We start from the raw sequence: 451836 nt of genomic DNA, 5'->3' as shown, positions 1-451836 counted from the left end.
TCTACATGGCCCACGGCGGCACCAACTTCGGCCTCTGGTCGGGCGCGAACCGGGTCGACGGGCGGTTGATGGCGACGACGACGAGCTACGACTCCGACGCGCCCATCGCCGAGGACGGCACGCTGACGCCGAAGTTCTTCGCGATGCGCGAGGTGCTCGGGGCCACTGAGCCGGTGCGCAGCGCCCAGCCCGAGTTCCTCGCGCCCCAGCGGATCGACGTCGCGCGCGGTGCCGACCTGCTGTCGGTCCTGGATGCCGCCGCCACGGGGCCCCGCCGAGTCGCGGCCGCGAGCAGCTTCGAGGAGCTCGGCACCGACGACGGCTTCGTCCGTTACACGGCCGACACGCTCCTGCCCGATCGCGAGCTGCGCCTGGTCTTCGAGCGCATCGCCGACCGCGCCTTCGTCTTCGTCGACGGAGAGCCCGTCGGCGAGATCGAGGAGCGCGGCGAGATCGTCGTACGCGGTCGCGGCGCCCGCGCCCGCATCGTCGTGCTGGTCGAGAACCGCGGACGCGTGAACTACGGATCGTCGATCGGCGAGCGCAAGGGGATGCTCGGCCCCGTCCTGGTCGATCGCCGGATCGTGCAGCACTGGGAGGCATCCGCCGTCGACCCCACGACCTTCGACCTCGAAGCCCTGCGTGCACCCGCGCAGCCCGACACTCAACGACCCGGTCTCGCCACGGCATCCTTCGAGATCATCGGCGCCGTGCGCGACACCCACCTCGCCCTCCCGGGCTGGGGCACGGGACTCGTCTGGGTCAACGGGTTCCTGCTGGGCCGCTACTCCGAGGTCGGACCGCAGCAGACGCAGTACGTGCCCGCACCCCTGCTGCGCGCCGGCACGAACGAGATCGTGCTCCTCGAGCTGCGCCGCCGCGGCGGGGCGCTCGAGTTGCGGGCGACGGCCGAGCTCGGCCCCGAAGAGGAGTACGTCGAGGAGTTCTGAGCGTCAGCGCGCGGGCGGCGCCGTGCTGCCGCGCACGATCAACTCGGGCGCGATGTGGGCGTTGCGCTGCTCGTCGGCGTCGCCGTCGAGTTCGGCGATCACCCGCTCGACGGCGAGTTCGCCCATGCGCTCGAACGGCTGGCGCACCGTCGTGAGCGGCGGCGACAGATACTGGGCGACCGGGATGTCGTCCATGGCGACTACCGAGATGTCGCCGGGCACGTCGCGCCCCAGCTCGCGCAGCGCGTGGATCACGCCGATCGCCATCTCGTCGGACGACACGAACACGGCCGTCGCGTCGGCCACCCGGCCGAGCACGAGCCCGAGCTGATAACCGGACGCCGGGGTCCAGTCCCCGTTGAGCACGGGGGGCGCGGTCTTGCCGGCCTCCGCGAGCGCCGCGGCCCACCCCTGGGTGCGACCCGAGGCGTCCTTCCAGTTCGCCGGACCGGCGATGTGCCACACGGTCTCGTGCCCCAGATCGATGAGGTGCTGCGTGGCCAGTCGCCCGGCGGCCTCCTGATCGAGGTCGACCACGACGTCGGCCGCGGAGGTGTCGGCGTCGATGACCGCCGTCGGGATGCCGTGGACGGCCTTCGCGAGTGCGGGCTCGTCCCAGATCGGGACGGCGATCACGAGGGCGTCGACGCCCTGGTCGCGCAACCGCCCGATGCCGCCGGCGATCGCCGCGGCCGAGACCGAGGTCGTGCCGGCAGAGGAGACGAAGTAGCCCCGGGCGCGCGCGGCGCGATGGATGCCGAGCATGATCGAGCTCGCCGCGTACTGATCGGATTCGTGGGTGAGCACGCCGATGGTCATGCTGCGACCCGTGACGAGGGCGCGCGCAAGACCCGTGCGGCGGTACCCCGTGCTTTCCACGGCGTTCTCGACCTGCAGTCGGGTCACCTCCGAGACGTTGGGGTGATCGCGGAGCACGCGCGAGACGGTCTGCGGAGACACTCCCGCCAGGGCGGCGACATCCGCCATGGTCGGAGGGCGGACGCGGCCCGCGCTGGTGGTCTTCGGCATATCCGTTCCGGTGGGATCGACAGCGCCCCTGGTGGCGTGTTGCCTCATGTTAGCGGATGTGATCGGTGCCGCCGCGGAGGTCACCAGGCACCCGTCCGACGGAACACCCGCACCTGCGAAAGGGCCACGGGACCGCGGCATCCGACGATCTCGACCTCGACCGCGCGCACTCCGTCGACCGCGGCATCGACGATGCGCTGAGCACCCACCGACGCGCCGCTTCGCTCCGCGAGCACGGCGCCGTCGGCGCCGCGGAAGCGCACGACGAAGCCGTCGATGCGCTGACCCTGCACGATGTCCTCCCGCAGCGCGACGCCGGCGATGTCGGCATCCGTCTCGAAGCGCAGCACCACGGATGCCGGCACGTCGTCGGCCTCGACCCGCCATACCCCGCCGGGCCCGGGCGCCGCCGACAGCGGCGACGCCGAGAACTCGGCCACGGCCGTCGCGGCGATGTCGCTCTCGTCGAGCGAGCGGATGAGCTCGCCGAGTCGCGCGAGCATCACGCGGTCGGACTCGGCGATGTGGCCGGTGGCCGCGGGCGGCACATTGAGCAGGAACGTCGCGTTGCCGCCGACGCTGCGACGGTAGATCTCGAAGAGCTCCTCGGGCGAACGCACCGCGTCGTCCTCGGCGGGGTGGTGGAACCATCCCGGTCGCGTCGAGGTGTTCACCTCCGCCGGGTACCAGACCAGCGGATCCGTCGACGCGAGGAGCGCGTCGCGGCCACCGAGGTCCTCCTCATCGCTGCGCACCAGGCGCGAGAAGAGACCGTCGTCGACCTGCTGCGAACGCGACGCGGTCGACTCCGCCTCGCGGAGCGATGCCGGGACGACGCTCCATTCCTCGGGGCGGGTATCGCCGGCCTCGTTCCCGCACCACCGCACGTCCGGACCGCACACGCTGATGACGGCGTCGGGCTGCAGGCGGCGGACGAGTGCGTAGTAGCGGTCCCAGTCGTAGTACTGGCGTCGCCCGTCCGCACCCTCGCCGTTCGCACCGTCGAGCCACACCGAGAAGATCGGCCCGTAGCCGGTGAGCAGCTCGGTGAGCTGGGCGACGAAGAAGTCGTCGTACGGCGTGCCGGTGCCGTAGGTCGCCTCGGTGCGGTCCCACGGAGAGAGGTACACCCCGAACGCGAGCCCCTCGGCGGCGCAGGCATCGGCGACCTCGCGCACGAGATCGCCCGAGCCGCCGCGCCAGGGGCTCGCCGCGACAGTGTGCGCGGAGTGCGCGCTCGGCCACAGGGCGAAGCCGTCGTGGTGCTTGCAGGTGAGGATCACCGCGGTCATCCCGGCGGCGGCGAGGTCGCGCACCCAGGCGCGCGCATCCACATCGGCCGGGTCGAACAGCGCGGGGTCCTCGTGCCCGAGTCCCCACTCGCGATCGGTCATCGTGTTCATCCCGAAGTGCAGGAATCCGTAGAACTCCCGACGCTGCCAGGCGAGCTGGCGTTCGGTGGGCACGACGGCGGCGGCCTCGGCCAGACGGGCGGCCTCGGTCGGACGGGATGCCGCAGTCAACGGTGCCTCCTGTTGAAGATCGCGAGCTGCGCGATGAGCACGGCGAGGGCGCCGAGCATCGTCAGCAGCTGGGGCCAGCCGGTGGTCTGCTGGGCCACGATGATGGTCGTGATCGCGGCGACGAAGACGACGGCGTGGAGGATGCCGACGACGAGCGCCTGCACGTCGATCACACGACGGGGAGTGGGACGACCGGTCATTTGATGCCTCCCCCGCCGACGGACTGCAGCAGTCGGCGCTGGACGATGAGATAGAAGACGATGACGGGCACCATGACGATGACCATGCCCGCGTAGAGCTGGCCGTAGTCCGCCGCCGCGCGCTGCGCCTGGAACAGGTTGAGGAGCCCGACCTGGACCGTCTTGTTCTCGCCCGGCATGAGGGTGAGCGAGATGATGAAGTCGTTCCAGTACGCCAGGAAGTTGAACAGCAGCGCGGTGTTGATCACGGGCGAGGCGAGCGGGAGCATCACCGACACCATCGTGCGCAGCCGGGAGCTGCCGTCGAGCGTCGCCGCCTCTTCGTACTCGACCGGGATGGTGCGGAAGAACGACGTCAGCAGGTAGATCGTGAACGGCAGCGAGGTGGCCGCGTAAACGAGTGCGAGCACCGCGAGGTTGTCGATGAAGAAGCCGCCGCGGAGGACGTCCTTCAGGGCGCGATCCCAACCGAGCAGCATGAGGAAGATCGGGATGACGATGTAGTTGACGTTGATGAACAGACCGGCGAGCATCAGCACCTCGACGACCGACTTGCCGCGGAAGTCGAAGCGGGCCATCACATAGGCGGCGGGCACCGCCACGACCAGGCAGATCGCGAGGGCGAGCGCCGTCACGAGCACCGAGTTGACGAAGTACTCGCCGATGCGGGCGTTGACGAACGCCTGCACGAAGTTCTCCCAGTGCACGCCGAGCGGGATCGCCCAGGGGCTCTCGTAGAACTCGGGCTTGGTCTTGATCGAGGCCATGAAGACCCAGGCGACCGGGATGAGGATGGCGAGGGAGATCGCGCCGAGCAGGATGTTGACCAGCACGCGGTAGGTGCGATCGCTCGCCGCGCGGCCTCGGGTCGGGGTGAGGAAGGCCATCAGAACTGCTGCACCTCTCGCTTGGTTGACCGGTTGATGATGAGCGCCAGGGCGAACGAGAAGAGGAAGATCACGACGCCGATCGCCATGCCGTACCCGTAGCTGGAGTTCGTGTACGCCTGCTTGTACATGTAGTTGAGCAGCACGTCGGAGGAGCCGTTGGGGCCGCCGTCGGTCATCGCCCGCACGAGCACGAACGCGAGGTTCACCGACGAGATGATGAAGAACGTGAGCGTGGTGCGCAGGGTGCCCCACACCAGCGGCAGCGTCACATCGAAGAAGCGACGGAAGGCACCGGCGCCGTCGAGCGCGGCCGCCTCGTAGACGTCGGCGGGGATCGAGCTCATCCCGCCCATGTAGAGCAGCACGTAGTAGCCGAGCGACTGCCACAGCATCGCGAGCGCGATGCTGTACATGATGATCTTCTCGTCACCCAGCCACACCTGGGCGAGGTTCTCGAGGCCCACGGTGCTGAGCGAGCCGTTGATCAGACCGTTCTTCTGGTCGTAGACGGCGGAGAAGATCGCCGCGACGACGACGATCGAGAGCACGCTGGGCAGGTACAGCACGAAGCGGTAGAAGTTGCGGGCACGGATGCGCGGGTTCACCATGATCGCCGCGATGCCCAGCGCCCCGGCCATCGTCACGATCGTCACGATCACGAGCAGCAGGATCGTGTTCTGGAACGAACGCACGAACTGCATGTCGCCGAGGAGGGCTGTGAAGTTGTCGAAGCCGATGAACGTCTGCGAGCCTCCGAAGCCGGTCCACTGGAACAGCGACATGCGGAAGACGTCGATGGTCGGCACGACCATGAAGACGACGTAGAGGACGAACGCCGGGAGCAGCGAGAACAGGATGAAACGACCGCGACCTCGGTGCATCGCGGAGCGGGTGTGGGCCACGGGGGTGTCCTTCGGGCGTGGGGATGGAAGCGGGGCCGCCGACGGATCGGCGGCCCCGCGGGGTGTCACTGTGCGGCGGCGCCGAGCTTGTTGCTGGCGTCGTTCACCGCGGCCTGCCACTCGTCCAGGCTCATGGTGCCCGAGATCACGCTGTTGGCCGAATCGAAGAGCGTCGCCTTGAGGTCGACGCCCGGCACCGGGGTGGTCGCGGCGAAGCTGCCGACGAGCGCCTTGACACCATCGCCGGAGTACCCGGCGTAGAACTCCGCCGAGTCGCCCGTGAGTCCGTCGGCGAGTCCGACGATCGGCTGGATGGCACCGGTCGCGGCGAAGATCTCAGCCGCCTCATCGGAGTAGAGGAACGCGAGGAAGGTCTTCGCCTCCTCCTTGTGCGTCGCCTCGGCCGGCACCCACGCCGACTCGACGAAGGTCGTGAGGTAGCGCTCGCCGCCGGCTTCGGGGGCCGGCACCGCGGTGAGACCCCAGGTGAACCCGTCGCTGCGCGGAGCGTCCGCCATCTCGTTCGCGATCCAGGTGCCGTTGGGCATGAAGATCGCGGTGCCGTCGAGGATCGTCTGCTGGTTCTTGGTGAAGTCCTGGCCGTTGGCGTAGCCGACGGTCGTGGGCGCGGTGTACTCGGTGAGCAGCTCGGTCGTGAGCTCGAGCACCTCGCGAGCCTCCGGCTGCATCCAGACGTCTTCCTCGTAGGTCATGACGTCGGAGTAGAAGTCCTCGCCGCCCGCTGCAGCGAGGAGCGAGAAGAAGTAGGAGTCGAGGTAGCCGGCGGTCGGGTAGGTGAAGAGCGAGATGCCCTCGGCCTTCGCGGCCTCGCCGAGTGCGAAGAACTCGTCGAAGTCGGTGGGCACCTCCCAGCCGTGCGCGTCGAGGAGGCCCTGGTCGTAGACGAGCCCCGTCGGGGAGGCGAACATCGGCAGGAGGTAGACGCTGTCGTCGCCGTAGGGGTTGGTGTTGAGGTTGCCGACGATGCCCTCGGTGAGCTTCTCGCCGACCGTGACGTCTTCACCCGGGACGGTGAGGTCGAGCACGTCGGAGAGGTCCTCGAGACCGCGGTCGCGGATGAAGCCCTCGGTGAAGCCCTCCTTGGCGCCCTGTCCGAGCACGACGACGTCGGGATAGTCGCCCGCGGCCACCTGAGGGGTGAGCTCCTGAGCGAGGGTCTTGCTGGTGACGAGCTCGACGTCGATGTCGGGGTTCGCCTTCTCGAACGCGGCGACGACGTCGGCGTACATCTCGGCACCGTAGCCGCCTTCGAACGCGGCGACCTTGAGCGTGTCGCCGGAATCGGCGTCCTGCCCTCCGGCACCGCTGCAACCGGCGATGAGCGAGACGCTGGCGATCATGGCGACCGCACCTGCGATGGTCTTCTTCTTCACGGGGGTCCTCTCGGGTTTCTGCATGATCATCGACCGGGCGAGCGTGCAGCCCGGTGCTGTCGTGATCGGGTGTGAGACTTCGTCGTTCCGCGGCTCAGAGAGGAGCCGTGGAGATAGTGTGTCACACTTTGGCATCGATGCCAACATAAACATCCGATGTATATATTCGATGCGCGAATGGAGCGCCCGCACGCGCTGAGGAGTCGAGACACGCCGCGCGCGCGAGCGCGGTTGCGGCGTGTCTCGACCCCTCGGGTGTCGGAGCGTCAGTCCTCGGACGACACAGCGAGCCCGCGGCGTCGTGCGACGAGCAGTCCGCCGGCGGCCAGCAGCAGCAGCGCAGCCGCGAGCGACCACCCCAGCACCAGACCGGTCGCGGCGAGATCGCCGTCGGATCCCGAGCCGCCTCCACCGGCGCCCCCGTCCGAGCCACCGCCGGGAGTGCCGGGCTCCCCGGGCTCCCCAGGTTCTCCGGGCTCACCCGGATCCACCGGCACCGCGGTGACCTCCCCGGCGAAGGCACGGGTCGATGCCTCGCCGATCCCGTTGTCGGCGGCGACCGTGAAGGCGTACGCACCGACCGTCGTCGGCGCGCCCGCGAGCGCACCGGTGGCGGGATCGAGGGTCACGCCGTCGGGCAGGGCCCCGGCCACGACCGCATACGTCGGGGCCGGAACACCGGATGCCTGCAGGGCGCCGCTCACGGTCGCACCGACCACGAGCGCGGGGACCTCGCCCCGGATCGCGCCCGGGGCGGCGTCGTCGACGGCCCCCGGAGCGAGCACGCGGAGTGCCGTGAGGCCCGGGTCCCCGGTCTTCCACGCGGTGCTCAACGCCACGTAGCGCGCGGTCTCATCGACGGGCACGGCACCGTGGGCCGTTCCCGCCTCGATCGTGCCGACATCGCGGAACGTGACGCCGTCGTCGCTCACCGACACGGCGGCGGCGGGGGCATCCGATCCGTCCCACAGCGTCGTGACGGTGCCGATCGGCTGCGCGGACCCGAGATCGGTCACCATGCGGCCGTCGACGCCCGGCGTCCACGACGTCGTCTCGTCGCCGTCGACCGCACCCTGCGGCGAGGTCATGCCCTCGGGCAGGACGGATGCCGGGAACGTCAGCGTGCTCAGCGCCCGGTCGGGCACCGGGAACGGCGTCGCACCGGGGAAGCTCGCGGCGGCGGCCACGACGGGCTCGCCCACCGGCAGCGCCCGTGTCTCGCCCGTCTCGGCGTTCGTCACCTCGAGGGTCGGTGCCGCGGCGGATGCTTCCGCTCGCGCATCGGCGGCGGCATCCGCGATTCGGATCGTGCGTCCGTCGACCACCGAGACTCCGACGCCCGCGGATCGCGCGACGTCGGTGGGGACCGTGGCGCGCGGAGCGAGCACGACCGCCTGCCCGGCCGGAACCGTGACCCGGAGGGTCGAGGCATCCGCGCCGAGCGTCTGCTCCCCCGCGAACAGCGACACCGTGTCGCCGACGTACGGGATCGTGACGTCGGTCGTCACCTCGGTGCCGGACAGGTTGAACGCGCTGAGGTAGCCGCCCAGCGAGCTGACCAGCAACCCCTCGGCCGACGGCTGCGGCGCGGCGTCCTGAGCCGCCGTCGCCGCAGCGTCGCCCGGCACCATCTCGACGAGCAGCGGGCGATCGCCGCCGCCGAGCCGGAGCGCGTTGATGCCGGGCTTCTCGGCCGACACCGTGATCGGAGCCTGGCCGCCGCGCACGACGAACCCGGCCCGATCCTCGACGTTGATCCACGACCCCTCCGTCGAGGTCACCTCGTCGCCGGTGTACCGGAAGCTCGCGGCGTCCGTCCACGTCACGCCATCGGCGGAGGTCTGGATGCGGTACTCGCGACCGGCCGAGGCCTCCCACCCCAGCTGCACCTGGGCGATCGCCGTCGGGGCGCCGAGGTCGACCTGGATCCAGGAATCGGTGCGCGTGCGGTCGGCGCGCGACACCGCCCAACGCGAGGCCGCGTCGTTGTCGGTGACGCTCGAGGGCGCACGGCCCGTGTCGGCGCTGGATGCCGTGGCCGGCTTGCCCGCCGCCGCATCGACGCCGGCCGCGGTCAGCGCGCGCATCGTGTACAGCGAGTAGCCGTAGGCGGGGTCGCCCTGCACGCCCTGCATGCGCACGAAGCGGGTCTCGACGGGTGCGGGCGCGGTCGCGCCGGCGGGCGTCAGGTCGACCGTGTCGAGGCGGGCGACGTTCGCGTCGACGCCGCCCGTGCGAGCGGTCTGAGTGGTCCAGGTCTGGCCGTCGACCGAGGTCTGCACGAGGTAGCGCTCACCCGCGCTCGCCTCCCACGCCAGACGGACCGCGGAGACGGTGCGCTCGCTGCCGAGATCGACCTGGATCCACGAGTCGGCACGCGTGCGATCCGCGCGCGCCACCGCCCACCGGGTCGTCGGGTTCGCGTCGGTCACGGTCGCGGCGAGGCGCGCCGGGTCTTCGCTCGATGCGGTCGCGGGGCGACCGGCGGCGAGGTCGGTCGTGGCCTCGGCATCCGCACCGTAGGCGTGGAACGAGTACAGCGAATAGCCGAACTGCGCGTTGCCCTGCTGGCCCTGCATGCGCACGTAGCGCGCCGGCACCGGATCGAACGACAGGTCGTCGACGCGGGCGGCGTTCGCGTCAGCGGGGTCCGGCGGCGTCACGACGGGGAGGGTGTCGGTCGCCGAGCCCTCGGCCGTGACGTACGTGCGCGAGCCGTCGAGGCCGTTGTACCCACCCATGTCGAGGTTGCGCACCGACACCGAGCCGTCCTGCCAGCCCGCCCCCGTCGACGCGTAGAGCGCTGCGCCGTTCGGCAGGGTGACCTGCCCGGCGTAGCCGTCGCCGATGCGGAACACCGAGGAGGTGCCCTCGAAGCCGTCGCGCGGGGTCGTGAAGGTGCTCGTGCGCCGGTCGTCGACCGTGGCGGCCGAGTTCGGGTAGAGGTACGGAGTCGCGCCGGAGAGGGCGAACAGCCACGAGTCGTGGCTCGGCACCCACGGGAACTTCAGGAACCCCTTCTTGCTGGATGCCGCGGCCCAGGCATCCGCCGTCTGCTGCACCGAGAGCCCGGGACCGGCGCCGAAGTCGCGCACGCCCGCGAGCCGGGCGAAGAACTCGTCCTGCGGGGTCGGGGCGACCGGCCCCTCCTCGGACTCGGCGGCCGCGACGTGCAGGAGGTACGAGATCGCGATCTCGGCCCGCGCCTCGGGCTCGTACTTCGGCTCACCCGAGAACTTCGCGAGGCGATCGACCGGGGCGTAGGCCTGATACGCCTCGAGCGAGGCGGCCATGTTCGCCTCGGCCCGCACGGCGTCGGGGTCGCGCAGCACCTGACCGAGGAACGCCATCGGGATCACGTCGCGCCCGTACAGGTACTCGCGGTCGTTGACCATGGGCATGAACGGCTCGCCCTGGTTCGACATCACCATCTTGATCGACTCCCAGAGCTCCGCCGAGTTGGGCTGGTGCTTCAGGTATTCGGGGATCGGCTGGCCGTTGAGCACGAACTGGATCGCGTTGCGTCCGCCCGAGCGCCAGATGTCGGACTGGTAGTGCGGCCCGAACGACCCGTGGTTCTCGACCAGGTACGTGTCGTAGATCGTCTGCATCGTGTTCGTCGACACGGGCTTGCCGGCGACGATCGCCGGGTTGTTGAGGTCGGCGGTCGGCTGGCCGGCGGCGTTGCGCGCCCAGTCGCCGAGCTGCTCGTCCCAGCGCGCAGCATCCGCGTGATCGGGCGCCCAGGCCAGCCCCGGGGCGAGGGCCTGCGTGTAGACACCGGCCTCCTCCTGCGCGGTGTCCCCCTCGTGCTTGCCGGTCGGCCAATCGGCGGTCCACGAGCCCGAGAGCGGGTCGTTGCCGTAGTTCAGATCGGAGGTGTACGCGGACTGCCCGACCGCGATGGTCTCGAGGTTCTTCTGCGTCGTGGCGTCGAGCTGGTCCCAGAGCACGCGCCCGGCGTCGAGGAAGTACGACTGGAACGTCGAGTCCCAGAAGAGCTTCTTGCCCCAGGTGCCGTTCGGATCGACGAAGCGGTTCTTCGCGGCGTAGTAACGGATCGTGTCGACCGTGCGCTGCTGCAGCTGCTCCTTCGGGATGCCCGTGACGGAGGCGTCGTACTCGCCGTGCGTGAGGATCACGGCGTTGCCGAGCACGACGGCGAAGTTGAAGTCCTTGAACTGATAGGCGCCGATGGCCGGATCCCAGACCGTGTTCACCCAGCGCGTGTGGCGCAGCAGGGCCGCGTAGTAGTCGGCGGCGATGTCGTCGGGGGCGCCGAAGGCCGCGGTCTTCACGACCGGAGCGGCGGATGCTTGCGCCGCGGGCGCGAGGGCGGCGATCGGGGCGGCGAGGGTCGCGGCGAGGGCGAGGGTGACGGTGCGCTTCAGGATGCCGAGGCGACGGGGGCGGGCGGTCGCGCGGGCGGCGCGGGCGGTCGCGCGGGAGGTCGCGCGGTGGGGGCGGTCGGTCGCGCGGGTGGGGCCGGAGCGGGCCATGGGGTGTCTCCTGGATTCAGCGGGCTTCGGCGGCGCCGCGTGCGGATCGACAGGAGTCACATCGGGAGATTCGGAATGACAACGCTGTCAGAACGGGGTGGAGCAACAGTAACCCGCACGTCGCGGGCGCGTCAAGAACCGGTTTACCCCGGTGGATGCCGCGACGACGCTCGGTCGCGCGAGGCGCGCTTCGGGAGGAGATCTCCGTCTCAGGAGGAGAAACAGGAGGGATTTCTCCTCCCCACGCCGAGATCTCCTCCCGAAGCGGTGGGTCAGACGGCGGGGAGCGAGGGAACCGCGTCGATCAGCAGGCGCGTGTACGCGTCGGCCGGGGCACGGAGCACCTGCGAGGTGCGACCCTGCTCGCGCACCACACCGCCCTGCAGCACCACGACCTCGTCGCAGACCTCCTGGATCACACCGAGATCGTGCGAGATGAAGAGGTATCCGACACCGGTCTCGGCCTGCAGACGCGCGATGAGCTCGAGGATCTGCTTCTGCACCGCCACGTCGAGCGCCGACACCGGTTCGTCGAGCACGACCACCGCGGGCTCCACGGCGAGCGCCCGGGCGATGCCGAGCCGCTGGCGCTGACCGCCCGACAGCGACGAGGGCCGCCGGTCGGCGAAGTCCGCCGGGAGTCCGACACGCTCGAGCCAGTCCCGCACGCGCGCACCGCGCTCCGTGCGCGACAGGGACGGATGCCGCAGCCCGATCGCCTCGTCGAGAAGGCGTCCCGCGGTCCAGCGCGGGTCGAAGGACGACCCCGGATCCTGGTAGACGAACTGCACGTCGCGCGGGTCGTCGCTCGCACGGCGCACGGTGCCGGCATCCGCGGTCTCGAACCCGGCGAGGATGCGCGCGACCGTCGTCTTGCCCGACCCGGACTCGCCCACGACGCCGAGCGACCGCCCGCGGCGCACGGCGATCGAGAGGTCCTTCACCGCGGGGCGCGTCGCGCCACCCGGCAGGCGGAAGGTCTTGCTCACGTGCTCGACGGCGAGGACGACGTCGGATGCCCCGGACGCCTCCACTGCCTGCACAACTTCGGAGATCTGAGGCGACACCCCGGAGATCGGATGCTGCGCCCCGGCGTGTCCGGTCGAATCTCCGAAGTCGTGCGGGGCCGGGCCGCTGTCGAACCGCGGGGCCGCGTCGATGAGGGAGCGGGTGTACGGATGCTCGGGGTTCGACAGGACGTCGGCGGTCTCGCCCTTCTCGACCACGGCGCCGCCCTGCAGCACCAGCACGCGGTCGGCGAGCTGCGACACCACGGCGAGGTCGTGACTGATGAGCAGCAGCGCGATGCCCTGCTGCTTGAGCTCGCTGAACAGGGCGAGGATCTGCTTCTGCACCGACACGTCGAGCGCGGTCGTCGGCTCGTCGGCGATGAGCACGGCGGGGTCTCCGGCGAGCGCGGTGGCGATGAGCGCGCGCTGGCGCTGACCGCCGGAGAGCTGCGCCGGACGCTCGTCGATGCGCGTCTCGGGATCGGGCACGTGAGTGCGGCGCAGCAGTTCGAGCGCACGTTCGCGGCCGGCCCGTCCACGCGGTCCGCCGGTCGCGGCGATCGCCTCGCGCACCTCCTTGCCCACCGTGCGCAGCGGGTCGAGCGACGACAGGGCGTCCTGCAGGATGTACCCGATGCGGCGGCCACGGATGCGGCGCCAGCGGCGTTCGGAGAACCGTCGCGCGTCGACGCCGTCGATCTCGAGCACCGCGGCATCCACCCGGGATCCCGCGCCGACGAGTCCGAGCAGGCTGCGCGCGCTGACGGACTTGCCCGATCCCGACTCGCCGACCAGCGCGACGCACTCGCCCGGGCCGATCTCGAAACCCACGCCCTCGACGGCCGTGCGACCTCCGAACGACACGGTCAGGCCCTCGACCCGGATCAGCGCGTTCATCCGCGACCCTCCAGACGTGCCTGCAGGCGACGACCGAGCACGGTCGTGCTGATGACGAAGAGGGTGATCGCGAGACCCGGGAACACCGCGGCCCACCACCCCAGCGTGAGGAAGTTGCGCGCGTTCGAGAGCATCGAACCCCATTCGGGAGTGGGCGGCGGGCTGCCGAGACCGAGGAACGACAGGGCGGCGCCGGCGAGCGTCGCACCGCCGAGGCCGATCGTGGCGATCACGACGACCGGGCGCACGGCGTTCGGCAGCAGGTGTCGCCCGAGCACGCGGGCGCGCGACAGCCCCATGCCTCGCGACGCCTCGATGAAGGTCGAGGTGCGCACGCGCAGCGTCTCCCCGCGCACGACGCGCACGTAGTACGGGATGCCGGCGATGCCGATCGCGATGGTGGCGGTGGCGAGTCCTCCACCGAAGAGCGCCAGGATGAGGATCGCGAGCACGAGCTCGGGGAACGCCGCTCCGATGTCGGTGAGCCGCAGCGTCACGGTCGAGATCACCCGGTTCGACAGCCCGGCGACGAGGCCGAGGATCGTCCCGAAGAAGAGCGAGATGACGACGGCGCCGAACCCGAGCACGAGCGAGCTGCGCGCACCGAAGACGATGCGGGCGTAGACGTCGCGTCCGATCTCGTCGGTGCCGAGCGGATGCCCCGGCCCCGGAGGCGCGAGGATCAACGCCCGATCGGCGGCGAGCGGGTCCTGTCCGGTGAGCAGCTGCGGCCACAGCGCGGCGAGCACGAACAGCACCAGCACCAGCGCGCACAGCAGCGTGCCGATGTCTGCGGCCAGGCGCACCCAGCCGCGCCAGCGCACGTGCTGCCGGGCGGTGACGGCCTCGGCGACGACTCCCCCGCTCATGCGGTGGCCTCCGTTCGGTCGGCGCCCGTAGGGTCGGATGCCGCAGCGGCGGCGTCGTCCTTCGACGGGGCGATCACGCGGTCGGCGTCGCGCACCCGCGGATCGACGAGCGCGTACGACAGGTCGACGAGCGTGTTCACGAGGATGAACACGGCGGTGCCGACGAGCACGACGCCGATCACGACCGGGATGTCCTGCGAGGCCACCGAGTCGACGAGCAGCCGCCCGAGTCCCGGACGGCTGAACAGGGTCTCGGTGATCGCGGCGCCACCGAGCAGGGCCCCGAACGAGAACCCGAGCATGGTCAGGTACGGCACCGCGGCGTGACGGAGCGCGTGCCGCACGGTCACGGCGAGCGACCCGAGACCGCGCGCACGGGCCGAGAGGATGAAGGGCTGCTCGAGCGCATCGTCGAGCGACTGCCGCAGCACCTGCAGCAGCAGGGCGGCCGTCGGCAGCGCGAGGGTGAGGGCGGGGAGGACGAGCGAGCGCAGATCACCGCTGTCGAGGATGGGGAGCGCGCGCAGCCACACGGCGAACACGAGCATCAGCACGAAGCCGAGCCAGAACACCGGGGTCGACGCGAGCACGAGTTCGACGCCCGAGGAGATCCAGCTGGGCAGGCGGCGACCGGCGGTCAGCACACCGCCGGCGAGCGAGATCACGACGGCGAGCACGATCGCGGCGAGCGCCAGGGCGATCGTCGGACCCGCCTGCGCGGCGAGCAGCGGGGCGACCGGTTGCTCCTGCACGTACGACATGCCGAGGTCTCCGCGCAGCAGACGACCGAGGTAGAGGAAGTACTGCACGATCAGCGGCTCGTCGAGGTGGTACTCCTGCCGCACGACGGCGAGAACCTCGGGGCTGATGTCGACCTGCTGCTGACCGGCGCCGAGGATCGCGAACGCCGGGTCGACCGGCACGAGCCGCAGCGCGAAGAACGTGAGGGTCGCCGCACCCCAGAGCGTGATCAGGCTCACGCCGAGACGGCGCAGTACTCGCCAGACCGTGCTCATGTCGTTCCTCCTCCGTGTGCGTCTCGGGGCGGGACCCTTCGACAAGCTCAGGGACCCAGTACCGGGGCGGGACCCTTCGACAGGCTCAGGAAGAGCGACCGCCCTGGGTTGCTGAGCCTGTCGAAGCATCCCAGGGCGGTCACCCCGCGAGACTCAGTTCTTCCAGGCGTCGAACAGGTACGGCTGCGGCCACGCGTAGTCCCACGCGACGCCGTGCACGTTCGGCTGCCACGCCACCACGCGGGCCCGCGAGTACAGCGGGATCGACGGGGCGAGCGAGGGCAGCAGCTCCTGCGCCTGGCCGTAGAAGTCGGCGCGGGCGGCCGGGTCGGCGCTGGCGCGCGCCTGGGCCAGGATGCCGTCGAGCTCGGCATCCGCCAGGAACGACGCGTTCGAGCCGATCGACGAACCGTCCGACACGTTGTCGCCGCCGTACAGGCGCCACAGCTGCATGCCGGTCGCCTCCGACTGGAACGACGGCATGATGCCGTACTCGCCGGTGTACAGGCGCTGCGAGAAGTCCGCCGCCGGAACCGGCTGCAGCACGAGCTCGAAGCCGAGCTCCTTCGCGTCGATCTGCACCTGCTCCAGCGTGCGCTGGGCGAGCTGGTCGTTGTCGGCGTAGGGCACGGTGGTGCTCAGGCGCTCGCCGTCCTTGGTGCGGTAGCCGTCGGCATCCGTTCCCGTCCAGCCGGCCTCGTCGAGCAGCGCGCCCGCGGCATCCGCGTCGAACTCGATGACGTTCTCGAGGTCGGTCTTGTAGTCGGGCGTCGTGGTCGCCAGGTACTCCTGCACGGGGTACGCGCCGAAGGTCGCGCTCTTGACGATCGCCTCGCGGTCGATGCCCGTGAGCAGCGCGCGACGCACGTTCACGTCGTCGAACGGCGCGGTGCGCGTGTTCAGGTGCAGCGTGAAGCCGACACCCGGCAGCAGGAATTCGTCGGACTCGTAGCGGTCGTCGGCCTTGACCTCTTCGGCGTACTCGGGAGCGATGTAGTCGACGATGTCGGCCTCGCCCGTGAGCAGCGCGTTGTAGCGCGTCTGGTCCTCGGGCAGGAAGCGGTAGGTGATCTTGTCGAGGTACGCGGCGCCCTCGTGGGTGCCCTCGGGGCCCCAGTCGTAGTCGTCGTTGCGCACGTAACTGATGCTCTGACCCTTGACCCACTCGTCGAAGACGAACGGACCGGTGCCGACCACGGTCGACGCGAGCGAGTCGGGGTCGTCGAGCAGCTGTGTCGGCGACACGATGCCGAAGTACGGGGCGGCGATCAGCGTGAGGAAGCTCGACTCCGGCTGCTCGAGCGTGATGCGCACGGTGTACTCGTCGAGCACCTCGGCCGTCGGGCCCAGCTTCGCGACCGAACCCGTGGACTTGTTGGCCGGGTCGGCGACGTAATCGAAGTTGACCTTCACGGCCTCAGCGTCGAACGGGGTGCCGTCGTGGAAGGTCACGTCGTCGCGCAGCGTGAACGTGTACACGCGGGCGTCGTCGGACACCTCCCAGTCGGTCGCGAGCCACGTGCCGTAGGTGCCGTCGCCGTTGTCCCACACGAGGGAGTCGACGACCGGGGTCAGCACGTGCGCGCCGCCCATCTGGTCGACGAGCGGGTTGAGCTGCGGCGGTTCGGAGCGAGCCGCGACGACGAGGTCGCCGCCGGTGACGGGCTCGCCGTTGTCACCCGAGGACTCGGGGGCGGCCGAGGCGCAGGCGGTCAGGGTCAGAGCGGTGACGACGGCTGCTGCGACGGCAGCGCCGAGGCGACGGGGGATTCCGGATGCCACGATGGGTCCTCTCGGGTCGGCACGGGCTTCCGACGCTATCCAGGCCCGCGGATGCCGGTCGCCCCGGGCTACACAGGGCGACACCGTGCGTCAGATTGCGTCACACGGGTGAGTTGCGAGGGCGAGTGGGCTAGGGTCGGCGCCCTTCGTCTCGTCGCTTCGCTCCTCGCTCAGGAACCGGGAAGCCCGAGCAACTCCCGCCGGAGGCGCTCGAGTCGCACGGCGGCCTGCAGGCGGAACCGGTACTCGGCATCCGCGGGGTCGCCGTCGAGCAGCGTCCAGATCCGGTCGAGCCGCTGCTGCACCGTGTTCGTGTGCACGCGCAGCGCGGTCGCGGCACCCTGGCGGCTCTCCCCCGCGTCGAAGTACGCGACGAGGGTGTCGACGAGCGCCGTGCCCCGCCGTTCGTCCCACGCGCGCACCGGCCCGAGCACCCCGTCGACGAACCGGGCCGCCGCCTCCGGCTCCCCCGACGAGAGCACGTGATACGGCGCGAAGTCGTCCGACCGCACGGTCGCCCCCGACACCCCGAGCGGTCCCAGGAACCGCAGATCGCGCACCGCACGCTCGGCCGACGCGCGCAGCGCCTGCGCCCCGTCGACCGTCGCGCCGACGACCGCGGTGACCGACGGATCGTCGAGCCGCTCGGCGAGGATCCGTCGAACCCGCTCGGTCGCGGCCACGAGACCGGCCCCGGCCCCGGGCCCGTCGACGGATGCCGTCCACGCGACCACGAGCCCGTGTTCGCGCACCGCGACGAGGCCGTGGTCGCCGACGGCATCCGCGGCCACCGTCAGCGCCCCCTCGCGCCCGCGCCCATCGATCGCCGCCACGCCCACGAGCGGGTGCACGACCTCGCTCGAGAGAACGGATGCCTCGGCCGAACCGTCGAGCACCGCACCGAGCACGCGTGCACGGCGCTCGGCGCGGATCGCCGAGACGGCATCGCGTTTGAAGGAGACGAGTGCGGCGACCTGCGCGGCGCGCTCGAGCGTGGGGCGGGCGACGTCGTCGGGCACGGCGTCCTCGTCATCGGCGACCATCGCACCGAGCGCCCGGTCGGCACCGAGGATCGCGACCACCAGCCACCGGCGCTCCCCGTCGACCACCGCGACCGCATGCCCGCTCGCCCGGCTCTCCCGGATCGCATCGGTGAGGGGCCTGCGGCGCGGCAGGCCCGCACGGGCGTCCGCTCCCGCATCGAGGGGAAGCCCCGTCTCGTCGACCGCGCGCACGCGCCGCCCGAGGCGATCCGACACCGTCGCGACGAGATCGATCAGGGTCGCGCCCGAGACCACGGCGGCGGTGAGCTCTTCATGGATGCCGCCGACGATCTGCGTCGCGGCGAGGTGGCGCTCCAGCTCGGCGTACGCCTCTTCGGCGCGGGCGCGGGCAGCCGCGTTCTCGGCCAGCACGCGGGCGCTGTGCAGCACGGCCGCGGCATGATCGGCGAACGCCGAGAGCAGCAGCACCTGGTCGGGCGTGAAGTCGTGGGCGAACCGGTTGCAGGCGAACAGGGCCCCGAGCACCTCGTCGCCGACGGCCAGCGGCACGCCGAGGAACGAGACGAGTCCCTCGCGCGCGACCGCATCGTCGATGGAGGGGTCGTGCGGAGCATCCGCCATGCGCGTGTACTCGCGCACCCAGACCGGTTCGCGGGAGTCGGCGACCAGGCTCGCGAGGCCGTACCCGGCGGGCACGAGCAGGTCGCGGAACTCCGGGGTCACCGTGCCCGCCGAATACCGCACGCGCAGATCGCCCTGCGCGTTGTCGACCTCCGAGAGGTACGTGACGTCGGTGCCCATGAGTTCGTGCGCGCGCTGAACGAGGCGGCGCAGCACATCGGTCACGTCCTGCAGTCGCACAAGTTCTCGCGCGGTCGAGAACAGGGCCTCGAGTTCGACGGTGCGCCTCCGCAGCCGCGCGGTCTGCTGCTGCGACTCCTGCACCGCGGCGAGGATCTCCTCGACATCGGATGCCGCGGCATCCGCCTCGGTGAGCAACTGCGTGAGCGCGAGCATCCGCTCCCCCGGCTCGGCGCGCGCGGCCGCGACGACCTCGCGCACGAGCGCGGACGCGGTGTTCTCGGCCATGAGGCTCCTCTCACCCCCACCTTCCCACGGGCCCGGTTTCCGCCGGGTATCTGCGCGATGCCGCCGGAGGATCGCGGATCCCGTCGAGACCCACCGATCGCGTCGAGACCCACCCTCCGCGACGTCGGGCGTGAGGGGTTTCGACGCCGCGGGGCCCTTCGACAGGCTCAGGGACCCAGTCACGCGGAAGGGCCCTTCGACGGCTCAGGGACCAGCTAGCCCCGCGACGGGAACCGCGGGGGGCGGCGCTCGGCGAAGGCGGCGAGGCCCTCGCGGGCGTCGTCGCTCGCGAACGCCTGCTGGCCCAGCACCGCTTCGAGGCGGAACGCCTCGGACTCGGGCAGGTCGGCGAGCGCACGCACGGCCCGCTTCACGCTCGCGAGCGCTGTGGCGCTCTTCGTGAGCAGCTGCTCGGCGACGGCGATCGCTTCGTCGTGCAGAGCGGATGTCTCGACCACCCGGTTCACGAGCCCGTACCGCAGCGCGGTCTCGGCGTCGATGCGGTCGCCGCGCAGCATGAGGTCCATCGCGAACGCGTAGGGGATCTGCCGGATGAGCCGCACGAGGGTGCCCCCGGCCGGCACGACGCCGACACCGGTCTCGGGCAGCGCGAACTGCGCATCGGCGGAGGCGAGACGGATGTCGGTCGACAGCATGATCTCGAACCCGCCGCCGAGGCAGAGACCGTTGATCGCGGCGACCACCGGCTTCTCGAGCGTCGAGTGCTTCTGGTGCGCGGCATCCCACTCGCTGATGTCGAAGCGCTCCTCGGTGAGCGCCGGGATCGATTCGCCCAGATCGGCGCCGACGCAGAACGCGCGCTCCCCCGCCCCCGTCAGCACCGCGACGCCGATGCGCAGGTCATCCTGGACCTCCGCGAACGCGGCGCCGAGTTCGTCGTACATCGCGAGCGTCAACGCGTTGAGCTTCTCGGGGCGGTCGATCGTGATGACGCCGATGCCATCCGTGCGGTCGAGACGGATGCTCATCAGATCGTGCCTCCCGTGCGCAGCGCGGCGACCTCGTCGGTCGAGTAGCCGAGGAACTCCCCCAGCACCCGATCGGTGTGCTCACCCATGTCGGGCGCGAGCCCCGCGGTCTGCGCGGGAGTGCGATCGAGCTTCACCGGCGACCCGAAGGTGCGCAGCGACCCGTGGCCGGGGTAGTCGTTGTCGACGATCATGCCGCGCGCGGCGATCTGCGGATCCTCGACCACCTCGCCGATGTCCTTCACCGCGCTCAACGGCACGAGATCTCCGGCGAGCGCTTCGAGCTCGGCCTTGGTGCGGTCGGCGAACCAGCGCACGACCATCGGCTTGACCCTCTCCTGGTAGACCTCGGCATCGAAGCGGGTGGCCATGCTGTGCAGGTCGGGATTGTCGTTCCAGTCGGCCGGGCTGCCGAACGTCTCGCACGAGATGCGCCAGAACTTGTCGGTGTACCCGCCGAAGAACACGAAGCCGTCGGCGCACGGGAACAGCTCGTAGGGGCGCACGAACGGATGCTGGTTGCCGAGGGGCTTCGGCACGACACCGTCGACCGTGTACGACACGACGGCGTTCTCGGTGAGGGTGAGGACGGAGTCCTGCTGCGAGATGTCGACGAGCTGCCCCTCGCCCGTCTGCTCGGCGTGCCGGAGCGCCGCGAGCACCCCGATCACGCCGTAGAGGCTGGCCGCGAGGTCGCCGATGATCGTGCCCACACGGGTGGGCGGGCCACCGGCCTCACCGTTCATCGACCACAGTCCGCCGGTGGCCTGCGCGCTGTTGTCGTAGGCGGGGCGCAGCCGGTACGGACCCGACTGACCGTAGCCGCTGAGCGCCGCGTACACGAGCTTCGGGTTCACCCGACGCAGACGCTCGTAGCCGTGCCCGAGACGGTCCATCGTGCCGGGGCGGAAGTTCTCGACCAGCACATCGGCGCGCTCGACGAGCCGGTCGAGCACCTCGGCGGCACCCGGGCTCTTCAGGTTCAGCGTGACGCCCAGCTTGTTGCGGTTGTACTGCGCGAAGAATCCGCTCAGCGGCTCCGCATCCTCGCGCGGCAGCATCGGCGGGAAGGTGCGCGTGTAGTCGGGGTCGCCGGGGTTCTCGACCTTGATGACCGTCGCGCCCAGGTCGGCCAGGATCATCGAGCAGTAGGGCCCGGCGACGACGCGTGTGACGTCGACCACCACCACCCCCGCGAGTGAGCCGGGAGCGGCATCCACTCCTCCGAGTCCGGCGAGCAGGGCGCGGGTGGCGTCATCGATCATCGAGAGGATCCTTCCGGGGCGGGAGCGGCGGCACGCGCGGCGGCGCGACGCGAGAGGCGGTGGAGCAGGGCGACCGAGACGAGGGTGACGATGCCCGCGACGACCATGTAGAGGGCGATCGCCCATGAGCCGCCGAACACGTCGAGCAGCTCGAGGTAGATGATCGGCACGAACGCCGAGCCCACGATCGTGCCGATGCCGAGCGCGAGCGACATGCCCGTGTAACGGATGCGCACGTCGAACGCCTGTGCGTAGAGCACGCCGAGGGTGCCGTAGGTCGCGCAGAAGCCGATCGTCGTCGCGATGTAAGCGACGTATGCGGCGGCGAGGCTGCCGGTGTCGATCAGCCAGAACGCCGGGAACGCGAGGAGCACCGACAGGATCGTGCCGGAGGCGAAGACCTTCGCGACGCCGAAGCGGTCGGCGAGCCACCCCGCGAGCGGGAGTCCGAGCAGCGCCAGCAACGAGCAGATCGTCGCGATCGTGAGCATCTCGGGCTGCGTGTGCCCGACGAACTGGGTGCCGTAGGTGAGGCTGAACGTGAACAGCATGTAGAAGACCGCACCGATGACGGCGAAGCTGAGGGCCGCGAAGACGACCTGGCCCGGGTGGGTCTTGAGGGTCTCCCAGAGCGGCACGCGGGCGGCCTTACCGGCATCGCGCATCTTCTCGAACTCGGGGGTCTCGCTGATCTTCAGACGGATGAACAGGCCCACCAGCACCAGCACCGCGCTGATGAGGAACGGCACCCGCCAGCCCCACGCCTGGAAGGCGTCGCCGGGGAGCGCGACCAGCGGCAGGAACACCAGGGTCGACAGCGTCAGCCCCAGCGCGAGTCCCACCTGCGGGAAGCTGCCGAGGAACGCGCGACGACGCGGCTCGGCGTGCTCGACGACGAGCAGGACCGCACCGCCCCACTCGCCGCCGAGAGCGAAGCCCTGCACGAAACGCAGCACCATCAGCAGGATCGGGGCGGCGACCCCGATCGCGGTGTAGGTCGGCAGGAGACCGATGAGGAAGGTGGCGACACCCATGAGGACGAGCGAGATGACGAGCATCCGCTTGCGTCCGATGCGATCGCCGAAGTGCCCGAACACGATCGACCCGAGCGGGCGGCCGAAGTACCCGACAGCGATACCGCCGAACGCCAGGATCGTGCCGACGAGCGGGTCGTAGTCGGGGAAGAACAGGCTGTTGAGGATCAGCGCCGCCGCCGTCGAGTAGGCGAAGAAGTCGAACCACTCGACGGTCGTGCCGACGACGCTCGATGCGACGATCGTGCGGATCTGCGAGCGCTCCGCGGGAGGCGCGTCGCGCCGGGCGGTGGATGCCGAGGTCATGGGGTTCCCTTTCCGCGGCGTCTCCGCTGACGCCGGCCAGGGATCAGCCTGTCAGGGCGGGAGGCGCGGGCCTATGTCTCGGACGCATACACCTGTGGTCTCCGTATGGCGCTTCCAGCCACGGCATCCGCGGGCCCTTCGTCTCGTCGCTGCGCTCCTCACTCAGGAGCCGGTTCCTGAGCGAGCGGAGCGAGACGAAGGGCCGCACACGACGGAGGAGATCTCGCGTTCCGCAGGAGCATCCGCTGGATTCGATCCTGCGTTGCGCGAGATCTCCTGCGTTACGCGCGCGACCGCGAGACGGGCGGCCTCAGCCGCGCAGCAACCGGCGCCAGGCGAGCTCGGCGAGGACGGATGCCTGCAGCGGAAGCACCTCGTCGTCGAAGATCGCCTGCTCGGAGTGCAGCGGCATCGGACCCGAGTCGGGGGCGGCACCGACGAACACCAACGCACCGGGCACTTCCTGCAGCACGTACGAGAAGTCCTCGGATGCCATCGACGGCGCCGCGAGCCGGATCACGCGCTCCTCCCCGACGAGCTCGTCGAGCACCTCCAGCACCTCGCGGGTCTCGGCGGGGTCGTTGTAGGTCACGGGGTACGAGGCGATGAACTCCGACTCCAACCGGCATCCGTTGGCCTCGGCGATCCCCGCCAGCATCACCGGCAGCTGCTCGCGCACCGTGTCGAGGGTCTGCATCGACAGGGTGCGGATGTTGGCCTCGAGCGACACGGTCGCGGCCAGCACGTTGCTCGCCTCGGAGTCGCTGCTCAGGCGCGTGATCGAGATCACGGCCTGGTCGGTGGCGGGCAGGCGGCGCGCGGCGAAGGTCTGCACCGCGAGGATGAGCTGCGCCGCCACCGGCACCGGGTCGATGCCGAGCTGCGGGAAGGCGGCGTGGCCGCCGGTGCCGTGCAGGGTCAGGCGCAGCGCGCTGGCGCTCGCCATCATCGCGCCCTCGCGGGTGACGAGCTGTCCGCGCGGGGTGGCGCTGTCGACGTGGATCGCGTACGCCGCGACCGGCCGCGTCCCGGCGGCGTCGAGCACGCCCTCCTCGATCATGATGCGACCGCCGGCCTGCCCCTCCTCACCGGGCTGGAACATGAAGACGACCGTGCCGGGGAGTTCGTCGCGGCGGGCGGCCAGCAGCCGCACGGCACCGAGCACTCCGGCCATGTGCAGGTCGTGGCCGCAGGCGTGCATCGCGCCCGAGGTCGCGGCGAACGGCAGACCGGATGCCTCGGTGATGGGCAGTCCGTCCATGTCGCCGCGCAGCAGCACCACCGGGCCCGGACGCCCGCCGCGCAGCACGGCGGTGATCGACGACAGCGACTGCCCGACGGTGATCTCGAGTCCGAGACCCTCGAGCTCGCGCAGCAGGATCGCCTGCGTGTTCGGCAGGTCGAGTCCGATCTCGACCGCCCCGTGCAGCTCGCGCCGCACGGCCGTGAGGTGCGCGCGCAGTTCTTCCGCCGCACCCCCGAACCCGCCGTCGAAACCAGAACCCGCGTCCGAACCGGAACCCATCAGAACTGCATCCTCTCGCCGAGAACGGGGACCGCGTCGAGCAGGTCCACCGTGTAGGGGTCGGCGGGGTTCGCGAGCAGTGCTTCGGTCGGCCCGGCCTCGACCAGCTTGCCATGTCGCATCACGCACACCTCGTCGCTGATGTACCGCACGACCGCGAGGTTGTGCGAGATGAACAGCATCGACAGCCCCAGTTCCTGCTGCACCTCGCGCAGCAGGTTGAGGATCGCGCCTTGCACCGAGACGTCGAGGGCGCTGGTGACCTCGTCGGCGATGAGCACCGAGGGCTCGCCCGCGAGGGCGCGCGCGATCGTGATGCGCTGGCGCTGGCCGCCCGAGAAGGCGCCGGGCCGCTCGCCCGCGCGGTCGGGGTCGAGGTGCACCTGGGCGAGCAGTTCGCGCACGCGGGCGATGCGCTCGGCGCGGGTCCAGCGGCGGCCGGTGGCGCGCAGGGCCTCGGCGATCGAGTCGCCGATGGGCATGAGCGGGTCGAGGGCCGAGAACGGGTCCTGGAAGACGAGCTGCATGCGGCGGCGTGCGCGGCGTGCGGCCGCCCCACCGGTCGCCGTCTCGACGCCGTCGACGCGGATCGATCCGGATTCGGGGCGCACGAGCCCGACGGCGGCGGCCGCGATCGTGCTCTTGCCCGACCCGGATTCGCCGACGAGTCCGACCGTGCGGCCCTTCGGCACCGACAGGCTCACCCGTTCGACCACGCGGGTACGGCCGTAGCGGACACTCAGGTCCGTGATCTCGAGCGCGTTCACACCGGCACCTCCTTCTCGTGAGCCCCGTCGTGGGAGCCCTCACGGGCATCCGACGGCTCCTCCGTCGGCGCGGAATCGTCCAACGCCTCGGGCATCAGCTCCGGCGGGATCACCGGCAGCGGCTGCGTGCGGTCGCTCGTCATGTCGGGGAGGCACGCGATGAGCGCCTGCGTGTACGGATGCTGCGCGTCCTGCCGGATGCGGCCGGCCGAGAGCGCCTCGACGACCCGCCCGTCCTTCATCACGATGACCCGATCGCAGAACGCCGAGACGAGGGCGATGTCGTGCGAGATGAACACGATCGCCGCCCCCGTCTCCTCCTGCGCCCGGTGCAGCACGCCCATCACCTGGCGCTGCACGGTCACATCGAGCGCGGTGGTGGGCTCGTCGGCGATGATCAGCCGCGGATTGCCGGTGAGCGCCATGCCGATCATGGCCCGCTGACGCATGCCGCCCGAGAACTCGTGCGGGTACTGCTTCAGCCGGTTCGCGGCATCCGGGATCCCGACGGCGGTCAGCGCGTCGGCGGCGCGCACGCGCGCCTCCTTCGGGCGCATGCCCATGTGCACCTCGGGCACCTCGGTGAGCTGGCGCCCGATGGTGAGCGCGGGGTTCAGCGAGGTGAGCGGGTCCTGGAAGATCATGCCGAGCTCGACGCCCAAGCGGGCACGATCGGATGCCGTCAGCTGCCCGGTCATGTCGAGGTCGTCGAAGCGGTGCGCCGGGGTCGTGATGATCGCGTCGTCGCCGAGGAGTCCGGCGAGCGCCATCGCGGTGAGTGACTTGCCCGACCCGGATTCGCCGACGATGCCGACGATCTCGCCCCGGGCGACCCGCAGGTCGACGCCGCGCACGCGCTCGACCACGCCGCCGTCGGCGGTGGGGAAGGCGATGTGCAGGTCGGTGATCTCGGCGACCACGTCGCTCTCGGGCGCCGCGGCGGCCGGGGCCGGGTTGCGTCGGCGCGAGGTGATCGTCACCCCGCCGGCGGCCCGGGCGGCGACGGCGCGGAAGCCCGAGCCGCGGGTGCCGGCGACGGCTTCGCTGAGCAGCGTGAAGACGAGACCGGCGAGCACGATGGCGATGCCGGGGCCGATCGCCGCGAGCGGGTTCACGTAGATGCGCAGGATGCCCTCCTGCAGCATCCGCCCCCAGTCGTACGCGGGCGCCTGCACCCCGAGGCCGAGGAACGAGAGACCGGCGAACGACAGCAGCGTGACGCTCGCGGTCGCGGCGGCGTTCACGAAGAACGGGTTGGCGATGTTCGGCAGCACGTGCCGCAGCAGGATGCCGACCGGCCCGACGCCCACCACGCGGGCGGCCCGCACGTAGTCGCGGCCCGACACGGAGGAGGCGAGGTTGTACACGAGACGGGCGAACGACGGGATGCCCGCGAAGCCGATCGCGAGCATCGCCCCGGTCGCCGTCGCGCCCCAGATGACGGTGAAGAACAGCACCATCAGCAGCCAGGGGAACGCGAGCAGGATGTCGAGGAGGCCCGTGAACCAGCGCCGCGGGTACTTGGGGAGGATGCTCGCGACGAGACCGAACACGATGCCGCCGGCGAGCGCGATCGCCGTGGCACCGAGCGTGAGAAGAAGCGTGAGGCGCGTCGCGGTGAGCACGCGGGCGAGGATGTCGCGGCCCAGCTCGTCGGTGCCGAACGGGTGCGCCGCGCTCGCGCCGAGCAGCCGCGAGGAGACGTCGGTGGTGTCGGCGGCCGGGCCCCAGATCGTGGGACCGGCGACGGCGAGGAACACCAGGAGCGCACTGCCGGCGAGGGCGGAGATCGCGGTGGCGTTGAGGAGTTTCTTGCGCACGGACATGTCTCAGCCCTCCGTGATCGACGAGCGCGGATCGATGGTGGCGAGGATGACGTCGACGACGAGGTTCACGCCCAGCACGATGAGCGCGTAGACGATGACGACGCCCTGCACCATCGGGTAGTCCTTGGCCCCGACCGACGAGACCATGATGGTGCCGAGTCCGGGGATCGCGAACACGGTCTCGATGAGCACGGTCGCGGCGGTGAGGCCGGCGAGGATGAGCCCGCCGACGGTGAGCGACGCGGTGACGATGTTCGGCAGCGCGTGCCGCAGGTGGATCAGGTGCCGTGGCAGGCGCTTGGCCCGGGCGGTGGTCATGTAGGTGGTGTCGAGCACCGCCAGCATCTCGACCTGCACGATGCGCACGAGGTACGCCATCGGGCCGATCGCGAGGGCGATGACCGGCAGCACGGCATCCGCCGGTTTTCCCCATCCCGCCGCCGGCAGCCAGCCGAGCTGCACCGCGAACAGCGAGATGAGACCGACCGCCACGAGGAAGCTCGGGACGGCGATCAGGATGCCGAGCACGGCCGAGAGCGTCATCGACAGGCCGCGGCGACGGCCGGAGCGCGCGAGCACCGCCGCGCCGATGCCGGCGGGCAGCGCCCCGATCACGGCGATGATGAAGGCGAGCACCGCGAGCAGCAGCGTGGTCGGGAAGCGCTGCGCGAGCACGTCCGCCACCGGTCGCTGCAACCGCACCGAGGTGCCGAGGTCGCCCGTGAAGAGACCGCCGATGAAGCGGAAGAACTGCTCCCACATCGGCCGGTCGAGGCCGAGCTGGGTGCGGGTCGCCTCGACGAGCTGCGGCGTCGCGCTCTGACCCAGCGCCGCGCGCACGGGGTCGCCGGGCACGAGGTACATGAGCAGGAACGACGCGACGATCACCACGGCCAGGGAGATCACGAGCCGGCCGAGGCGGCGGAGCAGGAACGCGGTGCGCGGGGAGAGTCCCCGACGCAGGCGGCGCTCCTCCACCCGCGCCGCCAGGGCGGCCGTGGTGGTGTCGACCACCTCGGCGGTCGCGGGAGGAGGAGTCGTCGTCATGTCAGCCCAGCATCCGGATCGAGGTCGGCTGGATGAAGTTCGGCTGCTCGAACACCGCGCCCGACTGGTAGGTCGGCAGGATGTTGTCGGTCACCGGGAACACGTCGAAGCGGTTGATGAGCTCGGCCTCGGCGTCCTGCCAGATGCCGCAGGTCTCCTCGGGGCTCGCGCTCGAGGCCTCGGCGGCGAGGGCGGAGTACTCGGGGTTGTCGACCCACATGAAGTTCAGACCGCCCTGGTCGGGGGTGGCGCCGTCGAAGAACGTCGACAGCACGACCGGGCCGCCCGGTGCCACCTGCACCCAGCCGGTGTCCCAGTCGAAGGTCGACCAGAGCTGCTCCGACCAGGCCGCCGCGTCGTTCGCGAACAGCTCGGTCGTCACGCCCAGCTCGTCCCACGTCTCCTTGACGAGCTCGGCCGCGGCCGCGTGCGTCGAGGTGGGGGCGTTGTAGACGAACTTGATGGTCAGCGGCTGGCCGTCCTTGGTGCGCGTGCCGTCGGCGCCGACCGTCCAGCCGGCCTCGTCGAGCAGCTCGGCCGCCCGGTCGAGGTCGGTGTCGGGCAGCTCCCACTTCGGGCCGTCGGCGACGCAGAGCAGCGGGTTCTTGGTCACCAGCGAGACGGACTCCAGTGCCTCGCCGTCGGCGATCACCGTGCCGACCTCGTCGCGGTCGATCGCGATCGACAGCGCCTCGCGCACGAGCGGGTCGGAGAACGGACGACCCTCCTTCTCGTTGAAGAGGATCATGCCGACGGGGTTGCGCACACCCGAGTGGGTGAGTCCGGCGCCGTCGAGACGGGCACGGTCCGCGCCCGAGATCGTCGCCGCGTTGATCTCGCCGGAGACGAGCAGGTTGGCGGCCGTGCTCTCATCGGTGACGACGCGCGCCTGGATCGTGTCGGGCAGACCGACGGTCTCGCTCGTGACGTCGTCGGGGCCCCACGTGTAGTCGTCGCGCTTGGTGAACGTGTAGGTGTCGCCCGGCTTGACGTCGCTCAGGCCGAAGAGTCCGGTGCCGTCGGTCGCGTCCGACAGCGTGGTCGGGTCGGCGAGGCCGGCGTCGCAGACGAGCATGATCGTGCCGACGTTGACGGCCAGGAACGGGTTGTTCTCGGTGCTCGTCACCGTCACGACGTTACCGTCGGCCGTGGCTGAGATCGTCTCGTCGATGACCGAGCCGTACGAGAAGGTCGCGTTGGCGGGGTCGGCGTTGTAGTTGAGGTTGTCGGCGACGGTCTGCGCCGTGAACTCCGACCCGTCGGTGCAGGTGATGCCGTCCTTGAGGGTGAAGACGACCTCGGTGCCCGTCTCCTCCCAGCTCTCGGCGAGCCAGGGCACGAGGTCTCCCTCGTCGGTGACGGCGATCAGCGATTCGTAGGCGAGGCTGACGACCGCGAACGTGTCGGGCGAGACGGCCTTGAGCGGGTTCAGGTCGCCCGGGTCGTCGCCGACGGCGGTCACGAAGGTGCCACCGGAGACGTAGTCGCCCTCGGCGGGCGCGGACTGGTCGTTCGAGCCCGCGCAGGACGTCAGTGTCAGCGCAAGCGCAGAGAGAACGGCGGCCACGGGTACTGCGGTACTGCGTTTCATAGCGATCTCCTGATTTCGGGTGAGGGGGTGGAGCTGCGGATGCTGTGGTCTTCTTCTTCCGGTCAGCGGACCGGAACCTCGGCCGAGAGCCGCGCGAGCGGGCCCGCGGCCTTGACCGTCACGTTGACGGTGGGCTGGGCGGTGTAGGGCACGTGCGTCTCGAGGACCTCGACGATCGACACCTGCAGCGGGTCGGCGCCGGCCTGGATCGCCTTCGCGATGGCGGCTTCGGATGCCTGCTCGATCGCCTGGTCGCGATCGCCCATCGGGGCCATCTGATCGGCTCGGCCGCCGGCGAGCGAGATCGCCGCGCCGACCGCGTTGGCGACGCCGCCGTGGTCGGGACGCAGGATGCTGCCGGCGCTCGCGAGGCTGTCGGGAACGAGGAATCCGCCGCCGCCGACGACGACGAGGGGGATGTCCATGCGGCCGAGGGAGAGGCGTTCGACGGCCTCCTCCAGACGATCGGCGACCTTCGCGAGCGCCTGCTCGAGCGCCTCGGTCACCTGCGACGACAGCCCGGGCAGCGTACGACCGGCGACGGGGCTGCCGGCGAGGGCCGCGGCATCCGTCAGCGTCGGGGTGGAGCCGCCGAACAGCAGGCCCTCCCGGTCGATGCGGTAGCCGACCGAGTCCGGGCCGACGCGGCCCGAGGCGACGTCGACGATCGTGCCGCCGCCGATGCCGACGCTGAGGATGTCGGGCATCCGGAAGTTCGTGCGCACCCCGCCGATCTCGCGCGGCAGCGTCGACTCGCGGGGGAAACCGCCCACGACCACCCCGAGGTCGGAGGTCGTGCCGCCCACGTCGATCACGATCGCGTCGTCGTGGCCCGAGAGGTACGCGGCGCCGCGGATGGAGTTCGCGGGGCCCGATCCGATCGTGAGCACGGGGTACTGCGCGGCGTAGTCGAGCGACATCAGGGTGCCGTCGTTCTGGGCGAAGAAGGTGGTCGCGTCGAGACCCTCCTCGGCGACGACCGTCACCAGCGCTTCGGTCACCGACCGGGCGACGCTGTAGAGCGCGGCGTTGAGGAGCGTGGCGTTCTCACGCTCGAGCAGACCCGTCGGGCCGATGTCCTGGCTGAGGAACACCCGGGTGTCCTGCCCCAGGTGGCCGCGCAGCAGGTCGGCGACCTCGAGCTCCTGCTCGGGCGACGAGGGGCTGAAGATGCCCGCCACGGCGATCGCATCGAAGTCGTCGAGGCCGTCGACGAAGCGCAGGATGCCGTCGCGGTCGAGCGGGGCGATCGGGGTGCCGTCGACCATGTGGCCGCCGCCGAGCATCGTGGCGCCGGCGAGCACCATGCGCACGAGGTCGTCGGGCCAGCCGGTCAGCGGCGGGTACTCGGTCGCGGCCGGGGCGCCGAGGCGGATCATCGCGACCCGGTCGAGCTGGCGGCGCTGCACGATCGCGTTGGTCGCGTGGGTCGTGCCGAGCATGACGCGCGAGACGCGGGAGCGGTCGTCGCCGATCGCGGCGAGCACGTCGCGGATGCCGGCGCGGATGCCGCCGGTGATGTCATCGGTCGTGGCGCGCTTGGTCCACGCGAGCACCCGGCCGTCGCCGTCGAGCACGACCGCGTCGGTGTTCGTGCCGCCGACGTCGACGCCGATGGAGAGGTCGCGGGCGGTCATCGGGTCGCTCCTTCGAACGGGACGTACGGCAAGTCGTAGCCGAAGGCCAGGGGCCCGGCGAGCTCGAGGCCGCGGGGCGTGCGCCAGATCGGGTCGCAGGCCCACGCGAGAACCGAGACGCGCTGGCCGAAGCGCAGCATCTCGGTGGTGATCGCGTGGCCGGTCTCGGCGTCGATGATCGTGATGAGGTCGGGCACGCTCACCAGCACCTCGCCGTCTTCGAGCACGAGCAGGTTCTCGTTCTGCAGCTCGAGGCGCTGCAGGCGGCCCCGGTCGGCGCCCGTGCCGGTGATGGTCACCGAGCCGCGCACGAAACCGCCGACGGTGCGGCGGTCGAGGTCGGTGATCTTGCCGGTCATGAGCACGCGGGCGTCGAGCTCGGCCGCGACGGCGGCGACCGGGTCGGACGACGACATCAGGGCGTGGCCGACGCGGATGGCGGCGCTCACCGTGCCCTCGATGACCGAGCCCTTCACCTGGTCGGCGGTCATCGGGTAGTGCGCGCCGATGCAGATCGAGCCGCTCGCGACGGTGAGGGCGCGGGCGTGACGCTCGAGCCAGTGCAGGTCGACCGTCTTCATGACCGAGATGTTGCCGACGACGTCGCTCTGCACGGCCCATGCGCAGGGGACGCCGGCGACGTTCATCGCCACCATCGCGGCATCCGGGAACGCGCGGCCCATGCCGTCGGCGTCGAGGATCTGCAGCCCGAGGCGGGCGGCCCAGCCGATCGGCTGCACGCCGTTGCTTCCCCCGATCTCGGCCGCCATCAGCGTCGTGACCTTGCGGCCGAGCAGCCGCTCGGCCTCGGCGAGCAGCGCGTGGATCTGGTCCTTCGCGGCCAGCATCTCGATGCCGACCGTCGGGGCGCCGATGCCCGACATCAGGATGACGACGTCGTCGGCGCCGAGGTCGTCGACCTGCACCAGCCGCACGGGGCCGTGCTCGCGCAGCGCGGTCTCGACCATGATCTGCGAGGTGTAGACGGCGCCACCGCCGCCGGTGCCGAAGATCGCGGTGCCGACGCCGAGCGCGGCGATGTCGTCTGCCGTGATCTCGGTGATCGGAGCCGCGGTGCGTGCGACGGAGGAAGTCTGGGCCATGTGTTCACGGTACGGAGCCGTTCACCTCCCGGCAATGTTTCCTGCATCCAGTGATTCCGGGCATACTGTGCGCATGGCACAGTACACACTGCGGGATCTGCGTGATGACGCCGACCGACTCGGGCTGCGCTCGCACGCCGGCCCCGTCGACGACCGGCAGATCGTGCGCGTCGACCTCGCCGCCGTCGACCGCCTCGACGCCCTCGCCACCGGCACCCTCGCGATCATCGACGGCGAGGAGCAGCCACCGCCCTTCCGCATCGACGTCGCCCTGCGGCAGGCCAGCGCCCGCGGCCTCGCCGGCCTCGTCTTCACCGCCCCGCTCACACTCGCCGAGACCGCGCGCGTGCTCGCCGAGCGTGCCGGCGTACCCGTGTTCTCGGCCGTGGGAGTGGGCGCCGCCGACCTCGCGAAGACCATCGACCGGGCCATCTCGGGCGGGGCGTCGGAGGCGATGATGCGCGGCGCGCACGCGATCGCCCTCGCGACCGAGGCCGCGGCATCCGCAGACAGCACGACCGAGAGCATCCTGTCGGTCGCCGGCGGCGCTCTCGGGGTCGCCCTGTCGATCGCCCCCGACCAGGCCGTGGCGTGGACCGATGCGGATGCGGTGTTCATCGGCGAGGTGCTCATCGGGCGCCTCGTGGCCGATCACACCGACGGCGCGACCGAGGTGTCGCTGCCCGTGATCGCCTCGCTGCTCTCGCGCGTCGCGCAACGGCAGAGCCGCGACCGGTTCGCCCCCACGCAGTCGCGCGCCGACCTGCTCGTCGAACTCGTACTCGCCGAGCCCTCGCGCGCCGAGGGCTTCGTCGCCCAGGCCGCGCGTCTCGGGCTGCCCCTCCCCCAGTCGCACGCGGTCGCCTGGCTCGCCCCGACGGGCACGACCGACCCCGACGCCCGGGCGCCGCGCAGCGTGCAACCCGCGCTCGAACTGTTCGCGCTGCAACTCGTCGAGGCGCGCGAGGAGATGTGGCACGTCGCCTTCCTGCAGGACGACCTGCTGCTCGTCTGCACCGAGGAGCACGGGGCCGGCGACCATCAGCGCCGCGTGCGCGAGGTCGCGATGCTCATCCAGGAGCGGGCGCAGGAGATCGCCGGCTCCGACTGGGCCTACACGCTCGGACTCGGCACCCCGCAGGTCGGCGCGCTGGGACTGCGGCAGTCGGCGGCCGAGGCGCGCATCGCGGCCGAGTCGGCGATCGCCGCCGGGCGCCTCGGCGGGGTCGAGCTCACCGATGTCACGGGTCTGCGGCGGGTGCTGCTCGACGTCTACGCCTCACCCATCAGTCGCGAGCTGCTGCACGACATCCTGCGTCCGCTCGACGACCTCGGCCCCGAGCGCGCGCTGCAGTCGGTGCGCACCCTGCTCGTGTACCTCGCGCACGAGGGGTCGCTCGTGCACGCCGGCCGCGAACTCATGCTGCACCCGAACGGCGTGGGGTACCGGATGCGGCGCATCCGCGAGCTGCTCGGCATCGATCTCGCCGACCCCGACGCCCGCTTCGCCGTCGAGCTCGCCTGCCGCGTGAGGTTGCTCGGGGCCGGGTAGCCCCGTCACCGGGTCAGCGACCGAGCTCCGCGCGGAGCGCCGCGCCGTCGGCGTCGAGACCGGGGGCGCGTGCCAGCCGCACCGTGCCGTTGGTGCCGAGCGCCGACCGGGCGATCGACACCCCGTCGTCGTGCTCGATCAGGCCGAGAGCATCCGCCTGCGGGCCGCGGGCCGCCTCTTCCGGGGTGCGCACGCGCGCCACGAGCACACGCTCCACCTGCAGGCATCCGACCACCGTCTCGAGCGGCAACGATCCGACCCGCGCGGCCAGGATGCGTTCGAGCTCGTCGCGCCCCTCCACCCGGGCCCGGTTGCCCGCCCACTCCGGCCCGCCGAGCACGGCGCCGAGGTCGAGCGCCGCAACGAGACGCGCGAACATCGCGTCGTTGGTCGCGCCGAGCACGACATGACCATCGGATGCCGCGAACGCGCGGTACGGCACGATCGACGGGTGCGAACTGCCCCACGGCTTCGAGGGGGGTCCGCCGGCCGATGTCGCGGCGATCACCGTGCCCAGCGAACTCAGCGCGGTCGCGAACAGCGAGAACTCCAGCCGACGGCCGACACCGGTGCGCCCGCGTTCGAGAAGAGCGGCGAGCACGCCGTTGATCACCGACATCCCGGTCGCGATGTCGACCATCGCCACCCCGGAACGCACGGGGTCGGCGCCCTCGTACCCGGTCACGTGCATGAGCCCGGACTCGGCCTCGACCGTCACCGCGGTGCCCGGTTCGGCCGCGAGCGGGCCCTCCTGCGAGAAGCCGCTGATAGAGGCGTAGACCAGTCGCGGGAACCGTTCGAGCATCGCGTCGGCACCGATCCCCAGTCGGTCGGCGACGCCCGGGCGGAAGCTCTCGACCACGACATCCGCCGTGCCGATCAGCGCGTGCGCGGTCTCGCGATCGGCGGGGTCGGCGAGGTCCAGCGCGATGCTGCGCTTGCCGCGGTTGATCGCGTGGAAGTACGCGCTCGCCCCGTGCACGAACGGAGGCCCCCAGTGCCGGGTCTCGTCGCCGATGCCCGGCTGCTCGACCTTGATCACGTCGGCGCCGAGTTCGGCGAGGGTCATGGTCGCGTACGGCCCGGCGAGCAGCCGGGTGAAGTCGATCACGCGCACGCCCTCGAGCGGCCGGAAATCTCCGTCAGTCATCGTCGCCCCTTCGCTCCCGAGCGAGGTTATCGACGAGCGGATGCCGTCGGCGATGGGTGCTGCGCACACCGAACGGGGCGCGGGGTGGGCCCTTCGACAGGCTCAGGGACCCGGTTCCCGGGCAGGAACCGATTCCTGGGTCGCTGAGCCTGTCGAAGCGTCGCAGGAATCCCCACCAGCCTCAGCGCACGAACACCCGCTCGCCGCGGATCCAGGTCTCGGCCACGCGCACGGCGGCGATCTCGTCGTCGGGCACCGTGAAGACGTCGCGGTCGAGCACGGCGAAGCTGCCGTCGAGCCCCGGTGCGAGGCGCCCGACACCCTCCAGCGGCGACAGCGAGGCCGCCCGCGAGGTGTACAGCAGCAGCGCCTGCGGCACGGTGATCGCCGCCTCGGCGCCGAACTCGATGCCGTTGTAGGTGCGGCGTCGCACGGCGGCCTCGACCGAGAGCATCACGTCGTCGGCGCCGCTCCACGCGGTGGCCGGCCGGTCCGACGACAGTGCCAACGGCTCGAGCCCCGCGTACAGGCGCGCGATCGGGTAGGCATCCGGCACCTGCTCGACGCGCAGCGCCTTCTCGTACCCGTCGTACTCGGCGAAGAAGAACACCGTGTGCGTGGCGATGCCGAACGACATCCGCCCCGATCCCAGTCGCGCGAGATACGCGTCGCTCACGATCGTCGCGTGCTCGATGCGCACCGAGGGGATGCCGTCGAGCCACGGCTCCTGATCCTCGAACAGCTCCACGACGCGGTCGAGCGCCCGGTCGCCCATCGCATGCACGGCGAGCTGCACGCCGTTGCGGCGGGCCCAGTCGCCGGCCGCGAGCACGTCGGCGTCGTCGACGAGACGCAGGCCGTGGTCGCAGGAGTCGGGGTACGCCTCGTGCACCCAGGCGGTGCGGTTGGAGTACGCGCCGTCGAGCACGACCTTCACGCCCGCGATGCGGATCGGCCCGGTGCGGTCGTCGTCGGTCAGCTCCCCGAGGGGCGCCTCCGGGTCCCACCCCGGGTACAGCGCGACGCGGGTGCGCAGGCCGCGCTCGGCGGCGGCGCGGAAGGTCTCGAGCGGGCGGTCGATGCGCGACGACAGCAGGTCGCAGACCGCCACGATGCCGCGTGAGGCGAGCTCGTCGCCGATCGCCACGATCGCATCGATCTGCTCGTCGCGGCTCGGCGACGGGATGAAGGCTGCCACCACGTTGACCGCCGCGATCTCGGTGAGCACCCCGTTCGGGTTGCCGTCGGCGTCGCGTTCGAACCGCGCCCCCTCGGGGTCGACCGTCGTGGCGGTGATGCCGGCGATCTCGAGCGCGCGGGTGTTGCAGACGGCCGAGTGCGCGTCGCAGCGCCAGACCAGCACCGGGCGATCGGTGGCGATGCGGTCGAGGTCGGCGGCCGTCGGCATCCGCCCCTCCGGGAACTTGGTGTCGTCGAATCCGCGCCCCAGCACCCAGGCATCCGCCCCGCTGATCGTCGCGGCGTGCGCGTCGAGCACGCGCACGAGGTCGTCGGCGCTGAGCACGGCGGGCGGGAAGCACTCCGCGGCCGCCGCGGTTCCGGCGAGCAGCGCGGGGTGCGTGTGACTGTCGAGCAGTCCGGGCAGCACGGTGCGGCCGCCGAGGTCGACGGCATCCGCATCGGTCACGTCCGCCGCGTCGCCGACCCAGTCGACGATCCCGTCGACGACGCGGAACGCCGAGGCGAACGCGGTCTCGCTCTCGCCCGTGAACACACGGCCGTTGGTGAAAGTGGTCATCACAGCTCCCGGTGGGTGAAGCGGCCTCCGAGCAGGGTGGCGGCGACGGGCATGGACCGCAGTTCGTCGCGGTCGCTCGCGTAGGGGTCGCGGTCGCCGATCACGAGGTCGGCGGGCTGCCCGACGGCGAACGAGGTACGAACGGATGCCGCGAGCGCCACGTCGAGCGGAAGACGCTGCTCGGGGTGCCAGGCGTCGCGGTCGCCGCGGCTGCGCGCGGTGGCCGCACTGAGCGAGATCCACGGGTCGAGCGGGGCGACCGGGGCATCCGATCCCAGGCGCAGGGTCGCGCCCGAGCGGTGCAGCGAACCGAACGCGAAAGCGCGACCGGTGCGGCCCGCCCAGTGGTGGTCGGCGACGTCGCGGTCGTCCATGGCGTGCTCGGGCTGCACGCTGGCGATCAGGCCGAGCGCGGCGAAGCGGGCGAAGTCGTCGTCGCGCACGAGCTGGGCGTGCTCGATCACGCCCTTCATGTCGAGGGCCTGGAACGTGTCGAGCACCTCGGTGTTCGCGCGGTCGCCGATCGCGTGCACGGCGGCCTCGATGCCGGCGCCGCGGGCACGTTCGAGCAGGCGGCGCAGTTCGGGGATCGGCACGCTCTCCATGCCGCAGGCGTGCGGGTGACCGGGGTCCATGCCGGGGTACGGGTCCCAGCACCAGGCGGTGCGGGTGTTCAGCGAGCCGTCGACGACGACCTTGAGCCGGCCGAAGGTGACCAGACCCGCCTCGTCGACGATGTCGCCGGTGCGGACGCCTGCGGCGATCACCTGCTCGAGCAGGTCGGGCCACACCGCGATGTCGGTGCGCAGGCTCGTGAGCCCACCCGCCGTGCGCGCCGACCATTCGGCGATGTTGTCGGTCTTCTCGTACTCGACGATTCCCACGACGCCGCGGGCGGCGGCGGCCGACGCGGCATCCGCATAGGCATCCGCCGGCAGCTGCGCGGCCTCGTCGAAATCGTGCAGGATGCCGATCCACGGCCCCTCACGCAGCAGCCCCGTCTCGTCGAGCTCGACACCCAGGCGCGCGGCCGCGGCACGGTTCATCCAGCCGCAGTGCAGATCGCCGCTCACGAGCACGACCGGGATGTCGCTGACGGTGGCCTCGAGGGCCGCGAGCGAGGCGGGCACGGGCCACAGCCCGTCGCGGAACCCGTAGCCCATCAGCATCCCGTCGCTCAGCGGGGCGCCCTCGGCGCGCGCCCGCCGCACGATGTCGAGCACGTCGTCGGCGGTGCGGGTCTCGGTGAGGTCGAGGCGCCGGCGACGGGTCACGTGCTGCGTGAAGTGCACGTGCGCGTCCCAGAACCCCGGGCCGATCCAGCGACCGCCCGCCTCGACGACCTCGCCCGCGGGTGCGACCGTTCCGGCGGGGCCGATCTCGGCGATCACTCCGTCGCGCACGAGCACGTCGACCGGCTCACCGCCGTCGTACGGGCGCACGTCCCGCAGGGTGAGGGACTCGGTCATGCTGCTCCTCTCGGCGCGCGGCGCGCGCGGGGATGGTCGGGGTCGGCGGGCGGGGCCGCCGGTCAGGCGACGGGGACGGGCGAGGTCGCGAAGCCGAAGAGGTCCTTCGGGTCCTCGGGGGCGGCGACGAGGTCGATCTCGGTGTCGAGCCCCGTGCCCGCGAGGTCGGCGCGCAGGTGACGCAGGGCCGAGAAGTCCTCGATCGCGAAACCCACCGAGTCGAAGATCGTCACCTGCTCGGGCGAGGTGCGTCCCGCAGCCGTCCCGTTCAACACCTGCCAGAACTCCGTGACCGGGAAGTCCGCGGCGACGTTCTGGATCTCGCCCTCGACACGCGTCTGCGGCGTGTACTCCACGAACACCGGACCCCGATCGAGGATCCGCGGGTCGAGCTCGGTCTTGCCCGGGCAGTCCCCACCGATCGTGTTGATGTGCATACCCGGGGCGACGTCGGCATCCGTCAGCACCTGCGCGACCGCCTTGTCGGCCGTGCACGTCGTGACGATGTCGGCGCCGGCGGCGGCCTCCGACGCCGAGGCGCACACCGTGATGTCGAAGCCGCGCGGTGCGAGGTTGCGCACGAACTTGGCGGATGCCGCGGGGTCGACGTCGTAGATCCGCAGGCGTGACACCCCCAGGACCCCGCGGAACGCGAGAGCCTGGAACTCGGCCTGGCTGCCCGCCCCGATCATCGCCATCGTCGACGAATCCGCACGCGCGAGGCGCCGGGCGACCATCGCCGACGTCGCCGCCGTGCGCAGCGCCGTGAGCATGGTCATCTCCGCCAGGAACACCGGGTAACCGTTGTGCACATCGGCGAGCACACCGAACGCCGTCACCGTCTGATACCCGCGACCCGGATTGAACGGGTGGCCGTTGACGTACTTGAACGCGTACACGTCGGGGTCGCTGATCGGCATGAGCTCGATCACGCCGAAGGGCGTGTGATTGGCGACGCGCTCACTCTTGTCGAACGACTCCCACCGGCGGAAGTCCGCCTCGATCGTGTCGGCCATCTCGGTCATGATCGTCTCGGCTCCGCGGCGCGAGATCCACTCGACCATGTCACCCACTCCGACGAACGCGGTCATGCGGTCACTTCCTTTCCATCGAGCACGTCGCGGTTCACATCCGCGATGCGATCGGCGAGCTTCGGGTTCTCATAGGGGCCGGGGTTGCGCAGCGCCTCGACGACGCGCGCGATCAGCTCGGGGGACTTGTCCTGGTGCATCTTCTCCTTGGCCTCGATGCGGGTGGCCCGCAGGCGGAACCCCACGGTGCCGTGCACGATGCGCTCGGCGTAGGCGGTGTTCTCGAGAGTGCGATGCATCAGGTACGGGTCGGGCAGCGGGCTCTCGAACCAGCTCACGAGGCGGTCGAGCACCGCGAGGTTCTCGTCGTCGGAGAGGATCTCGGGGGTGCCGAACAGATGCGCGACGGCGAAGTCCCACGTGGGCACGGCCGGCGACGTGCCGTACCAGCTCGGCGAGACGTAGCCCTGGGGTCCGTAGACGATCACCATCGTCTCGTGCCGGCCGAGCTGGTGCAGGCGCTCGTCGGGGCGACCGACGTGACTCACGATCGAGATGCCCTCGGCATCCTCTTCGAGCAGCACCGGGTAGTGCGAGGCGACGAGTCCCTCGCCGGGCACGTGGCTGACGATCGTCGCCCACGGGTTCTCGCGCACGAGCGCGCGCACGGTCTCGACGTCGTCGAGGGCGTAATCGGGGTTGTGCCTCACGGTGTCTCCAGGTGGGGGGTGGGGTGGCCGTCAGGCCCAGGTGATGTCGGCGGTGGCCAGCACGACGTCGTCGGCGTCGACGGCCGTGACGCGGATGCCGTCGGGCGCGGTGTGTCCGACCAGGCGCAGCGGCCGGTCGACGAGCACCGGAGCGATCGCCCGCACGTCGAGACGGGCCGGCACGCGCTCGGGCGTGTGCCGGCGGGCGGCGTCCATCAGCAGGATGCGCGTCAGCGGCCCGTGCACGAGCAGGTCGGGCAGGCCCTCCACGTCGCGCGCCCAGGCACGGTCGTAGTGGATGAGGTGCGTGTTGAACGTGAGCGCCGAGAACCGGAACAGTTGGCGGGCGTCGGGCGTGAGCTCCTCGACCCACTCCCCCTCCGCCGCGATCGACGGGTCGGGGCGCGGGGCGCGGGCAGGGGCATCCGGATCCGCCGCCTCGAGGAAGACGTCGTGCCACACGCTGCGCACCGCCACCTCGCCCGCGACCGCGTACTCGCGCACGAGGTCGACGAAGGTCAGACGCCCGCGCGAACCGGTCTTGTCGACCACCGAGCCCAGTGACGTGGTCTGCACGACCTCGTCGCCGAGGCGGATCGGTCGCAGGAACTCGGTCGTCTCGCCCGCGTACATGCGGCGGGGCAGATCGATCTCGGGCACGACGCCGTCACGCGCCGGGGTGCCGTCGGGGCGCAGGTCGGCCAGTGACACCGCGAACGGGAAGAACACGCCCTCCCAGGCGGCGGGCAGCGGGTCGCCCGCGGCGAGCGCCGGATCGGATGCCGCGAACGTGCCGCGGTACGCCTCGACGGTGTCGGTGGTGATCGGCGCGGTGCGCACGACGGGCGCGGGAGTGCTCACGGCAGTGCCCCGGCGGCGCGCAGCTCGGCGATGCGGGCGGCGTCGTACCCGGCGAACCGCGCCAGCACATCGTCGGCGTGCTCGGCGAAGCGGTTGGCGGTGCGGGCGGGGGTCGCGGGCGTCTCCGACAGTTTGATCGGCTGACCGAACATGCGCAGCACGCCCAGGTCACCGTAGTCGGCCTCGACGATCATGTCGCGCTCGGCAGTGCCGGGGTCATCGACCACCTCGCCGATCGTCTTCACCGCGGTGAGGGGCACGACGTCGCCCGCGAGGTCCTCGAGCTCCTGCTTGGTGCGGGTCGCGAGCCACCCCGCCACGATCGGCTTGACGCGGCGCTCGTACACATCGGTCTCGAACCGCTTGCGCATGGTGTCGATCTCGGGGTCGTCCTTGAGCTCGGGGGTGCCGAACAGGTCGCAGCTCGCGTTCCACAGCTTGTCGGTGTACGCGCCGAAGAAGACCTGACCGTCGGCGCAGTCGAACAGCTCGTAGGGCCGCACCCAGGCGTGCGCGTTGCCCTGCGGCGACGCGACGTTGCCCGTGACCGTGTAGTCGACGACCGCGGTCTCGGTGAGGGCGACGATGCTGTCGACCTGCGCGACGTCGACGACCTGGCCGACGCCGGTGGCCTCGGCGTGACGCAGCGCGGCGAGCGTGCCGATCACGGCGAACAGGGTCGCCGAGAGGTCGCCGATCGTGACGCCGACGCGCACCGGCGGATGCTCGGCGTAGCCGTTCATCGACCAGATGCCGCCCGCGGCCTGGGCCGTGTTGTCGAAGGCGGGGCGCTTGCTGCGCGACCCCGTGCGGCCGTAGCCGGAGATGGCGGTGTAGACCAGGCGCGGGTTGATCTCGCGCAGCACCTCGTAGCCCACACCGAGCTTCTCCATGGTGCCGGGGCGGAAGTTCTCGACGAGCACGTCGGCGCCGCGCACGAGGTCCTTCAACACCTCCTTGCCCTCGGGGGTCGCGAGGTCGAGACCGACGCCGAGCTTTCCGCGGTTGTACTGGGCGTAGTACGCGCTGAACTCCTCCTCGCCGTCGGTGAGGTACGGCGGGAAGCCGCGCGACACGTCGGGGTCGCGCGGGTTCTCGACCTTGATGACCGTCGCGCCGAGGTCGGCGAGGGTCTGCGAGGCGTAGGGGCCGGCGAGCACGCGCGACAGGTCGATCACGGTGACTCCGGCGAGCGCGCCGGGGGCGGGGAGGGTGGTGTCGATCATGCGGGAGTGACCTCCTGTGCGGGTTCGGGGGTGTCGAGTCCGGCGGCCGCGAACGCGCGGGCCACGTTCGACGCGGGCCGCACGGTGCGGATGCGGGAGAGCCAGAGCGTGGTGGCGGCCAGGGCTTCGAGATCGAGTCCGGTCTCGATGCCGAGGCCGTGCAGCATCCACACGAGGTCCTCCGTCGCGAGATTACCGGTCGCGCCCTTGGCGTAGGGGCAACGGCCGAGCCCGCCGACCGACGCGTCGAACTCGGCGACGCCCAGTCGCAGGGCGGCGTGCACGTTCGCGAGCGACTGCCCGTAGGTGTCGTGCAGGTGCAGGGCGATCGCCTCGACGGGGATGCCGGCGTCGAGGGCCTCCTCGATGACCGCGATCGTGTGACCGGGCGTGGCGACGCCGATCGTGTCGCTGATCGCGATCTTCCGGGCACCGGCCTCGTGCAGGGCGCGGGCGGCTTCGGTGACGGCATCCGTGTCGACGCTCCCCTCCCAGGGGTCGCCGAAGGCCATCGAGACGTAGCCGCGCACGGGGATGCCCTGCGCGGTCGCCGCGGCGATCACCTCGACCGCGCGGTCGATGGCGCCTGCGCGAGTGGTGTTGAGGTTGGCCTTCGCGAACGACTCGGTGGCGCTGACGACCACCGACACCTCGCGGATGCCGGCGTCGATCGCGCGCTGCAGACCGCGGAGGTTCGGCACGAGGCCGACGGCGCGGGCGCCCGCGGGCACCTCGAGGCCGGAGACGACCTGCTCGGCGTCGGCGAGCTGGGGGATCCAGGTCGGCGGCACGAAGCTCGTGACCTCGAGGTCACGGCTACCGGCGGCGTACAGCCGACGGCAGAGCTGGATCTTGACGGCGGCGGGGATGATGTCGGTCTCGGCCTGCAAGCCGTCGCGCGGACCCACCTCGAACACGGTGACGCGCGCGGGGAGCCCGTCCTCGCGGATCACCCGGGGCGCCGGGACCGTGGCGGTCATGCGCCGGCCCCGCCCCCGCGCAGTTCGGCGAGCACCTCGCGGGCGTACTCCACGCGGATGCGGCGGTCGGCGACGATCCGGGCGGCGACCGCGCCGATCTCGTCGACGTCGGCACCCGCGGATGCCGCGATCGTGCGCGCGTGCAGGGTCATGTGTCCGCGCTGGATGCCCTCGGCGGCGAGCGCCCGGCAGGCGGCGAGGTTCTGGGCGAGGCCGACGGCGGCGATGACGCTCGCCAGCTCGCGGGCGGTCTCGACGCCGAGCAGCTTCACGGACGCCTGCGCGGTGGGGTGCGCGCGGGTGGCACCGCCGACGAGCCCGACGGCGAGGGGCACCTCGAGCGTGCCGACGAGGTTGCCGTCGGCATCCTTCTCGAACTGCGACAGCGCCGTGTATCCGCCGGCTCGGGCGGCGTGCGAGTGGCAGCCCGACTCGACCGCGCGGGTGTCGTTGCCGGTGGCGAGCACGACCGCGGTGATGCCGTTCATGATGCCCTTGTTGTGCGTGGCGGCACGGTAGGGGTCGGCCTCGGCGAACGCGCTCGCGGCGACGATGTCGTCGACGACCTGGGGACCGCCCAGCAGTTCGGCGTCGAACACGGCGCGGGCGCGGGTGAGGCGCAGCTCGGCCTTGTTGGTGAGGATGCGCAGCAGCGTGCGGGTACCGGCGAGCTCGGCGATGCGCGGGGCGATCGCCTCGGCCATCGTGTTGACCGCGTTCGCGCCCATCGCATCGCGCACGTCGACGTGCAGGTGCACGATGACCTGCACTCCGGCGCGGGTGGGGAGCACGCGCACCGAGATGTCGAACGCCCCGCCGCCGAGCGAGACCAGCATCGGGTCCTGCTGGTTGGCGAGCTCGAGCAGCTCGTCCTTCGCCTCGAGCAGGGCGAAGCGCGCGCCGTGCGGGTCGATCGCGTCGAGCACCTGGATCTGGGCGATCATCACATCGCCCGTGTACGAGGTCGTGAAGCCGCCGTGACCGCGGGCCATGCGGGCGGCGTTCGAGGCGGCGGCGACGACGCTCGGCTCTTCGGTGGCCATCGGGATCAGGCGGTCACGTCCGTCGATCGTGAAGTTCGTGGCGACGCCGACCGGCACCGCGATGAGACCCACGACGTTCTCGACCATGTGGTCGGCCTGAGCGAGCGAGAGACCGCTGTCGGGGCGCAGCGCCCCCAGAGCATCCGCATCCAGCTCCGCACCCTGCGCGACGAGCGCGAGGCGCTCATCCGGGGTGTGATCGCGGAGTCCGGAGATTCGGCTGTTGATCGACATCGGCCACCTTCCTTCGGGACAGCGACCGGGTCATCGGCGCTGTGGTCAAGGAAGACACTAGGAGCGGGCGGCAGGGGCGACGATGGGTGGAACACTCATCCTCGGGGCCCCGCTGTATGCGGTCGACACATCACCCCGCCTGATCGCGGAACCTAGACTCGCACCATCACCCGGAGCGCGGACCGCGGGTCCCCCGAGCGCGAGGAGTACGCATGCCCTACACCGATTCCGCCGATGTGCGCCTGTACTACGAGGTGTTCGCCGGGGCCGATGCCCCCGCCGACGCCCCCGTGCTCGTGCTCGTCTCGGGCGGCGGCGCCCAGCTGCTCAGCTGGGACGAGGATTTCATCGGCATCCTCACCGCCGGCGGCCTGCGGGTGGTGCGCTTCGACAACCGCGACACCGGTCTCTCGCAGCTCTTCGGCGGACCCGACGACGTCGACGGCGGCTACGACCTCATCGATCTGGCCGAGGACGTGCTGCGTGTGCTCGACGATCTGGAAGTCGCGAAGGCGCACGTCGCCGGGCACTCGATGGGCGGCATGATGGCGCAGATGCTCGCGATCCACCACCCCGAGCGCATCCTCAGCCTCGGGCTGCTGTCGACCATTCCCGGCCAGTCGCGCCGCTGGGTCGCGCACGGCGAGCGCCCCGAGCTCGCCGAGGCGCCCGTGCGCGTCACGCGCGAGCAGGCGGTGGCGTTCACGCGCACAGCCCTCGAGGCCGCACCGGTCGGACGCTTCGACCACCAGGTCGAGTGGCACGTGCGCGCGACCGGCGAGGCCTACGACCGCGGCTACTACCCGGAGGGCTTCTCCCGGCAGTGGGCGGCCCTCACGCGCGCGCCCGAGCGCCTCGACGCCCTGCGGTCGGTGACCGCGCCCACGTTCGTCTTCCACGGCCGCGACGACGACGTGCTGCACTGGGCATCCGCCGTCGACATCGCCGAGGCGATCCCCGGCGCCGAACTGCAGGTGCACCCCGACATGGGGCACCTCATCCCCCACGAGCTGTGGCCCGAACTCGCGGCCGGACTCCTGCGCACCGCCGCGCGCGCCGAGGGTCGCGGCTGAAAGACCTGATTTGAGGGCGACCGCGCTCATGCTCGACACTGAAGTCACGCGCCTGTCGGCGCCGCCCTCCCCCGAAGGGACGAAGATGCCCGAGCACGACGACGCCATCGCCTCGCTCCTCGATGCGGCCCACGACCCCGAACTCGTCGGCCCCACCGGTGTCAGCGACGCCCTCCGCGCGCTCGGGGCCAGCGAAGCGGATGCCGCGCTCCTCGCCGAGCGCGTCGCCCGCATCCAGCGCGAGCTGTCGCGGCTGCGCCGCCGCGAGCACGAGCTCACCGCCCTCTTCTCCAGCGCTCGCGAGCTCGCCGAGCTGCGCGACAGCGACGCCGTGCTCGCCCGCCTCGTGCAGCGCGCCCGCGAGATGATGGGCGTCGACCTGGCCTACCTCTCGGAGTTCGACCCCGACACCTCCGAGCTGCGGGTGCGCGAGACCAGCGGTTCGGTGAGCGCCTCGTTCCAGCAGTTGCGCGTGCCCCCGGGGCGCGGCCTCGCGAGCGTCGTGGTCGAGTCGCGCACCGCGCAGTGGGTCGCCGACTACACCGCCTACACCGAGGACCGCCACGACACCGGCATCGACGACGCCGTCTCGGCCGAGGGCCTGGTGTCAATGCTCGGCGTGCCGATGCTCAGCAGCGACGACGTGCTCGGTGTGCTGTTCGTCGGCAACCGCGAGACGAAGGAGTTCTCCCCCGACGAGGTCGCGCTGCTGTCGGCGCTCGCCGACCACGCCTCGGTCATCCTGCAGACGACGCAGACGCTGCGCGAGCTGCAGCTGTCGGAGGATGCCAGCCGCCGCACCCTCGAGAGCCTCACCGCGCACCTCGTCGAGCGCGACCGCGCCAACACCGTGCACCAGGAGCTCGTGCAGGCGGTGCTCGCCGGCGGCGGATTCGGCCCGGTGGCCGAGACCCTCGCCTCGGCCCTCGGCCGGGCGGTCGCGATCATCGATGCGCAGGAGAACGTGATCGCCGCCGCGGGGCTGCCGCTGGCCCCCGGGATGCTGTCGCTCGACGAGCCCGTGCGCGACGCCCTCGCCGAGAGCCGCCGCAACGGACACTGCGTACCGGTCGCGGGCGCGGGCGTGCGCGCCGTCTCGGCCCTCACCGCCGGCAACCGCCACTTCGGGGCGCTCCTGCTCGGCGACGGGGCCTTCGAACTCGGCGCCGTCGACTTCCGCACCGTCGAGCGTGCGGCCCAGGTCGGGGCGCTGCTCGAGCTGCAGCAGGAGGCGGCATCCGGAGCCGACCACCGCGTGCGCAGCGAACTGATCGCCGACCTGCTCGACGACGTGCCCGAGCGGCGCTCCGACGTCGAGCGGCGTGCGCGGCGCCTCGGCGTCGACCTCGCGACCCTCGACTCCCTGCTGCTGCTGGCGGTGCCGGGCGATCAGCAGACCGCCGCGGCGCGCGCCGTCGTGCGCTCGCTCGACGACCGTGCGCTGGTCGGCGAGTACCGCGGATTCGTGGTCGCCGCCCTCGCGAGCGACCGCGGCCCCGTCGACCCCGAGCGCCTGCGGAGGGAGGTCGCCTCCGCGATCCAGGAGGCGGTGACCGTCGTCGTACCGCCGCCCGCGAAGGGTCCGCTGCCCTCGGCGTTCCTCGCCGCGCGGCGCACCGCGCGCCTGCTCGCCGCGCTCGAGCTCGCCGATCTCACCGCGCGCGTCGAAGACTTCCTGCCCTACTCGGCCGTGCTCGACACCGACGCGCAGGGGCTCTCGGCGTTCCTGCGCGACACGATCGGGGCGGTGCGCCAGTACGACGCCGAGCGCAACGCCGATCTGCTCGGCACCCTGCGGGCGTTCGTGCGCAACAACGCCAGCCCCACCCGCACGGCGCGCGCCCTCAACTTCCACACGAACACGATCCTGCAGCGCCTCGACCGCCTCGACCACGTGCTCGGCGCCGGATGGCGCGACGACGAGCGGATGTTCCGCATCGGCATCGCCGTGCGCCTCGACGAACTGCGCGAGCGCCTGCGGGGCCCCGCCGCGTAGCGTTGCGCCCCTGTGTGCACCGATCGGTCATGAATGCCGGTTCTGAGGCATGAAAACCGGCATTTATGACCGATCGGTGCATCCATAGCGCGGATGCCGCGGGGCGGGGCCCTTCACGCACGACTCGGGAGGAGAACACAGCCTCCGCAGGAAGCATCCGCCGTTCCGATCCTGCTCAGGCCGCGAACTCCTCCCGAACGGATGCCGCGAAGCGCCCCCACGCGCGACTCCGGCGGAGAACTCCCCGTCGGGCGGAAGCATCGGCCCGAGAACTCCGCCCAACGACGAGAACTCCGCCCATCACGGATCCCGCGAGCGACCCGTCGTCGACCGGTTCCTGAGCGAGCGCAGCGAGACGAAGGGCCCCCGCCCTCACCAACGGAGGAGAACACGGCCTCCGCAGGAAGCATCCGCCGTTCCGATCCTGCCCAGGCCGCGAACTCCTCCCGAACGGATCCCGCACGGATGCCGCGACGAACCCCCGCCCTACCGCTCACCCTCCGCGTCGAACGCCTCGACCCCGGTCTGCGGGAAAGGATGCGGGCCACGAGGCCCGAACACGAGCACCAGCTCGGCGACGGCATCCGACTCGTTGCGCACCCCGTGCCGCATGCCCTCGGGGGCGTAGAAGGCGTCACCCACCCGCAGAACCCGGCGATCGGAACCCGCCGTGATCACGACCTCTCCGCGCGTGACGATGTACATCTCGTCGGAGCTGTTCGGCGAGCAGCTCGTGGGGTCGTCGTCGAGGTGATGGTGCTGCCCCTCCTCGGCGCCCGGCTCGAGCCGGTACATCATGACCGACGTGGGCAGCGACGTCGATTGCTGGAAGTACCACTCGATGCCGATCCGGCCCTCGCCGTGGTACAGCTCCCAGTCGTGCTCGTTGTCGCCGCGTCTCTGCACGCGCATGTGCGACCCCTTTCGAAGAGACCCTCAGCTCCGGTACAGCACCGGCATCGATTCGAGGAGCTTCTGGGTGTACGGATGCTGCGGAGCGTTCATGACCTGCTCGCCGGTGCCCTCCTCGACGACCCGCCCCTGGTGCATCACGGCCACCCGATGGGCGATGTGGTGCACGACCGAGAGGTTGTGGGTGATGAAGAGGTAGGTGACGCCGGTGTCCTTCTGCAGCTGCACGAGCAGGTTGAGCACCTGCGCCTGCACCGACACGTCGAGCGCCGAGGTGGGCTCGTCGAGCACCACGAACTCGGGTTCGGCGGCCATGGCCCGTGCGATCGCGATGCGCTGGCGCTGCCCACCCGAGAACTCGTGCGGGTAGCGTCCGGCGGAATCCATCGGCAGTCCCACGCGGTCGAGCGAGTCGGCGATCCGGCGGCGGCGCTCCTTCTGGCCGATGCCCGCCGCCACGAGCGGCTCGGCGATCGACCGGGCGACCGTGAAACGCGGGTCGAGGGAGTCGTTGGGGTCCTGGAAGACCATCTGGATGCGGCGGCGGTGCGTGCGCAGGGCGCGACCGCGGATGCCGGTGACGTCGGCGCCGTCGAACTCGATCGTGCCGAGCGTGGGCTTGCGCATGAGCAGGATGGCGCGGGCGAGCGTGCTCTTGCCCGACCCGGATTCGCCGACGAGACCGAGCGTCTCGCCGCGGGGCACGTTGAGGCTCACGTCGTCGAGGGCGGTCATGACGTTGTCGCCGTGCCCGAATCGCTGGGTGATGTTCTTCACCTGCAGCACGTCGTCGGGAAGGGCTGCGGGGGTCTGCAGGGCGTCGGTCACGATGCCTCCTCGAGCACGGCGGGAACGCTGTCGAAGTCGTTCACGGCGGGGATGACGGCGAGCGGCGAGCGCACGGGCACCGAGGGCCGCGGGATGCTCTCGAGCAGCGCCCGGGTGTACGGATGCCGCGGGTCCTCGAGCACGCGTCGGGCCGAACCGGTCTCGACCACGCGTCCGCGGTACATCACGGCGACCCGCTCGCAGAGCTGACCGATGACGCCGAGATCATGGCTGATGAACAGCACGCCCATGCCGGTCTCGTCGCGGAGGCTCTTGATGAGGTCGAGGATCTGCGCCTGCACGGTCACGTCGAGGGCGGTGGTGGGTTCGTCGGCGACCAGCAGGTCGGGGCCGGCGGCGACGGCGATCGCGATGACGACGCGCTGGCGCTGACCGCCGGAGAGCTGGTGGGGGTAGTAGTTCAGGCGCTTCTCGGCATCCGGCATCTGCACGAGCCGGAGGATCTCGAGGGCCCGGGCGCGCGCCTGCTTCTTGTCGGCCTTGCCGTGGATCTGCAGTACCTCGGCGATCTGGGCGCCGATGCGCATGCAGGGGTTGAGCGCCGACATCGGCTCCTGGAAGACCATGGATGCCTTCACCCCGCGCACCTGGGCCCAGTCGCGCTCGGTGGCGTCGTTCATGTCGGAGCCGGCGACGTCGATGCTCGCGGCGGTGACGCGGGCCGAATCGGGCAGCAGCCCCATCATGGCGAGCGCGATGCTCGACTTGCCGCTGCCGGACTCGCCGATCACGCCGACGATCTCGCCCTTGCGCACGCGCAGCGAGACGCCGGAGACCGACGGCGGGGCGCTGCCGTAGGCGATGCTGAGGTCTTCGACGCGGAGGGCGTCGGTGGCGTCGGTCATGCGCGACTCGCTTCTGTGATCGATACGGGAGAGAAAGCGGGGAGGGGTGCCCCGGCGCCTCCGGGGGGGGAAGAGGCGCCGGGGCGGGGTGTCACTGCGTCAACCAGGCGTGGTCGAGAGCCGAGCGCGCGTAGAACGCGTCGTTCTCGTAGTCGTGCAGCCTGTTGCTGTCCCAGACCTCGAAGTACACCGGCACCGCGGCGGGCACGAACTCGAGCGCCTTGTCGGCCGCCTCGGTCGCGAGCTCCGCCACGAGCTCGTTGTACTCCTCGGGGGTGGCCGCCGACTTCGCCTGCACGAGCAGTTCGCGGGCCTTCTCGGCGTCGGGGTTGCCGTCCCAGTGGTTGTAGTAGCCGCCCTCGAGCAGCACCGGCTCGAGGTAGTACGCCGCCGAGGCGCGCGGGCTGCCCGGGATCGCGACGAGGTCGGTCCAGGACTCGCCGGTGGTGAAGATCGGCGAGATCTCGGCGAGCGGCGTGGCCTTGAGGTTGAGGGTGATCCCCGCCTCGGCCAGCTGCTGCTGCATCATCTCGTAGACCGGGTGGTGCGCCGCGGCGACGTCACCCATGTAGCTGAGGGTGATCTCGGGGTTGGGCTGACCGGCCTCTTCGAGCAGACGCTTCGCCTCATCGACGTCGCGCTCGTGGTACGGGAGCTTCGTGGCGTCGGTGGCGCCGGGGTCTCCGGCGGGCGGCACGAATGAGATGCCGGCGTTGCCGAGCATGGCGGTGTCGACGATCGCCTGTCGGTCGAGCGCGAGCGAGAAGGCGCGGCGCACGTCGACGTCGGCCAGCGGACCCGACTCCGGGTTCACGTAGACGGCGAGGTTCTGACGGAACGCAGCCTCACCGAGCGTGAAGCCCGACGATGCGGCCTGCTGCGCGAGGCTGCCGTCGATGAACGACGCGGCCTGCACGCTGCCCTGCTGCACGGCGGCGAGCAGGGTGTTCTCGTCGGGGTACAGCTCGAACACGATCGTGTCGATGTAGGGCTCCTCGCCCCAGTAGTTCTCGTTCTTCTCCATCGTCACCGAGACGCCCTGGTTCCACTCGGTCACCTGGTAGGCGCCCGTGCCGACGCTCGTGGTCTGACGCTCTTCCTCGGTGGCGTTGCCGTAGGCCTCTTCGCTGACGATGAGGAAGGTCTGCCGCGCGGAGACCGCGTCGAGGAACGTGCCGTCCGGGGCGCTGAAGTGGAACGTCACCTCGTAGTCGCCGGTGGCCTCGACGCTGTCCATCAGGCTGAGGTAGGTGGCGTTCGTGCCGCCGTCCTTGCGGGTCTCGAACGAGTAGACGACGTCACCCGCGTCGAACGGGGTGCCGTCGGCGAACGTGACGTCGTCGCGCAGCTGGAACACCCAGGTGGTCTCGTCGGTCTGCTCCCACTCGGTGGCGAGGGCCGGCTCGATGGTGCCGTCGTCGTCTCGGGTGAGAAGGGTGTCGTAGGCCATCGAGTAGATGACCTCGGCGGCGATGGCCGAGGCCACCATCGGGTCGATGCCGCCGGCCGAGGGCTCGGCGGGCACGCCCCACGTGAGGGTTCCGCCGGCGACCGGGTCACCGGCATCCTCTCCGCCGGTGCCGGTACCGCCGCCGGACGTGCATCCGGCGATCGCCAGGGTCGCGACGGCGAGTGCCGCCACCCCTGCCCAGTGTCGTCTGTTCATACCTCTACTCCGTTCGGGTGTGCTGCGTGGATGTGGTGGTGCGGTCGGGGTTCGCCGGGCCGCGGCGCTTCGTGCGCCGCCCGAGCGAGAAGGCGGGCTCGCGCCGCGGGGCGAGGTAGTCCTGCATTCCGTCGGCGAGGAGGTTCCACGCGGCGGACAGCAGGATGATCACCAGCGAGGGCAGGATGATCAGCAACGGCTGCAGCTGCATGAAGCGGGTGAACTCGCTGATCATGCGGCCGGCCGAGGGCTCGGGCGCCTGCACGCCCTGGCCGAGGTAGCTCAGCGCCGCCTCGATCAGCACGACCTGCGAGGCCACCGAGGCGAACTGCACGAACAGCGGGGTGAGCACGTTGGGCAGCAGGTGCTCGACGATCACGCGCGCCGGGCGCACGCCGCTGAGGGTCGCCGCGAGCACGAAGTCCCGCTCGCGGAGGGCGATCACCGGAGCCCGCATCACCCGAGCGAAACCGGGGGCGAACACGAGCCCGAGAGCGAGGATCAGCGGCCACGGCCCGTTGCCGATCACGACGCCGACGACGAGGGCGACGAGGATCGCCGGCAGGGCGAGCACCGCGTCGACGACGCGCATGATGACGGCGTCCACCCATCCGCCGACGTACCCGGCCACCAGACCGAAGAAGGTGCCGATCACCGCGCCGAGCAGCGCGGCCGCCCCCGAGATGATGAGGCTGGTGCGGGCGGCGAGCGCGAGGCGGGTGAACGTGTCACGGCCGAGGTTGTCGGTGCCGAGGATGTGGTCGAGGCTCGGCGCGGCGAGCGCGGGGCCCGAGGCGACGAACGGATCGTAGAGCGGCGCGACCGTCATCCAGCCGGCGAGGATCAGGATGACGCCGAGGATGCCGGCGCCGCTCCAGAACGCGGGGCCGAACTTGCGGCGGGCCGGGCGCTTGCCGGCGACCTTAGCGAGGGCGAGTTCTCTTGTGACGGTCATCGCGTGTGCACCCTCACTCGGGGATCGATCAACGGATACAGCAGGTCGACCACGAAGTTGATCACCACGTAGACGACACCGATCAGCAGCACGGTGGCCTGGATGATCGGATAGTCGGAGGAGCGGATGCCGGTCAGCAGCAGTGAGCCCATCCCCGGCAGCGAGAACACCGCCTCGATGACGACGGTGCCGCCGACGAGCGCCGCGAGCTCGATGCCGATGACGGTCGTCACCGGGATGAGCGCGTTGCGCAGCGCGTGCCGGCCGACCAGTCGTCCGGGCGAGGCGCCCTTGGCGCGGGCGGTGCGCACGAAGTCCTGACCGAGGGTGTCGAGCAGGGTGCCGCGCGTGTATCGGGCGACGATCGCGGCGAGCACGATGCCGATCAGCAGGGCGGGCAGGATCAGCACCCCGATCGCCCGCAGCGGATCGTTCGCCGCCCCCGCGTATCCCACGAGCGGGAGTCGGAGGGTGAGCGAGTTCACCAGGATGAGCACGGTGCCGAGCACGAACGGCGGCGTGGCCAGCAGCACGAACGACAGACCGCGCACGACGTGGTCGGGCAGGCGGCGCCAGCGGGTCGCGGCCAGCACACCGGCCGGGATGCCGAGCACGGTGCCGAACACGGTCGCCATCACCGCGAGGGTGAGGCTGAGCGGCAGGCGCGTCGCGATGAGGGTCGACACCTCGCCCGGCACGGTGATCGCGCGGCCGAAGTCTCCCTGCACGACGCCCAGCAGCCACGAGAAGTACTGCGTGATCCACGGCTGGTCGAGACCGAGCTCGGCGCGCAGGGCCTCGAGCTTCGCGGGGTCGGGGTTCGCCGGGTCGACGAACGCGGCGAGCGGGTCTCCCGGGATGATCCTCACCATCGAGAACACGATGATCGAGAGGATGAAGAGCACGAACAGCGACGAGAGGATGCGCTGGATGATGTAGCGGGTCACCGTCGTGTCACTCCCCCGTGCTCATCACGCGGTCGCGTGCGCCCGCTGTCGCGTGCGTGCGGGGTCCGAGAACGGAGGGTGTCGTCGATGACATGGCGGTCACGCTACCCAGCGCGCGAGGGCGTCTGTACGGTGCGGCGGCCCAGGGGAACGGTCGCATGATGGGCGAAACCTCCATAGCAGGGGCGGAAGAAGGGCGCGGCGATCGGGATGCCGCGGGCAGGCGGGTCAGACGACCATCGAGTCCGCCGCGGCGAACTCGCTCAGGTCGTCGGTCGACTCGCCGTCCAGGGCGAGCTCGGCGAGCACCCGACCGAGGGCCGGCGTGAACTTGAAGCCGTGACCCGCAGCGAGGCCGACGATGATGTCGGGGTGCTGCGGCAGCGCGCTGAGCACGAACCGGCGGTCCTTGGTGAGGGCGTACTGGCAGGTGACCGTGCGCAGTTCGGGGCCGGATCCGGGGATCACGTCGTGCATGAATCCGGTGAGCTGCTCGATGAGCTCGGGCGAGGGGACGAACGACCGGTTCTCGGGCGTCATCCGGTTCTCCGACACATCGCGGGCGGCCTTGATGGTCGGCTCGCCGTAGGTCGGGAACCCGTAGTAGCACTCGTCGTCCTCCCAGATCCACACGGGGAAGACCGAGCGATCGTAGTTCTCGGGCTCGGCGGGGCGGAAGTAGCTGACCTGCTCCTGCATGATGTCGAGGGGGATCGTCGCACCGAGCGGGTCGAGGAGCGTGTTCGTCCAGGCATCCGTCGCGAGGATCACCTTGCCGGCGCGGATGTCGCCGTTCGACGTGTGCACGATCACGCCCTCGCCGTCGGGCGTGAGGCTCTCGACGGCGGTGCGGTCGCGGATGTCGGCGCCGTGCACGCGGGCGCGCATCTGCAGCGTCGCGACCGTGCGGGAGGCATGGGCGATGCCGGTGTCGGCGGTGTAGACCGTCTCGACGTTCTCGGGCACGCGGAACTGCGGCCAGCGCGCCTGCACCTCGGCGGGCGAGAGCAGTTCGTGCGCGACGTCGCACTCGGTGAGAGCGGTGGTGAAATCGGATGCCGAGTAGGGGCCGTCGGAGGGGATGAGGATCACGCCGCCGGTGATGGTGAGCAGGCGCTCGCCCGATTCGGCCTCGAGGTCGGCCCAGTCGCGGTACGCGGACTGGGCGAGGCGCACGTAGGCGGTGGATCCGTACGAGGTCCGCACGATGCGCGAGGTGTCGTGCGAGGCTCCCCGCACATGACCGAGCTCGTACTGCTCGAGCGCGACCACCTTCGCTCCGCGACGGGCCAGGTGGTAGGTGGCGGCGCTGCCGAGCGCTCCCATCCCGACGACTGCGACCTCGAACGACTCCATGATGCTCCGTCTCTTCCGCGGACGGTGCACACCACCGGCCTGTTGTCGTTCAGTGTGGATGCCGCCGCGGGGCCGTTGCTATGGGGCGATGTCCCATGTTGTTCGCACAGGAATGTGCCTTCGATACGCGTCCGACCCCGCAGATGACAGTCGTCGGCAGAAGGTGTTTCCGGCGCGTTTCGGCCCTTCGTCTCGTCGCTTCGCTCCTCGCTCAGGAACCGGGTGTCCGAGTAGCCCCGGTTCCTGAGCGAGCGCAGCGAGACGAAGGGCCGCCCACGACGAAGCCCCCGCAGACGCGCTGTCTGCGGGGGCTCGGCCGGTCTCGGTAGCGGGGGGGGGTCTACTTCGAGACGAGCTCCGATGGGAGGTCCTTCGCCGTGGCGACGGCGCGATGCTGCCGCACGGTCATCGTGAGGATCGCGCCGACGATCATGATGCCGCCCGTGATGTACAGGGCGACGGTCGCGACGCCGGTCGTGTCCTTCACGAAGCCGATCAGGTACGGGGCGGCGAAGCCCGCGAGGTTACCGGTCGAGTTGATGAGCGCGATACCGCCGGCGAGGGCGGTGCCGGCGAGCATCGAGGTCTGGAAGCTCCAGAAGATCGCCGGGATCGACAGGGCACCCGCGTTGGCGAGGCACAGGCCGATGATTCCCCAGACCGGGTCGGTGCCCGCGATGATGCAGATCGCGAAGCCGGTGGCGCTGAGCAGGAAGGCTGCGGCGATGAACTTGCGGCGCTCGCCGGCGCGGTCCGACAGGTAGCCGAACGTGACCATCGAGATGATCGCCGCGAGGCTGGGCAGCGCGCTGAGGAAGCCGATCTGCACGGTGTCGGTGATGCCCAGGTCGCCGATGAGGGTCGGCAGCCAGAAGCTGATGCCGTACAGGGCGAAGTTGTACGAGAAGTACACGGCGGTGAGCAGCCAGATCAGCTTGCTGGTGAAGACCTTGCGCAGAGGGGTCTCGGCCTCATCGACGCGTTCGGCGGCGAGGAGGGAGCCGAGGCGATCGCGCTCGGGTTCGGTGAGCCAGGTGACCTTGCGATAGTCCTCCTGCAGGCAGAAGAGGATGACGACACCGAGGAGCACGGTGGGGATCGCCTCGATCACGAACAGCCACTGCCAGCCGGTGTGGCCCCAGACGCCGTCCATGCCGCTGAGGATGAAGCCCGAGACGGGGCCGCCGATGAGGCCCGACGAGGCGAGCGCGATGTAGAAGATGCCCCAGGCGCGTCCGCGGCGGCTGGCGGGGAACCAGTGCGCCATGTAGAAGAGGATGCCGGGGATGAAGCCGGCCTCGGCGACACCGAGCAGGAAGCGCAGCAGGTAGAACATCCACTCGCTGTCGACGATGAACATGAGGCCCGAGATCAGGCCCCAGGTGATCATGATGCGGGCGATCCACTTGCGCGCGCCGACCTTGGCGAGGATGAGGTTCGAGGGGATCTCGAAGATGAAGTAACCGATGAAGAACAGTCCGGCACCGAGACCGTAGACCACGTTCGAGAATCCGAGGTCGGCGCTCATGGTGGCCTGCGCGTAGCCGATGTTCACACGGTCGAGGTACGAGAGGAAGAAGCCGAGCATCGCGAGCGGGAGCACGCGCAGCATCACCTTCCGGAAGAGCTTGTCGTCGTTGACGGTCGTCATGAGGGTCCTTCGTCGGTTCAGGGGGGGGTGTCAGAGGGTTTCGGGTGAGCGGTAACGGGTCAGACGGCGGGCACGTCGAGTCGGTAGACCCGTGCGGCGGTGCCGTGGAAGAGGGCGTCGAGTCCCGCGGCGTCGAGGCCGGCGGCGCCGGTGAGGATCGTGTCCATCACCTCGTCGAAGTCGGGGGCGGTCAGGGTCGCGACCGGCATGTTGGAGGCGAACAGCGCGCGGTCGGCGCCGAAGATCGCGAGGGTGTCGCGCACGACCTCCTCGTTGGAGGAGCGGTCCCAGCGGTTGCGGTACAGGCCGAGCTCCGACACCTTGACGGCGGTGCCGGGCAGCGCGGCGAGGCGTTCCATGCCGTCGCGCCAGACGCGCAGGGCGTCGGCGTCGCGGTCGAGCGGCAGGCCGCAGTGGTTGATCACGACGGTCAACTCGGGGAAGTCCGCGAGTACGTCGGCTGCTTCGGCGAGGTGGTAGTACGGCACGCGCAGGTCCCACGAGAACCCGTGCGCCGCCAGCGCCGCGATGCCCTCGACCCACGCGGGGTCGTGGAGGGTGCCGGGGCCGGTCGCGGTCTCGTCGGCTCGTGCGGCGATGACGGGCTTCGAGCGGATGCCGCGCACGATGGAGCGCTGCGCGTGCCCGGCGAGCACCTCATCGCGGTCGGGCTGCAGGAATCCGACGTGAGCAACGGCGGCGATCGGGAAGCGTCCGCCGGTGGCGTCGCTGAGCCCCTGCAGGAAGTCGTCCTCCGCGACCTGTTCGCTCCGGCTGCGCTCGGCCTCGCAGTGCACGGTGCCGAGGATGGTCCAGCCCGCGGTCTCGGCGAGGTACTCGCGCGGCAGGAAGGTGCGGCGCATGGCGTTGTAGTCGCCGAGGAAGAACTGCTCGTTGTACTCGTCCTGGATCCAGGGCCAGTGGCCGTCGCCGTCGAGGTCCCAGAAGTGGTGGTGGGCGTCGATGATGCGCAGATCGTGCCCCTCGGGGAGGCGCGTGTCCTGGATCCGGCGAGCATTCTCGATGCTCACAGCCGCACACCCTCCACGAAGGCGGTGCGCACGTCATCGGCCACGCCCGTGAGGTCGGCGAGGCGGATGAGCTCGCCCTCGGCGATGTCGCGCACGAGGCGTGCGCCGGAGAGCAGGTAGTACGCGGCCGCGAGGGTGTCATCGGCGTCGGTGACGGCATCCGCCCGATCGATGATGACGGGTGCGACGCCGTCGATCTCGTGGTGGTGACCGCGCACCTCGAACGCCTCTCCCGCGGCGAGCGCGCGGGCGGCGCGGGCGGCGAGCACCGTGTGGTGCCGGGGCTCGGCGAAGGTCGAGGTGCCCTCGACCAGAGCGTCGATCGTGAGCGGGGTCTCGACGCCCATGAAGTGGTACGGCCAGTAGATGCAGGCGTAACGACCCGAGCGCGAGACGATGTGACCCTTGCCGGCGAGCAGGTCCCAGGTCTCGGGGTCACCGGTGGTAACGATCGCGAACACGCCGCCGGCGAAGCTCGTCTCGCCGGGCAGGCGCAATGCCGAGAACACGTCGACCGTGCGGTCGGTGCCGATGATGCCGCCGTCCGCCCGGCGGGCGTAGATGTCGGCTAGCTCGCTGGGGCGGGCGACGGGGTAGTGCATGCGCTCGGTGTCGGCGGTGGCGCCGGCGTAGAGCGAGACGACGGCCATCTCGCAGGAGTCGGCGGCGGCGGCGCGCTTGAGCGGTGCGACGACGGATGCCCGGGCGGCGAGCGTCTTGTCGATGTCGTCGCCGAGGAACAGGTGGTCGGTGAGGGCGGATGCCTCGATCCGCTCGCCCTGCTGCTCGAGCACTCCGGTGGCGGGGTCGAAGACGAGATCGTACTCGCCGGACTTGCCGAGGGCGACGACCTCGAGGCCGACGCGCTCGACCCAGTCGAGCAGGCGCAGCAGGTTGGCGGGCTGGTCGCCGTCGCCGGGCAGGTAGCCGACGCCCTGGGCGCGGGCGGCGCGCGAGAGCGAGACACCGGCGACGCTCTCGATCTCCTTGCTGACCATGACGACGTGGATGCCGCGCTCGATGGCCTCGGCGGCGTAGCGGTAGCCCGCCTCGACGCGACCGGAAGCCTCGACGAGCACGTCGATCTCGTCCCAACGGACGTCATCGTGGCCGGGGATCGGCTCGGCGTCGGGGAGTCCGCCGAGGTCGGCGATGAGGGTGCGCACGCCGTCGACATCGGGGTCGATGAGCTGCGTGGCCGTCATACGGTCGATCGAGCGCAGCTGGGAGAGGAACGTGCGGCCGAAACCTCCGCGTGCGCCGGTGAGAGCGACGCGGATAGGAGCGCGGGTCATCGGTGGTCCCCTCTGCACGGGACGTTCCGTGCGGTCGTACGAGAGCGGCGGGAGCGGGTTCTCCCTGCGGCCTCGAACACTGTTTCACAGTCGTAAACATTTCTCAAATTTGTTCACAACAGTTCACACGTGATGGAATGGGGGCACCCACTCCCAAGGAGGAACCGTGATCGACATCGGCGCCGTCGCAGACGACTTCACCGGCGCGACCGACCTCGCCATCGCGCTGCGCCAGCGCGGGTTCCGCGCGGTCGTCTCGATCGAGGACGCCCCGCTCGACCCGGCCGAGCTCGGCGATGCGGATGCCGTCGTCGTCGCCCTCAAGACCCGCACCGCCCCGGTCGGAGACGCGGTCGCCCAGTCCCTCCGCGCCGTGCGCGCCCTCGAGGCCCTCGGCTCCCGCCGCTACTACGTGAAGTACTGCTCGACCTTCGACTCCACACCCGAGGGCAACATCGGCCCGATCCTCGACGCCGTGCTCGACGAACTCGGCGAGACCCGCACGATCGTCGTGCCCTCGTTCCCCGACAACGGCCGCACCGTCTACCGCGGACACCTGTTCGTGCACGACGAGCTCCTCGAGCACTCCCCCATGCGGCAGCATCCGCTCACACCGATGACGCAGTCGCGCCTGCGCGACATCCTCGCCCCTCAGACCGCGCGCCCGATCCACGAGGTGGGGGCGGATGCCGTGTGGGCGGGCCCCGCGGCCCTGCGCAGCACCCTCGGCTCCGAGCCGGCCGGCTACACCGTCGTCGACGCGATGACCGACGCCGATCTCGAGACCATCGCGACCGCCGTCTCGGACTGGCGCGTCGTCACCGGCGGGGCGGGTCTCGCCCTCGGGATGACCGGACCGCGCCCCGGCACCCTCTCCCAGATCGAGGTCACCCCTGGCCGCCGCCTGATCGTGTGCGGCAGCGCCTCGGCGAAGACCCGCGCGCAGATCGCGCACGCCGCTCACACGCTCCCCAGCCGCAAGCTCGACATCGAGGCGATCGCAGACGATCCCGAGCAGGTCGTGGCCGACACGGTCTCGTGGCTCGAGACGCTCGACGCCGACAGCATCCCGCTGGTCTACACCGTCGGGTCGCTCGACGACATCCGTCGCGGCCCCGAGGGCAACACCGTCTCCGGCCGGATCGAAGAAGTGCTTTCGGCGATCGTCGACCGCGCCACCGCCGAACTCGGCGTCACCCAGGTGATCGTCGCCGGCGGCGAGACCTCGGGCGCGGTCGTGCAGCGCCTCGGCATCCAGCGTCTGCTGATCGGACCGCGCATCGCCCCCGGCGTGTGCTGGAGCGCCGCCGAAACCGCGCACGGCCCCGTCACCATCGCTCTCAAGTCGGGCAACTTCGGCGCCGACGACATGTTCACCACCGCCTGGAGGGCGCTCGATGACCACTCCCACTGACGCACTCATCGCGGCCGGCGCACGCGTCGCCGCCGCCGGCATCAGCCCCGGCAGCAGCGGCAACGTCAGCATCCGCGTCGACGACGTCGTGTACATGACCGGCACCGGCACCGACCTCGGCCGCCTCACCGACGCCGACATCGCGGTCGTCACCCGTGGCGGCGAGCACCTGCGCGGCGCGAAGCCGTCGAAAGAGCTGAGCCTGCACCTCGCGTTCTACGCCAAGAACGTCGAGCACACCGCCGTCGTGCACCTGCACTCGCCGTTCGCGGTCGCCGCGAGCTGCCTCGAGCCATGGTCCGAGTACAGCGCCATCCCGCCCCTCACCCCCTACTTCGTGATGCGCGTCGGCCAGACGCCGCTGGTGCCGTTCCGCGTGCCGGGCGACCCCGACCTCGCCGCGCAGATGCGCGCGCTGCCCGGCCCGTTCCGCGCCGCACTGCTCGCGAACCACGGTCAGATCGTCTCGGCACCCGGCCTCGATGCCGCCGTCGAAGCGGCGATCGAGCTGGAGGAGGCGTGCCGCATCGCGCTGCTCACCGACGGCAAGCCCCGCCGCCTGTTGCCGCCGGAAGACGTGCGCGCCCTCGCCGATCGCTGGGGCACTCCCTGGACCGAGGAATCCACCCTCGTTCGCTAGGCTGACGACGACATGACCCCCTCCGACGACGCCACCGCCACGCCGCTCATCCCCGAGCAGCGGCGCGAGCTGATCGTCAAGCACCTGCGCCGCGAGGGCGTGCTCAGCTACCGCCAGCTCACCGGCATCCTCGGCGTCAGCCACATGACGATCCGGCGCGACATCGCCGTGCTCGAAGAGGCAGGCCGCGTGCTCGCGACCCCCGGCGGGGCGAAGATCGCCTCGCGCCTGGTCACCGAGCCGTCGCGGTTCGAGAAGGCTCGTCAGGACGTCGCCGAGAAGGACGCGATGGCCCGCCACGCGGCATCCCTCGTCACCGAGTCGATGACCATCTACCTCGACGCCGGCACGACCATCCAGGCGATGCGCCCGCACCTCGAGACGGTGCAGGACCTCACGGTCGTGACCAACGACCTCGCCATCATCGCCGCGTTCCTCGACCACCCCACCGCCGACATCATCGCCATCGGCGGACGCGTCGAGAAGGCCAACCAGTCGACCACCGGGCGCCTCGCCGCTCTCACACTGCACGAACTGTCGATCGACATCGCGTTCCTCTCGTCGTCGTCGTGGGATCTGCGCCGCGGCGTCACGACCCCGACCGAGTCGAAGATCGCACCGAAGACCGCGGCGATCGAGAGCGCGAGCGAGACGGTGCTCGTCGCCGGCAGCTCGAAGTACGGCTCGTTCGGCCGCTACCGGGTGTTCGACCTCGAAGACCTCGACGTGATCGTCACCGATGCGGGCCTGAGCGACGCCACCGCCGCCGGCATCGAAGAGCGCGGCGTCACGGTCGTCCGCACCGGCGTCTAGACCCGTCCCGAACCGGGTCGCTGAGCCAGTCGAAGCACCCCACGACACACCCGGCTCCTGGGCGAGCGCAGCGAGACGAAGGGCCCCGCTCCGCAGGAGATCACACGCAACGCAGGATCGGATGCCGCAAACTCTCCTCCGTTACGCGAGAACTCCTCCGCAACACGGGGCGGGACTCCTACGCCACCAACTCCCCCGCATGCACCGCTCGCAGCAGCGCGCCGAACTGCGTCGCGGCGGTGAGCGGATGCTCGGGATGCCATTGCACCCCCAGCAGGGGCAGGGTCTCGTGGGCGATGGCCTCGATCACACCGTCGTCGGATCGCGTGAGCGCCACCAACCCCTCGCCGAGTTCGTCGATGGCCTGATGGTGTGTGCACAGCGCGGGCGGCGCGAGCCCCGGCGCGACGGCCGCGAAGTCGAGCGTCGTGGCGATGAACGGCTCCGCCCCCGGCCCCCGGTGCCCGGGAACGTGCTGCAACAGACTCCCGCCGAGGGCGACGTTGAGCAGCTGATGTCCCCGGCACAGTCCGAGCAGCGGGCGCCCGGCGCCCACGGCATCCATGATCACGGCGATCTGCAGCCGGTCTGCCCGGCGTTCGTACGGCGACCTTCGCGGCCGACGGTCCCGCTGACCGTAGAGTCCGGGTTCGATGTCGTCGCCGCCGAGGATCACGACCACATCGGCCTCGCGCGAGGCCTGCCGCAGCTCGGGCTCGGGGTCTTCGGCCGCGGCGTGCAGCGAGGCGGTCCATCCGAGCCCCTCGACGGCGGCGACGGCCGCCTCGTTGAGCGAGTCGAGGAGGGCCTGGTACCCGGCGGCGGCGCGGGGCCGGTGGGTGCGCACATGGAAGAGAGCGACGTGCGGGGCGGTCATGCGGATGCCTCGGTCATGGGTACTCCTCCAGCACCAGGAAACCGTGCGAATAACCCCAGGTCAAATGCGTTATTGATACCTTTTCGCTCGCAATCTCCCCGTAACGGAGCGGTAATACGAGACACGTATCGTGCCCTCATGGAGCTCCGTCAACTGCGCTATTTCATGGCCGTCGCCGACGAGCTCCACTTCGGCCGCGCGGCCCAGCGGCTGCACATGTCGCAGCCCCCGCTGAGCGTGCAGGTGGGCCGGCTCGAGCAGGAGGTCGGCACCGCGCTGTTCGAGCGCAGCACCCGTCGCGTCTCGCTCACCCCGGCCGGCCGGCATCTGCAGGAGCGCGCCCGTCGCATCCTCGACGAGGTCGAATCGGTGCGCTCCGACATGCGCGACTACGTCGACGGCCTCGCCGGTCACCTCACCGCGGGCTTCGTCAGCTCGGCGAACTACACCCTGCTCCCCGGCGTCGTGCAGCTCTTCCGCGCCCGCCGCGAGAAGGTCACGCTCAGTCTCGTTCCGCTCACCTCGGGCGAGCAGTTCGCCCGGCTGCGCGAGGGCACGCTCGACGTCGGCATCGTGCGCGACGAGGTGCCGCCGCAGGGGCCGGCATCCGTTCCCCTGACCTGCGAGGTCGTCTTCGAGGAGCGCCTCGTCGCCTGCCTGCCCGTCGACCATCCGTTGGCCGGCCTCTCCGAGGTCACGGCCGAGCAGATCGCCGGTGTACCGATGATCACCTACCCCCGCGCGCTCATGCCGGGCTTCGTCGATCGCGTGGCCGAGGTGCTCGGGGCGAGCGGCCGCACGCCCCGTGTGATCGAAGAGGTCGCCCACCAGGAGACCGCGCTCGGCTTCGTCGCCGCAGGCATGGGTGCGAGCATCCTGCCCGAGTCGGTGCGCCAGCTCGTTCCGCCGTCGATCGCCGTCGTGCCGCTCGCCGGCTCACCGACGACCCAGCTGCTCGCCGTTCGCCAGGCCCGGGCCGAGAGCCCCGTTCTCACCGCGTTCATCGACTGCCTGCACGACGCCGCCCGGTCGCTGCCCGTCTCGGCGTAGTCCCCGGCATCGGCTTCTCACCCCGGACCCGCCGAAAACTCACCCCGGTGGTCGCGTCACGAAAACCGATATACGGCGTCTTAACCAGTGAAGGGCTTCTTACCTTCGCCGGCCTCCCCGCCGGCAGCCGGCCTCCCCGCCGGCATCCGATCCAGGTCCCCACGACCGGATCCCGAGGGAGGGCGCCCCAACGCCCTCCCTCTTCTCTGTGCCGCCGGCGCTCGCACACGTCTCGATGAGCGGATGCCGCCACTCAGGCGCCGTCCAGAATCAGTCCGTATCGTCGCCGACTCGCTGTCCATCCTGGGGAGGGTCGACGAGCGAAAGGGGATCCCCATGTGGGAGACCGTTGTTCCTGCCCTCTACGCGATCGTGCTGGCTTTCTGGATGTTCATCGCCGGAACGCTCATCGCGTCACGACGCCGCGGCAGGCTCGACCGCAACAGGCGAACCATCGCGATGCTGGTTCCGATGTGGGTGATGATCGGCGCTCTCTGGTTGTGGAAGCACCCGGCGATCGAGCCCCTCTGGCTGCAATACCTGCTCCTGATCGCGCTGCCCGCGGTCGTGGGGGCCGGCGTCGAGTGGATCGTCGGCCATGTGCGGGCCAGCCGCTCGACCGCTCGTCACGAGGATCGCTCGATCTCGGAGGGAGCGCGATGACCGAACAGCTCGCCACGACCATCAGCATCGCCGTCGCGATCGCACTGGCACTCGTTTCACTGGCGTACGGCCTCACCCTCGGCCACCTCCGCCGCCGCAAGCGGGAAGCGCGCGGCCCGGCGCGACCCCGCAGCCTCGGGGCGATGATCTTCTTCTCCGCCGCGATGCCCGGAGGCATCGTGTTCCTCTGGAATCACCCCCTCTTCGATCCGGTGCTGCAGATCGCGCTGCTCTGCATCCTCCCGGCGCTGATCGGCTACGGCATCCACGCGGTGGTCCGTCGACACCGGGAGCCCTGAGCCGTCGCCGCCCTGATCTCCCTGTTCCGCGAGAGGATGGTCTCGGCCCACCTTCGAGGAGACCCATGTCCGCAGCATCCGCTCCCCTGTCCCAGCCGCTGTACCGCGCGACGTTCGCGCAGGCGGTGAGCCGGTTCTTCCGTCAGTTCGCGACGTTCACCGGGCGGGCCTCGAAGAGCGAGTTCTGGTGGGTGGCGCTGTTCGTGTTCCTCGTGACGCTCGTGCCGAACGCCCTCCTGACCGTGGGCCTCACCTCCGGCATCACGCACTCGATCACCAGCCAGCTCACGGTCTCGGCCGGCACCGACCTCGACTCCGCGATGCCGGTCGGCACGACGGGCGCGGCGATCCTCGACGACCCGACGGCCGCACTGCTCATCCCGCTCGGGGCCGCGATCGGCGGCGTCATCGCCCTCGCGCTCGTGGTGCCGTGGCTCGCCCTGACCTGGCGCCGCCTGCACGACGCGGGCCTCGCCGGGGCGTGGTTCTTCCTGTCGTTCCTCCCGGCCGTCGGCGGTCTCTTCCTGCTCGTGCTCATGCTGCAGCCCGCCAAGCGAGAGGGCCGCCGGTTCGACCCGGCTACCTGACGCGGCCGCCCGGCCCCTCACGGCCGGCGTCGTCGCCGTGACCGCGCCTCCTCGTCGAGCATCCGCCGCCGCTCCCGCCACCCCAGGAACAGGGCGACCGAGGCGATCACGAGACTGACGAGCGCGGCAACCCCCACCCACACCCCCGCGGATCCGACCACGAGCGCGAGCGCGAAGAGCACCCCCGCGGCGAGGAACAGCACGCCCTGCACCAAGAACCAGCGCCAACGCGGCATCCGCCCGCCCCTCAGCCCTCGCCCCGCACGGAACCGGATGCCGCGGCCACCGCCCAATACCGGCGACTGCTCGGTCGGCGCGGCGTCGCGCGTTCGCGCGCCCGCTCGCGCAGCGCGAGCGAGAACCCCAGCGCCGAGATCGAGAACACCAGGATCAGCGTGAGGATCGCCTCGATGACGTGCCGATCGTCGCAGGCGAGCAGGAGCATGCCGCCGACGACCAGGAACACGAGCCCCTGCAGCAGATACGCCAACGTCGTCATCACGGGCGCCGTTCCGTGTGGGTGACCCGACGCTCACGACGGCGCTCGCGCAGCGCCCGGGTGAGCATGATCCCCGATGACAGGAACGCCGCGGGCACGACGAGTGCCACCCACCAACTGGCGCCGACCGCCGCGATGACGAGCGAGAACACCATCGCGCCGAGGAACAGGATCCCCGCCTGCCCGAGATTCCACTTCCACTGATCCATGACCGTTCCCCCTCGCATCGCGCCGGCGTCGCCTCACACGCACGCCCCCTCATCCACATGACGAGATCGGCCTCGCGATCGGTCGCACTCCGTCCCATCCGGCTCGATTTCGAGCACCCGCGTAAGAAATCGCCCCCTCGCTCGTCTCCTAAGGGGGCATCGCGCCCGCATCGTTCGAACTGGGGAAAGGAACGACGACATGAGCGAGGGAATCCCTCTCTGGTCACCGGGTTTGCTGACCGCGCCCGACTCCGCCGCGCACGCGCGCTTCCACGTGCACGCCGACGCGGATGCCGTGGCCGCCGCCGTCGAACAGATCGTGATCGGCGGCGAGCACACCGATCTGCAGGTCGACGATTCGCGACAGCATCTGCGATTCCGCACGAAGCGCACGATCTGGAACTGGGAGATGGAGGTCGGCGTGACCTCGACCCCGATGCGCCGCGGGTGCGAGGTGCAGATCTCGCTCGACGTCGCGCCCGACCGCCCGTTCAGCCCGCACGACGCCGAGAAGAACGCCGCCGCGCTCGAGCAGATCCGCTGGCAGCTCGAATCCGCCGTCGGTTGATTTCCGGAATCTGCGACAGATTCCTGCACTCCATCCGTCAATAGATGTGGAAGCGGAGTCTCGGTCTTCGCTTCCGCCCTCGATCCGGGAATATCGAGGCCACAGGTGGGCGGCATGGGGGTGTCGTCCACCGCAGGTGGCCGGCATCTCTCGCATGCGGATGCCGGCCACCCCGGTGGGGATTACTCCCCATGTCCACCGCCATAGCGGCCGCACAGGTTTCGCTATGCTCAGGCGCATGACCCTGGCTACCGTCCAACACCAACTGTCCACGCCCGAAGGTTTCGCGAAGGCGGTCGACGGCAAACGCACCGTCTCGAGCCTCGGCTGGACGAGCCTCGGGCTCGGCGCCGCGGCGTTCGCGTTCAACCTCTTCTCGACCGGTCAGGCCGTGGACTGGGCGTGGGAGTACATCCCGCAGCTGCTCTTCCGCCCCGACCTCTTCGAGTACTCGAGCGGACGCAGCGAGGTGTGGTCGTACGTCTACTCCTTCGCCCCGCTCATCCTCGTGCCGCTCGGCATCATCCTGCTGATCGTGCACTTCGCGACGCGCAAGAACGCGGGCGCGAACCTCTTCACCGACTTCCAGTCGCGCGGCTGGGTCGGCAAGCAGCGCTACACCGGGCTGCAGGTCAAGAACGGCAACCAGACGGTCGACACCGTGCTGATCTCGCACCCGAGCATCCCCGACGGGAGCTTCGACGCGATCGCCCTGCAGTTCCAGACCTACGTCACGAGCCTCGATAAGAAGGCGCTCAAGGCGTTCACCACCAGCGCGACGAAGGCGGGCGTGCTCACCGGCATCCCCGCCGCGGTGATCGCACCGGGCATCCCCGCCGAGGTCGTCATCGCCCCGACGCAGGGCAAGAGCGAGTTCGCCGTCGTCGTTCCGCCCGCTCCGGGCACGACCGGCAAGTTCAAGGTGCTGCCGATCAAGAGCTGATTTCCTGCACTCAGTCGCCGATTCGACGAGCGAGCGTCAGATTCCTGACGCTCGCTCGTCAATCTTTTGAGGGGTAGTCGGTTCCCTCATCTACGCGGCGGCTCCAGGGGAGTGTCGCGTGAAGGGGGCGGAGTGTGGTGCGCCGCTCCCTTCACCCTCCACAGTGAGTCGATTGGTGAGAGATGAGCGTCATCCTGGACGAAGTCCGCGTACGGCCCCGCAAGGCATCGAAGAGGGCGCGGATGCCGAAGGACTTGGCTCTCACCGACCCCCTCCCGGGAACGCTGGGGGTACCCCGCGCAGAGGCGTACCTGGGTGGCGAGCCGCGGCGTGAGCGTCGCTATCTCGGCGACGAGGCGTTCCTCGAGATCGGAACGGCCATCGCGTCAGGCGTGCTCGAAGACGGCGAGCTGCTGCGCGACCGCGAACTGGCCGAGCAGATGGGCATCTCCCGAACGCCGGTGCGCGAAGCGATCTTGCGCCTGCAGCAGATCGGCATGATCGATGTGCTCCCGTCTCGAGCTACGCGCGTGACACCGCTGACCCGCCAGATCGCCGAGGACTGCCGGCGCTGGGCGGGCTACTGCGGGGGCATCGCCGCCCGCCAGGCGGTCGCGTCGCTGTCGACGACGGATGCCGAGACCGCCGTCTCCCGCATCGATGGGCTGCTCGAGGCCATCGGCTCGCCCGCCGAGGCGGCGACGGCCGCGCTCGACCTCCTGCTCTTCCTGTCGGCTCGCGCCGGCAGCCCGATCCTCCACGCCGAGCTCACCGAGCGCCAGTTCTCGCTGTTGCGGGCACTGCGCCGGCTCTCGTACTCGTCGCGCGAGGTCGACTCCGCGCGCAGGGCCAGCCGCGAACTCGCCACCGCGATCGCACGCCGCGACGGCGACGGCGCCGAGACGGCGATGCGGCGCATCTTCGGCATCCGCTAGAAGCTCTGCGAAGGGCCCGGGTGCACGCGTTCCGCGTTGCCCCGGGCCCTTCGTCGTATGCCGGTGCGTGGGGGTGCTTCGACAGGCTCAGCAACCCAGTGAAGAAACTGGGTCCCTGAGCTTGTCGAAGGGCCCCACCACGAGATTCACGTGAAGAAACTGGGTCCCCGAGCCTGTCGAAGGGCCCCACCACGAGATTCAGCCGCTTTCGGGCGTCTCGACCTCGGCATCCGTCGGCTGCGACTCGCGGCGCGCGTACCCGACCCATGCGTCGCGCTTGGCCGCTTCCTCTGCGGCGCGACGACGGCGCTGCAGCACGACGAACACGACCGCGAGCGCGATCAGCACCACGACCAAGCCGATTCCCACCGCGAGCAGGATGCCGGGCAGCGGACTGGCCTCGGTCTGCACGTCGTCGACGCCGTCGATCGGGTCCGCCGAGGCGGTCCGCACGAGCGGACTCGTCCCATCGCCGACGTAGAGGCTGAGCAGCGCGGTCGCCCGCAGCTCGGCCTCGGGGATGTCGCCGATCCGCGCGGGGATCTCGATCGTCTTCGTCTCGGCCGCTCCGAGGGTGAGCGACCAGGTCGCCTCGTTTCCGTCGACCTCGGCCCCGTCGAGCGAGCCGAGTGCGACGTAGGTGGGCGGTGTGAGCACCACGCGGGCCTGAACGGCCTCGCCCCTGTTCACGATCTCGGCGGTGTAGGTGATCCGCTCCCCCGCGGCGAGAGCCTCGGCGTCGCTCGTGAGCGTGACCGCGATGTTCGGCGCCGACTGCTCGGCGGCGGCCGCCGGAGCCCCACTGAAGCCGAGCAGGCCCAGCACCGGCAGTGCGATCGCGAGCACGGCTGCAAAACGGGTGACAGTTAAGAGATGTATGCGTGACATGTCGTGGATGCGGTGAACGGGCGAGGCCTGATGGCCCCGCCCGTTCACCTCTGCCTTACTTCTCGATTACTCCGTGATGTTCTGACGACGGCGCACCAGGAGCAGTGCGAGTCCGGCGAGGATCGCCAGCGTCGCGACTCCGAGGCCCCCACCCACGATCCACGGGTTCAGACCCGTGGTCGCCAGCGGCGGGGCCGGCGGCGTGACCGTCGTGGTGACCGAGCACGCGTCGCCGCACGCTCCGCCGTCACCGGGGAGCACCGCGTTCACGAGCTCACGGTCGCCCGTGAGGGGATCGTTGACCGTGACGCTGTAGGTGACCGAGACGACCTGGCCGACCTCGAGCGCACCCGCCCAGCTCAGCACCGGAGCGGTGTAGGTCGCCCCGTTCGTCGCGTCGCCGTTGTAGGTCGCGTCGTCGAGCACCTCCGACAGGTCGTCGGTGAACGATGCCGGCGTCTCATCGGTGTACGCGACCGCACCGGTGTTGCCGATGGCGATCGTGTAGGTCACCTTCTGACCCGCGGCCGTGGTCTCCGTGTCGACCGACTTGGAGACGTCGTACGCGGAGATCGGCGTGTTCGTGACGCACGAGCCCTCCTCGAGGCACTCGCCGCCATCACCCGGGGTGACGGCATTGGCGAGGTCGAGGTCACCGGTCGCGGGGGCGTTCACGGTCACCGAGTAGGTCAGCGTGACGCTGTCCTCGACGGGGATCGCGAGCGACCACGACAGGATCGGGGCGGCGTAGGTCGCACCGTTCGAGGCGTCGCCGTTGTAGGTCGCATCGTCGAGCACAGCCGTGAGGTCATCGGAGACGTTGGCCGGGGCATCCGCCGTGAAGGCAGCGGCACCGGTGTTGGTCACGACGATCGTGTAGGTGAGCGTCTGACCGCGGGTGACCGTGGTCGCCGATGCGGACTTGTCGACCGTGAAGGAGCGCAGTGCGTCGGTGGTCGAGCACTCGGCCTCCGGGTCGCACCCGCCGCCGGGACCGGTGGGGACGACCGCGTTCGTGAGAACACCGTCGCCGGTTCCGGCGGCGAGCACCGTCACCGAGTACGTGATCTCGAGGGAAGCGCCACTGGGGAGGGCTCCCGACCACGACAGGGTGTTTCCTGTGACGGTGGCACCTTCGGACGCGTCGTCGTTGTACGTCGCGTCGTCGAGCACCGCCGACAGGTCGTCGGTGAAGGAGGCGGGCTCCTCGTCGGTGTAGTCCACCGCACCGGTGTTCGTGATGGTCACGGTGTAGGTGACCACGTCGCCCACGGTCACCGAGCCGCCGGCCGACGACGTCTTCGAGGCCGTGTAGGCCTGGAGGGCGTCTTCGGTCGAGCACTCGCCGATGCAGGTTCCGCCGTCACCGGGAACGACCGCGTTGGTCAGGATGCCGTCGCCGTCGCCGGCCGCGTTCACGGTCACCGAGTAGGTGATGGTGATCGTGGCGCCGGCGGCGATCGGACCCTCCCAGCTCAGCGTCGTGCCATCGACGGTCGCGCCCTCGGTCGCGTCGTCGTTGTACGTCGCGTCGTCGAGCACGGCCGACAGGTCGTCGGTGAAGGATGCCGGGGCGTCCTCCGTGAAGTCGACGGCGCTGTTGTTCGTGACGGTGATCGTGTAGGTCAGCACGTCGCCCTCGTTGACCTCGCCCGTGCCGGACGATGCCTTCGAGACCTGGAACTGGCCGATCGGGGTGTCGGTGGCGCACTCGCCCTCGGGGTCGCAGTCGCCGCCCGGAGCGGTCGGGACCACGATGTTGCCGAGGTTGAGATCGCCCGCACCCGAGCCTGCCGGGTTGACCGTGACCGAGTACGTGATCTCGATCGAGGCGCCCACGGCGAGCGGACCCGACCACGAGAGCGTCGTACCGGTGACGGTCGCGCCGTTCGAGGCGTCGTCGTTGTACGTCGCGTCGTCGAGCACGTTCGCGAGGTTGTCGTCGAACGAGGCGGGCTCGTCGGCGGTGTAGTCGATCGCACCGGTGTTGGTGACGGTCACCGTGTAGGTGATGACGTCGCCGGGCAGCGCGCTGGTCGCCGAGGCATCCTTCGACACGGTGAACGAACCCGACGGGATGTTCACGAGGCAGGCGGGGTCGGTCGAGCCGGGCTCGCAGTTTCCGCCGTTCGCGGTGACCACCGCGTTGTCGATCTGGCTGTCACCGGTGACCGGGTCGTTCACGGTCACGGAGTACGTGAGCGTGACCGTCTCGCCGACAGCGAGCGGGCCGGACCAGCTGAGCACGGGAGCGGCGTAGGTCGCTCCGCCGGTGACGTCACCGTTGTACGTCGCGTCGTCGAGGACCTCGGAGAGGTCGTCGGTCAGCGCCGCCGGGGACTCGGCCGTGTAGGCCGCCTCACCGGTGTTGGTGATCGTCAGCGTGTAGGTGATCGTGTCGCCGGGGATCACGTCCACGGCATCCGCCGTCTTGGTGACCGTGTACGACTGCACCGGAGTGACGGTCTCGCAGACCTCTGCGGGGTCGCATGATCCGCCGTCGCCGGTCGGGACGACCGCGTTGGTGAGCACGTTGTCGCCGGTGTTGGGGCTGTTGACCGTCACCGAGTAGACGATGTCGATCGACTCACCCGCCGCCAGCGCACCCGACCAGGCGAGCGTGTTGCCGGTCACCGTGGCGCCGTTCGTCGCGTCGTCGTTGTACGACGCGTCGTCGAGCACGGCCGACAGGTCGTCGGTGAACGATGCCGGAGCAGCCGTCGTGTAGTCCACGCCGCCCGTGTTGGTCACCGTCACCGTGTAGGTGATGGTGCCGCCGAGCTGCACCGAGGTCGCCGATGCCGTCTTCGAGACGGTGTAGGACTGCACGTCGGTCGTGGTCTCGCACTCACCGATGCAGTCTCCGCCGGGGCTCGTCGGAACGACCGCGTTGGAGAGCACGTTGTCACCGGTGTTCGGGTCGCTGACGGTCACCGAGTAGGTGATGGTGATCGACTCGCCGGCGGCCAGCGCACCCGACCAGCTCAGCGTCGGGTCGGTGAACGTCGCGCCGTTGTCGGCGTCGAGGTTGTAGACCGCGTCGTCGAGCACGGCCGACAGGTCGTCGGAGAAGGATGCCGGAGCACCGTCGGTGTAGTCCACCGAACCGGTGTTCTCGACCGTCACCGTGTAGGTGATGGTGTCACCGGGGACGACGGTCGACGCGGAGGCTTCCTTCGTCACCGTGTACGCCTGCACCGGGGTGACCGTGCCGCACTCGTCGGGCACGCACTCGCCGCCGGGGCCGTCGGGGACGACCGCGTTGGTGAGCACACCGTCACCCGAGACCGGGTTGTTGACGGTCACCGAGTAGGTGATGGTGATCGATGCGCCGGCGGCCAGCGGGCCTTCCCAGGCGAGCGTGCTGCCCGTGACGGTCGCACCCTCGGTGGCGTCGTCGTTGTAAGCGGCGTCGTCGAGCACGGCCGACAGGTCGTCGGAGAAGGATGCCGGGGCATCCTCCGTGTAGGCGACGTCGCTGTTGTTGGTCACGACCACCGTGTAGGTGATGGTGTCGCCGGGGACGGCGCTCGTCGCGGATGCCGACTTCGACACCGTGTACGACTGCACCGGGGTGACGGTCGCGCACTCGTCGGGGGCGCACTCGCCGCCGGGGCCGGTGGGCAGCACCACGTTGGCGAGCTCTCCGTCACCCGAGCGCGGGTCGTTGACCTCGACCGAGTAGGTGATCGTGACGGTCTGGCCGACACCGATCGCACCCGACCAGTTGAGGTTCGGCGACGCGAACGTCGGAACCGGCAGCGTGATGCCGGGCTGTCCGACGACCACCGCGGTGGGCGTGCCGGTCAACGTGGCGTCGTCGAGCACGGCCGACAGGTCGTCGCTGATCGTCGCCGGGATGGCCGACGTGTAGGCGGCGGTGCCGTCGTTGACGATCGTGAGCGTGTAGGTGACGACGTCACCCGGGTTCACGGTCTCGGGCGTGCTCGCCGCGACCTCCTTCGACACGGTGTAGTGGCGAACCGGGTTCTCGGTCTCCTCGCAGCCGATCGGCGGGCAGGTGCCGTCGCCGTTGCTGAGTACGTTGCCGAGCACGTGGTCGCCCTGGTCGGCGTAGTCCGCGACCGTCACCGTGTAGGTCACGGTCAGGGTCTCGCCGACGGGCACCTCACCGGTGATGGCGAGGTCGGTGCCGGTGAGCGTCGCGGTGAGGCCGGCGTCGGCCGTGGGGCCGGCGGTCAGCGTCGCGTCGTCGAGCACGTTCGCGAGCGAGTCGAGGGCGTCGACCGTGGCCGGCGCTGCTCCCTCGTTCGTGAACGACAGGGTGTACGTGACCTCCTGGCCGGCGATCACGGCGGTGCCGGATGCCGGGTTCACGGTCTTGTCCATCGACAGTGCGGCTGCGGGCACCTGTGCGAAGTCGCACGCGGCATCCGGGTCGAGGGCATCCTCTTCCGGCATGCAGACGGTGTTGATGAGCACGTTGTCACCAGTTGAGGCGTCGTACGTGACCGTGTAGGTGATCGTCGCGGACGCTCCGGCGGCGAGCGGACCCGACCAGCTGAGCTCGGGAGCGGCGTACGTGACGGTTCCGGCGGATGCCGTGGCGTCACCGTTGTACGTCGCGTCGTCGAGCACCTCGGTCATGTCGTCGACGAAGGTCGCGGGCGACTCGGTTGTGAACTCGCCCGGGCCTTCGTTGGTGACGACGACCGTGTAGGTGACGGAGTCTCCGTCGGCCGGCAGCTCGTCGGTGCTCGCGGTCTTGTCGATCGTGAGACGCGGGAGCAGGTTCTCCGTCGAGGCGCAGACCTCACCGGTCACCGGGTCGGTGCCCTCGCCGGTGGCGGGGTCACAGGTCGGCACGTCGGTGGGCGGGTTGCCCGGAGTCGGCGGGGTGGTCGGCTGCCAGGCGACGTTGCGCACGACACCGTCGCCACCGGCCTGCAGCGTCACCGAGTAGGTGAGCGTGACCGAGTCGCCGGCCGGCAGGGCCCCGGACCACGAGATGAAGCCCGGGTCGATGTACGTCGGGTTCGAGCCGACGGATGCCGTGGCGTCGAGGTTGTACTCGGCGTCGTCGAGCACTCCGCGCAGGTCGTCGAACACGACGGCCGGGAACTGCGCGTTGTACGGAGCCGTGCCCGTGTTCGTCGCGGTGATCGTGTAGGTGACGACATCGCCGGGACGGCTGTCGACGGTCTGGGTCGTCTCCTTCTCGATCTCGAGGGCACGATCGGCGAAGGTCACGGGGTAGTCCTCGACCTCGCCGCCGATGACTGCGCCCGTCGGAAGTGGGCTCGTGACAGCTCCGGAGAACAGGCGGAAGCGGGCGAACGTTTCTGTCGTGACCGTGCCGACCGGGAAGGTCAGGATGTAGTCCGCCATGCCGCTGTTCGCGGGAACCGGGATGGTGACGAGTTCGGCGGCGTCGAACGTGCCATTGCCGTCGAGATCGATCCAGCCTGCAAGGGTCGCGGCCGCTCCGGTGTCGTTCGTGGCAGAGACGGTCACCGCGGTCTGGGTGCCGTTGGTGAGTACGATCGGGGCCGCGACACCGTCTTCGTCAGCACGGTCAGCGAGGTCGTCGCCGTCGGCTAGGGGGGTGGGCTGTCCGTCGAGTTCATCATCGACGGACGCTCCCAACATCAGCGTCGAGACTCCCGTGTCCGCGTCGTAGCCGACGAGCCCATGACGGGGACCGTTCTGGGCGAGCGTGGTGCCGTAGCTCCCGGGCGCGTCACCGAAGTCCGAGGCCACGAACTCGACAGTGCTCTCGCCGGGCTCGTTCAGGCCGTTCGGCGTGACGTTATCGGGCCCGTTGGTGAAGGAGCCGGTGGCACCCGAGGTGACATCGACGGTGATCGTGCAAGAAGCCTGGTTCGTGGCGAGGGATCCGTTGGACACCGTGAAGGTGGTGCTCCCCGGCGCCGCGGCACGCGTGGCCACGCAGGTACCGCCGAGGTTGGGAGCGGGCGCCACCGTGAGTCCGGCGGGGAGTTCATCGGTGAAGCCCCAGCCGACCTTCGACGCAAGCTCGCTGGTGTTGGTCACCGTGAAGGTGAGGGTCGAGACGCCGTCGACGAACTGCGTGGTCGGCGAGAACGACTTGTCGAGCTGCGGGGTGACGTCGAGGATGCGGATGTCGTCGAAGGCCGCGTCGTTGCCGCCGCCGCTGCCGTTGGCATTGGTCATGCGGATGCCGACCGAGGAGCCGCTGAAGAGGATCGAGCCATTCGACGTGTACGTGCCGACGCTGACCGGGGCGGCGGGGACCGAGCCGACGGCCGGTGCGGTGACGACCGTGCCGGACGAGCAGGCGTTGATCTGTCCGCCGACCGGTGTCACGGTGCCGCCCGAGGACACGAGCGAGAAGTTGTACAGCGGCGCCGATGCGATGGGCGGGCAGTTCTTGGCGGCGGCATTGACGCTGAACGTCAGGAACCGGCCGTTGGCGTTTGCCAGCGCGACCGGGTTCACTGTTGCGAACTCGATCAGGCCGGCCCCCGGGTTGCCCTCGGTGTACGCGGCGACGGCGCGGTTATTGGTGGGGCCGGCCGTGCCGTTGAACGATCCGAGAGCCCAGACGATCTGCCGCAGGTGCTCGGAACTGTTCAGGCTGGCGCAGTTCCCCTGACTGGACGCCGGCATGCTGTGACTCACGATGATGCCGTTGCAATTGGAGAGCCAAGGCGTCGCAGCCGTGTAGGTCTGGCCACCGACGCCCGTGTAGTTCGTGAGGAGTACCGGGGTATTGACCCGGTTGTTCTCGAAGTTCTCGGTGAACAGCGTCGTCGGGGCGGAGGGAACACCGGGGTTGCCCGGCGCCAGCTTGGCGATGAGGCCGGCCGCCGCAGGCCCGCCGAGCGTCTGCCCGACGGCGGCGTTGTTGCTGACCGGGGCCGCGAGCGCGGCGGTCGGCACGAACGTCGCCATGAGGCTGACGACCAACGAGGTCACGGCGACGACGGCGAGCGCCGGTCGCTTCTTGCTGAGTCCGGTGTTCTGAGAATCCGACGTCCGTCGGCCCCTCGTGAGCTTCCCCTGCGCACGCATGCTTGTGTTTCCTCCCCGACTGCCGGGCACGACTAAGCCACGACAGTTCAGCGCCAGTATTCCGATGAACACGCACTCAGGAGAAGCTCAGGAAACCAATATCACCCTCTCAGGGTGCAAAATTCACCCCGGTACTCACCCCGGGGTGGGTGCACGGCGCCACTGCGGCTTCGCCGGATATGACCTCAGCGGCGGAGATGGCCGGTTGCTTCCAGCGCAGCTTCCCTGCTCGAGACGCCGAGCTTGCGGTAGAGCACGCGCAGGTGCGTCTTGGCCGTATTGCGTGAAACGTACATCGCGTCGGCGATCTCCTGCACCGAGGCGTGCGCGGCGAGGAGGCCGAGCACCTGCTCTTCACGCGGGGTGAGTGACACCATCGGCGGCGGCACGAAGCGTGCCGTCCCGTCTCCGGGGAGCGGAGCGTCGGCGGTGATCACCTGCCGAACGCCGGGGATGGCCTCGTACGCGGCATCCCAGGCCTGCGTGGCATCGAGGACTGATCGTGTCCCCGCGATCACGTCTTCGGCGCTCGGTGTGGGCCGCGCCAGGTGCGTGAGGTTCGCGCGCATCACCCGCCAGCGCGCGGTCTCGATGCCCTCCGGGTGCCGATGGGTCTGAGCGCGGTCCATGAGTTCGGTCGCCTCGCGGGCGCGCCCCTGGATCATGAGCGCGCGAGCGGCGCTGACGGCGAGGTACGGATCGTTCTCTGCCCGCTCGATGGGCTCGAGCACACGAGACGCCCGCTCGGGTTCTCCGAGCGACTGCAGGAGATCGGACGCATCGGCGCGGAGCCGCGCCCCCGCCAGTGAGGTCGGCGCCGTCAGCGAGGGGAAGGAGTTGAGGCTGCGCTCGATCTCGCGGAGCGCCGCAGCGCGGTCGCCCCAGAACAGGGCCGACCGCGCACGGGCATGCGTGCCGATCCACCAGAGATCGCCGGACTCGATTCCTACGTCGACTTGGTCGAGAGCGGTCTCTGCCGCGGTGCGGTCGAGGCATCCGAGGGCGACGAGGGCTTCGGCGAGACGACCGCCGAACTGGAACCGGTAGGTCATCGCACGTGGGTCGTCCGTGCGGGGTACTCCGCTGCGTGCCGTCCATTCCGCCGCGCGCCCGTTGTCTCCTGCGAGGGCGTATGCGACCGCGGCAAAGCCGGCGAGGTACGGCGCCATCGGGTGCGGGAGCCCGGCGCGGCACTGTCGCCAGCCCGCAGAGAACGCATTAGTGGCTCGACCGAGGTCTCCGGTCACCAAGCGCGCCAGTCCGATCTGCACCTGCGCGATGCCGATCAGATCTTCGAAGCCGGCGCGATCCTCGGCGTCGCGGATGATCCGTTGCGCATCATCGGCGGCATCGTTCGCGCGGGCGAACCTGCCTGCGACGAGGTGCTGGCGCACGTCCATGGCGTGCACGAGCAGCACGTCGCGCGGGGCCGGGTTCGCCTGCGCGAGCACCCACTGGGTGAACGTGCGGGTGACGCGCTCCTCCACCCGCTCGGCGCCGCGCCAGATCGCGGCCGAGAACTCGGCGGCGAGCCATTGCCTCGGGTGCTCCGTCAACCAGCCCCGTGGAACGAGCGGCCAGGCTTCGATCAACGCATCGGGCGCATCGATCGACAGCGCGAAGAAGTAGTCGTCGATGATGGTGCCGAAGTCGTCCCAACGCTCGGCGTCGACGGCACCGTGGATCTCGGCGACGATGCGCTCTCGCTCCTCCCGCGGCCAGGTGTCGGACACGTCGCCGGAGGCGGGTTCGCGGGGATCGTCGGTCATGCGGCTCGGGATTCTGCTGCTGCGGCGGAGTGGAGCGTCGGGTGCGTTGAGGTTAGCGGACTCGTGTAACGGATCAGCATCGCCGCGATCGCGAGCAGGAACGTCGCGAGCATGCCGCCCCACTGCAGGGGCGAGTGATCGGCGAAGGCGGCGGTGTCGTTGAAGAACGCCCAGGTCATCCAGACGGTGTGCGTGGCGGTGGCCACGGTGACGACGGCTCCGAGGGCGCCGAGGGCCTGTGCGCGGTGGCCGAGGAGCGCGAGGTTGCCGAAGAGCGCGGCCGCGAAGCATCCGATGCTGAGGGCGCCGACGGTCGCCGCGGCGAGGCCTGCGGCACCTGCTCCGCGGATGTCGGTGACGAGAAGAATGGCGATGATCGTCGCGAGGCCGAGCGACACGATCGACACGGTCGAGACGACGCGGCGGGCCTGCTCGTGGCGGAGGCGCGTGGCTTGTGTGCGTGCCGCGTTCGCAGTGGTGACGTGCATGGGGTTCCTCGGTGGGGAATGTCGGTCGAACAGGTCGGTGGTAGGTACACCGGGGGCCGCGCACCTTGCGGTACGCGGCCCCCGGCTGTCAGCGGCTTACGCCTGGCCGCGGCGGCGGCGTGCCACCAGGGCGATCGCTCCGGACGCCAGCAGGAGTCCGGCGATCACGATCAGCGGCGTGGAGTCCGCACCCGTGATGGCGAGCGACGTGGTCGACCCGCCCTGAGGGGTGGTCGGCTTCGTCGGCGGCGTGGTGGGCGGCACGACGGTGACCGCGTTCTCGAGACCGATCTCGACAAGTCCCGCACCCTGCGTGAAGGTGGCGGTGCCGTCACCGTTGTCGGTGACGCCGGGACCCGTGAACTTCGGGGTGGCGAAGGTGACGCCCGGAGCCGTCGCCTTGACCTCGCTCAGCGTGACGACCGTTCCCTCGGGAACGTCGACGATCTCGTAGATCGTGCCGTTGCGCACCTCGAAGGTGTCTTCGCGGGGCTCGGTCTCGCCCGGAACCATCGCGCTGTACTCGACCGTGTAGGACATGTCGACGACCTTGGCCGCACCGTCACCGGTGACGGTCTTGGTCACGGCGAACGAGTACAGGGTGAAGTTCACCGGGTTCTCGAGACCGATCGCGACCGTGCCCTCACCGATGGTGAACGATGCCGTGCCGTCACCGTTGTCGGTGACACCGGTGCCCGTGTAGACGGGGGTGCCGTAGGTGACGTTCGCGGCGGTCGGTGCGACCTCCGAGAGCGTGACGACGGTGCCGACCGGCAGCCCGGCCAGACCATCAGTCTCACCGTCGGCGATCACGAGCGAACCGGTGACGGTCTCGCCCGCGGCGACGTAGGAGTAGTTCACCGTGTACTCCGCGTCGGTGACGACGCCGACGCCAGAGCCCGTGACGACCTTGGTCACGTCGAAACCGCCCAGCAGCTGCTCGACCGGGTTCTCGAGACCGATCTCGATCACACCGTCGATCATCGTGACCGTGGCGGTGCCGTCACCGTTGTCGGTGACACCGGTTCCGGAGAAGACCGGGGTGCCGTAGACGACGCCCTCGCCTGTGGCCTGGACCTCGGAGAGCGTGATGACCGCACCCTCGGGCACGTCGTTCAGCTCCGCGGTCTGACCGTCGGTGACGGTGAGCGTGCCGTTCGTCGTGCCGTAGGAGTAGTTCACCGTGTACGAGGTGCCCGCGACCTGCGGGGCGCCCGAACCGGTGACCGTCTTGGTGAGCGCGATGTCGCCGAGGCTGTCGCCCTCACCGCCACCACCGGCGTCCACGTACGGAACCGGCGTCGCGTTGTAGGTCGTACCGTTGACCACGGCACGGTTGTTGAAGACATCACCGTCGGCGACATCGACGGGCAGATCCATCACCACGATGACCTCGTAGACGCGCGTACCGTCGGTGTTCGCGCCGTTGAGCTGCACATCGAACGCGGTGTCGGCCGGACGATCGGTCAACGTGTACGAAGTGCCCGCCGTGGCACCCTGGCCCAGGTACTGCCACACGCTCTCATCGTCCTTCTGCGCCCAGTCCGCCTTGGCGATCGAACGGACGGTGAGGCCGGCCGGGTCGAACACCAGCGGCGCGTCGTAGTCATCGGTGATGATCGGGTTCGGGCCCGAGCCGAGATCTTCGCTCGGCACACGGATCACCCACGTCATCGACGTGCCGTCGTTGTTCATGTAGCCGAACTTGGTCGGCGACGTCGGAACATCATCCGGCCCCGCCGTACCCACACCACCCTCGACATCCGTCACGATCGTCACGTTGTTGCCCGTCGTGAACTCGATCTGCTCCTCAGTGAACTCCTCGACGAACTTCGCGTTGAAGTTCAAAGTGCCGTGCACATTGTTGTGCGTGGCGACGAAATCCGTGAGCGTGCAGACGAACTGCGACTCGGTGACCGCGCAGGTGCCGACGATGTTGCCATCCGCATCCGGCAGGTCGATCGTGGCTCCGAACCCGACAAGCGCATCCGGGAAGTTCAGGGTGAAGGTGTCGCCCGGCTGCGCCGAATCAGGCACCGCCCACGTCGCATTCACCTGATACTGCGCGTCCTTGACGTAGGGCGGAGCGTTGACGATGTCCACGCTGGTCACGCCGTCGATCTCTGCGGCGTGCGCCGGTGCGGCGCCGAGGATACCCGAGAGCATCGCCAGAATCATGCCCACGAGCACGACGAGCGCGCCCGTTGCGCGCGAGCGTCTCCGCATCACTGTGGAGCTGCCATTCATGTTCAGTACCTTCCCCTTGCTTCGCCGTCTCGTCGGCCGTTGCCCATTTATGAGACGGCTTCGCACCGCATCTGTTACGCGGTGTCGTCGATCAATTTCCGGATCGGCTCCCCTCGATGCGCGAGCATCCCCAGTCGAAATCCGATCCCACCTTCAAGACGAGTCAGCCACCTGAATCGGTCGGCCCCCTCGGAAGTAGTCCACATGCACGGCACTCATCGCAGGAGTTCGATCGACGGCGGGCTAGCCTTTCCACCGAACCTGGGGAGGGCCGACTATTCGGAAAGGGTTCACTGATGGATCACACCATCGACCGCACACACATCAATAGATTCGCCCGAGGGAGGCTCGCCTTCATCATCGCGCTCGTGGGCGTGATCGTCGTCGCCGGCTTCTTCGCCGCCGTCAACGTCCGTTCGGTCGTGACCAAGGTGACGGCTACGTACACCACGGTCACCGGCGAAGTGATCGATGAAGGCACCGAGAAACAACTCGAGGGATCGCGCCGCACCCGGCACTGGGTCGAGTATCGAACCGTCGACATCCGGTACACACTCGACGGACAGGACAGCACCGGCGAGGTACGCAGCGATGACCTGGAGGTCGGGGCCGAGACGACCATCTGGGTACGCGCCTCGACGGGAGACGTACGTCTGACTCCGCCCGAATCCGCGGGCTTCTGGGATTGGGCCTGGGCGGTGGTCACGATCGCGATCACGGCGCTGATCGCGTGGCTGCTCGTGATCTCGATGCGAGACCTGGTGCGGCTTCGTCGGTTCCACCCGGGAGATCGTGACCCGGACTTCGTGTTCGTCATTCAGCACGTCGACGGGGCACCACCGATTGGAGGTACCAAAGGCACGGTGCATCTGGACGGCGTCGCCGAGCACGTACGTGACGGAAAGAGCGTCAAGGTCGCCTCACGGCTGTCGACTCGTGGCGTTGCCTTCCCGACGATCGAGCGCTTGCCGTCGATCGTGCGGGGGTATCAGATCGTCCGGGGCGCCGCCCGGGGCACCGTCGTGCTTCACAGCCAGGAGCTGCAGGAGTGGTGGGCGGCTGAGCTCACTCTGCCGGAGGACCGACTCACGACCGCTTCCTCGGCGCCCCCCGCTCAGGGCTGAAGCAGTTTCGGCGTGCATCGGTTCGCCCGCTGCCACCCCTTCTGAGCAGAACGATGCCCGGGCCGCCGCCTGCGTGGTCCGGGCATCGTCCGTCGTGACGTCGTACTCAGCGCTCGGTTGAGACAACCGAGACTCGCACCTCGTGCCCGATCTCCTCGATGTAGGAGTCCAGCGCCGTAGCGGTGGGGCACTCGAACGTAACGAGCAATAGGTCGTCGGTTGCGACGATGGCGCGAGCGGAGGTGAAGCGGGCGATGTTCGAACCGCTCTCCCGGAAGCCGAGGAACTCGATCGACTGCAACGCGCCGAGCCCGGCCGGGTCGTAGACGTACCGAACCGTCTCCAACTCCGCGCCCGCCCCCATACCGCGCGCCTCCAGGATGCTCTGCGTCGCCGAACGATCGTCTCCTTCCGAGAACTCGCGGTCCATCTGCTCGAGCACGACCCGGCACCCCTGTCCATCGCTGTCGGTGTATGTGAAGTCCGCCCCTTCGCTCGGTGCGAGAGATGCACTGTGCACGCGGAAGATGAGGTCGGGAGCGAGGCCTTGCCCGTGGTCGAAGGTAAGCGTTTCGTCCGAGACCGACGCGTCGCTCGTCGCTGTCACTGAGGGCACAGGTCGCTCCGATGCGTCGACGCATGCGCTCAACGTCAGCGTGGCGAGGGCGAGGGATGCGAGAAGAGCGCCGAACCTGACGCCGTCGGGATGATCCATTCTTTCTCCAATCCGATCGACTGCGGGTGGCGGCCGCCTCGGAGGGAGGAGAGACGGCCGCCGTGACGCTCCGCCACCGGGGGCAACGACTCGAACGAGCGTCATCATCTAAGACGAGATGGGATACCGAATCCGTCGGTCGATGGGAGAATCTCCGCGACTTTCGCTTGCACCCGGGGAGAACCGACGGCCGACCCCGCAGCAGGAGGGCCGGCCGTCGTCGAGTGATGCGCACCCAGATAGATGCGGATCCCCCCGATTGCTCCGACGAGGATGGGAGGCCGTCGGAGCCACGCCAGAGGCGCTATATGCAAGACGATCTCGGTGCCGGAATCTGTCGGTCGCAGGGCGGATCTCGTGGCCAGTCGGTATCACACAGGATCGCCGGCGACTCGGGGTCGCGTCGCGGCAAGAGAGAGCGACCAGGCGACTTCGCACCTCAGTTGCCCGGTCTGTTGGAACAGTCGAACCTGATGGGTGCCCGCCAGCGCCTGGGCGAGCTCGTCACGGTCAGCGGGAACGAATCCCAGGCTTTGCCAGAACGGGCCCGACCGGCGACTGAACAGCCACGCTCTGCGTGCGCCCTCCTCGGCCGCATGCTCGAGCGCGAAGCTCGCCAGCGCTCTGCCTCGACCACGTGCCCGTTGGGTGGGGGCGACGGCGACGCTCCGGATCAACGCATCGCGACCGTCAGCGCTGATCTCGAATCCCGTGCTGCCAACGATCGCACCCGAAGTACCCCACACGACGGTGGTCAGCCCTGACACAGGCGCCTCCTCTCGGGGTACGCGAAGCCACGGGCCCGCCGGGGCCGGACGCGAGTCCGACCCCGGCGGGCTCGTGAGCGGATCAGGCGGTCTCTTCCTCGCGGCGACGACGGAGCGTCAGCACGAGACCGAGAGCCAGGGCGGCGAGAGCGGCGATCGAGACGCCGATGCCGGCCATCGTGCCACCGGTGATCGCGAGGCCACCGGCGGGAGGAGTGGTTCCTCCGCCCGCTGCCGGCGGCACCGGGATGTCACCGCACGCCTTGTCGGTGACGGTGGTGCCGTCGACCGTGAGCTCGGCTTCGTTCACGAACCCGCCGCCGTTCTCGGTGGTCGTGGTCGTGCACTCCGCCTCGACGACCGTGATGGTCGTGGCGATCGTGGTCTCGATGACCACACGGTAGGTGTGGGTCGCCCCACCTGCCAGCGTCACGTCCGACGCGATGGTCGTGTCTTCCACCCCGTCGTAGTCGGGGTTGGTGTCGACCTCACCGGGAGTGATGTTCTCGACCTCCACACCGCCGATCTCGACGTCGCCTCCGAAGTCGAGCGCGTCGACCAGGTCGTACACGCCCTCGGCGGTGCCGTTGTTGATCACGTCGAGCTCGTAGGTCACGACCGAGGTGTTGTCGTCGGTGAGCTCGGTGGCTCCGATGTAGCGCTTGTCGAGCACCATGTCGAAGTCCCGGTCGATGATCACGCCCGCATCGAGCGAGAGGTCTTCGGTGTCCTGCCCGAGGGTGAACACCTGCGTGGCGCCGGTGGTCGTGTCGGCATCCGAATCGAGGTTCACGTCGCCCGCGTGCTGCGTCGTGAACGTCGTGTTGGAGTTGAGCCCGTTCGGATCGAAGATCACCTGATACTCACCCGAGGCGAGGTTGCCGAACGAGTAGAACCCGTCGGCGTCGGTGACGGTCTCGAGCGAGACGGGGTTGCCGTCGACGTCGGTTCCGACCAGGCGCACGGGGAAGCCCGCGATGCCCGGCTCGCCCTCGGACTGGAGTCCGTCGGCGTTCACGTCTTCCCACACCAGGTCGCCGACCGTCGACGAGATGATCCGCACGGTGCGGATGGCGGGGCCCACGCCCTGGGTGACGCCGTCGGCGCGACCCGCGGTGACGTTGTTGTAGACGTCGCCGCCGGCGTTGCCGACCGGGGTCATGGCGATGTCGACCTGGAACGGCGTCGCCGGGGTGAAGGCGCCCGCGCGCTGGAAGCGCAGACCCGTCACCTCGTCGTTCGCCGTCGGGCAGTCGGCCGCCGTGCCCGAGCCGGACACCACGTTGCCGGAGATCGCGTCGCACCACACGGTGGCGCCGCCCGCAGCGTTGGATGCGTGCCCGGGGGCGACGTTCAACGAGGCGGATGCCGTGGCCGTGTAGAGGATACGGATGTTGTCACCGGCGACCGCGGTCGCGGAGTCGAGCACCAACTGACCCTCGAAGTCGCTGTTGTTCACACCGTTGGCGGGCAGCACGTCGATCACATCGACGTTGCTGACGTTCTCGGGCGAGTCGACGTTCGCGAAGAACACGCTCCACTGGATGGTGCGCGGAGTGGCGACGCCCTCGGGGTTGACCTCGATGACGGGCTTGTTGACCGTCTTCGCGACCTTGATACCCGTGGGCACGACCAGCTGGATCTGCACGTCGTCGTCGCGCAGGTTCGCCGGGCTGCCGTCGATCGGCGACGCGGCGAGAACCTGGTTGGTGTAGACGCCGTTGCGGGCAGTCGAGATGATCTCTGCCGTCACGATCAGCGGCTCGATCGGCGCACCGATCGGCAACTCACCGAGGTTGAACCGCACGTACTGCCGGTTCGCCGCACAGGCGATCTCCGCATCGGCCGGAGCGCCCATCTGCACGACCTCGGGAGTGATCGCATTCGCACCCTGAACCGTCGAGCCGTACACCTGGTATTCGGGCAGGCAATCCTCGATCTTGACGAGAGCCGGGTTTCCCTCGACCGCGACGGCAGTGGTGAGCGACGGGTTCAGGCGGTATCGGATGTTCGAACCGGAGGTGTACTGCGGAACCGTGTTGTCGACGAACTCACCCGTGGTCAGGTTCTCGACGAACTTCGACACTCGAACGATGCCTTCGCCCTGGATGAGCCGGTCACCGAAGTTGCCTGTGTGGGTGCTCGGGTTGTAGCTCGGAAGTGCGTTCTGACGAGCCGGGTCGGCGATGATCGCCTCCGTGTCCTTCACACCGAGCGCGAGCATCCGCGATGCCCAGTTGCCGATCGGCGCGCTGTCGTCGGAGTCGAGAACTACCTGGCCGATCGCGAACTGGAGCGTAACGTCTCCGAAGGTCGTTCCCACGGGCCACTCGGTGTTGAACGTCACCCGCACGCGGTTGACGCCGGGCCAGACGGTGCGACCTTGATCGTCAACGGAAGGTGCGACCAGCTCTGAGGGGTCGGTCACCCATGTACCCGTCGCACAGTTCGCCTCAGCGCCGGCACCGGCCGCGCCGATGCTGTACTCGACTCGGAGGTTACGGGCGGCAGACACCGCAGTGCCGACGCTGCTCGCAGGCATGGCCACGTTCGACTGCCGAGCGTCGGCGATGTACACCGGGCTACCGTTGCTCGGGTAGTTCGCCGGCTGGTGGCCCGTCCAGTTCGGGTGACCCGCGAGTGCGAGCCTGTCGGAGTCCCAGACGTCGCATGCGATGACCGATCGTGAAAAGTCGGTGCCGCTTCCCGCCGGGGCGCTCTCCGCGATCGAGAGCACACTCTGGACCGACTGCCCCGGCATGACGACGGTGTTGCCGTCCTTGCGCAGCCCCGATCCGGGGGGACCTTGGAACACGCCTCCGCCAGAGAACGCAACTGCGTCCGTGTTGTTGGGCTGACCCCAGATGCCGGTGAAGGCCTTGTCGAAGTTGCCGGTCGCCGACATGGTGATCGCGGCGTCACGCACGTTGTTCGCAGGGTTGTCGACGTTCGGTGTTCCGTCGATGCCCGTCATCTGAACGTTCGAGTACTCGTTGTGAGTGTTGAGCACGTAGTTGCCCGGCGTCGTCGCGCCGAACTCCAGAACGGCCGCTTGCGGCACCTGCACCCGCAGCTCGAACGAGACGACGTAACCGAGTCCGCCACCGAGCGCCGTGCCATTGCCCGTGGTTGAGGGGACCGTCACGGCCGTCGTATCAGCGTTGGTGATCGTGATCACACCGTTCTGCCCCGGCGCACCCGCCGGGCAACTGATGGAACCACTGTCGCGCACAGAGTTCGTCGTATTCGAGTAGGTACCGAGACTGGAACGGGTGTAGGGAATCGACGTACGGAAGCCGCTGCCCGACGTAGTGATCTGGCAGTTTCGGAAGATCGGCGCGTACGCCGCCGTCGCTGCCGCCTCAGAGCCCGCCGATGCGACCATCTGGCCCCAGACCGTCGCACCGTAGAAAGATGCCGGGTTCAGGTTGTCCTCGAACCGCATCGTCGACGACAGCGGCGTCACACCCTTCCCACCGGCGGGCACCGAGATCGTCACCGGGTAGGTGAGATCCCGGCACACGCGAGACGTGTCGTCGACGCACGCCGATGTCGCCTGTCCGAGCGGGCCCTGATTGGCGGCAGCAGCATCCAGCCGCTTCGACAGGTCGAACCGCGGCGCGGCCGACACCGTCTGCGACACGGGCTCGGTCGACACGGCGTCCGGAATCTGGTCACTGGTCACATCGAAGACGACGTCGTCCATCACAGTGCCGTTGGCCACCTCGGGCTTGACCCGCGTGACGAACGGATAGTTGAGCGAGGTGCCACCGGTCTGGTCGTCGAGCACGCAGACGACTTCCTGCGTGGGGTAGGACTGCCACGACGTTCCGGTGATCGGCGGGGTCAGCGCGGGCAGCGTCTGCGGCGTCGCCCCTGAACCCGGCAGGCAGAACGGCGGCAGGCTCACGAGTTCCTGGCCACGCGGAACCGTGAAGCGCACGGTCGGCGTGGTCTGGTCGTCGCCCTCGAAGCGGATGCCGAGGTTGTACGAGATGGTGTCGTTCGTGCGGATGATGTCGTTGTCGGCGCTCGAGTCGTTGCCGGCGGCGTCATCGGCCGAGAACGGCGCGGTTCCCGTCGTCTGACTGATCGTCAGCGCGAGCGTCGCCGCCGCGGACGCCGGAGTGGCGACGAAGAGACCGGCGCACAGCGCGCTCAGCGCCGCTGCCACCCCCATCGTCCTGGTCAAAGTGCGCGTACGCGCGGTCCTACGAGTCATGATGGCCCTTCCCCTAGCCAAGGTGATGCGTAACGTGTGCTCCCCGTGAGCAGAGAACGTCAGATGTCCTCCACACAGTGAGACTTCGGGTAGCGCTCATTATTACGCGAAACTAAGAACTTCGTGTGAATTAATTTGTATCTAAGTGAGTACGGTTTTGGTGCGAACGTGTGCGAGCGTCATCAACGCCTCCGTTGCGGCACCCGACGTCGTGATGATGTCGTCGTAGTGGTGCACGAAGCCGTGACCGTCTTCGATGACGATCGACACTCTGACCTCGTGGTCAGAGAGAGCCTTCGACGAAATCGGCGGCACCTGCCGCTCGAATCGCCCGCGGATCACCGCGGCTCCGCGGGATCCACTGTTGCGGGGCCGTGGTCGAGGGCGAAAAGCAACCGCTCTCGAGTCGGCGAAGAGTCGCGCACACGATGCGGATCCCGCCCCCGTGCGCGAGTCAGCTCATCCCGTACGGGCATGCGGCCGTGCGCCTCTGCATGTGGTGATATGCGTGCTGCCATTCGAGTCCTCCCCCGAGCGATCGACCCGCCTCCCGTCGCCCCCGTGCAGAAGAGCTGGGTGGAGTCGACTTGGGGAGGCGTCTCCACCCAGCTGCCCGGTTCGGGCTCGACACTGGGGAGGGTCGAATGGGGAGAAGGCTCCCCACACTCAGTTGACGGGTCCAGCGACGGAATCTGTCGGTGGCACACGAAATCAGTCGTCGATCATGCCCGTGGAGGCGCCGGTGAGCATCGCCCCACCCTCTGTGCGGCCATCGAAACGGAACTCGTACTCGATCTGCGCGCCCGGGACATGCCCGATGTCGAAGCGCCCACCACCCGGAGAGTCGAGACCGGTCGTGCACGTCACGTCACCGCCCTCGACGAGACAGTCCCATCCGGAGGGAGCCGACACCGACTCGACGTCGACGGACAGGTCGATCCGGAGGAACCCGACCGTCCACGATTCGTCCTCGATGGCGAGCGACATGTCGAACTCGCTGGTCGCATCGTCTACCTGCACGGCCGTCACCGTCAACGAACCCGGCGGGGTCTCGGCGAAGAACCACGTCTTCGTGACGAAGGTCACGACGACCACCGTCATGAGCACGAGCGCCGTCGCGGCGGCCGCGAGCATCGCCGTCGTGCGCGCCCACTCCTGCCAGAACGACCCGGAACCAGCATCGGAAGGAACGTCGGCCGGGACATCGGCGGGAGCATCCGCCGGCATCTCCGGCGCCGAGGCATCCGTCCCGTCGACCGGTTGCTCGCTGGCCTCGGCCGAGCCCGACGGGCCGGCCAGTGCCACTGCTCCCGCGAGCGGCAGTGCGCCGAGCGTCGCGAGCCCGGCGAATCGTTTCCACGACCGACGGCAATACGGGCAGCTGCGGTAGTGGTCGGTCGCCCGGCCGCCCTTCGTGCCCTCGGGGGTGTCGCCCACCGCATCGGGCAGCAGCTGCGCCGCCGCCACGCACTCAGGCCGGGCGTTCTCCTCGAGCAGCAGCCGCAGGGTCGTGCGACGCAGATTCCCCTTCGCCCGGCGCGACAGCGAATAGATCGCGGATGCCGGACGCGCCATGTGCTCTTCGAGGTCGCGCGGCTTGCGCCCCTCGAGCACGGTTGCGACGAGCACACGCTGCTGGTCAGACGGCAACTCGGCGAGCGCCTTGCGCACGATCGCCAGCTCCGACTCGATCTCGAGTTCGCGGATGCGCGGATCGGCGCTCGACGCCGGCTCCTCGACGTTGTCGAGCGGGGCGACCTTCGACCGCGGCGAGCGGAAGTCGTCACGGATGCGATTGCGCATGGTCTGCGCGATGTACGCCGGCACGTTCTCGGTCGGGCCCGTGCCCTGCGACCACTTCGCCAGCACCATCAGCAGCGCATCGCCGAGCAGATCGTCGGCGTCGTGCGTAATGCCGGCGATCCGTTTGGACGTGTGAGTCAACGACGGGAGCACCTGCGCGAAGTACTCGCCCGCGGCATCACGATCTCCCTCCGCCGCCCGAAGCACGAGAGCGTTCAAGTCAGCGGGATCGAGCGAAGGCGCGTCATCGGAATCATTACCGGCGCCGGAACGGGCAGTCGCCGCGTCGGGGGGAAACGCGTCGGTCATCACAATCCTCATCGAGTCGCGGGCGATCGCGGAGCACGTTCGGGTGTGCTGCCGCCGAGCCGCTACGATACACCGGCCGACCGACGAAGAGTGTGAGATTGGGTTTTCACGGGGACGAAATGATCCCGGGTGAGGTCAAGATCGACCGACCGGTCGTCCCTGTCCGCCGCCTTTTCAGCGCGGAGCAGATGCCTCCGTCAAGCCTCGCTTGAGCGCGGCTTCAAGCGCGTCGTAGTCCGCGCCCTCGAAGACGACGGGTTCCGAGAACGTGCGTTCCTTGTTGTTCTTCCCTTCGTAGAGCACGAGCGTCGCCAGGCCGAGCCGATCTTCCTTCGACGTCCAGAACTCGATCTCCACGTTCGTGTGGGATGGCTGCGGGGGGAGAGGAGTGAAGAAGGCGGGATCATGTGTCTGGAATGCGCGCAACAGCGAGTCGTAGACAGCACGCCCTCCCGCGGCCGAACTGTAGTGACGCCTACGAAGAGGATTGCCGGACCGGACGAGCTTCCACACCCGCCCCCAGCGGGCCGCTGCGATGAGAAGCGCGATGACGACCAAAGCGAGGAAGAGCGGTGCCACCAGCGTTCCCAACCGGCGACCGACGGTGCGTCTGGTAGAGCCCGTCTGCTGCGCGGCATCCTCGCGCAGGTCGGCGAAGTTCACGAGCACGTACACGAGAATCACTGCCGCCAGGATCGCGAGGACGAGGAAGATCACCGTCCGCGGCCAGGATCGCTGCCGCACATAGGTTTCGGGCCGACGATTGAACTCCGGATCGAACGCTGCCACGACTTTGCTCCCTCGTCTCCCACCGGGCGCCAGCCCGAGGCTCCCAGATCGGTCGCCATCATCAAGACGAGATCGGCGTCGGAATCAATCGCCGACATCGGACACGAGATCAGATGGCGGAGATGCGCCAGGCCGCGGCGTGCGACTCCCCGGGCTCGATCACCACCAGGTCGACGCCCGAGTTGAAGGCATCGGGAGGGCACGTCATCGGCTCGACGGCGAGGCCGATCCGGTTCGTCTCGGGCAGCGGGGTGTCGGCCGTGTGCACCTGCACCCACGGGCAGCGCTCGTCGAACGTGATCGCGACGCCGTGGCCGTCGGCCGCGAGCACCGTCACCGCGGCGACGCCCGACGGATGCCGCTCGAGAGACGTGAACGCGTGGTCGATGAACGTCTCACCGATCAGCCGCTCCTCACGGAAGTCGAACTCGGGCACCAGCTCGACGGCTTCGACGCGCACCGGGCTCAGGCGATCCTCGGTCACGAGCAGCACCTCGGATGCCGGCAGGCTCAGCGTCCAGGCATCCACCCCACCGTCGCCCGCCCACAGGTACGGGTGCGGTCCCGTGCCCCACGGCGCGGGCACGTCGTCGACGTTCGTCGCGGTCACCGTCTGGGTGAGTCCGTCGATGCCGACCGCGTACTCGGTCTGTACGGTCACGCGGAACGGGTAGCCGTCCTGCGCGGGGATCGTCGCCTCGAGCGTCACCCGATCGGATGCCGTCGCCACCGCGTCCCACTCGGCCCAGGCGAGCAGCCCGTGCAGGGCATGCCCGCGCGCGGGCTCGGTGAGCGCGAGCTGGTGGTCGACACCGCCGAACGAGTATGTGCCGTCGACGACGCGGTTCGGCCACGGGGCGAGGGTCGCTCCGCGGTAGGCGGGGCGCACGGCATCCGCGTCGAAGGGAACGACCAGATCGCGACCCTGGAACGTCAACGCGCGCAGAGAGGCGCCGACGCTCGCGATCGTCGCCTCGTAGCCGTCGGAGAAGATCGTGAACTGGCGGCCGGAACGGGGGGTGGTGGTCATTGGATCCACGTTACTTGTGCGGGCGGGTCACAGGCCCTGGGCGAGGCGGTGGTAGGCCTGGTTCCAGCGCACCTGCTGCTGGAACTCGGGCAGGCGGGTCGTGTCGTCGATCACGAGCAGTTCGACCTCCGCCATCTCGGCGAAGTCGCGGAACGCCTCGATGCCCACGGCCGTCGACATCACGGTGTGGTGCGCGGCTCCGGCGGTGAGCCAGGCGGCGGCGCTGGTCGGGAAGTCGGGCTGCGGCTTCCACACGGCGCGGCCCACGGGGAGTTTCGGCAGCGCCGCGGTCGGCTCGACGTTCTCGACGACGTTGGCCGTGAGGCGGAACCGGTCGCGCATGTCGGACAGCGCCACCACGACCGCCGGGCCCGGGTCGGCCGTGAACACGAGGCGCACCGGGTCGTCCTTGCCGCCGATCCCCAGCGGATGCACCTCGAGCGTCGGCTGTTTCGACGACAGCGACGGTGAGACCTCGAGCATGTGCGCCCCGAGGATCACCTCGTCGCCCGGGGTCATGTCGTAGGTGTAGTCCTCCATCAGGCTCGCGCCGCCGGGCAGACCCGCACCCATCACGTTCGCGACGCGCACGAGCAGCGCGGTCTTCCAGTCGCCCTCGGCGCCGAAGCCGTAGCCCTCGGCCATCAGGCGCTGCACCGCGAGACCCGGCAGCTGCGTCAGCGCACCGAGGTCTTCGAACGAGGTCGTGAACGCACCGAAACCGCCCTCCTCGAGGAACGAGCGCAGTCCGATCTCGATCGCCGCCCCGTCGCGCAAGGACTGGTGGCGCTCGCCCCCGCGACGCAGTTCGGGGGCCACCGCGTAGAGCTCTTCGTACTCGGCGACGAGGGCGTCGATGTCGGCATCCGAGGCGGCGGCGACGGCATCCGCCAGGTCGTTCACGCCCCAGGTGTTGACCTGCACGCCGAAGCGCAGCTCGGCCTCGGTCTTGTCGCCCTCGGTGACCGCGACGAAGCGCATGTTGTCGCCGAACCGGGCCAGCTTCAGCGACCGCGCCGCCGCGAGGCCGGCCGCAGCGCGCTGCCAGGTCGCGAGCTCGGCGCGTACGCGCGGGTCGCTCGCGTGACCGACGATCGTCTTGCGCGGGATGCCGAGGCGCGTCTGGATGTACCCGAACTCGCGGTCGCCGTGCGCGGCCTGGTTGAGGTTCATGAAGTCGAAGTCGATCTCGCTCCACGGCAGCGCCACGTTGTGCTGGGTGTGCAGGTGCGCGAGCGGCTTGCGCAGGCTGTCGAGCCCCGTGATCCACATCTTCGCGGGGCTGAACGTGTGCATCCAGGCGACGACGCCGATCACGCGGTCGTCGGCATTCGCGTCGAGGGCGATGCGGCGGATCGCGTCGGAGTCGGTGAGCACGGGCTTCCAGACGATGCGCACCGGCACGTCGTCGGCCGCGTCGAGGATGCCGGCGATCTCCTGCGACTGCGCGGCGACCTGGGCGAGGGTCTCCGGGCCGTAGAGGTGCTGGCTGCCGGTGAGGAACCAGACCTCGTAGCCGTCGAGCGACGTGGTCAGCGGGGTGCGGGTCATGAGGCGTCCTTCGGGTTCTTGCTGTTTTCCTGCGTGGGCAGGGCGGTGATGGCGGCGGCCTCGATGGCGAGGCCCGCGCGGTAGCGGTCGAGGTAGGCGGCGAACCCGGCGACGTCGGTCGGGTCGGGTTCGGCGGTGGTGACGGATGCCCCGGCGAAGACGGTTTCGTCGAGATAGGCGGCGAGCGTTCGGTCGGCCTGATCGAGGTACGCGGCGAGCACCGCGATTCCCCACGCCCCGCCCTCGGCGGCGAGATCGCCGACGTCGACCGGGGTGTCGAGGGCCGCGGCGATGAAGCGCTGCGCCACACCCGCCGTGCGGAACAGGCCGCCGTGGGCGAACATCCGCTCGATCCGCACGCCGTCGTCGGCGAGGATCCGCATGCCCAGGGCGAGTGTGCCGAAGACGCCGTAGATCTGCGCGCGCATCACGTTCGCGAGGGTGAAGGAGGCATCCGGGGTGCGCACGAAGAGTGGGCGGCCCTGGTCGAGTCCGACCACCGGCTCGCCCGCGAGATGGTTGTAGGCGAGCAGGCCACCGGCATCCGGATCGCCCTGCAGCGCCTCGGCGAACAGGGTGGCGAAGACCTGATCCTCGTCGACGAACTGCCCGTTCGCGACCGTGAACCGGTGGAACAGCGCCGCCCAGGCGCCGAGCTCACTCGCGCCGTTGTTGCAGTGCACCATCGCGACCGTCGCGCCGGCGGGCGTCGTGACGAGGTCGAGCTCTTCGTGCACGGTGGGCAGCGGCTTCTCGAGCACCACCATCGCGAAGATGCTCGTGCCCGCGCTGACGTTGCCGGTGAGCGGGGCGACCGAGTTCGTCGCCACCATGCCGGTGCCCGCGTCGCCCTCCGGCGGGCAGAGCGGAATACCGGGCTGGAGCGCGCCGGTCGGGTCGAGGAGCGCGGCCCCCTCTGGGGTGAGGGCGCCGGCATCCGCCCCCGCCGGGAGCACGGCCGGGAGCAGCGGGCGCAGGTCGCGACCGGTGTGATCGCGGTAGGCCTGGAGCAGGCGCTCGTCGTAGTCGATCGTGGCGGAATCGATCGGGAACATGCCCGAGGCATCCCCCACTCCGAGCACGGTACGACCGGTCAGGCGCTCGTGCACGTAGCCCGCGAGGGTGGTGATCGACGCGACGTCGGCGACGTGGGATTCGCCGTCGAGTGAGGCCTGGTGCAGGTGCGCGACCGACCATCGCTGGGGGATGTTCACGCCCAGAACCTCGGTGAGCTCGGCCGAGGCCTCGCCCGTGCTCGTGTTGCGCCAGGTGCGGAAGGGCACGAGCAGAGTGCCGTCGGCGTCGAAGGCGAGGTAGCCGTGCATCATCGCCGATATCCCGATCGCCCCGAACGAGGAGGGGCGGATGCCGTGGCGCTCCTGCGCGTCGTCGACCAGTGCGGCGTACGCCTCCTGCAGCCCCGACCACACCTCCTCGAGCGGATAGGTCCAGCGGCCGTCGATGAAGCTGTTCTCCCACGTGTGCGACCCGGTCGCCAGCACCTCGGCGGTGTCGGCGTCGATCAGGCAGGCCTTGATGCGGGTCGATCCGAGCTCGATGCCGAGGGCGGTGCGGTTGCGCGCGATGATCTCGGCGTTGGTCCCTGAGCTCCGACGAAGGGTCATCGGCGGGCGTCCGCACTCTGGCCGTACACGTTCTGGTACCGGTCGAACAGACGGTCGATCGCCTCCTGCGGGAGGAGGATCACCGGGCCGGCCTCGCGGGCGTAGTGCACGGTGCGGGCGACGTCTTCGACCATGACCGCGGCCTTCACGGCATCCTTCGCGTCGACGCCGATCGTGAACGGCCCGTGGTTCTGCATCAGCACCGCACGGCTGCGGTGACCGCTGAGCGTCTCGACGATGCCGCGACCGATCGAGTCGTCGCCGATGATCGCGAACGGGCCGACCGGGATCGGGCCGCCGAACTCGTCGGCCATCGCCGTGATGACGCAGGGGATCTCCTCACCGCGCGCCGCCCAGGCGACCGCGAACGTGGAGTGCGTGTGCACGACCCCGCCGACCTCGGGCATGTGGCGGTAGACGTAGGCGTGCGCCGCGGTGTCGCTCGAGGGGCTCCGCTCGCTGCCAGGGACGCCGGGGATCGCGGTGCCGTCGAGATCGCAGAGGATCATGTTCTCGGGCGCGAGATCGTCGTAGCTCACGCCCGAGGGCTTGATCACGAACAGGTCGGCTCCGGGCACACGGCCCGAGACGTTGCCACCGGTCCAGACGACCAGGCCGTTGCGCACGAGTTCGCCGTGCAGGCGGGCGACATCGGCGCGGGTGCGGTCGATCGCCGCCTGGATGTCAGGGGCGTATCGGGGGGCGTCGTCGCTCATGGCACCTCGTCGTGGGTTTGACTGTGACCGGTCACAGTTCGTGTCACGGAGAGCCTACGGCCGGGTCGGTGGCGCGGTCAAGCGGCCGGGCGGCCGCACCTTCGGGAGGAGATCTCACGCAACGGAGGACCGCTTGCGGCATCCGCTCCTGCATTGCGCGTGATCTCCTCCCGCCACGCGCGCCGGGTCCCCGAGAAACGCCTCAGACCGACGGGGCCGCGATCGAGTCGCGCACCACGAGTTCGGGCACGATCGACTCCGCGGATGCTGCGGCATCCCCCGCGATCACCGCCGAGACCGCCCGCCGTGCGAGCTCGTCGAAGTCCTGCCGCACCGTCGTCAACCGCGGCCAGGCGTACGCCGCCTCCGGCAGATCATCGAAGCCGACGACGCTGATCTCCCCCGGCACCGCGACCCCTGCCGCGTGCAGCGCGCCGATCAGGCCGAGCGCCATCTGGTCGTTCGCGGCGAACACCGCCGTGGCTCCGGCGTCGCGCAGCGCCTGCGCCGCCTCGAACCCGGCGCGCGCCGTCCAGTCTCCGACCACGGTGAGCACGGACTCCAGCCCCCGGGCCGCGAGCTCGGCCGCGAACCCCTCGGCACGCGACTCCGCCTCGAGCCAGTCGGCGGGTCCGGCGAGGTGGGCGATGCGAGTGTGCCCGGCATCCGCCAGCGCCCCCACCGCCAACCGCGCACCGGCGACCTGGTCGACGCCGACCCCGCGCGCATCGTGGCCGGCCGAGTGGAGGGTCACGATCGGAACGCCGACCGTGACGGTGTCGAGCATCCGCAACGTGCGGGCGTGCGGGGCGACGACGAGGATCCCCTCGACCCCCTGGGCGACGAGGTGATCGACCGCGGCCGACACCGACGCCGCGTCATCGGCATCCGCGAAGGCCGCGCTCACCCAGTACCCGGCGGCGCGGGCGGATGCCTCGATCGCCGCGATGCTGCGCGAGGGACCGAACTGCAGGGCGTCGGAGGCGAGGATCCCGAGCGTGCGCGACCGGCGCGTGCCCAGGGCGCGGGCGGCGTTGTTCATGCGATAGCCGAGCTCGCCCATCGCCTTCTCGACCCGCTCGCGCGTGGCGTCGGCGACATCCGGATGCTCGTTCAGCACCCGCGAGACGGTCTGCCGAGACACTCCGGCGAGCGCGGCGACATCGCGCACTCCGACCGGCCGCCCACTGTTGTCCACCACGTCGAGGAGTCTAGGCGGCGCGGCATCCCCTCCCTAACTCAGGACACTCGGGCCGAAACGCATCCGAAAGCCCCGGTTTGGGGCCCGAATCCGCAGTTTGTCCTGAGTTGGGTACGCGCGGCTTCGGGCATGACTCCGGCCCGACTACCCCGCGACGACGGCGAGGGGGTCGGTCCACAGCGGGCGGAACGCGAGTTCGGCCGCGCCGACGAGCAGCCGGTCCGAGCCGAGGGCCGCGGTGCGCAGCTCGACGACCTCGGCGCTCTCGCTCATCGCGAGTCGCGAGACCTCGGCCACGAGGGTGTCGTGCTCGGCGTCGTCGAGCAGCGCGAGGAATCCGCCCAGCACGACGACTGCGGGGTTCAGCACGTTCACCGCGTTGGCGAGAGCGCTGCCGAGCACCCGGGCCTGCCGAGCGACCTCGGCCTCGGCAGCGGGGAGGGCTGCCTCGTCGAGCGCTGCGGCGAGCGCGGCGTCGTCGGCATCGTCGAGGCCGAGGAGCGCCAGCAGATGCCGCCGGTTCACCTCTTCTTCGAGCACCCCGTCGGACGTGCGTCGGTCGGCGTCGTCGTCGATGCGAGGGCGGTTGTGACCGAACTCCCCCGCGTAGCCGTTCGCCCCGGTCGCGGCCCGTCCGTGGATCACGAGCCCGCCGCCGATGCCCGAGGCGCCGCCGTTGAGGTAGACGAGTTCGTCGATGTCGCGGCCGGCGCCGAAGAGGTGCTCGGCGAGCGCCCCGAGGGTCGCATCGTTGTCGACGGCGGTGCGGATGCCGGTGAGCTCCTCGATCCGCGCGGCGAGAGGTTCATCGGTCCAGGCGAGGTGCGGGGCGTTGCGCACGACGCCGTCGGCGGTGCGCACGAGCCCGGGCACGGCGACGCCGATGCCGATCACGGTGCTGTGCAGCAGAGCATCCGTCTGCCAGTGCGCCAACCGGGCGGCGACGAGCGCGGCGACCTCGGCGACGGTCGGGGTGGCCGTGTTGACGATGCGCTCGCGCACGACGATGCGGCGGTCGAGGGCGACGGCGGCGATCTCGACCGCGTCGACCTCGGGGTGCACGCTGATCGCGACGACGGATGCCGAGGGCGCGACCACCGGCGAGGGGCGGCCGGCGCGCGACGAGGATTCCGGCGGGCGCTCGTCGACGAGTCCCGCGGCGGCGAGTTCGAAGACGAGGGCGGCGATCGTGGAGCGGTTGAGCCCGGTGGCCTCGGTGAGGGCCGATCGCGACTGGGCGCCGTCGTGATGGACGATCGACAGGATCCGCGCGAGGTTCGCTTCGCGGGAGCGCGGGGTGGTCAGGTCACGGGGCACGTTCCCACTTTAGGGGTGCGGATGCGGCCTGTCATCGGTTATGTTGTGAATCACAACTTATTGCGCCGCGGCATCCGCCCCGGCCCCGCAGACCACCGCAGCACTCGCAGAGGAGCGATCATGCCCACCCCCACCCGCGCCGACAAGTTCTCGTTCGGACTCTGGACCATCGGCTACAACGGCACCGACCCGTTCGGCGGCCCCACCCGCCCGGCGCTCGACGTCGTGCACGCCGTCGAGAAGCTGTCGGAGCTCGGCGCCTACGGCCTCACCTTCCACGACGACGACCTGTTCGCCTTCGGATCGACGGATGCCGAGCGCCAGACCCAGATCGACCGCCTGAAGGGTGCGCTCGCCGACACGGGTGTCGTGGTGCCGATGGTGACCACAAACCTCTTCAGCGCTCCCGTCTTCAAGGACGGCGGCTTCACCTCGAACGACCGCCAGGTGCGCCGCTTCGCGCTGCGCAAGGTGCTGCGCAACCTCGACCTCGCCGCCGAGCTCGGAGCCAAGACCTTCGTGATGTGGGGTGGCCGCGAGGGCGCCGAGTACGACTCGGCGAAGGACGTGCGCGCAGCTCTCGAGCGTTATCGCGAGGCCGTCAACCTGCTCGGCGACTACGTCACCGACAAGGGCTACGACATCCGCTTCGCGATCGAGCCCAAGCCCAACGAGCCCCGAGGCGACATCCTGCTGCCGACGCTCGGCCACGCGATCGCGTTCATCGACTCCCTCGAGCGCCCCGAGCTCGTGGGCGTCAACCCCGAGGTCGGGCACGAGCAGATGGCCGGCCTCAACTTCACCGCCGGAATCGCCCAGGCGCTGTACCACGGCAAGCTCTTCCACATCGACCTCAACGGTCAGCGCGGCATCAAGTACGACCAGGACCTCGTGTTCGGTCACGGCGACCTGCACAACGCGTTCTCGCTCGTCGATCTGCTCGAGAACGGCGGCCCCGGCGGGGTTCCGGCCTACGACGGCCCCCGCCACTTCGACTACAAGCCGTCGCGCACCGAGGACGAGACCGGCGTCTGGGACAGCGCCGCCGCCAACATGCGCACCTACCTGCTGCTCAAGGAGCGCGCCGCGGCCTTCCGCGCCGACCCCGAGGTGCAGGAGGCACTCGCCGCCGCGAAGGTCGCCGAACTCTCGACGCCCACCCTGAACGAGGGCGAGAGCTACGACGACCTGCTCGCCGACCGCGCGGCCTACGAGGACTTCGACGCGAACGCGTACCTCGGCGGCAAGGGATTCGGCTTCGTGCGTCTGCAGCAGCTCGCCACCGAGCACCTGCTCGGCGCCCGCTGAGTCCGGCGATGGCACTCGTCCTCGGGGTCGACTCCTCGACCCAGTCCTGCAAGGTGGTCGTCGTCGACTCCGTGACGGGTGCCGTCGTGCGCTCCGGCCGCGCCCCTCACCCCGACGGTACGTCGGTCGATCCCGAGGCGTGGTGGGTCGCGCTGCAGCAGGCGATCGCGGATGCCGGGGGCCTCGACGACATCGAGGCGTGGGCTATCGGCGGTCAGCAGCACGGCATGGTCGCGCTCGACGCCGAGGGCCGCGTCATCCGCGATGCGCTGTTGTGGAACGACACCCGCTCCGCACAGGCGGCCGACGATCTGATCGGCGAGTTCGGGGCATCCGTCCTCGCCGATCGCACCGGCCTCGTACCGGTGGCGTCGTTCACGATCACGAAACTGCGCTGGCTGCGCGATCACGAACCTGACAATGCCGCCAGGGTCGCCGCCGTCGCGCTGCCGCACGACTGGCTCACCTGGCGCCTGCGCGGCTTCGGACCCGAGCGGCCCGACCTCGGCGAGCTGGTGACCGACCGATCGGATGCCTCGGGCACCGGCTACTGGAATCCCCGCACCGGGGAGTACGACCGCGAACTTCTCGTCGCCGCGCTCGGCCACGACGCCGTGCTGCCGCGGGTGCTCGGCGCCCGCGAATCGGTGGCGGACGCAGCGGGCCGGCGCGTCGCGCCCGGTGCCGGCGACAATGCCGCCGTCGCCCTGGGCGTCGGTGCCCGGACCGGCGACGTGGTGGTGTCGATCGGCACCTCGGGAACGATCTTCGCGATGACCGACCGGGGCGTCGCCGATCCGAGCGGGATCGTGGCGGGCTTCGCGGATGCCGCCGACGGCTACCTGCCCCTCGTCTGCACCCTCAATGCCGCACGCGTGCTCGACGTGATCGCGCGCCTGCTCGACGTGGACCATGACGGATTGAGCACCCTCGCGCTGGAGGCGTCGCCCGGAGCGGGCGGTCTCGAACTCGTGCCGTACTTCGAGGGCGAGCGCTCCCCCAACCTGCCCGAGGCGACCGCGAGCCTGAACGCCATGACGCTCGCCTCGACGACGCGCGAGAACCTGGCGCGCGCCGCGGTCGAGGGGATGCTCGGCGGGCTGCGCTTCGGTCTCGACGCGCTCCGCGAGCTCGGCATCCCTCTCGATCGGGTGCTGCTCGTCGGCGGCGGCGCTCAGTCCCGTGCCGTGCGGGAGATCGCGCCGCTGGTCTTCGGGCTGCCGGTCGAGGTGCCGGAGGCGGCGGAGTACGTCGCGGTCGGCATGGCCCGGCAGGCGGCATCCGTCCTGGGCTGACCCGCGGGCAGGGTCAGGTGATCGTCGCGACGAAGACCGGGGTCATCGCGGCCATCATCGCGGCCGAGATGACCATGGTGACCGCGCGCGACACGGCATCGCCCGTCGGACTGCCCTCGGTGAGCTGCTCGATGCGCTTCTTGAGCTGACCCGACGAGATCGGGCCCACCTCGTCGCGCAGCAGCGGATGCGCCGCATTCATCCCCTGCAGGATCGCGAGCAGCGCGAGATCGGCCTGGGTCGGCGCGAGCGTTCCCGCGATCACGGCGGCGAGACGCGAACGCAGCAGCGTCTCGGGACCGGGATCGGACTCGGGAGTGCGCTCGGCGCCCCACCCGAAGAAACCCCGCTCACCCCGCGCCAGAACCCCCTGCGCGACCAGGGATTCGACGACCTCGTCGAGAGGATCGAGCTTCGACCGCATCACGAGCGACTGCAGCCTCTTGCCGTTCACCGGCGCGAGGCGGGAGAGCGCGGCGTCGAGCACCGGATGCCCGGTCGGCTCGGCGGAGACGATCGTGATCGCGGGGTTCTTGCCCTCCCCCACGGTCACGCGATGATGCAGCACGAGGTCGACGATCACGGCCGCGACCTCACCGAACAGGCGATTGGTGCTCACGCTCGACTCGACCCGGCCATCCGGCCGGAGCAGCAGCAGGTGGAGTTCCTCGACGATCAGCATGCCCTCACGGTATGCCGCGGCATCCGTCCGCCGCATCCCCCGTGAGGCGGATGCTGCGCGAGGGGGTAGGGCCCTTCGTCTCGTCGCTTCGCTCCTCGCTCAGGAACCGGGTTTCTTCCGGTCCCTGAGCGAGCGCAGCGAGACGAAGGGCCCGCCCCGAGTTACTCGGCCGCGGCGATCTTCTTCACGTCGTCGCTGTTGAGCAGACGGAACGCGAGGGCCGCGAGGGCGCCGCCGACGATCGGAGCGACGATGTAGAGCCACAGCGAGCTCCAGGCGAAGTGACCGCTGACCGAGAGGCCGAGCGCGACCGCCGGGTTGAAGCCGCCGCCCGAGATCGAGCCGACCGTCGTCGCACCGACGAACACCACGCCACCGATCGCGAGGCCGTAGAACGAGTTGCCCGCGGTTCCCTTGGCCGTGGCCACGTTCAGCACGACGTAGACGAGGAAGAACGTGAAGATCGCTTCGACGAGGAACGCCGGGCCGACCTGCACGACCATGGCCTCCTTCTCGGGCGCCCACCAGACGGCACTGACGAGCGCGGCCAGCACGCCACCGATGGCCTGGGCGACGATGTAGGCGATCAGGTCGGCGACGCTGAGGCCGCCGCGCACGAAGACACCGACCGTGACGGCCGGGTTGAGGTGGGCACCGGAGATGTGCCCGGTCGCGAAGATCAGCACGGCGAGCGCGAAGCCGATCGCGAGCGGGGTCAGCGCGCTGCCGCTGTTCACCGCGCCGATGATGCTGAGAACGAAGAGGAAGGTGGCGAGCGCTTCTGCGACCGCCTTGCGTGCCGTACCGGTCATGGAGATCCCGTTTCTCGAGTCTGGTGGTGCGCGATCCCCCCGGACCGCCGGCTGAAAACTATCGGCACCTCCCCCGGGCGTGTCGCGCGACGCGCGGCATTCCTGAGAAATCGCTGAACGAATATCACCCTGTCAAGCCCGTCGCCGAACGGATGCCGCGCCCCTAGTGTTCCGAGGATGACAACCGAAAAGGCCCCGGCGGCCGAAGCCCCGACGCGACTGCGGCGGGCGATCACCGGTCCGCTCCTGTTCGCCTTCATCCTGGGCGATGTCCTCGGTGCCGGCATCTACGCGCTCATGGGCGTGCTGTCCGAGAAGGTCGGCGGGATGCTGTGGGCACCGCTGCTCGTCGCACTCCTGCTCGCGCTGCTCACCGCGGGGTCGTACGCCGAACTCGTCACGAAGTACCCGCGCGCCGGAGGCGCCGCGGTCTTCGCCGAGCGGGCGTTCCGCAGTCCGGTCGTCTCGTTCCTCGTCGGCTTCAGCATGCTCGCCGCCGGTGTCGTGAGCGCCGCCGGCCTCTCGATCGCGTTCGCCGGCGACTACCTCGGCACCTTCATCGACCTGCCGACGACACCCGTGGCGATCGCCTTCCTCGCCGTCGTCGCGCTTCTCAACGCCCGCGGCATCCGAGAATCCCTCGGAGCGAACCTGGTCATGACCGCCGTCGAGCTCAGCGGTCTGGTCATCGTGATCGCCGTCGTCTCGGTGTTCTTCTTCGGCGGCGGGGGCGATGCCTCCCGCGTCGTCGAGACGCCCGAGGGCACCCCCGCGGCACTCGCCGTGCTCGCCGGCGCCGTGATCGCGTACTACTCCTTCGTCGGCTTCGAGACCTCCGCGAACATGATCGAAGAGGTCAAGAACCCGAGCCGCACGTACCCGCGCGCACTGTTCGCCTCGCTCCTCACCGCCGGCGTCGTCTACGTGCTGGTCGGTCTCGCGAGCTCGATCGCCCTGCCGGCCTCCGAGCTGCAGGAGTCCTCCGGCCCCCTGCTCGCGGTCGTCGAGGCCGCCGGGGCCAGCATTCCCTCCTGGCTGTTCAGCCTCATCGCCCTCATCGCCGTCGCCAACGGCGCACTGCTCACGATGATCATGGTCAGTCGCCTGACCTACGGCATGTCCGAGCAGAAGCTGCTGCCGGACGTGCTCTCGCGTGTGCTGCCGAAGCGCAAGACGCCATGGGTCGCGATCCTCGTCACCACGCTGGTCGCGATGGGCCTCACCCTCGTCGGCGACCTCGAGACGCTCGCCGCGACGGTCGTGCTCCTCCTGCTGATCGTGTTCCTCAGCGCCAACGTCTCGGTGCTGGTGCTGCGTCGCGACAAGGTCGACCATCCGCACTTCCGGGTGTGGACGTTCGTCCCCGTGCTCGGCATCCTGTCGTGCATCCTGCTCTTCACGCAGCAGAGCCCCGAGGTCTGGCTGTTCGGCGCCGTCCTGCTGGCCGTCGGAGCCGTGCTCTTCCTGCTCACCCGCCTCGCGCGACGACGCGCCGACACGACCACCCACCACCCCACCGAGGAGAACAGCCATGAGCACGCAGAATGACACCGCGAACGACGGCGCGAACGACGGCGAGGACTTCGAAGCGAACCGTCACGACCAGCTCACGTCGGCCCCCGAGTCGACCGAGGCGGATGCCGCTCCCCGCATCGACGTGAGCGAGCACGACGGCACGACGCGCATCGACATCCGCGACGACGCCGAGGTTCGACCCGGCGCCGGCCCGGGGATGCCGGAAGCCGACGGCGAGTAGCCCCGGCTCTCGGGCTCAGATCACTCGACGGGCGGCTCGACGCACGGCAGTGCTGCCGCGTTGACCGCTTCGCGATACTGCTCGGCGGTGAACGGCAGACCGAAATCGGGAGCGGTCTGGCCGTCGGCGGCCGGAGCCTTCGAGCCGATGGCCGCGAGCTCCCAGGCCAGGGACTGCGCGATACCCGCCCCCGCGGTCGAGTTGTTCAGCACCACGGCGACGGTGAATCCGCTCGCCGGGTCGGAGTACGCGGCGGTCGCGTACCCGGGCGTCCACCCGTGCTGACCGACCATCGAACCGACCAGGAACGCGCCGCCCGTGGCCTGGTACCAGGACTCCGCACCGTCGAACGCGGGGAGCGGCGCGGCGAAGCGGTCGGGCTCCTCCTTCGTGCGCAGCACCTGACGGGCTTCGGCCTGCGCATAGCGACCGAGGTCGGCGATCGTCGAGACGGCACCCGAATCGGTGAACCCCGAGCTCGACGACATCTTCGTGATGTCGACGGGGGCGCTGCACGCGAAGCCGCCCTCGACCGGGTTCAGGTAGTGGCCCTGGAGCACGTCGCCGGTCGACGGCGTCGCGGAGGTCGAGGGCGGGAGCGACGTGTTCGCGAGGCCGAGCGGCTCGGTCACGTACTCGGCGATCAACTGCGACGCCGACATCCCGGAGGCGCGCTCGAGCGCGAGGCCGAGCAGCAGGTACCCGGCGTCGGAGTCGCGGTACGTCGTCGCCACGGGAGTGCGCGGAGCGGCGAGGCCGAAGCCGGCCAGCTCGAGCGGAGCCCACACGCGGTCGGGGGTCTTCAGCCACTCCGCCTTGATCTTCTCCTCCGACGACCCGAGGCCCGAGGTGCCGTTGCAGAGGTCGAGGAGGGTGACGTCCTCGAGGTCGGGCACGCCCGACACGTAGTCGGGAACGGCGCCGTCGAGGTCGACGGTGCCCTCGTCGGCGAGCGCGTAGAGCACATCGCACGTCATGAGGCGCGTGACATCGGCGATGCGGAACGACATGTCGACATCGACCGGAGTCTCACCACCGGGCTCCTGCGAGCCGACGCCCGTCACCCACTGGCCGCTCCACGGGGCCCAGACCCCGACGATCGCGGCCGACGAGCCCGACGCGCGGATCGCGTTGTCGACGGCTTCCTGCATCTGCGCGGTCATGTCGTCGGGCAGAGCGCCGTCGACCTGCGCCGGAGGCTCGTAGGTGAAGCTGTCTTCGGAGGTGCATCCGGTGAGGACGAGTCCGAGCACGACCGCACTGGCCGCGGCGGCGCGCCAGCGGCGCGACGAGAGAAGCTGCATGTAGGAAACCCCCGGAGATGTGTCTCCCGATTCTAGAGCGCCGAGCCTGAAAGACGACATCGAGCCCTCGGCATCCGCCGACGTTCTATGGTGATCTGGTGCCCCACATCTTCGATGACGCCGTGACCGCCGCCGTCCTGCACCACATGAACGACGACCACACCGACGACAACCTGCTCATCGCCCGTGCGTTCTCGACGGCATCGGATGCCGAGGTGACGGATGCCGTCATGACCGCGTTCGACGGCGACGGCGGCACCTGGCAGGTCACCCGTGCCGGCGAGACCACGGAGCTCGTCGTGGCGTGGCCGGGCGGATCGATCACCGAGCGTCCCGAGGTTCGTCGGGAGATCGTCGCGCTCTACGACGCGGCCTGCGAAAGGCTGGGCATCGAGCCCCGTCCGCACGCCTGATCCGGGGTCGTCACAGGGTTTCGCCAAAGGTAAGGCTGCCCTTACACTGAAGGCATGCCCGAGATCCTCTCCTTCTCCGCCGCCCTGCGCGAGCGCTCGTCCGGATCGCACTCCCGCAGCGAGACCGCCGGCTTCATGTCCGACCTCCTGAAGGGCGAAGGCTCCCGCGAGGACTACATCTCGCTCGTCGCCCAGCACTACTTCATCTACGAGGCGCTCGAAGGTGCCGGCGACCGCATGCGCCAGGACCCCGTGGCCACCGTCTTCATCAGCGACAAGCTCACGCGACTGCCCGCGCTCGAGGCCGACCTCGAGTTCCTGCTCGGCGCCGACTGGCGTTCTCAGATCGTGCCGCTGCCCACCACGCAGCGCTACGTCGAGCGCATCAACCAGGTCGGCGCGACCTGGGCCGGCGGATTCGTCGCCCACCACTACACCCGCTATCTCGGCGACCTCTCGGGCGGCATCTTCATCGGCCGCGTGATGGCGCGCCGCTTCGGCTTCGAGACCAACGGCATCGGGTTCTACCTCTTCGATGACATCGCCGACCCGGCGGCCTTCAAGGACGTCTACCGCGAGCAGCTCGACGCCGCCCCGTGGGACGAGGCCGAGCGTGAGCGCGTCATCGACGAGGTGCTGCTCGCCTACCGCTTCAACACCGAGCTCTTCGAAGACCTCGACCGGGCCCGCGCCGCGGCGTAAGTCCTTGGGGCGCCCTTCGTCTCGTCGCTGCGCTCCTCGCTCCGGAACCGGGTCTCATTCGGAACCGGCCCCTGAGCGAGCGCAGCGAGACGAAGGGTCAGGCCTTCGGGAGCTCGGGAGTCGAACGCGCGATCCAGGCTTCCCGCATGAACCGCCGCACGTCCTCGTCGACGCGGATGTCGCTCGGGCGCAGCGCACGCGACAGGTAGAGGCCGTCGAGCGAGGTGAGGCGGCTCAGCGCGACGTACGTCTGCCCGGGCGCGAACGCCCCGGATCCGAGGTCGATCACGGCGCGATCGTAGGTCTTGCCCTGCGACTTGTGGATCGTGACCGCCCACGCCAGCCGCAGCGGGAACTGCGTGAACTCGGCCACCACGTCACGGCTGAGCTTCTTGGTGTTCTGGTCGTAGGCGTACCGGAAACGCTCCCAGACCGCCGGCTCGACGTCGACCTCCTCGCCGTCGATGTCGACGCGCACCGCACCGCCGAGAATGCGCAGCACCGTGCCGATCGTGCCGTTGACCCACCGCGGCGGCTCCCCCGACATGGCGGTGTCGTTGCGCAGGAACATGACCTGCGCGCCGACCTTGAGCTTGAGCTCCGACTCCGCCGGCAGCGACGCCTCGCCGCGGCCGAAGTCACCGCTGACCTCCGCCCGCGCGGTCTGCTCCTTGCCCGGGAGAGCGGCGAGGTGGCGGCTGTTGATGCCGTTCACGATGTCGTTTCGGGTGGCGAGGGTGATCATCGGCACCTCCCCCGGCTCGGGGTCGGGAGGGGTACGCGCGCCCTGCGTGTTGAGCACGCCCGCGATCTCGGCGGTGACCCGCCCGTAGCGCACGGCGTTCAGCATCGCCTTGAAGCCGTCATCGGACTGCCGGTGGATCTGCACGAGTTCTCGCACGTGCAGCTCGGCACGGGTGTCGACGGCGAACAGCCCGTCCTGGTCGGAGGAGCCTTCGCCGCCGCCGGTGCCGGCCCACACGTGCGCATCGAAGAACCAGAACGAGCGGTAGTGGTCCTTGACGTAGCGGGCCTCGTCGCCGCGGGGCGGCACGGGCGCCAGCTGATACGGGTCGCCGAACATCACGACCTGCACCCCGCCGAACGGCTCGCCCCGACGCCCGCGCGCCTGGCGGAGCGAACGATCGATGGCATCCATGAGGTCGGCGTTGACCATCGAGATCTCGTCGATGACGAGCGTCTCGATCGCGTTGAGGATGCGCCGGGTCGCGTCGTTCTGATCGATGTCGCCGTCGGCGATGAGGCCGATCGGCAGCCGGAACAGCGAGTGGATCGTCTGCCCCTCGACGTTCAGGGCCGCGACGCCGGTCGGCGCGCAGATCGCGATCTGCTTCTTGGTGTTCCAGGCGAAGTACTGCAGCAGCGTCGACTTGCCGGTGCCCGCACGCCCGGTGATGAAGACGTGCTCGTTCGTGTCCTCGATGAGTCGGAAGAGCTCGTGCTGTTCTTCGGACAGGGCAGGAAGGGACACGGTTCTCGCAGAGGAAGACGGACGGATGCGGGCGCCCCACCATGCTACGGCTCGCCGCGCGACGCGAGGTGTCGGCGCTCGGCTTCGTCCCAGGACGCTTCCCTAGACTGACCCCATGGACGGGGTGGAGTCTTCGGCGCGCAAGCGCGCGCGCGTGGGGGTCGATCTCACGATCCTCGCCCTCGTCGGCATCGTCCTGGTCGCGGCCCTCGGCGCCGGCGGAGCCGTGCTCTACAAGGACTACTACAGTCCGTCCGCGTTCGTCACCCGCTACCTCGACCTGCTGTCCTCCGGCCGCGCCGCCGACGCACTGCGCGTTCCGGGCGTCGCCGTCGATCGCGAGACCCTGGATGACGCGGGACTCTCGCCCACGGCATCCGAGGCCCTGCTGCGCCATGCGGCGCTCGCTCCGCTCACCGACGTGCGCATCGAGTCCGAGAAGGCCGTCGACGACGGCTTCGCGGTGACCGTCGGCTACTCGGCCTCCGGTCACCCCGGAAAGACGACGTTCACGGTCACCCAGGACGGCTGGGAGGGCGTGGCCCCGCGCTGGCGGTTCGACGACAGCCCGCTCGCGGTCGTCGATCTCACGCTCCGCGGGGCCGACCAGTTCTCGGTCAACGGCTTCGCGGTCGACCGACGGCAGGTCTCGGCCGCAGGGACGGACGCCGCTCCCCTCGATCCGTTGCCGCTGCTCGTCTTCACCCCGGGCCTGTACGCGGTGACGGTCGACACCGCCATCTCGGAGTCGTCGGGCATCGGCGTGCTCGCCGACACGCCCCTGGCCACCACCCCGCTCGACGTGCAGACGACGCCCACCGAGGAGTTCCTCTCGGTCGTGCAGGAGCGCGTCGAGGAGTATCTGACGAGCTGCACCTCGCAGGAGGTGCTGCAGCCGACCGCCTGCCCCTTCGGCATGGAGGTCAAGAACCGCATCGCCACGCTGCCCGCGTGGTCGATCGTCACGCAGCCGACGGTGACCGTCGAGCCCGACGGTTCGCAGTGGCGGATTCCGCCGACGGATGCCGTGGCCCACGTCGAGGTCGAGATCCGTTCCCTGTTCGACGGGTCGATCCAGACGGTGTCGGAGGACGTGCCGTTCCAGGTCAACGGGACGATCGTGATCCTCGCCGACGGCACGGCGTCGATCCGCGTCGGTTCGCCCGAGGACACCCCGGCCGGCTAGTTGTGATGTCCAGGGACGTTGTTGCGTGAATCGCGGTTGATCTGTCGATGAGTGAAGGCCTCCCGTTATGGAGTGGAGCTGTCTAGGAACCGCTTCTCACAACAGGAGGCCTTCGTGTCCCACGCTAACGCTGCTCTCACTCCGCGTGCTCGCCTCCGGTTGGCTCGGCTGATTGTCGATGACCGGTGGGCGGCGGTGGTCGCGGCGAAGATGTTCATGGTCTCGCCCGTCACGGCCCGCAAATGGGCTGCCCGGTATCGCGCTGAGGGCATCGCCGGGATGAGTGATCGGTCCAGCCGTCCACGCGCAATGCCCACGAAGACGGCGCCGGAAACGGTCAAGAGAATCAGGCAGTTGCGGTGGCGGCGCCGGCTCGGACCCGCGCAGATCGCCGGCGAGCTCGGTCTCCCGGCTTCGACTGTCCATGCCGTGTTGGTGCGGTGTCGCATCAACAGGCTCAGCCGCATCGACCGGGTCACCGGGGAGCCGATCCGCCGCTACGAACACGATTACCCGGGTCGATGATCCACGTCGACGTAACCAAGTTCGGCAACATCCCCGATGGCGGCGGGCACAAGTTCCTCACCCGCCAGCAGAGCAAGCCACCGCGATCGGTGTCCTACGCCGCGCGGTCGCTTGGTTCGCCGAGCGCGGCGTCACCGTCGAGCGCGTGCTCTCTGACAACGGATCCGCCTACCGCTCACACGTTTGGGCCGACGCCTGCGCAGAGCTCAGCATCCGCCACAAACGAACCCGCCCCTACCGTCCGCAAACGAACGGAAAGATCGAGCGATTCCACCGCACCCTCGCCGACGGCTGGGCATACGCACGCTTCTACGAATCAGAGACCGAACGGCGAGCAGCACTACCCGCCTGGATGCACTTCTACAATCATCACAGGCGCCACTCCGCCATCGGAGCCCCACCCATCAGCAGGCTCAACAACCTGCCTGGACATCACAGCTAGTCGGCGGGTGGCTCCGGCTCAGCTGCGCCCGGCCTCGGCGTTCTGGCGGTCGCGCTCGGCGATGCGGGCGAGCTTGGCGTTGTACTCCTCGAGCTCCGCGTCTCCGGTGCGGTCGGCGTGACGGTCGCGGCGCTTCTGCAGCTTGGTGTCGCTGCGGCTCCACTGGATCGCGACGGTGATGGCGAGGATGAGCGTGGGGATCTCGCCGATCGACCAGGCCACGCCGCCGCCGATGTACTGATCGTCCATCGGGTCGGGTCCCCAGGTGCGGCCCATCGAGCCGAACCAGTCGGCGACCATGAGGCCCTCCTGCATCATGATCGCGACGCCGAAGAACGCGTGCATGGCCATGATGGCGATCAGGGTGATGAGCCGGCCCGGATACGGCAGGCGGTACGGGATGGGGTCCTCGCCGATGAGCGTCAACACGAAGAGGTACCCCGAGATGAGGAAGTGGATGACCATCCACTCGTGCCCGAGGTGCTCGAACATCGACCAGCGCACGAGGTCGGTGAAGTAGAACGCCCACAGCGACAGGATGAAGATGCCCGCCGCGACGAACGGATGCGTGACCACCTTCGAGAACGGCGAGTGCACCGCCCAGAGGATCCATTCGCGGCCGCCGCGCGTGCCGTCGTCGCGCTTGTGGATCGCGCGCAGCGCGAGCGTCACCGGGGCACCCGACACCAACAGCAGCGGGATCGCCATCGACAGCATCATGTGCCCGAGCATGTGCACGCTGAACAGGTACTCCTGGTACGCGTTGATCGGGCCGCAGGTGACCCAGACGAGCAGCAGCATCCCGAGCACCCAGAAGACGGTGCGGTGGATCGGCCAGCGATCGCCGCGCCGCTGCAGACGGATGACGCCGGCGATGTAGAGGAAGAGCCCGAACCCGGCGGCGACGAGCCACAGGATGTCGAGGTCCCATGACGTGAACCAACGGTCGAGGGTGAACTCCGGCGGCACGTTCGAGCGGGTCAGCACCTCGGCGGGGGTCTGCGCGAACGCGGCCTCCTCACCGGTCGGCGGGGGCGTGCGGGCGAGGGCCGCGGCAGCCCCCGAGGCGAGCCCCATGAGGGCGACCTCGCAGAGCACCAGCATCCAGAACCAGGCGGATGCCCGGGGGCCGTCGAGCTTGGGGATCAGACGCGCGCGGTACCAGGCGCCGAGCAGGCCCATACCGCCCAGGAGCACGACCTTGGCGAGCAGGATCGCGCCGTACGGCGTCGCGAGCTGGCTCCAGTCGCCGAGGGCGACGACCGAGCGGGCGACGCCCGAGATCGCGACGACGAAGAACGCGGCGATCGCGAGCGACGAGTAGCGTCGCACGAGCTGCGCACCGTCGACGCCGTCGCGTCCGCGCAGCAGCACGATCAGCAGCAGACCGCCGAGCCACACCGCGGCGCCGATCGTGTGCAGCAGGATCGAGTTGACCGCGACCGTGTGGCCGGCGAGATCGCCCGAGTGCCCCTGCGTGGCGAGGGGGAGGAAGGATGCCGCGGCCAGGAGCGCCGTGATGAGCGTCGGCGTCCACGTGCGCCAGGCGAAGGCGAGCACCGTGATCACGGAGCCGAAGATGGTCGTGATCAACCACGACTGACCCAGGGCCGTCTCGAGCAGGTAGCGGCCGAGCTGTGCGCCGAACTCGCGCTCGATGCTGAGCTGCGGGTTGAACGCGGCCATGAACGTGAGGAACGCGGTGAATCCCGCCGAGATCGTGAAGACCGCCGCCCCGATCGAGGCGATGTTGAGGGCTGTGTCGAACGGCTTCTCGCCGCTCTTGAGCGCGAACAGGGCGAGCACGAGCGAGCCGAGCATCGCGGCGGCCGCGACGTTCATCGTGAGCTTGACGATCGGGGTGGCCCACATGACGAAGGGGCCGGGATCCTGCAGCAGCAGGGGTGCCGCTCCCCCGCCGACGATCAGCGCGGCGACGACGCCGACGATCGCGGCGACGGCGAGGATTCCGATGCCGGCGAGGCGGTAGGCCGACGCGCTCGATCGGGTCGTCGCGGCGCGGGTGTTCACCCCTCCAGCCTAAGCCGCGGCATCCGTGCCGGCTGACGTGGCGCTGGATGCTGCAGGCTCTCTGCCGGGGACGCAGAAGGCCGCCACCCCGAGGGGCGGCGGCCTTCGACAGGAAGCGTCTTACTTGACGGCTGCCTTCAGCTTGGAACCAGCGGTCACCTTGACGCGCTTGCCGGCCGGGATCTTGATCTCGGCGCCGGTCTGCGGGTTGCGGCCGGTGCGAGCGGCGGTGTCGACCTGCTCGAACGAGATCCAGCCCGGGATCGAGACCTTGCTGCCCTTGGCAACGGCGTCGGAGACCGTGGAGAACAGCGCGTCGAGGACACCCGAGACGGTGGCCTGGCTCTGGCCGGTGGCGCTGGCGATGCTCGCGACGAGCTCGGTCTTGGTGATGGACTTGTCAGCCATGTCATCCTCCAGCGACGAGGATCTCGTCGCATCGTTGTGTGGATCGGAGCGGATGCCCCTGGTCGAGTGACCGCCTTGAATGTATCAATGACCACCCCCATTTCCGCGTCATTTCGCGGGTTTTGGTCATTTATTGGGCGTGTTGCACGACTTTTGTCACTCCAGTCACAGGTTTTCGGGCGTATCCCGACGCTTTTCAGGGCCGGTGCGCCGCGATCACGGCCTGCGCCGTGCGCTCGAAAGCGGGCGATACACGGTCGTCTCCGTCGAGGTATCCGCCGACCAGAGCGGCGTCGCGGAGCAGCACGAGCGAGGCCGCGACCTCGGCCGGCCGCTCGAGACCGGCCGCTCCGGCGACCTGTTCGAGCGTGCTCCGGAACCACTCGCGGTGCTCGTCGATCATCGCGCGTACGGGTCCCTCGCCGTCGGGGTACTCGGCTGCGGCGTTGATGAACGGGCAGCCGCGGGTGTGCCGCAGGCGGATGTCGGCGACGATGCCGTCGATGACGGCGTCGATGAGCCGCGTGGGGTCGGTGACGGCGGATCCCGCCTCGGCGAACATGTCGCGCAGCATCCGATCCTCGTTCTCGAGGTAGGCGAGCACGAGGTTCTCCTTGCCGCCGAACTGCTTGTACAGCGTGGCGCGCGTGACCTCGGCCTCAGCGATCACGCGGTCGACGCCGACCGCGTGGATGCCCTCCTCGTAGAAGAGGCGCGTGGCGGCCTCGATCAGGCGTGCGCGGGCGGGGCTCAGGCGCTTCGTGGTGTCGGTGCTCATGGTGGGTCCTCCCCCTCATCGTGGCATCCGTTCGGCGATTTCTCGATTCTCGGGAATACCTTGCGGTAGATAGAACGTTCGGTCTACTATCAGCGTAACGCACTTCCACCCCGCAGGACCGAACACAGGAGAAGATCATGAACAGCACCGACAAGACCCCCATCGTCCTCATCCACGGACTCTGGATGACCCCGAAGAGCTGGGACACGTGGGCCGAGCGCTTCCGCGCACAGGGCCACGAGGTCATCGTTCCCGGATGGCCCGGCATCGACGACCGCACCGTCGACGACATCCGCCGCGACCCCTCGGCCCTCAAGGGCATCGGCCTGAAGCAGATCGCCGACAACTATGAGCGCATCATCCGCGCACTCCCCGTCAAGCCGATCATCATGGGCCACTCCTTCGGCGGCGTGCTCACGCAGATGCTCGCCGACCGCGGCCTCGGCGCCGCCTACGTGGGCGTCGCTCCCGGACAGACCGCCGGCGTCACCGCCCTCCCCCTCTCGACCCTCTGGACCGGTACCCCGATCCTCTCCAACCCCTTCAGGCGCAACGGCGCCAAGCCCCTCTCGAAGCGCCACTTCCACTTCACCTTCGGCAACGACCTGTCGCACGCGGCATCCGACGCCCTGTGGGAGGAGTACGCGGTCAACTCGTACAACCGGGTGTTCTTCGAGGGCGTGACCTCGGTGCTCAACGAGAAGGGCGGCGTCACGCACGTCGACTACGCCCGCGCCGACCGTGCTCCGCTGCTGCTCATCGCCGGCGAGATCGACCACGTCGTGCCGCCGGCCATCGTGCGGGCGATCGAGAAGAAGTACCGCGCCTCGGGCAGCCCCGCGATCGTCGACTACATCGAGTACCCCGGACGCACCCACCGCCTCGTCAGCCAGGACGGCTGGGAGCAGATCGCCGACCACGCCCTCGCCTGGGCGGTGCAGCACGCCGAGGCATCCGTGGCGTGAGGGGTGCGGCTCCGCACCCCGTTGGGCGGCTCCCGCACCCGCACGCGCACCCGCACCTGCACCCGCACCCGCACGAACGGAGGAGATCTCGCGTTCTACAGGACAGGATTCTGATTCTCGTCCTGCAGAACGCGAGATCTCCTCCGCTGCGGGCAGGCTCGTCGACCACCGATGGCGTCAGGCACGGTGCTTCCCCTGCGCGACCGCCTCCATGATGACCGCCTGAACCTCGGACCAGCGCTCCATCACCTGCTCATACCCGAACCGCAGCACCGTGTACCCGCGAAGCACCAACTGAGCGTCATGGGCGATGTCGCGAGCGCGCTGCGCCCCGACATGCGTGCCCCCGTCGATCTGCACGACCAGGCGTTCGCCGATCAACAGATCGACCGGCCGATCGATGATCCACACCTGGGGGATCATCGGCAGGCACATCCACCGCAGCCGGTAAAGGAAGATCGTCTCGAGCCCCGAGTCGGCATATGGCCGAGCCTGCTCGAGCACTGCGCGCGCGGCGGCCGGGAGATCGAGGCCGCGCAGCCGCGCAGCATCGACGAGCCCCTTGTTCATCGCGGATTCCCAGATGACCAGAGCCGTCTCGAACGGTTGGCACTGTGCGACCACGGCGAGCGAGTTCACGAGATCGTCGACGGTCGTGTCGGGCGACCGCGGAACCACGGGTCTCGACCAGTGCACGACCACGCGGGACGGCACGACGACGCGCCCCGCATGCCTCGGCGCGACGACGTGCAGCGCACTGACCTCGGACACCCACAGCCCATGGCGCTCAGCCGCGGTGACGCACCCCAGGATCACGCCGCGTTCGATCGCTCCGACGACGCGCGGGTCGGCATCCGGAAGAGCAACCCATCCACGACGGATCGTGCGCACGTCGCCGCGCTCTCGCGCGCGGCGCAGCGAATGGGCACTCACGCCTGCGGCGTTCAGCGTGGCGGTTCGGGCGATTCCTCCGCGGCGGGAGAGTTCGGCGAGAGCATCCATCCGTCGATCCTGCGCCGCCCCGACCAGCTTTCGGCGCCCAGATGACGGATGCTGTGGACTGAGCCGAGCACTGTGCCAGCTGTGCAGAAGCGCTCCCCGGGAGGAGAACTCTCCTTGCGCAGGGGCAATTCCTCCTCCGCGGGCCCTCACGCCTGAGATCTCCTCCGTTGCAGGGGGAGGGAGTCAGGGCCGTGCAGGGGGAGGGAGTCAGGGCCGTGCAGGGGGAGCGTCAGGGTAGCGCGGCGTGAAGCACCCGACATGGGGCACGTGAGTTGCGCTCGCTGAGACCAGCGGGCACCGATAGCGCAGGAGAACTCTCGCTTTGCAGGAGCGGATGCCGGAAGCGATCCTGCAGAGGGCGAGAACTCCTCCCCGACGCGCACGACGCACCCCCACACACACAGAAGGGGCGAGGATCCGAAGATCCTCGCCCCTTCCGGACCCCGAGACGAGCTCAGGGACCGAGAATGCTACTTACCAGCTGGACTTGGTCACGCCGGGCAGCTCGCCACGGTGCGCCATGTCACGGAAGCGGACACGCGAGATGCCGAACTTCGTGAGGACACCGCGGGGGCGGCCGTCGATGACGTCGCGCGAACGCACGCGAGCCGGCGACGCGTTGCGCGGCAGCTTCTGCAGGCCGACGCGTGCGGCCTCGCGGGCCTCGTCGGTGGCGTTCGGGTCGACCAGGGTCTTCTTCAGCTCGGCGCGACGCTCGGCGTAACGCTCGACGATGACCTTGCGCTGCTCGTTGCGAGCGATCTTGCTCTTCTTAGCCATTGATCAACGCTCCTCTCGGAATTCGACGTGCTTGCGGACGACCGGGTCGTACTTCTTGAGCACGAGGCGGTCGGGGGTGTTGCGGCGGTTCTTCTTGGTCACGTACGTGTAACCCGTACCCGCCGTCGAACGCAGCTTGATGATCGGACGTACGTCCTGAGCCTTCTTGGCCATTAGAGCTTCACACCCTTCGCCTGGAGGTCCTTGACCACGTTCTCGATGCCGCGGACGTCGATCACCTTGATGCCCTTGGCGGACACGTTGAGCGTGATCTTACGACCGAGCGACGGAACGAAATAGGTCTTCTTCTGCACGTTCGGGTCGAAGCGACGCTTCGTCCGGCGGTGCGAGTGCGAGACGTTGTGACCGAAACCGGGAACAGCTCCGGTCACCTGGCACACTGCTGCCATGATGACTCCTTCTATACCGTGAGGCCGGACGGCCCCACCCAAGATCCCTTGTCTGCACGCCATCCACCCCTCGGGACGAACAGCATGCGAACTGCGCACAGGAGTGTGCACAGACAATCGCCAATGCTATCACAGCGCCAAGGGATGCCGATAACGCCGAAAGGCCCGCGGATGCCGGAGCACCCGCGGGCCTTCGAGAACCGGAGAACCTACTCGGTGACCGGGATCGATGCCGACTTCAGGGCGTCGACCGTGGAGGTCTGCGCGTCCTTCAGCGCATCGGCGAGGGTGCCACTGCCGCTGACCGCACCCTTGAAACCGTCGGAGACGTCGGCGTAGGTCTGCGTCATGGTCGGGCCCCACACGAAGTCCGGCGACACCTGCGTGGCCGCCTCGGCGAACACGTCGTAGATCTTCTGTCCGCCGTAGAAGTCGACGCCGTCGGCGTAGACCGGCAGCTTCAGGCCGGCGGTGGTGGCCGGGTAGAGGTTCGCGGCCTCGGCGAGAGCGGTGAGCGCCTCCTCGGAGGTGTTCAGCCACAGCGCGAACTTCGTCGCCTCGTAGACGTGCTCGCTTCCCTTGAGGACCGCGGTCGACGATCCGCCCCAGTTTCCGGCGACGGAGTCACCCGCGCTCCACTGCGGGAGCGGCGCGACGGCCCAGTTGCCGGCCGTGTCGGGGGCACCGCTCGAGATGGAGTTCGCGCCCCAGACGGCGGAGTTCCAGGTCCAGACCTCGCCCGAGTTGTAGGCGTTGTTCCACTCGTCGGTCCAGGCCGGGACGGTGGCGACGAGGTCGTCGTCGAGCAGACCCTGCCAGTAGTCGGCGACCGAGACGGACTGCTCGCCGTCGAGCGAGACGGTCCAGCCGGCGTCATCGCTCGAGAACCACTGCCCGCCGTCCTGCCACACGAAGCCGGCGAACTGGTTGATGTCGGACTGCGAGAAGTTGGTGATGTAGCCGCCCAGCGCGCGGATCTGCACCGCGGCCTCGCGGTACTCGTCCCACGTGGTGGGGATCGGGATGTCGTTCTGCTCGAACAGGTCGGCGCGGTAGAACAGCGCCATCGGGCCGATGTCCTGCGGGATGCCGTAGACGCCCTCGGTGCCGAGCGTCACCTGCCCCCAGGCCCAGTCGACGAAGTCGCCCTCCGCGGCCACGACGTCTTCGCAGGCGCTGAGGTCTTCGATGCCGTCCTGCACGAGGAAGTTCGGCAGGGCGTCGTACTCGATCTGACCGAGGTCGGGAGCGTCGCCCGCCTGGAGCTGGTTGAAGAAGTTCTGGTACGTGCCGCCGTTCCCGTTGGGGCCGGTCTGCACCTTCACCTGGATCTCGGGGTTCTCGTCGTTCCAGATCTTCACCACGTCTTCGATCCCGGGGATCCACGACGTGAACTCGAGCGTGACGTCGCCGTCCGCCGGGGTGCAGGCGGCGGCGTCGCCCCCTGTCGAGGTGTCTCCGCCACCGGCGGAGCATCCCGTGAGCACGAGCGCCGCGATGGCGATCGCGCCGGCTGCCTTCTTCTTCGAATGCTGCATTTCTGACCTTTCTCGGGTGGTGCATCGCCGGACGGGCCATCCGCCCGGCAACCTGCTCACTTCAGGGCGCCGGCGCCCAGACCGTTGCGCCAGAAGCGCTGGAGCAGGAGGAACGTGACGATGAGGGGGATGACCGACAGCAGGGCGCCGATCAGCACGAGGCCGCGCAGTTCGGGGAGCTGGTTCAACTGGTTGTTCCAGTTGTAGAGGCCGTAGACGACGGGGAAGAGCTCTTCGCTGCGCAGCATGATCATCGGCAGGAAGAAGTTGTTCCAAATCGCGACGAACTGGAAGAGGAACATCGTCACCAGCGCCGGGGTCATCAGGCGGATGCTGACGGTGAAGAACGTGCGGATCTCCCCCGCACCGTCGAGACGGCTCGCCTCGAGCAGTTCGTCCGGCACCGACGACGCCGCGAAGATGCGTGCGAGGTACACGCCGAAGGGGCTCACGATCGAGGGCAGGAAGACCGACCAGAAGGTGTTCGTGAGGTTCGCCTGGCTGAAGATGAGGAACAGCGGCAGGGCGAGCGCCGTCGCGGGCACGAGCACACCGCCGAGCACGATGTCGAAGAGCGCGTTGCGCCCCGGGAAGCGGTACTTCGCGAGCGCGTACCCGGCCATCGCCGCGAGCAGCGTCGCGATCGCGCCGCCGAGCGCGGCGTACAGCACCGAGTTCAGCATCCACTTCAGGTAGACGCCGTCGCGGTAGGCGAACAGCTCGACGATGTTGTCGAAGAACTTCACGTCGGCGAACCACAGCGGGGCCGTCGTGAGGATGTCGCTGTTGTCCTTGCTCGCCGCGACCAGCAGCCACCACAGCGGCAGCAGGAAGTACACGGTGAACACGGCCATGATGAGCATCGCGGCACCGCGCGAGATGCCCGATTCGCGTGCGGCGCGTCCGGTCGAGCGGCGCGCCCCGATGATCGTCGCGGTGGTCATGCGTTCTGCTCCTTGCGCTGCATGTACTTCATGAATCCGAACGAGAGCACGAAGGTCGTCACCGCGAGCACGACCGAGAAGGCCGCCGCGAGGTTCGTGTTCGGGATGGATGCCGTCGCGAACACGGTCATGTTCGGAGTGAACGTGCTGGTGACCGCCGAGCTGAACGAGCGGAAGACCTGCGGCTCGGCGAGCAGCTGCAGCGTGCCGATGATCGAGAAGATCGCGGTCATGACGATCGCCGGTCGCACGAGCGGGATCTTGATCGACCAGGCGATGCGCCACTGCCCGGCGCCGTCGAGGCGGGCCGCTTCGTACAGCTCGGTCGGGATCGACAGCAGCGACGAGTAGATGATGAGCATGTTGTAGCCGACGTAGACCCAGGTGACGACGTTGGCGATCGACCAGAGCACCAGATCGGCGCCGAGGAAGTCGATGTTCTTGGTGATCGCGGTGAAGGGCGACAGGTTGGGCGAGAACAGCGAACCCCACATGATCGCGGCGATCACGCCGGGAACCGCGTAGGGCACGAAGAACGCGAGCCGGAAGAAGCGCTTGCCCTTGACCAGCGGCGAGTCGAGCAGCAGCGCGAAGAGCAGCGCGAGGCCGAGCATGATCGGCACCTGCACGACGCCGAAGAGCAGCATCCGCCCCATCGAGTTCCAGAAGGCCGAGTCCTGGAAGACCTGCACGTACTGGGCGAAGCCGCCGAAGACGAGCTCGGCCTTGCCGAAGGTGCCCTCGCGGCGCACGACCAGCAGCGACTGCCAGAACGCGTAGGCGATGGGGGCGACGTAGAACAGCGCGAACAGCACGCCGAACGGCAGGAACAGGAAGGCGATCGCGCCCTTGTGCGGGATGCGGGATCGACGCCGACCCGGCGCCGCGCCGGTCTTCGCCGGCGCTCTGAGCGTGGTGGTCATACATCCTCCTTGATGATGCGGACCGCCCCGGCGGGGACGGTGATGATGCCGGTGGCGGCGGAGCCGGTGAGGAGCTCGGTGCCGGTCGCTGCGACCTCGACGAGGTCTGCGCCGTGGTTGATGATGAAGCGGTAGGCGGCATCCGCTCCGACGCGGCGCACCACGTCGACGTCGGGTCCGGCTCCGGGTGCCGCGGCGATGCCCGCCGCGTCGGCGAGCCGCGCGACGAGCGCGCGGTACGCCTCGGGCGACGGCTGGGTCGCGAGGTACCAGGCCTCGCCCGCGCCCTGCGCCCGGCGCGTGATCACGGGGTGACCGGCGGAGGGCCCGTCGACGAAGGAGGCGATGGCCTCGGCATCCGTCGTGCGCAGCCGCTCGCTCCATACGGATGCCGTCGAGCCGTCGCTCAGCGCGACGCTCTGCCCCGGCACGAGCGGCGCGAACTCCTCGGAGCGGATGCCGAGCAGCTCGCGGAACGCGCCGGGGTAGCCGCCGGTGCGCACGCGATCCTCGGCGTCGACGATGCCGCTGTAGAAGGTGACGAGCACGGTCGCTCCGCGCTCGACGGCGCGGGCGATGACGGCCGCCTCCTCGTCGCGCACGAGGTGCAGGGCCGGCACGACGATCAGGCGGTAGTCGTCGAGGTCGGTGCCGGGGCGCACGACGTCGGCGACGATCCCGGCATCCGCCAGGGCGGTGTGCGCGGCGTGCACCTGGTCGAGGTAGCGCACCTCTTCGCTCGGGCGCCCCTCGTTCTCGACGGCCCACCAGTTCTCCCACGAGAACAGCACCGCGGCGTCGGCGACGACGCGGGTGCCGGCGACCTCGCCGAGGCTCTCGAGCATGCGGCCCAGTTCGACGGTTCCGCGCCACAGGTCGCTGTCGGTGCCGGCGTGCGGCAGCAGCGCCGAGTGGTACTTCTCGGCGCCCTGGGTCGACGCGCGCCACTGGAAGAAGCAGATGCCGTCGGCGCCGCGGGCGACATGCGAGGCGACGTTGCGGGTGAGCTCGCCCGGGGCCTTGGCGAGGTTGACGGGCTGCCAGTTGACGGCGCTGGTCGAGGTCTCCATGAGCAGCCAGGGGTCGCCTTCGGCGAGGCCGCGGGTGAGGTCGGCGGCGAACGAGAGCTCCTGGCGCGGGTTCTCGAGGCGACGGTCGAGATAGTGGTCGTTGGCGACGAGGTCCATGTCGGCGGTCCACGACCAGTAGTCGAGGGCGCGGATGTGCGCGGTGACCATGAAGTTCGTCGTCACGGGGATGTCGCTGTGCGCGCGGATGATCTCGGCCTCGGCGCGGTAGAGCGCGAGCTGCTCGTCGGAGCTGAAGCGCTGGAAGTCGAGCACCTGGCCCGGGTTGCGCAGCGAGAGCACCTGCGCGGGAACCTGCACCTCGTCGAACGAGCCGTAGCGCTGGCTCCAGAAGCTGGTGCCCCAGGCGGTGTTCAGCGCGGCGATGTCATCGGCGTAGCGGTCGCGCAGCCAGGTGCGGAAGGCGCCGGTGCTGGTCTCGCAGTAGCAGAGGGCGTTGTGGCATCCGAGCTCGTTCGAGACGTGCCAGAGGGTGACGGCGGGGTGCGAGCCGTACCGCTCGACGACGCGGCGCGTGACCTCGGCCGCGTAGGCGCGGAAGACGGGGCTGCTCGGGCAGTAGGCCTGACGGCCACCCTGGTGGAAGACGGTGCCGTCGATGCCCTCGGGCAGGATCTCGGGGTGCTTGGTCGTGAGCCACGGGGGCGGGGAGGCCGTGCCGGTGCCGAGATCGACGCGGATGCCGGCGGCGTGCAGCTGCGCGATGATCTCGTCGAGGCCGGAGAAGTCCCAGCGGCCCTCGCCCGGGTTGATCGTCGACCATCCGAAGATGTTGATCGCCACGAGTCCGACGCCCGCTTCGCGCATGAGGCGGATGTCTTCGGGCCAGACGCTGCGGTCCCACTGCTCCGGGTTGTAGTCGCATCCGAAGACGAGACCCTCCCCCTCGGACAGAGAGGAGATGAGGGTGGGCGCGGCGGCGGGCATTCGGTTTCGCTCCTTTGCGGAAGAGATGTGTGCACGTGCACAGTTCGATTCACGAAAAGAACGGGACGATTTTCTGTGAACGTGCACACATCGTCACATGTCCGCCCGCTCGACGTCAAGTCCACTCGCTAGGCTGAGCATCATGAGCTCCTCGACGCGCCGCCGCAGCACCGTGCACGACGTCGCGCGCGTGGCCGGCGTCTCGCGCGGAACCGTCAGCCGCGTGCTCAACGGCGGCTACGTCTCGGACTCCTCCCGCACCGCGATCGAAGAGGCCATCCGCGAGGTCGGCTACGTGCCCAACACCGCCGCGCGCAACCTCGTGCGTCAGCGCACGCAGGCCATCGCGTTCATCGTGCACGAGCCGCACGCGCTGTTCCTCGAAGACCCCAACATCGGGGCGATCATGCTCGGCACCAACGAGACGCTCTCCGAGGCCGACTACCAGATGGTGTGCCTGGTGGTCGACTCCGACCGCGACACCGAACGCGTCGCCCGGTACCTGAACGGCGGCTTCGTCGACGGCGCGGTGATCGTCTCCGCCCGCGCGCAAGACCCCATCACGAAGGCCGTCATGCGCCTCGACCTGCCCGTCGCCTACGTCGGGCACCCGCCCGACGTCGATGCGGCCTGGGTCGGCGTCGACAACCACGGAGCCGCCCGCGCGATCACGTCTCGGCTGCACGCGACCGGACGCCGCCGCATCGGCATGATCGCCGCAGCGCTGGACCGCGACTCGGGTGCCGATCGCCTCGCCGGGTTCACCGAGGCGCTCGGCGCCGACTTCGACCCCGCACTCGTCGAACCCGTGCCGCTGTACTCCTACGCCGACGGTGCCGCGGCCATGACCCGCCTGCTCGAGCGCGCACCCGACATCGACGGCGTGTTCGCCGCATCGGATGCCGTCGCCGCCGGCGCGATCTGGGCGCTGCGCGAGGCCGGTCGCCGCGTTCCCGAAGACGTCGGCATCGTCGGCTTCGACAACAGCACCTGGGCAATGCGCACCACTCCCCTGCTCTCGACGGTCGACCAGCCCGCCGAGGGACTCGGTGCGGCGGCCGCGGCATCCGTGCTCGCGCAGCTGCGCGACGACGAACCCGCCGCCCGCACCGGCATCATGCTCGACACCCCGGTCGTCTGGCGCGACTCCGCCTGACGCCCTTCGTCTCGTCGCTTCGCTCCGGTTCCTGAGCGAGCACAACGAGACGAAGGGCGCTCAGGAACCGACGAAGGGTCTACGAACGCGACGCCTCCTCGGCGCCGCGGCCCCAGCGGAACGGCGAGACCGTCGGGTCGCCGGCGATCCAGAAGCGCCAGGGGAAGGCATCCGTCCCGGCGATCCCGGCGACGCCCACCCGCGGGCCCGACGCCACCTCGACCGGCTCGTCGCTCAGCCACAGCTCGGCGCGCGCTCCGTGCCACTCCGCGCCCGTGACCGCGTCGATACCGTCGTGGAGCGGATGCTTCAGCCCCACCGCCTGCCCGAACCGCCCGGGCCCGCGCGCGAGATCCCGCAGCACCCGCGGCGTCAGCGCCGTGTCGATACCGCGGCGGTGCGCGGCGGCATCCGCTCCCCCGACGATCTCCCCGGCGCGCAGCAGCACACCACCGGCGACGCCCTCCGGTCCGCACACGACGTTGACGCACGAGTGGATGCCGTGGCTCAGGTACACGTAAAGATGCCCGGGCTCGCCCCACATCGTGGCGTTGCGGGCGGTGCGCCCCATGCGGGCGTGGGAGCCGGGATCGGCGAACTCCCCCGTGCCCTGCCCGTGGTAGGCCTCGACCTCGGTGAGGCGCATCCGCACCTCGACGGCCGGCTCACCGGGCACCGCGACGACCGTGCGCAGCTCGGCGCCCAGCAGTCGCGGGGCGACGTCGACCGGCAGACCGCTCAGCTCGTCGCGGGTCGCCCGGTGCAGAGCGCCGACCATGTCAGAAGCGCGGGGCCGTCTGGCACCACGAGGCGTCGAAGCCGGTGAGAGCCACCATCTCGTCGCCCGTGCGCAGGTCGATGAGGTGCGTCTCCATCTTCTTCGGCAGCGGGAGCAGCATCTCGTCGTAGGGGTTGTCGGTCATGTTCGGGGCGATCACCACCGCGGCGTACTGGCCACTGGGCGAGGCGCAGGCCTGCAGGATCGAATCCGTCGAGGGAACCTCGATCAGCGGGCTCGCCGTGCCGTCGTCGTCGACCTTCACGACCGCCTGGCCGGTCGGGATGCCGAGGTCGTTGCGTTGCACGACGTGCCGCAGCGTGCCGCCGGGGAACGGGGTGATGGTCGAGGCGATGCCGTAGTCGGGGTTCGAGGCGGCGAGCGGCTGCTCCGATCCGTCGGCCAGATTGAGTTCGACGACCGTGCCGTCGAGGCGCTCGACGATCGCGGTGTAGGTGCCGCGGCTGATGCCCTGGATGTTCGCGGCCAGACCGAGCGACTGCACGCCGGCATCGCTCGAGCGGTCGACGAGCGACAGCGCGCCGTCGAAGTCGATGAACAGCACTGCGGCGCTGTCGGGCACGAACTGCCACGCGAAGATGCTGGCCTCGGTGTCGCCGACCTCGATGACCTGCGGCTCGGAGTCCTTGTCGTTCAGCGACTGGGTCACGAGCACGCTCGCGCGGCCCTCGGTGTCGCTGAGCTCGCGGTCGGAGTAGCTGTAGCCGACGAGTCCGCCGCGCTCCGACACCTGGATCGATCCGACGTAGCCCTCGCCGGGCAGCGGCAGCTCGCGCTGGTTGCCGCCGTCGTGGTCCATCACGAGGATGTGCGAGCCGTCGTCCTCCTCGACCGTCACGACCAACTGCGACGAGGTCGCGCGGAAGTCGTTGATCTTGTCGGCGGCGAACACCGGCACGCCGTTCTCGCCGGTGAGGTCGGTCTGGAAGATCTTGTCTTCCTTGTCGCTGCGGTTGAGCAGGAAGATGCTCGAGGGCGGCGTGGTGAACGTCGTCGTCAGGTCGTTCTTCGGCCCGCCCGATGCGCCGGTCGCGTCGGCGACCGTGACGGTGTACTCCGTCTCGTCGTCGAGCGGCACGGTGAAGCGGATGCCGATGCCCCGGCCCGCGGCATCCACCGTGAACGGCACCGACGGTTCGACCGTCACCTGCGCGGGGTCGATCGCCGCGAGCGACTGGTTGGCCGTGAGGATGAGCCGACTGCCCGAGGCGTCGATCGCATGCGCCGGGTCGACCTGGACCTCGGTGATACGCGGACCCTGCGTGAGGCTCACGACGCCGAGGCCGGCGCCCACCAGCACCAGGATGCCGAGCACCGCGGCGAGCGCGATCCCGAACCGGCGCGAGCGCTTCGGGGTGGCCTCGGATGCTGAACGCCCTCCGTCGGTTCCTGAGCGAGGAGCGGAGCGACGAGACGAAGGACGCTGCGCTCGCTCAGGAACCGGAGCGGAGCGAGGAGACGAAGGGTCTCCCTCCGACGAGGGACTCGGCTCGAAAGATGCTCGGCGCGCGGGCCCTTCGTCTCGCTCCGCTCGCTCAGGAACCGGAGGTTCAGGGACCTCCGCAGGCGCCTCGAAACCGGGGTCCTGAGCTTGTCGAAGGGCCCCGCCCCGAGACTCCTCCTCGGCCGCCTCCGCCGCCGCGGCGGCCTCGCGGGCGGCGCGCATCTCGGCGCGCGTGCGCGGGACGGCGGAGCCTTCGGGCCGCTCGTCGTCAGTACTCATACGGGTCTCCCGGCTCGTCGATCGCGACGACCTCGGTGGGGACGATGCTCAGCTTGCCGTCGGCATCCGTCTTCACCGTTCCCGTGACCTCGACCCACTGTCCGGTGTCGTAGGCGCTCGCGTCGACGTCGACCGGCAGCGTCGCCGGCTGCGCGTCGATCACGCAGTGCGTGATGACCATGCGGGTGAGGTTGACCTCGCCGTCCTTCACCGCGTCGGGGGTGACGAACCCGACCAGCGAGACGGATGCCCCGTCGTAGGCCGCCGTGTTCGTCGCCGTCGCGAAGACGCTGGCCCAGTCCCCCACCCCGAAGGTGGAGGTGTCGGCGATGCCGAGCGTGACGTCGTCGGAGCCGGCGAAGAGCGCCGTCTGCTCGCCGACGCGCGACATCGCGAGTTCGACCGAGAGCGACGCCGGCGGCAACACGAGGGCCGCCGCGACGACGCCCGTCGCGAGGATGCCACCGGTCACCGCTCCGGCGGCGGCGAGGGCGCGGCGCGGGGTGGGAGCGGCATCCGAGTCGTCGTGCGCGGTGCCGTGATCGTGACCGTGATCGGCCTCTTCGCCCAGCGGAAGGGTGCACGACCAGATCGCACCCAGCAGGGTCACGACCGCCGCGGCGCACGCGAACCACACCGACTCGGGGCTGATGTAGAGGGTGAGGCGGCCCGTGAAGCCGAGGCCGAGCGTGACGATCGACACGAAGGTCGCGAGCCCGATGCCCAGCCACCGCGTGCCGAGGGCGCGCAGACGAGAGCGCGAGGGGGCGTGCGTGTGCTCAGCGGTCGTGTTCTCAGAGGTCGTGTTCTCAGACAAGGACGTTCACCCCGATCCCGATCGCGAAGGCCGAGGCGACCACGACGCCGACGATGCCGAGCAGCGTGCGCGCCGTGAAGGTCGTGCGCATGAGTGCGAGCATCTTCACGTCGACGAGCGGTCCGACGAGCAGGAAGGCGACGAGGGCTCCCGACGAGAACGTCGAGGCGAACGACAGCGCGAAGAACGCGTCGACGTTCGAGCAGATCGCGACCGTCATCGCGAGCGCCATCATGGCGACGATCGACAGCACCGGGTTCGCGCCGATTGCGAGCAGCATGTCGCGCGGGATGAGCACCTGCACGGCTCCGGCGAGGGCCGAGCCGATCACGAGTGCGGGCATCACCGCGCGCAGCTCGATGAGGAACTGCGTCAGGCTGCGCTTGACCGGGGTGCCGTGCTCGTGGGTGACGCGGTCGCACGTGTCGATGAAGCGCTGCGTGAGCATCGCGTCGGGCGAGGGGTGGCGGCTGTAGATCCAGCCGATGAGGTTCGCGATCAGGTAGCCGCCGACGAGACGGGCGACGAGGATGCCGCCGTCCCACCCGAACGCCGCGTGCGTGGTGAGGATCACGATCGGGTTGACGATCGGCGCCGCGATGAGGAAGGTCATCGCCTCGGCCGGCGCGAGCCCGCGCATCATGAGTCCGCGGGCGAAGGGCACGTTGCCGCACTCGCAGACCGGGATCAGCATGCCCAGCAGCGACAGCACCGCTCGGCGGGCCCACGCGCGCTTCGGCAGCCAGCGGTGGATGACGTCGGCCGGCAGCCACACCTGCACGACGATCGACAGCAGCACGCCGAGGATCACGAACGGCAGGGCTTCGATCAGCACGCTGAGCGCGAGGGTCAGTCCGTCCTGCGCGCGGGTGGGCAGCGAGGCCGGGAACAGCTGAGGCAGGAACGCGTCGACCAGGAACAGCGCCGCGATGATGACGGCGCCCAGGATCAGGCCGATCCACGCCGAGCGCGGCGACCGCGTCGAGCCGTGGGCGTGCGCGTGGCGCTGCGGGGCGAGCAGAGTCACGCGGTCGCGGCCCTCTCGGCGTCGCGTTTGTTGGTGCAGGGGGCGCACAGTCCGAAGATGTCGACGACGTGCGCGGCATCCGTGAATCCGTGCAGTGCGGCCGTGCGGTGCGCCCACTGCTCGACGTCCTTGGCCTCGATCTCGACCGTGAGTCCGCAGTTGCGGCAGATCAGGTGGTGATGATGGCCCTGCGTGGTGCAGGCGCGGTAGAGCGCCTCGCCCTCGGGGCTCTGCAGCGAGTCGGCGTCGCCGGAGGCGGCGAGACCCGCGAGCGCGCGGTACACGGTGGCCAGGCCGATGCCCGTGTTGTCGTCGCGCAGCGAGGCGTGCAGGTTCTGCGCGCTCACGAAACCGCGCGCGTCGGCGAGTGCTTCGCGCACGCGTTCGCGCTGCCAGGTGTTCCGCTGAGCCATACCGACGATTCTAGGCGTCGGGGATCGGCGAGGGCTGGGAGTCGCTCACGTCAGACCCGCACCCGCCGCACGCGGGCCCGGGCCTTCTGCACCACCCAGCACACGACGTAGATCGTGAACGACAGGGTGGTGATGTACGGGCTGACGGGCAGGGTGCCGGCCAGGGCGAGCAGGATGCCGCCCACCGCCGAGACGAAGCCGAACAGGGCGGCGAGCAGTGGCACGGCCACCGGCCCGGCGGTCACGCGCATCGCGGCGGCGGCGGGGGTGACGAGCAGCGCCATCACGAGCAGCGCACCGATGATGTGCACGCTGACGGCGACGATGAGGCCGAGCAGCACCATGAACAGCAGGCTCACGGCACGGGTGGGCACACCGCGGGCGGCCGCCGACTCGGGGTCGAGCGAGTCGAAGCGCAGCGGGTTCCACATGATGAGCAGCCCGAGCAGCACCACCAGGCTGATGCCCATGAGCCAGCCGAGGTCGGGGCTCGACACCGAGACGATCTGCCCGGTGAGCAGGCTGAACCGGTTGGCGCTGCGGCCGTCGTAGAGCGAGAGGAACAGGATGCCGAGGCCGAGGCCGAACGGCATGAGGACACCCACGATCGAGTTGCGGTCCCGGGCCTTCGCGCCGAGGACGCCGATCAGTATCGCCGCGACGAGGGCTCCGCCGAGCGACCCGAACACGACGCTGCCACCGAACAGCAGCGCGGCCGCGGCGCCCGCGAACGACAGCTCGCTCACCCCGTGCACGGCGAAGGCGAGGTCGCGCTGCATCACGAAGACGCCGATGAGTCCGCCGACGATGCCGAGCACGGCCCCCGCGATGATCGAGTTCGAGAGCAGGGCCACGAGCTCGCCGTAGTCCTGGAACGAGAAGACGTCGCTCCAGTCGACCAGGGGCCTCATGCTGCTCCTCCGCGCGCGTGCTCGTGGTCGCCGTGATCGTGGTGGGGCTCGGCATCCGGAACGCCCACGACCACCAGCCGGTCGCCGGCGCGGAGCACGAACACCGGGGTGCCGTAGAGGTCGGTGAGCACGCGCGTCTGCAGCACCTCGTCGGGGGTGCCGAGCAGGAAGCGCCCGCCGGCGATGTAGAGGATGCGGTCGACCTTGCCGAGGATGGGGTTGATGTCGTGGGTGACGAACATCACGGCCGCCTCGCGCTCGCGGCGCTGCCGGTCGATGATGTCGGTCACGGCGACCTGATTGGCGAGGTCGAGGTTCGAGAGCGGCTCGTCGCACAGCAGCAGTGCCGGCTCGTCGGCGAGTGCCTGACCGACCCGCAGCCGCTGCTGCTCACCGCCGGAGAGGAGTCCGACGCGGCGATCCGCGAAGTGCGCGGCCCCGACCGACTCGAGCAGGCGGTCGACCTTCGCACGGTCGCCGCGGTGCGGCACCGGGAACCCGAAGCGACTGCCGTGCACACCCAGGGCGACGAGGTCGCGGGCCCGCATGCTCGTGTCGGGGGCGAGCGAGCGCTGCTGCGGGATGTAGCCGATGCGCGAGTTCCCACGGTGCACGGGCTCACCCGCGACGCGGATGGTTCCCGACGACAGCGGCTGCAGACCGAGGATGCTGCGCAGAAGGGTGGTCTTGCCCGAACCCGAAGGGCCCAGCACGGCGATGAACTCGCCGGGCTGGACCGTCAGATCGAGTCCCGACCAGAGTTCGCGGTCTCCACGGTGGAGCGAAGCATCCGCGATCTCGAGGACGGGGCGCCGACTCACGACTGGGTCGCGGCGGCGAGGCTCTGGATCGCGTCACTCATCCACTCAGAGTACGACGATCCGTCCTCGAGCAGCTCCGTGAAGGCGATCACGGGGATGCCCGCGGCCTTCGCGGCGTCCTCGACGCGCTGCGTCTCGGAACCACCGGTCTGCGCGTTGGTGAGGAGGGCGGTGACCTCGCCGCTCTCGATCACGTCGAGCGCCTGCAGCAGAACGGCGGGGGCGACATCGGTGCCCTCCTCGACCGACTCGGCGAAGCCCTCGGGGGTGACATCGGTGAATCCGGCGGCCGCGGCGAGGTAGCCGGGCAGCGGCTCGGTGATGAAGACGTCGACGTTCGAGGCATCCGCCTTGATGGACGCGAGGTCGGCTTCGAAGCCCTCGAGCTCCGCCGTGAGCTCCGCCGCGTTCGCGGCGAACTCGTCGGCGCCGTCGGGGTCGAGCTCGGAGAGCTCGTCGGAGATCGCCTCGACGACGTGGATCATCGTGTGCGGGTCGAACCACACGTGCTCGTTGAAGCCCTCGATGTGGTCGTGACCCTCGTGGCCCTCTTCGCCCTCGGCGTGCTCGTGGTCGTGCTCCTCCTCGGCGGGCGCCTCGGTCGCTGCGTCGTCGGCGGCATGGTCCTCGTCGGCATGGTCGTCGTGAGCCTCGTTGCCGGGGTAGTCGTGCGAGTACTCGACGGCCGTGACGACGTGGGGGTCGTTCGCGTCCTGCAGGAGCGTGTCGATGAACGCGTCGTATCCGCCCCCGTTCTCGATCACGAGGTCGGCCTTCTGCACCGTGAGGCGGTCGCGGGCGGTGGCCTCGTAGGAGTGCGGGTCCTGCGAAGCGGAGGTGATGATCGACTCGACGTCGATACGGTCGCCGCCGATCGTCGAGGCGATGTCGCCGTAGACGTTGGTGCTCGCGACGACCGTGATGGTGCCGTCGTCGCTCGCGCCCTCTCCCGCAGCGGCGGTGGAGCATCCGGCCAGCGTCAGGGCGGCGACGGATGCGAGGGCGAGAACGATCACGGGCTTCTTCATGCTCTCACTCTAAACGCTAATGAGAACCATTATCAAATCGGCGTCCGCAGACGTGCTTCCTCCCCGCCGTCGAGACCCATCACTCGCGTCGAGACCCACCACCCGCGACGTGCGGGGTGATGGGTCTCGACGGCGGTGATGGGTCTCGACGCGGCCGGACGGGTGTCAGGCGAGCAGTGCCGCCGGGGCGATCCAGACCGTGGCCTCGCCGGGAAGCGACGAGCCCTCGAGCGGGATGCTCGTGAGCACGACGTCTGCGGCATCCGCTCCCAGATCGAACGGTTCGGTGCCGAAGTTCGTGACGATCTGCCATCCGTTCGGACGCGCGAAGCGCAGCACGTCGGCGCGACCGGTCTCGACCCACTCCAGCGTCTCACCCGTCTGCAGCGGATGCCGCAGGCGCAGCGCCTCACGGTACAGCGACAGCGTCGACGCCGGATCGGATGCCTCGGCATCCACCGCGTGATCGGCGAACCACTCCGGCTGGGGCAGGTGCGCGGCGGCCGCCCCGAACCCGAACGAGACGCCGTCGGCGCTCCACGGCAGCGGCACGCGGCATCCGTCCCGACCCAGTCCGTCGAACTCCGCCCCGCGGAAGAACGCCGGGTCCTGTCGCTGCTCGGGCGAGATCTCGGCGACCTCGTGCAACCCGAGTTCCTCGCCCTGATACAGGTAGGCGCTGCCGGGCAGGCCGAAGAGCAGCAGTGACGCGGCCGTCGCGCAACGCAGACCGCGCTCGCGATCGAGCAGCTCGGGCGGGCCGCCGGCCGCGACCCACTCCGTGCCCTGCTTCACCGCACGACCCTGCAGCGGCGCGAGGCCGTAACGGGTGGCGTGGCGGGTGACGTCGTGATTCGAGAGCACCCACGTCGTCGACGACCCGCTCTGCCGGGCCTGCGCGAGGTTCTCGTCGACGATCTCGCGGAACTGCGCGGCGTCGAAATCGGCCTCGAGCAGGTCGAAGTTGAACGCCTGCCCGAGCCCCTCGGCGGAGGCGTAACGGGCGCGGCGTTCGGGTGTATCGACCCATGCCTCGGCGACCGCGGTGCGCGGCGGGTCGTACGAGTTGAAGACCTGCCGCCACTCCGCGTAGATCTCGTGCACGTCGTCGCGGTCGATCAGCGGGTGCGAGCCCGAGGATCGGTCCATCGCGTCGAGCTCGGCGCGCGAGGGCAGCGGCTCGCTGAGGTCCTTGGTGAGCATGTGCGCGACGTCGATGCGGAAGCCGTCGACCCCGCGGTCCGACCAGAAGCGCAGGGTCTTCAGGAAGTCCGCACGCACCTCCGGGTGATCCCAGTTGAAGTCGGGCTGCTCGGTGGCGAAGTTGTGGAAGTACCACTGGCCGTCCTCGACCCGCTCCCACGCCGACCCGCCGAACACCGAGACCCAGTCGGTGGGCGGCTCGGCGCCGTCGGGCCCCGTGCCCTCGCGGAAGATGTACCGCTCGCGCGCGGCCGAACCTCGGCCCGCGGCGAGCGCCTCCTGGAACCACGCGTGCTGATCCGACGAGTGGTTCGGCACGATGTCGACGATGACGTGGATGCCGCGGGCGTGCAGCGCCTCGACCATCGCGTCGAAGTCGGCGAGGGTGCCCAGTCGCGGGTCGACGTCGCGGTAGTCGGCGACGTCGTAGCCGCCGTCGGCGAGCTCGGACGGGTAGAACGGGCTCAGCCAGACCGCATCGATGCCGAGCGCCGACAGGTAGTCGACGCGCGACAGGATGCCGGGGATGTCGCCGAGCCCGTCGCCGTTGGCGTCGGCGAAGCTGCGGGGGTAGATCTGGTAGACGGCGGCCTGCCGCCACCACGCTGCCGTCTTGTCGTCTTCGCGGGTCTCGGTGAGAAGCGAATCGGTCATATCGGGGAGTGCTCCTTCGTTTCGTGCGGTGGTTCTCGTGTCAGCCCTTGACGGCGCCCTGCGTGACGCCCTCCATGACGAAGCGCTGCGTGAACAGGTAGGCCAGGATCGCCGGGGCCATCGCCATCAGGTACGAGGCGAACGACACGTTGTAGTTGTTGCTGAACTGGGTCTGGAACAGGTTCTGCCGCACCGGCAGCGTCTGCAGCGCCGGGTCGGAGATGATGAGCGACGGCATCATGAAGTCGTTCCAGGCGTAGAGGAAGGCGAAGATGCCGACCGTGGCGCTCATGGGCGCGAGCAGCGGGAAGATCAGCTTCCAGAAGGTCTGCCACGTGGTGGCGCCGTCGATGCGCGCGCTCTCCTCGAGCTCGATCGGGATCGACCGCAGGAACGCCGTGAACAGCAGCACGCTGAAGCTCAGCTGGAACATCGTCGCGAGGATGATCACGCCGAACGGGTTGTCGAGCCCGAAGCGACCGGTGAGCTGGATCTGCGGCAGGGCGACGACCGGGAACGGGATGAACATCGCCGCGAGCAGGTAGAAGAACGAGTAACGGAAGAGGCGGCGGTCCCAGTTGCGCACGATCGCGTACGAGGCGAACGCCGCGAGCACGATCGTGGCGATCACGGTGCCCGCCGTGACGAGCAGGGAGATGCCCGCGCCGACCGGGAACTTCGTGAGGTTCCACGCCTCGACGAACCCGTCGATGCTGAACGGCGCCGGCAGCGAGAACGCGTTGCCGTCGACCGCCTGACCCGTGGTCTTGAACGCCATCGAGAGGGTGACGTACAGCGGGAGGAGAACGGTGACCGCGCACAGGATCAGGATGATCGTGCCCGACCAGTTGACCCGTTCCATGCGCACGCGGGGCTTCTTGCCCGCGACCTGTGTGGTGATCGTCTGCGTCGACATCAGAGTGCGTTCCTTCCGCGCGTCAGCGACAGCTGGAGGAGGGAGATGAGCACGGCGACGATGAAGAAGATGGTCGCGTTGGCCATCTGATAGGCGTAGTCGCCGCCGTTGAAGCCCGCGATGATCGTCATCGCGACGCTGCGGGTGGAGGTTCCGGGGCCGCCGTTGGTGAGTCCGACGATGATGTCGTAGGCGTTCAGGAAGCCCTTGAACCCGAGGATGACGTTGATCACGACGTAGCCCATCACGAGCGGGAGCGTGATGCGGGTGAGCTGCTGCGTCTTGCTCGCGCCGTCGATGCTCGCCGCCTCGTAGACCTCGCCGGGCACCGAGAGCAGGCCGGCGATGTAGATCAGCAGCGTGCCGGGCACGGCCTGCCACGCGGTGACGATGACGATCGCCACCCAGGCCAGGTCGGGGTTGGCGAGCAGGCTCGTCTGCAGCCACGGGATGCCGGTGGCCGCCCCCGCGGCGGGGATCGAGTTCGAGAACAGGAAGTTGAAGACGTACGCGATGATGATGCCCGAGATCACCATCGGGATCACGAAGATCGTGCGGAGCCCCGTCTTGAAGCGGATGCGGGAGGTGAGCCCGACCGCGAGCAGGAACGCGACCACGTTGACCACGATGACCGTGGCGATCGAGAACCCGAACGTGAAGAGGTAGCTCTGCAGGATCGCCGGGTCGCTGAACACGGCGATGTAGTTCGTGAAGCCGTTGAAGCTCCACTCGCCGATGCCGATCGAGTCGGTGAAGCTGAAGAAGATGCCCATCACCCCCGGCACCGTGATCGCGAGGGTGAAGATCACGAGCGTCGGCAGCAGGAACAGGTAGTAGATCGGCTCGACCCGGCGGGTGCGAGGACGGATGCCGCGCTTGCCGCCCGTGATGACCGCCGTGGTGTCGGTCGGAATCGTCGGAGTGATGGTCATGATGCCGGCTCCTCTGCCGAGGCGTTGTCCTGAGTCGACGGGATCGGGGCGCGGAACGCGATGCGCGCCCAGTCCGCGTCCATGGTGCGCAGCGTGTTCTGCGTCGAAGCGCCCAGCACCATCGCCTGCGCGTAGTTGAAGATCGGCAGGGTCTTGGGCACGAGCACCGAGGGGCCCTGGTAGATCTTGCCCTCGTCGTAGTACTCGATCATCCCCTCGATGCGCGGGTCGTCGGGGGCCGGGGCATCCGTCGTCGGGGTGAAGCCGAGCTGCGAGGCGTTGTACTCCTCGATGTTCTCGGGCTGATACAGGAACTCGAGGAAGTCACGGGCGGCCTCCTGGTGGCGCGACCCCTCGGGGATCATCGCCGCGAGGTCCATGTTGACGCGCACCTCGAGGTCGTCCGGGTCATCGGTCATCGGCAGCGGGAACGTTCCGAGCTGCAGGTCGGGTGCGGTCTTCGCGATCTCGCTGAACGCCCACGGCCCCTGCAGGTACATGGCCGCCTCGCCCTTCGCGAAGGCGAGATTGCCGTCGCCGTACGCCCTGCTCGCGGCATCCGCGTTGGTGTAGTTCTCGGCGAGCTGCATCATGCGATCCATGGGCTCGGCGAAGTCCTTCTCGAACGAGACCGGGGCGTCGGGCCCGACCTCGGTGCCTTCTTCGGCGAGCGCGTCGAAGAAGTCGATCACGTCGACCGATCCGCCGGCGGTGTAGTCGTACCAGCCCTGACCGACGGTCCAGTCGTCCTTGAAGGTGCCGTAGAACGGGTCGATGCCCGCGGCCTTGAGCTGATCGCAGACGGCGATGAGCTCGTCCCAGGTGGTCGGGACCTCGAGGCCCTGGGCCTCGAAGATCTCCTTGTTGTAGATGACGGATGCCGCCATCACCGAATACGGCAGGGCGCTCGTGCGACCCTCGCAGGAGCCGTACTGGTCCATGAGCGGCTGGAGGTCGTCGCGGATGGTGGCCGCGGCGTCGGTGCCGGAGAGATCGGTGAGCGCGCAGCGCTGCACGAACCGAGCGATCTCGTAGTTGTAGTTGCCGAGCATGATGTCGGGCGGGTTGCCGCGCACGAAGCTGGCCGAGACGACGTCGACGCCGGAGGTGTCGATCTCGACCTTCACGTCGTCCTGCGAGGCGTTGTACTCGGCGACGCGTTCGGTCATGAACTCGATCGCTTCGCGCTTGCTGAAGGTGAAGCGGATGGTCTCCGCTCCCGAGCCGGCTGCGCAGCTCGTGAGGGCGGCACCGATCAGTGTGAGGCCGAGGCCCCCGGCGATCAGCCGCAACGCGCGTGTTCGTTCTCCAGACACCGTCGTCCTTCCGGTTTTTAGATCCGATAACTAAATCTAATGAGCGAATTTACTCCGCTGGAAGGTACTCTCTCATTCAGACGACAGGAAGGCAAGAGCGTGGCAGACATCACCGCGGGGCTCGGCACGGGGCGTGCCAGCGTCGGCGCCGTGCTCGACTTCGCCTGGAGTGCGGGCGAGTTCACCGCCACCGACGTCATGGCCGCGACCTCGCTGACCCGCTCCACGGCCATCGATGCGATCGACACGCTCGTCGGCGCCGACGTACTGCGCGAACTGCCGAACGCCCGCGTGGCCGGCAGCTATCGCTCCGGCCGACCCGCCCGGCGCTTCGCCCTCTCCCCCGACCTCGGCGTCGTCGTCGGGATCGACGCGGGCGACACGCACCTCTCCGTCACCGTCGCCGACCTGCTCGACCGGAATCTCGTGCACCATCGCGTCGAGGTGTCGCAGACGCAGCCCGCCGCCGATCGTCGCGCGCTGATCATCGAACGCCTGGGCGCCGCTCTCGACGAGGCCGGAGTGACGCGGGAACAGGTGCTGGCCGTCTGCGCCGGCGTCGCCGCCCCCGTCGATCGCAACGGCATCTCTCCCCCGCACCCCGACGGCTTCTGGGAGCGCACGAACCCCGGGCTCGCCGAGGCGCTGCGCGGCTGGGCGCCGGTCGTGCACGTCAAGAACGACGCACAGCTCGCGGCGATCGCCGAGGGCGCGGTCGGCGGGGCGATCGGATGCCGCGACTACGTCGCCCTGATCGCGAGCGAACGCTACGGCGGCGGCGTGGTCGTCGACGGGCACGTGCTGCACGGCGCCCACGGCGGCGTCGGCGAGGGCGTCGTGTTCGACCACATCATGGGCGTCGGCTCGGCCGTCGGCCTCCCCTACTCGGTGCAGGATGCGGCACGGGATGCCGTCGCCTCGGGCACCGTGGCGCCGTCGTCGGCGTTGGGGCGGCTCGTGGCGGAAGAGCGCATCGACCCGCGCCTCGTGCTCACGCTCGCCGCGTCGGGCGACCCCGATGCCCTGCTCGTCACCGAGCACGTCGGCGCCGTCGTCGCCCGCATCGTCGGCGTGCTCGGCAGCATGTACGACCCGGCTCGCGTGATCGTCTGCGGCGCCGTGGCCGAGAGCATCGAACCCGTGCTCGAGGTCGCCCGCCGCCTGCTGCCCGCGGAGCTGCACCTTCCCGCGCCCCTCGTGCTCGCCTCCGAGCTCGGCGCCGAGGTCGTGTCGGTCGGCGCCGTCGCGACCGCCCGCCGTGCGGCGCGCGAGAGCTCGGTGCCGCTTCTCGCTGAGCAGCGGCTGTCGGTGCTCGCGTAGCGCCGCGGCATCCGTTTCCGCCCGTGAGGAGTCACGACATGCCGCAGGCGTATGCCGACCCGCGACGCGTCGTGACCCCTCACGCGGCGGCGGCCCAGCCACGCCGATCGCCGTCGACGATCGAGCTGCTCCTCGACGCCGCCGCCGAAGACGCGGTGCGAGCCGAGTGGGACGCTCTCGCCGCGCTCGGTCTGTCGAGCCTCGCCGGACACACCTCGGCGAGCAATCGACCGCACATCACCCTGGCCGCTCGGACGGAGCTGCCCCCGCTCGACGCGGGCGTCTTCACGGACCTCCCTGCGCTCCCGATCACGCTCGGCGCCCCGGTGCTCTTCGGCACCGGCGAGCGCCGCGTGCTCGTCCGCAGCATCCTGCCCACCGCAGAACTGCAGCGTTTTCACGCGGCGATCCACACCGCGATCGGTCCGGGAGAGGATGCCCCGCACACCGCCCCGGGCGAGTGGACCCCGCACGTCACCCTCGCCCGCCGACTGCGCCTCGCCGATCTCGAGACCGCGCTCGGCTGCATCGGTGGCGATGTTCACAGCCGCGCTACGAGCGTGCGGCGCTGGGACCCCGCCACCGGAACGACCACCACGCTCGCGACGCTGCCGCAGGGCTAGGGACGATCGGCTCGGCTACGCCCCGTCCGCCTTGTCGCTGCGATCCGCCGCCGCCAGGATGGTTCCATGAGACGCGTGCTGGTAGGACTTCTGGCCGGCGGCGTCCTGCTCCTCACCGGCTGCGGAATGAATCAGTCCGCCGCTGACGAGGTCGTGCCCGGCCTTCCCGACGGCTGGAGCGGGCCGCAACCCGATCTCATCACCGCAGAGCCCGTCGCGGGATGGGTCGACGGCGAGGATTCCTTCGGGATCGTGACATTCGGCAGCTCGAGCTGCCCCCTCGTCGCGGCCTCGGTGTCGGCTGACGACCCCGGCACGGTCACGGTCGATTTCCGGTACTCGTCGAACAACCCGTGCACGGCCGACATGGCGATGACCACGCACGTCTTCACGCTCCCCGAGAACGTCACTCAGCGCCCTGTGGCCGTCGCCTTCGTCCTCGACGGCACAACCGTGCGCATGGACCTACCGGGCTGAGCCGGGGTCGGTGACGACGCGAGGCCCCCCGTCGTCACCGGGGCGACCTGTCAGTCGACGAGCAGCGCGGGCTCCTCGAGCACCGATGCGACATCGGCGACGAAGCGGCTCATGGCGTCGCCGTCGACCACGCGGTGATCGAACGAACCGGCCACCGTCGTCACCCAGCGGGGGCGCACCTCGCCGTCGACGACCCACGGCTTCTGGCTGATCGTGCCCATGGCGACGATGCCGGCCTCGCCGGGGTTGATGATCGGGGTGCCGGCATCCATCCCGAACACGCCGATGTTGGTGATCGTGATGGTGCCGCCCTGCTGGTCGGCGGGCGAGGTCTTGCCCTCGCGGGCCGTGAGGGTGAGGCGGTTGAGGGCGCGGGCGAGGTCCTTCATGCCGAGGTCCTGCGCGTCCTTGATGTTCGGCACGAGCAGGCCGCGGGGTGTGGCCGCGGCGATGCCGAGGTTCACGTAGTGGCGCACCGCGATCTCGGCCCCGTTCTCGGTCTCGACCCATGCGGCGTTGATCATGGGCGTGCGACGCGCGGCCCAGATCACGGCGCGGGCCATGATCAGCAGCGGCGAGACCTTGATGTCGGCGTACTCGGGCGCGGCCTTCAGGCGCTTGACGAGCTCCATCGTGCGCGAGGCGTCGACCTCTTTCCACACGGTGACGTGCGGGGCCGAGTACGCGCTCTGCACCATCGCCGAGGAGGTCGCCTTGCGCACGCCCTTCACCGGGATCGACTCGGTGCGCTCGGCATCCGACGCCGACACGGATGCCGCGACCGGCGCAACACCGCGGGCGAGACCCACCGGGGCGTTCTGCGGTGCAGGCACGGTCTCCTCGCGCACGGCACCCCACTCCGGGGTCTCGATGTTGCGGAACACGCTCGCCTGCGAGGCGAGCTTCATGACGTCGTCACGGGTGACCTCGCCGTCGGCGCCGCTCGGGGCGACCGTGGTGAGGTCGACGCCGAGGTCGCGGGCGAGCTTGCGGATCGGAGGCTTCGCGATGACGCCCACCGACGAGCGCACCGGGCGCTCGGCGGGGCGCTTGCGACGCGAGGTCGCTCCTCCCCCACTGCCGTAGCCGACGAGAACGGATCCGCCGCCCTCGTCCGCGGCGGGCGCGGCAGCTGCCGGGGCCGGAGCGGCCGGAGCCGCGGCATCCGCCTGCACGAAGGTGATGATCGGGGTGCCGACCTCGACCGTGGCGCCCTCGGCGACGAGCAGCTCGCCGACCGTTCCGGCATGGGGCGAGGGCAGCTCGACGAGCGACTTGGCCGTCTCGATCTCGCAGATGACGTCGTTGATCGCGACCGTGTCGCCGGGCGCGACCTTCCACGTGACGATCTCGGCCTCGGTGAGGCCCTCGCCGACATCAGGAAGGGTGAAGTTCTGCGTGCTCATCTGCGGTCCTTTCGGAACGTCTCAGTAGGCGAGTGAACGGTCGACGGCCTCGAGGATGCGGTCGGCATCCGGGAGGTAGGCGCCCTCGAGCTTGGCGGGCGGGAACGGGGTGTCGAAGCCCGACACCCGCAGCACCGGTGCCTCGAGAGCGTAGAACGCGCGCTCCATGACGGTCGCGGCGACCTCGCTGCCGATGCTGCCGAAGCCCTGGGCCTCCTGCGCGTAGACCATGCGTCCGGTCTTGCGCACCGAGTCGAGGATCGGCGCGTAGTCGATCGGCGAGATCGAGCGCAGATCGACGACCTCGCAGCTCGTGCCCTCCGACTCGGCCAGCGCAGCCGCCTGCAGCAGCGTCGTGACCATCGCGCCGTGTCCGACGAGGGTGACGTCGGAGCCCGCGCGCACGACACGCGAGGAGTGCAGTGGGGCGGCGGATGCCTCGAGCTCGACCTCGCCCTTGGGCCAGTAACGGCTCTTGGGCTCCATGAAGATCACGGGATCGTTCGAGGCGATCGCCTCCTGGATCATCCAATAGGCGTCGTTCGGCGTCGAGGGCGACACGACCCGCAGGCCCGGGGTGTGCGCGAAGTACGCCTCGGGGCTCTCCTGGTGGTGCTCGACCGCGCCGATGTGCCCGCCGTAGGGGATGCGGATCACGATCGGCATGCTCAACGAGCCCTCGTGACGATTGGTGAGTTTGGCGAGCTGCGTGGTGATCTGGTCGAAGGCCGGGAACACGAAGCCGTCGAACTGGATCTCGACCACCGGGCGGAACCCGGCCATGGCGAGTCCGATCGCGGTGCCGACGATGCCCGACTCGGCGAGCGGGGTGTCGAGCACGCGCTTGTCGCCGAAGTCGCGCTGCAGGTGCTCGGTCACGCGGAACACACCGCCGAGCTTGCCGATGTCCTCACCCATGAGCAGGACCTTGGCGTCGTCTTCCATGGCCTTGCGCAGACCGGCGTTCAGAGCCTTGCTGAACGGCATCGTCTCGAGGGTCACTGCGCTCCTCCTTCGAACGACGCTTCGTACTTCGCGAGCCACGCCTTCTGCTCGGCGATCAGCGGGTGCGCCTCGCTGTAGACGTGGTCGAACATCCGGCTGACCGGCGGCGGGCCGAGCTCGACCGTGCGGGCGCGGAGGTCTTCCGCGGCATCCGCGCCTTCGGCGTCGACGTCGGCGAAGAAGGATGCCGCCGCTCCCCGGTTCTCGAGGAACGCGCGCATGCGGGTGATCGGGTCGCGCTGCGCCCACGATTCCTCTTCGTCGTTCCCGCGGTACTTGGTGGGGTCGTCGCTGGTGGTGTGCGCGCCCAGGCGGTAGGTGACCGCCTCGATCGCGCGCGGCCCCTGGCCGGTGCGCGCCTCGTCGAGCGCGGTGCGCGAGACGGCGTAGCTCGCGAGCACGTCGTTGCCGTCGACGCGGACGCTGGGGATGCCGTAGCCGGCGCTGCGCTGCACGAGCGGAACGCGCGACTGCGTCGATACCGGCACCGAGATCGCCCAGTGGTTGTTCTGCAGGAAGAAGACCGTCGGCGACTGGTAGCTGGCGGCGAAGACCATCGCCTCGTGCACGTCGCCCTGGCTGGAGGCGCCGTCGCCGTAGTAGACGATGACCGCTTCGTCGCGGTCGACGTCACCGCTGCCGGAGCGGCCGTCGAACGCCAGGCCCATCGCATAGCCCGTGGCGTGCAGTGCCTGCGACCCGAGCACGAGGGTGTAGAGCCGGGTGTTGCCGTTCTTGGGATCGGTGGGATCCCAGCCGCCGTGCGAGACACCGCGCATCAGCTTGATGATGTCGAGCGGGTCGACGCCACGGATGCGGGTGACGACGTGCTCTCGGTACGACGGGAAGATGGTGTCCTGCGCACGGGCCGCTCGACCCGAGCCGACCTGCGCCGCCTCCTGGCCGCGGCTCGGCGGCCAGAGCGCCAGCTGCCCCTGTCGCTGCAGGTTGGTGGCCTGGGTGTCGATGGCGCGGATGACGACCATGTCGCGGTAGAACTGCTCGAGTTCGGCATCGCTGATCGATTCGATCAGCGACAGGTACCGCTCCGCAGCGGGGGTAGGGGCGAATCGGCCGTCTGCCTCGAGGACGCGGACGATTTCGTTCTCTGACGAGCTCACCGTTCCACGCTATCCGAGGAACGGTGCCTAGGGCTGGAGAGTCCGCACAACGGATTCAGAAACCTGTAGGACCTTGTCCACCGATTCATGCTCTCCGACGGATATGCGGATGCCGTCACCCGAGAACGGGCGCACGACGATGTCGCCGGCGACGAAAGCCGCGGCGACCTCGTCGGTGCGGTCGCCGGCGGGCAGCCAGACGAAGTTGCCCTGGGAGTCGGGCACCTTCCAGCCCTGGGCGCGGAGCCCGGCGACGAGGCGGGTGCGGCGGGCGACGATCTCGGTGACGCGTTCGAGCAGCTCGGCTTCGGCGTCGAGGCTCGCGATGGCCGCGTTCTCCGCCGCAGCCGTCACGGAGAGGGGTACGCCGGTGACGCGGGCCGAATCGAGCACCTTCTCGTGGCCGATCGCATAGCCGATGCGGAGGCCGGCGAGTCCGTACGCCTTCGAGAAGGTGCGCAGGACGACGACGTTCGGGTGCCGGTCGAAGATGCGCTCGGCGAGACCGTCCACCGCGTCGGGTGCGGTGACGAACTCGGCGTATGCCTCGTCGAGAATGATCAGGACGTCGGCGGGGACCCGCTCGACGAACGCGGCGAACTCGCCACTCGTGATGATCGGACCGGTCGGGTTGTTGGGCGTGCAGACGATGATCGCGCGGGTGCGATCGGTGACGGCATCCGCCATCGCGTCGAGGTCGTGACGCGCGTCGGCGGTGAGCGCGACCGGGACTCCGGTCGCTCCCGAGATGAGCGGCAGGCTCGGGTACGCCTCGAACGACCGCCACGCGTAGATGACCTCGTCGTCGACGGATGCCGTGGCGAGGATCAGCTGATGCAGGATCGACACGCTGCCCGCGGCGACGTGCACCTGGTCGGGCTCGACGCCGTACCGCGCACCGAGGCGCTCGCGCAGCCGCAGCGCCGTGGCGTCGGGGTAACGGTTGATCGGCGTGATGTGCTGCATCGCCTCGACCACCGACGGCAGCGGGTCGAAGGGGTTCTCGTTGCTCGACAGCTTGAACGCATCGGGTCCCGCCTGCTTGCCCTGGCGGTACGGCGCGAGCGCGGCGATGGCGGGGCGGATGCGGGGAAGGATCGGGTCGGTCACGAGGACGAGTCTACGAGTGCTCGAGGGAAGCGCAGCGGACGAGTCCTCCTGACAATCACCACTCCCGCGTGGAAGACTGGGCGGACCATGCGCTTCATCATCCGAGTCGTCGTCAACGCGTTCGCCCTGTGGGTCGTGACGCTGATCCCCGCGCTGCAGGTGAGCATCATCGCGTTCCCTCCGGGCGAGACGCTGCAGCTCGTGCTCACGCTGCTCGCGGTCGCCGCGATCTTCGCGCTCGTGAACACGATCATCGGCACCGTCGTGAAGATCGTCGCGTTCCCGCTGTACATCCTCACCCTCGGGCTCATCGGGTTCGTCATCAACGGCTTCCTGCTGTGGCTGACCGCCTGGATCACGAGCGGCTTCGGCTGGGGGCTCACGGTCGGCCACTTCTGGTGGGGCGTCGTCGCCGCGCTGATCATCTCGATCATCAACGGCATCTTCGGCTTCATCCTGCGCCCGCAGGCGAAGAAGCAGCGCCGCCGCGACTGAGGTCACAGCACGTCCTTCCGTCGCCACCACTCGTCTCCGATGACCGGTGCCGGTGCGAGCGACCCGCCCGGTGCCACCACGTCCTCGGGCAGCACGCGCTCGGCCCGATAGTCGGTCGACGTGACCGAGGTCGCCTGACCGAGTTCGTTCCACAGGCCGTCGAGCCCGTCGACCCGCGGGTCACCCGACTCCTCGACCATCTCGGCGGTCTCGACGTAGGTATCGAGCATGTGCGGTTCGAGCGTGAGATCCTGCAGACCCTCGACCGGATCGCCGACGCGCTCCGCGGTGAAGCTGTCGGGAGAACCGGTCCCGCCGGGGGATCCGCCGCCGGCCAGGGAAGACACGACATCGTCGGTGTGCCGCAACTGCACGAGCGTCTGGTCGTCGTCGAGCGTCGGCTCGACCGGGCTTCCCGCGGTGATCTCCACACCGACGTCGTAGACGTCGTCCATCGCGAGATGCGAGGCGATCGCCCCTCCCTGCGAGTGCCCGACGACATCGACCCGGTCACCCGGTTTCGCGCCCGATGCCTTCAATGCGTCGAGCGTCGCTTGGTAGGAGGCCGACTTCTGTTTCGAGTAGAGCTCGACGTTGGACTTCATGTCCCACGGCTCCTTCCCCCCGCTGAGGAGCGACTGGGTGCCCTTCACATACGCGACGAAGCGGTTCGTCCCATCGGGCATCGTGTACTTCTCCACCCGCACCTGCGCTCCCCCGGAATTCGGAAACCGCTGGAGGGCCTCCGGCAGCGACGTCGGCGGGGCTTTCGGGGTCGTCGTCGCGACCGGAGTGACGCGCACGGCATCCGCCCTGCCCTGCAGCGTCGTCCCCTTCGGGATCACCCCCTTGCCGAGCAGGGCCGCCGCCATACCGATCCCGCCGAAGAGTCCACCGAACCACGTATCGAACCCGACCTGCGTATCGAGTCCATCGAACCGGTGCGTGCCCCAGTCCAGAACGAGGGCAGTGACGAGGCCCTGGACCCGGGGATCGGCATCCAGGATCTCGTCGGCCCGTGCGTTCAAGGCAGCCGCCGCAGCGGCATCGCTCGCGGCGAGCGCCTCCGCCTGCGCGCGCAGCTCGACCACCTCGTACGCGTCCGCCATGAGCAGCGTCGAGGACGCCGTCGTCTCGGCCGTGAGCCGCAGCTCGTCGAGTCGGGTGCGACTGCGTCCGAGCGCATCGAAGCCGCTCCACGAACGGCAGGCGGCCGATCCCATGAGCAGCGCATAGGCGTTACCCGCAGCGGCCGCACCCTGCGCGAGTGACCCCGCCGCCGCGGCCAACCGCGTGCCGATGTCGCGCAGCACCTCGGTGTCGACCGAGATCGCGCCGCCGTAACGGATGTCGAGGTCGTCGCTCATCCGAGTCCCACCGCTCGCTGCTCCGCCTCGGTCGACTCCAGGATCATCACCTCGAGGGCGACGAGTCCGCGCTGCTCGGCCATCGTCTCGTGCAGCGACCGCAGCCCGTCGGACGACCATTCGGTCTCGTCGACGAGCGGATCGAGCGTCGCCGCTGCGGTCTGCGTGAAGTCGAGGGCGACGCGGAGCTGAGCCCCGGCCTGCTGCCACATCGACAGGTCGTACGGGGTCCACTCATCGGTGGTCGGGAGGGCGATCGAGGAGTACATGCCCACAGCCTGCGCCGCGCGACGACTCGGCGATCACCGTGGGCGCACGAGCGGTGCAGAGCATCGCTCGATCGCGAGCTGTGCAGGATGAGTCCGACCCCGAACTGTGCACGACGGCCCGGGAGCGGCAGAATGGTTCTGTGACATCCCCGGATCCCTTTCGCGTGATCTTCGTGTGCACGGGGAACATCTGCCGATCCCCCATGGCCGAGGTCGTCTTCCGCGACCTCGCCGAGCATCAGGGGCTGGGCTCGCGCATCGTCTCGCGCAGCGCGGGGACGGGCGACTGGCACCTCGGCGAGCGCGCCGACCACCGCACGATCGACTCGCTCGCCCGCCGCGGGTACGACGGATCGCAGCACCGCGCGAAGCAGTTCACCGCGGCATCCTTCCTCGAGAACGACCTCATCGTGGCCCTCGACCGCACGCACGAGCGCATCCTGCGCGAGTGGGCGCGCGACGAGGACCAGGAGGGCAAGGTCACCCTCCTCCTCGGCTTCGACCCCGACGCCTCGACCCACGATGTGCCCGATCCCTACTACGCCGGCCCCGAGATGTTCGATTCGGTGCTCGGTATGATCGAGACGGCGACTCGCGGGCTGTTCCGTCAGCTCGAACCCGCCCTGCGCCAGCCCCGCACGCCCCGCATCTGACGGGCCCGATCAGGAGGATTCCCCTGACTTTCCAGCCTTCGCTTCCGCCGCAGCCCCTGAGCCCCCTCGACGGTCGCTACCGCGGCACCGTCACCGGACTCGCCGACTTCCTCTCGGAGGCCGGCCTCAACCGGGCCCGCGTCGAGGTCGAGGTCGAGTGGCTCATCGCCCTCACCGACCGCTCGCTGTTCGAGACCTCCCCCCTGTCGGATGCCGACAAGGAGCGCCTCCGCGCCCTCTACCGCGACTTCGGCCAGGCAGAGATCGACTGGCTCGCCGAGAAGGAGGCGGTCACCCGCCACGACGTCAAGGCCATCGAGTACCTCGTGCGCGACCGCCTCTCGACGCTCGGCCTCGACGCGATCGCCGAGCTGACGCACTTCGCCTGCACGAGCGAGGACATCAACTCGGTCTCGTACGCGCTCACCGTCAAGCGCGCGGTCGAGAGCGTCTGGCTCCCCGCCCTCGACTCCGTCATCGCCAAGCTCCGCGAGCTCGCGGTCGAGCACGCCGACGCCGCGATGCTCTCGCGCACCCACGGCCAGCCCGCGACCCCGTCGACCATGGGCAAGGAGATCGCCGTGTTCGCGTGGCGTCTCGAGCGCGTGCGCGGCCAGATCGCGGCATCCGACTACCTGGCGAAGTTCTCGGGCGCGACCGGCACGTGGTCGGCGCACCTGTCGGCCGACCCCGACGCCGACTGGCCGACCATCGCCCGCGAGTACGTCGAGGGCCTCGGTCTCGGCTTCAACGTGCTCACCACTCAGATCGAGTCGCACGACTGGCAGGTCGAGCTCTACGACCGCGTGCGTCACGCCGGCGGCATCCTGCACAACCTCGCCACCGATATCTGGACGTACATCTCGCTCGGCTACTTCGCGCAGATCCCCGTCGCCGGTGCGACCGGGTCGTCGACCATGCCGCACAAGATCAACCCGATCCGCTTCGAGAACGCCGAGGCGAACCTCGAGCTCTCGGCGGCGCTGCTCGGGTCGCTCTCGCAGACGCTCGTCACGAGCCGCCTGCAGCGCGACCTGACCGACTCCACCACGCAGCGCAACATCGGCGTCGCGTTCGGGCACTCGCTGCTCGCGCTCGACAACCTGCGCCGTGGGCTCAATGAGATCTCGCTGTCGCGCGACGTGCTGCTCGCCGACCTCGACGTGAACTGGGAGGTGCTCGCCGAGGCGATCCAGACGGTCATCCGCGCCGAGGTCGTCGCCGGTCGCTCGAGCATCACCGACCCGTACGCCCTGCTCAAGGAGCTCACCCGCGGACACCGCGTCGGTGGCGCCGAGCTCGCCGAGTTCGTGCAGGGCCTCGAGATCGGCGACGCGGCCAAGCAGCGCCTGCTCGCGCTGACCCCCGCCACGTACACGGGAATCGCCGAGCGCCTCGCGCGCTGACGCCTCTCCGCCACGCAGAAACGCACCCCATGCCCATCGGGCGGGGTGCGTTTCTGCGTTCGGCTCGGGCACGCGCGTGCACCAATTCAGGAAGATCGGTCGACTGCGATCGGCGGGTCCGCGGGATTCCGCGGGTCACCCCACTCGGCGGCCACGGTTTTCCTGATTTATGACACGCGCCAGGCGGGCACGCCGCCGGCAGCACTATTCCGTGCGGTCGGTGCGGGCGTCGCCCGCGGCAGTGCCGTCGTCGGACTCGGGGTCGTAGAGCACAGGACGGTCGACCGTCTTCGTGACGTCGGCCGGGTCGACGGCCAGGATCAGCATCGCCAGCATGAGCAGCGTCACGATGAACGCACCGCCGCCGACGACCAGTCCCAGCATCACCGGAGTGAGGCCCTCGTAGCTGCCGTTCGCGATCGCGGTGTTCACGCGGGCCGTGAAGGCACCGGTCGAGACGAGCGTCACGATCATCGCGAACACACCGCACGCGAGGGCGATGCCCAGCAGGTGCAGCGGCCGCAGGATGTCGCGGCGGGTGGGCTTCTCTTCGCTCATCGGGCGTCTCCGCTCTCGGCGGGAACGGATGCCGGGCCGACGGCATCCGCCTTCTGGGGCGTGAGTCCGGCGATGCCGAGGAAGACGGCGACGAGCGCGGCGTAGCCGCCGAGCATCCCGACCCCGAGGATGATGCCGGTCAGCTCGAAGGTGCCCGCTTCCTTGATCGTGTAGTCGTGGGTGAAGCCGGCGGGGATCACCCAGAGCAGCACGGCGAGCAGGATGCCGAACGACCCGATGATGATGGAGTCACGAGCCGTCGGGTCCGTGCCGATACGGCGAGCGCGGATGCCGGCGAGCAGTTCGGTCAGACCCGTCGCGAGCGCCCAGGCGCCGACGACGATGAAGAAGACGTCATTCGTGCGCCACACGGGGATGCCGGTCGCCATGCCGGCCGCAACGCTGAGCAGGCCGATCACGACGGCGGGCCACCGCGACCCCGCGGGGAACACCAACCACACCGACAGCAGCATCACGAGGGCCGTCGCGATCGCGAAGCCGCTGAAGACCGAGAGACCCACCGCCGCGGAGTGATCGGACGAGAACGTGATCATGAGGGCGGCGACGGCGGCGAACAGCGCGCGCAGCAGTTGCACGTTGCGCACGGTGAAGGTGCGGGAAGGGGCAGACATGAAGATCCAGAGTCCTCCGGGGTTGTGCTCCCAGTCTACGCGGGGGCGCCGGGGCGGAAGGACGGGGGCTGTTCGCGGGGCCCGATGGATCTCCCCAGATCGATCATCGGGCCCCACGACTACGCAGCACGGGGGCATCGCTGCGCCCGATCATCCTCCGCAAGGTCGGGCACCCTGCCTGCGTCGAGACGATCACGTCGACCCCACTTCGTCACCCAGGTCCCCAGGGGTGGCCTCGTGCGGTCGTAAGCTCACTCTAAACAGCAGTTCTTCACATACCGGAGGGGGTCTGTGATGGAGAGTGAAGATTTTCTGAAGCCCTCGAACGGGCCCGGCTTCCCCGCCGCGTTCAGGGATGCGATCAACGCGCGCCGCGTGACGCTGTCGTGGGTGCAGGAGCGTCTGCGCGCCCGTGGCAACCAGGTGTCGATGGCGACGTTGAGCTACTGGCGCTCGGGGGCGCGGCATCCGGAGGGCGCACAGTCGCTGGCCGCGGTCGCCGATATCGAGGAGCTGCTGCACCTCGACCGCGGTGCGCTGACCGGGCTGCTGCGGTCGTCGCGAACGGGGCCGCTCGGACCGAACCTCTTCCCGATCGACGAGCACGCCATCGAAGAAGCCGTGAAGGAGGCCTTCGCGGCGCTCGGTGCCGAGTACCCCGACACCTCGCGCGAGCTGACGACGCACTCGGTGACGGACGTCGGGATCGAGGGGCACGTCGTGCAGAGCCGCACGCGCAGCATCGTGCAGTCGACGATCGGCACCATCACGGCGATCCCGTTCCTCGAGCTCACCCCCGGCATCCCCACTCCGGCGCCGGAGTTCGCCGCCGACTTCGGGGGTCGCATCGCGAATCGATACTCGCACCCCAGCGGCGAGGTGCACGGCGTGCTGTTCGAGCTCGACGCACCGCTCACGGCGCCGAACACGGCGATGGTCGAGTGGTCGGTGTCGTATCCGCCGGGGTACCCGCCGCAGCTCGAGACCGGGCACGCGGTCGCCCGCCAGTGCCGCGAACTGCTGGTGTGGACGAGGTTCCATCCCGAAGCGCTGCCGGACTGGTTCGAGGAGCAGGTCGACACTCCGCAGAGTCAGACGGCGACGCCGGTGACGCTGGAGTCGGGCACATCGATCCACCAGGTGCGCCGCGCGTTCGGGCCGGGCGCGCTGCTGTTGCGCTGGGGCTTCGGCGAGCGCGAACCCGAATCGGATCCGTCGGGTCAGCCGGGCTGATCGCCCGTCGCGACCGGACGCCCCGGCGTGTTCGACCACTGGCTCCACGACCCCGGGAAGACCTTCGCCTCGATGCCGACCTCGTCGAGCACGAGCGCCGTGTGCGCGGCGGTGACGCCCGAGCCGCAGTACGCCGCGACGTGGGTGCCCTCGGCGATGCCGACGGTGGCCAGGTTCGCGCGCACGGTCGCGGCGTCGAGGATGCGTCCGTCGGCGTCGAGGTGCAGCATCGTGGGCAGGTTGACGGCGCCGGGGATGTGCCCGGCGATCGGGTCGAGGGGCTCGGTCTCACCGCGGTAGCGCTCGGGAGCGCGCACGTCGAGCAGCACTCCGGATGCCGGGAACGCCGCCGCCTCGTCGATCGACAGGGCGTCGTCGCCGATCTCGCGGAGCACCGCGGTGCCCTCCTCGGGCGACTCATCGGCCGTGTCGACGTCGTGCCCGGCGGCGATCCATCCGCGGATGCCGCCCTCGAGCACATGCACGTCGACACCCGCCTGGCGCAGCAGCCACCACGCCCGCGCAGCGGCGAGGCCCTTCGCATCGTCGTAGGCGACGACCAGATCGCCGTCGTGCACACCCCAGCGGCGCACCGCCCGCTGCAGGGTCTCGGTCGACGGCAGCGGGTGGCGGCCCTCGGAGGCCTCGCCGTGCGTCGCGAGCTCGGAGTCGAGCGGCACGTAGACGGCACCGGGGATGTGGCCCTCGAGATACTCCGCGTGCCCGTCGGGGCGGTCGAGCCGCCAGCGCACGTCGATCACGCGCACGGGGGCACCCTGCTCGCGCAGGTCGCTCAGTTCGTCGGGGCTCACGAAGTTGCTCATGCAGCGAGGCTACCGACGCGTTCGATGCATCCGCTCGGAGCCGACATTCTTCGTGATCTTCCGGCATCCAGCTCGGCGCTATCCTCGATGAGGCAGCCGTCGAGAAAGGGCCCCGCGATGCCCACTCGTCTGCGCTGGATGCGCTTCCGGCCACAAGAAGCCGCCCTCATCGCGATCACCGCGGTCTGGGGCAGCACCTTCCTGCTCGTGCACTGGGCGATGCAGCACTCGGGTCCGTGGTTCTTCGTGGGGCTGCGCTTCCTCGTGGCGGGACTCATCAGCGTCGTCATCTTCCACCGCGTGCTGCGCGGCATCCGCTGGCGGGACATCGGCGCCGGCGTCGCGATCGGCGTCATGATCTACCTCGGCTACGGCTTGCAGACCGTCGGACTGCAGACGATCGACTCCAGCACCTCCGCCTTCATCACCGCGATGTACGTGCCGCTGGTGCCGCTCGCGCAGTGGGCCGTGTTCCGCAAACGCCCGCCCGCGATGGCGTTCGTCGGGGCGGCGCTCGCGTTCGTCGGGCTCGTGCTGATCGCCGGACCCGACGCGTTCTCTCTCACCCTCGGCGCCGGCGAGATCGCCACGATGATCAGCACTCTGCCGATCGCGGCCGAGATCATCCTCATCAGCGTGTTCGCCGGGCGCATCGACCTCGGACGCATCACGATCGTTCAGCTGCTCACGGCGGGCGTGCTCGGACTGCTGACCATGCCGGTGGTCGGCGAGGGGTTCCCTGCGTTCTCGTGGGTGTGGGTCGTGTGCGCGGTCGGGCTGGGCGCGGCGAGCTGCCTCATCCAGCTCACGATGAACTGGGCGCAGAAGTCGGTCTCCCCCACGCGCGCGACGATCATCTACGCGGGCGAACCGGTCTGGGCGGGCGTGATCGGGCGCATCGCCGGTGAGCGCCTGCCCGCCCTCGCCCTGGTCGGCGGCGGACTCGTGGTGCTCGGCATCCTCGCGAGCGAGCTGAAATTCGTGCGGCGGCGGGCGGATGCCGCGTCCGGAGGAATTTCGGGAATAGACCCGGCCGCGCCGCGTTCTACCCCACATGATTGAAAGTTCAACGGTGGTTCCCCTCGCCTCCGAGCGGACCCGCGTGCGCGTACCGATGGCCTTCGCCGACGGGTACTCCACCACCGCCGACGTCGTCACCTTCGACGGCCTCGTCGACGGACGCGAGCACCTGCTCCTCGGCCTCGGCGACTGGCGCGCGGCGCTCGACCGTGCAGCCGACGGCGGACCCGCCCCCCTCGTGCGCCCGCACAGCGAGTGCCTCACCGGAGACGTCTTCGGTTCGCAGCGCTGCGACTGCGGCCCCCAGCTGCGCGAGGCCGTCGAACGCATCGCCGACGAGGGCGGCTTCCTTCTGTACCTCCGCCAGGAGGGTCGCGGCATCGGCCTCTACGCCAAGCTCGACGCATACGCGCTGCAGGACTCCGGCCTCGACACCTACGAGGCGAACGTCGCCCTCGGTCGCGGCGAGGACGAGCGCGACTACACCGTCGCCGCTCAGATGCTCACGGCGGTCGGAGTGGACGGCATCCGCCTGCTCAGCAACAACCCCGACAAGGCGCGCCAGCTCGAGGCCCTCGGCATCCGAGTGACCGAGCACGTGCCCACCGGGGTGCACCTCTCGGAGGCGAACACCCGCTACCTCGAGGCCAAGCGCGACCACACCGCGCACACCATCGACCTCTCGGCGGCGTGAGCATGGACGCGCGGATCGACGGACAGACGGATGCCGTGCGGCACCCGCGCCGGCTCGACGACGCCGAGATGCAGACGTGGCTGCCGGTCATCCGCTTCGTGCAGCTGCTGCCGCAGGTGCTCGATCGCGCGCTGAAGGACGAGGTCGGGCTCAACCACGCGCGGTACGCGATCCTCATCATGCTCGCCGGGCAGATCGACGGCGGGGCGACCACCATGACCGAGCTCGCCCGCATCGCAGGGCTCAGCCGGTCGCGCCTGAGCCACGCGATCGACTCCCTCGAGGAGCGCGGATGGGTGGAACGCACGTCGTGCGGCGCCGACAAGCGCACGCTCTCCGCAGCCCTCACCCCGGCCGGGCGCGACCTGTTGCGCGAGGCGGCCCCCGTGCACGTCGAGCAGATCCGCGAACTCGTGCTCGACCCGCTCACCGACGAGGAACGCGGTCAGCTCGCCGGCATCCTCACGAAGCTGCTGCCCGGGGTGACGGCGGCGCTGTAGGTGGCCTCGTCGCTACGCCGAGCCACCCCCAGCGTGTTCTGCTCTGAGCAGAAACGATGGATGCCCGGGAACCGTGCGTCGTACCGTGAGGCATGGCCGACATCGCCCCCTTCCCGCGCACGCCCCGCCCGAGCGACCCCGAGCCGCTGTGGCGCCACCTCCTCGGCGAGCAGTTGCGCCGACGCCGCCACGACCGCGGTGAGACCCTCACCGAGACCGCCGACAACGCGGGCGTCTCGCCCCAGTACCTCTCGGAGGTCGAGCGCGGGCGCAAGGAGCCGTCGAGCGAGATGATCGCGGCGATCGCCGGCGCACTCGACACCAGCCTCATCGAGCTCACCAGCGCGGTGGCCGATGGGCTGCGCACGGCGTCGGTGCCGGCATCCGCCCGTGCATCGGTCTTCGCCCTCGCGGCCTGACCCTTCGTCTCGTCGCTGCGCTCCTCGCTCAGGGACAGGTTTCTCGGCCGGTTCCTGAGCGCCCTTCGTCTCGTCGCTGCGCTCCTCGCTCAGGGACCGCGAAGCGAGACGAAGGGCCCGCCCTACCCCCTTACCCCCGTTCCCCCAGCACCGTGTCGATCAGTCCGTAGGCCTGGGCGGCGGATGCCGTGAACACGCGGTCGCGGTCGGTGTCGGCACGCAGCTCCCGGGCCGTGCGGCCGCTGTGCCGGGCGAGGATCTCCTCCATGTCGGAGCGCACCCGCACGACCTCGTCGGCCGCGAGGATCAGGTCGGGGATCGCCCCGCGCGACTGCCCCGCCGGCTGGTGCAGCACCAGTCGGGCGTGCGCGAGTGCGGCCCGCTCCCCCGGTGCTCCGGCGGCGACGAGCAGTGCGGCGGGTCCGATCGCCTGTCCCACGCACGTCGTCGCGATGCTCGGGCGGATGTGCTGCATGGTGTCGTAGATCGCGAGCGCCGCCCCCGGATCGCCGCCCTCGCTGTTGATGTAGAACTGGATCGCGCTGTCGGGGCTGTCGGCGTCGAGGTGCAGCAGCTGGGCGATCAGCGCGTTCGCAACGCCCGCGTCGATGCCGGTGCCGAGGTAGATGACGCGCTCGGCGAGCAGGTGCGAGTACACGTCCATGACGCGCTCGCCCCGCGGATGCTGCGCGATCACGTTCGGGATCGTGTAGCCGCTCATGCGCCCGCCCCCAGCCCGACCCGCGCACGTCGCCGGGGCATCACGTCGGAGAGAGACGACACGATCTCGTCGATGAAGCCGTAGTCGCGCGCCTGCTCGGCCGTGTACCAGCGGTCGTGCAGCGAGTCCTCGAAGATGCGCTCACGGGTCTGCCCGGTGTCGTCGGAGATGAGTCCGAGCACCGTGTCGCGCATGTGGCGGAGGTCGTCGGCCTGCGTCTCGATCTCGCCCGCCGATCCGCCGATCCCCGCCGAGCCCTGATGCATGAGGATGCGCGCGTGCGGCAGCGCCCGACGCTTGCCCGCGGCGCCCGCCGAGAGCAGGAACTGCCCGGCGCTGCACGCCAGCCCGAGCGCGAGGGTCGAGACGTCGTTGGGGATGAGCCGCATGATGTCGCGGATCGCGAGCATCGACGGCACGGAGCCGCCGGGCGAGTGGATCCAGAGGGCGATGTCGGTCGCAGCATCCTCGGCCGAGAGGGTGAGCAGCTGCGTCATCAGCAGCGTGCCGTTGTCGTCGTCGAGGGCGCCGTCGAGCACCAGGACGCGTTCGTGGAACAGGGCGCGTCGGGCCTCGGGCCCGAACTGCGGGAGGGGGTTCTCTTCGCTCATGCCCCCAGCATCCGCCGGTCACCCCTCGCGCACGCCGGAATCTGCCCTCGGCCGATCCGCCCTGGGCAGAGGGCCCCTTCACGGCGCGTAACACCGTCGACTCACGCGGTTCCTAGGCTGGAGGCATGGCCAAGCATGAAGCGAACTCGTGGTCCGAGGACGGCATCAACTTCCGCACCCGCAAGTGGGTGCGCCCGGAGGACCTCAACGCCAACGGGTCTCTGTTCGGCGGGAGCCTGCTGAAGTGGATCGATGAGGAGGCCGCGATCTACGCGATCGTGCAGCTCGGCAACTACCGCGCGGTGACGAAGCTGATCTCGGAGATCAACTTCGAGGCCTCCGCCGTGCAGGGCGACCTGATCGAGATCGGTCTGACGGCCACGCACTTCGGCCGCACCTCGCTGACGATGCGGGCCGTCGCGCGCAACATGATCACGCGCAAGCGCATCCTCACGATCGAGAAGATCGTGTTCGTGAGCCTCGACGAGGACGGCAACCCGACCCCGCACGGCTACCGCGACATCACCTACAACCGCGACCGGATGCCCACCGAGCGGCTCTCGACCGGAACGGTCATCCTGCCCAAGCTCTGAGCGGCGGGCGCGAGCGCGGCGAACGCGGTCGCGAGGTCGGCGATCAGGTCGTCGGCATCCTCGAGTCCGATCGACAGGCGCAGCACGTCGGCGGCGGGGCGCGCCTCGGCCGGCACCGGTCGGTGCGTGAGCGCGGCGGGGTGCTGGATGAGCGAGTCGACGCCCCCGAGCGAGACCGCGTGGGTGAAGAGCGTGGTGGCCGAGGCGACGGCGGATGCCGCGGCATACCCGCCCTGCATCCGCATCGCGATCATCGCCCCGGTGCCGCGCATCTGACGGTCGAGGATGCCGTGCGGGTCGCCGTCGAGCCCGGGGTAGAAGACCTCGGCGATCTCGGGCCGGTCGAGCAGCCACGACACGATGCGGCGGGCGTTCTCCTGCTGGCGCTGCATGCGCACGGGCAGGGTCGCGAGCCCGCGGTGCAGCAGGTACGCGCCGAGCGGGTGGAGCAGGCCACCCGTCACGGCGCGTACGCGTCGTAGCGCTTCGGCGGTCTCCTCGCCGCAGGCCACGACTCCGGCGATCACATCGCCGTGCCCTCCCAGGTACTTGGTCGCGCTGTGCAGCGACATCGCCGCACCGAGATCGATCGGGTTCTGCAGGATCGGTGTCGCGAACGTGTTGTCGACGACCACCGGCACCTCGCCCGCGAGACGGACGACCTCGGCGATGTCGGCGATGTCGAGCGTGGGATTGGCGGGTGTCTCGAGCACCACCAGCCCGGTGTCGGGACGGATGCTGCCCGCCACCTCGTGCGGATGGCAGTAGGTGACCTCGGCGCCGAGCAGCCCCGAGCCGAGCAGATGGTCGGTGCCGCCGTAGAGCGGGCGCACCGCGACGACGTGGCGCTTGCCGACCGCATTGGTGTGCGCGAGGATCACGGCGGTCATCGCCGCCATGCCCGACCCGAAGGCGACGGATCCCTCGGCGTGCTCCATCTCGGCGAGCGCCTCTTCGAAGCGGGCGACGGTCGGGTTCCACAGGCGCGCGTAGACGAGGCTGCCGTCGGCGGGCGGGCGCCCACCGGTCGCCATCGCCTCGTAGGAGTCGCCGCCGCGCTCGACGTCGGGCAGTGGGTTCGTGGTCGACAGGTCGATCGGCAGCGCGTGCACTCCGAGGTCCGCGAGGTCGGAGCGGCCGCTGTGGACGGCGACGGTGTCGGGATGCAGCGGGGCGGTCATCCCTCCATGTTGCGCGAATCACGACGTCCACGGTGAGAATCGACAGCATCCGCCGCCGATCACACTGATATCGCTATTCTGAGCAAGAACGGATGCCGAGGAGGACCCGACATTGCCCAAACCCCCAGGATCGCCGCTCGACGAGACCGACCTCGCGTTGCTCGCCGTGCTCACCCGCGAGGCCGACATCACGAACAAGGCCCTCGCCCACCGCCTGAACCTCGCCGAGTCGACCTGCGCGCACCGCGTGCGGGCGCTGCGCGAGCGCGGGATCATCCGCGACACCCGGATCCGCCTCGACGAGGCATCCGTCGGCTATCCGTTGCAGGCGATCATCAAGGTGCGCCTCGCCAACCACACCGGCCCCACCGTCACCGCGCTGTTCGACGCGCTCGCGAGCGTGCCGCGCGTGCTCCAGGTCTTCCACGTCGCCGGGGTCGACGACTTCCTCGTGCACGTCGCCGTCGAGGACGCGACGGCGCTGCGCGACATCGTGCTCGAGCACATCACCGTGCACCCGGTCGTGCGCGGCACCGAGACGCAGTTGGTGTTCGAGCTGCGCGACGGCGCCGGGCTGCTCGCGCGCTAGCGGCGGCATCGGCCCGTTCCGGAATCAGCCATTCGCGCGACGGGAGCGACGGACCTGCGCGAGGATGGAACCCATGACCCGCAGTGCCACCGCCGCCACGCAGACCATCCGCGAGATGCGCGACTTCCTGTTCGCGAACGCGACCGACTACGACGCCGCCCGCGCGGGGTTCGCGTGGCCGCAGGTCGACGAGTTCAACTTCGCGCTCGAGTGGTTCGACGTCGTCGCCGGCGAGGCACCCGACCGCCCCGCGGTGCAGATCGTCGAGGCCGACCTCTCGCTGCGGTCGTGGACCTACGGCGAACTCTCCCGCCGGTCCGACCAGGTCGCCGCGTGGCTGACCGGTCTCGGCATCCGTCGCGGCGATCACCTGATCGTGATGCTCGGCAACACCATCGAGCTGTGGGAGGTGATGCTCGCGATCACCAAGATCGGCGCGGTGTCTATCCCGACCTCGACGCTGCTGTCGGCATCCGACCTCGCCTACCGGATCGATCACGGCCGCGCCCGCGCGGTCGTCACGCTCGGCACCCTCGGCGACCGTCTCGCAGACATCGACGACGGCATCCTGCGCATCGGCATCGGCGACGGCATCCCGGCGGGTTGGGAGCGATTCGCCAATTCGGCGGATGCCCCGACCGTCTTCGAGCCCGACGGGCCGACGCCCGCCACCGACACCTCGCTGCTGTACTTCACCTCGGGTACCACCAACCGTCCGAAGCTCGTGCAGCACACCCACGTCTCGTACCCGATCGGGCACCTGTCGACCATGTGGTGGCTGGGCGTGCGCCCCGACGACGTGCACCTCAACATCTCGTCGCCCGGCTGGGCGAAGCACGCGTGGTCGAGCTTCTACTCGCCATTCCTCGCCGAGGCGACCGTGTTCGTCTACAACTACGCGCGCTTCGATGCGAACACCCTCATGCAGGTCATGGACACCCACCACGTGAGCACGTTCTGCGCGCCGCCGACGGTGTGGCGGATGCTCATCCAGGCAGACCTCGCCCGCCTCACCCACCCGCCGCGCGAGCTCGTCGGCGCCGGAGAACCGCTCAACCCCGAGGTCATCGACCGCGTGCGCGACGCGTGGGGTGGAACCATCCGCGACGGCTTCGGGCAGACCGAGATGACCTGCTGCGTGGGCAACTCCCCCGGGCAGCCCGTGAAGGTCGGCTCGATGGGACGGCCGCTGCCCGGGTACCCGGTGGTGCTGCTCGACCCGGTGACCGGCGAGATCGTCGACGGGGCGAGCGAGGGCGAGATCGCGCTCGACCTGTCGCAGCCGCCGCTGGGGCTCATGGCCGGGTACTACGACGACCCCGAGAAGACCGCGGAGTCCCGCGTCGGCGGCTACCACCACACCGGCGACATCGCGGTGCGCGACGACGAGGGGTATCTCACCTACATCGGGCGCGCCGACGACGTGTTCAAGGCATCCGATTACAAGATCTCCCCGTTCGAACTCGAGTCGGTGCTGCTCGAGCACGACCTCGTGATCGAGGCGGCGGTCGTGCCCAGCCCCGACCCGACGCGCCTGTCGGTGCCGAAGGCGTACGTCTGCCTGACGGCGGATGCCGCGGCCGACGGCGAGGCCGCGCGCTCGATCTTCGCCTACGCGAACGAGCGCCTGTCGTCGCACCTCTGGGTGCGGGTCATCGAGTTCGTGGACGAGCTGCCCAAGACGATCTCGGGCAAGATCCGCCGCGTCGAACTGCGGGCCCGCGAGGCCGCCCGCGTCGAGGCCGGAGATGCGGCCGGGCAGCACTGGGAGCGCGACTACCGCTGAGAGCGTTCTCGGCCCAGCCGGTACTCAGCGCACGACGGCGATCGCGCCGGTCGCGGTGCTCGGCGCGCGCGCCGGGACCCGGATCGTGGTCGTGGCCGGGGCGGGCTGCGCCGCCTCGACCACCGCTGCCGCTCGTGCCGCGCTGCGCGTCATGCGCCCGTTGTCGGCGGCGCTGATGATCGCGCGCACGATGCCGCCGAGCACGAGCATCGCGCCCAGGGCCGCGCCCGAGATGATGAGGGGCAGCCACTGGTGGGCGAACGATGCCGTGGAGCTCAGGAGCGCCGCGGGAATCCACACCCCGACCGCTCCGCCGCTGAGCCCACCGGCACCGCGAGCGATCGCGGCCCCCGCCACGATCGCGCAGACGACGGCGATCGCCGCGCCGATCCATCCGATCGGAACCAGAAATCCGGCCAGGTCCCTGGCAATGGCAGCTGTCGTCATGATGACCCCCCGGTCTGCGGAATCTCCGCACTCTCCACAGTAGAAAAGCGTACGCGGATCCCCATCCGTCTCACGCATGATCTTTGTCATCCTTTCGGAGGACAGCGATCGGAACCCTTCTTCTACTAGACGACCGAAGTGCTCATTTCTGACGCGGTTTCGGCGTTCGATTCGCGTGGGGTCCGGATGCCTCAGCGGCGCGCCCTAGGGCGCGACGGGCGCAGGGTCAGCCGACGCAGGCCGCGCTTGCGCACGACGGGGATCGGCTGGGTGACGACCGCGTCGACCACCATCGATCCGTCGGTCGGGCCGACGATCGCCATCGCCGAGGTCTCGGTCGCCTCGGCGGGCGCGACGGGCAGTTTCGCGAGCGCGCGATGCGCCTTCACGTACGCGGGCACCAGCAGCACGATCGCGCCGACCCAGGCGAGCGGGTTGCTCAACGCGACGCCCGCGAACCCGATGACCGCGCCGAGTGCGACCGCCGCGACGACGCGCATGACCAGCTCGATCACGCCGGTGACCGTTGGAACGAGCGTGTGGCCGAGCCCCTGCAGGGCGCCGCGCAGCACGAACAGGATGCCGAGCGCCCAGTAGCCCGCACCGTTGATGATGAGCATGAGGTGCGCGAGATCGACGACCTCGTCCGACCCCTCGCCGACGAACAGGCGCACCATCGGCGCACCGAAGGCGACGAGCAGTCCGCCGAGCACGAGGCCCGCGGCGATCGCCATCCACGTCGCCTCCTTGACCCCGCGGCGGATGCGGTCGGGGCGGCGTCCGCCGTGGTTCTGCGCCGCGTACATCGAGGTCGCCAGTCCCAGCGACGAGAGCAGGGCGACGGCGAGACCGTCGACGCGCGAGGCGGTGGTGTAGGCGGCGACGGCATCCGATCCCAGCGTGTTCAACGCGACCTGCACGGTCAGCGTGCCGATCGCGATGATCGAGGCCTGGAAGCCCATCGGCAGGCCGAGGCGCAGGTGCTCGGCGATGTCGGCGCGGGTGACGCGCCAGTCGCTGCGACGCAGGTGCAGCATCGGCAGGCGACGGCGCACGAACTCGAGGCACAGGGCGACCGAGATGGCCTGGGCGATGACGGTGGCGAGGGCCGCTCCGCCGACGCCCCACTCGAGCGGGCCGACCATGAGCACGACGAGTCCGACGTTGAGCGCGCACGAGATCGTGAGGAATACGAGCGGGGTGCGCGAGTCGCCGATCGCGCGGATGATCGCCGACAGGTAGTTGAAGAACATCGTGGCGCTCGCGCCGAGGAAGCTGATCTGCGTGAACGTCGTCGCCTCGGGCATGAGCTCGGTCGGTGTCTGCAGGAGGGCGAGCAGGGGGCCGGCGATCAGCGGCGCGCACGCCGTGAGGATCACGCTCGTCGCGCCGCTGAGCAGCACGCCGGTCGCGACCGAGCGACGGACGGCCGCGTTGTCCCGCGCACCGAACGCCTGGGCGATCGGGATCGCGAATCCGCTCGTCAGTCCCCACGCGAAGCCGAGCAGCAGGAACAGCAGGGGTCCGGTCGCTCCGACCGCGGCGAGCGAGGTCACGCCGAGGTGCCGCCCGACGACGATCGCGTCGGCGAACTGGTAGAGCTGCTGCACGACGTTGCCGAGCAGCAGGGGGATCGAGAAGGCGAGGATGACGCGCCACGGACGGCCCGTCGTGAGGGAGGTTGCCATGAGGGAGGACTCGCAGGGCTGGAGTACGGATGCGGGGATGGCGGCACTGCTCCGTGTCGCGGGAAAGAGTCTATCGAATCGATTCGGTGAAGTGCACGCGAATCCGTGGATAGGGTGGGCGGATGAGCAGGTATCCGGCGACGATCGCGGATGCCGTCGACCACGAGCTCGTCATCAAGAAGTCTCGGTTCCTCACGCACATCGCGCCGGTCGGGTCGGTCGAGGAGGCCGAGGCGGTGATCGCCGGCATCCGCAAACGGGCGTGGGATGCCGCGCACAACTGCACCGCGATGGTGACCGGTCTGCTCGGCGATCAGGCCCGCTCGTCGGACGACGGAGAACCGTCGGGCACCGCGGGGATCCCGATGCTCGAGGTGCTGCGCCGCCGCGACCTGACCGATGTCGTCGCCGTCGTCACCCGCTACTTCGGTGGCGTGAAACTCGGCGCCGGCGGGCTCGTGCGGGCCTATTCGACCGCGACCTCGGAGGCGCTCGACCTCGCCCGGCTGGTGCGGCGCGAGGCCCTCACCCAGGTGCGGATCGAGGTCGCGCACGCCGACGCCGGGGGCTTCGACAACCTGCTGCGCGACTGGGCCGGCCACCACGGCGCCACGCTCGGCGAGCCCGCGTACGGCGCGGCGGCCACGCTCGAGGTCTGGGCGCCGGCGCTCGAGATCGCGCACCTGACGGATACCGTGGCCGCGGCATCCGGCGGGGGCGTCGTGCCCGTGGTCGGTGTCGAGCGGGTGGTCGACGTTCCGGAGTGAGGGCGGTGTCCCGCGCGGATATTCTGAGGGGATGTTCGACAGCCCGCTCTCGGCCTCGGCGTACGAGGTCCTCGGGGTGACGCCGGGCACCGACGACGACGAGTTGCGGCGCGCGTATCGCGCCCGCCTGCGCGAGGCGCATCCCGACACGGGCGGCGATGCGGCGGTGTTCATCCGGGTGCAGCGGGCGTGGGAACTCATCGGCACCCCCGCGGGCCGCGCGAGCTACGACCGCACGCGCAGCGGCGGAGACGAATGGCGCGCGCCCGAGCCCGTCCGCACCGACACACGCCCGCGGCCGAAGACCTCCGGCGAGGCCGGCGCCTGGCGCCGCGCCCGCTACGTGGCACTGCTCGAGGAGTGGGCGGGCGAGAGCATCCCCGACCCGTACGCCCCGAGCCTCGTGCGCGCCGCACCCCGCGCCCTGCGCCGCCTGCTCGCCGACGCCCTGGCAGAAGAGGGCACCGCCCACGCGGTGGCGGGGCTGGGCATGGGCTTCACGCTCTGGCACGGGATCGCGACCGGGCCCGCGAGCGCCGGCGACGACGCGGATGCCGAGCACCGCCTCGACCACGTGATCCTCGGACCGTCGGGCCTGTACGGGGTGATGTCGGCCGACTTCGGCGGCGTCGTGGGTTTCCGCCGCGGCGAGATCACGGGCCCCAGCCTCGGGCACCGCGCCCCCGTGACCGACCTGCTCGCGCAGATCCGCTCCATCGCCCGGGCGGCCCGCGTGACCTTCAGCGGCGCGATCGTGGTGCTGCCCGACGACGACCTCTCGATGCCCTCGACGCCTCTCGGGAGCATTCGCGGTCTGCCCGTCTTCGTCGTGCGCCGCAGCATCCTGCCCACTCTCCTGCGCCAGGGCCTGCCGGGCACACGGGTGATCGGCGGCAACGAGCTGTTCGACATCCGCACGCGGTTGCGGCACAGCATCCGCCACCTCTGACGCACGCGATCGGGCGACACGCGGGCCGACACGCCGTACTTTTGAATCACTAAAAAGAACGGGTAGGCTCGGAGACATGGAGACCGCACTCGATCAGGCGCTTCGCGGCGCCGGACTGAGGGCGACTGCGGGCCGCGTCGCCGTTCTCGAGGCGCTGGACTCCATGGCCCATACGGATGCCGAACGCCTCTACCGGGCGATCTCGGAGGTGCTGCCGACCACGTCGATCCAATCGGTGCACAACATCCTCGCGGACCTGACGACGGCGGGCCTCGTCCGCCGGATCGAACCGGCAGGCTCCGCAGCGCTCTACGAACGGCGCATCGGCGACAACCATCACCACATCGTCTGCACCTCCTGCGGGGCAGTCGGCGATGTGGACTGCGTCGTCGGCGAAGCGCCGTGCCTCACCCCGTCGTCTTCGGGGGGATTCACCGTCCAGACAGCAGAAGTCACCTTCTGGGGCCTGTGCCCCAGCTGCCAGAACGCCGCGCAGTAGTCCGACGCATCCGCCACCGACCCGCCACCCGCGGAGAAGGGCTGTTCGCCGTACCCGCGCGCAGAAGGAGAACACCATGACGAAACCCGCCACCACCACCCAGACCGGCACCCCGGTCGCGAGCGACGCGCACTCGCTCACCGTCGGAGCCGACGGCCCCACCGTCCTGCACGACCGCTACCTCGTCGAGAAGCTCGCCTCCTTCAACCGCGAGCGGGTGCCGGAGCGCAACCCGCACGCCAAGGGCGGCGGCGCTTTCGGCGAGTTCGTCGTCACCGAAGACGTCTCGGCCTACACCCGCGCGGCCGTCTTCCAGCCGGGCGCCACCAGCGAGACGCTGCTGCGCTTCTCCTCGGTCGCCGGCGAGCAGGGCTCCCCCGACACCTGGCGCGACGTGCGCGGCTTCTCGCTGCGCTTCTACACGACCGACGGCAACCTCGACATCGTCGGCAACAACACCCCCACCTTCTTCATCCGCGACGCGATGAAGTTCCCCGACTTCATCCACTCGCAGAAGCGCCTCGGCGATTCGGGTCTGCGCGATGCCGACATGCAGTGGGACTTCTGGACGCTCTCGCCCGAGACCTCGCACCAGGTCACCTACCTCATGGGCGACCGCGGCCTGCCGCGCAGCTGGCGCCACATGAACGGCTACGGATCGCACACCTACCAGTGGGTCAACGCCGCAGGCGAGCGCTTCTGGGTGCAGTACCACTTCCTGTCGAAGCAGGGCGTCGAGGCGATGGGAGCCGACGAGGCCGAGCGCCTGGCCGGATCGGATGCCGACTTCTACCGCCGCGACCTGTTCGACTCGATCGCCGCGGGCGACTTCCCGGAGTGGGACGTCTACGTGCAGATCATGCCGTACGACGAGGCCAAGGCGTACCGCTTCAACCCGTTCGACCTCACCAAGACGTGGTCGAAGAAGGACTACCCGCGCATCAAGGTGGGAACGTTCACCCTGAACCGCAACCCGGAGAACTTCTTCGCGCAGATCGAGCAGGCGGCGTTCTCGCCCGGCAACCAGGTGCCCGGTACCGGCATCTCGCCGGACAAGATGCTCATGGCCCGCGTCTTCGCCTACCCCGATGCGCAGCGTCACCGGGTCGGCACGAACTACAACCAGCTGCCGGTCAACCAGCCGCATGCCGCAGAGACCCGCAACTACATGCACGAGGGAAACATGCAGTATCGGTTCAACCCCGCCGAGCACCGCGTCTACACCCCGAACTCCTACGGTGCGGCCGGCGGCCCCGAGGCCGACCCGCAGGCGGGTGTCGAGGCGAGCTGGGAGTCCGACGGCGAGCTGATCCGCTCGGCGGCGACCCTGCATCTCGACGACGACGACTTCGGTCAGGCCGGCACGCTGTACCGCACGGTCTTCGACGACGAGCAGCGCGCACGCTTCCTCGAGACCCTGACCGGGCAGGGGAAGTCGATCACGGTCGACGGCATCCGCGAGCGCTTCTTCCAGTACTGGACGAACGTCGACGCCGCGCTCGGAGAGGCCCTCCGCAGCCGCGTCTGAGCTGAGGCGGGTCGCTGACGGAGTCGCGTCGAGACCCACCACCCCCGTCGAGACCCATCGCCCCGCACGTCGGGGGCGGTGGGTTTCGACGTTCCCGGTGGGTTTCGTCGTGTCTGGAGGTTGCGGGCGGGCGGATGCCGCGTCACACCGGAACGTGGAGCGAGCGATGCCCCCAGGCGACCACCACCAGGGTGAGCAGCGCCGCGACCAGGAGCGGCACGGCCACTCCGAAGCGGAGCAGCAGGGCCCCGACGAGCGCCCCGGCGAAGATGATCGCGATGGCGGCGAAGCGACGATTCCACAGCCCCTTCACCCCTCCCGAGACGAGCGACTCGCTGGCGAGGGAGGTGAGCGTGGATGTCACCACCACGGTGGTGACATCGGCGACCGCGAGGCTGCGTGCGACCGCGGCCTGCACGCCCATCGCCGCAGCCGTCGCCGATGACGCCGCGAGCTCCAGCGCCGACGACTCCGACCATCCCGGCACGACGTAGGCCAGGCCGAGCAGCCCCAGCACGGCGGCGCCGCTCCCGAGGAGCACCGAGACCCCGCCGCTCCAGATCTTCCGACGCCGACGCAGCACCATGCCGCCGATGAATGCGCCGGCGGTGAACGTGCCGAGAGCGATCGCCGGTCCGATCACGGGGAGGTCGTCCGCCCCCGCGACCGCCATCCCGAGGATCACGATGTTCCCGGTCATGTTCCCGACGAAGACGCGGTCGAGCCCGAGGAAGCCGACCGCATCGACGACCCCGGTGACAAAGGTGAGCACCATCATCATCCACAGCGTGACGGAGGGCGCGCGCTCCCCGGAGCGCGCGTGGGTGATGGTGAGCGTCATGGACGGATCCTCGCCAGGGTCGGGCCGAGTTCAGCGCCGAGGGTGAGCACCGCTTCGGCGAGCGCGCGGATGCCCCGGCCGACGTCCTCGCCCAATACGAGCTCGTCGGGGTGATGGCTGATGCCGTCGGCGTTGCGCAGGAACAGCATTCCGACTCCGGTGACCGCGGCCATGGCCATTCCGTCGTGGCCGGCCCTGCTGAAGATCACCGCCGGATCGTCGGCTCCGCCGGGGAGGGTGGACAGGATGCCGGCGCGAACCACGTCCTGCAGCAGCGGCGCACACGCGACCGCGGCCGCACGATGCACTTCGCGCGCTTGCCACCGCAGCCCGCGCCGCCAGGATATGGCGCCGAGTTCCTCCGCGATGCGGTCCCACACGTCATCGCGCTGGTCGTCGAACTCTCCGCGCAGGTCGAGGCTGAACCGCACCTCGCCGGGGATGACGTTGACCGCACCGGGGAACGCCTCGAAACGGCCGACGGTTCCGATGACATGATGCTCGTCCATGCAGATGCGCTCGACCGCCAGAGCGGCCTCGCTCGCCCCGAGGAGCGCGTCATGGCGCGAGGCGTAGGGGGTGCCGCCCGCATGGCGCGCCTCTCCCTCCATCACGAACTGGAATCGGCGGGCGCTCGCGATCGACGACACGACCGCGAGCGCCTCCCCGCGCTGGTCGAGCTCGGGCCCCTGCTCGATGTGCGCTTCGAGATAGCCGATGAGCTCCTCGGGCCGCCGCGCTGCCTCGCCGACACGCGCCGGGTCGAGGCCGAACTCGAGGAAGGCCTGATGCAGAGTCGTGCCCGCCGCATCCGTGAGAGCCCACCACTCCGGCCGCCAGGCACCCGCGACCGCGGCCGATCCCAGCAGCGCCGTTCCGAAGCGCGTGCCCTCCTCATCCGAGAAAGCGATGACCTCGAGGGCGAACGGAAAGGGCGACGCCCACGACCTCCCCACCGCGACGCGCAGCAGCCGCACCGTCTCGATCGCCATGAGCACGCCGACGATCCCGTCGTAGCGGCCCGCGTCGGGCACGGTGTCCAGATGCGACCCGAGGAGCAGCGCCGCGGCGTTCGGCTCGACCGGCGCCGCAGCGCTACGCGCGCGGGCTTCGAGCCGTCCGACCTGATTCCCCGCGGCATCCTGCCACGTCGTCATCCCCACCTCGCGCATCCATTCGGCGATGAGGCGGTTCGCGCGTGCGTGCTCCGGTGAGAGGTAGACGCGCTCGATGCCGCTGTCGGCGGCGCTGATGCGGGCGAGCTCCTCGCACCGCGTCATCACGCGGCGGGCGGCGACCGCGAGCCGTTCGAGAGCGGCCGCATCGGCGGCGAAGAAACGGTCCAGCAGCGCGGTCACTCGGCCCCCGCGTACGCATCGAGGGCGGCGTCGACCCCTCCACCCGTGGCGACTGGCGCACCGAACCGGCGCAGCACCGATTCGACCGCCGCGAGAGTCGTGAGTACGGCGTCCTTGCGCGCGTTGACTCCCATCGTCCCGATGCGCCAGACGCGGCCGTGGAGCGGACCGAAGGAGGTGCCGATCTCGATGCCGAAGTCGTCGAGGAGCGCCTGCCGGGCGATGTCGCCGGGAACGCCGTCGGGGATCACGACGGCGACGACGTTGCTCATCTTGTGCGCGACATCGCCGAACACGGCAAGCCCCAGCCCGCGCACACCGGCGAGCATCGCGTCACCCGCCCGTCGATGCCGGGCGATCACCGCCGACCGCCCCTCGGCGACCAGAACCCGCGCGCACTCCCGGGCCGCGTAGAGCATCGAGGTCGCCTCGGTGTGGTGATTGAGCCGGCGCGGCCCCCAGTAGTCCAGGATCATGCCGAGGTCGAAGTAGTTCGAGCGCACGAAGTCCTCCGCGACCGGGTCGCCCGGTTCGCGGATGCCCGCCTCGATCGTCTTGCGGGACTGCACGACCTCGACGGCTCGCGGCGAGAGGGTCAGGGGCGCCGAGCCCGACGGGCCACCCAGGCACTTCTGCAGTCCGGCGGTCGCCGCATCGAGCCCCCAGGCATCCGCCTCGAACTCATTGCCGCCCAGCGACGCCGTCGCATCCGAGTAGAACAGCACGCCGTGGCGGGCGCAGATCTCCCCCAGCCCATCCAGGGGCTGGTTCATCGTGGTAGACGTGTCGCCCTGCACGATCGCGAGCATCGTGGGACGAACCCGCACGATCGCCTCCTCGATCACCGACACGGGGAACACCTGCCCCCACTCGGCCTCGATCGTGTGGACCTCGGCGAGGGCGCGTCCGGCAATCTCGGCGAGCAGGTGTCCGAACCGACCGAAGATCGGCACGAGAACCCGATCGCCCGGGCGCACGAGAGAGAGGATCGCCGCTTCGATGCCCGCCCGCGAGGTGCCGTCGATCAGCAGCGTCGCCTCGTTCCCGGTCGCCCAGACTTGGCGGTACAGCTCCTGCGTCTCGGCCATGGCGGCGGTCATGAAGGGGTCGTACTGACCGACGAGCGGAGCCGACATCGACCGCAGAACGCTCGGGTAGGCCGATGTCGGCCCGGGGCCCATCAGCAGTCGGGCGGGCGGGTCGATGGGGCCGAACGTGGCGGCATCCGTCATGGTTCTTCCGTTCTGTGGATCGTCGAGGAGGCGAGGCGACGCGCGAGTCGCACGAGGGCGATGTCGGTGCCGGCGCGCGAGAGGAGGGTGACACCCACCGGGGCGCGCCCGAGCGGGGAGGCGACCGTGAGCAAAGGGACGGAGAGGGCGGGGACCCCGGCGACCGAGGCGGGGCTCGTCATGCGCAGGGTCGCCTGTCGCACGAGGTCGATGCCCTCACCCCGAGCGGTGCGCGCCGGCGCGGGGCCGGGAACGGTCGGCGCGATGACGACCTCGTCCTGCACGAGCCCGACCAGCCGCGCCCGCTGAACGTCGAGGGCGGCGCGGGCGGCCGTTTCGTCGTCGACGGTCACCGCGGCGGCGAAGCGGAATCGCTCGGCGACGGATGCTCCGAGAGCTCCCGGGTTGCGCCGCACCCAGTCGCCGTTGTTCCTCCAGGCCTCCGCGGCCTGGACGGTGCGGAACGGCGTCGCGTAGTCGGCGAGCGACCCGATCGACGTGCGGCGCACGATCGGGGGAACCGGGAGGGCGGCGAGTTCTTGCAGCAGGGCTTCGAAAGCATCCTGCGTCGTCGGGTGCGCCGCAGCGAGCATCTCCTCGGGCACGACGAAGCGCCAGGGGAGGTCTGCATCCGATTCCCCCTGGACGTTCTCGGTCGATTCGGATCCTCCGTAGCTGAGGCACCACTCGGCCACCCGCTGCAGCGTCTGCCCGTCGCGCGCGAGCCACCCGATCGCATCGAACGACTGCGCGAGCGGCAGCAGACCCTGCCGGGGCACCAGGCCGTGCGTCGTGCGCAGGCCCCACAAACCCTGGTACGCGGCGGGAACGCGGATCGAGCCGGCCGTGTCGGTGGCCAGGGCGATGTCGGCCTGGCCGGTCGCGACGGCGGATGCCGGGCCGCTGGTCGACCCTCCGGGCAGGGCCTCGGGAAGCGCCCCGTTCGGAGGGGTGCCGTAGTGCGGATTGTTGCCGGCGATCGAGTAGGCGAACTCGTCGGTGCGCGCGATGCCCCGCAACGATGCTCCGCCGCGGAGCAGGTCGCTGACGGCCGGGGCGGTGCTCGGCTCGGCGCGCGCCCCGTCGAGATAGGTCGGGTTGCCCGCGCCGATCCGGTACCCCTTGAGGGCGAAGAGATCCTTCACGGCGACCGAGAGGCCGGCGAGCGGTCCCTCCCACGCGCCCTGCCAGAGGGGGTCGCCGACGGTCCGCCACACCGACCGATCCAGTGCCGGCGACCGTGGAGTGACGTGCGCGGCCACGATCAGCCAGCGTTCGCCATCCCGCTGCCATACCTGGGACTGCAGCCCGGTTCCCCCGCCGGCGTAGCGTGAGACCGAGACCAGGAGCGCGCAGTCGACCCCGAGCGGGCGGTATTCGATCCGCTCGATCGCGCGGGCGGGGACACCACCCCGGATGCCCCGGAACGCGCTGATCGCGTCATGACCGACGAGGAGGCCGGTGTGATCTCCGCGTAGCGTGTCCGGCGTACGGGCGAACGACGCGTCGAGCACCTCGAGGTCGTTCTCGACGATGGCCCGCTCGTACTCCTCGAACGCGCGCAACAGGCCGTCGGGGATGCTCGGGTCGATGAGGTCGCTCATGCACCCTCCTTTCCGGGGCCGGGAAGGAGCGGCCGCTCGACGCGTGCGAAGTCCGCCTCGCGGATGCGCGCGTGCACGCCGCACACGATGTCGACGACCTGGGAGATGTCGAAGTCGGTGGCCGCGGAGAGGTAGGCGTAGGCGAGGTGCTCGTCGAGCCCCCACCGGGCGCCGATCAGCGCGACCGCCGCACGGACGCAGTTGCGCATCGCGACGTCGAGGTCGGGATCGAGGCCGGTGGGCACCAGGAACTCGGGCGTGCGGATGAGCGGGCCGAGCACCTCACCGAACTCGGCGAGCGCGACGGCGCGGGGCACCACGTCGAAGCGCAGCGTCGCCCGCAACGATGCCTCCAGTGCGGTGAGGGCCACCTCGCCGTCGCCCTGGGCGAAGTGCGGGTCGCCGACGTAGGCGAGCGCACCGGGCACCTGCACCGGCAGGTAGAGCGTGGCGCCCTCGGTGAGCAGCTTGATGTCGATGTTGCCGCCGTGGGCCCCGGGAGGCACCGAGTGCGCTCGCTGCGGACCGGCGACCGCCACACCCATCGTGCCGAGGAAGGGCGCCAGCGGGAACTCGACGAGCGCGGGTCCGCCCTCGTGCACCGGCAGCACACCGACGAGCCCCGTGGGTCGCTGCGCCACGGGGGTGAACACGCTGACGTTGCCCGGGTCGCGGGGCAGTTCGCCGGCGAGCGCGCCCTTGCCGTGCCGGTTCGAGATGACGCCGTAGGGTACCCGCGGGTCGAGGCGCAGCACGGTGATGCGTAGGAGATCCCCGGGGACGGCACCGGTCACATGGATCGGCCCGGTCACGACGTGCGGGCCGTCGTGCTCGAGGTCGCGGGAGAGCGCGGCGGCGATCGCGATCGCGTCGGTCAGCACGGCAGGGGCGGGCACGCCATGGCCCGTGAAGTACGCGAGGGGGTCTTTACCCTGGTCCTCGAGCATCCCCTCGTGGCTGACGGTGTCGATGGTCAGAGTGTCGCCCGACGCGATCTCCCGCACGGCGTGGTCCGCTGCGCACGGAAGCCGTCCCCAGAGCACGTTCTCGGGGGCGGCGGAGAGATAATTCTTGTCGGCTGCGGCATCCGTGAGCGGCTGCAGCACCGGCAGGGTCGGATCGATCGCAGCATGCGGGGCGGTCATTCGCGTTCCTCCGCCGCGGACAACAGGCGCCCGGAGGCGCGACGCCGGAACCATGGCGCCTCTCCCGGTCCCCCCTCGGTGACGTCGTAGATCGGCCGGCCGCGCAACCAGGTGCGGCGGATGCGCCCGGTGAGTGTGCGGCCGTCGTAGGCCGTGATCGGGTTGCGGTGCAGCAGCGACGACGCCCGGATCGGGAACCTGTCCTGCGTGCCGAAGACGGTCAGGTCTGCGGATGCGCCCACCTCGATGGATCCCGCTCCGGTGAGACCGGCGACGCGTGCCGGACCCGTGGTGAAGAGCGGCAGGAGGGTCTCGAGGGGGATGCCGCGCATCCGCGCCTCCGTCCATACCGCCGACAGGCCGAGCTGCAGCCCGGAGATCCCGCCCCAGGCGAGGCCGAAATCACCATCGCCCGCCCGCTTCAGCGCGACGGTGCTCGGGGAGTGATCGCTGACGATGGCGTCGATCGCCCCGCTGCAGATGCCCTCCCAGAGCAGATCGCGGTTGGAGGCCTCGCGGATCGGCGGGCAGCACTTGAACTCGCTCGCGCCGTCGGGGATGTCCTCGGCGATCAGCGTCAGGTAGTGCGGGCAGGTCTCCACCGTCAGGCGCAGGCCCTCCTCCTTGGCGGCGGTGATCGCCGGGAGCGCGGTCGCATCGCTCAGGTGGAGAATGTGGACTCTCGCGCCCGTGCGCCGGGCGGTGGCGATGACGGTGTCGATCGCGGAGGCCTCGCTCGCCGCGGGCCGCGATTCGAGGAAGGCGCGGTACTCGCGCCCCATCGGACCGTCGGCCTGCAGAAGCGCCGGGTCCTCGGCGTGCACGATGAGGCGGGAGTCGAGGCGCGCCACCTCGACCATCGTCGCCTCCAGCTGCGCCGCGTCGAGATGCGGGAACTCATCCACGCCGGACGGCGAGAGGAAGCACTTGAAGCCGAACACCCCCTCTGCATGCAGGGCGGCGAGGTCGGCCAGGTTGTCCGGAACGGCCCCACCCCAGAAGCCCACGTCCACGTACGCGGAGGGCGCGGCAGTGGCCCGCTTGGTCGCGAGCGCGGAACGCGTCGTGGTCGGCGGGAGTGAGTTCAACGGCATGTCGACGATGGTCGTGATGCCGCCGGCGGCCGCCGCGAGGGTCGCCGACCGGAACCCCTCCCAGGCGGTGCGGCCAGGATCGTTCACGTGCACGTGGGAATCGACGAGCCCCGGGAGCAGCACGGCGTCATCGCGCACCGTGACGCTGCGCCGCGGAGCCCCGACGGGCACATCGATGTCGGTGATGACGCCGTCCTCGACCTGGACAACGGCGGGGCGGATCGTGCCGTCGATCCACGCGCGCGAGGCGCGGATGGTGAAGCGAGACCTGCTCATGCCGTCAGATGCTCCCCGCGAGAGCCGCGCGACGCGGAGGCAGGGCGTACTCATCGCGCTTGCTCGTCCCGACACCCATCCTCGCCATCCCGACGGCGATGCCGACGGCGGCACCGACACCGTCGACCACCGGCACTCCCACGCGGGCGGTGAGGGTCCGGCAGAGGTCGGCCATACCCGCGCAGCCGAGCACGATGACATCGGCCTCGGCATCCACCGCCGCCGTGCACAGTTCGGCGATGCGCTCGAACGATTCCGATGACGTGTCCTCCAGATCGAGGACGGGAATGCCGGTGCCGGCGAGCGACACGCACGCCGCGCTCATGCCGTAGCGGGTGACCAGGTCGCGCGCCCTGCCGAGCGTGCGGGTCAGGGTGGTGACCACGCCGAACGAACGCCCCGAGACGGCGGCGATGTGCATGGCCGCCTCGGCGATGCCGACGACCGGCACGTCGACGAGCTCGCGCGCGGCATCCAGACCCGGGTCGCCGAAGCACGCGATCACGTAGGCATCGCTCCCGCCCATCCGCTGGTCGGATTCGATCAGGTCGATCACCGCCATCGCCGCGAAGGCCTCGTCGACATGGCTCTCGATCGCATCCGGCCCGTCATCAGGGCAGACCGCGGTGATCTCGACATCGGGCCCTGCCACCTCCCGGGCGGCGACCGCGATCTTGGCGGTCATCGCCCGGGAGGTGTTCGGGTTGAGGAGTGTGATCCTCACGCACGCTCCTCCGCGACCACGGGGATCTCGGCGGAGATGGGCGACGGCTCGGATGCGGCGGTCGCTGCGGCGCCGTCGATCGTGCCGTCGGAGATCCCGTCGGTCTCCCCCTCGAAGGTCGGGACCTTCGGGTCGATGCGCTCGAGCACGGTGAAGGCGAGGAAGCCGAGACCGCACCCGATGAACCAGGTGAAGTTGCCGATCCACGAGACGTCGAACAGTCCGAGGTCGGCGAGCATCTTGGGGAGCACGGCGATGAGGATGGTCGGCACCCCGGCCCAGACCAGCGCCTTGAGTGCGTTCGGGTTGTAGCCCTTGCGGTACCAGTACGCGCCCTCCTCCGACATGGAGAACATGTCGTCGGTCTTGATGCGCTGACGGGCGGCGATGTAGTAGCCGGCGATCAGCAGGCCGAAGAGCGGTCCGATGAGTGCCGCGAGCACCCCGAGGGAGTAGTGGATCGCAGTGGCGTCGGAGTACCAGTTCCACGGCAGGAGGAAGACCGATCCGACGGCGGCGATCATGCCGCCCATGCGCCACGAGATCTTCTGCGGGGCGACATTGGAGAAGTCGAAGGCGGGGGCGATGAAGTTCGCGACGATGTTGATGCCGACCGTCGCCGTGACGAACGTCAGGCCGCCGAGGAGGATCGCCACCGGAGTGTCGATCCTCTCGACCGTGTGGATCGGGTCGGTGATGAGCTCACCGAACACCGGCACGGTGGCGGATGCCGTGATGACGACCAGGAGGGAGAAGAACAGGAAGTTGACCGGGAGTCCCCAGAAGTTGCCCTTCTTGACCGCATCGAAGCTCTTGCCGTAGCGGGCGAAGTCACCGAAGTTGAGCATCGGACCGGAGAAGTACGACACCACGACGCCGATCGCCATGAACATGAGACCGATCGATCCCCAGAAGCCGACGGCCGGCTGGCTCGGGTCGGACAGGTCGAAGCTGATGTTCTCCCACCCCGCCTGCGAGACCAGGTAGATGGCGAGGATGATCATGACGACGTAGACGGCCGGGCCCGCCCAGTCGATGAAGCGGCGGATGACCTCCATGCCCTTCCAGAACAGGGCGACCTGCGCGACCCAGAGGATCGCGTACGAGATCCATCCGAGTGCGGAGAGTCCGAGGAATCCCACGTCGAGGAGGTCCGCGGACCCGGGGATGAACTTGAGGAAGATGATGTTCAGCGACTGCGCCGCGAGGAACGTCTGCACGCCGTACCAGGCGATGGCGATGAGGCCACGGATGATGGCGGGGATGTTGGCGCCCTTGACCCCGAAGATCGCGCGGTTGACGACGGGGTAGGGCACGCCGGTCTTCTGGCTGGGCTTCGCGACCAGATTGGTGAAGACCTGCACGATGACGATGCCGACGACGAGGGCCACCAGCACCTGCCACGCGGCGATACCGAGGGCGAAGAGCGAGCCAGCGGTGACGTAACCGCCCACGGAGTGAACGTCCGACATCCAGAACGCGAAGATGTTGTACGACGACCACTTCTGCTTGCGGAGCGGGGCGAGGTCCTCGTTGGCGAGGCGGGGGTCGTAGTGCGGTTTCATGTTGCCTGACCCGGTCGGGTGACCGGCGGCTTCGACGATGTCCTGCGGTTTCGTCTGCGGCGACGCCGACGTGGGCGTCTCTGCGGGTGGAGGAGTCATTGCCATACCTTCCGGAGGAGGCCCTAGGGCCTGGTGTCTTCAAGACGGTGACCACGACGTCGGGGTCCGGATTGGTGATCCTGATAATGAAGCTATTCATTAACATGAGTGCGCGGGTTTCGCGCATGTAACGTCGATGTGAAGTTCGGCATTCACTCGGTTCCGGCTGTCCGTAGAATCAGACGCATGCCGAACGTCGACAACACGCTCGCTCCGCTCCCCCTCGGACTCGACGTGGGCGCGCGCCTCCGCGATCTACGCAAGCGGCAGGGAATGTCGGCCCGATCCTTGGCTCTCCGGTTGGGGATCTCACCGAGCGCCGTGTCGCAGATCGAGAGAAGCGTTCTGCAACCGAGCGTCTCGCGGCTGATCGCGATCACCGACGCTCTCGGGGTCCCACTGGCCGCCGTCTTCGACCCGCGTCTCGAGCCCGTCGTCGAGCCCGAAACTCCCTCCAGCGGATTCGCGCTAGACCGGGCGGGACATTCTTCGTCGGTCACGCTCGAGAGCGGGGTCCAGTTCCGACGACTTTCGCCGGGGCGCACGCCGGGCGTGGACTACTTCGAGTCGACGTATCCTCCCGGCGCGAGTGCGCACGCCGAAGCAGGGCTGTTCCGCCACGACGGGTACGAGGTCGGCACGATGATCTCGGGCGAGCTGACGATCGACTTCGACGCCGAGCGCGTCATCCTGCGCGCGGGCGACGCCATCAACTACCCCTGCTCGCTGCCCCACCGCATCCATAACACCGGCACCGAAGACGCCGTCGCCCGCTGGCTGATCGTGCACCCCGAGCGCTGAGGACGCACCGCATGCATCACGAAGGCCCGGGTGTCCGCCCGGCAGAGCAGAATGGATGCCGTGGCTGTCCCTCTCTCCGACCTCACCCGCATGCCCGAACCCCAGCAGGTCTACGCCGCTGACGGCACTCGCCTCGCGACGTACACCTGGGGAGAACTCGACGCCCCGGTCGTCGTGATCGTGCACGGGTTCGCCTCGAACGCCCGCGACAACTGGGTCCTCACCGGCTGGGTGCGCGAGCTCACCAAGGCCGGGTACCGCGTGCTCGCCCTCGACCAGCGCGGTCACGGACTCAGTGAGAAGCCTCACCAGGCCGAGGACTACAGCATCCGCACCCTGGTCACCGACGTCGAAGCCGTGATGGACGCGTACCTCGTCGATGACGCCGTGTACGTCGGATACTCGCTGGGCGCGCGGGTCGGCTGGGAGGTCGTGAAGGAGCTGCCCCACCGCATCGGCCGTGCCGTGCTCGGCGGGGTGCCCGACGGCATCCCCCTCGCCCGTCTCGACCTCGACCAGGTGCGCGCGTACATCGCCGACGGAACCCCGGTCGCCGACCCGACGACCCAGAACTACATCGCCCTCACCGAACGAGTGCCCGGCAACGACCTGCGCGCGCTCGTCGCGCTGGCCGAGGGCATGCGGGCGTCCGGGTCGATCGACCCCGACCCGGCGGATGCCCCCACCCGCCCGATCCTCTTCGCGACGGGGTCGAAGGACGCGATCATCGAGGGCTCTCGCGCCCTGGCATCGGCCGCCCCCGACGCCCGCTTCTTCGAGATCCCCGACCGCAACCACTTCAACGCCCCGGGCTCGTCGGCGTTCAAGAGCGCCACGGTGGAGTTCCTGCAGGGCTGAGGGCTGGAGCTGCCGGACGCGCGCAACGGAGGAGATCACCCGCTCTGCAGGACCGGTTTCGGCATCCGCTCCTGCGATGGGCGAGATCTCCTGTGGACGTGATGCGCCGGGTACCCTGACGGCGTGACCACGAAGACAGAGCGCGGCTCACGGAGCGACGTCTTCCTGAGCGTCTTCCTGACGTGGATGCTGACGGTGTTCGGCTTCGGGGCCTCGATCGTCGCCCTGTGGTTGATCGCGTTCAGCGGCTGGGGTGAGCCCGGATCCAGCCCGCAGATCGTGTCCGCCCTCACCGTTGCGCACCTGATCGTCGGAGTGGGCGCGATCGCAGCCGGAATCGTGTTGTCGTTGGCGCTCCGCGAACACGCACGTCTCATCGCGCTCATCGTCCTCTGCACCGTGGGGCTGTCGGCCGCGGGATCCATCGTCGGCGCGTGGATGGTCGCTTCCGGCTGAGCGCCGATCCGGACGCGCGCAACGGAGGAGATCACACGCTCTGCAGGACCGGTTTCGGCATCCGCTCCTGCATTGCGCGAGATCTCCTGTGGAGCGTGCGTCAGTCGGCGGCTGCGCCCCGCGCCTGCTCACCCTCGCGCGACCGCCGCACGAACCAGGCGGTCGGACCGATGACCGGCACCAGTGCGATGACCAGGAACCACAGCAGGAAGCGGATGCCGACGACTCGGCGATCACGCACGGCGGAGACGAGAGCGACCACCGTGTAGACCATCGCCCCAACCCACAGCGCGAAGAGGATCACGTCGTAGGCGGTGGGGATGAGCGGGTTGGCGTCCATACGGGAGTCTCCTCAGCGGTCGAGAGCCCAGCCTTTCACGCCGTCGGGCACCGCATCGGGCGGAGATCTCGCCGTTGGGCGGAGATTTCGGGACAGTTCGTCCGCCCAACGCGGAGAACTCCGCCCAACCCCGCGCCCCGCGCCCCGCGCCCCACGCATGCGAAAGGCCCGCCGCCTCCGAGAGACGACGGGCCGGGCAGAGACTCAGACCGCGGTCTCGGCGCGCTTCGGCAGCACCCATCCCGCACGCGGGAAGTGGCAGGTGTAGCCGTTCGGGTACTTGATCAGGTAGTCCTGGTGCTCGGGTTCGGCCTCCCAGAACGGGCCCTCGGCCTCGATCGTGGTGACGGCCTTGCCCGGCCAGAGGCCCGAGGCGTCGACGTCGGCGATGGTGTCACGGGCGACCTGCTGCTGCTCGGGGCTCAGCGGGAAGATGGCCGAGCGGTAGCTCGACCCGATGTCGTTGCCCTGACGGTCACGCGTCGACGGGTCGTGGATCTGGAAGAAGAACGCCAGGATGTCGCGATAGGTCGTCTTGGTCGGGTCGAACACGATCTCGACCGCCTCGGCGTGACCGGGGTGGTCGCGATAGGTGGCGTGGTCGTTCTGGCCGCCCGTGTAACCGACCCGGGTGTCGAGCACGCCGGGCTGGCGGCGGATCAGGTCTTCCATGCCCCAGAAACAACCGCCGGCGAGAACCGCCGTCTCGGTGCCGGGGGTGCGGGTGATGGTTCCGGTGTCATCGGTCATGACTGCTCCTCGGAGTCGTGGGTGGTGGTGCCGGTGCCGTCGGCGGAGAAGAGGCCGCTGTAGCGACCGTACCCCTCTTCGACGAGCTGGTCGGCGGGGATGAAACGCAGGGCCGCGGAATTCATGCAGTAGCGCAGGCCTCCGGCGTCGCGCGGGCCGTCGTCGAAGACGTGCCCGAGGTGGCTGTCGGCCCCGCTGGATCGCGCCTCGGTGCGCTTCATGAACAGCGAGCGGTCGGTGCGGGTGGTCACGGCATCCGCCTCGATGGGCTTCGTGAAACTCGGCCATCCCGTGCCGCTGTCGAACTTGTCGGTGGAGCTGAACAGGGGCTGGCCCGAGACGACGTCGACGTAGATGCCGGCGTCGTGATTGTTCCAGTAGGCGTTGCGGAAGGGCGGCTCGGTGGCATCCTCCTGCGTGACCTCGTACTGCAGGTGCGTGAGGTCGCTGACGGCCTCGGGCGTCTTGCGGAAGTCGTTCGACATGGTCTGTGTCTCCTTTGTCCGACGCCGCTGGCTGCGACGTCTCTGATCACAACCAGCGAGCGACCCGTTTTGGTCCCGCAGGGCTGAGAGCGGGCTGTGAGTTTTTCTTCGTCACGCGAGCACGCGGACATGAGACGATTCCGAGGATGGATGCCGCCAACGATGCCGAACTGCGCGAACTCCGCGCCCGCGCCTACGGCCCGAGGGCCGACATCACGAACGACCGTGCCGCGATGCGACGTCTGCGCGAACTCGAAGCGGCCCGACGTGCCGAGCTGAGCGCCGCGACGGCTCCCGCAGGACCGCCGGTCGGCGCGGAAGAACCGGATGCCGCGCCCGCCGAGCAGCTCCCTACCGACGCGGCACCGGCGGTCGCCGCCCGCACCGGCGCCCCCGCCGCCGACGACGGCGAGCCCGAGTGGTGGCAGCCGGGCGAGGAACCCGACGATGACGCTCGCGTCGGGGCGACGGCATCCGTTCCCCGTCGGCGACGCGTGCTCTGGGCGCTCTCGGTGATCGCTTCGGCCGCCGTGGCTGCCGGCGTGACCTACGCGCTCACCGGGGTTGCACCGGTGTCGGCATCGTCGGGTGTGCCGCAGACGACGACCCTGCATCCGACCACGTCGACCGCGGTGCCGCAGGGGTTCTTCGGCGCCGCGGAGGACACCCCCGTCTACGACTTCTACGGCCTCACGCTGTTCCACGCCGAGGGCGGTTTCGGGGGCGGCGGGAGCGGTGACACGGATGTCTGCATCATCGCCGTCGCGACCGAGGAGGTGCCCGCGGTCGACTCCTTCGACTCCACGTCGTGGGGAGTCAACGGCCCCATCTACAACGGATGCAGCGCGGGTGCGTTCCCCGCGACCATCGAGGTCCCCCTGCGGAGCGAGGCGCCCGAAACGCTCCGCACCCGGTTCCCCGAGGCGCGTGGCGTGCAGTTCGTGCTCGACGGCGACCGCGTCGGGGTGTTCGTCGACAACGGGCAGACGTTCGGCTGAACGGGGGCCGATCGGCCCGCCTCTAGGCTGATCCCGTGGATTACGCCGCCGAGCTCCGCCGCCACCCGCCCGTCGCGGGAGCGACGACCGACACCGGACTCATCGAGTTCGAGTGCGACCTTCTGCGAGGCACCGACGATGAACTCGGGATCCAGGCGTACGCGACATCGTCCGCATCGCTCGAGAGCGACGTGCTGCCGGTGCTCACGAATGCGCTGGATCGGCTCGATTCCCTCCGTCGGATGATGCCCGAGTACGACGCCGACCTGGCGATCGTGACGCTGCACGAGGGGCGCCTCGGCCTGACGTTCTGGGAGCGCACTCAGAACAACGAGTTCATCGCGATCTTCACCCCCGACGACGCCGCCCCGCACGGGTGGCGCTACGACGGGCTCGGCGACCTCTTCGGCGGCTGAGGGGGCGCGGCCGTCCCGCGCTGCGGCGGCGCACTCCCGCGCCGCGCCGACTCGATAGAGTGTCTCGTCTGCACACACACCCTGGGGGACGCACATGTCGGTTGGTCTGCTCGCCGTCGTCGACGACATCCTGAGCGCGGCGATGAAGGCTTCGGCCAAGGCCGCGGGCGTCGTGATCGACGACGCCGCCGTCACGCCGCAGTACGTGCAGGGCATCACGCCCGCGCGCGAGCTGCCGGTCGTCGCGAAGATCGCCGTCGGGTCGCTGGCGAACAAGTTCGTCATCATCATCCCGGTCGCGCTGCTGCTCACCGCCTTCGCACCGTTCGTGCTGCCGTACCTGCTGATCCTCGGCGGTGCGTACCTCTGCTTCGAGGGTGCCGAGAAGGTGCTCGAGTGGTTCGGGGTGCAGCACGGCCACGCCGACGAGGGCGCCCGCAACGAGAACAAGCTCGTGTGGGGCGCCGTGCGCACCGACCTGATCCTCTCGACCGAGATCATGCTCATCTCGCTGTCGAACCTCGAGGCGGGCCTCGACATCTGGACCACCCTCGCGATCCTGGCCGTGATCGCGCTCATCATGACCGGCGTCGTCTACGGCGCGGTCGCGCTGCTGGTGAAGATCGACGACATCGGTCTCAAGATGGCGAAGAGCCGCGAGAAGCGCGTGCGCCACACCGGCATGCGGATCGTGCGATCGATGCCCGGAGTGTTCCGCTTCATCAGCATCCTCGGCACGGTCGCCATGCTCTGGGTCGGCGGGCACCTGCTGCTGGTCAACCTCGGCGAGGTCGGCGTGCACTTCGGCGCCGACATCCTGCACGGGATCGAGCACATCCTCGAACCCGCGGGCGCCGTCATCGTCTGGAGCGGCGACACCCTCTTCTCGGCGATCGCCGGCCTCGCCGCCGGCCTCATCATCGTCGGGATCGTGCTCGGGATCGCGAAGGTCTTCGGCAAGAAGCCGAACTTCCACGAGGGCGAGGAATCCCCCGCCGACGTGCACGCCTGAGCACCCCCTCGGTCTGAACGCCCGGGGGCTCAGACCCGCGCGTGATCCGGGCTGTGCAGCCATTCGTCGAAGGTGATCGCGCCCTGCAGCGCGTCGGGTCCGCCGCGCAGCGCGCCGGAAGCCAGCCCGCGACCGTAGGCGCCGGGCAGCTTCACGTCGAGCACCCGCCGACGGATGCCGTCGAAGGCGAGCTGCCGTCGGGCGACGTCGACGAGCGTCTCATCGCGCGGACCCACGAGATCCTGCGCGCGCCCCACCGGCCCCGCCTCGGCCACCCGCACCACGTGAGCGGCGACCTCGCGGGCGGCCACGGGGCGCATGAGCGTGCGCGGCGCGACCGCGAAGGGCCCGGCGATCTGCGCGAGCACCTGCCCCGCGAACTCGTGGAACTGCGCGGCGCGCACGATGGTGTGCGGGATCGTGCCCGCCGCGACCGCCCGTTCCTGAGCGAGCTTCGCCGCGTAGTACGCGGTGTCGATGCCGTCGATCCCCACGATCGAGAGCGCCACGTGGTGCGCCACCCCGACCTGCGCCTCAGCCGCGAGCAGGGTGCGCGTGCCGGTCTCGAAGAAGTCCCGCGCCTTCTTCTCCGACAGCGTCATGATGCTGGTGACGTCGATGACGGCATCCGCTCCGGCGAGCGCCTCGGTCACCCCCTCACCGGTGAGCACGTTCGCCCCGCTCGCGCGCGAGAGCACGACGACATCGTGCCCGGCCTCGCGCGCGGTGCGGCTGACGTGGCGTCCGACGGTTCCGGTGCCTCCGGCGACGGCGATCCTCATGGGTCTTCCTCTCGTTCGGGGTGCCCTGCGCGTCACCCTGTCACAGGTCCGACGATGCAGAGGGCGCGAGTGTGAGGTCGGTAGTCTTCGAGAGCACCCGTCTTCGAGAGTGCCCCGACGAGGAGAACCCGTGGACGACGACCAGGACGACGTGTTCGGCGAACGGCGCCGTCTCACTTCCCTCGCCTATCGCATGACGGGAACTCTGGCCGATGCCGAAGACGTCGTGCAGGAGACGTACGTGCGCTGGTATCGGATGACGGATGCCGAGCGCTCCGGCATCCTCAACCCGCCCGGGTGGCTCACCACGGTCGCGAGCCGCATCTCGCTCGACCTGCTGACCTCGGCGCGGCGACGACGCGAGCAGTACGTCGGCCAGTGGCTGCCCGAACCGGTGCCGCTCGATCTGTTCGTGGGCGGGGAGCGGATCGCCCCCGCATCCGTCGCCCTCGACGACCCGTTGGAGCGGGTCGCGCTCGATGAGTCGGTGTCGACCGCGCTGCTCGTGGTGCTGGAGTCGATGACGCCGGCCGAGCGCGTCGCGTTCGTGCTGCACGACATCTTCGAGGTGCCGTTCCCCGAGATCGCCGAGATCCTCGGGCGCTCAGCGGCGGCCGTGCGTCAGCTCGCGACCTCGGCCCGGCGCCACGTGCGCGAGAACCGCACGAGCGCGGTGCCGCGCGCCGAGCACGACCGGGTGGTGCGGGCGTTCCAGCACGCGAGCCGTTCGGGCGGTATCGAGCAGTTGCTGCGGGTGCTCGCCCCCGACGTCGAGCTGCACAGCGACGGCGGCGGGGTCGTGCGCGCGGCGCTCAACGTCGTGTCCGGCGCCGATCGCGTGGCCCGGTTCCTGCTCGGGATCGCGGCGAAGCGCCCCGACATGCAGCTGGAGGAGATCGAGACCGGCGACGGGCTCGCGCTGCTGTTCCGCGAGTACGGCGAGGTCGTCAGCGTCGTGAACCTCGGCGTCACCGACGGGGCGGTGACCCGCGTGTGGATCATGATGAACCCGCACAAGCTGTCGCACTGGCGCGCCGACGTCGCCGCATCTCAGTAGGGCGGCGCGAGTCCGTCGAACATCGGGAAGTGCTTGACGTTGCGGGTGAGAAGCTCGGCTCCGAGGAGATCTGCTGTGGCCGCGACGATGAAGTCGGCGGCATCGATCCCCGAGTATGCGGGAAGCCACCGACGGCCGAGCTCACCGGCGCGCTCCGCGACCGGCCGATCGACCGGGTGCCAGATGATCTGGTCGATCAGCGGCTCGATACGGGCCAGCTCATGATCGCGGATCAGGACGAGGAGCTCGGTACGCACGATCTCACTCGAATGCAGAGCTCCTCTCTCGACCGCAGAGAGGAGAGCCTGGTGCGCGCCGAGGACCCCCCGCGTGTGATCGATCAGTACGGACGTATCGATGAGGCTGATCATGAAAGTCAAGTGAGACGTCGCCCGGAGCGGATGCCGTCGACGAGCTGCTCCCCCGAGATGTCAGAGGTCACAGCGCCGAAGGTCGCCGCGAGGGCGCGCCGCGTTGCGTCTTCGTCGTCGACGTGGCCGTACGTCGAGTGGATCGCCTGACGGATGAGACTGCTCATCGACAGGCCTGTACGGGTCGCGACGGCGTCGAGCACGCGACGGTCGTCGTCGCTCAGGGAGATCTGCGTGCGCTTGAGGCTCATGATGTAAGGACTATACATCGCGACTCATTCGCACGACAGACATGAGAGAGGAAGCATCCACCCATCCTGTCGAGCTCAGCGCGTCGATCGATGGCGAGCAGACCCGCCCGCACCGACCGACGCGAAAGCGACAGAAACGGGTCGCTGTGCAGGAGCACTGGCGCACCGACGTCGCCGCATCCTGATACCGTCGGCGATGCGCTTCCCGCAGCGCAGACCCAGGAGAACCCCGTGCAGATCAGGGATGCCGGAGTCGCCGACCTCGAGGCGCTCACCGAGATACACAACCACGCCGTGGCGCACACGACCGCGATCTGGAACGAGGACTCCGTCGACGTCGACGACCGGGCCGCGTGGCTGGGCGAGCGTTCGTGCGACGGATTCCCGGTGATCGTCGCCACGGATGACACGGGCGTGCTCGGCTACGCGTCGTTCGGTCGGTGGCGCCCGCACAGCGGCTATCGGCACACGGTCGAGCACTCGGTCTACGTGCGCGAGGGGCAGCACGGACGCGGCATCGGACGCGCCCTGCTGACCGCGCTGATCGAACGGGCCCGAGCCCAGGGCGTGCACGTCATGGTCGCCGCCGTCGAGAGCGGCAACGCCGCCTCGGTCGCCCTGCACGAGAAGCTCGGCTTCGTCGAGGTCGGGCGGATGCCGCAGGTCGGCGCAAAATTCGGACGCTGGCTCGACCTCACCTTCCTGCAGCTCACGCTCGACGAGCGGGCCACCCCCGCACCGGCATCCTGAGCATGGATCCCCTGAACTGGCTCGTCGAGGCGTTCAACTCGAACTGGGTGCTGCCCGGCGGGCAGACGCTCCTCGTGCGCGAGGTCGTCGGAAACGCCTTCGGTCTCGCGAGCGCGATCGGCGGGATGCGCCGGCGCATCTGGGCCTGGCCCGTCGGCATCATCGGCAACGTGCTGCTGCTGACCGTCTTCCTCGGCTCGGCGCTCAGCCCCGACCACTCGCTGCCGCACCTGCTCGGGCAGGCCGGACGCCAGGTGATGTTCATCGCCGTCGCGATCTACGGGTGGGTGCGCTGGCGTCAGGCCGAGGGCGGTCGGATCCAGCCGCGGTGGGCGCCGACCGGAGCGCGCATCGGACTGGTACTCGCCCTGGTGATCGGCACCGTCGCGCTGACCCCGCTCTTCCGGGCGCTCGGTTCGTGGGAGCCCGTCTGGGCCGACGCCTGGACCTTCGTCGGGTCGCTGCTCGCGACCTACGGCATGGCCAAGGGCTGGACCGAGTTCTGGCTGATCTGGATCGCCGTCGACGTGGTGGGCGTGCCGCTGCTGTTCAGCTCGGGCTACTACGCCACCGGACTCATGTACGTGTTCTACGGCGGGTTCACCGCGGTCGGTTTCATCGTGTGGATGCGCACGCAGCGGCGGGCGGTCGAGCCGATCCTCACCGCGCAGACCGGGCTGATCCCTGTGCAGAAGAGTGTGCAGAAGAAGAGCGCTCGGGGATCAGCAGCACGACCCCCAGCAGCAGACTGATCCCGAGCGCCACCATCTCGCCGATCGCCGATGCGAGCGGCATGTGCGCGAGGTGGAACGCGTGGTACGCGAAATGCAGCGTGCCGAAGACCGTCCAGGCGAAACCGAGCACGCGGTACGCGATCGGGTGACGCCAGATCAGCCCGCCGATGCTCGCCGCTCCGAGCGCCAGGTACATGGCGCCGACATCGCGGATGAGGTGTTCGTTGAACGGACCGTCGACCGAGACCCACGAGCCGAGCACTCCGGGGAACGAGTCGTAGAAGCTCCGCGCCGCGAAGTACGCCCAGCCGCCGACGAACAGCGCGAGCAGGGCGGAGAACGCGAGGGCGAGGGAATGGAGTCGTCTCATGCTCGTGATGACGACGCGGGAGGGGCGGGTGTGAGGTCGGGGGTCGCCCGTCGCACCGCGGCCCCGTACCCAACTCAGGAAGATCGGGGCGAAACCGGCTGAATCCAGGCCAGATCGGCACCGAGGCGACCGATCTTCCTGAGTGAGGTACGCCCGCCCCGCGGGCTCACTCGCGCTCGCGCCGGCGCAGCACCCCGGCGAAGAGCACCACGGCGACGCCGACCGCGGGGATCAGCAGCAACCCCACGCGCAGGCTCGTCGCGTCGGCGATCAGCCCCACGACGGGCGGAGACAGCAGGAACCCGAGGCGCATGAGCCACGAGACGACCGTGAGTCCGGTGCCGTGACGCAGGCCCGGCAGCACATCGGCCTCGTTCATCGCGGCGGGAACCAGGGTCGCCACACCGAACCCGGCGGCGGCGAAGCCGATGATCGTGCCGGGGATCGTGGGGAACGCGAGCGCGACACCCATGCCGACCACCACGATCACGCCACCGGCGCGCGCGACGAGTCGCTGGCCGAAGCGGTCGACGAGGCCGTCGCCGAGCAGGCGCCCGATGAACTGCGCGCCGACGAGCGCGATGAACCCGGTCGCGGCGATCGCCGCGGGGGCGCCGAGCGAGCCCAGGTACAGGGTCGCCCACGAGTTGCCCGCGTCTTCGACGATCGTTCCGGCCATCGCGATGATCACCAGGGCGATCAGCATCAGGACCACACGAGGACGGATGCCGGCGCGCACCACCGCGCGCACGTCAGCGGGGTCGGCCACCGCGTCTTCGTCGGCGGCCGCACCCGCCGCATCGAGTCCGGGGAGGCAGAACCGCAGCGCCGTCAGGGACACGGCCGAGAACAGCACCGCCGAGATCGCGAGGTGCACACCGATCGGCAGGCCGAGGGCGATCGCCGCGGCGGCCATCGATCCGCCGAGCACCGCACCGATCGACCAGACCGCGTGGAAGGAGTTGAGGATCGAGCGGCCGTACCCGCGCTGCACGCGCAGACCGTGCGCGTTCTGGGCGACGTCGGTGATGGCATCCATCGCGCCGCCGAGGAAGAGGCCCAGCGCGAAGAGCAGCACGCTGGGAGCGAGACCGGCGGCGAGTACGCCCACGCTCGTGAGCACGGTGCCGACGACCGCGACCTTCGCCGAGCCGAAGCGCCGGATCAGGGCCGCGGCGGCGAGACCCGCGACGATCGCACCGACCGGGAACGAGGCGACGGCGAGACCGTAGACGGTGTTGTCGAGCCCGAGCTGCTCCTTGATCTCGGGGTAGCGCGGCAGGATGTTGGCGAACAGCGCCCCGTTGGTGAGGAAGAGCGCCGCGACGGCGCCGCGGGCGCGACGATCGGCACGCGTGGGTGCGGTGGTGGTCATGTCTCTTCCGTGCGGCTTCAGCGAGTGGTGATGCGCTCGACGGCGATGGCGACCTCGGCCGGGTCGCGCTCGTCGTCATCGAGGGCGCGGTGGATCGAGAGGCCCTCGATCAGGGCGTCGAGCATCCGGGCGGTCTGCGGGTCGAAGTGCCGTTCGAGGGCCACGCGGCTCCGGGCCATCCATGCCGTCGTGATCGCCCGGTAAGCGGGATCACGGGCGGCGAGCGTGTAGATCTCGTGCGAGAGAACGAGCTCGCGCGCGTCGCCGAACACGTCGCGCAGGATCAGCTCGACCACCGCGGCGCGTGCCTCGGCGGGGTCGGATGCCGCCGCCATCCGCTTCTCGAACCGCTCGCTGATCTCGGTGCCGAAGCGCGTGAACGCCTCCCGTAGCAGGTCGTCGATGCCGTCGAAGTAGTAGGTCATCGACCCGAGGGGCACACCGGCGGCCTCGGCGATGCGACGGTGCGACGCCCCCGCGACGCCGGACTCGGCGACGACGTCGAGGCAGGCGTCGATGATGCGGTCGCGGCGCGCGGGATCGTTCTGGCGCCCGCGGCGACTGCCCGGCTCAGGCGCCATCGGCCGTGTCGATCTCGCGGATCACGCGCGCCGGGTTGCCGACGGCGACGACGTTCGCCGGGATGTCGCGCGTGACCACTGCGCCCGCGCCGATCACGGAGTTCTCGCCGATGGTCACGCCGGGGCACACGATCACTCCCCCGCCGAGCCACACGTTGTCGCCGATGACGATGGGTTCGGCGGCCTCGAGCTTGTCGCGCCGCATCGTCGGGTCGATCGGATGCGTGGGCGTGAGCAGCTGCACGTTCGGACCGATCTGGCAGTCGGCACCGATCGTGATCGTGGCGACGTCGAGTGCCGTGAGGTTGAAGTTCACGAAGGTGCGCGCGCCGATCGAGATGTGATCGCCGTAGTCGACGTGCAGGGGCGGACGGATCGCGACGTCGTCGCCGAGGTCGCCGATGAGGTCCTGCAGCCAGCCGCGCGCGGCCGGGTCACCCGAGATCGTCTGCCGGTGGTAGAGGTCGGCCAGGCGCGCGGCGCGGGCCGTGCGGGCGGCGAGCTCGGGGTCGTCGCCGATGTACAGGTCGCCGGCGAGCATCCGCTCCCGCTGCGTGCGGGGATCGCCCGCGAAGTAGTCGGTCATGGATCGAGGGTATCATCGTATGCGTACGATCGTACGCACTATCTCAGACCGCGACGCGAGGGGCCAGGGCCGACAGCATCCGCAGCTTCTCGTGGCTCTCGCTCCCGGGGATCGCCGTGTAGACGAGCAGCGCCTGCGACTGCTCCGGATCGAGCAGGCTCTGACAGGTGAGTTCGAGCGCCCCGAGATCCGGGTGCACGAAGCGCTTCGTCTCGTGCGGGCGGAGCCCGACCTCGTGCGTCTCCCAGATCTCCCGGAACTCGGCGCTCTGCGCGTGCAGATCGTCGGCGATCGCCGCCGCCCGCGACCGGGGGCCGCGCCGTGCGATCACCTCGCGCAACCCCGACACCCAGAGCCGGGAGAGGTAGTCGTGCTCATCCTCGGCATACAGCTCGCGCGTGCGCGGGTCGCTGAACCAGCGATACCCGATGCTGCGCTCGGGACCGCGCAACGATGCCGTATCGCCCGTCAGCGCGATCCCGAGCGGCGTCTGCCGCAGTGTCTCGCCGAGCTCGCTGACGATCTCGGCCGGGGTGTCGCCCAGGCGGTCGAAGATGCGCAGCATGCCCGGGCCGATGTGGTCGCCCGCTCCCCCGCGCGGTGGCGGTTCGTGCCCCGCGAGGCGGAAGAGGTGGTCGCGCTCGTCGATCGTGAGGTGCAGGCCCTGCGCGATCGCGGCGATCATCTGCTCCGAGGGCAACGGCCCGTCGCCGCGTTCGAGACGGGCGTAGTAGTCGGCCGACATATGGCTGAGCGCCGCGACCTCCTCCCGGCGCAGCCCCTCGGTGCGGCGGCGCTGACCCCGGTGCAGCCCGACGTCCTCCGGCTGAAGGCTGTCGCGGCGCAGTCGCAGGAACCCCGCCAGCGCCTCTCTGTCGATCGCCATCCGGCACCGTCCTTTCGCCGCACCGATCCTCGCACCCGCGGCCGAGGCGTATCCACTGCATGACGTGTCCTGGATGCGCGGGGCCGACGACCGCACGCTGGAAGCAGACCACGAAGGAGCACACCATGGCCCGCAGAAGCATCGACATCGAGATCCCCGACCTCACCGGCCGCCGCGCCGTCGTCACGGGAGGCAGTGACGGCATCGGCCTGCGCATCGCGACCCGCCTCGCCGCCGCCGGCGCCGAGCTCGTGCTGCCCGTTCGCAATCCGGCGAAGGGCGAGGCCGCGGCATCCGTCATCCGCGCCGTCGCGCCCGACGCCCGCGTGCAGATCGCCGCGCTCGACCTCTCGTCACTGGCATCCGTCGCCGCACTCGGCGAGAGCCTGCTGTCGGACGGACGACCGATCCACCTGCTCGTGAACAACGCCGGCGTCATGACTCCACCCGATCGCCAGACCACCGCCGACGGCTTCGAGCTGCAGTTCGGCACCAACCATCTCGGCCACTTCGCCCTCGTCGGGCACCTGCTTCCGCTGCTGCGGGCCGGGCGGGCACGCGTCACCTCCCAGGTGAGCGTCGCCGCGAACCAGGGCGCCATCAACTGGGACGACCTCGCGTGGGAGCGTTCGTACAACGGCGGGCGCGCCTACAGCCAGTCCAAGATCGCGTTCGGGATGTTCGGGCTCGAGCTCGACCGTCGCAGCGCGGCCCACGGCTGGGGCATCACGAGCAATCTGTCGCACCCGGGTGTCGCCCCGACGAACCTGCTCGCGGCGCGACCCGAGCTCGGGCGATCACGCGACACCGTGGGTGTGCGCGTGATCCGCTGGGCCTCGGCGCGCGGCATCCTGCTGGGTACTCCCGAGACCGCCGCGCTGCCTGCGCTGTACGCGGCGACGTCATCGGATGCCCGGGCCCGCCGCCTCTACGGCCCGAAGGGACCCGGACACCTCGGCGGTGCACCGGCCGAGCAGCCGCTCTACTCACGGCTGCGCAGCGAGGCGGATGCCGCGCGCATCTGGGGGCTGTCGGAGGAGCTGACGGGTGTCGCGTTCCCTGACGCCGCGATCAGTCGGTCGACCGCGAGCTGAACAGCCCGCGCAGCACGAGGAAGACCACGACCGCGACGACCAGCACGATCGCGAGCTTGGCGACGAACCAGAGGATCGAGAACAGCGCGCTCACGATCCACCAGGCGATCACGATCGCCACGATGACGCCGAGGATGGTCCAGAGGTTCTTGGTCATGCCTCCAGCCTAGGTTCCCGCACGGGGCGTTCGAATCGCTCAGGCCGCCGGGATCTCGTCGATCGAGAAGAACACCGGCAGCCCGCGCTCGCGAGCGATCTCGACGTCCGCGTCGGCGCCGGCGGATGCCCCGGGCAGACGCAGCACCGCATCGCAGTGCTGCAGCAGTCGGTGCGCGGTCTCGTACATGACGTCGCCGTCGGCATCCGCGGCGTCCGCCGCGCCGAGTGTGCGCAGGATCGGCAGCGCGACCCATTCGCCGATCATCGGCACGTGCCCGAGGCGGAAGATCGGAGCAGATGCCTCTTCGAGCCGCTCGAGGTTGGCGGCGATGCGCGCGGGGTCGCCGTCGGTTCCGGAGCGGTAGGGGCCGGCGATCAGGATCAGCAGTGGAGTTCTCATGCCGAAGACTGTAGCGTTAACCGTGCAAGAACGTGCAACTTCATGAAAGAACGCTAATGCTCGGTGCGCAGCGCAAGACCCATCTGCTCGAGATCCTCGCCCGTGACGGCCGGGTCGTCGCGAAGGACGTCGCCGCCGAACTCGCGCTCTCCGAGGACTCCATCCGCCGCGACCTGCGCGAACTCGCCGACGAGGGCAAGGTCATCCGCGTCTACGGCGGCGCCCTCCCGGTACCCCCCGCCGACCGCCCCGTCGACGAGCGGTCGGGCCTCGCGACGGCGAGCAAGGAGCGGGTCGCGCGGCGTGCAGCCGACGGCATCCGTCCGGGCTCGACCATCGTGCTCGACGCCGGCACGACCACCCTCGCCCTCGCCCGTCTGCTGCCGGCCGGCGCCGATCTCACCGTCATCACCCCGAGCCCCGCGATCGCCCTCGCGGTCGTCGCGCACTCCGATGCGCGGGTCGTCATGATCGGCGGTGAGCTGTCGCGGCACTCGATGGTCGCCGGGGGCGCGCTCGCGATGGAGGCGATCCGCCACCTCGCCGCCGACACGTTCTACCTCGGCGCCACCGGCATCCACCCCGAGCACGGCCTCACCACCGGCAGCCTCGACGACGCCGTCACCAAGCGCGCCATCGCCGAGCGCTGCGCCGAGACGATCGTGCTCGCGAGCGAGGAGAAGATCGGCGCGGTCTCGCGCTTCCCCGTGCTCGATCTCGCCGTCGCGACCGCCGTGATCACCGATCCGCTCGACGAGAATCCGCTGATCGCGGGGCTGGCCTCGGCGGTCGCGCGTTCATAACTCCGGAAGAACATCGGCGAACCGCCAAGTTCGCACCGCTTTCGGACTCCGCAGACTCGTTTTCGAGGAGTTATGAACCGCAACCGGCTCAGACCGGTACCGGAGCTGTACCCAACTCAGGAACAACGGGCGAAACCGCACCGAGAACAGTCGATTCGGACCGCCCGATCCCTGATCTTCCTGAGTTGGGGACGCGGGGTGCGCGTGACTCCGGAGAATCGGAGGGTTCGGGCCGGATTCGACCGAATCGGGGCCGGCGGCACAAGGTCTTCCGGAGTTACGCGCACCGTCCGTCACACTTCCCGCGGCTACGGCGTCAACACTTCGACGGCGCACCCCGCGCCGACGAAGGAGACAACGTGTCGCACGTCAACATCGGCAAGACCTACCCCGCTCCCTACCAGGCGATGCTCGCGTTCGCGGGCACGGCCGCCGAGGCCGGAACGGATGCCGGGCTCTCGCCGCTGCTCGTCGAACTGGTGAAGGTGCGGGCCTCGCAGCTCAACGGCTGCGCGTTCTGCCTGCGCATGCACGCCGCGGATGCCGTGAAGCACGGCGAGACCGCCGACCGACTGGCCGTGCTCGCCGGCTGGTGGGAGTCGCAGTACTTCAGCCCCGAGGAGCAGGCCGCCCTCGTCATCGCCGAGCGGGTGACGCTGATCGGCGACCACGGGCGTCTGCCCGATCGCGGCATCACGCCCGAAGACGTGCTGACCGAGAAGCAGATCGCCGCGGTCACCTGGCTCGTCGTCGTGATCAACAGCTGGAACCGGATCGCGATCACGAGCCACTACCCCGTCGCGCCCTGACCGCGCGCGGGCCCGAACGGAGAGGGAGGGGAGGATGCTCCCCAGCCTCCTCCCCTCCGTGATGCCCCGGTCCGACGGGGAGACGGACCGAAGACGTGGCGCGCGATGAGGGAACGGCGCCATGTACTACGACGAGACCGGTGCGATTTTCTTACGCGGTTTCGGCGGCGACTTCGACGGGAGGATGCTCCGCCGCCCACGAGGCGAGCAGACGCAGCCGCTCGGCCGACGGCGATCCGGGTTCGGCGGTGTAGATCATGAGCACGTTGCCGGGCTCGGCGGTGATCGCCAGTTCCTCGTAGGCGAGCGTCAGCTCACCGACGACCGGGTGCCGGAACCGCTTCGTGCCGGTGCCGTGGATCCGCACATCGTGCGCCGCCCACAACGCGCGGAAGACCTCGCTACGGGTCGACAGCTCGCCCACCAGATCCTGCATGCCCTTGTCGTGCGGGTCGCGGCCCGCCTCGGCGCGCATGATCCCGACGCACATGCTCGCGAAGAGATCCCAGTCCGGGTAGAAGTCCCGCGACGCGGGGTCGAGGAACTGGAAGCGCGCGAGATTCGGGGTGCGCCCGCCATCGCCGATCACGGGCGAGTAGAACGCGCGGCCCAGCTCGTTGGTCGCGAGCAGGTTCTGGTTCGCGTCGCGCACGAAGGCCACGGCATCCGTCATCGCGGCGAGCGCCCACGTCAGACTCGGCCGCGGGGCGCTCTGCTTCGTCGCTCGGCGGCGCGCACGCCCGCTGGCGGGCACGCCATCGGCGGCGCGCGCCAGGTCGAGCAGATGCGCCCGCTCGGCCTCGTCGAGCAGCAGCGCCCGCGACAGCGCATCGAGAACGGATGCCGACGCCCCGGCGAGCGCGCCCCGTTCGAGTTTCGCGTAGTACTCCACGCTCACCCCGGCGAGAGTCGCGACCTCGCTGCGCCGGAGCCCGGCGACACGACGGTTGGTGCCGGCGGTGAGTCCCACCGCCTCGGGGGTGAGCCGTGCGCGGCGGGTCATCAGGAACTCGCGCACCTCGGATCGGTTGTCCATGACTTCAGCGTAGGTCGCGGCTCGCCTCTGCGGGAGGCGTGAGGGGTGCCCTGCCGGTACACCCCTTCACAGGGACTCCCTCCCCCGTCGCGCGAGGCGCACAGTGGGAAGCATCCACTCAGAGAAGGAGACCACCCACATGCGTGGAGTCGTCATGCACGCCCCCGGCGATGTCCGGACCGAAGACCTCGAGATGCCCGTCATCGTCGAGCCGACCGACGCGATCATCCGCGTCACCGCGACCTGCATCTGCGGGTCGGACCTCTGGCCGTACCGCGGCCTCGAGCCCCTCGCCCCGCACGGACAGCGGATGGGCCACGAGTACATCGGTGTCGTCGAGACCGTCGGCGATTCCGTGACCTCCGTCGCGCCCGGAGACTACGTCGTCGGCTCATTCGTCGCCTCCGACAACACCTGCGAGATCTGCCGGGCGGGCTACCAATCGCGCTGCGTGCACCAGGTGATGATGGGATCCGTCGGCACCCAGGCGCAGTACGCGCGCATCCCCCTCGCCGACGGCACCCTCGTGAAGACACCGGGCGAGCCCTCCGCAGACCTCGTGCCGTCGCTGCTCGCGGCATCCGATGTGCTCGGCACCGGCTGGTACGCGGCCATCGCCGCCGAAGCCGGCCCCGGCAAGACCGTCGCGGTCGTCGGTGACGGCGCCGTCGGACTGCTCGGCATCCTCGCCGCGAAGCAGCTCGGTGCGGAGCGCATCATCGCGATGTCGCGGCACGCCGACCGGCAGGCGCTCGCGCGCAGATTCGGTGCGACCGACATCGTCGAGGAGCGCGGGGATGCCGGCGTCGCCGCGATCAAGGAGCTGACCGGCGGGCTCGGTGCGCACAGCACCATCGAGGCCGTCGGCACGCAGGAGTCGATGGAGCAGGCGATCCGCGCGACCCGGGCCGGCGGGCACGTCGGATACGTCGGCGTCTCGCACGACGTGTCGCTCGACGGCTTCGAGCTGTTCTTCTCGAGCGTGCACCTGCACGGCGGGCCCGCTCCCGTGCGCGCCTACCTGCCCGAGCTGATCCAGCTCATCTGGGACCGCGAGATCGACCCCGGCGTCGTCTTCGACCTCACGCTGCCCCTCGACGAGGCATCCGAGGGGTACAAGGCGATGGATGAGCGCCGCGCGACCAAGGTGCTGCTGACGACGGACTGACCGTCGACATTCGAGAGGAGACACCATGCACATCGAAGCATCCGTTCCCACCACGAAGAACCCGCCGGAGCAGTTCGCCGGCGACGTCTGGCTCGACGTGATCGCCGCCCCGCACGAGGCGGGCCAGCGCGCGACCGTCGCCCTCGTGCGCTTCGCGCCCGGCGCCCGCACCGCCTGGCACTCGCACGCGCGCGGCCAGTACCTGCGCGTGACCTCGGGTGTGGCCCGGTTCGGCGACCGCGACGGCAACATCATCGAGGTGCATCCGGGCCAGACGCTCTACACGCCGCCCGGCCAGGACCACTGGCACGCGGCGGCACCCGGCTGCTTCATGGAGCACATCGCGATCCTCGAAGCGGGCGACGACCCGGCGGCGACCACGACGTGGAAAGAGCACGTGACGGATGCCGAGTTCGACGGGGCGGTCGTCGCATGACCGGCTGGACGGGCGGGCAGCGTTCCGTCGGCGACATCGCCCCGGCCCTCGCCCACTACACGGATGCCGTGCTGTTCGACGAGGTCTGGGCCAGGCCCGAACTCTCGCCGCGCGACCGCAGTCTCGTCACGGTGTCGGCGCTCGTCACGCTCGGGGCCGTCGATCAGCTCGAGTTCCACCTGGGCTTCGCCCGCGACAACGGCGTGACCGAGGAGGAGCTGGTCGAGGCGATCACGCACTTGGCGTTCTACGTGGGCTGGCCCCGGGCGATGGGCGCGATCGCAGCGGCGCGGAGGGCATTCGCGGCGTCCTGAGTGACGGCATCCGGCTGTTCTCCTGCACGACTTCGGAGCTCTCGGGCGACACGCGGGGGGACGGATGCCGCGACGCGGCGTGTCTCGTCGGATCTCTGAGGTTGTGCGGCAGCTGACCCGCGCCTACGCGTAGAGTGCGGCGGCGCGAGCCCGGGTACCGTGGGCAGGTGTTCGAAGAGACCGTGACCGACCGCCTGATCCTCACTCCCATCGCCTCCGCGGATGCTCGGACCGTCGACGCGATCTTCGCGCTGCAGTCCGATCCCGCGACGTGGGCGCATCTGCCGGAGGCCGTCGAGACCGACATCTCCCAGAGCCGGGCGCGCGCGGCCGATCACGGAAAGTCGTGGGCGGAGTTCGGCCTCGGCTGGTGGTTGCTGCGACTGCGCGCGCCCCTCGGAGACCTCGACACCGAAACGGTCATCGGGATCGGCGGGGCTGCGATCCGACCGCATCAGGCCGCCGCGTGGAACCTCGGTTACCGGCTCACTCCGGGCGCCTGGGGACACGGGCTCGCGACCGAGGTCGGCCGTGCGGGCCTGGCCGCGGCGACCGCCGCCCGCCCCGATCTGCCCGTCACCGCCCGCGTGCTCGCCCACAACCGCGCGTCGTGGCGCACGCTCGAGCGGGTGGGTCTCGCACAGGTCTGGGAGGGAGACGCGCCCGCCGACTACGCCCTCACGTCGGGCATGCAGCGACGTGTCTATGCCGATCGAGCTCTGTCCCCGGAACTCTGCGACCGTCTCATCGCCCTGGGCTGATCCGGTCGCGCCCCCGCGCAACTTCGGAGTTCTCGGGCGACACGCCGGGGGACGGATGCCGCGACGCGGCGTGTCTCGTCGGATCTCCGAAGTCGTGCGGGGCGGGGTGTTTCGACGGGCTCAGCGGCCCAGAAGGGCGGGTGGGCTCAGACGTACAGGAGGTCGTCGGCGACAGCATCCGCCCAGTCCGGCACCGCGAGGCGCGCGGGGTCGTCCCACTCGCCCGCGACGATCTGCGCGAAGGCGCCGCGCACACCGAAGAGCTTCTCGAGCGGGCTCCAGTCCGACTCCCCCGGCATCGGCACGAGCGAGCGCTCGACGAGCGCGCCCGGGTGCAGCTCCTCGATCAGCGACAGCAACCGCACGCCCGCCGACACGGGGCGCAGCGCCTCGGCATCCGTCACGTGCAGGATGATGCCCTCGCACGCCTCGCCCGCGTGGTCGCGCACGAGCGGGGTGAACCCGTAGGGCACGGCGGCCAGTCCCGGCAGGCCCGCGGCGTTGACGGCGGAGGCGTAGCGCTCCCCGTCGATGAACGGCGCCGCGATCACGCGGAACGGCACGGCGGTGCTGCGACCCTCCGACACGTTCACGCCCTCGGCGAGACACGTGCCGGGGTACAGCAGCGTCGTGGTGGGGCTCGGCAGGTTCGGCGACGGCGGCATCCAGGTGCGCTCCCCTCCACCGATCGCCGCATCGCGGGTGAGACCCGCCACCTCGACGACCTCGAGGTCGACGTCGATGCCGCGCGTGCGCACCCAGTGCCGGGCGAGTTCGCCGATCGTGAGGCCGTGGCGGATCGGCATCGTCCAGCGGCCGACGAGGGACTGCGCGCCCTCGTCGAGCATCGGCCCCTCCGCGCGATCGAGCCGCCCGCCGAGCGGGTTCGGGCGATCGAGCACGACGACCGCGACGCCCGCATCGGCGCAGGCCTCGAGCAGGTGGCTCATCGTCCAGATGTACGTGTAGAAGCGGGCGCCGACGTCGGGCAGATCGACGAGAACGACGTCGAGGTCGTCGAGATCGGATGCCGACGGCCGCACCGCATCGCCGTAGAGGCTGCGCACCTCGACGCCGGTGACGGGATCGCGCAGGTCACCGACGTGTTCTCCCTCGCGTGCCCGCCCGCTCAACCCGTGCTCGGGCCCGAACAGCCGCGTGAACGAGAAGCCCGTCGCGGCGAGCGCCTCCCTCCCCCGCAGCAGCCTGAAGGTGAGTGCGAGGTCGTTCGTCAGCATCCCGATCCTGCCGCCGGTGAGGCGGGCGAGCAGATCGGGGCGGATGTCGCGGCGGATCAGTCGGTCGATACCGAGGTGCAGGGCGGGCATGTGATCAGTCGATTCTGTGGTCGGTGACGGCGTTGAAGGTGCGCTGGAGGTTGTCGGCGATGGTGTCGTAGTCGGCCTGGGCGATGCGGGTGAACAGGAAGTCGAGCACCGCGAGCTGCGCGATGCGGCTGGCCATCGCGCCCGAGCGGAAGGTCGACTCGGAGACGGCGGTGAACAGCACGAGATCGCAGACCCGCGCGAGCGGCGAGCGCGGGTTGTTGGTGATCGCGATCGTGGTGGCGCCCGCACGAGCGGCGACCTCGGCCGACTGCACGATCTCGAGCGTGCGCCCGGAGTGCGAGATCGCGATGGCGACGTCGCGCTCGTCGAGCAGGGCGGCGCCGGTGAGCGCGAGATGCAGGTCGGTGCGGGCCTGGGCCACGAGTCCGGCGCGGTGCAGTTTCTGCTCGAGGTCTTGAGCGGCGAGTCCGCTCGATGCGGCACCGTAGATGTCGATGCGGCGAGCGCCGCGCACGGCGCCGACGCACGTCTCGAGCACGTCGATGTCGATCTGGCGCGCGGTGCGCTCGATGGCGGATGCCTCGGCGAAGGCGATCTTGCGCACGGTCGTGAGGGCGTCGTCGTGGCGACTGACATCGCTCTCGGACACTTGGAAGCGCTCACGTTCGGAGGCCGTGCGGTCGAGTTCGGTGGCGAGGGCGAGGCGCAGATCGGGGTAGCCGGAGAAGCCGAGGCTCTGCGTGAATCGGGCGATGCTGGCGACCGAGGTGCCCACGGCGAGCGCCAGCTGGGTGATGGAGTTGTCGACCGCGCTCTGCGGATCGGCGAGCACGTGGGAGGCGATCCGGCGCTCGGTGGGCGTGAGCACGGAGAGCCTCTGGTGGATGGCGGTCATCGCGCTGGTGGTCACGCCAAAAGGATTGCAGATTCGAATCAATAAGTGAAAGGAATTTTCAGAAAGCCCTTGATCTTCTGTAACTCATTGCCCAAAGTAGGGCAGAGGCATTCACAGCAGAGCGCCCCGGTCCCGTCCGACGGCTCTCATCAACCGAGAGGATTCCCATGCGACACCGCACCACCCGACTCGCGTTCACCGCGGGCCTTCTCGTCACCGGGCTCGCCGTCGCGGGCTGCGCTCCCGCCGCGTCCAGCGGTGACGGGGACGGCGAAGAGGTCACCCTCAAGATCTGGTCCTGGCAGGCATCCTCGTCGCCGAAGTGGGAAGCCGTCTTCGACAAGTACGAGGAATCGCACCCCGGCGTGACCATCGAGTTCGAGGGCTACCAGCCCACCGAGTACAACCAGATCCTCGCCACCGGCCTCGAGGGCAGCGACGGACCCGACATCGCCATGCTGCGCGCCTACGGCGGCATCCAGCCCGCGATCCAGTCGGAGCAGATCGTGCCGATCGACGACATCGTCGACGGTCTCGACCAGTTCGACCCGACCGTGCTGCGCGCCGCTCAGGGCAAGGACGACGGGGCCACCTACGGCGTGCCCTTCGCGTACCAGACCATGCAGATGTTCTACAACAAGACGATGTTCGACGAGATGGGCCTCGAGGAGCCCACCGACTGGGACGAGTTCATCGAGCTGCAGGACACCCTGCTCGACGAGGGCGTGACGCCGATGGCGCTCGGCGCCCGCGAGGACTGGGTGCTGCCGATGTTCCACGACATCGTGGGCTCGGCCAACTACGGCGGCGCCGACTTCGAGGAGAAGGTGCTCGCCGGCGAGACCGACTTCACCGACCCCGCCTACGTGTCGTCGCTGCAGATCGTGCAGGACATGCAGAAGTACCTCGACAAGAACGTCAACGCGATCGCCGTCGCCGACGCCGTGCTGCAGTTCACCTCGGGCCAGGCCGCGCAGTGGCCCGGCGGCTCGTTCGACCTGCCGACGTTCCAGAACTCGGCGCCCGACACCGAGTGGGGCGTGTACGAGGTGCCGCCGGCCCCCGGCAGCGCCCTCGACCACGCGGTCACCCCGGGCTACGCCGACGGCAGCTTCGGCATCAACGCCGCGAGCGAGAACCAGGATGCCGCGACCGAGCTGCTCAACTGGATGACCACGACGGAGTTCGGCCAGCTCGTCGCCGACGAGGTCGACCAGTTCTCGGCGCTCCCGGGCGTCACCTACTCCGACCCGCTCATGCAGGAGATGAACGAGGCGTACACCGCCAACCCGGCGCCGTACCTGCTGCTCGTCGACTTCCGCTACGGCGACCCGACCGGCACCGCAGTGCTCGGCCCGGACATCCAGGCGATGTTCCTCGGCGACAAGACGCCCGAGCAGCTCGGCGCCGACCTGCAGTCCGGGGTCTCCACCTGGTTCACCCCGGGTTCCTGATCCGAACACGAGGGGGCGTCGATCCGGCGCCCCCTCGCGGAGCGAAAGACACACCATGGCCCTGACCCTCCCCCTCCGGCGCGACTCCGCCACCTCGGGCGCCCCGAAGCGCCGCACCCGCGCGGGCATCGCGCTGAGCACCCCCACGGCGGCGCTGTTCGTGCTGCCCGCGGCCGTGCTCTTCGCGGTGCTGATCCTCTACCCGATGCTCGCCGCGCTCAGCTACTCGTTCTTCGACTGGCAGGGCACCAAGCAGGGCGGCTTCGCCGGCGTCGCCAACTACATCACGCTCCTCACGAAGGAGCCGTACGCCTCCGAGCTGTGGAACGCGTTCGGGCACAACCTGCTGCTGTTCGCCGGGGCGCTCGTCTTCCAGAACTCGCTCGGCCTCGGCATCGCGACGCTGCTGCACCGCCGCAAGCGCACCAAGCGCTTCTTCCAGACGATCTTCGCGCTCCCCTACCTCGTGAGCCCGATGGTCATCGGCTACCTGTGGTCGCTCATGCTGTCTCCGCTGTTCGGTCCGGTCAACGCGATCCTGCGCGGCGTGGGCCTCGAGAGCCTCGCCCTGCCGTGGCTCGGCGACCCGCAGCTCGCGATCTGGGTGATCGTGCTCGTGAGCGCCTGGCAGTGGCTCGGGTTCCCGATCCTGCTCTACGGCGCGGCGCTCGGCGGCATCCCCGAGGAGATCGAGGAGGCAGCGTCGCTCGACGGCGCCACCGCCGCCAAGCGCTTCCGCTACATCACCCTGCCGATGCTCACGCCCACGATCGGCATCATCACCGTGCTCACCTTCATCGGCAGCATGGAGGCGATGGCGATCCCGTTCGCCCTCGCCGGATCCAACGGCGCCCCCGCCGGGTCGACCGACGTGATGATGCTGCTCTTCTATCGCACCGCCTTCGAGTCGGGCAACCCGAACTCGATCGGCGTCTCCTCCGCGCTCGCGACGGTCCTCTTCATCTTCATCATGGTGATCTCGGTCGTGATCACCTCGACGATGCGTCGCGCCGAACGAAAGCTGTTCTGATGAGCACCGCCACCGAAACCCGCCCGGAGCCGACCACCGAGGCCATCGTCTCGGGCCGTCGCCCCGCCGCGCCCCGACGCCGATCGAGCCGCACGAACGACACCCCGTTCATCGGACGCCTGTTCGCGAACGTGTTCCTGTGGGGATACGCGCTCGTCGCGATCGGCCCGCTGCTGCTCATGGTCAACAACTCGCTGCGCACCCAGCAGCAGATCGCGACCGAGCCGCTCGGCCTGCCCGTGCCGCCGACGTTCACGAGCTTCCAGAACGCGTGGATCACGGCATCCTTCGACACCTACTTCGTCAACTCGATCACCGTCACCGTCGGCTCGGTCATCGTGACCACCGTCGTGTCGGTGCTCGCGGCCTACGCGTTCGCCCGAGCGCGGGCGAAGTTCTTCCGGGGCATTGAGGCGGTGTTCCTCTCGGGCCTCATGCTGCCGGTGCACCTCGCGATCCTGCCGCTGTTCTATCTGCTCGACTCGCTCAAGATGACCAGCAACGTGTTCAGCCTGATCCTCGTGTACGGCGCCCTCGGCATCCCGTTCACGACCTTCGTGCTGACGGTCTTCTTCCGCGCCCTGCCGATCGAGCTCGAAGAGGCGGCGCGCATCGACGGCGCGGGTCCGTTCCGCACCTTCGTGCAGATCCTGCTGCCGCTCGTGCGTCCGGCGCTCGCGACCGTGATCGTCTTCCGCTTCGTGCCCGTGTGGAACGACTTCTTCTACCCGCTGATCCTGCTGCGCGACCGCGACTCGTACACGCTGCCCGTCGGGCTCACCCGCTTCTTCGGCGAGTACTCCACCGACTGGCCGCAGCTGTTCGCGGGTCTCACGATCGCCACGATCCCGCTGGTCGTGCTGTTCCTGCTGGCCACGAAGCAGATCATCAACGGCCTCACCTCCGGCATGAGCAAGTGAGTCGCGCGTGGTGAACGGCGCTTCCGGGTCGGCGTGGGCATCGCTGCGGTCGATCGACGACGGTGCGGTGGTGCTCGGCTCCGCTGCCGATGACGAGCGGATGCCGTTGACCCCGGCGCACCTGTTCGACCTCGCGTCGCTCACCAAGACGTTCACGACCGTCGCCGTGCTGCGGCTCGTCGACGCCGGGCTGCTGGGGCTGGACGAGCCCGTGCGGTCGTTCGTGCCCGTCGGCTCGGAGGCCGATGGCGTGACGCTGCGGCAACTGCTCACGCATACGTCGGGCTTGCCGGCCGAGGGGCGGATGTGGCGGACCGGACTCACCGGGGACGAGCTGCGCTCGGCGGTGCTCCGGTCGCCGCTCGTCGCGTCGCCGGGCTCGATGCACCGCTACTCGGACGTCGGATTCATCGCGGTCGGCGAGATCGTGGAGCGGGTCTCGGGGCGGGCGTTGGAGGCGCACGTGGCCGAGATCGCGGGGTTGCTCGGCGCATCGTCGTTGACCTGGCAGCCTTCGGCGGACCTCGCGGTGGCGACCGAGGTGCAGCCTCATCGCGGGCTCGTGCGCGGCGAGGTACACGACGAGTTGGCTCACGCCCTCGGCCGCCCCGCGGGGCACGCCGGGCTGTTCGGGACGATCGAAGACGTGGCGGCGCTCGCGCGCATGATCCGCGACGACGGGGTCGGTGCCGGCGGACGCGTGCTGTCGGCCGACGGCATCCGTCTGATGACGATGCCCGCCGCGACCGCGGATGCCGGGTACGGTCAGGCGCTCGGCCTGCGCGTGCGCGACGCGGCCTGGATGGGCGGGGCGGATGCCGTCGGCCACACCGGCTTCACGGGCACCGCGTTCGCGGTCTCGAACGCCTCGGGCGAGTGGGGCGTGCTGCTCACGAACCGCGTGCATCCGACTCGTGAGGGCACCGATCTCAGCGCGGTGCGCCGGGAGTTCTTCTCGTTCCTCGGGTGAGGTGGGTTCGTCGATCAGCCCTGGCGCCCCGACTTCAGCCGCGCTTCAGCAGAAAGGCAGCAGACTGGAGGCATGCGCATTCTGGTGGTCGACGACGAGGTGCGTCTCGCCGACGCCGTGCGCCGCGGGCTCGAAGCCGAAGGGTTCGCGGTCGACGTCGCCCACAACGGGGTCGATGGGCTCTGGCGCGCCCGCGAGACCCGCTACGACGCGATCGTGCTCGACCTGATGATGCCGGGCATGAGCGGGTGGAAGGTGTGCGAGGCGCTGCGCGCCGAGGAGAACTGGACGCCCGTGCTCATGCTCACCGCCAAGGACGGCGAGTGGGACCAGGTCGAGGCCCTCGAGACCGGTGCCGACGACTACGTCACGAAGCCGTTCTCGTTCGCGATCCTCGTCGCCCGGATCCGCGCCCTCGTGCGCCGCGGGGCGGTCGCGCGCCCGGCCGTGCTCGAAGCCGGAGACCTGCGCCTCGACCCCGCCGCCCACGACGTCTGGCGCGGCGAGACGCCGATCACCCTCACCGCCCGCGAGTTCTCGGTGCTCGAGTACCTCATGCGCCACCGCGGGCAGGTGATCTCGAAGCGCACCCTCATCGAGGGCGTGTGGGACGACGACTTCGACGGCGACCCGAACATCGTCGAGGTCTACGTCGGACACCTGCGGCGCAAGGTCGACAAGCCCTTCGACCGCGAGGCGATCGAGACGATCCGCGGCGCCGGATATCGATTGGCGGCCGACGGTGGCTAGGCGCGGCTGGCGGTCGGTGCGCGGCCGAACCACGCTCGGTGCGACGGTCGTCGTGGCGGTGGCGCTGGCGATCGGCGCGGTGTCGTTCTACGGCATCCTGAGCGGGAGCATCCATTCGGCGACCGAGCGCTCCGCCGAGCAGCGCCTCGACGAGCTCGCCGAGCGGCTCGACCAGCCGGGCGGTCGCGGGCCCGACGGCGCCGACGGTCTCGGCGGGCTCGATGACGAGATCGTGCAGATCATCGCCGACGACGGATCGGTGCGCGCCGCCAGCGAAGAGGCGCGGGATGCCCTCGGCTCGACCGCTCTGCCCGTCACCGACGACGCGATCACGATGACCATCGACGACGAACCGATGCTCGTGCTCTCGGACGACCTCGACGACGACCGGACCCTCGTGCTCGCCGTCTCGGTCGAGAACGACGCCGAGACACTGACGACCGTCGCGGTTCTGCTCACCGTCGCCGTTCCGCTGCTGCTGCTGCTCGTCGCCGTGACGACGTGGCTCGTGACCGGACGCGCGCTGCGGCCGGTCAGTCGCATCCGCGAGGAGGTCGACGGCATCACCGCCGAACGCCTGCACCACCGGGTGGCGGTGCCCGACTCCGCCGACGAGATCGCGGCACTCGCGTCGACCATGAACGGGATGCTCGATCGGCTCGACGCGTCGGCGACGGCTCAGCGCAGATTCGTGTCGGATGCCTCGCACGAACTGCGATCGCCCCTCGCCGTGATCCGCCAGCACGCCGAGCTCGCCCAGGCCCATCCCTCGACCACGAGCATCGGCGAACTGGCCGAGGTCGTGTCGGACGAGGGGCTGCGGCTGCAGGGCATCGTGGAGTCGCTGCTGCTGCTCGCCCGCCTCGATGAGGGTGCCGGAAGCGTGCACGAGCCGGTCGACCTCGACGACATCGCGCTCGGAGAGCTGCGGCGACTGCGCTCCTCGGGGGTGGAGGTCGACGGGTCCGGCATCCGCGCCGCCCGCGTCGAGGGTGACCCGCGCCTGCTCGGGCAGTTGCTGCGCAACCTCGCCGACAACGCGGCCCGGCACGCGCAGGGCCGCGTGGCGATCGGGGTCGCGCCCGCCGACGGGTACGTGTTCGTCACCGTCGAGGACGACGGCGCGGGTGTGCCGGTCGACGAGCGGGAGCGGGTGTTCGAACGCTTCGTGCGCCTCGACGAGGCGCGAAGCCGCGACGCCGGCGGCAGCGGACTCGGGCTCGCGATCGTGCGGGGTATCGCCGCGGCCTCGGGTGGAACGGTCGCCGTCGACGACTCCCGCTGGGGTGGCGCACGGTTCGTCGTGACGCTGCCGCTCGAGCGGTAGCGGCACGGAGCCGCGTTCCTGAAGACCGCTTCAGGACGCTTCAGGGTGGCTTCAGCGGTGTCGCGGGAGCATGAAGCCATGAACGACAAGACCCCGAACCCCGACCAGACGCCCGAGTCCACGCCCGACGCTCCGACGGTCCCCGTGACCCCGACGACGGATGCCACGACGCCCGCACCGACCGCCCCCTCGGCCGAAGCATCCGCCGCCCCTGTCGCTCCCGCCCCGAAGCCGGGACGCAAGCGCGCCCTGCTCATCGGCGGAGGAATCGCCGCGGCCGTGGTGCTCGCCGGCGGCGGCGTCGCCATCGGAGCGGCGATCGGCGACGACTTCGGCGACGACGACGACCGCCCCTCGATGTCGGACGGCCAGCGCCACGACGGCGACCGCGGAGACGACCGCGGACAGGACGACCGCGGCGGCGACCGCTCCGACGACGGCGCACCGCAGCAGGGCGGCCCCGTGACCGGCATCGGTTCGGACTCCGCCGACGAGATCGTCGAGATCGCGGATGCCGCCCGCGGCGCCGCCGACGGCGAGGTCACCGCGATCGACGCGAAGCGCGACGGTACGTGGGAGGTCACGCTCGAGACGGCATCCGGTGACGAGTCCGAGGTGCGCGTCACCGCCGACCTCGCGACCAGCATCGTGTCGACGGATGCCGCCGACGGTGACGACACCGGGCCCTCGCTGACCCTCGACGAGGCGACCATCCGCTCGCTCGTCGCCGCGGCGCTCGACGAGGCCGAGGGGCTCATCACCGACCTCGATGTCGACGACGACAGCGTCAGCCCCTACGACGTGTCGGTGCTCACGAGCGACAACCGCTCGATCGACATCGACCTCGACAGCGCCTTCGCCGTCGTCGGCACCGACCTCGACGACTGAGGCCCGCGCCGGGGCGGATACGATGCAGGGATGAGCGCTATCGACGACGTCTCCATCGGCGGTGAGGTGATCCGCCTCGGCCAGTTCCTGAAGTTCGCGGGACTCATCGACTCCGGCGGCGACGCGAAAGAGGCGATCATCGACGGCTTCGTGAAGGTCAACGGCGAGGTCGACCGCCGCCGCGGGCGCCAGCTGCACGACGGCGACCTGGTGTCGTTCGAGGCCCGCACGGTGCGCGTACGCCCCTGACCCCGATCCGCCGTCAGGCGCCGGCGACCTGATACCTCAGGTACATCAGCCCTCCGTCGAAACGGTGCTCGTCGATCAGGTCGAGATCGAGGCGAACCCCGTCGGGGAAGAACCGCAGCCCGCCGCCCACGGTGCCGGGCCCGATGAACATCTGGAACTCGTCGACCAGGCCCGCGCGGATCGCCTCGGCCGCGATCGTGGGGCCGTCGATCGTGAGGTCGTGCGGCAGTTCGTCCTTCCACCGCGCGACCGCCGCCGGGTCGAACTCGCGCTCGATGCGGGTGCGGGCGCTCGACACCTCGGCCAGCGTGCGCGAGAAGACGATCTTGTCGGCCTTCTGCCAGCTCAGGGCGTAGTCGATGCCCTCCTGCGGCTGGTCGGGCTCGAGGTGCGCGGTCTCCCAGTACGACATCGTCTCGTACATGCGCCGGCCGTAGAGGTAGGTGCCGACGTCGTCGAACCGTTCGGTGATGAAGGCGTGCACGCCCCGGTCGAGCGCCCAGTCGAATCCGCCGTCCGGACCGCTCGCGTACCCGTCGAGCGACGTGATCATGGAGTAGATGAGGCGTCCCATGGGGCGACGGTACCCCGCGCGCTCGGGCGGCGATAGGGGGTGCGCACGCGGTGGGACCCTTCGAAAGCGCCCACGAGAAGAGGGGTGGATGCTCCGCTCAGACCGCGAGCAGCCGCCGCGGCGAGACCGCCTCCACCACCGGCACCTCCGCCGGCGCCGATGACGCCCCCGCGACCCCCGCGACCTCACCGAGCGCCCGATCGAGATCGGCGACGAGGTCGTCGAGGTCTTCCAACCCGATCGACAACCGCAGCAGACCGGGGTGGATGCCGGCGGCGGCGAGCTCGTCGGCATCGCGCAGCACGTGCGTGGTGGTGGCGGGGTGCAGCACGAGAGAGCGCACATCGCCGAGATGGGTCATGCGGGTGAAGACGCGTAGGGCGTTCGTGAAGGCGCGAGCCCCGTCGACCCCACCGCGCACGGTGACGGCGAGCACCGCCCCGAATCCGCGCGTGAGGTAGCGGCGGGCGACGGCGTGGTGCGGGCTCGACGGCAGCCCGCTGTAGTCGACCGACTCGACCTGCGGATGGCCCTCCAACCAGCGCGCCAGGTGCAGTGCCGAGTCGGACTGCCTCTGCACGCGCAGCGACAGCGTCTCGATCCCCTGCAGGATGAGGAAGGCGTTGAGCGGCGACGGCACCGGCCCGTACCGCATCGCGACGCGGCGGGCGAAGTCAAGGAACGCCGTGTGCGGCGAGCGCTCGGCGAAGGTGAGCCCGTCAGGCCCCGGCGTGCGGGCGATCTGCGGGTAGGCGTCGGCGTGGGCCGCCCACGGGAACGTTCCGCCGTCGACGATGACCCCGCCCAGCACCGTGCCGTGACCGGCGAGGAACTTGCTCGCCGAGTGCACGACGATGTCGGCGCCGTCTTCGAGGGGCCGCAGCAGATAGGGCGTCGCGAGCGTGTTGTCGACGACGAACGGAATCGCGTGCCGACGGGTGAGGCGGGCGAGGGCGGCGACGTCGAGCACGTCGTTCTTGGGATTGGGGATCGATTCGGCGAACACCACACGGGTGTCCGGACGGATGCCGCGCTCCCACGCCGCGAGGTCGTTCGGGTCCGCGACGAAGTCGACGGTCACGCCGAGGCGGGCGAGGTCGTCGCGGAGCAGTTCGCGGGTGCCCTCATAGATGCTCGACGAGGAGAGCACGTGGTCGCCGGTCGAGACGAGGGCGAGGATCGTGGTCGCGACCGCGGCCTGTCCGCTGCCGACGAGCAGCGCCGCGGAGCCCGATTCGAGATCGGCGATGCGACGTTCCGCTGCAGCGTTCGTGGGGTTGCCGACGCGCGTGTAGCTGAAGCCCTCGTCGGTGCCCGCGAAGCGCGCATGCGCCTGGTCGAAGTCGTCGAACACGAAGCCCGCACTGAGGTGGATGGGTGTCGCTCGTGGCGCGTGCGGCCCGTCGTACCGCTCCCCCGCGTGCAGCTGCCGCGTGCTGAATCCGAGGCCGCTCATGACAGCACCGACTCCGGCACCCGCCGCTCGGGCCGCGCGCGACCGAACCGCTCGCCGAGCGTGCTCTCCTCGTACGCGCGCCGGGTGAGGCCCCGCAGCTGGAGCTCGGGCACCACCTGGTCGACGAACTCGCGGAACCCGGTCGGCTGCGTGAGCGCCTGCACGACGAAGCCGTCAGCGGCGCCGGTCTCGAAGCGCTCCTGGATGTCGTCGGCGATCTCGAACGCCGTACCCACCGACACCGACTCCCAGAACGACTCGGCGTACAGCTCCCGCGCCGTCAGGCGCTCCCCCGCCTGCAGCCGCGCGAGGCGCCGGTTCGGTGACTTCGACTCGTTGGCGATGCCGGCGGCGACACCGCCCGCGGCACCGGCGTCCGACTCGAGCGCGATCACGGCATCCGGATCCGCGCTCAGCACCTGCCCGATCGAGTGCGCGACGTCTTCGACGATCAACGCGTCGGGTGTCGACGCGAGGATGCGTGCGGCCTCGGCCCGGGCATCCGCCGTCGTCTCGCCCACGACCGGACGGTACTGCGGCAGGATCGCGACGTCTCCGGGGTCGCGCCCGTGAGCGACCACACGCGCCTTGAGCCCGGCGGAGAACCGCTGCGCCTCGGCGAGCGGCAGCGAGCGGGCGAACACGGCATCCGCGGTCGCCGCCGCCAGCTCCTGCCCGGCCTCCGACCCGCCGGCCTGGAAGAGCAGCGGATGCCCCTGCGGAGGTCGCGCGATGTTGAGGGGCCCGCGCACCGCGAAGTGATCGCCTCGGTGATCGGTCACGTGCAGCTTCTCGGGGTCGGCGAACAGCCCGCTCGTGCGATCGGCGAGGATCGCATCGTCGGCCCAACTGTCCCAGAGCAACTGCACCACGTCGACGAACTCCCGCCCGCGCTCGTACCTCAGCGCGTGGTCGAGGTGCGCATCGCCGCCGAAGTTGCGGGCCTCCTCGGGGTAGCGCGAGGTGACGAGGTTCCAGGCGGCGCGTCCACGGCTGATGTGATCGAGCGAGGCGAGCGCGCGGGCCACGTGGTACGGCTCGTTGTAGCTGGTCGAGACCGTGGCCGCGAGCCCGATCCGGCTCGTGCGCGCGGCGAGCGCCGACAGCAGCGTGAGCGGTTCGAGCCGGGTCTGACCGTAGTGGTCGATCCCCGAGGGGAAGCGATCCCAGAAGTACAGCCCGTCGGCGAGGAAGAGCGTGTCGAAGATGCCGCGCTCGGCGGTCTGCGCGAAGTCGGCGTAGTAGTCGATGTCGACGTGCCGGTGCGGCTCGGCGTCGTCGTGACGCCAGCCCGAGACGTGCGACCCTCCCGGGTGGAAGAGGAAAGCGGCGAGGAGCAGTCGACGGGTCATGCGGCGTACCTTCCGGCGGGGCGGGCGAGGCCGAGGTTCTCGCGCAGGGTGTCGCCCGCGTACTCCCCCGGGTAGATTCCGTGATCGGTCAGGCGGGGCACGATGTGCTCGACGAACCGGGTGAGGGTGTCGGGAAGGGTCGGCGCCATCAGGATGAACCCGTCGGCCGCACCGTTCTCGTACCGCTCGATGAGGTGGGCGGCGAGGGTGTCGGGCGTGCCGACGGTGAAGCGGCGGCGCAGCACCTCCCACGCCAGCTCCCGCAGCGTGTAGGGACGCTGCGCGAGCAGGTCGGCGATCGCTTTGTACCCCGACTTCGACTGGTTGAACCCCTCGTGATCGAAGTCGAAGGTGAACGTCTCGTCGACGTCGCGCTCGCCCAGATCGACGCCCAGGTAGTGCGCGAGAAGGTCGACCTGCACCCGCTCGGGGGTGAGCTCGGCGAGCTCGCGGAACCGCTCCTCGGCATCCGCTTCGGTGTCGCCGATGATCGGCGAGAACCACGGCAGCACCTTCAGATCGTCGGCCCCGCGGCCTGCGGCGAGCGCCCGCCGCTTGTAGTCGTCGTAGAGTCTCTGGCCCGACGCCAGCGATCCACCGCCGAGGGTGAAGACGGCATCCGCCGTGCGACCCGCCAACGCTCGGCCGGCCTCCGACGCCCCGGCCTGGAAGAGCGGCGGATGCCCCTGCACCGGGCGAGGGATGTTGAGCGGGCCGCGCACGGCGAAGTGCTCGCCGCGATGTTCGAGCACGTGGAGCTTCGAGCGGTCGGCGTAACGCCCGGAGCTCTTGTCGAAGATGAACGCGTCGTCGTCCCAGCCGTCCCAGAGACCGTTCACGACGTCGACGAACTCGGCACCGCGCTCGTAGCGGATGCCGTGGTCGAGGTGCGTGTCGCGGCCGAAGTTGCGGGCCTCCTCGTCGCTCGCGCTGGTGACCAGGTTCCATGCCGCGCGGCCGTGGCTGAGGTGGTCGAGCGAGGCGAGCTTGCGGGCCACGTGATACGGCTCGTTGTAGGTGGTCGAGACCGTGGCGGCGAGACCGATCTTCGTCGTCAGCTGCGAGAGCGCGCTGAGCAGCGTGAACGGTTCGAGGCGCACGTTGGTGCCGTGCTCGATGCCCGAACGGAACCGATCCCACACGTACAGCTCGTCGGCGAGGAACAGTGTTGCGAAGCGCCCGGACTCGGCGGTCTGCGCGAAGCGGGTCCAGTAGTCGAGGTCGAGGTACGACGACGCGTCGGCGCCCGACCTCCAGCCGGTGATGTGCTCGCCGCCCGGGTAGAACACGCCGGCCGCGAAGACGAGGGGCGCGCGGCTCATGCGGCCACCTCCCGCCGGATCGCCGCGTTCAGCGCCGGTGCGACGTCGGAGGTGAAGAGCTCGAGGGCGTCCTTCTGCTGCTCGAGCGAACGGTAGAGGCCGTCGAGCTGCAACTGGATCTGCGTCGTGTGGGCGAACGCCGGGTGGGTCGCGATCGACGCCGCGATGTCGTCGGCCGTGCCGTAATGCAGGTTGAGGCGCTCGGCGATCTGCGCGGTCGAGTCGGCCTGGGGCAGGAAGTCCCGCGCCCACTGCCACTTCGCGATCAGCCCCTCCTCGGCCTGGGCGAGGGCCTCCTCACGCGTGCGGCCGGGGAAGATCCACGTCGAGAGCCCGAGCCGCGGCACCGCCCCCTCGGCGAGACCCCGATGGTACGCCTCGGCCGACACCTCGCCCGGCACGACCTGGGTCGTGCCGATCAGCACGCCCTCGCCTCGCTGGCCGGTCTCATACGCGCTCTGCGCGGTGAGGGTCGCGTGCCAGATCCGGTCGGCGAGGTCCGGTCGCGCCGGGGCGATCACCTCGCCGTCGGCGGTCACGGCCTCGCCGCGAAGGGCGGCGGCCAGCCGATCGACGGCCTCGAGATAGGCCCGGCGGCTCTGCGTGCGATCGCCGATGTGCGGGATGCCGAACGCGGATGCCGTCTGCGGCTGTCCGCCGTTCGCGAGCCCCAACTCCACCCGGCCCCCGCTGAGCGCGTCGAGCACCGCGGCATCCTCCGCCACCCGCAGCACCTGCTCGAGCGGAAGCGTGATCGCCGCCGTGCCCAGCCGCAGTGTCGAGGTGCGCGCGGCGAGGGCGCCCAGGAACACGAACGGCGACGGCAGGCCACCCAGGCGACCGGCATCCGGTTTCGCCAGATGGAACTGACGCACCCACGCCGACCCGACGCCCAGCTCCTCGGCATGGACGAACAGATCGAGGTAGTCGAGATACGTCTGCTCGACCGCGCCGCGATGATCGGCGAGGTGCGCGAACAGACCGATGGGCAGGGACTCGGTGACGCCGGCGGGCGAGTGCGGGGTTGACATGGCGCCACGTTAGAGCGGCCCCTCGACGAGCGGAACGGTGCGGTTCACGGGGCGTCAACGCCGGTCACGCGGAGACCGCGCGCGTCATCCGGAGTCATGTGTCGTCACCGAGAGGAACCATCGTCGCGCGATCCGGGCGACGGGGCTTTGATGGGCGTGTCATCCGACCGAGGAGGAGAAGATGCTCGAACCCACCGCGACGCTCGTGATCCAGCACGCGACCTTCCTCTTCGGCGCCCGGCCACCCCGAAGGAGGAACACCATGACCGATTCCGCCGTGCTCGACGCCCCCGGCATCGCCACCGACGGCCTCGTGCACCTGACCGCGCACGAGGGAACGGTGGAGGTCTGGAGCGGCGACGAACGCATCGCCACCAGCTCGAACGTCATCGAACTGCACGAGGTCGACGTGCCCACGCGGCTCTACTTCCCGCGCGGCGACGTCGACCTCACCCGGCTGCGCCGCGTCGAGAACACCACGTTCTGCCCGTTCAAGGGCGTCGCCAGCGACTACTGGGCCCTCGCCGACGGTGCGGATGCCTCGCCCGTCGCGTGGTCGTACCCCGAACCCATCAGCGCGTTCACGCCCATCGGCGGGCACATCGCGTTCTACGACTCCCTCGAGATCCGCCCGGTGGGCGACGGCCCCGGCGCAAAGGCCTGACCCGGTGAGCACGGGGACCACCGCCCGTCGCGCCGACTACCCGGCCGCCGACCCCGGACCGGTCCCCGTGCGCATCCGCCACTCGAAGGGCGGGGGTGCGCTCGGCTTCTTCGAGACCACCGGCGACGTGCGCGCCCTCACGCACGCGGGGCTCTTCCAACCCGGCATCCGCACCGATGTCGTCGTGCGCTTCTCGGCGACGCTCGGCTACCGGGGCAGCCGCGAGGCCTGGCGCGACCTGCGCGGCTTCGCCGTGAAGTTCCTCACCCCCGACGGCGAGTACGACCTCGTCGGCAACAACTCCCCCGTCTTCTTCCTGCGCGACGAGGCGAAGTTCGCTTCTCTCGTCGTCGCCCACAAGATGTACCGCGACGGCTCGGTCTTCGACTACGACCGGCTCTGGGACTTCTGGACCCGCAACCCCGAGTCCGCGCACCAGGTGGCGTGGCTGCTGAGCGACCGCGGCATCCCGCGGTCGTGGCGGCACCAGGACGGCTTCGGATCGCACACGTTCCAGTGGGTGAATGCCGCCGGCGAGCGCTTCTGGGTCAAGTACCACCTGCGCACCGACCAGGGCATCTCGAACCTCTCCGACGACGAGGCATCCGCGATCGACGCGACGGAGGTCGACCATCAGCGTCACGACCTGCGCGCCGCGATCGACCGAGGAGAGCATCCGTCGTGGACGCTGTCGGTGCAGGTCATGCCCGACGACGACGCCCGCAGCGCCCCGTTCAACCCGTTCGACCTCACCAAGACCTGGCCGAAGGCGTCGTATCCGCTGATCGAGGTCGGCCGGCTCGTGCTCGACCGCAACCCCGACGACGAGGTCGCCGAGATCGAACAGGCGGCGTTCGCCCCATCGAGCTTCGTTCCCGGCATCGGCCCGAGCCCCGACCCGATGCTGCTCTCGCGCATCGACAGCTACTGGCGCTTCCACCGGCACCGTGTGCAGGAGGGGGTCGCGAGTCGTGCGGTCGCGCCGTTCACGGCATCCGCCCCCGGCTGGGATGACGACCTCGCCGCGCGCGCCCGGGAGTGGGACCCCGCCGACGACTTCGGCCAGGCGGGTGACCTCGTGCGACGGGTGCTCGACGACGCCGGCCGAGCGAGGTTGCGCGGCGTGGTCGTGTCGCAGCTCGCCGAGATCACCGACCCGGCGCTGCGCGACCTGGCCGTGGAGTTCTGGCGCCGCATAGACGCGGCCGAGGGTGCGGCGATCGCCGACGCCCTCACGTGACCCGGTCAGTCGGGCCATTCGCGGCGCAGGTCCTCGAGGTACCCGACCGGATAGACCTGGTCGCACTTGCCCGCCAGGGACACGAACGCCCTGTTCCCGGACTCGACGCGGGCGAGCGGACCGTGTTCGGCCGAGATGTTCTGATGCATCCCGCGAATGTACGCGCGACAGGCGGACGCCGTCCCTAACTCAGGACAAACGGGCGGAATCGGGCCAGAAACACTGGATTTCGGGCCGCCGAGCTCGGTTTGTCCTGAGTTGGGTACGCAGGGGCCGCACATAACTCGGGAGAATCGGGAGGATCGGGCCGGATTCGGCTGTTTCACGGTCCGGCGGACGCGTTCTTGAGGAGTTATGAACGCGGGCCGCTCGGATTCGGGTCCCGGAGCCTGTCGAAGGGTCCCGCCCCGCGATGCTTCGACAAGCTCAGCAACCCAGGGCTCAATCTCATCAACGCAGGGCCCACGCTCAGCAACGCAGGGCCCGAGGAGACGACCGGGCGCGACCTCCCGCAGGTCGCGCCCGGTCCTTCGCGGACCTACGCGGCGATGACGTCGCGGAGCCCCCGCGTGGTCTCGCCGCGCAGGCTGCGGGCGGCATCCACGAGGGATGCCGAGTACGGATGCCGGGGCGCACCGAGCACGTCGGCGACCGCTCCGGTCTCGACGATGCGTCCGCTGTTGAGCACGGCGACGCGGTGCGCGATGCGGCGGACGACGGCGAGGTCGTGCGTGATGAAGAGGTACGAAACCCCGGTGCGCTCCTGCAGCTCGACGAGCAGGTCGAGCACGCGCGCCTGCACGCTCACGTCGAGCGCCGAGGTCGGTTCGTCGCACACCACGAGCGGGCTGCGGCCGGCGAAGGCACGGGCGATCGCGACGCGCTGCTTCTGGCCGCCGGAGAGTTCGTCGGGGAGCTTGTCGAGCACGTCGCCCGCGAGTCCGGTCGAGAGGGCGAGCTCTTCGGCGTCGGTGTCTCCGCGCAGCAGCTGGATCGATCGCGTGAGCGTCTGCCGCACGGTGCGCCGCGGGTTGAGCGAGGCGTCGGGACTCTGGAACACGAACTGCACGGGCACCGCGTCCGCGGCATCCGAACCGTCCAACTCCACCGTGCCCTCGGAGCGCGCGAGCCCCGCGATCACCCGGCCGAGCGTGGTCTTGCCACTGCCCGATTCGCCGACGAGGCCGAGCACTTCGCCGCGGCCGATGTCGAGGTCGACGCCGTCGAGCGCGAGGTGCGCGCCGTAGCGCTTCGTGACACCGCGCACCGACAGCAGCGGCTGCGCGTGTTCGGGCTCGACGGGGCGCGACGGCGCGTCAAGCGAGGGCACCGCCTCCACCAGCACACGCGAGTACGGGTGCAGCGGGGTCTCGACGAGGCCCGCGGCTTCACCGTGCTCGACGAGGATGCCGCGCTCGAGCACCCCGATCCGCTCGGTGTGGCTCGCGACGAGCGGCAGGTCGTGGCTGATGAGCAGGGTGGCGAAGCCGCGCTCCCGGCGCAGTCGGTCGACGAGCGCGATGACCTCTGCCTCGACCCGGCTGTCGAGCCCGGTGGTCGGCTCGTCGAGGATGAGCAGGCGCGGATCGGCGGCGAGCGCCATCGCGATGACGACGCGCTGCTGCTGCCCTCCCGAGAGCTCGTGCGGGAATCGATGGACCAACGAGGCGGGGTCGGGCAGGCCGACGTCGGCGAACGCGGCGATGGTCGCCGCCCGCGCCGCCGCCGAGCGCAGCCCCTGCAACCGGTACGTCTCGGCGACCTGGCTGCCGACCGACCGAGTGGGGTTGAGCGCCCGCGCGGGCTCCTGGTAGACGAAGCCGATCGAGCCTCGACGGTACTCGCGCAGTTCCCGCGGTCCGAGACCGAGCACGTCGTGCCCGGCGACGGTCAGCCGCTCGGCACTCACCCGGGCCCCCGCCGGCAGGTAACGCGCCAGGGCGAAGGCGATCGTGCTCTTGCCCGACCCCGACTCCCCCACGAGTCCCAGTGATCCACCGGGCTCGATGTCGAAGTCGACGCCGTCGACGGCCCGCCGCCGCTGACCCTCGACCTCGTAGTCGACGGTCAGTCCGCGCACGCTCACCAGTGGTTCGGTCATCGTCGGAACACCTCTCGGAAGTTGTCTGCGATCAGGTTGAGGGAGACCACGAGCGAGGCGATCGCGAGGGTGGGGAAGGCGAGCGTCCACCACGCGGCCTGCAGGTACGTGCGGTTCTCGTTGACCGCGAGCCCCCAGTCGGGCGAGGGCGGCGCCGAAGCGAGTCCGAGGAACGACAGCGACGACGAGACGAAGATCGCGCCGGCCACGCTCAACGTCGCCTGCACGAGCACCTGCGGCCAGACGTTCGGCAGCAGCTCGCGGAAGACGATCCGCACCGCACTCTCTCCCTGCACGCGCGCACTGGTCACGTACTGCTTGCCCATCTCGACGAGCACGGCGGCGCGCACGATGCGGGCGATGCCCGGGGCGAAGAGGATGCCCACCGCCACGATGATCGTCGGCGCGCTGCCGCCGAACGCGCCGACGATCACGAGCAGGAAGATCAGCGTCGGCAGGGTGAGGAACACGTCGAAACCGCGCATGAAGAGCTGGTCGACCCAGCCGCGACGGTAGCCGGCGATGAGGCCGAGCGCCGCCCCGAGTGCGGTGGCGAGCGCCGCCCCGATCGGTCCGACGAGCAGCGCCGGTTCGGCCCCGGCGAGCACGCGGGCGAACACGTCGCGACCGATGCGGTCGGTGCCGAACCAGTGCTCGGCGCTCGGCGGCGACAGGCGGGCGCCGCTGTCGGCGAAGGGATCGAGGCCGACGAGGCGCCACCCCACGGCGGCCGCGACCCAGAACAGCACGATGAGCGCGCTGACCACGAACGTCGGGCGGCGCAGGAGAGCGGCCCAGCGACGCGGCCGCGGCGAACGCGATCCAGAAGGACGACGGATGCCGGTGCCGACGGCATCCGTCTCGATGATGTCGATCGCGGCCGGGTCGGCACCGCGCACCGCTTCGGTGAGTGCCATGTCATTCCCCTTCGTCGAAGCGCACGCGCGGGTCGATGAGCACGAGGGCGATGTCGGTGATCAGGAGCGCGAGCAGCGCGACGACCCCCGTGACCATCACCCCGGACTCGAGCAGGAAGATGTCCTTCTCCACCGTCGCCGACACGAGCAGGGCACCGAGCCCCGGGTAACCGAACAGCGTCTCGACGATCGCACTGCCCCCCAGCAGCGTGCCGACGTAGACGCCCAGCAGCGACACCGTGGGGATGAGCGCGTTGCGCGCCACGTGCCCGACCGCGAGCTGCGGACCGTGCACCCCCTTGATGACGGCGGTGCGGTAGTACTGCGAGTCGAGGGTGTCGAGCACGCCCGTGCGGGTCATGCGCGCCAACACCGACAGGTAGCCCAGGGCGAGGGTCACCGCCGGCAGCACGAGCGCCCGCAGCACCTCGCCCGGAGGGCCGTCGAGGCTGATCGACGACTGGATCGGGAACCACTTGAGCCACAGGCTGAACACGATCAGCAGCAGCACGCCGACCACGAACTCCGGCACGGAGGCCAACGACATCAGCGCGATCGTGAGCGTGCGGTCGGTGCGCGATCCCTCCCGGCGGGCCTGGATCGCGCCGAGCGCGAAGGCCACCGGCACCAGGATCACGAACGCCACCGCCCCGAGGAAGAGCGAGTTGCCGAGGCGCCCCAGCACGAGTTCTCGCACCGGAGCGCCGTAGATGAGGCTGGTGCCCCAGTCGCCCGTGACGAAACCGAACAGCCAGGCGAAGTAGCGGGAGACCAGCGAGCCGGTCAGCCCGTGAGCCTCGTTCCACGCCTGCACCTGCTCGGAGGTCGCGTACTGACCGAGGGCGTTGCGACCGGGATCACCGGGTACGACCTCGATCAGCCAGAACACCAGCACCGACACCACGAGCAGCACGAGCGGCACCTGGACGAGGCGCTGCCCGATCAGTCGCGGCACCTGGCTGTGCCGGGAACGGAGGACCGCCAGCCCCCGTCGGGCGGACGACGCCGTCGCGGCGTTCCCGCCCGACGAGAAGCTGACGGTCATGGGTCACTCGCTCGCGATCGAGATGCCGGCGAAGTTGTAGCCCGACCAGAAGTCGATCGGGGCGATGAAGTCGCCCGTGACCCGCTTGTTCTGCAGCACCTCCGAGCGCACCAGGGCGGGGATGATCGTCGGAACATCCGTCCACTCCGTCTGCGAGATCTCGGTGATGAGCTGCTCGCGCTCGGCTTCGTCGGTCGTGGCGTCGAAGTCGGTGACGAGCGTCCCCAGGTCGGGGTTGGCGTAGTGCGCGGCGTTCCACGCCGCGCCCTCTGCGTAGAAGAGCGAGTAGTACTGCGAGGGCACGCGCTTGCCCCAGCTGGTGATGGTGAGCGGTGCGTTCAGCCAGGGAGAGTCGTCGCCCTCGGCGTAGTACTGCTCGTCGGAGAGCACCTCGAGCTGCACATCGAAGCCGTCGATCGCGTTGAGCTGCTGCTGCAGCACCTCGCCGTAGAGCTGGAACGACGTCGTGATCGTGAACGACACCGTGCGCCCGTCGAGCAGTTCGGCGACCTTGTCGAGGTCCTGCGCACGCTGCTCGATGTCGAGCGGCTGGGGCAGGTAGTCCGGCAGCACGGGGAAGTCGTTGCCCGGTGTGGCCGTGCCCCCGAAGACGAGGTCGACGATCGCATCGCGGTCGATCGCCCAGGCCAGCGCCTGCCGGATCGTGACGTCGTCGAACGGCGCCTCGGTGACGTTGAGGTGGATGCCGTAGAAGTGGCTGTATCCCGCCGAGAGGGTGTCGTAGTCGTCGACGTTCACGGTCGCGAGCACCTCGGGTGACACGGTGATGCGGTCGATCTCCCCCGCCTGGAACGCGAGCACGATCGCCTGCGGATCCTTGTAGACCTTCAGCTCGATACCGTCGAGGGCGATCTCGTCGGCGTTCCAGTAGTCGGGGTTCTTGACGTAGGTGACACTGCGGCCGACCTCGTAGTCCTCGAGCAGGAACTGCCCCGCACCGACCGGGTTCTCGAGCCAGGTGCCGGGTTCGTAGTCGGCGGGCAGGATGCCGGTGTTGTTGCCCGCGAGCAGAAGCGGGAAGTCCGAGAACGGCCGCGCGAGCGTGAACGTCACGGTGCCCTCGTCGGTGGCGGCGACGGAGTCGAGGATGCCGGTGAACGCGCTCTTCGCGGGCGAGATGCTGTCGTCGCCGATGAGGGCGTCGAACGTCGCCACGACGTCGTCGGCGGTGACCGGGTCGCCGTCGTTGAACGTCGCCCCCTCGCGCAGCGTGAACGTCCAGGTGAGACCGTCGTCGGATGCCTCCCAGTCGGTCGCGAGACGCGGCAGCGCCTCGCCGTCGGCGGTGAAGCTCACGAGCTGCTCCGTGACGAGCCCCGTGATCAGCTGCGCGTCGCCGTCGGCGACCGTGAGCGGGTCGAGCTCGGCGCCGGGATCGCTGATGCCGATGCGGTAGACCGCGGACGCGGCATCCGCCGTCGTGTCGTCGGAGGGCGTGGCGGTCGCGCAGCCGGCGAGCGCCAGCAGGGTCGCGCTGAGGGCGGCGACGATCGCGAGGGCCCTGCGGCGCCCCGGCACAAGTGCCGTCGGGGGCGAGGAGAGAACGGTCATGGGCGGTGTCCTTGGGGTCGGGTGAGGCGTTACTGCGGAAGGAGTTCGGCGGCGTCCACCTGGACGCGCTCGGAGTAGAAGGCCACGTGGCCGGCGATCGGCTGCAGGTAGTCGAACGGGGTCGGGTACGACCAGGCGACGTCGGTGGCGGGGTCGCTCTTCAGCGCCCAGTAGTCGTCGGCGTCGCCCTTGACGGGACAGTGGCTCGTCGACGCGGTCTCCTGCAGCAGGTCCCAGTTCACGTCTTCGCGCGGCAGGTAGTAGCGGTCGGCGTGGTTCGACTCGTGCAGCACGATGGCGCGGGTCGAGTCGGCGAGCACGGCGTCTCCGGCGAGCACGCGCACGCGATGGGCGGCGGGCTCGGTGGTGACGGTGTGGGCGGGCTTCTGCGCGGTGGTGTCGGACATGACGGCGGCTCCTGGATCGCTCGGGCGTGCGGCGGGTACGCCCATAGAACCGTCAGATCGCCCGGGCGCCTATCGACGTTCCGCACCGTGAACAGACGTTCCGTCCGATGACGTCACATTTCCGCGTGAGTCGGCCGTTCGTCTCGTGCGCGCACGAAAAGGGGCGGCGCTTCGTCTCGTCGCTGCGCTCCTCGCTCAGGAACCGGTTCCTGAGCGAGCGCGCTCACCCCGGTTCCTGAGCGAGCGCAGCGAGACGAAGGGCCGCCCCTTCGAAACCGCCCCGCGGCCTACCGCTCGATGTGGTCGAGGTGCAGCATGCGGGCGAGGTTCTTATCGAGTTCGTCGTCGCGGAAGATCTTCTTCCAGTCGTCCTTGATGATCGATTCGCGGCCGTAGTCCATGGCGATCAGGCAGGCGTCGGAGAACGGGTTGTCGCCGCGCAGACCGTTGGCGAGCGCGACCTGGGTGTGGCCGTAGAGGATGCTGCGCGCCGCCGCCTCGGGCACGCCCATGGTCTTGACGGTCTCGTCGAGCGCCTCGTTGAGGAGCGCGCCGATCATGCAGGCGACGGTCTCGACGAGGGTCGGCTCGAGCTGCGCGAGCTGCTTGATCGTGACCCGGTGCACGTCGATGACGGGGGCGTAGATCGCGCGCACGGTCGCCTCGACGATGGCCTGCTTGGCGGGGTCGTCGCTCTCGATCGCGGCGATCGCGTCTTGCGGGGCGGCGATTCCGCCGAAGGTGTCGGCCCACTGCTCGGGCGTCTCGCGCTGCAGGAAGATCGACGGGTGGCACGGGTGCGCGACGGCCTGGATGACGTCGTCGCGCGTGGTGAGCAACCCGGCGTAGGCCGCGGCCGGGTCGAGCGTGAGAACGATCGCGCCGGGGCGCAGCTGCGGCACGAGGTCGGCGGTCACCGGCCCGAGGGCGAGGTCGGGCACGGCGAGCACCACGATGTCGGCGTCGGCGACGGCGGTCGCGGCATCCGTCAGTTCGCGTCCCGCGTCGACCGTGCGCTGCTGGCCGGCCGGCGAGTTCTCGACGTACCAGACCGTGTGGTCGGTCTTCACGAGGTTGTTCGAAACGCGCATGCCCATCTTGCCGCCGGCGCCGATCACGGCGATCCGGTAGGTCGCGGTCTCGGTCGCCGCGGCTGTCGAAGTGTCGGTCATGGAGTGCTCCTCAGCAGTTCGAGTGTGATGCGGGTCCATTCCCGCTCGGTTCGGATGGTGGTCGCGGCGTCGCCCTGCCAGGGCAGCCAGTGCTCGACGATCTCGTTGATGCCTCGCTCGCGCGGACGCACGGTCTCGAGCAGGTGGGCGTAGTCGTGAAGGCCCGATCCCATGGCGGTCCCCGAGTAGGTGAACCCGACCCAGCCGTCCTGCCGGGCGAAGGCGAAGTCCTTCACGTGCACGTTCTTCACGAGTCGCGCGGTCCGCTCGGTGCAGGTCTGCGGATGCTCGAGCCGGGCGACCACGTTGGCGGGGTCGAGGCAGATGCCCAGCCGCGGGCTGCCGACCCGGTCGATCACGCCGATGAGGTCGGCGGTGGCGACCTGCTCGTAGGTCTCGAGGGCGAGGCTGACGCCCGCGCGTTCGAAGGCGCGCATGCTGCTGCGCAGCGAGGTCTCTGCCTCGGCGAGCGTCGGGCGCGAGTCGGGGCCGTAGAGCATGCCGCGCACGAGTCGCGCGTCGAAGACCTCGGCGAGACGCAGATAGCGGGTGAGGTGCTCGGGAACGATGCCCTTGGTGCCGAGTTCGATCGTGAGGCCGAGGTCGCGCGCGGCCCGGGCCGCATCGCGCACCTCGGCATCGCTCATCGTGTCGAGCGGGGCGAAGTCGCAGATCTGGAAGAGGTCGACGCCGTGGGCTTTGGTGTCTTCGAAGGCGCCGATCAGGCCGAGCTGCTCGGGCGCACGATCGGAGTGCTGCCAGAAGTACGCATAGGTGCCGAGGCCGATCATGCGGCGCCGCCCTCGCGACGACGGGCCAGGACGGATGCCTCGTCGAGCACCGAGACGAGGGCATCGGGGTCGTGCGCGAAGCGCCCGAGGAACACCCCGTCGACCGCATCGCCGAGAGCGGTGAGGAGCCCCGGTCCCGCCGCGCCGCCGTAGATCACGACCGATCCGTCCCGTGCGGCATCGGCGTCGAGCGCCGCGCGCAACGCCGACGCGATGACGCGCACGTGCTCGTCGGGCGCAGGTTCGGGGGCGCCGATCGCCCAGACCGGCTCGTAGGCGACGATCACGGCGCCGGCGGGGGCATCCGTCAGCGCCGAGTGCAGCTGTGCGACCGCGACGCCCGCGGCATCCGCCGGAAGCTGCCGCTCGCTCTCACCGATGCAGAGCAACGGGGTCAGCCCGGCCCTCAGCGCGGCGGTGACCTTCGCGGCGACGACCTCATCGGTCTCGCCGTAGAGGCGGCGGCGCTCGGCGTGCCCGATCTCGGCGATCGTGGCTCCGACCTCGGCGAGCTCGGCGGCGGTGACCTCTCCCGTGAACGCACCGGGCTCTTCGGCCGAGACGTCCTGCCCACCGACGCGCACCGGGGTACCGGCGAAGGCGGCGAGCGCGGGCAGCACCTGCAGATAGGTCGGAGTCACGAAGAACGTCACCGCACCGGAGCGCACGGCGTCGTGGTCGCGCACGCGCGCGGCGACGTCGTCGAACCAGGCGTGCGCCCGCTCGTGCCCGAAGTACGTCTTCAGGCTCACCCCGACCGTGACCTGCGGCATCAGCAGGCGCCGGTGGTCTCGTACGCGTCGATGACGGCGACCTTCTCGGCGCTCGCGCTGGTGGTGTCGAACCGGTAGCCGAGCCACTCGCGCACGAGACGACGCGCGAGTTCGATGCCGACGACGCGCTGGCCCATCGTGAGCACCTGTGCGTTGTTCGAGAGCACGGCGCGCTCGACCGAGAACGAGTCGTGCGCGGTGACGGCACGGATGCCGGCGACCTTGTTGGCGGCGATCGCCACGCCGAGACCCGTGCCGCAGATGAGCAGCGCGCGATCGGCCTCGCCCGCAGCGACCAGTTCGGCGGCGGCGATCGCCACGCGCGGGTAGGCGGTGTGTCCGTCGGCGTCGACGCCGACATCGACCACCGACACGACGCCGGGGTTCTGCTCGAGGTCGCCCTTGAGGATCTCCTTGTAGTCGAATCCGGCGTCATCGCAGCCGATGACGAGGCGCAGCTGGTCGGTCATGTCGTCTTCCTTCAGTCCTGTACGGCGAGATCCCGGGCGGAGTCCCGGGTGGAGTCCCGGGTGGCGAGGAGCTCGCCGAGAGCGGTGGCGATCAGTGCGAGCGAGATCGCACCGGGGTCGGGGGTGCCGACGGAGTGCTCGCCGTGGGTGCGTGCGCGGCCCATCCGCGGCAGCAGATCGGCGGTCGCGGCGGCGGCGTCGGTGGCGGATGCCGCGGCCGAGGCCCAGGCATCCCGCAGCCGCTCCCCCTCGCGGGCGCCCGCCTGCAGTGTCGCGGCGAACGGCACCAGCGCGTCGACGAGGGTCTTGTCGCCGACCTCGGCCCTGCCGTACTCCTGCACCCCGCGCAGCCCCTCGGCGACACCGGCGGCGACGGCCGCGGCATCCGGTGTTCCCACGTCGCCGAGGCGTGCGGCGACGGCGTTGAGGATCACGCCCCAGAGTGCGCCCGAGGTGCCACCGGCCTTGTCGGCCCAGGCGTCGGCGGCGGCGGCGAGGGTGGTCCGCGCCCCGGCCCCGGCATCCGCAGCGGCGATCCCCGCGGCGAGCGCGGCGTGCGATCCGCGCTGCATGCCGATGCCGTGGTCGCCGTCTCCGGCGATCGCGTCGATGCGTCCGAGATCGTCGGCGTGGGCGTCGATCGTGTCGACGATCACCCGCAGCGCCGCGCTCACGGTGCGCGCCGCCTGCTGCGAGGCGTCGTCACCCGGCGTGATCTCGTGCGCTTCGACCGCTTCCTCCTGCACGTCGGACTGCGCGGCCGCGACGACCGACCCGCGGCGGTACGCGGGGGCGTCGACCGGGGTGTCCCACAGACGTTCGAGTTCTTCATCGAGCCAGAAGAGCGTGAGCGAGGTGCCGGCCATGTCGAAGCTCGTGCAGTACTCGCCGACGTGCGGGTCGACGAGGACGAGTCCCGCCGCTTCGAGCAGCTGGGCGATGCGCCGGTAGACGACGAACATCTCCTCGTACTTGAGCGAGCCGAGTCCGTTGAGGATCGGCACGACGCGCGCGCCCTCGACCGAGACGCCCGCGGGGATCTCGTCGAGCAGACGTTCGACGAGCAGTTGCGCCAAGCCGTCGGCGGTGGGGATGTCGGTCTCGTCGATGCCGGGTTCGCCGTGGATGCCGAGGCCGATCGCCATGCGCCCGCTCGGCACCGCGAACAGGGGCGCGGGGGCGCCGGGGAGGGTGCAGCCCGTGAACGCGACACCGAACGAGCGGGTGCGTTCGTTCGCGAGGGCGGCGAAGCGGGTGACGCCGTCGAGGTCGTAGCCCGCCTCGGCAGCGGCGGCCGCGGTGCGGAAGACGGTGAGGTCGCCGGCGATGCCGCGGCGCTTGTGCTTCTCGGCGGGCGGGGCGCTGAAGATGTCATCGGTGACGGTGACGGTCCGGGTGGGGATGCCTTCGGCGCGCAGCCTCTCTTGCGCGGCGTCGAAGTTGAGCACGTCGCCGGCATAGTTGCCGTAGCTGAGGAAGACCCCGGCGCCGCGGTCGACGGCCTTCGCGATCGCGTAGACCTGCTGGGCCGAGGGCGAGGCGAAGAGGTTGCCCATCGCGGCGCCGTGCGCGAAGCCCTGTCCGACCAGTCCGCCGAAGGCCGGGTAGTGCCCCGATCCCCCACCGATCACGACCGCGACCTGTCCTTCGGGGATCACGGTGCTGCGGATGACGCCGCCGCTCGCGCGGCGCACCGACCGGGGGTTGGCGGCGACGAAGCCCTCGATCATCTCGTCGGCGAAGTCGGCGGGGGCATTCCAGAGTCGGGTCATCGCGCGCTCGCCTTCGTCGTGCGGATGCTGTCCACGGTGACTCCTCTGTCGGTGGCCGTCGGTCGGGTCGCCGTGCGGACCCGGGTCTATATTGGCAAACCGGTTGACCAATTGCAAACGCGCAACGGTGCCGCCGTGAGCCGGGCGCGATGCCTGCGACGCCCCGCAGAACCGGCTCAGCCCGCGGCGTCGCCGCTCAGACGCAGCAGCGCGGTCGACATGTGCGTCGCCATCGCGGCGGCAGCGGCGTTCTCATCGGATGCTGCGACCGCCCGCAGGATCGCATCGTGCTCCTCGATCGCGGTCAGCACGCTCTCGGTGTCGTGCACGGCGCGGTCGGAGTACACCTGCAGCAGCGACCGCACGACGTGCAGCATGTCGACGATCGTGCCGTTCGCGGCGGCCTCCGAGAGGGCGCGGTGAAAGCGGCTGTCCGCCGCGGCGAACGCCGAGAAGTCGTCCTTCGATGCGCGCATCGCCTCGAGGGTCGTCGTCAGGGCGGCGACGGCCGAGGCATCCGCTCGTGCGGCCGCCAGGCGGGCGACGTAGATCTCGAGACCCGACCGCAGCTCGATGAGCTCGGCCGTGTTGCGGTCGCCGATGAGCAGACCCCAGCGCAGGGTCTGCGGCAGGAGGTCGCTCGCCGATCCCCGCAGGTACGTGCCCGAGCCCGGGCGCACGTCGACGATGCCGAGGATTTCGAGCGCCGCGAGCGCTTCGCGCACCGCCGAGCGCCCCACCTCGAGCGTCGCGGCGAGCTGGCGCTCGGGAGGCAGACGCGTGCCCGGGGCGATGTCGCCCCCGGTGAAGAGGTCGAGCAGCCGCCGTGCCACTTCGGTCACCGGCGACCCCGCGCGCAGCGCGTTGAGCGAATCCGCGATGTTCAACGTGCGGTTCTCGGGGTAGGCGGGCATGGGTTCGAGAATAGCCGTCGCCGTGGCGTTACCCGGTCGACGGCGTCCGCCGCAACCCCGCTCCCCTTTCGCCCGGTCCCTGGCAGGCTGACGTCATGAAACTCGTCTCCTACGCCGCTCAGCAGCTCGTCACCACCGACGACGTCGCGGACGCTCTGGTCGTCCTCGCCGCCGAGATCGCGAACGAGGGAGGATCGCAGGCCCTGCAGATCCCGATCCTCGTCGATGACGAAGAGGAGCTGGCCGAGCTCGTGGTCGGCGTGGGCAACGACGTCCTGGTCGGACCGCACGCCTCCACGGGCGTCGATCCGGATTTCTCGGAGCACGCCGCGCGCCTGCGCTCGCACCCCTCCTACCCGAAGCGGCGGGCCGCAGACGGCGATGCCGAGGAGGAGGACGGTGCCTGGGTCGTCGACTTCGATCTCGACGCGGGGGCGAATCGACTCTGATCGCCCTTCGGAGGAAGACTGTCCGGTCCTCCGTCGCCCGAGACGGAGGACCGGCGAAGTCGACGAGAGGTGCGCAGAGCGCTCCGCCCCCCGGGGCGTCGCTCCTGACCGAGAGAGAACAGGAAGCGCGCAGTCCGGTTCGACCGACGCAGAACCGGCAGTGCCGACTCGTTGTCCTCCGAGCCTAGGAGCCACGCCAGAATCGGCCGCATCGGCCCTCGACCATTGACGCACGATGCGCATTGCTGCTAGACGACGAAGGGGCGGATGCCGAAGCATCCGCCCCTTCGGAGGGAAAGGACTCCCTCATTCACCGGCGATCAGGATCGACGAGCCCGACGCGCGACGGTGAACGCGCCGCCGGCCACCAGGAGCACGAGCGCGAGTCCGACCAGGGCGAGGGGGACATCCTGTCCGGTGCTCGCGAGCCCGCCCGCAGAAGGCTGCGGTGCGGCCGAGGGGGAGGCCGGGGGCGTGGTCGGCTCGTCGGTGGGCGACGGCACGAAGGTGTAGACGATCGAGCACGTCACGTCCTGCGTGAGTGCCAGAGCGACCACATCGGTGGATGACACGTCGACCGCGGTGTCGGTGCCGCTGATGACGCAGCTCCAGTCGGTCGTCGTGTAGCCGGCCAGGACGGATGCCGAGAGGGCGTAGTCGCCCGCATCGACGGCCGCGGCGGTGACCGCGGCCTCACCCGTGACACCGACGACGCCGGCGGTCGGGCCGTCGGCCGTGAGCTCGGCGTCCGCAGCCGTGAGGGTGCCGCCGTTGACGGTGGCCTGGAGCGTGAGACGCGGCTTCGCCGAGACGGCGCCCGTGATCGTCTTCGTCAGGTTGCAGCCGTCGAACAGCACCGCGAGGGTCACCGGGGTGACCTCGCCCGTGAACCCGGACTCGGGCGTGAAGGTGACGGTGTTGTCGGCGTTCGCGACGTACGTGCCCTCACCCGCGACGGCGAGCGTGTTCTGCACGGCCCCGTCGGCGTCGAGGAACCCGATGCCGGTGGGCACGTCGGTGCCGCTGTCGCCCTCGAGGGCGTCGAAGCTCACGGCGGTGTTCTCGACACCCGAGAACGCGACGTGGGCGGTCGTGTAGTCGACGGGCGTGCTCGTGATCCAGTCACCGTTGCCGGCTTCGTTCCACGGCGACACGCGGAACGTGTAGTTCGCGGCGGGGTCGAGGCCGCTCACGCTCTGCTCGCGCTCGGCGGAGATGCCGGCATCCTTCGCCACCACGCTCCACGTCACGCCGCCGTCGGTCGAGGCCTCGATGACGTAGTCGAGCAGTTGCGTCTGCTGGTACGGAGCCTCGGCGCCCTGGGGGCCGGAGGCGCAGTCGATCGTGAGCTGCGCGGTGGTGCGGTCGGCGCCGAGCGTCGTACACACCGAGGTGACGGGGTCGGGCGTCTTGCCCAGGATCATCACGCGGGTCGAGTTCGTCCCCTCGCCGACGGTGACGTACATGCGGCCGTTCTCGTCGAACGTCATGCCGCGTGCGGTGGTCATGCCCGGGTAGGTGCCCGGCGTCGTGCCGTTGCGGAAGACCTCGACCTCGTTGCCGTCCTTGTCCCACTCGACGATCGCGCCGTTCTGGCTCCAGGCGAACACGTGCTGCGTGCGCGGTTCGACCTCTGCGCTGAACACGACCTGGCCGGCGAGCAGCGCCGACGAGGTGAACTGGCCGATGACCTGGTTCGCGGCGTTGCGCTTCTCGAGGAAGGGCGTCGCGGCGGGCTCGTCGCGGAAGTTGATGAGCGGCACGTACATCGATCCGTCGACCTTGTCGACCGCGACGCTGTACGGGTTGCGATACACGGGGCCCGCGAGGTCGAGCAGCACCGAGCTGTTCCAGGTGCCGTCGGCGTTGTACTTCTGGAAGCGGTCGCTCACCTCGGAGTTCACCAGCACGCCGCCGTCGGGCGTCGTGTCGATGCCGGTGCGGTAGAAGTGCACGCCGGGCTGGTCGCGCTGCGCCCAGGTGCCGGTCCAGCCGGCACCGGCGATCTCGTTCAGGTTGAGGTCGTAGCGCTTGATCGCTCCGGCGGCACCGCCCACGGGGGCCGCACCCTCCGAGTTGACGACCCACGCCGTGCCGTCGGCCGTGTGCGCGATCCCGCGCGGGCCGTTCAGTGCATCGACGGGGAGGTTCACGTTCGTACGGTCGGCGTACGAGGCGTAGAGCTGACCGATACCCGTGTTGCGAACGCGCGCGCTCGATGCGGACCCGTTGACGGCGTACGTGCCGGCGCCCGTGTACTCGGTGACGGGCGCGTCGGTGGTGCCGATCGCCGCCGGGTCTCCGCCGAGCAGCGAGTAGTCGGCAATGCTGGGCGTGCCCTGCTGACACGGCGACGCGGCGCCGAGGAACCCGCAGAGGAGGTTGCTGTAGATGACCTTGCCGCTGTCGCTCGTGGTGAGCGCACCCGTGACCGGATTGATGTCGGCGCCGTAGGTGAAGGTGTTCGCGCCCTCGTAGGTGCGGATGTCGCCGACGACACCCCACTTTCCGGAGCCCTCGGCCTTACCGGAGGTGTACGGGACGCTCGTCGTGGTGCCGGTCTCGGTCGGCGCGGCGCTGGCTGCCGTCGGGACGCTCACGACGGCGAGCCCTCCCGCGAGGACGACGGCGAACGTCGCGGCCAGCGCGCGGGCGCGCCGACGTGGTGCTAGAGAATGATCCATGCCCTTAACGACGAGGGAATCGCCGTTTCATGACGCGGAACCCGTCGCGGCCTTCCTCTCCGCCTCCGCGCGATAGCGAGTGCGCGGCCGTCGCGCAAGGCTTTTGCCCCATCCGCCCGACGCGCGCACGATGGCGATATGCCCACCCCCATCGGTCGCCCCCTGGAGACCTACGCTCCGATCGGCGACGGTCGCACGGTCGCCTTGATCGGCTCGGATGGCTGCATCGACTGGCTCCCCTTGCCCGATCTCACCGATCTTCCGGTCTTCGCGCGCCTCCTCGACGAGGAGACGGGCGGATGCTTCGAGCTGCGGCCCGTCGCCGAGTTCCGCACCGAGCGACGCTATGTTCCCGAGACGAACGTGCTCGAGACGACCTTCGTGACGGATGCCGGACGCGTCCGCGTCACGGACGCCCTGGTGTCGGGTGTCGCCGGACGACTGCCGTGGGCCGAGCTCGCCCGGCGGATCGACGGCATCGAGGGTTCCGTGGAGATGCGCTGGTGCGTGCGTCCCGGCACGTCGCTGCGCACGGCGGTACCCTGGATCGAGAACACCGACCACGGCCCGGTGGTGCGCAGCGGCGCCACGGCGTTCGCCATCGTGGGCTTCGATCACGGGCCACTGCATCCCGATCCCGACGGAGCCGACGGGCCGCGTCTCGACGGTGCATTCTCGGCAACGGCGGGCTCACGCCACCTGATCGCCCTCGCGGCCACGCACGACGAACCCCTCCACATCCCCGATCCGCACAACGTGGACGACGGCATCGATCGCACGATCGAGAACTGGCGGCACTGGTCTCGCGTCTTCTCGAACGAGGGTCCCTGGAGCGAGCAGGTGCAGCGCAGCGCCCTCGCCTTGAAACTGCTCATCTACAGCCCGTCGGGCGCCATCGCCGCTGCCGCCACCACATCGCTGCCCGAAAACCCCGCCGGCGGCAAGAACTGGGACTACCGTCACGCCTGGGTGCGCGACCTCGCCTACACGGCGCACGCGCTGGTGCGCTTCGGCCTGCGGGAGGAGACCCAGGCCGCGCTGTCGTGGATGCTCCGCACGATCCGCGACCACGGCCCCGAGCTCCACGTCATGTACACGCTCGACGGCGGGCTCGTGCCCGAGCCCGCCGAGTACGACGTCGAGGGCTGGCGCGGGATCGGGCCGGTCGTGACCGGAAACCCCGCGGGCGACCAGCTGCAGCTCGGCGTCTACGGCGACCTGCTCGCGATCTGCCGCACCTACGTCGATGCGGGCAACGTGCTCGACATCGGCACGGCACGGATGCTCGCGGGAATCGCCGACCGTACGTGCGATCTGTGGCGCAATCCGGACTCGGGCATGTGGGAACTCCCCGAGGAGCGGCACTACGTCTCGTCGAAGATGGGCTGCTGGAAGGCCCTCGATGACGCCGTCGCGCTGGCCGACGCCGGTGCGATCCCCGGGAGCGCCGATCGCTGGCGGGCCGAGCGCGAGCGCATCCGCGGGTGGATCGACGAGAACGGCTGGTCCGCCGAGCGCTCGGCGTACGTCTTCTACGCCGGCTCGGAGGAGCTCGACGCCTCGGTGCTGCTGCACGCGCCGTCGGGTTTCGACCGCGGAGAGCGCATGTCGACGACGATCGACGCCCTGGCCGACGAGCTCGGCGCGGGTCCGCTGCTCTACCGCTACAGCGGGGCGGATGCCGAGGAGAAGACGTTCGTGGCGTGCGCGTTCTGGCGCGCCGAGGCGCTCGCCTGCGTCGGCCGGCACGACGAGGCCCTCACCCTCATGGACGAACTCATCGCCCAGGCCAACGACGTGGGCATCTACGCCGAGATGATCGACGCCGACGACGGCTCTGCCTGGGGCAACACCCCGCAGGCGCTCAGTCACCTCGCGTTCCTCACCGCCGCCATGACCATCCGCGACGTCGTCCCCGACGAGCTGTTGCGCGACCGCACCTGAAAGACCGACACGAAAACAAGGAAGGGGAACACCATGTCCCGTGACCAGTACACCTTCACCAACCCCGCCGAGCTGTACGCCGACATCGAGCCGCAGAAGCAGCACATGCCCGAGCCGGGCCTCGACGCGGACCTCGCCCCGAAGGCCGACCTCGGCGAGGAGAGCTACCGCGGCTCCGGCCGCCTGACCGGCCGCAAGGCCCTCATCACCGGTGGCGACTCCGGCATCGGCGCCGCCACCGCGATCGCCTTCGCCCGCGAAGGCGCCGACGTCGCGCTCTCCTACCTCCCCGAGGAGCAGGAGGACGCGGACCGGATCGCCGGCATCGTGCGCGAAGCGGGCGTCAAGGTGGCGACCTTCCCCGGAGACCTGCGCGATCCCGAGTACTGCCGCACGCTCGTCGCCGAGACGGTCGGAGCCCTCGGCGGTCTCGACATCCTCGTGAACAACGGTGGCAAGCAGATCTACCAGGAGTCGCTGACCGACATCACCGACGAGCAGTTCGACGACACGTTCAAGACGAACGTGTACGCGATGTTCTGGATCACGAAGGCCGCGCTCCCCCACCTCCCGGCAGGCTCCGCGATCATCAACACCACGTCGATCCAGGCGTACTCGCCGTCCGACATCCTGGTCGACTACGCCTCGACCAAGGCGACGATCAACGCCTTCACGAAGGGCCTCGCCCAGCAGCTCGCGCCGAAGGGCATCCGCGTGAACGCCGTCGCCCCGGGACCGATCTGGACCCCGCTGCAGCCGAGCGACGGACAGCCGCAGGAGAAGATCGACCAGTTCGGTGAAGACACCCCGCTGGGCCGCATGGGCCAGCCGGCCGAGCTCGCCCCGGCCTACGTCTTCCTCGCATCGGCCGAATCGAGCTATGTCGCCGGTGAGACGCTCAACGTGAACGGCGGCATGCCGACTCCCTGACTGCTGCGGCCCTTCGTCTCGTCGCTACGCTCCTCGCTCAGGAACCGCGCTCAGGAACCGCGCTCGAACACCGGTTCCTGAGCGAGCGCAGCGAGACGAAGGGCCGGTACCCCGCACGGCTCGCGCCCGTCAAGCCCGTCGCGCCGCGGCATCCGCCCCGGCACGCTGGAAGCACCCAGACCACCGCCCCCCGAGGAGGACTCCATGAACACCGACTCCAGCGACAGCCGTATCGACGAGACCCCCGAGAACGTCCAGCCGCTGCGCGACGACGAGGCGACCTCGTTCGCCGACCCGTCCGACGACCCGGCGCAGGCCGAGTGGGAGCGCACGGATGCTCTCGACGCCGGTGCCGACATCGACGAGGTCGTGGCCACCGGAGCCGACCCCGACGAGCTGCCGTCGGACGACGACGAGATCCCCGCGACGGACCTGCCGTCGAGCGGCCTCCAGCCCGAGACGCAGGAGGGCGACCCGGTGATCGCCGAGATCGGCGAGGACGGCGAGGGCGACCTCTCGCCCAACGACCTCTGACCGCCTGTGGCCACGCGACTGCTGCTGCTCGCCGACACGCACGTGCCCGCGCGGGCGAAGCGCCTGCCCGACGCCGTGTGGCGCGAGGTCGACCGCGCCGATGTCGTCATCCACGCCGGCGACTGGGTCGACCTCGCGACGTTCGAGACGCTCGACGCCCGCGCCGCCCGGTTGATCGGGGTGTGGGGCAACAACGACGGTGCCGACCTGCGAGAGCGGATGCCGGAGTTCGCCGTCGAGGCGATCGAAGGTCTCACCGTGGGCGTGGTGCACGAGACCGGTGCGGCCACGGGCCGTGAGCGACGCATGGACCTCGCGTACCCGGACGCCGCACTCGACGTTCTGGTGTTCGGGCACAGCCACATCCCGTGGGACTCGCGCACGCCCCGCGGCATCCGCCTGCTCAATCCCGGGTCGCCGACCGATCGTCGGCGCCAGCCCGTCTGCACGCTCATGACCGCGGTCGTCGACGGGGACGAGCTGCGCGACGTCGAGCTGGTGCCGGTCGAGCGGGGTTGACGCGGCATGCGGATGCCGCGGTGAGAACGGGTGGGAGCCACGCGGGTCGAGGCCCCCACCCCGGGGCGGGACCCCCACCCTGTGCGCCCTGATGGGGAGGCGAGCGCACCGACTCTGGGGAGAATCGACGGGGTTCTGACGCCCCGCACTATGAAGACGACACCGACGACCAAACCTTCCGGAGATTCCGCAGAATGCTGATGAGGTCTCGTCGCGGCTGCCTCAGCGTCGCACGGTGTCGCCGTAGGTCGCCTCCACCGTGGCCCCGTTCGGCGTGACGGCGACCACCTCGATGTCGTACTTCAGACGCCGCACCCCGGGCGCATGGGCCAGCTCGATCACGCCGCCCGCGGCATCCGCGAGGTCGGTGCGGCAGGTCACGATGCGCCCTGACGAATCGCACACCCACCCATCGGGTACGTCGAGCACACCCACCGGCTCCGACAGGGTGATGCGCGCGGCACGGATCCTCCACGAGTCGCCATCGACGTCGAAATCGACGCCCAGGCGCGTCACGGAATCGGAGGGCATCGCCGCCTGCACGGTCAACGAAGCGGTCGGCTTCGGCGTGAACCAGAACGTCTGGGTGGCGAGCGCGACCCCGAGGAACACGAGGATTGCCGCCCCGGTGGCCGTCACGACACCGGCCACGATCACCGCCGCCCCCATCAGGGTCGAGGGGCGCGGTCGCGGAGCGCCGGACGCGGCGGCGTTCCCGGGGACCGGGCTCGTCGCGGCCGGTGTCGCTCCCGGAGGCGCGGGGACCACACCGGCGGAGGGCACCGACGCCGAGCCGCGCGACCCCGATCCATCGGGCGGCGGCTGCGCGGCATCCGGGTTCTGCTGCTCGGTGCTCGCCTGCGCGGGCGCCGGCGAGCCGAAGAACAGGTCGCCGATCACCAGGAGCGGGGCGATGCCGAGCGTCGCGAGCGCCCCGAACCGCAGCCAGGCCGCGCGGCAGCGATCGCAGGTCTCGTAGTGCGCGGTGAAACGGCTGCCGCGGATGCCGTCGGGTGTATCGCCCACGGATTCCGGAAGGTGCTGCGCCGCGGAGTAGCACTCGGGCGGGGCATCCTTCTCGAGTATCAAACGCAGCGTCGCACGACGCAGGTTGGCGCGGGCGCGGTGCGCGAGCGAGTAGATCGCCGTCATCGGGCGGTCGAGCCGCTCCTGCAAATCGCGCGGTTTGAGGCCCTCGACGATCGTCGCGGTGAGGATCGTCTGCTGGTCCTCGGGCAACTCGAGCATTGCGCGGCGAATGAGCTCCAGTTCGGGCTCGATCTCGATCTGACGGATGCGCGGATCCTCGCGCGCCTCGGGATCGTCGTCGTCGTCGAACGACCTCACCTTCGAGCGCGGCGACTTGAAATCGTCCTTCATCCGATTGCGCATGGTCTGAGCGATGTAGGCGGTGATGTACTCGGTCGGGCCGGTGCCGTCGGCCCACTTCGCGAGGATCGTGACGAGCGCTTCGCCGAGGAGGTCACCGCCGTCGTGCGAGGTGCCGGCGATACGTCGGGCGATCGATGACAGCCGCGGAAGCTCCTTCGCGAAGTACTCCCCCGCGGCGCGCCGATCACCGGCTGCAGCCGCGCGAATGAGGGCGGAGTCGTCGCCGCCCTCATCGTGCGAAGTCTCGGACTCCGCCATGCCTGGCCTCCCGTAGGCCGATGCGGGTGGCGGCGAGCCATGATCGACTCGCCGCCACCCGCTCCGCAGATACTCAGGCCTGTGTGCCCGCCCGGCCGGAGCGACGTGTCAGAAGGAACGCCCCGCCACCTCCGAGCATGAGGAGCGCCAGGATGAGCAGCCACGTCGGGTCGGCTCCGGTGATCGCCAGACCCGAGGTCGGGCCGGTGGGCGGGTCGACCGCCGGCGGCGTCGCGTCGAACGAGTTGACGGCCGTGATCGTCAACGCCTGCAGGTCGTCGGGCGTGCCGGCCTCGACCCGCACGCCGTTCTCGAAGGAGTCGTGGTCGACGATGGAGGCATCCGCCCCACCGTCGTCGGTCTCCTCGCCGAAGCAGACGGAACCGAGCGGCAGCAGGATCGGGTCGCCGTTCGCGTCGACGAACTCGACGATCTCGCCGCCCGAGATCTGCACGGCCTGCGAGAACACGGTGACGGGGTCGCCCTCGTCGTCGAGCAGCACCTGGCAGGTGACGGTGATCGTGAAGACCTTCGCCTTCACCGCGGCCTCATCGGCACCGGTTCCGGCGAGCTGCTTCTCGAGGGCGATCGTGCCGGCCGAGAACTCGTTGACGAACCCGGCCGTGACCGTGTTGTCGGAGTCGTTCGAGACGATGAGCACCGTGACCGGGGCCGGCGTCTCGTCGGCGCCGCCCGTTCCGGTCTCCTCGACGAGGCACGAGGCCCCGACGGGAATGTCGCCGATGCGCTCACTTGTCAGCGTGGTCGCCTCGCTCACTCGCTCCAGCGTGACCGTGCCCTCGTAGACGGATGCTCCCTCGTACGTGCACACCACGCTGAAGTCGAACGGCCCCACGGCCGCGCCGGCTCCGGCGCCCGACAGATCCTTGACGATGATCAGACCACCGAAGAGCTGCACGATACCCGCATCGATGTCGGTGCGGTCCTCGTCGATGCCGAGGACGACCTCGCCACTGGCGCCCGTCGAGGTGTTCGCATCGGAGTCGAGGGCCGTGTCGGTTCCTTGCAGCGCGGCGGTGAACACGAAGTTGTGCTGCTCGACCCAGGCCGGATCGAACGTCACCACGTACGAGCCCGACGGCAGGTCGGCGAACGAGTACGCCCCGTCCTCACCGGTCGTCATCGTCGCCGTGATCGTGTTGCCGTCGACGTCGGTGCCCGAGATCGACACGGGCACGCCCGCGAGACCCGGCTCACCCTCGTCCTGGATGCCGTTCGAGTTCAGGTCGTTCCAGACGACGTCTCCGATCGAGGAGGCGACGACCGCGACCTGGCGGATGGCCGGCCCCACCGGGAGAGACACCCCGGTGACGCGACCGGACGTGCGGTTCTCGTAGACGTCGCCGTCGGCATTGCCGAGCGGACTCATCGCGATCGTGACCTTCATCACGTCGGTCGGGAGGAACGAACCGTCGCGCAGGAAGCGGAGACCCGTGACCCCGGCGAGCGACGTCGGGCAATCCGCGTTCGTGCCGGTCCCCCAGACGACGTTTCCGCCGGAGGGTGCGTCGCACCAGATGGTCGCGCCGGTCGCGGCGTTCGATGCGGATGCCGGGTCGACCGCCAACTGGGCGGACGGAGTGGCCGAGTAGAGGATCTCCACTCCGGTGGTGCCACCGGTCGGAGCGACCGAGTCGAGCGTCAGCGTGCCGGCGAAGTCGTTCCCGCCGATGCCGACGGCCGGAAGAACGTCGATCACGTCGACATCCGACACGTTCTGCGGCGAGTCGATGTTCGCGAAGTCGACCGTCCACACGAATCCGCGCGGCGTCGTCGCATCCCCCGGCGTCACTTCGACGACGGGCTTGTCGACCGACTTGGCGATCTTGATGCCGGTCGGCACCTCGATGAGCACCTGAGCGGTGTCGGTCCGCGCCGATGCCGGCGAACCGTCGGCGGGCGAGCTGACGAGCGCGGTGTTCGTGTAGGTGTCGTTGCGCACCGTGGCGAGGATCTCCACCGTGTACACGATGGGGTCGATCGGCGCGTTCACCTCGTGCTGCCCCAGATCCCAGCGGAGGTACGTCTCACCGGCCGCGCAGGTGAGACCCGCCCCGGCGGGCGAACCCTGCTGCACGAGGGACGGTGCGATGGGCGCACCGCTCTCGTGCACCGAGGAGACGAAGATCTGGTACTCGGGAAGGCAGTCCTCCACCGTCACATCGGCGAAGGTGCCGGCCGACACATCGGCGGTGAGGCTGGGGTTCAGTCGGTAGTCGATCATCGATCCCGCGGTGTACTGCGGCACCGCGGTGTTCGTGAACTCACCGGTGGTGGAGTTCTTCACGTACTTCACGATGCGCGCGTTGGCGGTTCCGAGGATGAGGCGGTCACCCAGGATTCCACCCGCGGTCGATGGGTCGTACGTCGAGTTCTGGTCGCGGCGATCGCCGGCTGCCAGGGTCTCTTCGAGGGTCTTCACGCCGCTCGAGACGACACGGCTCGCCCAGTTGGGAAGCACCGTGCCGATCGCGTCGTTCGAGACGACCTCGAGCGCGATCGCGAGGTTGAGCTGGTACGGGCCGGCAGCCGTCGAGGCGCGGTCGGTGAGCGAGGCGCGCACGCGGTTCACTCCCTGCCAGACTCCGTCGACGAGAGTCGCACCGGGCACCTGAGCGGGGCTGTCGAACCACTGACCGGTCGCGCACGATGATGCGGTGCCCTGGCCGGGGGCGGACGTGTAGCCGTACTGGATCCGCATGTTCGAGGGGCCCGGGTCGGTGCTCCTCGTGGCGCCGGAGATCTCCGAGGCCATCCACACCGGCGAACCGCCGGACGGCGCGTTCAGGTTCGTCGTCGACGATCCCGCGTAGGCGAAGGTCGACGGCAGGCCGAGCTTCGTCTCATCCCACACGTCGCAGATCACCGACGAGTTGGAGAACTGCGTTCCCGAGCTCGGCGGAATGTCGTAGCGCGTGTACGTGAGAGCGCTGATCACGGTCTGTCCTCTGACGACCGTAGTGTTGCCATCGCGGAAGGAGCTCGATCCCGGCAGGCCTTCCCAGACCCCGCCGAAGCCGGCCGGGCCGGTGTTCCCGGGCTGGCCCGTGATGCCGACGAACGCCTTGGTCATCTCGCCGTCACCCACCTCGAGCCGCTCGACCGCGTTGCGCACGTTGTTCGTCGGGTCATCGATGCTGGGCTGTCCGGTGACGTCCGAGGCCACGACGTCCGTGAAGGTGTTGCGGGTCGACAGGGCGAAGCTGCTGCCGGATGCGGTTCCGAGATCGGAGATCGCGACGAGGGGGATCTCGACGATGATCGTCGTCGACACCACCAGGGCGAGGTTGGCCGGGAGCGCGCCACCGTCGGTGTTCTGGGTGGGGTAGGTGACCGCCGTGGTGTCGGCGCCCGTGATCGTGAACTGCACCGGGGTGCCGGGGCCGCCGGGCTGCGCGCACGTGATCGTGCCACTGTTGCGCACGGCGCGGGGGTTCGCCGCCGAGCCGCCCTGCTGGTCCGGGAGGAACCCGTGCAGGTTCAGTGAGCCGGTCCCGCCGCATCCGACCATCCGGGCGCCGTACTTCTCTGCGGCACCCGCACCGGCGGCGATCCAGTCCGGGTCGGAGGTGGTGCCGGCCGGGTAGAACACGTCGGGGCTGAGGTCGTCGGTGAAGGTGATAGGACTTGCGAGCGGGGCGACGCCCTTGCCGCCGGCCGGAGCCGCGATGGTCAGCGGGTACTCCGTCCACCGGCAGGTCTGCGAGTTGTCGAAGGAGCACGGGATGTACTGGCTGAACAGCGGGCCGGTGTTGTCGGTGGTGCCGTTCAGTCGCTTCGAGAGGTCGAAGCGCGGGGCGGCCGAGACCGAGTGGCTGACCGGGTCGGAGATGACGGGAGTCGTCACCTGGTCCGAAGCCGCCTGCACGGTCACCGCGTCGAGCACGGTGCCGTTGGGCACCTCGGGGCGCACGACCGAGAGGAACGTGTAGTCGAGGGCCGTTCCGGCCGCCTGCGGCGCGACCCGGCAGACGATCGTCTGCGCAGGGAGCGTGGTCCACGAGGTGGCGGTCACGGGAACCACCGGGTCCGGCACGTCGGCGGGCGTCACCGAGGAACCCGGCTGAAGGCAGTAGGCGGGCATCGAGACGAGCTCTTCGCCCTTCGGCAGTGCGAACGTGATCGTCGGGTTGGTCTGATCGCCGCCCTCGTAGCGCACGCCGACCGTGTAAGCGACGGTGTCGTTGGTGCGCACGATGTCGTTCGTCGCCGAGGAATCGTGTCCGGCGGCGTCATCGGCGTCGAACGGAACGGTGCCCGTCGCCTGGCTGAGGGTGATCTCCAGCGTCTCTCCCGCCGCGCTGGCGGCGAGCGGCACGCCCCCGAGCGACAGCACGACCATCAGGCCGGAGACTCCGGCCGCGACGGTGGAGCGGATACGCCGACCGGATGCCGAGCTGGTTCGTTTCGTGTGGGCGATCCGCCGTCGTGTCGACAGCAGATCCGTCAATACCGCAGTGAGTTTCATCAGAGGCCTCCCCGACCCTGTGCAGTCGCCCGGGCAGCGACTTGTCACCCATTGAGACGAGCGATCGTCGAAAAGTTAGCGGAACAAAATATAACGAACAGATAACGGAAACGGGAGGCCGTCCGACCCCCGCGCAGGAGTGCGGATGCGCGGGGACGGTCGCAGAAACTTCATCCTCTTTTTCATCCGATATATCACTCTTGTCAAAATGCTCGCTCCCGCGGTATGACACCCACTAGCGTGAGCATCGCGGGGGCAGCCAGGGCAGGAGAGGCAAGTGGCGGGGGAAGCAGTCGGCGCACAGCGCCGAGGATTCGAGCGAGCGCGCGGGCTCGACGAGGGGGATGGCAACGATTCGATCGTCGATGAGCTGCTCAGACTCACCGCACGCAGCGCGGCTCAGCGCGCGAAGGGAAACCCCGTCCCCGCGCTCATCGAGGTCGAGGCGGCGCGGCTTCTGCTCGACCAGTACACCGATATCGGCCACGCGGATCTCGCACGTGCGCTTCCCGAGATCCTCCGCCAGTGGGCACGCGCATACGAGCTCACCGACCACGCGAGCGAGGCGGTCGTCCTGCTGCAGGAATCGTTCGAGCTGGCCGAGCGCAGCGATGACGCGCCGAGCGCGCGATCCGCCGCCGGCCACCTCGCCTGGATCCACGCAGCCGCCGGGCGGCACGCACCCGCCGCGAAGTGGGTCGAGCGAGCGGCGCGGCATCCGAAGGTCGTATCGGATGCCGATACCGACGGCATCCTCGGCCATGCCCTGCGGCTCGCCGACGAGCTGCACACAGCCGCCGCCCTCGAGCTGCTGACGACCATCGATCTCGCGCGGATCCACCCGGAGGGCTGGGCCGCCGTCCAGTTCACCATCGCGCATCTCAGCACCCGAGCGACGGCGCCCGCCGCCCTCGACGAGCTGCTCGCCGAGGAATCCTCGCACCCGGTCGGCGTGAGCAGGTCAGGGGCGAATCTCACCCTGCTCACCCACGCGAAGACCCGGCTGCATCTGCTGACCGGCGACGCCGCCGGCGCCATCCACGTCACTCGAGGTCTGCCCGATCAGCCAGGGCTGATGGTCGCTCGCAGCGCCGCCCTGCTCGCCGCCGACGAGAATCGCGCGGTGCTGGCGATCGCTCGCCAGACCCGACCGCTCGTCGAGGGGCATCCGCGCTGGCGCACCAAGCTCGCCGCAGTCGAGGGCGTCGCTCTCGCTCGAATCGGTGCGCAGGACGCCGCCCGCGAACTCGCGGAGCGGGTGGTCGAGGCCGTACCGCGGCTGGGGCTCTACTCGTCGCTGACGCTGCTGTCAGCCCACGACATCGAGCAGTTCCTGGGGCTCGCCGACCCGACCCTCGCCGCACCGATCCGGGAGCGCGTTCTCGCGCACCTGTCCCATCGGGTCGTCCTGCGACTCTCCCTGCTCACGCGCCGCGAGCGCGAGGTCTTGCGCCTCGTGCTGACGGGCGACAGCGCCGACCGGATCGCCGCGCGGCTCTTCGTCAGCCGCAACACGGTCAAGTCCCAGCTCGCGAGCATCAATCGCAAGCTCGGCGTCACCTCGCGTGAGCAGCTCATCGCGCTGGCCCGAGCCGCGCCGCTCGACGCCGGCTGAACTCTCGCCGCCGCCCCTCAGGCGACCGCCGACTGCTCGCGACCCGTCTTGACCTCGCCCCTCAACACGGCCGCGACACCGAGACCGCAGAGCGCGAAGCCGACGAACGTCACGATCGTGAGGGGTTCGCCGAGCAGGATGCCGCCGGCGATCGCCGTCGCCGGCGCGATGAGGAACAGCAGCGCCTGCAGGGCGGTAATCCCCACCCGTCGCAGCAGCCACCAGTAGAGGCCGTAGGCGGCGAGCGTCGGGAACAGGGCGGTGAGCACGACGGCGAGCCAGAACGATGCGGATGCCGGGGGCACGAGCGACCCGGTGGCCACCGACACCGCGAGCAGCAGGACGGCGGTCACGGTGACGTGGATGGCGAGCGTCACGAGCACCCCCGTCTGCACCGCGGATCGCCGCTGCAGGAACGTGCCGACGATGAGGCACACCATCGCGGTGGCCGGCAGGAGGTAGGCGATCGGGGGTGCGGCCGACGACCCGAACTGCGAGCGCACGACGAGCAGCACACCGACGGCACCGAGGGCGAGGCCCACCCACTGCGATCCCCGCACGCGCAGTCCGAGGATCGGTCCGACGAGCACGGCGACGATGAGGGGCTGCACCGCGTCGATGAGCGCGACCGTGCCCGTGGCGATGCCGGTCGCGACGGCTCCGTAGACGGCGGCGCAGTATCCGAACTGCGCGAAGAGCCCGATCAGCGCCTGCGTGCGCACGTCATATCGGGTGACGTCCTTCGCGGCCCCCGAGACGCGGACGATGAGCAGGAGCACGATCGCCAGGGGCACGAACCGCCAGACCAGCAACGTGAGCGGTGCGACGTCGACCGTGGCGAAGGCCGGGATGATGAAGCCCGAGCTCCACGTGACGATGAAAGCGGCTGCCGCTGCGGCCGTGAGCAGCCCGCGAAGTACACCGATCTGTTTACTCATGCGTCCGACTATACAGGTTGGTATAGTTTTTGCATGACCTCGTCCGTTCCCGAGCTCGCGCCTCTCACCCCCGGAGCACGCCGTGTGCTCGACGCCGCCTCGCAACTCTTCTACGAGCGCGGCATCCATGCGGTCGGGGTCGACACGATCGCCGAGGTCGCCGGTGTGACCAAGAAGACCCTCTACGACCGGTTCGGCTCGAAGGAGGCGCTCGTCGTCGCCTACCTGCAGCACCGCGACGCGCGTTGGCGCGAGCATGTCGCCGCGCACCTCGCCCGGGTTCCCGAGCCGGGCATCGACCGCGTGCTCGCGATCTTCGACGCCGCGATCACCTGGTCCGACGACAACAGCCCCAAGGGCTGCAGCGCCATCAACGCCCGCGCCGAGATCGGCGAGGGCAACGACGACCACCCCGTCTTCCCCGAGGTCTCCCGCCAGAAGGTGTGGCTGTTCGACCTCTTCGACGAACTCTGCGCCGAAGCCGGCATCCGCGATCACCGCGCCGTGGCGCGGGCGATGATGCTCCTCTACGAAGGGGCGATCGTCACGGTCGGCATGGCGACGTTCGCCGAACCCTTCGTCGTCGCGCGCGGTTGGGCGCGCACGCTGCTCACGCAGAGCTGACCGCTCGGCGGCGGTCGCCGGTCACCCCCGAACGGGCTCCAGTCCGGGTTCGCGGTGGATCGCCGCGATGTATCGCTCGATCTCGGCCTCGAGCCGCGCGATCGGCCAGAGCTCCGACCCGCCGTAGCTCCAGAGGCGGATGAACTCGCGGATCGAGTCGAGATAGTTCGCGGCCTGATGCCACGCCGGGTAGGCGTCGCGGTGTTCGCCGTACGGGAAGGGCTCGTCGAGATACGGGCGCAGCAGCCGGCCGTTGAACACGTTGTCGTGCGGGCGGACGGCGACGGAACGGGCGACGTCGGCCTCGAGCAGGGAAGCCGAGGGCGACCCGTCGCGCACCGCGAAGTAGAAGGCGGAGCGCACGATGCTCACGAGGTGGATCTCCTCGGGCACCCGGTGCGTCGCGAACGGCAAGCGGGTGATGACCTCGGCTGCCCGCACCGCGCGCGTGGTCTGCCCGTAGACCCCGAGGCCGAGCACGGCCCCCGTCGCCATCGCGATCGATCGCTCCGACGACAGCGAGAACGCCTTGCTGCGGAGTCCCGTCATCACGAACTTCGCCTTCTTCGGCATCCCGGTCAGGTCTTCGGGGGCGAGGGCTTCGACGAACAGCGGCGTCAGCCGCGCCTTGAGCGCACGGTGCTCGGCCGGGGCGAGCTCGGGAAGCGACGGACGATCCATGGCGATGATTCTCCCTCACGGCGGCGCCCGTCACATTCCGGCCCCATCCTCGTCTTCCTTTCCGGGGATGGGAACCGTGGGAGGGACACGCGATGGGTGAGTACGCCGAGGCGGAGTGGTACCGGCGCGAACTGACGAGGCTCGTCGACGAGTACGGCGAGGTGCCGCCGCCCTGGGTCTACCTGCCCGACGAGCATCCGTACAGCGGCGCCTGGCGCATGGGCAGCGGCGAGACGCTGGAGATGGTGCTCGGCGAGTGGTCCTCCGACTTCACGTTCGACGAGCGCGTGGCCTACCTGCATCGGCATCCGACGCGGCCCCGCTGGTACGAGTGGATGACGGGCTTCCTCTGGGGCGAGGACGCCATCGACGACGACACGGTGTTCGACCGGCTGCGCGCCCTCGGTTTCGAGCGGGTCGACGAGGTCGAGGAGGATCTCGAACGTGACGACTGAACGGGATGCCCACGAGAGACGCGACACCCTACTCGCCGCCGGCTGGGAGCGCGTGCACGTCGAGAACTCCTACTACGACGGCCCGGTCACCGGGGTCGCCGACGTGGAGGGTCGGCCCCATCACTTCGAGCGCCTCGACCTCGGCGGAGCGGAAGACGGCTCGCGGTTCCTCCTGTGGCCGACGACCGACCACGCGCTCCGCACCGAGAAGGAACAGTTCGCGATGTTCCAGCGGTGGATCGCCGCCGGTGGCGCGCTCCCGGATCCGGCGAGCGCGGGTCCCGAGCACCAGCGCTACGTCGTCATCGAACGGATGCTGTCGGCTCACCGCGACGCCCCCGACACCGCCCGGGTTCGACGGGCCGAGTGGGCGTCGTTCGACTCCGCCCAGTACCGGCCGGACGGTCCCGGGTATCTCGTGCGCTGGGGCGCCGACGCGGGGAGCCGGTCGTGACGGGCCCGACGTCGGTCGAAGAGGTGCGCACTCTCGCCCGGCGGGGTCGCCGACTCAAGTTCGTGCTGTTCTGGAAGCCACGACTCCGCGGCGAGCGCGTCTCGGAGGCCGTGCTCTCGCAGTGGGAGCGGTCGCCCTTCACCCTCGACGGCCGGCGCTTCCCGACGGCCGAGCACTACCTGATGTGGCGCAAGGCCGTGCTCTTCGGCGACGGAGCCGTCGCCGAGCGCATCCTCGACGCTCCGGGGCCGGCAGCGGTGAAGGCCCTCGGCCGGCAGGTGCGCGGCTTCGACCCGCAGGTGTGGGAGCGGGATCGCGTCGGGATCAGCGTTGCCGGCAACGTCGCGAAGTTCCGGCAGAACCCCGAGCTGGGCGACTATCTCGTCGGCACCGGGTCGCGCATCCTCGTGGAGGCGAGTCCCGCTGACCGCATCTGGGGCATCGGCCTGGCTGCCGACGACCCCGGTGCCGAGAAACCCGACCGGTGGCGGGGGCGCAACCTGCTCGGGTTCGCGCTGATGCGCGCGCGGAACGAGCTTCTCGACCCGGACGGATGAGGGCGGAGGGAAGCCGCCCTCACCCGGCCCTGCCGGACGACAGGGTCGGCTCCGGGACGAGCCGAGCGAGGCGATGGGGTTCCTCACCGGGGAAGACGAGGTGGGCGAGAGAATCTCACGGGGTTTCCGGGAAAGGGCTGACCCGCGGGCGGTTCTGCGCCATACTGTTGCTCGACACGGGCGATATATCGGTAACCGGGGGGTAATGATGGATGCTGCAATGGCCGTCGATCTGACGGTGGCATACGTGTGGTCGCTCGTGAGCGGGTTGGCCGTGTACGTCTTCTACGGATTCGCGCTCATGGGGATCTTCCGCAAGGCCGGGCTGAAGGCCTGGCCCGCATGGGTGCCGCTCTTCAACACCTGGCGCGTGCTGCAACTCGGCGGGCAGAAGGGTTGGTGGGTGCTGATCGGGCTGATCCCGGTCGTGGGCACGCTGCTCTACCTGGTGTTCCTGATCATGGCGGGCCTCAAGATCCAGGAGGCGTTCGGCAAGCCCGGCGTGTTCTTCGTCCTCGCGATCCTGCTCACGCCGGTCTGGTACGGCATCCTCGCCTGGGACTCGTCGGTGTGGCGGCCGAAGCACACGCCGATCGTGCCGGCATCCGGCTACGAGGCGGCCACGCCCGCATGACCACCGCACTCGCGGTGCTCGCCCTGCTCGGGGTCGCCGTCGCAGTCATCGCGCTGGTCGCCCTGCACGTCGTGCCGAGCGGGCTGTCTCCCCTGCGCGACCCCGTCAGCGCCTACGGCATCTCGCGCTGGCGCGCCCTGTATCGCACGCAGACCGTCGCGACCGCGGTGGCGGCTGCCGCCCTCGCGGGAGCGATCCTCGCCGCCGGCATCCCGTCGACCCTTCCTGCTCTGATCGCGCTGGCGGCGCTCGCGCTCACCCGCGCCCCGATCAGCTGGGTGCCGATGGATGCCGCGGACGCACCTCGCACCGCCACGGGGCGCCGACACAACCTGCTCGCCTTCGGGGCGTTCGCCGCGGCATCCGTCGGTGGATTCATGACGGGCATCGCGTTCTCGGCCGCCGGGTTCGACGGCGCTGCGAACGCCTCGACCGTTCTCGGCTGGGTGATGACCGTGGCGAGCGCCGTGACGATCCTCGCCTCGGTCGCACGGCCGCTCAAGCCGATCTTCGGCCTCGCCGAGCGCGCCATCTACCTCGGGATGTTCGCCTGGCTGGTGCTGGGCGCCGTGCTGCTGCTCGCGCGCTGAGGTCAGTCTCCCGAACCCTTGCCCGGCTTTCCCGCGTGGTCGGGCTTGTTGCCGTTCTGATCCGACGGGTTGTCCTTGGCCCCGCTGCCGGGGGTGCCCTTCTCGCCCTGACCGGAGTTGCCGTTCTCCCCGTCGTCGACGGTTTCGACGACGGACTCTGACGGCGCGACGGGCTCGCTGACGACCTCGTCGCTCACCGGCGCCTCGGTCGCGAGCTCCGCGGGTGCGGCCTCCTCGGGCGCGACCTCGACCGAAGCGACCGCACGGGCCACGGCCTCCGAGAGCGCACTTCCCGAGGCGCCCGAGTCCGGGGCGAGGGCCATCGCGCCGGCGACGGAGACTCCGGCGACCACGAGCGCGGCTGCCCCGGCGATCACGCGCGTGCGGGCCCGGCCGACGCGTGCGGGGCGCTCGGCGGGGAGAACGGCCGTGCGCCCCGTCTCGGCATCCGCAGCTCCGCGGTCGTCCTCGACGGTTGCCGCTTCGGCCACCGCGGGCGGAGCGATCCGGTCGACGGCCGCGCGACTCGTCGCCGGCTCGCCCCCGCTCAGGAGCGCGCCTGCCGCCCTGGCCACCTCTGCGGCGGTCGGTCGCCGATGCGGCTCCATGTCGGTCATCCGCTCGAGCAGATCGCGCCAGGCCGGGTCGACATCGCCGGGAACCGGGGGCGATCCGGCCAGCCGTGCGATCGCGGCGGCGCGACCCGAGCCGATCGGCGTGTATCCCGGTTCGCCGGTCAGCGCTTCGAGCACGACGAGGCCCAGCGCGAAGATGTCGGCGGGTGTGCCCGGGTCGTGGTCGCGCAACTGCTCGGGTGCCATGTAGGTGAGAGTGCCGAGCACAATGCCGGGCGTGGTGAGGCGCGATCCGTCGACGAGGCAGGCGATCCCGAAGTCGGCGAGCTTGGCCGTCCATGCTCCCCCGCTGCGCGTTCCGCGTCTCTGCAGCAGAACGTTCGACGGCTTGACGTCGCGATGCACGATGCCGGCCGCGTGCGCGGCGCCGAGGCCCTGCGCCAGATCACGGGTGAGCGCAGCGAGTTCGCGCGAGGGGATCGGCCCCTGCGCCATGCGCTGGGCGAGCGTCGGCCCGTCGATGAACTCCATCACCAGGTACTGCGGCCGCCCCGGGTCGAGCTGGGCGTCGAAGAGCGTCACGAGCGACGGGTGGTTGAGCGAGGCGAGCAGAGCCTTCTCGGTGTGCGCGCGTTCGACCGAGACCTTCGCCTCGTCTCCCGGATGGATCATCTTGATCGCGACCGTCCGCCCGAGATGCGTGTCCTCGGCGCGGTAGACCGTCGCCATGCCGCCCTGTCCGACGCGGTCCTTCAGCAGGTACCGGCCGTCGAGCAGAGCCTCCGTCGGCGAGACGACTTCCAGCGTCATCGGGTACTCCTCATCGCGAAACGTCGATCGATCCTCCGACACTATGTCTCGCGAACGGCCGGAGTCAGTGGGCTTGACTCCGGCCGATCGAGTGCTTCGCTGCCTGCGAGGCGTCACGCCGCGAGCGGTACCGCCCCCACCAGCACGCCGACCGCGAGCATCACCAGCGACACCGCGCACGCCCGCCACAACACCTTCTTGTGGTGGTCGCCGAGGTTGACGCTCGCGAGCGAGACCAGCAGCAGGATCGCCGGCACCAGCGGGCTCTGCAGGTGCACGGGCTGGCCGGTGATCGATGCCCGAGCCATCTCGACGGGTTCGATGCCGAAGTGCTCGGCACTCTGAGCCAGCACCGGCAGGATGCCGTAGTAGAAGGCGTCGTTCGACATGAAGAACGTCAGCGGGATCGACAGGATGCCGGTGATCACCGCGAGGAACGGTCCGAGCGCGGTGGGGATGGCGGTCGTGATCCAGCCGGCCATCGCGTCGACCATGCCCGTGCCGTTCAGCACGCCGACGAGCACGCCGGCGGCGAGCACCATCGAGACGACGCCCACGATGCTCGGGGCGTGGGCGACGATCTCGTCGGCCTGGCTCTTGAGCTTCGGGAAGTTGATCACCAGCGCGACCGCCGCCCCGACCATGAAGACGTAGGCGAGCGGGAAGATGTCGGCGACGAGCAGCACCATGACCGCCGCGGTGAGGGCGAGGTTGACCCAGATGAGCTTCGGGCGCAGCGTGGCGCGGTTCGGGTCGAGCATCGTGTCGGCCATCGCCGTGTCCTCGCGGTCGAGCAGCGCGGTCGCCGCCGGCAGGCCTCCGCGGCCGCCGGCGAGGGTGACGATGTTGCCGGTGCGCAGTGTGGCTCGGGCACCGGGGGTGGCGTTGCCGCCGCGGAACACCTTCGAACCGGTGCCCGCCGAGCCGCCGATGCGATCGGGGTCGATGCTGCCGAGGCGCTTGCGCTCTCCCAGCCCGAGGAACCAGGCGAAGAGCAGGGCGACGATGAGGCCGGCCCCCAGCGAGGGAAGCATGGGCACGAAGACGTCGGTGGGCTGCAGGCCGAGTGCGGTCGCGGCGCGCACGGTCGGGCCACCCCAGGGGACGATGTTCATGGTGCCGTTCATGAGACCGGCGACACAGGTGAGCACGACCGGGTTCATGCCGAGCTTCAGGTAGATGGGCAGCATCGCCGAGGTGGTGATGATGAAGGTCGTCGAGCCGTCGCCGTCGAGCGAGACCGCGCCGGCCAGGATCGCCGTGCCGAGCACGATCTTGGCCGGGTCGTCGCCGAGCAACCGGGTGATGAAGCGGATGAGCGGGTCGAAGAGTCCGACGTCGATCATGATGCCGAAGTACATGATGGCGAACATCAGCAGCGCGGCGGTCGGGGCCATGTCGGAGATCGCGTCGATGATCATCTCGCCGAGGCCGAGACCGGCGCCGGCGAAGAGCCCGAACACCGTCGGCACCAGGATGAGGGCGACCATCGGGGTGAGACGGCGGGTCATGATGAGCGCCATGAAGACGAGCACCATCGTGAACCCGAGGGCCACGAGCACGCCCTCGGGCGGCAGGAACGCCGTCGCGTAGCCCTCCTCGGCGGAGAGCAGGATCCCAGGTTCCACGTTCACATCGACTCCTTCGTCGTGTCGTGCATCAGAGCGGAGCACCGCGTGCGGCGCATCCCGAGAGACTAGGTCGATCGCAGACGCCGCGCGCGCTATGTCGCATTGCTGCACGTTGTGCGCGTAGCGTGTGTTCTGCGCATTGTGCTCACGACGCGACGAGGAGGTTGCCCGGTGCGTTTCGCCACCCGACTGCTGCTCGTGCAGCTCGCGACCGTCGCCGCGGTCGTCACCGTCTGCACCCTCGTCTTCGGATGGCTCGGCGTGCAGCAGCTGCGCGCCGAGTCCGAGGCGACCGCGCTCAACATCGCCCGCACCCTCGCCGAGGACCCCGATGTCCGTCAGCTCGTCGCCGAGTTCTCCGCCGATCCCGGCACGCCCGAGGCGGCGGCGCTGCGCGGCGGACCCCTGCAGCAGATCTCGGTCGACGTCGCCGATCGCACCGATGCCCTGTTCGTGGTGATCACCGACGATCACGGCATCCGCCTCGCCCACCCCAACCAGGATCTGCTCGGCCAGGTCGTCTCGACCCCGTTCGAAGAAGTGCTGCGCGGAACCGAGGTCGTCGACTGGGAGGTCGGCACGCTCGGCGAATCGGCGCGCGCGAAGGTGCCGATCTACGCGACGGCCGGCGAGCCGCCGGTCGGCGAGGTGAGCGTCGGATTCGAGCGCGCGAGCGTGTTCGACGAACTGCCCGCTCTGATCGCGACGATCGCGGTCGCGGGGGTCGCGGCCCTGGGCCTGGCGGCCCTGGCCACGCTTCTGCTGCGGCGCCGCTTCGAGCGGCTGACGCTGGGCCTGCAGCCCGAAGACCTCGTCGCGCTCGTGCAGAACCAGGCCGCCGTGCTCGAGGGGGTCGGCGACGGCGTCTTCGCGGTCGACCCGGAGGGCGTCGTGCGCGTCTGCAACAGCGCGGCGGAGCGGATGCTGCAGCTCGACTCCCCCGTCGGTCGCCGCGTCTCGTCGCTCGGCCTCGACGACACCGTGCGTCGTATGCTCGACGGTCGCGGTGCGAGCGCCGAAACGGTGGTCGGCGATCGGGTGCTGTATCTCGATGCCCGCCCGGTCGTGCGCGAGGCCCGACCGCTCGGGGTGGTCGTGGTCGTGCGGGATCGCACCGACATCGAGGCCCTCGCCGGTCGCCTCGAGACCGTACGTGCGACGACCGAGGCACTCCGGGTGCAGCGTCACGAGTTCGCCAATCGTCTGCACGTGGTCTCCGGCCTGCTCGACGCCGACCGTGGACGTGAGGCACGCGCCTTCCTCGACGAGCTCACGCACCGCGGGTCGGTGGGCGGCGATGTCGAGGGGATCGAGCGGGTGCCCGATCCCTTCCTGCAGTCGTTCCTCGGAGCGACCGCGGTCACGGCCCGCGAGCGCGGTGTCGCGCTGGTCATCACCGACGACACGCTCCTGCTCGGTGAGGTGACCGCCGCCGAAGACGTCGCTGCCGTGCTGGGAAACCTGGTCGACAACGCGATCCGTGCTGCCGTCGCCGGCGTCGAGCCGCGACGGGTCGACGTCACCGTCCTCACCGACGGCAGCGAGTTGGTGCTGACGGTCGCCGACTCCGGCGCGGGCATCACCCCGCCCGACCGCGACCCCTTCGCCCCGACCACCGAGACGATCGCCGTGCGCTCCGGTTCCGACGCATCCGATGCCGGACCCGTGCACGGCCACGGCTACGGGCTGCCGCTCTCCCGCGACCTCGCCCGCCGGCGCGGTGGGGACGTGTGGCTGATCTCGCCGGGTGGTGGTGGCGGCGAGGGCGCCCATGGCGCCGTGTTCGGCGCCCGCATCCCTTCTGCGGTGCGACCGCCCGACGACGACCGGCATCTGGAGGAACAATGACCGACGACATCCGCGTGCTCGTGATCGATGACGACTTCCGCGTGGCGGGGCTGCACCGCGACGCGGTGGCGAGCGTGCCCGGGTTCACCCCGCTCGAGGCGGTGCACACGCTCGACGCCGCCCGCCAGGCGCTGCGCGCGCATCAGCCCGACCTGCTGCTGGTCGATGCGTATCTGCCCGATGGCGACGGCATCCGCTTCGTCGCCGACACCGAGCGCGACGCGTTCGTGCTGTCCGCGGCGACGGATGCCGTGACCGTGCGGCGCGCGATCAACGCCGGCGCCCTCGCCTACCTCGCCAAGCCCTTCGACGCCACGGCGCTCGTCGACCGGCTGCGCCGCTACGCCCGCATGCGCAATCTGCTCGGCGGCGACGCGGCGCTCACCCAGGAGCGCATCGACCGTGCGATGTCGATCATGGCCGGTGGCGCCGAGCCCGCGACCGTCTCGCGCTCGGCGACCGAGCAGCTCATCCTCGACGGCCTGGGCGACGATGACGAGGCATCCGCCGCCGAGGTCGCCGAGCGCGTGGGAATCTCACGCGCGACAGCCCAGCGCCATCTCGCGGCCCTCGCGACGCGGGGCCAGGTCGAGGTGCGACTGCGCTACGGCACCACCGGTCGGCCCGAGCATCGATACGTGCGGGTGGGGAAGCGGTAGGCGGGCGGTGCTGCGACAGCGATCCGGCGCTGGCGCCCTATCGCCGGTGATGGGATGCTGAGCAAGATGAAGCGTTCGACGAAGATCACGATGGTCGTGTCTGCAGCCGTCGTTACGGGGCTGCTCGTTCTCGCGCTGCCGGCGATGATCGGAGCCACGACCTGGGTCACCGGAGTGTTCGGTGCGGGGTCGGGCTCTCCCGCCGCGACCGAGTCTCCGAAACCGACCGCTGACCCGGCATCCGACGACGGTCTGGTCGACCTCGGCGACGGCATCTCGGTGCCCGCCGACGGACCGGGCGAGTGCACGGCGAGCGCGCGGATCAACATCAGGGCCGAGGACAACGAGCCCTTCCATTCGAAGCTCCTCGGCGAGCTCGTGGAGATGGGGCCATCGGAGCTGGCGCGCGGCGAGGTGCTGAAAGACGACGATGGCGAGATCTACGCGTACGTGGTCGCGCCGGGTGACAGCCCCATCGCGATAGGCGAGCGATTCTGCATCGACTACACGACGGTGCTGTCGCACAATCATGTGCGCATCGACATCAACCCCGGAGACGTGCTCTACCTGCGCCCCGACCCGACCCTGCCGTGGGTCGATCCGTACAGCCCGTTCGATGTCCAGCCCGGCGAGCAGACCGGGCCCTACTACGACGCCATCGACTTCATGCGCAATGCGGTCGTCGCGAAGGACCTCGCGGAGGCTCAGCGGGTGTGGGCCGGACTCGGCCCGCGCGTGCATCCGGAGGCCCGCGCGATCGCATCGCACGCCCTTGAGACCGAGGACTGGGACGTGCTGCGGCAGATGTTCCCGTAATCGGGACTGCCCGAACGCACGCCGTGCCCCGTCGGGGCTCTCGCTGACGAGGAACGCTTCCAGCGCCCGGCGTATCCTGTTTCCCTCTCCAGCCGAGAGGAAGGGGTCGCGCATCGGATGATGCGCGACCCCTTCTCGATCAGCGGATTACGCCTGGCCGCGGCGCCATCGCGTCCCGAGGGCGACCGCACCGGCCACCGACAGCAGCCCGGCGATCGCGATCAGCGGCGTCGCGTCGGCGCCCGTGATCGCAAGTGTCGTGGTCGACGAACCGCTCGGGGTCGGCGGCACGACGGTGACGGGGTTCTCGAGACCGATCTCGACAAGTCCCGCACCCTGGGTGAAGGTTGCGGTGCCGTCGCCGTTGTCGGTGATGCCGGTGCCGGTGAACTTCGGGGTCTGGAACGTGACACCGTCGGCGGTGGCCTCGATCTCGGTCAGGGTGATGACGGTGCCCTCGGGAACGTCGACGATCTCGTAGACCGTGCCGTTGCGCACCTCGAAGGTGTCTTCGCGGGGCTCGGTCTCGCCCGGGACCATCGCGCTGTACTCGACCGTGTAGGACATGTCGACGACCTTGGCCGCACCGTCGCCGGTGACGGTCTTGGTGACGGCGAACGAGTACAGGTTGAAGTTCACCGGGTTCTCGAGCCCGATCGCGACCGTGCCCTCACCGATGGTGAACGTCGCGGAGCCGTCGCCGTTGTCGGTGACACCGGTGCCCGTGTAGATCGGCGTGCCGTAGGTGACGTTCGCGGCGGTCGGTGCGACCTCCGAGAGCGTGACGACGGTGCCGACCGGCAGCCCGGCCAGACCATCAGTCTCACCGTCGGCGATCACGAGCGAACCGGTGACGGTCTCGCCCGCGGCGACGTAGGAGTAGTTCACCGTGTACTCCGCGTCGGCGACGACGCCCGCGCCAGAGCCCGTGACGACCTTGGTCACGTCGAAACCGCCCAGCAGCTGCTCGACCGGGTTCTCGAGACCGATCTCGATCACACCGTCGATCATCGTGACCGTGGCGGTGCCGTCACCGTTGTCGGTGACACCGGTTCCGGAGAAGACCGGGGTGCCGTAGACGACGCCCTCGCCTGTGGCCTGGACCTCGGAGAGCGTGATGACCGCACCCTCGGGCACGTCGTTCAGCTCCGCGGTCTGACCGTCGGTGACGGTGAGCGTGCCGTTCGTCGTGCCGTAGGAGTAGTTCACCGTGTACGAGGTGCCCGCGACCTGCGGGGCGCCCGAACCGGTGACCGTCTTGGTGAGCGCGATGTCGCCGAGGCTGTCGCCCTCACCACCACCACCGGCGTCCACGTACGGAACCGGCGTCGCGTTGTAGGTCGTACCGTTGACCACGGCACGGTTGTTGAAGACATCACCGTCGGCGACATCGACGGGCAGATCCATCACCACGATGACCTCGTACACGCGAGAGCCGTCGGTGTTCGCGCCGTTCAGCTGCACATCGAACGCGGTGTCGGCCGGACGATCGGTCAACGTGTACGAAGTGCCCGCCGTGGCACCCTGGCCCAGGTACTGCCACACGCTCTCATCGTCCTTCTGCGCCCAGTCCGCCTTGGCGATCGAACGGACGGTGAGGCCGGCCGGGTCGAACACCAGCGGCGCGTCGTAGTCATCGGTGATGATCGGGTTCGGGCCCGAGCCGAGATCTTCGCTCGGCACACGGATCACCCACGTCATCGACGTGCCGTCGTTGTTCATGTACCCGAACTTGGTCGGCGACGTCGGAACATCATCCGGGCCCGCCGTACCCACACCACCCTCGACATCCGTCACGATCGTCACGTTGTTGCCCGTCGTGAACTCGATCTGCTCCTCCGTGAACTCCTCCACGAACTTCGCGTTGAAGTTCAAAGTGCCGTGCACGTTGTTGTGCGTCGCGACGAAATCCGTGAGCGTGCAGACGAACTGCGATTCGGTGACCGCGCAGGTGCCGACGATGTTGCCATCAGCATCCGGCAGGTCGATCGTCGCCCCGAACCCGACAAGAGCGTCAGGGAAGTTCAGGGTGAAAGTGTCACCCGGCTGCGCCGAATCCGGCACCGCCCACGTCGCAGCGACTTGATACTGCGCATCCTTCACATACGGCGGCGCGTTGACGATGTCAACGCTCGTGATGCCATCCACCTCGGCTGCATTCGCGGACTGAGCCGTGAACACCCCTGAGAACATGGCCAACACCATGCCCATCAAGACAAGAAGTACACCGGTCGCGCGCGAGCGCTTCCGGAGCACAACAGAGTTTCCACGCATATCGTTCTTTCCCCTCTCGCACACTCGAGCGTTCTCGCGCCCCATGGGAGTGGGCGCGCGGAGGCTCGGGTGCCACCAATCTCCTAGGAACCCTCGGGTTCCACGCCGCCGCCGACGTGCGTCAGCACGGTGTCGTCAAGCGTGGGAAAGTCCCCTCCTCCCAGGAGTAAATCGGTGAACCGGCTGAGAGCGGACCCGCAGCGGCCGGAGTCAGCACAAAATGTCCGCCCCGCGTGCAGGATTTGTCCGACGGATGCCTGTCGACGTCGCATCGCCGCATCGTTGCGCCCGATGCCGGGATATCGGTAGGTTGAGCGCAGGTTCGCGGAAGGGGCAGGGGTGTCCTTACTCACGATGGGAACGCAGGCGGCGGAGAAGTGCGACGACTTCGGCTGGCATCCGCGCGGGCGCATCGACCCCGGCCTCGTAGCCGAGACCACCCGGCATCCGTCGTTCGGCGCGGGACGCGCCTGGTCGAACTCGGCCGGGTACAGCCTGACGACGGACCCGCAACGCCTGTACCTCGTCTACACGGTGGAGGGCGCCTTCGAGTTCGATGTCGACGGCAGAGCCGTCGTCGCCGAGGCCGAATCGCTCGTGCTCTTCGAGGGCGCGGCGCCCACCCTCGCGCGCACGCTGACCACCACCGCGCGCTTCGTCTGGTACCTCGAGCCGACATTCCTGCAGCCGGGACGTTCGCGCTTCCGCTTCCATGAGCCGGTCTCGATGCGCAATACGTCGATCCGCGCGCTCATGACGATGACGAACACCCTCCTCAACGCGCCGACGCCGACGACGGCATCCGCTCGACGACACACGGCAGGCGCGCTCGAGCACCTCGTCGCCGGAGCGCTCGACGAGGCAGGAGCCCTGCGCAGCGGCGACTCCCGCCATCGCGATGGCCTCTTCATGGCGTCGCAGGTCGCAATCGAAGCGGGCTTCCGCGACGCGGGGTTCGACGTCACCGCGCTCGCACGCGAGGTCTCGGTGAGTGTGCGCACACTGCACGACACGTTCGCGCGGTTGGGAACGACCCCGCGTCGCGAGATCGAGCGGCGACGACTGACCGAAGCGCGCCGTCTCGCTGCCGCCGGGGACCTGTCCGTCTCCGTGGTCGCCGAGGAGTCAGGTTTCTCGTCGATCAAGCAACTTCGCCGCGCCCTTAGCCGTGCGCCTTCACTCGATGCGTGAGCCGGGCCGCCGGGCCCGCCCTCACCCTCTCAGTTGAATGTAAATTCCGCGGACAGATGTCCCAATCGACCCGTTTTCAGTGGGTATTTGTCCCTGGAACGGCGCTCGAATTCCGATGAGAGATGTCCCGAACGACGGCTTGGCCCACCTAGCGGAGCCGCTCACATCAGGGGTGCCCGGGCAAGATCCGCACGGTTGCAGACACTGGGCCTGCAGCGATCATGTGCGGCAGGTATGTGCTGCCTCGATACTTCTCGCGGTATGCGTCTGACACTGCGTCCTCGACAGCGGCGGGTGCCGGCTCGAACACCACGTCGAACGTGTCGCCTGCCGCGATGACGCGGCCCTCCGGATTGGCGATCGCGGCTTGGTACCATCGCGAGCGGATGCCGTTGTATGCGCGGACGTACAGGTCGTTCCCGACTGCGACCGCCCAGATCCACGTTGGCGTGCCATATGTCTTGCGATCGGCCCGCAGCGGGGCGATCTTCAGATCGTCGGCCTGCACGATCCGGTCCAGCGTGTTCTCATCCCAGTCCATGGGTGTCCTTTCCGTCGGCGGCTCACATCGGGATGCGGTCGGGAGTTGGCAGCGGCATCGGCGGGGTCAACTGGCGGTGAATGCCGAGCGCCGACCACAGAATGTGAGTCCGAGCGTGAGCGTGCCAAGCGCCGCCATCGCGACTGCGAGGATCGTCCCGTCATTGACCGTCAGCAACGCCGCTCCGAAGATCCCGGCCCCGAAAATGGCGAGGTTGAACGCCACGGGGAGGAACGAGTTGGCCGCGTCGGCGTTGTCGCCGCCAGCGCGTGTGAGGGAGTTCTGCAATTGCGGTGCCGTTCCACCGAAGGCAACACCCCACAGCACGGCCGCGACGAGGACCGCCGCTGTCGAGGCCTGCCCGATGATGAGGATCACGCCGGCCGCGGCGAAGGTCCCGGCGGAGAGGTGCAGCAGCGCTCTCGGGTACCTGTCGAGGAAGACCCCGGTGAGTCCGACGCCGACGAGCGAGGCGAGGCCGTAGACGAGGAGCATGAGATCGGGGGTGATGCCGGTCTGCGTTGCTCGAAGGTAGGGGGCGATGTAGGTGTAGATGGTGCTGTGGGCCAGCATCCACACGACGATGATGATGAGGATGATCGGCACCCCGCGCAGGCGAAGTACCTTGTGCAGGGGTAGTCGCGTAGCCGCAGGAACTGGGGCGGCGTCGGGAACGACGGCGAGGATAGCGGCCCCCACCGCGATGCCGAGGATGCTGAGGCCGGCGAAGGCCCAGCGCCAGTCCGTCGCGGCGCCGATGAATGCGCCCAGCGGAGTCCCGAATGCGAAGCCGAGAGGCGCGCCGATCGACATGATCGAGAGGGCGACGCCGGAGCGGGCGGGCGGGCTGATCCGGATCGCGTATGCGGCGAGCATCCCCCAGATGACCCCCGAGAAAGACCCTGCGACGAACCGGGAAGCCAGGGAGAACGCCACGTCCGTTGAGACTGCGGTTACGGCGTTTGCGAGGACCAGTCCTGCTACGGCGGTGAGCAGCAGTGGTTTGCGACGGAAGCCTCGGGTGAGGGAGATGGCGGGAACCGTCACGATCACGGTGCCCAGCGCGTATGCGCTGACGAAGAGCCCCACGGTTCCTTCGCTGGTGCCCATGCCCGCCGCGATGTCGGGAAGGAGGCCGGCCGGCATTGTCTCCATCGCGACCAGGATGAACCCGATGAGCGCCAGCGAGATCAGCGCCGGCACGGGGAGGCGTGAGCCCTGCGATCCTCGGGCGATGTGCGTGGTCGCGGTGTTTGTGGTCATCGGCCTGAGCTCACTGTCGCGGCGAATGGGCGCGCGTCCTTAATGGACGCGACGTCTTCGAACGTCCCCAGCGGGATGATGCCCCGGTAATAACCCACGGATTCGTAGAACAGGACCAGTACCTGGTCGGGTGCGTAGTAGCCGATCATCCCGGGCTCGGCGCTACTCCCGATGGGCATGCCATCCAGGTCGAGGGATTTCGGGAGTGCGGCGAGTTTCTCCTGGCCGCCGAAGTCCGTGAACGACAACTCCAGCGGCAGCAATGCCAGCAGTGACACCGTTGCGGGGCTTGTGTTTAGCACGCCGGCAATAGTCCGGTCGTTCATAGTGATGCGGACGGGGATGTCAGATGACACGCGAGCTCCAAGTGGTTGGGGAAGCGCGGGTAGCGCTGGTATCCATTGAACGGCGGTTGTGGCGAGCGAGGGAGCCCCTGACGAAACGTCCCCTGCGGGGGTACCCCTTCGCCGGCGGTTGTCAGCGTCCGACGAGGGATTGGTGATGTTCGTTGTAGCGGGCGCCCGATACTCCGACGCGTCGGGCGAGGGAGTCGAGAGCGTTCAGGTCGTCGGCGGAGAGCGGCACCGTGGAAGCTGCGGCGTTCTCTTCGAGCCGCGAGATGCGGCGGGTTCCCGGGATCGGGCTGATCGACGCATCCTGAGCCAGCAGCCATGCAAGAGCGATCTGCCCGGGGGTAGCTCCGCGGGAGTCGGCAAGCGTGGTGACGAAGTCCACAAGTTCCTTGTTCGCTGCGCGATTCTCGACCTCGAATCGCGGGATGGACCCGCGGATGTCGTCCGGTGCGAACGTCGTGGTGTCGTCGACGGTACCGGTGAGGAAGCCTTTGCCCAGCGGGCTGAACGGGACGAATCCGATCCCGAGTTCGCGGAGCGCTGGGAGCACTTCGGGTTCGGGGTCGCGCGTCCACAGGGAGTACTCGCTCTGCACGGCGGTGACGGGGAACGTCGCGTGCGCGCGTCGGATCGTCGCAGCCGATGCTTCGGAGAGGCCGAAGTGCCGCACCTTTCCTTCGCTCACGAGGTCGCCGACCGCGCCAGCGACATCTTCGATCGGCACTGAAGGGTCGACGCGGTGCTGGTAGAAGAGGTCGATCACGTCGGTGCGGAGGCGACGGAGGGACGCTTCGGCGACCCTCCGGATCTGCTCGGGGCGGCTGTCGAGGCCGACGCTCTTTCCGCCCTGGATGTCCCAGCCGAACTTCGTCGCGATGACGACGTCGTCGCGGAGCGGCTCCAGGGCTTCGCCGACGAGCTCCTCGTTGGCGTAGGGGCCGTAGACCTCAGCCGTGTCGAAGAAGGTGATATCGCTGTCGCGGGCGGAGCGGAGCACGCGGATCATGTCCGCTCTATCGCCCGGGTTGGGGCCGTATCCCTGCGACATGCCCATACAGCCCAGCCCGATAGCGGACACTTCGAGGGAGCCGCCGAGAACGCGGGTGTGCATCATGAGCCTTTCGTCGTAGACGTCGGGGTTTCGGCTTCGGGGATCTCGACGTTCCACGTCGAGGGGTCGACCTCGTCGGGGTCGGGCCCGCCGCGCACACCGCGGTCAAGGCGATCGATGGCGGTGAGTTCTGCCGTGGTCAGTTCGAAGTCGAAGAGGTCGATGTTCTGAGCGATGCGCTCCGGGTTGGTCGACTTGGGGATGACGGATCGGCCCTGCTGCAGGTGCCAGCGCAACATGACCTGCGCCGGAGTCTTGCCATGGCCTGCCGCGATCCCGGCGATCGTCTCGTCGTCCATGACGCTCTTACGGTTCTCGCCCCAGCCGGGGTAGAACGTGATCCCGCCGATCGGTGACCAGGCCTGCGTCACGATGCCGAGTTCAGCATCCGCCTTCTGTACGGCGGTTTGTGTGAAGTAGGGGTGCAGCTCCACCTGGTTGATCGCCGGGACGATCTGGGTCTGCTCGCGCAGGGCGGCGAGGTGGTGGGGCATGAAGTTGCTCACCCCGATGGCACCCACCTGTCCGTCCTCGAGGAGGCGCTCGAGTGCGTGGTACGCCTGAACGGTGCGCGCGAAGTGCTGGGGCATGGGCTGGTGGAGGATCAGCACGTCGATCCGCGAGACGCCGAGTTTGGTTGCGCTCTTGTCGAAGGCGTGCAGCGTCTCATCGAAGCCGTAGTCGCTGACCCAGACCTTCGTCTCGATCACGACCTCGGCCGGGTCGATGCCGGATCGGCGGATGCCGTCGCCGACCTCGCGTTCGTTGCCGTAGCCGGCCGCCGTGTCGATGTGGCGATATCCGGCCTTCAGCGCGGTTTCGACCGCGGCCGCCGTCTCGGCGGGGGCGCTTTGGAAGACGCCAAACCCGACGCTAGGGATAGTGACGCCGTTGTTGAGGGTGATCAGGTTGTTCATGATGACTCCAGGGGAAGGTCAGGGATGGTCGACGGGGACGTCGCCGCGCTTGGCGTTCGTCGCATCCGTCGGTGTGAGAGCACCGAGCAGCGTCATGCCGTCCGCCGTGGGCGAGTTCGGTTCGTAGGTGTAGACGAGCATCGTGAGACCGCGTTCGGTGTTCAGGTCGAAGCTCTCGTAGGCGAAGTCGAGGCGGCCGACTGCGGGGTGCCGGTATCGCTTCGACCCGCGCTGATAGCGGATGACATCGTGCTGCGCCCAGAGCGCTCGGAACTCGGCGCTCTGTGTGGAGAGCTGGCCGACGAGGCGGATGAGGTCATCGTCATAGGGGTCGCGCCCTGCTGCCTGGTGCAGGAGTGCGACCACGTTGCGCTTTCCGCGCTCGTGGTCGACGTAGAAGTCGGCAGCACGGCTGTCGAGGAACTGGAATCGGGCTCCGTTGAATGCGCCCTCTGCGAGGTCGGTGCGTGACAGGCCGTAGAGGGCTGCGCCCATGGTGTTGGCCGCGACCACGTCTAGGCGGGGGTTCTGCACGATCGCGGGCACCGTGAGCGCGTCGAGGACGGCCTGTGTGCTGGGGCTGATGCCGGTGCGGGGGTCTGGCGCGGTGTGCGGCGGCGTGGGGTTGTGGTGACCTCCACAAGATTGAACAGGTGGTCCCGTTCGATCTCATCCAACTGCAACGCGCGCGCGATCGCTGCGAGCACCTCGCGAGACGCGCCACGGGTGTTGCCGCGCTCCAGTTTCGCGTAGTAGTCGGTACTCACCCCGGCGAGGAAGGCGACTTCTTCACGGCGCAGACCGGGTACCCGTCGATGGCCCGTGTAGGCGGGCACACCCGCCTGCTCGGGGCTGATCCGGGCACGGCGGGAGACCAGGAAGCTGCTTACTTCGTCCGGTGTTGACATGTCAGGCAGCGTCGATGGTGAGATCGATGACCTCGGGCGTCGCGTCATCCGGATCGATCGCTCCTCGCCGGCCGGTGTCGAGACCGTCGATTGCCGCGAGGTCGGCCTCGGTCAGCTCGAAGTCGTAGACGTCGAGGTTCTCGGCGATTCGCGCAGGCGTCACGGACTTCGGGATGGCGCTGCGGCCGTTCTGCAGGTGCCAGCGGAGGATGACCTGCGCGGGCGTTTTCCCGTGCGCCGTAGCGATGCCGCGGATCGTTTCGTTCTGCAGCGGCGGCACTGCCCCGTTCTCGCCGGCCCACCCGTACACGCCGCCGATCGGTGACCACGCCTGGGTCGTGATGCCGAGGGCCTTGTGTGCGGCGATCTGGTCGGGCTGCTGGAAGTTCGGGTGCAGCTCGACCTGATTCACGGCGGGCACGATCTCCGCCTCGCGCATCAGTGCAGTCAGGTGTTCGGGCTTGAAGTTCGCCACACCGATGGCGCGTACCCGGCCCTCGGCGAGAAGGTGTTCCGCGGCCTTGTACGCAGCGATGGTCTGAGTCCAGTTGGCCGGCCACGGCCAGTGCAGCATGTAGAGGTCGAGGTAGTCGACACCGAGCTTCGCAATGCTGGTGTCGAACGCGCGCAGCGTGTTGTCGAAGCCGTAGTCCGTCATCCACAGTTTGGTCGTGAGGAAGATCTGGCTGCGCTCGACGCCCGATTCGAGGATGCCCCGACCCACTTCGCGTTCGTTGAAGTAGCCGGCGGCGGTGTCGATGAGGCGGTAGCCGGTCTGCAATGCGCTGGTGACAGCAGCCGTCGCGTCGTTCCCCTCGCTCAACAGCACTCCCAAGCCGATGGAAGGGAGAGCGAGTCCGTTGTTCAGGGTGATGGTCTGGTGGGACATGACGTTCCTCTCGTTCGCTATCGAGTCAACTCGGCTGTGGCGGAATGGGGAAGGGGTGCGTCGTGACGTGGTCCACCAGACCACCCCAGCAGGCGTCATGGCACCCGGTCCAGCTGGATCGGGTGCCATGCCCGGGCGCTCGGAGCGTCAGGGGCGGATGAGGACCTTGAGGGCCTCGCGCGCGTCCATGAGCCGGTATGCTTCGGCGATGTCCTCGAGGGGCATCTCCCGGTCGAAGACCTTGCCCGGGTTGATGGTGCCGTCGATGACCTGCGGAATGGCGGCCTCAAGATAGGCGCGGACGGTCGCCGGCCCGCCTGTAAGCGTCGCGTTCTTGCCGAACAGTGACGCGAACCCGACCGCAGCGTCCTCATACTGGGGCACGCCGACGCGAGAAATCACCCCTCCGGGGCGGACGATGCCGTATGCCTGCTCGTAAGCGGGCATGTGACCGACCGCTTCGAGGACGACGTGAGCACCCTCGCCGCCGGTGAGGGCGAGGACCTTCGCGATGCCCTCTTCGCCGCGTTCGGCGACCACGTGCATGGCGCCGAACTCGCGACCGAGGTCGGTGCGGGCGGTGTGGCGGCCCATCAGAATGATGGTCTCAGCGCCGAGCTGCTTGGCGGCGAGCACGGCCGAGAGGCCCACCGCACCATCGCCGATCACCGCGACGGTCTTGCCCGACTCGACGCCTCCGCGCAGGGCGGCGTGGTAGCCGGTGAGGTACACGTCCGAGAGTGTGAGCAGGGACGGCATGAGCGCTTCGTCGGTTCCGGCGGGGACGGCGACGGCGGTGCCGTCGGCGTAAGGGATCCGAAGCTTCTCGGCCTGGGTGGCCGACGGCGCGGCGTCGAAGAACCCACCGTGGACGCAGGAAGTGGTGATCCCGTCGCGGCAGAACGCGCAGGTGCCATCAGACCAGGCGAACGGCACGATCACGGTGTCGCCGACGTTGAGGGTGGTGACCTCGTCACCTATCTGCTCGACCACGCCGATGGCCTCGTGGCCCATGTGTCGGCCCTCGGGTGTGTCGCCGAGGTCGTGGTACGGGTGCAGGTCGGACCCGCAGACGCAGGCGTAGGTGACGCGGATGATCGCATCCGTGGGCTGCTCGATGGTGGGTTCGGGGACGTCGACGACGCGGACGTCACCGGCGGCGTACATGAGTGTTGCGCGCATGATGTGCTTCTTTCTGGGTCCGTGGGGGCGTGGATGCGCCGCCCACTTGGGGTCATGGCTGGGTGGTGAGGGGGACGCTGAGGAGCCGGTCGTCTCCGTCGCGGGGGCCGGAGCCGTAACCGTCGGTATTGCTGGTGAGGAACCACAGCTGCCCGTCGGCGGCCTGGGTGACGTGTCGGATACGCCCGTACGTGCCGCTGTAGTAGTCGGTCGATGTGCTGGGGTCGGCCACGGGAACGGCGCGGAGGGTCTGCCCGCGGAGGTTGGCGATGAACACCGAGCCGCCCGCGATCGCGATGCCACTGGGGCTCGCGTCATCCGGGTTCCACTGCTGCACAGGCTCGATGAAGTCGCCGTTGCCGGCGATGCCTTCGACGGTGGGCCAGCCGTAGTTGCCGCCGGGGGTGATGATGTTCAGTTCGTCCCAGGTGTCTTGTCCGAACTCCGCAGCGAACAGTGTCCCGTCCTCGGCCCAGGCGATGCCCTGGGGGTTGCGGTGTCCATAGCTGTAGGTGAGCGAGTCGGGGAAGGGGTTGTCGGCCGGTACGCCACCGTCGGGAGTCATCCGGAGGATCTTCCCGCCGAGGCTCTGCCGGTCCTGGGCGGCGTTGCGCTGTCCAGCGTCGCCGGTGGTTGCGTACAGCATCCCGTCGGGGCCGAACGCGATCCGACCACCGTCGTGATAGCTCGCCGCGGGGATGCCGTCGAGGATCGTCTCACCATCGCCGAGCGCGAGAGCGCCGGCTACTCCGGTGAGGGGGAACCTCTGGATGCGGTTGCCGTCGCCTCCGGTGGAGTAGACGTAGAGTCGTCGCTGGTCATCGACGGCGATGCCGAGGAGACCAGACTCGCCCTGCTGCACCACTCCCGGAATGGTCCCGACGACGCGCGTGGTGTCGCCGGCAACCTCGAGGATGTTCGCGGTGTTTCGCTCGCTGATCAATGCCGTTGCTCCGTCGAAAGCGATCGACCACGGCGTCACCAACCCGGTGGTGACCTCGACAGGATCACCTTGCGGGGCGACCGCGACCGCCGGAGCGGATGTCACTGAGGCGGACGGAACCGGCTGGGTGGTTCGGGTGGGGCTGGGGCTGGCCGATGTCGCGGCACAGCCGGAGAGCATCGCAGCCGTGGCCGCGCCGGCGAGGATCGCAAAGGTGAGCCGAGATGGAATATGTGTCATGCGAAGTCTCTCCGGAGGGTTCAGGCGTCGAGGTCGTCGGCGTAGCGGCGGAACTCGCCCGGATTCGTGTGCATGTCCCAGAGGAGCCCGGCGAGCACGTCGGGATCATGAGTGGGGTCGCCCGGGGTGATCCCGCGCGGGATGATCAGTTGCGCGACGTGAATCCGTTCGGGGTGCAGGGTGTCGTGCAGCATCTGCCCATAGGCACTCTGCCCGGCGAATGCGATCGATGTTCCGGCGACGGCCGCGTTGGGTCGGGCGGCGCTGCCGCCGTTGACGAACAGGATGCTGCCGACCCCGAGTGACCGCATGCCGGGCAGCACCTGACGCACTGCCGCCACGGGCGCGTAGATCGAGAACTCCACAGCACCGGTCAGGTCCTCCGCGGTGGTCTCCAGGACGGGACGAAGGAACTCTTTCTGCGGCAACGGGTTGTAGGTGAGGACTTCGATAGCGCCCAGTTCCTGTGCCGCACGGTCCAGGGCGGTGCGGATGCTCGCAGCGTCGCGGACGTCCGCTGTGTATCCGCGCGCGGTGATCCCCGTGACCGTGAGGTCGTGCGCGAGGGCGTCCAGCCGTCGCTGGTTGCGGGCGAGCACGGCGACGTCATGCCCCTCGCCGCCGAATCGGCGTGCGATCGCGGCGCCGAGTCCGGGGCCTGCTCCGATGATGGCGATGGTGGTCATGAGGTGTGCTCCCTTTTCGTGGCGGATACGGGCGTCGCTCAGTCGACGATTTCGACGGTCACAGAGCCTTCGAGTAGAGCGAGCTGATCCTCGGTCGCGTTATAAGTGCCGATGTGGAGGGTGGCATCGGAGTAGTCGATTCCTGATGCGTCGTAGTAGAAGCCGAGGTTCCCCCAGGGCGTGAAGTAGATGAGGTCGCCGTCTTCGGGATCGGAGCCGGGTGAGCCTTCGTAGTTCAGTTCGCGAGGGAGGTAGGAGATCTTTTCCTTGCCATTGAATTCCTCGAAGGTGAGCTGTGTCGGCAGAAGGGAGAGGAAGTCGCGGACACCCGGGCTGTCTTCCCCGATGGTGACATCGACGCTGGTGCGATCGGAGGTGAAGCGCACGACCGTGCCCACGATCGGTGCAGGTTCCTCGGCCACTGCGGCTGAAGGTGGTTCCGCGGTGGCGGGAGCCGTGGGGGTCGCCGAGGGGACGGGTGGGTCTGCGGGCGTCGCGTTGGGGGTCGGGGCGCATGCGGTCATCGCGGCGATCACGAGCACGCCCACAACGGCGTGAAGCACTCCGGGACGTTTCATCGGCGTTCCCCGTCCGTGTCATCACTACCGGTGAGGGTGGTGCGTGCGGTGGTGATCGCGGACATCGCGCGCGGCCACCCGGTGTAAAAGGCGAGGTGGGTGATCGCTTCGACGATCTCGGCCTTCGTGAGTCCGTTGCGCTGCCCGAGGGAGAGGTGGAAGGGGAGCTGTTCGGTATTGCCGCCGGCGACGAGCGCGGCGATGGTGAGGAGGCTGCGGTCGCGCGCGGCCAGCTCTGGGCGCTCCCAGACGTCGGCGAAGAGAACATCGTCGGTGAGGGAGACCAGTTTGTCGGCGAAGCCACCGAGTAATTGCTGTGCGGAAGACTCGTGTGCGGTCATGACTTCGCTCCTTCGGGCGTGCGTCCTTCGTAGTCGGCGTCGGGGGTGCGGCCTTCGTAGTCGTCGTCGGTGATGTGTTCTTTCCACGTCGTGGTGGTGGCCGGGTCGTCACCGTTTTCGAGCATGGCGATGTGTTCCATGAAGGTGGCCCCGGCGGCGGCGTGCCAGTGGTCTTGCCCGGGCCGGGTGTAGAGGGTCTGCCCGGGATGGACCTCGATGATCGTGCCGTCTCGGTCGCCGAAGCGGGCGATTCCCTGGGTGACGCGGAGGTACTGCCCGCGAGCGTGGGAGTGCCAGGCGGTGCGGGCGCCGGGCGCGAACTTGACGACCGCGACGGACATCCGCTGGTCCGTTTCGTGGGGGACGGCGATCATGTCCACCCACACGTCCCCGGCGAACTGCTCCGGTGGGTTCTTCGCGGTCGGGGTAACGGGTTCGATGTTCACGATGACTCCTCCTCAGGGGTGGCGGACGAGAACCGGTGTTCTTTTCAGCTGGCGACGCTGGTCCCCGTGGGGACTGCGATCGAGGCGGCGGGCGCAGACGGGGTGCGCTTGTGGGCGAGCAGGAGGTAGGCGGCGCCTGCGAGGAGCACTGCGACGGTGGTCACCACGCCGAGGGGAAGGATGCTGAGGGCGCCAGCAACCCCGACTAACGGTGCGGCGATCCCACCGAACCCGAACCGGACCATCCCGAGCAACGATGATGCAGTGCCGGCCATCTGCGGATAGTGAACGAGCGCAAGGGTGGTGGCGGGGGGTGAGGAGATCGCGACACCGCCTGCAAGGAGGAACAGAGACACGATCACCACCCAAAGCGGCATCGCGGTGAGCCCGGAAGCGAGCAGTCCCAGGGCGCCGACACCGGCGATCAAGATGCCGGCGCCGAGCGTGCCGCTGATGCTCCACCGTTCTGCGGCGCGGCCGGCGAGGTACCCGAAGGTCATGAAACCGGCGGAGTTGAGCCCGAAGGCGAGGGCATACCCCAGCGGGGACAGCCCGTAGATGTCCTGCAGCACGAACGTCGAACCGGCGAGATACGCGAAGAGCGCCGCGTAAAGAAACCCTTGGTTCAGCACGGCGCCGACGAACACCCGGTCCGAGAGCAGATTGCGGAAGTCGCGCATCGTCTCCGTGAATCCGCCGGTCGTTCGCCGGTCGGCCGGGAGCGTCTCGGGGAACAGCACCAGTGTGATGAGAAGGATCCCGGCGCCGATGACGGCGAGGAAGATGAACAACCCGCGCCAGTCGGTGACCGTGTTGAGCAGACCGCCCAGGAGTGGCCCGATGATCGCGGCGAAACCGCCCACCACGGTGAGTCGTCCGTAGAACCGGATCAACGCGCCGCCGGTGTAGATGTCGCGGCCGGCGGCTTGGGCGATGACGATCCCGACCCCGCCGGCCAGCCCCTGCACGAACCTCGCCCCGATCAGCAACTCCACCGTGGGGCTGACGGCGCAGAGGGCGGAGGTGAGGACGTACGCGATGATGCCGATGCACAGGATGCCGCGGCGTCCGAACCGATCCGACAAAGGACCGGCGATCAGCTGCCCGACGGCGAGCCCGATCAAACATGCCGTCACGGTCAGTTGCGCCACCGAGGTGATGGCGCCAAGGTCCGCAGTCAACGCGGGAAGAGCGGGGAGGTAAAGGTCCATCGAGATCGGGCCGAACACCGTCAGCAGCAGGAGCAGTGTGGGCAGAATCCGGCTGGAGCTCAGCCGTCGCGGCACGATCTGTTCGGTCATGCCAATAAGACTCACCTCTCTCCGCGCCGCTGGGGAGTCCCTGATGAGGGGCGTACTGACAGGGAACCCTTCACCGATGGCGATTAGCGGAGGATTGAAGAAAAGCAGTCCGCAACCTGGAGCAGAAGGAACATTCTTGGCACTGATCTTCGTCACCGGCTCGTCAACCGGCCTGGGACTGAATACCGCCGCCGCCCTGTCCGCCGACGGCCATGATGTCGTCGTCCATGCACGCACCACCGCCCGGCTCCCGCACGGTACGTGGTACGGAACCGTGATCGGTGACCTCTCCGACCCGGTGCAGACGGTGCGAGCCGGGCAATCAGCCAACGAGTACGGTCGGTTCGACGCGGTCATCCACAACGCGGGCGCGCTGCACCCGCCGGACGCCGTACGCGTCAACACGATCGCCCCGTACCTGCTCACCGCGGTCATGATTGCTCCGGCCCGACTGATCTACCTGAGCAGCTCGATGCACAGAGGCGGGTCCACCGACCTGACCGGCCTGCCTTCTGCCGCCGGCTCCTACAGCGACAGCAAACTCTGGGTCACCGCACTCAGCGCCGCAATGAGCACACGATGGTCTGGGACGACCACCCACGCCGTGGACCCGGGATGGGTGCCCACCCGGATGGGCGGCGCGGGCGCGCCGGATGACCTCACCGAAGGGCACCGCACGCAGACCTGGCTCGCCACCACCCCGGATGTCACCCCCGTTACCGGCGGGTACTGGCACCACCATCACACCCAGCACCCCGCCGCCGCGGCCAACGACACCCGATTCCAAGCGCGCTTGCTCATGGAGCTCGGAGACATAACCGGCGTCCCACTGCCCTGACCACGAGCCCGCACCGTCGCGCCGCGGTGGGGAGGCGATCGGTGCACTGATAGGGCATCCCACTCGGGGCTCCGTCGACCTAGCCTGAGGGTATGGACAATCGAGCAGAGGTCCGCGAGTTCCTCATGACCCGTCGTGCGCGCGTGTCACCCGACGCGGCCGGGATCCCTGCCGGGTCGAACCGGCGGGTCGACGGGTTGCGCCGCAGTGAGGTCGCCACCCTCGCCGGAGTCAGCGTCGAGTACTACTCCAAACTGGAACGCGGGGCCATCGCCGGCGCCTCCGGCGCTGTGCTGGAGGCAGTGTCCCGTGCGCTCCAACTCTCCGACGCGGAACACTCGCACCTGCTCGATCTCGCACGTAACGCGGACGGTATTCCCTCCTCGGGACGCAATCGCAGACATGCTCCATCGCACGAGCGACCTGGTGGTTGTCCCGGAACTCAGCAGCGGAATCGTTGAGGTGGGCCCAGACGGCGAGGCCTTCGACGAGGTTCCGAAGTTGGGCGAGGAGATTCTGCGACAGCAGGCCCCGGTCCGCGGGGATACTCGCGATGTTCTGACAGATTGCCGCGTCCGCGCTGCGGACCTGCTGCTCAACTGATGCCACTGAAGGTCAGTCCTCGTCGCCGACGATGCGCAGCACGGGACGTCGGTCCGGCTGGCCGAGTAGGTCGCGGACCTGCCCCGGGGCAAGCCGAAGCGCCTCCGCGAGAGCGGGGACTGCTGCGCCGTTATCGGCGGCGAGCTCGGCCGCCTTCTTTAGCAAGGTGGGAACTTCTCCGGGGTATGCGCTGGTCGGGTCCGCGGCCGGGTCTTCGACCGTCGCAAGACGCTGGTACGCGCGCCGCGCAGATGAATCGGTAGTGCGTCCGCGCTCGACCATCCGTCGCACCAGTGAGTGGGGTGATACTCCCCATGTCCTCCCGAGCCGGTCGAGGGCGAGGAGGTCGAGGCGTTGCGGAAGCGCCGCGTCCATCGACGGTGCTGGTGTCAAGAACGCTGCAGCAAATTCATCCGCCTCACGCTCGATTGCCGCGCTCTGCTCCCCTGTGTCCGCGTGCAGCAGTAGGTGCCCGATCTCATGGGCGATAGAGAATCGGTGCCGGAACACGTTTTCGCTGCGTCGAGGAGTGGTAATCACGACAGGACGGTCCACGATCACCACCGAGAAGGCATCGACCGCGTCGACTTCGCCGAGCGGTCGCACCGCAATCACGATGCCGTGCGACTCAGCCGTTGCCACTAAATGCTTGACCGGTCCGTCCGGGAGCTGCCAATGGCGGCGCAGGGTCGCTGCCGCGTCGGCCGGGCTCGTGCCCGGCACGACCTTGGGGAGGTCAACCTCTGGGAGCTTGACGTATCGTTCGAGCGCGAAGGTCAGCTCCCACACCAGCGTCGCCGTTGATAGTGCACGCTGCCGGTCGCTAACGCGCGCGGAGCGGAGGCTCCGGAAGTGCGCGTTCACGGTATCGATGCGCGCCAGTGGTCTGCCGACGCTGAAAAAATCGGGGCGCACGTTCAACGCCTCTGCCAGACGGTCAAGCACGTCGGGCCGTGGCGAGTTGATCCCTGCCTCGTATTGCCCGATCGCTGCTGCCGACACGCTCACCTCGCTTGCGAGATCCGTCTTGCTAATGCCCTGCCTGACACGAGCTTGGGTCAGACGCGCTGGCTCGAACCTGCCCAGGCCGACCGATGCCCCGGGCAGTTCGAACAAGCCGGGCCAGTTCTCACCCATCCGACGGCCGGTTCTGGGTCTGCAGTTCTACAGAGGGCGCGACAGGCGTGCCGCTGTCGAACGACTCGACGTCGACGTTGGCAGCCGTGGTCTCGGATGTTGCCTCCCAGATCATCTCGTCGCCGTGCAGGCGAACCGTGCCGCTCACATACTCAGCGACCGCCCACTCGATCGAGGTCAGCTGCCGGGGATTCGAGTGCACCTTGACGAGCACGACTGGCATGGCCTCGCCAGCGACACGCAGAGCGCGCTCGAATTCAACCTGCTCGCTCTTGTTACGGATTTCATCGCCGCCTTCGACGAAGCTTGATCCGAAAAGGTCGAGCGGCTGCCGCGCGAAGAAGCCGTTCATGCGCGTCTTGCTGGACGCGAACCCGCTCACCGCATCTGGCGTCGCAGGCACGCGCCACACAAACACCAGGCAGCCGTTGACGATCGGGAGCCGGTACCCGGCGGGCGTGAGCTTATAGGGCTGGAACCCACGATCCTTGAACGCATCAACGGTGTCCTCGAGAAGATCCCGCCACTGCCCGCCGAATCCGATTGCGTACCGGGTAGCAGCGGCCTCGTGCGCCTCCGTCGCTCGCTCATGCCGAGACTGCACAACCTCAACCAAGAGATCTCGAGCGTCGGCAGCATGCGGGCCGAGAGCATCGGTCGGCGAATTCGGAACCATCGGGCGTGCCTCCTCAGAAACGCTCTAGAGGAGCGGGAGCCACTCCGTCAGCAAACTTTAGTATGACACACATATCGCGCACTAAAGCTTCAGATGCGTGCCGGTGTGTCTCCGCGCGTGGCCATCTGTCGCTAACGCGAAAGGAAGGCGAACGCGCAGTCAGTCTGCTGCCACCTTTGAGAGGTTCTGGCCCAGCCGCCCGGATAAGACTCCTGAGGACAGACAACCCGCACAGCCTGCGCATAAGCCAATGCCCTTGCAAACTTTTCAGACGAGAGCCTGGACTTGTCAAGATTGTCATCTCTGGACAAGTGCGATGGGAATTTGACCTGTTCAGCGGGAATTTACACTCAGTTGAAGTCCCCACCCGGGGCCATGTCCATGAAGCGTGAGTAGTGCCCCTGGAACGCCACCGTGATCGTGGCGGTCGGACCGTTACGGTGCTTGGCGACGATGAGGTCGGCCTCGCCCGGACGCACGTCCTTGTCGTAGACGGAGTCGCGGTGCAGCAGGATCACCATGTCGGCATCCTGCTCGATCGAGCCCGACTCACGCAGGTCGCTGATCGCGGGCTTCTTGTCCTGACGCTGCTCCGGACCACGGTTCAGTTGCGACAGGGCGATGACGGGAACCTGCAGCTCCTTGGCGATGAGCTTGAGGCTTCGCGAGAACTCCGAGACCTCCTGCTGGCGCGACTCGACGCGCTTGCCCGAGGTCATGAGCTGCAGGTAGTCGATGATGACCATGCGCAGTCCGGCGCGTTGCTTGAGGCGACGGCACTTGGCGCGGATCTCGACGAGCGTCATGTTGGGGCTGTCGTCGATGTAGAGCGGGGCGTCGTTGATGCGCCCGCGGGTCGCCGCGACGGTCGTCCAGTCGCGGGGGTCGAGGGTTCCCTTGCGCATGTTCTGCAGCGGGATCGCGCCCTCGGCGCTGAGCAGACGCATCGCGATCTCGCTCTTACCCATCTCGAGCGAGAAGAAGATCGACGGGAAGTCGTGACCGATCGATGCTGCGCGCGCGAAGTCGAGCGCGAGCGTCGACTTACCCATGGCGGGTCGGGCGGCGACGACGATCATCTGCCCACCGTGCAGGCCGTTGGTGAGTTCATCGAGCTCACGGAATCCGGTCGGGATGCCGGTCATCGAACCGTCGCGGCCGTTCGCGGCCTCGATCTCCTCGATCGCGGCGTCGACGGCGTTTGTGAGGGGAACGTAGTCCTCGGCGGTCTCGGTTCCGGTGACGGAGTAGATCTCGGCCTGCGCGTTGTTGACGATGTCGGTCGCATCGCCCTCACCCGCGTAGCCGAGCTGCACGATGCGGGTTCCGGCGTCGACCAGGCGGCGCAGGATCGCGCGCTCCGAGACGATGCCGGCGTAGTAGCCGGCGTTGGCCGCGGTGGGGACGATCGAGGTGAGCGAGTGCAGGTAGTCGGCACCGCCGGCCCGGCCCAGCTCGCCCGTCTTGATGAGCTCATCGGTGACGGCCACGACGTCGGTCGGCTCGCCGTGCGAGTAGAGCGAGAGGATCGCCTCGAAGATGAGCTCGTGCTTCGGCACGTAGAAGTCGGCGCCCTTGAGCGTCTCGATCACATCGGCGACGGCATCCTTCGACAGGAGCATGCCGCCCAGTGCACTCTGCTCGGCGAGCAGGTCGTGGGGCGGGGTGCGCTCCGGTCCGCGCGGGCTTCCGCCCATGCGCTCTTCTGAGATGTCGGCGATCGACACACTGCTCCCTTCGCTGCGACGTTCTGCGGTACCGCGACACCCGGGACCTGGGGCGTCGTGCTGTCGTCCGGGCCGAGAACGGCCATCTGCGCAGCACATCACGGACTTCCGACATTGGGTCGCTCGCCCACGCTACGAGCGGCGTTATCCACACGCAACACGGCCTGTGGATAACTCTGTGGAGAGCGTGCGAACAAGTCCGGAGAGTCTGTGCACAACGCATGTGGATAACCCGGTGGAGTACCCCGAGTTCAAACTTTCTTTTTCGCCTGGACCGGGGGTTTCCTGTTTCCTCACCCTGTGGATGAGAACGGGCTTCAACTGCACATTTAAGGTTTGTTCATCTCGAAGACACATGTGAAGAACTTGGGGAAAGTCAAGCCGGAGTTTCGCCGGGCGCGTCACACGGCGACACGCGCGGAATCCTGCGGAAGGTGTCATCGGATCGGCGCGAGATGGTATGGACATCGCGATATACCGGGAGTATCGTCACCCGGTATCGACGCAGAGCGCGTCGGAACGATCGTCTTTCGGAGGGGGAAGTCGACGTGAACGCTCGAGCAACCCGTCGCGGCGTACCCGCGATCGCCCTGTGGGGCGGTCTGGGAGCGCTCGCGTGGGCGACGATCACCGTCCTCACCGGCGGCGGATCCGCTCAGGCCGACGAGCAGAAAGACCCCTCCCTTCTCGGAGAAGTGTCGTCCCTCGTCACCGGCACCGTTTCCACGGTCGGCGACACCGTCACCGCCGTGACCGAGCCGATCGTCACCCAGGTCGTCGCGCCCGTCGTGAACCAGGTCGTCGCCCCGGTCGTGCACGACGTGGTCGTTCCGGTTCCCGAGACCGTCCCCGCCGTCGTCGAAGACGTCACCGACACGGTCGCCGAGGTGCCCGTCGTGGGAGATGTCGCGACCCCTGTCGTCGAGACCGTCACCGACACCGCACAGGCCGTCGTCACCCCGGTGGCCGACCTGCTGCAGGACGCCCCGGTGTCGCAGATCGTCGATCCCGTGCAGGATGCCGTCGCCGCACTGCCGGTGGTCGGCGGGCTGCTCCGCGACCTCGGCGTCACGAAGCTCCTCGACGATGTGACCGGTGTCGTGGACGACACCACGGGCATCGTCGGCGAGGTCGTCGAGAGCACGGTGCCCCCGGTGCTGGTCGGGCTCGACCCGACCGAGTCGCTCCCGCCCGTCGTGCTTCCGCCCGTCGTGGTCCCCGATCCCGGATTCGCGGCCGTTCCGACCGTGGTGCCGGTGGAGGCTGCGGGCGCCACCGCCGTGTCGACGCTCACGCCCGCGCCCCGGCATCCGCTCGACGAGTCTGCGCTCTCCGCGCCCGTCGATGCCCTTGCTCCGGCCACCACTGCGTCCGCGTCCGGCCATGCCTCCGGCCCCGCCACGGCTCCTCTCGGCGGGCCGCTCGCACCGTCTTCCTCCGCCACTTCCGGCGGAGCATCCGCTGTCTCTCCCGCCGGTCTGACCGACGCGGGAGTTCCCGCGCTCCGTGCCGAGGAGCGCACCTCCGGCGCATCCGACGACGTCCTGCCGACGTCGCTGGTCGCCGACACCGACGTCTCCCCCGACTGACGGGTCGTCACGTCGTCCCCTCGAGGACGACAGATGCCGTGCTGCGCGCGCACATCTTCGCGCGCACCCACATCAGACACCCCAGTCCAGTCAAGGAGAAAGTCATCATGCGTACTTACCTCAAGCGGGCCCTGTGGGGAACGCTTCTCGCCGGCGGGATCACCCTGCTCGGCGCAACGGCCGCGAACGCGGCAGACACCTCGGGAGACGACAGCGTCCTCTCGGGCACCCAGGTCGAGGCTCCGGTCTCGGTTCCGGTCACGATCGTCGACAACGCGATCTCCCTGCTCGGAGACTCCTCCGCGCAGCAGGCTCCGGCCACGGCACCCGCACCTGCGCCTGCCCCGGCACCAGCCCCCGCCCCGGCACCGGCGCCGGCGGCCACGACGAACGGCGACTCCGGCACGGCATCCGGATCGCAGGCCGTCGTGAACGTCACCGTTCCGGTGACCGTCACCGACAACTCCGTCAGCCTGCTCGGCGACTCGTCGAGCGAGCAGGCGGCGGCGCCCGCCGAGGCTCCGGCCCCGGCTCCCGCCGCGCCGGCCCCGTCGGTCACCACGACCGGCGTCGACGGCTTGCTCTCGGGCACCCAGGCGCTCGTGCACGTCGACGTGCCGATCACCGTCGCGGGCAACGCGATCTCCCTTCTCGGAGACAGCGAAACCGCAGGTCAGGATGCCGCGGCACCGGCACCCACGACCGCACCGACGGATGCCGTCGCCCCGAGCACGTCAGGTGACGACGCTATCGCGGGCGGCACCCAGGTGATCGCGCCGATCTCTGTTCCTGTCGACGTCTCGGGCAACGCGATCTCCCTTCTCGGAGACAGCGATGTCGCGGGTGGCGACGCGGCACCGGCGGCACCGGCAGCACCGGCAGCACCGGGTGAGTTCACGGCGCTTCCGGCACCGTGGACGAGCACGTCCGGCGATGACGGAGTTCTGAGCGGTAGCCAGGTCACCGCCCCGATCACCGCACCCATCGACGTCACCGGCAATGCCATCTCCCTCACGGGAGACAGCGACGTCAGTGGCACGACCGGCACCGGCACGGCCGCGGGTGCCCCGACCTCCGGCAGCACCACCACCGGAGACGACGGCATCCTCGGCGGCACCCAGGTCACCGCCCCGATCACCGCCCCCATCGACGTCACCGGCAACGCCATCTCCCTCACCGGAGACAGCAACGTCAGTGGCACCACCGGCACCGGCACCGGCCCGGGCGCCCCCGCCACCGGCAGCACCACCACCGGAGACGACGGCATCCTCGGCGGCACGCAGATCGGCCTTCCGATCACGCTGCCGGTGACGATCGGCGACAACGCGATCTCGGTGATCGGTGACAGCACGGTGACGACCCCGACCGGCACGGACCCGGGAACCGATCCTGGGACCGACCCCGGCACGGACCCCGGCACGGATCCCGGCACGGACCCCGGCACGGATCCTGGCACCGACCCTGGCACCGACCCCGGCACGGACCCGGGAACCGACCCCGGTGTGACGCCGGGTACGGACGCCGGAGTCGGACCGAGCTCGGGCGGCACGATGGCCGCGGGCATGGCGACCTCGTCCGGAGGAGCTGACGCCCTCGCCACCACGGGTGGCGCGGCGTCGCTCGCCCCGGTGTTCGTCGCGGTTCTCCTGCTCCTGACGGGAGCGGGCCTGCTGCGCCGTCGCACGGCGTAACGCGGACCCCGGTGGTCCGGCGCCCTGGAGGGAGGAGGCGCCGTACCACCGGCGCGCCGCGTCGCCGAGGGAGCGACGAGTTACCCCCGGGTCCCCAGCCCGGCGTCGACCTCCGACGCGGCTGCAAGGGCGGATGCCCCGTGCCCCCAGCACGGGGCATCCGTCGCGCCCGTTCACAACTCCGGGAACGGACCAGGCATCGAAGCCCGCGGGCGCGTATCGACCGCATCCGATCGAAATCTCCGGAGTTGTGAACCGTGGCGGCTCCCGCCCACCCCCGACGGTGCGCTCGGAACCATCTCCGCGCGCCATAGACTCCAGGCGGAAGACGTCTCCGCGACGGTTGCGGACAGGAATGGGGCAGGTGGTGAACGATGGTGGACGACCGGCACATTCGCCGCGGCACCCTGCGCGGGGCGCGCACCTTCACCGTCCCGACCGACGCCGTGCCGATGGTCCTCCGCGCACTGGACCGCGCGATTCCCGCCGCACATTTCCGCGCTCGCTCGGTCGACACGGCGACGGGTGCAGTGCGCTACTACCGACGGGGATCTCTCACAGCCGATGTGCTGTTCGGAGGGACCGGGCTCTCGCTCGTCACGCGCCGCATCGGATCGCTATCCGCGCTCGGTGTGGTCGTGGTCTGGGCGGGCGAGCAGGATGCCGCCACGACTCGGGTCATCGTCTCGCTCGTTCGGGGACACGAGGTGGGAGCGGAGTTCGTCTCGGCGCTCGACGAGGCCGTCGGCGCGCTGCAGCATCTCGGTCTGCTCCTCGGTGACGGGGGATGGTCGCGGGCGGTGGACGTCGACCCGGACCTGCCCGTGCACCCGTCCCGCGCCGCCGAGCTCGGCCTCCGTTGACGGAACCGACCCTTCACAGCTCCTCGAATCCGTTCATCTGCCCCGGTATCGCCCGTCCTCGCGCTCTCGGGCTCGCCTCTTGAGAACTCATGCACCGCGCATGTGCACTAACTCAGGAAGAACCGCACCGAACTCCCCCGAATCAGCCCGAAACCACCCCCAAGCCCGCGCTTTTCCTGAGTTAGTGCACACCCCTCCCATGCCACCGCCCCCGGAAACGCCGAACGCCCCCTGTCCCGAAGGACAGAGGGCGTTCGAACGGTGTCGCGAATTACTTCGCGGCGACGACCTGCAGCGTGATGACTGCGGTCACGTCGTCGTGCAGACGAACCGTGGCCTCGTGGTCACCGGTCGACTTGATCGGCGAGGTGATGTGCACCTTGCGCTTGTCGATCGAGCCGAGGCCCGCAGCGGCGACGGCGTCTGCGACGTGCTCGGTCTTGACCGAGCCGAAGAGACGACCAGCGGCGCCGGCCTTGACGGCCAGACGGACCTTGGTGCCCTCGAGGGCGTTCTTCAGTGCGACAGCGTCGTCACGATCGTGGATCGCGCGTGCCTGACGCGCGGCCTGGATCGATGCGACCTGCTTTTCGCCACCACGGGTCCACGCCGTAGCGAAGCCCTGGGGGATGAGGTAGTTACGGGCGTACCCGTTCTTGACCTCGACCACGTCACCGGCACTACCCAGCCCGGCGACCTCGTTCGTGAGAATCAGCTTTGCCATCTCGATACCCCTTACCGGCCGGCGCCAGCGTAGGGCAGGAGCGCCATTTCGCGCGCGTTCTTGATCGCCGTGGCGATCAGACGCTGCTCCTGCACCGAGACACCGGTGATACGACGGGCACGGATCTTGCCGCGCTCCGAGACGAACTTGCGAAGGGTGGCGACATCCTTGTAATCGATGACTCCGACCCGGATCGACTTCGCGGGAGCGGTGGGCTTGCCACCCTTCCGCGGCTTGCGGCGGTCGCCGCTCGACTTTCCAGCCATGGTTTTTCCTTAGTTATGAGCGGATGCCGCCCCCGAAGGGGCGGATCCAGAAGTGTTGATCAGAACGGGGTGTCGTCGCCGAAGCTGCCCGGAGTGCTCCAGGCATCGGCGCTGGTCGACGAGCCGGGGGTAGACCACGGCTCCTCCGACACCTGCTGCTGCTGTGCGGGGCGAGACTGTCCTCCGCCGCCACCGCCGTTCGAGGCCGCACGGGTGACCTGCGCGGTCGCGTAACGGAGCGAGGGGCCGATCTCGTCGACCTCCAGCTCGATCGCGGTGCGCTGGTTGCCCTCGCGGTCCTGGTAGGAGCGCTGACGCAGACGGCCCTGCGCGATGACGCGCATACCCTTCGTCAGTGAACCTGCCACGTGCTCGGCGAACTCGCGCCAGACGGATGCGCGGAGGAACAGCGCTTCGCCGTCCTTCCACTCATTCGCGGCACGGTCGAAGTTCCGAGGCGTCGATGCGATGGTGAAGTTCGCCACCGGCAGCCCGTTCTGCGTGTACCGCAGTTCGGGGTCGGCCGTGAGGTTTCCCACAACGGTGATGACGGTTTCGCCGGCCATGGGACTTAGGCCTTCGCAGCCTTGGCGGCCTTGCGAGCAGCCTTCTCTTCGGAGCGCTTGGCTTCCGAAGCGACCATCGCCTGAGCCTCTTCCGAGCGGAGGACCTTGGTGCGCATGATCTGCTCGTTCAGCTTGAGCTGACGGTCGAGCTCCTGCGTGGCCTCGCTGGTAGCGGTGAAGTTGACGACGGCGTAGATGCCCTCGTTCTTCTTCTGGATCTCGTAGGCCAGACGGCGCTTACCCCAGATGTCGACCTTGTCAATCGAGCCACCATCGTTGGTGATGACCTTCAGGAACTTGTCGAGCGTAGGTGCGACCTGGCGCTCGTCGATCTCGGGGGTCAGAATGACCATGAGTTCGTACTGGTGCGTCACTTACCCACCTCCTTCGGACTAGAACGGCTTCCGAGGATTTCTCGAAAGCAGGAGGGTGTGTGAACGTGCCTGCCAGAAGGCAGACAACCTGGACAGTCTAGCGGACGCAACCCTGAGCTTCCACCGCGCGTGACTCTCGCCCTTTGGCATGCTTGTCTGCGGTGGCCGGTGACCGTCATCGGCCACGTGAAGGGGGGACGCCATGCGCGTCAACATGTGGAAGGCCGGAGCCGTCATCGCCGCCGCGATCCTGCTGGCAGGATGCTCGGCACCGAGCGGGAATGGCAACGAGAGCAAGCCCAGCAGCTCGAGCAGCTCCTCGTCGTCGGAGGAGACGTCGACGGCATCCGACTGCCCCGAGCTGAAAGAGGGCGAGACGATCGACATCGCCGACCTCAGCACCTGCTCGGCTGACCGGATGAAGGAATCCGCCGGTTATGCGGCCACGTCGACCACCATGGGAATGGTCTCGACCGCGCGCTACGACTCGGCCAACGACGCCACCGAGGTCATCTCCGACATGGGCTCGATGATCATCATCGGCGACGACACCTGGGTGAAGAGCCCGACCAGCGAATGGCAGGCCGCCGACCCGAACGCCAGCGACCCCGTGATCGCTGCGCTCAGCACGGCCGCGCAGAACGCCGCGTCGCTCGATCCCGCCACGGCGGCCGCCGCTCTCTCGGGCGAGTTCACCGTGACGGGCACCGGCGAGCGCCTCGGCCAGAAGGTCTACCTCGTCACCGGTACCGCTGAGACGCAGGGAGTCGAGGTCGACGCGACCTTCGAGGTCACCGCGGACTACATCATGCTCGCGACCTCGACGAAGACCGAGGTGCAGGGTCAGGCGATCGAGTCGGTCCTCGAGATCACCGACTGGGACGTGAAGCAGGACATCGTCGCCCCGATCTGATCGGCGACGAGGAAGGGCCCGGCATCCACCACGGATGCCGGGCCCTTCTGCGTCGCGTCAGTTCAGGACGGGTGGGATCTCCGACCACACCTCGCGGTCCTCGGTCGACGGGGCGTCGGGGATACGACCGGCCCCGTCGGGCTCGGGGATCGCGGCGAGCAGCGCCTGAGTGTACGGATGCTGGGGCGCGGCCCAGAGTCGATCGGTCGGCCCCGACTCGAGCACGCGCCCGGAGTACATGACGAACGTGCGGTCGGCGATGCGTCGCACGACGGCGAGGTCGTGCGAGATGAAGAGCATCCCCGCGCCGGACTCCGCCACGAGGTCGCGCATGAGGCCGGCGACGCTGGTCTGGGTCGACGCATCGAGGGCCGAGATCGGCTCGTCGGCGACGAGCAGCGAGGGCCGGGCGGCGAGCGCCCGGGCGATCGCGATGCGCTGCTTCTGCCCGCCCGAGAACTGGTGCGGGAAGCGCGAGGCGACCGAGGTCGGCAGACCGACGCGCTCGAGCCATTCCTCGACGGTGGATCCGGCGGCACCGCGCGCTCGGGCGGTGGCGATGCCGTCGGAGATCTGGTCGCCCACCCGCCGGCGCGGGTTGAGCGAGGTCGACGGGTCCTGGAAGACCATCTGGATGCCGGTGAGGGCGATCGAGCGTCGACGGATGCCGAGGGGCGAGACCGGTGCGCCGTTGAACAGCACCGTCCCTCCCGCGGTCTTCTCGATGCCGACGACGGCGCGAGCGAAGCTCGACTTGCCGCTGCCGGACTCGCCCACGAGGGCGACGGTCTCGCCCGCGGGGACGGTCATCGACACCCCGTTCACGGCGATCACGGGCGGGTTGCCCGGGTAGCGCACGACCATGTCCTGCGCGTCGAGGACGGAGACCTCACTCATCAGCGTCCTCCTCGATGCGGGAACCGGGCAGTGCGGCGAGCAGCATCCGCGTGTACTCGTGCTGCGGGTCGCGGAACAGCGTCTCGCGATCGGCCTTCTCGACGATCAGGCCGTCCTTCATGACGGCGACCTCGTCGGCGATCGCGCTCATCACGCCGAGGTCGTGCGTCACGAGCAGCACGGCGAGCCGGCGCTCGATCGCGAGGTCGCGCAGCAGCTGCAGGATGCCGGCCTGCACCGTGACGTCGAGCGCGGTGGTCGGCTCGTCGGCGAGCAGCACGTCGGGGTCGCAGGCCAGGGCGCACGCGATCGCGATGCGCTGGCGCTGACCTCCCGAGAACTGGTGCGGGTAGCGCTTCAGCGCCTCGGCGGGGTTCGGCACCTGCACGGTCTGCAGCAGTTCGACGGCCTTCTCGCGGGCCGCCGCACCGCGGAGACCGAGGTGCACGCGCATGTGGTCGGTGAGCTGGCGGCCGACGGGCAGCTGCGGGTGCAGCGATGCCGAGGGGTCCTGGAACACCATCGCGATGCGCTTGCCGCGCACGCGGTTCATCGCCCGACGCGTGAGCCCGACGAGCTCCTCGCCCGCGAGGGTGATCGATCCGCCGGTCTTCGCCTGTCGCGGCAGCAGTCCGAGCACGGCGAGCGAGGTGAGGGTCTTGCCCGAGCCGGATTCGCCGGCGAGACCGTGGATGCGGCCCGCCTCGAGGTCGAGCGAGACCCCCTTCACGAGCGGGCGGCCGATGTCGATCGTCAGATCGCGGATGCTCAGCGCGGTCATGCGGGCACCCCCGCGGCATCCGTCTTCTCGGTCTGCTTCTCGTGCGTCACTTCGGCCATCGGGTCGAGGATGTCGCGCATCGCGTCACCGAGGAAGTTGAACGCCAGCACGACCGTGAGGATCGCGAGACCCGGGAAGACCCCGAGCCACCAGGCGTCGAAGTTCTGCATGGCCGACGAGATCATCGAACCCCATTCCGCCGTGGGCGGCTGCGCGCCGAGGCCGAGGAACGACAGCCCCGACAGCAGCAGGATGGCGGCACCGATGTCGAGCGTCGCGAGCACCAGCACGGGGCCGGCGATGTTGGGCAGGATGTCGACGAACAGCGTGCGCAGCGGCGAGTGGCCGAGCAGGCGTCCGGCGATGACGTAGTTCTGCCCGCGGAGGCCGAGCACGATGCTGCGGGTCACACGCGAGTACTGCGGCCACGAGACGACGATGGCCGCGATCACCGCGTTGAACAGCGACGGTCCGAGGGAGGCCGCGACCACCATCGCGAGGATCACCGTCGGGAACGCCATGAAGAGGTCGGTGATGCGCATGAGCGTCTCGTCGACCCAGCCCCCGAAGTATCCGGCGAGCGCACCGATGAGAGTGCCGATGATCATGGCGGCGACGACGAGCATGAGCGCGAGCGGCAGGCTCACGGTCGCACCCGTCATGAGGCGCGAGAAGATGTCGCGGCCGTTGCCGTCGGTGCCGAGAAGGGTCTCGACCCCGGGCTCCTGCAGGCGCGGGAAGATCTGCGCGTTGGGGCCGTAGGGCACCCACCACTGCGCGGTGAAGGCGACGATCACCCAGGCACCGGCGATGACGGTGCCGATGATGCCGAGGGGCGTGCGCCAGGCGCGCGGCCAGCGGAAGCGGAACCGCCAGGGCCCGGATGCGGCGTCGATGCGGCTCATGCGATCCTCACTCTCGGGTCGAGGACGCCGTAGAGCATGTCGACGACGAAGTTGATGAGGAGATAGATGAACCCGACCACGAGGCCGACGCCCATGATGCCGGGCAGGTCGAGGTTCGCGGCGGAGTTGTAGGCGTAGGTGCCCAGGCCCGGCCACGCGAAGACCGACTCGACGAGCACGGTGCCCGAGAGCAGGGTTCCGAAGGCGACGCCGACGACGGTGAGGATCGGAAGGGATGCTCCTCGCAGCACGTAGTCGAGGATGACGCGCATCGCGGGGAGGCCCTTGGCGCGGGCGGCGCGCACGTAGTCACTGCCCAGCACCTCGAGCACCGAGGTGCGGATGAAGCGGGTGAGCAGCCCGATCGTGACGAGCGACAGCACCATGACCGGCAGGGCGAGGTGGGCGAGGGCGTCGAAGTAGCCGACGGCGTCGCCGTTGAGCAGGTAGTCGACCGTATAGAGACCCGTCACGCGCGGCGGCGGGGTGATCGACGGCGAGATGCGGCCCGACCCGGGGGCGATGCGCAGCTCGAGGAAGAAGACGTAGAAGCTGACCAGAGCGAGCCAGAAGGTCGGCACGCTGAGGCCGACGAGCGTGACGACGCGGATGACCTGGTCGGTCACGAGTCCGCGACGGTACGCGGCGAGCGTGCCGAGCACGATGCTGACGACGAGACTCAGGATGATCGCGCCGATGGCGATCTCGATCGTCGCCGGCACGGCGGTGGAGAGGTCGCTGGTGACCGCACGGCCGGTCACCAGCGACGTCCCGAGGTCCCCGCGGAGCAGGTTCCCCATATAGATGAAGTACTGCACGATCAACGGCTGATCGAGTCCGTGCTCCCGGATGAACGCCTCTCGCGTCGCCGGGTTCTGCGATGCGCCCTCACCGAGCGCGGCCGAGACCGGGTCTCCCGGCACCAGGTTGGTGAGCAGGAACGTGACGATCGTCACGCCCACCAACAGGAGCAGGGAGGTGCCGGCCCGCCGCAGCAGGTATCCGATCAGGGGAGACCGACGCCTGCGCGCCTGTCTCTGCACCGCCACCGTTGTCATGCGTCGTTATCCGTTCAGCCGGCCGGGGTGATCTCGGCGATGTCCATCTCCCACACCGAGTTGTACACGGCGCCCGAGACGGCGGATGCCGAGGCGATGTTGCGACCCGGAACGATGAGCGGCACGAACGGACCCTCGGCCTGCATGGCCTCGGCGAACTCGGTGAACAGGGCGGTGCGCTCGTCGGCATCCGTCGCACTGGCCGCGTTCGCGGCGATCTCGGCGATCTCGGGGTTCGCCTCGGCTGCCCAGCCGGCACGGAGGCCGACCTTCAGGCCCGGGCCGAACGGCAGGAAGTTCGCGGAGTCCGCGTAGTCCGGACCCCAGAACCACAGGCCGAAGCCCTCGGTACCGTTGACGTAGGCGTCGAGCTCGGTGGCGAACGGCGCCGGGGCGAGCTCCACCGCGATGCCGGCATCCTCGAGTTGCGCCTGGATGCGCTCGGCGAGCGGGGTGAACTCCACGCCGCCGACCGGGTAGTCGTTCGGGAACTGCAGCTTCAGGGTCTGGCCCGTGTAGCCGGCCTCGGCGAGAGCGGCCTTCGCCGCGTCGAGGTCCTGCGAGACGCCGCCGTCGAGCGAGCCCTCGAATCCGGGCGGGATGACGCCGGTCGCCTGCACCGCGCCGGCACCGGCCAGTTCGAGCAGTGCGTCGTAGTCGAGCGCGTAGCGGATCGCCTCTGCGATCTTGACGTTCGCGAGGTCGCCTCCCGCCTCGCCCTGGTTGAGCAGCAGGAAGATCGTCTGGCCCGAGGGCACGGAGTCGACCGTGAGGTCATCGCCGAGGCCCGCGACCTGGTCGCCGTTCAGGTCCATCGCGACCATCGAGTCGCCGCCCTTGAGGTTGGCGAGCTGCGTGGCGCTCTCCGAGACGTTGCGCACGACGACGCGGTCGTAGGCCGACTCCTCGTCGCCGTTGTACTCGTCGTTCTTGGTGAGCACGACCTGCGACGAGAGGTCGAGGGTGTCGAGCACGAACGGACCGGAGCCCGCCGACTCGCCGTCGAGGAAGCTCTGCGCGCTGTCGGAGCCGTCGGTCGCGCCGCCGTTCTCGATCACGACGTCGGAGTTGACGATGCCGAGCGCCGGGTTCGCGAGGATCGCGGGCAGCTGCAGCAGCGGGGTCTCGGACGTGAAGGTGATCGTCTTGTCGTCGACCTCGGTGATCGTGATGCCGGCGAGCAGGAAGTTGGGCTTGGCGTCCTCCATGCCCTGGATGCGCTGCAGCGAGAAGACGACGTCCTTCGCCTCGATCGGGGTGCCGTCGGAGAAGACGCGGTCGCCCTCGAGCGTGAACGTGAACTCGGTCGCGGTGTCGTTCTGCTCCCAGGAGGCGAGTCCGGGAACCGGGGTCGAAACGTCGGAGCCCTCGAAGTCGACGAGGGTCTCGTAGATCGCCTTGGCGATCATGTTGCCGGTCGGGTCGTAGGTGTGACCCGGGTCGGTCGTCTCGATCGAGAACGCGGTGTCGATGACCAGCGAGCCGGAGCCCGACGAGTCATCGCCGTTGTTGGCGGAGTTTCCTCCCGAGCAACCGGCGAGCGCGAGGAGCGCGACCGCTCCGAACGCGAGCGCAGGCAGAGTGCGGCGTGACGACATGTGAGCCTCCAAGGGCGAGGAGTACATTCGGGTGTCGGCCGCCACTGGTGTGGACGACCGTGGATCAGATTCGCATCATATGCGACGATGTGTCCAGCAAGTGTCGGGATGACCGACACGGTCTGTCCAGATCATCAACCGTGGGGAGCAATATGTCCAGCAAGGATGCTGAAGCATCGAAGCATTCTGGACGAAGTGCCACCGGGTTGGACGAGATCGCGTACAAGATTCTCGAAGTGCTCCGTGATAACGGTCGCATCTCGATCGCCGCACTCGCCGACAGGGTGGGGATATCCCGCGCCAGCGCTTATTCGCGAGTCGAATCATTGGTGAGCGACGGCGTGATCACCGGGTTCAGCGCCCGGGTCGATCAGGCCAAGGCGGGTCTCTCCATCGGCGCCCTCGTCTTCGTCACGGTGCTGCCGCAGGCCTGGGCGTCGTTCCGTGATCGCGTGAGCGAGATGCCCGACGTCGAGTGGTGCGCGATCACGACCGGCGAGCACGATGCCATGCTGCTCATCCGCGCCGTCGACGTCAGCGGCGTGCACGAGTTCTCGACCGGGGTGATCGCGCAGCTGCCCGAGGTGCGCACCGTCGTCAGCGTCGTGGTGCTCGACGAGGTCATCCGTCGGCCCTACCTGCTGCCCTCCGACATCCCCGAGCGTCACGCCGAGATCCCCCTCGGAATGACCCGCTGGACGCCGGCGTCCCCCGGGCGCGACGCGCTGCCGCCCCGCTGACCCGGTCAGGCGGGGATCTCCTCGCACACGCTCAGCTGCGGCAGGCCGTGCATCTCGTAGTGCTCGACGAGGCGGATGAGTCCGTCGTCGGTGAGCTCGAGCTCGCTCTCCCCGTCGCCCGTGACGACCTGGCCGTCGGCCACGAGCACGTGCACGAACGACACCCAGATCGTGTCGGCGGTGCGGGTTCCCACGAACTTGCCGAAGGTCACCGTGTCGCCGGTGTACCCGCCCCAGATCGCACCGTCCTTCTCGAAATACTCGAAGATGCTCGGAGCCTCGGGGTCGACCGCCGAGGTCGTGGACGAGATCATCCGGAAGCGGCGGCCATCGAGCGAGGGAAGGGTTGCAGTCGCAGTCACCCTTCGATTATGGCGGGCGCGGGGAGTCCGGTGATCACCGATAGATCTCTCGTCGATGCCCGGCCGACACGACGACGACCGTGAGTACCGCATCCTCGATGCGGTAGATCACCCGGTAGTCGCCACTGCGCACCCGCCATTCCGGACGCGCGGTCAAACGCTTCGCAGCAGGTGGCCTCGGATCCTCGGCCAGCAGCTCGATCACGGCTTGCACTCGACGCTTCGCCTCTGGCGGCAACTTCTTGATCTCCCGAATTGCCGCCGGTAGGAACTGGATCTCGTACGTCACAGGCCGAGCTCGCGCTTGACCTCGTCCCACGGAATCGGAGTTTCGTCCAGCCTCTGCGTCTCTTCCCACGCGGCGTCGACCGCACGGATATCGGCGAGTTCTTCGGCATCCTCGAGGAGCTGCGCGAGTTGCGAGGGATCGACCACCGCTGCGACCGGGCGGTGCCGTCTCGTGAGATAGACGGGGGCCGTGCGCGCCTCGTCGACGATCGAGGCCAGTCGGCCGCGCGCTTCGGTGATGGCGATCTCACTCATACGACTATTGTCGCACGAAACGTACGGTTCAAGCGTGAAACGTACAGAACAAGGCGGTACGGTCTCGACGTCATCCCCCCGGTACCGTGGTCGCATGGAGTGGATCGCGAACCCGACCGTCGGCGATTGGCTGCGGGAGCGGCTCGACCCCGATTTCCCGCCCATGCACGGTGTCGTTCCGCAGGGCTTTCCCGCCTACGCGCGCATCTTCCATCCGGGCTTCGTGCACGAGCTTCCGGGACGACGGATGCCGACGGCCGAGGAGCGCGTGCGGATGCCGGCGGACGAGGTGGAGCTCCTGTATCGCGAACTCGTCGAATCCACGACGACCTGGGGCGACGCGGCCGCGGTGTTCGGCACGACGATGCACCCGCTCGCGCAGTGGGCGGGCATCGTGGGTGCCCCCGGGGAGCGCGACTGGATCGAACGGGTCGCCCCCGACGGACGCGAGTTCTCGTCTCCCGCCATCGGCGAGCTCGATGGCGAGAGCCTCGCCGCCCTCGTCTCGGTCCTCCTGCGCCACACCTCGACTCCCGATTCCGGTGTCGCGGGGCTCTGGGAGGGGCGGGGCGGTCTGCTGGGGTTCTTCGGCGATCTGCCCTCCCGCGGGTTCTACACCGTCGGCGACGACGATCCGAATCACCGCGCAATGCTCGCCCGCAGCCTGCGGGATCCGTTCAACAACGTCTTCCGCAAACCGACCTGGCAGGAGGGGATCCTGTCGCGCGAGATCTCGGAGGGCCCGCGACTCGAACTCCCGAACCGCGCGTACGTGCTGTTCGACGCACCGCCGAGTGCGTTCGCCGACCCCGAGTGGGTCCTCGATGCCCCGTGGCGCGATCGGCCGGCGGAGGCGCACGGTGCGCCCGCATCGGCGCAGAGCCCGGGTCTCCTCTGGCCCGACGACCACGCGTGGGTGATGGTGAGCGAGGTCGACTACGACTCGACCATCGTCGCGGGATCGGCGGCTCTGGTCGCCGCCATCTGCGCAGAGCCGGGGCTGGAGGCGCTCGAGATACCGAGCGGCGCCGACCTCTCGTGGAACGCCGACGAGGTGAATCGATGAGCGCGCCGCAGCATCCGGCATCCGCCTTCGACGCCCGCGCACTCACCGGACCGGTCGACCCGCGGGCGGTCGGAGCGTTCACGGCCGACCTCAAGGCGCGCCGCGCTCCGGCGTCCGCCGGCACGATCGTCGGCACGGTGATCGGCGTCATCGCGCTCGGATTCGTCGCTCTCGTGGGCGTCGTCGTGCTCGGCGGAGTCGTCACCAGCACCCTGCGCACGGGAGGATCGACGGGCGCCTCGATCTTCGCCGTGCTCCTCGTGCTCGCCCTCGGCGCCGCCGCCGTGATCACGTTCTTCACGGTGCGCGCCAACCGCATCCGCCGCTATCGGATCGGCATGTTCGCTCAGGCGAACGGCATGAGCTACACCGAGCGCATCGCGAACCCGCCGCTGCCGGGCATGATCTTCAGCCTCGGCTCGGGGCGGCTGGCGACCGATCTGGTGCGCGGAACGCAGCCGCGGTTCGTCGAGTTCGGCAACTACCAGTACACGGTCAAGCACGGCAAGAGCTCGACCACGTACCGCTGGGGCTACATCGCCGTGAAACTCGACGTGCCGCTGCCGAACATCGTGCTCGACGCGCTCGGCAACAACGGTTTCGGCTCGAACCTGCCGGCGTCGTTCCAGCGCGCGCAGCGCCTGTCACTCGAGGGCGACTTCGACCGGCACTTCACGCTGTACTGCCCCGAGGGGTACGAGCAGGACGCCCTCTACCTCTTCACACCCGACATCATGGCGCGGTTCATCGACCATGCCGCCCAGCTCGATGTCGAGATCGTCGACGACTGGATGTTCCTCTACACGAGGCGCCAGGCGTCGACGCTCGACCCGGCGACGTGGGCCTGGTTGTTCGGCGTCGTCGGAGCGCTGATGACGAAGTTCGACCAGTGGGCGCGCTGGCGCGACGACCGCCTGCGTGCGCAGCATCGGCAGATATCGGATGCCGTCGCGCCGGGTGCCGCGGCATCCGCACCCCTGCCGTTCGCGCCGCCGGCCGGGCTGCTCACTCCCCCACCGGGCGTCGCCCCGCAAGGCCGACGGCTGAAGCGCCGGGTGACGTGGATCCCGCTCGTCATCGTGATCCTCATCGGCGTCGCGTACGCGTTCATGTCGATGCGCTGACCCGGTTCGGCGGACGCCGGTATCGAGTGTGGGGGTGGGTGCCGTTCTGGGGACCAGCGCCCACCCCATCCCCCCTCGGGATCAGAAGAAGTTCGACTCTCCCTCTGCAGACGGCCTCTGCCGTCAACGCCTTCGCCTGCTGGGGACAAGCGGTATATCGGCGCCTGTGAAAAGCGTATGCCGGGCCACGTTGCATTTCGTTGCACAGTTATTCAGTCTTCACAACCGTCGGTTCCTGAGCCTCGACCTGGGTCCCTGGGCTTGTCGAAGGGTCCCCCATCCTCACTAGGGTGAACGTCATGCCCGACGCACCCGCACCCGTCCCCTCGCGCGCCGTCGGCCTCACGCGAATCGTCGTCGGGCTCTCCGTCATCACCGTGCTCGTGCACACCTATCTGCTGGGCATCAGCGCCGGGCGCACGAGCCTGATCGACTACTTCGGATACTTCACGAACCTCACGAGCCTGCTCACGAGCGCCCTGCTCCTCGTGTCCGGAGCGCTCGCGCTGCGCGGTCGACGGCATCCGCTCGGGTTGTCGTACGCGCGCGGCGTCGCCGTCACCTGCATGCTGCTCGTGGCCGTGATCTACAACCTGATCGTGCCGGGAACCGGGTCGGCGCCGGCGTGGGTGAGCGTGGTGCTGCACGCCGTCTTCCCCCTGCTCGTCGCGCTCGACTGGCTGCTGATCCGCGACCGCCCGGTGCTGGCCTGGCGACGCCTGTGGGTCGTCACGGTCTACCCGCTCGTGTGGATCGTCGTCGTGCTCATCCGCGGCGCGACCGACGGCTGGGTGCCGTACGGATTCCTCCTGCCGTCGCATGGCCCCGCCGTGCTCGCGGCGCACGTCGCCGGGCTCCTCGCCGCCCTGCTCGCCCTCGGCGCACTGGTGTGGCTCGCGAGTCGCTTCCGCCTCGTCCGCCTCAAGCAACTGGGTCCATGAGCCCGTCGAAGGGCCCCGCCCCGCGGCATCCGTTTGGGAGGACTTCTCGCGTTCGGCAGGATCGAAACGGCGGATGCTTCCTGCGGAGGGCGAGTTCTCCTCCGCTGCAGCGCGCGCGCCCCGAGAACCTCACGCCAACCCGAAGTGCTCCAGCTCCGCGTCGTCGAGCATCCTCGACCGGATCAGGAACCGCATCCCGGTCGGCCCTTCGACCGAGAACCCCGCTCCCCGACCCGGCACGACGTCGATGGTGAGGTGCGTGTACTTCCAGTACTCGAACTGCGACTCCGACATGAAGACCTCGACCTCCGCATCCAGCCCGACGTCGAGACTCCCGAGCTGCACGTCGCCCGGCCCGGTGAGGAACATCCCCACCGGGTAGCACATGGGCGACGAGCCGTCGCAGCATCCGCCCGACTGATGGAACATGAGCGGGCCGTGCTGCACCGTGAGGTCGCGGATGAGGGATGCCGCAGCATCCGTCACCGCGACCCGCTGGTAGGTGCCGATGTCGACCATCAGAAGAAGTCCATCGGGCCCTCCGCGTACGAGACGAGGAGGTTCTTCGTCTGCTGGTAGTGGTCGAGCATCATCTTGTGGTTCTCGCGACCGACGCCCGACTGCTTGTACCCGCCGAACGCCGCGTGCGCCGGGTACTGGTGGTACGTGTTGGTCCACACGCGCCCCGCCTCGATCGCCCGGCCCGCGCGGTAGGCGGTGTCGCCGCTGCGACTCCACACCCCCGCGCCCAGCCCGTAGAGGGTGTCGTTGGCGATGTCGATCGCGTTGTCGAAGTCGTCGAACGAGGTGACCGACAGCACCGGGCCGAAGATCTCCTCCTGGAAGATGCGCATGTCGTTGGTGCCCTCGAACACGGTCGGCGCCACGTAGTAGCCCTCGCTGAGATCGCCGCCGAGGTCGACCCGCTCGCCGCCCGTGAGCAGCCGCGCACCGCCCTGCTTTCCGATGTCGATGTAGCTCAGGATCTTCTCCAGCTGATCGTTGGATGCCTGGGCACCGATCATCGTCGCCGGATCCAGCGGGTTTCCCTGCACGACCTTCCCGACCCTCTCGAGCCCGTCGGCGAGGAATCCGTCGTAGATGGATCGCTGGATGAGCGCCCGCGACGGACAGGTGCAGACCTCGCCCTGGTTGAGCGCGAACATCGTGAAGCCCTCGAGCGCCTTGTCGTAGAACGGGTCGCTGGTCGAGCGCGCGACGTCTTCGAAGAACACGTTCGGGCTCTTGCCCCCGAGCTCGAGCGTCACCGGGATGAGGTTCTGCGAGGCGTACTGCATGATGAGCCGACCGGTCGTCGTCTCGCCCGTGAACGCCACCTTGCGGATGCGCTTGTGCTGCGCGAGCGGGGCGCCCGCCTCGATGCCGAAGCCGTTGACGATGTTCACGACGCCCGCGGGCAGCAGGTCGCCGATGATCTCGAACAGGAACAGGAGGGATGCCGGTGTCTGCTCGGCCGGCTTGATGACGACGCAGTTGCCCGCGGCGAGCGCCGGGGCCAGCTTCCACACGGCCATCAGGATCGGGAAGTTCCACGGGATGATCTGCCCGACCACACCCAGCGGTTCGTGGAAGTGGTAAGCGACGGTGTTCTCGTCGAGCTGGCTGATGCCGCCCTCCTGCGCCCGCAGCACACCCGCGAAGTAGCGGAAGTGATCGACCGCGAGCGGGATGTCGGCGGCGAGCGTCTCACGCACCGGCTTGCCGTTCTCCCACGTCTCGGCGACGGCGATGCGCTCGAGGTTCTGCTCGATGCGGTCGGCGATCCTGTTCAGGACGACCGAGCGCTCGGCGGGACTCGTCTTGCCCCAGGAGGCGAAGGCCTTCCAGGCGACGTCGACCGCGCGGTCGATGTCTTCACTGGTGCCCCGGGCGACCTCGGTGAACGGCTTGCCGTTGACGGGGCTGATGTTCTCGAAGTACTGGCCCTTCGCGGGTTCGACGAAGTCGCCGCCGATGTAATGGCCGTAGCGGGGGCGGTAGTCGGCCAGGGATCCCGGCTGACCCGGGGCGGCGTAGGCAGTGGACACGTCTTCTTCGACGATGGTCATCGTGACTCCTCGGGCTGGGCCGCGCCTCGGTGCGCGGCTGTCCTCCGACGGTAGGTCGCGCGACGTTGCACCCGGGTGCGCAACGTTGCGCCCGGTTGCGGATGCTCCTCAGGCCTGCGCGCGCTCGAGTCGCTCGATCCGGGCGACCAGTCCGGGCCGCTTCGGCGAGCGGGCCGGCAGCATCTCGAGCGCGAGGCGCAACGCCTCGGCATCCGACTGCCCCTCGGGGATCTCGGCGTACGAGAGCAGCACGTCGAGGCTCGCCTCCGACAGCATCGCCTCCCGCAGCGCCGCCCGCACCGTCTCACGGAACTCCTCGACGCCGGGCGAGGTCGACTCGGGCAGCACCGGCCCCCGATAGGCGGTGAGCGCGACGCGGTGCGCTCCGCGGTCGAGCAGCGACATCACGTCCTGCGCGTCGGTGTCGAGGGTCACGGGCAGACGGTACGGTCTCGACTCGGGCACCAGTTCCGGCATCCGCTGTTCGAGCACCTTGCGCAGCCGCACCATCTCGGGCCGCAGCGTGTCGGGCGAGACGTCGGCGCCGTAGACGAGCTCGGTGAGGCGCTCGGCCGACAGACCCTGCCGGTGGGTCGCGAGCATCAGCAGGATGGCCGCGTGCCGGGCGCTGAGCTCGATGACCGATTCCTCATGCTCGGATGCCGTCTCGAGCCGCGCCCTGTCGCGGCCGAGCACGTGCAGGGTCGCGCGCGCCGCGGCGCGGGTACGAGTCGGCGCGAAGTGGTGCGCGCGCGGCGAGGTCTCGGCGCGGGCGCGCAGGCGCGCGATCAGGAGCTCGGACTCGACGGCGCGGGCGGTCGCATCGACGAGCAGTCGCGCCTGCGGGGTCACGACCTCCGGCCCGCCCGTGATGTCGATCACGCCGAGCACGCGCTGCGTCTCGGGGTCGCGCACCGGCGCCGCCGTGCACGACCACGGGTGCACCAGGCGGTTGTAGTGCTCGGCGCCGCGGATCTGCACCGATTGTCCGAGGGCGAGCGCGGTGCCCGGGGCGGTCGTGCCGACGGCATCCTCCGCCCAGTTCGCGCCCGCGACGAACCCCATGTCGTCGGTGAGGCTCTGCAGCTGGCGGTCTCCCTCGATCCACAGCAGTCGACCGGCCTGGTCGCCGATCGCGATCACCACTCCCGCGTCTTCCGGAGTGCCCGGCAGCAGCAGGCCGCGGATCGTGTCCATGACGGCGGCGAGCGGGTGCGCACGCCGATACTCCTCGAGCTCGTCGAGGCCGAGTTCGAGCGCGGGTGGGCTCTCGGGGCCGACGCGTCCGCGCCACGACCGCTCCCATGACGCCCGCACGAGCGGACGCACCTGCTGCAGGCGCTGGTCGTCGAGGTTGCCGGCGAGCAGCTCTTCGTGCGCACGCTCGATGATCAGGCGAGAGGCCTCAGGCGAAGACTGCCACTGCGACGGCACAGGGACTCCGTTCCTCGGGGGTGGAGCGTGCTCCCAGTGTAGAAGCCGAGGTCGCCCGTGGGAACCCTCCCACGGGTGATCGAGGCGGTTCGGCCGCGAGGCGAAAGCTCCGTGCGTCCGCCGTCATCGCCCCCGCGTCGGCGCCTCAGACGCGCGCCGCCCACCAGGCGCGCAGACGCTCCTCGGCGACCTCCGGACCGAGCACGCCCTCGTCGAGGCGCAGGTCGAGCAGGAACTTGTAGGCCTCGCCGACCTCGCGACCGGGACGGATGCCGAGCACCTCCTGGATGCGATTGCCGTCGAGTTCCGGACGCATCGCGTCGAGCTGCTCCTGTTCGGCGAGCGCCGCGATGCGCGACTCGATGTCGTCGTACGCCGACGAAAGTCGCCCCGCCTTGCGCTTGTTGCGCGTGGTCACATCCGCACGGGTGAGGATGTGCAGGCGTTCGAGCAGGGGGCCCGCATCGCGCACGTAACGGCGCACCGCGGCATCCGTCCAGGCGCCCTCGGCGTAGCCGAAGAACCTCAGGTGCAGCTCGATGAGGGTGGCGACGGCATCCGTCGTGGCGGTGTCGAACCGCAGGGCCTGCAGGCGCTTGCGCGCCATGCGGGCGCCGACGATGTCGTGGTGGTGGAACGTGACCGCTCCGCCGTCTTCGAGCTTGCGTGTGCGGGGCTTGCCGATGTCGTGCAGCAGAGCCGCGATGCGCAGCGCCACGTCGGGCTCGGCACCCGGATGCCGGGAGTGCTCGAGCGAGATCGCCTGGCGCAGCACCGTCAGGGAGTGCTCGTAGACGTCCTTGTGGTGGTGGTGCTCGTCGACCTCGAGCTTGAGGGCGCTCACCTCGGGCAGGAACTCATCGATCAGTCCGGTCTCGACGAGAGCGCGGATGCCCCGCACCGGGTCGTCGGTCTGCATGAGGCGCACGAGCTCGGACTGGATGCGCTCGGGGCTGACGATCTCGAGCGTCGACCGCAGCCGGGTGATCGCGTCGGCGGTGTCGTCGTCGATGCGGAAGCCGAGCTGCGCGCTGAACCGGGCGGCCCGCAGCATGCGCAGCGGGTCGTCACCGAACGAGACGTCGGGGTCGGTCGGGGTGCGGAGCACTCCCGCGATGAGGTCTTCGACCCCGCCGGTCGGGTCGACGAGCTTCACCGAGGGCACCTGCAGCGCCATCGCGTTGACCGTGAAGTCGCGACGCAGCAGATCGGCGTCGATCGTGTCGCCGAACTCGACGGTGGGCTTGCGCGTCACCCCGTCGTAGCTGTCGGCGCGGTAGGTCGTGATCTCGACCTGCTCCTTCTGCACGCGCGCACCGATCGTGCCGAACGCACGGCCGATGTCCCACTGCGCGGTCGAGATCGGGGTGACGATGCGCAGGATGTCGTCGGGCTGAGCGTCGGTCGTGAAGTCGAGGTCGTGGGTTGCACGCCCGAGCAGCGCATCGCGCACGGGACCGCCGACGACGGCCAGGTCGAACCCGGCATCCGCGAACGCCGTGGCGAGGGTGCGCACCACCGGATGCGCGGCGAGCGCGCCGAGACGGTCGAGGCCTTCGGCCATGTTGAGCATGGGTTCCAGCGTAGTCGGGCGGTGTGGTCGTGCCCTCAGAACAGCGGGTTCTCTCCCCGGGCCCGGTCGATCGCCTGCACCCGACCCTGGATGAGGCGCAGCAGCATCATGCTCAGCACGCCGCCGCCGATCACGGCGACCGCGACGAGGAACCAGATGCCGACCTCGGGATCGATGAGCTCGAACCCGTAGATGAGCACGGCGCCGAGGAGCAGCACCGGCCCCTCGATCAGCGCGAACGTGATGAAGAGGCGAGTCTGGCGCGAGAGGTAATCCTTCTCGACGGCTCTGACCCGTGCATCGACCGAGGAGTCTCCCGCGTGGCTCATGCATCCACGGTACCGATGCGACGGGGTGCGTTCCAGCATTCCGCCGCCGACGTCCCCGCCATAGGATCACCCCATGGCCGACGACAGCACCCCTCCCCCGGCATCCGATCCGGCATCCGACCGGAATCCCGACGCCGCCCGCACCCCGTCGCGGCGCGGGTTCCTCAAGATGGGTGGGGCCGCGTTCGCCGGCGCTGTCGTCGGCGGTGCGGCGGGAGCGGCCATCGGCGCATCCGTCGCCGCGCAGAATTCCCGCAACGGCTTCGCGTCCGAACCCGACCCCTTCGCCGCCCTCACCCCGCGCAGCGAGCCCGGGTTCGACCACCTCGTGGTCGTCATGGGCGAGAACCGCTCCTTCGACAACCTGCTCGGCTACCTGTACTCGCAGCAGACGCTGCCGGCCGGCGAGACGTTCGAGGGGCTCGCGTTCGGGAAGCACAGCAACACGGCATCCGATGGCACCGTCGTCGACGCTCACGTCTACACCGGCGACACCGACCGCATCATGAGCCTGCCCGATCCCGACCCGGGCGAGGAGTACCCGCACGTCAACACGCAGATCTTCGGCACGGTCGACCCGAAGGGAAACGCCGATCTGTTCGTCGACGAGATGACCGCCCCGTTCAACGCCCCGACGCACGGCGAGAAGGCCACGATGTCGGGGTTCCTCGAGGACTACATCATCAACTTCCGTCGCCTGCGCACGGGCACGGAGCCGAAGCCCGAAGAGGCCGCGCACATCATGGGCTCGTTCTCGCCCGAGATGCTCCCGGTGCTCTCGACCCTCGCGAGCGAGTTCGCGGTCTTCGACCACTGGTACGCCGGCGTGCCCTCGCAGACCTTCTGCAACCGCTCCTTCTTCCACGCGTCGACCTCGCACGGCTTCGTCACCAACCAGGCAGGCGGCGGCTACAAGAAGTGGCTCGACGCTCCCGCCGCCCCGACCGTCTTCAACCGGCTCGAAGAGAAGAAGGTGAGCTGGAAGATCTACATCGACAAGCTGCAGCTCGTCTCGTTCACCGGGATGCTGCACGCCGCCGTGCTCGAGAAGTACTGGCGCACCGACCACTTCGGCACGATGGAGGACTTCTACGCCGACACGAAGAACGGCACCCTCCCCGCCTACGCGTTCATCGAGCCGCGGATGGTCTACGACCACAACGACTTCCACCCGCCGTTCGGTTCGCCCCGCGAGAGCACGGTCGACGGAGAGCCGGTCTACGACAGTGCGATCTCCGACGTGCGCGCCGGCGACCGGCTCATTCACGACATCTACGAGGCCGTGCGCACGAGCGCCTCACCGAAGGGGTCGAACGCGGTCAACACCCTGCTGCTCATCACCTTCGACGAGCACGGCGGATGCTACGACCACGTGCCACCGCCCGCCGCGACCAAGCCGACCGCCGACACCGGTGCCGGCGAGATGGGGTTCACCTTCGACCGCCTCGGATGCCGCGTTCCCGCGATCGCCGTGTCGGCGTACACGAAGCGCGGCACGATCGTGCACGACGAGATGCATCACGGCACCGTCACCGCCACTCTCTCGCGGCTCCACGGATTGAGGCCTCTCAACGACCGCGACGCCTCGGCGAACACGCTGTTCGAGGCCATCAACCTCGATCAGCCGCGGCATCCTTCGGACTGGCCCGTCACGACTCCCGCCTACACGCCGCCGAACCCCGAAGAGCTCGAGCCGAAGCCGGGAGACCCCTCCGGCATGAAGCCCCTCACACCGCCCGCGCGGGGACTCCTCGGACTGCTGCTGTCGCGCTATGGAAAGCCCGGCGAGCCCGACCCCGAGACGTTCGCCGACGCCTACCGACTGCTGCACGAGCACGGCGAGGAGCTGTTCGGGCCGCCCGCCTCCTGATCGGATGCCTAGGCTGAGGTCATGATCACCGCCGACCCCACCGCCCTCGCCTCGTTCTGGGAAGGGGTGCGGTCGGAGCATCCGGAGCTTCCCACCGCCGTGCCCCTGGCCTGGGCCTTCGGCGCGACCCCCGCGCACGCGGATGACCTGCTGGCTCTGGTGCTCGAGGGCATCAAGACGGGCACCGCCTCATCGGTCTGGGACTACGAAGCAGCAAGCGATCCGCTCCCCGTCGAGGGCGAGCTGAGCATCATCCTCGACGGCACCGGAGCACCGCGCGCGGTGATCGAGACGACGAGCATCCGCATCGTCCCCTTCGACGAGGTCGAGGCCGCGCACGCCCACGCCGAGGGCGAGGGCGACCGCACGCTCGAGTACTGGCGCGCCGCGCACGAGCGGTACTGGCGCGCGCACTCCGAGAATCCGCGGGGTTTCGCGCCGGATATGCCGGTCGTGTGCGAGCTGTTCCGGCTGGTGCACCCGGCCGGGCGTCCATAACTCCGGAGAAAACTGCTTCAGCACTCCGAACACAATCGAATCCGGCCTTGAACGCCCAGATTCTCAGGAGTTGTGAACGCGAAGAACGGATGCCTCACCCCTCGTCGCGCCCACGCGCCCGCCGACGCGACACGACGAGCAGCATCGCGCCGAGCAGCAGCACGACTGCTCCGCCGGCCGCCCAGGCGAAGGTCTCGGGGCCGAGGCCCGTTCCGGGGAGCGTTCCGGTGCCCGCACCACCCGTGCCCGGTGCCGGCGGTACGACGGGCGTCGTCGGCGGGTCAGGATCCGGCGACGGGCTGGGCTCGACCACGACCGCGGCGAGCACGAAGTCCTGGGCGATGACGGTGCCGCCGCCCTGTGGCAGGAAACCGAACGAGCGGCGCGCGAAGTCGACCGCCTGCGTGCCCTCGGGCGGGACGACCGTCAGGACGTAGTCTCCAGGTGCGAGACCGCCGAGGCTGTAGGAGCCGTCTTCCGCCGACACGAGCTGCCGCGTTCCCCCCGGACCCTCGAGCGTGAGGGCGACCCCGGCGACCGGGGCACCCGATGCATCCCGCACGGTTCCCGAGAAGCTCCCCAGCAGGGCGAGCTCGAAGTTCACGTCGGTCAGGGACTCACTACCGAGCTCGACCGTCGCGCTGGTGGGTCCGAGTGGCGCGTATCCGCTCGGCGGCGTGATCGTGACCGTGTAGTCGCCCGGCGGAAGGCGCGGGATCGTGTACTCGCCGAGCGGGCGGGTCACGGTCGTCGCGACGATGTTCCCGTCGGGGTCGGTGACGGTCACCACCGCCCGCTCACGCCGATACCCGTCGCCGGCGATGTGACGACGCCACTCAGATCGGCGTTCGTCAGCAGCACGAAGTCTTCTTCCGGCGGGATCGTGATCGGTTCCTCGCTGTCGTCCGGCACCGAGATCGAGCGCGTTTCGTCGGCGGTCGAGAAGCCGCCCGGCGGGATGACGCGCACCACGTGGTCATCGACGGGCACGGTGTCGAAGAGGTACCGCCCGTCCGACTCCGTGATCGCGGTGAGCGCGGTCCCGTCGACGACCACCGTGACCCCGCCGACACCGTTGCCGTTCTCGTCGACCACCCGTCCGGAGACCGCGACCGGCACGATGTCGCGCACGACGAAGTCGACGCCGACGGCATCCGTCTCACTGAGGTCGACGGGTCGGGTCGAGGGGCCTTCCGCGATCATTCCCTCGGGCGCGCTCACTCGCACGGTGTACCCGCCACTGCCTTGGATGCCGGGGAAGGAATAGGTGCCATCGGCGCCGGTCGTCGTCGTCGCGACGACCCGACCGTTCGCATCGGTCAGGGTGAGTCCGACGTCTGCCTGGGGCACGTCGGCGTCGTCGACGACGGTTCCGCTGACGTCGCGCGCGAGCGAGGCGAACCACGTCTGGTACACCGGCAGGCCCGAGCGGCGGGTGAAGACGAAGCTCAGGGTCGTGATGGGGGCGGAGGGTTCGAACCAGGCCGCCGCACCCGAGGTGTCGACCGCACCGGCGTTGCCGGTGAGCGTAAGGGTCGTGTCGTCCCAGGTGGGCACATCGGTGGCCGATCCGGTGCAGGACGGCTTGCCGACCACGCCAGGAGCGCAGTAGTTGAAGCCGCCGCGGAACCCGAGCTCGTCGGCGGTGAGCGCCTGTCCGTCGGGACCGGTGGCCTGGATGCGCACGGAGTCGGCGTCGATGTCACCGAGCACGAAGGTCCAGCCTGCGGTGGGTGTCGGGTCGAGGAAGGAGTACGTCGTCGTCGACGATCCGGTGGGGGTGTCGGCCTGCGGGCGCAGGTTCAGATAGGGCTGGTCCCGGCTGGATCCGTACTTCGCGCCGACGGGGGTGCCCTGCGAGAGCCACGTCGATGCGCCCGAGATCACGCCGACCTGACCGGAGCGCGAGGTGCTGGTCACGATCGCGACCATGGACGGGTCGGGGGTGATCTGCACCGAGGTCGAATACGCACCGCTCGTGCCGGTCAATGGCTGCCAGGTCGCCCACTGCGTCGTGGTCGCGGCCGACGCGGGGCTCGCGACCACCGCGACGGCAGCCACCAGGGCCAGGACTCCGATGACGATGCTGCTTGGCTTCGCGCGCATGGCGCCAGGCTACATCGGTATCCCAGCGAGGCGAAGAGAACTTCCGCCTGATCGACGGTCAGTTCGCGCGCGAGAACGTCAGGTGCACGACCCCGGACTCGGCCGTCTCCGACGCGACGGAGTATCCGGACTCGAGTCCGCGCAGGTCGTCCCACAAGCGGATGCCGCTGCCGATGAGGATCGGGGTGATGCCGACGTGCAGCTCGTCCACGAGACCCGCGCGCAGGTATTCGCGCACGGTCGTCGCTCCGCCGCCCACCCGCACGTCTGCACCCTCCGCAGCCTCGACCGCGCGTCGCAACGCCTCTTCGGGCGCCGCGTCGATGAACTCGAACGACGTGCCGTTCGCGAACTCGATGCGCTCGCGCGGAGTGTGCGTGAGCACGAACACCGGCGCGTGGAAGGGCGGCTCGTCGCCCCACCAGCCGCGCCAGTCGGGGTCGTCGGGGTTCGCGTGCAGACCGAACATCCCGGCGCCCATGATCTCGGCGCCGATGTTCTCGAAATAGCGTGCGGCGTACTTCTCGTCGACCCCGGTCGTGCCCGCACCGCTCGTGTCGTGGAACACCCGCTCACGGAACGTGCGCGTCGCGGCATACGCCGCCGTGAGACGACCCCAGTCCTCGCCGAACGGGTTCTCCGGGGTCTGGTCGGTGGTCGTGGCGAAGCCGTCGAGAGAGATGTTGAGATCGACGCGAACGCGGGTCATGGGTTCTCCGATGTCCGAGGAGCGGATGCCGCGGCATCCGACACGGCGAACCCACTGTCGACCATCCCGCGCGCCGTGTCAACGGCTGGCCGGCCCCGGCGAACGCCCACCCTCGAGACGCCGAACCGGGAACGGATGCCGCGCCCGGCGCGTCTCAGACGACGGGGTCGCCCTGCACCGGGCCCTCGGTGTTCGGCTTCCAGCCGAGCGCCGGCGCGACGTGCTTCGCGAACGACTCGAGCACGTGCAGGTTGTATGCGGGGCCGAGCTGGTTCGGGATCGTGAGCAGCAGGGTGTCGGCGGCCATGACGGCGGAATCGTTCTTCAGCTGCTCGATGAGCACGTCGGGTTCGGCGGCGTAGGTCTTGCCGAACGTCGAGCGGTAACCGTCGATGATGCCGATCTGGTCGCCACTGTCCTCGCTGCGCAGACCGAAGTACGCCCGGTCCATGTCGGTGATCAGCGGGAAGACGCTGCGGCTCACCGAGACGCGCGGCGCGCCGGTGTGACCGGCCTCCTTGTAGGCCGCGCGGAACAGCGCGATCTGCTCGCTCTGGAGTTCGTGGAACGGCACGCCCGTGGCCTCGGTGAGCAGCGTCGAGCTCATCATGTTGAGGCCCTTGCGCCCCGTCTCCTCAGCGGTGGCTCGGGATCCCGAGCCCCACCAGATGTGGTCGCGGAGCGTGGGCGACTGCGGCTCGATCTGCAGGTAGCGTCCGGCGCCGACCATCCGCGGGTCGCCGGGGGCGAGGCCCTCGCCGTCGATCGCGCGCAGGAAGAGGTCGAACTTCTCGCGGGCCATCACACCGCCGCGCTCGGGATCCTCCTCATCGTGGAAGCCGAACGTCTCGTAGCCGCGCAGAGCCGTCTCGGGTGACCCACGGCTCACGCCGAGCGCGATGCGTCCGTCGGCGATCAGGTCGAGCGCAGCCGCCTCCTCGGCGAACTGGAACGGGTTCTCGTACCGCATGTCGATCACGCCGGTGCCGACCTCGATGCGCTTCGTGCGCGCGGCCATCGCCGACAGCAGCGGCATGGGCGAGGCGGCCTGGCGGGCCCAGTGGTGCACGCGCACGTAGGCGCCGTTCACCCCGATCTCATCGGCGCCCTCGGCGATCTCGATGGTCTGCTTCAGCATGTCGCCCGCGGTGCGGGTCGCCGAACCCTGGACATCGGCGTAGTGGCCGAACGAGAGGAATCCGAAAGCCTTCATGGTGTATTCGAACGCATGGATGCCGCGGGTTATTCCGCCGCGAGGAACCCGTCGATCAGCAGCGCCCGGATGCGCGGCTCCAGCTCGGCCCACAGATCGGCGAGCGGAACGTCGAAGAGGTCGGCGAGGGCCGCGGCGATCTGCCCGACCGTCAGCTCGCCGTCGCAGGCGCCCACGAATGCGGCGAGCGCCGGGTCGACGTTCACCGTGCGCCCGAAGCCGCCGCCCTGACGCAGTTCGATCACGCTGGGGTCGTCGTTGCCGGGCAGCAGGTGCCGGGCCTCGGTGACATCGGATGCCGTGACGAGGGTCGCGGGAATTCCGCTCGCGAGCAGGTCGTGCGCCACGAGTCCGCGGCCCAGCGCCTCGCCCACGCCCGACACGGCCTGGCCGACGTGCTCGCTGCGTCGGAGCACGGGGGCGTCTCCGCGACGGATGAGCACGTATCCGAAGCCGATCGCGGTCACCCCGCGTGCGGCGAAGTCATCGAGCCAGGCGGTGAGCAGCGGCGTGAACTCCGCATCGCGTGGGGTGGTGCCGCCGTCGCGGATCCACAGCTCGGCGTAGGCGAGGGGCGAGAGCTCCTCGCGCTCGACGACCCAGAGGTCGAGGTCGCCCGGCACCCAGGCGTCCAAACGCGCCAGGCCTTTCACCCCGTCGCGCGACTCCCAGTTGCCGAGCAGCTGGGCGCTGCCGCCCGCGGTGAGGAATGCGGGTGCGGTGCGCACGAACTGTTCGACGAGCGCGTCTCCGATGAGTCCGCCGTCGCGGTACTCGTACGCGGGCACGCCCTCGGTGCGCGGTGTGATGACGAAGGGCGGGTTCGAGACGATCAGGTCGAACGCCTCCCCCGCGACGGGCTCGAACATGCTGCCCAGGCGGAACTCGATGTTGCCGATCCCGTTCAGGCGCGCGTTGAGTTCGGCGTAGGCCAGGGCCCGGGAGGAGATGTCGGTCGCGATGACCCGTCCGGCACGGCGCGACACGAGCAGCGCCTGGATGCCGCATCCGGTGCCGAGGTCGAGAGCGCGCTCCACCTCGATCGGCACGACGATCTCGGCGAGGGTGCGCGAGGCGCCGCCGACTCCGAGCACGTGGTCGGCGGGCAGTGCGCTGCCGAGCGCGACCTCGTCGAGGTCGCTCGCGATCCACCACTCGCCGACGCCGTCCGCGTCGACGAACGACTGCGGGCGCAGGAGCGCCGTGGGCGTGACGACGGTGTCGGATGCCGTGGCGAGCCCGAGAGCCGTCAGCCCGTCGACGCCGAGCCTCGGGAGTGCCTCCTCGACGGAGCGTCGCTGCTGCGGCATCCCGAGCACGAAGAAGCGCCCCAGGGTCGCGAGAGTTCCCTCGTCACCCTCGATCGCGCGCAGGATGGGCTCACGCATACCGCGGGCCAGGGCGTCGTCAGCCTCTTCGCCCCACAGGCGGCGCAACGGTGCGGAGCGCAGGTCGGCGGCGTCGAGGTCGGCGGCGAGCGAGGCGCATCCGAGCGGGTCGGGAACGGGCATTGCAGAGGCGGACACGGCCGTCACTCTACGCGTCTTCAGGGTTCTCCTCCGGCGCGCCTTCTAGAATCACAAGGTCAGTACTCACGATTCCGCCCTCTTCCCGGGCGTTCGAGGAAGACCTTCATGACCGCGAGCACCCCCGACAGACGCCTCCGTGCGCGTCTTCGGCGACTCACGAGCGCGGCGGCCGCGTTCGCCCTCGCGGCCGGTCTCGGCGCGGTCGCGTCTCCGGCGATGGCGGCCGACGGCGACGACGAGACGACGGATGCCGGCATCGTCGAGCTCTCCGTCGCGATCGGCTCGCACGGCAGGATCACCCCCGGTGCGTCGGCCACGGCATCCCTCTCGCTGCAGAACGACACCGATGCCCGCCTGTCGACCGGCACCGTCACGGTCGAGATCAACCGCACTCCGCTCTCCGACGGCACGGCCGTCTCGACCTGGCTCGACGAGACGTCGGCGCCCGGAGAGTTCGAGACCCTCGGATCGAAGGCGACGGATGCCGTCGACGCCGGCGGCTCCGACCGCGTCTCGGTCGACATCCCGCCGGAGTCCCTCGCCGAGCTCGCTCCCGGTGTCTATCCGATCCGGGCGGGACTGAGCGGAGCGAGCACCGGCACGGTCGGCAGCGATGACTTCGTGTCGCGCAACGTCTCGGCCGACAGCGTGCTCGTCGTGACCGCCGATGCCGTGCAGGTCGGCGTGATCGTGCCCATCACCGCGACTCCTGCCGACGGCGTGCTGCTCACTGCCGACGAGCTCGCCGAGCTCACGGCGGCCGACGGGGCTCTCACGGCCGCTCTCGACGGCGTCTCGGGCACGGCGGCCGTGATCGCCATCGACCCCGCGATCGTCGCGGCGATCCGGGTGCTCGGCACCTCGGCGCCGGCGAACGCGACCGATTGGCTCGAGCGCTTCGACGATCTCCCCAACGAGCGCTTCGCCCTGCAGTTCGGCGACGCCGATGCGACGGTGCAGGCGCAGGCGCAGCTGCCGGAGCTGCTGCAGCCCACGACCCTCGCGCCCTTCGTGAACCCCCTGAACTTCCCGAGCACCCCGGCGACGGCCACGCCGACCCCCGGCACCTCCACGCCGTCTCCGACGCCCTCCGCGACCGACGCGCCCGTGCTGCCCGACGACGAGACGCTCACGACCATCGACGACGCCATCGAGGGAATCGTCTGGCCGTTGGCGGGCGCCCGCTCCGAAGACCTCGCGACTTTCACCTCCTACTTCGGCGGCGCGGTCACGACGATCGTCTCGTCGTCCGCGACGGATGCCGTCGACACCGCGCACGCGACGACCGACGGGCACGACCTGCTCGTCGTCGACGAGGCGATCTCCGCCGCGATCTCCGGTGCCGCGGGCGAATCGGCTTCGGGCGCCCGGCAGCGCTGGCTCGCCGCAGCGAGTGCACAGCTCTACTTCGCCGGGCAGGCGGCGCCGCAGGGCCCGCTCCTGGTCGGCCTCGACCGCGACGAGACCCGAGACGCCGCAGCGCTTCGTGAGGCGATCGCCGCGGTCGACTCCCCCGGATTCGACCTGTCGTCGGTGCGCTCGGCTCCTGCCGCGGGCGTCGCCCTCACCGGTGCCGTCGACGACCTCCGCGTCAGTGCTCTCCAGAACATGCTGGTCGACGAGGGCACGCTCGGCACCTTCGCCACGATCCTCGACGACCCGCAGGTGCTGCTCGGCCGGGAGCGCATCCGCGTGCTGCGCGAGATCGCGGTCGGCGTGCCCGAGACGAAGTTCAGCACCAACGTGGCCGTGCACCGTGCGGCGACGAACGACACGCTCCACGCCGTCAGCATCCCCCCGTCGAGCACGATCCAGCTGCTCAGCGCCAATGCCGACCTCCCGTTCAGCGTGCGCAACGACCTGCCGTGGCCGGTCAATCTGCGCCTGACGGTCGCGCCCACCGACCCCCGCCTCGAGGTGCAGGGCAGCAACGAGGTCGTCGTGCAGGCGAACTCCAGCGCCCGGGTGAAGGTTCCCGTCTCTGCGCGCGTCGGCAGCGGTGAGCTCGATCTGCGCCTGAACCTCTACAGCCCCACCGGCGCACTGATCGACGGTCCGCAGACGGTGCGCGTCGCGGTGCGCGCCGAGTGGGAGACGATCGGTCTCGTCATCTTCGGCGGTCTCGCCGTGCTGCTGATCGTCGGCGGCGTGATCCGCACGGTGCTCCGTCGACGTCGGGAGTCGTCGGTCGAGGGTGGCGAGACGGATGCCGCGATCGATGCCCCGGCCCAGACCCACGAGGACATCGACGCCGGAGAGAAAGAAACCACGTGAGCAGTCTCGGGCGCGCGAGCGCGATCATCGGCGCCGGCACCCTCGTCTCCCGCATCACGGGGCTGCTCCGCAGCATCGTGCTCGTCGGGGTACTCGGATCGGTCGCCTCCGAGGCGGCGGACGCCTTCACCTACGCGAACCAGCTGCCGAACAGCGTCTTCTCCCTGATCTCGGTCGGCATCCTCACCGCGGTGATCGTCCCTCAGATCGTGAAGGCCACCGCGGATGCCGACGGCGGCAACGCCTTCATCTCGAAGCTCTTCACCCTGGGCACCGTCGTGCTCGTGGTCGTGACCGCGATCGCCACCGCGGCCGCGCCCTGGCTCGTGCACCTCGTGGCCGGCAAGGCGAGCGATGATGCGCTGGCGCTGGCCACCGCTCTCGCCTACTGGTGCCTGCCGCAGATCCTGCTCTACGGCCTGTACGCGATGCTGGGCGAGGCGCTCAACGCGCGCAAGATCTTCGGTCCCTTCACGTGGGCACCCGTCGTCAACAACATCGTCTCGATCGCCGGCTTCCTCGCACTCGGCGCCCTCTTCGGCCCGGTCTCCACCCAGGCCGCCGACTGGACGCCCGAGATGATCACCGTGCTCGGCGGCACCGCCACGCTCGGCATCGCGCTGCAGGCCCTCGTGCTGCTCGTGTTCTGGCGCCGCACCGGACTCGCCCTCAAGCCCGACTTCCGCTGGCGCGGTGTGGGTCTCGGCAACGTCGGCCGGCTCGCCGGATGGACGTTCCTCATGGCGTTCGCGAGCCTCGCGGCCGGCATGTACCAGGGCTATCTCGTGAGCGAGGTGTCGGGCCTCGGGGCCTCGGCCACCGTGACCGCCAACGCCTGGCTCATCTTCATGCTCCCCTACTCGGTGATCGTGCTCTCGATCGGCACCCCGTACTTCACGCAGATCAGCGCGCACGCCGCGGCCGGACGAGACGACGAGGTTCGCGCGGACATCGCGCAGAGCATCCGCACCCTGCTGTTCTTCATCGTCGCCGCCACCGCCGCCGTCGCCGCGGCCGCGATCCCCGCCTCCCGCGTCTTCACCGACAACGCCGACGACGCCCAGGCGGCCGCCCTCGTGCTGATCGCCTACCTGTTCGGCCTCATCCCGCTCACGATCCTGTTCATCGTGCAGCGCACCTTCTACGCCTACGACGACACCCGCACGCCGTTCTGGTTCACGATCTTCCAGTGCGTGCTCATCGTCGGCACGGCCCTCGGGGCTCTCGGCCTGCGTGAGGCGGGCATCATCCCGCTCACCTCGCTCGCCGCCGCCGTGGCCTTCGGCCAATCGATCGCGAGCATCGTGCAGACGATCGTCGCCACCTGGCTGCTGCACCGCAAGATCGGCGGCCTGCAGATCCGCTCCTGGATGGCCGCGATCGGCCGCTTCGCCCTCGCCGGCGTCCCCGCGGGCTTCGCCGGATGGGGCGCCTTCGTGCTGCTGGGCGGCGTCGACGGCTGGACGATGGCCGACAAGTTCCAGGGCGCCCTCGGTACCGCGATCGTCGGACTCGTCGTCGTGGTCGTCTACCTCGGCATCCTCGCCCTGCTCCGCGCTCCCGAACTGAAGGCCGCCGGAGCCCTCGCCCGGCGCTTCCTGCCCGGTCGCTGAGCGTCTCCCGTCGCGGGAATGCCGCGCGGTTACCATGGGTTGAAGCTGTCGGACATCATTCGATGGCATTGCAGTTCTCACAGGGAGCATTTCATGCGTCAGGTCGTCATCATCGGCTCCGGCCCCGCCGGTTTCACCGCCGCCATCTACGCGGCGCGCGCGAACCTCGAGCCGCTGCTCATCGCGAGCTCGGTCGAGGTCGGCGGTGAGCTGATGAACACCACCGAGGTCGAGAACTACGCCGGCTTCCCCGACGGCATCCAGGGCCCCGAGCTCATGGCCAAGTTCCAGGAGCAGGCCGAGAAGTTCGGCACCGAGGTCGTCTACGACGACGTCGCGTCGCTCGAGCTCGACGGACCGGTCAAGAAGGTCACCCTCGGCAGCGGCACGGTGCACGAGACCCAGACCCTCATCTACGCGACGGGCTCGGCGTACCGCAAGCTCGGCATCGAGGGCGAAGAGCGCCTCTCCGGCTACGGCGTCTCGTGGTGCGCCACCTGCGACGGCTTCTTCTTCCGCGAGAAGACGATCGCGGTCGTCGGCGGCGGCGACTCCGCGATGGAGGAGGCCACGTTCCTCACCCGCTTCGCCGACAAGGTCTACGTGATCCACCGCAAGGACACCCTCCGCGCGTCGAAGATCATGCAGGAGCGCGCCTTCGCGAACGAGAAGATCGAGTTCATCTGGAACAGCGAAGTCGCCGAGATCCTCGGCAAGGACTCGGTCGAGGGCGTGCAGCTGCGCTCCACCGAAGACGGCACGCTGCGCGACCTGCCCCTCGACGGTCTCTTCGTCGCCATCGGCAACGACCCGCGCACGCACCTCGTGCACGACAAGCTGAAGCTCACCGCCGAGGGCACGATCTGGGTCGACGGCCGCTCCTCGGTCACCTCGGTTCCCGGTGTCTTCGCCGCCGGCGACGTGATCGACCCCACCTACCGTCAGGCCATCACCGCTGCCGGTTCCGGAACGGTCGCCGCCCTCGACGCCGAGCACTTCCTCGCCGACCTCGAAGACGCCTCCGTCGAGTTCCCGGCCGCCGAAGCGGCCGAGATCATCACCGCCTGACCTACGGGAACACTTTCCCCCGGTCGGCTGTTGTATCCGACGAACCTCGAACAAGGAGAAACTCTGATGAGTGCACAGGCTACGAGCCAGGCGACCTGGGAGCAGGACGTACTGCAGGCCGAAGGTCCCATTCTCGTGGACTTCTGGGCCGAATGGTGCGGACCGTGTCGTATGGTCGCCCCGGTCCTGGACCAGATCCAGGCCGACAACCCCGACAAGATCACCATCCTCAAGCTCAACGTCGACGAGAACCCCGAGCTGGCGATGAAGTACCAGATCACGTCGATCCCGGCGATGAAGGTGTTCCAGGGCGGTGAGGTCAAGACGACCATCATCGGCGCGAAGCCGAAGCCGGCCCTCGAGAAGGACCTCGCGGCCTTCATCGGCTGAGTCTGAGAAGTTTCGGGCCGTCGTCTCCTTCGGGAGGCGGCGGCCTTTCTCGTTCTTGCCGTTGTTCTACGGATGCTTTCGGTGACGGGCTCCGGGATGTTCCCCTCTCTCGCAGAACGGGGACCCTCCCGCTTCGCGGGCCCCTCCCGACAGAAGCTGGGTCCCTGGGCTTGTGCAAGGCCCCACCCCGCGGCTACTTGTCCGACACCTCGACCCGCGGCAACCCCCGGGCCGTGCGCGCGCGATCCACGATCTCCTGGATCACCGGGGTCTTCGCGGCGCTGTAGCTCTTCGTACCGCGGGCAGCGGCGGCCACGGCATCGCACTTCGCGTGCCGGTAGCGATCGGCATCCGCGGGGTGCTCGAGCAGCCAGTCCCGCAGGATCCTCTGGTTCACGGCATCCCAGTCTGCCGCGGTGAAGAAGTGCGCGATATGCGTGCGCACTCCGTCCCTCTCACGGAGCATCACCGGGTGACTGCGCACCGCGCTCCCCCGCCGCCAGCCCGACCTCTCGAGCGCACTCCGATGCCGCTCGAAGTCCGCAGGATCCGCAACCCGCACCGCGAGGTCGATGATGGGCTTCGCGCGCATGCCGGGGATCGCGGTCGAACCGATGTGCTCGATGACCCAGTCCGGGTCGCCCTGCGAGCGCAACAGGGCGGCAGCAGCCGCGAACTGCTCGGGCCATGACGGATCGTAGGCGACGAGCATCCGTGGCATCGTCAGGAGGCGTCCGCGACCGACGGGTCCCACCGGCGGTAGCGCTGCTTCTCGTCGAGCAGGCCCCACACGGCCGGCGTCAGCTCCGGGTACTCGAGGGCGATCTGCCGCAGCACCCGGTAGTGCCGGGCTTCGTTCGGCCGCACGCCGTCGTTCGCGCTGATGTTGTCGGCGCGCAGCAGGTAGACGACGAGCTCATCGATGCTGGGGAGCTCCTCCATGAACTCCCACGGGTCCTCCCCGCCCAGCAACCGCTCCTGCACGATCACGGCGAGTTCGTCGGATGCCTCGGCACGCAGTACTTCCAGGCTGGCGCGACGGGGCACGGACTCGCTCATGCCTTCCAGCCTACGCGCGTGCGCGACGGGGTCGGCGCTCGACCTTCACATCCTCGCTCATGTCCTCGAGCTCCTTGCCCTTGGTCTCGGCGACCTTGAAGTACACGAAGAAGAACGACAGCAGTGCGAAGAACGCGTAGAAGCCGTAGGCGAACGGCAGGCCGATGTTGGCGAACGCGGGGAACGTCGTCGAGATGAAGAAGTTCGCCGCCCACTGCGCCGCCGCCGCGACCGCGAGGGCGCCCGCGCGGATCGAGTTCGGGAACATCTCGCCCAGCAGCACCCACACGAGCGGGCCCCAGGTGGCACCGAAGAACACGACGAACGCGTTGGCGCAGATCAGCGCCACGGTCGACCAGGGCTCGGGCAGCGTGACGGCACCGGCGGAATCGAGGGTGCCGAACGAGAACGCGAGAGCCATGAGGCCGAGCGAGATCGTCATGCCCACCGATCCGACGAGCAGCATGATGCGGCGGCCGACCTTGTCGACGAGCAGGATCGCGACGATCGTCACCACGATGTTCGTGACGGAGGTGATCACTGTGATCAGCAGCGCCTCGGATTCACCGAAGCCGACCGACTGCCACAGCGTCGTCGAGTAGTAGAAGATGACGTTGATGCCGACGAACTGCTGGAAGACCGACAGCAGGATGCCGACCCAGACGATCGGCTTGAGGCCGAAGCGGTTGCCGCGCAGGTCGCGCAGGGATTCCTTCTTCTCCGTGTCGATCGTGCCGGTGATCTCGGAGATCTTGGCCTTCACGTCGACCGTCCCCGTGACGGTCGTGAGCACCTCGGATGCCTTCTCGATGTCGCCCTTGCGCACGAGATAGCGCGGGGATTCGGGCAGTTTCAGCGCCATGATGCCGTAGACGATCGCCGGGATCGCCTCCGCGATGAACATCCATCGCCAGGCGTACAGGCCCCAGAGCGACTCGGCAGCCCCGCCGGCGACCTCGGCGAGCAGGGCGTCCGACAACAGGGCGACGAAGATACCGCTCACGATCGCGAGCTGCTGCAGCGAGCCGAGTCGACCGCGCATGCTGGCGGGAGAGACCTCGGCGATGTACGCCGGCGCGATGACGGATGCCGCGCCGACACCCAGGCCACCGACGATGCGCCAGATGATCAGGTCGACGACGCTGAAGGCCAGACCGGAACCGATCGACGACACCAGGAAGAGGACCGCAGCCGCGACCATGATGGGGATGCGTCCGTACCGGTTCGCCAGCGGACCGGCGAACCACGCGCCGACCGCACAACCGATGAGGGCCGACGAAACGGCGAAGCCCTTGAGGCCGGCGCCGAGGTCGAAGCCCGACTGGTTGCCGGCGAGAGCATCCACCGCGCCGTTGATGACCGCTGTGTCGAATCCGAAGAGGAATCCGCCGAGGGCCGCGGCGATGCTGATCGCGATCACCTTCCCCTTGATGCCGGATCCGGATGCTGTCGCTGACATGTTGCCCTCCCATGGGTCGTCCTCAGCGAGTCTAGAACTCCGGAGAATCTCGCGGGGGTACTTGACATCGAGGGCCGTCAACGAGAAAAGCGCCCGACTCCCCGAGATTCAGGGGGTCGGACGCGATTCTCTGCGGTGGATTCAGCTCAGTTGCCGTAGCTCTCCTCGCCGAGCTCACTGAGGATGCGGTTGAGATCCTGGATCGAAGCGAAATCGATCGTGACCTGGCCTTTGCGCGAACCCAGGGAGATCTTGACCCGCGTGTTGAGGCGATCCCCGAGCTTGCCGGCGACCTCGTCGAGGTAGGCGCGGCGCGCTCCCGGCGTCGCCTTCGTCGTCTTGGTGCCACTGCTCCACTGCGTCTTCGCGGCCTCCTCGGTCGCGCGCACCGAGAGGTCTTCGTTCACGACCTTGTCGGCGAGGCGCTGCATCGATTCGGGCGTCTCGAGACTGAGGATCGCGCGAGCGTGGCCCGCGGTCAGCACGCCCGCCGCGACACGCTGCTGCACGGGCACCGGCAGCTTGAGCAGACGGATCGTGTTGCTGATCTGAGGACGGGAACGACCGATGCGCGTCGCGAGTTCCTCCTGCGTGATGCCGAAGTCCTCGAGCAGCTGCTGGTAGGCGGATGCCTCTTCCAGAGGGTTGAGCTCGGAACGGTGGAGGTTCTCGAGCAGCGCGTCGCGCAGGAGATCCTCATCGGCGGTCTCGCGCACGATCGCGGGGATCGCGGTGAGGCCGGCCTCCCGAGCGGCGCGCGTGCGCCGCTCCCCCATGATCAGCTCGTAGTCGCCCTCGGAGTTGGTGCGCACGACGACGGGCTGCAGCACGCCGAACTCCCGCACGCTGTGCACCAGCTCGGCGAGATCATCGGCGTCGAAGTGGGTGCGCGGCTGGCGCGGGTTGGCGACGATCTTGTTCGGGTCGACCTGCACGAGGTGGATTCCCGGCACGACGGTGAGGTCCACAGCATCCGCGCCCTCAGCCGGTGCCTCGGTCGTGGTCGTCGACTCCGACGGACGGATGCTCGCGCCGGGGAAGAACACGTCGACCGGACGCTCCGTCTGATCGGCCGTGGGGATGAGTGCGCCGATTCCGCGGCCCAGACCAGTGCGCTTCGCCATCATTTCTCCTTGCTCTGCGCCGCACGCGACGCGATTTCGACAGCGGCCTCACGATACGCGATCGCGCCGGCGGACTGACCGTCGTAGGCGATCACCGTCTGGCCGAAACTCGGGGCTTCCGACACGCGCACCGACCGCGGGATCATCGTCTCGAGCACCTGCTCGGGGAAATGACCGCGCACCTCTTCAGCCACCTGCTGCGCCAGGCGGGTACGCCCGTCGTACATCGTCAACAGGATCGTCGAGAGGTGGAGACCCGGGTTCAGGTGCTTCTGGATCATCTGGATGCTGCCGAGCAGTTGACTCAGACCCTCCAGCGCGTAGTACTCGCACTGAATGGGAATGAACACCTCGGATGCCGCGGTGAACGCGTTGATCGTGAGGAGACCGAGCGACGGCGGGCAGTCGATGATCACGAAGTCCATCGGCGTGCTCTTGAGGTACTCGTCGAGTGCTGTGCGCAGTCGATGCTCGCGCGCCACCTGCGCCACGAGTTCGATCTCGGCGCCGGCGAGATGAATCGTGCTCGGCGCGCAGAAGAGGTTCTCGTCCTCGGGGCTCTGCTGAACGATCTCAGCGAGGGGCGTGCCCTCGATCAGGACGTCGTAGATGCTCGCGGTCTCCGCATTGTGCGGGACTCCGAGCGCAGTCGACGCATTTCCCTGCGGATCGAGGTCGATCACGAGGACCTTCGCCCCCAGTCCGGCGAGGGCCGAAGCCACGTTCACCGCGGTCGTGGTCTTACCGACCCCACCCTTCTGGTTGGAGACCGTCATCACCCGCGTCTCTCCGGAGAAATCCACCTTCGTGGACTCCAGAGCACGACGTCGAGCTGACAGGTCGGCGAGCTCCCGCGCGAGCGGTGTATCCATCCCGAATGATTCACTCGGGGATGCCTTTTCGGACTGTTTCACGTGAAACATCCACTCCTTTCGGGGCCGCGTTCCACTCTAATCGCTTGGACCGACGTCGGAACGCCGAGGGTGGGGTTCCTCGGGCTGTCGAGGGCTGTATCTCGGCTTTCCTTGGCGCTCTTCGGGGTGGGGGGTGCAGTAGTCCCTGGGGTGTGGAGGTGAAGCGCTCCCTTCGTTCGCAGAACGGGGACCCTCCCGCTTCGCGGGCCCCTCCCGATGCTCACTCCCGGGAGTACTTCACCTCCACACGGCTCCTTTTGCCTCAACCAGGGGTGGTTGGCGTCTGTACCCTTCTCAGCGTTTCACGTGAAGCATGTCAGTTCCAGGGGGAAGCGTCGACCGCGATAGATCTGGTCTCCGCGTTGCAGCCTGCGCGATGTGCCGCGCCTGCGTCGCTATGAGTACGCGACCTCGCAACCGGAGCCGGCTGCCATCGACGCGACTTCTGCCAGGAGCGTGCCGGACCTTGGCCGTACGGTCCGGCTGCCCTCCTGTGGCCGTAGGTGGATACTCACTGGTGGAAGACTCCGCTGGTTCCTGACTACTCGGAGTCGCACAGGTGCAGTATTAGCCGCCGCCGCTGAGTGCGCGTTTCACGTGAAACACAGGGGGATGACTGTCTAGCGGGCCCGGGGTGAACGAAACCCACGGTCCCTGAGCGAGGGAAGCGAGACGAGGGGCCGCCAGCGAGGAACAGTCAGCTACGCGCCCCCGCGCAGTACCTCCCTCGTCACTCTCCATCCCCCGTTCCCCACTCCCCTCTCCCCTCAACCTCTCCCCTCTCCCCTCTCCCCTCTCCCCTCTCCACGCTCCCCGCTTCTCTCGCCACGTGCTCCGCAATCCTCGCCACGTTCCCCGCGCTCCTCCCCAGTCCCCGGCCGCCGTCTCGGCGATGAGGAATCGTATGTTTCACGTGAAACAAGTTCAGATGGGCCCAAGCTGCGGCGCTTCGAGCCGTTGATCATCACCGATTGCTTCCGCCGAACGGAAGTGAGGCACTCCCCCAGCCGGCAGCGGTAGCCCGCAACGCGGCGCCCGCCCCACCCCGCCCCGTCCCGTCCGCCCGTGCCGTACCGCCGCCCCGCCGCCTCCCGCCATGCCCTTCCCCGCGTCACCCGCGTCCCCCCGCCGTCCCCCTCGTCCCGCTTCGCCTCGCTCCGTCTTGCTTTGAGCGATCCCGCTTCGCGTCATCCCGCTTTGCCTCGCTTCGCATCCCATGCCTCGTTTCGTGCCGGCTTGCCGCGTTTCGTTCCGGCCCACCGAGCTCTCCTACGAGGGGAGGGGCGGAAGCGCGAAGTGGCGCGGCACAAGGCGAGGGGAAGCAAGGCGAAGGTCTGAAATGAGCGCCACCGGTCCCCGCACCTCCCCCACACTCCGTCCACTGTTCGTCGCTATCCCGGCCGCAGCACCACATGTTTCACGTGGAACATCGCCCTAAGAGTTCCGAGAACGGCGCAGCGCGCAACGACAGGTGATGTGGAGTGCAGAGCTAACTAGGTGCTCCGGGACCTAGCGTCGCGCGACCCTCGGGCCGGCGCCCCCGCCCGCCCCCCGCCATCACTGCGGGAGCGGACCACATGAAACAAGACAAAGCGAACGAAGTCACAAGCGAAGGGAACACCATCGCTGCGTACCAGCTAGCTCGAACCCTCTGATCGGGCTCTTTAAACAGATGTTTCACGTGAAACAAAACCCACCCGACACCAGCAGCCCTCAACGCACTCGCCCTCCGCGCGCTGCTGCACCAGATTGCGTGAGGTTGGTGCCGCTCCCTCACCTGAGCATCGGCACGAGCTCTCGAAGCAGCAACGCCTCAAGCTCTCCTCAACGAGCGGGAAGTACTCAAGAGCCGCAACCCAACCGACCTACCCTGCCACTCCCAACGTCTTCGCAGTGGAGACGACGATCTTCATCGAGAACGATGTTCCACGTGAAACACAAATGTCCAGAGGCCGTCAGCGCCCGGTTCCTACCGCTCGCACAGGCCTACAAGCCACTGTGTGGAGGTGGCGTACTCCCGGGAGTGAGCATCGGGAGGGGCCCGCGAAGCGGGAGGGTCCCCGCTCTGCGAACGAAGGGAGTACACCGCCTCCACACCCACAAGAAACGCACGAAAGCACTCACCCACGTTTCACGTGAAACAGCAGAACTACGAGGACTCCACTCCCCCACGAACCATGAAGACGTCCACGGCATCCTCGCTCTCGAGCCTGAACCCATGACGCTCATAGAGACGCCGAGCGGCACTCCCCTGCAGCACGTTGAGGCGCAAAGGGAGCCCGGTGTCATGCTTCTCGAGAAGGTGAGTGAGCACCGCAGTCCCCACACCCTTGCCCTGCACGTTCGGGTCCAGATAGAAGTGCTCGATCCATACGGCATCCGGCTCGTCGCGAACGGCAACGGATCCCACGTCGCGCCCATCGAGGACGATGACCCAGGTGTTCTCCGGCACGAAAGCCCTCAGGAAGCGTTCACGCACCCAGGTCGGGTCGTACCTGTCGAGTCGCTCGAGATCCGGACGCATGACCACGGCGCGCAGCTCGGCCATCCACGCCGCATCGGTCGATGTGCTCGTGCGCAACGTCCAGCCCATGTCGATACCCTCCCGACCGCGAACACTCTGATCTAAAGCGAATCCGCGGATGTTTCACGTGAAACATCGTCGACCTCAGGCGTGACCCCTCCCTCGGCGATGCGATGTTTCACGTGAAACATCCGCGCTCAGGCGCGTACGAAGGCCCGGATCACGCGGGTGATCTCCGGGAGAACGCCCTCACCGAGCACCTCCACTCGCACGTCGCTGAGCTTGTACTTCTTGATCTGCTTCTGCGCGGCGTCGATCTCGTTCGCCGCGTTCATCCCCTTGAGGAGAGTCACCTCTCCCCCATCGCGCACGAGCGGGGCAGTGAGAGGGAGCAGTGTGCGCAGAGCGCTGACGGCACGCGCGGTGACCACGTCGAAGGCGCCGGGTCGGCCCACATCCTCGGCGCGAGCGCGCAGGATCTCCACGTTCTCGAGGCCGAGCTCATCGACCTGCTCGGTCAACCACGTCACGCGTCGTTCCATGGGCTCGATGAGGGTCCAGTGCACATCCGGTCGGGCGATCGCCAGCACCAGACCCGGAAGTCCCGCTCCAGAGCCGATGTCGGCGACACGGCCGTGGAAGAGAGGTGCGGCGATCGCGCTGTTCAGAATGTGACGCGTCCACAGTCGCGGCAGTTCCAACGGGCCGATCAGACCACGCTGTTCTCCCTCACGGGCGAGGGCGTCGGTGAAGGCACGTGCGGCGTCAATCCGATCACCGAAGAGCGTGGCCGCAACGGCCGGTTCCGCCTCGAGCCCACTCATGCCGAGTACATCCGACATCGATCGTTCGATGTCAGCGACGGCGCAGAACCGTGTGACGGTCCGCGCCCTCGCCGTACGACTCGGACACGAGTCCACGTTCCGCCGCGATGTCGTGCACGAGCTTCCGCTCATAGCTGGACATCGAGGGCAGCGACGCCTGAGACGCACCCTCGTCGAGCTTCGCTGCAGCGGCATCCACCAGCGTCTCGAGCTGACGACGACGCGTGTCGCGCGAACCGCCGATGTCGAGGATCAGGCGGGAGAACGATCCGGTCTTGCTCTGCACGGCGAGGCGCGTGAGCTCCTGCAGCGCCTGAACCGTATCGGGAGCCGACAGGAGGGTGAGGCCGTCGCCCTCCGCCTCGACCGAGACGTACGCACGTCCCTGACGAACATCGAGATTCAGGTCGCCGTCGATGTCGGCGATGTCGAGCAGCTCTTCGAGGTAGTCCGCGGCGATGTCGCCCTCGTTCTCGAGCTCGGCCACCGTGGGCTCGACGTTCTCGGTCACGCTCTCGCTCATCAGGAGCCCTTCTTCTTCGCGCGCTTCTTGCCCACCGGCTGCTGACGCTTCGGGGCTTCGGCCTTGGCCTTCTCCGCCTCGTCGAACAGACGCTTCTGCTCGGCCTCGTAAGCGGCCATCGGAACGACCTTGCCCGAGGAGTCGATCGCCTTGCCCTTGCGAGCGAGGCGCTCCTCGCGGGCCTTGGCTGCTTCGGATCCGGGGGTCGGCATCTCGCGGATGACGAGGAACTGCTGCCCCATCGTCCACAGGTTCGAGATGAACCAGTACACGACGACGCCGAGCGGGAAGAAGATGCCCGAGAAGATGAAGCCCAGCGGCAGAACGTAGAGCATGATCTTCTGCATCTGGTACGCCTGGCCGGTCTTGGCCTCGGGCGACAGGTTCTTCGAGATGATCTGCAGCTGGGTGAAGAACTGCGAACCGATCATGAGCACCACGAGCGTGACCAGGATGATGATCGCCGTGGTGTTACCGGCGTCAACCGCGTTGCCCAGCGTCTCGTGCAGCGAGGCGACACCGAAGAGCTTCGCGTCGTAGAACTGCTCGGTGAGCTCGGCGTTGAGCAGGCCCACACCGCCGATGCCGGCCGCGTGGTGCTTGGTGACATCGCTGAGCACGCTGAAGAGCGAGAAGAAGACCGGCATCTGCACGAGGAGCGGGAGACAGCTCGACATCGGCGTCGTGCCGTGCTTCTTGTACAGGGCCATCGTCTCGCGACTCATGGCCTCACGGCTGAGCTGGTCGCGCTTGCCCTTGTACTTCTCCTGGACTTTCCGCAGTTCAGGAGCGATTTCCATCATCTTTCGCTGGCTCTTGATCTGCTTCACGAAGAGCGGGATCAGAGCAGCACGCACCACGATGACGAGACCGACGATCGACAGGACCCAGGTGATGCCCGACGCTGCCGGCAGGCCGACGGCGGTCAACAGCCAGTGCCAGGCGACGAGCACCAGCTCGACCAGCCACTTGAGCGGCCAGAGGATGGTTCCGATCAGATCGAAACCTCCGGAGGAGGGGGCCGGCGACGGTGAGACGCTGGCGAACAGAAGGTCGAGACCCACCGGTCAGTCCTTTCGAGCGGGAACGACGAAACCATGGGCGGTCAGGTCGTGGCGGAAGTGTTCGTGCGGTTTCACGTCGTCGACGCCCCCGCGGGTCCAGGGATTGCAACGGAGGATGCGCCATGCCGAGAGCAGTGTTCCCCGCACGGCACCGTGCTGTTGCACCGCACCTACAGCGTAAGCCGAACAGGACGGGTAGTACGCACAGACATCTCCGTACATCGGGGAGATCACCTTGCGGTACCCGGTGAGGAACCCGAGCACGAGATTGCGCGGGATCAGCGGGATGCTGCGCATCAGATCACCCGTGTGCAGGTGTCCCGTCCCGATGGAGGATGCCGGCAGCGCGGTCATCGCGCGTCCGTCGGTGCGAGTCGGGAGAAGCAGCGCTCGACGTCGGCCTGGAGCTCGGCGTAGGTCGCGGTCGCGGACGAAGGAAGGGCACGGATGACGACATCCGTGCCCTGGGGTACGCGAGACAGCGCTTCGGCGCACACAGCTTTGAGTCGACGCCGCACGGTGTTTCGAACCACCGCCCCGCCGACCTGCTTGCTGATGATGAAGCCGAAACGCGCTGCCCTGCTCTCATCCGTCGTCATCATCGAGGTGATGACGCGCGCCCCGCCACAGCGTGAACCGCGACGAACGACCAACCGGTAGTCGCTCCCGCGGGTCAGCCGATAGGCGCGGGCGAGCACAGCGGATTACGCGGAGAGCTCGGTGCGGCCCTTCGCACGACGCGCGGCGAGGATGCCACGACCCGCACGGGTACGCATACGGGCGCGGAAGCCGTGCTTCTTGGCGCGACGACGGTTGTTGGGCTGGAAGGTGCGCTTGCTCATAAGATCACTCCGGGAATGCTGCCACCGGATTCACTGCGACCGGAGACAATTTTGGGAACTGCCGAAAAGGCATAAGTCAACCGACTAAGGGTACGTCGCGGCGGCGCACAGAGCAAATCTGCGCGCTTCGCCGCGGTGGATCGGTGAGTACCGCACAGCCATTATCCACAACCTCGAACGCCGGGTGTGACACAACACGCGCGTTGGTTTTCCAGGGCAGGTTGCCGTTCCCGGCTGCGATGACTACCGTTGGCATCCGTAGTTATCCACAGGGGCGACCCGCGCCTCGCAGCCCCTCACCGATCCCCGCCCGGAGCGTCATGTCCTCACCTGCCCAGCCCGACGTCCCGATCTGGACCACGGTGCAGGAGTTGCTGGTCGATGACGATCGGGTCACGCCGCAGCTGCAGGGCTTCCTGAGTCTCGCCGTCCCGGCAGGGGTCATGTCGGCCACCCTCTATCTCGAGGTGCCCAACGACCTCACCGCCGCACAGATCAACAAGCGTCTGCGGTTGCCGATCATGGAGGCCCTCACCCACATCGGTGAAGAGGTCACCTCTTTCCGCGTCGTGGTCAACCACGAGCTCGCCGAGCAGCCCACCGCCCCCATCGCCGTGGCCGACTTCGGGCGACAGGAGAACGTGCGCGTCGAGTCGCCGATGGAGCAGCCGACGCCGCTGCGCCACGAGTCGCGCCTCAACCCCAAGTACACGTTCGACAACTTCGTCATCGGTCAGTCCAACCGTTTCGCGCACGCGGCGGCGGTCGCCGTGGCCGAGGCGCCGGCCAAGGCGTACAACCCCCTCTTCATCTACGGCGACTCGGGGCTGGGCAAGACCCACCTCCTCCACGCGATCGGCGACTACGCACAGTCCCTCTACGCGGGGGTCAAGGTGCGCTACGTCTCGAGCGAGGAGTTCACGAACGACTTCATCAACTCGATCGCGAACAACCGCGGCGCCGCGTTCCAGGCGCGCTACCGCGAGGTCGACATCCTGCTCATCGACGACATCCAGTTCCTGCAGGGTCGCGCCGAGACGCAGGAAGCGTTCTTCCACACCTTCAACACCCTCCACGATCACAACAAGCAAGTCGTGATCACGAGCGATGTCGCGCCGAAACACCTCACCGGCTTCGAGGACCGCATGCGCAGCCGATTCGAGTGGGGTCTGATCACCGACGTGCAGGCGCCCGACCTCGAGACGCGTATCGCCATCCTGCGCAAGAAGGCGCAGAGCGAGGCCCTCCACATCCCCGACGAGGTGCTCGAGTACATCGCGACCGTGGTGTCGTCGAACATCCGCGAACTCGAGGGCGCACTCATCCGTGTCTCGGCCTTCGCGAGCCTGAACCGCTCGGCGCTCGACATCTCCCTCGCCCAGACGGTGCTGCGAGACATCGTCGACACGGCGGAGGACAACATCATCTCGCCGACCGACATCATCACGGCGACCGCTCAGTACTTCAAGCTCACGGTCGACGACCTGTACGGATCGAGCCGCTCGCAGCAGATCGCGACCGCGCGTCAGATCGCCATGTACCTCTGCCGAGAGCGCACGAGTCTCTCGCTGCCGAAGATCGGTCAGCTGTTCGGCAACCGCGACCACACCACGGTGATGTACGCGTACAAGAAGATCAGCGACCTCATGAAAGAGCGTCGCTCCATCTACAACCAGGTGACCGAGATCACCACGCAGCTCGGTCGTCGCTGACCGCTCGCACCGCAGTCAGCGCCTCGAGAAGGGGGACACGGCATCCGTTCGCGGGTCGTGTCCCCCTTTTTTCGGACTTGACGACGATCCGCGGCATCCGATAAATGCCTCTATGCACATGTGGATAACTTGTGGATGGTTGTGAATCACATCGGGATGAATGAGGTCCGAAGACCCAAACCTGTGGATAACTTCGGGGGACGGACCGGACGGTCGGATGCCTCGAAACCGCGGTTTCCTCAGGGATTCCACAACTGACAAGCGTGTAGTTCCCTACTCGCGACTACTATCCACCGAGTTATCCACAGTATCCACAGCTGTTAACACCGTTAAGGAGTTAACCCGGTTAAGGCGCGATCCGATCACCAGACGGTGGGGAGAACCACCCCGAACGACAGATTCCCGTCGGCGTAGGGATCCGAAGGTCTCTGGGGCTAGCATGGGAAGCCCTGCGGTGGGCCCACCTCGCAGCAGTACCGACGACACCGTCCTAGATCGACGACAAGGGAGCACCCGTGAGGTTTCAGGTCAACCGCGATGTCTTCAGCGAGGCAGTGTCGTTCGTCGTCAAGCTTCTGCCGCAGCGCAACCCGCAGCCGATTCTCGCCGGAGTGCTGATCGAGGCGGACGGTTCAGGGCTGACCCTCTCGGCCTTCGACTACGAGGCATCCGCACGCACCACGATCGAGGCCACCGTCGACACCCCCGGCACGATCCTCGTGCACGGCCGTCTGCTCTCCGACATCGCCAGCCGTCTGCCGAACGCTCCGATCGAGATCGCGGTCGAGGAAGACGGCGGCATCACGGTCACCTGCGGATCCGCCCGATTCACCCTCGCGGCCATGCCCGTCGAGGAGTACCCGTCGATCCCCGAGGTCGCCGGCTCCTCCGGTGTCGTCCCGGCCGACGACTTCGGCACGGCGATCGCCCAGGTCGGCTTCGCCGCTTCGCGTGACGACGTCACCCCGGTGCTCACGGGTGTGCAGCTCGAGGTATCGGGCCAGAGTCTGAGTCTCGTGGCGACCGACCGCTACCGCGTATCGCTCCGAGACGTGCCGTGGGACGGCGAATCCGCTGCCGATCAGACCGCACTCGTCCCCGCCCGCACGCTCGTCGAGGTCGGGAAGACCTTCGGCCACGCCGGAACCATCCAGATCGCGTTCTCGGGTGCCGGCGATCGCGAGATCATCGCATTCACCGCGGGCAACAAGACCGTGACCTCGCTGCTGATCAAGGGCAATTTCCCGCCCGTGCGCCGCCTGTTCCCCGAGCAGACCGACCACTACGCGGTCGTCAACACCGCCGACCTCATCGAGGCCGTGCGTCGTGTCGCCCTCGTGCTCGATCGCGCGGCTCCGCTGCGGTTCACGTTCTCGAGCGACAGCGTGACGATGGATGCCTCGGGCAGCGAGCACGCTCGCGCCTCCGAGTCGGTCGACGCGATCCTCTCCGGTGGCGAAGAGGTCGTGCTCGGCCTCAACCCGCAGTACCTGATCGAGGCGCTCGGTGCCGTGAAGAGCGAGTTCGTGCGCGTCACGTTCACCTCGAGCGACAACGCCAACAAGCTCAGCCCGGTGCTGATCACGAGCCAGACCTCGGTCGACCAGGCGGGTCTCGACTCGTTCAAGTACCTCCTGCAGCCGAACCTCCTGCTGCGCTGAGCCCCCTGCGCTGAGCCCCGGTTCCGGCCGTTACGCGCCGGAAACGATAGCGCTCAGAATGCGAAACACCCGACTGCGAGAGTCAGCCGTACCCCCTGAGCACGGCTGCTCCGCGTAGCCGTGCAGCCGAGCTCGTCTCTCCAGACGAAAGACGCTCCGCATGCCCGAGATCCCCCCTGCCCGATTCCGCCGGTTGCGAGCGCTCGCATCCGGCGTCGCATTCACGGCCGCGACGCTGCTCGCGTTCGGTGCGGCATCACCCGCCTCGGCCGTGGTCGTGCCCGACTCGTACGAAACCGCCACCCTGACCGCCGCTCCGACGTCGGTGTCCGTCGGTGACACGATCACCGTCAGCGCGGTGTTCACCGGTCTGGTCGACGCCTACGCGTACGAGCTCGACATCGCCTACGACCCCGACCTGCTCGCGTTCGTCGCCGACAGCGAGATCCTCCCGACCGGCGGCTTCGGATCGGCGACCGACTCGGGCAGTGAGATCGCGGTCGCCGCGACCCGGCTCGGCACCTCCCCCGGTCTGACCGGCACGCAGACCCTGGTCACACTCACCTTCACCGCACTCGAGGCGGGCGACGCCTCGCTCGACATCGCGAACGGACGCATCGTCGACTCGAGCACCGCATCGTCGACGGTCGATTCCGATGCGCCGGGCACGTCGACGACGGTGGAGATCACCGGCGATGAGGACACCGAGCCGGGGCCCGGTGACGGAGGCTCCGATGGTGGCTCCGACGGCGGCGATCCCGACACGGGTTCGGGTTCGGGTTCGGGTTCCGGTTCCGGATCGGGCACGACGACGGACGGCTCGCTCGCCGTCACGGGCGCGGATGCCGCACCCTGGCTGATCCTCGGTGCGGGAGCCATCGCCGCCATCGCGGCGGGCACCGTCATCGCCGTTCGACGGAGGACCCGATGACCGCGCACGACACCCGAGCAGAGAAGCCGAGAACCAGGAGAGACACCACTGTGAAGAAGACCACCCTGCGGATCGTCGCCGCCGTCTCGGTCGTGGGTTCCACGATCGTCGCGGCCGGGATGGCGAGCGGAGCAGCGACGGCGGCGGCACCGGCCACCGTCAGCCTCCCGCCGTACTACAGCGAGCTCGACGTGACCGGTGATGAGATGGTGACGGCCGCGGATCTGTCCGTCGCCGCCGAATCCCTCGGTCTCACGGCGTCGTCGCCGGACTGGTCCCGAGTGGCCGTCCTCGATACCGATGCCGACGGCGAGCTCACGATCCTCGATCTCGCCGATCTCTCGCAGCGGATCATCTACGACGACGGTCCCTTCGAGCTCGTCGAAGCATCCGTGATCGACATGCAGGCGGCGATGAATGCGGGAGTCGCGACCTCCCAGAGCATCACCCAGGAATACCTCGACCGGATCGCCGCGTACGACCGCACGGTCGTGCCCGGCGGAAGCCGTCCGCTCAACTCGATCATCACGGTGAACCAGAAGGCCCTCGCCGATGCGGCTGCGGCCGACGAGATCCGAGCATCCGACGGCATGACGAGCATGCTGCTGGGCGTGCCGATCGCGCTGAAGGACAACTACGACACGGTCGACATGGTCACCACCGGTGGATGCGCCTGCTGGAACGAGAACCAGACCGCGACCGACGCGTCGATGGTCAGCGGACTCCGCAGCGACGGCGCCGTGATCCTCGCGAAGGCCAGCCTCGACGAGTTCGCCTACGGATTCGTCTCGGAGTTCTCCTCGTTCCAGGAGCCGGGAGCGACGTCACTCGTGGCGAGCCCGTACGACACCACCCGGACGGCCGGCGGATCCAGCGGTGGCACGGGAGCCGCGATCTCCGCGAACCTCGCGGGCATCGGCTTCGGCACCGACACGGGTGGGTCGATCCGTGTCCCGTCGTCGTACAACCAGCTCGTGGGTGTCCGCCCCACGGTGGGTCTGGCCAGCCGCGACGGCATCATCCCGCTGGCCCTCTCGCAGGACACCGGTGGGCCGATGGCTCGTTCCGTCATCGATGCCGCCGTCGCTCTCGACGCGGTGGTGGGAGTCGATGACGCCGATCCCGTCACCGCACGACAGGAGGGCCTCGTGCCCGAGTCGTACACCTCGTTCCTCGACGCGGATGCGCTCCAGGGCGCGCGGATCGGCTACGTCTCGTCGATGGTGGGAACCAACGCCGGCACCGTGCGACTCTTCTCCGAGGCGACCGCAGCGCTGACCGCGCAGGGCGCGACCGTGGTGCCGATCACTCCTCCGTCCGGGTTCTCCGCCGTTCTGAACGAGGGCTCCGGGTCGACGAACGAGTTCCTCCACGATCTCGACGAGTACATCGCCACGCATCTCGGCCCCGATGTCGAGGCGCGCACTCTGACCGACATCCTCGCGACGAACAGCTTCGTCACCTCGCGGCGGTCGATCTACGTGGCGCGCAATGCGGTCACCGAAGCGACCTACCAGGGCTGGGCGGGCGAGACCGGTACGCACACCGTGCAGCTCGCGGCCGGCAAGACGCTCGTGACGCAGATGATGGAGGATCTCGACCTCGACGCGATCGTCTATCCGAGCACGAACGCCTACGGGACCCAGGGGACCAACATGCGGCTGAGCCCGAACACCGGGATGCCGTCGGTCACCGTGCCGATGGGGCAGACGATCGCGGGTGAGACGCTGCCCGGCAGCGGCGTGAACCTCGAGTTCCTCGGACGCGACTTCGACGAGGGAACCCTCCTCGGTCTGGCGTACGCGTTCGAGCAGGCGACGGATGCCCGCACGGCGCCGTCGCTCTACGGCCCGCTGCCGTGATCCACGACCGGCGACTGCTCGAACAGCTCGGGCAGTCGCCGGTCCGGCTCCGCCGGGGAAGATGTCGGACCCCGAAGGTAGGCTGACTCCGTGATCGTGGAGCATCTGAGTCTGGTGGATTTCCGCAATTACGCGACCGCCGAACTCGCTCTGCACCGCGGACCGAACGTCCTGGTCGGCCGGAACGGGCAGGGAAAGACGAATCTCGCCGAAGCCGTGGTCTTCCTCGCCACGCTGGGCTCGCACCGGGTCTCGTCCGACGCCCCCATGGTGCGCGACGGACAGGAGTTCGCGATCATCCGCGCGCGACTCTCGCACGGGGAGCGCAAGGTGCTCGCCGAGGTCCAGGTGAATCGGCAGGGCTCGAACAAGGCGCGCATCAACGGATCCCCGTCGAAGACCAACGAGCTGCCTCGTTACGCGCACGTCGTACTCTTCGCCCCGGAGGATCTTCAGATCGTGCGTGGTGACCCGTCGTCGCGCCGACGTTTCGTCGACCAGCTGCTCATCCAGCGCACGCCTCGCCTCGCCGCCGTGCTCGCGGACTACGACCGTGTGCTCAAGCAGCGCAACGCGCTGCTGAAGTCGGCCCGGGCCCGCGGCATCCGGGGTGAGGGACTGAGCACTCTCGACGTCTGGGACGACAAGCTGGTCGCGCTCGGCTCCGAGATCATCGTCGCGCGCCAGCGCCTGGCCAACGACCTGCAGCAACCGGTCGCCGATGCGTACGCCGCGATCGCGGGTGCCGATCATCGACCCCAGCTCGAGTGGGCGCTGTCGATCCGCGGCGGGGATCCCGAAGAAGACGAAGACGATGCCGCCACCGCGTCCGAGGATGCCGTGACGCCGGCGGCCGTCGCCGAGCAGTTCCGCGCGTCGCTCGCGTCGAAGCGCTCGAACGAGCTCGATCGCGGTCTGACGCTGACGGGTCCGCATCGAGACGATCTGGTGCTGCGCGTCCGCTCACTCCCGGTGAAGGGCTACGCCTCGCACGGCGAATCCTGGTCCGTCGCGCTCGCGCTGCGTCTCGCCTCGGCCGAGCTGCTGCGCAGCGAATCCCCGGCCGGCGACCCGGTGCTGATCCTCGACGACGTCTTCGCCGAGCTCGACGCCGACCGTCGCCAGCGGCTCGCTGCGCTCACCGCGGGCTACGAGCAGGTGGTGGTGACCGCGGCCGTGGAGGAGGATATCCCCGAGGTGCTGCATGCGCACGTCGTGCGGATCACCGCGGGAACCATCAGCGACGAGCGGTCGGGGGGCGACGAATGAACGACATCGTGAACCCGGCATCCCTCCCGGCTTCCGAGGCCTCCGCTCCCGAAGCGCCCGAGACGGTGGCGACCTATCTGCGTCTGCGGGGACTCAAGCCCAGCGCCAAGAACTGGCGCAAGAAGAAGCGCGTCTCGATCGACGACGAGAACGCCCCGTTCGCTCCCGGCCGCGACCCCGGTGCCCTCGGCGCCGTGCTCGACAAGCTCAGCCGCGACTCCGGTTGGCAGATCACGCTCGCACGGGAAGACCTCGTGCGTCAGTGGGCCGATCTCGCCGGCGCCGACACCGCGAAGCACTCGGAACCGGTCTCGCTCGAACGCGGGCTGCTGACGGTGAAGTGCGATTCCACCGCGTGGGCGAAGAACCTGCAGTACATGCGGGCGACCATCCTCACCGAGATCGGACGACGGTATCCGGATGCCGGCGTCGAGAACCTCCGCTTCATCGGACCGGACGTCCCCTCCTGGAAATGGGGTCCCAGAGTCGTTCCAGGGCGGGGCCCGCGCGATACCTACGGGTAGGGCACCATGCAAGGGGGTAAAACCTCTCAGAGGCCCACACGCGGCCGTTGAGCGATATTTCGAGAGAAAACCCGGCTAGACTGGGAGTTCGCAATATCGATGTGGAGAATGTCTTCTGATGACGCCTGAATCCCCCGCCGACGAGTCCGAATCGACCACCGGGGGAACCCCCGACCCTTCGACGGGTGCGACCGGAGGAACATCGAACGCACCCGCGGGCGAGCTCCCCGAATACGGGGCCGACTCGATCCAGATCCTCGAGGGCCTCGAGGCCGTGCGCAAGCGCCCCGGCATGTACATCGGGTCCACCGGTCCGCGCGGTCTGCACCACCTGGTCTACGAGATCGTCGACAACTCGGTCGATGAGGCGCTGGCCGGCTACGCCGACACGATCCTGGTGACCCTCCTCGCCGACGGCGGCGTGCGCGTGGTCGACAACGGCCGCGGCATCCCCGTCGATCCGCACTCCTCCGACCCGACCAAGTCGACCGTCGAGGTGGTGCTCACGATCCTGCACGCCGGTGGCAAGTTCGGCGGCGGTGCCTACGCCGTCTCGGGCGGTCTGCACGGTGTCGGCTCCTCGGTCGTGAACGCGCTGTCGACGCGCTTCGAGGTCGAGGTCAAGCAGAAGGGCTTCGTCTGGCGGCACAGCTTCGCCGACGGCGGCGCCCCGCAGCAGCAGCTCGAGAAGGGCGAGGCGACCGACGAGACCGGAACCGCGATCACCTTCTGGGCCGACGGATCGATCTTCACCGAGACGACCGAGTACGACTACGACACCCTGCGCACGCGCTTCCAGCAGATGGCGTTCCTCAACAAGGGACTCCGCATCGAGCTGAGCGACGAGCGTCCGTCCTCGACCTACGAGATCGAGGAGAACGGGCAGACGATCGAGAAGCAGCCCGGCGACGTCTTCTTCTACGAGCGCGGACTCGTCGACTACGTCGAGTACCTCAACAAGGTGCGTCACGCCGAGGTCGTCACCGAGGAGATCATCGCGTTCGAGTCCGAGGACACCGAGCGCAAGATCTCGCTCGAGGTCGCGATGCAGTGGACCACCTCGTACACCGAGAACGTCTTCACCTATGCGAACACCATCAACACGCACGAGGGTGGAACGCACGAAGAGGGCTTCCGCGCCGCACTGACCACCCTGGTCAACAAGTACGCGCGCGCGAACAACCTGCTCAAGGAGAAGGACGACAACCTCTCGGGCGACGACGTGCGCGAGGGGCTCACCGCCGTCATCTCGATCAAGCTCGGCGAGCCGCAGTTCGAGGGACAGACCAAGACCAAGCTCGGCAACACCGAGGCGAAGGCGTTCGTGCAGAAGGTCGTCGGCGATCAGCTCGGCGACTGGTTCGAGCGCAACCCGAGCCAGGCGAAGAACGTCATCCGCAAGGCGATCGATGCGGCGACCGCGCGCCTGGCGGCTCGAAAGGCGCGTGAGACCGCGCGTCGCAAGAGCGTCTTCGAGTCGGCCGCGATGCCCGACAAGCTCAAGGACTGCACGAGCAAGGACCCGTCGATCAGCGAGATCTTCCTCGTCGAGGGTGACTCGGCAGGCGGTTCCGCGGTGCAGGGTCGCGACCCGCACACGCAGGCGATCCTGGCGCTCCGCGGCAAGATCCTGAACGTCGAGCGCGCGCGCCTCGACAAGGCCCTCGGCAACAAAGAGGTCCAGGCGATGATCCAGGCCTTCGGCACGGGCATCGGCGAGGACTTCGACATCGAGAAGGCCCGCTATCACAAGATCGTCCTGATGGCGGATGCCGACGTCGATGGCCAGCACATCACGACGCTGCTGCTCACCCTGCTGTTCCGCTACATGCGCGGACTCATCGAGGCTGGCTTCGTGTACCTCGCGATGCCGCCGCTGTACCGCCTGAAGTGGTCGAATTCGCCGCACGAGTACGTGTTCAGCGATGACGAGCGCGATGCGCTGCTCAAGTACGGCCTCGACAACGGCAAGCGCATCCCGAAGGATGCGGGCATCCAGCGCTACAAGGGTCTCGGCGAGATGAACGCCAAGGAGCTGTGGGAGACCACGATGGATCACTCCACCCGCACCCTCCGTCAGGTGACGATCGAGGATGCCGCGGCCGCCGATGAGATCTTCAGCGTGCTGATGGGTGAGGACGTCGAATCGCGCCGTACCTTCATCCAGCGCAACGCCAAGGACGTCCGCTTCCTCGACATCTGACGCCACCCTGGGTCCCTGAGCTTGTCGAAGGGTCCCGGATGCTTCGACAAGACTGAACGACCGGAATCGAAAACCACATGACTGACGAAGAACGCCCCGTCCCCGAGCACGACCACGGCCGGATCGACCAGGTCGACCTGCAGTCGGAGATGCAGCGCAGCTACCTCGACTACGCGATGGCCGTGATCGTCGGCCGCGCGCTGCCGGATGTGCGCGACGGCCTCAAGCCGGTGCACCGCCGCGTGATCTACGGCATGTACGACGGCGGTTTCCGCCCCGACAAGTCGTTCTCGAAGTGCGCCCGTGTCGTCGGCGAGGTCATGGGTCAGTACCACCCGCACGGCGACTCGGCGATCTACGACGCCCTCGTCCGTCTCGTGCAGCCGTGGTCGCTGCGGTACCCGCTGGCACTCGGCCAGGGCAACTTCGGGTCGCCCGGCAACATGGGAGCCGCCGCCCCGCGGTACACCGAGACCAAGATGGCCCCGCTCGCGCTCGAGATGGTGCGCGACATCGAAGAGGACACGGTCGACTTCACCGACAACTACGACGGTCAGACCCAGGAGCCGACGGTCCTCCCGGCCCGCTTCCCGAACCTCCTCGTCAACGGCTCGGTCGGTATCGCAGTCGGTATGGCGACGAACATCCCGCCGCACAACCTGCGCGAGGTGTCGGAGGCCGCGCTCTGGGCCCTCGACAACCCCGACATCACCCGCGAAGAACTGCTCGACGGCCTGATCCAGCGCGTTCCCGGCCCGGACTTCCCGACCGGCGCGCAGATCCTCGGCACCAAGGGCATCCACGAGGCGTACCGCACCGGCCGCGGATCGATCACGATGCGCGCCGTCGTCAACGTCGAGGAGATCCAGGGTCGTACCTGCCTGGTCATCACCGAGCTGCCGTACCAGGTGAACCCCGACAACGTCGCGGTCAAGATCGGCGACCTCGCCCGCGACGGCAAGATCACGGGCATCGCCGACATCCGCGACGAGTCCTCCGACCGCACGGGTCAGCGACTGGTCGTCGTGCTCAAGCGCGATGCCGTCGCCAAGGTCGTGCTCAACAACCTGTACAAGCACACGCAGCTGCAGGAGAACTTCGGCGCGAACATGCTCGCGATCGTCGACGGCGTGCCCCGCACCCTCGCGATCGACGGGTTCATCAGCCACTGGATCGCGCACCAGATCGAAGTGATCGTGCGTCGCACGCAGTTCCGCCTCAACGAGGCCGAGAAGCGGATGCACATCCTGCGCGGATATCTGAAGGCGCTCGACGCTCTCGACGAGGTCATCGCGCTCATCCGCCGGTCGCAGACCACGCAGGAGGCGAACGAGGGACTCCAGAAGCTCCTCGACATCGACGAGATCCAGGCCGAGGCGATCCTGCAGATGCAGCTCCGTCGCCTCGCCGCGCTCGAGCGTCAGAAGATCATCGATCAGGCGAACGAGCTCGAAGCGCTCATCACCGACTACAAGGCGATCCTCGCCGACGAGGGCCGCCAGCGCACGATCATCCGCGAAGAACTCACCGGCATCGTCGACAAGTTCGGCGACGAGCGTCGCACGCACATCCTGCACGGCTACGACGGCGACGTCTCGATGGAAGACCTCATCGCCGAGGAGGAGATGGTCGTCACCGTCACGCGCGACGGCTACATCAAGCGCACGCGCAGCGATAACTACCGCTCCCAGCACCGCGGCGGCAAGGGCATCAAGGGCGCCCAGCTGCGAGCGGATGACATCGTCGAGCACTTCTTCGTCACGACGACGCACCACTGGCTGCTGTTCTTCACCGACAAGGGTCGCGTGTACCGCGCCAAGACCTACGAGGTTCCCGAGGCCGGCCGCGACGCGAAGGGCACGCACGTCGCGAACCTGCTGGCGATGCAGCCCGACGAGAGCATCGCTCAGATCCTCGACATCCGCGACTACGCGGTCGCCGAGTACCTGGTGCTCGCCACGCACAACGGTCTCGTCAAGAAGACCCGCCTCGAGGCGTACGACACCAACCGTCAGGGCGGCGTCATCGCGATCCGCCTGAACGACGACGATGCACTGGTCGGCGCTCTGCTGGTCGATGCCGAGGACGACATCCTTCTCATCAGCCGCAAGGGAATGTCGGTGCGCTTCCAGGCCACCGATGAGGCGCTGCGTCCGATGGGTCGAGCGACCGCGGGTGTGAAGGGCATGAAGTTCCGCGAGGGCGACAGTCTGCTCTCGGCATCCGTCGCCGCTCCCGGCCGATTCGTGTTCGTCGTCACCGACGGCGGGTACGCGAAGCGCACGGCCGTCGAGGAATACCGCGTCCAGGGACGCGGCGGATTCGGCATCAAGGTGGCCAAGCTGCACGACGATCGGGGCACTCTCGCGGGTGGTCTGATCGTCTCCGCAGACGACGAGGTCCTTGTGGTTCTGTCCAGCGGCAAGGTGGTACGCTCTGCCGTGGCCGAGGTGCCCGCCAAGGGCCGAGACACCATGGGAGTGGTGTTCGCCCGGACGACGGAAGCCGACCGGATCCTCGCGATCGCCCGCAACGGCGAACGTGGCCTCTCCGACGAAGACGACACGGATGAGGCGGATGCCGCAGCAGACGTCACCGAGACGACAGAGACCCCCGAGGAGAGCACGGACGCATGAGCACGGTAGCCGACAAGCTCGCGAAGAAATCCACCCGTAAGACCGGTGGCAAGCAGGTTCGCCTGCGCCTGGTCTACGTCGACTTCTGGTCGGCCGTGAAGCTCTCCTTCCTCGGAGCTGTGGCCCTCGCGGTCGTCACGATGGTGTCGTTCTTCCTGATCTACCTCGTGCTGCAGGCGACGAACGTGCTGACCACGGCCGATTCGTTCCTCGCGGGCATCACCGACAACGCGTTCAAGCTCACCGAGGTCGTCGGACTTCCGCAGGTGATGGCCTTCGCTGCCGTCGTGGCGATCCTCAACCTCATCGTCTTCACGGTGCTCGGCGCCGTGATCGCGGGTATCTACAACCTCGCGGTGAAGGTCACCGGCGGCCTGCTCGTCGGCTTCATGTCGAACTGACCGATTTTCATGAAGGGGCGGATGCTGCGGCATCCGCCCCTTCGTCGTTCTTCGCTCGCTCAGGGACCGGTTCCTGAGCGAGGAGCGTAGCGACGAGCCGAAGGGCGCGCGGGGGTAGGGAAAACCCGAACCCAGGTGTCCGGGTTCCTCGGTGTCGGCGCGATCTGCGCGCCCGTACCTTGGAATCATGACGACACAGACTGCGACCCCGCCGCAGGCGACGGCCGTGAAGCCGCCGCTGAGGATCCCGCTCACCATCCTGCATCTCGCGGGAGTGGGCGTCATCGGCGGCATCATCAACGCGACCCTCATCGGGATACTCGGAACCGGCCTCGGGCTGCTCTTCGCCTTCGGCATCGGCGTGGTCTTCCTCGTCGGCCTGGTCTACGCGCTCTTCGGCGTCGGTTGGTTCGAGGTCGCCCGGGTGAGCGCGCTCTACCGCACACCGATCGCGCCGCTGCGTCTGCGGCCGCGCGAACGGCCCGGCTTCGGCGGGTGGCTCCGTGCTCTCGGCCGCCAGACGATCGACGGACGCATGTGGCGGGCGCTCGCGAACTTCGCGATCGCCGTGGTGCTGGGCTTCATCGTGCTGCGTCTCGCCGCGGCGTTCGCGTGGTCGGTCGTGATCTCCTTCGCGCCCCTCACCTCCGCGGAATCGGTGGTCGGTCCGTTCGGCGGTGGCGCCCTGCTCGTCGCCTGGGCCCCGCTCGTCGGCATCCTCGGGATCGCCGCGTCGGTCGCCGGCATGATCGGTCTCGCCCTTCTCCACCGCACGCTGTCGCTCGCGATCGTGGTGCGCAGCCGTGAGGCCGAACTCACCGAGCAGGTGCGCACGACCACCGCGCAGCGTGAGGGAGCCGTGCGCGCCGCCGAGGTCGAACGCACCCGCATCGAGCGAGACCTGCACGACGGCGTCCAGCCGCGACTCGTCTCGGTCGGCATGACGCTCGGGCTCGCCCAGCAGAAGATCGAGACCGATCCCGATGCGGCGAAGGAACTGATCGCCGAGGCGCACACGTCCACGAAGGCCGCCATCACCGAACTCCGACAGCTCGCCCGCGGCATCCACGCCTCGGTGCTCGACGACCGGGGACTCGACGCGGCCCTGTCGGCACTCGCCGGTCGCTCGCACATCCCGGTCTCGCTCGACGTCCGCATGGACGGACGATGCAGTCGTGAGGCGGAGGCGGCCGTGTACTTCTCGATCGCCGAGTCGCTGACCAACGCCGCGAAGCACTCGCGGGCCAGCGAAGCGCGAGTGACGGTGCGGATCCGCGAGGGCAACACGCTCTGGGCCCGCGTCGAGGACAACGGCATGGGCGGCGCGCAGGTGCAGCCCGGTGGCGGACTCGACGGGATCGCCAACCGCGTGCTCGCCGCGGGAGGGACCTTCCGCCTCGAGAGCCCGCAGGGCGGCCCGACCAGCCTGGAGGTGAACGTGCCATGCGCATCCTGATCTGCGAGGACTCGGTCCTGCTGCGCGAAGGTCTCGTGCGTCTGCTCGAGGACGCCGGCCACGAGGTCGTCGCGGCACTCCCCGACACCTCGGGACTCACCGAGGCGGTCGCGACGACGGATCCGGAGCTCTGCATCCTCGACGTGCGCCTGCCCCCGACGTTCACCGACGAGGGCATCCGTGCGGCCCTCGGACTGCGGTCGACGCATCCGTCGCTCGCCCTCCTCGTGCTCTCGCAGTACGTCGAGGAGCGCTACGCCTCCGACCTGATCGCCGCGCAGGGCGGCCCGCTGGGCTACCTGCTCAAGGACCGGGTCGCCGATGTCGCCGAGTTCCTGCAGTCGGTGCAGCGCATCGCGGAGGGCGCGACCGTGCTCGACCCCGAGGTGGTGGCGCAGCTGCTCACGCGGCGCAATCGCGACGATCGGATGCTGCGGCTCACCGAGCGCGAACGCACCGTGCTGGCGTTGATCGCGGAGGGCAAGTCGAACCAGGCGATCGCCGGACTCCTCTTCGTCTCGGAGGCGAGCGTCGAGAAGCACATCACCTCCATCTTCCAGAAGCTCGGGTTCGAGCAGGACGAGTCGGGAAACCGCCGCGTGCTCGCCGCCCTCGCCCACATCGAGAACACCGGCGGTCCCATCCCGCCGGCCACCCAGAACGGAGCGGCGCGATGAGCACCGACCAGAACGACCACCAGGGCGGACACACCCCGCTCACTCCCCCGCCGGCGTCCGCGCCGCCCCAGCCGACGGCATCCGTTCCGCCCACGCCTCCGCCGACCGCGTCCGGCGGGCCGACCGGTACCGGTGCACGATCGGGCGGGGTCACGGCGATCGCGATCGTCACCGCGGTGGTCGGCGGAATCGCCCTCGTCGGTACGGCGGGAACGGCGGCGATCGGGGCGATGAGCAACGTCAGTGTCGCGAGCAACGCGGGTGGTGACACCGTGCAGGGCATCGACGTCGACGGCATCGACTCGCTCACCGTCGACGCCGATGCCAGCAGCATGCGTGTGGAGTTCGGTGACGTCGATCAGGCGGAACTCTCCATCTCGAACCGCCGTGGCCCGGACTGGACCATCGAGCGCGACGGTGACGAACTGGTGGTGCGCAGTCCCGACAATCGCTGGGACTGGTGGTTCGGCGACTGGGGCCGTGAGGGCGAGGTCGCCGTGCTGACCCTGCCGGAGGCTCTCCGCACCGACGCGATCGACGCCGACCTGACGCTCGACGCCGGAAGCCTCGACGTCGTCGGTGACTTCGGTGCTCTCGACATCGACGTGAGCGCGGGGGCGCTCGACGTCGAAGGATCGGCGACCGCGCTGGCGGTCGACATGAGCGCGGGCCGTGCCGACATCGTCCTCGCCGACGTCGACGACGCATCGCTGAGCGTCTCGGCCGGAGAACTCAATGTCGAACTGACCGGAACCGCCCCGACGCGGACGACGGTCGAGGTGAGCGCGGGCTCGGTCGACCTCACGGTGCCGGATGTCGCGTACGACATCACCCAGAGCGTCGACGCCGGGTCCCTCGATGCTCGGGTCGAGCAGTCCGCGAGCGCCCGACGCAGCATCGAGGTCTCGCTCTCGGCCGGTGGCGTGACGATCCGTCCGGGCCGCTGATCGCCCCTGAGCGCGGGGACTCGCCCGGGTCCCCGCGCTCGATTGGGAGTTTCGGCGAATCTCCGGTAAAGTTTCGGAGGTTGACGGGCCCATAGCTCAGGTGGTTAGAGCGCTTCACTGATAATGAAGAGGTCCCAGGTTCAAGTCCTGGTGGGCCCACACATCAACTCAAGAAATACCCCTCGGGGCCTTAGCTCAGTTGGTAGAGCGCCTGCTTTGCAAGCAGGATGTCAGGAGTTCGAATCTCCTAGGCTCCACACTGTGTTGAGACAGTTCGAGAAGGCCCCGCCTAGTGCGGGGCCTTCTCGTTTCCACAGGTGTTAACAACTCTGTTAAGAACTTTGAGGTCGTGCGGGTCACGCTCCTCGAGCTCGACTCTGACCGATGATGCTCTGCAGGTAGGTCACACGCTGGAAGGTATCGGCGCGCTGCGCGGCATTCCAGACGGGAACGTTCTCGGTGTACGACTGCCCGCCCGGACCCCAGAGCGTCACGTTCACGTATCCACTCACTCGTGGTTCACGAGCGAAAAGGAAGAGCAAGCTCAGGAGGAAGAACCAGATGAACAGGATCACCATGATGATCGCCCACGCCGGGGTGTGCGTGGTCGTCGCGGTCTGATCCTGCGTGGTCACGTTCACCGTCGATATCGGCCATGTGCCCGCCGGTGTCACGACCCAGTCCGGGGTGGCATGCACGTTGCCGATGGAAACGAGGTTCGGAGACACCGGAAGTCCAGTGCCGCCTGCGGGTTGCATCGTCATACCTGAACCGTATCGGCAGATTTCGTAGGATTCTTTGGCACACCGATATTCCATGTGGATAGCCCGTGAGCAGGGCTTTCGACATGCAAGAATTCGGGTGCCGACCGTGCAGAGCGGGCGGCTCGTCCGCGTATCGGGCGATCACCGGAGGGGGATTCTCATGGAACAGCAGAAGCAACCGGCGCCCGCGCGCCCGACCGCCGCGTTCGTCGGGGCATCGTGGGTCGCACTCGGAATCGGCGCCTCGCTCTTCTTCATCGGGCTCTACAACGCGCACATGCTGCTCTCGGAGAAGGGCTTCTACTTCGCCGTCTTCCTGCTCGGCATCTTCGCCGCCGTCTCGGTGCAGAAGGCGGTGCGCGACCGCGCCGAAGAGATCCCCGTCACGGGCGTCTACCTCGGCGTCTCGTGGAGCATGCTTCTCGCCTCGCTGATCCTCATGACCGCGGGGCTCTGGAACGCCGATCTGCTGCTCTCCGAGAAGGGCTTCTACGGGATCGGCTTCGCGATGAGTCTCTTCGCCGTCGTCGCGGTGCAGAAGAACGTGCGCGACCTGGCCGCCGCTCGCGACGGCGACCCCGCTCCGGCGCGCCCGCGGCCGCCGCTCTTCCCGCCTCCGCCCGCACCCTGAGCGTCGGACCGAACCTCCGTACCTCCTCCGAGTGCGGGGGATCGACTCGATCCCGTGGGTCGGCCTCCGTAGCGTGGGACGTATGGACATCAGACGAGGACTCACCATCGGGGCGGTGCTGACGGTCGGCATCGCCCTCGCCGGGTGCACGGGTGCGCCGACGGATGCCGAGACGCCTGCGCCATCGGCATCCGCTTCGTCCGCTCCGACCCCGACGCCCGCCCCGACCGCGGATGCCGACACCGACGCGGCCCTGCTGCCGATTCCCGTCGACGACATCAAGGACTGGGCGGACACCGCCATCACCTGGGCCGACGACGCCCAGGGCACCGGTACGTTCTCGGGCTGGCTGAGTGAGCACACCTCCGCGCACCACCTGACGAGCTTCTCGTCGGTGCCCGCCGGCACGTACCAGGGGCAGATCGCCTGCCGCGGCGACGGCACCATCACCCTCCAGGCGGGCGAACTCGACAGCGACCCGAGCACCGAACCGATCGAGTGCACGAACGCCACCATCGCCTTCGACCTCACCACCACCGGCACCGGGATGAGCGTGACGCTCGATCTCGACGGAGCTCCCACCGTCTACGCCGTCGCCCTCCAGCGGGTGGAGTGAGATGGATGATGCGCTGAGCGACGCGATCGTCGCCTTCGTCGGCTGGGATACGGATGCCTCGATCCCCGGACGTCATCCCGACCGCATCGTCGACGTCTCGCTCCGGGAACGGGTACTGAGGGTTGTGAGAGCAGCGGACGCGGAGCGGCCGGATTCACACGATCTCGGGGAGTGGGGACGAGTGGTCGGCGCCCGCGTGGCACGTGAGCATCCCGATATCTCACCCGCGGCCGTGCGCGCGATCGTGGCCCTCGTCACCTACGAATGGCGCTGATCCGCACCGGTCCGCGTACGTGATCGATGCGCACGGGCTCGCCCTTCTGCGTGACGACGACGTCGCCCTGCGCGGCGAGGGCTCCGGCGATCCGGCGCACGTCGTCCATCGAATCGCGCCACGTGTCGCCACCCACGGTGCGGGCGACGTCGCTCGGGCAGATCGACGACCCCTCCCGTCGGCGCGTGAGAGTGCGGATGGCGGCGGCGATCCTCTCGTCGAACCCGCTGCCGGTTCGCTGCTCCCACCACGGGTGTCCGCGCTCTCCGAGCGCGACCTTCGCGTCTTGGACGCGCCCCCGAGCATCCGTCTCCCCGTCCTTGACGGCGCGACGTGCGGCCATCAGTTCGTCGACCAGCTCCTGCCGGAACGAGTCGGGGATCGACGGATCCGTCGCCCGCCAACGCCGTCCGTCGATCACGAAATGGTGGCCGTCCGGCGTGCGCTCGGGCTCGGTGCGGTGGTCGGTGGAGGTGGACATGGAGTCACTCTGCGCGCGGTTCCCTCGGAGATGAAGGGACTTGACGCGCGGGTGCGAAGACGTGCACACCGCCTCAGGGGTCAAGACACGCCGTCATCGTCCGCTCGGGCACGGCGTGTTCCGACCCCTCGCGAGGACGACACGCAGGTACCGCGACTAGCCTGGCGCGCATGACCGAGAACAGCGATCTGACCGACGCGAGCACCTTCGAGCTGGCCGAGCTCTCGATCGGATTCCTCGCCCCGCCCGAGGTCTTCGACGAATTGCACCGCCGCGTGCAGGAGATGCTCGAGACGGAGTTCGAGAACGTGGTGTGGGAGATGCACATCCGCGAGAACCTCACCGACGACCCCGACCACCGCGAGAACTACGCCGGCCTCTACGAGCAGGTCGAGATCGAGGAGAGGCACGGGTTGCTGGGCAAGCCCGTCGACTCCTGATCGTGAGGGGTCAAGACACGCCCCGAGCGTGCGGCTCGGCACGGCGTGTCTTGACTCCTCACCGATAGGAACTCAGTCCCTTCGGCGGAAGAACCTCGCGCGGGCGGCGGCATCCGCCGGGGTGTAGACGACCAGCTGGATGTCGGTCTGGTCGGACGGCCGCAGCTGGTGATGCTCGAACACGAGCCTGCCCAGTGACGGATGCCGGAACACGCGTTCGCGCGATTCGAACCCCCGCACGTCGTGGCTCTCCCAGCGTTCGCGGAACTCCGGGCTCGCCTCCATCAGCCGCCCGACGAGGTCGCGATAGCGCGGGTCACCGAGTCGCGGCCCCGCCTCGGCGCGGAACTCGGCGAGGAAGCGGCGGCTGGTGTCGTCCCAGTCGTCGAGCAGGTCGCGCACGGCGGGGTCGGTGAAGATCAGCCAGAGCAGGTTGCGCTTCTCGGGCGGGGTGGTGGCGACGTTCGGATAGAGCGCCTCGTAAGCGGCGTTCCACCCGGCGACGCCCCAGTCGGGCGCGAGCGCGTAGGCCGGGTGCTCCTCCAGCGCATCGAGGAAGCGCTGAACGTGGGCCGGTGCGGTCTCGACCGCCTCACCCGTGCCGGGTCGTGCGGGTGCGAACCCGGCCAGGCGCAGCGCGTAGTCGTGCTCGGCCATGGTCAGGTGCAGCGCCGTGGCGACGGCATCCAGCACCTGCCGCGACGGATTGATGTCGCGCCCCTGCTCGAGCCAGGTGTACCAGGTGACGCTGACGCCCGAGAGGTACGAGATCTCCTCACGGCGCAGACCGATCGTGCGGCCGCGCCCCGCGGGCGGCAGGCCGTAGGCGCCGCGGTCGAGCTGCTCGCGTCGGGCACGGAGGAACGCGCCCAGTTCCTTGCGCTGCTCCTCGTCCACGGCCACAGAACAAACCTAGTGCTCTCACTACTAGTGTCAGCGCCGTCTTCCGGCATCCGCCCTGTCCCACGAAAGTGGAACCATGCCCACCCCTCTTCGTTCCCGCACCGTCACGCATGGCCGCAACGCCGCCGGAGCCCGCGCCCTCTTCCGCGCCGCCGGCGTCAACGCCGCCGACTTCGGCAAGCCGATGATCGCCGTGGCGAACAGCTTCACCGAGTTCGTGCCCGGCCACACGCACCTGCAGCCGGTCGGACGCATCGTCTCCGACGCGATCTCGGCGGCGGGCGGCATCCCCCGCGAGTTCAACACGATCGCCGTCGACGATGGCATCGCCATGGGTCACGGCGGCATGCTCTATTCGCTGCCCTCCCGCGACCTGATCGCCGACTCGGTCGAGTACATGGTCAACGCGCACCAGGCCGACGCGCTCGTGTGCATCTCGAACTGCGACAAGATCACCCCCGGCATGCTCATGGCCGCGCTGCGCCTGAACATCCCCACGGTGTTCGTGTCGGGCGGTCCGATGGAGGCCGGTCGCGCGACGCTGGTCGACGGATCGGTGCGCACCCTCGACCTGGTCGACGCGATCTCCGAGGCGGCGAACGACACGGTGTCGGACGCCGACATCCAGCGCATCGAGGAGAACGCCTGCCCGACCTGCGGATCGTGCTCGGGCATGTTCACCGCCAATTCGATGAACTGCCTCGTCGAGGCGCTGGGCCTCGCCCTGCCGGGCAACGGTTCGGTGCTCGCCACCCATACCGCTCGTCGCGCGCTGTACGAGAAGGCCGGCGAGGTCGCGGTGCAGATCACCCGTCGCTTCTACGACGAGGACGACCGTTCGGTGCTGCCGCGCGAGGTCGCGAGCTTCGCCGCGTTCGAGAACGCGATGGCGCTCGACATCGCGATGGGCGGATCGACGAACACGATCCTGCACCTGCTCGCCGCCGCCCACGAGGCCGGGATCGACTTCGGCCTCGACGAGATCGATGCGATCTCGCGTCGCGTGCCCTGCCTCGCCAAGATCGCCCCGAACCCGGCCTACGGCCGCATGTATTACATGGAGGACGTGCACCGCGCGGGCGGCATCCCCGCCGTGCTCGGCGAGCTGCGTCGTGGCGGTCTGCTGAAGGAAGACGTGAGCACCATCCACTCGGAGTCGTTCGCGGCCTGGCTCGACGACTGGGACATCCGTGGCGGAAAGGCCACCGACATCGCGAAGGATCTGTGGTTCGCGGCTCCCGGTGGCGTGCGCTCGTCGAGCGCGTTCTCGCAGTCGGAGCGCTGGGCGGCTCTCGACGAGGACGGCGAGAACGGATGCATCCGCGATGTCGACCACGCCTACTCGGTCGACGGCGGTCTGGCCGTGCTGCGGGGCAACCTGGCCGTCGACGGCGCCGTGGTGAAGACCGCGGGTGTCGACCCGTCGATCCTGGTCTTCTCGGGCCCGGCGGTGGTGTGCGAGTCGCAGGAGGAGGCGGTCGCGAAGATCCTCGGCAAGAAGATCCAGCCGGGCGACGTGGTCGTCATCCGTTACGAGGGCCCGAAGGGCGGCCCGGGCATGCAGGAGATGCTGCACCCGACGTCGTTCCTCAAGGGCCGCGGACTGGGCAAGGTGTGCGCCCTGATCACCGATGGCCGCTTCTCGGGCGGCACCTCGGGTCTGTCGATCGGGCACGTCTCGCCCGAGGCGGCATCCGGCGGCGTCATCGCGCTCGTCGAGGACGGTGACATCATCTCGATCGACATCCCCACCCGCGGCATGACCCTCGAGGTCAGCGAGGCCGAGCTCGAGCAGCGCCGCGCGCGCCTGTTGGACGCCGGTGGGTACCGTCCCGTCGACCGTCAGCGCCCCGTCTCTCTGGCGCTGCGCGCCTACGCGGCCATGGCGACCTCGGCCGACCGCGGTGCGGTGCGCGACGTCGAGGCGGTCGAGAAGGCCCTGCGCGAGCAGGAGGTTCGCCGGGCGTCCGCGCTCGTCTGAACCCGACGCTGAGGGGTCAGAACACGCCGCTCGCGACTGCACGCCTGCGGCGTGTCGTGACCCCTCACGATCACTGTGAGCGGGTCGACGTCCGCTCGATCAGGCGCATCGGCACCACCACGCTCTCGGGTTCGCGGGTGCGGTCGCCGAGGCGGGCGAGCGCCAGGCGTGCGGCCGACCGTCCGAGCTCTTCGACGTCGCCGGTCACGACGCTGATGCCGAGCACCGTCGCCCACTCCGGGTCGTCGAATCCGATCACGGCGGGCGGGGCATCCGTCGTCGCGATCTCCTCCATGACGCCGAGCAGCACGCGGTTGTTGCCGGCGACGATCGCGGTCGGAGGTTCGTCGAGGGCGAGCAGTTCGCGCACGCACTCCCGTGACGATGCGACGTCGTGCGCGTCGGTGCGCAGCAGCTCGCGCCAGGCGACCGGTGAGCCGTCGAGCACGTCGCCCATGCCGGCGAGACGGGCCCGGTAGGTGGGCAGCCAGGCGTAGTCGCCGATGAACGCGATGCGCCGGTGTCCGCGATCGATCAGATGCTGGGCGACGAGGCGCCCGCCCTCGCGGTTGTCGAACACGACGGAGTCGGCGGCGAGATTCTCGGCCGGGCGGTCGACGAAGACGACCGGGATGCCGCGGGCCTGCAGCGTCGCGTAGTCGGCGTGATCGGTCATCGCCGAGACGGTGATGACCGCCTTGGTCTGCCGGTCGGCGAGGTCGTGCGCGACGCGCTTCTCCTGCTCGGCGGACTCGCGGGAGTTCGCCACCGACAGGTGCATGCCGCGCGGGCGGATCTCGTCTTCGACGGCCTGGGCGAGAGCCGAGTAGAACGGGTTGGTGAAGTCTCCGGTGATGAGTCCGAGCGAATCCGCGAGACGACCGCTGGCGAGGAGGCTCGCGGCGGCGTTGCGCTGGTAGTCGAGCTCCGCGGCCGCGGCGAGCACGCTCGTGAGGGTCTTCTCGCTGACGTACGACTCGCCTCCGAGTGCACGCGATGCCGTCTTCAGGCTCACGCCGGCGCGTGCGGCGACCTGCGCGAGCGTGGGGCGGGGTGCGGCCCCGTCTTCGTGTGGTGTCATCTGTTCCTCTACCGCCTCGAGCGATCTGCTCATTATGACGGGTCATCCGATGGGGGATGCATCTTCCGCCCACGGCATCCGCTGTGTTAGTGTCTCGATCTATGACAGCGATGTCATAAACGTCGCGCAGCCCGCCCCCCGGTATCTGCGACAGGCGAACGACACACCGCAGTGGAGTTTGAGGAGCAACCATGACTGTTCCCCGTAAGAGGAACGAACGACCCGCAGGTCGCATCTGGGCGGCCGCCGGCGCCGCCGTGACGGTGACCCTGGCCATGCTGACGCCGCTCCCCGCGGCGGCTGCAGCAGGAGGGACGTTCTCGTCGTCCTTCGAATCGACGGATGCCGTGCCCGCACTCGCGGGCACCGGTGAAGCCGTCAACATCACCGGCGACCGCTTCGCCCCCGGCAGCATGCTGCCCGCGATCGCGCCGAACGGCGTCACGGCCTCGGCGCAGAACGCGCCGAACGAAGCCGCCGTGTTCGCCGCCGATGCCAACGCCTCGACCAAGTGGCTCGCCTTCGTCAACAAGGGGTGGCTGCAGTACCAGCTCACCGCCGCGCAGCCGCTGCAGAAGTACACGCTCACCTCGGGTGGCGACGCGCAGGAGCGCGACCCCAAGAACTTCCGCGTGCTGGGCTCGAACAACGGCACGGACTGGACCCCGGTCGACGAGCGGAGCGGTGAGATGTTCACCGCGCGCGGTCAGACCCGCACGTTCGAACTGGCTGCGCCGAGCGCGCCGTTCCTCTACTACCGTCTCGACATCACCGAGAACCGCACGCCCACCACGAACCTCATCCAGCTCGCCGACTTCGAGCCCATCGCGGTGAGCGACGGCGCCCCGACCGCGAGCGACCTGCGTGTCGTCGTCGGGAACGGCCCCACGGCGTCCGACACCGCCAAGACCGGCGTCGGCTTCACCGGCACCAAGGCGCTGCAGTACTCCGGGCGCCACCTCGACGCCGGCGCCGCATCGTCGACCACGACCCTCTACGAGAACGTCGATGTGACCGTCGACGGCGACAGCCAGCTGTCGTACCTCGTCTTCCCCGTGCTCGACGGTGAGCAGACCTACGCGGCCACCTTCGTGGCCGTCGATCTCGCCTTCGACGACGGCACCACCCTCGCCGCGACCCCCGGCGTGACCGACTCGTACGGCTACCCCGTCACCGCCACCGAGCAGGGCCGCTCGAACAGGCTCTGGCCCAACCAGTGGAACAAGGTCACCGTCGACCTCGGAGCCTTCGAGGGTCGCACCGTCGAAGACATCCGCTTCACCTACTCCCACCCGGGCGCGGACGTGAAGAACATCGAGGCGCCGACCGCGGCCACCGCGTTCACCGGCTGGCTCGACGACGTCGAGATCGACGCCACGACCCCGCTCGATGACTCCGACGGACTCGTGTCGTACGTCGACACCCGCCGCGGCACGAACTCGACCGGCGGCTTCTCCCGCGGCAACAACCTGCCCGCGACGGCATGGCCCAACGGCTTCAACTTCATCACCCCGATGACGAACGCCGACAACACCGGAACGATCTACCAGTACCAGCGCGCCAACAATGCGCAGAACAAGCCCGGACTCAACGGCATCGGCTTCTCGCACCAGCCGAGCATCTGGATGGGCGACCGCAACCAGCTCGCCGTGCTCCCCGCCGCGAACGCCAACCCGACCTCGAACCTGAACGACCGCAAGCTCACGTTCACGCACGAGAACGAGATCGCGCGGCCCGACATCTACGACGTCACCTTCGACAACGGCATCCGCACCGAGGTGACCGCCACCGACCACGGTGCGATCTACCGCTTCGAGTTCGCCGGCGATGCGAGCTCGATCCTCATCGATCAGCTCGTGAACTCGTCGAAGCTCTCGATCTCGGGCGACACGGTCAGCGGCTGGGTCGACGGCGGCTCCGGCTGGCCAGGACGCACCCGCATGTTCGTCTACGGCACTTTCGACCGCGCACCCGCGACGGCCGGTCCCACGACCGTCGGCGACCGCAACGGCACCGCCCGCTTCGCCTCGTTCGACACGACCGGTGACCGCTCGGTCGAGCTGCGCATCTCGTCGTCGTTCATCTCGCAGGACCAGGCGAAGAAGAACCACGACTTCGAACTGAAGGACGTCTCGTTCGACGACGCCCACGCCGCGGTGAAGGATGCCTGGAACGAGCGCCTCTCGGTCGTCGACGACGTGCAGGGCGCGACCGAAACCCAGCTCATCACGCTCTACTCGAGCCTCTACCGGCTCAACCTGTACCCGAACTCGCAGTTCGAGAACACGGGCACCGAGGCCGACCCGGTCTACAAGTACGCGAGCCCCGTCGCCGGCACGACCGGCTCGGCGAGCGACACCCAGACCAACGCCAAGATCGTCGACGGCAAGATCTACGTCAACAACGGCTTCTGGGACACGTACCGCACCGCCTGGCCGCTGTACTCGATGCTCTACCCCGACGTGACCGAAGAGCTCGTCGACGGCTTCGTGCAGCAGTACCGCGACAGCGGATGGATCGCGCGCTGGTCCTCTCCCGGCTACGCCGACCTGATGACCGGCACGAGCTCCGACGTCGCGTTCGCCGAGGCGTACCTCGCGGGCGCCCTCTCGACCGACACGGCACTCGAGGCCTATGACGCCGCGGTCAAGAACGCGACCGTGCTGCCGGCATCCAACGCCGTCGGCCGCAAGGGACTCGGGCAGTCGATCTTCCTCGGCTACACCGAGGCCACCACCCACGAGAGCGCGTCGTGGGGTCTCGAGGGCTACATCAACGACTTCGGTATCGCCGAGATGGCGAAGGCCCTGTCGGAGGACCCGAACACCCCCGCCGACCGCGTCGCTCAGCTGAAGGAGGAGGCGACGTACTTCGAGGCGCGCGCCGAGCACTACGGCGAGATGTTCAACCCGGAAGCGGGCACGTTCACCTCGCGCAACGCCGACGGCTCGTGGACCTCGGGCGCCGACTTCGACAAGAAGGCGTGGGGCGGTGCCTTCACCGAGGCGAGCGCCTGGACCTTCGGCTTCCACGCGCCGCACGACGTCGACGGCCTGGCCGCGCTCTACGGCGGACGCCAGGGCCTGGTCGACGTGATGCACGACTTCCTCACCGTGCGCGAGAAGGCCGACTACTCCGGCATCCACGAGGCGCGCGAGGCGCGTGACGTGCGATTGGGCATGCTCGGCATGTCGAACCAGATCGCGCACCACATCCCCTACGTGCTCGCCGAGGCGGGCGACCCCTCGGGTGCGCAGGAGCTGATCCGCGACATCCAGGACCGCCTCTTCATCGGCGACGACATCGGCCAGGGCTACCCGGGCGATGAGGACAACGGCGAGTTCTCGGCCTGGTACGTCTTCTCGGCGCTCGGCTTCTACCCGCTCGAGGTCGGCTCCGGGGACTACACGATCGGTACGCCGCTGTTCGACAGCGCGACGCTGAACATCGGCGGCAAGAAGCTCGTCATCAACGCCCCCGGGGCGTCCGCGGGCAAGGACTACGTGGCGGGCGCCAGCATCAACGGCACCCCGATCACGGAGACCACCTTCGACGGAGACCTCGTCCGCGCGGGCGGAACGCTCGACTTCACGATGAGCGACACGCCCTCGGCGTGGGGTGCGAAGGACCTCGGTGAGGAGCTCGACGTGCCCGCGACCCTGGTCGACGCGACGAAGGCCGGACGCGGCGTGCTGACGGCCACCGATGGAACCCCCGTCGGGTCGCTCGTCGACGACAACATGAGCTCCAACGTGGCGTTCACGGGCGACACCGCCGAACTCGTCTGGACGTCTCAGTCCGGTCCGGTCTCGATCGGCCAGTACACGCTCACGAGTGCGAATAGGGCGAACGCGCCGTCGAGCTGGACGCTCGAGGGCTCGGTCGACGGCACCACCTGGACCGAGATCGACAGCCGCACGGCGCAGTCCTTCACCTGGGACACGCAGACGCGACCGTTCACGACCGCGAACCAGGACGGCTTCACGAGCGTGAAGCTGACGCTGAAGACGGATGCCGCGACGCCCGCGCTCTCGGAGGTCGAACTGTTCGCCTCGGCATCCGCCGCCGACGGTCTCGCCATCTCGGCCGGGTCGCCGCAGCGGGTCGCGGTCGACACCGAGTTCACGGGAACCCTCGCCACGATCGTCGGGACCGAGACGGATGCCTCCGGCTACACCGTCACGGTCGACTACGGCGACGGTGTCGCGGTGACCGACGTGACGCTGACGCGCGACGACCTGGGTGGCTGGAAGGTGAGCGCACCGCACACCTTCACGAAGCCGGGCACGTACTCGGCAGCGATCACGGTGCGGGACTCGGCCGGAGCGGTGGCGCAGACCACGGCGACGGTGACCGCGTTCCGAGACGAGACGCTGGTGGGCGCCTTCAACAACGTCTGCATCGGTGATCTGGGCGTCACGGCCGCGAACTGCGACTCGCAGGGCCACGGGTACTTCCGCGACAAGATCAACGCCGACGGCTTCGTGCAGGGTCAGACCCTGACCGTCCCGAACACGACGCTGACCTACGACCTGCCGGCGATCCCGGCCGGCCAGCCCGACAACATCACGGGCGAGGGTCAGACGGTCAAGGTGTCGCTCGGCACCGGTGCCACGCAGATCGCGTTCATCGGAACCGCCACCGAGAGCAACCGCGACTCGGTCGCGACGCTGCACTTCACCGACGGCACGACGCAGCAGGTGACGATCAGCCTGGGCGACTGGGTCGGCGCATCCGGCAACCCCTACAAGGGCAACACGGTGCTGACGATCTCGGAGGGCCGCCTCTCGGGCACGGGTCCCGAGGGTTCGGTGAAGAACACCGCCATCTACGCCACCGCCGGCATCCCGCTGGCGGTCGATGGAGACGGTGCGCCGAAGGTCGTCGAGTCGCTCACGATGCCGAAGGAGGCGGGTTCGCTCAACGACGGACGCGTGCACATCTTCGCTCTCGCCTCGGACGGCGACCGCACGGCAGCAGCTCCCCTGAGCGTCACGGCCGGAACGGTCGACGGTCAGATCGCGGGCGAGGAGTTCGACGCGACGCTCGCGACGATCGCCGGTGGTCAGGGCGAGACGTCGGCACTCGTCAACTGGGGTGACGGAACTCCTGTCGCCGAAGTGACGATCGCCGACGGCGCGGTCACGGGAACGCACACCTACGCCACCGCCGGCACCTACACGGTGACGGTCACGGCCGACGACGGCGTGCGGTCGGCGGATGCGCAGCTCGAGATCGGGGTCGTCGACCCCGAGCCCGAGTACGCCCCCGAGATCCAGGTGCCCGAGGGCACGGTCGCCCCGGGAGACCGGGTGACCATCACGGGTTCGGGCTTCGCCGCCGGAGAGAACGTGTCGGTGCGCATCGACTCGGACACCCCGGTGGTCGTGAAGGCCGATGGGAACGGTGCGATCAGTGCCGAGATCACGGTTCCGGTGGATGCCATCGACGGCGCGCACCCGGTGGTGGCGCTCGGCGACGTCTCGAAGGTCGAGGCTCGTGGAGCGGTCCAGGTGGCCGTCGACCCGACGGCCCCGCGCAACACGTCGGTCTCGCTGTCGGCCGGATCGGACGACCCGGTCGCGGGCGAGTCGATCCCGCTGATCGCGACGGTGAAGCCCGCGGGCGCCGCCGGCAAGGTCGACTTCTTCGAGGGCGACGAGATCGTCGGCTCGGCGGAGGTCACCGGTGGCACGGCCACGGCCGACGTCACCATCGCGACCTCGGGTGCGCACACCTACATCGCCCGGTTCGTGCCGTCCGACGACACGGCGTTCCGTGCCTCGGAGTCGGCGCCGCTCACGATCGACGTGCGCGACACCCCGGTGCTCGAGGCCGAGCTCGTGATCGGAGCGTCGACCGTGCAGCAGGGTGGCACGGTGCAGGTGACCGGTCGCGGGTTCGCGTCGGGTGAGGTCGTGTCGCTGACGCTGCACTCCGAGCCGATCCACCTGACGGATGCCGTCGCCGACGAGTCCGGAGCATTCCGACTCCAGGTGACGATCCCGACGAACGCGGAGGTCGGCGCCCACACGCTGATCGCCGTCGGAGCAGACTCCGGTCTGACCGCGGAAGGCGCTCTCACGATCACTGCCGCACCGGTCGGTGGCGGTGGCGGCGGCGATGGGCTCGCCGGCACCGGCGGAACCGTCCCGATCGCCGCGATCGTGGTGCTGCTCCTCCTGCTCGCCGCCGGTGGCGTGCTGGTGCTGCGCCGGCGCCGCGTGGAGTCCTAACCCCCGCTCCACTCCCCACAGAGGCCGCCCTCCCCGCCCCCGGGGGAGGGCGGCTTCGCCTTTCTCGTGGCGGGCCCTTCGACAGGCTGAGGGACCCAGTTCCTGGGTCAGGGCACGTCCGCTGGGTCAGGGCACGTCCGCTGGGTCGCTGAGCCTGTCGAAGCGTCCCACCACGTGACCGCCCGATACGCTCACGGGATGGATGCCGAGCACGAGATCGTCGTCCGCGTGACGTCGGATGCCCCGTGGCTCCCGCCGGGTGGCCGGGCCGAAGTCGTGCGGCGGGACAGTCCGTCGAGCCCGATGTCAATGGTGAGGCTGCTCCTTCGCCGCGGTGACGAGGTGTTCTGCGTCCCCCGGGCGGAGACGGGAAAGCTCGACCTCCCGACGGGACTGACGGCTGCGAACGATCTCGACGGATCGGTCGCGATCCGCGCGCTCGCCGCGGAGGTGGCGGGTCTCGGTGCCGATCTCGCGTTCGTCGGTGCCGTGCGCAACGTCGTCGAGCGTCCGGTGGACGACTACCCCTGGCCGACTCCGCGCGCCCACTTCGGCGTGTGGGCGTCTCCGGATGCCCCGATCATCGACGGCACCTGGGTCGATCTCGCGACGCTGACCGAACGCCACTGGCACCCACTCGCCAGTTGATTTCTCCCGTCCCAGCGCCCCCACCCCGCGCGAGCGCTCAGACCGAGCGCAGGGAGTGCTCGGAGGTGTTGAGGCGCTCGCAGCCGTCGGCGGTGAGCACGACGATGTCCTCGATGCGGGCGCCCCACTCCCCCGAGAAGTAGATGCCGGGCTCGATGCTGAAGGCCATGCCCTCGCGCAGCACCAGGTCGTTTCCGGGCGCGATATAGGGCTCCTCGTGTACGGAGACGCCGATGCCGTGCCCCGTGCGGTGCAGGAAGGCCTCGCCCAGGCCGGCATCCGCGAGCACCTGCCGGGCGGCGGCGTCGACCTCGGATGCCGTGACCCCGGGCCGTGCGGCGTCCACTGCCGCCTGCTGCGCGCGCACGAGTACGGCGATGCGCTCGGCCGCCTCCGAATCGGGGGTGCCGACCGCATAGGTGCGCGTGCTGTCGGAGTTGTAGCCGCTGGACACCGCTCCCCCGATGTCGACGACCACGATGTCGCCCTCTTCGATCACGCGATCCGACACCTCATGATGCGGGTCCGCGCCGTTCGGCCCCGACCCCACGATCACGAACTCGACGGTCTGGTGACCCTCGGCGACGATGGCCCGGGCGATGTCGGCGGCGACCTCGCGTTCGGTGCGACCGGCGCGCAGCCACTCGGGCACGCGGCGGTGCACGGCGTCGATCGCGTCGCCCGCCCGACGCAGCTCGGCGACCTCGGCGGCATCCTTGATCATGCGACCCTCGCGCAGCACGGGCGTCGCGAGCTCGAGACGCACGCCCAGTCGCTCGCCGATCGGGATCACGTGCAGGGCGGGGAGGGCATCCGACACCCCGACCCGCGCCACCGATCCGACGGCCACCGATCCGACGGCGTCCGCGACCAGGTCGTACGGGTTCTCGCCGTCGACCCAGTCCGACACCGCGAGGCCGAGCGTGCCGACCGCCGTGCTGCGCACCTTCGCGAGTTCCATGCGGGGCACGACCACGGTCGGCGCGACCCCGGGCCCGATCACGAGAGCGGTCAACCGCTCGATCGTGTCGCCCTCTACCCCGATCAGGTACTGCAGGTCGGGACCGGGGCCGACGATGACGGCGTCGAGCCCCGCTTCGGCGGCGAGAGCGGATGCTCGCTCGAGACGGGCGGAGTATACGGAGGAGGAGAAGGGCGGAGTGCTCACCCGGCCCACGCTACTCCGCCGCGGGCCTCAGCTGATGGCGAGACGGATGCGCTCGGTGAGCAGCGTGCGGTTCGCCGGGGTGAGTTCGAGCAGAGCATAGGCGGTCGGCCACATCGTGCCCTCGTCGAGGTTCGAGATGGGCTCGAAGCCGAACGTGCCGTAACGCACCTTGAACTTGCTCGCGGGCTGGAAGAAGCACAGCACCTTGCCGTCCTTCCCCCACCCGGGCATGCCGTAGTACGTGCGGGGCATGAGGTCGGGCGCGACCTCCATGACGAGTTCGTGCAGCGCGGTGGCGAGCTTCTTGTCGTTCTCGTCCGGCAGCTTGGCGATCGCCTCCTGCAGGTCGGCCTCCCCTGCCGCGCGCTGCTCCTCGGGCGTCTTCTTCGCGCGGGACCGCTTCGCCTTGGCCTCCTGGGCGGCGGCCTGCATGGCTTCACGTTCTTCGGCGGTGAAGTTCTTCGTGTCGGTCTTCTTGTCCTCGGCCATGACGACTCCTCTCATCGGTGCGTGATCTCAGCGTAAGGATGCCGGGGGCCGCGTGGCTTCTCGATTCGTGATCGATCGCCCGCGGCATCCGTCATACGCGGAGATCCCCCGGTGAGCGCCGGTTAGTGTGGGGGAATGGACCTGCGTGTGGCGGCATACGCGGTCGTCACGGACGACGACGACCGCCTGCTCCTCGCGCGCTGGATCGAGGGCCGCCGCGTCGCGTGGACGATGCCCGGTGGAGGGCTCGAGGCCGGGGAGTCTCCCGAAGACGCCGTGCGCCGCGAGCTCCGCGAGGAGACCGGGTACACCGTGAAGGTCGGCGAGTTGCTCGGCATCCACTCCCGGGTCATTCCCGCGAGCCAGCGCGTGCACAAGGCCGATCAGCCGCTGCACACCCTCCGCATCGTCTATCGGGCGACCGTGACGGGCGGCAAGCTGCGTTACGAGACCGACGGGTCGACCGACATGGCGGGATGGTTCACGCGCTCGGCGGTCGCGGAGCTTCAGCGGGTCAAGCTCGTCGACATCTCGCTGCGCATGGCCGGGATCTTCTGACCGCGACACGCGAGCGAGCGGATGCTCAGGCCCGGGGTTCCTCGGGAACCGAGATGTCGGCGACGGTGGCGCCGTAGGCGGCGATGAGGTCGTCGGCGTCGACGAACAGGCTGTATCCGTGCGCTCCCGCTCCCATGGCGATGCGCTGTCCGACGATCGACTCGTCGGCGAAGACGGGCCAGTCGGTCGTGCTGCCGATCGGCACGATGGTTCCCCGTTCGTAACCGGTGGCAGCGAGTGCCAGGTCGGCCTCGGGGAGCCGCAGCTTGTTCACGCCCACGACGGCGCGCAGCTTGGGCCACGAGATCGAGCGTCCACCCGGGATCAGGGCGAACAGATAGGTGTCGTCGGCGCGCTTGACCACGAGGGTCTTCACGATGCCCGACGGGTCGAGCCCCAGGAGCTCGGCTGCCTCGAAGAGGCTCCGCGCCTCCGGCCGCTCGCGGATCTCGATGTCGAGACCGCGAGCGGCGGCGGCGTCGGTGACCCGCGCGTGCGGGTCGGTGGAGTGTTCGGCGCTCACGCGTCGGGCGCGGAGAGCGGGTCGTCGGCGACCCAGAGCTCGTCGTCCGCACGCAGAGCGGTCCATGCGGCGTAGAGCACAGCGGCGGCTGCGGCGGCACCGAGGATCAGCGCGACGATCGAGCCGAGGCCCGAGCTCTGCTGCTGCTTCTTCTGGTGGGCCTTCTGCGCCTTCTTGATCTTCTTCGAGACCGGGGCGACGATGCCGTGACGCTTGTTGTTGGCGACGTCCCAGGCGCTGAGTGCCGTGCCCACGACGCCTCCGACGATCGGCACGACCTTGTCGTCGACGACGTGCTTGCCGATCCTCACGCCGCGGTCGACCACGGGGGCGACGCGACGGTTGTAGGCGTCCTGCACGACCGGCACGACCTGCTCCCGGTAGGAGTGTCCGAGCTGGTGGCTGGCCTCTCGGGCGACGCCGGCAGCGTGCCCGACGAGCTCCTGCTGCGCCTCCCAGAGCTGGTTCGCGTCCTTCTGAAGACGACGCAGTTGCTTCTTCCGCTTGCGGCTGAGGCTCACGATGCTCTCCTGTCGATGTGGAGTACGGGTTCCCCATCCTGCCAGACAAGTCTGTACGGGGGGAGGGAATCGCCCACCCCTTGACTTATCCCGAGATGTGCAGGAGAACCCGGCGAACACACCGGAAGCTCTGCGAGAATGGTCGTATGCCTCACGCTTCCCATGTCGCAACCCTGCACACCAACCACGGTGACATCGTCATCAACCTCTTCGGCGACCAGGCCCCGAAGACGGTCAAGAACTTCGTCGGCCTCGCCGACGGCACCCAGGAGTGGACGCACCCCGCGACCGGTAAGCCGGGCGAGGGTCCCCTCTACAAGGACGTCATCTTCCACCGCATCATCCCGAACTTCATGATCCAGGGCGGCGACCCGCTCGGTCAGGGCGTCGGCGGTCCGGGCTACAACTTCAACGACGAGATCAACGCCGAGCTCAACTTCGACCAGCCGTACATCCTCGCGATGGCGAACGCCGGCTTGCGCCGCAACGCCATCACGGGCGAGGTCGAGGGCACGAACGGCTCGCAGTTCTTCATCACCACCGACCCGACCCCGTGGCTCAAGGGCAAGCACACGATCTTCGGCGAGGTCGCCGATGACGCCTCGAAGGCCGTCGTCGACAAGATCGGCTCGGTTCCCACCGCTGCCGGCGACCGCCCGATCGAGCCCGTCGTGCTCCAGTCGATCGACATCGTCGCGGCCTGACGACAGCGATCGCCGATCCGGATGACGACGCCTGAGTTCGCGAGCAATCGCGACAACTTCTGTTACCGGCATCCGGATCGGCAGAGCTTCGTGCTCTGCCAGCGCTGCCTGCGCACGATCTGCGGCGAATGCCAGACGCCCGCCGCGGTCGGGGTGATCTGCCCTGAGTGCATGAAGGCCGAGCGCAAGAACCGCACCCCCGCGCAGAAGCGCGCTGAGCGCCGCTGGGGTGGTGGTTCGACGGCAGCCGTCATGGGGATCACCCGCAGCGGACGCCCTCTGGTCACGTACGCCCTCCTGGCGGTGACCTCGTTGATCGGTCTCATCCAGCTCATTCCCGGGGTGGGCGAGGCGCTCACGCAGCAGATGGTGTTCGCGGCCGCGTACCTCTACCCCGATCTGTCCGGAGCGCCTTTCCAGCCCTGGCGCCTGCTCACGGCGGTGTTCGCGCACGGCGGGTTCATCCATCTCGCCCTCAACATGCTCGCGCTGTGGTTGATCGGCCAGAGCCTCGAGCCCATGCTCGGCCGGGTGCGCTTCCTCGCGCTCTACCTGATCAGTGGTCTCGGTGGCTCGGTGATGGTCGCCCTTCTCGACCCGAGTCAGCCGACGGTCGGAGCATCCGGTGCGATCTTCGGCATGATGGCGGCTCTGCTCATCATCGGCCGCCACATCGGAGCCAATGTCACCGGACTCCTGGTGATCCTGGGCATCAATTTCGTCTATGGGCTCTTCTTCGGCGGCGGGCGCATCTCGTGGCAGGCCCATCTCGGCGGACTCGTCGTGGGCGCGCTCGTGGCCTACATCATCGTCAAGACGAAGCGGCGAGAGCAGCGGATCTGGCAGATCGTCGCTCTGGCGGCGCTGACGGTCGTGCTGCTCGTCGTGGTCTTCGTCGTTCCACCGCTGATCATTCTGGCCTGATGAGGGGTTGTTAACAACTCTGTTAACACCTGTGAATAACACCGGTGTAATTCTCCCCAGGTGTGGATAGACCTGTGGATAACTCTGTGGGCGGCTTGTGAGTTCCTGGGGATACAGCCCCGTCCGGAACGACGAAGGCCCCTCGCCGGAGCGAGGGGCCTTCGGAAGTCGTGGGTGCTGAACTCAGCGCCAGCGCGTGGTCATGAGGAAACCGATCAGCGCGATGCCCAGGCCGATGCCGAGGTTCCAGTTGCCGAGGCCCGGGATCGGGAACTGCTGGCCCGAGATGTAGAACACGAGGATCCACGCGAGGCCCAGCAGCATGAAGCCGATCATCACCGGCTTGAACCACACGGCGTTGGGAGCAGCGTCGCCTTCGGCGCGCTCGACAGCGGGTTCTTCGGTCTTTCGGTCTCGTGCCATTCCAGCATTGTACCGAAATCGAGTGATGATCCCGAGTGCGGATGCCGGGGCGCTCCTCGACGGTCGCGGCGCACCCACAGCGCGACGGGATAAGATCACGCCATGACTGCATCCGTCGTGCCTGGGGGGCGACGCGCGCGACGGTCCCGTCGACGTTCGCGCGCCACGTTCGCGAGCGTTCTCGGGGAGCTCCTGCTCACCGCCGGCGTACTCGTTCTGCTGTTCGTCGCGTGGCAGATGTGGATCGGCGACATCATCATCGCCGCCCAGAAGAACGAAGAGGGCGCGGCCGTCTCGGCGGAGTGGGCCGCAGGTCCCACGCCCGAGCTCCCCCCGCTCGTGGAAGGCGACGACGGCTCGACGTATTACGAGCCGGTGATCCCCGCAGCACCGGCCGACACCGAGCAGCTCGGTCAGATGCACATCCCGCGTTTCGGTGCCGACTACAACTACGGCATCTACGGCGGCACGACGCGTGCCCGCACGCTCGACAACCTCGGCATCGGCGTCTACACGAACTCGAAGATGCCGGGCGAGGTCGGCAACTTCGCGATGGCCGGGCACCGCACGACCTGGGGCAAGCCGTTCAACCAGCTCGACAAGCTCCAGATCGGCGACGCGATCGTCGTCGAGACGAAGGACGGTTGGTTCACCTACCGCTTCCGCACCCTCGAGTACGTCAAGCCGACGCAGACCGACGTGCTCGCCGACGTGCCGCAGATGCCCGAGGTCGCGACCGGTGAGCGCTACATCACCCTCACCGCGTGCTCTCCCCTGTACTCGCTGGCCGAGCGCATCGTCGCCTACGGGGTGTTCGAGAGCTTCCAGCCCCGTGCCGAGGGTCCGCCCCCGGCCCTGACCGACCCGCCGCCGCCCCCGGCCGCACCGTCCATCTAGAGGCACGAGGAGAAACATGTACGCCGCAATCTGGCGCCTGCTGCCCGGCCCCTGGTGGATCCGCCTGCTCATCGTGCTCGTCGTCGTCGCCGCGATCCTCTACGGGCTGTTCTGGTACGTCTTCCCGTGGATCAGCCCCATCATCAACCCCGGCGAGGTCGACCTCGAATGACCCGGGTGCTCGTGGTCGACAACCACGACAGCTTCGTGCACACCCTGGTCGGCTACCTCCACGAGCTCGGCGCCGAGACCTCGATGATCGAGGCGGACGCCGTCGACGCCGCCGAACTCGACGCGCTCCTTCCGGAGTTCGACGCCCTGCTCCTCTCCCCTGGCCCCGGCACCCCTGCGGACGCCGGAGTGTCGGTGGATGCCGTGCGACTCGCGGCCGAACGACGGATGCCGCTGCTCGGCGTCTGCCTCGGGCACCAGGCGATCGGCGAGGCCTTCGGAGCTCCGGTGACCGCTGCGCCCGAGCTCATGCACGGCATGGTGTCGGCGGTCGTGCACGACGGGTCGGCTCTGTTCGGCGGCATCCGCTCCCCCTTCGACGTCGGGCGGTATCACTCGCTCGGGGTCGCGGCATCCGATCTGCCCGAGGCGCTGCGCGTGACCGCGCACACGGCGTCGGGCACCGTCATGGGCATCGCGCACCGCGACCTGCCGATCGTCGGCGTGCAATTCCACCCCGAGAGCGTGCTCACCGAGAGCGGCTACCGCCTGCTGGCGAACTGGCTCGCCCTCGCCGGCGACACGGATGCCGTGGCGCGGTCGACGGGCCTCCACCCCCTGGTGTGACCCCCGGGGTCAGCCGGCGGAGTCAGCCGGCGGGGGCGGTCGAGCAGAAGCGCAACTCGACCGTCGAGCCGACCGGCACGTCACCGGGCGCTGCCGACATCGAGATCACCGTGTTCGGCGCGACACCCGCGGCGCACTCCCCCTGGTCGATCGGGCTCGCGATGAGCTTGAGACCCTCGAGCTCGGCCGTCGCTGCGTCGATCGTGAAGCCGCTGAGGTTGCGCAGCGTGACCTTGCCGCTCGCGACGACGAGGTTGACCACGGTTCCGGGCGCGACCTCGGCGTCGGCGGGCTGGCTCGACTCGATGACCGTGTCGCCCGCGATCTCGGGTTCGTTCCTCTGGATGACCGTGCCGAGTTCGAGTCCGGCATCCGCCAGTGCCTGACGGGCGGCATCGAGCGCCATGCCCTCGATGGCCGGGACGGTGACCGTCTCCTGACCCGTCGAGACGTAGATGGTGACCAGGTCGCCCTTCGCGACGGCGACACCGGCCTGCGGATCGGTGCGCGTGACGTTGCCCTCGGCGATGTCGGAGCTCGTCTCGAGCACCAGTTTCGCCTCGAGATCGAGTTCGGAGAGATCGGCCTGGGCGCGGTCGGAGGCGACGTCGACCAGGTCGGGCACCACGCGAGCGGTCTGCGGCACCTCGGGGGGACGCATCGTGACCACCCAGAACAGCACCGAGGCGATGAGCACGGCGAGAAGGGCCACACCGGCCCAGATCCACGCCACCGGCGGGCCGGACTGCGTGCGCGCCATCGTCGTGTCGGTGCTGAGCTGGCGCAGCGATCGAGCCGTCTCCTGCGCCTGGCGCGGGTTGGCACCGTAGAGCTCGCTCGTGAGTGCGCCCAGCTGCTTGCGCGTCGGAGCCTCGCCCGCGACCGCGGCGTCGAGGGCCGAGCGGAAGTGCGCGGCATCCGGGTACCGCTGGTACGGGTCCTTGGCGAGAGCGCGCAGCACGATCGGATCGAGGGCGCCCGGGGAGTCCTCGTTGAGCTCGGTCGGCGGCACCGGGGTCTCGCTGACGTGCTGGTAGGCGACGGCCACGGGCGATTCGCCGCGGAAGGGCTGACGACCGGTGAGCAGTTCGTAGAGCACCACGCCGGTGGAGTAGAGGTCGGCGCGCGCGTCGACGGGCTCGCCCTTGGCCTGCTCGGGGGAGAAGTACGCGGCCGTTCCGATGATCTGCGTGGTCTCGGCGACCGTCGACGAGGAGTCCGAGACGGCACGGGCGATGCCGAAGTCCATCACCTTGACCTTGCCGTCGGGCGTGACCATGACGTTGCCCGGCTTGATGTCGCGGTGCACGACGCCGGCACGGTGCGAGTAGTTCAGCGCCTCGAGGATGCCGTCGACGTAGCGGATCGTGTCCTCGAGGGGCACGGGGCCGGCCGCGATGATGTCCTTGAGCAGCGTCCCCTTGACGAGTTCCATCACGATGTAGGGCGGATCGTCGGACGAGGCATCCGCCGCCGAATCGCCCGCGTCGAAGACGCGCACGATCGAGGGGTGCGACATGCGCGACGCCGCCTGCGCCTCGAGCCGGAACCGGGTGCGGAACGCGGTGTCGCGCGCCAGGTCGGGATCGAGGATCTTGATCGCGACCTCGCGCCCGAGGGTCAGGTCGTACCCGCGGTAGACCTTCGCCATGCCGCCGTGCCCGATGAGCTCGTCGACGCGGTACCTACCCGCGAGAACGCGTGGCTCTGTGGACACGGATGACCCCCCTGGGACAACTGGACGTGATGTGTGGTGGAGTAAAGGCTACCCTCAGTTGCCTGAGTTCCCGCCGTTCCCACCGTCTCCGCCGTCGTCGCCGTTGCCCGGATCGACGGCCGCTCCCTGGATGGCGGTCGACTGCCCCTGCGGGGAGTTTCCGGACTCGCGGTCGCCGCAGAACGCCTTGTAGGTGCCGGTCACGACCTGCCCGGCCGTGCCGGTGTTGATCGAGATTCCCGCCGTGGTCTCGTTCGGTCCGAAGCTCTTCGTGGTCACGGCCGGCTGGCCGGGACCCGCGAAGGATGCGTTCGTGATCGTCACCTCGTAAGAGGAAAGGGTTCCGGTGCCGTTCGGGCAGGAGAACGCCGTCCAGTTGATCGTCGCAGAGCCGCCCTCGAGGAACGTGCCCGAGAACGTCGGCGCGTTGGTCGGGGCTCCGACCGCGGCCTGGTCGGCGTAGAGGTAGAGCGTGATGTCACTGCCCACATCCACCGAGCCACGGGGCTCCACGCGCTCGACAGCGCCGACGAGGTCGGCGGACGGGGCGACGGTCGTTCCGGTCACGCAGTTGGGGACGAGGCCCGCACCGCGTGCGGCGGCGAGAGCCGCGTCGCACGTCATACCCGGCAACTGCAGGGCATCGACGTCGACCGGCTCCGGGGCGGGCGTCTCCGTCTCTGTCGGAGTGGGCTTCGGGGTGGGGGTGCGAGAGGTCGACGTGCTCGGCGTCGGGTCGGCGTCGCTGTCGCCCTGGTTCATGAGCGCGAAGACGGTTCCGCCGAGCACGATCACCAGCAGGGCGATCAGAGCGACCAGCGGCCACGTCCACGGGCTGCGCTTCTTCTTCTTCTTGCCGTCGGTCGCCTCGTCGTCGCCGGCTCCGGTGGGGAGCTGCGCCGTGGTCGGCAGCACGCGGGTAGCCCCGTCGTCGCCACTCGCGGTGAGGATGCGCGTCGCGTCGTCGGCGACGCCGCCCGTCGCGATGGCGGGCACGGCGATCGCCGCGGAGTTCAGGTCGCCGCGGCGCAGCGCCTGGGCGGCGCGTGCGACCGTGGCCGACGACGACGGACGGTCGCTCGGCTTCTTCGCGATCATCGCCATCACGAGGTTCTGCACGGGGATCGGCACGGTCGGCGGCAGCGGCGGCGGCTGCTCGTTGATCTGCGCCATCGCGATCGCCACCTGCGACTCGCCCGTGAAGGGGCGCTTCCCGGCAAGGCATTCGTAGGCCACGATGCCGAGCGAGTAGGTGTCGGTCGCGGGGGAGGCCGGGTGACCCGAGGCCTGCTCGGGCGACAGGTACTGCACGGTTCCCATGACCTGACCGGTGGCCGTGAGCGGCACCTGGTCGGCGATGCGCGCGATACCGAAGTCGGTGATCTTGACGCGGCCGTCGGGCGTGATCAGCAGGTTTCCCGGCTTGATGTCGCGGTGGACGAGACCCGCCGCGTGCGCGGCCTGCAGAGCGGATGCCGTCTGGGCGACGATGTCGAGAGTCTTGTCGGCGCTCAGCGCGCCGTCGCGCTCGAGCACGGTCGACAGCGCCTCGCCGGGCACGAGCTCCATGACGAGATAGGCGCTGCCGTTCTCCTCGCCGTAGTCGAACACGCTCGCGATGCCCTCATGGTTGACGAGTGCGGCGTGACGGGCCTCGGCGCGGAAGCGCTCGAGGAACCCGGGGTCGCCCATGTACTCGTCCTTGAGGATCTTGATCGCGACGGTACGTCCGATGACGTGATCCGTCGCCTCCCAGACCTCACCCATGCCACCGATCGCGATACGCGACTGCAGCTCGTAACGACCACCGAACGACACACCCTGCGTCGGTCTCATCTGCCCAGCACCGCCTCTATGACCTTCTTCGCAATCGGAGCGGCGATCGTGTCGCCGGATCCGGATTGACCCTGTCCTCCGCCGTCTTCGACGACGACTGCCACCGCCACAGCAGGGTCGTCCGCCGGCGCGAAGCCGGTGAACCACAACGTGTGCGGCTTGTTTCCGTTCTCAGCGGTGCCGGTCTTACCGGCCACGTCGATCCCGTCTATTCTTGCACCCTGCGCAGCGCCCGTTGAGACGCTCGCGACCATGGCATCCGTCACCTCGTCGGCGATGTCGGGCTCGAGCGCACGGCCGAACTCGGTGTCGTCGTAGGAACGCACGACCGAGAGGTCGTTGCCGATCACCTGATCGACCATCCGCGGGTTCATCACCAGGCCGTCGTTCGCGATTCCGGCCGAGATCATCGCGACCTGCAACGGCGTCGCCGTGACCTGTCCCTGTCCGAATCCGGAGAGGGCGGTCTGCGCGTCGTCGAGCGCGCGCGGGTAGCTCGAGGCGGTCGAGACGAGCGGCGTCTCGAAGCTCTGGTTGTAGCCGAACTTCTCCGCCATCTCGCGGATCGCGTCGTCTCCGAGCTTCACCGCGAGCTCGGCCATGGGGATGTTGCAGCTCAGGCGGATCGCCTCGGCGATCGTGACGGTCTCACCGCCGCCGCAGGTGCCTCCCCATGCGTTCGAGACGCGGTTGCTCGACCCGGGAAGCGTGTACGACGCGGGGTTCGGGAGCGTGGAGTCGGGCGTGAAGTCACCGCTCGCGTAGGCGGCTGCCGCAACGACGAGCTTGAACGTCGAGCCCGGTGGGTTGAGGTCGCCGGCGATCGCGCGGTTGGAGAGCGGCTTGAGCGGATCCTGCACCAGCTGGTCGTAGGTCGCGTTCGCGGCATCCGCATCGTGCGTGGCGAGCAGGTTCGTGTCGAAACCGGGCGTCGAGACCATCGCCAGGATGCGGCCCGTGCTGGGTTCGATCGCGACGACCGCGCCCTGCAGCCCGCCGAGCGCATCGTAGGCGGCCTTCTGGGCCGCGGCATCGAGCGAGAGCTCGACGCTGAAGCCGGTCTGCGGCTGCCCGGAGAGGATGCGCTCGATCTCGGAGAAGAATGCGCTCGATCCGGTTCCCGAGAGATCGGCGTTCATCGCCTGCTCGATGCCGGTGCGGGAATCGAGGGCGGCGTTGAAGTATCCGGTGACGGGCGCCCACATGCCGGCGTCGGCATACACGCGCTGGAACTGATAGCGATCGTCGGACGGCACGGAGGTGGCGACGTTCGTACCGTCGATGATGATCGAGCCGCGCTGGATCTCATAGCTGTCGAGGCGCGTGCGCTGGTTGTTGTCGTTCTGGGCCAGCGCATCGGCGTCGACGACCTGGATCCAGCTGGTGGCGGCGAACAGCGCGATGAACATGAAGAGCATCACGATGCTCAGGCGACGCAACTCACGGGTCATCCGATCACCACCCTCGGTTGGCGGCGTACGCCGTCGGAGATGCGCAGCAGCAGTGCCACGATGAGCCAGTTGGCGACGAGCGACGAACCGCCCGCGGCGAGGAACGGCGTGGTCAGACCCGTCAGCGGGATGAGGCGGGTGACACCGCCGACCATGATGAAGACCTGGAGCGCGATCGTGAACGAGAACCCGATCGCGAGCAGCTTGCCGAAGTCGTCCTGTCCGGCGAGACCGATGCGCACCCCGCGACTGACGAACACCATGTACAGGCAGAGGATCGCGAACAGGCCGATCAGGCCGATCTCCTCACCGAGGCTGGTGATGATGTAGTCGCTGTGGGCCAGGGGAGTCACCCACGGGCGGCCCTGGCCCCAACCGGTACCGAGCATCCCGCCGTGCGCGAGACCGAAGAGCCCCTGCATGGGCTGGTAACCGGCACGTTCGGGGTCGACCTGGTTCGGGTCGAACAGGAACAGCCAGTTGATGAAGCGCCCGCGCACATAGCTGAGGATCTGGGTCGCGAGCGCGACACCCGCCGCTACGAGTCCGAGGCCGATGACGACCCAGCTGGTCTTGCCGGTGGCGACGTACAGCATCGCCACGAACATGCCGAAGATCAGGGTTCCGGTACCGAGATCGCGCTGCAGCACGATGATGCCGAGCGAGATCAGCCACACCACCAGCACCGGACCCAGCTCGCGCATGCGCGGCCAGGTCATGCCGAGGAAGCGCGTGCCGACCGAGGTGAGGCTCTCCCGCGTGCGCACGAGGTAGCCCGCGAAGAAGATCGCGAGGCAGATCTTCGCGATCTCACCCGGTTGGAAGGCGAACGCCCCGCCGAGCGACACCCACACGGCCGCATTCGCGTCGGGGATGCGCAGGCCGGGCACGAACGGCAGCAGCAGGAAGACGATGCCCGCGAAGCCGAAGATGTACGTGTAGCGGAAGAGGACGCGGTAGTTGCGCAGCAGGATCACCGCGGCGATCGCGCCCGCCAACGAGATGCCGGTCCAGGCGAGCTGCTTCGTCGAATAGGCATCCCACCCGGTGAACGACTTGGCGATGTCGATCCGGTAGATCATCGCGATGCCGAGCCCCGTGAGCAGGGTCGCGATCGGGACGACGAAGGGATCGGCATCCGACGCCACGACCCGCAGCACGATGTGCAGGGCGAACGCGAGCACGGCCAGGCCGCCGCCGATCGCGAGGATGACGGGGTCGACGGTGCCGAGGGCGCCGAGCTGCACGAGAGTGAGCGCGGAGCCCGCGATCAGCACGGCGAACAGGAGCAGCCAGAACTCGCGGTTGCGCTGCTTCTGCGGGGTGCGGATGCGCTTGAGCGCCTTGAGGACCGCGGTGTCGGCGGAGACGTCGGTGCTCATCCGTCACCTCCGTCCTCGGCGGGAGTCTCGGAAGGCGTCGGCGTCGGTGTGGGGAGCGGGGTCGGCAGCGCGTTGGCATCGGCACCCGCCCGCAGACGGTCGACGATGGCCATGGCATCCGACAGCGAGCGGGCCGTGATCGTGCGCTCGACCGACGCGCGCTGGTACTCCGGCAGGTTCGCGAGCAGGATGTCGGTGTCTTCGACGGGCGTCGACAGGGTGATCGGGCCGATGTTCTGCTGCACGCCCTGGAAGATCACCACGCTGTCGTCGTCGGCGCCGATGAAGTAGCGGGTCTGCGTCCAGCTGTAGGCCGCGAACGCGGCGAAGCCGAGCATCGCGAGCACCAGGAGCATCGCGGCGATCCAGCCGACGCGGCGACGGGTCGCGCGCCGACGATCCTCCTCGATGAGCTCTTCGAGGTACTCGGCGGCCGGTTCGAAGTGGCTGGGATCGTTGGCCGCCTGGCGCACCGGGTGCAGCCAGTTGCCGCGCGGGGCGCGCACGGGCGGCACGATGATGCCCGAGGGGTTCGAGGCCGCGCCGACGATCGTGGGCGTTCCGGAGGAGAGCGGATGCTGTCCGCCGACGTCGACGATCACGATCGTGACGTTGTCGGGGGCGCCGCCGTCGAGGGCCTGCTTGAGGAGGTTGTCGGCCGTGCGCCCCGGCGCGAGGCCCAGGCGCATCGCCTTGAGGATGCGGTTCTCGTCGACGACCCCCGAGAGGCCGTCGGAGCAGAGCAGCCAGCGATCGCCCGGCTGCGTCGGCATGACGAACATGTCGAGCTCGGGGTCGGAGTCCATGTCGCTGAGCACGCGCATGAGCACCGAGCGACGCGGGTGGTAGCGCGCCTCCTCGGGCGTGATGCGGCCCGAGTCCACGAGCCGCTGCACGAAGGTGTGGTCGGCCGTGATCTGCGTCAGGGCGTCGTCGCGGTACAGGTAGATGCGCGAGTCGCCGATGTGGCCGATGACCGCGTACTCGTCGACCATGATGATCGCGCTGACCGTGGTGCCCAGGCCCGCGAGCTCGGGGCGGTCCTTCGCGGCACGGATGAGATCGCCCGCCGCGGTCGTCGCCGCCGCCTGCAGCGATGCCTGCGCGTCGTCGGTCGAGGCGTACGCCTGATCGAGCGGTTCGAGGCGCTGGATCGCGAGGCTCGACGCGACGTCACCGCCGGCGTGACCGCCCATGCCGTCGGCGACGACGAACAGGTTGGCTCCGGAGTACCCGGAGTCCTGGTTGTTGGAGCGGATCTTGCCCGTATGGGAGATCGCGGCGCTCGAGCCCTCGAAGACCATGCCGGCGTCAGGCTCGCAGCTCGAAGGTCGTGGCGCCCACCTTGATGGGGGTGCCGAGCGACAGCGAGACGGGGGAGTTGCCGACGCGCTGGCCCGCGACGAACGTGCCGTTGGTGGAGTCGAGGTCCTGCACGGCCCACGCGTCACCGCGCAGGATCAGGCGGGCGTGGTGGCTGGACGTGTAGTCGTCACGGATCACGAGGGCGGACTCGCTCGAGCGGCCGATCGTGAGGGTGTCGTTGCCGAGGGGGAGTTCGAGCCCCGCCTTCGGGCCCGAGGTGATGACGAGGCGCTGGGCGGTCGCGACGGTCGCCGGACCCGTGGAGGGCTTGGCGGAGGCGGGCTTCGCCGAGGCCGGCTTCGCGACGGGGGCGGCCGGAGCCGCCGTGCCGGATGCCGGGGCACCCGCAGCGGCCTCGGCGGGGAGCTTGCGCACCTTCACGCCGAAGAGATCGGCGCGCAGCGAGTAGACCACGCCGAACACGAAGAACCACAGCAGCACCAGGAAACCGATGCGCAGGAGCAGGAGGACCAGTTCACTCATGGATGCCTCCGAACGCACGGGTGGCGTCGCTGACACGCGCCGGTACCGTCTGCGGCACCACGCGGAAGACGAGATCGGTGCGACCGATCGTGATCGTGGTGTCGGAGGGGAGGGCCGCTTCGCGCAGCTTCTGACCGTTCACCTTGGTGCCGTTGGTGGAGCCGAGGTCGCGCATCATGGCGCGCTCGCCGTCCCAGAGGATCTCGGCGTGCTTACGGCTCGATCCGGCATCCGCGATGGTGATGTCGGCATCCGTGCCGCGTCCGATGACGGTGCGCGCGCGGGTGATGCGGTGCCGGCGACCGTCGACGTCGACCACGGCCTCCCAGCTCACACGGCCCTCGACCGTTCCGGAGCTGACGCGCACCGTACCCGTCGACACCTTCTCGTCGGGTTCGAGCACGATCGAGAGCGGGCCGCCGAAGCTGTAGCCCTGCGACTTCGAGTGCTTCGTGAGCAGGGCGTGCAGCTCGTCGGTCAGAGCGCCGCCGAGTCCGCGCATCCGCTCGGCGTCGTCGGCGCTGAGGCGCACGACGTAGTTGTTGGGCGCGATGATGCGGTCGCGGCTGACGACCGCCGCCTTCGTATCGGCCTCGCGCCGCAGCGCCGAAGCGATCTCCACCGGCTGGATGCCGCTGCGGAAGGTCTTCGCGAACGCGCCGTTCACGGCGCGCTCGAGACCCTTCTCAAAGCTGTCAAGTAGTCCCACTGGGCTCCTCTGGCATGCCAACTGGTAGGGACATCGTAGCCAGGTGTGCTGAGGATCCGCCCCGCGACGGGCTCGGAGTCGCGGATTTCCGGGGTTTTCCGGGGTGCGGGGGGAGTTTCTCGTGGGGTCGTGACGCGTGATAGCCTTACGAGGTTGAGTTCTTCGGAACGAGACACTCGCGCGAGTGGCGGAATGGTAGACGCGCTGGCTTCAGGTGCCAGTGTCCTTGCGGGCGTGGGGGTTCGAGTCCCCCCTCGCGCACAGCGAGTTGAAAGGCCCGGTTCCTCTGTGGAACCGGGCCTTTCGCGTGCGGACGACGTGACGCCCTAGCATCGGGGGAGAGGCGCAGTCACGGGGAGGCGGGCGATGCTTCAGAATCGATCACGTTTCGGTGAGTACCTGAGGGCCCGTCGTGCGGTCGTGCAACCGGAGGATGTGGGTCTCGCCCGGGATCCGTCGCGGCGCGTGACCGGCCTCCGCCGCGAGGAGGTCGCTCGCCTCGCGGGGATCAGCGCGGAGTACTACCTGCGCCTCGAGCAGGGGCGCGCGCGGCAGCCCTCCCACCAGGTGCTCTCCTCGCTCGCCGAGGCCCTGCGCCTCGATGCGGATGCCGTCGTCTACCTTCGGCGCCTCGCCCGGCACCTCGAGGAGGTCTCGAAGCGCGGTCCGGTGGCGGCACCGGACACGGCGACGATGAGTTTCGTGCGTCACTCGCGGAACGTGGGGGTGCTCCTCATCGACATGAATCTCGACGTCGTGAGCATGAACTCCGTAGCTTCGGCGCTGTTCCCCGGCCTCGTCGGAGAGGGCCGGAACGTGCTCCTCGAGCTCTCCCGGAGCGCGGGGCGACCGGCGAAGCGGCGGGATCGCGTGATCGCGCACCTGCTTCCGGTGCTGCGCTTCATCAGCAATCCCCATGATGCGCGTCTCCAGGAGATCGTCGGCGCGCTGTCGGTGTCGAGCCCGGCGTTCTCGGCGTTGTGGGCCCGTCACGACGTGCGTCAACCCGGACGGTTCCCCGCCTCGGTCGTCGTGGACGTGCTCGGCACGGTCCCGCTCGAATGCCAGATGATGTTCCTGCCGACGGGCGATCACGCCATCGTGACGATCGCCGGCGCCGACGACGCGGCGGGGCGGGCGGCGATGGCCTACCTGCAGACGATCGGTGACGAACGCGCGCGCCGCACGAGCACTCCGACGGAGGCGAGCGCTTTTACGGGGGCGTCGGCTTCCACGTGAGGATGCGGACCCCGGGTTCGGTCGCCCAGGCGGACAGTACGTAGCGGTAGTGCGTCCACGAGGAGTCGGCCTCGACCGTCTGGAGCGTACCCGTCTCCCGCAGCGGTTCGGGGGTCGCCCAGAGCCGTGCGAAGACAGAGCTGCGACTCATGAGCTCACCGAGGAAAGTGATATCGGTTGCGTCGGGTTCCCCGGCCGCGAGTCCTTCGCGAAGGAGCGACACGGTCTGCGCGATCGCGTCGGGAAGATCTTCGACGATGCCGTCGAGCTCGGGGTCGAGGAAGACCGTGCGAGCGATATTCTGCCCGGCGCGAAAAGAGGGCCACGCGGCTGTCGCCGCCGGGCTCGCCGCGAGGATGGTCGTGCGTCGGTCCACGGCGATCGTGATGTCGTGATGGCCACCGATGAAATCGATGAGTGCCGGAGAGGGCGGATGCACTCCTGAACGTTATCCCGCGCGGGCGGATTCATCCTGGTACTGGAAAGCCCAGTCTCGTGAGCTCTGGACGCGCGCGCTCGCCCCGGACGTTCGGATGCTGCCGGTAAGTGTCCTCGTCGGGGACAGGCCCGGGTGGCGCAGCATCCGTAGGTTGGAGGTGGCTGCCGCGATTCGGGAGGTTCGCGTCTGCTACGCCCTGCAGGTGTCCCCCACACGCATCGCGCGAAAGATATTCCGATGTTTCGCGTCACGTTCCGGAGGATGTCGTGTCTGGCTGGGCGGGAAGCGCGTTCTACGCGCGTAAACGGGGAGGAACCTCATGCTCGGTACTCGGAAGCTGCGATGGGGAGGAGCGACCACGGTGGTCGCCCTCATCGCCGGAATGCTCGTCTTCGGTGGTCTGCTGCAGCCCACCGCAAGTGCGTCCGCGGCGCCCGGAGGTGGATCCTTCATGCCGCTCGTCGCCGGACAGCCGGGAATCCCGTCCGACCCGGACGTTCTCTACGAGGAGAACTTCCAGAACGTGCAGGGACGCCCGCTGTCGGCCGTGATCCCGTTGCAGAACTACCAGTCGGTTCAGGGCGTGACCTACACGGCCGATCCGTTCTGGCTGGACACCTTCGCGTGCAACGGATTCATCCTCAACTACCAGAGCACCCTCCCGGCGGGGTACTGCAACAACGGCGGCGACCAGTTCGGCGATGCACTGGCGAAGGCCTACGCGCTGGGGTTGCTCAACTCTCCACAGAATCCGACGACGAACTGGGCGGTATCGAGCAACACCGCGGGCTCGGGCCCCAACAACCAGCGCATGTTCGTATCGTCTCTGCTGAACGTGCCCGCGAACGGCCGCTTCATCACTTTCTCGGTGGACTCGGCCGCGACCGCGTGTCAGGCGATCCAGCCCAAGCTCCGCTTCTCGCTCGTGACTTCCGGCGGTCAGCTCGTCCCGGTCTCCAACGATCCGATCAACCCCTGCGCCAATCCCAACACGCAGACTGCGACCGTGAGTGCCCCCGGAACCAACCCTCAGACCGTCTGGTACGGCAACTTCGCCGCCGACTCGTCGATCCTCTTCAACAGCAACCAGCTCGGTGTGTCGATGGTCAACGAGGAGGGCAACGGCGCAGGCAACGACGGCGCGTTCGACAACATCCGCGTGCTCGACGTGACCCCGCAGCTCGACAAGGCGTTCTCGCCGACGAGCGTCCCGGTCGGAGGAGTGTCGACGCTGACCTTCACCGTCACCAACACCTCCGAGCTCGCCTCGAAGTCCGGCTGGTCGTTCACCGACACACTTCCCACCGGCCTCGTCGTCGCCGGTAACCCGAATCTCGGCGGCACCTGCGATGCCACGACCACGGCAGCGGCCGGCGCCACCTCGATCTCGATCGCGAACGGAAACCTCGCGACCGGCGAGGTCTCCTGCACGGTCACGGTCGATGTGACCTCGAGCACTCCGCTGCCTTCCGAGCCCACGCCCAAGACCTACACGAACTGTGCGGCGAACATCACGGCCGTCGTCGGCCTCGACCTGCCGAACTGCGCCTCGGTCACGTTCCACTCCACGAACCTCGTCTGCACGGCTCCGACGGTCTACGGGACCAACCAGGGCACCGGCGACGGAGACCTGTGGTCCATCAACGCCGCGACGGGTGCGGCGACCAAGATCGTCGACCTTCCCGGCTCCAACATCGTCAACCAGCTGGGCATCGCGCCCGGCGGCGGTAGCTTCACCTACACGAAGTCCGGCGTGATCTACAACCACACTCTTTCGACAGGTACGTCGACGAGTGCGCCGATGACGACGATGACGGGCTACTCGCAGGTCGGTGGTGCTGTAAATCCCGTGAATGGCCTGTTCTACTACGGTGGGATCGGCGGGGGAGGCACCAGCTATCAGATCGGTGTCTACGACCCCGCAACGAACACCACGCTCGGGATCGCCGCGACGATCCAGCTCCCCGCGGGCGTGACCATCGCGAACAGCGATTTCGCTTTCGACAACCTGGGGCAGCTGTACATCGTCGGTGCAGTCGGAAACGCACCGGGATACATCATCCGTGTCGACGGCAGCATCCCGACCACGGGAGCGAATGCGGCACTCACCTCCACGCGTCTGACGACGATCCCCGCGGTCGCGAACGTGTCCTACGCTGCGATTGCGTTCGCCAGCAATGGTGAGCTGTACATCGGAGGGGGGCAGCGCGTCCTGCGCGTCAATGCGACGACAGGCGCAATCCTCAGCAACAACGCCACCACTGCGGGCGGGGACCAGAACTTCACCGACTTCGCGACCTGTGGGGCGCCGCCGACGCTCACGGTGCAGAAGAGCGTGGACGGACGCGTGCTTCCGACCGACCAGTTCGCGCTGGCGATCACCGGCAGCGGAATCGTCCCGGGGCCGGGTAACCGGGGCGTGACGCAGGGAACGGAGAACGGCGTTCAGAACCAGCTTCCCGCCGAGGTGGCGGGGGCGGTCATCGTTCAGCCGAACGCGACCTACGACTTCGCTGAGACGGCATCGGGGACGACCGAGCTGACGAACTACGTTTCGACATGGGAGTGCGTCAACGCCAACGACCCCACGATCGTCCTCGCTTCGGGTTCGGGTGCGGCCGGGAACGTGACGATTCCCGCGGTGGCCGGTATCGCCGTGCTGTGTACGATCTCGAACGCAGCGTTGAATCCGGATCTTCAGATCACGAAGACCTCCACGGCGACAGCGGACTCGCGCGTCGGCGACGTCGTCGAGTACACGGTGAGCGCAACGAACAACGGCACCGGCGACTACACGGCAGCGAACCCGGCGGTGGTCTTCGACGACCTCTCGGGCGTACTCGACGACGCGACGTACAACGGAGACGCCGTGTCGGATCGCGGAGGCGCCCCGTCGTACGCTGCGCCGTTGCTCTCGTGGAGCGGTGCGCTCGACGCCGGCGACACGGTGACCCTCACCTACAGCGTCACGCTCGCCGCGGGCGGAGACGGGACGGCGCGCAACGTCGCCTGGGTGCCCGAAGATCCCTCGAACCCGCAGGCTCCCGCGTGCGACCCGCCCGTCGACGGAACCGACCCGACCACGGGTGAGCCCTGTGCGTTCACCTCGCTCCCGCTGCCGCGCCTGTCGATCGACAAGTCCGCCGACCGCACCGAGCTCCCTGCCGTGGGCGACCAGGTGACCTACACCGTGGTCGTGACGAACGAGGGCCCCGGCGATTACACGGCGACGGCGCCCGCGACCTCCACGGACGACCTGTCGGAGGTGCTCGACGATGCCACGTTCGATGACGCGTCGCTGGCCTCCGATGTCGGTACGGTGACGCGGACGGGTGACACCCTGTCGTGGACCGGTCCGCTCGCGGCCGGAGCATCCGCCACCATCACCTACACCGTGACCTATACCGGCGACGGCGATAACGTGCTGCGCAACCGCGCCTGCGTTCCCGAGTCGGATGTCGCCCCGGGCTTCCTGCCCTGCGACGTGGTGCGGATCCCCGGTGCAGCGTTGCAGCAGTGGAAGACGGCTGCTCCGTCGTCGAACCCGGTCGTGGCCGGATCGACGATCACGTACACGCTGTTCTTCGACAACGACGGCCAAGCGGGTGCGACGATCGATGCCGTCGACGATCTCACCCACGTGCTCGACGACGCCGAGGTGACCACCGAGCCGACCTCGGCCGACGGCCTCACCGTGGTGCGCAACGGCGCCGAGATCTCGATCACGGGCACGGTCCCGGCGGGCGAGCGGTACACCGTCACCTACACGGTGACCGTGCTGCCCGATGACGAGCGCGGCGACAGCATCGCGTCGAACTTCCTGCTCGCTCCGGGCGAGGAGCCCCCGACCGATCCCGAGTGCGTCCCGACCGACGCTGACCTCCCGAACTGCACGACGACTCCGATCACCGGTGTCGCCTACACGAAGGCCGTCACGGCATCCGAGACGCCCGTCGTCGAGGGCACCGAGCTGACCTACACGATCACCGTGCGCAACACCGGTGCGACCGTGGTCGACGTGGTGCGCGACGACGACCTCACGGGCGTTCTCGACGACGCCGACCTCACCACCGCCCCGGCATCCGACACCGCTTCGGTGACCCTCGACGGGCCGACCGACGGCATCCTCGCGATCCGCGGCGACCTCGCCGTCGGCGCGACCGCGACGATCACCTACACGGTGACCGTGAAGGCCCAGTCCGAGCGCGGTGACAGCACCGCGAACAACTTCCTGGTGCCGCCTGGAACGACGCCGCCGGCGGAGTGCGACCCGGAGACGGATCAGTGCACGTCCACCCCGATCCAGGGCTACACGGTCTCGAAGACGGCGGACATCGCCGTGGCCAACCCGGGCAGCGTCGTCACCTACACGGTGACCGTCGTCAACACGGGAACGGTCGACTTCACCGACGCCGACCCGGTCGCCTTCACCGACGACCTCACCGAGGTGCTCGACGACGCCGTGTACAACGGCGACGTGACCGCGGGCGGCTCCGTGACCGGCAACACGCTCACGTGGGCGGGTCCGCTTGCCGCGGGAGCCACCGTCACGATCACCTACTCGGTGACCGTCAACGACCCCGTCACGGGCGACCAGGTGCTCACGAACGCCGTGGTGCCGACCGTGCCCGGCGGCGAGTGCGACCCCGAGGCCGAGTGCATCGTCGAGACGCCGATCGCCTCGTTCACCGTGGCGAAGGCCGCAGATGTCGCGACCGCCCTCCCCGGCGACGTCGTGACCTACACGGTGACGGTGACCAACACCGGCACCGCCGACTACACCGCGGATGCTCCGGCATCCTTCACCGATGACCTGACCGCCGTGCTCGACGACGCGACCTACAACGGCGACGTGTCGACCGGCGGCGCGGTGACAGGCAACACCCTGACCTGGTCGGGCGCGCTCGCGGTCGACCAGACCGTCGAGGTGACGTACTCCGTCACCGTCAACGACCCGATCACGGGAGACAAGAGCCTGCTGAACACGGTCACCCCGACCGCTCCCGGCGGCACCTGCACGGCGGACGGCGAGTGCGCGACCAGCACCCCCGTCGGCTCGTACACGGTCGCGAAGGAGGCGAGCGCCGAGAGCGTGCTGCCCGGCGGCACCATCACCTACACGGTGACGGTGACCAACACCAGTGAGGTCGACTACACCGACGCACGGCCTGCGACCTTCACCGATGACCTCTCGGGGGTGCTCGACGACGCCGTCTACAACGACGACGTCTCGTCGGGCGGTTCGGTCACCGGACCGACGCTCACCTGGTCGGGTGCCCTGCCGGCCGGCGAGTCGGTGACGGTCACCTACTCGGTGACGGTCGACAGCCCGGTCACCGGCGACTTCGTGCTGCGGAACGCGGTGACCCCGACCGGTCCCGGCGGGTCGTGCGCCGAGGTCTGCGAGACCGAGACCCCGATCAGCGCGCTGCGCGTGGTGAAGAGCACCGAGTCGACCGAGGTGCTCCCCGGCGGCGTGGTCGAGTACACGATCGCGATCACCAACACCGGTCAGGTCGACTACACGGATGCCGCACCGGCATCCTTCACCGACGACCTCTCGGGCGTGCTCGACGACGCGGCCTACAACGGCGACGTCACGAGCTCGACGGGCGCGGGAGCGGCCTACGCCGCGCCGGTGCTGAGCTGGTCGGGACCGCTCGCCATCGGCGACACCGTGACGGTGACGTACTCGGTGACCGTCAACGACCCGGCCACGGGCGACGACCGTCTCGAGAACACCGTCGTGACGCCTCCGGGCGTCGGCGGCAACTGCGAGCCCGGATCGACCGATCCCGCCTGTGTCGCGAACGTGCCCAGCGGCTCGTACACGATCGAGAAGACCGCCGACCCGGCGACCGCCCTGCCCGGAGACGTCGTCACCTACACGGTGACGGTGACCAACACCGGCGAGGTCGCGTACACCGATGAGGATCCGGCATCCTTCTCCGACGACCTGTCGCGCGTGCTCGACGACGCCGCCTACAACGGCGACGTGTCGCCGGGCGGCGCGGTGAGTGGAACGACGCTGACGTGGTCGGGTGCGCTCGCCGTGGGCGAGTCGCTCCAGGTGACGTACTCGGTCACCGTCGACGACCCGGTGGAGGGTGACTTCACCCTGCGCAACGTCGTGGCGCCGACCTCGCCCGGTGGCGAGTGCGTCGAGGGGGCCTGCATCATCGATACGCCCATCGCGGCGTACACGGTGAACAAGACGTCGGATGTCGTGGACACGGTGCTCGGCGGCACCGTCACCTACTCGGTGACGGTGACGAACATCGGTCAGGTCGACTACACGGATGCCGTCCCCGCGACGTTCACCGACGACCTGTCGGGCGTGCTCGACGACGCCACCTACAACGGCGACGCCTCGAACGGCGCGACGGTCACCGGGAACACCCTGGACTGGAGCGGCGCAGTGCCCATCGGCGAGACGGTGACGGTCACGTACTCGGTCACGGTCAACCAGCCGGGCACGGGCGATCGTCGACTGCTTAACACCGTGCTGCCCACCGGCCCCGGTGGTTCCTGCGCGGAGGCCGGCGACTGCGAGACCGACACCCCGATCGCGAGCTACCGCGTGATCAAGACGGTGTCGACCGAGCAGGCGACGATCGGCGACCGCGTCACGTTCACGATCACGGTGAGCAACACCGGCCAGGTGCCGTATACCGCTGAGCGGCCGGCATCCTTCACCGATGACCTCACCTCGGCACTGCAGGTGGCGACGTACAACGGCGACGCGACCGGCGGAGCGGTGTACTCGGAGCCGGTTCTGAGCTGGGCGGGTGACCTGGACGTCGGTGACGTGCGGGCCATCACCTACTCGGTGACGGTGACGAAGGTCGGCGAGATCCGCAACGTGGTCGTCACCCCGGACGGCAGCGGAGCGAACTGCTCGGTCGGGTCGGAGGACCCGGACTGCGTGACGCTCACGCGGATCGTTCCGCACCTCGCCATCACCGGTGGGGAGATGTGGTGGGCCGGGGGCATCGCCGGTGCGACCTTCCTCGCACTCGGGCTGTGGCTCACGGTGCGACGTCGCCGCGATACGGTCGGCACGACGGCCGACATCTGATGCACGGTTCCCGGCGGCCCACTGCGGCCGTCGGGAGCCAGCGGCACTGGCCCGGCTCGGTGCCTCCGAGCCGGGCCAACGTCATCCTCCCCGTATGAACGTTCGACCCCGCGAGATCTCATGAACGATTCCCCCCTCCCGCTTCACGAGGAGTCCGACCAGGAGCTCATCGCGCGCGTGCGCGGCGGTGAGTCGGCGGCGTACGCCGTGCTGTGGCAGCGTCATGCCGGCCCCGCGTACGGTGTCGCGCGATCGTTCGCCTCGCTCGACGCCGACGATCTCGTCTCCGAGGCCTTCGCCAAGGTGCTCGGTGCGATCCGTGCCGGAGGGGGCCCGACGGGGGCGTTCCGCCCGTACATCACGATGGCCGTGCGCAATCTGGGCCGCTCGCAGTACGTGCGCGAACCCACCCTCGTCGACACCGACTTCGATCGGCACAGCTCCGACACCCTCAACGGCGAGGTGCGCGCGGTCGAGAGTTTCGAGAGCAGCGTCATGCTCACGGCCTTCGAAGCCCTGCCCGCGCGGTGGCAGGAGGTGCTGTGGTTCAGCGAGGTCGACGGGTACAAGCCCGGCGTCATCGCGCGCTACCTGGGCATCCAGCCCAACGCCGTCTCGGCGCTGCTGATCCGGGCCAAGCGCGGCCTCAAGGACGCGTGGGTCTCGGCGCACCTGGCGAAGGCGACCACGCCGGACTGCGCTCCCGTCATCCGCGATCTCGGCGCCTACGCGCGCGGGGGACTCTCCGCGCGCGCCACGGCCGCGGTCGACGCGCATCTGGCGACCTGCACGAGCTGCCCGGCCGCGCTCGTCGAAGCGCGTCATGCGTTCCAGTTGACCCTGGTGCTTCTGCCCGTCGTGGCCGGGGTCGCCGGAGCGGCCGGTTACGCCGCGCAACTCGGGGCGCCGGCGGTGCCGCAGGCACTCGTCGCGATGGGGGTGGAGCCGGTGGTCGAGGAGGAGCCCGAGCGCCGACGAAAGGGTCTTCTCCCCGCCGCCCTGCTGCTCCTCCTGCTGCTCGTGGTCGGCGGAGGGGCCGCGCTGGTCCTCGGCAACCCCGCGACACCGCCGATCGCGGGTGAGCCCGTTCCGGCCGGGAGCTCGCCGCTGGCGAGTCCCACGCCGCGGCCCACCGGGACGGCGACTCCGACGCCCACACCCGTCGCGACGCCGGATGCCGATACCGATGCCGATACGGATGCCGTTGCGCCCCCGGCATCCGATGATCCGACCCGCTCGGCCGTGCCGCCGGCTGGCGGCCCCGGCGCGCCCGGCGGGAGTACCGAGCCGTCGACCGGTGGAGGCGACCAGCCCTCCGCCGAGACTCCGCTGGCGGCGCCGACGGCGACACTCACCCAGGCCGACGCTCGGATGTATCCGCGCGTGAGCGGGGCCGGCGCAACCCCCGGGGCGTCGATCCAGCTCGTCGACGGTGGCGGAGCCGTCGTGGGAACGGGCGCCGCTCGCGCCGACGGCACCTGGCGCGCCGTCATCACCGAGGGGCAGAGCGGTGAGCACTCCGTGCGCGCGCGTCAGATCCTCGCGGGGCGCACGTCACCCTCGAGCGCGGCGATGGCGTACACGACGACGCCGCCGCCCGCGCTCGCCGCCCCTCTCGACGGAGCGGTCGTCTCGGCATCGAGCTTCACCTTCGCCTTCACGGCGCCCGCCGGAACCGTACTGCAGCGCGAGATCGTGGGTGTCACCGCGGTGCAGACGCTGCGCACCCCGAGCAACGGCGCCTGGAACGAGCGGGTCGCAGTACCCGTCGGAGCCCAGACGATCCGCGTGCGGTTCGCGAACCCGGCGACCGGCGACATCGGTCCGTGGACGGCCATCACTGTCACGGCCCAGTAATCACGCCCGTCCGGCGGTACCGCGGTCGCAGCACGAAGGTGCGTGCGAGGTGAGCGACCGCGCCGAGGGCGACGGCGATGGCAGCACCACCGACCGCCACTGCCAGCGGCCACCAGGTCTGCACGGCGATCGACACGACGCTGAGCAGAACACCCGCCAGCCACGAGATGGCGAGCGTTCCCCCGATACCGGTGGCCCGGAGGCCGAGCGCGATGGCGCCGGCGGCTGCGCAGAGCACGGCGAGGGCGGCACCGGTCGCGGCGACGGTGACGAGTGCGTCTTCGATGTGCACGAACACCGGAGTTGCGACCATGGAGACCTCCTCGAGGAGAGGGGGAGGAGCGATGGGGACGCTCCTCCCCCGTACGCCCCGCTTCGGGGAGGAGAGCGAGGCGTCGGCATGGGATGGGAATGCCGGTGGGGACTTGCGTAACCCCACACCTCCTAGACACCGGGCGGGGCCGATCGTGACGCGGAACGCGCGAGTGGGCGCACTCCGAGATCGGATGAACCGTTTCGCGTCATGATCCGTCTCCCACGGGGTCTTGTGGGCGGTGCCAAGGCTTCTGAATCGGGATCGGAGGGTGCGGTGCTCCGCGCAGAGGTATCGGCGCGCTCCGGGGGGAGCGACCGATCCGTCTGCGAGAGGGCGGGGCGTTCTGGGGAGCGCCCCGCCCGTTTCGACTCCACGCCTGGGGTGCCTCTGGTGCACATCGGCAATGCTGCCGAGCGTGGTCCTCGCTCAGATGTCGGTTCCCGGACTCCACACGCCCCCGGGGCCGATTCCCTCCGCCACCTTCCGACTGATGACCCCCAGCTGCCGCGCCTGGGCATCCGTGAGGGTGTCGAACACGAGGCTGCGGATGAGCGCGTGGTGGGCGGGGGTCGACTCGGCGACCACCTGCGCGCCGGCGTCGGTGAGGATGCCGAGGGTGAAGCGTCCGTCACTCGGGTCGATCTCGCGACGCACCCACCCCTTCGTCTCGAGTCGGGAGACCGCGCGCGACAGGCGCGACAGCGTGCAGCTCGCGTAAGCGGCGAGCACGCTGAGACGCAGGGTGCGCTCGGGGGCGCTGTGCAGGGCGAAGAGGATGCCGTGCTCGAAGTGCGTGAGCCCGCTGTCGCGCTGCAGCTGCGCGTCGAGGGCGGTGGGCAGGCGCTCGAGCAGGGTGGCGAGCGCGGCCCAGATCGCGAGCTCGTCGGAGCTCAGGCCGTGGTCGGAGTTCGTCTTCGGCATGGCCCCAGGGTATCCCGAATTGACTTGCTTGGGCAAGTGAAAGCCTGTACCTTGACTTGCTCAAGCAAGTGAGAGGACATCGAACATGGATCTACGACTCGCAGGCAAGAGGGCATTCGTCAGCGGCTCGACCCAGGGGATCGGCTACGCCATCGCCGCAGCGCTCGCCGCGGAGGGCGTGCAGGTGACGCTCAACGGTCGCAACGCCGAGCGCCTCGACAGCGCCGTCGCGCGGCTCGGGGCGGAGCATCCGGAATCCCACCCGAACGGTCTCGTCGCCGACTTCGCGAAGCCCGACGAGGTCGCGCGCCTTCTCGCCGATCTCGGCGACGTCGACATCCTCGTCAACAACGTCGGACTGTTCGGCCTGGCCGACTTCTCGGCGACCTCCGACGACGAGTGGTCGCGCTACCTCGACGTGAACCTCATGAGCGCCGTGCGCCTGTCGCGGCAGGTTCTCGGGGGCATGCTCGATCGCGGGTGGGGGCGCATCGTCTCGATCAGCAGCGAGTCCGGAGTGAACGTTCCCGCCGACATGGTGCACTACGGCGTGACCAAGGCGGCGATGATCGCCCTCACCAACGGCCTCGCCAAGCTCACCCGCGGCACCGAGGTCACCGTGAACACGGTGCTCGGCGGACCCACGTACTCCGACGGGGTGGCTGCGACCGTGGCGGCGGTGGCCGAAGCGCAGTCGCTGCCCGCCGACGCCATGAAGCAGGCGATCATCGGCCAGAACGCCACGACGCTGCTCGAGCGATTCCTCGAGCCGACCGAGATCGCGAGCCTCGTCACGTACCTCGCGAGCCCCGTCGCCTCGGCGACCAATGGTGCCGCCCTCCGCGCCGACGGAGGCGTGCTCACCGCGATGCTGTGAGCCGCGAACGGATCAGCGCGAACGGATCAGACGGCACACTCCTCGGATCTCTCGGTGATGATCCAACCGGTCACCTCGCGCGTCATGACGACCGTGCCGCAATCGCCGGAGGCGAGGTAGGTCACGAAGAGGGTGGCGTCGTTCTCTGTCTGCTCCTGGATCGTCACATCGACCTCGCTGCTCTGCGCGGTCGCGCGATACAGGTCGGCGGTGGCGGTGATCATCTCGGCGCAGGTGCTCACCGCGAACGCGCCGCTGCCGTTGAGTTCGGCGATCATGCGCGCGGCGAGTTCGGGGGAGAGACCGGCGCACGCCGCTTCGGCGTCGGGGGCGCGCGAGGCTTCGAGCCAGGCGAGGAAGCTCTCGACCGGGCCGAGGTCGCCGGACGGCGTTGCCCTCGGGAGAGGGGAGGCCGTGATCGGTGTCTCGGCGGCCGGGGCATCCGACGGGGCTGCGGGCGAGGGCGTGGCCGCGCATGCGCTCAGCACGACGGCTGCGGCCAGGAGGACCGCGCCCGCCATCACACCGCGTCGGGGCTGGAAGATCACCCGCTCATCATGTCAGGGCGCCCTCAGCCCTCGCATCCCGTGCAGACTGGAGGGAACGTTCGACACCCCGGGAGATGCAGATGACCGACCAGCCTCGTAAGCCACCCGCACAAGCAGTTCTCACCGTGCAGGAGGTCGAGCAGGTCAGTCCCGATCTGATCCGCATCACGGCCGGCGGCGACGGCTACGCGGACTTCACCGACAACGTCTACACCGACAAGTACGTGAAGATCCTCTTCGCCGACCCCCGTCACGGCCTCGTGCCGCCGTACGATCTGGCGCAGCTGCGCGAGGAGAGCCCCGAGAAGCTCCCGACGCGGCGCACCTACACGGTCCGTTCGGCCGACCCCGAGGCGCGCCTGATCGTGATCGACTTCGTCGTGCACGATGACGAGGGCGTCGCGGGTCCGTGGGCCCGCCGGGCGCAGCCGGGCGACACCCTCGTCGTGAGCGGTGCCGGGGGCGGGTATCGACCCGAGCCGTCGACGCCCTGGCATCTTCTCGTCGGCGACCACACGGCGCTGCCGGCGATCTCCTCGGCGGTCGAAGCGATGGAATCGGATGCCGTCGGCCACGTGATCCTGACGGTCGCCGACCCGTCGGACCGGGTGCTGCCCGCGGCGCCCTCCGGCGTGAGCGTGCGCTGGACCGCCACCGACGAAGAACTGCTCACCGCCCTCGCCGACCTGCCCTGGGCCGACGGCACCCCCGGGGTCTTCGCCCACGGGGAGCGCGGCACGATCAAGGAGGTGCGCGCCCTGTTGAAGCAGCGCGAGGTGCCCCGCGAGTCGCTCTCGATCTCGGCGTACTGGGCGCGCGGTCGCGCTGAGGACCAGTTCCAGGCCGAGAAGCGCGAGCCGATCGGACAGATCGAGTAGTCGCCGTCCGGCATCCGTCGAACACCCACGAGAAGGAAGAACTCATGATCGAGCCCGGTGACCACGTACGACTCGGACGATCGGGGCTGCGCATCTCGCCCGTCGTGCTCGGATGCATGAGCTTCGGCGCCCCGGATCGCGGCGCGCACGGCTGGTCGCTCGATGAGGAGTCGAGCCGACCCCTCATCCGGCAGGCCCTCGAAGCGGGGATCACGACGTTCGACACCGCTGACGTCTACTCCGACGGCACGAGCGAGGAGTTCGTCGGCCGTGCGCTCGCCGACTTCGCCCGCCGCGACGAGATCGTGCTCGCCACCAAGGTGCACGGGCGCATGGGACCCGGCGCGAACCAGGCCGGCCTCAGCCGCGGGCACATCCTTTCGGGCATCGACGCGAGCCTGCGGCGCCTCGGCACCGACTACGTCGACCTGTACCAGATCCACCGGTGGGACCCCGAGGTGCCGATCGAGGAGACGATGGAGGCGCTGCACGACATCGTGCGCTCGGGCAAGGCGCGGTACATCGGCGCCTCGTCGATGTGGGCGTGGCAGTTCGCGAAGGCGCAGCATGTCGCCGTGCAGAACGGGTGGACCCCGTTCGTATCGATGCAGGACCAGTACAACCTGCTGCAGCGCGAGGAGGAACGGGAGATGCATCCGTTCTGTCTCGACTCCGGCGTCGGGGTGCTGCCGTGGTCACCGCTCGCGCGGGGCCGCCTGACCCGCGACTGGGACGAGACGACGAATCGCACGGGGAAGGATGCCTTCGGCGCGACGCTCTACCACCGCGAAGAGGAGTCCAACCGGGCGATCGTCGAGGCCGTCGCCCGTGTGGCATCCGATCGGGGCGTCTCCCGCGCGCAGATCGCCCTCGCCTGGGTCGCGCAGCAGTCGGCGGTCACCGCGCCCATCGTCGGCGCCACCCGTGCGGCCCACATCGACGACGCGGTCGCGGCTGTCGGCATCCGTCTCGAACCCGCCGAGATCGACGCGCTCGAAAGCGCCTACACGCCCCGCGAGGCCGAGGGGTTCTGAGAGGCGCCGCAGGGTTCTGCGGGGAGCCGCAGGTCGAGCGCGTCGGTACGCTCGGGAGAGAGCTGCGAGCACACATGACCAAGGACGGTGATGGGCGATGAGCCGACCGGAGACCCCGCCGATCGCCGTCGAGAGTGCACCGGTGCGGTGGTCGCGCTGGTGGGTGGCCTCGGGAGCGCTGTTCCTGCTGACGGCCTTGCTCGCCGCGTATCGCAGTCTGCCCGGCACGCTCGACGGGGGCGTGCTCAGCGCACTGAGCGCGGCGACGTCGGCGGGGTTCGGTCTCGCGTTGATCGCCGCGGCGATCGCCGGGGTGCGGCATCCGTCGGTCGGTTTGCGGCGGAGTGCGATCGTCGCCCTGGGCCTTCTGGCCGTCTGGATCGTCGCCGGCCCGCCCCTGCTGCTCGCCGTGTTCGGGGTGTCCTCGTCGGCGCCGGTCTTCATCGACGCGATCGTCAAGATCGCGCTGAGCGGCGTGGTCGTCGCGGGCTTCACTTGCAGCACCCTGCCCGACCCGTGGCGGTACACCCCGGCGGCAGTGCTCGCCGCGGTCGTGCTCGCCTCGCTCATGGAGTTCTTCCTGCTCTCGGGAGCGGTGACCGACATGAACGCGATCGTGCTCGTCGCCAACGTCCTCCTGCTCACCCGGATCGTCGCGACCGGAGCGCTGGGGGCGGTGGCCCTGCGGGCCGCCCGATCGCGCGCGGACTCGGTCGTCGTGCTCGGAGGACGGGCCGACGCATGAGCGATGACGAGCTGCGGGCCCTGCGTGCGCGGGCCTACGGGCGGGATGCCGACATCGACGGCGACCCCGCAGCGATCGCCCGGCTGCGCGCGCTCGAGGCGCAGGCGGCACCGGCGGCGCTGGTCGTGACGGCGCCGGTTCGTGAGGTTCCCGTCGTTTCGGTCGTCCCCGCGCCGCCGGTCGAGGAGGCGGCGACGGATGCTGCGCCCGATGAGTTCGGCCGCAGCGGCGAACTCCCGCGCACCGGTGAGCCGCCGGCGATCGACGCCGAGAACGCGGAGCCCGAGCATCCGTCGCCCTCCCGCCTGCGCACCCTCTTCACGCCGCGGCCGTCGGCACCCTGGCTGTGGCTGGGCGCGGCGTGCATCGCGCTCGCCGCGTTCGGATCCGCGGTCGTCGTTTCTGCCGTGCGGTCGGCCGACCCGCGCTTGGTGGCCGAGATCGCGGTCGACCCGGATGCCTCATGGCCCGAGTCGTTCGGCGAGAAGGGGCCCGACGCGGCGCTGTTCGAGGAGTTCGCCGGTCTGACGATCGCCCGCGGCGTGGAGTGGCTGTCGTTCGATGAATCGGACGCGATGTGCATCGTCGCGATCGACACGGAGGAGCTCCTCGGAGACTCCGGAGGCTTCCAGATCGCGGCGTGGGGGTGCGACGCCGGGTCGTTCCCGCCGGTGATCCGGATCGAGGTCACGTCCGCTCAGCCCCAGGCGCTGCGCGACCGCTTCGGCGACGGCACCGGCCTCGAACTGATCATGCGCGGCGACCACATCGAGGTCTTCGCCGATCGGTGATGAGACGGGTTTCTCGGGCGGCACCCTTCGACAGGCTCAGGGAGCCAGGCTCTTCGCGTCGTCGGGCACGGCATCCGCGTCACATTTCGGGCACTGACTCGTCTTCCTTCCTGGGGAGCACGCATTCGGCGTGCCGTGGAGGGGAGCAGGGCCGATGGCTCAGTCGCCGCGCATGTACGGCATCCGCGCCGATCACGACACCGACAGCATCGTGATGTACCAGGCGTACTCCGACGCGATCGCCGATGCGGCGCTCGCGAACGGCCGCTTCGTCACCCCCTTCTCGTTCACGCGGATGACGTGGATCAAGCCGTCGTTCCTCTGGCTCATGCACCGCAGCAACTGGGCGCGCAAGCCGGGCCAGCAACGCATCCTGGCGGTGCGCCTCAGCAGGGAGGGGTGGGAGACCGCCCTCTCGCGATCGGTGCTGACGACGTCGCATCCGGATGCCGTCGCCGACGCGGCCGTGCACGTGCAGTGGGACCCCGAGCGCTCGATCCGCGGTGCGGCACTCAACCACTACAGCATCCAGGTCGGCGTGGGTCGCGGGCTCATTCGCACGCTCGCCGACGAGTGGACGCTCGGGATCGACGACCTCACGCCGACCGTCCGCAAGATCGCCACGCTCGTGCAGAGCGGTCAGGCCGATCGCGCGCGGCGTCTGCTGCCCCCGGAGCGCGCCTACCCGCTGCCGCCGGCGCTGACGCGGCGGATCACACCCCCGGACCGCTGATCCGTCGGGCCGGACACCCGCCGCTCAGAGCGTTCTGAACTCGATCGATCGGGTGCGGCTGCGCATGCGGCGGATCGTGAAGACACGGTTCTCGCGCACCCAGTGCCCCGGACCCTCGGCCGGTCCCAGTGCCTCCGTCAGGTACTGCTCCACCGACGCCAAGCGCGCGTCGTCATCGTCCGGCCGGGTGCCCGGCGCGCGCGTGCCCGGCGCCATGAAGAACGTTGCGCGCGGGCCGGGCGACGCGTCGAGGTATACACGCACCGCCGAGGGGAAGAAGCGCGGTGGTGAATCGGCGGCCCTGTCGAGCGGTGAGCGATCGTCGAGGTAGCGGTGGCGAGCTGCCCAGGCGGTGGCCTCCGCGCCCTGGAGCCAGTCGGCCGCGGCATCGCGCAGCTCGATCGCCGAGTACTCCGGCGACAGGCTCAGGCCGAGACTGCGGTTCGTGGCGGTGACCGCGGCGGTGAGGTGCCCGAGATTCCAGTGCTTGTCGGTGCCGGACGGCTTGCCGACCCGCTTCGTGACCGCGGCGCGCAGACGCCGCTCGAAGCCGGCATCCGGTTCGGCGGTGAAGACGAGATGGACGTACGGATGCAGCGACGAGAGCTCCGGTCGCACGTCGTCGGCGGCCAGGCCGTTCGCCTCGAAAGCCGCGAGGATCGCATCGGCGTCGCGCGATTCCCGTCGCCAGAGGTCGTCGATCAGAGCGGGGATCGCGGTCAGCAGGTGGTCGGGGGAGTACTCCGCCGCCTTCGGTCGGGCGGACTCCGGCGCGGTCGCCGGGGCTGCGTCGCTCGCCGCCGGGGCCGTGGCCGCCGGGCCTGACGTGCCCGCCGGGGCTGCCGTGGCGACCGTGGCGAACGCGGCATTGACGTAGGGGCGTCGACTCGTCGGGGCGCCGGGTCGAAGGGTGAACTCGCGGGCGCCGCGCGCCCATCGCCCCTCTTCCGTGGCGGGGCCGAGCGCCTCCGTGACGTAGCTCTCGATGTCGGCGAGACGACCCGCGTCATCGGCCGCACGGGAGCCGGGCGCACGCGTGGTGGCCGGGAGGAGAAGCGTGACGCGCGGGCTCTCCTCGTCGTCGAGGTCGAGGTACGAGCGGGGCACGAAGTGCTCACGCGAGGCGTCGGCCGCCTGCTCCGACGGCGACCGGCCATCGATGAAGCGGTGGCGGATCGCCCAGTCCTCGGCATCCGTTCCCTCGAGCCATTCGACCGCCGCCGCACGCATCTCGGTCACCGCGTACACGGCGAACAGGCGCACCTCCACGCGCGTCGCCGAGGCGATCAGTCCGGCACGGAAGCGGCCGATGTTCCAGGCTCGGTCGTCGCCCGATGCCTTGCCCAGGCGCTTCGTGACGGCAGCCCTCAGCTTGCGTTCGAGCGTCGCCTCTCCCGCCTCCGCCAGCCGGAACCGGAAGGGTGCCGCCGGCCGTACCGCGGCGACACGGGCGTCGTCATCGACGGTCAGGCCCACCGCGGAGACGGCGGCGAGAAGGTCATCGGGCCGCCGTGAGTCCCGACGCCAGACCTCTTCGAGGAAGCCGGGCAGCGCCGTCATCAGGAACTCGGCGGAGTAGAGAGGGGCCTCGTCGATCGCTCGCGTTTCGCTCATAACCCCACCAGGCTAACGGCGTTCCGTGCGGCGCGCGCTACCCCTCGTCCCAGAGCGTGTAGCCGGTCACGCCCGCGGGGATGAAGTCGAGGGGCTCGGTGAGCTCGTCCTCTGTGCCGACGATGCGCCCGGTCTCGCGTGAGACGAGCACGGTGAGCCGGTAGAGCGGGTTGGACGGTTCGGCGACCTCGAGGCCCACCACGTCGCGCCCGAGTCGATCGGTCGTGCGGCCGAGCACGGTCACCCCGCCGGCATCGACGAGCATGTCGAGGAGGGTCGCGTGCTGCGCGTCGGTGAGCGTCCACTGCGACATCAACGAGACGATGGCCGCCCCGAGTTCTCCCGACGTCGGCGCCGGATCATCGCTCAGATAGGGGGCGAGCGCGGCCTTCAGCTCGTCGCGACTCGACCCGTCGAGGGCGGCCGTGGCGGGCGGGATGTTGAACTGCTCGGGCGTCATCGTGACGCGGTCGATCAGCTCCCCCGGCTCGTAGGGGCTCTCGCCGAGGCCGGCGGGTCGCTCGCCGTCCTCCCAGTAGGGCTCGCCGGCGACGATCGTCGTGACGCCGCCCTCGTCGAGCGTCCAGTCGATCGTGACGTCCTGCGGGATCACCTCGATGTTCTTCTCCGACATGTCGATGCTCCAGCCCCAGGTCACGAGCTCCACATGCGGTGCCTGCACCGGTCCGTCGCCGTCAGCGAGCGCCGCGTGCGCATCGGCGAGCACCGCGTCGAGCGGCTCGGCATCCGTATAGATGAGGGGCGGCGGGGTGAGGGCGACCGCCCGCTGGTCGGGAGCGAGCACGTTCACGGCGATCAGTGCGACGATCGCGCAGGCGGCGACCGCGGTGGTCAGACCGGCCGCCCAGATCCCGCGCCGGTGCGGCGCTCGCCGCGGGGCGACGTCGCCGCGGATGATCCGCTCCCGCAGGGCGATGTCCTGGGCGCGCAGCGCGGTCTCGCGGGCGGGCGAGGGGTGCGCGAGCGCGAAGAGCTCGTCGAGCCGGTCGTCGGTGAGGGTCATGCGTCCGTCTCCTTCGCCTCGAGCTGCCGGCGCAGTTTGGCGCGTGCGCGGGTGAGCGTCGTCCAGACCGCGGCCGCGCTGCACCGGAGCACCTGCGCCACCTCCCCGGCGCTGAGCTCGTCCCAGTAGGTGAGCACGACCACCTGGCGTTCGCGCGCGCTCAGGGTGACGATCGCCTCGCGCAGGGCGAGGGCTTCGAGCGGATGCAGTGCGTCGGAGGTCTCCTGCAGGCCACGAGTGAGTGCGTCGATCGCCCGGCGCTTCGAACGATCGCGCCGCGCGGCGTCGCGCAGCTTGTTGTCGGCCGTGCGGATCAGCCAGGTGATCCCCATCGGATTCTCGGGCTGGAGCTTCTTCCACGCCACGACGAAGACGTCGGCGGCGATCTCCTCGACCTCGCTCCGGTCGTCGAGGAAGCACGAGAGGTGACGCCGCACCCGGGGCAGGTGCTCGTCGAACAGGATGCGGAAGGCGACGGCCTTGCTCCGCGGTGCCGGGGCGCCCGGCGCGCCCGTTGCGCCACTCGCACCCGTCGCTCTCGTCTTTCCCGAGCGAGTGGCGTGAGCGCGTTCGCGCGCGATCCGGCCGTCGACCTCGGCAAGCACGACCCGCAGGCGCGCGCGAGGGTCCGATCGCAGACGCATCGCCACCCCGCTCCGTCTCTTCCCTGCTCCCTCACGGTACCGGGAGGAAGCACTCGTGCGCCCCGTGTCAGCCCCTCGACGGGGCGCACGAGCCGGCCCCCCGACTCTCAGTATCGATCGGGGGCGCGGAGCGGCGGCATCCGCTCTTTGGCTCGAACGGTCGATTCCTTACACACTTCTCTTCGGGGTCATGCGCGGCGATCGATCGCCGTGAGCACGACGTTGCCGATCGTCGCGACGACGACGATCGCGAGGCCGAGGAAGAAGACGGCGACGAGCAGGGTCGGCACCGGTTCGGCGTCGATCAGTGGATGCCGGAGCGTCCACAGCCGCAGCACCACGGCGGTCGCCACCGCCGCGAGACCCAGCACCAGCAGCATCACCCACACGAGTCGTTGCACGGTCTCCCCCTCCGCGAGCGACGCTACAGCGCGGGTCGTGTGCTCTCGCGCCCTTCTCTTTGCACGAGTGACGGATTCCTGACAGGCGCGGCGGGTGGGACTCGGGGCATCCTCCGCAGGTCGTACGCCGGTCATCCGCAAGACGGTACCTGCGGCGGATGCGCTGGGGTCGCCGCCGCTCGTAGCGTGGAGCACATGATCACAGCAGAAGGCCTCACGAAGAGGTTCGGAGACAAGACGGCCGTCGATGACGTGTCGTTCACGATCAAGCCCGGAGCCGTCACCGGCTTCCTCGGGCCCAACGGTGCGGGCAAGTCGACCACGATGCGGATGATCGTCGGGCTCGACCGCCCCACGTCGGGCCGCACGACCGTCGGCGGCCGCGAGTACCGCAAGCTCGGGGCGCCGCTCACCGAGGTGGGTGTGCTGCTCGACGCGAAGGCCGTGCACACCGGCCGCACCGCCCGCAACCACCTGCGCGCGATGGCGGCGACCCATGGCATCCCCGCGTCGCGCGTCGACGAGGTCATCGAGCTCGCCGGAATCGGATCGGTCGCCCGCAAGCGCGCCGGCAAGTTCTCGCTCGGCATGGGGCAGCGCCTCGGCATCGCGTCGGCGCTGCTCGGCGACCCGCACACGCTCATCCTCGACGAGCCGGTCAACGGTCTCGACCCCGAGGGTGTGCGCTGGGTGCGTCAGTTCGTGCGGCACGCGGCATCCGAGGGACGCACCGTGCTGCTCTCGAGCCACCTCATGAGCGAGATGGCGCAGACCGCCGACCACGTCATCGTGATGGGGCGCGGCAAGGTGCTGGCGGATGCTCCGCTCGAAGACCTCGTGCGGGCCTGGACCACGAACCGCGTGCGCGTGCGCACCCCGCACGGTGCGGCACTCGCACAGCTCGTGGCGGGGCCCGACGTCGAGATCGTGAGCACCGCTCCCGATCTGTTCGACATCACGGGCCTGCCCGCCGCGCGCATCGGCGACCTCGCCGCCGAGCGGGGCGTCGCCCTGCACGAACTCACCCCGACCACCGGATCGCTGGAGGACGCGTACCTCGCGCTCACCGGCGAGGCCGTCGAGTACCGGACGAAGGAGATCGCATGACCGCCCCGGCCCTCACCCCGCCCCGCGCCGCCGTGCCGCACCAGGTCGACACCCGCTACCGCCTGACCTTCGTGCGCGCGCTGCGCGGCGAGTGGATCAAGCTCACCACGGTGCGTTCCACCTGGTGGTCGATCGCGATCGCCGCGGCCCTCACCATCGGCATCGCGGTGCTCTTCGCCTCGGCCGTCGACATGCCCGGCTTCGAGCCGATCCAGGCGGTCGTCTCGCCGATCCAGTTCACGATGCTGCTCGCCGGTATCCTCGGTGCCATCGCGGTCACCGGCGAGTACTCGACGGGCATGATCCGTTCGACGCTCACCGCCAACCCGGGTCGCGGCTCGGTGCTGGCCGCCAAGTCGGTCGTACTCGCGGTGTTCCTCTTCGTGTCGTCGCTGATCATCTTCGGCATCACGGCGGCTGCCGTGTCGGCCGTCGTGGCCGGTCGCGACCAAGGCATCGACTGGTCGGACTTCGACCTGTCGTTCGGGCCGATCCTCACGGCGTCGCTCTCGATGGCCGTGTTCGCGCTGATCGGTGTCGCCTTCGGGTTCATCCTGCGCTCGGGCGCCGGGGCGATCGCGGCGACCGTCGGTCTGCTGTTCGTGCTGCCGATCGTGGCGAGCATGTTCTCGATCGCCGGCGAGGCCTGGAAGTGGGTGTCGGACGCCGGGATGTACCTGCCCTCCTCGGCGGCGCAGAGCCTCATCCTCTCGGGCGGACCGCTCGAGACGCCCGTCGCGTACCTGACGCTCGGCGCCTGGGTCGTCGCGACGCTGCTCATCGCGTGGGGCGTGCTGCGCACCCGCGACGCGTAGAGTCTGGCGAGTGATCACGACGCGCAGCCGCAGCGCCTCGGACCGAGCCCCGGCTCGGGCCTCGGCCCGGGCTTCGGCCCGGGACGACGAGGAGCTGCGGCTGCCGCGTCCGCCCGGGGTGTTCCGGCGCTTCTGGGCGCGGCACCCCGTCGTGGGTGATGCGGTCATCGCGCTGCTCTGCCTGTTCCTCACGCTGACGCCGGCGAGCAGCGTGCGCACCGGCATCCCGGACCCCGCGGGCATCGTGCTCTCGATCATCGCGCTGGCCGGGGTGCTGGCCGCGTGCGTGGCCCTGTTCTGGCGGCGTCGGCATCCGCTCGTGCCGTTCGTGCTGTCGTTCGCGCTGCAAGCGCTGTTCGTGGTCGGCATCCTGCCGGGCGGCACTCCGCTCATCCTGGTCACCGCCTACGCGCTCGCCGTGTACGGCTCGTCCCGCGCGGCGTGGATCGGATTCGGGGTGGCACTGGGGGCGCTCGTCGTCTGGGGAGGCGCCTTCGTGCTCGGCGGCGGGCTGGGGTTCGCCGACGCCGCGAACGCCGTGATCGGTGCGGTCATCTTCGGTCTGATCGGCACCCTCATCGGCGTCAACGTGGGCGGGCGCAAGCGCTATCTCGACGCGATCATCGACCGATCGCGGCAGCTGCTCGTCGAGCGCGATCAGCAGGCGCAGCTCGCCGCCGCCGCCGAGCGGGCGCGCATCGCCCGTGAGATGCACGACATCGTCTCGCACTCGCTCACCGTGATCGTCGCGCTGTCGGAGGGGGCGGCGGCGACGGCCGATCGCGAGCAGGCCCGCACCGCATCGACCGCGACGGCCCAGACCGCCCGCACGGCTCTCACCGAGATGCGGGCGATGCTCGGGGTGCTCCGCGACGACACGAGTCCTCTTCCGCTGGCGCCCCTCACCGCCCCGTCGCCCGAAGACACGGTGGCAGCGGCGCAGCGCGCGGGGTACCCGATCAGCCTGACCGCATCGGGAACACCCGTGACGTTGTCCGCACCCATCGACCATGCGCTGTCGCGGATCGTGCAGGAGGGTGTGACGAACGCCATGCGTCACGCTCCGACCGCGACCGCGACCAGCGTGCGCGTCGAGCACCGGGCCGATGCCGTGATCGTCGAGATCGCGAACGACGGGGCGACGGAGCCGGGCGATTCCCCCGGCTTCGGGCTGCGCGGCCTCGACGAGCGCGTCGCGCACGTGCGGGGCACGATCGCGCACGGCCCGGTCGACGGAGGACGATGGATGCTGCGGGCCGAACTCCCGCTCATACAGGAGGACGCATGACCGAGAAGATCAGGGTGCTGCTGGTCGACGATCAGCAGCTCATCCGTCTCGGATTCCGGATGGTTCTCGAAGCCGAGAACGATATCGAGGTGGTCGGCGAGGCCGGCGACGGTGAAGTCGCGATCGCCCAGGCCGCGGCGCTGCAGCCCGACCTCGTGCTCATGGACATCCGGATGCCCGGGCTCGACGGCATCGCCGCGACCGAGCAGATCGTGCACCGGCATCCGCAGACCCGCGTTCTCGTGCTGACGACCTTCGACCTCGACGACTACGCCTTCGGCGCGATCCGCGCGGGGGCGAGCGGATTCCTGCTCAAGGATGTGCAGCGGCACGAGTTGCTCTCGGCGCTGCGCGCGGTGCATCGCGGCGACGCGGCCCTGTCGCCGCGGATCACCCGGATGCTGCTGCAGCACGTGACCCCGACACTGGGTGTCTCGGGTGTCTCGGCTGTGTCGCCCGCCTCGGCTGTCTCGCCCGCCTCGTCTACCGTGGCGGGGGTGGAGGTTGCCGCCGACCGGGGAGATGCGGCCGCCTCTCTTCTCGAGTCGCTCACCGACCGCGAGCGCGACGTCTTCCTCGCTCTCGCCCGGGGTCTCAGCAATGCCGAGATCGGCGACACCCTCTTCGTGACGGAGTCGACGGTCAAGACGCACGTCGGCCGCGTGCTCGCCAAGCTCGGTGCTCGCGACCGCATCCACGCCGTGATCCTGGCGCACCGTGCGGGGCTCGTCGTCGGCGACTGACCGAGAGTCGCGGCGGATCGGCCCGCGTGACGTCGATGAGGCGCGTGATGCGCTCGGCGTCGATGAGGTGTGGGGGGTCGAGGGACGCGCGGGGTCGAGGGACGCGTGACACCGAGGGGCGTTCGGCGTCGAGGGGGCGCGCGACGCTGATGCGAGGCGACGCGACGCGCGCAGCACGCGTCGCACGAAGAGCACGCGTCGCACGAAGAGCACGCGTCAGACGAACATCACGCGTCAGGCAGAGAGCACGCGCTAGACGAACATCACGCGTCGCGGAGCGCGGTCGGCGTGGATGCGGCCGAGGGGGCTGGTCCATTCGATGGTGCCGTCGGGTCTGGAGCGAGCGGTCCAACGGTGGTCGGAGTCGATGTCGGGATGTTTGAGCTGATGGTGACTCCTGCAGAAGTGGGCGAGGTTGTCGATCGCCGTTCTGCCGCCCTGGGCATGGTCGTGGTTGTGGTCGATCTCGCATCGGTGGACCGGCATGCGGCAGCCGGGGAAGCGGCAGTGCTGATCCCTCGCGCGGAGGTATCGGCGCATGCCCTCGGTGGGAGTGTAGGTGTCGGTTTCGGTGACCATGCCGCCGGCGTCGAGGAACAGACGGCTCCAGCCGTTGTTGCGGCCGGCAAGGGCGCGGGCGATGTCGGGGTCGAGGGGGCCGTGGCCGTCGAGTTCGGCAGGGTGGTCGTCGAGTCCGGCGAGGGTGGTCGCGGCGATCGTCACCTGGATGCGGGCCTGCACCCCGTCGAGGTCGTTGCCGAGCGCGGGACTGGGAGAGGCTGCGAGCAGCAGGTCGCTGAACAGGTCGGCCCGGACCTGATCGATGGTCCGCTCGTCCTCAGGAACGATGATGCTCTCGGGTATCGCAGGTGATGCGAGCGGGTCGGTGGTGAAAGTGGAGTCCTCGCCGAAGATCACACCGGCGAGCGGGTCGTCGGGGGCGATGTGTTCGGGCAGGATCACGTCTTCCGGGTCTTCGCCGTCGAGGAACGTCGGTGCGGGTGCGTCATCGCGGGCCCGGATCACCTCTCGTGCCATGCGCGTGATGCGGTCCTGGATCGCCACGGCGAGCGTCTCGGGCAGTACCGCGGTGAGCAGGGCGAGTCCGTCGTCGAGCGACCGCACGGTCACACTGCGTTCGGAGGCTGCTCGTCGGTGCCGTTCGAGGAGCGTCTCACCGGCGAGGGCCGCGGCGACCTGCCGGGCGTGCGCGCGGGTGCGGGCGGGCGAGTCGGCTTCGGCGACCACGAGTACCGCGGTCTCGTAGAGGCCCAGCACCGCGGCATCCGCCCGACCGTTGCGCACCGCCTCGCGCACCACGGACGCTGCTCTCACCATTTCGCGCACGTGCGCGGCGGTCACCCGCCCCGCGGTGAACGCCACCTCGACCGCCGGCATGCTCTGCAGAGCCAGCGCGTCGGAGAACGCGAACTCCACCGCACCCCGCGACAGGTGTCCCGCCGCGGAGTACTCCGCGATCATCGACCGGTAGATCGCATCGCGGTGATACGGATGCTCCGCGACCTCCGCATCGTGCTCGCCGATCCGCTCGCCCAGCAACGCGGTCGCCTGCGCTTCGAGCTCGACGATCCGCCGCCGCAGCTCCACCCACGCGTCGAGCAGACGACCGCGTTCGACCCTGTCGAGGGAAGTCGCGGCGTCTGATGTCATGCTCCGAGTTTAGTACATATGTTCGAATCGAGCAAGCATCCGAGCCAGGAGATCGGGTCTCGTTCAGCCCCGACCAGTACCCTGGCTGCATGCCCTCCCTCGTCGTCGCAGGTTCGACGCGCGCTCCGCGCCGCCTGGCGTCGGCGACCCCGATGGGGGAGTGGATGCGCGTCGTGATGCACCCCGGCACCAACGGATGGACGAGCGTCTGGGGAACGATCTCGCACGGCGAGATCGCCGGCTGCCCGCCGCCTCGTCGACCCTAGGCCGCGCCTCACCGGGGCGGCCGAACGTTTCGTCGACCACTCCCACTTCTCGAGGTACCCCTGTGTCTTCTTCCCGTCTTCGTCTTGCCCCGCACGAGCTGTGGCGAGGCATCCGTTCCACCGCCCGCAGCGACGTCTTCGGTGGCGCGCTGCTCCTCGCCGCCACCATCGCCGCGGTCGTCCTCGCCAACTCTCCGGCCGCACCCTGGTACGAGGCCGTTCGCGACTTCGCCTTCGGCATCCCCGCGCTGCATCTCGAACTGAGCGTCGGTGCCTGGGCGGCCGATGGACTCCTGGCCATCTTCTTCTTCGTCGTCGGACTCGAGCTGAAGGAGGAGTTCGTCGCGGGTCGGTTGCGCGATCCCCGGCGAGCGGCGCTCCCGATCGCGGCGGCGATCGGCGGTGTCGTCGTTCCGGCCCTGTTCTTCCTGATCGTCAACGCGTCGAGCGGTGCGGAGGTGTTGCGCGGCTGGGCCATTCCCACGGCGACCGACATCGCCTTCGCGGTCGCGGTCATCGCCGTGGTCGGCCGATTCCTGCCGCCGGCACTGCGCGTCTTCCTCCTCACTCTTGCCATCGTCGACGACCTGATCGCGATCACGATCATCGCGACCTTCTACACCGAGTCGATCAGTCTGCCGCTGCTCGTGCTCGCGCTCCTCCCGCTCGCCGGTTTCGCCTTCGCGGTGCAGCGGGGCGTGCGCGCGTGGTGGATCCTGCTGCCGCTGGCGATCGCGGTCTGGGTCTGCGTGCATGCGGCCGGTGTGCACGCCACCGTCGCCGGGGTGCTGCTCGGATTCGTCGTTCCCGTCCTGCCGACCGAGCGGGCGCGCGTCGCCGTCGGTGAGGATGACGACGGCACGCGGTACGACGGCTTCGCGGCGCATTTCGCCGACCGCTGGGGAGTCGTCGCGACGCTCTTCGCCGTGCCGGTCTTCGCCTTCTTCGCGGCGGGTGTGAGCATCGGCGGGATCGACGGACTCCTCTCGGCGCTGCGCGACCCGATCACGATCGGCATCATGGTGGGCCTCGTCGTGGGCAAGCCGATCGGTATCCTCGTCACGACGTTCCTGCTGAGTCGCATCCCTGCGCTCCGTCTCGAGGCGTCGTTGCGGTGGCCCGATCTGGTGGGCATGTCGTTCCTGGCGGGCATCGGGTTCACGGTCTCGCTGCTCGTCGGCGAGCTCGCATACGGCTCGTCGTCGGTCGCCGATGAGCACGTCAAGATCGGGGTGCTGCTCGGATCGTTCCTGGCCGCAGTACTCGGCGGTGCGGTGCTGGGCGTTCGGAATTCGCGTGCGCGTGCGGAGCCGGACCCCGCGGGACGACAGCCGGATGCCGACGGCCCGCAGCCGCCCCGGCATCCGTAGGCTGGTCGGAAGCCACTCGACGAAAAGGACACCCCATGGCAACGACAGCGCTCAGCAGTGCGGACTTCGCACAGACGGTCGAGAAGGACGGCATCGTGCTCGTCGACTTCTGGGCGGAATGGTGTGGCCCCTGCCGGATGTTCGGACCGATCTTCGAGGGGGCGTCGGAGCAGCACCCCGACATCACCTTCGCGAAGGTCGATACCGAGGCGAACCAGGACCTCTCGCGCGCTGCGGGCATCGTCTCGATCCCGACGCTGATGGCTTTCCGCGACAACATCCTTGTCTTCTCGCAGGCCGGTGCCCTGCCCGCCCCGGCTCTCGAGAACCTCATCGGCCAGGTGCGCGCCCTCGACATGGACGCCGTTCGCGCTCAGATCGCCGAGGCGGAGGCGGCGGCCGAGTAGTCGCCCGCGAGGGGCATCCCTCACCGCACGATCGGACTCTCGGCGGCGATCACCTCGCTCGACATCGGCAACTCGCCCAGGATGCGGGGCGCGCCGTCGACCCATTCGACCCGCACGCCCTGTGCCTCGAGCGCCTCGACGTCGATCTCGATGTCGAGGAGTGGAAGCCGGAGATCGCCGAACCGTCGCGCGACGACCTCGCTCACGCGATCGGCCGTGGTCGCGTGGATGAATCCCACGTCGTCGAGATGCGTCCCGCGCGTCGAGACGACGTACTCACCGAATCCGCGACTCATCTCCCAGTCGTCCTGGATGGCGATGTGATGGATGTGATTGCCCAACGGTCCTCCTTAATGAAACGCAACCGTTGCATTAAACGCTAGGCTACTCCTATGACAGGAAAGCGCGGACGACCCTCGGCCGCCGAGAGGCTCGAACGTCACGAGCGGATCGTCGAGCTCGTCGTCTCGCTCCTCGCGTCCGAGGGGTACGACGCCGTGACCTTCGACCGCATCGCCGCCGACGCGCACGTCGCCAAGCGCACTCTCTACACCGAGTACGGTGACCGGCTCGGACTGATGCGCGCCGCCGTGCGCCGACAGCACGCCTATGCCGATGAGGCATGGCGATCGGTGGGCGGGGTGCGCGAAGCATCCGTCGCCGTGGTGAGCCACCTCCTGGCCGACGATGCGATCGCCGTTCATCGCGCGCTGATCGGGGCGGCAGGAGCCGATGCGACGCTCGCCGCGGAGTTCTACGACGAGGGGCCGGGTCGGGCGCAGCGATTCCTCGGCGAGTATCTGCCGGTGGATGCCGTCGTCCCCGCCGACCTCCTCTTCTCCGCGCTGCTCGGCGAACCGCACCGCCGGCGCCTGCTCGGGCTCGATGCGGCACCGTCGGCCACGACGGTCTCCGCGCACGTGGACCGCACGCTCGCCGTACTCGGCCTGTGACGACGGGAGCTCGGGGCGTCCCCGCCATCCCACCCCGCGAATGCGACCCGCGATCACCCGCCGACGCGGCCGATCGACCCGCCGAAGTACACCTCGACGGCGCGCACGCGGCCGTCGCGCACCTCGAGCGACTCGACGTTGCGCCACAGTATGCCGTCGACGGCATACTCGTAGCGGTGCAGCACGAGACCGTCGATCGGGATGATCTGGAGGGTCTGCGCCGGTGAGCTGAAGTGACCCGCGGTCGGGAAGCAGCGCTCCAGCCAGGTCGCCTTGTCGATGTGGTCGTCCTGCGGGCTGGTGAACACGAAGTCGTCGGCCATGATCCGCTCGGCCGCCGCGCGATCCTGCTCGCGGAATGCCCGCATGAACTCCTGAACGACCCCGACGGCGCTGCTCGACATGTCGCGAGCGTAAGCCGCGACGGATGCCGTCGCAAGCGGATGCCCCTGCCCGGCCGCGTCACGAGGTCGGCTAGAATATCGCTGCCTCTCCACTCCTCGGGCGGAGTCGAGGTGATGGGGGATGTACGCCCGGTATCCGTTCGGCTTTACCCGAAGCCATGAAGGAGAACCCCGGTGGGGAACACTCGCGTTCGCGCGCGCCTTTCGCGCACCCTTTCGATTCTTACCCTGGCGGCTGCGCTCGCTGCAGGACCGGTCCTCGTCGCGCCCGCCGAACCCGCCACCGCGGCATCCGGGTTCTCGCAGGTCGGCGCCGATCGAGCCCTGACGGGCGAGACGCCGTCGCCGCGCACGGAGGTGAGCGACAGCACCGGTCTGACACCCGCGAACCTCGCCATCGCCGGCCTGAGCGGCGCCCTGCTGCTCGCCGTCATCGGCGGGCTGGTTCTCGACGTGCGTCGCCGCCGCCCGTCGCGGCGGAATCGGATGCCGGGGGTGTGAGCGCATCGATAGAGTGTGCACGGGGATGACCGCGTCAGCGATGAGGGGATTCAGGGAATGACGGTTTCGACGCGCACGATCCGTGGTGCACGGGGGCGGGCTCTCGCAGCCCTCGGCGGAGTGTTCGCGCTCGCGTTGGCAGCGGGCACGGCTGCGGTGCCGGCGCAGGCGGCGGAGGCTCCGCTCGCGGTCACGCCGGGGGCCTGCGTGCCCGCCGACGTCTTCGTGAACAGCGGCGAAGACCCGCTCACCCTCCAGCGCTACGGGGCTGATGCGGCGACCGGCGCCCTCGCGCTCGAGTCGAGCATCGCGCTCGACCGTTCGTTCGGCGACATCGCCTGGAACGCCGATGAGACCGTGCTCTACGGGGTGGACTGGACCGACCCGCAGCACCTCTTCACGATCGATGCCGCCACGGGCGTCTCGACGGATGCCGGCGAGATCCTGTTCGACGACGGCAGCGCCCCCTTCGAGGACAACTGGCTCAATTCGCTCTCCGCGACCGCCGACGGCCGGCTCCTCGCGGCCGGGTACCAGTACACGAGCATCTGGTTCCTCGATCCGGAGACCGCGCGGCTGACCGATGCGCCGGTGAGCTTCCCGATGCTGGCCGACGGCGAGACGTACCTCGCCTCGGGCGGCGACTTCCTCACCCTCGACTCCGGCCTGATCCTCGGTCTCGCCCACGACGGCGCCGACCGCGGGTTCCTCGTGCTGTTCGACTTCGCCGCCGGTACCAGCACGGTCGTCGGCCAGGTGCCGCTGTCGTTCGGTGCGGCGCTCTCGGGCGGACGCGTGTACCTCGCGGCATCGACCGGCGAGATCCTCGTGCTCGACGGCATCCCGACCACGGCATCCGAAGCGCCGCTGGCGACGTCCGCCGTCGCCACGACCGATCTCCCCCTGTACGGCGCGACCTCGCGCCAGGACTCGGGGGCGTGCCCCGTCGCGGCGCTGACGTTCGTGAAGGACCTCACCGGCAACGACGACGCCGACGGCTCGGGCACGGTGACCGTCGGCGACACGCTGAGCTACACGCTCACGGCGACCAATACGGGCGAGGCCGCTCTCACCGCCGTGACGATCGACGACCCGCTCACGGGGCAGAGCACCTCGTGCGAGCGGGTGGAGGTCGGGGCGGCCTGCGTGCTCGCGGCGACGCACCGGGTGACGGACGCCGACCTCGTCGCCGGCCAGGTCGTGAACACGGGGCGGGCGAGCTCGGCCGAGACGGATGCCGTCGAGGATGCCGTCACCACGCCGGTCGTGGCCGCACCGGCCCCGCAACCCAGCACCGGCGGCGGCGGTGCTGCTGCGGCTCCCGCTCTCGCCGAGTCCGGCGGCGCCACCGGACTGCCCGCCATCATCGCGGCGATGGGTCTGCTTCTCTGGGGGGCGGTTCTCGTGATCCGTGAACTTCACCCCCGGTTCACCCACCGCGCTCCGTAATCGGAGCCCTTCTTCCCCGTCTCTCCAGTGCAGGGGTCTTCGGACCCGTGCGTGAACGCCCGGTTCCCGAGGCCGCGGCGTTCGACGAGTACCGGAATCGGTACCGACGCAGGGGTGCGTCCCCCCCATTGACGCGCCTCACGATGTTCTGGAGTAGTAATCGATGTCTGAGCACATCGCGCGCCGATCGCGCGCGCGCACATTCACCCACTGGCTGGCGGGCATCCTCGTCGCCCTGATGGCCGTCGCCGGCCTCACCACCCCGGCGTTAGCCGCGGGGGGCACGGTCACGGTCTTCCCGGTCGACACCGGAAGCGGACACAACGGCATGCCCGTGCTGACGGAGGGCGGAACCTACGCCTTCCAGCTCGGCTACGGCAGCATGGACGACGGCGCCGTCGTCGCGATCGGCCTGCCATCGGGGATCACGATCCCCGATGCGGCTCTCACCGTTCCCGACGGCAACACCGCCGTTCGCTCCCTCGCGGTCAACGCCGCCGGCGAGCTCGTCGTGACGTTCAACGATCCGTTCCCGGCCGATGTGAACCAGGGCGTTCTCGATCTCTCGTTCACGGTCGAGAAGGTGCAGCGGTCCGAGGTCCGCGACCTGGTCTGGAACGTCGACGGCACCCCCACGACCCAGAAGGTGATCATCACCGAACCCGGCGAGTCGCCGCAGTCGACGGGCACATCGTCGAACAAGTCGGTCGGCGGCGTGAACATTCCGCACACGGTCGTCGACGGTCGCGTCGTGATCGACCCGAGCGCGCTCGACATCGCCCTGCCGTACACGGTCACCGTGTCGAGCAGGGAGGCGCGCGACATCACGGTGACCGACACCCTCGGCACCCACCTCGCCTTCGTCGAGGGGTCGCTCGCCGGCACCAAGGTCGTGCGCGACGCGAACGACCTGAACCCGGTCACCACCGCGCTCACCGATCTGCCCGTGATCTCGGGCACGAGTTTCGCCCACACCATCCGTGCCGAGGCGAACTCGATCTACACCTTCACCTATCGGGCGACCATCGCCGACGCCGCTGCCCTCGAGGCCGTGCGCGCCGACCTGCAGCGCGCGTACGACGCCGTCGACAAGATCAACGGCGGTTCCTACTCCGTCACCGTCACCAACCAGGTCGACGTGAACGGCACGAAGCACAGCGCCGGCACCGCCATCCGCGGTTCGGTCAAGGGCCAGGACCGGCCGGGAACGGGCGCCGCCTTCGGCAAGACCGTCGACCCGACCGCCGTGCAGCTGCAGAAGCAGCTCGCCGCCGGCGCGACCCTCGAGACGGCGATCGACGCGACCTACACGCTGCGCGCCGACCTGCGCGTCTTCGCCGACTTCGCCGACGGCCCGTTCGCGCTGACGCGCAACGTCGTCATCCGTGACACACTGCCGGCTCAGACGTCGTGGAAGACGGATGCCGCCGGCTTCCTCACCGCGATCGATCAGGACGGCACCGCCGTCGCACTCCGCCCCGCCACGGGCATCACGAGCGACATCGAGAAGACGATCGCCGCCGACGAGTACCGGGGCACCTACGTCGTCGACGGCAAGAACCTCTTCGTGAACATCGGCAAGGACGTCACCAGGGAGTACCGCCTCTCGGCCGCCGCCACGATCACCGCTCTGCCGCAGCAGGCGAGCAGCGACAACCAGTACGCGACCCAGTACCGCGTGTCGAACGACGTGTACTTCGTGTACGACGACGGCAAGTACGAGTCGAAGTCGGCCTCGACGACGATCACCGTTCCGAAGGACACCTCGGGCGGCGTCGACGACCCGGGCCGGTTCTCGAAGACCGCCCCGGGCGGAACCGTCTCGGTCACCGGCGGCACGTCGACGACGATCCCGTACACGTTCCGCATCGGTGAGAACGTCGGAGACGCCGCGACCTCGCGCATCGTCGACGAGATCGATCACTCGATCTTCGACGTGACCGCGGCGACGCTCCCCGCGATCAAGGAGTCGATCACCGGCGCCTACGACTACAACCACCCGCTCGACGCCGACACGTTCGACGTGACGATCGCCGAGGACGGCACGCTGGTCATCGCCCCGAACGGCGCGTTCCCCAAGGACGCCGCGTGGGGAGCCGCTGCCGCGCCGTTCACCAAGAGCTGGACGATCACGGTCGACCTGCCCACGCAGGTGCTGCAGGGGAAGCAGACCATCGAGGTCGACAACTCGGCACGCTACGAGGGGGAGGGTCAGGAGATCGTCTACACCTCGACCTCGCGCACGACGGCGACCAGCTTCGGCAACGAGATGGAGGTGCGCAAGCGCGTCTACGACGCCGCGAACGACGCCTTCACCGGAAGCCTGCGGGTCGAGATGGATGCCGAGGGCGCCCTGACGCAGACCGACTTCATCTACCGCGTCGAGCTCATGCCGCACGGCACCTTCACCCACATGGTCGAGGACGTCGTCGACGTGCTGCCCGCGGGCGTCGAGTTCCTGGGATGGGTCGCACCGGGTGACGTGACCTCGGGCACGACGACCGGCGGTGCCACCTACACGGTGCCGGGCACGAACATCACGGCTGCGTACGATGCGTCGACCGACACGGTCACGCTCGAGCGCGGACGCCTCGTGAGCGGTGAGACGCTGGCCCTGTTCTTCAAGGTGCGCGTCGTCGACTACCAGGCGAACGTCGGCATCACCAACATGATCGGCGCCGTCGGCGCCACGATCACGCCGACGAACGACTACCCGCTGAACCTGCTCAAGCGCGACAGCACGGATGCCGCGAAGCTGATCACCGACGCGGGCGCCCGCTTCTCGGTGCTGGCCGACGACCAGCAGACGGTCGTGCTGAGCGACCTGCGCGTGGTCGACGGCAAGATCGTCACGGCCGAGGGCACGACGCCGACCGTGAAGAGCGCCGGAACGTTCTGGCTGCGCGAGGACGTCGCGCCCGCCGGGTACCAGCTGGCGACCGAGCTCACCCGCATCGCCGTCGCGGCGAACGGGGTCTCGGACGACGTGGTGCTCTACAACACCCCGGGCACGACGCCCGAGCCCGAGAAGACGTACGCGATCGGCGACGTCACGTGGATCGACGCGAACAAGGACGGCCGACAGGACGACGACGAGCAGGTTCTGCCCGGCGTGACCGTCGAGCTCATCCAGGACGGCGAGGTCATTGCGACCACGACGACCGACGAGCGCGGCCGCTACCTGTTCGACGAACTGCCGGCCGGGGAGTATCGCGTGAAGTTCACCCTGACCGCGGACCAGAAGAAGACGTACGTCTTCACGCAGGCGGATGCCGGGGCGGACGACACCGTGGACTCGGATGCCGACACCACGACCGGCATGACGCAGACGATCGTGCTCGGGCCGGACAACGTCCACCTCTCGCGCGATTACGAATGGAACGACGTGCGGGCCACCGAGGGCGTCGACCCGACCTGGGATGCCGGCGTGATCGTGCGCGAAGCGCCGACCGAACCGACGCCGGGCACCCCGGGTGCAGGCGCCGAGGAGCCGGGAGAAAGCCCGGTCGACCCGGCGCGGCCGGGCACCCCGGGCGTCAACGCGCTCGCCACGACGGGCGGCGACCTGCCGCTCGCGCTCGCCGGAATCGCGCTGCTGCTGATCTCGGGAGGTGCCGTCACGTTCGCCGTACGCCGACGCCGCGGGGTCTGACCCGCGGAAACATCGAGTCCGGCGCGGGACACCACGAGAGACGTGGTGCCCCGCGCCGGGGTGGGTGAAGCGAGGGTGAAGTTTCGCCTTCGCGGCGGTTGGGCGACCCTTCAGACGACAGCATGCAGATGAGGCTCTGTCCTCGCGACCTCTGCGTCGCCCTGCGGTTTCTGAAGGGGAGTTCAATGACCGGTCCATCTCGCGTGCCCTCGCGCCTGCGCACAGCAGCCGTCGCCATGTTGGCGACGCTCGCCACCGTCACGATGATGCTGGTGGCCGCGCCCGCGGCGTACGCGGCGGGACCCGCCGTACTCTCGATCGAGATCACACCGGTGAATCCCACCACCGGCGAGGCGGTGACGGCGACCGGCTACGGACAGCAGAACAACCGTCTCGGATACCGCATCGCGTACTCCTGCTCGGTCGCCGAGTGCACCGACACCGTGGTCACGCTGCCCGCGGTCGCCCTCGACCCGACCTACGGCACCTTCCGCATCCACACGTACGAGACGTGGACCCCGCCCGCCGGTGGGGGTGCGACCATCACCAATAGCCCGACGGCAGGCGTGACCGTGCGCCTCGGCAACGTCGCGGCGGGCACCTCGTCGACGTTCCTCGTGCAGTATGTGCGTGCCATCGACACCAGTGCGCCCGGTATCGCACCGCCGGCATACTTCCCCGACGGCTACCAGATCACCACCTCGGCGACGATCACGTCGCCGAACGCGGTGGCTCCGGCGACGGCGACAGCTGCACCCGTGACGTGGCAGATCGCGCTTCCCGCCCCCTCGGTCGTGAAATCGGGCCCTGCGACGGTGCGCCCCGACACCGACATGACGTACTCCGTCGCGATGTCGGACGGATGCATCACCAACCGCAGCGGCAACCGCTGGACGGCGGCCGGTAATTTCCTGTGCGCCGAGAGCTACACCGTCGTCGACCGCCTTCCCGCCCAGGCGCAGTTCGTGAGCGCCGGCGACGGTGGCATCTACGACGCGACGAACCACACCGTGACCTGGACCAAGGCCGGTGCGACCGCGGCCGGTGGATTCGGCGTCGCCTCATTCGGGGGGTGGACGCAAGGATACGGCTACAACCCGCGCACGGTGACGGTGCGCTACCCCGCCAGCGCGTTCCCCGAAGCTGCCGGGGGAGCCGATTTCGTCGCTCCCGTCACCAACAACGTCGACGCCAGCGTCACGTATCTCGATGACGCGTCGACCGTGAAGACCACGACGACATCATTCGAACACAATGTCGTTCGCGTAGCGCCTTTCGGTCGCGCCGACAGCACCAAGTCCCCGACGGCCGATCAGGTCGCCTCGGGCCAGCGATTCATAAATGTGCCGCCGGACACGACCGGGCTCGTCTGCCCTGCGTCCGGTCGGGACGACTGGAACCGCCTATGCACCCCGGGCCAGGCGCTCGCACCGTTCGCCACCCGCACCGACCAGCTCTGGACGGTCGACACCTACAACCGCGGAAACGTACCCGGTGTGGCAACGGTCGTCGAGGACGATCTCGACGCCTCGACTCTCCGGGTCTACCGGATCGACACGAACACCGCGGCCACCATCGCGTACACACTGAGCAACGGCACCACGGGGACGGCGACCGGTACCAGCTACGCGGCTCCAGCAGGTCAACGCATCGTCGCGGCGACCGTGAAGTCAGGACAGCTCGCTGGCCCCAACCTGCTCCCCTCCGGCACCGCCGGCACCCTGTTCCGCGTCACGTATCGCTTCGAGGTTCCCGTCGGCGCGCCGCTGGGCACATGGCCGAACACCGCCGCAACGACGATGACATACGAGGGAAATCCCGAGATCGCGCCGATTCAGAATCAGGCGAGCGGTACCGCGACTTTCCGTGACTGGCCGAAGGTCGCCGCCGCGGCACCCGCTTTCAGCGCGGGATTCGTCGGCGCACCGGTGGTCGAGGGCGGCGGACAGGTCGTTCCCGGGGGCAAGGTGACGTACCGCGTCAACGGCGCCACTGCCAATATTCCGGCCGACCGCACGGTTTCGCCGCAGTACGTCTTCATCGCACCGACCGGGTGGAACATCACTCCGAACTCGGCGAGCTTCGCCGCGGGAACCGTGCCGCCGGGAGTGAGCTTCACCTCCAAGAACGTGACGATCGCGGGCGTGACGCGTCAGGCGGTCATCGCCTCGTGGCCGACCGGGGCGACGTTCGGCGCCAACGCGACCTGGCCGACGATGAGCGTCTCGGCGAGCCCGACCTCGGCGGTCGCCGCCGGAACGAGCAGTGTCGCGAACGTCTGGACAGGAGACTCGCGCAACGCGTTCGCTCCGGACACCACCACATGGGGCGGAAAGGTCGTCGACACGACGGACGTCGACGGAGACGGCAACATCACGGAGGCGTTCGCCTCGAACTCCATCAGCGTCTCGGTGAGCGGCGTGGCACGTCTCGACGTCGTGAAGGAGATCTGCGTCGTGACCGACGACGACTGCGTGTGGGTGTCGAACCCCGACGTGGTGGTCGGCGTCGATCCCGACGCGAGCGACATCACCTACCGCGTCACGCTCGTGAACTCGGGAAACACCGTGCTCTCGGACATCGTCGGCTACGACATCCTGCCGCATGTCGGCGACGGCCGCGGCAGCACGTTCGCCGAAACGCTGAACACCGTCACCTTCCGATCCTTCAACATGGCGCTGAGCTACTCGGCGTCGCAGAATCCGTGCCGCACCGAGGTGCTCCCCACGAACCCCGGATGCACCACCGGGTGGACGGCCGGCGCGTTCGGTGCCTCCGCGATCCGCGCGCAAGTGAGCGGCAATCTCGCACCGGGAGAATCGTCGTCGTTCGAGTTCACGGCCAACGTCGTGCCGGGCGCCCCCGCCGATGCGATCGCCTGCAATTCGGTCGCCATCGACAGCGCCAGCACCCTGCCGACCGAACCGCGCCCGGTGTGCGCGACCACGCAGGAGGCCGACCTCGCGGTCTCGGTGCCCGATCGCCTGCCGTTGCAGGCCGGACGCCCCGGCACGGTTCCCTTCGTGGTGACGAACCTCGGCGGGTCGGAGGCTGCGCCGGCGACCGTCGAGATCGCCGTTCCCGCCGGCATCCGCATCACCAGCCTGACCCCCGAGGGGTGGGTCTGCGATGCCGATGATGTCGCCGCCGACGGCTCGGTGCTCGGACCCGTGACGTTGACGTGCGATCCGGTGACGGCGGAGGGCGCATCGCGCATGCTCGCGCTCGACGAACCGAACGCGCTCGACCTGCCCGCCGTCATTCCCGATGACCAGCTGGTCGGTGACGACACGTGCTTCGGGGCCGAGGTCTCCGGCCTGATGTCCGACCCCGTCGACGCGAACAACACCACCGAGGCGTGCTTCGTCGTCGCGCAGGGAGACGCCCTCGTCGGCATCACCAAGACCGACGGCGTCGACACCGTCGCGATGGGCGAGGAGTTCACGTACACGATCGACGTCGCCAACCTGCTCACGGGCGAGGCGATCGCGGATGCGGTCGTGACCGACACCCTGCCCGACACCCTCGCGTTCGTCTCGGCAAGCGCAGGTGGCGTGGTGACCGATCAGGGAGAGGCGGATGCCGACGGCCTGCGCCCGGGCGGAACGGTGACCTGGAGCATCGCGTCCCTGGCGCCGTCGGGCCGGCTCGGCGACGGCGATGCCGCGACGGGGGCGGCGGGCTCGACCCAGCAGGTCACCGTCACGGTGCGCGTCGTGCAGGCCGCGGAGACGCAGGACGAGATCGTCAACGGCGTCCGGGTCGAGGCGGGCGATCCGGCTCTCCCGGGTGTCATCCTGGCCGCCGACGACTCCGACACCGACGACCTGATCCGATCGGCCGCGCTGACGCTCGTGAAGTCGGCATCGCCGACCATCGTCGACGGCGTCGGGGACGAGGTCGCCTACTCCTTCGAGGTCACCAACTCCGGTGACGTCACCGTCACCGACGTGCAGATCGACGAGACCGCCTTCTCGGGAACGGGTACGGCTCCGGTCGTCACGTGTCCGGCGGAGGCGGGCGAGCTCGCCCCGGGCGACGTCGTCACCTGCTCCGCTGCGTACGAGGTCACGCAGGCCGACCTCGATGCCGGAGCGATCACCAACACGGCCATCGCCTCGGCGTCGGCTCCCGCCGGCGTCGACGGCCCCGAGTCCGAGCCGTCGAGCGCGACCGTCGACGTGACCGCGGCGCCCGCTCTCTCCCTGGTGAAGTCGGTGGCATCCGAGCCGATCCAGGCGGCGGGTGACGAGGTGTCGTACGTCTTCACCGTCACGAACGACGGCAACGTCACACTCGAGGGCATCGAGATCGAGGAGACGGCGTTCACCGGATCGGGTGAGGACGTCGTCGCGAACTGCGCCGACGGCTCCCTCGCGCCGGGCGACTCCGTCGACTGCACCGCGACGTACGCGGTGACCCAGGCCGACGTGAACACCGGACGCATCGACAACACGGCGGTGGCCCACGCCACCACTCCGGCGGATGACATCGTGTCGAGCGACCCGTCGTCGGCCCCCGTGATCATCGACGCGGCTCCGGGCCTCACGATCGTCAAGTCCGCGACCCCGACCGACCTCGCGGTCGACGAAGAGGTCACGTACTCGTTCGTCGTCACCAACACCGGCAACGTCACGCTCCAGAGTGTCGCGGTCGTCGAGGGCGAGTTCACCGGATCGGGCGACCTCTCGGCCGTCGACTGCGGCGATGCTTCGCGCACCCTCGATCCCGACGACCAGTTGATCTGCGAGGCGACGTACGTCATCACGCAGGACGACGTGGATGCCGGTTCGCTGTCGAACACTGCGACCGCGACGGGCACCGGTCCGGGCGGGCCGATCGCGTCCGACCCCTCGCGCGAGGATCTCTCGTTCGAGCGCGTGCCCGGCCTGGCGATCGTCAAGACGGCCGACGTCGAGGGCATCGAGGAAGCGGGGCAGGAGATCGAGTACCGCTTCCGGGTGACGAACACCGGCAACGTGACGGTCTCGGGCATCGAGGTCGAGGAGGGGGCGTTCTCCGGAACGGGCGAGCTCTCCGAGATCGGCTGCGAGACCGGGAGCCTCCTGCCCGGTCAGTACGTGGACTGCGTCGCTGCGTACGAGGTCACGCAGGACGACGTGGATGCCGGCGGCATCACCAACACGGCGTCCGCGACGGCGAGCGTGCTCGGCGATGCGACGGTCGACGCCGATCCGTCGACCAGTGAACTGCCGTTCATCGGCGTGCTCTCCCTCTCTCTCGAGAAGGTCGGTACCCCGATCGACACCGACGGTGACGACAGGATGACGGTGAACGACCGCATCCGCTGGACCTTCACCGTCACGAATCCGAGCGCGGCGACGCTCTCGGGTCTCGAGGTGTCGGACCCGATGGCGGGTGCGGTCGAGTGCGAGGCCGACGTGCTCGCTCCCGGAGAGACGGTGGCGTGCGCGGCGGTCGAGGAGTATCAGGTCACGGCCGCGCAGGCCGCGGCAGGGGAGGTCGTCAACGTGGCGACGGCCAGCGCGACGGGTGTGGGTGACGCCCGGGCGGATGCCGAAGCGACGGCCAGCGTGACGATCGTCGAGGTCGCTCCCGCTGCTCCCTCGCCGGCGGGTCCGTCGGGCCCGCTGGCCACGACCGGCGGCGACCCCCGGGCGTGGACTCTCCTCGCCCTTCTGGTGATGCTCGCCGGCGCGGGACTGGTCGTGGTCTCGCGGCGGCAAGGGGCGCGGCGGGGTTAGCGTCGCGCCCGCGTACGGAGCGGCGGCCGACGACCCGAAGGTCGGTCGCCGCTCGGTATATTGCATAGGAGAAAAGAGAGCGATTCCCTCCCCCCATGAGCAGTGATCCCCTGGGTGACGTGCGCCTCCGACCGTCCCCCGACCAGGTCGAGCACGGCCTGCGCCGCGCGCTCGATGAGGAGGACTGGTCGTCGGCCGTGCAACTGCTCGGCACACACTGGTCTCTGCTCCTGGACGAGCATCGGGAGCTCCTCGACCTGGCCCTGAAGGCCGTGCCGCTCGGTGCGTTCGAGCAGGATGCCCGCGCCGCGGCCGTGCGCGACATCCGCCTGCACTCCTCGGCGGACGCCGTCGACCGGATGCTGGGCGCTGCCACTCTCCCCGACGCCGACGACACCGCGAAGCTGGAGTCCCTCGCGCGTTCGGAGCGAGCGCTCAGCCTGCTCAGCGTCGCCTCGTCGCGCATGATCGCGCTCCGCGTGCGAGGCAGGATGTCACGCGCGATCCAGCTCGCCCGGCTGGTGGAGAGGTTCGGGCGCATCGCCGCGGTGCATCAGCCCGCACTCGTGCACGATCGTCTGCCGGCGGCGCTGCTGCAGGCGGGGATCACGCGCGGACTCGCCGACGACCTCCCCGGCGCCACCGTCGGGCTGCGCGATGCCTACGAACGCGCTCATCAGTCCCGAGTCGCCTACGTCGAAAGGGACGCCGCCGGGAAGTCGGCTCTCTTCCATGCGCTGGAGGGCGACATCGAACAGGCGCGCTCCTGGCTCGCGCGTCATGACGACGCACCGTCCGCCGACGGCTGGTATCGCTCCCGGATCGCGCTCACCGCGGATGTCGCGCGGAGCCTCGTCGCGATCGAGGGTCTCCGGTTGTCCGAGGCCCAGGCCGCGGTGCGCCTGCTCGATCAGCCCGTCAACGCCGAGCAGAGCTGGGGGCCGACCGTCTCTTACGCTCGGCTGCGCTACGCGCTGGCGTGGGGGGACCGGCTCAGCGCGCTGGATTCACTGCGCTCGGATCGCGTCAGATACGCGGAGTGGCTGGGCGAAGGGACGACGATGGGCCCCCTGCTGGCCCAGGGGGAGGTCGATCTTCTGCTCTCCCTGGGGCAGACGCGTCAGGCGCGCCTCGTCATCGACGCTCAGGACGACCACCCCGTGAACCGTGTGGCGCGCGCGCAGCTCGCCCTCGTCGAGGGAGACGTCGTCGGGGCGGCGCGTCGTGCGGCGGCCACGCTGGGGGAGAGGCAGACGATCCGCGCGCGGGTGAAGGCCCTGACGGTGCACGCCGTCGCCACCGACCGCCGTCCTGGAGGGATGAGTGCGGCCGAGAGCTATTCGGACCTCAGAGCGGCGATCGGCGAGCGCGGGTTGCTGTTCGCCGCGCTGAGCGTGCCGGCCGATGTGCGAGGGCCGCTCGATGCGCTCCTGCCACCGGGTCACGGCGCGCGCCAGGTGCTTCCGGATCCGACGGATCGGGTGCGCCTGACGCCGCAGCAACAGCATGTGCTCCTCGGGCTCGAGCGGGGCCTCACCGTGCGTGAGATCGCGCTCGAATCGCACCTGTCGACCAACACCGTGAAGTCGCACGCACGGGCGCTCTACCGCCGTCTCGAGTCGACGACGCGCGATGAGGTGATCGGGCGGGCCTACGAGCTGGGGCTGTTGTGAGGTGCCTCCGTACGGTTTCGTCCGACGCCGGCGCGATGCAGGGCGGAGGCGAGGGCGCCGGAGAGCTCCGACGCCAGCATCTCGCCGGCGATACGCCCGAGGAATGATCCCAGCAGGATCGCCGGGGAGAGGTGCTCGGGCGAGAACACGACGACGGAGACCCCGAAAAGACCCGTTCCGGCGCACACCGCCGCCAGGAGATACCGTCGGCGTACCCGCGCGCCCGTGCCTCGCGTGCGCCAGACGACGAGGTCGATGACCGCTCCGGCCAGCACCAGTGGGACGATCACGATCACTCCCGCGGTGTTCGCGACCGCGATGAAGACGGCTGCGATCGCACTGGTGAGCACGGCCGTGCCCGGCACATCGGTCAGCCGCCGGGCCAGGAACGGCAGGAGGCTGTGCACTCCGGCCACCAGTGCGTACAGCGGCGGGGCGAGCGGGGCGAGCGCGGTGAGCAGGGGGGCGGTCGCGAGGTGGATCAGCAGGTGCACCGCGGCCAGCGCTCCGCAGATCAGGAGCACGCGAGTCGTCGGGCGACGATGAGTCGGGGAAGCCATCACCCTCACCGTATCGGGGTGTCCCGGGTCGCCACGTCGCAATATATTAGAAGGCGAACCGATGCCATGCGGGATGCCGGAGGGGCTCTCGCATCAGGGAGGTGAGGTTCGTGGAGTGGTCTCGGAGTGGGCGCGACGCGCTCCTCGGCGACCTGCGCTCCTTCCTCGATCACGGGCAGTGGGACGACATCGCGATCCTGCTCGACGACTACTTCTTCGCCCTGTCGTTCGCTGCACCGGAAGCGGTCTTCGAGGTGTGGGAACGGGCTCCTCGCGAGTGGCTGCAGGAGCATCCGCGGTACCTGATGGCGCGGGAACTGACCCGCAAGGCCTGGCGGTCGTCGGCGCTCACCGAGTACCGCATCGAGCGGATCTTCGCCGACTGGGTCGCATCGCAGGAGCATCCGATGGCCCGCGACGTGCTCGGCGTGAAGACGGCCGAGATCCGCCGCCTCCTCGTGTTCGGGCGCGTCGACGACGCGCTCGCGTCGGTCGCCGAGGTTCAGGAGCTGATCCGCACCACGCACGATCACGACGGCTTCGACGACGTGCTGGGCAGCGTACTCATGCGTGTGGGCCTGACGTTCGTGGCCGGCGGCGAGCTGGAGCGCGCGGTCGAGGCGTTCTCCGAGGGGTGGCGCTGGTCGCGCAGCACCCTCCCGCATCCGATCGCCCCGTATCTGGCCGGGCACTGCGCGCTCGCGCACGCGCTCGCCGGAGACTTCGCGCACGCCGAGGAGTGGCTCACCCGCAGCGTGGAGGACGCCTCCGACGATCCGCGCACGATGGCGTTCCACCTGCAGAAGGCGGCGGCGCTCAGCCGCACGCTCATCGCGGTCGCCGGCCTCGACCGCGCCGAGGCGGAGGCATCGCTAGCCGCGCACGCCGACGGGATCGACGACGGCGACCTGTGGTGGGTGGAAGCGCACGTGCGCGCGCGCATCGACCTGTACTGGGGCGACGGAACGCGGAGCGCGCGGCTCATCGAGCGTGCGCTCGCCGCCTATCCCTCCGCGACCGCGCCCGCGTCGCTTCCCGGGATGCTGCTGCGGGCCGACCTCTCCGACATCCTCCAGCACCGGGGTGACCTCGATCGTGCGGGGGACGTGCTCGAGCCCGTCGAGATCGTCGACGCGCACGCCTCGGCCGTCACGGCTCAGGCGCGCCTGCTGATGCACCGGAAGCGAGCGGGTGACGCACTCTCCCTGCTCGACAAAGCATCCGCCCGTCGCCGCACGCCCGCGGTGGTGCCGGCGCGTTGGCTCGTGATCCGCGCCAACGCCGCGCATCTGCTGGAGCGGCCGAGCGTGGTCGAGGTCGTGCGGCTGGCCGCCGACCGCATCGCGTACACCGGTGCCCATGACGCGGTGCACGAGGCGATGCCCGAGGTGCGCGCCGCGATCGACGAGCGGATGCCGTCGGCCGAAGCTGCGGTCGCGGAGGCCGCCGCCGACGACGACGCCGTCGCGCCACCCGAAGGTGCGATCGCGCTCACGCGGCGGGAGCGGCAGATGCTGGATCTGATGCGCACGCACGCGTCGGTGCGCGACCTCGCGGGAGCGCTGTTCATCTCGGCGAACACCGCGAAGAGCCACCTGCGAAACCTCTACCGCAAGCTGGGCGCGACCGGGCGCGAAGACGCCTTGCGCCGGGCGGGGTACTGACTCGGGTTGGGGCCTTTCGACAGACTCAGGGACCCACGCGGAGCAGGTGAGATTCTGGCCCGTCGCTCGTCTAGAAGATGAGGACCTCCCCAGGCCTCGATGGAGCGGGCTCGCCCGCGGCTGCGGAGCCTTCCTCCCACATGACCCCGCAGCGTCGCGAAGAAGGAGGGGCGTTCCCCAGCGCCTCTCCTTCTCACGTTCTTCCCCCTCACGCCGGCTTTCCTCACCCCTCTCCACAGAGGGTGAGGGGGTGGGTGACGTCGTGGGTGATTTCTGCGGGGTTACCGTTTCGGATGACCCCCTTTCTTGTTCTCTTCTCATAAGGGGAGCGGGCGACTGTCGTCCGCTGCAAGGGGAGACATGATCGATGTGGATGGACCGACGCGTTTCGCGACGGATGCTGCGGCATGGGATGAGAACGACCTCGCCCGTGCGACGAATGCGGGGCAGCGGGGAGCGGCCGATGTGCTGTTCACTCGGAGCATGCCCACCCTGCTGAACCTCTCGCGTGCGATCGCGGGGCGAGCGATGGAGGCCGAGGAGCTGCTCGCGGTCGCGCTGCTCTCGACCTGGGAGAAATGGTCGCAGGGTCGCGGCCCGGTCGAGAACGCCCACGCCTACATCGCCCAGACGATGCGTAATCGTCTGCGCGATGAGATGCGCGCGCCGCGGTCGCGCAACGTCGCGCTCGACGACGCGAACGTGCACGAGTTCGCGCATCACGACGAGACCGATCGCATCCATGCGGCGATCGACAACGAGATCGTCGGGGTGGCGTTCGCGCGGTTGTCGGACGAACAGCGGATGCTCCTCACCGAGGTGCTGGTCAACGGGCGCAAGCCGCAGGAGGTCGCTCGCGAGCTCGGGCGCTCGTCGGGGCGGGTGAGCTCGGCGGTGTACCGCGCGAAGGCCGCGCTGCGAACCGAGCTGGTGGCCGAGTGCCTGAGGCGGGCGTGCCCCGGGGCGGGGTGCGGGACCGACCAGGAGGGGATCGCTCTGCTGATCGGTGCGAAGCACACGTGGAATGCCGGTCATCCCGCCGTAGCCGCAGCGCACGAGTGCCCTGGATGCCGCGCGGGCCTGCAGGCCTACGCGGCGCTGCCCGGGGCGCAGTCCGTGACGGTCGCCGCGTGAGCGCTCCGACCGACCGGACGATCGGCTGACGCGTGTCCTCGTACGTCAGCGCCGACGCCGGCGACGCGCTCGCCGATGCCCTCCGTTCGGGGGATGAGGATGCCGTCGCCGCCGTGCTCACCCTGCACGTGTGGCCGCTGCTCAACGCCCACTACGACGCCTTCGAGCGGGCGTTCCGAGCCCTTCCGGTCACCGTGCGCGCCCGGCACTTCCCCCTCGAAGCCCTCGGTCAACTCGCGATGGTGGCCGGGTCGCAGCGCGCCCGCGAGGTGCTGCTCTTCGATCATCGCCGGGTCGCGGCGAAGGAGGCCGGTGGCATTCACTTCGTGCAGCTCCTCGCCGCACGGCTCGCCGGCGACTACTCCGCGGCGAACCGATCGGCTTCCCGCCTCGCCGACTGGAGTCGTGCGGCGGAGGCCGAGGGCCTCGTCGCCGACGGGCCGGCGGCATTCTTCATGGCGCAGAGCGGGTTCACCGAGCTGCTGAACGGACGCACGGCGACGGCCGTCCGCCGATTCGGACAGGCCCGGCGGATGGCGGCGACCGCCACGCTGCACGACAGCGAACGTGACGCTCTCGGCAAGTCCGCGCTCGCGCACATCGTGCGCGGATCGATCGCCAGCGCTCGGCAGGCCCTCGCGCTGGCCCAGGAACTCCCGGTGCGCGCCCCCACCGTCTTCCAGCGCTTCTCGGCGAGCACGGAGCGCGCAGCACGGGCACTCATCGCCGTCGAGCAGCAGGACGACGCCGCGTCGGCGCTCGCGCCCCTCACGCTTCTGGAGTCCGCCGACGAACTCTGGCCGTTCAAGCTGCTCGCCCTCGCGCGGGACGCCCTCGCCCGCGAGTCCCCCCTCGAAGCGCTCGAGTTCGTCACGGTCGCGCAGTCGACTCAGCTCATCCCCGCGCGCTCCCTCGCCTCCGACGCGGTGACGGCGCTGCGGGTCGACGCGTTCCTCGCGATGGATCAGCCCCTCGCCGCATCGCGCGTGAGCGACAACGACGAGACCGGCATCCTCACCCGTCTCGCGCGCATGCGCGTGGCCATCCGCTCGGGCGATCGGGAACGCGCTCGCCGCCTCAGCACGGTGATCGTCTCCGACCCTGATGCCACCCCGCACGTGCAGCTCGAGTCGCGTCTGCTGCTCGCCTGGGCCGATGTGCTCGACGAGGCCTCGCTGAGCCCCGCGACTGCCGCGATGGCCACCGCCTATGCGGCGCAGGGCGGGGCGCGCCTGTTCACGGGGGTGCCGGGGTACGTGCTCGAGGCGTTGCGCGGACTCGTGCGCGACCCCGACTCGATCCCGCTCTCCGAGTCGTCGACGCTGACGGTCGGTCAAGCTCTGCTGCGGCATCCGCTCACGCATCGAGAACGACGCGTGCTGGTTGCCGCGTCGACGTCGGCCTCGCTCGCCGAGATGGCCGTCGAGCTCAAGGTCTCGCGCAACACGGTCAAGACGCAGCTCTCGTCGCTGTACCGAAAGCTCGGCGTCGGATCGCGGGCGGATGCCGTCGCCGCCGCGACCCGTTTGGGGCTGCTGGGAACGACCCCCCTCATCGATCCAGACGACGTGTGACACGGCATCCCCCCCGTCCCGGTGATGTTCCGGGCCGTCGCTCGTCTAGTTAAGGATCGCTGGCGCTCGGCGCCGGCCGCACACCATCTGGACGGGGAGGAAACGGAATGAGTAACGAGAGAGGACCGCGCGGGGGCGTGGTCGCACGAGGAGGCGCTCGGCGGGCGTGGCTGGCGGGGGTGCTGTCGTTCATCCTGGCCGTCACCGGTCTGCTGAGCGTTCCCGCTGCCGCCCAGGCGGCCACCGGCGATTACACCCTGACGCTCGACGCTCCGGAGAGCGTGGGCATCGGCAGCAACTTCAACTACACCGCGACGCTCGAGTTCGAGGGCGTCGACAGCGCGAACCCGGCGACGGGCGTGGTGCTCACGACCGTGCTGCCCGAGGGCACGAGTTTCGTCTCTGTGCCGACGGGCGGTGCCTCACCTGTGGCGAGCTCGTCGTACGATCCCGGGACGCGCACGCTGACCCTGACGCTCTCTGATACGACGCAGCCGCTGCTCGCGATCGTGTACACCGTCTCGCAGGTGCAGAACGAGCTCAAGCATGAGGGCACGCAACTCACGACGAGCATCACCGGTGCTGGCGCGCCGAGCGGCCCGGTCTCGTCGGAGCCCGTGACCACCGCGGTGACCGGCGACAACAACTACTCTGCCGACAAGCGAGTGGAGGTCGTCACCGGCGGTGACAACCGCAGTGTCACCTATCGCTTCAACGTGCGCACCGACAACCCCTTCGCGGGCAACACCTTCTCCTCCTGGGCGCAGAAGCTGACGGACACCTTCCCGGCAGGCACCGAGTTCGTCTCAGCATCCGCTCCGAGCCTCGGTGGCTCCTGGGACACCTCGTCCTGGCCGACCGCGGTCTGGCAGCGCGACGGCTTCTACGGACCCGCTGGCGGCAACGTAGACGACAGCGCGGAGGCCATCTGGATCACCGTGCGCTACCCCGCGACGGTTGCCGGTTGGGAAGACGGACAGCGCCCTCCGGCGAACACCGTGCAGCTCGAGACCGAGGATGCGAACGGCGCGCCGCACGCGGGATCTCCGGCGACCGCGCAGGGCCCCGCGTTCCTTCCCGGCACCGGAACCGGCGTCTCGGCAACCAAGACCGAAGCAGGACCGACCTCTGCCGGATTCCTCAGCCACACCACGCAGACCGGCGGGTCCTACACCGGTCCGTCTGACGCACCGAACCTCGACCAGCTCGTCATCACCGATTCCGGGGCGACGGGCACTCCGAACGCATCCTGGTTCCGGCACACCGACATCCAGCAGCTCCTCGTGACCTTCTCGAGCGGTCTCGCTGCGGCGAACCTGCCGTTCACGCTGGAGTACCAGATCGACGGCTCCAGCAGCTGGACCACCTACACCGGCACGACCTTCGGCACCGGGCGCACGGGGGCCGCACTCAACCTCGCCGTGCAGAACGAGGGCTCGGGAGGGTGGGTCAACTCCGGCCAGGACTCCCTCATCCTGCCGACGGGCTCGAGCCTGACGGGCTGGCGACTGATCGTCGCCCCGGGTGCCGAAACCGTGCCGGTCGGGTCGGAGGCCAAGGTGCGCATGGCCTTCCAGCCGGTCTTCCGCGACGTTGAGAGCGGCGTGCAGCCGACGGATGCCGCACCCGGCGTCTCGCCCGGGCCGCAGACGAACACGGTCGTGGTCAGCGGTGGAGCATTCTCGACTGAGGCGTCGAGCACGATCACTCCCGACGACTCCGTGTACGTGACGACCAACATCGGCGTGCCCTCGTCGCTGTCGGTCGGTGGCCCGAGCGGACTGGTGACCGCCGGCATCGTCAACCAGAACCCGTCCGAGACGTACACAGACTCGCAGCTGCGCGTGGTGCTCCCGTGCGGTGTGTTCTACGACACGACGCAGGCGATCGTCCCGGTCGACTCGACGTACCCGGGCGTGGCACCCACGCCGCGCATCGGTAGCGGTGCGACGGTGGACTCGACGACGCGTGTCGTCGGTGCGGACGGCTGCGAGCAGCAGGTCGTGGTCTTCTCGTTCGACGAGCTCCCGCCGATGCGTGCACCGCAGGCGCCGAATCACCGCTTCACGGAGAACTCTGGGTGGAAGTACAGCATCCCGGTGATCGCACTCGCACAGGCCTACGACCCGGACGACACCTCGGTTCCGTCGTACTCGTATGCGACGGTGAACGACCCGCGCTTCATCTCGACCGAAGTCGGGGGTACGGCTCCGGCGACGATTCCGATGACCGGCTACGGCCCGTTCTTCGGCGCTGACAACTACGACTTCGACCCGGCTCGCACGTCGGTCGCCGTCAGCTCGGGTCGCACGTCGATCAACACGGCCGGTGGTCTGCTGATCTCGAAGCTCTCCAGCGCCTCGGCGAGCGGCCCGTGGGCACTCGAGACCGAGGTCGGAGCATCGTCGTTCTGGCAGATCTACGTGAGCGATATCCTGCCCGACCCGGTCACCGACACCGTGGTGTTCGACAAGCTGCCGAGCATCGCGGACGGCGATGACTTCGACACGCGTCTCACCGGACCCATCACCGGCGCCCCGGACGGCGCGTCGGTCGAGTACTCGACCGACGCGGCCAGCGCCACCACCGGAACGTGGAGCACGGAGCCCCTTGGGGCCACCGCTTTCCGCATCTCGGCGGGAACGCTGACCAGCGGGGCGAACTTCACGCTGGTCGTGCCGGTGGAGAACCTGGGCGAGCTGAGCTACGGCCAGCGCGACACCAACGTGGCGTCGATCTCGGGCGTCTACCGCGGCACTCCGGTCGAGTTCGTCTCGAACGAGGCGGCCGTGACCGTTCTCGCGACGCCGAGCTTCTCGCTCGTGAAGAAGACGAACGGAGTCGAGTACGACGCCGCACCGGGTGCCCTCGTGGCGGCCGGGTCGACCGTGACGTGGACCTACGAGGTCACGAACACGGGCGACGCGCCGCTCGACGACATCGCGGTGTCGGATGCCTTCACCGATGGCTCCGGAACGACGGGTACGTTGACCCCGACGAGCGAGGCCGACGGTCCGCTCCTGCCGGGTGAGACGCGCACCTTCGAAGCGACGGGGACCGCGGTCTCCGGTCAGTACCAGAACACCGCCACGGCCACCGCGACCGCGGTCGACGACGAGGGTGCGGCTCTGCCGCAACAGCCCGCGCCGCAGATCGACGACTCCTGGTACCTGGCGGGCGAGTCGGGCCTGTCGATCATCAAGACGACGAACGGCGAAGAGGTCGCCTCGGCTCCGGGTCTCTGGCTCACGCCGGGCAGTGACGTCGAGTGGGCGTACACGGTCACGAACACCGGGCAGCTTCCGCTGATCGACGTGCTCGTCACCGACGTCGACTCCGAGGGCACGCTCGTGTTCGAAGACGTCATCGATCGCCTCGAGCCGGGCGAGAGCGTCACGCTCACGGCCTCGGGAACCGCGATCGTCGGCCAATACCGCAACACGGTGACGGCCGAGGCATCCGATCCCGCCGGCGAGGGAACGCTCGTCGCCGCCGATGACTCGTGGTACTTCGGCGTCGAGTCCGGTCTCGCGGTCGACAAGCTCGTCTCGGCTGCCGAGAACGGGCCCTGGACCGAGACCGTCGAGGTCGCGTCGGGGGCTGCGACGTACTGGCAGCTCACGGTCACCAACACGGGAAACTCGCCCCTGACCGACGTGGTTCTCAACGACCCGAAGCTCGACCAGTCGATCACCGTCGGTGATCTGCTGCCGGGTGAGGCGGCTGTTGTGGTGCTCGAGCTGGAGCGCACGACGCAGAACATCGAGAACGTCGTCACCGCGGCCGGTGCCGATCCGCTCGGCGGCGCGGTGACCGACTCCGACGACGCGTCGGCGACGGTGATCGTTCAGGGCCTCGCCATCACCGGTGGCGGGCTCGCGGTCGGATTCCTGGTGTTCGCACTGGGTCTGATCGCCGCGGGTGCGTTCTTCGTGATCCGCCGACGCCGCACGGCCGAGTAGCCGGCGGCTGACGCCCTGAGAGCGCCCGGGCATCCCTCGAGAGAGCGGATGCCCGGGCGCTCCGTCGTGGACGGAATGGCTCGCACATGAGTTCCACTGAATGCCCGTTCAGCGGTAAAGAAGTATTCAGTTGCATATATCTCCGGAACCCCAGTAGCCTCCGAGACGACGGTGCGTCAGATTCTCTGCGTTCATCCGTTGTCACTTATGCGTCGGCTACCCGGGCCGACCTGGTCGGCCACCCTGCCGACCGAGGGGAGGGGCGCCGTCGTGCGCCCGGAGATGAGGAAACCGATGGGGGAGTACACGAAAGACGCGCGCTCGACGCGCAGACGAACGACTCGCGGACTGGGGATCGCCACGGTCCTCGGCGCCGCAGCGGCGGTGGCTCTGTCACCGCTGGCGGCCTCGGCCGCACCGACGCCCGACGCCGGCCCGACGATCGGGGGCGCGACCGTGAGCGACACCGTGATCGGTGTGCGGTTCACGGACGTCTCGGCCGACCTCGGACCGTCGTACGCGCTCGGCGACGACGGCAACGCCTACGCCTGGGGCCTCAACTCGCTGGGACAGCTCGGCGACGGCACCACCACGAACCGCCTTACCCCGGTTCGGGTGGCGGCGCCCGCCGGCGTGACCTTCACCGAGGTCGCGGGCGGTGAGGGCTTCGCGATCGCCCTCGACCCCACCGGTCAGGCCTACTCATGGGGACAGGGTCCCTACGGCCAGCTCGGTGACGGCGACACGCAGAGCCGCACCGCGCCGGTCGCGGTGCAGATGCCCGCGGGCATCACCTTCACCGATGTCGATGCGGGCTCGTACCACTCGCTCGCCGTCGGTTCCGACGGCCTTCTCTACGGCTGGGGCTATAACGGGCAGGGGCGCATCGGCGACGGCACCACCACCCAGCGGAACACTCCGGTGCAGCTTCCCACCCCGGCGGGCGTGACCTTCACCACCGTCGACGCGGGGAGCACGTACTCGCTGGCCCTCGCGAGTGACGGATCGATCTACGCCTGGGGGATGAACTACGGCGGCACGCTCGGCGACGGCACGCAGAACGACCGGGCGGCCCCCGCTCTCGTGCAGACACCCGCCGGCGTGACGTTCACGCAGATCTCGGCGGGCAACAGCCACGCGCTGGCACTCGCCTCCACCGGCGAGGTCTACGCCTGGGGATCGAACCTCGGCGGACCGATCGGCACCGGCGACACCTCGGGCGACCCCGTGCTCACCCCCGCGATCAGCGCGATCCCCGCGGGGGTGACGATCGCGCAGATCAGCGCGGGTTCGTCGTACTCCCTGGCTCTCGACGGCAGCGGTCAGCTCTACTCGTGGGGCGCCAACGACAACGGCACGCTCGGCACCGGCACCACGACCGGCCGTTACGTTCCGGGTCTCGCGCAGCTGCCCGCCGGGGTGACGTTCACCTCGATCGACGCCGGCTCGCAGCACGCGCTCGCCACCGGCTCCGACGGCAAGACGTACTCGTGGGGTATCAACAGCATCGGCATGCTCGGCGACGGAACCAACCAGAACCGTCGGGCCCCCGGGCTCGTGCGCACCGAGGTCACCGTCACCGGCGTGACCTTCGACGGCATCCCCGGCACCGACCTCGTGCAGAGCGACGGCGCCTGGAGCGTCACGACGCCCGCGTACTGCGGACCGTCCGACGTGGCCGTCTCGTACATGCAGTTCGGCGTCGCGGCATCCGTGGTGTTCGATGACGGCTATGTCTTCGGCTCCGCCCCGACGATCACCGAGAGCCCCACGCCCTCGGTCGTGGTGGCCGGTCAGTCGGCGACGCTGACGGCCGCGGCCGACGGCGACGACGCACCGACGGTGCAGTGGCAGCAGGCGCTCACGGCGGGAGGCCCGTGGGAGGACATCGTGGGGGAGACCTCGACCTCGATCTCGGTGAACCCCACCGACACGACGTACTACCGCGCCGTGTTCACCAACTGCCTGGGCCAGGCGATCACCGAGCAGGCGACCATCAGCCTGCGCGCCTCGACCGGCGACCCGGGAACAGGCGACCCGGGAACCGAGAACCCCGGAACGGACGATCCCGGCACCGAGAACCCGGGCACCGAGAACCCCGGCACCGATGAGCCCGGTACCGATGAGCCCGGTACCGAGAACCCGGCGGGCGGCGGCAGCAGCGCGCCCGGCGCGGGTGCGAGCTCGAACGGCAGCGCCTCGGCGGACGCGACCCTCGCGCTCACCGGTGGCGGAGCGCCGTGGGCTCCGATCGCGATCGGCGGGGGACTGCTCCTCGTCGGTGCGGCCGGATTGCTCCTGCGCGGGAGGCGGTTGGTCTGACGAGCGCACGCCACGAATCGGCGGCACCGGATGACCGATGCCGCCGATTCGTGGCGCCGCCGGGCGTGCGGGAGTGCGCCACAATGATGATCGGGGAGGTCGTCAGATGGCAGTACGGGCACGGCAGCGCACGATCGATCCGGCGATCCTGCGCGAATACGCGGAGGACGACCGGCTCAGCGCGGCCGCCAACGCGGGCGATCGCGCGGCCGCCGGCATGTTCCTGCTCCGCAACCAGCGGATGCTTCTCACCACCGCTCGCCGACTCGCCACCAGCGGGATCGATCCCGACGACCTGCTCGCCGATGCTCTCGTCGGTCTGCTCTCGCTCTGGAAGAGCGGCACCGGACCGAAGGAGAAGGCGGGGGCGTACGTGATCCGCTCCATGCGCAACCGCATGATCGACGAGTTCCGCTCGCCGCGCTCTCGCGTGCTGCCGCTCGTCGATACCGAACACAACCTGCCGACGGTGATGCAGGACACGCGGCACATCGAGCTCGACGCCGAGTACCGTCGCGTGCGCGCAGCGCTCCTCCTGCTCCCCGACGATCAGCAGCAGGTGCTGCGCGCCACGATCATCGACGGACGCAAACCCGCCGAGCTGGAGGAAGAGCTCGGGCGGCCGGCGTCGTCGATCTACGCCCTCAGCCTGCGCGCCCGCAAGGGACTGCGCCGCGCCATGCTCCGGGTGATCCTCGAAGAGGACGATCCGCCCGCCGAGTGCCGTCACGCGGCCACGAGACTCCCCCCGGTGGTCACGGAAGACGTCGACGAAGCCGCGGACTCGGCCGGTATGGAGCACATCCGCGACTGCCCCCGTTGCCGCGCCGCGTGGGGTCGATTCGGCACCACGGCCTCGCTGCTCGGCGTCGCCACCGTGCTGCTGATCGGCAACATCGTGCTCGGCCCCACCAGCGCCGAGGCATCCGAGGAGCCCACGAGCGACGCGGAACCATCGGCCGAGCCGCCGTCCGCCGGATCACCGTCGGTCGGATCGAGCACGCCGAGCGTGAGGGGTGGGGCCGCGGCATCCGTCTGGCAGGTGCTGGGCAACATCTGGCCGGTGCTCGCGATCGTCACGGGTCTCGGCATCCTGGGCGTGGTCGTCGTACCGCCCGTGATCGAGCAGATCGCCGCCCCGGCGCCGATCGTCTCCGAGCTCGTCGTCACCTCCGACATCACCGGGCAGGGCACGGCGACTCTCGCCGTCTCGCTCACCGGGCGCGAGGAGTCGTCGACCGTCTCCCTCACCCTGCCCGAGGGGCTCGCGGTGGTCGCGGCCCCGACCGGGTGGGAATGCCGGCCGACGGATGCCGCGCTCGTCTGCACGGTCGAGGGGCAGCCGGACGGCCTGTTCGTGCTCAGCGACGACCGGGCCGAACAGGTCGGCGACTACCGCCTCGAGGTCTCGGCCGTCATCGGCGACCAGACCCTCACCGGCAGCGCCTGGGGCCAGATCGGTCCCGATTCGCAGACCGTCCGCGCGTCGATCGACTGAGCGCGGCGTCTACGTGCCGAGCGGATGCCTGTCAACGGGCATCCGTTCCGGGCCCGTCGCGGGCACGCTGGAATCCTCACGACCGACGACGAGAGGAGCACGACATGTCGAATCCCGAGGGTCTCATCAACTCCTTCGGTGCCGAGGAATCGGCGATCCGCCCCGAGGAGGAGGACCTGATCGAGGAGGAGCACGCCGAATCCGACGACGAGGTGTCGGCGGAGGAGCGCATCGCCGGCCAGGACGCGATCGGCGGCGGCGTCAACACCGATCCCGACCTCGGACTCGCGAGCTCGCCGTCGGACATCTCGGCCGCCGATCTTTCCGACGGCAACTCATGAGCGGGTCGGACTCGACCGCAGACATGCCGACTGGAGCCGAGGCCGAGGAGCGCATCGCGGAGCTGCTGGAGCAACGACAACGCGACGGCGTCGGGGTGGACGACGTGCCCGCGGGTGGCGGCGGTGCCGACGCCGGCGCGGCCGGCGCAGTGGGGGTCGACGACGACACGGATGCCGCGGCATCCGCCGACGCCGATTCCTACGACTCCGCGCACAACGACGAGCCGGGGGTCGGCAACCGCCGCCCGTGACGCCGCCCGTGACCTCGCCGGCAGCCGGGCGGGCACGGCCTCAGGCCGCCGACGGGTGCAGTACGACCTTGATGCAGCCGTCCTCCTTCTTCTGGAACGTGCGGTACAGCCCGGGCGCATCCTCGAGCGGAGCGTGATGGGTCGTCAGGTCCATCACCCCGAGCGGATCGGCGGCGTCCTCCACCAGCGGCATGATGTCGTCGATCCAGCGCTTGACGTTGCACTGCCCCATGCGCAGGCTGATCTGCTTGTCGAACAGCGTCTTCATGGGCATGATGTCGGCGTCTCCCGCGTAGACACCGCTGAGCGAGACCGTTCCCCCGCGACGCACCGCGTCGATCGATGCGTACACGGCGGCGAGGCGATCGATGCCTGCCTTGTCGAGCAGCTGGCGCGCGGCGGCGTCGGGGAGCAGCCCCACCGCCTTCTGCACGAACTCCACTCCGGCGTTGCCGTGCGCCTCGAGACCGACGGCATCCACCACTCCGTCCGCGCCGCGGCCCTCGGTGAGGTCGCGCAGCTCTTCGACGATCGTGTCGGTGAGATCGAAGGTGTCGATGCCGTGACGCTCGGCCATCGCGCGGCGTTCCGGAACGGGATCGACGGCGAGCACCCGGTAGCCGCGGTGCCGACCGATGCGAGCGACGAACTGACCGACGGGGCCGAGCCCCATCACCGCGAGCGTGCCGCCCTCGGGCACCTCGGCGTACTCCACGCCCTGCCATGCGGTGGGGAGGATGTCGCTGAGGAAGAGGTAGCGCTCGTCGGGGAGGTCGACGCCGATCGGGATGTGGTTGTAATCGGCCAGGGGCACCCGCAGGTACTCCGCCTGTCCGCCCGGAACCTGGCCGTAGAGCTTGGTGTAGCCGAAGAGCGCCGCCCCGCTGCCGTACTCGCGCACCTGCGTGGTCTCGCACTGCGACTGGAACCCGTGCGTGCACATGAAGCACTCGCCGCAGGAGATGTTGAACGGGATGACCACCCGGTCGCCGACCTTGAGCTTCGTCACGCCCGCGCCGACCTCGACGACGACCCCCATCGGCTCGTGGCCGAGCACGTCGCCGCGGTCGATGAACGGTCCGAGCAGCTCGTACAGGTGGAGGTCGGACCCGCAGATCGCCGAGGACGTGATGCGGATGACGGCATCCGTCGGTTCCTGGATGACGGGGTCGGGCACCTCCTCGACCGTCACGTTGCGGGTGCCCTGCCAGGTGAGTGCCTTCATCGTGTGCTCCGATCCGTGGGTGTCGTCCCACCGTCGTCGCGGTCGACGACGCCGGCATACCCGGTTGACAGGCCCCGGTGAGGGTGCTGCGGCGGGCGGCCCTTCGTCTCGTCGCTGCGCTCCTCGCTCAGGAACCGGGTTCCTGAGCGGGCGCAGCGAGACGAAGGGCCGCCCCTCGATTCGCGTTACTCGGTAGCGGCCCGGCGGCGGCGGGCGACGACGAGCGTCGTTCCTCCGGCGGCGAGCAGGGTGCCGAGGGCCAGAGCGCCGAGCGCGAGCTGTCCGCCGGTCGTGGCGAGTCCGTCGGGATCGGCGGCACCGCCACCGGTGCCCGGAGTCGTGCCCTCCCCCGCGCCGGGGTCGGTGCCCTCACCCGTCCCGGGGTCGGTACCCGGATCCGTCCCCGGGCTCCCGCTCTCGACGAGTCCGTCGATCGCCGCGCGCAGTGTCTCCGTTGCACGCGCGATGGTCGCGGCATCGGTACCGAGGTCACCGGCCACGGCCCGCGCCTCGAGGAGAGCCGACTGCAGAGCCGCGAAGCTCGCCGCCGTCCACCCGTCCGCCGTGATGGCAGCCGCCTCGGCGATCGTCTGCTCGAGAGCGGTCGCATCGGCGAGGCGCACCGTGATGTCGAACGTCTCGCTGCGGGTCTCGCCACGATCCGTGAACGTCACCGTGACGGTGCGGGCACCGGCCGACGAGGCGTCGAAGCCCGTGACCGTCGCGAGCGGGGTCACGTCGAGCGTCGATCCGTCGGCGTACGAGGCGATGACCGCCAGGCCGTCGTCGTCGAACGCGTCGCCCACCAGGTACGCGCTCTTGGTCGGGGCCGTGAGGGCGATCGCATCGAGCGCCGCCACCGCCGGAGCGTTCGCGGCGAAGGTGTTGTACTCACCGCGCACCCCCAGCACATCGGCGATGTTCTCGGCGATCGTGCGCTTCGTGCCGTCGTCGGCCGCCGGGGCTCCGAACGAGAACAGCTGGAACACGTCGTTGATCGCGATGTGGCCCGACTCGGCGACGACGCGTCCGTCGGCGTTGTGCGAGGCGGCGTAGGTCGCTCCCGAGCTGTAGACCGCGAGCGTGCGGCGCATGACCGACGCGCTCGTGATCACCGTGTACGACGAGTCGCCGCGCGCGCTGAGTGCGAGCATGGCGTGCTGCGCTCCCTGCACCAGGCTCGACGAGGTGTCGACGACGACGATACGGTCGGCCGCGACGCCGTTGGCGAGCAACCAGGTGCGCTGCGCACCGGCCTCGGTGATGCCGTTGCGCGCGGCTCCGCCGACCACGGTGACCGTCGATCCGGGGTTCGCGGTGAGCGCCTCGACCGCGATGCGCAGACGCGCGAGCGACGTCTCGGTGAGCGAACCGTCGTCGTTCAGCTGCGAGCCGGGCACGATGAAGGTGTGACCCTTCGCCGGGACCTCGGCCACGGCATCCGCGAACTCGGTCATCGTCAGCGCACCGTTCCACCGCTCGGCCAGGTCGGCGAGACGGTCGGCGTACTCGGGCGAGAACGCCCGGATCTGCGAGACGACGCGCAGGGCGTCGACCGCGTCGCCGAGGCGCTGCGCGTTGACGAAGCGGCCGACGAGCTGGCGCTGCACGCCGTTGTAGGCGTCGGTCTCCACGTTCACGCCCCACACCTTCGCGACGTTCTGCGTGATCGAGTCGCGCTCCGAGATCGAGGGCGGGTTCTCGGACGTGCGGTTGTCCATGTACGCGAGGTTCGCGACCGAGACGGGAGCGGATGCCGTGCCATGACGCATCTGCGCCGACAGCGCCGCCGCCTCGAACACGACCGTCGCGCGACGCAGGTGCGAGGCGCTCGACACCAGCGTGTAGCTGGTGATCGACGGGTCGGCCACGAGCATCTCCATGGTGTTGATGCCGTTGGTCGGGGTGTCGGTCGCCGCATTCTCGAAGATGATGCGGTCTTCGGAGATCCCCTGGCCGAGCAGCCAGGCGCGCATGACGCCGGCCTCTGTCTGGCCGTTGCGCACGACGCCGCCGGTGACGACGATGCGGGAGTTCGGGTAGGCGTCGAGACCGGCTTTCGCCTGCTCGAGACGACGGATGAGCTCGGGCTGAGCCGTGCCGTCGTTGTTCAGCGCGTAGCCGAGGATGATGAAGACGTGGCCCTGCTGCGGGAGTCCCGCGGGCACCGTCTCGTTGATGCGGAACGCCGTGTTCGCGGCATCCCACGTCTCGATGAGCTGCGACCACGCGGCCGAGAGCGCGGGCGAGGTGTCGCCCATGCGCGCGGCCGACAGGGCGGCATCGGCGGTGAGGTTGTTGCGCATCTGGCTGATCGCGCGCGGCACGAAGGCGTCGGCCACGGCGGCATCCGGTGCGGTCACGACATCGACGGGCTCGGCGACGGCACGGAGCACGGGGCGCTTGGCCTCGTCGCTCCACTGCCAGACGGTGTCGAAGTCCCAGCCGAGGGCGGTGAAGGTCGCGGCATCCTGCAGCTCGCGGGCGGTCTTCGGTGCGCCCTGCAGGTTGTCGGCCGACCCGCCGTTCACGGCCCAGCCGTTGACGGTGATCGTGTTCAGGGCGAGGTTGTCGCGCAGCGTCGGGTTGCCGACGCCGACCAGGCGCGCGGCGTTGCCGCTCGTACCCTGCACGGCGCCCGCGAGCGCGACGTTGCCGGTGATCTGCGCGCCGCCGTTGCCGACACCCGCGATGGATCCGACGTTCGCGTACGCCGCGGTGACGGTGACGGTCGTGTAGTTGTCGCGCACGATCGCCGAGCTGTCGTTCCACGCGGTGATGCCGCCGGTCTCCCACTGCCCCGACGCGCGGCCGGTGCTGTAGGTGTTCGTGACGGTGCCCCAGTTGTTCGACACGATGACGCCGCTGCGGTGCCCGCCGGTGACGACGCCGCCCCGCACGAACACCTGGTCGATGGTGCCGTAGTTGTTCGCGGCGACGACCGCCGCACTGGCGTCGACGGTGAGACGCGAGACAGGGTTCACGAAACCGAGTCCGCGGATCGTGCCGTTGTTCTGCGCGACGAAGCCCTGGTTGTTGGCGGTGACGATCTCGAGGCCGGTGATGACGTGGCCGTTGCCGCGCAGTTCGCCGGTGAACACGGGCACCGGCGTCCAGCGCGCGGTCATGGTGATGTCGGCGGTGAGTTCGAACGTGCCGTCCGGGTGCTGGCGCAGCAGGTCGAGGTCGGCCTCCGATGAGATCGTGTAGACCTGCTCGGCGAGCACGGTGATGCCGGCCGTCGCGGCGACGGTGTCGTCGGCGCGCAGCAGAGCGATCGTGCGGGTGCCGGTGCGGGCATCCGCCGGGATGACGACCTTGCCCGAGACCGAGCCGCCGGTCGTGGCGCGGAAGGAGCCGAGCACGGTCGCGCGGTCGTCGTCGAACACGACACGGTAGTCGGCACCGGCGTCGAGCCCGGACGCCGCGAACGCGAGCGTCGTCGAGACCTCGACCGTGTCGCCGTCGGGCAGCACGAGAACGGCGGCGCCGTCGGCGCCGATCACGGTCGGGGCGGTGCCGGTTGCGATGACCTCGACGTCGCCCGCGTCATCGACCTCGACGGTCGCGGTCATCGCCGCGGCCAGATCGATGCGCTGCCACGAGCCGGTCGGAGTGCCGGTGCGGTCGAGCGGGTAGCCCGATTCGATCTGCGTCTGGGCGAGCACCTCGGTGCGCTGCGCGTCGGTCAGCGTCGGGTAGGTGCTGCGCAGCAGAGCGGATGCCGTCGCCGGAACGGAGGGAGCGAGATCGGTCGGGCCGGTCTGCGCGAAGCCGTAGGTGAGGCGCTCCTGGAATGCTGTGATCGCCGAGGCGCGATCGGTCACGACCTGCGCCGTGCCGCCGGGAACCGCGGCGCCGGCGAACGGATCGTTCTGGAACGGCGTGCCGGTGGCGGCGCAGGCGGCGAGGTCGTCGCCGCAGTTCGTCTCGAGGTACGCGACGAGTTCGTCGCGGGCGGGGTCGATGACGTCGCGGCGGTAGGCGGCATCCGTCCATCGCTCGGCGACGAGCGCCTGACCGGCGATGCGGCCGCCCATCACGTCGAGGGGGTAGTGCATCCCCAGCACGATGCGGTTGGTGCCCATCTCGCTGACGCGCGAGAGGATGCCGGGGGCGAGCTCGGGCACGAGGGTCGCGAGGGTGAGGCCGGCGAGGTAGGAGTTGGTGGTGTGGCCCGAGGGGAACGAGGCGCTGGCGCAGTAGCCGCCGTAGCCGACACCGACGGTGCGCGGGTCGGTGAAGACGCCCGAGGAGTCGGTCATCTCGGGAACCTGCTCGATGCTCAGGCTTCCATTCGCCTCGGTGTAGGCGGTGCCGGTGCGGATGCCGGCGAGCGACGACGCGTTGTAGGTGTTCGCGTCGCAGGCGACGCCGGTGGTCGCCGGGTCGGTCGCGAGGAACGGACGCGGGTAGTTGAACGCGACCTTCGCGGCGTCGGTGTCGGCGTACCCGGCCATGCTGTTCATGAGCTCGCGGGTCTTGGGCAACTGTCCGCCGCGCAGGCCGTTGATGTAGATCGGCTGCAGGGTCGAGCCGAGACCGGTGCCCACGAGCAGCGCGGCGTCGTAGTTCGCGTCCTGCAGGGCCTTCAGCTGCTGCGCTTCGGTGGCGTGGTTGTTGATCCACACCGTGAGTTCGTCGTTGTGGGCGGCTGCCGCGGCGTTCGCCACCTCGCCGTCCATCGTGCCTCGGCCGTCGGAGTGCCAGATGGCGTCGTAGCCGCCGAGGATGTCGAGGGAGTCGGGGCGTGTGCCATCGCTCGGGTAGGTCGCGGCGGTCGCCGACAACGGGGTCGCCAGGGCGACGAGGGTGGCGGCCAACGCGGCGGTGAGAACCTTCGCCGAGCGCGGCCGTATCGGTTGCTTCATGGGGGATGCGTCTCCAGGGTGAGGGATGCGCGTCGGGGCACGCGCGACCTGGGGACACTAGCGGTGGCGGCGTAATCGTTCGGGTGAACGGGTGCGGGTTTCGGGGCCCGCCGGGTGAACGGTTACCTATAGGATCTTCGAAATCACCCTGGTCGTGGGGGAATCCCGAAGGCGTTGCACAATTCACCGAGAGTTCGGATTGCGGGCGCGGTGTGCGCGGCCTCAGACCGCGGGAAAGCGTTCGATGTTCGACTCGACCCAGTCGCGGAGTCCGCGCAGAGGGCGAGCTGCATCGATGCCGAGCTCGGTCAGTGAGTACTCGACCCGCACCGGCACCTCGGCGAAGACCTCGCGCGTGAGCAGGCCTCGGTCCTCGAGGCGGCGGAGCGTGGCGGTGAGGACCTTCGGGCTGATGCCCATGAGCCGCTTCTTGAGTTCACCGAACCGCAGTGCGCCGTCTTCGAGGGCTCCGATCGCGAGCGCGCTCCACTTGTCGGCGAGCAGGTCCAGAACGCCGCGGCACGGGCATTGGGCGTCGTAGACGTCATGCGGGGTGCCGAGCGCGCAGGTGTCGAGCGTGGTCATCCCGCAATGGTAACCGAAAGATACTAGAGACCCTTGCGGGTAACTGGGGTGGACTGGATATGGTCGAGCCATGGCAGAACAGACGTCCCCCACGACACCCGCAGAACTCCCCGCGACCATGCTCGCGATCGACGCGCCCGGCGGTGCGGCATCCGATCCGGGTTCGATGGTCGACGTGGAGATCCCCACTCCCGTTCCCCACGGACACGACCTGCTCGTCGCGGTCGACGCCGTCTCGGTCAACCCGGTCGACGTCAAGAATCGCGGCCGGGCGAAGAAGGGGGATGCCCCGCGTGTGCTCGGCTTCGACGCCGTCGGCCGCGTCGTCGCCGTCGGCGAGGGCGCTCGTCGCTTCGCCGTGGGTGACCGCGTCTTCTACGCCGGTCAGGTCGACCGTGCAGGATCGGACGCGCAGTTCCAACTCGTGAACGAGAACATCGTCGGCGCGGCACCGGAGTCGCTGACGGATGCCGAGGCCGCCGCTGTGCCGCTCACGGCGATCACCGCCTGGGAAGCGTTGTTCGATCGGCTCCGCCTCGACGCCGACAGCGAGGGCACCCTGCTCGTGATCGGTGCCGCGGGCGGGGTCGGGTCGCTGATCATCCAGTTCGCCCGGGCGCTGACGCGACTCACGGTGATCGCCGTGGCCTCCCGTCCGGAGTCGGAAGAATGGGTGACGCGGATGGGCGCCGACCACGTCGTCGGGCGCGACTTCGCCGACGCCGTCCGCGAGATCGCACCGGGGGGCGTCGACTACGTCTTCACTTCGTTCACCCCGGGCAACATCGACGCCATCGCCGCGGTCATCCGCCCCCGCGGCGAAGTCGTGTCGATCGACGAGACCGGTGGCAGCATCGACGCGCTCAAGGGCAAGAGCGTCACGTGGCACTGGGAGCTCATGTTCACCCGGCCCATCCACGAGCCCGACGACGACTACCAGCACGAACTGCTCACGCGTGTTGGCGGTCTCCTCGACGCCGGGGAGGTGAGCACGACGCTCACGACCACTCTCTCACCGCTCGATGCGGCGACCCTTCGCGAGGCGCATGCGCTCGTCGAGACCTCGCGCACGATCGGGAAGGTCGTCGTGACCGGTCCGTGGGGCGCGGAGTAAGCGGCTACTCGGGCAGCGCCGCCGCGATCGCCGCATCCACGTGCAGCGAGGTCGTCGGGAACACGGGCACCGGCACGTCGCCGGCCGACAGCAGCAGCTCGATCTCGGTGCAGCCGAGGACGATGCCCTCCGCGCCGCGCGCGATCAGCCGGTCGACGACCTCGACGTACGCCCGTCGCGACTCGTCGCGCACGACGCCGTGTACGAGCTCGTCGTAGATCACGGCGTGCACGGTGTGGCGGTCGTCGGCATCCGGAACGAGGGTGCGGATGCCGTGCGCCGCGAGCTTCTCGGCGTAGAACGGCTTCTCCATCGTGAAGGCGGTGCCGAGCAGGCCGACGGTGGCGAGCCCCGCGCCCGACACCGCGGCGCCGGCGGCGTCGGCGATGTGCAGGAAGGGGATGCCGACGGCATCCGTGATCCGGTCGGCGACGAGGTGCATGGTGTTGGTCGCGAGTACGAGGATCTCGGCACCTGCGGCCTCGAGCGCGCGGGCGCGATCGGCGAGGAGTGCGCCCGCGGACTCCCAGTCGTCCTGCGCCTGCAACGCCTCGATCTCGGCGAAGTCGAGCGAGTCGAGCAGGATGCGGGCCGAGTGGTAGCCGCCGAGTCGTGCGGCGACCCGCTCGTTCGCGAGCCGGTACCACTCGAGGGAGGACTCCCAGCTCATGCCGCCGAGAACGCCGATCGTCTTCATCCGATCAGGCTATCCGCGCCCTTCGTCTCGTCGCTGCGCGCTTCGCTCAGGTACCGGGGTCCTTCTCTCCGTTTCCTGAGCGCCCTTCGTCTCGCTTCGCTCGCTCAGGAACCGGGTGCGAGACGAAGGAGCTACGCCAGCGCGGAACTCCCCTGCAGCGCGTGCACGACGGGGGCGAGCTCGGGCTGATCCATGGCGTCGCCGAGCGTGCGCTCGAGGGTCTCGTCGTGGATCGGGTGCGCCTGGTCGTACAGCGCACGCCCGGCGGCGGTGAGCTCGGTGTAGATGCCGCGGCGATCGTCGGCGCAGAGGATGCGGGTCAGCAGCCCGCGATCTTCGAGGCGGGTCACGAGGCGGGTGGTGGCGCTGGGGCTGAGGGCGGTCGCGCGCGCGAGCTGCTGCATCCGCATGTGCCAGCCGTCCTGACGGCTGAGCGCGTCGAGCACGGTGTACTCGACGACCGACAGGCCCACGGATGCTCCGAGTGCGCGTTCGAGCTCGGTCTCGATGATCCCGTGCAGGGCGGCGAGTGTGCGCCAGCCTCGTGCGCGGATCTCGACGGCGTCGTCCGAGATGCCCATGGTGACCTCCGAAAGTCGTTGCTTGCGCAAACTACTTGCGCGTGCAATCATTGTGTTCCGGACGCAATATCCCGCGTCTGCAACTACCTTATCAGAGCACCACGGAGCACCACCATGCCACTCGGACTCATCGCACTCGCCCTCGGCGCCTTCGGGATCGGACTCACCGAGTTCGTGATCATGGGCCTGCTGCCCGAGGTCGCCGCCGACTTCGCCGTGAGCGAGGCCACCGCCGGCTGGCTCATCTCCGGCTACGCGCTGAGCGTCGCGGTCGGAGCGCTCGTCGTCACCGCCGCCACGGTGCGGCTGCCGCGCAAGGCCGTGCTCATCGGGCTGCTCGTGCTGTTCATCGCCGGCAACGCCCTCACCGCGATGGCTCCCGACTACACCGGCGCCATGATCGGACGCATCGTCGCGGCGCTGTGCCACGGGGCCTTCTTCGGCATCGGCTCGGTCGTCGCCTCCGAGCTCGTCGCCCCCGACAAGAAGGCCGGTGCGATCTCGATCATGTTCACGGGCCTCACCGCGGCGAACGTGCTGGGCGTGCCGTTCGGAACCTTCATCGGCCAGCAGTTCGGCTGGCGTGCGACGTTCTGGGTGATCACCGTCATCGGTGTCGTCGCCCTGATCGGGATCGCCGCGGTCGTCAAAGCGCCGCGCGCCGACGGTGCCGCCGTGAGCCTGCGGCAGGAGCTCTCGGCGTTCCGCTCCGGGCAGGTGTGGCTGTCGCTCGTCATCACGGTGCTCGCCTTCGGCGGCATGTTCGGCGCTTTCACCTACGTCGCCTACACGCTCACCGGAGTCTCGGGCTTCGACACCGCGGCCGTGCCGTGGCTGCTCGTGCTCTTCGGCGTCGGCCTCGTGGCCGGTAACGCGATCGGCGGATGCCTCGCCGACCGCTCGATCGACCGCACGCTGCTGATCTTCATCGCGGCGCTCGTCGTGGTGCTCGTCGCGTTCGCCTTGCTCGCCTGGTCGCAGCCGGCGACGATGGTGATCCTCGTCGCGATGGGCGGCTTCGGCTTCGGCACCGTTCCCGCGCTGCAGAGCCGCATCATGCAGTTCGCGGGTGGTGCGCCGACGCTCGCCTCGGGCGCGAACATCGGCGCGTTCAACGTCGGCAACGCGCTCGGCGCCTGGGCCGGAGGTGTGGGGATCGCCGCCGGACTCGGCTACACCTCCCCCATCTGGATCGGCGCGGCGATCACGGCATCCGCCCTGGTGATCATGGTGTTCGCGGCGCGGGCGGCCTCTGCGGCGCATCGTGCGCACGGTGTGCCCCGGGCGGAGGAGAGCGAGGTCGTCGGCGTCTGAGTGTCGGCCCTTCGTCTCGTCGCTGCGCTCCTCGCTCAGGAACCGGCGTTCGGCACCGGTCCCTGGGCGAGCGGAGCGAGACGAAGGGCGCCCGTCACTGCGCGCGCATGAACTCCTCGGCCTGGCGCACCTGCTCGGCCGACGGGCGGATTCCCGTGTACAGCACGAACTGCTCGAGCGCCTGCCGCGTCGCGACCTCGGCGCCGCTGATGACCGTCTTCCCCGCCGCGCGCCCCGCGCGCACGAGCGGCGTCTCGGCGGGCAGCGCCACGACGTCGAAGACGACGGATGCTGCGGCCACCGCCTCCTCCGAGAACGACAGCGTGTGCTCGTCGGGCCCGCCGGCCATGCCGATCGGGGTGATGTTCACGATGATGTCGGCGGTGCTGTCTCCGGCATCCGCCTGCCAGGCGAAGCCGTACAGGTCGGCGAGGGCGCGCCCTGCCCGCTCGTTGCGGGCGACGATGGTCACGTTCGCGAATCCGGCGTCGCGGAAGGCGGCGGCTGTGGCCTTGGCCATGCCGCCCGATCCCGTCAGCAGCACCGAGGCTGCGGCATCCAAGCCGTTCTCCTCGATGAGCTGGGCGATGGCCGAGTAGTCGGTGTTGTACGCGGTGAGCACGCCGTCGTCGTTCACGATCGTGTTGACCGAGTCGATCGCCGACGCCGACTCGTCCATGCGGTCGACGAGCGCGATGACGTCTTCCTTATAGGGCATCGAGATCGCGCACCCGCGGATGCCGAGGCCGCGCACGCCCGCGATCGCCTGAGCGAGATCGGTCGGCGCGAAGGCCTTGTAGATCCAGTTGAGGTCGAGGGCCTCGTAGAGGAAGTTGTGGAAGCGCGTGCCGTTGTTGCTCGGTCGAGCCGACAGCGAGATGCACAGCGTCATGTCCTTGTTCAGCATGGTCACCCGCTCAGGCTACTCAGCTTCGAGCGCCTCGCGGATTCGGGAGAGGCGGAACGCCGGAGGTGCCCCCGTGCTGTCCGCCCCGCCTCTTCCCGAAACCTGCGATCCTTGCGGATCAGTCTCCCCACCCTTGCCGCTTCCGCCACGGCCCCCGTCGTAGCGTGTTCGTGCTTCCTCCCCTATGGTGAAGATGCATGCACATGGGGATCGATCGTCTCCGTCTTTCCCCAGAAGACGGGAAGCCTTCCCCAGAGGCAAGACGATCCGTGCATGCGATTGGGCCCTCTCGAGTAGGTCAGTCCCCAATGGGCTACTCGAGGGGGCCGCTATCGACATGATTGCACTTTTTTTGAGATTTGTCCCCCAAATGGGGGACACGGATCCAAAAAGAGAGGTACAGTGGAATCTGACGCACCCTCCGGTCGTCTTCGGCCCTCATCGCTCCCCCCGCGGTGAGGGCCACACCATTTTCTGAGCGAGGGTCCGTCCTCGGGGGCGTCGGCGCACGACGCCCCCGCTACCGTGCCGCTCGTGCAACATTTGGATTACCTTCTGATTGCGGCTATTGCCCTCGGGGTCTCCTCCACTAGCGTTAGCGATGTCGGTGCATCCCTGCGTCGGCTATTTTTTCCAGCAGAACAGGCAGTACATGAGCACCCAGGGCACGGTCAAGTGGTTCAACTCGGAGAAGGGCTTCGGCTTCATCTCCCCCGACGACGGAGGCGCTGACGTCTTCGCGCACTACTCCGCAATCGATTCCTCCGGCTACCGGTCTCTCGAAGAGAACCAGCGAGTCGAGTTCGACGTGGCGCAGGGCCCCAAGGGCCTGCAGGCAGAGAACATCCGCCCCCTCTGAGCGGGCAGGAGCATCGCTCCCCGACCGGATCCGTCGCCATCGGTGACATCCGGCGGGGAGCTTTGTGCTTTTCGGGGTGATTCCGGGGCGGGCGAGCGCGTCGGTCGGCGTGCACTAACTCAGGAAGAACGGGCGATTTCCGCCGGATCCGGCCCGAATCGCGCCCGATCGGTCGAGTCTTCCTGAGTTGGGTGCGCGACCGATCGGCGTCAGGCCGAGAGCAGCAGTGCGCGCAGCTCGTCGACGGATGCTGCGCGGAACGCCGCGTCGTCACCCTCGTGCGCGTCGCTGAAGCCCCACTCGACGAAGATCACGGGAACGCCGTTGGCATTGCCGCCCTCGACGTCGTGGTGACGATCGCCGATGAGCACCGGGCGCGACACGTCGGCACCGCGCTCTTCGAGGCGGCGCAGCGCCTCGGCCACGATGTCGGTCTTCGAGGCGAGGGTCGACTCGTCGGGCGTCGCTCCGACCGTCGTGACGAAGTCGGCGCGCAGGTCGAAGTGGTCGATCAGGGCGTCGACCTGGTTCTCGGGCTTCGAACTCGCGGTCGCCTGCGGGATGCCGGCGGCGTGCACGTCGTGGATCAGGTCGGTCACCCCGGGGTAGGTGGTGACGTCGGTCGTGTAGCCGTCGGCCTTGCCGAGCGTGCGGTAGAACGACACGGCCTCGGCGGACTGCTCGGGCGTCATGCCCGCCTGGTCCTGGAACGACTGGAACATGGGCGGCCCGATCCAGTGCACGAGCTGCTCGCGCGTCGGCGCCGGGTGCCCGAAGTGGGTGAGGGCGACGTTCAGGCGGCGAAGAATACCGACCGAGGCGTCGACGATCGTGCCATCGACATCCCACAGCACGCAGGAGTAAGGGGAGGAGGCCATGCCCTCCAGCCTATGGGGCGCGGGGCGCGTGATCGCACACGGTGCACGGACGTGCAGGCGGGGGCAGAACTCAGAACAGGCGGGGGATGCCCGACTCGATGCCCTTCATGTCGTCGTAGTCGAGAACGAGGCAGCGGATGCCGCGGTCCTCGGCGAGCACGCGCGCCTGCGGCTTGATCTCCTGCGCGGCGAACACGCCCTGCACGGGGGAGAGGTGCGGGTCTCGGCCGAGGAGCTCGAGGTAGCGGGTGAGCTGCTCGACGCCGTCGATGTCGCCGCGGCGCTTGATCTCGACCGCGATGGCGGCGCCGTCGGCATCCCGCACCAGCAGGTCGACCGGACCGATCGCCGTCGGGTACTCGCGGCGCACGAGCGTCGCGCCCTCGGAGATGCGCTCGACCTGCTCGGCGAGGAGGCGCTGCAGGTCGGCTTCGACGCCGTCCTTCTGCAGACCGGGGTCGATGCCGAGTTCGTGCGAGGTGTCGTGGATGACCTCGTAGATCTGCACGCGCAGCGCATCGCCGGTCTTCTTGTGGCTGACCCGCCACACCTCGACGACGCCGGCGCTCGCCTCTTCTTCGCCGGGCTCCTCGGTGGTGAGGGTGCACGGCGGGCTCATCCAGTTCAGCGGCTTGTAGCTGCCGCCGTCGGAGTGCACGAGCAGACTCCCGTCTCCCTTGTGCACGAGCAGACGCGTGGCAAGCGGGAGATGGGCATTGAGCCGACCGGTGTAGTCGACCGAGCAGCGGGCGATGACGAGACGCACCCGACGAGCCTACTTCGTCGCGCGCGGGTTCTCGCGCGACGGGTTCGCGAGTCTGCGCACGGGTGGGGTGCGGGTGCTCACCGTCGTCGCACGGTCGACGGGATCGTCTCGCGGGTTGAGCGTCGGAGGGCGCAGCGGCAGGCGGACGCCGCGCGGCCGACGCGCCTACTTCGTCGCAGCCACCTTCTCGTCGGCGCGGAGCGGGCGGGCGGCGCCCGAGAACAGGCCGGATGCCACGATCAGGGCGACCAGGATGAACAGCGTGTTGAGCAGGCCGATGTGCTCGCTGATGAAGCCGAGCACGGGTGGGCCGCCGAGGAAGGCGACGTAGCCGATGGTCGCGGCGGCGCTGACACGGGCTGCGGCCTTGGCGGGGTCGTCGGCCGCGGCCGACATGCCGATCGGGAAGCCGAGCGAGGCGCCGATGCCCCAGAGTGCCGCGCCGACCAGCACCAGGGGCAGGTTCGGGGCGAGGATGAACAGCAGCACCCCGCTCGCCGCCGACACCGCGAGCACGCGCAGCACCGCCACCCGGCCGAAGCGGTCGACGAGGGGTCCGCCGAAGAGGCGCACCACGGTCATCCCGACCGAGAAGACGGCGAGGGCGATGGCACCGGTGCCCGTCGTGAAGCCGTGACCCTGCTCGGTGCCGAGGGCGATCCAGTCGTTCGCGCCGCCCTCGGCGAAGGCCATGCCCAGCATGACGACGCCGAGGAGGTAGGTGCGGGGCTCGCGCCACGCCTCGAGCGAGGTGTGCAGGCGCTCGCGCCAGGCGGGCTTCTCGGCGGGTTCGGGATCGAGCGCGGCCTCGCGCACGGGAACCTGCAGGAAGGTGGCGACGGCGACGAGGGCGAGCAGCATGCCCATGATGCCCGCGTGGGTCGCGACGGTGAGCTGCAGCCAGGCGGCCAGGGCGCCGATTCCCGCGCCGATCACGGTACCGAAGCTGAAGAACGCGTGGAACACCGGCAGCACCGTCTTGCCCATCTGCTGCTCGATCGCCGTGGCTTCGACGTTCATCATGACGTCGAGGCATCCGTTGCCGAATCCGAAGAGCACCATGCCGGCGAGCACGAGCGGCACCGAGCCGAACACGGTGGACCCGAAGCCGACGAGCGCGATGCCGGCCGAGAACATCAGCATCATCGTGAGCATGCCGACGCGCGCGCCGGTGCGGGCCATGACGGCGGGGCTCGTCGAGATGCCGATGATCGAGGCGATGCCCATGCCGAGCAGGATGAGTCCGACCTGCGCGTTGTCGAGGTCGAGATCGGCCTTGATGCTGGGGACGCGCGACGCCCACGTGGCGATCGACAGACCGCTGGCCATGAAGATCGCGAAGATCGCGGCACGCCAGCGGACGAACTGCGAGCGGGTGAGGGCGGCATCCATGGGCGTCATCCTATCGAATCGATTCGACGCGCGGAAAGGCGGGCGGGCTATTCTCGAAGCATGAGCAGTCAGGAGCCGCCTCGGCGCGCGACCATCGCCGACGTCGCCCGTGAGGCAGGAGTCGCGACATCGACGGCATCCGTCGTCTTCAGCGGCAAGGCCAAGGTCGCCGACGCCACCCGCGAGCGCGTGCTCGCCGCCGCCGCCGACCTCGGCTACGCGGGCCCCGACCCGAGGGCCGCTTCGCTGCGACTCGGACGCAGCGGCATCGTCGCCGTCGTCTTCGAGGGGCACCTGCGCAACGCCTTCCTCGACCCCGTCACCACCGCCATGATGGACGGTCTCGCCGACGGGCTCGCCGAGCTCAGCGCCGGCATCCTGCTCATGCGCGACGAGCCGGGCGAAGACGGCCCGGGTCTCGCCAGCGCTCCCGTCGACGCGTACGTGCTGATCGGCTGGTCGGGTCGCACGCGCGAGTCCGTCGAGGTGGTGCGCGGTCGCGGCCTGCCGGTGGTCGTGATCGAGGGCGACCCGGGCGACGGCACGATCCCCCGCATCGCACTCGACAACGCGGATGCCTCGGCCGAGGTCGCCCAGCACGTCTACGACCTCGGGCATCGCGACGTCGCCCTCATCACCCTCACGCTCGGCCACGACCGCGAACGCGGACCCGTCACGCCCGAGCGCCTCGCCGCCGCGACCGTCGGGGTGACCGTCGACCGGCTCGAGGGCATGCGTCGCGTCTTCCCCGACGCTCCGGCGATCTCGGCATCCGGCAGCTTCATCGACGAGGGCATCGTCATCGGACGGATGCTGCTCGCCGACGCCGCGACCCGACCCACCGCGGTTCTCGCGCAGAGCGACCTGCTCGCGGTCGGTGTGATCCGCGCCGCGGAGGAACTCGGCCTGCGGGTGCCGGAGGACGTCTCTGTCGCCGGGTTCGACGGCATCGCGATCGACGGGCTCGGCGGGCAGTCGCTCACCACCACCGTGCAGCCGGCCGTCGAGAAGGGGCGCGCCGCCGGCGAGCAGATCGCGCGGATGCTCGGCGGCGAGGCCGGGGAGACGCAGAACCTGACGTGCGTGTTCCGGCCGGGGACGACGACCGGGGTTCCGGCGCGCTGAGGGGCTTCATCTCGCTTCGCTCGCTCAGGAACCGGTTTGTCGCCGGTCCCTGCGCGAGCAGCGCAGTGACGAGACGAAGGGCTCAACTGCGCTGCGGGCCCAGCGGAAGTTCCGTCTCGCCGAAGTCGAGGATCCGGTAGCGGCCGCAGTCGACGACCTCGTCGGGGATCGCCTGGATCGGCAGTTCCCACTCGACCGTCTGCGCATCCTCGACGAGGAACGACACGGTTTCGGCGTCGAAGTGCGTGCGGTTCACGAGCCACGCGTAGCCGTTGAGCTGGTGGTCGACCTGCACGAGCTGCGACGGGTCGTCGAGGTGGAGCTTGGGCAGACGAACGGTCCAGAACTGCCCGGCGCCGGTGCGAGCGGATGCCTCGACCCAGTCGGTCACGCACGCGGCATCCGCATCGGGTGCGTTCGCGGCGTCGCTCAGGCGGGGGATGCTGAGGCCGCCGCCGACCAGCAGGATCACCGCCGCGACCGCCGCCGCCTGTCGCCGGAGTCGTGCCGGCATCCGCAGCGTGCTCGGCATCGCCACGAACGCGAGCGCCGGGGCGAACGCGAGCGGTTGCAGGTAGCGCGCGGCGTGCGTGCCGAGCGCGATCGCGCCGACGGCGACCAGCACTGGCACGACCCACGCGGCGAGGGCCACGAATCGCGAGCCGGGGTCGTCGACCCGCACGGTCTGCACGATGGCCAGCGCGATCAGGGCGATGACGAGGAGGAGCGCGACGACGCCGAGCGGCGTCGAGAGACGCGCCGCGAGCAGGTCGCCGTAGTACCCGATCGACTCGATCCAGAGGTCGGGCTGGGCGTATCCGGCACCGGTGTTCGCGATCCATGCCGAAAACGGAATACGCGCGGCGAAGCCGAGTGCCGTGCCGCCGATGAGTGCAGCGATAACGGTCAGCATCCGCCGTCGCGTGGCTGCACGCAGGACGCCGATGATCACGATCGCACCGAGCGGCACTGTCGCCCAGGCCGCGAACAGCGGGTTCGACAGCGTCGAGACGAGGGCTACGGCGCCGAGCGCGAATGACATCGGCACGAGGCGGGCGCCGTCGAGCATCCGTCGGGCGATGCCGATCGCGAGCACGACCCCGACGACGGTCGCCGAGTAGTACGTGGTCGTGAGCTGCAGCGAGGCGAGTTCGAGGGCGTCGCGCGAGGCGGAGGTCTCGGTCATCGCGAGCGCGCCGAACGCGGCGAGGGCGACCACCGACCAGGCGACCGGTGCGCGGCTTTCGCGCCGTCGTCCGGCGACGAGCCGAAGCGCGCCGTAGAGGGCGAGCAGGTTCACGACCGCGCTCACGGCGAAGAGCGCGTTCGTGTCCAGCGGCAGCGCCACGTCGAGACCGGTGAAGACCGCCGTCTCGGGCAGGAACAGCACGCTCGACATCGCCCAGTCGAGCGGATCGCCGGCGAGCAGAGAACGCGAGAGCATCGCGACGATGAGAGAGTCCCCGTCGCGGAACAGCAGGTCGGCGCGAGCGGAGGAGGCGACGGATGCTGCGACGATGAGCGCCACGGCGGCGGCCATCACCCATCCCCCGAGCTCTCGCACCCACGTCCGCATCACGGGCTTACTCTGCCACGACAGTGTTCGTGTGGGGGACGCTTCGACAGGCTCAGAGACCCAGTTCTTGCCAGCGACGCGGGCCCGGCCCTTCGTCTCGCTTCACTCGCTCAGGAACCGGCGGCTCGGTCCCTGAGCGAGGAGCGAAGCGACGAGACGAAGGGTCTCAGCCGACCTGGGCGCGGAGGTCCCAGACCTGTTCGATCGGGGCGAAGCCCTCGGCGCCGTCCGGGCCGCGGAACAGTTCGACGAAGCGGCCGATGTCCTTCTGCCACTCCGCGTTCGCCGGGTCCTCGTCGAGCGCGGCGACGGCGGCATCCCAGTCGTCGCACTCGACCAGGTGGAACAGCCGCTGGCCCGAACGCCAGATCGTCCAGTCGTGGATGCCGATGCGCGCGAACGTCGCGGCGAGGGCGTCCGGGATCCGGGCGTGGTGCGTGCGGTAGTCGTCGATCGCGCCGTCGCGGATCTCGGAGTGCAGGGCGATGCGCATGGGCATCCTTTCGTCGGTCGTGCGGGTCAGTCGCGCGGGCGGAAGGAGATCGCGACGGGGATCGCGGCATCCGCTGCTTCCACCACGATGGCATCTCCGTCGCGCGAGGCCGAGACCGGCTCGTCGCCGATGCGCGCGCTCGTCTCGTCGAGCAGGCCGTCGGGATCGGGCAGACGGATGCTTCCGCGCTGATCGGTCACGGCGTGCACGGCGCCGTCGGTGCGGGTCCAGCGCACCCACGGCTCGTCGGATGGCTGCAGGCGCGGCTCGGGCCGGGCGCCGAAGACGGCATGCCCGAACCGCTGGTTCCACTCGCCCAGCCCCTCGAGCGTCTGCCGCTGCGCGTCGGGGATGCGACCGGACGCCTCGAGTCCGATGTTCAGCAGCAGGTTGCCGCCGCGCGACACGACGTCGACGAGCAGGCGCACGGCCTCGTCGGCGGTGAGGAGGTGCTCGGGACCCTCGTTGCGGTTGTGCCCGAAGGAGAGGCCGATGCCGCGGCAGTTCTCCCACGCCTCGCCGACCTCGACCGCGGTGCCGTGCACGTACTCGCTGGTGCGGAAGTCCCAGTGCGACTCGCCCCACCGGTCGTTGACGACGCCCTCGGGAACCGCGTCATAGAACTCCTGGAACGCGTGCGCGAGGCTCTTGGGCCCCGGTTCGATCCCGGCCTGCGGCCAGCGGATGTCGCCCCAGAGGACGTCGGGGCGGTAGCGGTCGATGAGGTCGATGACGTGATCGTGCGCGTACTCGGCGTAGGCGAGGTCGTCGGGGGCCGGGGCGTCGTCGCGGTCGATGGGCGGCAGATCGGAGAAGTGCCAGTCGAGACCGCCGGAGTAGTAGACGCCGAAGCGCAGGCCGCGGGCGCGGGTGGCGTCGGCGAACTCGGCGATGAGGTCACGGCGGGGTCCCCGGGCGACGGTGTTGCGTCCATCGGTGGCCGGCGCGTCCCACAGGGTGACGCCGTCGTGGTGCTTGGTGGTGGGGATGAAGTACCCGGCGCCGGTCGCGGCGACGACCGCGAGCACCTCGTCGGCGTCGAACTCCTCGGCCTTCCACTGGTCGAGGAAGTCGTCGTACGGGGCTCCGCCGTGCACCTCCTGCTGGTGCCGGTGCGCGGGCGATCCCTCGATGCGGATCGTGTTGGCGTACCACTCGGCGTAGGGGTTGTGGGCGTACCACTCCTCGCGCGGCACGGCCCCGAGCTCGCCCGTCGGCTCGGCCCAGGCGGGAACCGAGTACGGCCCCCAGTGCACGAAGATCCCCAGCGCCGAGCCGCGGAACCACTCCGGCAGCGGGCGCTCGAACGCGCGGTACTCCGCGGGGCGAACAGGATCGGTCTTGAACATGGCCATCATCGGCACCTTTCGTCACACCCTTGTGAACTGCTTCGACTATCACCTATCCTATAGGAAATCTGGAACTCAACGAGGAGCTTCAATGACACTGGCAGACTTCCGACGCCCCACCACCCGCATCCCCGGCGGTGAATGGTTCAGCGGCGCGGGCTTCGGCATCTTCGTGCACTGGGATCAGGCATCCCAGCAGGGCATCGAGATCTCCTGGCCGCTGGTCGGCCGCTCGATCATCCCGGGCGTGGATGCCGTCGACGACGCGGTGACCGTCGCCGAATACCAGGCCACCGCGCCCACGTTCGACCCGCAGAACTGGGATGCCGCCGACCTCGCGCGCCGCGCGAAGGCGGCCGGTGCCACCTACGTCGTCTTCACCGCGCGCCACCATGCCGGATACAACATGTTCTTCACGGAGCAGTCGGACTTCGGGGTCGAGCACGGCCCCTTCGGTCGCGACATCACCCGCGAGTTCGTCGACGCCGTGCGCGCCGAGGGGCTCAAGGTCGGCATCTACTACAGCCTCCCCGACTGGAACCACCCCGACTACCCGGCGTTCCGCGATGAAGACCTGCCCTACAAGCTCGAGCACTGGCCCGCCGCCGGCATGCCCGAGTTCGCCGACACCCCGGATGCCACCGATCGTCACCGTCGCTCCAGCCCCGAGGAGTGGTCGCGCTACCTCGAGTACGTGCGGGCGCAGCTGACCGAGCTGCTCACGAACTACGGCACGATCGACCTGCTCTGGTTCGACGGCGACTGGGAGCGCTCGGCGGCGGAGTGGACCGCTCCGGGTCTGCGCCGCCTGATCAAGGAGCTGCAGCCCGATGTCGTGATCAACGACCGCCTTCCCGGGCAGGGCGACTACCGCACGCCCGAGCAGGGGTTCCCGCTCACGGTGCCCACCGGTCCGTGGGAGCTGTGCCTCACGATCGGCGACCACTGGGCCTGGCGCACGCACCCCGACAACGAGAAGTCGGCGCGGTCGCTGCTGGTGACCCTCATCGACGTGGTCGAGCGCGGTGGCAATCTGCTGCTCAATGTCGGCCCCGGCCCCGACGGCACCCTGCCCGAGGTCGAGAACGAGCGCCTGCAGGAGTTCGCCGACTGGATGCACGCGCACGCCGAATCCGTGATCGGTGTGGAACCCACGCAGGGCATCGACTTCCACGGGCCGACCACCGCCCGCGAAGGGCGCCTCTACCTGCACCTGACCGCGATCCCGGTCGACGAGATCATCGTGCGCGGTCTGCCGGTGCGGCGCATCACGCGGGTGCACCGGCTCGCCGACGGCCTCGAACTGCAGCACGACGCCAGCTTCGAGGTGCACGAGGCATCCACCGCCGGCGACGACTCCGGCGAGCTGCGCATCGTCGCACCGGCATCCCCCAGCGGTGCCCTCATCGACGTCATCGCCATCGACTTCTCCACCGAGTGATACCGAGTGATACCCGAGTGATCCGAGCAGTACCGCAGTAACCCGAGCAACACCCCCTCAACAACACACGCATCAGTTGCAGCATCCAATGAAGGAGGCAGTCAGTATGAATGCAGTCTCGAACCGGCGCGCGAAGCGCCTCATCCTCACCGGCGTCGCCGGCCTCAGCGCCCTCGCTCTCGCGGGGTGCGCGAGCGGCGGCGGCGGGGGAGGCGGCGGCGAGGCCGGCGGCCCGCTCGTGCTCTACACCTGGGCCGCCAGCGAGGGCGACCAGGCCCAGTGGGCCGACTTCATCTCCGGGGCGCAGGCCGAGGATCCCGACCTCGACATCTCGGTCGAGGGGCCGAGCTTCTCCGACTACTGGACCAAGGTGAAGACCCGCCTCTCGGGTGCCAACCCGCCCTGCCTGCTCACGACCCAGGCCGCCCGTGCACAGGAGCTCGGCGACCTGCTCATGCCCCTCGACGACCTGATCGAGAAGAGCGGCTTCGACATCGAGAACATCGACGAGTCGATGCTCAGCGGCATGACGGTCGACGGCACGATCCGTGCGATCCCCTACGACGCCGAGCCCATCGTGCTCTTCTACAACGTCGAGGCGTTCCAGGCCGCCGGCCTCGAACTGCCGGGTGCGACCTACACGCGCGACCAGTTCGTGTCGGATGCCAAGGCGCTCACCGACGGCGACAAGAAGGGCCTCGCGCTCGCGCCCGGCATCTTCATCCCGAACGCGTGGTCGCTGGCTGACGGCGTGCCCGCGGTCACCGAGGACGGCGAGCTCGACCTCACCAACCCCGAGTTCGTCGAGCAGGTCCAGAGCTTCTTCGACCTCGTCGCAGTCGAGGGCGTCGCGAAGGCCCCCGAGGCCGCCGACGGCTCGGAGGTCTCGCAGCAGGCCTTCACCAGTGGCGAGGTGCCGATGCTCATCGAGGGTCCGTGGATGTACGGCAGCTTCGCGGATGCCGCGGACTTCACCCTCGGCGTCTCGATCGTTCCGTCGACCAGTGGTGAGGCCGCGGCGATGACGGCCGGCTCCGGCTTCGGCATCGCGGCGAACTGCGACCGCCCCGACGAGGCGTTCGCGGCCATCGAGGCGCTCACCTCGCTGTCGGTGCAGGAGAAGCAGGCCGAGGCCCGCGGCATCGTCCCCGCTCGCATCGAGGCGCTCCCGGCCTGGGCCGAGGGCAAGACCGAGGGCTCGTCGGAGGTCGTCGAGGCTCTGCTCTCGAACGCGACCCCGCAGCGCACCACCCCGACCTGGAACCAGGTCGAGACCCTCATGACGCAGTACGGCGTGCAGGGCTACCGGGGTGAGCTGACGGCGGAGGAGATCATGGACACGATCACGAACTCGGTCGCGGGCTGAGCGGATGGCGATCATGAGCGACCGGAGCGAGGCCACGGCCTCCTCCGCGATGCCCGGCGTGGCGGGGGTGCCCATCGGCGCCCCCGCCCCACCGGGGCCGCGGCTGCCGCGTCGGCGCGGGAACGGGTGGGTGGCGGTCGCGTTCCTCGCCCCCGGGATGATCGGGTTCGTCCTCTTCATCCTCACCCCGCTGTTCGGGTCGGCCTTCATCAGCCTCTTCGACTGGAAGCTGTTCGGGAACCCGGATTTCATCGGCCTCGAGAACTACGTCAAGCTGTTCCGCGACCCGACCTTCTACACGGTGCTCGGCAACACGGTCATCTTCGCCGTGGTCTACACGGCGCTGAACCTGTTCGTCGCTCTCACGATCTCGCTCTGGCTCAATACCCGTATGAAGGCCGCGGGAGCGTGGCGCGTGATCTTCTTCCTCCCGGTCATCACCCCGATGGTCGCGAACGCCCTCGTCTGGCGGCTGCTGCTCTCGCAGGACGGGCTCGTGAACTCGATGCTCGCCACCGTCGGCATCGACGGACCCAACTGGCTCTCCGACTCGGCCTGGGCGCTGCCCTCGGTGATCGCGATGTCGGTGTGGCAGTCGTTCGGCTACAACGTCATCGTGCTGTCGGCGGGACTCAGCGCCATTCCGAAAGAGCTGCTCGAGGCGTCCCGCATCGACGGCACCAGCGCCTGGCAGCGACTGCGCTACATCATCCTCCCGCTGCTCTCGCCCTCGCTCTTCTTCTGCTCGACCATGACGATGATCGGCGCCTTCCAGGTCTTCGTCCAACCGCTGTTCCTCACGCAGGGCGGCCCGGGCGAGAGCACCAACACGTTCGTGCTGTACCTCTACCGCAACGGCTTCGTCTTCGACCGGCTCGGCTACGCCTCCGCCCTCGCGTGGATCCTGTTCGTCGTGGTGATGCTCATCACGGCCCTGCAGTTCGTCGGCCAGCGCAAGTGGGTGAACTATGAGTGATCGTGACCTCTCGGCGACCGCGCTGCTGATCCTGCCGCGCCGTCGGCACCAGCGCCGATCGACCCTCAAGGAGTGGCTGAACACCGCCGCGATCGCGCTCGTCGCGCTGATCTTCGCGTTCCCCTTCATCTGGATGTTCCTCACGGCCCTCAAACCCGAGAACGAGGTCTTCACGGCGACGCCGCAGATCTTCGGGTCCGAGATCCGCTGGGCGAACTTCGTCGAGGCGTGGACGGTCGTGCCCTTCGGGCGCTTCATCCTCAACGGGCTCATCGTCGCGATCGCCGGTGCCGCGCTCTCGGTCGTCGTCGCCGTGCTCTCGGCCTACGCCTTCTCGCGGCTGCGCTTCAGGTTCCGCGACAAGCTCTTCCTGCTGTTCGTGCTCACGCTCGTGCTGCCGCAGGAGGTGCTCGTCGTGCCGCTGTTCATCATGATCAACAGCTGGGGCTGGAACGACACCTACGGCGCGCTCATCATCCCGTTCGCCTTCACCGCGTTCGGCACGTTCCTCATGCGCCAGTTCTTCCTCACGATCCCGATCGAGTACGAGGAGGCCGCGCTCATCGACGGCGCCTCGCGCCTGCGCACGCTCTGGTCGGTGCTGCTGCCGCAGCTGGTCGCACCGCTGAGCGTGCTCGCGGTCTTCTCGTTCATCGGTTACTGGAACTCGTACCTGTGGCCGCTGATCATCATCAACACACAGGACATGGCGACCGTGCCGCTCGGGCTGGGGATGTTCACCGGCCAGTTCGGCACGCAATGGTCGCTACTCATGGCGGCGTCGACGCTCGCCGTCATCCCCTCGTTGATCCTCGTGCTGCTGCTGCAACGGCAGCTCATCAAGGGGGTCACCCTGGGCGGACTCGGAGGACGATGATGAACGCATCGCAGAACACCGGCTCGAGCATCCTCGACGCCACCACCGCGGCCAACGCTGCTTTCGCCGATGTGACGGCGGGCAGCCGGATCGTGCACGTCGAGGCGCAGCTCGTCGACCTGCCGGTCGAGACCGTGCGCACCGACGCCCTGCAGACCTTCGTCAAGCAGGAGACGATCTTCGTGCGGATCCGCACCGCCGACGGCACCGAGGGGGTGGGATACAGCTACACGATCGGCACGGGCGGCGGGGCGGTGCTGAGCCTGCTGCGCGAGACGCTGCTGCCCGCACTCATCGGGCTGGAGGCCGAGAGGCCCGAAGCGGTGTGGCTCGCGCTGTTCGGCATCACCCGCGCCACCACCGTCGGGCCGATCACCGCGCTCGCGCTCGCCGCGGTCGACACGGCGGTGTGGGATGCGAAGACCCGCCGCGCCGGCCTGCCGCTGTGGGTCGCCGGCGGGGGAGCCTCGCCGTCGATCCCGATGTACGACACCGAGGGCGGATGGCTGCACCTCACCGTCGACGAGCTCGTCGCGCACGCGGTCGCCTCGAAGGAGCGCGGCATGGGCGGGGTGAAGATCAAGGTCGGCAAGCCCCGCGGTCACCAGGACCTCGAGCGTCTGCGGGCCGTGCGCGACGCCGTCGGCGACGACCTCGACATCATGGTCGACGCCAACCAGTCGTTCACGGTGTCGGAGGCGGTGCGCCGTGCGCGCCTGTTCGAGCAGGTGGATGTTTTCTGGTTCGAGGAGCCGCTGCCCGCGGAAGACATCGAGGGCCATCGCCAGCTCGCCCGGTCGACCTCGGTGCCGATCGCGGTCGGCGAGAGCATGTACTCGATCGGCCACTTCCGCGAGCACCTGCAGCGCGGCGGCGCCTCGATCGTGCAGCCCGATGTCGCCCGGGTCGGCGGCATCACGCCCTGGCTCAAGATCGCGCACCTGGCCGAATCGTTCAACGCCCCCGTCGCCCCGCACTTCCTCATGGAGCTGCACGTGTCGCTCGTGTGCGCCATCCCGAACGCCCTCTACCTCGAGCACATCCCGCAGCTGCGGGCCGTCACCACCGACGAGCTGCGCATCGAGGGCGGTCGCGGCTGGGCGCCGACCACGGCGGGCCTCGGCATCGCGTGGGACGACGCGGCGCTCGGGCGGTTGATCGTCTCGTGACCCGTCCCGTTCCCGTGCGCATCGGTCGCGGCGGACTCTCGGCCCCGCCGATCGGGTACGGCGCGGCCGCGCTCGGCAACCTCTACAGCGCGCTCGCCGACGACGCCTGGCCTGAGGTGGTGCCCGCGGCGTGGGCCGGCGGCATCCGCTACTTCGACGTCGCCCCGCACTACGGTCTCGGTCTGGCCGAGCGGCGGTTGGGGGAGAGCCTGAGGGCGCTGCCGCGCGAGGAGTACATCGTCTCGACCAAGGTCGGACGGCTGCTCGTGCCGCAGGATGCCGCGGGCCGCACCGACATCGACAACCTGTTCGCCGTGCCCGCCGATCATCGGCGCGTGCGCGACTACTCGCGCGACGGAGTGCTGCGCTCGATCGACGACTCGCTCACGCGGCTCGGCCTCGACCGGATCGACCTGGTGCTGGTGCACGACCCCGACGACTTCGAGGCCGAGGCCCTCGACGGTGCCTTCCCCGCGCTCAGCGACCTGCGTGACCAGGGCGTGATCCGCTCGTTCGGGGCGGGCATGAACCAGAGCGCGATGCTCGCCCGGTTCGTGCGCGAGACGGATGCCGACGTGATGATGGTCGCCGGGCGTTGGACGCTGCTCGACCAGTCCGCCGGCGACGACCTGCTGCCCCTCGCCGCCGAGCGCGATGTCTCGGTGCTCGCCGCGGCCGTCTTCAACTCCGGCATCCTCGCGACCGATACCCCCGGGCAGGGGAGCCTGTTCGATTACGGTCCCGCCGACCGCGCGGTCGTCGAGCGCGCGCAGGAGATCGCGCGCATCGCGCACCGGCACGGCCGCACGCTGCCCGAGCTGGCGGTGCAGTTCCCGCTGCGGCATCCGGCCGTCGCGTCCGTCGTGCTGGGTGGGGCCAGCGCCGCCCAGCTCGCGCAGAACAGCGCGCTCGCCGACCGACCGGTGCCGGAGGAGGTCTGGCGCGAACTGCAGGAGCAGGGGCTGCTGGGAACGGATGCCTCCGCGCGGCAGCCGCGGGCGCGAGAAGGGCAACCCGTACGATGAGACTCATGTTCAGCGACGACGAAGCCCGTGGACCACGGGCTCTGCCCGCCCGCCGTGCCCTCGTCGACGACGTCTACGACGCCGTGCTCGGGCTGCTCATGGACCGGGTGATCGAACCCGGTGCCCGCGTGAACATCGACGCGGTCGCCCGCGACCTCGACGTCTCGCCGACCCCGGTGCGCGAGGCACTCACCCGCCTCGAGTCCGAGGGGCTCGTGATCAAGCGCGCGCTCAAGGGCTACGTCGCCACCCCGCTGCTCGATGCCGACGGCCTGCGCGACCTCTACGACATGCGCGAACTCCTCGAGCCCGAAGCGGCACGCCGCGCGACGACGCACATCGACACCGAGACCGAGGCCGAGCTCACCGCCTCGGTGGCGCAGATGCGCACGGCATCCGCCCCCGACGACGACGAGCACTTCGAGAACTACCGCCGCTTCATCGACGAGGACCTGCACTTCCACCACCTCATCGCCGAGCACGCGCAGAGCCCGCTGCTCTCGGAGGCGATCGTGCGGCTGCGCTCGCACATGCACCTCTACCGGCTCAACTTCCGCCACGACTTCGAGGACGACACGGTCAGCGAGCACGAGAAGATCCTCTCCGCGCTGCGCGATCGCGATGCGGATGCCGCGGCAGCCGCCATGCTCACCCACATCACCAACTCCTACGCCCGCCTCGGCCCGGTGCTCGCGGCGCGCTCGGAGTAGCTCCCGGGGCGCCCATCGTCTCGCTTCGCGGTCCCTGAGCGAGGAGCGAAGCGACGAGACGAAGGGCCGCGGCCTAACGGTTCCCTAACGCCAGGTAGAATAGAACCAGACACCCGCCCGCCTGCGCCGTTTTCCCCCGGCCGACGAGCCCTGAGGAGCCGCGTATATGCTGACGCTCCTCGCCGTGTTCCTCCTCGGGTCTCTCCTGATGCCCGTTCTGGTGCGCTGGCTGGGGTCTCAGGCATTCGCGATCGCCGCTCTCATTCCCGCGGCGGCATTCGTCCACGCGCTGGTGATGACGCCGCAGGTGATCGACGGCGACTCCCCGTTCGTCTCGGTGTCGTGGATCCCGCAGCTCGGGCTGAACCTGTCGATGAACATGGACGTGCTCGGCTGGGTGCTCACGCTCATCGTCACGGGCGTCGGTTCGCTCGTTCTCCTCTACTGCCGCTGGTACTTCCACGACGACTCGGCCGGGATCGGCCAGTTCGCGGGCGTTCTGCTGGGCTTCGCCGGCGCGATGTACGGCCTCGTACTCACCGACGACCTGGTCATGCTCGTCATGTTCTGGGAGGTGACGAGCATCCTCTCGTACCTCCTCATCGGTCACTACCGCCGTCGCGCGGCCAGCCGTCGTGCCGCGCTGCAGGCGCTGCTGGTCACCACGCTCGGCGGACTCGTGATGTTCGTCGGCGTCGTGCTGCTGGTGGTCGATGCCGGAACGTCGAGCATCCGCGAGATCCTCGCCGAGGTGCCGACCGGTCCGATGATCGATGCCGCGATCGTCATGCTCCTGATCGGCGCGATCAGCAAGTCGGCGATCTTCCCGTTCCACTTCTGGCTGCCCGGTGCGATGGCCGCTCCCACTCCGGTGAGCGCCTACCTGCACGCCGCCGCGATGGTGAAGGCGGGTATCTACCTCATCGCACGCTTCGCGCCGATCTTCGCGCTGAGCCCCACCTGGCGTCCGATCGTGATCAGCCTCGGCATCCTGACGATGCTGATCGGCGGGTTCCAGGCGCTGCGCGAGACCGACCTCAAGCGCATCCTCGCCTTCGGCACCGTCAGCCAGCTCGGTTTCTTCGCCGTGGTCGTCGGCTACGGCACGCAGGCCGCGGCGCTGGCGGGGCTTGCGCTGGTCATCGGCCACGCGCTGTTCAAGTCGGCACTGTTCCTCATCGTGGGTGTGATCGACCGTCAGCTCTCGACGCGTGACATCAACGAGCTCTCGGGCGTGGGCCGGCAGGCCCCGGTCATGACGACGGCGGCGTTCATCTCGATCGCCTCCATGGCCGGCATCGCCCCGACCCTCGGTTTCGTGGCGAAGGAATCGACGCTCACCGCCCTGCTCGACGATGCGATCGGCGGATCCGCGTGGGGACTCGTCGCCCTGATCGGCGTGATCCTCGGATCCATGCTCACTGCGGCATATGGCGTGCGCTTCCTCTGGGGAGCCTTCTGGACCAAGCGCGACGCGCAGGGCGATCGGATGCCGGACACCCCCTGGCCCGACCCGCCCGTCGGGTTCCTGTCGGCGCCGATCATCCTCGCGGGTGTCACGCTCGCCGCCGGCATCGGCGCTCCCGCGCTCGACGTCGCGCTGCAGGGATACGCGGTCACGGCGACCCCCGGCCTCGATGCCGAGGGGCTGGCCGTCGAAGGCCCGGGGCACCTCGCCCTCTGGCACGGCTTCGAGCCGGCGCTCGGCATCTCGATCCTGTCGATCGTGCTGGGCTTCGGGATCTTCCTGCTCTCCCGCCGCACCGGCTGGGACCGCAAGGCCCGCCTGCTGCCGTTCACCGCGGCCGATGTCTACTACTTCGTCATGCGCGGCGTCGACCGCCTGTCGGTGCTCAGCACGACCCTCACCCAGCGCGGTTCGCTGCCCGTGTACGTCGGCACGATCTTCGTGGTGTTCGTCGCCGCCGAGGTCACGGCGCTCGTCGCGACCGATATCGACCGCTTCCAGCTGTCGGCCTGGCACACGCCGGTGCAGATCGTCGTGGCGCCGATCATGGCGGCCGCCGGTCTCTTCGCGGTGCGGGCGCAGAAGCGCTACACCGGAGTCGTGCTCGTGTCGGTCACGGGCCTCGGCATGGTGGTGCTGTTCGCGACCAGCGGCGCCCCCGACCTCGCGCTCACGCAGATCCTCGTCGAGACCGTCACGATGGTGACGTTCGCCCTCGTGCTGCGGCGTCTGCCCTCGAAGATGGGCGAGCACAACGCCTCGGTCGGGCGCATCCCGCGGGCGCTGCTCGCGGTGGGCGTCGGTCTCACGATGGCGCTCGTCGCCGTGGTCGCCACGCAGTCGCGCATCCACGAGCCCATCTCCGCCTCGTTCGCGCAGCTCGCCTACGAGATCGGCCACGGCAAGAACGTCGTCAACGTCGCCCTGGTCGACCTGCGTGGATGGGACACGATGGGTGAGCTGTCGGTGCTCGTGCTCGCCGCGACCGGTGTGGCCTCGCTCGTCTTCGTCACCCATCGCGCCGACATGCTCGCCGCCACCCTCAAGCTGCCGCGGTCGAAGCGCCGCCGCACGCAGAGCCGCCCGCTGGTCGAGACGACCGAGGGCATCCGTTTCCAGACCACCGAGAACGAGAGCAGCCCCCGGGCCTGGCTCGTCGGCGGAACGAAGATGAAGCCCGAGAACCGGTCGATCCTGCTCGAGGTGATCGTCCGGGTGCTGTTCCACACCATCATCGTGGTGTCGATCTTCCTGCTCTTCTCCGGTCACAACCTCCCCGGTGGCGGTTTCGCCGGCGGTCTCGTCGCGGGCATGGCGCTCGTCATGCGCTACATCGCGGGTGGCCGCTGGGAGCTCGGTGCAGCCGCACCCACCGACGCGGGACGTCTGCTCGGCGCGGGCCTCATCCTCGCGGTCGGCAGCGCGCTGATCCCCCTGTTCTTCGGCCAGGCGCCGCTCACCAGCACGTTCTGGGAGTGGGAGATCCCCGGCTTCGGCCACATGGAGTTCGTCACCTCGACGATCTTCGACGTGGGCGTCTACCTCGTCGTCATCGGCCTCGTGCTCGACGTGCTGCGCAGCCTCGGGGCCGAGGTCGACCGTCAGACCCAGGCGCTGCGCGATGCGCCGATGGTCTCGCGTGAGAGGCGGGGTGCCCACTGATGGACGTCTCGCTCACCCTCATCGTGATCATGGCCGTGCTCTTCGCCTGCGGCGTGTACGCGATGCTCGAGCGCAGCCTGACCCGCGTGCTCATCGGATTCCTGCTGCTCGGCAACGCGACGAACCTGCTGCTGATGATCGTCATGGGCGTGCCCGGACGCGCGCCGTTCTACGGCGTCGACGGCGACATCAGCGACCCGCTCCCGCAAGCGCTCACCCTCACCGCCATCGTCATCACGTTCGCGGTCTCGGCGTTCCTGCTCGCGCTCATCTACCGCTCCTGGCAGCTGGGCCAGGCCGACACGGTCGAAGACGACGAGGCCGACATCGCGCTGCGCGAGCGCACCGACGCCGACGAAGATCTCATGGACGACGAGTCCGAGTCCGACGACGACGAGGCCACCACCGACTTCGTCGGCGTGCAGACCGCGCCGATCACAGTGCTCCACATGCGCGACCACTCCTCGATCCAAGACGACGCGCCCGTCGATCGGGCGTACGGCTCGTACGGGACGGATGCCTCCGCGGGCGTCCTCGATGCCGAATCGGCGCCTCCCGACGACGACGAGGTGGAGACCGAATCCGTCGATGAGACGGATGCCGAAGCATCCGACGACCACGCCCCCGAGCACACCGATGAGGAGGATCGCCGATGAGCGTTCTGGTCCCCCTCCTCGTCGGGCTCCCGCTGCTGGGCGCCGCGATCACGCTCGTCTTCGGTCGCAACGCGCGCCTGCAGGTGTTCGTCACCGTCGTCACGCTCGCCGCCGTCTCGGTGATCGCCGCCGTGCTGCTGGTCGCCGTCGACGCCGGCGACACCCCGATGGCGGTGTCGGTGGGCGGATGGCCGGTGCCGTTCGGCATCGTGCTCTACGTCGATCGGCTCGCCGCCCTCCTCGTGCTGATCTCGAGCATCGTGCTGCTCGCCGTGCTCCTCTTCTCGATCGGCCAGGGTGCCGCCGACGGCACCGACGAGACCCCGATCTCGATCTTCAACCCCTCGTACCTGATCCTCGCGGCGGGCATCTTCAACGCCTTCATCGCGGGCGACCTGTTCAATCTGTACGTCGGCTTCGAGATCCTGCTCGTGGCCTCGTACGTGCTGATCACGCTGGGCAGCACCGAGTCGCGCATCCGCACCGGTGCCGTGTACATCGTCGTGTCGCTCGTGTCGTCGATCCTGTTCCTCGCGTCGATCGCGATGATCTACGGAGCCGTCGGCACGGTCAACATGGCGCAGATCGCCGAGCGCATGGCCGAGCTGCCGCAGGAGACGCAGCTCGTGCTGCACCTCATGCTCGTCGTGGCGTTCGGCATCAAGGCCGCCATCTTCCCGGTGTCGTTCTGGTTGCCCGACTCCTACCCGACCGCGCCCGCCCCGGTCACCGCCGTCTTCGCCGGATTGCTGACCAAGGTCGGCGTCTACGCGCTCATCCGCACCGAGACGCAGCTGTTCGCCTCGAACAGCATCGACACGCTGCTGCTGATCATCGCGCTGGCGACCATGGTCGTCGGCGTGCTCGGCGCCGTCGCGCAAGCCGAGCTCAAACGAATCCTGTCGTTCACGCTCGTCAGCCACGTCGGGTACATGATCTTCGGTCTCGCGATCGCGACGCCCGCGGCCATCGGCGCCACGGTGTACTACATCGTGCACCACATCGTCGTGCAGACGACCCTGTTCCTCGCCGTAGGACTGATCGAACGAAGAGCCGGCAGCACCTCGATCCTGCGGGTCAAGGGGCTGCTGAAGATCGCGCCGGTGATCGCCGTGCTCTACTTCATCCCCGCGATCAACCTCGGCGGGTTGCCGCCCTTCTCCGGGTTCATCGGAAAGTTCGCGCTCTTCGAGGCCGCGGCATCCGTCGGCACCCCCCTCATGATCGTGCTGATCATGGGCGGCATCCTCACCTCGCTCCTCACCCTGTACGCGCTCATGCGCGCCTGGAACCTCGCGTTCTGGCGTGAGGAGGAGGACTCGACCGAGACCGAGGGACGCATCTCGTACCTCGGCAACGCGCCCGCCGCCGATGAGCAGCAGGAGCGTCGCCGCATCCCCAAGATCATGACGCTCGCGACCGCCGGCATGGTCGGGGTCACCGTCGCGCTCACCGTCTTCGCGGGCCCGCTCTACGAGCTCTGCGACCGCATCGGCGAGACGCTGCTGCAGCCCGTCAACCTCGTGCAGCTCGAAGAGGAGGTGGGCGGATGAGTCCCGAGGGCAAGCGCCACTTCTGGCGCGACCTGCGCGCCCAGCTGCCGTTCCTCGCCTGGCTGGTCGTGCTGTGGATGCTGCTGTGGGGGCAGTTCACGCTGCTGGCGTTCGTCTCCGGACTCGTCGTCGCGGTGTTCGTGACCCGGGTGTTCCGCCTGCCGACGGTCGAGCTGTCGGGGCGGGTCAACGTCTTCTACGCCGCGCTGTTCGTGGTGCAGTTCCTCTGGGCGCTGCTGCGAGGCGCCGTCACCGTCGCCATCCAGGTCTTCGACTTCCGCAAGCAGCCGGGCACCGCCATCATCGCGGTGCCGCTGCGCTACGCCGACGACCTCGTCATGACGCACGTCGCGGTCGTG

General features: G+C 69.4%; 413 protein-coding genes, 3 tRNA genes and 2 pseudogenes (2 of these 418 cut by a window edge). 174 read left to right on the top strand and 244 right to left on the bottom strand.

What is annotated here, in order from left to right:
* Window positions 1–950: the 3' portion of a beta-galactosidase family protein gene (locus ACI2JZ_RS08320; RefSeq protein WP_404597181.1), read on the top strand. Its footprint begins 865 nt before the window's first position; the window shows 950 of its 1815 coding nt (coding positions 866–1815); its start codon lies off the left edge, out of view; its stop codon occupies window positions 948–950.
* A gap of 3 nt (window positions 951–953) precedes the next feature.
* On the opposite strand, the gene ACI2JZ_RS08315 is transcribed toward ACI2JZ_RS08320, so the two are convergent.
* The 22 genes from ACI2JZ_RS08315 to ACI2JZ_RS08210 all read right to left on the bottom strand — a co-directional run bounded on the left by ACI2JZ_RS08315 (window position 954) and on the right by ACI2JZ_RS08210 (window position 32144).
* Window positions 954–1979 (bottom strand): LacI family DNA-binding transcriptional regulator, encoded by a 1026-nt coding sequence (locus ACI2JZ_RS08315; RefSeq protein WP_247624309.1) that lies wholly within the window; start codon window positions 1977–1979, stop codon window positions 954–956.
* Window positions 1980–2059: 80 nt separating this feature from the next.
* A complete protein-coding gene (locus ACI2JZ_RS08310; RefSeq protein ID WP_404597180.1) occupies window positions 2060–3502 on the bottom strand; it encodes an alpha-L-fucosidase in 1443 nt (480 codons plus the stop codon).
* A complete protein-coding gene (locus ACI2JZ_RS08305) occupies window positions 3499–3702 on the bottom strand; it encodes a DUF6903 family protein (protein WP_247624307.1) in 204 nt (67 codons plus the stop codon). Before ACI2JZ_RS08305 ends, ACI2JZ_RS08310 begins: the two co-directional genes overlap by 4 nt.
* Window positions 3699–4589: a carbohydrate ABC transporter permease gene (locus ACI2JZ_RS08300; RefSeq protein ID WP_247624306.1), complete on the bottom strand. Its 891-nt coding sequence runs from the start codon at window positions 4587–4589 to the stop codon at window positions 3699–3701. Before ACI2JZ_RS08300 ends, ACI2JZ_RS08305 begins: the two co-directional genes overlap by 4 nt.
* Window positions 4589–5494, bottom strand: a complete 906-nt coding sequence (locus tag ACI2JZ_RS08295) for a carbohydrate ABC transporter permease (RefSeq protein ID WP_247624305.1) — start codon at window positions 5492–5494, stop codon at window positions 4589–4591. The genes ACI2JZ_RS08300 and ACI2JZ_RS08295 overlap by 1 nt, the downstream gene beginning before the upstream one ends.
* Window positions 5495–5559: 65 nt before the next feature.
* A complete protein-coding gene (locus tag ACI2JZ_RS08290; protein WP_404597179.1) occupies window positions 5560–6888 on the bottom strand; it encodes a carbohydrate ABC transporter substrate-binding protein in 1329 nt (442 codons plus the stop codon).
* 266 nt (window positions 6889–7154) lie between these two features.
* Complete coding sequence (locus ACI2JZ_RS08285; protein WP_404597178.1) at window positions 7155–11387, bottom strand: discoidin domain-containing protein; 4233 nt, start codon at window positions 11385–11387, stop codon at window positions 7155–7157.
* A gap of 272 nt (window positions 11388–11659) precedes the next feature.
* Window positions 11660–13294 (bottom strand): ATP-binding cassette domain-containing protein, encoded by a 1635-nt coding sequence (locus ACI2JZ_RS08280; protein WP_404597177.1) that lies wholly within the window; start codon window positions 13292–13294, stop codon window positions 11660–11662.
* On the bottom strand, window positions 13291–14163 hold the full coding sequence (locus ACI2JZ_RS08275) for an ABC transporter permease (RefSeq protein WP_247624301.1): 873 nt from the start codon (window positions 14161–14163) through the stop codon (window positions 13291–13293). The genes ACI2JZ_RS08280 and ACI2JZ_RS08275 overlap by 4 nt, the downstream gene beginning before the upstream one ends.
* A complete protein-coding gene (locus tag ACI2JZ_RS08270; protein ID WP_247624300.1) occupies window positions 14160–15179 on the bottom strand; it encodes an ABC transporter permease in 1020 nt (339 codons plus the stop codon). The genes ACI2JZ_RS08275 and ACI2JZ_RS08270 overlap by 4 nt, the downstream gene beginning before the upstream one ends.
* A gap of 153 nt (window positions 15180–15332) precedes the next feature.
* Window positions 15333–16961 carry an ABC transporter substrate-binding protein gene (locus ACI2JZ_RS08265; RefSeq protein ID WP_247633637.1) on the bottom strand — a complete coding sequence of 543 codons (1629 nt, stop codon included), beginning with the start codon at window positions 16959–16961 and terminating at the stop codon, window positions 15333–15335.
* A gap of 170 nt (window positions 16962–17131) precedes the next feature.
* Window positions 17132–19054, bottom strand: coding sequence for a helix-turn-helix domain-containing protein (locus tag ACI2JZ_RS08260; RefSeq protein WP_404597176.1), 1923 nt, complete (start codon window positions 19052–19054; stop codon window positions 17132–17134).
* A 215-nt stretch (window positions 19055–19269) separates the two neighbouring features.
* Entirely contained in the window at window positions 19270–20043 is a 774-nt protein-coding gene (locus tag ACI2JZ_RS08255; protein ID WP_404597175.1) for an enoyl-CoA hydratase/isomerase family protein, read from the bottom strand.
* Window positions 20043–21308 carry a CaiB/BaiF CoA transferase family protein gene (locus ACI2JZ_RS08250; RefSeq protein WP_404597174.1) on the bottom strand — a complete coding sequence of 422 codons (1266 nt, stop codon included), beginning with the start codon at window positions 21306–21308 and terminating at the stop codon, window positions 20043–20045. Before ACI2JZ_RS08250 ends, ACI2JZ_RS08255 begins: the two co-directional genes overlap by 1 nt.
* Window positions 21305–22648 carry an MFS transporter gene (locus tag ACI2JZ_RS08245; RefSeq protein WP_404597173.1) on the bottom strand — a complete coding sequence of 448 codons (1344 nt, stop codon included), beginning with the start codon at window positions 22646–22648 and terminating at the stop codon, window positions 21305–21307. Before ACI2JZ_RS08245 ends, ACI2JZ_RS08250 begins: the two co-directional genes overlap by 4 nt.
* A gap of 310 nt (window positions 22649–22958) precedes the next feature.
* Window positions 22959–24173, bottom strand: a complete 1215-nt coding sequence (locus tag ACI2JZ_RS08240; protein WP_404597172.1) for a M20 family metallopeptidase — start codon at window positions 24171–24173, stop codon at window positions 22959–22961.
* Window positions 24173–24940: an ABC transporter ATP-binding protein gene (locus ACI2JZ_RS08235; RefSeq protein ID WP_247624293.1), complete on the bottom strand. Its 768-nt coding sequence runs from the start codon at window positions 24938–24940 to the stop codon at window positions 24173–24175. Before ACI2JZ_RS08235 ends, ACI2JZ_RS08240 begins: the two co-directional genes overlap by 1 nt.
* A complete protein-coding gene (locus ACI2JZ_RS08230; protein WP_404597171.1) occupies window positions 24937–26766 on the bottom strand; it encodes a dipeptide/oligopeptide/nickel ABC transporter permease/ATP-binding protein in 1830 nt (609 codons plus the stop codon). Before ACI2JZ_RS08230 ends, ACI2JZ_RS08235 begins: the two co-directional genes overlap by 4 nt.
* Before the next feature lie 3 nt (window positions 26767–26769).
* Window positions 26770–27813: an ABC transporter permease gene (locus ACI2JZ_RS08225; RefSeq protein ID WP_247624291.1), complete on the bottom strand. Its 1044-nt coding sequence runs from the start codon at window positions 27811–27813 to the stop codon at window positions 26770–26772.
* A gap of 1 nt (window position 27814) precedes the next feature.
* Complete coding sequence (locus tag ACI2JZ_RS08220) at window positions 27815–29404, bottom strand: ABC transporter substrate-binding protein (protein ID WP_404597170.1); 1590 nt, start codon at window positions 29402–29404, stop codon at window positions 27815–27817.
* 62 nt (window positions 29405–29466) lie between these two features.
* Window positions 29467–31041 carry a hydantoinase/oxoprolinase family protein gene (locus tag ACI2JZ_RS08215; protein WP_247624289.1) on the bottom strand — a complete coding sequence of 525 codons (1575 nt, stop codon included), beginning with the start codon at window positions 31039–31041 and terminating at the stop codon, window positions 29467–29469.
* Window positions 31038–32144: a DUF917 domain-containing protein gene (locus ACI2JZ_RS08210; protein WP_247957096.1), complete on the bottom strand. Its 1107-nt coding sequence runs from the start codon at window positions 32142–32144 to the stop codon at window positions 31038–31040. The genes ACI2JZ_RS08215 and ACI2JZ_RS08210 overlap by 4 nt, the downstream gene beginning before the upstream one ends.
* 73 nt (window positions 32145–32217) lie before the next feature.
* Between ACI2JZ_RS08210 and ACI2JZ_RS08205 the strand changes: the two genes are divergently transcribed.
* Entirely contained in the window at window positions 32218–33696 is a 1479-nt protein-coding gene (locus tag ACI2JZ_RS08205; RefSeq protein ID WP_404597169.1) for a PucR family transcriptional regulator, read from the top strand.
* A gap of 13 nt (window positions 33697–33709) precedes the next feature.
* Here the strand turns inward: ACI2JZ_RS08205 and ACI2JZ_RS08200 are convergent, their stop codons facing one another.
* The 9 genes from ACI2JZ_RS08200 to ACI2JZ_RS08160 form a co-directional block, all read right to left on the bottom strand.
* A complete protein-coding gene (locus tag ACI2JZ_RS08200) occupies window positions 33710–34846 on the bottom strand; it encodes a CaiB/BaiF CoA transferase family protein (RefSeq protein ID WP_404597168.1) in 1137 nt (378 codons plus the stop codon).
* 181 nt (window positions 34847–35027) lie between these two features.
* Entirely contained in the window at window positions 35028–36605 is a 1578-nt protein-coding gene (locus ACI2JZ_RS08195; protein ID WP_404597167.1) for an amidohydrolase, read from the bottom strand.
* Complete coding sequence (locus ACI2JZ_RS08190; RefSeq protein ID WP_404597166.1) at window positions 36605–38074, bottom strand: amidohydrolase; 1470 nt, start codon at window positions 38072–38074, stop codon at window positions 36605–36607. The genes ACI2JZ_RS08195 and ACI2JZ_RS08190 overlap by 1 nt, the downstream gene beginning before the upstream one ends.
* Before the next feature lie 62 nt (window positions 38075–38136).
* A complete protein-coding gene (locus ACI2JZ_RS08185) occupies window positions 38137–39165 on the bottom strand; it encodes an ornithine cyclodeaminase (RefSeq protein WP_404597165.1) in 1029 nt (342 codons plus the stop codon).
* Window positions 39162–39815, bottom strand: coding sequence for an FMN-binding negative transcriptional regulator (locus ACI2JZ_RS08180; RefSeq protein WP_404597164.1), 654 nt, complete (start codon window positions 39813–39815; stop codon window positions 39162–39164). The genes ACI2JZ_RS08185 and ACI2JZ_RS08180 overlap by 4 nt, the downstream gene beginning before the upstream one ends.
* Before the next feature lie 30 nt (window positions 39816–39845).
* Window positions 39846–40676 carry a MaoC family dehydratase N-terminal domain-containing protein gene (locus tag ACI2JZ_RS08175; protein ID WP_404597163.1) on the bottom strand — a complete coding sequence of 277 codons (831 nt, stop codon included), beginning with the start codon at window positions 40674–40676 and terminating at the stop codon, window positions 39846–39848.
* The gene (locus ACI2JZ_RS08170) at window positions 40673–41902 is read right to left on the bottom strand and encodes a CoA transferase (protein WP_336641550.1); all 1230 of its coding nucleotides are present in this window, start codon (window positions 41900–41902) and stop codon (window positions 40673–40675) included. Before ACI2JZ_RS08170 ends, ACI2JZ_RS08175 begins: the two co-directional genes overlap by 4 nt.
* Complete coding sequence (locus ACI2JZ_RS08165) at window positions 41899–42882, bottom strand: hydroxymethylglutaryl-CoA lyase (RefSeq protein ID WP_247624279.1); 984 nt, start codon at window positions 42880–42882, stop codon at window positions 41899–41901. Before ACI2JZ_RS08165 ends, ACI2JZ_RS08170 begins: the two co-directional genes overlap by 4 nt.
* Window positions 42879–44159 carry a hydroxymethylglutaryl-CoA reductase, degradative gene (locus tag ACI2JZ_RS08160; RefSeq protein ID WP_247633617.1) on the bottom strand — a complete coding sequence of 427 codons (1281 nt, stop codon included), beginning with the start codon at window positions 44157–44159 and terminating at the stop codon, window positions 42879–42881. The genes ACI2JZ_RS08165 and ACI2JZ_RS08160 overlap by 4 nt, the downstream gene beginning before the upstream one ends.
* 212 nt (window positions 44160–44371) lie before the next feature.
* Between ACI2JZ_RS08160 and ACI2JZ_RS08155 the strand changes: the two genes are divergently transcribed.
* Window positions 44372–45232, top strand: a complete 861-nt coding sequence (locus tag ACI2JZ_RS08155) for an alpha/beta fold hydrolase (protein WP_404597162.1) — start codon at window positions 44372–44374, stop codon at window positions 45230–45232.
* Between the two features lie 28 nt (window positions 45233–45260).
* On the top strand, window positions 45261–47228 hold the full coding sequence (locus ACI2JZ_RS08150; protein ID WP_247633615.1) for a GAF domain-containing protein: 1968 nt from the start codon (window positions 45261–45263) through the stop codon (window positions 47226–47228).
* Window positions 47229–47714: 486 nt separating this feature from the next.
* On the opposite strand, the gene ACI2JZ_RS08145 is transcribed toward ACI2JZ_RS08150, so the two are convergent.
* The 10 genes from ACI2JZ_RS08145 to ACI2JZ_RS08100 all read right to left on the bottom strand — a co-directional run bounded on the left by ACI2JZ_RS08145 (window position 47715) and on the right by ACI2JZ_RS08100 (window position 58735).
* Window positions 47715–48140 carry a cupin domain-containing protein gene (locus ACI2JZ_RS08145; protein ID WP_404597161.1) on the bottom strand — a complete coding sequence of 142 codons (426 nt, stop codon included), beginning with the start codon at window positions 48138–48140 and terminating at the stop codon, window positions 47715–47717.
* A gap of 24 nt (window positions 48141–48164) precedes the next feature.
* On the bottom strand, window positions 48165–48968 hold the full coding sequence (locus ACI2JZ_RS08140) for an ATP-binding cassette domain-containing protein (RefSeq protein ID WP_247624271.1): 804 nt from the start codon (window positions 48966–48968) through the stop codon (window positions 48165–48167).
* Window positions 48965–49834, bottom strand: a complete 870-nt coding sequence (locus ACI2JZ_RS08135; RefSeq protein WP_247624270.1) for an ABC transporter ATP-binding protein — start codon at window positions 49832–49834, stop codon at window positions 48965–48967. The genes ACI2JZ_RS08140 and ACI2JZ_RS08135 overlap by 4 nt, the downstream gene beginning before the upstream one ends.
* A 91-nt stretch (window positions 49835–49925) precedes the next feature.
* The gene (locus tag ACI2JZ_RS08130) at window positions 49926–51500 is read right to left on the bottom strand and encodes an ABC transporter substrate-binding protein (RefSeq protein ID WP_404597160.1); all 1575 of its coding nucleotides are present in this window, start codon (window positions 51498–51500) and stop codon (window positions 49926–49928) included.
* A gap of 4 nt (window positions 51501–51504) precedes the next feature.
* Window positions 51505–52455 carry an ABC transporter permease gene (locus ACI2JZ_RS08125; RefSeq protein ID WP_247633611.1) on the bottom strand — a complete coding sequence of 317 codons (951 nt, stop codon included), beginning with the start codon at window positions 52453–52455 and terminating at the stop codon, window positions 51505–51507.
* On the bottom strand, window positions 52452–53402 hold the full coding sequence (locus ACI2JZ_RS08120) for an ABC transporter permease (protein ID WP_247624267.1): 951 nt from the start codon (window positions 53400–53402) through the stop codon (window positions 52452–52454). The genes ACI2JZ_RS08125 and ACI2JZ_RS08120 overlap by 4 nt, the downstream gene beginning before the upstream one ends.
* A gap of 228 nt (window positions 53403–53630) precedes the next feature.
* Window positions 53631–54758 carry an N-methyl-L-tryptophan oxidase gene (gene solA, locus ACI2JZ_RS08115; protein ID WP_404597159.1) on the bottom strand — a complete coding sequence of 376 codons (1128 nt, stop codon included), beginning with the start codon at window positions 54756–54758 and terminating at the stop codon, window positions 53631–53633.
* Between the two features lie 340 nt (window positions 54759–55098).
* A complete protein-coding gene (locus tag ACI2JZ_RS08110) occupies window positions 55099–56409 on the bottom strand; it encodes an MFS transporter (protein WP_404597158.1) in 1311 nt (436 codons plus the stop codon).
* Window positions 56410–56468: 59 nt separating this feature from the next.
* Entirely contained in the window at window positions 56469–57440 is a 972-nt protein-coding gene (locus tag ACI2JZ_RS08105) for an amidohydrolase family protein (protein WP_404597157.1), read from the bottom strand.
* On the bottom strand, window positions 57437–58735 hold the full coding sequence (locus ACI2JZ_RS08100; protein WP_404597156.1) for a homoserine dehydrogenase: 1299 nt from the start codon (window positions 58733–58735) through the stop codon (window positions 57437–57439). The genes ACI2JZ_RS08105 and ACI2JZ_RS08100 overlap by 4 nt, the downstream gene beginning before the upstream one ends.
* 166 nt (window positions 58736–58901) lie before the next feature.
* Here ACI2JZ_RS08100 and otnK point away from each other — a divergent pair, with 166 nt between their 5' ends.
* Genes otnK through ACI2JZ_RS08085 form a run of 3 tightly spaced genes read left to right on the top strand, consistent with a single transcriptional unit; the run spans window position 58902 to window position 61602 of the window.
* A complete protein-coding gene (gene otnK, locus ACI2JZ_RS08095) occupies window positions 58902–60149 on the top strand; it encodes a 3-oxo-tetronate kinase (RefSeq protein ID WP_404597155.1) in 1248 nt (415 codons plus the stop codon).
* Window positions 60133–60789, top strand: a complete 657-nt coding sequence (locus ACI2JZ_RS08090) for a class II aldolase/adducin family protein (RefSeq protein WP_404597154.1) — start codon at window positions 60133–60135, stop codon at window positions 60787–60789. The genes otnK and ACI2JZ_RS08090 overlap by 17 nt, the downstream gene beginning before the upstream one ends.
* A gap of 12 nt (window positions 60790–60801) precedes the next feature.
* Complete coding sequence (locus ACI2JZ_RS08085; protein ID WP_247624259.1) at window positions 60802–61602, top strand: DeoR/GlpR family DNA-binding transcription regulator; 801 nt, start codon at window positions 60802–60804, stop codon at window positions 61600–61602.
* 178 nt (window positions 61603–61780) lie between these two features.
* Here the strand turns inward: ACI2JZ_RS08085 and ACI2JZ_RS08080 are convergent, their stop codons facing one another.
* Window positions 61781–62479 (bottom strand): gamma-glutamyl-gamma-aminobutyrate hydrolase family protein, encoded by a 699-nt coding sequence (locus ACI2JZ_RS08080; protein WP_404597153.1) that lies wholly within the window; start codon window positions 62477–62479, stop codon window positions 61781–61783.
* Window positions 62480–62617: 138 nt separating this feature from the next.
* Here ACI2JZ_RS08080 and ACI2JZ_RS08075 point away from each other — a divergent pair, with 138 nt between their 5' ends.
* The 4 genes from ACI2JZ_RS08075 to ACI2JZ_RS08060 all read left to right on the top strand — a co-directional run bounded on the left by ACI2JZ_RS08075 (window position 62618) and on the right by ACI2JZ_RS08060 (window position 65078).
* Complete coding sequence (locus ACI2JZ_RS08075; RefSeq protein WP_404597152.1) at window positions 62618–63529, top strand: LysR substrate-binding domain-containing protein; 912 nt, start codon at window positions 62618–62620, stop codon at window positions 63527–63529.
* A 336-nt stretch (window positions 63530–63865) separates the two neighbouring features.
* Complete coding sequence (locus ACI2JZ_RS08070) at window positions 63866–64192, top strand: hypothetical protein (RefSeq protein ID WP_404597151.1); 327 nt, start codon at window positions 63866–63868, stop codon at window positions 64190–64192.
* Window positions 64189–64491 carry a hypothetical protein gene (locus tag ACI2JZ_RS08065; RefSeq protein WP_404597150.1) on the top strand — a complete coding sequence of 101 codons (303 nt, stop codon included), beginning with the start codon at window positions 64189–64191 and terminating at the stop codon, window positions 64489–64491. Before ACI2JZ_RS08070 ends, ACI2JZ_RS08065 begins: the two co-directional genes overlap by 4 nt.
* 65 nt (window positions 64492–64556) lie before the next feature.
* Window positions 64557–65078: a DUF805 domain-containing protein gene (locus tag ACI2JZ_RS08060; RefSeq protein ID WP_404597149.1), complete on the top strand. Its 522-nt coding sequence runs from the start codon at window positions 64557–64559 to the stop codon at window positions 65076–65078.
* A gap of 17 nt (window positions 65079–65095) precedes the next feature.
* Here ACI2JZ_RS08060 and ACI2JZ_RS08055 read toward each other — a convergent pair whose 3' ends face one another.
* From ACI2JZ_RS08055 to ACI2JZ_RS08045, 3 genes are read right to left on the bottom strand one after another with little or no spacing between them, the layout of a single operon-like run.
* Window positions 65096–65314, bottom strand: a complete 219-nt coding sequence (locus tag ACI2JZ_RS08055) for a hypothetical protein (protein WP_404597148.1) — start codon at window positions 65312–65314, stop codon at window positions 65096–65098.
* Between the two features lie 11 nt (window positions 65315–65325).
* Complete coding sequence (locus ACI2JZ_RS08050) at window positions 65326–65577, bottom strand: hypothetical protein (RefSeq protein WP_404597147.1); 252 nt, start codon at window positions 65575–65577, stop codon at window positions 65326–65328.
* Window positions 65577–65786 (bottom strand): hypothetical protein, encoded by a 210-nt coding sequence (locus ACI2JZ_RS08045; RefSeq protein ID WP_404597146.1) that lies wholly within the window; start codon window positions 65784–65786, stop codon window positions 65577–65579. The genes ACI2JZ_RS08050 and ACI2JZ_RS08045 overlap by 1 nt, the downstream gene beginning before the upstream one ends.
* 199 nt (window positions 65787–65985) lie before the next feature.
* On the opposite strand from ACI2JZ_RS08045, the gene ACI2JZ_RS08040 reads away from it, so the two are divergent.
* The 3 genes from ACI2JZ_RS08040 (at window position 65986) to ACI2JZ_RS08030 (ending at window position 68232) form a co-directional block, all read left to right on the top strand.
* Entirely contained in the window at window positions 65986–66354 is a 369-nt protein-coding gene (locus ACI2JZ_RS08040; protein ID WP_404597145.1) for a hypothetical protein, read from the top strand.
* Window positions 66355–66592: 238 nt separating this feature from the next.
* Entirely contained in the window at window positions 66593–67297 is a 705-nt protein-coding gene (locus ACI2JZ_RS08035; protein ID WP_404597144.1) for a hypothetical protein, read from the top strand.
* A 242-nt stretch (window positions 67298–67539) separates the two neighbouring features.
* Entirely contained in the window at window positions 67540–68232 is a 693-nt protein-coding gene (locus ACI2JZ_RS08030) for a GntR family transcriptional regulator (RefSeq protein ID WP_404597143.1), read from the top strand.
* 198 nt (window positions 68233–68430) lie between these two features.
* On the opposite strand, the gene ACI2JZ_RS08025 is transcribed toward ACI2JZ_RS08030, so the two are convergent.
* The 5 genes from ACI2JZ_RS08025 to ACI2JZ_RS08005 form a co-directional block, all read right to left on the bottom strand.
* Window positions 68431–69120 (bottom strand): hypothetical protein, encoded by a 690-nt coding sequence (locus ACI2JZ_RS08025; RefSeq protein WP_404597142.1) that lies wholly within the window; start codon window positions 69118–69120, stop codon window positions 68431–68433.
* 66 nt (window positions 69121–69186) lie between these two features.
* Complete coding sequence (locus tag ACI2JZ_RS08020; RefSeq protein WP_404597141.1) at window positions 69187–76137, bottom strand: GEVED domain-containing protein; 6951 nt, start codon at window positions 76135–76137, stop codon at window positions 69187–69189.
* Between the two features lie 185 nt (window positions 76138–76322).
* Window positions 76323–77906, bottom strand: a complete 1584-nt coding sequence (locus ACI2JZ_RS08015; RefSeq protein ID WP_404597140.1) for a response regulator transcription factor — start codon at window positions 77904–77906, stop codon at window positions 76323–76325.
* Entirely contained in the window at window positions 77903–78394 is a 492-nt protein-coding gene (locus ACI2JZ_RS08010) for a hypothetical protein (protein ID WP_404597139.1), read from the bottom strand. The genes ACI2JZ_RS08015 and ACI2JZ_RS08010 overlap by 4 nt, the downstream gene beginning before the upstream one ends.
* A 96-nt stretch (window positions 78395–78490) precedes the next feature.
* Window positions 78491–80641: an Ig-like domain-containing protein gene (locus ACI2JZ_RS08005; RefSeq protein ID WP_404597138.1), complete on the bottom strand. Its 2151-nt coding sequence runs from the start codon at window positions 80639–80641 to the stop codon at window positions 78491–78493.
* 296 nt (window positions 80642–80937) lie between these two features.
* Here ACI2JZ_RS08005 and ACI2JZ_RS08000 point away from each other — a divergent pair, with 296 nt between their 5' ends.
* Complete coding sequence (locus tag ACI2JZ_RS08000; protein ID WP_404597137.1) at window positions 80938–81765, top strand: hypothetical protein; 828 nt, start codon at window positions 80938–80940, stop codon at window positions 81763–81765.
* Between the two features lie 106 nt (window positions 81766–81871).
* Here the strand turns inward: ACI2JZ_RS08000 and ACI2JZ_RS07995 are convergent, their stop codons facing one another.
* From ACI2JZ_RS07995 to ACI2JZ_RS07940, 12 genes are all read right to left on the bottom strand, one after another.
* A complete protein-coding gene (locus tag ACI2JZ_RS07995) occupies window positions 81872–82480 on the bottom strand; it encodes a hypothetical protein (RefSeq protein ID WP_404597136.1) in 609 nt (202 codons plus the stop codon).
* Between the two features lie 371 nt (window positions 82481–82851).
* Window positions 82852–83247: a GNAT family N-acetyltransferase gene (locus ACI2JZ_RS07990; protein WP_404597135.1), complete on the bottom strand. Its 396-nt coding sequence runs from the start codon at window positions 83245–83247 to the stop codon at window positions 82852–82854.
* An 82-nt stretch (window positions 83248–83329) separates the two neighbouring features.
* A complete protein-coding gene (locus ACI2JZ_RS07985) occupies window positions 83330–87421 on the bottom strand; it encodes an SdrD B-like domain-containing protein (protein ID WP_404597134.1) in 4092 nt (1363 codons plus the stop codon).
* A 189-nt stretch (window positions 87422–87610) separates the two neighbouring features.
* A complete protein-coding gene (locus ACI2JZ_RS07980) occupies window positions 87611–87739 on the bottom strand; it encodes a hypothetical protein (protein ID WP_404597133.1) in 129 nt (42 codons plus the stop codon).
* Between the two features lie 441 nt (window positions 87740–88180).
* Window positions 88181–89581: an RNA polymerase sigma factor gene (locus ACI2JZ_RS07975; protein ID WP_404597132.1), complete on the bottom strand. Its 1401-nt coding sequence runs from the start codon at window positions 89579–89581 to the stop codon at window positions 88181–88183.
* 174 nt (window positions 89582–89755) lie between these two features.
* On the bottom strand, window positions 89756–90370 hold the full coding sequence (locus tag ACI2JZ_RS07970; protein ID WP_404597131.1) for a hypothetical protein: 615 nt from the start codon (window positions 90368–90370) through the stop codon (window positions 89756–89758).
* Window positions 90371–90479: 109 nt separating this feature from the next.
* Window positions 90480–91400 (bottom strand): aldose 1-epimerase family protein, encoded by a 921-nt coding sequence (locus ACI2JZ_RS07965; protein WP_404597130.1) that lies wholly within the window; start codon window positions 91398–91400, stop codon window positions 90480–90482.
* A 27-nt stretch (window positions 91401–91427) separates the two neighbouring features.
* On the bottom strand, window positions 91428–92951 hold the full coding sequence (gene araA, locus ACI2JZ_RS07960) for an L-arabinose isomerase (protein WP_404597129.1): 1524 nt from the start codon (window positions 92949–92951) through the stop codon (window positions 91428–91430).
* Window positions 92948–94576, bottom strand: coding sequence for a xylulokinase (locus ACI2JZ_RS07955; RefSeq protein WP_404597128.1), 1629 nt, complete (start codon window positions 94574–94576; stop codon window positions 92948–92950). Before ACI2JZ_RS07955 ends, araA begins: the two co-directional genes overlap by 4 nt.
* The gene (locus ACI2JZ_RS07950) at window positions 94573–95292 is read right to left on the bottom strand and encodes an L-ribulose-5-phosphate 4-epimerase (RefSeq protein WP_404597127.1); all 720 of its coding nucleotides are present in this window, start codon (window positions 95290–95292) and stop codon (window positions 94573–94575) included. Before ACI2JZ_RS07950 ends, ACI2JZ_RS07955 begins: the two co-directional genes overlap by 4 nt.
* A gap of 202 nt (window positions 95293–95494) precedes the next feature.
* Window positions 95495–96493: a LacI family DNA-binding transcriptional regulator gene (locus ACI2JZ_RS07945; RefSeq protein ID WP_404597126.1), complete on the bottom strand. Its 999-nt coding sequence runs from the start codon at window positions 96491–96493 to the stop codon at window positions 95495–95497.
* 144 nt (window positions 96494–96637) lie between these two features.
* Window positions 96638–97810, bottom strand: coding sequence for an ROK family protein (locus ACI2JZ_RS07940; RefSeq protein ID WP_404597125.1), 1173 nt, complete (start codon window positions 97808–97810; stop codon window positions 96638–96640).
* 120 nt (window positions 97811–97930) lie between these two features.
* On the opposite strand from ACI2JZ_RS07940, the gene xylA reads away from it, so the two are divergent.
* Both xylA and xylB read left to right on the top strand, forming a co-directional pair.
* On the top strand, window positions 97931–99118 hold the full coding sequence (gene xylA, locus ACI2JZ_RS07935) for a xylose isomerase (protein WP_247624237.1): 1188 nt from the start codon (window positions 97931–97933) through the stop codon (window positions 99116–99118).
* Between the two features lie 8 nt (window positions 99119–99126).
* Window positions 99127–100413: a xylulokinase gene (gene xylB, locus ACI2JZ_RS07930; RefSeq protein ID WP_404597124.1), complete on the top strand. Its 1287-nt coding sequence runs from the start codon at window positions 99127–99129 to the stop codon at window positions 100411–100413.
* Window positions 100414–100426: 13 nt separating this feature from the next.
* Here xylB and ACI2JZ_RS07925 read toward each other — a convergent pair whose 3' ends face one another.
* A complete protein-coding gene (locus ACI2JZ_RS07925) occupies window positions 100427–101095 on the bottom strand; it encodes a GPP34 family phosphoprotein (RefSeq protein ID WP_404597123.1) in 669 nt (222 codons plus the stop codon).
* Window positions 101096–101256: 161 nt separating this feature from the next.
* Window positions 101257–101907: an MIP/aquaporin family protein gene (locus ACI2JZ_RS07920; protein ID WP_247957134.1), complete on the bottom strand. Its 651-nt coding sequence runs from the start codon at window positions 101905–101907 to the stop codon at window positions 101257–101259.
* Window positions 101908–102084: 177 nt separating this feature from the next.
* On the opposite strand from ACI2JZ_RS07920, the gene ACI2JZ_RS07915 reads away from it, so the two are divergent.
* The gene (locus ACI2JZ_RS07915) at window positions 102085–103455 is read left to right on the top strand and encodes an APC family permease (protein WP_404597122.1); all 1371 of its coding nucleotides are present in this window, start codon (window positions 102085–102087) and stop codon (window positions 103453–103455) included.
* Window positions 103439–103663 carry a multidrug transporter gene (locus tag ACI2JZ_RS07910; protein WP_247633572.1) on the top strand — a complete coding sequence of 75 codons (225 nt, stop codon included), beginning with the start codon at window positions 103439–103441 and terminating at the stop codon, window positions 103661–103663. Before ACI2JZ_RS07915 ends, ACI2JZ_RS07910 begins: the two co-directional genes overlap by 17 nt.
* Before the next feature lie 20 nt (window positions 103664–103683).
* Here ACI2JZ_RS07910 and ACI2JZ_RS07905 read toward each other — a convergent pair whose 3' ends face one another.
* Window positions 103684–104967 carry a serine hydrolase domain-containing protein gene (locus tag ACI2JZ_RS07905; RefSeq protein ID WP_404597121.1) on the bottom strand — a complete coding sequence of 428 codons (1284 nt, stop codon included), beginning with the start codon at window positions 104965–104967 and terminating at the stop codon, window positions 103684–103686.
* Between the two features lie 98 nt (window positions 104968–105065).
* Between ACI2JZ_RS07905 and ACI2JZ_RS07900 the strand changes: the two genes are divergently transcribed.
* Both ACI2JZ_RS07900 and ACI2JZ_RS07895 read left to right on the top strand, forming a co-directional pair.
* Window positions 105066–105380 carry a DUF2470 domain-containing protein gene (locus ACI2JZ_RS07900; RefSeq protein WP_247624230.1) on the top strand — a complete coding sequence of 105 codons (315 nt, stop codon included), beginning with the start codon at window positions 105066–105068 and terminating at the stop codon, window positions 105378–105380.
* Window positions 105381–105434: 54 nt separating this feature from the next.
* Window positions 105435–106082: a heme oxygenase (biliverdin-producing) gene (locus ACI2JZ_RS07895; RefSeq protein WP_247624229.1), complete on the top strand. Its 648-nt coding sequence runs from the start codon at window positions 105435–105437 to the stop codon at window positions 106080–106082.
* Between the two features lie 97 nt (window positions 106083–106179).
* On the opposite strand, the gene ACI2JZ_RS07890 is transcribed toward ACI2JZ_RS07895, so the two are convergent.
* On the bottom strand, window positions 106180–107574 hold the full coding sequence (locus ACI2JZ_RS07890) for an ATP-dependent RecD-like DNA helicase (protein WP_404597120.1): 1395 nt from the start codon (window positions 107572–107574) through the stop codon (window positions 106180–106182).
* Between the two features lie 115 nt (window positions 107575–107689).
* Here ACI2JZ_RS07890 and ACI2JZ_RS07885 point away from each other — a divergent pair, with 115 nt between their 5' ends.
* Together ACI2JZ_RS07885 and ACI2JZ_RS07880 are read left to right on the top strand one after the other, a co-directional pair.
* Window positions 107690–108760 carry a hypothetical protein gene (locus ACI2JZ_RS07885; protein WP_404597119.1) on the top strand — a complete coding sequence of 357 codons (1071 nt, stop codon included), beginning with the start codon at window positions 107690–107692 and terminating at the stop codon, window positions 108758–108760.
* A 114-nt stretch (window positions 108761–108874) separates the two neighbouring features.
* A pseudogene (locus ACI2JZ_RS07880) lies at window positions 108875–109727 on the top strand (IS481 family transposase).
* 18 nt (window positions 109728–109745) lie between these two features.
* Here ACI2JZ_RS07880 and ACI2JZ_RS07875 read toward each other — a convergent pair.
* From ACI2JZ_RS07875 to ACI2JZ_RS07865, 3 genes are all read right to left on the bottom strand, one after another.
* Window positions 109746–111758 carry a cytochrome c oxidase assembly protein gene (locus ACI2JZ_RS07875; protein ID WP_247633567.1) on the bottom strand — a complete coding sequence of 671 codons (2013 nt, stop codon included), beginning with the start codon at window positions 111756–111758 and terminating at the stop codon, window positions 109746–109748.
* Between the two features lie 120 nt (window positions 111759–111878).
* Entirely contained in the window at window positions 111879–112166 is a 288-nt protein-coding gene (locus tag ACI2JZ_RS07870; protein WP_247624225.1) for an HU family DNA-binding protein, read from the bottom strand.
* 196 nt (window positions 112167–112362) lie between these two features.
* Window positions 112363–112944 carry a TetR/AcrR family transcriptional regulator gene (locus ACI2JZ_RS07865; RefSeq protein WP_404597118.1) on the bottom strand — a complete coding sequence of 194 codons (582 nt, stop codon included), beginning with the start codon at window positions 112942–112944 and terminating at the stop codon, window positions 112363–112365.
* Window positions 112945–113081: 137 nt separating this feature from the next.
* On the opposite strand from ACI2JZ_RS07865, the gene ACI2JZ_RS07860 reads away from it, so the two are divergent.
* Window positions 113082–113909 (top strand): alpha/beta hydrolase, encoded by an 828-nt coding sequence (locus ACI2JZ_RS07860; RefSeq protein WP_404597117.1) that lies wholly within the window; start codon window positions 113082–113084, stop codon window positions 113907–113909.
* 177 nt (window positions 113910–114086) lie between these two features.
* On the opposite strand, the gene ACI2JZ_RS07855 is transcribed toward ACI2JZ_RS07860, so the two are convergent.
* The 8 genes from ACI2JZ_RS07855 to ACI2JZ_RS07820 form a co-directional block, all read right to left on the bottom strand.
* Window positions 114087–114911: a type IV toxin-antitoxin system AbiEi family antitoxin domain-containing protein gene (locus ACI2JZ_RS07855; protein ID WP_404597116.1), complete on the bottom strand. Its 825-nt coding sequence runs from the start codon at window positions 114909–114911 to the stop codon at window positions 114087–114089.
* A gap of 474 nt (window positions 114912–115385) precedes the next feature.
* Entirely contained in the window at window positions 115386–115691 is a 306-nt protein-coding gene (gene rpsN / locus ACI2JZ_RS07850; RefSeq protein ID WP_017829734.1) for a 30S ribosomal protein S14, read from the bottom strand.
* Window positions 115692–115694: 3 nt separating this feature from the next.
* The gene (gene rpmG / locus ACI2JZ_RS07845; RefSeq protein ID WP_046014935.1) at window positions 115695–115865 is read right to left on the bottom strand and encodes a 50S ribosomal protein L33; all 171 of its coding nucleotides are present in this window, start codon (window positions 115863–115865) and stop codon (window positions 115695–115697) included.
* Complete coding sequence (rpmB, locus tag ACI2JZ_RS07840; protein ID WP_017203559.1) at window positions 115865–116101, bottom strand: 50S ribosomal protein L28; 237 nt, start codon at window positions 116099–116101, stop codon at window positions 115865–115867. The genes rpmG and rpmB overlap by 1 nt, the downstream gene beginning before the upstream one ends.
* Window positions 116102–116310: 209 nt before the next feature.
* Window positions 116311–117639, bottom strand: a complete 1329-nt coding sequence (locus ACI2JZ_RS07835) for an ABC transporter substrate-binding protein (RefSeq protein ID WP_247624221.1) — start codon at window positions 117637–117639, stop codon at window positions 116311–116313.
* A gap of 56 nt (window positions 117640–117695) precedes the next feature.
* Window positions 117696–118583 carry a carbohydrate ABC transporter permease gene (locus ACI2JZ_RS07830; protein ID WP_247624220.1) on the bottom strand — a complete coding sequence of 296 codons (888 nt, stop codon included), beginning with the start codon at window positions 118581–118583 and terminating at the stop codon, window positions 117696–117698.
* Window positions 118580–119506: a carbohydrate ABC transporter permease gene (locus ACI2JZ_RS07825; RefSeq protein WP_404597115.1), complete on the bottom strand. Its 927-nt coding sequence runs from the start codon at window positions 119504–119506 to the stop codon at window positions 118580–118582. The genes ACI2JZ_RS07830 and ACI2JZ_RS07825 overlap by 4 nt, the downstream gene beginning before the upstream one ends.
* Window positions 119503–121521: a beta-galactosidase gene (locus ACI2JZ_RS07820; RefSeq protein WP_404597114.1), complete on the bottom strand. Its 2019-nt coding sequence runs from the start codon at window positions 121519–121521 to the stop codon at window positions 119503–119505. Before ACI2JZ_RS07820 ends, ACI2JZ_RS07825 begins: the two co-directional genes overlap by 4 nt.
* 142 nt (window positions 121522–121663) lie before the next feature.
* Between ACI2JZ_RS07820 and ACI2JZ_RS07815 the strand changes: the two genes are divergently transcribed.
* Entirely contained in the window at window positions 121664–122677 is a 1014-nt protein-coding gene (locus ACI2JZ_RS07815; protein WP_247624217.1) for a LacI family DNA-binding transcriptional regulator, read from the top strand.
* 79 nt (window positions 122678–122756) lie between these two features.
* On the opposite strand, the gene ACI2JZ_RS07810 is transcribed toward ACI2JZ_RS07815, so the two are convergent.
* The 12 genes from ACI2JZ_RS07810 to ACI2JZ_RS07755 form a co-directional block, all read right to left on the bottom strand.
* On the bottom strand, window positions 122757–123455 hold the full coding sequence (locus ACI2JZ_RS07810) for a DNA-3-methyladenine glycosylase (RefSeq protein WP_404597113.1): 699 nt from the start codon (window positions 123453–123455) through the stop codon (window positions 122757–122759).
* A gap of 1 nt (window position 123456) precedes the next feature.
* Window positions 123457–124791: a hypothetical protein gene (locus tag ACI2JZ_RS07805; RefSeq protein ID WP_404597112.1), complete on the bottom strand. Its 1335-nt coding sequence runs from the start codon at window positions 124789–124791 to the stop codon at window positions 123457–123459.
* 397 nt (window positions 124792–125188) lie between these two features.
* Complete coding sequence (locus tag ACI2JZ_RS07800; protein WP_404597111.1) at window positions 125189–126016, bottom strand: TIGR03943 family putative permease subunit; 828 nt, start codon at window positions 126014–126016, stop codon at window positions 125189–125191.
* Window positions 126009–127043 (bottom strand): permease, encoded by a 1035-nt coding sequence (locus ACI2JZ_RS07795; protein WP_372491572.1) that lies wholly within the window; start codon window positions 127041–127043, stop codon window positions 126009–126011. The genes ACI2JZ_RS07800 and ACI2JZ_RS07795 overlap by 8 nt, the downstream gene beginning before the upstream one ends.
* Entirely contained in the window at window positions 127040–127456 is a 417-nt protein-coding gene (locus ACI2JZ_RS07790; RefSeq protein ID WP_247624213.1) for a Fur family transcriptional regulator, read from the bottom strand. Before ACI2JZ_RS07790 ends, ACI2JZ_RS07795 begins: the two co-directional genes overlap by 4 nt.
* Before the next feature lie 50 nt (window positions 127457–127506).
* Window positions 127507–128367 carry a metal ABC transporter permease gene (locus ACI2JZ_RS07785; RefSeq protein ID WP_247633555.1) on the bottom strand — a complete coding sequence of 287 codons (861 nt, stop codon included), beginning with the start codon at window positions 128365–128367 and terminating at the stop codon, window positions 127507–127509.
* Window positions 128364–129188 (bottom strand): metal ABC transporter ATP-binding protein, encoded by an 825-nt coding sequence (locus tag ACI2JZ_RS07780; RefSeq protein WP_404597110.1) that lies wholly within the window; start codon window positions 129186–129188, stop codon window positions 128364–128366. Before ACI2JZ_RS07780 ends, ACI2JZ_RS07785 begins: the two co-directional genes overlap by 4 nt.
* Complete coding sequence (locus ACI2JZ_RS07775) at window positions 129185–130216, bottom strand: metal ABC transporter solute-binding protein, Zn/Mn family (protein WP_336641506.1); 1032 nt, start codon at window positions 130214–130216, stop codon at window positions 129185–129187. Before ACI2JZ_RS07775 ends, ACI2JZ_RS07780 begins: the two co-directional genes overlap by 4 nt.
* A gap of 165 nt (window positions 130217–130381) precedes the next feature.
* Window positions 130382–132073 (bottom strand): glycoside hydrolase family 13 protein, encoded by a 1692-nt coding sequence (locus ACI2JZ_RS07770; protein WP_404597109.1) that lies wholly within the window; start codon window positions 132071–132073, stop codon window positions 130382–130384.
* Window positions 132074–132113: 40 nt separating this feature from the next.
* The gene (locus ACI2JZ_RS07765) at window positions 132114–132989 is read right to left on the bottom strand and encodes a carbohydrate ABC transporter permease (RefSeq protein WP_247633552.1); all 876 of its coding nucleotides are present in this window, start codon (window positions 132987–132989) and stop codon (window positions 132114–132116) included.
* On the bottom strand, window positions 132989–133921 hold the full coding sequence (locus ACI2JZ_RS07760; protein ID WP_404597108.1) for a carbohydrate ABC transporter permease: 933 nt from the start codon (window positions 133919–133921) through the stop codon (window positions 132989–132991). Before ACI2JZ_RS07760 ends, ACI2JZ_RS07765 begins: the two co-directional genes overlap by 1 nt.
* The gene (locus tag ACI2JZ_RS07755; RefSeq protein ID WP_247624206.1) at window positions 133918–135237 is read right to left on the bottom strand and encodes an ABC transporter substrate-binding protein; all 1320 of its coding nucleotides are present in this window, start codon (window positions 135235–135237) and stop codon (window positions 133918–133920) included. Before ACI2JZ_RS07755 ends, ACI2JZ_RS07760 begins: the two co-directional genes overlap by 4 nt.
* A 99-nt stretch (window positions 135238–135336) precedes the next feature.
* Between ACI2JZ_RS07755 and ACI2JZ_RS07750 the strand changes: the two genes are divergently transcribed.
* From ACI2JZ_RS07750 to ACI2JZ_RS07740, 3 genes are all read left to right on the top strand, one after another.
* A complete protein-coding gene (locus tag ACI2JZ_RS07750) occupies window positions 135337–136557 on the top strand; it encodes an ROK family protein (RefSeq protein ID WP_404597107.1) in 1221 nt (406 codons plus the stop codon).
* 38 nt (window positions 136558–136595) lie between these two features.
* A complete protein-coding gene (locus ACI2JZ_RS07745; protein ID WP_404597106.1) occupies window positions 136596–137180 on the top strand; it encodes a 2'-5' RNA ligase family protein in 585 nt (194 codons plus the stop codon).
* Between the two features lie 66 nt (window positions 137181–137246).
* Window positions 137247–137657: a hypothetical protein gene (locus tag ACI2JZ_RS07740; RefSeq protein ID WP_404597105.1), complete on the top strand. Its 411-nt coding sequence runs from the start codon at window positions 137247–137249 to the stop codon at window positions 137655–137657.
* A 50-nt stretch (window positions 137658–137707) separates the two neighbouring features.
* Here ACI2JZ_RS07740 and ACI2JZ_RS07735 read toward each other — a convergent pair whose 3' ends face one another.
* The 4 genes from ACI2JZ_RS07735 to ACI2JZ_RS07720 are packed head-to-tail and all read right to left on the bottom strand — an operon-like array spanning window position 137708 to window position 142299.
* Complete coding sequence (locus tag ACI2JZ_RS07735) at window positions 137708–139063, bottom strand: dihydrolipoamide acetyltransferase family protein (RefSeq protein WP_404597104.1); 1356 nt, start codon at window positions 139061–139063, stop codon at window positions 137708–137710.
* 21 nt (window positions 139064–139084) lie between these two features.
* Window positions 139085–140050, bottom strand: a complete 966-nt coding sequence (locus tag ACI2JZ_RS07730; RefSeq protein WP_247624756.1) for an alpha-ketoacid dehydrogenase subunit beta — start codon at window positions 140048–140050, stop codon at window positions 139085–139087.
* Between the two features lie 11 nt (window positions 140051–140061).
* Window positions 140062–141189, bottom strand: coding sequence for a thiamine pyrophosphate-dependent dehydrogenase E1 component subunit alpha (locus tag ACI2JZ_RS07725; protein WP_336641499.1), 1128 nt, complete (start codon window positions 141187–141189; stop codon window positions 140062–140064).
* Window positions 141190–141216: 27 nt separating this feature from the next.
* Window positions 141217–142299 carry a histidinol-phosphate transaminase gene (locus ACI2JZ_RS07720; RefSeq protein WP_404597103.1) on the bottom strand — a complete coding sequence of 361 codons (1083 nt, stop codon included), beginning with the start codon at window positions 142297–142299 and terminating at the stop codon, window positions 141217–141219.
* A gap of 87 nt (window positions 142300–142386) precedes the next feature.
* Between ACI2JZ_RS07720 and ACI2JZ_RS07715 the strand changes: the two genes are divergently transcribed.
* Window positions 142387–142794: a phage holin family protein gene (locus tag ACI2JZ_RS07715; protein ID WP_247624194.1), complete on the top strand. Its 408-nt coding sequence runs from the start codon at window positions 142387–142389 to the stop codon at window positions 142792–142794.
* Between the two features lie 2 nt (window positions 142795–142796).
* On the opposite strand, the gene ACI2JZ_RS07710 is transcribed toward ACI2JZ_RS07715, so the two are convergent.
* Window positions 142797–144161: a hypothetical protein gene (locus tag ACI2JZ_RS07710; RefSeq protein WP_404597102.1), complete on the bottom strand. Its 1365-nt coding sequence runs from the start codon at window positions 144159–144161 to the stop codon at window positions 142797–142799.
* Window positions 144158–144430, bottom strand: coding sequence for a hypothetical protein (locus ACI2JZ_RS07705; RefSeq protein ID WP_247624192.1), 273 nt, complete (start codon window positions 144428–144430; stop codon window positions 144158–144160). The genes ACI2JZ_RS07710 and ACI2JZ_RS07705 overlap by 4 nt, the downstream gene beginning before the upstream one ends.
* A 164-nt stretch (window positions 144431–144594) precedes the next feature.
* Between ACI2JZ_RS07705 and ACI2JZ_RS07700 the strand changes: the two genes are divergently transcribed.
* Both ACI2JZ_RS07700 and purB read left to right on the top strand, forming a co-directional pair.
* Window positions 144595–145083 (top strand): low molecular weight protein-tyrosine-phosphatase, encoded by a 489-nt coding sequence (locus tag ACI2JZ_RS07700; RefSeq protein WP_282185387.1) that lies wholly within the window; start codon window positions 144595–144597, stop codon window positions 145081–145083.
* Window positions 145084–145106: 23 nt separating this feature from the next.
* Window positions 145107–146489, top strand: a complete 1383-nt coding sequence (gene purB / locus ACI2JZ_RS07695) for an adenylosuccinate lyase (protein WP_404597432.1) — start codon at window positions 145107–145109, stop codon at window positions 146487–146489.
* Between the two features lie 204 nt (window positions 146490–146693).
* Here the strand turns inward: purB and ACI2JZ_RS07690 are convergent, their stop codons facing one another.
* Both ACI2JZ_RS07690 and ACI2JZ_RS07685 read right to left on the bottom strand, forming a co-directional pair.
* Window positions 146694–147047 (bottom strand): hypothetical protein, encoded by a 354-nt coding sequence (locus tag ACI2JZ_RS07690; protein WP_247624190.1) that lies wholly within the window; start codon window positions 147045–147047, stop codon window positions 146694–146696.
* Window positions 147044–147679, bottom strand: a complete 636-nt coding sequence (locus tag ACI2JZ_RS07685; RefSeq protein WP_404597101.1) for an acyl-CoA synthetase — start codon at window positions 147677–147679, stop codon at window positions 147044–147046. The genes ACI2JZ_RS07690 and ACI2JZ_RS07685 overlap by 4 nt, the downstream gene beginning before the upstream one ends.
* A 294-nt stretch (window positions 147680–147973) precedes the next feature.
* Between ACI2JZ_RS07685 and ACI2JZ_RS07680 the strand changes: the two genes are divergently transcribed.
* Complete coding sequence (locus ACI2JZ_RS07680; RefSeq protein ID WP_404597100.1) at window positions 147974–148912, top strand: hypothetical protein; 939 nt, start codon at window positions 147974–147976, stop codon at window positions 148910–148912.
* Here the strand turns inward: ACI2JZ_RS07680 and ACI2JZ_RS07675 are convergent.
* Window positions 148900–149736 carry a sulfurtransferase gene (locus tag ACI2JZ_RS07675; protein WP_404597099.1) on the bottom strand — a complete coding sequence of 279 codons (837 nt, stop codon included), beginning with the start codon at window positions 149734–149736 and terminating at the stop codon, window positions 148900–148902. The genes ACI2JZ_RS07680 and ACI2JZ_RS07675 overlap by 13 nt on opposite strands.
* A 117-nt stretch (window positions 149737–149853) precedes the next feature.
* Between ACI2JZ_RS07675 and ACI2JZ_RS07670 the strand changes: the two genes are divergently transcribed.
* From ACI2JZ_RS07670 to ACI2JZ_RS07655, 4 genes are all read left to right on the top strand, one after another.
* Window positions 149854–150798: a DMT family transporter gene (locus tag ACI2JZ_RS07670; RefSeq protein ID WP_404597098.1), complete on the top strand. Its 945-nt coding sequence runs from the start codon at window positions 149854–149856 to the stop codon at window positions 150796–150798.
* Entirely contained in the window at window positions 150791–151450 is a 660-nt protein-coding gene (gene ribA / locus ACI2JZ_RS07665; protein ID WP_404597097.1) for a GTP cyclohydrolase II, read from the top strand. Before ACI2JZ_RS07670 ends, ribA begins: the two co-directional genes overlap by 8 nt.
* Before the next feature lie 2 nt (window positions 151451–151452).
* Window positions 151453–151950: a MarR family winged helix-turn-helix transcriptional regulator gene (locus ACI2JZ_RS07660; protein WP_247957171.1), complete on the top strand. Its 498-nt coding sequence runs from the start codon at window positions 151453–151455 to the stop codon at window positions 151948–151950.
* A 92-nt stretch (window positions 151951–152042) separates the two neighbouring features.
* On the top strand, window positions 152043–152369 hold the full coding sequence (locus tag ACI2JZ_RS07655; protein WP_404597096.1) for a helix-turn-helix domain-containing protein: 327 nt from the start codon (window positions 152043–152045) through the stop codon (window positions 152367–152369).
* A 130-nt stretch (window positions 152370–152499) separates the two neighbouring features.
* Here the strand turns inward: ACI2JZ_RS07655 and ACI2JZ_RS07650 are convergent, their stop codons facing one another.
* Entirely contained in the window at window positions 152500–153090 is a 591-nt protein-coding gene (locus ACI2JZ_RS07650; protein WP_404597095.1) for a ClpP family protease, read from the bottom strand.
* Complete coding sequence (locus tag ACI2JZ_RS07645) at window positions 153087–153701, bottom strand: ClpP family protease (RefSeq protein ID WP_404597094.1); 615 nt, start codon at window positions 153699–153701, stop codon at window positions 153087–153089. The genes ACI2JZ_RS07650 and ACI2JZ_RS07645 overlap by 4 nt, the downstream gene beginning before the upstream one ends.
* Before the next feature lie 125 nt (window positions 153702–153826).
* Here ACI2JZ_RS07645 and ACI2JZ_RS07640 point away from each other — a divergent pair, with 125 nt between their 5' ends.
* Complete coding sequence (locus tag ACI2JZ_RS07640; protein ID WP_247633526.1) at window positions 153827–154294, top strand: acyl-CoA thioesterase; 468 nt, start codon at window positions 153827–153829, stop codon at window positions 154292–154294.
* On the opposite strand, the gene ACI2JZ_RS07635 is transcribed toward ACI2JZ_RS07640, so the two are convergent.
* Window positions 154228–155475, bottom strand: a complete 1248-nt coding sequence (locus ACI2JZ_RS07635; RefSeq protein WP_404597093.1) for a trans-sulfuration enzyme family protein — start codon at window positions 155473–155475, stop codon at window positions 154228–154230. The genes ACI2JZ_RS07640 and ACI2JZ_RS07635 overlap by 67 nt on opposite strands.
* A gap of 112 nt (window positions 155476–155587) precedes the next feature.
* Here ACI2JZ_RS07635 and ACI2JZ_RS07630 point away from each other — a divergent pair, with 112 nt between their 5' ends.
* Together ACI2JZ_RS07630 and ACI2JZ_RS07625 are read left to right on the top strand one after the other, a co-directional pair.
* On the top strand, window positions 155588–156064 hold the full coding sequence (locus ACI2JZ_RS07630) for an Lrp/AsnC family transcriptional regulator (RefSeq protein ID WP_247633524.1): 477 nt from the start codon (window positions 155588–155590) through the stop codon (window positions 156062–156064).
* Window positions 156065–156137: 73 nt separating this feature from the next.
* Complete coding sequence (locus ACI2JZ_RS07625) at window positions 156138–157850, top strand: AMP-binding protein (protein ID WP_404597092.1); 1713 nt, start codon at window positions 156138–156140, stop codon at window positions 157848–157850.
* A 24-nt stretch (window positions 157851–157874) separates the two neighbouring features.
* Here the strand turns inward: ACI2JZ_RS07625 and ACI2JZ_RS07620 are convergent, their stop codons facing one another.
* Together ACI2JZ_RS07620 and ACI2JZ_RS07615 are read right to left on the bottom strand one after the other, a co-directional pair.
* Complete coding sequence (locus tag ACI2JZ_RS07620; protein ID WP_247624176.1) at window positions 157875–158297, bottom strand: hypothetical protein; 423 nt, start codon at window positions 158295–158297, stop codon at window positions 157875–157877.
* Window positions 158298–158488: 191 nt separating this feature from the next.
* A complete protein-coding gene (locus ACI2JZ_RS07615; RefSeq protein ID WP_404597091.1) occupies window positions 158489–159985 on the bottom strand; it encodes an MATE family efflux transporter in 1497 nt (498 codons plus the stop codon).
* Between the two features lie 122 nt (window positions 159986–160107).
* Here ACI2JZ_RS07615 and ACI2JZ_RS07610 point away from each other — a divergent pair, with 122 nt between their 5' ends.
* The 4 genes from ACI2JZ_RS07610 to ACI2JZ_RS07595 all read left to right on the top strand — a co-directional run bounded on the left by ACI2JZ_RS07610 (window position 160108) and on the right by ACI2JZ_RS07595 (window position 163728).
* Complete coding sequence (locus ACI2JZ_RS07610) at window positions 160108–160752, top strand: IMPACT family protein (protein WP_404597090.1); 645 nt, start codon at window positions 160108–160110, stop codon at window positions 160750–160752.
* 31 nt (window positions 160753–160783) lie between these two features.
* Window positions 160784–161701, top strand: coding sequence for a J domain-containing protein (locus tag ACI2JZ_RS07605; protein ID WP_404597089.1), 918 nt, complete (start codon window positions 160784–160786; stop codon window positions 161699–161701).
* Between the two features lie 76 nt (window positions 161702–161777).
* Entirely contained in the window at window positions 161778–162200 is a 423-nt protein-coding gene (locus ACI2JZ_RS07600; protein WP_404597088.1) for a Fur family transcriptional regulator, read from the top strand.
* Window positions 162201–162276: 76 nt separating this feature from the next.
* Window positions 162277–163728, top strand: a complete 1452-nt coding sequence (locus ACI2JZ_RS07595) for a catalase (protein ID WP_404597087.1) — start codon at window positions 162277–162279, stop codon at window positions 163726–163728.
* Between the two features lie 142 nt (window positions 163729–163870).
* On the opposite strand, the gene ACI2JZ_RS07590 is transcribed toward ACI2JZ_RS07595, so the two are convergent.
* The 8 genes from ACI2JZ_RS07590 to ACI2JZ_RS07555 are packed head-to-tail and all read right to left on the bottom strand — an operon-like array spanning window position 163871 to window position 173666.
* Window positions 163871–164569 (bottom strand): YoaK family protein, encoded by a 699-nt coding sequence (locus ACI2JZ_RS07590; RefSeq protein WP_404597086.1) that lies wholly within the window; start codon window positions 164567–164569, stop codon window positions 163871–163873.
* Window positions 164566–165927: a Zn-dependent hydrolase gene (locus tag ACI2JZ_RS07585; protein ID WP_404597085.1), complete on the bottom strand. Its 1362-nt coding sequence runs from the start codon at window positions 165925–165927 to the stop codon at window positions 164566–164568. The genes ACI2JZ_RS07590 and ACI2JZ_RS07585 overlap by 4 nt, the downstream gene beginning before the upstream one ends.
* On the bottom strand, window positions 165924–167159 hold the full coding sequence (locus tag ACI2JZ_RS07580; RefSeq protein WP_404597084.1) for a pyridoxal-phosphate-dependent aminotransferase family protein: 1236 nt from the start codon (window positions 167157–167159) through the stop codon (window positions 165924–165926). Before ACI2JZ_RS07580 ends, ACI2JZ_RS07585 begins: the two co-directional genes overlap by 4 nt.
* On the bottom strand, window positions 167156–168763 hold the full coding sequence (locus tag ACI2JZ_RS07575) for an AtzH-like domain-containing protein (RefSeq protein WP_404597083.1): 1608 nt from the start codon (window positions 168761–168763) through the stop codon (window positions 167156–167158). The genes ACI2JZ_RS07580 and ACI2JZ_RS07575 overlap by 4 nt, the downstream gene beginning before the upstream one ends.
* Window positions 168760–169908, bottom strand: coding sequence for an acetamidase/formamidase family protein (locus ACI2JZ_RS07570; RefSeq protein ID WP_404597082.1), 1149 nt, complete (start codon window positions 169906–169908; stop codon window positions 168760–168762). Before ACI2JZ_RS07570 ends, ACI2JZ_RS07575 begins: the two co-directional genes overlap by 4 nt.
* Window positions 169905–171278, bottom strand: a complete 1374-nt coding sequence (allB, locus tag ACI2JZ_RS07565) for an allantoinase AllB (protein ID WP_247624165.1) — start codon at window positions 171276–171278, stop codon at window positions 169905–169907. Before allB ends, ACI2JZ_RS07570 begins: the two co-directional genes overlap by 4 nt.
* Before the next feature lie 4 nt (window positions 171279–171282).
* Window positions 171283–172002: an aspartate/glutamate racemase family protein gene (locus ACI2JZ_RS07560; protein ID WP_404597081.1), complete on the bottom strand. Its 720-nt coding sequence runs from the start codon at window positions 172000–172002 to the stop codon at window positions 171283–171285.
* Window positions 171999–173666 carry an NCS1 family nucleobase:cation symporter-1 gene (locus tag ACI2JZ_RS07555; protein WP_247624163.1) on the bottom strand — a complete coding sequence of 556 codons (1668 nt, stop codon included), beginning with the start codon at window positions 173664–173666 and terminating at the stop codon, window positions 171999–172001. The genes ACI2JZ_RS07560 and ACI2JZ_RS07555 overlap by 4 nt, the downstream gene beginning before the upstream one ends.
* A 186-nt stretch (window positions 173667–173852) precedes the next feature.
* Here ACI2JZ_RS07555 and ACI2JZ_RS07550 point away from each other — a divergent pair, with 186 nt between their 5' ends.
* The 3 genes from ACI2JZ_RS07550 to ACI2JZ_RS07540 all read left to right on the top strand — a co-directional run bounded on the left by ACI2JZ_RS07550 (window position 173853) and on the right by ACI2JZ_RS07540 (window position 175781).
* Window positions 173853–174467, top strand: coding sequence for a helix-turn-helix domain-containing protein (locus ACI2JZ_RS07550; protein ID WP_247624162.1), 615 nt, complete (start codon window positions 173853–173855; stop codon window positions 174465–174467).
* A gap of 51 nt (window positions 174468–174518) precedes the next feature.
* Window positions 174519–175325: an alpha/beta fold hydrolase gene (locus ACI2JZ_RS07545; RefSeq protein ID WP_404597080.1), complete on the top strand. Its 807-nt coding sequence runs from the start codon at window positions 174519–174521 to the stop codon at window positions 175323–175325.
* Window positions 175326–175448: 123 nt separating this feature from the next.
* Window positions 175449–175781 carry a hypothetical protein gene (locus tag ACI2JZ_RS07540; RefSeq protein ID WP_247624160.1) on the top strand — a complete coding sequence of 111 codons (333 nt, stop codon included), beginning with the start codon at window positions 175449–175451 and terminating at the stop codon, window positions 175779–175781.
* Between the two features lie 100 nt (window positions 175782–175881).
* Here ACI2JZ_RS07540 and ACI2JZ_RS07535 read toward each other — a convergent pair whose 3' ends face one another.
* From ACI2JZ_RS07535 to msrB, 3 genes are all read right to left on the bottom strand, one after another.
* The gene (locus ACI2JZ_RS07535) at window positions 175882–176121 is read right to left on the bottom strand and encodes a PLDc N-terminal domain-containing protein (RefSeq protein ID WP_247624159.1); all 240 of its coding nucleotides are present in this window, start codon (window positions 176119–176121) and stop codon (window positions 175882–175884) included.
* 204 nt (window positions 176122–176325) lie between these two features.
* Entirely contained in the window at window positions 176326–176871 is a 546-nt protein-coding gene (msrA, locus tag ACI2JZ_RS07530) for a peptide-methionine (S)-S-oxide reductase MsrA (protein ID WP_404597079.1), read from the bottom strand.
* Window positions 176868–177356 (bottom strand): peptide-methionine (R)-S-oxide reductase MsrB, encoded by a 489-nt coding sequence (gene msrB / locus ACI2JZ_RS07525; RefSeq protein ID WP_247624157.1) that lies wholly within the window; start codon window positions 177354–177356, stop codon window positions 176868–176870. Before msrB ends, msrA begins: the two co-directional genes overlap by 4 nt.
* Before the next feature lie 146 nt (window positions 177357–177502).
* Between msrB and ACI2JZ_RS07520 the strand changes: the two genes are divergently transcribed.
* The 3 genes from ACI2JZ_RS07520 to ACI2JZ_RS07510 all read left to right on the top strand — a co-directional run bounded on the left by ACI2JZ_RS07520 (window position 177503) and on the right by ACI2JZ_RS07510 (window position 179782).
* Window positions 177503–178354: a hypothetical protein gene (locus ACI2JZ_RS07520; protein ID WP_404597078.1), complete on the top strand. Its 852-nt coding sequence runs from the start codon at window positions 177503–177505 to the stop codon at window positions 178352–178354.
* A gap of 35 nt (window positions 178355–178389) precedes the next feature.
* Entirely contained in the window at window positions 178390–178770 is a 381-nt protein-coding gene (locus ACI2JZ_RS07515; protein ID WP_404597077.1) for a hypothetical protein, read from the top strand.
* A 94-nt stretch (window positions 178771–178864) separates the two neighbouring features.
* Complete coding sequence (locus tag ACI2JZ_RS07510) at window positions 178865–179782, top strand: DUF808 domain-containing protein (protein WP_404597076.1); 918 nt, start codon at window positions 178865–178867, stop codon at window positions 179780–179782.
* Between the two features lie 29 nt (window positions 179783–179811).
* Here ACI2JZ_RS07510 and ACI2JZ_RS07505 read toward each other — a convergent pair whose 3' ends face one another.
* Window positions 179812–180564, bottom strand: coding sequence for an SDR family oxidoreductase (locus ACI2JZ_RS07505; RefSeq protein WP_404597075.1), 753 nt, complete (start codon window positions 180562–180564; stop codon window positions 179812–179814).
* 130 nt (window positions 180565–180694) lie between these two features.
* On the opposite strand from ACI2JZ_RS07505, the gene sigJ reads away from it, so the two are divergent.
* Window positions 180695–181621, top strand: coding sequence for an RNA polymerase sigma factor SigJ (sigJ, locus tag ACI2JZ_RS07500; protein WP_404597074.1), 927 nt, complete (start codon window positions 180695–180697; stop codon window positions 181619–181621).
* On the opposite strand, the gene ACI2JZ_RS07495 is transcribed toward sigJ, so the two are convergent.
* Both ACI2JZ_RS07495 and ACI2JZ_RS07490 read right to left on the bottom strand, forming a co-directional pair.
* On the bottom strand, window positions 181615–181992 hold the full coding sequence (locus ACI2JZ_RS07495; protein ID WP_247633505.1) for a type II toxin-antitoxin system VapC family toxin: 378 nt from the start codon (window positions 181990–181992) through the stop codon (window positions 181615–181617). The two genes, sigJ and ACI2JZ_RS07495, sit on opposite strands and share 7 nt — an antisense overlap.
* 5 nt (window positions 181993–181997) lie before the next feature.
* Window positions 181998–182243, bottom strand: a complete 246-nt coding sequence (locus ACI2JZ_RS07490; RefSeq protein ID WP_404597073.1) for a ribbon-helix-helix protein, CopG family — start codon at window positions 182241–182243, stop codon at window positions 181998–182000.
* A 231-nt stretch (window positions 182244–182474) separates the two neighbouring features.
* On the opposite strand from ACI2JZ_RS07490, the gene ACI2JZ_RS07485 reads away from it, so the two are divergent.
* Both ACI2JZ_RS07485 and pnuC read left to right on the top strand, forming a co-directional pair.
* On the top strand, window positions 182475–182993 hold the full coding sequence (locus tag ACI2JZ_RS07485; protein ID WP_404597072.1) for a GNAT family N-acetyltransferase: 519 nt from the start codon (window positions 182475–182477) through the stop codon (window positions 182991–182993).
* Window positions 182994–182995: 2 nt separating this feature from the next.
* Window positions 182996–183745 (top strand): nicotinamide riboside transporter PnuC, encoded by a 750-nt coding sequence (pnuC, locus tag ACI2JZ_RS07480; RefSeq protein ID WP_404597071.1) that lies wholly within the window; start codon window positions 182996–182998, stop codon window positions 183743–183745.
* Here pnuC and ACI2JZ_RS07475 read toward each other — a convergent pair.
* The 5 genes from ACI2JZ_RS07475 to ACI2JZ_RS07455 form a co-directional block, all read right to left on the bottom strand.
* Window positions 183654–184097, bottom strand: coding sequence for a hypothetical protein (locus ACI2JZ_RS07475; RefSeq protein ID WP_404597070.1), 444 nt, complete (start codon window positions 184095–184097; stop codon window positions 183654–183656). The two genes, pnuC and ACI2JZ_RS07475, sit on opposite strands and share 92 nt — an antisense overlap.
* 166 nt (window positions 184098–184263) lie before the next feature.
* Window positions 184264–185472: an MFS transporter gene (locus tag ACI2JZ_RS07470; RefSeq protein ID WP_404597069.1), complete on the bottom strand. Its 1209-nt coding sequence runs from the start codon at window positions 185470–185472 to the stop codon at window positions 184264–184266.
* Window positions 185473–185489: 17 nt separating this feature from the next.
* Window positions 185490–186053 (bottom strand): TetR/AcrR family transcriptional regulator, encoded by a 564-nt coding sequence (locus tag ACI2JZ_RS07465; RefSeq protein ID WP_247624145.1) that lies wholly within the window; start codon window positions 186051–186053, stop codon window positions 185490–185492.
* Window positions 186043–186639, bottom strand: coding sequence for a sugar O-acetyltransferase (locus ACI2JZ_RS07460; RefSeq protein WP_247633499.1), 597 nt, complete (start codon window positions 186637–186639; stop codon window positions 186043–186045). The genes ACI2JZ_RS07465 and ACI2JZ_RS07460 overlap by 11 nt, the downstream gene beginning before the upstream one ends.
* Before the next feature lie 43 nt (window positions 186640–186682).
* Window positions 186683–187525, bottom strand: coding sequence for a helix-turn-helix transcriptional regulator (locus ACI2JZ_RS07455; protein WP_336641473.1), 843 nt, complete (start codon window positions 187523–187525; stop codon window positions 186683–186685).
* Window positions 187526–187650: 125 nt separating this feature from the next.
* Here ACI2JZ_RS07455 and ACI2JZ_RS07450 point away from each other — a divergent pair, with 125 nt between their 5' ends.
* The gene (locus ACI2JZ_RS07450) at window positions 187651–188619 is read left to right on the top strand and encodes an SDR family oxidoreductase (RefSeq protein WP_404597068.1); all 969 of its coding nucleotides are present in this window, start codon (window positions 187651–187653) and stop codon (window positions 188617–188619) included.
* Here ACI2JZ_RS07450 and ACI2JZ_RS07445 read toward each other — a convergent pair.
* A complete protein-coding gene (locus ACI2JZ_RS07445; RefSeq protein ID WP_247633496.1) occupies window positions 188597–188776 on the bottom strand; it encodes a hypothetical protein in 180 nt (59 codons plus the stop codon). The genes ACI2JZ_RS07450 and ACI2JZ_RS07445 overlap by 23 nt on opposite strands.
* Before the next feature lie 39 nt (window positions 188777–188815).
* On the bottom strand, window positions 188816–189178 hold the full coding sequence (locus tag ACI2JZ_RS07440) for a DUF4406 domain-containing protein (RefSeq protein WP_404597067.1): 363 nt from the start codon (window positions 189176–189178) through the stop codon (window positions 188816–188818).
* Between the two features lie 56 nt (window positions 189179–189234).
* On the opposite strand from ACI2JZ_RS07440, the gene ACI2JZ_RS07435 reads away from it, so the two are divergent.
* Complete coding sequence (locus ACI2JZ_RS07435) at window positions 189235–189981, top strand: DeoR/GlpR family DNA-binding transcription regulator (RefSeq protein WP_404597066.1); 747 nt, start codon at window positions 189235–189237, stop codon at window positions 189979–189981.
* Between the two features lie 359 nt (window positions 189982–190340).
* Window positions 190341–190790, top strand: a complete 450-nt coding sequence (locus ACI2JZ_RS07430) for a carboxymuconolactone decarboxylase family protein (protein WP_247633493.1) — start codon at window positions 190341–190343, stop codon at window positions 190788–190790.
* Window positions 190791–190941: 151 nt separating this feature from the next.
* Here ACI2JZ_RS07430 and ACI2JZ_RS07425 read toward each other — a convergent pair whose 3' ends face one another.
* A complete protein-coding gene (locus tag ACI2JZ_RS07425) occupies window positions 190942–191826 on the bottom strand; it encodes a helix-turn-helix transcriptional regulator (RefSeq protein WP_404597065.1) in 885 nt (294 codons plus the stop codon).
* A 139-nt stretch (window positions 191827–191965) separates the two neighbouring features.
* On the opposite strand from ACI2JZ_RS07425, the gene ACI2JZ_RS07420 reads away from it, so the two are divergent.
* The 4 genes from ACI2JZ_RS07420 (at window position 191966) to ACI2JZ_RS07405 (ending at window position 194505) form a co-directional block, all read left to right on the top strand.
* Entirely contained in the window at window positions 191966–192994 is a 1029-nt protein-coding gene (locus ACI2JZ_RS07420) for a zinc-dependent alcohol dehydrogenase family protein (protein WP_404597064.1), read from the top strand.
* A 25-nt stretch (window positions 192995–193019) separates the two neighbouring features.
* Window positions 193020–193430, top strand: coding sequence for a cupin domain-containing protein (locus tag ACI2JZ_RS07415; protein ID WP_404597063.1), 411 nt, complete (start codon window positions 193020–193022; stop codon window positions 193428–193430).
* A complete protein-coding gene (locus ACI2JZ_RS07410) occupies window positions 193427–193744 on the top strand; it encodes a carboxymuconolactone decarboxylase family protein (protein WP_247624134.1) in 318 nt (105 codons plus the stop codon). The genes ACI2JZ_RS07415 and ACI2JZ_RS07410 overlap by 4 nt, the downstream gene beginning before the upstream one ends.
* A 167-nt stretch (window positions 193745–193911) precedes the next feature.
* Window positions 193912–194505: a GNAT family N-acetyltransferase gene (locus ACI2JZ_RS07405; RefSeq protein WP_404597062.1), complete on the top strand. Its 594-nt coding sequence runs from the start codon at window positions 193912–193914 to the stop codon at window positions 194503–194505.
* 146 nt (window positions 194506–194651) lie between these two features.
* Here the strand turns inward: ACI2JZ_RS07405 and ACI2JZ_RS07400 are convergent, their stop codons facing one another.
* Together ACI2JZ_RS07400 and ACI2JZ_RS07395 are read right to left on the bottom strand one after the other, a co-directional pair.
* Window positions 194652–195833 (bottom strand): exo-beta-N-acetylmuramidase NamZ domain-containing protein, encoded by a 1182-nt coding sequence (locus tag ACI2JZ_RS07400; RefSeq protein ID WP_404597061.1) that lies wholly within the window; start codon window positions 195831–195833, stop codon window positions 194652–194654.
* A gap of 4 nt (window positions 195834–195837) precedes the next feature.
* Entirely contained in the window at window positions 195838–196704 is an 867-nt protein-coding gene (locus ACI2JZ_RS07395) for a MurR/RpiR family transcriptional regulator (protein WP_336641464.1), read from the bottom strand.
* A 152-nt stretch (window positions 196705–196856) separates the two neighbouring features.
* On the opposite strand from ACI2JZ_RS07395, the gene ACI2JZ_RS07390 reads away from it, so the two are divergent.
* The 8 genes from ACI2JZ_RS07390 to ACI2JZ_RS07355 all read left to right on the top strand — a co-directional run bounded on the left by ACI2JZ_RS07390 (window position 196857) and on the right by ACI2JZ_RS07355 (window position 204277).
* On the top strand, window positions 196857–198143 hold the full coding sequence (locus tag ACI2JZ_RS07390) for an ABC transporter substrate-binding protein (protein ID WP_247624130.1): 1287 nt from the start codon (window positions 196857–196859) through the stop codon (window positions 198141–198143).
* Window positions 198144–198198: 55 nt separating this feature from the next.
* Window positions 198199–199173 carry a carbohydrate ABC transporter permease gene (locus ACI2JZ_RS07385; RefSeq protein WP_404597060.1) on the top strand — a complete coding sequence of 325 codons (975 nt, stop codon included), beginning with the start codon at window positions 198199–198201 and terminating at the stop codon, window positions 199171–199173.
* Window positions 199173–200093 (top strand): carbohydrate ABC transporter permease, encoded by a 921-nt coding sequence (locus tag ACI2JZ_RS07380; protein WP_247624128.1) that lies wholly within the window; start codon window positions 199173–199175, stop codon window positions 200091–200093. Before ACI2JZ_RS07385 ends, ACI2JZ_RS07380 begins: the two co-directional genes overlap by 1 nt.
* Before the next feature lie 10 nt (window positions 200094–200103).
* A complete protein-coding gene (locus tag ACI2JZ_RS07375) occupies window positions 200104–201063 on the top strand; it encodes a serine hydrolase domain-containing protein (RefSeq protein ID WP_404597059.1) in 960 nt (319 codons plus the stop codon).
* Window positions 201064–201135: 72 nt separating this feature from the next.
* Window positions 201136–201813 (top strand): response regulator transcription factor, encoded by a 678-nt coding sequence (locus tag ACI2JZ_RS07370; protein ID WP_247624126.1) that lies wholly within the window; start codon window positions 201136–201138, stop codon window positions 201811–201813.
* Window positions 201814–201829: 16 nt separating this feature from the next.
* Complete coding sequence (locus tag ACI2JZ_RS07365) at window positions 201830–203140, top strand: ATP-binding protein (protein WP_404597058.1); 1311 nt, start codon at window positions 201830–201832, stop codon at window positions 203138–203140.
* Between the two features lie 78 nt (window positions 203141–203218).
* Window positions 203219–204028: a hypothetical protein gene (locus ACI2JZ_RS07360; protein WP_404597057.1), complete on the top strand. Its 810-nt coding sequence runs from the start codon at window positions 203219–203221 to the stop codon at window positions 204026–204028.
* Window positions 204029–204058: 30 nt separating this feature from the next.
* Window positions 204059–204277 carry an RNA-binding S4 domain-containing protein gene (locus tag ACI2JZ_RS07355; RefSeq protein WP_247624123.1) on the top strand — a complete coding sequence of 73 codons (219 nt, stop codon included), beginning with the start codon at window positions 204059–204061 and terminating at the stop codon, window positions 204275–204277.
* Between the two features lie 13 nt (window positions 204278–204290).
* Here ACI2JZ_RS07355 and ACI2JZ_RS07350 read toward each other — a convergent pair whose 3' ends face one another.
* The 5 genes from ACI2JZ_RS07350 to ACI2JZ_RS07330 form a co-directional block, all read right to left on the bottom strand.
* On the bottom strand, window positions 204291–204851 hold the full coding sequence (locus tag ACI2JZ_RS07350) for a dihydrofolate reductase family protein (protein ID WP_404597056.1): 561 nt from the start codon (window positions 204849–204851) through the stop codon (window positions 204291–204293).
* 97 nt (window positions 204852–204948) lie between these two features.
* A complete protein-coding gene (locus ACI2JZ_RS07345) occupies window positions 204949–206307 on the bottom strand; it encodes an O-acetylhomoserine aminocarboxypropyltransferase/cysteine synthase family protein (protein WP_404597055.1) in 1359 nt (452 codons plus the stop codon).
* The gene (locus ACI2JZ_RS07340; RefSeq protein WP_404597054.1) at window positions 206304–207659 is read right to left on the bottom strand and encodes an NtaA/DmoA family FMN-dependent monooxygenase; all 1356 of its coding nucleotides are present in this window, start codon (window positions 207657–207659) and stop codon (window positions 206304–206306) included. The genes ACI2JZ_RS07345 and ACI2JZ_RS07340 overlap by 4 nt, the downstream gene beginning before the upstream one ends.
* Window positions 207656–208981, bottom strand: a complete 1326-nt coding sequence (locus ACI2JZ_RS07335) for an LLM class flavin-dependent oxidoreductase (protein ID WP_404597053.1) — start codon at window positions 208979–208981, stop codon at window positions 207656–207658. The genes ACI2JZ_RS07340 and ACI2JZ_RS07335 overlap by 4 nt, the downstream gene beginning before the upstream one ends.
* Window positions 208978–210012, bottom strand: coding sequence for an LLM class flavin-dependent oxidoreductase (locus ACI2JZ_RS07330; protein WP_404597052.1), 1035 nt, complete (start codon window positions 210010–210012; stop codon window positions 208978–208980). Before ACI2JZ_RS07330 ends, ACI2JZ_RS07335 begins: the two co-directional genes overlap by 4 nt.
* Before the next feature lie 181 nt (window positions 210013–210193).
* Between ACI2JZ_RS07330 and ACI2JZ_RS07325 the strand changes: the two genes are divergently transcribed.
* Together ACI2JZ_RS07325 and ACI2JZ_RS07320 are read left to right on the top strand one after the other, a co-directional pair.
* Window positions 210194–210676 carry a DUF427 domain-containing protein gene (locus tag ACI2JZ_RS07325; protein WP_247624117.1) on the top strand — a complete coding sequence of 161 codons (483 nt, stop codon included), beginning with the start codon at window positions 210194–210196 and terminating at the stop codon, window positions 210674–210676.
* Between the two features lie 4 nt (window positions 210677–210680).
* Window positions 210681–211916, top strand: a complete 1236-nt coding sequence (locus tag ACI2JZ_RS07320; protein ID WP_404597051.1) for a catalase — start codon at window positions 210681–210683, stop codon at window positions 211914–211916.
* 5 nt (window positions 211917–211921) lie between these two features.
* On the opposite strand, the gene ACI2JZ_RS07315 is transcribed toward ACI2JZ_RS07320, so the two are convergent.
* The 12 genes from ACI2JZ_RS07315 to ACI2JZ_RS07260 form a co-directional block, all read right to left on the bottom strand.
* Window positions 211922–212065, bottom strand: coding sequence for a hypothetical protein (locus tag ACI2JZ_RS07315; protein ID WP_404597050.1), 144 nt, complete (start codon window positions 212063–212065; stop codon window positions 211922–211924).
* A gap of 389 nt (window positions 212066–212454) precedes the next feature.
* A complete protein-coding gene (locus tag ACI2JZ_RS07310) occupies window positions 212455–214017 on the bottom strand; it encodes an ATP-binding cassette domain-containing protein (RefSeq protein WP_404597049.1) in 1563 nt (520 codons plus the stop codon).
* A complete protein-coding gene (locus ACI2JZ_RS07305; RefSeq protein WP_404597048.1) occupies window positions 214014–214934 on the bottom strand; it encodes an ABC transporter permease in 921 nt (306 codons plus the stop codon). Before ACI2JZ_RS07305 ends, ACI2JZ_RS07310 begins: the two co-directional genes overlap by 4 nt.
* Window position 214935: 1 nt before the next feature.
* Window positions 214936–215979 (bottom strand): ABC transporter permease, encoded by a 1044-nt coding sequence (locus tag ACI2JZ_RS07300; protein ID WP_404597047.1) that lies wholly within the window; start codon window positions 215977–215979, stop codon window positions 214936–214938.
* 3 nt (window positions 215980–215982) lie between these two features.
* Window positions 215983–217551 carry an ABC transporter substrate-binding protein gene (locus ACI2JZ_RS07295; protein ID WP_404597046.1) on the bottom strand — a complete coding sequence of 523 codons (1569 nt, stop codon included), beginning with the start codon at window positions 217549–217551 and terminating at the stop codon, window positions 215983–215985.
* A 29-nt stretch (window positions 217552–217580) separates the two neighbouring features.
* On the bottom strand, window positions 217581–217958 hold the full coding sequence (locus ACI2JZ_RS07290; protein WP_247624111.1) for a DUF427 domain-containing protein: 378 nt from the start codon (window positions 217956–217958) through the stop codon (window positions 217581–217583).
* Window positions 217959–218245: 287 nt separating this feature from the next.
* The gene (locus tag ACI2JZ_RS07285; protein ID WP_404597045.1) at window positions 218246–219130 is read right to left on the bottom strand and encodes a phosphogluconate dehydrogenase C-terminal domain-containing protein; all 885 of its coding nucleotides are present in this window, start codon (window positions 219128–219130) and stop codon (window positions 218246–218248) included.
* Entirely contained in the window at window positions 219127–219921 is a 795-nt protein-coding gene (locus ACI2JZ_RS07280) for a sugar phosphate isomerase/epimerase family protein (RefSeq protein WP_404597044.1), read from the bottom strand. The genes ACI2JZ_RS07285 and ACI2JZ_RS07280 overlap by 4 nt, the downstream gene beginning before the upstream one ends.
* Entirely contained in the window at window positions 219918–220694 is a 777-nt protein-coding gene (locus tag ACI2JZ_RS07275; protein WP_404597043.1) for a triose-phosphate isomerase family protein, read from the bottom strand. The genes ACI2JZ_RS07280 and ACI2JZ_RS07275 overlap by 4 nt, the downstream gene beginning before the upstream one ends.
* Complete coding sequence (locus ACI2JZ_RS07270; protein WP_247624107.1) at window positions 220694–221164, bottom strand: ribose-5-phosphate isomerase; 471 nt, start codon at window positions 221162–221164, stop codon at window positions 220694–220696. The genes ACI2JZ_RS07275 and ACI2JZ_RS07270 overlap by 1 nt, the downstream gene beginning before the upstream one ends.
* An 11-nt stretch (window positions 221165–221175) precedes the next feature.
* Window positions 221176–222936 carry a dihydroxyacetone kinase family protein gene (locus tag ACI2JZ_RS07265; protein WP_404597042.1) on the bottom strand — a complete coding sequence of 587 codons (1761 nt, stop codon included), beginning with the start codon at window positions 222934–222936 and terminating at the stop codon, window positions 221176–221178.
* Window positions 222937–223112: 176 nt separating this feature from the next.
* Window positions 223113–223850: a FadR/GntR family transcriptional regulator gene (locus ACI2JZ_RS07260; protein WP_404597041.1), complete on the bottom strand. Its 738-nt coding sequence runs from the start codon at window positions 223848–223850 to the stop codon at window positions 223113–223115.
* A gap of 95 nt (window positions 223851–223945) precedes the next feature.
* Here ACI2JZ_RS07260 and ACI2JZ_RS07255 point away from each other — a divergent pair, with 95 nt between their 5' ends.
* Window positions 223946–224299, top strand: coding sequence for a hypothetical protein (locus ACI2JZ_RS07255; RefSeq protein WP_404597040.1), 354 nt, complete (start codon window positions 223946–223948; stop codon window positions 224297–224299).
* A 320-nt stretch (window positions 224300–224619) separates the two neighbouring features.
* Here ACI2JZ_RS07255 and ACI2JZ_RS07250 read toward each other — a convergent pair whose 3' ends face one another.
* Window positions 224620–226983, bottom strand: a complete 2364-nt coding sequence (locus tag ACI2JZ_RS07250) for a hypothetical protein (protein ID WP_404597039.1) — start codon at window positions 226981–226983, stop codon at window positions 224620–224622.
* 138 nt (window positions 226984–227121) lie between these two features.
* Between ACI2JZ_RS07250 and ACI2JZ_RS07245 the strand changes: the two genes are divergently transcribed.
* The 4 genes from ACI2JZ_RS07245 (at window position 227122) to ACI2JZ_RS07230 (ending at window position 230910) form a co-directional block, all read left to right on the top strand.
* Window positions 227122–228927, top strand: coding sequence for a glycoside hydrolase family 15 protein (locus ACI2JZ_RS07245; RefSeq protein ID WP_404597038.1), 1806 nt, complete (start codon window positions 227122–227124; stop codon window positions 228925–228927).
* Window positions 228928–228960: 33 nt separating this feature from the next.
* Window positions 228961–229857 carry an SDR family oxidoreductase gene (locus tag ACI2JZ_RS07240; protein WP_247624102.1) on the top strand — a complete coding sequence of 299 codons (897 nt, stop codon included), beginning with the start codon at window positions 228961–228963 and terminating at the stop codon, window positions 229855–229857.
* A 204-nt stretch (window positions 229858–230061) separates the two neighbouring features.
* The gene (locus ACI2JZ_RS07235) at window positions 230062–230391 is read left to right on the top strand and encodes a sugar ABC transporter ATPase (RefSeq protein WP_247624101.1); all 330 of its coding nucleotides are present in this window, start codon (window positions 230062–230064) and stop codon (window positions 230389–230391) included.
* A 6-nt stretch (window positions 230392–230397) separates the two neighbouring features.
* Window positions 230398–230910, top strand: coding sequence for a metallophosphoesterase (locus tag ACI2JZ_RS07230; RefSeq protein ID WP_247633458.1), 513 nt, complete (start codon window positions 230398–230400; stop codon window positions 230908–230910).
* 222 nt (window positions 230911–231132) lie between these two features.
* On the opposite strand, the gene ACI2JZ_RS07225 is transcribed toward ACI2JZ_RS07230, so the two are convergent.
* Entirely contained in the window at window positions 231133–232560 is a 1428-nt protein-coding gene (locus ACI2JZ_RS07225; protein WP_404597037.1) for a sigma-70 family RNA polymerase sigma factor, read from the bottom strand.
* Between the two features lie 73 nt (window positions 232561–232633).
* Entirely contained in the window at window positions 232634–237049 is a 4416-nt protein-coding gene (locus tag ACI2JZ_RS07220; RefSeq protein ID WP_404597036.1) for an SdrD B-like domain-containing protein, read from the bottom strand.
* 277 nt (window positions 237050–237326) lie between these two features.
* Between ACI2JZ_RS07220 and ACI2JZ_RS07215 the strand changes: the two genes are divergently transcribed.
* Complete coding sequence (locus ACI2JZ_RS07215) at window positions 237327–238664, top strand: LuxR C-terminal-related transcriptional regulator (RefSeq protein ID WP_404597035.1); 1338 nt, start codon at window positions 237327–237329, stop codon at window positions 238662–238664.
* 17 nt (window positions 238665–238681) lie between these two features.
* Here ACI2JZ_RS07215 and ACI2JZ_RS07210 read toward each other — a convergent pair whose 3' ends face one another.
* Window positions 238682–239602 carry a DMT family transporter gene (locus ACI2JZ_RS07210; protein ID WP_404597034.1) on the bottom strand — a complete coding sequence of 307 codons (921 nt, stop codon included), beginning with the start codon at window positions 239600–239602 and terminating at the stop codon, window positions 238682–238684.
* Between the two features lie 33 nt (window positions 239603–239635).
* On the opposite strand from ACI2JZ_RS07210, the gene ACI2JZ_RS07205 reads away from it, so the two are divergent.
* Window positions 239636–240226, top strand: a complete 591-nt coding sequence (locus ACI2JZ_RS07205) for a TetR/AcrR family transcriptional regulator (protein WP_404597033.1) — start codon at window positions 239636–239638, stop codon at window positions 240224–240226.
* Between the two features lie 21 nt (window positions 240227–240247).
* Here the strand turns inward: ACI2JZ_RS07205 and ACI2JZ_RS07200 are convergent, their stop codons facing one another.
* Window positions 240248–240907, bottom strand: a complete 660-nt coding sequence (locus tag ACI2JZ_RS07200; protein ID WP_404597032.1) for a hypothetical protein — start codon at window positions 240905–240907, stop codon at window positions 240248–240250.
* Between the two features lie 92 nt (window positions 240908–240999).
* Here ACI2JZ_RS07200 and ACI2JZ_RS07195 point away from each other — a divergent pair, with 92 nt between their 5' ends.
* The 5 genes from ACI2JZ_RS07195 to ACI2JZ_RS07175 all read left to right on the top strand — a co-directional run bounded on the left by ACI2JZ_RS07195 (window position 241000) and on the right by ACI2JZ_RS07175 (window position 243597).
* Window positions 241000–241362, top strand: a complete 363-nt coding sequence (locus tag ACI2JZ_RS07195; protein WP_404597031.1) for a hypothetical protein — start codon at window positions 241000–241002, stop codon at window positions 241360–241362.
* Window positions 241352–241816: a hypothetical protein gene (locus ACI2JZ_RS07190; RefSeq protein ID WP_404597030.1), complete on the top strand. Its 465-nt coding sequence runs from the start codon at window positions 241352–241354 to the stop codon at window positions 241814–241816. Before ACI2JZ_RS07195 ends, ACI2JZ_RS07190 begins: the two co-directional genes overlap by 11 nt.
* Window positions 241813–242373 carry an NADAR family protein gene (locus ACI2JZ_RS07185; RefSeq protein ID WP_404597029.1) on the top strand — a complete coding sequence of 187 codons (561 nt, stop codon included), beginning with the start codon at window positions 241813–241815 and terminating at the stop codon, window positions 242371–242373. Before ACI2JZ_RS07190 ends, ACI2JZ_RS07185 begins: the two co-directional genes overlap by 4 nt.
* A gap of 205 nt (window positions 242374–242578) precedes the next feature.
* A complete protein-coding gene (locus ACI2JZ_RS07180) occupies window positions 242579–243007 on the top strand; it encodes a DUF5684 domain-containing protein (RefSeq protein ID WP_404597028.1) in 429 nt (142 codons plus the stop codon).
* On the top strand, window positions 243004–243597 hold the full coding sequence (locus tag ACI2JZ_RS07175) for a DUF998 domain-containing protein (protein WP_404597027.1): 594 nt from the start codon (window positions 243004–243006) through the stop codon (window positions 243595–243597). Before ACI2JZ_RS07180 ends, ACI2JZ_RS07175 begins: the two co-directional genes overlap by 4 nt.
* 2 nt (window positions 243598–243599) lie before the next feature.
* Here the strand turns inward: ACI2JZ_RS07175 and ACI2JZ_RS07170 are convergent, their stop codons facing one another.
* The gene (locus ACI2JZ_RS07170) at window positions 243600–244982 is read right to left on the bottom strand and encodes a protein kinase (RefSeq protein WP_404597026.1); all 1383 of its coding nucleotides are present in this window, start codon (window positions 244980–244982) and stop codon (window positions 243600–243602) included.
* A gap of 113 nt (window positions 244983–245095) precedes the next feature.
* On the bottom strand, window positions 245096–246520 hold the full coding sequence (locus ACI2JZ_RS07165) for a CitMHS family transporter (RefSeq protein WP_404597431.1): 1425 nt from the start codon (window positions 246518–246520) through the stop codon (window positions 245096–245098).
* A gap of 264 nt (window positions 246521–246784) precedes the next feature.
* Here ACI2JZ_RS07165 and ACI2JZ_RS07160 point away from each other — a divergent pair, with 264 nt between their 5' ends.
* The 3 genes from ACI2JZ_RS07160 (at window position 246785) to ACI2JZ_RS07150 (ending at window position 249936) form a co-directional block, all read left to right on the top strand.
* Window positions 246785–248461 (top strand): ATP-binding protein, encoded by a 1677-nt coding sequence (locus ACI2JZ_RS07160; RefSeq protein ID WP_404597025.1) that lies wholly within the window; start codon window positions 246785–246787, stop codon window positions 248459–248461.
* Window positions 248458–249120 carry a response regulator gene (locus ACI2JZ_RS07155; protein ID WP_404597024.1) on the top strand — a complete coding sequence of 221 codons (663 nt, stop codon included), beginning with the start codon at window positions 248458–248460 and terminating at the stop codon, window positions 249118–249120. Before ACI2JZ_RS07160 ends, ACI2JZ_RS07155 begins: the two co-directional genes overlap by 4 nt.
* A 66-nt stretch (window positions 249121–249186) precedes the next feature.
* Window positions 249187–249936, top strand: a complete 750-nt coding sequence (locus ACI2JZ_RS07150) for a LysM peptidoglycan-binding domain-containing protein (protein WP_404597023.1) — start codon at window positions 249187–249189, stop codon at window positions 249934–249936.
* A gap of 147 nt (window positions 249937–250083) precedes the next feature.
* Here ACI2JZ_RS07150 and ACI2JZ_RS07145 read toward each other — a convergent pair whose 3' ends face one another.
* Window positions 250084–252129, bottom strand: a complete 2046-nt coding sequence (locus tag ACI2JZ_RS07145; RefSeq protein WP_404597022.1) for a DUF5979 domain-containing protein — start codon at window positions 252127–252129, stop codon at window positions 250084–250086.
* A 420-nt stretch (window positions 252130–252549) separates the two neighbouring features.
* Here ACI2JZ_RS07145 and ACI2JZ_RS07140 point away from each other — a divergent pair, with 420 nt between their 5' ends.
* A complete protein-coding gene (locus ACI2JZ_RS07140; RefSeq protein WP_404597021.1) occupies window positions 252550–253401 on the top strand; it encodes a helix-turn-helix domain-containing protein in 852 nt (283 codons plus the stop codon).
* 166 nt (window positions 253402–253567) lie between these two features.
* On the opposite strand, the gene ACI2JZ_RS07135 is transcribed toward ACI2JZ_RS07140, so the two are convergent.
* The 15 genes from ACI2JZ_RS07135 to ACI2JZ_RS07065 all read right to left on the bottom strand — a co-directional run bounded on the left by ACI2JZ_RS07135 (window position 253568) and on the right by ACI2JZ_RS07065 (window position 265100).
* Window positions 253568–253942 (bottom strand): DUF2255 family protein, encoded by a 375-nt coding sequence (locus tag ACI2JZ_RS07135; RefSeq protein ID WP_404597020.1) that lies wholly within the window; start codon window positions 253940–253942, stop codon window positions 253568–253570.
* Window positions 253943–254008: 66 nt separating this feature from the next.
* The gene (locus ACI2JZ_RS07130; RefSeq protein WP_404597019.1) at window positions 254009–255205 is read right to left on the bottom strand and encodes an MFS transporter; all 1197 of its coding nucleotides are present in this window, start codon (window positions 255203–255205) and stop codon (window positions 254009–254011) included.
* Window positions 255202–255561 carry a cyclophilin-like fold protein gene (locus tag ACI2JZ_RS07125; protein ID WP_404597018.1) on the bottom strand — a complete coding sequence of 120 codons (360 nt, stop codon included), beginning with the start codon at window positions 255559–255561 and terminating at the stop codon, window positions 255202–255204. The genes ACI2JZ_RS07130 and ACI2JZ_RS07125 overlap by 4 nt, the downstream gene beginning before the upstream one ends.
* Before the next feature lie 121 nt (window positions 255562–255682).
* A complete protein-coding gene (locus tag ACI2JZ_RS07120) occupies window positions 255683–256669 on the bottom strand; it encodes an aldo/keto reductase (protein WP_404597430.1) in 987 nt (328 codons plus the stop codon).
* Window positions 256669–257586: an aldo/keto reductase gene (locus ACI2JZ_RS07115; protein ID WP_404597017.1), complete on the bottom strand. Its 918-nt coding sequence runs from the start codon at window positions 257584–257586 to the stop codon at window positions 256669–256671. Before ACI2JZ_RS07115 ends, ACI2JZ_RS07120 begins: the two co-directional genes overlap by 1 nt.
* A gap of 18 nt (window positions 257587–257604) precedes the next feature.
* Window positions 257605–258132, bottom strand: a complete 528-nt coding sequence (locus tag ACI2JZ_RS07110) for a hypothetical protein (RefSeq protein WP_404597016.1) — start codon at window positions 258130–258132, stop codon at window positions 257605–257607.
* Window positions 258102–258494: a helix-turn-helix domain-containing protein gene (locus ACI2JZ_RS07105; protein ID WP_404597015.1), complete on the bottom strand. Its 393-nt coding sequence runs from the start codon at window positions 258492–258494 to the stop codon at window positions 258102–258104. The genes ACI2JZ_RS07110 and ACI2JZ_RS07105 overlap by 31 nt, the downstream gene beginning before the upstream one ends.
* A gap of 1 nt (window position 258495) precedes the next feature.
* Window positions 258496–259383 carry an aldo/keto reductase gene (locus ACI2JZ_RS07100; RefSeq protein WP_404597014.1) on the bottom strand — a complete coding sequence of 296 codons (888 nt, stop codon included), beginning with the start codon at window positions 259381–259383 and terminating at the stop codon, window positions 258496–258498.
* Between the two features lie 147 nt (window positions 259384–259530).
* Window positions 259531–260565 carry a zinc-binding dehydrogenase gene (locus ACI2JZ_RS07095; protein ID WP_404597013.1) on the bottom strand — a complete coding sequence of 345 codons (1035 nt, stop codon included), beginning with the start codon at window positions 260563–260565 and terminating at the stop codon, window positions 259531–259533.
* A 52-nt stretch (window positions 260566–260617) separates the two neighbouring features.
* Window positions 260618–261748 carry a PQQ-dependent sugar dehydrogenase gene (locus ACI2JZ_RS07090; protein ID WP_404597012.1) on the bottom strand — a complete coding sequence of 377 codons (1131 nt, stop codon included), beginning with the start codon at window positions 261746–261748 and terminating at the stop codon, window positions 260618–260620.
* Window positions 261749–261768: 20 nt separating this feature from the next.
* Window positions 261769–262434 carry an SDR family NAD(P)-dependent oxidoreductase gene (locus ACI2JZ_RS07085; protein ID WP_404597011.1) on the bottom strand — a complete coding sequence of 222 codons (666 nt, stop codon included), beginning with the start codon at window positions 262432–262434 and terminating at the stop codon, window positions 261769–261771.
* Between the two features lie 38 nt (window positions 262435–262472).
* The gene (locus ACI2JZ_RS07080) at window positions 262473–262832 is read right to left on the bottom strand and encodes a cyclophilin-like fold protein (protein ID WP_404597010.1); all 360 of its coding nucleotides are present in this window, start codon (window positions 262830–262832) and stop codon (window positions 262473–262475) included.
* Window positions 262833–263008: 176 nt separating this feature from the next.
* Window positions 263009–263353 carry a carboxymuconolactone decarboxylase family protein gene (locus ACI2JZ_RS07075; protein ID WP_404597009.1) on the bottom strand — a complete coding sequence of 115 codons (345 nt, stop codon included), beginning with the start codon at window positions 263351–263353 and terminating at the stop codon, window positions 263009–263011.
* Complete coding sequence (locus ACI2JZ_RS07070) at window positions 263350–263799, bottom strand: cupin domain-containing protein (protein ID WP_404597008.1); 450 nt, start codon at window positions 263797–263799, stop codon at window positions 263350–263352. The genes ACI2JZ_RS07075 and ACI2JZ_RS07070 overlap by 4 nt, the downstream gene beginning before the upstream one ends.
* Window positions 263800–263843: 44 nt before the next feature.
* The gene (locus tag ACI2JZ_RS07065; RefSeq protein WP_404597429.1) at window positions 263844–265100 is read right to left on the bottom strand and encodes a multidrug effflux MFS transporter; all 1257 of its coding nucleotides are present in this window, start codon (window positions 265098–265100) and stop codon (window positions 263844–263846) included.
* Window positions 265101–265236: 136 nt separating this feature from the next.
* Here ACI2JZ_RS07065 and ACI2JZ_RS07060 point away from each other — a divergent pair, with 136 nt between their 5' ends.
* Both ACI2JZ_RS07060 and ACI2JZ_RS07055 read left to right on the top strand, forming a co-directional pair.
* Complete coding sequence (locus tag ACI2JZ_RS07060) at window positions 265237–265938, top strand: SDR family NAD(P)-dependent oxidoreductase (RefSeq protein ID WP_404597007.1); 702 nt, start codon at window positions 265237–265239, stop codon at window positions 265936–265938.
* 92 nt (window positions 265939–266030) lie between these two features.
* A pseudogene (locus tag ACI2JZ_RS07055) lies at window positions 266031–266345 on the top strand (helix-turn-helix domain-containing protein); the annotation flags it as partial.
* 208 nt (window positions 266346–266553) lie between these two features.
* Here the strand turns inward: ACI2JZ_RS07055 and ACI2JZ_RS07050 are convergent.
* From ACI2JZ_RS07050 to dnaB, 3 genes are all read right to left on the bottom strand, one after another.
* Complete coding sequence (locus ACI2JZ_RS07050) at window positions 266554–267678, bottom strand: XRE family transcriptional regulator (protein WP_404597006.1); 1125 nt, start codon at window positions 267676–267678, stop codon at window positions 266554–266556.
* A complete protein-coding gene (locus tag ACI2JZ_RS07045) occupies window positions 267671–268354 on the bottom strand; it encodes a hypothetical protein (RefSeq protein ID WP_404597005.1) in 684 nt (227 codons plus the stop codon). The genes ACI2JZ_RS07050 and ACI2JZ_RS07045 overlap by 8 nt, the downstream gene beginning before the upstream one ends.
* Window positions 268355–268704: 350 nt before the next feature.
* Complete coding sequence (gene dnaB / locus ACI2JZ_RS07040; RefSeq protein ID WP_247624751.1) at window positions 268705–270051, bottom strand: replicative DNA helicase; 1347 nt, start codon at window positions 270049–270051, stop codon at window positions 268705–268707.
* A 578-nt stretch (window positions 270052–270629) separates the two neighbouring features.
* Here dnaB and ACI2JZ_RS07035 point away from each other — a divergent pair.
* From ACI2JZ_RS07035 to ACI2JZ_RS07025, 3 genes are all read left to right on the top strand, one after another.
* A complete protein-coding gene (locus tag ACI2JZ_RS07035; protein WP_404597004.1) occupies window positions 270630–271670 on the top strand; it encodes a hypothetical protein in 1041 nt (346 codons plus the stop codon).
* Window positions 271671–271777: 107 nt separating this feature from the next.
* Window positions 271778–273361 carry a chaplin family protein gene (locus ACI2JZ_RS07030; RefSeq protein WP_404597003.1) on the top strand — a complete coding sequence of 528 codons (1584 nt, stop codon included), beginning with the start codon at window positions 271778–271780 and terminating at the stop codon, window positions 273359–273361.
* A 374-nt stretch (window positions 273362–273735) separates the two neighbouring features.
* Entirely contained in the window at window positions 273736–274224 is a 489-nt protein-coding gene (locus ACI2JZ_RS07025; protein ID WP_404597002.1) for a hypothetical protein, read from the top strand.
* Between the two features lie 271 nt (window positions 274225–274495).
* On the opposite strand, the gene rplI is transcribed toward ACI2JZ_RS07025, so the two are convergent.
* Genes rplI through rpsF form a run of 4 tightly spaced genes read right to left on the bottom strand, consistent with a single transcriptional unit; the run spans window position 274496 to window position 276154 of the window.
* Entirely contained in the window at window positions 274496–274948 is a 453-nt protein-coding gene (gene rplI, locus ACI2JZ_RS07020; protein WP_247624087.1) for a 50S ribosomal protein L9, read from the bottom strand.
* A gap of 11 nt (window positions 274949–274959) precedes the next feature.
* On the bottom strand, window positions 274960–275214 hold the full coding sequence (gene rpsR, locus ACI2JZ_RS07015) for a 30S ribosomal protein S18 (protein WP_017829850.1): 255 nt from the start codon (window positions 275212–275214) through the stop codon (window positions 274960–274962).
* A 59-nt stretch (window positions 275215–275273) separates the two neighbouring features.
* Entirely contained in the window at window positions 275274–275780 is a 507-nt protein-coding gene (locus ACI2JZ_RS07010; protein WP_050723584.1) for a single-stranded DNA-binding protein, read from the bottom strand.
* A 5-nt stretch (window positions 275781–275785) separates the two neighbouring features.
* A complete protein-coding gene (gene rpsF, locus ACI2JZ_RS07005) occupies window positions 275786–276154 on the bottom strand; it encodes a 30S ribosomal protein S6 (protein WP_029264265.1) in 369 nt (122 codons plus the stop codon).
* Between the two features lie 202 nt (window positions 276155–276356).
* On the opposite strand from rpsF, the gene ACI2JZ_RS07000 reads away from it, so the two are divergent.
* Complete coding sequence (locus tag ACI2JZ_RS07000) at window positions 276357–277067, top strand: hypothetical protein (RefSeq protein WP_404597001.1); 711 nt, start codon at window positions 276357–276359, stop codon at window positions 277065–277067.
* 57 nt (window positions 277068–277124) lie between these two features.
* Here the strand turns inward: ACI2JZ_RS07000 and ACI2JZ_RS06995 are convergent, their stop codons facing one another.
* From ACI2JZ_RS06995 to ACI2JZ_RS06975, 5 genes are read right to left on the bottom strand one after another with little or no spacing between them, the layout of a single operon-like run.
* Entirely contained in the window at window positions 277125–277964 is an 840-nt protein-coding gene (locus ACI2JZ_RS06995; protein WP_404597000.1) for an ABC transporter ATP-binding protein, read from the bottom strand.
* On the bottom strand, window positions 277957–278745 hold the full coding sequence (locus tag ACI2JZ_RS06990) for an ABC transporter ATP-binding protein (RefSeq protein ID WP_336641434.1): 789 nt from the start codon (window positions 278743–278745) through the stop codon (window positions 277957–277959). Before ACI2JZ_RS06990 ends, ACI2JZ_RS06995 begins: the two co-directional genes overlap by 8 nt.
* A complete protein-coding gene (locus ACI2JZ_RS06985) occupies window positions 278742–279650 on the bottom strand; it encodes an ABC transporter permease (RefSeq protein WP_404596999.1) in 909 nt (302 codons plus the stop codon). The genes ACI2JZ_RS06990 and ACI2JZ_RS06985 overlap by 4 nt, the downstream gene beginning before the upstream one ends.
* Complete coding sequence (locus ACI2JZ_RS06980) at window positions 279647–280708, bottom strand: ABC transporter permease (protein ID WP_247624082.1); 1062 nt, start codon at window positions 280706–280708, stop codon at window positions 279647–279649. Before ACI2JZ_RS06980 ends, ACI2JZ_RS06985 begins: the two co-directional genes overlap by 4 nt.
* 14 nt (window positions 280709–280722) lie before the next feature.
* Window positions 280723–282306, bottom strand: a complete 1584-nt coding sequence (locus ACI2JZ_RS06975; RefSeq protein ID WP_247624081.1) for an ABC transporter substrate-binding protein — start codon at window positions 282304–282306, stop codon at window positions 280723–280725.
* Between the two features lie 152 nt (window positions 282307–282458).
* Here ACI2JZ_RS06975 and ACI2JZ_RS06970 point away from each other — a divergent pair, with 152 nt between their 5' ends.
* Window positions 282459–283046 (top strand): Lrp/AsnC family transcriptional regulator, encoded by a 588-nt coding sequence (locus ACI2JZ_RS06970; protein WP_281731253.1) that lies wholly within the window; start codon window positions 282459–282461, stop codon window positions 283044–283046.
* 5 nt (window positions 283047–283051) lie between these two features.
* Here ACI2JZ_RS06970 and ACI2JZ_RS06965 read toward each other — a convergent pair whose 3' ends face one another.
* From ACI2JZ_RS06965 to ACI2JZ_RS06955, 3 genes are read right to left on the bottom strand one after another with little or no spacing between them, the layout of a single operon-like run.
* A complete protein-coding gene (locus ACI2JZ_RS06965; protein WP_247624080.1) occupies window positions 283052–283408 on the bottom strand; it encodes a hypothetical protein in 357 nt (118 codons plus the stop codon).
* Between the two features lie 34 nt (window positions 283409–283442).
* Window positions 283443–283697: a type II toxin-antitoxin system RelE/ParE family toxin gene (locus tag ACI2JZ_RS06960; RefSeq protein WP_404596998.1), complete on the bottom strand. Its 255-nt coding sequence runs from the start codon at window positions 283695–283697 to the stop codon at window positions 283443–283445.
* Window positions 283694–283951 carry a type II toxin-antitoxin system Phd/YefM family antitoxin gene (locus ACI2JZ_RS06955; RefSeq protein ID WP_247633440.1) on the bottom strand — a complete coding sequence of 86 codons (258 nt, stop codon included), beginning with the start codon at window positions 283949–283951 and terminating at the stop codon, window positions 283694–283696. Before ACI2JZ_RS06955 ends, ACI2JZ_RS06960 begins: the two co-directional genes overlap by 4 nt.
* 94 nt (window positions 283952–284045) lie before the next feature.
* Here ACI2JZ_RS06955 and ACI2JZ_RS06950 point away from each other — a divergent pair, with 94 nt between their 5' ends.
* The 3 genes from ACI2JZ_RS06950 to ACI2JZ_RS06940 all read left to right on the top strand — a co-directional run bounded on the left by ACI2JZ_RS06950 (window position 284046) and on the right by ACI2JZ_RS06940 (window position 287082).
* A complete protein-coding gene (locus tag ACI2JZ_RS06950) occupies window positions 284046–285017 on the top strand; it encodes a hypothetical protein (protein ID WP_404596997.1) in 972 nt (323 codons plus the stop codon).
* A complete protein-coding gene (locus tag ACI2JZ_RS06945; protein WP_404596996.1) occupies window positions 285014–286141 on the top strand; it encodes a hypothetical protein in 1128 nt (375 codons plus the stop codon). Before ACI2JZ_RS06950 ends, ACI2JZ_RS06945 begins: the two co-directional genes overlap by 4 nt.
* A gap of 299 nt (window positions 286142–286440) precedes the next feature.
* Entirely contained in the window at window positions 286441–287082 is a 642-nt protein-coding gene (locus ACI2JZ_RS06940; RefSeq protein WP_404596995.1) for a Pr6Pr family membrane protein, read from the top strand.
* Between the two features lie 129 nt (window positions 287083–287211).
* Here the strand turns inward: ACI2JZ_RS06940 and ACI2JZ_RS06935 are convergent, their stop codons facing one another.
* The 5 genes from ACI2JZ_RS06935 to ACI2JZ_RS06915 form a co-directional block, all read right to left on the bottom strand.
* Window positions 287212–287601, bottom strand: coding sequence for a DUF779 domain-containing protein (locus ACI2JZ_RS06935; RefSeq protein WP_404596994.1), 390 nt, complete (start codon window positions 287599–287601; stop codon window positions 287212–287214).
* Window positions 287601–289151: an aldehyde dehydrogenase family protein gene (locus ACI2JZ_RS06930; RefSeq protein ID WP_404596993.1), complete on the bottom strand. Its 1551-nt coding sequence runs from the start codon at window positions 289149–289151 to the stop codon at window positions 287601–287603. The genes ACI2JZ_RS06935 and ACI2JZ_RS06930 overlap by 1 nt, the downstream gene beginning before the upstream one ends.
* Before the next feature lie 108 nt (window positions 289152–289259).
* The gene (locus ACI2JZ_RS06925; RefSeq protein WP_404596992.1) at window positions 289260–290585 is read right to left on the bottom strand and encodes a GAF domain-containing protein; all 1326 of its coding nucleotides are present in this window, start codon (window positions 290583–290585) and stop codon (window positions 289260–289262) included.
* Window positions 290586–290730: 145 nt separating this feature from the next.
* Window positions 290731–292158: a CCA tRNA nucleotidyltransferase gene (locus ACI2JZ_RS06920; protein ID WP_404596991.1), complete on the bottom strand. Its 1428-nt coding sequence runs from the start codon at window positions 292156–292158 to the stop codon at window positions 290731–290733.
* A gap of 35 nt (window positions 292159–292193) precedes the next feature.
* Window positions 292194–292487, bottom strand: a complete 294-nt coding sequence (locus ACI2JZ_RS06915) for a hypothetical protein (protein WP_247624072.1) — start codon at window positions 292485–292487, stop codon at window positions 292194–292196.
* A gap of 73 nt (window positions 292488–292560) precedes the next feature.
* On the opposite strand from ACI2JZ_RS06915, the gene ACI2JZ_RS06910 reads away from it, so the two are divergent.
* Window positions 292561–294357: an alkaline phosphatase family protein gene (locus tag ACI2JZ_RS06910; protein ID WP_404596990.1), complete on the top strand. Its 1797-nt coding sequence runs from the start codon at window positions 292561–292563 to the stop codon at window positions 294355–294357.
* A gap of 21 nt (window positions 294358–294378) precedes the next feature.
* On the top strand, window positions 294379–294855 hold the full coding sequence (locus tag ACI2JZ_RS06905; RefSeq protein WP_404596989.1) for an ASCH domain-containing protein: 477 nt from the start codon (window positions 294379–294381) through the stop codon (window positions 294853–294855).
* 94 nt (window positions 294856–294949) lie between these two features.
* Here the strand turns inward: ACI2JZ_RS06905 and ACI2JZ_RS06900 are convergent, their stop codons facing one another.
* The 5 genes from ACI2JZ_RS06900 to ACI2JZ_RS06880 all read right to left on the bottom strand — a co-directional run bounded on the left by ACI2JZ_RS06900 (window position 294950) and on the right by ACI2JZ_RS06880 (window position 300394).
* Window positions 294950–295642 carry a collagen binding domain-containing protein gene (locus ACI2JZ_RS06900; protein WP_404596988.1) on the bottom strand — a complete coding sequence of 231 codons (693 nt, stop codon included), beginning with the start codon at window positions 295640–295642 and terminating at the stop codon, window positions 294950–294952.
* Window positions 295639–296961: a carboxypeptidase regulatory-like domain-containing protein gene (locus ACI2JZ_RS06895; RefSeq protein WP_404596987.1), complete on the bottom strand. Its 1323-nt coding sequence runs from the start codon at window positions 296959–296961 to the stop codon at window positions 295639–295641. The genes ACI2JZ_RS06900 and ACI2JZ_RS06895 overlap by 4 nt, the downstream gene beginning before the upstream one ends.
* Window positions 296962–297019: 58 nt before the next feature.
* Window positions 297020–297670, bottom strand: coding sequence for a dihydrofolate reductase family protein (locus ACI2JZ_RS06890; protein ID WP_404596986.1), 651 nt, complete (start codon window positions 297668–297670; stop codon window positions 297020–297022).
* Between the two features lie 154 nt (window positions 297671–297824).
* A complete protein-coding gene (locus ACI2JZ_RS06885; protein ID WP_404596985.1) occupies window positions 297825–298883 on the bottom strand; it encodes an LLM class flavin-dependent oxidoreductase in 1059 nt (352 codons plus the stop codon).
* A gap of 29 nt (window positions 298884–298912) precedes the next feature.
* Window positions 298913–300394, bottom strand: coding sequence for a methyltransferase (locus ACI2JZ_RS06880; protein WP_404597428.1), 1482 nt, complete (start codon window positions 300392–300394; stop codon window positions 298913–298915).
* Between the two features lie 123 nt (window positions 300395–300517).
* On the opposite strand from ACI2JZ_RS06880, the gene ACI2JZ_RS06875 reads away from it, so the two are divergent.
* The 4 genes from ACI2JZ_RS06875 to trxA (ACI2JZ_RS06860) all read left to right on the top strand — a co-directional run bounded on the left by ACI2JZ_RS06875 (window position 300518) and on the right by trxA (ACI2JZ_RS06860) (window position 305757).
* A complete protein-coding gene (locus ACI2JZ_RS06875) occupies window positions 300518–302686 on the top strand; it encodes a DUF6049 family protein (RefSeq protein ID WP_404596984.1) in 2169 nt (722 codons plus the stop codon).
* On the top strand, window positions 302683–304299 hold the full coding sequence (gene murJ, locus ACI2JZ_RS06870; protein ID WP_404596983.1) for a murein biosynthesis integral membrane protein MurJ: 1617 nt from the start codon (window positions 302683–302685) through the stop codon (window positions 304297–304299). The genes ACI2JZ_RS06875 and murJ overlap by 4 nt, the downstream gene beginning before the upstream one ends.
* Window positions 304300–304392: 93 nt before the next feature.
* Window positions 304393–305367 carry a thioredoxin-disulfide reductase gene (gene trxB / locus ACI2JZ_RS06865; RefSeq protein WP_404596982.1) on the top strand — a complete coding sequence of 325 codons (975 nt, stop codon included), beginning with the start codon at window positions 304393–304395 and terminating at the stop codon, window positions 305365–305367.
* Between the two features lie 66 nt (window positions 305368–305433).
* Window positions 305434–305757 carry a thioredoxin gene (trxA, locus tag ACI2JZ_RS06860; protein WP_247624063.1) on the top strand — a complete coding sequence of 108 codons (324 nt, stop codon included), beginning with the start codon at window positions 305434–305436 and terminating at the stop codon, window positions 305755–305757.
* A gap of 193 nt (window positions 305758–305950) precedes the next feature.
* Here trxA (ACI2JZ_RS06860) and ACI2JZ_RS06855 read toward each other — a convergent pair whose 3' ends face one another.
* From ACI2JZ_RS06855 to rpmH, 12 genes are all read right to left on the bottom strand, one after another.
* Window positions 305951–306469, bottom strand: a complete 519-nt coding sequence (locus ACI2JZ_RS06855; RefSeq protein WP_404596981.1) for a GrpB family protein — start codon at window positions 306467–306469, stop codon at window positions 305951–305953.
* A gap of 11 nt (window positions 306470–306480) precedes the next feature.
* The gene (locus tag ACI2JZ_RS06850; protein ID WP_404596980.1) at window positions 306481–306816 is read right to left on the bottom strand and encodes a tryptophan synthase subunit alpha; all 336 of its coding nucleotides are present in this window, start codon (window positions 306814–306816) and stop codon (window positions 306481–306483) included.
* A gap of 10 nt (window positions 306817–306826) precedes the next feature.
* Window positions 306827–308275, bottom strand: a complete 1449-nt coding sequence (locus tag ACI2JZ_RS06845; RefSeq protein ID WP_247633422.1) for a sugar porter family MFS transporter — start codon at window positions 308273–308275, stop codon at window positions 306827–306829.
* Between the two features lie 146 nt (window positions 308276–308421).
* Window positions 308422–309399 (bottom strand): ParB/RepB/Spo0J family partition protein, encoded by a 978-nt coding sequence (locus ACI2JZ_RS06840; protein ID WP_404596979.1) that lies wholly within the window; start codon window positions 309397–309399, stop codon window positions 308422–308424.
* Window positions 309399–310322 (bottom strand): ParA family protein, encoded by a 924-nt coding sequence (locus tag ACI2JZ_RS06835; protein ID WP_404596978.1) that lies wholly within the window; start codon window positions 310320–310322, stop codon window positions 309399–309401. Before ACI2JZ_RS06835 ends, ACI2JZ_RS06840 begins: the two co-directional genes overlap by 1 nt.
* A 2140-nt stretch (window positions 310323–312462) precedes the next feature.
* Complete coding sequence (locus tag ACI2JZ_RS06830) at window positions 312463–312906, bottom strand: GNAT family N-acetyltransferase (protein WP_247624748.1); 444 nt, start codon at window positions 312904–312906, stop codon at window positions 312463–312465.
* Window positions 312907–313034: 128 nt separating this feature from the next.
* Window positions 313035–313661: a 16S rRNA (guanine(527)-N(7))-methyltransferase RsmG gene (gene rsmG / locus ACI2JZ_RS06825; protein ID WP_336641872.1), complete on the bottom strand. Its 627-nt coding sequence runs from the start codon at window positions 313659–313661 to the stop codon at window positions 313035–313037.
* Between the two features lie 31 nt (window positions 313662–313692).
* The gene (locus ACI2JZ_RS06820; RefSeq protein ID WP_247624057.1) at window positions 313693–314184 is read right to left on the bottom strand and encodes a R3H domain-containing nucleic acid-binding protein; all 492 of its coding nucleotides are present in this window, start codon (window positions 314182–314184) and stop codon (window positions 313693–313695) included.
* Window positions 314184–315248: a membrane protein insertase YidC gene (gene yidC, locus ACI2JZ_RS06815; RefSeq protein WP_336641408.1), complete on the bottom strand. Its 1065-nt coding sequence runs from the start codon at window positions 315246–315248 to the stop codon at window positions 314184–314186. Before yidC ends, ACI2JZ_RS06820 begins: the two co-directional genes overlap by 1 nt.
* A gap of 3 nt (window positions 315249–315251) precedes the next feature.
* Window positions 315252–315602 (bottom strand): membrane protein insertion efficiency factor YidD, encoded by a 351-nt coding sequence (gene yidD, locus ACI2JZ_RS06810; protein WP_247624055.1) that lies wholly within the window; start codon window positions 315600–315602, stop codon window positions 315252–315254.
* A complete protein-coding gene (gene rnpA, locus ACI2JZ_RS06805; protein WP_247624054.1) occupies window positions 315599–315946 on the bottom strand; it encodes a ribonuclease P protein component in 348 nt (115 codons plus the stop codon). Before rnpA ends, yidD begins: the two co-directional genes overlap by 4 nt.
* A 6-nt stretch (window positions 315947–315952) precedes the next feature.
* Window positions 315953–316090: a 50S ribosomal protein L34 gene (gene rpmH, locus ACI2JZ_RS06800; RefSeq protein ID WP_013584598.1), complete on the bottom strand. Its 138-nt coding sequence runs from the start codon at window positions 316088–316090 to the stop codon at window positions 315953–315955.
* 239 nt (window positions 316091–316329) lie between these two features.
* On the opposite strand from rpmH, the gene dnaA reads away from it, so the two are divergent.
* From dnaA to ACI2JZ_RS06730, 14 genes are all read left to right on the top strand, one after another.
* Entirely contained in the window at window positions 316330–317802 is a 1473-nt protein-coding gene (dnaA, locus tag ACI2JZ_RS06795) for a chromosomal replication initiator protein DnaA (RefSeq protein ID WP_404596977.1), read from the top strand.
* A 515-nt stretch (window positions 317803–318317) separates the two neighbouring features.
* Window positions 318318–319463 (top strand): DNA polymerase III subunit beta, encoded by a 1146-nt coding sequence (dnaN, locus tag ACI2JZ_RS06790; RefSeq protein ID WP_247633416.1) that lies wholly within the window; start codon window positions 318318–318320, stop codon window positions 319461–319463.
* A 160-nt stretch (window positions 319464–319623) separates the two neighbouring features.
* Window positions 319624–320394 (top strand): cohesin domain-containing protein, encoded by a 771-nt coding sequence (locus tag ACI2JZ_RS06785; RefSeq protein WP_404596976.1) that lies wholly within the window; start codon window positions 319624–319626, stop codon window positions 320392–320394.
* A gap of 50 nt (window positions 320395–320444) precedes the next feature.
* Window positions 320445–322256 (top strand): amidase family protein, encoded by a 1812-nt coding sequence (locus ACI2JZ_RS06780; protein ID WP_404596975.1) that lies wholly within the window; start codon window positions 320445–320447, stop codon window positions 322254–322256.
* A 90-nt stretch (window positions 322257–322346) separates the two neighbouring features.
* Window positions 322347–323525 (top strand): DNA replication/repair protein RecF, encoded by a 1179-nt coding sequence (recF, locus tag ACI2JZ_RS06775; RefSeq protein ID WP_404596974.1) that lies wholly within the window; start codon window positions 322347–322349, stop codon window positions 323523–323525.
* Window positions 323522–324049 carry a DciA family protein gene (locus tag ACI2JZ_RS06770; protein WP_336641404.1) on the top strand — a complete coding sequence of 176 codons (528 nt, stop codon included), beginning with the start codon at window positions 323522–323524 and terminating at the stop codon, window positions 324047–324049. The genes recF and ACI2JZ_RS06770 overlap by 4 nt, the downstream gene beginning before the upstream one ends.
* Window positions 324050–324167: 118 nt before the next feature.
* Complete coding sequence (gene gyrB / locus ACI2JZ_RS06765; protein WP_247633411.1) at window positions 324168–326252, top strand: DNA topoisomerase (ATP-hydrolyzing) subunit B; 2085 nt, start codon at window positions 324168–324170, stop codon at window positions 326250–326252.
* A gap of 77 nt (window positions 326253–326329) precedes the next feature.
* Entirely contained in the window at window positions 326330–328888 is a 2559-nt protein-coding gene (gene gyrA / locus ACI2JZ_RS06760) for a DNA gyrase subunit A (protein ID WP_247633410.1), read from the top strand.
* Window positions 328885–329289 carry a DUF3566 domain-containing protein gene (locus tag ACI2JZ_RS06755; protein ID WP_247624045.1) on the top strand — a complete coding sequence of 135 codons (405 nt, stop codon included), beginning with the start codon at window positions 328885–328887 and terminating at the stop codon, window positions 329287–329289. The genes gyrA and ACI2JZ_RS06755 overlap by 4 nt, the downstream gene beginning before the upstream one ends.
* A 187-nt stretch (window positions 329290–329476) precedes the next feature.
* Entirely contained in the window at window positions 329477–330745 is a 1269-nt protein-coding gene (locus ACI2JZ_RS06750) for a histidine kinase (RefSeq protein ID WP_404596973.1), read from the top strand.
* Window positions 330733–331422, top strand: a complete 690-nt coding sequence (locus ACI2JZ_RS06745) for a response regulator transcription factor (RefSeq protein ID WP_247624043.1) — start codon at window positions 330733–330735, stop codon at window positions 331420–331422. Before ACI2JZ_RS06750 ends, ACI2JZ_RS06745 begins: the two co-directional genes overlap by 13 nt.
* A complete protein-coding gene (locus tag ACI2JZ_RS06740; RefSeq protein WP_404596972.1) occupies window positions 331419–332369 on the top strand; it encodes a hypothetical protein in 951 nt (316 codons plus the stop codon). The genes ACI2JZ_RS06745 and ACI2JZ_RS06740 overlap by 4 nt, the downstream gene beginning before the upstream one ends.
* Window positions 332370–332454: 85 nt before the next feature.
* Window positions 332455–332528: transfer RNA gene (locus ACI2JZ_RS06735), tRNA-Ile, on the top strand.
* Window positions 332529–332553: 25 nt separating this feature from the next.
* Window positions 332554–332626 (top strand) — tRNA-Ala (locus tag ACI2JZ_RS06730).
* 99 nt (window positions 332627–332725) lie between these two features.
* Here the strand turns inward: ACI2JZ_RS06730 and ACI2JZ_RS06725 are convergent.
* Entirely contained in the window at window positions 332726–333004 is a 279-nt protein-coding gene (locus tag ACI2JZ_RS06725; protein WP_247633407.1) for a hypothetical protein, read from the bottom strand.
* Between the two features lie 289 nt (window positions 333005–333293).
* Here ACI2JZ_RS06725 and yiaA point away from each other — a divergent pair, with 289 nt between their 5' ends.
* The 3 genes from yiaA to ACI2JZ_RS06710 all read left to right on the top strand — a co-directional run bounded on the left by yiaA (window position 333294) and on the right by ACI2JZ_RS06710 (window position 334654).
* A complete protein-coding gene (gene yiaA / locus ACI2JZ_RS06720) occupies window positions 333294–333764 on the top strand; it encodes an inner membrane protein YiaA (protein ID WP_404596971.1) in 471 nt (156 codons plus the stop codon).
* Between the two features lie 82 nt (window positions 333765–333846).
* Complete coding sequence (locus ACI2JZ_RS06715) at window positions 333847–334380, top strand: hypothetical protein (RefSeq protein WP_404596970.1); 534 nt, start codon at window positions 333847–333849, stop codon at window positions 334378–334380.
* Window position 334381: 1 nt separating this feature from the next.
* Window positions 334382–334654, top strand: a complete 273-nt coding sequence (locus ACI2JZ_RS06710) for a hypothetical protein (RefSeq protein WP_404596969.1) — start codon at window positions 334382–334384, stop codon at window positions 334652–334654.
* Here the strand turns inward: ACI2JZ_RS06710 and ACI2JZ_RS06705 are convergent.
* Complete coding sequence (locus tag ACI2JZ_RS06705) at window positions 334635–335135, bottom strand: DUF3253 domain-containing protein (RefSeq protein WP_404596968.1); 501 nt, start codon at window positions 335133–335135, stop codon at window positions 334635–334637. The genes ACI2JZ_RS06710 and ACI2JZ_RS06705 overlap by 20 nt on opposite strands.
* Window positions 335136–335305: 170 nt before the next feature.
* Between ACI2JZ_RS06705 and ACI2JZ_RS06700 the strand changes: the two genes are divergently transcribed.
* Window positions 335306–335575 (top strand): hypothetical protein, encoded by a 270-nt coding sequence (locus ACI2JZ_RS06700; RefSeq protein ID WP_404596967.1) that lies wholly within the window; start codon window positions 335306–335308, stop codon window positions 335573–335575.
* A 72-nt stretch (window positions 335576–335647) separates the two neighbouring features.
* Here ACI2JZ_RS06700 and ACI2JZ_RS06695 read toward each other — a convergent pair whose 3' ends face one another.
* Window positions 335648–336472 carry a helix-turn-helix transcriptional regulator gene (locus ACI2JZ_RS06695; protein ID WP_404597427.1) on the bottom strand — a complete coding sequence of 275 codons (825 nt, stop codon included), beginning with the start codon at window positions 336470–336472 and terminating at the stop codon, window positions 335648–335650.
* A gap of 82 nt (window positions 336473–336554) precedes the next feature.
* On the opposite strand from ACI2JZ_RS06695, the gene ilvD reads away from it, so the two are divergent.
* Window positions 336555–338459: a dihydroxy-acid dehydratase gene (gene ilvD / locus ACI2JZ_RS06690; RefSeq protein WP_404596966.1), complete on the top strand. Its 1905-nt coding sequence runs from the start codon at window positions 336555–336557 to the stop codon at window positions 338457–338459.
* Between the two features lie 70 nt (window positions 338460–338529).
* Here ilvD and ACI2JZ_RS06685 read toward each other — a convergent pair whose 3' ends face one another.
* A complete protein-coding gene (locus tag ACI2JZ_RS06685; RefSeq protein WP_247624037.1) occupies window positions 338530–339540 on the bottom strand; it encodes a LacI family DNA-binding transcriptional regulator in 1011 nt (336 codons plus the stop codon).
* Window positions 339541–339731: 191 nt separating this feature from the next.
* Between ACI2JZ_RS06685 and ACI2JZ_RS06680 the strand changes: the two genes are divergently transcribed.
* Window positions 339732–345776, top strand: a complete 6045-nt coding sequence (locus ACI2JZ_RS06680; RefSeq protein ID WP_404596965.1) for a GH92 family glycosyl hydrolase — start codon at window positions 339732–339734, stop codon at window positions 345774–345776.
* Window positions 345777–345974: 198 nt separating this feature from the next.
* On the top strand, window positions 345975–346424 hold the full coding sequence (locus ACI2JZ_RS06675) for an NUDIX hydrolase (RefSeq protein ID WP_247624035.1): 450 nt from the start codon (window positions 345975–345977) through the stop codon (window positions 346422–346424).
* Between the two features lie 37 nt (window positions 346425–346461).
* Here the strand turns inward: ACI2JZ_RS06675 and ACI2JZ_RS06670 are convergent, their stop codons facing one another.
* Window positions 346462–347592, bottom strand: a complete 1131-nt coding sequence (locus tag ACI2JZ_RS06670; protein WP_404596964.1) for a M24 family metallopeptidase — start codon at window positions 347590–347592, stop codon at window positions 346462–346464.
* 27 nt (window positions 347593–347619) lie between these two features.
* Window positions 347620–348081: a hypothetical protein gene (locus tag ACI2JZ_RS06665; protein WP_404596963.1), complete on the bottom strand. Its 462-nt coding sequence runs from the start codon at window positions 348079–348081 to the stop codon at window positions 347620–347622.
* Between the two features lie 135 nt (window positions 348082–348216).
* Between ACI2JZ_RS06665 and ACI2JZ_RS06660 the strand changes: the two genes are divergently transcribed.
* Complete coding sequence (locus tag ACI2JZ_RS06660) at window positions 348217–348639, top strand: NUDIX hydrolase (RefSeq protein ID WP_247624032.1); 423 nt, start codon at window positions 348217–348219, stop codon at window positions 348637–348639.
* Window positions 348640–348664: 25 nt separating this feature from the next.
* Here the strand turns inward: ACI2JZ_RS06660 and ACI2JZ_RS06655 are convergent, their stop codons facing one another.
* Both ACI2JZ_RS06655 and ACI2JZ_RS06650 read right to left on the bottom strand, forming a co-directional pair.
* Window positions 348665–349093, bottom strand: coding sequence for a YbaK/EbsC family protein (locus ACI2JZ_RS06655; protein ID WP_247624745.1), 429 nt, complete (start codon window positions 349091–349093; stop codon window positions 348665–348667).
* Between the two features lie 65 nt (window positions 349094–349158).
* Window positions 349159–349683: a DNA helicase gene (locus ACI2JZ_RS06650; RefSeq protein ID WP_404596962.1), complete on the bottom strand. Its 525-nt coding sequence runs from the start codon at window positions 349681–349683 to the stop codon at window positions 349159–349161.
* Window positions 349684–349829: 146 nt separating this feature from the next.
* On the opposite strand from ACI2JZ_RS06650, the gene ACI2JZ_RS06645 reads away from it, so the two are divergent.
* Entirely contained in the window at window positions 349830–350387 is a 558-nt protein-coding gene (locus ACI2JZ_RS06645; RefSeq protein ID WP_247633396.1) for a peptidylprolyl isomerase, read from the top strand.
* Between the two features lie 21 nt (window positions 350388–350408).
* Window positions 350409–351311, top strand: a complete 903-nt coding sequence (locus ACI2JZ_RS06640) for a rhomboid family intramembrane serine protease (protein ID WP_247957277.1) — start codon at window positions 350409–350411, stop codon at window positions 351309–351311.
* A gap of 183 nt (window positions 351312–351494) precedes the next feature.
* Here ACI2JZ_RS06640 and ACI2JZ_RS06635 read toward each other — a convergent pair whose 3' ends face one another.
* The gene (locus ACI2JZ_RS06635; RefSeq protein WP_247624028.1) at window positions 351495–351734 is read right to left on the bottom strand and encodes a cell division protein CrgA; all 240 of its coding nucleotides are present in this window, start codon (window positions 351732–351734) and stop codon (window positions 351495–351497) included.
* Between the two features lie 102 nt (window positions 351735–351836).
* On the opposite strand from ACI2JZ_RS06635, the gene ACI2JZ_RS06630 reads away from it, so the two are divergent.
* Genes ACI2JZ_RS06630 through ACI2JZ_RS06620 form a run of 3 tightly spaced genes read left to right on the top strand, consistent with a single transcriptional unit; the run spans window position 351837 to window position 353429 of the window.
* On the top strand, window positions 351837–352631 hold the full coding sequence (locus tag ACI2JZ_RS06630) for a class E sortase (protein WP_247624027.1): 795 nt from the start codon (window positions 351837–351839) through the stop codon (window positions 352629–352631).
* Between the two features lie 16 nt (window positions 352632–352647).
* Window positions 352648–352803, top strand: a complete 156-nt coding sequence (locus tag ACI2JZ_RS06625; RefSeq protein ID WP_247633394.1) for a hypothetical protein — start codon at window positions 352648–352650, stop codon at window positions 352801–352803.
* A complete protein-coding gene (locus ACI2JZ_RS06620; RefSeq protein WP_404596961.1) occupies window positions 352800–353429 on the top strand; it encodes an anthranilate synthase component II in 630 nt (209 codons plus the stop codon). Before ACI2JZ_RS06625 ends, ACI2JZ_RS06620 begins: the two co-directional genes overlap by 4 nt.
* Before the next feature lie 22 nt (window positions 353430–353451).
* On the opposite strand, the gene pknB is transcribed toward ACI2JZ_RS06620, so the two are convergent.
* Genes pknB through ACI2JZ_RS06585 form a run of 7 tightly spaced genes read right to left on the bottom strand, consistent with a single transcriptional unit; the run spans window position 353452 to window position 362372 of the window.
* Complete coding sequence (pknB, locus tag ACI2JZ_RS06615; RefSeq protein WP_404596960.1) at window positions 353452–355146, bottom strand: Stk1 family PASTA domain-containing Ser/Thr kinase; 1695 nt, start codon at window positions 355144–355146, stop codon at window positions 353452–353454.
* Window positions 355147–355200: 54 nt separating this feature from the next.
* On the bottom strand, window positions 355201–356982 hold the full coding sequence (locus tag ACI2JZ_RS06610; RefSeq protein WP_404596959.1) for a serine/threonine-protein kinase: 1782 nt from the start codon (window positions 356980–356982) through the stop codon (window positions 355201–355203).
* The gene (locus tag ACI2JZ_RS06605; RefSeq protein ID WP_247624023.1) at window positions 356979–358433 is read right to left on the bottom strand and encodes a penicillin-binding transpeptidase domain-containing protein; all 1455 of its coding nucleotides are present in this window, start codon (window positions 358431–358433) and stop codon (window positions 356979–356981) included. Before ACI2JZ_RS06605 ends, ACI2JZ_RS06610 begins: the two co-directional genes overlap by 4 nt.
* On the bottom strand, window positions 358430–359815 hold the full coding sequence (locus tag ACI2JZ_RS06600) for an FtsW/RodA/SpoVE family cell cycle protein (RefSeq protein WP_247624022.1): 1386 nt from the start codon (window positions 359813–359815) through the stop codon (window positions 358430–358432). Before ACI2JZ_RS06600 ends, ACI2JZ_RS06605 begins: the two co-directional genes overlap by 4 nt.
* Window positions 359812–361119 carry a PP2C family serine/threonine-protein phosphatase gene (locus ACI2JZ_RS06595; protein ID WP_247624021.1) on the bottom strand — a complete coding sequence of 436 codons (1308 nt, stop codon included), beginning with the start codon at window positions 361117–361119 and terminating at the stop codon, window positions 359812–359814. Before ACI2JZ_RS06595 ends, ACI2JZ_RS06600 begins: the two co-directional genes overlap by 4 nt.
* Window positions 361120–361126: 7 nt before the next feature.
* Entirely contained in the window at window positions 361127–361663 is a 537-nt protein-coding gene (locus ACI2JZ_RS06590) for an FHA domain-containing protein (RefSeq protein ID WP_404596958.1), read from the bottom strand.
* The gene (locus tag ACI2JZ_RS06585; RefSeq protein WP_247624019.1) at window positions 361656–362372 is read right to left on the bottom strand and encodes a DUF3662 and FHA domain-containing protein; all 717 of its coding nucleotides are present in this window, start codon (window positions 362370–362372) and stop codon (window positions 361656–361658) included. Before ACI2JZ_RS06585 ends, ACI2JZ_RS06590 begins: the two co-directional genes overlap by 8 nt.
* 178 nt (window positions 362373–362550) lie before the next feature.
* Here ACI2JZ_RS06585 and ACI2JZ_RS06580 point away from each other — a divergent pair.
* Together ACI2JZ_RS06580 and ACI2JZ_RS06575 are read left to right on the top strand one after the other, a co-directional pair.
* A tRNA-Leu gene (locus ACI2JZ_RS06580) sits at window positions 362551–362633 on the top strand.
* A gap of 105 nt (window positions 362634–362738) precedes the next feature.
* Entirely contained in the window at window positions 362739–363611 is an 873-nt protein-coding gene (locus tag ACI2JZ_RS06575; RefSeq protein ID WP_404596957.1) for a helix-turn-helix domain-containing protein, read from the top strand.
* Here the strand turns inward: ACI2JZ_RS06575 and ACI2JZ_RS06570 are convergent.
* The gene (locus ACI2JZ_RS06570) at window positions 363586–364050 is read right to left on the bottom strand and encodes a hypothetical protein (RefSeq protein ID WP_404596956.1); all 465 of its coding nucleotides are present in this window, start codon (window positions 364048–364050) and stop codon (window positions 363586–363588) included. The genes ACI2JZ_RS06575 and ACI2JZ_RS06570 overlap by 26 nt on opposite strands.
* 319 nt (window positions 364051–364369) lie before the next feature.
* On the opposite strand from ACI2JZ_RS06570, the gene ACI2JZ_RS06565 reads away from it, so the two are divergent.
* Both ACI2JZ_RS06565 and ACI2JZ_RS06560 read left to right on the top strand, forming a co-directional pair.
* Window positions 364370–371128, top strand: coding sequence for an LPXTG cell wall anchor domain-containing protein (locus ACI2JZ_RS06565; protein WP_404596955.1), 6759 nt, complete (start codon window positions 364370–364372; stop codon window positions 371126–371128).
* A gap of 120 nt (window positions 371129–371248) precedes the next feature.
* Complete coding sequence (locus ACI2JZ_RS06560) at window positions 371249–372985, top strand: sigma-70 family RNA polymerase sigma factor (protein WP_404596954.1); 1737 nt, start codon at window positions 371249–371251, stop codon at window positions 372983–372985.
* Here ACI2JZ_RS06560 and ACI2JZ_RS06555 read toward each other — a convergent pair.
* Window positions 372972–373298: a hypothetical protein gene (locus ACI2JZ_RS06555; RefSeq protein ID WP_404596953.1), complete on the bottom strand. Its 327-nt coding sequence runs from the start codon at window positions 373296–373298 to the stop codon at window positions 372972–372974. The genes ACI2JZ_RS06560 and ACI2JZ_RS06555 overlap by 14 nt on opposite strands.
* A gap of 429 nt (window positions 373299–373727) precedes the next feature.
* On the bottom strand, window positions 373728–374222 hold the full coding sequence (locus ACI2JZ_RS06550) for a MarR family winged helix-turn-helix transcriptional regulator (protein WP_404596952.1): 495 nt from the start codon (window positions 374220–374222) through the stop codon (window positions 373728–373730).
* Between the two features lie 85 nt (window positions 374223–374307).
* Between ACI2JZ_RS06550 and ACI2JZ_RS06545 the strand changes: the two genes are divergently transcribed.
* Complete coding sequence (locus tag ACI2JZ_RS06545; protein WP_404596951.1) at window positions 374308–375099, top strand: SDR family NAD(P)-dependent oxidoreductase; 792 nt, start codon at window positions 374308–374310, stop codon at window positions 375097–375099.
* Between the two features lie 26 nt (window positions 375100–375125).
* Here ACI2JZ_RS06545 and ACI2JZ_RS06540 read toward each other — a convergent pair whose 3' ends face one another.
* On the bottom strand, window positions 375126–375647 hold the full coding sequence (locus tag ACI2JZ_RS06540) for a hypothetical protein (protein WP_404596950.1): 522 nt from the start codon (window positions 375645–375647) through the stop codon (window positions 375126–375128).
* 80 nt (window positions 375648–375727) lie between these two features.
* On the opposite strand from ACI2JZ_RS06540, the gene ACI2JZ_RS06535 reads away from it, so the two are divergent.
* The 5 genes from ACI2JZ_RS06535 to ACI2JZ_RS06515 all read left to right on the top strand — a co-directional run bounded on the left by ACI2JZ_RS06535 (window position 375728) and on the right by ACI2JZ_RS06515 (window position 379828).
* Window positions 375728–376525, top strand: a complete 798-nt coding sequence (locus tag ACI2JZ_RS06535) for a siderophore-interacting protein (RefSeq protein WP_404596949.1) — start codon at window positions 375728–375730, stop codon at window positions 376523–376525.
* Between the two features lie 44 nt (window positions 376526–376569).
* On the top strand, window positions 376570–377559 hold the full coding sequence (locus ACI2JZ_RS06530) for an aldo/keto reductase (RefSeq protein ID WP_404596948.1): 990 nt from the start codon (window positions 376570–376572) through the stop codon (window positions 377557–377559).
* A gap of 97 nt (window positions 377560–377656) precedes the next feature.
* Complete coding sequence (locus ACI2JZ_RS06525) at window positions 377657–378304, top strand: hypothetical protein (protein WP_404596947.1); 648 nt, start codon at window positions 377657–377659, stop codon at window positions 378302–378304.
* Window positions 378301–379095, top strand: a complete 795-nt coding sequence (locus ACI2JZ_RS06520) for a hypothetical protein (RefSeq protein ID WP_404596946.1) — start codon at window positions 378301–378303, stop codon at window positions 379093–379095. The genes ACI2JZ_RS06525 and ACI2JZ_RS06520 overlap by 4 nt, the downstream gene beginning before the upstream one ends.
* Before the next feature lie 154 nt (window positions 379096–379249).
* Entirely contained in the window at window positions 379250–379828 is a 579-nt protein-coding gene (locus ACI2JZ_RS06515) for a DUF4291 domain-containing protein (RefSeq protein WP_404596945.1), read from the top strand.
* A gap of 24 nt (window positions 379829–379852) precedes the next feature.
* Here the strand turns inward: ACI2JZ_RS06515 and ACI2JZ_RS06510 are convergent, their stop codons facing one another.
* From ACI2JZ_RS06510 to ACI2JZ_RS06495, 4 genes are all read right to left on the bottom strand, one after another.
* Window positions 379853–381442 (bottom strand): hypothetical protein, encoded by a 1590-nt coding sequence (locus ACI2JZ_RS06510; RefSeq protein WP_404596944.1) that lies wholly within the window; start codon window positions 381440–381442, stop codon window positions 379853–379855.
* Between the two features lie 37 nt (window positions 381443–381479).
* Window positions 381480–382466: a hypothetical protein gene (locus ACI2JZ_RS06505; RefSeq protein ID WP_404596943.1), complete on the bottom strand. Its 987-nt coding sequence runs from the start codon at window positions 382464–382466 to the stop codon at window positions 381480–381482.
* Entirely contained in the window at window positions 382463–383110 is a 648-nt protein-coding gene (locus ACI2JZ_RS06500) for an RNA polymerase sigma factor (RefSeq protein ID WP_404596942.1), read from the bottom strand. Before ACI2JZ_RS06500 ends, ACI2JZ_RS06505 begins: the two co-directional genes overlap by 4 nt.
* 188 nt (window positions 383111–383298) lie before the next feature.
* Window positions 383299–383511: a hypothetical protein gene (locus ACI2JZ_RS06495; RefSeq protein ID WP_247624006.1), complete on the bottom strand. Its 213-nt coding sequence runs from the start codon at window positions 383509–383511 to the stop codon at window positions 383299–383301.
* Between the two features lie 195 nt (window positions 383512–383706).
* Here ACI2JZ_RS06495 and ACI2JZ_RS06490 point away from each other — a divergent pair, with 195 nt between their 5' ends.
* Genes ACI2JZ_RS06490 through ACI2JZ_RS06475 form a run of 4 tightly spaced genes read left to right on the top strand, consistent with a single transcriptional unit; the run spans window position 383707 to window position 387464 of the window.
* Window positions 383707–384618: an ABC transporter ATP-binding protein gene (locus ACI2JZ_RS06490; RefSeq protein ID WP_404596941.1), complete on the top strand. Its 912-nt coding sequence runs from the start codon at window positions 383707–383709 to the stop codon at window positions 384616–384618.
* Window positions 384615–385433 carry an ABC transporter permease gene (locus tag ACI2JZ_RS06485; protein ID WP_404596940.1) on the top strand — a complete coding sequence of 273 codons (819 nt, stop codon included), beginning with the start codon at window positions 384615–384617 and terminating at the stop codon, window positions 385431–385433. The genes ACI2JZ_RS06490 and ACI2JZ_RS06485 overlap by 4 nt, the downstream gene beginning before the upstream one ends.
* Window positions 385434–385443: 10 nt before the next feature.
* Window positions 385444–386721, top strand: a complete 1278-nt coding sequence (locus ACI2JZ_RS06480) for a sensor histidine kinase (protein ID WP_404596939.1) — start codon at window positions 385444–385446, stop codon at window positions 386719–386721.
* Entirely contained in the window at window positions 386718–387464 is a 747-nt protein-coding gene (locus tag ACI2JZ_RS06475) for a response regulator (RefSeq protein WP_404596938.1), read from the top strand. Before ACI2JZ_RS06480 ends, ACI2JZ_RS06475 begins: the two co-directional genes overlap by 4 nt.
* Before the next feature lie 252 nt (window positions 387465–387716).
* Here ACI2JZ_RS06475 and ACI2JZ_RS06470 read toward each other — a convergent pair whose 3' ends face one another.
* Complete coding sequence (locus tag ACI2JZ_RS06470; RefSeq protein WP_404596937.1) at window positions 387717–389135, bottom strand: HNH endonuclease; 1419 nt, start codon at window positions 389133–389135, stop codon at window positions 387717–387719.
* A gap of 89 nt (window positions 389136–389224) precedes the next feature.
* Between ACI2JZ_RS06470 and ACI2JZ_RS06465 the strand changes: the two genes are divergently transcribed.
* From ACI2JZ_RS06465 to trxA (ACI2JZ_RS06455), 3 genes are all read left to right on the top strand, one after another.
* Window positions 389225–389401: a hypothetical protein gene (locus ACI2JZ_RS06465; protein WP_404596936.1), complete on the top strand. Its 177-nt coding sequence runs from the start codon at window positions 389225–389227 to the stop codon at window positions 389399–389401.
* A 62-nt stretch (window positions 389402–389463) separates the two neighbouring features.
* Window positions 389464–390771, top strand: a complete 1308-nt coding sequence (gene nhaA, locus ACI2JZ_RS06460) for a Na+/H+ antiporter NhaA (RefSeq protein WP_404596935.1) — start codon at window positions 389464–389466, stop codon at window positions 390769–390771.
* A gap of 35 nt (window positions 390772–390806) precedes the next feature.
* Entirely contained in the window at window positions 390807–391178 is a 372-nt protein-coding gene (gene trxA, locus ACI2JZ_RS06455) for a thioredoxin (RefSeq protein ID WP_247623998.1), read from the top strand.
* A 20-nt stretch (window positions 391179–391198) separates the two neighbouring features.
* Here the strand turns inward: trxA (ACI2JZ_RS06455) and ACI2JZ_RS06450 are convergent, their stop codons facing one another.
* The gene (locus ACI2JZ_RS06450; protein WP_404596934.1) at window positions 391199–391519 is read right to left on the bottom strand and encodes a DUF952 domain-containing protein; all 321 of its coding nucleotides are present in this window, start codon (window positions 391517–391519) and stop codon (window positions 391199–391201) included.
* A gap of 51 nt (window positions 391520–391570) precedes the next feature.
* Between ACI2JZ_RS06450 and ACI2JZ_RS06445 the strand changes: the two genes are divergently transcribed.
* Window positions 391571–392131: a TetR/AcrR family transcriptional regulator gene (locus ACI2JZ_RS06445; RefSeq protein WP_404596933.1), complete on the top strand. Its 561-nt coding sequence runs from the start codon at window positions 391571–391573 to the stop codon at window positions 392129–392131.
* Window positions 392132–392184: 53 nt separating this feature from the next.
* Here ACI2JZ_RS06445 and ACI2JZ_RS06440 read toward each other — a convergent pair whose 3' ends face one another.
* Window positions 392185–392535, bottom strand: a complete 351-nt coding sequence (locus ACI2JZ_RS06440) for a nuclear transport factor 2 family protein (protein ID WP_404596932.1) — start codon at window positions 392533–392535, stop codon at window positions 392185–392187.
* 174 nt (window positions 392536–392709) lie between these two features.
* On the opposite strand from ACI2JZ_RS06440, the gene ACI2JZ_RS06435 reads away from it, so the two are divergent.
* The 5 genes from ACI2JZ_RS06435 to ACI2JZ_RS06415 all read left to right on the top strand — a co-directional run bounded on the left by ACI2JZ_RS06435 (window position 392710) and on the right by ACI2JZ_RS06415 (window position 405536).
* Window positions 392710–393036: a hypothetical protein gene (locus ACI2JZ_RS06435; protein WP_404596931.1), complete on the top strand. Its 327-nt coding sequence runs from the start codon at window positions 392710–392712 to the stop codon at window positions 393034–393036.
* Window positions 393037–393093: 57 nt separating this feature from the next.
* A complete protein-coding gene (locus tag ACI2JZ_RS06430; RefSeq protein ID WP_404596930.1) occupies window positions 393094–394485 on the top strand; it encodes a hypothetical protein in 1392 nt (463 codons plus the stop codon).
* A gap of 163 nt (window positions 394486–394648) precedes the next feature.
* On the top strand, window positions 394649–398137 hold the full coding sequence (locus ACI2JZ_RS06425) for an SdrD B-like domain-containing protein (RefSeq protein ID WP_404596929.1): 3489 nt from the start codon (window positions 394649–394651) through the stop codon (window positions 398135–398137).
* 185 nt (window positions 398138–398322) lie between these two features.
* Window positions 398323–403863 (top strand): isopeptide-forming domain-containing fimbrial protein, encoded by a 5541-nt coding sequence (locus ACI2JZ_RS06420; RefSeq protein ID WP_404596928.1) that lies wholly within the window; start codon window positions 398323–398325, stop codon window positions 403861–403863.
* Between the two features lie 95 nt (window positions 403864–403958).
* Entirely contained in the window at window positions 403959–405536 is a 1578-nt protein-coding gene (locus ACI2JZ_RS06415) for a response regulator transcription factor (protein WP_404596927.1), read from the top strand.
* On the opposite strand, the gene ACI2JZ_RS06410 is transcribed toward ACI2JZ_RS06415, so the two are convergent.
* Window positions 405515–406096, bottom strand: coding sequence for a hypothetical protein (locus tag ACI2JZ_RS06410; protein ID WP_404596926.1), 582 nt, complete (start codon window positions 406094–406096; stop codon window positions 405515–405517). The two genes, ACI2JZ_RS06415 and ACI2JZ_RS06410, sit on opposite strands and share 22 nt — an antisense overlap.
* Before the next feature lie 110 nt (window positions 406097–406206).
* Between ACI2JZ_RS06410 and ACI2JZ_RS06405 the strand changes: the two genes are divergently transcribed.
* The 8 genes from ACI2JZ_RS06405 to ACI2JZ_RS06370 all read left to right on the top strand — a co-directional run bounded on the left by ACI2JZ_RS06405 (window position 406207) and on the right by ACI2JZ_RS06370 (window position 418842).
* Window positions 406207–407760, top strand: a complete 1554-nt coding sequence (locus ACI2JZ_RS06405; RefSeq protein ID WP_404596925.1) for a LuxR C-terminal-related transcriptional regulator — start codon at window positions 406207–406209, stop codon at window positions 407758–407760.
* Between the two features lie 360 nt (window positions 407761–408120).
* Entirely contained in the window at window positions 408121–408894 is a 774-nt protein-coding gene (locus tag ACI2JZ_RS06400; protein ID WP_404596924.1) for an RNA polymerase sigma factor, read from the top strand.
* 32 nt (window positions 408895–408926) lie between these two features.
* Window positions 408927–410468 (top strand): response regulator transcription factor, encoded by a 1542-nt coding sequence (locus ACI2JZ_RS06395; protein ID WP_404596923.1) that lies wholly within the window; start codon window positions 408927–408929, stop codon window positions 410466–410468.
* 107 nt (window positions 410469–410575) lie between these two features.
* Window positions 410576–414430 (top strand): hypothetical protein, encoded by a 3855-nt coding sequence (locus tag ACI2JZ_RS06390; protein ID WP_404596922.1) that lies wholly within the window; start codon window positions 410576–410578, stop codon window positions 414428–414430.
* Between the two features lie 294 nt (window positions 414431–414724).
* The gene (locus tag ACI2JZ_RS06385; protein ID WP_404596921.1) at window positions 414725–416752 is read left to right on the top strand and encodes a hypothetical protein; all 2028 of its coding nucleotides are present in this window, start codon (window positions 414725–414727) and stop codon (window positions 416750–416752) included.
* Window positions 416753–416858: 106 nt separating this feature from the next.
* Complete coding sequence (locus ACI2JZ_RS06380) at window positions 416859–418250, top strand: sigma-70 family RNA polymerase sigma factor (RefSeq protein WP_404596920.1); 1392 nt, start codon at window positions 416859–416861, stop codon at window positions 418248–418250.
* Between the two features lie 104 nt (window positions 418251–418354).
* Window positions 418355–418591, top strand: coding sequence for a hypothetical protein (locus ACI2JZ_RS06375; protein WP_404596919.1), 237 nt, complete (start codon window positions 418355–418357; stop codon window positions 418589–418591).
* Window positions 418592–418614: 23 nt separating this feature from the next.
* Window positions 418615–418842 (top strand): hypothetical protein, encoded by a 228-nt coding sequence (locus ACI2JZ_RS06370; RefSeq protein ID WP_404596918.1) that lies wholly within the window; start codon window positions 418615–418617, stop codon window positions 418840–418842.
* A gap of 40 nt (window positions 418843–418882) precedes the next feature.
* On the opposite strand, the gene ACI2JZ_RS06365 is transcribed toward ACI2JZ_RS06370, so the two are convergent.
* The 3 genes from ACI2JZ_RS06365 to ACI2JZ_RS06355 form a co-directional block, all read right to left on the bottom strand.
* Complete coding sequence (locus ACI2JZ_RS06365; RefSeq protein WP_404596917.1) at window positions 418883–420067, bottom strand: alcohol dehydrogenase catalytic domain-containing protein; 1185 nt, start codon at window positions 420065–420067, stop codon at window positions 418883–418885.
* A gap of 185 nt (window positions 420068–420252) precedes the next feature.
* Window positions 420253–424938 carry an ElyC/SanA/YdcF family protein gene (locus ACI2JZ_RS06360; protein ID WP_404596916.1) on the bottom strand — a complete coding sequence of 1562 codons (4686 nt, stop codon included), beginning with the start codon at window positions 424936–424938 and terminating at the stop codon, window positions 420253–420255.
* Between the two features lie 222 nt (window positions 424939–425160).
* The gene (locus ACI2JZ_RS06355) at window positions 425161–425523 is read right to left on the bottom strand and encodes a helix-turn-helix domain-containing protein (RefSeq protein WP_247633354.1); all 363 of its coding nucleotides are present in this window, start codon (window positions 425521–425523) and stop codon (window positions 425161–425163) included.
* A gap of 70 nt (window positions 425524–425593) precedes the next feature.
* Here ACI2JZ_RS06355 and ACI2JZ_RS06350 point away from each other — a divergent pair, with 70 nt between their 5' ends.
* Window positions 425594–426637, top strand: coding sequence for a zinc-binding alcohol dehydrogenase family protein (locus ACI2JZ_RS06350; protein WP_404596915.1), 1044 nt, complete (start codon window positions 425594–425596; stop codon window positions 426635–426637).
* 4 nt (window positions 426638–426641) lie between these two features.
* Here ACI2JZ_RS06350 and ACI2JZ_RS06345 read toward each other — a convergent pair whose 3' ends face one another.
* On the bottom strand, window positions 426642–427334 hold the full coding sequence (locus tag ACI2JZ_RS06345; RefSeq protein ID WP_404596914.1) for an aspartate/glutamate racemase family protein: 693 nt from the start codon (window positions 427332–427334) through the stop codon (window positions 426642–426644).
* Window positions 427335–427465: 131 nt separating this feature from the next.
* Complete coding sequence (locus ACI2JZ_RS06340) at window positions 427466–427915, bottom strand: MarR family winged helix-turn-helix transcriptional regulator (RefSeq protein ID WP_247957317.1); 450 nt, start codon at window positions 427913–427915, stop codon at window positions 427466–427468.
* A gap of 114 nt (window positions 427916–428029) precedes the next feature.
* Here ACI2JZ_RS06340 and ACI2JZ_RS06335 point away from each other — a divergent pair, with 114 nt between their 5' ends.
* Window positions 428030–429229, top strand: coding sequence for an MFS transporter (locus ACI2JZ_RS06335; protein WP_404596913.1), 1200 nt, complete (start codon window positions 428030–428032; stop codon window positions 429227–429229).
* Between the two features lie 94 nt (window positions 429230–429323).
* Here ACI2JZ_RS06335 and ACI2JZ_RS06330 read toward each other — a convergent pair whose 3' ends face one another.
* Window positions 429324–430142, bottom strand: coding sequence for a shikimate 5-dehydrogenase (locus tag ACI2JZ_RS06330; protein ID WP_404596912.1), 819 nt, complete (start codon window positions 430140–430142; stop codon window positions 429324–429326).
* 646 nt (window positions 430143–430788) lie between these two features.
* Between ACI2JZ_RS06330 and ACI2JZ_RS06325 the strand changes: the two genes are divergently transcribed.
* A complete protein-coding gene (locus ACI2JZ_RS06325) occupies window positions 430789–430995 on the top strand; it encodes a cold-shock protein (protein ID WP_247623963.1) in 207 nt (68 codons plus the stop codon).
* A gap of 209 nt (window positions 430996–431204) precedes the next feature.
* Here ACI2JZ_RS06325 and ACI2JZ_RS06320 read toward each other — a convergent pair whose 3' ends face one another.
* From ACI2JZ_RS06320 to ACI2JZ_RS06310, 3 genes are all read right to left on the bottom strand, one after another.
* Window positions 431205–431873 carry an HAD hydrolase-like protein gene (locus tag ACI2JZ_RS06320; RefSeq protein WP_247633349.1) on the bottom strand — a complete coding sequence of 223 codons (669 nt, stop codon included), beginning with the start codon at window positions 431871–431873 and terminating at the stop codon, window positions 431205–431207.
* A gap of 70 nt (window positions 431874–431943) precedes the next feature.
* Window positions 431944–432639: an endonuclease NucS gene (nucS, locus tag ACI2JZ_RS06315; protein WP_247623961.1), complete on the bottom strand. Its 696-nt coding sequence runs from the start codon at window positions 432637–432639 to the stop codon at window positions 431944–431946.
* 165 nt (window positions 432640–432804) lie between these two features.
* Window positions 432805–434031, bottom strand: a complete 1227-nt coding sequence (locus ACI2JZ_RS06310; protein WP_404596911.1) for an MFS transporter — start codon at window positions 434029–434031, stop codon at window positions 432805–432807.
* Between the two features lie 60 nt (window positions 434032–434091).
* On the opposite strand from ACI2JZ_RS06310, the gene ACI2JZ_RS06305 reads away from it, so the two are divergent.
* Window positions 434092–435156, top strand: coding sequence for a LacI family DNA-binding transcriptional regulator (locus tag ACI2JZ_RS06305; protein WP_404596910.1), 1065 nt, complete (start codon window positions 434092–434094; stop codon window positions 435154–435156).
* Window positions 435157–435238: 82 nt separating this feature from the next.
* Here ACI2JZ_RS06305 and ACI2JZ_RS06300 read toward each other — a convergent pair whose 3' ends face one another.
* The 3 genes from ACI2JZ_RS06300 to ACI2JZ_RS06290 form a co-directional block, all read right to left on the bottom strand.
* On the bottom strand, window positions 435239–436732 hold the full coding sequence (locus ACI2JZ_RS06300; RefSeq protein WP_404597426.1) for a hypothetical protein: 1494 nt from the start codon (window positions 436730–436732) through the stop codon (window positions 435239–435241).
* Between the two features lie 166 nt (window positions 436733–436898).
* Entirely contained in the window at window positions 436899–437225 is a 327-nt protein-coding gene (locus tag ACI2JZ_RS06295; protein WP_404596909.1) for an L-rhamnose mutarotase, read from the bottom strand.
* A gap of 26 nt (window positions 437226–437251) precedes the next feature.
* Window positions 437252–438580: an alpha-L-fucosidase gene (locus ACI2JZ_RS06290; RefSeq protein ID WP_404596908.1), complete on the bottom strand. Its 1329-nt coding sequence runs from the start codon at window positions 438578–438580 to the stop codon at window positions 437252–437254.
* An 85-nt stretch (window positions 438581–438665) separates the two neighbouring features.
* Between ACI2JZ_RS06290 and ACI2JZ_RS06285 the strand changes: the two genes are divergently transcribed.
* From ACI2JZ_RS06285 to ACI2JZ_RS06235, 11 genes are all read left to right on the top strand, one after another.
* Window positions 438666–440015 carry an alpha-L-fucosidase gene (locus tag ACI2JZ_RS06285; protein WP_404596907.1) on the top strand — a complete coding sequence of 450 codons (1350 nt, stop codon included), beginning with the start codon at window positions 438666–438668 and terminating at the stop codon, window positions 440013–440015.
* A gap of 106 nt (window positions 440016–440121) precedes the next feature.
* Window positions 440122–441381, top strand: a complete 1260-nt coding sequence (locus ACI2JZ_RS06280) for an ABC transporter substrate-binding protein (protein WP_404596906.1) — start codon at window positions 440122–440124, stop codon at window positions 441379–441381.
* A gap of 13 nt (window positions 441382–441394) precedes the next feature.
* A complete protein-coding gene (locus tag ACI2JZ_RS06275) occupies window positions 441395–442357 on the top strand; it encodes a carbohydrate ABC transporter permease (RefSeq protein ID WP_247623951.1) in 963 nt (320 codons plus the stop codon).
* A complete protein-coding gene (locus tag ACI2JZ_RS06270; RefSeq protein WP_247957329.1) occupies window positions 442350–443234 on the top strand; it encodes a carbohydrate ABC transporter permease in 885 nt (294 codons plus the stop codon). The genes ACI2JZ_RS06275 and ACI2JZ_RS06270 overlap by 8 nt, the downstream gene beginning before the upstream one ends.
* Window positions 443234–444403, top strand: coding sequence for a mandelate racemase/muconate lactonizing enzyme family protein (locus ACI2JZ_RS06265; RefSeq protein WP_404596905.1), 1170 nt, complete (start codon window positions 443234–443236; stop codon window positions 444401–444403). Before ACI2JZ_RS06270 ends, ACI2JZ_RS06265 begins: the two co-directional genes overlap by 1 nt.
* Window positions 444400–445428, top strand: coding sequence for an aldo/keto reductase (locus tag ACI2JZ_RS06260; RefSeq protein WP_404596904.1), 1029 nt, complete (start codon window positions 444400–444402; stop codon window positions 445426–445428). Before ACI2JZ_RS06265 ends, ACI2JZ_RS06260 begins: the two co-directional genes overlap by 4 nt.
* Before the next feature lie 5 nt (window positions 445429–445433).
* Window positions 445434–446138, top strand: a complete 705-nt coding sequence (locus ACI2JZ_RS06255; protein WP_404596903.1) for a GntR family transcriptional regulator — start codon at window positions 445434–445436, stop codon at window positions 446136–446138.
* A 166-nt stretch (window positions 446139–446304) separates the two neighbouring features.
* Window positions 446305–449268: a Na+/H+ antiporter subunit A gene (locus ACI2JZ_RS06250; RefSeq protein WP_404596902.1), complete on the top strand. Its 2964-nt coding sequence runs from the start codon at window positions 446305–446307 to the stop codon at window positions 449266–449268.
* Entirely contained in the window at window positions 449268–449924 is a 657-nt protein-coding gene (locus ACI2JZ_RS06245; RefSeq protein ID WP_404596901.1) for a Na(+)/H(+) antiporter subunit C, read from the top strand. Before ACI2JZ_RS06250 ends, ACI2JZ_RS06245 begins: the two co-directional genes overlap by 1 nt.
* A complete protein-coding gene (locus tag ACI2JZ_RS06240; protein ID WP_247623944.1) occupies window positions 449921–451477 on the top strand; it encodes a Na+/H+ antiporter subunit D in 1557 nt (518 codons plus the stop codon). The genes ACI2JZ_RS06245 and ACI2JZ_RS06240 overlap by 4 nt, the downstream gene beginning before the upstream one ends.
* A protein-coding gene (locus ACI2JZ_RS06235) for a Na+/H+ antiporter subunit E (RefSeq protein ID WP_404596900.1) crosses the window boundary here: on the top strand, window positions 451474–451836 show its 5' portion. The gene runs 240 nt beyond the window's last position; the window shows 363 of its 603 coding nt (coding positions 1–363); its start codon is at window positions 451474–451476; its stop codon lies off the right edge, out of view. Before ACI2JZ_RS06240 ends, ACI2JZ_RS06235 begins: the two co-directional genes overlap by 4 nt.

It is taken from the genome of Microbacterium sp. NPDC087868, from assembly GCF_044900755.1.
In the GTDB taxonomy this organism is placed as follows: domain Bacteria; phylum Actinomycetota; class Actinomycetes; order Actinomycetales; family Microbacteriaceae; genus Microbacterium; species Microbacterium galbinum.
Note: the sequence above shows the minus strand (reverse complement) of the source record. Positions and strands in the feature narration are given on the sequence as shown.

Excerpts from the sequence above, each read along its gene's own strand:
- ACI2JZ_RS07155 (WP_404597024.1), top strand. The coding sequence starts at position 248,458 with ATGACCGACGACATCCGCGTGCTCGTGATCGATGACGACTTCCGCGTG.
- ACI2JZ_RS06370 (WP_404596918.1), top strand. The coding sequence starts at position 418,615 with ATGCCGACTGGAGCCGAGGCCGAGGAGCGCATCGCGGAGCTGCTGGAG.
- ACI2JZ_RS08015 (WP_404597140.1), bottom strand. The coding sequence starts at position 77,906 with ATGACCGACGATCCCCGCGAACCCGCCTCCGGCGACGTGTCCGACACC.
- ACI2JZ_RS06285 (WP_404596907.1), top strand. The coding sequence starts at position 438,666 with ATGACACTGGCAGACTTCCGACGCCCCACCACCCGCATCCCCGGCGGT.
- ACI2JZ_RS08285 (WP_404597178.1), bottom strand. The coding sequence starts at position 11,387 with ATGGCCCGCTCCGGCCCCACCCGCGCGACCGACCGCCCCCACCGCGCG.
- ACI2JZ_RS06375 (WP_404596919.1), top strand. The coding sequence starts at position 418,355 with ATGTCGAATCCCGAGGGTCTCATCAACTCCTTCGGTGCCGAGGAATCG.
- ACI2JZ_RS06425 (WP_404596929.1), top strand. The coding sequence starts at position 394,649 with ATGTCTGAGCACATCGCGCGCCGATCGCGCGCGCGCACATTCACCCAC.
- ACI2JZ_RS08215 (WP_247624289.1), bottom strand. The coding sequence starts at position 31,041 with ATGACCGCCCGCGACCTCTCCATCGGCGTCGACGTCGGCGGCACGAAC.
- ACI2JZ_RS08050 (WP_404597147.1), bottom strand. The coding sequence starts at position 65,577 with ATGACGACGTTGGCGTATCTGCTGCAGGGGCTCGTGTTCCTGGTCGTC.
- gyrB (WP_247633411.1), top strand. The coding sequence starts at position 324,168 with ATGACGCCTGAATCCCCCGCCGACGAGTCCGAATCGACCACCGGGGGA.
- ACI2JZ_RS06635 (WP_247624028.1), bottom strand. The coding sequence starts at position 351,734 with ATGGCACGAGACCGAAAGACCGAAGAACCCGCTGTCGAGCGCGCCGAA.
- ACI2JZ_RS07380 (WP_247624128.1), top strand. The coding sequence starts at position 199,173 with ATGAGCACCGCCACCGAAACCCGCCCGGAGCCGACCACCGAGGCCATC.
- ACI2JZ_RS08200 (WP_404597168.1), bottom strand. The coding sequence starts at position 34,846 with ATGACTGACGGAGATTTCCGGCCGCTCGAGGGCGTGCGCGTGATCGAC.
- ACI2JZ_RS08075 (WP_404597152.1), top strand. The coding sequence starts at position 62,618 with ATGGAGCTCCGTCAACTGCGCTATTTCATGGCCGTCGCCGACGAGCTC.
- msrB (WP_247624157.1), bottom strand. The coding sequence starts at position 177,356 with ATGTCGAACGACTTCCGCAAGACGCCCGAGGCCGTCAGCGACCTCACG.
- ACI2JZ_RS07590 (WP_404597086.1), bottom strand. The coding sequence starts at position 164,569 with ATGACGCTCACCATCACCCACGCGCGCTCCGGGGAGCGCGCGCCCTCC.
- ACI2JZ_RS07425 (WP_404597065.1), bottom strand. The coding sequence starts at position 191,826 with ATGGACAACCGATCCGAGGTGCGCGAGTTCCTGATGACCCGCCGCGCA.
- ACI2JZ_RS06565 (WP_404596955.1), top strand. The coding sequence starts at position 364,370 with ATGCTCGGTACTCGGAAGCTGCGATGGGGAGGAGCGACCACGGTGGTC.
- ACI2JZ_RS07370 (WP_247624126.1), top strand. The coding sequence starts at position 201,136 with ATGCGCATTCTGGTGGTCGACGACGAGGTGCGTCTCGCCGACGCCGTG.
- ACI2JZ_RS06525 (WP_404596947.1), top strand. The coding sequence starts at position 377,657 with ATGAGCCGACCGGAGACCCCGCCGATCGCCGTCGAGAGTGCACCGGTG.
- ACI2JZ_RS06980 (WP_247624082.1), bottom strand. The coding sequence starts at position 280,708 with ATGACAACGGTGGCGGTGCAGAGACAGGCGCGCAGGCGTCGGTCTCCC.
- ACI2JZ_RS06240 (WP_247623944.1), top strand. The coding sequence starts at position 449,921 with ATGAGCGTTCTGGTCCCCCTCCTCGTCGGGCTCCCGCTGCTGGGCGCC.
- rpmH (WP_013584598.1), bottom strand. The coding sequence starts at position 316,090 with ATGAGCAAGCGCACCTTCCAGCCCAACAACCGTCGTCGCGCCAAGAAG.
- ACI2JZ_RS07390 (WP_247624130.1), top strand. The coding sequence starts at position 196,857 with ATGCGACACCGCACCACCCGACTCGCGTTCACCGCGGGCCTTCTCGTC.
- ACI2JZ_RS06275 (WP_247623951.1), top strand. The coding sequence starts at position 441,395 with ATGAGCGACCGGAGCGAGGCCACGGCCTCCTCCGCGATGCCCGGCGTG.
- ACI2JZ_RS07075 (WP_404597009.1), bottom strand. The coding sequence starts at position 263,353 with ATGACCGCACACGAGTCTTCCGCACAGCAATTACTCGGTGGCTTCGCC.
- ACI2JZ_RS06995 (WP_404597000.1), bottom strand. The coding sequence starts at position 277,964 with ATGAGTGAGGTCTCCGTCCTCGACGCGCAGGACATGGTCGTGCGCTAC.
- ACI2JZ_RS06880 (WP_404597428.1), bottom strand. The coding sequence starts at position 300,394 with ATGCCCGTTCCCGACCCGCTCGGATGCGCCTCGCTCGCCGCCGACCTC.
- ACI2JZ_RS07200 (WP_404597032.1), bottom strand. The coding sequence starts at position 240,907 with ATGGATCGTCCGTCGCTTCCCGAGCTCGCCCCGGCCGAGCACCGTGCG.
- ACI2JZ_RS06905 (WP_404596989.1), top strand. The coding sequence starts at position 294,379 with ATGATCACCGCCGACCCCACCGCCCTCGCCTCGTTCTGGGAAGGGGTG.
- ACI2JZ_RS07640 (WP_247633526.1), top strand. The coding sequence starts at position 153,827 with ATGGCCAAGCATGAAGCGAACTCGTGGTCCGAGGACGGCATCAACTTC.
- ACI2JZ_RS08080 (WP_404597153.1), bottom strand. The coding sequence starts at position 62,479 with ATGACCGCCCCGCACGTCGCTCTCTTCCATGTGCGCACCCACCGGCCC.
- ACI2JZ_RS07410 (WP_247624134.1), top strand. The coding sequence starts at position 193,427 with ATGACCGGCTGGACGGGCGGGCAGCGTTCCGTCGGCGACATCGCCCCG.
- ACI2JZ_RS06975 (WP_247624081.1), bottom strand. The coding sequence starts at position 282,306 with ATGTCGTCACGCCGCACTCTGCCTGCGCTCGCGTTCGGAGCGGTCGCG.
- ACI2JZ_RS08020 (WP_404597141.1), bottom strand. The coding sequence starts at position 76,137 with ATGCGTGCGCAGGGGAAGCTCACGAGGGGCCGACGGACGTCGGATTCT.
- ACI2JZ_RS06265 (WP_404596905.1), top strand. The coding sequence starts at position 443,234 with ATGAACGCATCGCAGAACACCGGCTCGAGCATCCTCGACGCCACCACC.
- ACI2JZ_RS08190 (WP_404597166.1), bottom strand. The coding sequence starts at position 38,074 with ATGACCGAGTCCCTCACCCTGCGGGACGTGCGCCCGTACGACGGCGGT.
- ACI2JZ_RS06920 (WP_404596991.1), bottom strand. The coding sequence starts at position 292,158 with ATGCTCAACATGGCCGAAGGCCTCGACCGTCTCGGCGCGCTCGCCGCG.
- ACI2JZ_RS07555 (WP_247624163.1), bottom strand. The coding sequence starts at position 173,666 with ATGACTCCTCCACCCGCAGAGACGCCCACGTCGGCGTCGCCGCAGACG.
- ACI2JZ_RS07870 (WP_247624225.1), bottom strand. The coding sequence starts at position 112,166 with ATGGCTGACAAGTCCATCACCAAGACCGAGCTCGTCGCGAGCATCGCC.
- ACI2JZ_RS08065 (WP_404597150.1), top strand. The coding sequence starts at position 64,189 with ATGACCGAACAGCTCGCCACGACCATCAGCATCGCCGTCGCGATCGCA.
- pnuC (WP_404597071.1), top strand. The coding sequence starts at position 182,996 with ATGGATCCCCTGAACTGGCTCGTCGAGGCGTTCAACTCGAACTGGGTG.
- ACI2JZ_RS06930 (WP_404596993.1), bottom strand. The coding sequence starts at position 289,151 with ATGACCATCGTCGAAGAAGACGTGTCCACTGCCTACGCCGCCCCGGGT.
- ACI2JZ_RS07915 (WP_404597122.1), top strand. The coding sequence starts at position 102,085 with ATGACAACCGAAAAGGCCCCGGCGGCCGAAGCCCCGACGCGACTGCGG.
- ACI2JZ_RS06280 (WP_404596906.1), top strand. The coding sequence starts at position 440,122 with ATGAATGCAGTCTCGAACCGGCGCGCGAAGCGCCTCATCCTCACCGGC.
- ACI2JZ_RS06680 (WP_404596965.1), top strand. The coding sequence starts at position 339,732 with ATGACTGTTCCCCGTAAGAGGAACGAACGACCCGCAGGTCGCATCTGG.
- msrA (WP_404597079.1), bottom strand. The coding sequence starts at position 176,871 with ATGACCGATGACACCGGAACCATCACCCGCACCCCCGGCACCGAGACG.
- ACI2JZ_RS08300 (WP_247624306.1), bottom strand. The coding sequence starts at position 4,589 with ATGGCCTTCCTCACCCCGACCCGAGGCCGCGCGGCGAGCGATCGCACC.
- ACI2JZ_RS06675 (WP_247624035.1), top strand. The coding sequence starts at position 345,975 with ATGGATGCCGAGCACGAGATCGTCGTCCGCGTGACGTCGGATGCCCCG.
- ACI2JZ_RS06320 (WP_247633349.1), bottom strand. The coding sequence starts at position 431,873 with ATGGCCTCCTCCCCTTACTCCTGCGTGCTGTGGGATGTCGATGGCACG.
- ACI2JZ_RS06630 (WP_247624027.1), top strand. The coding sequence starts at position 351,837 with ATGACTGCATCCGTCGTGCCTGGGGGGCGACGCGCGCGACGGTCCCGT.
- ACI2JZ_RS06355 (WP_247633354.1), bottom strand. The coding sequence starts at position 425,523 with ATGACCACGCTCGACACCTGCGCGCTCGGCACCCCGCATGACGTCTAC.
- ACI2JZ_RS07345 (WP_404597055.1), bottom strand. The coding sequence starts at position 206,307 with ATGAGCGGCCTCGGATTCAGCACGCGGCAGCTGCACGCGGGGGAGCGG.
- ACI2JZ_RS07670 (WP_404597098.1), top strand. The coding sequence starts at position 149,854 with ATGCCCACTCGTCTGCGCTGGATGCGCTTCCGGCCACAAGAAGCCGCC.
- ACI2JZ_RS08250 (WP_404597174.1), bottom strand. The coding sequence starts at position 21,308 with ATGATCGATGACGCCACCCGCGCCCTGCTCGCCGGACTCGGAGGAGTG.
- ACI2JZ_RS07835 (WP_247624221.1), bottom strand. The coding sequence starts at position 117,639 with ATGCAGCATTCGAAGAAGAAGGCAGCCGGCGCGATCGCCATCGCGGCG.
- ACI2JZ_RS07065 (WP_404597429.1), bottom strand. The coding sequence starts at position 265,100 with ATGACCGAACAGATCGTGCCGCGACGGCTGAGCTCCAGCCGGATTCTG.
- ACI2JZ_RS07030 (WP_404597003.1), top strand. The coding sequence starts at position 271,778 with ATGCGTACTTACCTCAAGCGGGCCCTGTGGGGAACGCTTCTCGCCGGC.
- ACI2JZ_RS07265 (WP_404597042.1), bottom strand. The coding sequence starts at position 222,936 with ATGACCCGACTCTGGAATGCCCCCGCCGACTTCGCCGACGAGATGATC.
- ACI2JZ_RS06380 (WP_404596920.1), top strand. The coding sequence starts at position 416,859 with ATGGCAGTACGGGCACGGCAGCGCACGATCGATCCGGCGATCCTGCGC.
- ACI2JZ_RS07550 (WP_247624162.1), top strand. The coding sequence starts at position 173,853 with ATGCCGAACGTCGACAACACGCTCGCTCCGCTCCCCCTCGGACTCGAC.
- ACI2JZ_RS08030 (WP_404597143.1), top strand. The coding sequence starts at position 67,540 with ATGCCGAAGGACTTGGCTCTCACCGACCCCCTCCCGGGAACGCTGGGG.
- ACI2JZ_RS07625 (WP_404597092.1), top strand. The coding sequence starts at position 156,138 with ATGACCCGCAGTGCCACCGCCGCCACGCAGACCATCCGCGAGATGCGC.
- ACI2JZ_RS06970 (WP_281731253.1), top strand. The coding sequence starts at position 282,459 with ATGTCCAGCAAGGATGCTGAAGCATCGAAGCATTCTGGACGAAGTGCC.
- ACI2JZ_RS07240 (WP_247624102.1), top strand. The coding sequence starts at position 228,961 with ATGTCCCGTGACCAGTACACCTTCACCAACCCCGCCGAGCTGTACGCC.
- ACI2JZ_RS06345 (WP_404596914.1), bottom strand. The coding sequence starts at position 427,334 with ATGAAGACGATCGGCGTTCTCGGCGGCATGAGCTGGGAGTCCTCCCTC.
- ACI2JZ_RS07100 (WP_404597014.1), bottom strand. The coding sequence starts at position 259,383 with ATGTCCCACCAGACCATCACCCTGAACAACGGACTCGCTCTCCCTTCC.
- ACI2JZ_RS06420 (WP_404596928.1), top strand. The coding sequence starts at position 398,323 with ATGACCGGTCCATCTCGCGTGCCCTCGCGCCTGCGCACAGCAGCCGTC.
- ACI2JZ_RS06400 (WP_404596924.1), top strand. The coding sequence starts at position 408,121 with ATGATCGATGTGGATGGACCGACGCGTTTCGCGACGGATGCTGCGGCA.
- ACI2JZ_RS08275 (WP_247624301.1), bottom strand. The coding sequence starts at position 14,163 with ATGAGCGGGGGAGTCGTCGCCGAGGCCGTCACCGCCCGGCAGCACGTG.
- ACI2JZ_RS07045 (WP_404597005.1), bottom strand. The coding sequence starts at position 268,354 with ATGGTTCCGAATTCGCCGACCGATGCTCTCGGCCCGCATGCTGCCGAC.
- ACI2JZ_RS07295 (WP_404597046.1), bottom strand. The coding sequence starts at position 217,551 with ATGACCGTTCTCTCCTCGCCCCCGACGGCACTTGTGCCGGGGCGCCGC.
- ACI2JZ_RS07785 (WP_247633555.1), bottom strand. The coding sequence starts at position 128,367 with ATGAGGCCCCTGGTCGACTGGAGCGACGTCTTCTCGTTCCAGGACTAC.
- ACI2JZ_RS06620 (WP_404596961.1), top strand. The coding sequence starts at position 352,800 with ATGACCCGGGTGCTCGTGGTCGACAACCACGACAGCTTCGTGCACACC.
- ACI2JZ_RS06590 (WP_404596958.1), bottom strand. The coding sequence starts at position 361,663 with ATGAGTGAACTGGTCCTCCTGCTCCTGCGCATCGGTTTCCTGGTGCTG.
- ACI2JZ_RS06470 (WP_404596937.1), bottom strand. The coding sequence starts at position 389,135 with ATGACATCAGACGCCGCGACTTCCCTCGACAGGGTCGAACGCGGTCGT.
- ACI2JZ_RS06745 (WP_247624043.1), top strand. The coding sequence starts at position 330,733 with ATGCGCATCCTGATCTGCGAGGACTCGGTCCTGCTGCGCGAAGGTCTC.
- ACI2JZ_RS07440 (WP_404597067.1), bottom strand. The coding sequence starts at position 189,178 with ATGAGAACTCCACTGCTGATCCTGATCGCCGGCCCCTACCGCTCCGGA.
- ACI2JZ_RS07905 (WP_404597121.1), bottom strand. The coding sequence starts at position 104,967 with ATGCAGCTTCTCTCGTCGCGCCGCTGGCGCGCCGCCGCGGCCAGTGCG.
- ACI2JZ_RS07170 (WP_404597026.1), bottom strand. The coding sequence starts at position 244,982 with ATGACGCTGGAAGTCGTCTCGCCGACGGAGGCTCTGCTCGACGGCCGG.
- ACI2JZ_RS07865 (WP_404597118.1), bottom strand. The coding sequence starts at position 112,944 with ATGAGCACCGACACCACGAAGCGCCTGAGCCCCGCCCGCGCACGCCTG.
- ACI2JZ_RS06770 (WP_336641404.1), top strand. The coding sequence starts at position 323,522 with ATGAACGACATCGTGAACCCGGCATCCCTCCCGGCTTCCGAGGCCTCC.
- ACI2JZ_RS07350 (WP_404597056.1), bottom strand. The coding sequence starts at position 204,851 with ATGGGACGCCTCATCTACTCCATGATCACGTCGCTCGACGGGTACGCG.
- ACI2JZ_RS07760 (WP_404597108.1), bottom strand. The coding sequence starts at position 133,921 with ATGACCATCACTCCGACGATTCCGACCGACACCACGGCGGTCATCACG.
- ACI2JZ_RS07445 (WP_247633496.1), bottom strand. The coding sequence starts at position 188,776 with ATGACCAAGAACCTCTGGACCATCCTCGGCGTCATCGTGGCGATCGTG.
- ACI2JZ_RS07505 (WP_404597075.1), bottom strand. The coding sequence starts at position 180,564 with ATGAGGATCGCCGTCGCCGGAGGCACCGGAACCGTCGGACGCCACGTC.
- ACI2JZ_RS07730 (WP_247624756.1), bottom strand. The coding sequence starts at position 140,050 with ATGCCGTTCAGCAAGGCTCTGAACGCCGGTCTGCGCAAGGCCATGGAA.
- ACI2JZ_RS07860 (WP_404597117.1), top strand. The coding sequence starts at position 113,082 with ATGAACAGCACCGACAAGACCCCCATCGTCCTCATCCACGGACTCTGG.
- ACI2JZ_RS07400 (WP_404597061.1), bottom strand. The coding sequence starts at position 195,833 with ATGCCCGCCCTGCACCTCGGTATCGACCGACTGATCCGCCGCGACATC.
- ACI2JZ_RS07360 (WP_404597057.1), top strand. The coding sequence starts at position 203,219 with ATGAACGACAAGACCCCGAACCCCGACCAGACGCCCGAGTCCACGCCC.
- ACI2JZ_RS06290 (WP_404596908.1), bottom strand. The coding sequence starts at position 438,580 with ATGGCCATGTTCAAGACCGATCCTGTTCGCCCCGCGGAGTACCGCGCG.
- rsmG (WP_336641872.1), bottom strand. The coding sequence starts at position 313,661 with ATGAGTGGGCTCGAGGCGGAACCGGCCGTTGCGGCCACGCTCTTCGGT.
- ACI2JZ_RS07450 (WP_404597068.1), top strand. The coding sequence starts at position 187,651 with ATGGCCCGCAGAAGCATCGACATCGAGATCCCCGACCTCACCGGCCGC.
- ACI2JZ_RS06665 (WP_404596963.1), bottom strand. The coding sequence starts at position 348,081 with ATGGCCGAGGACAAGAAGACCGACACGAAGAACTTCACCGCCGAAGAA.
- ribA (WP_404597097.1), top strand. The coding sequence starts at position 150,791 with ATGATTGAAAGTTCAACGGTGGTTCCCCTCGCCTCCGAGCGGACCCGC.
- ACI2JZ_RS08005 (WP_404597138.1), bottom strand. The coding sequence starts at position 80,641 with ATGAATGGCAGCTCCACAGTGATGCGGAGACGCTCGCGCGCAACGGGC.
- ACI2JZ_RS07745 (WP_404597106.1), top strand. The coding sequence starts at position 136,596 with ATGCCGCAGGCGTATGCCGACCCGCGACGCGTCGTGACCCCTCACGCG.
- ACI2JZ_RS06310 (WP_404596911.1), bottom strand. The coding sequence starts at position 434,031 with ATGGATGCCGCCCTCACCCGCTCGCAGTTCGTCCGCTGGCGTGCCGCG.
- ACI2JZ_RS06410 (WP_404596926.1), bottom strand. The coding sequence starts at position 406,096 with ATGGCTTCCCCGACTCATCGTCGCCCGACGACTCGCGTGCTCCTGATC.
- ACI2JZ_RS07175 (WP_404597027.1), top strand. The coding sequence starts at position 243,004 with ATGACCACCGCACTCGCGGTGCTCGCCCTGCTCGGGGTCGCCGTCGCA.
- ACI2JZ_RS07335 (WP_404597053.1), bottom strand. The coding sequence starts at position 208,981 with ATGAGCCGCGCGCCCCTCGTCTTCGCGGCCGGCGTGTTCTACCCGGGC.
- ACI2JZ_RS06890 (WP_404596986.1), bottom strand. The coding sequence starts at position 297,670 with ATGACCCGCGTTCGCGTCGATCTCAACATCTCTCTCGACGGCTTCGCC.
- ACI2JZ_RS08205 (WP_404597169.1), top strand. The coding sequence starts at position 32,218 with ATGGCACAGTACACACTGCGGGATCTGCGTGATGACGCCGACCGACTC.
- ACI2JZ_RS07740 (WP_404597105.1), top strand. The coding sequence starts at position 137,247 with ATGAGACGCGTGCTGGTAGGACTTCTGGCCGGCGGCGTCCTGCTCCTC.
- ACI2JZ_RS06500 (WP_404596942.1), bottom strand. The coding sequence starts at position 383,110 with ATGCGTCTGCGATCGGACCCTCGCGCGCGCCTGCGGGTCGTGCTTGCC.
- ACI2JZ_RS07280 (WP_404597044.1), bottom strand. The coding sequence starts at position 219,921 with ATGATCGGCCTCGGCACCTATGCGTACTTCTGGCAGCACTCCGATCGT.
- ACI2JZ_RS07975 (WP_404597132.1), bottom strand. The coding sequence starts at position 89,581 with ATGACCGACGCGTTTCCCCCCGACGCGGCGACTGCCCGTTCCGGCGCC.
- ACI2JZ_RS06700 (WP_404596967.1), top strand. The coding sequence starts at position 335,306 with ATGACCGAGAACAGCGATCTGACCGACGCGAGCACCTTCGAGCTGGCC.
- ACI2JZ_RS06600 (WP_247624022.1), bottom strand. The coding sequence starts at position 359,815 with ATGAGCACCGACGTCTCCGCCGACACCGCGGTCCTCAAGGCGCTCAAG.
- ACI2JZ_RS08230 (WP_404597171.1), bottom strand. The coding sequence starts at position 26,766 with ATGTCCGTGCGCAAGAAACTCCTCAACGCCACCGCGATCTCCGCCCTC.
- ACI2JZ_RS06365 (WP_404596917.1), bottom strand. The coding sequence starts at position 420,067 with ATGAAGGCACTCACCTGGCAGGGCACCCGCAACGTGACGGTCGAGGAG.
- ACI2JZ_RS07690 (WP_247624190.1), bottom strand. The coding sequence starts at position 147,047 with ATGAGCGAAGAGAAGCCCACCCGCCGCGACATCCTGCGGCCGCTGCAC.
- ACI2JZ_RS07325 (WP_247624117.1), top strand. The coding sequence starts at position 210,194 with ATGCTCGAACCCACCGCGACGCTCGTGATCCAGCACGCGACCTTCCTC.
- ACI2JZ_RS07420 (WP_404597064.1), top strand. The coding sequence starts at position 191,966 with ATGCGTGGAGTCGTCATGCACGCCCCCGGCGATGTCCGGACCGAAGAC.
- ACI2JZ_RS07385 (WP_404597060.1), top strand. The coding sequence starts at position 198,199 with ATGGCCCTGACCCTCCCCCTCCGGCGCGACTCCGCCACCTCGGGCGCC.
- ACI2JZ_RS06530 (WP_404596948.1), top strand. The coding sequence starts at position 376,570 with ATGATCGAGCCCGGTGACCACGTACGACTCGGACGATCGGGGCTGCGC.
- ACI2JZ_RS07610 (WP_404597090.1), top strand. The coding sequence starts at position 160,108 with ATGAGCAGGTATCCGGCGACGATCGCGGATGCCGTCGACCACGAGCTC.
- ACI2JZ_RS06950 (WP_404596997.1), top strand. The coding sequence starts at position 284,046 with ATGGAGTGGATCGCGAACCCGACCGTCGGCGATTGGCTGCGGGAGCGG.
- ACI2JZ_RS07085 (WP_404597011.1), bottom strand. The coding sequence starts at position 262,434 with ATGACCACCATCGCCATCATCGGAGCAGGCCCCGGACTCGGCGCCGCG.
- ACI2JZ_RS06895 (WP_404596987.1), bottom strand. The coding sequence starts at position 296,961 with ATGCGCGCGAAGCCAAGCAGCATCGTCATCGGAGTCCTGGCCCTGGTG.
- ACI2JZ_RS06350 (WP_404596915.1), top strand. The coding sequence starts at position 425,594 with ATGGCAGAACAGACGTCCCCCACGACACCCGCAGAACTCCCCGCGACC.
- ACI2JZ_RS08195 (WP_404597167.1), bottom strand. The coding sequence starts at position 36,605 with ATGACCACTTTCACCAACGGCCGTGTGTTCACGGGCGAGAGCGAGACC.
- ACI2JZ_RS07650 (WP_404597095.1), bottom strand. The coding sequence starts at position 153,090 with ATGAGCGGCTACACGATCCCGAACGTGATCGCGCAGCATCCGCGGGGC.
- ACI2JZ_RS08305 (WP_247624307.1), bottom strand. The coding sequence starts at position 3,702 with ATGACCGGTCGTCCCACTCCCCGTCGTGTGATCGACGTGCAGGCGCTC.
- ACI2JZ_RS08260 (WP_404597176.1), bottom strand. The coding sequence starts at position 19,054 with ATGGCCGAGAACACCGCGTCCGCGCTCGTGCGCGAGGTCGTCGCGGCC.
- ACI2JZ_RS07790 (WP_247624213.1), bottom strand. The coding sequence starts at position 127,456 with ATGGCTCAGCGGAACACCTGGCAGCGCGAACGCGTGCGCGAAGCACTC.
- ACI2JZ_RS07660 (WP_247957171.1), top strand. The coding sequence starts at position 151,453 with ATGGACGCGCGGATCGACGGACAGACGGATGCCGTGCGGCACCCGCGC.
- ACI2JZ_RS08085 (WP_247624259.1), top strand. The coding sequence starts at position 60,802 with ATGACCCCCTCCGACGACGCCACCGCCACGCCGCTCATCCCCGAGCAG.
- ACI2JZ_RS08110 (WP_404597158.1), bottom strand. The coding sequence starts at position 56,409 with ATGACGACCGTCAACGACGACAAGCTCTTCCGGAAGGTGATGCTGCGC.
- ACI2JZ_RS07275 (WP_404597043.1), bottom strand. The coding sequence starts at position 220,694 with ATGCCGCAGGTCACGGTCGGGGTGAGCCTGAAGACGTACTTCGGGCAC.
- ACI2JZ_RS08155 (WP_404597162.1), top strand. The coding sequence starts at position 44,372 with ATGCCCTACACCGATTCCGCCGATGTGCGCCTGTACTACGAGGTGTTC.
- ACI2JZ_RS06520 (WP_404596946.1), top strand. The coding sequence starts at position 378,301 with ATGAGCGATGACGAGCTGCGGGCCCTGCGTGCGCGGGCCTACGGGCGG.
- ACI2JZ_RS08045 (WP_404597146.1), bottom strand. The coding sequence starts at position 65,786 with ATGGATCAGTGGAAGTGGAATCTCGGGCAGGCGGGGATCCTGTTCCTC.
- ACI2JZ_RS07130 (WP_404597019.1), bottom strand. The coding sequence starts at position 255,205 with ATGACCACAAACACCGCGACCACGCACATCGCCCGAGGATCGCAGGGC.
- ACI2JZ_RS08000 (WP_404597137.1), top strand. The coding sequence starts at position 80,938 with ATGGATCACACCATCGACCGCACACACATCAATAGATTCGCCCGAGGG.
- ACI2JZ_RS07305 (WP_404597048.1), bottom strand. The coding sequence starts at position 214,934 with ATGGCACTCACCGAAGCGGTGCGCGGTGCCGACCCGGCCGCGATCGAC.
- ACI2JZ_RS06360 (WP_404596916.1), bottom strand. The coding sequence starts at position 424,938 with ATGAAGCAACCGATACGGCCGCGCTCGGCGAAGGTTCTCACCGCCGCG.
- trxA (WP_247623998.1), top strand. The coding sequence starts at position 390,807 with ATGGCAACGACAGCGCTCAGCAGTGCGGACTTCGCACAGACGGTCGAG.
- ACI2JZ_RS06820 (WP_247624057.1), bottom strand. The coding sequence starts at position 314,184 with ATGAGCGAGAGCGTGACCGAGAACGTCGAGCCCACGGTGGCCGAGCTC.
- ACI2JZ_RS06910 (WP_404596990.1), top strand. The coding sequence starts at position 292,561 with ATGGCCGACGACAGCACCCCTCCCCCGGCATCCGATCCGGCATCCGAC.
- ACI2JZ_RS06755 (WP_247624045.1), top strand. The coding sequence starts at position 328,885 with ATGAGCACGGTAGCCGACAAGCTCGCGAAGAAATCCACCCGTAAGACC.
- ACI2JZ_RS08035 (WP_404597144.1), top strand. The coding sequence starts at position 66,593 with ATGACCCTGGCTACCGTCCAACACCAACTGTCCACGCCCGAAGGTTTC.
- ACI2JZ_RS08010 (WP_404597139.1), bottom strand. The coding sequence starts at position 78,394 with ATGCACGTCACCACTGCGAACGCGGCACGCACACAAGCCACGCGCCTC.
- ACI2JZ_RS08210 (WP_247957096.1), bottom strand. The coding sequence starts at position 32,144 with ATGGCCCAGACTTCCTCCGTCGCACGCACCGCGGCTCCGATCACCGAG.
- ACI2JZ_RS06245 (WP_404596901.1), top strand. The coding sequence starts at position 449,268 with ATGGACGTCTCGCTCACCCTCATCGTGATCATGGCCGTGCTCTTCGCC.
- ACI2JZ_RS07245 (WP_404597038.1), top strand. The coding sequence starts at position 227,122 with ATGCCCACCCCCATCGGTCGCCCCCTGGAGACCTACGCTCCGATCGGC.
- ACI2JZ_RS07855 (WP_404597116.1), bottom strand. The coding sequence starts at position 114,911 with ATGGATGCTCTCGCCGAACTCTCCCGCCGCGGAGGAATCGCCCGAACC.
- ACI2JZ_RS06595 (WP_247624021.1), bottom strand. The coding sequence starts at position 361,119 with ATGGTCTTCGAGGGCTCGAGCGCCGCGATCTCCCATACGGGCAAGATC.
- ACI2JZ_RS07825 (WP_404597115.1), bottom strand. The coding sequence starts at position 119,506 with ATGACCACCACGCTCAGAGCGCCGGCGAAGACCGGCGCGGCGCCGGGT.
- ACI2JZ_RS07105 (WP_404597015.1), bottom strand. The coding sequence starts at position 258,494 with ATGTCAACACCGGACGAAGTAAGCAGCTTCCTGGTCTCCCGCCGTGCC.
- ACI2JZ_RS08145 (WP_404597161.1), bottom strand. The coding sequence starts at position 48,140 with ATGCGCGTGCAGAGACGCGGCGACAACGAGCACGACTGGGAGCTGTAC.
- ACI2JZ_RS07475 (WP_404597070.1), bottom strand. The coding sequence starts at position 184,097 with ATGAGACGACTCCATTCCCTCGCCCTCGCGTTCTCCGCCCTGCTCGCG.
- xylB (WP_404597124.1), top strand. The coding sequence starts at position 99,127 with ATGGCACTCGTCCTCGGGGTCGACTCCTCGACCCAGTCCTGCAAGGTG.
- ACI2JZ_RS07180 (WP_404597028.1), top strand. The coding sequence starts at position 242,579 with ATGATGGATGCTGCAATGGCCGTCGATCTGACGGTGGCATACGTGTGG.
- ACI2JZ_RS07885 (WP_404597119.1), top strand. The coding sequence starts at position 107,690 with ATGGACGGGGTGGAGTCTTCGGCGCGCAAGCGCGCGCGCGTGGGGGTC.
- ACI2JZ_RS07260 (WP_404597041.1), bottom strand. The coding sequence starts at position 223,850 with ATGCCCGCCTACCCCGAGAACCGCACGTTGAACATCGCGGATTCGCTC.
- allB (WP_247624165.1), bottom strand. The coding sequence starts at position 171,278 with ATGAGCAGGTCTCGCTTCACCATCCGCGCCTCGCGCGCGTGGATCGAC.
- yiaA (WP_404596971.1), top strand. The coding sequence starts at position 333,294 with ATGGAACAGCAGAAGCAACCGGCGCCCGCGCGCCCGACCGCCGCGTTC.
- ACI2JZ_RS07605 (WP_404597089.1), top strand. The coding sequence starts at position 160,784 with ATGTTCGACAGCCCGCTCTCGGCCTCGGCGTACGAGGTCCTCGGGGTG.
- ACI2JZ_RS07120 (WP_404597430.1), bottom strand. The coding sequence starts at position 256,669 with ATGCACACCCGCGTTCTCGGCGGCTCCCTCGAAGTGTCCGCTATCGGG.
- ilvD (WP_404596966.1), top strand. The coding sequence starts at position 336,555 with ATGCCCACCCCTCTTCGTTCCCGCACCGTCACGCATGGCCGCAACGCC.
- ACI2JZ_RS07535 (WP_247624159.1), bottom strand. The coding sequence starts at position 176,121 with ATGGACGCCAACCCGCTCATCCCCACCGCCTACGACGTGATCCTCTTC.
- ACI2JZ_RS06270 (WP_247957329.1), top strand. The coding sequence starts at position 442,350 with ATGAGTGATCGTGACCTCTCGGCGACCGCGCTGCTGATCCTGCCGCGC.
- ACI2JZ_RS06440 (WP_404596932.1), bottom strand. The coding sequence starts at position 392,535 with ATGTCGAGCAGCGCCGTCGGGGTCGTTCAGGAGTTCATGCGGGCATTC.
- ACI2JZ_RS06490 (WP_404596941.1), top strand. The coding sequence starts at position 383,707 with ATGATCACAGCAGAAGGCCTCACGAAGAGGTTCGGAGACAAGACGGCC.
- ACI2JZ_RS07330 (WP_404597052.1), bottom strand. The coding sequence starts at position 210,012 with ATGTCAACCCCGCACTCGCCCGCCGGCGTCACCGAGTCCCTGCCCATC.
- yidD (WP_247624055.1), bottom strand. The coding sequence starts at position 315,602 with ATGACCGCGCTGCCGGCATCCTCCATCGGGACGGGACACCTGCACACG.
- ACI2JZ_RS07460 (WP_247633499.1), bottom strand. The coding sequence starts at position 186,639 with ATGACCGACTACTTCGCGGGCGATCCCCGCACGCAGCGGGAGCGGATG.
- ACI2JZ_RS07195 (WP_404597031.1), top strand. The coding sequence starts at position 241,000 with ATGGGTGAGTACGCCGAGGCGGAGTGGTACCGGCGCGAACTGACGAGG.
- ACI2JZ_RS06990 (WP_336641434.1), bottom strand. The coding sequence starts at position 278,745 with ATGACCGCGCTGAGCATCCGCGATCTGACGATCGACATCGGCCGCCCG.
- ACI2JZ_RS08240 (WP_404597172.1), bottom strand. The coding sequence starts at position 24,173 with ATGGGTTCCGGTTCGGACGCGGGTTCTGGTTTCGACGGCGGGTTCGGG.
- ACI2JZ_RS07815 (WP_247624217.1), top strand. The coding sequence starts at position 121,664 with ATGAGCTCCTCGACGCGCCGCCGCAGCACCGTGCACGACGTCGCGCGC.
- ACI2JZ_RS06885 (WP_404596985.1), bottom strand. The coding sequence starts at position 298,883 with ATGAAGGCTTTCGGATTCCTCTCGTTCGGCCACTACGCCGATGTCCAG.
- ACI2JZ_RS06250 (WP_404596902.1), top strand. The coding sequence starts at position 446,305 with ATGCTGACGCTCCTCGCCGTGTTCCTCCTCGGGTCTCTCCTGATGCCC.
- ACI2JZ_RS07830 (WP_247624220.1), bottom strand. The coding sequence starts at position 118,583 with ATGACCACCGCGACGATCATCGGGGCGCGCCGCTCGACCGGACGCGCC.
- ACI2JZ_RS06550 (WP_404596952.1), bottom strand. The coding sequence starts at position 374,222 with ATGCCGAAGACGAACTCCGACCACGGCCTGAGCTCCGACGAGCTCGCG.
- ACI2JZ_RS06940 (WP_404596995.1), top strand. The coding sequence starts at position 286,441 with ATGCCCGACGCACCCGCACCCGTCCCCTCGCGCGCCGTCGGCCTCACG.
- ACI2JZ_RS07925 (WP_404597123.1), bottom strand. The coding sequence starts at position 101,095 with ATGCTGATCGTCGAGGAACTCCACCTGCTGCTGCTCCGGCCGGATGGC.
- ACI2JZ_RS07950 (WP_404597127.1), bottom strand. The coding sequence starts at position 95,292 with ATGAGCGACGACGCCCCCCGATACGCCCCTGACATCCAGGCGGCGATC.
- ACI2JZ_RS07165 (WP_404597431.1), bottom strand. The coding sequence starts at position 246,520 with ATGGTGCTCGTCTTCATGGCGCTCATCATGACCCGCCGTCTCACCCCG.
- ACI2JZ_RS08270 (WP_247624300.1), bottom strand. The coding sequence starts at position 15,179 with ATGAGCACGGTCTGGCGAGTACTGCGCCGTCTCGGCGTGAGCCTGATC.
- ACI2JZ_RS07090 (WP_404597012.1), bottom strand. The coding sequence starts at position 261,748 with ATGACACATATTCCATCTCGGCTCACCTTTGCGATCCTCGCCGGCGCG.
- ACI2JZ_RS06845 (WP_247633422.1), bottom strand. The coding sequence starts at position 308,275 with ATGTCAGCGACAGCATCCGGATCCGGCATCAAGGGGAAGGTGATCGCG.
- ACI2JZ_RS07470 (WP_404597069.1), bottom strand. The coding sequence starts at position 185,472 with ATGACCACCACCGCACCCACGCGTGCCGATCGTCGCGCCCGCGGCGCC.
- ACI2JZ_RS06605 (WP_247624023.1), bottom strand. The coding sequence starts at position 358,433 with ATGACCCGTGAGTTGCGTCGCCTGAGCATCGTGATGCTCTTCATGTTC.
- ACI2JZ_RS07955 (WP_404597128.1), bottom strand. The coding sequence starts at position 94,576 with ATGACCCTTCGTCGGAGCTCAGGGACCAACGCCGAGATCATCGCGCGC.
- ACI2JZ_RS07315 (WP_404597050.1), bottom strand. The coding sequence starts at position 212,065 with ATGCATCAGAACATCTCGGCCGAACACGGTCCGCTCGCCCGCGTCGAG.
- ACI2JZ_RS06835 (WP_404596978.1), bottom strand. The coding sequence starts at position 310,322 with ATGTTTCACGTGAAACAGTCCGAAAAGGCATCCCCGAGTGAATCATTC.
- araA (WP_404597129.1), bottom strand. The coding sequence starts at position 92,951 with ATGACCCGCACCCCGCTGACCACGTCGCTCGACGGCTACGAGGTCTGG.
- ACI2JZ_RS06300 (WP_404597426.1), bottom strand. The coding sequence starts at position 436,732 with ATGCGGACGTGGGTGCGAGAGCTCGGGGGATGGGTGATGGCCGCCGCC.
- ACI2JZ_RS08165 (WP_247624279.1), bottom strand. The coding sequence starts at position 42,882 with ATGACCGCCACGGTCCCGGCGCCCCGGGTGATCCGCGAGGACGGGCTC.
- ACI2JZ_RS07235 (WP_247624101.1), top strand. The coding sequence starts at position 230,062 with ATGAACACCGACTCCAGCGACAGCCGTATCGACGAGACCCCCGAGAAC.
- ACI2JZ_RS07355 (WP_247624123.1), top strand. The coding sequence starts at position 204,059 with ATGAGCGCTATCGACGACGTCTCCATCGGCGGTGAGGTGATCCGCCTC.
- rplI (WP_247624087.1), bottom strand. The coding sequence starts at position 274,948 with ATGGCAAAGCTGATTCTCACGAACGAGGTCGCCGGGCTGGGTAGTGCC.
- ACI2JZ_RS06955 (WP_247633440.1), bottom strand. The coding sequence starts at position 283,951 with ATGAGTGAGATCGCCATCACCGAAGCGCGCGGCCGACTGGCCTCGATC.
- ACI2JZ_RS07620 (WP_247624176.1), bottom strand. The coding sequence starts at position 158,297 with ATGACGACAGCTGCCATTGCCAGGGACCTGGCCGGATTTCTGGTTCCG.
- ACI2JZ_RS06610 (WP_404596959.1), bottom strand. The coding sequence starts at position 356,982 with ATGAGACCGACGCAGGGTGTGTCGTTCGGTGGTCGTTACGAGCTGCAG.
- ACI2JZ_RS07225 (WP_404597037.1), bottom strand. The coding sequence starts at position 232,560 with ATGGCGGAGTCCGAGACTTCGCACGATGAGGGCGGCGACGACTCCGCC.
- ACI2JZ_RS07210 (WP_404597034.1), bottom strand. The coding sequence starts at position 239,602 with ATGAGTAAACAGATCGGTGTACTTCGCGGGCTGCTCACGGCCGCAGCG.
- ACI2JZ_RS08225 (WP_247624291.1), bottom strand. The coding sequence starts at position 27,813 with ATGACGACGACTCCTCCTCCCGCGACCGCCGAGGTGGTCGACACCACC.
- ACI2JZ_RS07255 (WP_404597040.1), top strand. The coding sequence starts at position 223,946 with ATGAAACTCGTCTCCTACGCCGCTCAGCAGCTCGTCACCACCGACGAC.
- trxA (WP_247624063.1), top strand. The coding sequence starts at position 305,434 with ATGAGTGCACAGGCTACGAGCCAGGCGACCTGGGAGCAGGACGTACTG.
- ACI2JZ_RS07820 (WP_404597114.1), bottom strand. The coding sequence starts at position 121,521 with ATGCCCGCCGCCGCGCCCACCCTCATCTCCTCTCTGTCCGAGGGGGAG.
- ACI2JZ_RS06535 (WP_404596949.1), top strand. The coding sequence starts at position 375,728 with ATGACCGACCAGCCTCGTAAGCCACCCGCACAAGCAGTTCTCACCGTG.
- ACI2JZ_RS07715 (WP_247624194.1), top strand. The coding sequence starts at position 142,387 with ATGCGCTTCATCATCCGAGTCGTCGTCAACGCGTTCGCCCTGTGGGTC.
- ACI2JZ_RS07810 (WP_404597113.1), bottom strand. The coding sequence starts at position 123,455 with ATGGTCGGCGCTCTGCACCGGGCGACCCGCGACGAGCTGAGCGGTCTG.
- ACI2JZ_RS07895 (WP_247624229.1), top strand. The coding sequence starts at position 105,435 with ATGCCCGAGATCCTCTCCTTCTCCGCCGCCCTGCGCGAGCGCTCGTCC.
- ACI2JZ_RS07510 (WP_404597076.1), top strand. The coding sequence starts at position 178,865 with ATGTCGGTTGGTCTGCTCGCCGTCGTCGACGACATCCTGAGCGCGGCG.
- ACI2JZ_RS06740 (WP_404596972.1), top strand. The coding sequence starts at position 331,419 with ATGAGCACCGACCAGAACGACCACCAGGGCGGACACACCCCGCTCACT.
- ACI2JZ_RS08315 (WP_247624309.1), bottom strand. The coding sequence starts at position 1,979 with ATGCCGAAGACCACCAGCGCGGGCCGCGTCCGCCCTCCGACCATGGCG.
- ACI2JZ_RS06390 (WP_404596922.1), top strand. The coding sequence starts at position 410,576 with ATGAGTAACGAGAGAGGACCGCGCGGGGGCGTGGTCGCACGAGGAGGC.
- ACI2JZ_RS06555 (WP_404596953.1), bottom strand. The coding sequence starts at position 373,298 with ATGGTCGCAACTCCGGTGTTCGTGCACATCGAAGACGCACTCGTCACC.
- dnaA (WP_404596977.1), top strand. The coding sequence starts at position 316,330 with ATGACTACCGTTGGCATCCGTAGTTATCCACAGGGGCGACCCGCGCCT.
- ACI2JZ_RS06415 (WP_404596927.1), top strand. The coding sequence starts at position 403,959 with ATGAGCAGTGATCCCCTGGGTGACGTGCGCCTCCGACCGTCCCCCGAC.
- ACI2JZ_RS07570 (WP_404597082.1), bottom strand. The coding sequence starts at position 169,908 with ATGACCGCCCCGCATGCTGCGATCGATCCGACCCTGCCGGTGCTGCAG.
- ACI2JZ_RS06445 (WP_404596933.1), top strand. The coding sequence starts at position 391,571 with ATGACAGGAAAGCGCGGACGACCCTCGGCCGCCGAGAGGCTCGAACGT.
- ACI2JZ_RS06295 (WP_404596909.1), bottom strand. The coding sequence starts at position 437,225 with ATGCGCATCGCCCTGCACTCCGAGATCCGCGACGGCGCGATCGACGAC.
- ACI2JZ_RS07145 (WP_404597022.1), bottom strand. The coding sequence starts at position 252,129 with ATGTTCTCAGGGGTGTTCACGGCTCAGTCCGCGAATGCAGCCGAGGTG.
- rpmB (WP_017203559.1), bottom strand. The coding sequence starts at position 116,101 with ATGGCAGCAGTGTGCCAGGTGACCGGAGCTGTTCCCGGTTTCGGTCAC.
- ACI2JZ_RS07025 (WP_404597002.1), top strand. The coding sequence starts at position 273,736 with ATGGTGGACGACCGGCACATTCGCCGCGGCACCCTGCGCGGGGCGCGC.
- ACI2JZ_RS07095 (WP_404597013.1), bottom strand. The coding sequence starts at position 260,565 with ATGCGCGCAACACTCATGTACGCCGCCGGTGACGTCCGCGTCGTCGAC.
- ACI2JZ_RS06750 (WP_404596973.1), top strand. The coding sequence starts at position 329,477 with ATGACGACACAGACTGCGACCCCGCCGCAGGCGACGGCCGTGAAGCCG.
- ACI2JZ_RS07000 (WP_404597001.1), top strand. The coding sequence starts at position 276,357 with ATGCGCGTCAACATGTGGAAGGCCGGAGCCGTCATCGCCGCCGCGATC.
- dnaB (WP_247624751.1), bottom strand. The coding sequence starts at position 270,051 with ATGGGCGGAAGCCCGCGCGGACCGGAGCGCACCCCGCCCCACGACCTG.
- ACI2JZ_RS08090 (WP_404597154.1), top strand. The coding sequence starts at position 60,133 with ATGACCACTCCCACTGACGCACTCATCGCGGCCGGCGCACGCGTCGCC.
- ACI2JZ_RS07010 (WP_050723584.1), bottom strand. The coding sequence starts at position 275,780 with ATGGCCGGCGAAACCGTCATCACCGTTGTGGGAAACCTCACGGCCGAC.
- ACI2JZ_RS08125 (WP_247633611.1), bottom strand. The coding sequence starts at position 52,455 with ATGACCGTCACAAGAGAACTCGCCCTCGCTAAGGTCGCCGGCAAGCGC.
- ACI2JZ_RS07645 (WP_404597094.1), bottom strand. The coding sequence starts at position 153,701 with ATGAGCGAAGAGAACCCCCTCCCGCAGTTCGGGCCCGAGGCCCGACGC.
- solA (WP_404597159.1), bottom strand. The coding sequence starts at position 54,758 with ATGGAGTCGTTCGAGGTCGCAGTCGTCGGGATGGGAGCGCTCGGCAGC.
- ACI2JZ_RS08025 (WP_404597142.1), bottom strand. The coding sequence starts at position 69,120 with ATGTCACGCATACATCTCTTAACTGTCACCCGTTTTGCAGCCGTGCTC.
- ACI2JZ_RS07250 (WP_404597039.1), bottom strand. The coding sequence starts at position 226,983 with ATGGATCATTCTCTAGCACCACGTCGGCGCGCCCGCGCGCTGGCCGCG.
- ACI2JZ_RS07465 (WP_247624145.1), bottom strand. The coding sequence starts at position 186,053 with ATGGCGCCTGAGCCGGGCAGTCGCCGCGGGCGCCAGAACGATCCCGCG.
- ACI2JZ_RS06385 (WP_404596921.1), top strand. The coding sequence starts at position 414,725 with ATGGGGGAGTACACGAAAGACGCGCGCTCGACGCGCAGACGAACGACT.
- ACI2JZ_RS07595 (WP_404597087.1), top strand. The coding sequence starts at position 162,277 with ATGACGAAACCCGCCACCACCACCCAGACCGGCACCCCGGTCGCGAGC.
- ACI2JZ_RS07775 (WP_336641506.1), bottom strand. The coding sequence starts at position 130,216 with ATGAAGAAGCCCGTGATCGTTCTCGCCCTCGCATCCGTCGCCGCCCTG.
- ACI2JZ_RS07290 (WP_247624111.1), bottom strand. The coding sequence starts at position 217,958 with ATGTCCGACACCACCGCGCAGAAGCCCGCCCACACCGTCACCACCGAG.
- ACI2JZ_RS06715 (WP_404596970.1), top strand. The coding sequence starts at position 333,847 with ATGGACATCAGACGAGGACTCACCATCGGGGCGGTGCTGACGGTCGGC.
- ACI2JZ_RS06985 (WP_404596999.1), bottom strand. The coding sequence starts at position 279,650 with ATGAGCCGCATCGACGCCGCATCCGGGCCCTGGCGGTTCCGCTTCCGC.
- ACI2JZ_RS06510 (WP_404596944.1), bottom strand. The coding sequence starts at position 381,442 with ATGAGCGAAACGCGAGCGATCGACGAGGCCCCTCTCTACTCCGCCGAG.
- ACI2JZ_RS06575 (WP_404596957.1), top strand. The coding sequence starts at position 362,739 with ATGCTTCAGAATCGATCACGTTTCGGTGAGTACCTGAGGGCCCGTCGT.
- ACI2JZ_RS08150 (WP_247633615.1), top strand. The coding sequence starts at position 45,261 with ATGCTCGACACTGAAGTCACGCGCCTGTCGGCGCCGCCCTCCCCCGAA.
- ACI2JZ_RS07455 (WP_336641473.1), bottom strand. The coding sequence starts at position 187,525 with ATGGCGATCGACAGAGAGGCGCTGGCGGGGTTCCTGCGACTGCGCCGC.
- ACI2JZ_RS07310 (WP_404597049.1), bottom strand. The coding sequence starts at position 214,017 with ATGACCGAACCACTGGTGAGCGTGCGCGGACTGACCGTCGACTACGAG.
- ACI2JZ_RS07705 (WP_247624192.1), bottom strand. The coding sequence starts at position 144,430 with ATGTACTCCTCGATCGCCCTCCCGACCACCGATGAGTGGACCCCGTAC.
- rpsN (WP_017829734.1), bottom strand. The coding sequence starts at position 115,691 with ATGGCTAAGAAGAGCAAGATCGCTCGCAACGAGCAGCGCAAGGTCATC.
- ACI2JZ_RS06660 (WP_247624032.1), top strand. The coding sequence starts at position 348,217 with ATGGACCTGCGTGTGGCGGCATACGCGGTCGTCACGGACGACGACGAC.
- ACI2JZ_RS07685 (WP_404597101.1), bottom strand. The coding sequence starts at position 147,679 with ATGTCTGCCCCTTCCCGCACCTTCACCGTGCGCAACGTGCAACTGCTG.
- ACI2JZ_RS06935 (WP_404596994.1), bottom strand. The coding sequence starts at position 287,601 with ATGGTCGACATCGGCACCTACCAGCGGGTCGCGGTGACGGATGCTGCG.
- ACI2JZ_RS06340 (WP_247957317.1), bottom strand. The coding sequence starts at position 427,915 with ATGGGCATCTCGGACGACGCCGTCGAGATCCGCGCACGAGGCTGGCGC.
- ACI2JZ_RS07770 (WP_404597109.1), bottom strand. The coding sequence starts at position 132,073 with ATGACCGATTCGCTTCTCACCGAGACCCGCGAAGACGACAAGACGGCA.
- ACI2JZ_RS07115 (WP_404597017.1), bottom strand. The coding sequence starts at position 257,586 with ATGAACAACCTGATCACCCTCAACAACGGCGTCACTATCCCTAGCGTC.
- ACI2JZ_RS07050 (WP_404597006.1), bottom strand. The coding sequence starts at position 267,678 with ATGGGTGAGAACTGGCCCGGCTTGTTCGAACTGCCCGGGGCATCGGTC.
- ACI2JZ_RS06785 (WP_404596976.1), top strand. The coding sequence starts at position 319,624 with ATGCCCGAGATCCCCCCTGCCCGATTCCGCCGGTTGCGAGCGCTCGCA.
- ACI2JZ_RS06545 (WP_404596951.1), top strand. The coding sequence starts at position 374,308 with ATGGATCTACGACTCGCAGGCAAGAGGGCATTCGTCAGCGGCTCGACC.
- ACI2JZ_RS08060 (WP_404597149.1), top strand. The coding sequence starts at position 64,557 with ATGTCCGCAGCATCCGCTCCCCTGTCCCAGCCGCTGTACCGCGCGACG.
- ACI2JZ_RS06465 (WP_404596936.1), top strand. The coding sequence starts at position 389,225 with ATGCCCTCCCTCGTCGTCGCAGGTTCGACGCGCGCTCCGCGCCGCCTG.
- xylA (WP_247624237.1), top strand. The coding sequence starts at position 97,931 with ATGCCCACCCCCACCCGCGCCGACAAGTTCTCGTTCGGACTCTGGACC.
- ACI2JZ_RS07545 (WP_404597080.1), top strand. The coding sequence starts at position 174,519 with ATGGATGCCGTGGCTGTCCCTCTCTCCGACCTCACCCGCATGCCCGAA.
- ACI2JZ_RS06255 (WP_404596903.1), top strand. The coding sequence starts at position 445,434 with ATGTTCAGCGACGACGAAGCCCGTGGACCACGGGCTCTGCCCGCCCGC.
- ACI2JZ_RS06640 (WP_247957277.1), top strand. The coding sequence starts at position 350,409 with ATGACGACGCCTGAGTTCGCGAGCAATCGCGACAACTTCTGTTACCGG.
- ACI2JZ_RS07220 (WP_404597036.1), bottom strand. The coding sequence starts at position 237,049 with ATGAAACTCACTGCGGTATTGACGGATCTGCTGTCGACACGACGGCGG.
- ACI2JZ_RS06840 (WP_404596979.1), bottom strand. The coding sequence starts at position 309,399 with ATGGCGAAGCGCACTGGTCTGGGCCGCGGAATCGGCGCACTCATCCCC.
- ACI2JZ_RS08100 (WP_404597156.1), bottom strand. The coding sequence starts at position 58,735 with ATGACCCGCGCTCCTATCCGCGTCGCTCTCACCGGCGCACGCGGAGGT.
- ACI2JZ_RS06505 (WP_404596943.1), bottom strand. The coding sequence starts at position 382,466 with ATGACCCTCACCGACGACCGGCTCGACGAGCTCTTCGCGCTCGCGCAC.
- ACI2JZ_RS06515 (WP_404596945.1), top strand. The coding sequence starts at position 379,250 with ATGGCTCAGTCGCCGCGCATGTACGGCATCCGCGCCGATCACGACACC.
- rpsR (WP_017829850.1), bottom strand. The coding sequence starts at position 275,214 with ATGGCTGGAAAGTCGAGCGGCGACCGCCGCAAGCCGCGGAAGGGTGGC.
- ACI2JZ_RS08255 (WP_404597175.1), bottom strand. The coding sequence starts at position 20,043 with ATGAGCATCCGTCTCGACCGCACGGATGGCATCGGCGTCATCACGATC.
- ACI2JZ_RS06945 (WP_404596996.1), top strand. The coding sequence starts at position 285,014 with ATGAGCGCGCCGCAGCATCCGGCATCCGCCTTCGACGCCCGCGCACTC.
- ACI2JZ_RS07300 (WP_404597047.1), bottom strand. The coding sequence starts at position 215,979 with ATGACCGTCAGCTTCTCGTCGGGCGGGAACGCCGCGACGGCGTCGTCC.
- ACI2JZ_RS06855 (WP_404596981.1), bottom strand. The coding sequence starts at position 306,469 with ATGCTCGTCGCCTACGATCCGTCATGGCCCGAGCAGTTCGCGGCTGCT.
- ACI2JZ_RS07205 (WP_404597033.1), top strand. The coding sequence starts at position 239,636 with ATGACCTCGTCCGTTCCCGAGCTCGCGCCTCTCACCCCCGGAGCACGC.
- trxB (WP_404596982.1), top strand. The coding sequence starts at position 304,393 with ATGCGTCAGGTCGTCATCATCGGCTCCGGCCCCGCCGGTTTCACCGCC.
- ACI2JZ_RS08170 (WP_336641550.1), bottom strand. The coding sequence starts at position 41,902 with ATGATCGACACCACCCTCCCCGCCCCCGGCGCGCTCGCCGGAGTCACC.
- ACI2JZ_RS06430 (WP_404596930.1), top strand. The coding sequence starts at position 393,094 with ATGACGGTTTCGACGCGCACGATCCGTGGTGCACGGGGGCGGGCTCTC.
- ACI2JZ_RS07135 (WP_404597020.1), bottom strand. The coding sequence starts at position 253,942 with ATGGACTGGGATGAGAACACGCTGGACCGGATCGTGCAGGCCGACGAT.
- ACI2JZ_RS06335 (WP_404596913.1), top strand. The coding sequence starts at position 428,030 with ATGCCACTCGGACTCATCGCACTCGCCCTCGGCGCCTTCGGGATCGGA.
- ACI2JZ_RS07415 (WP_404597063.1), top strand. The coding sequence starts at position 193,020 with ATGCACATCGAAGCATCCGTTCCCACCACGAAGAACCCGCCGGAGCAG.
- ACI2JZ_RS06705 (WP_404596968.1), bottom strand. The coding sequence starts at position 335,135 with ATGTCCACCTCCACCGACCACCGCACCGAGCCCGAGCGCACGCCGGAC.
- ACI2JZ_RS07270 (WP_247624107.1), bottom strand. The coding sequence starts at position 221,164 with ATGACCGACCAGCTGCGCCTCGTCATCGGCTGCGATGACGCCGGATTC.
- ACI2JZ_RS07920 (WP_247957134.1), bottom strand. The coding sequence starts at position 101,907 with ATGACCGGTACGGCACGCAAGGCGGTCGCAGAAGCGCTCGCCACCTTC.
- ACI2JZ_RS08220 (WP_404597170.1), bottom strand. The coding sequence starts at position 29,404 with ATGAAACGCAGTACCGCAGTACCCGTGGCCGCCGTTCTCTCTGCGCTT.
- ACI2JZ_RS07150 (WP_404597023.1), top strand. The coding sequence starts at position 249,187 with ATGAAGCGTTCGACGAAGATCACGATGGTCGTGTCTGCAGCCGTCGTT.
- ACI2JZ_RS08070 (WP_404597151.1), top strand. The coding sequence starts at position 63,866 with ATGTGGGAGACCGTTGTTCCTGCCCTCTACGCGATCGTGCTGGCTTTC.
- ACI2JZ_RS06645 (WP_247633396.1), top strand. The coding sequence starts at position 349,830 with ATGCCTCACGCTTCCCATGTCGCAACCCTGCACACCAACCACGGTGAC.
- ACI2JZ_RS06830 (WP_247624748.1), bottom strand. The coding sequence starts at position 312,906 with ATGGGCTGGACGTTGCGCACGAGCACATCGACCGATGCGGCGTGGATG.
- ACI2JZ_RS07710 (WP_404597102.1), bottom strand. The coding sequence starts at position 144,161 with ATGAGCGACGACCTCGACATCCGTTACGGCGGCGCGATCTCGGTCGAC.
- ACI2JZ_RS07285 (WP_404597045.1), bottom strand. The coding sequence starts at position 219,130 with ATGACCGACACTTCGACAGCCGCGGCGACCGAGACCGCGACCTACCGG.
- ACI2JZ_RS08185 (WP_404597165.1), bottom strand. The coding sequence starts at position 39,165 with ATGACCGCGTTCGTCGGAGTGGGTGACATGGTCGAGTGGATCTCGCGC.
- ACI2JZ_RS07340 (WP_404597054.1), bottom strand. The coding sequence starts at position 207,659 with ATGACCCGTCGACTGCTCCTCGCCGCTTTCCTCTTCCACCCGGGAGGG.
- ACI2JZ_RS08280 (WP_404597177.1), bottom strand. The coding sequence starts at position 13,294 with ATGAACGCGCTGATCCGGGTCGAGGGCCTGACCGTGTCGTTCGGAGGT.
- ACI2JZ_RS08130 (WP_404597160.1), bottom strand. The coding sequence starts at position 51,500 with ATGAACAGACGACACTGGGCAGGGGTGGCGGCACTCGCCGTCGCGACC.
- ACI2JZ_RS07675 (WP_404597099.1), bottom strand. The coding sequence starts at position 149,736 with ATGAGCAACTTCGTGAGCCCCGACGAACTGAGCGACCTGCGCGAGCAG.
- ACI2JZ_RS06685 (WP_247624037.1), bottom strand. The coding sequence starts at position 339,540 with ATGACACCACACGAAGACGGGGCCGCACCCCGCCCCACGCTCGCGCAG.
- ACI2JZ_RS07615 (WP_404597091.1), bottom strand. The coding sequence starts at position 159,985 with ATGGCAACCTCCCTCACGACGGGCCGTCCGTGGCGCGTCATCCTCGCC.
- ACI2JZ_RS06850 (WP_404596980.1), bottom strand. The coding sequence starts at position 306,816 with ATGAGCGAGTCCGTGCCCCGTCGCGCCAGCCTGGAAGTACTGCGTGCC.
- rpmG (WP_046014935.1), bottom strand. The coding sequence starts at position 115,865 with ATGGCCAAGAAGGCTCAGGACGTACGTCCGATCATCAAGCTGCGTTCG.
- ACI2JZ_RS07765 (WP_247633552.1), bottom strand. The coding sequence starts at position 132,989 with ATGTCGACGCAGACGATCACCACACAGGTCGCGGGCAAGAAGCCCCGC.
- ACI2JZ_RS07495 (WP_247633505.1), bottom strand. The coding sequence starts at position 181,992 with ATGATCAGCCTCATCGATACGTCCGTACTGATCGATCACACGCGGGGG.
- ACI2JZ_RS07995 (WP_404597136.1), bottom strand. The coding sequence starts at position 82,480 with ATGGATCATCCCGACGGCGTCAGGTTCGGCGCTCTTCTCGCATCCCTC.
- ACI2JZ_RS08160 (WP_247633617.1), bottom strand. The coding sequence starts at position 44,159 with ATGTCGATCAACAGCCGAATCTCCGGACTCCGCGATCACACCCCGGAT.
- ACI2JZ_RS07910 (WP_247633572.1), top strand. The coding sequence starts at position 103,439 with ATGAGCACGCAGAATGACACCGCGAACGACGGCGCGAACGACGGCGAG.
- ACI2JZ_RS07735 (WP_404597104.1), bottom strand. The coding sequence starts at position 139,063 with ATGAGCACGCAGAACTTCACCCTTCCTGATGTCGGCGAGGGCCTCACC.
- ACI2JZ_RS06305 (WP_404596910.1), top strand. The coding sequence starts at position 434,092 with ATGAGCAGTCAGGAGCCGCCTCGGCGCGCGACCATCGCCGACGTCGCC.
- ACI2JZ_RS08055 (WP_404597148.1), bottom strand. The coding sequence starts at position 65,314 with ATGCCGCGTTGGCGCTGGTTCTTGGTGCAGGGCGTGCTGTTCCTCGCC.
- ACI2JZ_RS07680 (WP_404597100.1), top strand. The coding sequence starts at position 147,974 with ATGGAGAGTGAAGATTTTCTGAAGCCCTCGAACGGGCCCGGCTTCCCC.
- ACI2JZ_RS07490 (WP_404597073.1), bottom strand. The coding sequence starts at position 182,243 with ATGAGCCTCAAGCGCACGCAGATCTCCCTGAGCGACGACGACCGTCGC.
- ACI2JZ_RS07655 (WP_404597096.1), top strand. The coding sequence starts at position 152,043 with ATGGCCGACATCGCCCCCTTCCCGCGCACGCCCCGCCCGAGCGACCCC.
- ACI2JZ_RS08135 (WP_247624270.1), bottom strand. The coding sequence starts at position 49,834 with ATGACCGACGCCACCGACGCCCTCCGCGTCGAAGACCTCAGCATCGCC.
- ACI2JZ_RS07435 (WP_404597066.1), top strand. The coding sequence starts at position 189,235 with ATGCTCGGTGCGCAGCGCAAGACCCATCTGCTCGAGATCCTCGCCCGT.
- gyrA (WP_247633410.1), top strand. The coding sequence starts at position 326,330 with ATGACTGACGAAGAACGCCCCGTCCCCGAGCACGACCACGGCCGGATC.
- ACI2JZ_RS06485 (WP_404596940.1), top strand. The coding sequence starts at position 384,615 with ATGACCGCCCCGGCCCTCACCCCGCCCCGCGCCGCCGTGCCGCACCAG.
- ACI2JZ_RS08245 (WP_404597173.1), bottom strand. The coding sequence starts at position 22,648 with ATGACCTCGGCATCCACCGCCCGGCGCGACGCGCCTCCCGCGGAGCGC.
- ACI2JZ_RS07635 (WP_404597093.1), bottom strand. The coding sequence starts at position 155,475 with ATGACCGCCCCGCTGCATCCCGACACCGTCGCCGTCCACAGCGGCCGC.
- ACI2JZ_RS07965 (WP_404597130.1), bottom strand. The coding sequence starts at position 91,400 with ATGACCACCACCCCCCGTTCCGGCCGCCAGTTCACGATCTTCTCCGAC.
- ACI2JZ_RS06625 (WP_247633394.1), top strand. The coding sequence starts at position 352,648 with ATGTACGCCGCAATCTGGCGCCTGCTGCCCGGCCCCTGGTGGATCCGC.
- ACI2JZ_RS07600 (WP_404597088.1), top strand. The coding sequence starts at position 161,778 with ATGGAGACCGCACTCGATCAGGCGCTTCGCGGCGCCGGACTGAGGGCG.
- ACI2JZ_RS06560 (WP_404596954.1), top strand. The coding sequence starts at position 371,249 with ATGAACGATTCCCCCCTCCCGCTTCACGAGGAGTCCGACCAGGAGCTC.
- ACI2JZ_RS07520 (WP_404597078.1), top strand. The coding sequence starts at position 177,503 with ATGGATGCCGCCAACGATGCCGAACTGCGCGAACTCCGCGCCCGCGCC.
- ACI2JZ_RS06325 (WP_247623963.1), top strand. The coding sequence starts at position 430,789 with ATGAGCACCCAGGGCACGGTCAAGTGGTTCAACTCGGAGAAGGGCTTC.
- ACI2JZ_RS06915 (WP_247624072.1), bottom strand. The coding sequence starts at position 292,487 with ATGAGCCACGCGGGAGACTCCTCGGTCGATGCACGGGTCAGAGCCGTC.
- ACI2JZ_RS07575 (WP_404597083.1), bottom strand. The coding sequence starts at position 168,763 with ATGAGCGACCTCATCGACCCGAGCATCCCCGACGGCCTGTTGCGCGCG.
- ACI2JZ_RS06875 (WP_404596984.1), top strand. The coding sequence starts at position 300,518 with ATGACCGCGAGCACCCCCGACAGACGCCTCCGTGCGCGTCTTCGGCGA.
- ACI2JZ_RS08040 (WP_404597145.1), top strand. The coding sequence starts at position 65,986 with ATGAGCGAGGGAATCCCTCTCTGGTCACCGGGTTTGCTGACCGCGCCC.
- ACI2JZ_RS06475 (WP_404596938.1), top strand. The coding sequence starts at position 386,718 with ATGACCGAGAAGATCAGGGTGCTGCTGGTCGACGATCAGCAGCTCATC.
- ACI2JZ_RS07580 (WP_404597084.1), bottom strand. The coding sequence starts at position 167,159 with ATGACGGATGCCGCCACGTTCGGCCCCATCGACCCGCCCGCCCGACTG.
- ACI2JZ_RS06710 (WP_404596969.1), top strand. The coding sequence starts at position 334,382 with ATGGATGATGCGCTGAGCGACGCGATCGTCGCCTTCGTCGGCTGGGAT.